Annotated in this window: 408 protein-coding genes, 5 tRNA genes, 3 rRNA genes, 15 pseudogenes, 1 riboswitch and 1 other annotated feature (2 of these 433 running past the window's edge); of the genes and pseudogenes, 255 read left to right on the top strand and 176 right to left on the bottom strand. The window is 51.5% G+C overall.

The window, feature by feature from the left end:
• A protein-coding gene (nadR, locus tag HGD79_RS12120) for a multifunctional transcriptional regulator/nicotinamide-nucleotide adenylyltransferase/ribosylnicotinamide kinase NadR (protein WP_000093810.1) crosses the window boundary here: on the top strand, nt 1-863 show its 3' portion. The gene continues 370 nt to the left of window position 1, outside the view; 863 of the gene's 1,233 nt are visible here — the last part of the coding sequence; its start codon lies off the left edge, out of view; its stop codon occupies nt 861-863.
• 306 nt (nt 864-1,169) lie between these two features.
• Here nadR and ettA read toward each other — a convergent pair whose 3' ends face one another.
• The gene (ettA, locus tag HGD79_RS12115) at nt 1,170-2,837 is read right to left on the bottom strand and encodes an energy-dependent translational throttle protein EttA (RefSeq protein ID WP_000046749.1); all 1,668 of its coding nucleotides are present in this window, start codon (nt 2,835-2,837) and stop codon (nt 1,170-1,172) included.
• A 210-nt stretch (nt 2,838-3,047) separates the two neighbouring features.
• Between ettA and sltY the strand changes: the two genes are divergently transcribed.
• Together sltY and trpR are read left to right on the top strand one after the other, a co-directional pair.
• A complete protein-coding gene (gene sltY, locus HGD79_RS12110; protein WP_000409450.1) occupies nt 3,048-4,985 on the top strand; it encodes a murein transglycosylase in 1,938 nt (645 codons plus the stop codon).
• An 89-nt stretch (nt 4,986-5,074) separates the two neighbouring features.
• Nucleotides 5,075-5,401 carry a trp operon repressor gene (gene trpR / locus HGD79_RS12105; RefSeq protein WP_073849583.1) on the top strand — a complete coding sequence of 109 codons (327 nt, stop codon included), beginning with the start codon at nt 5,075-5,077 and terminating at the stop codon, nt 5,399-5,401.
• A 41-nt stretch (nt 5,402-5,442) separates the two neighbouring features.
• On the opposite strand, the gene yjjX is transcribed toward trpR, so the two are convergent.
• On the bottom strand, nt 5,443-5,955 hold the full coding sequence (gene yjjX / locus HGD79_RS12100) for an inosine/xanthosine triphosphatase (protein ID WP_001338221.1): 513 nt from the start codon (nt 5,953-5,955) through the stop codon (nt 5,443-5,445).
• A 51-nt stretch (nt 5,956-6,006) separates the two neighbouring features.
• Here yjjX and gpmB point away from each other — a divergent pair, with 51 nt between their 5' ends.
• Nucleotides 6,007-6,654, top strand: a complete 648-nt coding sequence (gpmB, locus tag HGD79_RS12095; protein ID WP_000942344.1) for a 2,3-diphosphoglycerate-dependent phosphoglycerate mutase GpmB — start codon at nt 6,007-6,009, stop codon at nt 6,652-6,654.
• Here gpmB and robA read toward each other — a convergent pair.
• On the bottom strand, nt 6,651-7,520 hold the full coding sequence (gene robA / locus HGD79_RS12090) for an MDR efflux pump AcrAB transcriptional activator RobA (RefSeq protein WP_000371666.1): 870 nt from the start codon (nt 7,518-7,520) through the stop codon (nt 6,651-6,653). The two genes, gpmB and robA, sit on opposite strands and share 4 nt — an antisense overlap.
• A gap of 210 nt (nt 7,521-7,730) precedes the next feature.
• Here robA and creA point away from each other — a divergent pair, with 210 nt between their 5' ends.
• Genes creA through creD form a run of 4 tightly spaced genes read left to right on the top strand, consistent with a single transcriptional unit; the run spans nt 7,731 to nt 11,740 of the window.
• Complete coding sequence (gene creA / locus HGD79_RS12085) at nt 7,731-8,204, top strand: protein CreA (RefSeq protein WP_000875487.1); 474 nt, start codon at nt 7,731-7,733, stop codon at nt 8,202-8,204.
• 12 nt (nt 8,205-8,216) lie between these two features.
• The gene (gene creB / locus HGD79_RS12080) at nt 8,217-8,906 is read left to right on the top strand and encodes a two-component system response regulator CreB (RefSeq protein WP_001188659.1); all 690 of its coding nucleotides are present in this window, start codon (nt 8,217-8,219) and stop codon (nt 8,904-8,906) included.
• Nucleotides 8,906-10,330, top strand: a complete 1,425-nt coding sequence (gene creC / locus HGD79_RS12075) for a two-component system sensor histidine kinase CreC (RefSeq protein WP_001219611.1) — start codon at nt 8,906-8,908, stop codon at nt 10,328-10,330. Before creB ends, creC begins: the two co-directional genes overlap by 1 nt.
• Before the next feature lie 57 nt (nt 10,331-10,387).
• Entirely contained in the window at nt 10,388-11,740 is a 1,353-nt protein-coding gene (creD, locus tag HGD79_RS12070) for a cell envelope integrity protein CreD (protein WP_000920345.1), read from the top strand.
• A gap of 58 nt (nt 11,741-11,798) precedes the next feature.
• Here the strand turns inward: creD and arcA are convergent, their stop codons facing one another.
• Nucleotides 11,799-12,515, bottom strand: a complete 717-nt coding sequence (gene arcA / locus HGD79_RS12065; RefSeq protein ID WP_001194358.1) for a two-component system response regulator ArcA — start codon at nt 12,513-12,515, stop codon at nt 11,799-11,801.
• A gap of 95 nt (nt 12,516-12,610) precedes the next feature.
• On the opposite strand from arcA, the gene yjjY reads away from it, so the two are divergent.
• The 8 genes from yjjY (at nt 12,611) to HGD79_RS12025 (ending at nt 20,630) form a co-directional block, all read left to right on the top strand.
• Nucleotides 12,611-12,751: a protein YjjY gene (yjjY, locus tag HGD79_RS12060; RefSeq protein ID WP_001303782.1), complete on the top strand. Its 141-nt coding sequence runs from the start codon at nt 12,611-12,613 to the stop codon at nt 12,749-12,751.
• A gap of 399 nt (nt 12,752-13,150) precedes the next feature.
• Nucleotides 13,151-13,837: a tRNA/rRNA methyltransferase gene (locus HGD79_RS12055; RefSeq protein ID WP_001223181.1), complete on the top strand. Its 687-nt coding sequence runs from the start codon at nt 13,151-13,153 to the stop codon at nt 13,835-13,837.
• 213 nt (nt 13,838-14,050) lie between these two features.
• The gene (gene thrL / locus HGD79_RS12050; protein WP_001386572.1) at nt 14,051-14,116 is read left to right on the top strand and encodes a thr operon leader peptide; all 66 of its coding nucleotides are present in this window, start codon (nt 14,051-14,053) and stop codon (nt 14,114-14,116) included.
• Nucleotides 14,052-14,171: a sequence feature (Thr leader region), on the top strand. It overlaps the preceding gene by 65 nt.
• 25 nt (nt 14,172-14,196) lie before the next feature.
• The gene (gene thrA / locus HGD79_RS12045) at nt 14,197-16,659 is read left to right on the top strand and encodes a bifunctional aspartate kinase/homoserine dehydrogenase I (RefSeq protein WP_137500671.1); all 2,463 of its coding nucleotides are present in this window, start codon (nt 14,197-14,199) and stop codon (nt 16,657-16,659) included.
• 1 nt (nt 16,660) lies between these two features.
• Nucleotides 16,661-17,593 carry a homoserine kinase gene (gene thrB, locus HGD79_RS12040; protein WP_000241660.1) on the top strand — a complete coding sequence of 311 codons (933 nt, stop codon included), beginning with the start codon at nt 16,661-16,663 and terminating at the stop codon, nt 17,591-17,593.
• On the top strand, nt 17,594-18,880 hold the full coding sequence (gene thrC / locus HGD79_RS12035; protein ID WP_000781063.1) for a threonine synthase: 1,287 nt from the start codon (nt 17,594-17,596) through the stop codon (nt 18,878-18,880).
• A 213-nt stretch (nt 18,881-19,093) separates the two neighbouring features.
• Entirely contained in the window at nt 19,094-19,390 is a 297-nt protein-coding gene (locus tag HGD79_RS12030) for a DUF2502 domain-containing protein (RefSeq protein ID WP_000738723.1), read from the top strand.
• Nucleotides 19,391-19,649: 259 nt separating this feature from the next.
• A complete protein-coding gene (locus tag HGD79_RS12025; protein ID WP_000399648.1) occupies nt 19,650-20,630 on the top strand; it encodes an IS110-like element IS621 family transposase in 981 nt (326 codons plus the stop codon).
• 191 nt (nt 20,631-20,821) lie between these two features.
• Here HGD79_RS12025 and yaaA read toward each other — a convergent pair whose 3' ends face one another.
• Nucleotides 20,822-21,598, bottom strand: coding sequence for a peroxide stress protein YaaA (gene yaaA / locus HGD79_RS12020; RefSeq protein ID WP_000906203.1), 777 nt, complete (start codon nt 21,596-21,598; stop codon nt 20,822-20,824).
• 69 nt (nt 21,599-21,667) lie between these two features.
• Nucleotides 21,668-23,098, bottom strand: coding sequence for a sodium:alanine symporter family protein (locus tag HGD79_RS12015; protein WP_001112601.1), 1,431 nt, complete (start codon nt 23,096-23,098; stop codon nt 21,668-21,670).
• A 278-nt stretch (nt 23,099-23,376) separates the two neighbouring features.
• Between HGD79_RS12015 and tal the strand changes: the two genes are divergently transcribed.
• Nucleotides 23,377-24,330 carry a transaldolase gene (tal, locus tag HGD79_RS12010; protein WP_000130189.1) on the top strand — a complete coding sequence of 318 codons (954 nt, stop codon included), beginning with the start codon at nt 23,377-23,379 and terminating at the stop codon, nt 24,328-24,330.
• Nucleotides 24,331-24,444: 114 nt separating this feature from the next.
• A complete protein-coding gene (gene mog / locus HGD79_RS12005) occupies nt 24,445-25,032 on the top strand; it encodes a molybdopterin adenylyltransferase (protein ID WP_001094682.1) in 588 nt (195 codons plus the stop codon).
• 34 nt (nt 25,033-25,066) lie between these two features.
• Here the strand turns inward: mog and satP are convergent, their stop codons facing one another.
• The 3 genes from satP to HGD79_RS11990 all read right to left on the bottom strand — a co-directional run bounded on the left by satP (nt 25,067) and on the right by HGD79_RS11990 (nt 26,925).
• Nucleotides 25,067-25,633 (bottom strand): acetate uptake transporter, encoded by a 567-nt coding sequence (satP, locus tag HGD79_RS12000; protein WP_000528538.1) that lies wholly within the window; start codon nt 25,631-25,633, stop codon nt 25,067-25,069.
• A gap of 148 nt (nt 25,634-25,781) precedes the next feature.
• On the bottom strand, nt 25,782-26,495 hold the full coding sequence (gene msyB / locus HGD79_RS11995; protein WP_168848405.1) for an acidic protein MsyB: 714 nt from the start codon (nt 26,493-26,495) through the stop codon (nt 25,782-25,784).
• Between the two features lie 25 nt (nt 26,496-26,520).
• The gene (locus HGD79_RS11990) at nt 26,521-26,925 is read right to left on the bottom strand and encodes a DUF2541 family protein (RefSeq protein ID WP_168848404.1); all 405 of its coding nucleotides are present in this window, start codon (nt 26,923-26,925) and stop codon (nt 26,521-26,523) included.
• A gap of 376 nt (nt 26,926-27,301) precedes the next feature.
• Between HGD79_RS11990 and dnaK the strand changes: the two genes are divergently transcribed.
• A complete protein-coding gene (dnaK, locus tag HGD79_RS11985; protein WP_000516135.1) occupies nt 27,302-29,218 on the top strand; it encodes a molecular chaperone DnaK in 1,917 nt (638 codons plus the stop codon).
• An 88-nt stretch (nt 29,219-29,306) separates the two neighbouring features.
• Nucleotides 29,307-30,437: a molecular chaperone DnaJ gene (gene dnaJ, locus HGD79_RS11980; protein ID WP_001118464.1), complete on the top strand. Its 1,131-nt coding sequence runs from the start codon at nt 29,307-29,309 to the stop codon at nt 30,435-30,437.
• Between the two features lie 103 nt (nt 30,438-30,540).
• Here the strand turns inward: dnaJ and mokC are convergent, their stop codons facing one another.
• Complete coding sequence (gene mokC / locus HGD79_RS11975) at nt 30,541-30,693, bottom strand: type I toxin-antitoxin system toxin MokC (RefSeq protein WP_000809168.1); 153 nt, start codon at nt 30,691-30,693, stop codon at nt 30,541-30,543.
• Nucleotides 30,694-31,278: 585 nt separating this feature from the next.
• Between mokC and nhaA the strand changes: the two genes are divergently transcribed.
• Both nhaA and nhaR read left to right on the top strand, forming a co-directional pair.
• Nucleotides 31,279-32,445 (top strand): Na+/H+ antiporter NhaA, encoded by a 1,167-nt coding sequence (gene nhaA, locus HGD79_RS11970; protein WP_000681360.1) that lies wholly within the window; start codon nt 31,279-31,281, stop codon nt 32,443-32,445.
• 65 nt (nt 32,446-32,510) lie between these two features.
• The gene (gene nhaR, locus HGD79_RS11965; protein ID WP_001300855.1) at nt 32,511-33,410 is read left to right on the top strand and encodes a transcriptional activator NhaR; all 900 of its coding nucleotides are present in this window, start codon (nt 32,511-32,513) and stop codon (nt 33,408-33,410) included.
• A 38-nt stretch (nt 33,411-33,448) separates the two neighbouring features.
• On the opposite strand, the pseudogene HGD79_RS11960 reads toward nhaR, so the two are convergent.
• The 4 genes and pseudogenes from HGD79_RS11960 to rpsT all read right to left on the bottom strand — a co-directional run bounded on the left by HGD79_RS11960 (nt 33,449) and on the right by rpsT (nt 38,174).
• Nucleotides 33,449-34,407, bottom strand: a pseudogene (locus tag HGD79_RS11960) (fimbrial family protein).
• A 12-nt stretch (nt 34,408-34,419) separates the two neighbouring features.
• A pseudogene (locus tag HGD79_RS26630) lies at nt 34,420-35,772 on the bottom strand (fimbria/pilus outer membrane usher protein); the annotation flags it as partial.
• A gap of 233 nt (nt 35,773-36,005) precedes the next feature.
• The gene (espX1, locus tag HGD79_RS11945; RefSeq protein WP_088544184.1) at nt 36,006-37,427 is read right to left on the bottom strand and encodes a type III secretion system effector EspX1; all 1,422 of its coding nucleotides are present in this window, start codon (nt 37,425-37,427) and stop codon (nt 36,006-36,008) included.
• 483 nt (nt 37,428-37,910) lie between these two features.
• The gene (gene rpsT, locus HGD79_RS11940; protein ID WP_001274021.1) at nt 37,911-38,174 is read right to left on the bottom strand and encodes a 30S ribosomal protein S20; all 264 of its coding nucleotides are present in this window, start codon (nt 38,172-38,174) and stop codon (nt 37,911-37,913) included.
• A 102-nt stretch (nt 38,175-38,276) separates the two neighbouring features.
• Between rpsT and HGD79_RS11935 the strand changes: the two genes are divergently transcribed.
• From HGD79_RS11935 to caiF, 11 genes are all read left to right on the top strand, one after another.
• Nucleotides 38,277-38,495 carry a DUF2575 family protein gene (locus HGD79_RS11935; RefSeq protein ID WP_001295417.1) on the top strand — a complete coding sequence of 73 codons (219 nt, stop codon included), beginning with the start codon at nt 38,277-38,279 and terminating at the stop codon, nt 38,493-38,495.
• A 7-nt stretch (nt 38,496-38,502) separates the two neighbouring features.
• On the top strand, nt 38,503-39,444 hold the full coding sequence (ribF, locus tag HGD79_RS11930; protein ID WP_000767329.1) for a bifunctional riboflavin kinase/FAD synthetase: 942 nt from the start codon (nt 38,503-38,505) through the stop codon (nt 39,442-39,444).
• Nucleotides 39,445-39,486: 42 nt separating this feature from the next.
• Nucleotides 39,487-42,303 (top strand): isoleucine--tRNA ligase, encoded by a 2,817-nt coding sequence (gene ileS, locus HGD79_RS11925; protein ID WP_001286857.1) that lies wholly within the window; start codon nt 39,487-39,489, stop codon nt 42,301-42,303.
• On the top strand, nt 42,303-42,797 hold the full coding sequence (lspA, locus tag HGD79_RS11920; protein ID WP_000083369.1) for a signal peptidase II: 495 nt from the start codon (nt 42,303-42,305) through the stop codon (nt 42,795-42,797). The genes ileS and lspA overlap by 1 nt, the downstream gene beginning before the upstream one ends.
• An 87-nt stretch (nt 42,798-42,884) precedes the next feature.
• Nucleotides 42,885-43,334 (top strand): FKBP-type peptidyl-prolyl cis-trans isomerase, encoded by a 450-nt coding sequence (gene fkpB, locus HGD79_RS11915; protein ID WP_000004655.1) that lies wholly within the window; start codon nt 42,885-42,887, stop codon nt 43,332-43,334.
• Nucleotide 43,335: 1 nt separating this feature from the next.
• Nucleotides 43,336-44,286 (top strand): 4-hydroxy-3-methylbut-2-enyl diphosphate reductase, encoded by a 951-nt coding sequence (gene ispH / locus HGD79_RS11910; protein WP_001166405.1) that lies wholly within the window; start codon nt 43,336-43,338, stop codon nt 44,284-44,286.
• Between the two features lie 65 nt (nt 44,287-44,351).
• Entirely contained in the window at nt 44,352-45,266 is a 915-nt protein-coding gene (gene rihC, locus HGD79_RS11905) for a ribonucleoside hydrolase RihC (RefSeq protein ID WP_001239133.1), read from the top strand.
• A 166-nt stretch (nt 45,267-45,432) separates the two neighbouring features.
• Nucleotides 45,433-46,254: a 4-hydroxy-tetrahydrodipicolinate reductase gene (gene dapB, locus HGD79_RS11900; protein ID WP_000543605.1), complete on the top strand. Its 822-nt coding sequence runs from the start codon at nt 45,433-45,435 to the stop codon at nt 46,252-46,254.
• Between the two features lie 455 nt (nt 46,255-46,709).
• Nucleotides 46,710-47,858 carry a glutamine-hydrolyzing carbamoyl-phosphate synthase small subunit gene (carA, locus tag HGD79_RS11895; RefSeq protein WP_000597260.1) on the top strand — a complete coding sequence of 383 codons (1,149 nt, stop codon included), beginning with the start codon at nt 46,710-46,712 and terminating at the stop codon, nt 47,856-47,858.
• 17 nt (nt 47,859-47,875) lie between these two features.
• Complete coding sequence (gene carB, locus HGD79_RS11890; RefSeq protein WP_001126376.1) at nt 47,876-51,097, top strand: carbamoyl-phosphate synthase large subunit; 3,222 nt, start codon at nt 47,876-47,878, stop codon at nt 51,095-51,097.
• Nucleotides 51,098-51,357: 260 nt separating this feature from the next.
• Entirely contained in the window at nt 51,358-51,753 is a 396-nt protein-coding gene (gene caiF, locus HGD79_RS11885) for a carnitine metabolism transcriptional regulator CaiF (protein ID WP_000333120.1), read from the top strand.
• 85 nt (nt 51,754-51,838) lie between these two features.
• Here caiF and caiE read toward each other — a convergent pair whose 3' ends face one another.
• From caiE to caiT, 6 genes are all read right to left on the bottom strand, one after another.
• Nucleotides 51,839-52,429, bottom strand: a complete 591-nt coding sequence (gene caiE / locus HGD79_RS11880) for a carnitine operon protein CaiE (protein ID WP_000122876.1) — start codon at nt 52,427-52,429, stop codon at nt 51,839-51,841.
• 5 nt (nt 52,430-52,434) lie between these two features.
• Nucleotides 52,435-53,220 carry a crotonobetainyl-CoA hydratase gene (caiD, locus tag HGD79_RS11875; protein ID WP_000004404.1) on the bottom strand — a complete coding sequence of 262 codons (786 nt, stop codon included), beginning with the start codon at nt 53,218-53,220 and terminating at the stop codon, nt 52,435-52,437.
• A gap of 108 nt (nt 53,221-53,328) precedes the next feature.
• The gene (gene caiC, locus HGD79_RS11870) at nt 53,329-54,882 is read right to left on the bottom strand and encodes a crotonobetaine/carnitine-CoA ligase (RefSeq protein ID WP_168848535.1); all 1,554 of its coding nucleotides are present in this window, start codon (nt 54,880-54,882) and stop codon (nt 53,329-53,331) included.
• Between the two features lie 73 nt (nt 54,883-54,955).
• Entirely contained in the window at nt 54,956-56,173 is a 1,218-nt protein-coding gene (gene caiB, locus HGD79_RS11865; RefSeq protein ID WP_168848403.1) for an L-carnitine CoA-transferase, read from the bottom strand.
• Between the two features lie 128 nt (nt 56,174-56,301).
• Nucleotides 56,302-57,444 carry a crotonobetainyl-CoA dehydrogenase gene (gene caiA, locus HGD79_RS11860; RefSeq protein WP_000347117.1) on the bottom strand — a complete coding sequence of 381 codons (1,143 nt, stop codon included), beginning with the start codon at nt 57,442-57,444 and terminating at the stop codon, nt 56,302-56,304.
• A 30-nt stretch (nt 57,445-57,474) separates the two neighbouring features.
• The gene (gene caiT / locus HGD79_RS11855; RefSeq protein WP_000787103.1) at nt 57,475-58,989 is read right to left on the bottom strand and encodes an L-carnitine/gamma-butyrobetaine antiporter; all 1,515 of its coding nucleotides are present in this window, start codon (nt 58,987-58,989) and stop codon (nt 57,475-57,477) included.
• Between the two features lie 473 nt (nt 58,990-59,462).
• Between caiT and HGD79_RS11850 the strand changes: the two genes are divergently transcribed.
• The 8 genes from HGD79_RS11850 to folA all read left to right on the top strand — a co-directional run bounded on the left by HGD79_RS11850 (nt 59,463) and on the right by folA (nt 67,364).
• The gene (locus HGD79_RS11850) at nt 59,463-60,233 is read left to right on the top strand and encodes an electron transfer flavoprotein FixA (protein ID WP_000692204.1); all 771 of its coding nucleotides are present in this window, start codon (nt 59,463-59,465) and stop codon (nt 60,231-60,233) included.
• A gap of 14 nt (nt 60,234-60,247) precedes the next feature.
• Nucleotides 60,248-61,189 (top strand): electron transfer flavoprotein subunit alpha/FixB family protein, encoded by a 942-nt coding sequence (locus HGD79_RS11845; RefSeq protein WP_168848402.1) that lies wholly within the window; start codon nt 60,248-60,250, stop codon nt 61,187-61,189.
• Between the two features lie 50 nt (nt 61,190-61,239).
• Nucleotides 61,240-62,526 carry an FAD-dependent oxidoreductase gene (locus HGD79_RS11840; protein ID WP_001287715.1) on the top strand — a complete coding sequence of 429 codons (1,287 nt, stop codon included), beginning with the start codon at nt 61,240-61,242 and terminating at the stop codon, nt 62,524-62,526.
• Entirely contained in the window at nt 62,523-62,810 is a 288-nt protein-coding gene (gene fixX, locus HGD79_RS11835; protein ID WP_000203741.1) for a ferredoxin-like protein FixX, read from the top strand. The genes HGD79_RS11840 and fixX overlap by 4 nt, the downstream gene beginning before the upstream one ends.
• A gap of 58 nt (nt 62,811-62,868) precedes the next feature.
• Nucleotides 62,869-64,200: an MFS transporter gene (locus tag HGD79_RS11830; protein WP_001183198.1), complete on the top strand. Its 1,332-nt coding sequence runs from the start codon at nt 62,869-62,871 to the stop codon at nt 64,198-64,200.
• A 107-nt stretch (nt 64,201-64,307) separates the two neighbouring features.
• Nucleotides 64,308-64,838 carry a glutathione-regulated potassium-efflux system oxidoreductase KefF gene (gene kefF, locus HGD79_RS11825; RefSeq protein WP_000600725.1) on the top strand — a complete coding sequence of 177 codons (531 nt, stop codon included), beginning with the start codon at nt 64,308-64,310 and terminating at the stop codon, nt 64,836-64,838.
• The gene (kefC, locus tag HGD79_RS11820) at nt 64,831-66,693 is read left to right on the top strand and encodes a glutathione-regulated potassium-efflux system protein KefC (protein WP_000377129.1); all 1,863 of its coding nucleotides are present in this window, start codon (nt 64,831-64,833) and stop codon (nt 66,691-66,693) included. The genes kefF and kefC overlap by 8 nt, the downstream gene beginning before the upstream one ends.
• Nucleotides 66,694-66,884: 191 nt before the next feature.
• Entirely contained in the window at nt 66,885-67,364 is a 480-nt protein-coding gene (gene folA, locus HGD79_RS11815) for a type 3 dihydrofolate reductase (RefSeq protein ID WP_000624375.1), read from the top strand.
• A 77-nt stretch (nt 67,365-67,441) separates the two neighbouring features.
• Here folA and apaH read toward each other — a convergent pair whose 3' ends face one another.
• From apaH to lptD, 6 genes are read right to left on the bottom strand one after another with little or no spacing between them, the layout of a single operon-like run.
• On the bottom strand, nt 67,442-68,284 hold the full coding sequence (apaH, locus tag HGD79_RS11810; RefSeq protein ID WP_000257186.1) for a bis(5'-nucleosyl)-tetraphosphatase (symmetrical) ApaH: 843 nt from the start codon (nt 68,282-68,284) through the stop codon (nt 67,442-67,444).
• A 6-nt stretch (nt 68,285-68,290) separates the two neighbouring features.
• Complete coding sequence (gene apaG, locus HGD79_RS11805) at nt 68,291-68,668, bottom strand: Co2+/Mg2+ efflux protein ApaG (protein WP_000610901.1); 378 nt, start codon at nt 68,666-68,668, stop codon at nt 68,291-68,293.
• A 2-nt stretch (nt 68,669-68,670) separates the two neighbouring features.
• Entirely contained in the window at nt 68,671-69,492 is an 822-nt protein-coding gene (gene rsmA / locus HGD79_RS11800; RefSeq protein WP_001065381.1) for a 16S rRNA (adenine(1518)-N(6)/adenine(1519)-N(6))-dimethyltransferase RsmA, read from the bottom strand.
• Complete coding sequence (gene pdxA, locus HGD79_RS11795; RefSeq protein ID WP_000241259.1) at nt 69,489-70,478, bottom strand: 4-hydroxythreonine-4-phosphate dehydrogenase PdxA; 990 nt, start codon at nt 70,476-70,478, stop codon at nt 69,489-69,491. The genes rsmA and pdxA overlap by 4 nt, the downstream gene beginning before the upstream one ends.
• A complete protein-coding gene (gene surA, locus HGD79_RS11790; RefSeq protein WP_000800457.1) occupies nt 70,478-71,764 on the bottom strand; it encodes a peptidylprolyl isomerase SurA in 1,287 nt (428 codons plus the stop codon). The genes pdxA and surA overlap by 1 nt, the downstream gene beginning before the upstream one ends.
• A gap of 52 nt (nt 71,765-71,816) precedes the next feature.
• Complete coding sequence (gene lptD, locus HGD79_RS11785; protein WP_000746151.1) at nt 71,817-74,171, bottom strand: LPS assembly protein LptD; 2,355 nt, start codon at nt 74,169-74,171, stop codon at nt 71,817-71,819.
• Nucleotides 74,172-74,425: 254 nt separating this feature from the next.
• Here lptD and djlA point away from each other — a divergent pair, with 254 nt between their 5' ends.
• On the top strand, nt 74,426-75,241 hold the full coding sequence (gene djlA, locus HGD79_RS11780; RefSeq protein WP_001200573.1) for a co-chaperone DjlA: 816 nt from the start codon (nt 74,426-74,428) through the stop codon (nt 75,239-75,241).
• 116 nt (nt 75,242-75,357) lie between these two features.
• Here the strand turns inward: djlA and rluA are convergent, their stop codons facing one another.
• The 6 genes from rluA to araB form a co-directional block, all read right to left on the bottom strand.
• Nucleotides 75,358-76,017, bottom strand: a complete 660-nt coding sequence (gene rluA, locus HGD79_RS11775) for a bifunctional tRNA pseudouridine(32) synthase/23S rRNA pseudouridine(746) synthase RluA (RefSeq protein ID WP_000525176.1) — start codon at nt 76,015-76,017, stop codon at nt 75,358-75,360.
• Nucleotides 76,018-76,028: 11 nt separating this feature from the next.
• Nucleotides 76,029-78,935 carry an RNA polymerase-associated protein RapA gene (gene rapA, locus HGD79_RS11770; protein ID WP_001117011.1) on the bottom strand — a complete coding sequence of 969 codons (2,907 nt, stop codon included), beginning with the start codon at nt 78,933-78,935 and terminating at the stop codon, nt 76,029-76,031.
• Between the two features lie 164 nt (nt 78,936-79,099).
• A complete protein-coding gene (polB, locus tag HGD79_RS11765) occupies nt 79,100-81,451 on the bottom strand; it encodes a DNA polymerase II (RefSeq protein WP_000035654.1) in 2,352 nt (783 codons plus the stop codon).
• A 74-nt stretch (nt 81,452-81,525) separates the two neighbouring features.
• Nucleotides 81,526-82,221, bottom strand: coding sequence for an L-ribulose-5-phosphate 4-epimerase (gene araD / locus HGD79_RS11760; RefSeq protein WP_000888642.1), 696 nt, complete (start codon nt 82,219-82,221; stop codon nt 81,526-81,528).
• 199 nt (nt 82,222-82,420) lie between these two features.
• Entirely contained in the window at nt 82,421-83,923 is a 1,503-nt protein-coding gene (gene araA, locus HGD79_RS11755) for an L-arabinose isomerase (RefSeq protein WP_000151734.1), read from the bottom strand.
• Nucleotides 83,924-83,933: 10 nt separating this feature from the next.
• Nucleotides 83,934-85,634, bottom strand: a complete 1,701-nt coding sequence (gene araB / locus HGD79_RS11750) for a ribulokinase (RefSeq protein ID WP_021534283.1) — start codon at nt 85,632-85,634, stop codon at nt 83,934-83,936.
• A 338-nt stretch (nt 85,635-85,972) separates the two neighbouring features.
• On the opposite strand from araB, the gene araC reads away from it, so the two are divergent.
• Nucleotides 85,973-86,851, top strand: coding sequence for an arabinose operon transcriptional regulator AraC (gene araC / locus HGD79_RS11745; protein ID WP_168848534.1), 879 nt, complete (start codon nt 85,973-85,975; stop codon nt 86,849-86,851).
• A gap of 85 nt (nt 86,852-86,936) precedes the next feature.
• Complete coding sequence (locus HGD79_RS11740) at nt 86,937-87,701, top strand: DedA family protein (protein ID WP_001148402.1); 765 nt, start codon at nt 86,937-86,939, stop codon at nt 87,699-87,701.
• A gap of 113 nt (nt 87,702-87,814) precedes the next feature.
• On the opposite strand, the gene thiQ is transcribed toward HGD79_RS11740, so the two are convergent.
• From thiQ to sgrR, 4 genes are all read right to left on the bottom strand, one after another.
• Nucleotides 87,815-88,513 (bottom strand): thiamine ABC transporter ATP-binding protein ThiQ, encoded by a 699-nt coding sequence (gene thiQ, locus HGD79_RS11735; protein ID WP_000916310.1) that lies wholly within the window; start codon nt 88,511-88,513, stop codon nt 87,815-87,817.
• Entirely contained in the window at nt 88,497-90,107 is a 1,611-nt protein-coding gene (gene thiP, locus HGD79_RS11730) for a thiamine/thiamine pyrophosphate ABC transporter permease ThiP (protein WP_000235706.1), read from the bottom strand. The genes thiQ and thiP overlap by 17 nt, the downstream gene beginning before the upstream one ends.
• Nucleotides 90,083-91,066 (bottom strand): thiamine ABC transporter substrate binding subunit, encoded by a 984-nt coding sequence (gene thiB / locus HGD79_RS11725; protein ID WP_001295536.1) that lies wholly within the window; start codon nt 91,064-91,066, stop codon nt 90,083-90,085. Before thiB ends, thiP begins: the two co-directional genes overlap by 25 nt.
• Nucleotides 91,067-91,096: 30 nt before the next feature.
• Nucleotides 91,097-91,196: riboswitch (TPP riboswitch) on the bottom strand.
• A 33-nt stretch (nt 91,197-91,229) separates the two neighbouring features.
• A complete protein-coding gene (sgrR, locus tag HGD79_RS11720; protein WP_001299221.1) occupies nt 91,230-92,885 on the bottom strand; it encodes a DNA-binding transcriptional regulator SgrR in 1,656 nt (551 codons plus the stop codon).
• Nucleotides 92,886-92,973: 88 nt separating this feature from the next.
• Between sgrR and sgrT the strand changes: the two genes are divergently transcribed.
• A complete protein-coding gene (gene sgrT, locus HGD79_RS11715; protein WP_001248767.1) occupies nt 92,974-93,105 on the top strand; it encodes a glucose uptake inhibitor SgrT in 132 nt (43 codons plus the stop codon).
• Between the two features lie 101 nt (nt 93,106-93,206).
• Nucleotides 93,207-94,385 (top strand): sugar efflux transporter SetA, encoded by a 1,179-nt coding sequence (gene setA / locus HGD79_RS11710; RefSeq protein ID WP_000637846.1) that lies wholly within the window; start codon nt 93,207-93,209, stop codon nt 94,383-94,385.
• 48 nt (nt 94,386-94,433) lie between these two features.
• Here setA and leuD read toward each other — a convergent pair whose 3' ends face one another.
• From leuD to leuL, 5 genes are all read right to left on the bottom strand, one after another.
• The gene (gene leuD, locus HGD79_RS11705) at nt 94,434-95,039 is read right to left on the bottom strand and encodes a 3-isopropylmalate dehydratase small subunit (RefSeq protein ID WP_000818228.1); all 606 of its coding nucleotides are present in this window, start codon (nt 95,037-95,039) and stop codon (nt 94,434-94,436) included.
• Between the two features lie 10 nt (nt 95,040-95,049).
• Nucleotides 95,050-96,450, bottom strand: a complete 1,401-nt coding sequence (gene leuC, locus HGD79_RS11700) for a 3-isopropylmalate dehydratase large subunit (protein WP_001140652.1) — start codon at nt 96,448-96,450, stop codon at nt 95,050-95,052.
• Between the two features lie 2 nt (nt 96,451-96,452).
• Nucleotides 96,453-97,544 (bottom strand): 3-isopropylmalate dehydrogenase, encoded by a 1,092-nt coding sequence (gene leuB / locus HGD79_RS11695; protein ID WP_000042353.1) that lies wholly within the window; start codon nt 97,542-97,544, stop codon nt 96,453-96,455.
• A complete protein-coding gene (leuA, locus tag HGD79_RS11690) occupies nt 97,544-99,115 on the bottom strand; it encodes a 2-isopropylmalate synthase (RefSeq protein WP_000082846.1) in 1,572 nt (523 codons plus the stop codon). The genes leuB and leuA overlap by 1 nt, the downstream gene beginning before the upstream one ends.
• Before the next feature lie 92 nt (nt 99,116-99,207).
• Nucleotides 99,208-99,294 (bottom strand): leu operon leader peptide, encoded by an 87-nt coding sequence (leuL, locus tag HGD79_RS11685; protein ID WP_001300467.1) that lies wholly within the window; start codon nt 99,292-99,294, stop codon nt 99,208-99,210.
• A 659-nt stretch (nt 99,295-99,953) separates the two neighbouring features.
• Here leuL and leuO point away from each other — a divergent pair.
• A complete protein-coding gene (gene leuO, locus HGD79_RS11680) occupies nt 99,954-100,898 on the top strand; it encodes a transcriptional regulator LeuO (protein WP_001297362.1) in 945 nt (314 codons plus the stop codon).
• 154 nt (nt 100,899-101,052) lie between these two features.
• Here leuO and HGD79_RS26375 read toward each other — a convergent pair whose 3' ends face one another.
• A complete protein-coding gene (locus HGD79_RS26375) occupies nt 101,053-101,097 on the bottom strand; it encodes a hypothetical protein (protein ID WP_128566915.1) in 45 nt (14 codons plus the stop codon).
• 118 nt (nt 101,098-101,215) lie between these two features.
• Between HGD79_RS26375 and ilvI the strand changes: the two genes are divergently transcribed.
• From ilvI to mutT, 23 genes are all read left to right on the top strand, one after another.
• Nucleotides 101,216-102,940, top strand: a complete 1,725-nt coding sequence (gene ilvI / locus HGD79_RS11675) for an acetolactate synthase 3 large subunit (RefSeq protein ID WP_000425657.1) — start codon at nt 101,216-101,218, stop codon at nt 102,938-102,940.
• 2 nt (nt 102,941-102,942) lie between these two features.
• Nucleotides 102,943-103,434: an acetolactate synthase small subunit gene (gene ilvN / locus HGD79_RS11670; RefSeq protein ID WP_001252744.1), complete on the top strand. Its 492-nt coding sequence runs from the start codon at nt 102,943-102,945 to the stop codon at nt 103,432-103,434.
• Between the two features lie 11 nt (nt 103,435-103,445).
• Complete coding sequence (locus HGD79_RS11665; RefSeq protein WP_001303787.1) at nt 103,446-103,532, top strand: fruR/shl operon leader peptide; 87 nt, start codon at nt 103,446-103,448, stop codon at nt 103,530-103,532.
• An 81-nt stretch (nt 103,533-103,613) separates the two neighbouring features.
• The gene (gene cra / locus HGD79_RS11660) at nt 103,614-104,618 is read left to right on the top strand and encodes a catabolite repressor/activator (protein ID WP_000762401.1); all 1,005 of its coding nucleotides are present in this window, start codon (nt 103,614-103,616) and stop codon (nt 104,616-104,618) included.
• A gap of 601 nt (nt 104,619-105,219) precedes the next feature.
• The gene (mraZ, locus tag HGD79_RS11655; RefSeq protein ID WP_001295770.1) at nt 105,220-105,678 is read left to right on the top strand and encodes a division/cell wall cluster transcriptional repressor MraZ; all 459 of its coding nucleotides are present in this window, start codon (nt 105,220-105,222) and stop codon (nt 105,676-105,678) included.
• A gap of 1 nt (nt 105,679) precedes the next feature.
• A complete protein-coding gene (gene rsmH, locus HGD79_RS11650) occupies nt 105,680-106,621 on the top strand; it encodes a 16S rRNA (cytosine(1402)-N(4))-methyltransferase RsmH (protein WP_000970479.1) in 942 nt (313 codons plus the stop codon).
• The gene (gene ftsL / locus HGD79_RS11645; protein ID WP_000625658.1) at nt 106,618-106,983 is read left to right on the top strand and encodes a cell division protein FtsL; all 366 of its coding nucleotides are present in this window, start codon (nt 106,618-106,620) and stop codon (nt 106,981-106,983) included. The genes rsmH and ftsL overlap by 4 nt, the downstream gene beginning before the upstream one ends.
• A gap of 15 nt (nt 106,984-106,998) precedes the next feature.
• Nucleotides 106,999-108,765: a peptidoglycan glycosyltransferase FtsI gene (gene ftsI, locus HGD79_RS11640; RefSeq protein WP_000642196.1), complete on the top strand. Its 1,767-nt coding sequence runs from the start codon at nt 106,999-107,001 to the stop codon at nt 108,763-108,765.
• On the top strand, nt 108,752-110,239 hold the full coding sequence (murE, locus tag HGD79_RS11635; protein ID WP_000785152.1) for a UDP-N-acetylmuramoyl-L-alanyl-D-glutamate--2,6-diaminopimelate ligase: 1,488 nt from the start codon (nt 108,752-108,754) through the stop codon (nt 110,237-110,239). Before ftsI ends, murE begins: the two co-directional genes overlap by 14 nt.
• On the top strand, nt 110,236-111,594 hold the full coding sequence (murF, locus tag HGD79_RS11630; protein WP_000626688.1) for a UDP-N-acetylmuramoyl-tripeptide--D-alanyl-D-alanine ligase: 1,359 nt from the start codon (nt 110,236-110,238) through the stop codon (nt 111,592-111,594). The genes murE and murF overlap by 4 nt, the downstream gene beginning before the upstream one ends.
• Nucleotides 111,588-112,670: a phospho-N-acetylmuramoyl-pentapeptide-transferase gene (mraY, locus tag HGD79_RS11625; protein WP_000964126.1), complete on the top strand. Its 1,083-nt coding sequence runs from the start codon at nt 111,588-111,590 to the stop codon at nt 112,668-112,670. The genes murF and mraY overlap by 7 nt, the downstream gene beginning before the upstream one ends.
• Before the next feature lie 2 nt (nt 112,671-112,672).
• On the top strand, nt 112,673-113,989 hold the full coding sequence (gene murD, locus HGD79_RS11620; protein WP_000796468.1) for a UDP-N-acetylmuramoyl-L-alanine--D-glutamate ligase: 1,317 nt from the start codon (nt 112,673-112,675) through the stop codon (nt 113,987-113,989).
• On the top strand, nt 113,989-115,233 hold the full coding sequence (gene ftsW / locus HGD79_RS11615; RefSeq protein WP_001295532.1) for a cell division protein FtsW: 1,245 nt from the start codon (nt 113,989-113,991) through the stop codon (nt 115,231-115,233). Before murD ends, ftsW begins: the two co-directional genes overlap by 1 nt.
• Nucleotides 115,230-116,297, top strand: a complete 1,068-nt coding sequence (gene murG, locus HGD79_RS11610; protein ID WP_000016559.1) for an undecaprenyldiphospho-muramoylpentapeptide beta-N-acetylglucosaminyltransferase — start codon at nt 115,230-115,232, stop codon at nt 116,295-116,297. Before ftsW ends, murG begins: the two co-directional genes overlap by 4 nt.
• Before the next feature lie 53 nt (nt 116,298-116,350).
• A complete protein-coding gene (gene murC / locus HGD79_RS11605; RefSeq protein ID WP_001096048.1) occupies nt 116,351-117,826 on the top strand; it encodes a UDP-N-acetylmuramate--L-alanine ligase in 1,476 nt (491 codons plus the stop codon).
• Nucleotides 117,819-118,739, top strand: a complete 921-nt coding sequence (gene ddlB / locus HGD79_RS11600; RefSeq protein ID WP_000130056.1) for a D-alanine--D-alanine ligase — start codon at nt 117,819-117,821, stop codon at nt 118,737-118,739. The genes murC and ddlB overlap by 8 nt, the downstream gene beginning before the upstream one ends.
• 1 nt (nt 118,740) lies before the next feature.
• Nucleotides 118,741-119,571 (top strand): cell division protein FtsQ, encoded by an 831-nt coding sequence (gene ftsQ / locus HGD79_RS11595; protein ID WP_000075744.1) that lies wholly within the window; start codon nt 118,741-118,743, stop codon nt 119,569-119,571.
• Entirely contained in the window at nt 119,568-120,830 is a 1,263-nt protein-coding gene (gene ftsA / locus HGD79_RS11590) for a cell division protein FtsA (RefSeq protein ID WP_000588474.1), read from the top strand. Before ftsQ ends, ftsA begins: the two co-directional genes overlap by 4 nt.
• Before the next feature lie 60 nt (nt 120,831-120,890).
• Nucleotides 120,891-122,042, top strand: coding sequence for a cell division protein FtsZ (ftsZ, locus tag HGD79_RS11585; RefSeq protein ID WP_000462776.1), 1,152 nt, complete (start codon nt 120,891-120,893; stop codon nt 122,040-122,042).
• Nucleotides 122,043-122,142: 100 nt separating this feature from the next.
• Nucleotides 122,143-123,060: a UDP-3-O-acyl-N-acetylglucosamine deacetylase gene (gene lpxC, locus HGD79_RS11580; RefSeq protein WP_000595482.1), complete on the top strand. Its 918-nt coding sequence runs from the start codon at nt 122,143-122,145 to the stop codon at nt 123,058-123,060.
• A 230-nt stretch (nt 123,061-123,290) separates the two neighbouring features.
• Complete coding sequence (gene secM / locus HGD79_RS11575) at nt 123,291-123,803, top strand: secA translation cis-regulator SecM (RefSeq protein ID WP_000014321.1); 513 nt, start codon at nt 123,291-123,293, stop codon at nt 123,801-123,803.
• A 61-nt stretch (nt 123,804-123,864) separates the two neighbouring features.
• Entirely contained in the window at nt 123,865-126,570 is a 2,706-nt protein-coding gene (gene secA, locus HGD79_RS11570; protein WP_000905795.1) for a preprotein translocase subunit SecA, read from the top strand.
• Nucleotides 126,571-126,629: 59 nt separating this feature from the next.
• A complete protein-coding gene (mutT, locus tag HGD79_RS11565; protein ID WP_000736013.1) occupies nt 126,630-127,019 on the top strand; it encodes an 8-oxo-dGTP diphosphatase MutT in 390 nt (129 codons plus the stop codon).
• A 99-nt stretch (nt 127,020-127,118) separates the two neighbouring features.
• Here mutT and yacG read toward each other — a convergent pair whose 3' ends face one another.
• From yacG to coaE, 3 genes are read right to left on the bottom strand one after another with little or no spacing between them, the layout of a single operon-like run.
• Entirely contained in the window at nt 127,119-127,316 is a 198-nt protein-coding gene (yacG, locus tag HGD79_RS11560; RefSeq protein ID WP_000005042.1) for a DNA gyrase inhibitor YacG, read from the bottom strand.
• Between the two features lie 9 nt (nt 127,317-127,325).
• Nucleotides 127,326-128,069, bottom strand: a complete 744-nt coding sequence (gene zapD, locus HGD79_RS11555; protein ID WP_001194734.1) for a cell division protein ZapD — start codon at nt 128,067-128,069, stop codon at nt 127,326-127,328.
• A complete protein-coding gene (coaE, locus tag HGD79_RS11550) occupies nt 128,069-128,689 on the bottom strand; it encodes a dephospho-CoA kinase (protein WP_001269520.1) in 621 nt (206 codons plus the stop codon). Before coaE ends, zapD begins: the two co-directional genes overlap by 1 nt.
• A gap of 24 nt (nt 128,690-128,713) precedes the next feature.
• Here coaE and HGD79_RS26370 point away from each other — a divergent pair, with 24 nt between their 5' ends.
• Both HGD79_RS26370 and guaC read left to right on the top strand, forming a co-directional pair.
• Nucleotides 128,714-128,758 (top strand): protein YacM, encoded by a 45-nt coding sequence (locus HGD79_RS26370; protein WP_120795372.1) that lies wholly within the window; start codon nt 128,714-128,716, stop codon nt 128,756-128,758.
• A 155-nt stretch (nt 128,759-128,913) separates the two neighbouring features.
• Complete coding sequence (gene guaC, locus HGD79_RS11545; protein WP_001217338.1) at nt 128,914-129,957, top strand: GMP reductase; 1,044 nt, start codon at nt 128,914-128,916, stop codon at nt 129,955-129,957.
• Between the two features lie 34 nt (nt 129,958-129,991).
• Here guaC and hofC read toward each other — a convergent pair whose 3' ends face one another.
• The 4 genes from hofC to nadC form a co-directional block, all read right to left on the bottom strand.
• Nucleotides 129,992-131,194, bottom strand: a complete 1,203-nt coding sequence (hofC, locus tag HGD79_RS11540; protein WP_000157234.1) for a protein transport protein HofC — start codon at nt 131,192-131,194, stop codon at nt 129,992-129,994.
• Complete coding sequence (gene gspE / locus HGD79_RS11535) at nt 131,184-132,569, bottom strand: type II secretion system protein GspE (RefSeq protein WP_001025155.1); 1,386 nt, start codon at nt 132,567-132,569, stop codon at nt 131,184-131,186. The genes hofC and gspE overlap by 11 nt, the downstream gene beginning before the upstream one ends.
• Before the next feature lie 9 nt (nt 132,570-132,578).
• Nucleotides 132,579-133,019 carry a prepilin peptidase-dependent pilin gene (gene ppdD, locus HGD79_RS11530; protein ID WP_168848401.1) on the bottom strand — a complete coding sequence of 147 codons (441 nt, stop codon included), beginning with the start codon at nt 133,017-133,019 and terminating at the stop codon, nt 132,579-132,581.
• 202 nt (nt 133,020-133,221) lie between these two features.
• Nucleotides 133,222-134,115 carry a carboxylating nicotinate-nucleotide diphosphorylase gene (gene nadC / locus HGD79_RS11525; RefSeq protein WP_001135174.1) on the bottom strand — a complete coding sequence of 298 codons (894 nt, stop codon included), beginning with the start codon at nt 134,113-134,115 and terminating at the stop codon, nt 133,222-133,224.
• A gap of 87 nt (nt 134,116-134,202) precedes the next feature.
• Here nadC and ampD point away from each other — a divergent pair, with 87 nt between their 5' ends.
• Together ampD and ampE are read left to right on the top strand one after the other, a co-directional pair.
• On the top strand, nt 134,203-134,754 hold the full coding sequence (ampD, locus tag HGD79_RS11520) for a 1,6-anhydro-N-acetylmuramyl-L-alanine amidase AmpD (RefSeq protein ID WP_000923721.1): 552 nt from the start codon (nt 134,203-134,205) through the stop codon (nt 134,752-134,754).
• Nucleotides 134,751-135,605: a beta-lactamase regulator AmpE gene (ampE, locus tag HGD79_RS11515; RefSeq protein ID WP_000172005.1), complete on the top strand. Its 855-nt coding sequence runs from the start codon at nt 134,751-134,753 to the stop codon at nt 135,603-135,605. Before ampD ends, ampE begins: the two co-directional genes overlap by 4 nt.
• Before the next feature lie 42 nt (nt 135,606-135,647).
• Here ampE and aroP read toward each other — a convergent pair whose 3' ends face one another.
• The gene (gene aroP, locus HGD79_RS11510) at nt 135,648-137,021 is read right to left on the bottom strand and encodes an aromatic amino acid transporter AroP (RefSeq protein WP_000969915.1); all 1,374 of its coding nucleotides are present in this window, start codon (nt 137,019-137,021) and stop codon (nt 135,648-135,650) included.
• A gap of 540 nt (nt 137,022-137,561) precedes the next feature.
• Here aroP and pdhR point away from each other — a divergent pair.
• The 4 genes from pdhR (at nt 137,562) to lpdA (ending at nt 144,806) form a co-directional block, all read left to right on the top strand.
• On the top strand, nt 137,562-138,326 hold the full coding sequence (gene pdhR / locus HGD79_RS11505) for a pyruvate dehydrogenase complex transcriptional repressor PdhR (protein WP_000331776.1): 765 nt from the start codon (nt 137,562-137,564) through the stop codon (nt 138,324-138,326).
• 160 nt (nt 138,327-138,486) lie between these two features.
• Entirely contained in the window at nt 138,487-141,150 is a 2,664-nt protein-coding gene (gene aceE / locus HGD79_RS11500) for a pyruvate dehydrogenase (acetyl-transferring), homodimeric type (RefSeq protein ID WP_000003820.1), read from the top strand.
• 14 nt (nt 141,151-141,164) lie between these two features.
• A complete protein-coding gene (gene aceF, locus HGD79_RS11495) occupies nt 141,165-143,057 on the top strand; it encodes a pyruvate dehydrogenase complex dihydrolipoyllysine-residue acetyltransferase (RefSeq protein WP_000963563.1) in 1,893 nt (630 codons plus the stop codon).
• Nucleotides 143,058-143,381: 324 nt separating this feature from the next.
• A complete protein-coding gene (gene lpdA / locus HGD79_RS11490; protein ID WP_000102485.1) occupies nt 143,382-144,806 on the top strand; it encodes a dihydrolipoyl dehydrogenase in 1,425 nt (474 codons plus the stop codon).
• Between the two features lie 70 nt (nt 144,807-144,876).
• Here the strand turns inward: lpdA and HGD79_RS11485 are convergent, their stop codons facing one another.
• Nucleotides 144,877-146,730 (bottom strand): DUF3300 domain-containing protein, encoded by a 1,854-nt coding sequence (locus HGD79_RS11485; protein ID WP_000784486.1) that lies wholly within the window; start codon nt 146,728-146,730, stop codon nt 144,877-144,879.
• Nucleotides 146,731-147,084: 354 nt separating this feature from the next.
• Between HGD79_RS11485 and acnB the strand changes: the two genes are divergently transcribed.
• Nucleotides 147,085-149,682 (top strand): bifunctional aconitate hydratase 2/2-methylisocitrate dehydratase, encoded by a 2,598-nt coding sequence (gene acnB / locus HGD79_RS11480; protein ID WP_001307570.1) that lies wholly within the window; start codon nt 147,085-147,087, stop codon nt 149,680-149,682.
• A 175-nt stretch (nt 149,683-149,857) separates the two neighbouring features.
• Nucleotides 149,858-150,220, top strand: coding sequence for a protein YacL (yacL, locus tag HGD79_RS11475; RefSeq protein WP_000384306.1), 363 nt, complete (start codon nt 149,858-149,860; stop codon nt 150,218-150,220).
• 37 nt (nt 150,221-150,257) lie between these two features.
• Here the strand turns inward: yacL and speD are convergent, their stop codons facing one another.
• The 3 genes from speD to HGD79_RS11460 form a co-directional block, all read right to left on the bottom strand.
• Nucleotides 150,258-151,052: an adenosylmethionine decarboxylase gene (speD, locus tag HGD79_RS11470; protein WP_000734287.1), complete on the bottom strand. Its 795-nt coding sequence runs from the start codon at nt 151,050-151,052 to the stop codon at nt 150,258-150,260.
• Between the two features lie 15 nt (nt 151,053-151,067).
• The gene (gene speE / locus HGD79_RS11465) at nt 151,068-151,934 is read right to left on the bottom strand and encodes a polyamine aminopropyltransferase (RefSeq protein ID WP_000818411.1); all 867 of its coding nucleotides are present in this window, start codon (nt 151,932-151,934) and stop codon (nt 151,068-151,070) included.
• 105 nt (nt 151,935-152,039) lie between these two features.
• Nucleotides 152,040-152,387 carry a YacC family pilotin-like protein gene (locus HGD79_RS11460; protein WP_001295568.1) on the bottom strand — a complete coding sequence of 116 codons (348 nt, stop codon included), beginning with the start codon at nt 152,385-152,387 and terminating at the stop codon, nt 152,040-152,042.
• Between the two features lie 165 nt (nt 152,388-152,552).
• Here HGD79_RS11460 and cueO point away from each other — a divergent pair, with 165 nt between their 5' ends.
• The gene (gene cueO, locus HGD79_RS11455; RefSeq protein ID WP_168848400.1) at nt 152,553-154,103 is read left to right on the top strand and encodes a multicopper oxidase CueO; all 1,551 of its coding nucleotides are present in this window, start codon (nt 152,553-152,555) and stop codon (nt 154,101-154,103) included.
• A 46-nt stretch (nt 154,104-154,149) separates the two neighbouring features.
• On the opposite strand, the gene gcd is transcribed toward cueO, so the two are convergent.
• Nucleotides 154,150-156,540, bottom strand: a complete 2,391-nt coding sequence (gene gcd, locus HGD79_RS11450) for a quinoprotein glucose dehydrogenase (RefSeq protein ID WP_000996827.1) — start codon at nt 156,538-156,540, stop codon at nt 154,150-154,152.
• Nucleotides 156,541-156,745: 205 nt separating this feature from the next.
• On the opposite strand from gcd, the gene hpt reads away from it, so the two are divergent.
• Nucleotides 156,746-157,282 (top strand): hypoxanthine phosphoribosyltransferase, encoded by a 537-nt coding sequence (hpt, locus tag HGD79_RS11445; RefSeq protein WP_000683335.1) that lies wholly within the window; start codon nt 156,746-156,748, stop codon nt 157,280-157,282.
• A gap of 40 nt (nt 157,283-157,322) precedes the next feature.
• Here the strand turns inward: hpt and can are convergent, their stop codons facing one another.
• A complete protein-coding gene (gene can / locus HGD79_RS11440; protein ID WP_000651599.1) occupies nt 157,323-157,985 on the bottom strand; it encodes a carbonate dehydratase in 663 nt (220 codons plus the stop codon).
• Between the two features lie 108 nt (nt 157,986-158,093).
• Between can and HGD79_RS11435 the strand changes: the two genes are divergently transcribed.
• The 4 genes from HGD79_RS11435 (at nt 158,094) to HGD79_RS11420 (ending at nt 161,625) form a co-directional block, all read left to right on the top strand.
• A complete protein-coding gene (locus tag HGD79_RS11435; RefSeq protein WP_000150637.1) occupies nt 158,094-159,020 on the top strand; it encodes an ABC transporter ATP-binding protein in 927 nt (308 codons plus the stop codon).
• The gene (locus HGD79_RS11430; RefSeq protein WP_000972203.1) at nt 159,017-159,787 is read left to right on the top strand and encodes an ABC transporter permease; all 771 of its coding nucleotides are present in this window, start codon (nt 159,017-159,019) and stop codon (nt 159,785-159,787) included. The genes HGD79_RS11435 and HGD79_RS11430 overlap by 4 nt, the downstream gene beginning before the upstream one ends.
• A gap of 104 nt (nt 159,788-159,891) precedes the next feature.
• Nucleotides 159,892-160,332, top strand: coding sequence for a PTS sugar transporter subunit IIA (locus tag HGD79_RS11425; RefSeq protein WP_168848399.1), 441 nt, complete (start codon nt 159,892-159,894; stop codon nt 160,330-160,332).
• A gap of 63 nt (nt 160,333-160,395) precedes the next feature.
• Nucleotides 160,396-161,625, top strand: a complete 1,230-nt coding sequence (locus tag HGD79_RS11420; protein WP_000277872.1) for a polysaccharide deacetylase family protein — start codon at nt 160,396-160,398, stop codon at nt 161,623-161,625.
• A 3-nt stretch (nt 161,626-161,628) separates the two neighbouring features.
• Here the strand turns inward: HGD79_RS11420 and panD are convergent, their stop codons facing one another.
• A complete protein-coding gene (panD, locus tag HGD79_RS11415) occupies nt 161,629-162,009 on the bottom strand; it encodes an aspartate 1-decarboxylase (RefSeq protein ID WP_000621515.1) in 381 nt (126 codons plus the stop codon).
• Nucleotides 162,010-162,282: 273 nt separating this feature from the next.
• Between panD and rpnC the strand changes: the two genes are divergently transcribed.
• Nucleotides 162,283-163,185 (top strand): recombination-promoting nuclease RpnC, encoded by a 903-nt coding sequence (rpnC, locus tag HGD79_RS11410; RefSeq protein ID WP_000339945.1) that lies wholly within the window; start codon nt 162,283-162,285, stop codon nt 163,183-163,185.
• A 73-nt stretch (nt 163,186-163,258) separates the two neighbouring features.
• Here rpnC and panC read toward each other — a convergent pair whose 3' ends face one another.
• From panC to thpR, 15 genes are all read right to left on the bottom strand, one after another.
• Nucleotides 163,259-164,110 carry a pantoate--beta-alanine ligase gene (panC, locus tag HGD79_RS11405; RefSeq protein ID WP_000905383.1) on the bottom strand — a complete coding sequence of 284 codons (852 nt, stop codon included), beginning with the start codon at nt 164,108-164,110 and terminating at the stop codon, nt 163,259-163,261.
• A gap of 11 nt (nt 164,111-164,121) precedes the next feature.
• Nucleotides 164,122-164,916 (bottom strand): 3-methyl-2-oxobutanoate hydroxymethyltransferase, encoded by a 795-nt coding sequence (gene panB / locus HGD79_RS11400; protein ID WP_000805455.1) that lies wholly within the window; start codon nt 164,914-164,916, stop codon nt 164,122-164,124.
• A 112-nt stretch (nt 164,917-165,028) separates the two neighbouring features.
• The gene (locus HGD79_RS11395; protein ID WP_097755252.1) at nt 165,029-166,372 is read right to left on the bottom strand and encodes a fimbrial-like adhesin; all 1,344 of its coding nucleotides are present in this window, start codon (nt 166,370-166,372) and stop codon (nt 165,029-165,031) included.
• Entirely contained in the window at nt 166,356-166,952 is a 597-nt protein-coding gene (locus tag HGD79_RS11390) for a fimbrial-like protein (RefSeq protein ID WP_000553764.1), read from the bottom strand. The genes HGD79_RS11395 and HGD79_RS11390 overlap by 17 nt, the downstream gene beginning before the upstream one ends.
• A gap of 26 nt (nt 166,953-166,978) precedes the next feature.
• Nucleotides 166,979-167,581, bottom strand: coding sequence for a fimbrial-like protein YadL (gene yadL / locus HGD79_RS11385; protein ID WP_000143205.1), 603 nt, complete (start codon nt 167,579-167,581; stop codon nt 166,979-166,981).
• A gap of 14 nt (nt 167,582-167,595) precedes the next feature.
• Nucleotides 167,596-168,165 (bottom strand): fimbrial protein, encoded by a 570-nt coding sequence (locus HGD79_RS11380; RefSeq protein WP_000591057.1) that lies wholly within the window; start codon nt 168,163-168,165, stop codon nt 167,596-167,598.
• Between the two features lie 16 nt (nt 168,166-168,181).
• Complete coding sequence (htrE, locus tag HGD79_RS11375) at nt 168,182-170,782, bottom strand: Yad fimbria usher protein HtrE (protein ID WP_000153176.1); 2,601 nt, start codon at nt 170,780-170,782, stop codon at nt 168,182-168,184.
• Nucleotides 170,783-170,816: 34 nt separating this feature from the next.
• Nucleotides 170,817-171,557 (bottom strand): fimbrial chaperone, encoded by a 741-nt coding sequence (locus HGD79_RS11370; RefSeq protein ID WP_168848398.1) that lies wholly within the window; start codon nt 171,555-171,557, stop codon nt 170,817-170,819.
• Nucleotides 171,558-171,661: 104 nt separating this feature from the next.
• Nucleotides 171,662-172,246, bottom strand: coding sequence for a fimbrial protein (locus HGD79_RS11365; protein ID WP_000038438.1), 585 nt, complete (start codon nt 172,244-172,246; stop codon nt 171,662-171,664).
• Between the two features lie 369 nt (nt 172,247-172,615).
• The gene (gene folK / locus HGD79_RS11360; protein ID WP_000215124.1) at nt 172,616-173,095 is read right to left on the bottom strand and encodes a 2-amino-4-hydroxy-6-hydroxymethyldihydropteridine diphosphokinase; all 480 of its coding nucleotides are present in this window, start codon (nt 173,093-173,095) and stop codon (nt 172,616-172,618) included.
• Nucleotides 173,092-174,489 (bottom strand): polynucleotide adenylyltransferase PcnB, encoded by a 1,398-nt coding sequence (gene pcnB / locus HGD79_RS11355; protein WP_010723084.1) that lies wholly within the window; start codon nt 174,487-174,489, stop codon nt 173,092-173,094. The genes folK and pcnB overlap by 4 nt, the downstream gene beginning before the upstream one ends.
• Nucleotides 174,490-174,548: 59 nt before the next feature.
• On the bottom strand, nt 174,549-175,445 hold the full coding sequence (gene gluQRS, locus HGD79_RS11350) for a tRNA glutamyl-Q(34) synthetase GluQRS (protein WP_001387013.1): 897 nt from the start codon (nt 175,443-175,445) through the stop codon (nt 174,549-174,551).
• 66 nt (nt 175,446-175,511) lie between these two features.
• Nucleotides 175,512-175,967, bottom strand: a complete 456-nt coding sequence (gene dksA, locus HGD79_RS11345) for an RNA polymerase-binding protein DksA (RefSeq protein WP_001155227.1) — start codon at nt 175,965-175,967, stop codon at nt 175,512-175,514.
• A gap of 177 nt (nt 175,968-176,144) precedes the next feature.
• Entirely contained in the window at nt 176,145-176,849 is a 705-nt protein-coding gene (sfsA, locus tag HGD79_RS11340) for a DNA/RNA nuclease SfsA (RefSeq protein ID WP_000396036.1), read from the bottom strand.
• Between the two features lie 14 nt (nt 176,850-176,863).
• A complete protein-coding gene (thpR, locus tag HGD79_RS11335; protein ID WP_001294700.1) occupies nt 176,864-177,394 on the bottom strand; it encodes an RNA 2',3'-cyclic phosphodiesterase in 531 nt (176 codons plus the stop codon).
• A gap of 73 nt (nt 177,395-177,467) precedes the next feature.
• Here thpR and hrpB point away from each other — a divergent pair, with 73 nt between their 5' ends.
• From hrpB to fhuB, 6 genes are all read left to right on the top strand, one after another.
• Complete coding sequence (gene hrpB / locus HGD79_RS11330; protein WP_096147631.1) at nt 177,468-179,897, top strand: ATP-dependent helicase HrpB; 2,430 nt, start codon at nt 177,468-177,470, stop codon at nt 179,895-179,897.
• A gap of 195 nt (nt 179,898-180,092) precedes the next feature.
• The gene (mrcB, locus tag HGD79_RS11325) at nt 180,093-182,627 is read left to right on the top strand and encodes a bifunctional glycosyl transferase/transpeptidase (RefSeq protein ID WP_000918166.1); all 2,535 of its coding nucleotides are present in this window, start codon (nt 180,093-180,095) and stop codon (nt 182,625-182,627) included.
• Between the two features lie 219 nt (nt 182,628-182,846).
• The gene (fhuA, locus tag HGD79_RS11320; RefSeq protein WP_000124438.1) at nt 182,847-185,090 is read left to right on the top strand and encodes a ferrichrome porin FhuA; all 2,244 of its coding nucleotides are present in this window, start codon (nt 182,847-182,849) and stop codon (nt 185,088-185,090) included.
• Nucleotides 185,091-185,140: 50 nt separating this feature from the next.
• Complete coding sequence (fhuC, locus tag HGD79_RS11315) at nt 185,141-185,938, top strand: Fe3+-hydroxamate ABC transporter ATP-binding protein FhuC (protein WP_001298883.1); 798 nt, start codon at nt 185,141-185,143, stop codon at nt 185,936-185,938.
• Nucleotides 185,938-186,828: a Fe(3+)-hydroxamate ABC transporter substrate-binding protein FhuD gene (fhuD, locus tag HGD79_RS11310; RefSeq protein WP_000015990.1), complete on the top strand. Its 891-nt coding sequence runs from the start codon at nt 185,938-185,940 to the stop codon at nt 186,826-186,828. Before fhuC ends, fhuD begins: the two co-directional genes overlap by 1 nt.
• Nucleotides 186,825-188,807: a Fe(3+)-hydroxamate ABC transporter permease FhuB gene (fhuB, locus tag HGD79_RS11305; protein ID WP_000044094.1), complete on the top strand. Its 1,983-nt coding sequence runs from the start codon at nt 186,825-186,827 to the stop codon at nt 188,805-188,807. The genes fhuD and fhuB overlap by 4 nt, the downstream gene beginning before the upstream one ends.
• Before the next feature lie 34 nt (nt 188,808-188,841).
• On the opposite strand, the gene hemL is transcribed toward fhuB, so the two are convergent.
• Entirely contained in the window at nt 188,842-190,122 is a 1,281-nt protein-coding gene (gene hemL / locus HGD79_RS11300; RefSeq protein WP_000045290.1) for a glutamate-1-semialdehyde 2,1-aminomutase, read from the bottom strand.
• 165 nt (nt 190,123-190,287) lie between these two features.
• Between hemL and yadX the strand changes: the two genes are divergently transcribed.
• From yadX to erpA, 4 genes are read left to right on the top strand one after another with little or no spacing between them, the layout of a single operon-like run.
• The gene (gene yadX, locus HGD79_RS26625) at nt 190,288-190,335 is read left to right on the top strand and encodes a protein YadX (protein WP_211180485.1); all 48 of its coding nucleotides are present in this window, start codon (nt 190,288-190,290) and stop codon (nt 190,333-190,335) included.
• An 11-nt stretch (nt 190,336-190,346) separates the two neighbouring features.
• Nucleotides 190,347-191,768, top strand: coding sequence for a H(+)/Cl(-) exchange transporter ClcA (clcA, locus tag HGD79_RS11295; protein WP_000845394.1), 1,422 nt, complete (start codon nt 190,347-190,349; stop codon nt 191,766-191,768).
• 23 nt (nt 191,769-191,791) lie between these two features.
• Entirely contained in the window at nt 191,792-191,857 is a 66-nt protein-coding gene (gene yadW / locus HGD79_RS11290) for a small protein YadW (RefSeq protein WP_120795373.1), read from the top strand.
• On the top strand, nt 191,850-192,194 hold the full coding sequence (gene erpA, locus HGD79_RS11285) for an iron-sulfur cluster insertion protein ErpA (protein WP_001295564.1): 345 nt from the start codon (nt 191,850-191,852) through the stop codon (nt 192,192-192,194). The genes yadW and erpA overlap by 8 nt, the downstream gene beginning before the upstream one ends.
• 46 nt (nt 192,195-192,240) lie before the next feature.
• On the opposite strand, the gene HGD79_RS11280 is transcribed toward erpA, so the two are convergent.
• From HGD79_RS11280 to mtnN, 3 genes are read right to left on the bottom strand one after another with little or no spacing between them, the layout of a single operon-like run.
• Nucleotides 192,241-192,864 (bottom strand): TRIC cation channel family protein, encoded by a 624-nt coding sequence (locus HGD79_RS11280; RefSeq protein WP_000964221.1) that lies wholly within the window; start codon nt 192,862-192,864, stop codon nt 192,241-192,243.
• 37 nt (nt 192,865-192,901) lie between these two features.
• On the bottom strand, nt 192,902-193,702 hold the full coding sequence (btuF, locus tag HGD79_RS11275; RefSeq protein ID WP_001129927.1) for a vitamin B12 ABC transporter substrate-binding protein BtuF: 801 nt from the start codon (nt 193,700-193,702) through the stop codon (nt 192,902-192,904).
• On the bottom strand, nt 193,695-194,393 hold the full coding sequence (gene mtnN / locus HGD79_RS11270; protein WP_000689844.1) for a 5'-methylthioadenosine/S-adenosylhomocysteine nucleosidase: 699 nt from the start codon (nt 194,391-194,393) through the stop codon (nt 193,695-193,697). Before mtnN ends, btuF begins: the two co-directional genes overlap by 8 nt.
• Before the next feature lie 83 nt (nt 194,394-194,476).
• Between mtnN and dgt the strand changes: the two genes are divergently transcribed.
• From dgt to cdaR, 3 genes and pseudogenes are all read left to right on the top strand, one after another.
• Nucleotides 194,477-195,994, top strand: coding sequence for a dGTPase (gene dgt, locus HGD79_RS11265; protein WP_000057094.1), 1,518 nt, complete (start codon nt 194,477-194,479; stop codon nt 195,992-195,994).
• 129 nt (nt 195,995-196,123) lie between these two features.
• Nucleotides 196,124-197,548: a serine endoprotease DegP gene (gene degP / locus HGD79_RS11260; RefSeq protein ID WP_000753945.1), complete on the top strand. Its 1,425-nt coding sequence runs from the start codon at nt 196,124-196,126 to the stop codon at nt 197,546-197,548.
• Between the two features lie 154 nt (nt 197,549-197,702).
• Nucleotides 197,703-198,858: pseudogene (gene cdaR / locus HGD79_RS11255) on the top strand (DNA-binding transcriptional regulator CdaR).
• Between the two features lie 88 nt (nt 198,859-198,946).
• Here the strand turns inward: cdaR and HGD79_RS11250 are convergent.
• From HGD79_RS11250 to map, 4 genes are all read right to left on the bottom strand, one after another.
• Nucleotides 198,947-199,333 carry a DUF3461 family protein gene (locus HGD79_RS11250; protein WP_000272188.1) on the bottom strand — a complete coding sequence of 129 codons (387 nt, stop codon included), beginning with the start codon at nt 199,331-199,333 and terminating at the stop codon, nt 198,947-198,949.
• A gap of 311 nt (nt 199,334-199,644) precedes the next feature.
• Entirely contained in the window at nt 199,645-200,469 is an 825-nt protein-coding gene (gene dapD, locus HGD79_RS11245) for a 2,3,4,5-tetrahydropyridine-2,6-dicarboxylate N-succinyltransferase (protein WP_001186650.1), read from the bottom strand.
• A gap of 30 nt (nt 200,470-200,499) precedes the next feature.
• Complete coding sequence (gene glnD, locus HGD79_RS11240) at nt 200,500-203,172, bottom strand: bifunctional uridylyltransferase/uridylyl-removing protein GlnD (protein WP_021293431.1); 2,673 nt, start codon at nt 203,170-203,172, stop codon at nt 200,500-200,502.
• Nucleotides 203,173-203,233: 61 nt separating this feature from the next.
• Nucleotides 203,234-204,028 (bottom strand): type I methionyl aminopeptidase, encoded by a 795-nt coding sequence (map, locus tag HGD79_RS11235; RefSeq protein WP_001018194.1) that lies wholly within the window; start codon nt 204,026-204,028, stop codon nt 203,234-203,236.
• A 367-nt stretch (nt 204,029-204,395) separates the two neighbouring features.
• On the opposite strand from map, the gene rpsB reads away from it, so the two are divergent.
• The 20 genes from rpsB (at nt 204,396) to tilS (ending at nt 228,150) form a co-directional block, all read left to right on the top strand.
• Nucleotides 204,396-205,121 carry a 30S ribosomal protein S2 gene (gene rpsB, locus HGD79_RS11230; protein ID WP_000246884.1) on the top strand — a complete coding sequence of 242 codons (726 nt, stop codon included), beginning with the start codon at nt 204,396-204,398 and terminating at the stop codon, nt 205,119-205,121.
• Between the two features lie 257 nt (nt 205,122-205,378).
• On the top strand, nt 205,379-206,230 hold the full coding sequence (tsf, locus tag HGD79_RS11225; RefSeq protein ID WP_000818114.1) for a translation elongation factor Ts: 852 nt from the start codon (nt 205,379-205,381) through the stop codon (nt 206,228-206,230).
• A gap of 146 nt (nt 206,231-206,376) precedes the next feature.
• Entirely contained in the window at nt 206,377-207,102 is a 726-nt protein-coding gene (gene pyrH / locus HGD79_RS11220) for a UMP kinase (RefSeq protein WP_000224573.1), read from the top strand.
• Nucleotides 207,103-207,393: 291 nt separating this feature from the next.
• The gene (gene frr / locus HGD79_RS11215) at nt 207,394-207,951 is read left to right on the top strand and encodes a ribosome recycling factor (RefSeq protein ID WP_000622418.1); all 558 of its coding nucleotides are present in this window, start codon (nt 207,394-207,396) and stop codon (nt 207,949-207,951) included.
• Nucleotides 207,952-208,042: 91 nt separating this feature from the next.
• Nucleotides 208,043-209,239: a 1-deoxy-D-xylulose-5-phosphate reductoisomerase gene (gene ispC / locus HGD79_RS11210; protein WP_000811923.1), complete on the top strand. Its 1,197-nt coding sequence runs from the start codon at nt 208,043-208,045 to the stop codon at nt 209,237-209,239.
• 187 nt (nt 209,240-209,426) lie between these two features.
• Nucleotides 209,427-210,185, top strand: a complete 759-nt coding sequence (gene ispU / locus HGD79_RS11205; protein WP_001295562.1) for a (2E,6E)-farnesyl-diphosphate-specific ditrans,polycis-undecaprenyl-diphosphate synthase — start codon at nt 209,427-209,429, stop codon at nt 210,183-210,185.
• Between the two features lie 12 nt (nt 210,186-210,197).
• Complete coding sequence (cdsA, locus tag HGD79_RS11200) at nt 210,198-211,055, top strand: phosphatidate cytidylyltransferase (protein ID WP_000922446.1); 858 nt, start codon at nt 210,198-210,200, stop codon at nt 211,053-211,055.
• Between the two features lie 11 nt (nt 211,056-211,066).
• Nucleotides 211,067-212,419 (top strand): sigma E protease regulator RseP, encoded by a 1,353-nt coding sequence (gene rseP / locus HGD79_RS11195; RefSeq protein WP_001295561.1) that lies wholly within the window; start codon nt 211,067-211,069, stop codon nt 212,417-212,419.
• 29 nt (nt 212,420-212,448) lie between these two features.
• Nucleotides 212,449-214,881, top strand: coding sequence for an outer membrane protein assembly factor BamA (gene bamA / locus HGD79_RS11190; protein ID WP_001240896.1), 2,433 nt, complete (start codon nt 212,449-212,451; stop codon nt 214,879-214,881).
• A 121-nt stretch (nt 214,882-215,002) separates the two neighbouring features.
• Nucleotides 215,003-215,488, top strand: coding sequence for a molecular chaperone Skp (skp, locus tag HGD79_RS11185; RefSeq protein ID WP_000758956.1), 486 nt, complete (start codon nt 215,003-215,005; stop codon nt 215,486-215,488).
• A gap of 3 nt (nt 215,489-215,491) precedes the next feature.
• Entirely contained in the window at nt 215,492-216,517 is a 1,026-nt protein-coding gene (gene lpxD / locus HGD79_RS11180) for a UDP-3-O-(3-hydroxymyristoyl)glucosamine N-acyltransferase (protein ID WP_001139282.1), read from the top strand.
• 104 nt (nt 216,518-216,621) lie between these two features.
• The gene (fabZ, locus tag HGD79_RS11175) at nt 216,622-217,077 is read left to right on the top strand and encodes a 3-hydroxyacyl-ACP dehydratase FabZ (protein ID WP_000210739.1); all 456 of its coding nucleotides are present in this window, start codon (nt 216,622-216,624) and stop codon (nt 217,075-217,077) included.
• Nucleotides 217,078-217,080: 3 nt separating this feature from the next.
• Nucleotides 217,081-217,869 carry an acyl-ACP--UDP-N-acetylglucosamine O-acyltransferase gene (lpxA, locus tag HGD79_RS11170; RefSeq protein ID WP_000565966.1) on the top strand — a complete coding sequence of 263 codons (789 nt, stop codon included), beginning with the start codon at nt 217,081-217,083 and terminating at the stop codon, nt 217,867-217,869.
• Complete coding sequence (gene lpxB, locus HGD79_RS11165) at nt 217,869-219,017, top strand: lipid-A-disaccharide synthase (protein ID WP_000139659.1); 1,149 nt, start codon at nt 217,869-217,871, stop codon at nt 219,015-219,017. Before lpxA ends, lpxB begins: the two co-directional genes overlap by 1 nt.
• Entirely contained in the window at nt 219,014-219,610 is a 597-nt protein-coding gene (gene rnhB, locus HGD79_RS11160) for a ribonuclease HII (protein ID WP_000569430.1), read from the top strand. Before lpxB ends, rnhB begins: the two co-directional genes overlap by 4 nt.
• Before the next feature lie 36 nt (nt 219,611-219,646).
• A complete protein-coding gene (dnaE, locus tag HGD79_RS11155; protein WP_001294757.1) occupies nt 219,647-223,129 on the top strand; it encodes a DNA polymerase III subunit alpha in 3,483 nt (1,160 codons plus the stop codon).
• A gap of 12 nt (nt 223,130-223,141) precedes the next feature.
• Nucleotides 223,142-224,101, top strand: a complete 960-nt coding sequence (gene accA, locus HGD79_RS11150; protein WP_000055741.1) for an acetyl-CoA carboxylase carboxyl transferase subunit alpha — start codon at nt 223,142-223,144, stop codon at nt 224,099-224,101.
• Nucleotides 224,102-224,199: 98 nt separating this feature from the next.
• A complete protein-coding gene (gene ldcC / locus HGD79_RS11145) occupies nt 224,200-226,341 on the top strand; it encodes a lysine decarboxylase LdcC (RefSeq protein WP_001020973.1) in 2,142 nt (713 codons plus the stop codon).
• A gap of 56 nt (nt 226,342-226,397) precedes the next feature.
• Nucleotides 226,398-226,787 (top strand): VOC family protein, encoded by a 390-nt coding sequence (locus tag HGD79_RS11140; RefSeq protein WP_000901098.1) that lies wholly within the window; start codon nt 226,398-226,400, stop codon nt 226,785-226,787.
• Nucleotides 226,788-226,851: 64 nt separating this feature from the next.
• The gene (gene tilS, locus HGD79_RS11135) at nt 226,852-228,150 is read left to right on the top strand and encodes a tRNA lysidine(34) synthetase TilS (RefSeq protein ID WP_139496388.1); all 1,299 of its coding nucleotides are present in this window, start codon (nt 226,852-226,854) and stop codon (nt 228,148-228,150) included.
• Nucleotides 228,151-228,198: 48 nt separating this feature from the next.
• Here the strand turns inward: tilS and rof are convergent, their stop codons facing one another.
• Together rof and HGD79_RS11125 are read right to left on the bottom strand one after the other, a co-directional pair.
• On the bottom strand, nt 228,199-228,459 hold the full coding sequence (gene rof / locus HGD79_RS11130) for a Rho-binding antiterminator (RefSeq protein ID WP_000062312.1): 261 nt from the start codon (nt 228,457-228,459) through the stop codon (nt 228,199-228,201).
• Nucleotides 228,446-228,646 (bottom strand): YaeP family protein, encoded by a 201-nt coding sequence (locus HGD79_RS11125; protein ID WP_000417058.1) that lies wholly within the window; start codon nt 228,644-228,646, stop codon nt 228,446-228,448. The genes rof and HGD79_RS11125 overlap by 14 nt, the downstream gene beginning before the upstream one ends.
• A 165-nt stretch (nt 228,647-228,811) precedes the next feature.
• Between HGD79_RS11125 and HGD79_RS11120 the strand changes: the two genes are divergently transcribed.
• From HGD79_RS11120 to HGD79_RS11105, 4 genes are all read left to right on the top strand, one after another.
• A complete protein-coding gene (locus HGD79_RS11120; protein ID WP_088748050.1) occupies nt 228,812-229,357 on the top strand; it encodes a YaeQ family protein in 546 nt (181 codons plus the stop codon).
• Complete coding sequence (gene arfB, locus HGD79_RS11115) at nt 229,354-229,776, top strand: alternative ribosome rescue aminoacyl-tRNA hydrolase ArfB (protein WP_000635545.1); 423 nt, start codon at nt 229,354-229,356, stop codon at nt 229,774-229,776. Before HGD79_RS11120 ends, arfB begins: the two co-directional genes overlap by 4 nt.
• A 13-nt stretch (nt 229,777-229,789) precedes the next feature.
• Nucleotides 229,790-230,500, top strand: a complete 711-nt coding sequence (gene nlpE, locus HGD79_RS11110) for an envelope stress response activation lipoprotein NlpE (RefSeq protein WP_000239192.1) — start codon at nt 229,790-229,792, stop codon at nt 230,498-230,500.
• Nucleotides 230,501-230,749: 249 nt separating this feature from the next.
• Nucleotides 230,750-231,730, top strand: a complete 981-nt coding sequence (locus HGD79_RS11105) for an IS110-like element IS621 family transposase (RefSeq protein ID WP_168848397.1) — start codon at nt 230,750-230,752, stop codon at nt 231,728-231,730.
• 202 nt (nt 231,731-231,932) lie between these two features.
• Here the strand turns inward: HGD79_RS11105 and HGD79_RS11100 are convergent, their stop codons facing one another.
• The 7 genes from HGD79_RS11100 to metN all read right to left on the bottom strand — a co-directional run bounded on the left by HGD79_RS11100 (nt 231,933) and on the right by metN (nt 238,397).
• Nucleotides 231,933-232,757, bottom strand: coding sequence for a YaeF family permuted papain-like enzyme (locus HGD79_RS11100; RefSeq protein WP_001346133.1), 825 nt, complete (start codon nt 232,755-232,757; stop codon nt 231,933-231,935).
• Nucleotides 232,758-232,809: 52 nt separating this feature from the next.
• Nucleotides 232,810-234,528 carry a proline--tRNA ligase gene (proS, locus tag HGD79_RS11095; protein WP_001260716.1) on the bottom strand — a complete coding sequence of 573 codons (1,719 nt, stop codon included), beginning with the start codon at nt 234,526-234,528 and terminating at the stop codon, nt 232,810-232,812.
• A 110-nt stretch (nt 234,529-234,638) separates the two neighbouring features.
• Nucleotides 234,639-235,346, bottom strand: a complete 708-nt coding sequence (gene tsaA / locus HGD79_RS11090; RefSeq protein WP_000094011.1) for a tRNA (N6-threonylcarbamoyladenosine(37)-N6)-methyltransferase TrmO — start codon at nt 235,344-235,346, stop codon at nt 234,639-234,641.
• Nucleotides 235,343-235,747 (bottom strand): Rcs stress response system protein RcsF, encoded by a 405-nt coding sequence (rcsF, locus tag HGD79_RS11085; protein ID WP_001202329.1) that lies wholly within the window; start codon nt 235,745-235,747, stop codon nt 235,343-235,345. The genes tsaA and rcsF overlap by 4 nt, the downstream gene beginning before the upstream one ends.
• 117 nt (nt 235,748-235,864) lie before the next feature.
• Entirely contained in the window at nt 235,865-236,680 is an 816-nt protein-coding gene (metQ, locus tag HGD79_RS11080; protein WP_000874224.1) for a methionine ABC transporter substrate-binding lipoprotein MetQ, read from the bottom strand.
• Between the two features lie 39 nt (nt 236,681-236,719).
• Nucleotides 236,720-237,373 carry a methionine ABC transporter permease MetI gene (locus HGD79_RS11075; RefSeq protein ID WP_001294600.1) on the bottom strand — a complete coding sequence of 218 codons (654 nt, stop codon included), beginning with the start codon at nt 237,371-237,373 and terminating at the stop codon, nt 236,720-236,722.
• Nucleotides 237,366-238,397: a methionine ABC transporter ATP-binding protein MetN gene (gene metN / locus HGD79_RS11070; RefSeq protein WP_000593994.1), complete on the bottom strand. Its 1,032-nt coding sequence runs from the start codon at nt 238,395-238,397 to the stop codon at nt 237,366-237,368. The genes HGD79_RS11075 and metN overlap by 8 nt, the downstream gene beginning before the upstream one ends.
• A 187-nt stretch (nt 238,398-238,584) precedes the next feature.
• Between metN and gmhB the strand changes: the two genes are divergently transcribed.
• From gmhB to dkgB, 8 genes are all read left to right on the top strand, one after another.
• Nucleotides 238,585-239,157: a D-glycero-beta-D-manno-heptose 1,7-bisphosphate 7-phosphatase gene (gmhB, locus tag HGD79_RS11065; RefSeq protein ID WP_001140186.1), complete on the top strand. Its 573-nt coding sequence runs from the start codon at nt 238,585-238,587 to the stop codon at nt 239,155-239,157.
• Nucleotides 239,158-239,520: 363 nt separating this feature from the next.
• Nucleotides 239,521-241,062: ribosomal RNA gene (locus tag HGD79_RS11060) — 16S ribosomal RNA — on the top strand.
• Between the two features lie 68 nt (nt 241,063-241,130).
• Nucleotides 241,131-241,207, top strand: a tRNA-Ile gene (locus HGD79_RS11055).
• Between the two features lie 42 nt (nt 241,208-241,249).
• Nucleotides 241,250-241,325 (top strand) — tRNA-Ala (locus tag HGD79_RS11050).
• A gap of 183 nt (nt 241,326-241,508) precedes the next feature.
• Nucleotides 241,509-244,414, top strand: a 23S ribosomal RNA gene (locus HGD79_RS11045).
• Between the two features lie 94 nt (nt 244,415-244,508).
• Nucleotides 244,509-244,624: ribosomal RNA gene (gene rrf, locus HGD79_RS11040) — 5S ribosomal RNA — on the top strand.
• Together the 16S, 23S and 5S rRNA genes with 3 tRNA genes alongside form the textbook arrangement of a ribosomal RNA operon.
• A 54-nt stretch (nt 244,625-244,678) precedes the next feature.
• Nucleotides 244,679-244,755, top strand: a tRNA-Asp gene (locus HGD79_RS11035).
• A gap of 162 nt (nt 244,756-244,917) precedes the next feature.
• Nucleotides 244,918-245,721, top strand: a complete 804-nt coding sequence (gene dkgB, locus HGD79_RS11030; protein ID WP_000997049.1) for a 2,5-didehydrogluconate reductase DkgB — start codon at nt 244,918-244,920, stop codon at nt 245,719-245,721.
• Here dkgB and yafC read toward each other — a convergent pair.
• Nucleotides 245,718-246,632 (bottom strand): DNA-binding transcriptional regulator YafC, encoded by a 915-nt coding sequence (yafC, locus tag HGD79_RS11025; protein WP_000648576.1) that lies wholly within the window; start codon nt 246,630-246,632, stop codon nt 245,718-245,720. The two genes, dkgB and yafC, sit on opposite strands and share 4 nt — an antisense overlap.
• 240 nt (nt 246,633-246,872) lie before the next feature.
• Here yafC and HGD79_RS11020 point away from each other — a divergent pair, with 240 nt between their 5' ends.
• Together HGD79_RS11020 and HGD79_RS11015 are read left to right on the top strand one after the other, a co-directional pair.
• Nucleotides 246,873-247,673, top strand: a complete 801-nt coding sequence (locus tag HGD79_RS11020) for an endonuclease/exonuclease/phosphatase family protein (RefSeq protein WP_001230983.1) — start codon at nt 246,873-246,875, stop codon at nt 247,671-247,673.
• Between the two features lie 77 nt (nt 247,674-247,750).
• Nucleotides 247,751-248,521 (top strand): class I SAM-dependent methyltransferase, encoded by a 771-nt coding sequence (locus tag HGD79_RS11015; protein WP_000211728.1) that lies wholly within the window; start codon nt 247,751-247,753, stop codon nt 248,519-248,521.
• 47 nt (nt 248,522-248,568) lie between these two features.
• On the opposite strand, the gene mltD is transcribed toward HGD79_RS11015, so the two are convergent.
• Both mltD and gloB read right to left on the bottom strand, forming a co-directional pair.
• Entirely contained in the window at nt 248,569-249,927 is a 1,359-nt protein-coding gene (gene mltD, locus HGD79_RS11010) for a murein transglycosylase D (protein ID WP_000644685.1), read from the bottom strand.
• 71 nt (nt 249,928-249,998) lie between these two features.
• Entirely contained in the window at nt 249,999-250,754 is a 756-nt protein-coding gene (gloB, locus tag HGD79_RS11005; protein ID WP_001052750.1) for a hydroxyacylglutathione hydrolase, read from the bottom strand.
• Nucleotides 250,755-250,787: 33 nt separating this feature from the next.
• Between gloB and HGD79_RS11000 the strand changes: the two genes are divergently transcribed.
• Entirely contained in the window at nt 250,788-251,510 is a 723-nt protein-coding gene (locus tag HGD79_RS11000; protein WP_001298887.1) for a class I SAM-dependent methyltransferase, read from the top strand.
• Here HGD79_RS11000 and rnhA read toward each other — a convergent pair.
• A complete protein-coding gene (rnhA, locus tag HGD79_RS10995; RefSeq protein ID WP_000917888.1) occupies nt 251,507-251,974 on the bottom strand; it encodes a ribonuclease HI in 468 nt (155 codons plus the stop codon). The two genes, HGD79_RS11000 and rnhA, sit on opposite strands and share 4 nt — an antisense overlap.
• A 64-nt stretch (nt 251,975-252,038) precedes the next feature.
• Between rnhA and dnaQ the strand changes: the two genes are divergently transcribed.
• The 3 genes and pseudogenes from dnaQ (at nt 252,039) to HGD79_RS10980 (ending at nt 254,091) form a co-directional block, all read left to right on the top strand.
• Nucleotides 252,039-252,770: a DNA polymerase III subunit epsilon gene (gene dnaQ / locus HGD79_RS10990; RefSeq protein WP_001297205.1), complete on the top strand. Its 732-nt coding sequence runs from the start codon at nt 252,039-252,041 to the stop codon at nt 252,768-252,770.
• A 132-nt stretch (nt 252,771-252,902) separates the two neighbouring features.
• Nucleotides 252,903-252,979: transfer RNA gene (locus HGD79_RS10985), tRNA-Asp, on the top strand.
• Nucleotides 252,980-253,305: 326 nt separating this feature from the next.
• A pseudogene (locus tag HGD79_RS10980) lies at nt 253,306-254,091 on the top strand (hypothetical protein).
• A 136-nt stretch (nt 254,092-254,227) separates the two neighbouring features.
• Here the strand turns inward: HGD79_RS10980 and ykfM are convergent.
• The 18 genes and pseudogenes from ykfM to tssB form a co-directional block, all read right to left on the bottom strand.
• Complete coding sequence (gene ykfM, locus HGD79_RS10975; RefSeq protein ID WP_001236649.1) at nt 254,228-254,707, bottom strand: protein YkfM; 480 nt, start codon at nt 254,705-254,707, stop codon at nt 254,228-254,230.
• A 9-nt stretch (nt 254,708-254,716) separates the two neighbouring features.
• The gene (locus HGD79_RS10970) at nt 254,717-255,631 is read right to left on the bottom strand and encodes a hypothetical protein (protein ID WP_000908052.1); all 915 of its coding nucleotides are present in this window, start codon (nt 255,629-255,631) and stop codon (nt 254,717-254,719) included.
• A 43-nt stretch (nt 255,632-255,674) separates the two neighbouring features.
• A complete protein-coding gene (locus HGD79_RS10965; protein ID WP_001284199.1) occupies nt 255,675-256,157 on the bottom strand; it encodes an Hcp family type VI secretion system effector in 483 nt (160 codons plus the stop codon).
• Nucleotides 256,084-257,533 (bottom strand): annotated as a pseudogene (locus HGD79_RS10960) (VasL domain-containing protein). Before HGD79_RS10960 ends, HGD79_RS10965 begins: the two are co-directional and overlap by 74 nt.
• Before the next feature lie 10 nt (nt 257,534-257,543).
• Nucleotides 257,544-260,978 carry a type VI secretion system membrane subunit TssM gene (gene tssM / locus HGD79_RS10955; RefSeq protein ID WP_122985538.1) on the bottom strand — a complete coding sequence of 1,145 codons (3,435 nt, stop codon included), beginning with the start codon at nt 260,976-260,978 and terminating at the stop codon, nt 257,544-257,546.
• A 108-nt stretch (nt 260,979-261,086) separates the two neighbouring features.
• Entirely contained in the window at nt 261,087-262,499 is a 1,413-nt protein-coding gene (gene tssA, locus HGD79_RS10950) for a type VI secretion system protein TssA (RefSeq protein WP_001240530.1), read from the bottom strand.
• A 4-nt stretch (nt 262,500-262,503) separates the two neighbouring features.
• Nucleotides 262,504-263,247, bottom strand: a complete 744-nt coding sequence (gene vasI / locus HGD79_RS10945) for a type VI secretion system-associated protein VasI (protein ID WP_000088862.1) — start codon at nt 263,245-263,247, stop codon at nt 262,504-262,506.
• Nucleotides 263,244-266,009: a type VI secretion system ATPase TssH gene (gene tssH / locus HGD79_RS10940; protein ID WP_168848396.1), complete on the bottom strand. Its 2,766-nt coding sequence runs from the start codon at nt 266,007-266,009 to the stop codon at nt 263,244-263,246. The genes vasI and tssH overlap by 4 nt, the downstream gene beginning before the upstream one ends.
• Before the next feature lie 8 nt (nt 266,010-266,017).
• Nucleotides 266,018-266,779, bottom strand: a complete 762-nt coding sequence (icmH, locus tag HGD79_RS10935) for a type IVB secretion system protein IcmH/DotU (protein ID WP_000343298.1) — start codon at nt 266,777-266,779, stop codon at nt 266,018-266,020.
• Nucleotides 266,780-266,783: 4 nt separating this feature from the next.
• Nucleotides 266,784-268,115, bottom strand: coding sequence for a type VI secretion system baseplate subunit TssK (gene tssK / locus HGD79_RS10930; RefSeq protein WP_000246449.1), 1,332 nt, complete (start codon nt 268,113-268,115; stop codon nt 266,784-266,786).
• Between the two features lie 2 nt (nt 268,116-268,117).
• The gene (gene tssJ / locus HGD79_RS10925) at nt 268,118-268,642 is read right to left on the bottom strand and encodes a type VI secretion system lipoprotein TssJ (RefSeq protein WP_001080149.1); all 525 of its coding nucleotides are present in this window, start codon (nt 268,640-268,642) and stop codon (nt 268,118-268,120) included.
• The gene (gene tagH, locus HGD79_RS10920) at nt 268,639-269,919 is read right to left on the bottom strand and encodes a type VI secretion system-associated FHA domain protein TagH (RefSeq protein WP_001113725.1); all 1,281 of its coding nucleotides are present in this window, start codon (nt 269,917-269,919) and stop codon (nt 268,639-268,641) included. Before tagH ends, tssJ begins: the two co-directional genes overlap by 4 nt.
• A gap of 24 nt (nt 269,920-269,943) precedes the next feature.
• Nucleotides 269,944-271,026, bottom strand: a complete 1,083-nt coding sequence (tssG, locus tag HGD79_RS10915; protein ID WP_000348793.1) for a type VI secretion system baseplate subunit TssG — start codon at nt 271,024-271,026, stop codon at nt 269,944-269,946.
• Nucleotides 270,990-272,840: a type VI secretion system baseplate subunit TssF gene (gene tssF / locus HGD79_RS10910; protein WP_000393844.1), complete on the bottom strand. Its 1,851-nt coding sequence runs from the start codon at nt 272,838-272,840 to the stop codon at nt 270,990-270,992. The genes tssG and tssF overlap by 37 nt, the downstream gene beginning before the upstream one ends.
• 3 nt (nt 272,841-272,843) lie before the next feature.
• Complete coding sequence (gene tssE / locus HGD79_RS10905) at nt 272,844-273,257, bottom strand: type VI secretion system baseplate subunit TssE (protein WP_000611742.1); 414 nt, start codon at nt 273,255-273,257, stop codon at nt 272,844-272,846.
• Nucleotides 273,258-273,263: 6 nt separating this feature from the next.
• Complete coding sequence (gene tssC, locus HGD79_RS10900) at nt 273,264-274,739, bottom strand: type VI secretion system contractile sheath large subunit (RefSeq protein WP_000056978.1); 1,476 nt, start codon at nt 274,737-274,739, stop codon at nt 273,264-273,266.
• A 50-nt stretch (nt 274,740-274,789) separates the two neighbouring features.
• Nucleotides 274,790-275,014 carry a hypothetical protein gene (locus HGD79_RS10895; RefSeq protein WP_000123970.1) on the bottom strand — a complete coding sequence of 75 codons (225 nt, stop codon included), beginning with the start codon at nt 275,012-275,014 and terminating at the stop codon, nt 274,790-274,792.
• Nucleotides 275,015-275,048: 34 nt separating this feature from the next.
• On the bottom strand, nt 275,049-275,549 hold the full coding sequence (tssB, locus tag HGD79_RS10890) for a type VI secretion system contractile sheath small subunit (RefSeq protein ID WP_000037389.1): 501 nt from the start codon (nt 275,547-275,549) through the stop codon (nt 275,049-275,051).
• Nucleotides 275,550-276,245: 696 nt separating this feature from the next.
• Here tssB and HGD79_RS10885 point away from each other — a divergent pair.
• The 5 genes and pseudogenes from HGD79_RS10885 (at nt 276,246) to HGD79_RS10865 (ending at nt 285,296) form a co-directional block, all read left to right on the top strand.
• Nucleotides 276,246-276,764 carry an Hcp family type VI secretion system effector gene (locus HGD79_RS10885; protein WP_001142958.1) on the top strand — a complete coding sequence of 173 codons (519 nt, stop codon included), beginning with the start codon at nt 276,246-276,248 and terminating at the stop codon, nt 276,762-276,764.
• 209 nt (nt 276,765-276,973) lie between these two features.
• Nucleotides 276,974-279,115 (top strand): type VI secretion system tip protein VgrG, encoded by a 2,142-nt coding sequence (locus HGD79_RS10880; RefSeq protein ID WP_000103319.1) that lies wholly within the window; start codon nt 276,974-276,976, stop codon nt 279,113-279,115.
• Nucleotides 279,116-279,190: 75 nt separating this feature from the next.
• A complete protein-coding gene (locus HGD79_RS10875; protein ID WP_168848395.1) occupies nt 279,191-283,438 on the top strand; it encodes an RHS element core protein in 4,248 nt (1,415 codons plus the stop codon).
• Between the two features lie 11 nt (nt 283,439-283,449).
• Nucleotides 283,450-283,899 (top strand): RHS element protein dsORF-h1, encoded by a 450-nt coding sequence (locus tag HGD79_RS10870; protein WP_000978828.1) that lies wholly within the window; start codon nt 283,450-283,452, stop codon nt 283,897-283,899.
• A 260-nt stretch (nt 283,900-284,159) separates the two neighbouring features.
• Nucleotides 284,160-285,296: pseudogene (locus tag HGD79_RS10865) on the top strand (ISAs1 family transposase).
• 41 nt (nt 285,297-285,337) lie between these two features.
• Here the strand turns inward: HGD79_RS10865 and yafV are convergent.
• Nucleotides 285,338-286,108, bottom strand: a complete 771-nt coding sequence (gene yafV / locus HGD79_RS10860) for a 2-oxoglutaramate amidase (protein ID WP_001118026.1) — start codon at nt 286,106-286,108, stop codon at nt 285,338-285,340.
• A 180-nt stretch (nt 286,109-286,288) separates the two neighbouring features.
• Here yafV and ivy point away from each other — a divergent pair, with 180 nt between their 5' ends.
• A complete protein-coding gene (gene ivy / locus HGD79_RS10855; RefSeq protein WP_001308392.1) occupies nt 286,289-286,735 on the top strand; it encodes an Ivy family C-type lysozyme inhibitor in 447 nt (148 codons plus the stop codon).
• 42 nt (nt 286,736-286,777) lie between these two features.
• On the opposite strand, the gene fadE is transcribed toward ivy, so the two are convergent.
• Nucleotides 286,778-289,222 carry an acyl-CoA dehydrogenase FadE gene (gene fadE / locus HGD79_RS10850; RefSeq protein WP_000973081.1) on the bottom strand — a complete coding sequence of 815 codons (2,445 nt, stop codon included), beginning with the start codon at nt 289,220-289,222 and terminating at the stop codon, nt 286,778-286,780.
• 239 nt (nt 289,223-289,461) lie between these two features.
• Between fadE and lpcA the strand changes: the two genes are divergently transcribed.
• Together lpcA and HGD79_RS10840 are read left to right on the top strand one after the other, a co-directional pair.
• Nucleotides 289,462-290,040, top strand: coding sequence for a D-sedoheptulose 7-phosphate isomerase (lpcA, locus tag HGD79_RS10845; protein WP_168848394.1), 579 nt, complete (start codon nt 289,462-289,464; stop codon nt 290,038-290,040).
• 205 nt (nt 290,041-290,245) lie between these two features.
• On the top strand, nt 290,246-291,013 hold the full coding sequence (locus HGD79_RS10840; RefSeq protein WP_000333380.1) for a class II glutamine amidotransferase: 768 nt from the start codon (nt 290,246-290,248) through the stop codon (nt 291,011-291,013).
• Here HGD79_RS10840 and dpaA read toward each other — a convergent pair.
• The 3 genes from dpaA to dinJ form a co-directional block, all read right to left on the bottom strand.
• On the bottom strand, nt 290,984-291,724 hold the full coding sequence (gene dpaA, locus HGD79_RS10835; protein WP_001225679.1) for a peptidoglycan meso-diaminopimelic acid protein amidase: 741 nt from the start codon (nt 291,722-291,724) through the stop codon (nt 290,984-290,986). The two genes, HGD79_RS10840 and dpaA, sit on opposite strands and share 30 nt — an antisense overlap.
• 155 nt (nt 291,725-291,879) lie before the next feature.
• Entirely contained in the window at nt 291,880-292,158 is a 279-nt protein-coding gene (gene yafQ / locus HGD79_RS10830; protein ID WP_000615976.1) for a type II toxin-antitoxin system mRNA interferase toxin YafQ, read from the bottom strand.
• A gap of 2 nt (nt 292,159-292,160) precedes the next feature.
• Nucleotides 292,161-292,421 (bottom strand): type II toxin-antitoxin system antitoxin DinJ, encoded by a 261-nt coding sequence (gene dinJ / locus HGD79_RS10825; protein ID WP_000729704.1) that lies wholly within the window; start codon nt 292,419-292,421, stop codon nt 292,161-292,163.
• Between the two features lie 185 nt (nt 292,422-292,606).
• Between dinJ and HGD79_RS10820 the strand changes: the two genes are divergently transcribed.
• On the top strand, nt 292,607-293,380 hold the full coding sequence (locus HGD79_RS10820; protein ID WP_000543899.1) for a C40 family peptidase: 774 nt from the start codon (nt 292,607-292,609) through the stop codon (nt 293,378-293,380).
• A 56-nt stretch (nt 293,381-293,436) separates the two neighbouring features.
• Here HGD79_RS10820 and HGD79_RS10815 read toward each other — a convergent pair whose 3' ends face one another.
• The 3 genes and pseudogenes from HGD79_RS10815 to HGD79_RS10805 form a co-directional block, all read right to left on the bottom strand.
• Nucleotides 293,437-293,793 carry a type II toxin-antitoxin system HicB family antitoxin gene (locus HGD79_RS10815; protein ID WP_001030484.1) on the bottom strand — a complete coding sequence of 119 codons (357 nt, stop codon included), beginning with the start codon at nt 293,791-293,793 and terminating at the stop codon, nt 293,437-293,439.
• A complete protein-coding gene (locus HGD79_RS10810) occupies nt 293,786-294,064 on the bottom strand; it encodes a type II toxin-antitoxin system HicA family toxin (RefSeq protein WP_000598760.1) in 279 nt (92 codons plus the stop codon). The genes HGD79_RS10815 and HGD79_RS10810 overlap by 8 nt, the downstream gene beginning before the upstream one ends.
• 104 nt (nt 294,065-294,168) lie before the next feature.
• A pseudogene (locus HGD79_RS10805) lies at nt 294,169-295,881 on the bottom strand (flagellar biosynthesis protein FlhA); the annotation flags it as partial.
• Here HGD79_RS10805 and lafU point away from each other — a divergent pair.
• From lafU to prfH, 5 genes are all read left to right on the top strand, one after another.
• The gene (lafU, locus tag HGD79_RS10800; protein ID WP_000207567.1) at nt 295,853-296,638 is read left to right on the top strand and encodes a putative lateral flagellar export/assembly protein LafU; all 786 of its coding nucleotides are present in this window, start codon (nt 295,853-295,855) and stop codon (nt 296,636-296,638) included. The pseudogene HGD79_RS10805 and the gene lafU overlap by 29 nt on opposite strands.
• A 70-nt stretch (nt 296,639-296,708) precedes the next feature.
• Nucleotides 296,709-297,764 (top strand): DNA polymerase IV, encoded by a 1,056-nt coding sequence (gene dinB, locus HGD79_RS10795; protein ID WP_001226183.1) that lies wholly within the window; start codon nt 296,709-296,711, stop codon nt 297,762-297,764.
• Nucleotides 297,761-298,213, top strand: a complete 453-nt coding sequence (locus tag HGD79_RS10790; protein WP_001059855.1) for a GNAT family N-acetyltransferase — start codon at nt 297,761-297,763, stop codon at nt 298,211-298,213. The genes dinB and HGD79_RS10790 overlap by 4 nt, the downstream gene beginning before the upstream one ends.
• Before the next feature lie 245 nt (nt 298,214-298,458).
• Nucleotides 298,459-299,598 carry an RNA ligase RtcB family protein gene (locus HGD79_RS10785; RefSeq protein ID WP_000528862.1) on the top strand — a complete coding sequence of 380 codons (1,140 nt, stop codon included), beginning with the start codon at nt 298,459-298,461 and terminating at the stop codon, nt 299,596-299,598.
• Nucleotides 299,595-300,209 carry a peptide chain release factor H gene (prfH, locus tag HGD79_RS10780; protein WP_000602112.1) on the top strand — a complete coding sequence of 205 codons (615 nt, stop codon included), beginning with the start codon at nt 299,595-299,597 and terminating at the stop codon, nt 300,207-300,209. The genes HGD79_RS10785 and prfH overlap by 4 nt, the downstream gene beginning before the upstream one ends.
• Before the next feature lie 56 nt (nt 300,210-300,265).
• Here the strand turns inward: prfH and pepD are convergent, their stop codons facing one another.
• A complete protein-coding gene (pepD, locus tag HGD79_RS10775; protein ID WP_001293018.1) occupies nt 300,266-301,723 on the bottom strand; it encodes a cytosol nonspecific dipeptidase in 1,458 nt (485 codons plus the stop codon).
• A gap of 260 nt (nt 301,724-301,983) precedes the next feature.
• Between pepD and gpt the strand changes: the two genes are divergently transcribed.
• The 3 genes from gpt (at nt 301,984) to crl (ending at nt 304,237) form a co-directional block, all read left to right on the top strand.
• The gene (gpt, locus tag HGD79_RS10770) at nt 301,984-302,442 is read left to right on the top strand and encodes a xanthine phosphoribosyltransferase (RefSeq protein ID WP_001291990.1); all 459 of its coding nucleotides are present in this window, start codon (nt 301,984-301,986) and stop codon (nt 302,440-302,442) included.
• 91 nt (nt 302,443-302,533) lie between these two features.
• Nucleotides 302,534-303,778: an esterase FrsA gene (frsA, locus tag HGD79_RS10765; RefSeq protein ID WP_000189541.1), complete on the top strand. Its 1,245-nt coding sequence runs from the start codon at nt 302,534-302,536 to the stop codon at nt 303,776-303,778.
• Nucleotides 303,779-303,835: 57 nt separating this feature from the next.
• Complete coding sequence (gene crl / locus HGD79_RS10760) at nt 303,836-304,237, top strand: sigma factor-binding protein Crl (protein WP_000174677.1); 402 nt, start codon at nt 303,836-303,838, stop codon at nt 304,235-304,237.
• A gap of 38 nt (nt 304,238-304,275) precedes the next feature.
• Here crl and phoE read toward each other — a convergent pair whose 3' ends face one another.
• Nucleotides 304,276-305,331: a phosphoporin PhoE gene (gene phoE, locus HGD79_RS10755; protein WP_137465051.1), complete on the bottom strand. Its 1,056-nt coding sequence runs from the start codon at nt 305,329-305,331 to the stop codon at nt 304,276-304,278.
• A 287-nt stretch (nt 305,332-305,618) separates the two neighbouring features.
• Between phoE and proB the strand changes: the two genes are divergently transcribed.
• The 3 genes from proB (at nt 305,619) to HGD79_RS10740 (ending at nt 308,177) form a co-directional block, all read left to right on the top strand.
• The gene (gene proB / locus HGD79_RS10750) at nt 305,619-306,722 is read left to right on the top strand and encodes a glutamate 5-kinase (RefSeq protein ID WP_001285288.1); all 1,104 of its coding nucleotides are present in this window, start codon (nt 305,619-305,621) and stop codon (nt 306,720-306,722) included.
• 11 nt (nt 306,723-306,733) lie between these two features.
• On the top strand, nt 306,734-307,987 hold the full coding sequence (gene proA / locus HGD79_RS10745; protein ID WP_000893252.1) for a glutamate-5-semialdehyde dehydrogenase: 1,254 nt from the start codon (nt 306,734-306,736) through the stop codon (nt 307,985-307,987).
• Between the two features lie 114 nt (nt 307,988-308,101).
• Nucleotides 308,102-308,177 (top strand) — tRNA-Thr (locus tag HGD79_RS10740).
• A 14-nt stretch (nt 308,178-308,191) separates the two neighbouring features.
• Here HGD79_RS10740 and HGD79_RS10735 read toward each other — a convergent pair.
• The 8 genes and pseudogenes from HGD79_RS10735 to HGD79_RS10705 all read right to left on the bottom strand — a co-directional run bounded on the left by HGD79_RS10735 (nt 308,192) and on the right by HGD79_RS10705 (nt 312,481).
• A complete protein-coding gene (locus HGD79_RS10735; RefSeq protein ID WP_001132557.1) occupies nt 308,192-309,310 on the bottom strand; it encodes a tyrosine-type recombinase/integrase in 1,119 nt (372 codons plus the stop codon).
• Nucleotides 309,232-309,666, bottom strand: coding sequence for a helix-turn-helix domain-containing protein (locus HGD79_RS26620; protein ID WP_077873866.1), 435 nt, complete (start codon nt 309,664-309,666; stop codon nt 309,232-309,234). Before HGD79_RS26620 ends, HGD79_RS10735 begins: the two co-directional genes overlap by 79 nt.
• Nucleotides 309,582-309,887 (bottom strand): protein YfdT, encoded by a 306-nt coding sequence (gene yfdT, locus HGD79_RS10730; protein WP_000206732.1) that lies wholly within the window; start codon nt 309,885-309,887, stop codon nt 309,582-309,584. The genes HGD79_RS26620 and yfdT overlap by 85 nt, the downstream gene beginning before the upstream one ends.
• A complete protein-coding gene (locus HGD79_RS10725; protein ID WP_001242749.1) occupies nt 309,887-310,249 on the bottom strand; it encodes a phage protein in 363 nt (120 codons plus the stop codon). Before HGD79_RS10725 ends, yfdT begins: the two co-directional genes overlap by 1 nt.
• Nucleotides 310,240-310,776, bottom strand: coding sequence for a 5'-deoxynucleotidase (gene yfdR, locus HGD79_RS10720; RefSeq protein ID WP_000008200.1), 537 nt, complete (start codon nt 310,774-310,776; stop codon nt 310,240-310,242). The genes HGD79_RS10725 and yfdR overlap by 10 nt, the downstream gene beginning before the upstream one ends.
• 127 nt (nt 310,777-310,903) lie before the next feature.
• Nucleotides 310,904-311,728: a YfdQ family protein gene (locus HGD79_RS10715; RefSeq protein ID WP_097454982.1), complete on the bottom strand. Its 825-nt coding sequence runs from the start codon at nt 311,726-311,728 to the stop codon at nt 310,904-310,906.
• Nucleotides 311,729-311,793: 65 nt separating this feature from the next.
• Complete coding sequence (gene yfdP, locus HGD79_RS10710; protein WP_000135682.1) at nt 311,794-312,156, bottom strand: protein YfdP; 363 nt, start codon at nt 312,154-312,156, stop codon at nt 311,794-311,796.
• Between the two features lie 14 nt (nt 312,157-312,170).
• A pseudogene (locus HGD79_RS10705) lies at nt 312,171-312,481 on the bottom strand (hypothetical protein).
• A 143-nt stretch (nt 312,482-312,624) separates the two neighbouring features.
• Here HGD79_RS10705 and HGD79_RS10700 point away from each other — a divergent pair.
• Nucleotides 312,625-313,059, top strand: coding sequence for a hypothetical protein (locus HGD79_RS10700; RefSeq protein WP_000016389.1), 435 nt, complete (start codon nt 312,625-312,627; stop codon nt 313,057-313,059).
• On the opposite strand, the gene HGD79_RS10695 is transcribed toward HGD79_RS10700, so the two are convergent.
• Complete coding sequence (locus HGD79_RS10695) at nt 313,031-313,237, bottom strand: hypothetical protein (protein WP_000549623.1); 207 nt, start codon at nt 313,235-313,237, stop codon at nt 313,031-313,033. The two genes, HGD79_RS10700 and HGD79_RS10695, sit on opposite strands and share 29 nt — an antisense overlap.
• Before the next feature lie 234 nt (nt 313,238-313,471).
• A complete protein-coding gene (locus tag HGD79_RS10690) occupies nt 313,472-314,146 on the bottom strand; it encodes a LexA family transcriptional repressor (RefSeq protein WP_000848748.1) in 675 nt (224 codons plus the stop codon).
• 90 nt (nt 314,147-314,236) lie between these two features.
• On the opposite strand from HGD79_RS10690, the gene HGD79_RS10685 reads away from it, so the two are divergent.
• The 44 genes and pseudogenes from HGD79_RS10685 to HGD79_RS10475 all read left to right on the top strand — a co-directional run bounded on the left by HGD79_RS10685 (nt 314,237) and on the right by HGD79_RS10475 (nt 349,609).
• Entirely contained in the window at nt 314,237-314,437 is a 201-nt protein-coding gene (locus HGD79_RS10685) for a YdaS family helix-turn-helix protein (protein ID WP_000649477.1), read from the top strand.
• 43 nt (nt 314,438-314,480) lie between these two features.
• Nucleotides 314,481-315,032 carry a protein YmfL gene (gene ymfL / locus HGD79_RS10680; RefSeq protein WP_032141723.1) on the top strand — a complete coding sequence of 184 codons (552 nt, stop codon included), beginning with the start codon at nt 314,481-314,483 and terminating at the stop codon, nt 315,030-315,032.
• A 175-nt stretch (nt 315,033-315,207) separates the two neighbouring features.
• The gene (locus tag HGD79_RS10675) at nt 315,208-315,387 is read left to right on the top strand and encodes a DUF4222 domain-containing protein (RefSeq protein WP_001250269.1); all 180 of its coding nucleotides are present in this window, start codon (nt 315,208-315,210) and stop codon (nt 315,385-315,387) included.
• On the top strand, nt 315,377-316,318 hold the full coding sequence (locus HGD79_RS10670; RefSeq protein ID WP_000104954.1) for a helix-turn-helix domain-containing protein: 942 nt from the start codon (nt 315,377-315,379) through the stop codon (nt 316,316-316,318). Before HGD79_RS10675 ends, HGD79_RS10670 begins: the two co-directional genes overlap by 11 nt.
• Complete coding sequence (locus HGD79_RS10665) at nt 316,315-316,809, top strand: PerC family transcriptional regulator (protein ID WP_072278360.1); 495 nt, start codon at nt 316,315-316,317, stop codon at nt 316,807-316,809. The genes HGD79_RS10670 and HGD79_RS10665 overlap by 4 nt, the downstream gene beginning before the upstream one ends.
• Nucleotides 316,809-317,462: a phage N-6-adenine-methyltransferase gene (locus HGD79_RS10660; RefSeq protein WP_168848393.1), complete on the top strand. Its 654-nt coding sequence runs from the start codon at nt 316,809-316,811 to the stop codon at nt 317,460-317,462. Before HGD79_RS10665 ends, HGD79_RS10660 begins: the two co-directional genes overlap by 1 nt.
• Nucleotides 317,459-317,785, top strand: a complete 327-nt coding sequence (locus HGD79_RS10655; RefSeq protein ID WP_000210178.1) for a LexA repressor — start codon at nt 317,459-317,461, stop codon at nt 317,783-317,785. Before HGD79_RS10660 ends, HGD79_RS10655 begins: the two co-directional genes overlap by 4 nt.
• Nucleotides 317,782-318,171 carry a RusA family crossover junction endodeoxyribonuclease gene (locus tag HGD79_RS10650; RefSeq protein WP_000767111.1) on the top strand — a complete coding sequence of 130 codons (390 nt, stop codon included), beginning with the start codon at nt 317,782-317,784 and terminating at the stop codon, nt 318,169-318,171. The genes HGD79_RS10655 and HGD79_RS10650 overlap by 4 nt, the downstream gene beginning before the upstream one ends.
• Before the next feature lie 19 nt (nt 318,172-318,190).
• Complete coding sequence (locus HGD79_RS10645) at nt 318,191-319,003, top strand: KilA-N domain-containing protein (protein ID WP_168848392.1); 813 nt, start codon at nt 318,191-318,193, stop codon at nt 319,001-319,003.
• Nucleotides 319,004-319,010: 7 nt separating this feature from the next.
• The gene (locus HGD79_RS10640) at nt 319,011-320,000 is read left to right on the top strand and encodes a DUF968 domain-containing protein (protein ID WP_001764249.1); all 990 of its coding nucleotides are present in this window, start codon (nt 319,011-319,013) and stop codon (nt 319,998-320,000) included.
• 13 nt (nt 320,001-320,013) lie between these two features.
• Entirely contained in the window at nt 320,014-320,766 is a 753-nt protein-coding gene (locus HGD79_RS10635) for an antitermination protein (protein ID WP_168848391.1), read from the top strand.
• A 212-nt stretch (nt 320,767-320,978) separates the two neighbouring features.
• Nucleotides 320,979-321,521 (top strand): hypothetical protein, encoded by a 543-nt coding sequence (locus tag HGD79_RS10630; protein ID WP_021519681.1) that lies wholly within the window; start codon nt 320,979-320,981, stop codon nt 321,519-321,521.
• Nucleotides 321,522-321,712: 191 nt separating this feature from the next.
• Nucleotides 321,713-321,898, top strand: coding sequence for a hypothetical protein (locus HGD79_RS10625; protein WP_000680348.1), 186 nt, complete (start codon nt 321,713-321,715; stop codon nt 321,896-321,898).
• A 269-nt stretch (nt 321,899-322,167) separates the two neighbouring features.
• A pseudogene (locus tag HGD79_RS10620) lies at nt 322,168-322,470 on the top strand (site-specific DNA-methyltransferase); the annotation flags it as partial.
• A 136-nt stretch (nt 322,471-322,606) separates the two neighbouring features.
• Nucleotides 322,607-322,942 carry a phage holin, lambda family gene (locus HGD79_RS10615; protein ID WP_001120501.1) on the top strand — a complete coding sequence of 112 codons (336 nt, stop codon included), beginning with the start codon at nt 322,607-322,609 and terminating at the stop codon, nt 322,940-322,942.
• Between the two features lie 3 nt (nt 322,943-322,945).
• On the top strand, nt 322,946-323,422 hold the full coding sequence (locus HGD79_RS10610; RefSeq protein ID WP_016236818.1) for a glycoside hydrolase family protein: 477 nt from the start codon (nt 322,946-322,948) through the stop codon (nt 323,420-323,422).
• Nucleotides 323,406-323,798, top strand: coding sequence for a DUF2570 domain-containing protein (locus HGD79_RS10605; RefSeq protein WP_032193237.1), 393 nt, complete (start codon nt 323,406-323,408; stop codon nt 323,796-323,798). Before HGD79_RS10610 ends, HGD79_RS10605 begins: the two co-directional genes overlap by 17 nt.
• Nucleotides 323,683-323,931: a peptidase gene (locus HGD79_RS26615; protein WP_122985904.1), complete on the top strand. Its 249-nt coding sequence runs from the start codon at nt 323,683-323,685 to the stop codon at nt 323,929-323,931. The genes HGD79_RS10605 and HGD79_RS26615 overlap by 116 nt, the downstream gene beginning before the upstream one ends.
• Before the next feature lie 204 nt (nt 323,932-324,135).
• A complete protein-coding gene (locus HGD79_RS10600; RefSeq protein WP_021519683.1) occupies nt 324,136-324,642 on the top strand; it encodes a hypothetical protein in 507 nt (168 codons plus the stop codon).
• A gap of 57 nt (nt 324,643-324,699) precedes the next feature.
• The gene (locus tag HGD79_RS10595) at nt 324,700-325,050 is read left to right on the top strand and encodes an HNH endonuclease (RefSeq protein WP_021519684.1); all 351 of its coding nucleotides are present in this window, start codon (nt 324,700-324,702) and stop codon (nt 325,048-325,050) included.
• Between the two features lie 125 nt (nt 325,051-325,175).
• On the top strand, nt 325,176-325,670 hold the full coding sequence (locus HGD79_RS10590; RefSeq protein ID WP_000929172.1) for a phage terminase small subunit P27 family: 495 nt from the start codon (nt 325,176-325,178) through the stop codon (nt 325,668-325,670).
• The gene (locus HGD79_RS10585; protein WP_247653388.1) at nt 325,667-327,400 is read left to right on the top strand and encodes a terminase large subunit; all 1,734 of its coding nucleotides are present in this window, start codon (nt 325,667-325,669) and stop codon (nt 327,398-327,400) included. Before HGD79_RS10590 ends, HGD79_RS10585 begins: the two co-directional genes overlap by 4 nt.
• Nucleotides 327,401-327,411: 11 nt before the next feature.
• A complete protein-coding gene (gene ymfR, locus HGD79_RS10580) occupies nt 327,412-327,594 on the top strand; it encodes a protein YmfR (protein WP_024169538.1) in 183 nt (60 codons plus the stop codon).
• The gene (locus HGD79_RS10575; protein WP_001393070.1) at nt 327,594-328,835 is read left to right on the top strand and encodes a phage portal protein; all 1,242 of its coding nucleotides are present in this window, start codon (nt 327,594-327,596) and stop codon (nt 328,833-328,835) included. Before ymfR ends, HGD79_RS10575 begins: the two co-directional genes overlap by 1 nt.
• The gene (locus tag HGD79_RS10570; RefSeq protein ID WP_001193631.1) at nt 328,813-329,463 is read left to right on the top strand and encodes an HK97 family phage prohead protease; all 651 of its coding nucleotides are present in this window, start codon (nt 328,813-328,815) and stop codon (nt 329,461-329,463) included. The genes HGD79_RS10575 and HGD79_RS10570 overlap by 23 nt, the downstream gene beginning before the upstream one ends.
• A 14-nt stretch (nt 329,464-329,477) precedes the next feature.
• Nucleotides 329,478-330,683 (top strand): phage major capsid protein, encoded by a 1,206-nt coding sequence (locus tag HGD79_RS10565; protein ID WP_001393068.1) that lies wholly within the window; start codon nt 329,478-329,480, stop codon nt 330,681-330,683.
• A 49-nt stretch (nt 330,684-330,732) separates the two neighbouring features.
• A complete protein-coding gene (locus HGD79_RS10560) occupies nt 330,733-330,921 on the top strand; it encodes a hypothetical protein (protein WP_021543574.1) in 189 nt (62 codons plus the stop codon).
• Between the two features lie 11 nt (nt 330,922-330,932).
• Nucleotides 330,933-331,238 (top strand): head-tail connector protein, encoded by a 306-nt coding sequence (locus tag HGD79_RS10555; RefSeq protein WP_021543573.1) that lies wholly within the window; start codon nt 330,933-330,935, stop codon nt 331,236-331,238.
• 9 nt (nt 331,239-331,247) lie between these two features.
• On the top strand, nt 331,248-331,586 hold the full coding sequence (locus HGD79_RS10550) for a phage head closure protein (protein WP_168848390.1): 339 nt from the start codon (nt 331,248-331,250) through the stop codon (nt 331,584-331,586).
• Nucleotides 331,583-332,032 carry an HK97-gp10 family putative phage morphogenesis protein gene (locus HGD79_RS10545; protein ID WP_119725929.1) on the top strand — a complete coding sequence of 150 codons (450 nt, stop codon included), beginning with the start codon at nt 331,583-331,585 and terminating at the stop codon, nt 332,030-332,032. The genes HGD79_RS10550 and HGD79_RS10545 overlap by 4 nt, the downstream gene beginning before the upstream one ends.
• Nucleotides 332,029-332,373 (top strand): DUF3168 domain-containing protein, encoded by a 345-nt coding sequence (locus HGD79_RS10540; protein ID WP_063084496.1) that lies wholly within the window; start codon nt 332,029-332,031, stop codon nt 332,371-332,373. Before HGD79_RS10545 ends, HGD79_RS10540 begins: the two co-directional genes overlap by 4 nt.
• Nucleotides 332,374-332,432: 59 nt before the next feature.
• Nucleotides 332,433-333,137 (top strand): immunoglobulin domain-containing protein, encoded by a 705-nt coding sequence (locus HGD79_RS10535; protein ID WP_000097524.1) that lies wholly within the window; start codon nt 332,433-332,435, stop codon nt 333,135-333,137.
• A gap of 14 nt (nt 333,138-333,151) precedes the next feature.
• Nucleotides 333,152-333,523: a phage tail assembly chaperone gene (locus HGD79_RS10530; protein WP_168848389.1), complete on the top strand. Its 372-nt coding sequence runs from the start codon at nt 333,152-333,154 to the stop codon at nt 333,521-333,523.
• A gap of 11 nt (nt 333,524-333,534) precedes the next feature.
• A complete protein-coding gene (locus HGD79_RS10525; protein ID WP_230989717.1) occupies nt 333,535-333,825 on the top strand; it encodes a DUF4035 domain-containing protein in 291 nt (96 codons plus the stop codon).
• 46 nt (nt 333,826-333,871) lie between these two features.
• Nucleotides 333,872-337,099 carry a phage tail tape measure protein gene (locus HGD79_RS10520; RefSeq protein ID WP_000224016.1) on the top strand — a complete coding sequence of 1,076 codons (3,228 nt, stop codon included), beginning with the start codon at nt 333,872-333,874 and terminating at the stop codon, nt 337,097-337,099.
• Nucleotides 337,077-337,433: a phage tail protein gene (locus tag HGD79_RS10515; protein ID WP_001330090.1), complete on the top strand. Its 357-nt coding sequence runs from the start codon at nt 337,077-337,079 to the stop codon at nt 337,431-337,433. The genes HGD79_RS10520 and HGD79_RS10515 overlap by 23 nt, the downstream gene beginning before the upstream one ends.
• A complete protein-coding gene (locus HGD79_RS10510) occupies nt 337,433-338,131 on the top strand; it encodes a phage minor tail protein L (protein WP_052929219.1) in 699 nt (232 codons plus the stop codon). The genes HGD79_RS10515 and HGD79_RS10510 overlap by 1 nt, the downstream gene beginning before the upstream one ends.
• A gap of 5 nt (nt 338,132-338,136) precedes the next feature.
• Nucleotides 338,137-338,880, top strand: coding sequence for a C40 family peptidase (locus HGD79_RS10505; protein WP_168848388.1), 744 nt, complete (start codon nt 338,137-338,139; stop codon nt 338,878-338,880).
• Nucleotides 338,778-339,425, top strand: coding sequence for a tail assembly protein (locus HGD79_RS10500; protein WP_130553433.1), 648 nt, complete (start codon nt 338,778-338,780; stop codon nt 339,423-339,425). Before HGD79_RS10505 ends, HGD79_RS10500 begins: the two co-directional genes overlap by 103 nt.
• Before the next feature lie 60 nt (nt 339,426-339,485).
• Nucleotides 339,486-342,965: a host specificity protein J gene (locus tag HGD79_RS10495; protein ID WP_168848387.1), complete on the top strand. Its 3,480-nt coding sequence runs from the start codon at nt 339,486-339,488 to the stop codon at nt 342,963-342,965.
• Nucleotides 342,966-343,033: 68 nt separating this feature from the next.
• Nucleotides 343,034-343,633 (top strand): Ail/Lom family outer membrane beta-barrel protein, encoded by a 600-nt coding sequence (locus HGD79_RS10490; RefSeq protein ID WP_168848386.1) that lies wholly within the window; start codon nt 343,034-343,036, stop codon nt 343,631-343,633.
• A 64-nt stretch (nt 343,634-343,697) separates the two neighbouring features.
• A pseudogene (locus HGD79_RS10485) lies at nt 343,698-347,180 on the top strand (prophage tail fiber N-terminal domain-containing protein).
• Between the two features lie 36 nt (nt 347,181-347,216).
• Nucleotides 347,217-347,360: pseudogene (locus HGD79_RS10480) on the top strand (tail fiber assembly protein); the annotation flags it as partial.
• Nucleotides 347,361-348,865: 1,505 nt separating this feature from the next.
• Nucleotides 348,866-349,609, top strand: a complete 744-nt coding sequence (locus HGD79_RS10475; RefSeq protein ID WP_073528136.1) for an AraC family transcriptional regulator — start codon at nt 348,866-348,868, stop codon at nt 349,607-349,609.
• A 41-nt stretch (nt 349,610-349,650) separates the two neighbouring features.
• Here the strand turns inward: HGD79_RS10475 and HGD79_RS10470 are convergent.
• The 6 genes and pseudogenes from HGD79_RS10470 to paoA all read right to left on the bottom strand — a co-directional run.
• Nucleotides 349,651-349,860 (bottom strand): annotated as a pseudogene (locus tag HGD79_RS10470) (integrase core domain-containing protein); the annotation flags it as partial.
• A 410-nt stretch (nt 349,861-350,270) separates the two neighbouring features.
• Nucleotides 350,271-350,609, bottom strand: a pseudogene (locus HGD79_RS10465) (LysR substrate-binding domain-containing protein); the annotation flags it as partial.
• Between the two features lie 50 nt (nt 350,610-350,659).
• Nucleotides 350,660-351,616: a molybdenum cofactor insertion chaperone PaoD gene (paoD, locus tag HGD79_RS10460; protein ID WP_000121330.1), complete on the bottom strand. Its 957-nt coding sequence runs from the start codon at nt 351,614-351,616 to the stop codon at nt 350,660-350,662.
• 9 nt (nt 351,617-351,625) lie between these two features.
• Entirely contained in the window at nt 351,626-353,824 is a 2,199-nt protein-coding gene (gene paoC / locus HGD79_RS10455) for an aldehyde oxidoreductase molybdenum-binding subunit PaoC (RefSeq protein WP_168848385.1), read from the bottom strand.
• Nucleotides 353,821-354,777, bottom strand: coding sequence for an aldehyde oxidoreductase FAD-binding subunit PaoB (gene paoB, locus HGD79_RS10450; protein WP_000643332.1), 957 nt, complete (start codon nt 354,775-354,777; stop codon nt 353,821-353,823). The genes paoC and paoB overlap by 4 nt, the downstream gene beginning before the upstream one ends.
• Nucleotides 354,774-355,463: an aldehyde dehydrogenase iron-sulfur subunit PaoA gene (paoA, locus tag HGD79_RS10445; protein WP_000070694.1), complete on the bottom strand. Its 690-nt coding sequence runs from the start codon at nt 355,461-355,463 to the stop codon at nt 354,774-354,776. The genes paoB and paoA overlap by 4 nt, the downstream gene beginning before the upstream one ends.
• Before the next feature lie 417 nt (nt 355,464-355,880).
• Here paoA and HGD79_RS10440 point away from each other — a divergent pair.
• Nucleotides 355,881-356,493, top strand: a pseudogene (locus HGD79_RS10440) (YagU family protein).
• A 247-nt stretch (nt 356,494-356,740) separates the two neighbouring features.
• Here HGD79_RS10440 and HGD79_RS10435 read toward each other — a convergent pair.
• From HGD79_RS10435 to ecpR, 7 genes are all read right to left on the bottom strand, one after another.
• Nucleotides 356,741-357,070: a YkgJ family cysteine cluster protein gene (locus tag HGD79_RS10435; protein ID WP_032144344.1), complete on the bottom strand. Its 330-nt coding sequence runs from the start codon at nt 357,068-357,070 to the stop codon at nt 356,741-356,743.
• A gap of 312 nt (nt 357,071-357,382) precedes the next feature.
• Entirely contained in the window at nt 357,383-358,093 is a 711-nt protein-coding gene (ecpE, locus tag HGD79_RS10430; RefSeq protein ID WP_001305432.1) for a fimbrial chaperone EcpE, read from the bottom strand.
• Nucleotides 358,062-359,705, bottom strand: coding sequence for a fimbrial adhesin EcpD (ecpD, locus tag HGD79_RS10425; protein ID WP_001323478.1), 1,644 nt, complete (start codon nt 359,703-359,705; stop codon nt 358,062-358,064). The genes ecpE and ecpD overlap by 32 nt, the downstream gene beginning before the upstream one ends.
• Nucleotides 359,695-362,220 carry a fimbrial usher EcpC gene (gene ecpC, locus HGD79_RS10420; RefSeq protein WP_073840925.1) on the bottom strand — a complete coding sequence of 842 codons (2,526 nt, stop codon included), beginning with the start codon at nt 362,218-362,220 and terminating at the stop codon, nt 359,695-359,697. The genes ecpD and ecpC overlap by 11 nt, the downstream gene beginning before the upstream one ends.
• 25 nt (nt 362,221-362,245) lie before the next feature.
• Complete coding sequence (gene ecpB / locus HGD79_RS10415) at nt 362,246-362,914, bottom strand: fimbrial chaperone EcpB (RefSeq protein ID WP_000716394.1); 669 nt, start codon at nt 362,912-362,914, stop codon at nt 362,246-362,248.
• 57 nt (nt 362,915-362,971) lie between these two features.
• A complete protein-coding gene (gene ecpA / locus HGD79_RS10410) occupies nt 362,972-363,559 on the bottom strand; it encodes a common pilus major fimbrillin subunit EcpA (protein WP_000730974.1) in 588 nt (195 codons plus the stop codon).
• Between the two features lie 74 nt (nt 363,560-363,633).
• Nucleotides 363,634-364,176, bottom strand: a complete 543-nt coding sequence (gene ecpR / locus HGD79_RS10405; protein WP_001296902.1) for an ECP biosynthesis operon DNA-binding transcriptional regulator EcpR — start codon at nt 364,174-364,176, stop codon at nt 363,634-363,636.
• Between the two features lie 822 nt (nt 364,177-364,998).
• Between ecpR and ykgL the strand changes: the two genes are divergently transcribed.
• On the top strand, nt 364,999-365,226 hold the full coding sequence (gene ykgL, locus HGD79_RS10400; RefSeq protein WP_001147277.1) for a protein YkgL: 228 nt from the start codon (nt 364,999-365,001) through the stop codon (nt 365,224-365,226).
• Nucleotides 365,227-365,260: 34 nt separating this feature from the next.
• Here ykgL and ykgO read toward each other — a convergent pair whose 3' ends face one another.
• From ykgO to HGD79_RS26610, 4 genes and pseudogenes are all read right to left on the bottom strand, one after another.
• Nucleotides 365,261-365,401 carry a type B 50S ribosomal protein L36 gene (gene ykgO, locus HGD79_RS10395; RefSeq protein ID WP_000866436.1) on the bottom strand — a complete coding sequence of 47 codons (141 nt, stop codon included), beginning with the start codon at nt 365,399-365,401 and terminating at the stop codon, nt 365,261-365,263.
• Entirely contained in the window at nt 365,401-365,664 is a 264-nt protein-coding gene (locus HGD79_RS10390; protein WP_000803999.1) for a type B 50S ribosomal protein L31, read from the bottom strand. The genes ykgO and HGD79_RS10390 overlap by 1 nt, the downstream gene beginning before the upstream one ends.
• A 361-nt stretch (nt 365,665-366,025) precedes the next feature.
• Nucleotides 366,026-366,127, bottom strand: a complete 102-nt coding sequence (gene ykgR / locus HGD79_RS10385; protein WP_000662258.1) for a small membrane protein YkgR — start codon at nt 366,125-366,127, stop codon at nt 366,026-366,028.
• A 473-nt stretch (nt 366,128-366,600) separates the two neighbouring features.
• A pseudogene (locus HGD79_RS26610) lies at nt 366,601-366,690 on the bottom strand (hypothetical protein); the annotation flags it as partial.
• 552 nt (nt 366,691-367,242) lie between these two features.
• Here HGD79_RS26610 and fdeC point away from each other — a divergent pair.
• Nucleotides 367,243-371,496, top strand: a complete 4,254-nt coding sequence (gene fdeC / locus HGD79_RS10380) for an inverse autotransporter adhesin FdeC (RefSeq protein WP_139496352.1) — start codon at nt 367,243-367,245, stop codon at nt 371,494-371,496.
• Nucleotides 371,497-371,616: 120 nt separating this feature from the next.
• Here the strand turns inward: fdeC and HGD79_RS10375 are convergent, their stop codons facing one another.
• A complete protein-coding gene (locus HGD79_RS10375; RefSeq protein ID WP_001358290.1) occupies nt 371,617-372,474 on the bottom strand; it encodes a helix-turn-helix domain-containing protein in 858 nt (285 codons plus the stop codon).
• A 248-nt stretch (nt 372,475-372,722) separates the two neighbouring features.
• Here HGD79_RS10375 and HGD79_RS10370 point away from each other — a divergent pair, with 248 nt between their 5' ends.
• Nucleotides 372,723-373,592 carry an aldo/keto reductase gene (locus tag HGD79_RS10370; RefSeq protein WP_001299025.1) on the top strand — a complete coding sequence of 290 codons (870 nt, stop codon included), beginning with the start codon at nt 372,723-372,725 and terminating at the stop codon, nt 373,590-373,592.
• 159 nt (nt 373,593-373,751) lie between these two features.
• Here HGD79_RS10370 and rclC read toward each other — a convergent pair whose 3' ends face one another.
• The 3 genes from rclC to rclA form a co-directional block, all read right to left on the bottom strand.
• Complete coding sequence (gene rclC, locus HGD79_RS10365; protein ID WP_001296896.1) at nt 373,752-374,345, bottom strand: reactive chlorine species resistance protein RclC; 594 nt, start codon at nt 374,343-374,345, stop codon at nt 373,752-373,754.
• A gap of 11 nt (nt 374,346-374,356) precedes the next feature.
• A complete protein-coding gene (rclB, locus tag HGD79_RS10360; protein WP_000474077.1) occupies nt 374,357-374,593 on the bottom strand; it encodes a reactive chlorine resistance periplasmic protein RclB in 237 nt (78 codons plus the stop codon).
• Nucleotides 374,594-374,701: 108 nt separating this feature from the next.
• Nucleotides 374,702-376,027 (bottom strand): reactive chlorine resistance oxidoreductase RclA, encoded by a 1,326-nt coding sequence (gene rclA / locus HGD79_RS10355; protein WP_001046329.1) that lies wholly within the window; start codon nt 376,025-376,027, stop codon nt 374,702-374,704.
• Nucleotides 376,028-376,252: 225 nt separating this feature from the next.
• Between rclA and rclR the strand changes: the two genes are divergently transcribed.
• From rclR to HGD79_RS10335, 4 genes are all read left to right on the top strand, one after another.
• Nucleotides 376,253-377,107 carry a reactive chlorine-specific transcriptional regulator RclR gene (gene rclR / locus HGD79_RS10350; RefSeq protein WP_000339593.1) on the top strand — a complete coding sequence of 285 codons (855 nt, stop codon included), beginning with the start codon at nt 376,253-376,255 and terminating at the stop codon, nt 377,105-377,107.
• A 526-nt stretch (nt 377,108-377,633) separates the two neighbouring features.
• Complete coding sequence (locus tag HGD79_RS10345; RefSeq protein ID WP_001102119.1) at nt 377,634-378,353, top strand: (Fe-S)-binding protein; 720 nt, start codon at nt 377,634-377,636, stop codon at nt 378,351-378,353.
• A 10-nt stretch (nt 378,354-378,363) separates the two neighbouring features.
• Entirely contained in the window at nt 378,364-379,791 is a 1,428-nt protein-coding gene (locus HGD79_RS10340) for a LutB/LldF family L-lactate oxidation iron-sulfur protein (protein ID WP_000023906.1), read from the top strand.
• Nucleotides 379,784-380,479, top strand: coding sequence for a lactate utilization protein C (locus tag HGD79_RS10335; RefSeq protein WP_001358288.1), 696 nt, complete (start codon nt 379,784-379,786; stop codon nt 380,477-380,479). The genes HGD79_RS10340 and HGD79_RS10335 overlap by 8 nt, the downstream gene beginning before the upstream one ends.
• 245 nt (nt 380,480-380,724) lie before the next feature.
• On the opposite strand, the gene ykgH is transcribed toward HGD79_RS10335, so the two are convergent.
• The 4 genes from ykgH to betI form a co-directional block, all read right to left on the bottom strand.
• Nucleotides 380,725-381,390 (bottom strand): protein YkgH, encoded by a 666-nt coding sequence (gene ykgH, locus HGD79_RS10330; protein ID WP_096147210.1) that lies wholly within the window; start codon nt 381,388-381,390, stop codon nt 380,725-380,727.
• 212 nt (nt 381,391-381,602) lie between these two features.
• Nucleotides 381,603-383,273: a choline dehydrogenase gene (gene betA, locus HGD79_RS10325; protein ID WP_001159102.1), complete on the bottom strand. Its 1,671-nt coding sequence runs from the start codon at nt 383,271-383,273 to the stop codon at nt 381,603-381,605.
• 13 nt (nt 383,274-383,286) lie between these two features.
• On the bottom strand, nt 383,287-384,759 hold the full coding sequence (betB, locus tag HGD79_RS10320; RefSeq protein WP_096147211.1) for a betaine-aldehyde dehydrogenase: 1,473 nt from the start codon (nt 384,757-384,759) through the stop codon (nt 383,287-383,289).
• Between the two features lie 13 nt (nt 384,760-384,772).
• Nucleotides 384,773-385,360, bottom strand: coding sequence for a transcriptional regulator BetI (gene betI / locus HGD79_RS10315; RefSeq protein WP_001299022.1), 588 nt, complete (start codon nt 385,358-385,360; stop codon nt 384,773-384,775).
• 128 nt (nt 385,361-385,488) lie between these two features.
• Here betI and betT point away from each other — a divergent pair, with 128 nt between their 5' ends.
• From betT to HGD79_RS10300, 3 genes are all read left to right on the top strand, one after another.
• Nucleotides 385,489-387,522, top strand: coding sequence for a choline BCCT transporter BetT (gene betT / locus HGD79_RS10310; protein ID WP_168848384.1), 2,034 nt, complete (start codon nt 385,489-385,491; stop codon nt 387,520-387,522).
• Nucleotides 387,523-388,094: 572 nt separating this feature from the next.
• On the top strand, nt 388,095-392,078 hold the full coding sequence (gene ehaA / locus HGD79_RS10305) for an autotransporter adhesin EhaA (protein ID WP_168848383.1): 3,984 nt from the start codon (nt 388,095-388,097) through the stop codon (nt 392,076-392,078).
• A gap of 141 nt (nt 392,079-392,219) precedes the next feature.
• On the top strand, nt 392,220-393,308 hold the full coding sequence (locus HGD79_RS10300) for an EAL domain-containing protein (RefSeq protein WP_000146391.1): 1,089 nt from the start codon (nt 392,220-392,222) through the stop codon (nt 393,306-393,308).
• Between the two features lie 41 nt (nt 393,309-393,349).
• Here the strand turns inward: HGD79_RS10300 and HGD79_RS10295 are convergent, their stop codons facing one another.
• Nucleotides 393,350-394,282 (bottom strand): LysR substrate-binding domain-containing protein, encoded by a 933-nt coding sequence (locus HGD79_RS10295; protein WP_001089565.1) that lies wholly within the window; start codon nt 394,280-394,282, stop codon nt 393,350-393,352.
• A 91-nt stretch (nt 394,283-394,373) separates the two neighbouring features.
• Complete coding sequence (locus tag HGD79_RS10290; RefSeq protein ID WP_001013885.1) at nt 394,374-394,871, bottom strand: DUF1097 domain-containing protein; 498 nt, start codon at nt 394,869-394,871, stop codon at nt 394,374-394,376.
• Nucleotides 394,872-395,128: 257 nt separating this feature from the next.
• Here HGD79_RS10290 and HGD79_RS10285 point away from each other — a divergent pair, with 257 nt between their 5' ends.
• The 14 genes from HGD79_RS10285 (at nt 395,129) to yahM (ending at nt 410,326) form a co-directional block, all read left to right on the top strand.
• Nucleotides 395,129-395,734: an ankyrin repeat domain-containing protein gene (locus HGD79_RS10285; protein WP_000023635.1), complete on the top strand. Its 606-nt coding sequence runs from the start codon at nt 395,129-395,131 to the stop codon at nt 395,732-395,734.
• A 39-nt stretch (nt 395,735-395,773) separates the two neighbouring features.
• Complete coding sequence (locus tag HGD79_RS10280) at nt 395,774-396,637, top strand: DUF2877 domain-containing protein (protein ID WP_001296901.1); 864 nt, start codon at nt 395,774-395,776, stop codon at nt 396,635-396,637.
• Nucleotides 396,627-398,174 (top strand): acyl-CoA synthetase FdrA, encoded by a 1,548-nt coding sequence (fdrA, locus tag HGD79_RS10275; protein WP_000111797.1) that lies wholly within the window; start codon nt 396,627-396,629, stop codon nt 398,172-398,174. Before HGD79_RS10280 ends, fdrA begins: the two co-directional genes overlap by 11 nt.
• The gene (locus HGD79_RS10270) at nt 398,174-399,592 is read left to right on the top strand and encodes a DUF1116 domain-containing protein (protein WP_000083455.1); all 1,419 of its coding nucleotides are present in this window, start codon (nt 398,174-398,176) and stop codon (nt 399,590-399,592) included. The genes fdrA and HGD79_RS10270 overlap by 1 nt, the downstream gene beginning before the upstream one ends.
• A 142-nt stretch (nt 399,593-399,734) precedes the next feature.
• Complete coding sequence (locus tag HGD79_RS10265; protein ID WP_000661649.1) at nt 399,735-400,685, top strand: carbamate kinase family protein; 951 nt, start codon at nt 399,735-399,737, stop codon at nt 400,683-400,685.
• A 9-nt stretch (nt 400,686-400,694) separates the two neighbouring features.
• A complete protein-coding gene (locus tag HGD79_RS10260; RefSeq protein ID WP_000665131.1) occupies nt 400,695-402,077 on the top strand; it encodes an amidohydrolase family protein in 1,383 nt (460 codons plus the stop codon).
• Nucleotides 402,078-402,375: 298 nt separating this feature from the next.
• Nucleotides 402,376-402,786, top strand: a complete 411-nt coding sequence (locus tag HGD79_RS10255) for an ASCH domain-containing protein (RefSeq protein ID WP_001325907.1) — start codon at nt 402,376-402,378, stop codon at nt 402,784-402,786.
• A 254-nt stretch (nt 402,787-403,040) separates the two neighbouring features.
• Nucleotides 403,041-404,024: an autoinducer 2 ABC transporter substrate-binding protein gene (locus HGD79_RS10250; protein ID WP_001042114.1), complete on the top strand. Its 984-nt coding sequence runs from the start codon at nt 403,041-403,043 to the stop codon at nt 404,022-404,024.
• A gap of 48 nt (nt 404,025-404,072) precedes the next feature.
• Nucleotides 404,073-405,557, top strand: coding sequence for a sugar ABC transporter ATP-binding protein (locus tag HGD79_RS10245; RefSeq protein ID WP_000447335.1), 1,485 nt, complete (start codon nt 404,073-404,075; stop codon nt 405,555-405,557).
• On the top strand, nt 405,550-406,521 hold the full coding sequence (locus tag HGD79_RS10240) for an ABC transporter permease (RefSeq protein WP_000818900.1): 972 nt from the start codon (nt 405,550-405,552) through the stop codon (nt 406,519-406,521). The genes HGD79_RS10245 and HGD79_RS10240 overlap by 8 nt, the downstream gene beginning before the upstream one ends.
• Nucleotides 406,518-407,474, top strand: coding sequence for an ABC transporter permease (locus tag HGD79_RS10235; protein ID WP_000750340.1), 957 nt, complete (start codon nt 406,518-406,520; stop codon nt 407,472-407,474). Before HGD79_RS10240 ends, HGD79_RS10235 begins: the two co-directional genes overlap by 4 nt.
• Nucleotides 407,475-407,560: 86 nt before the next feature.
• Nucleotides 407,561-408,610, top strand: a complete 1,050-nt coding sequence (gene yahK / locus HGD79_RS10230) for an NADPH-dependent aldehyde reductase YahK (RefSeq protein ID WP_000692744.1) — start codon at nt 407,561-407,563, stop codon at nt 408,608-408,610.
• 242 nt (nt 408,611-408,852) lie between these two features.
• On the top strand, nt 408,853-409,668 hold the full coding sequence (gene yahL / locus HGD79_RS10225; RefSeq protein WP_001299540.1) for a protein YahL: 816 nt from the start codon (nt 408,853-408,855) through the stop codon (nt 409,666-409,668).
• Nucleotides 409,669-410,080: 412 nt separating this feature from the next.
• Nucleotides 410,081-410,326, top strand: coding sequence for a protein YahM (gene yahM, locus HGD79_RS10220; RefSeq protein WP_000290608.1), 246 nt, complete (start codon nt 410,081-410,083; stop codon nt 410,324-410,326).
• A 16-nt stretch (nt 410,327-410,342) separates the two neighbouring features.
• Here the strand turns inward: yahM and HGD79_RS10215 are convergent, their stop codons facing one another.
• Complete coding sequence (locus HGD79_RS10215; RefSeq protein ID WP_000976975.1) at nt 410,343-411,014, bottom strand: LysE family transporter; 672 nt, start codon at nt 411,012-411,014, stop codon at nt 410,343-410,345.
• Nucleotides 411,015-411,160: 146 nt separating this feature from the next.
• On the opposite strand from HGD79_RS10215, the gene yahO reads away from it, so the two are divergent.
• Nucleotides 411,161-411,436 (top strand): DUF1471 family periplasmic protein YahO, encoded by a 276-nt coding sequence (gene yahO, locus HGD79_RS10210; RefSeq protein ID WP_000691953.1) that lies wholly within the window; start codon nt 411,161-411,163, stop codon nt 411,434-411,436.
• Nucleotides 411,437-411,536: 100 nt separating this feature from the next.
• Here the strand turns inward: yahO and prpR are convergent, their stop codons facing one another.
• Entirely contained in the window at nt 411,537-413,123 is a 1,587-nt protein-coding gene (gene prpR, locus HGD79_RS10205; protein WP_000941076.1) for a propionate catabolism operon regulatory protein PrpR, read from the bottom strand.
• Between the two features lie 238 nt (nt 413,124-413,361).
• On the opposite strand from prpR, the gene prpB reads away from it, so the two are divergent.
• The 7 genes from prpB to codA all read left to right on the top strand — a co-directional run bounded on the left by prpB (nt 413,362) and on the right by codA (nt 422,931).
• A complete protein-coding gene (gene prpB, locus HGD79_RS10200; protein ID WP_000052173.1) occupies nt 413,362-414,252 on the top strand; it encodes a methylisocitrate lyase in 891 nt (296 codons plus the stop codon).
• A gap of 44 nt (nt 414,253-414,296) precedes the next feature.
• On the top strand, nt 414,297-415,466 hold the full coding sequence (gene prpC, locus HGD79_RS10195; protein ID WP_001285908.1) for a 2-methylcitrate synthase: 1,170 nt from the start codon (nt 414,297-414,299) through the stop codon (nt 415,464-415,466).
• Nucleotides 415,467-415,499: 33 nt separating this feature from the next.
• Entirely contained in the window at nt 415,500-416,951 is a 1,452-nt protein-coding gene (prpD, locus tag HGD79_RS10190) for a 2-methylcitrate dehydratase (protein ID WP_168848382.1), read from the top strand.
• A gap of 39 nt (nt 416,952-416,990) precedes the next feature.
• On the top strand, nt 416,991-418,877 hold the full coding sequence (gene prpE, locus HGD79_RS10185; RefSeq protein WP_000010270.1) for a propionate--CoA ligase: 1,887 nt from the start codon (nt 416,991-416,993) through the stop codon (nt 418,875-418,877).
• Between the two features lie 272 nt (nt 418,878-419,149).
• A complete protein-coding gene (locus HGD79_RS10180; protein ID WP_000399648.1) occupies nt 419,150-420,130 on the top strand; it encodes an IS110-like element IS621 family transposase in 981 nt (326 codons plus the stop codon).
• Nucleotides 420,131-420,398: 268 nt separating this feature from the next.
• Nucleotides 420,399-421,658 (top strand): cytosine permease, encoded by a 1,260-nt coding sequence (codB, locus tag HGD79_RS10175; RefSeq protein WP_000076236.1) that lies wholly within the window; start codon nt 420,399-420,401, stop codon nt 421,656-421,658.
• On the top strand, nt 421,648-422,931 hold the full coding sequence (gene codA / locus HGD79_RS10170; protein ID WP_001299008.1) for a cytosine/isoguanine deaminase: 1,284 nt from the start codon (nt 421,648-421,650) through the stop codon (nt 422,929-422,931). Before codB ends, codA begins: the two co-directional genes overlap by 11 nt.
• Nucleotides 422,932-422,970: 39 nt before the next feature.
• On the opposite strand, the gene cynR is transcribed toward codA, so the two are convergent.
• Nucleotides 422,971-423,870 (bottom strand): transcriptional regulator CynR, encoded by a 900-nt coding sequence (gene cynR / locus HGD79_RS10165; RefSeq protein WP_000952482.1) that lies wholly within the window; start codon nt 423,868-423,870, stop codon nt 422,971-422,973.
• A 109-nt stretch (nt 423,871-423,979) separates the two neighbouring features.
• Here cynR and cynT point away from each other — a divergent pair, with 109 nt between their 5' ends.
• The 3 genes from cynT to cynX are packed head-to-tail and all read left to right on the top strand — an operon-like array spanning nt 423,980 to nt 426,327.
• On the top strand, nt 423,980-424,639 hold the full coding sequence (gene cynT / locus HGD79_RS10160; RefSeq protein WP_096147217.1) for a carbonic anhydrase CynT: 660 nt from the start codon (nt 423,980-423,982) through the stop codon (nt 424,637-424,639).
• Nucleotides 424,640-424,669: 30 nt separating this feature from the next.
• A complete protein-coding gene (cynS, locus tag HGD79_RS10155) occupies nt 424,670-425,140 on the top strand; it encodes a cyanase (protein ID WP_000616241.1) in 471 nt (156 codons plus the stop codon).
• A 5-nt stretch (nt 425,141-425,145) separates the two neighbouring features.
• A complete protein-coding gene (gene cynX, locus HGD79_RS10150; RefSeq protein ID WP_001315292.1) occupies nt 425,146-426,327 on the top strand; it encodes a cyanate transporter CynX in 1,182 nt (393 codons plus the stop codon).
• A gap of 102 nt (nt 426,328-426,429) precedes the next feature.
• Here the strand turns inward: cynX and lacA are convergent, their stop codons facing one another.
• The 5 genes from lacA to HGD79_RS10125 all read right to left on the bottom strand — a co-directional run bounded on the left by lacA (nt 426,430) and on the right by HGD79_RS10125 (nt 433,601).
• Nucleotides 426,430-427,041: a galactoside O-acetyltransferase gene (gene lacA / locus HGD79_RS10145; protein ID WP_001361018.1), complete on the bottom strand. Its 612-nt coding sequence runs from the start codon at nt 427,039-427,041 to the stop codon at nt 426,430-426,432.
• Nucleotides 427,042-427,106: 65 nt separating this feature from the next.
• Nucleotides 427,107-428,360 (bottom strand): lactose permease, encoded by a 1,254-nt coding sequence (lacY, locus tag HGD79_RS10140; RefSeq protein ID WP_000291549.1) that lies wholly within the window; start codon nt 428,358-428,360, stop codon nt 427,107-427,109.
• Nucleotides 428,361-428,411: 51 nt separating this feature from the next.
• Complete coding sequence (gene lacZ, locus HGD79_RS10135; protein WP_000177970.1) at nt 428,412-431,486, bottom strand: beta-galactosidase; 3,075 nt, start codon at nt 431,484-431,486, stop codon at nt 428,412-428,414.
• Between the two features lie 122 nt (nt 431,487-431,608).
• Complete coding sequence (lacI, locus tag HGD79_RS10130) at nt 431,609-432,691, bottom strand: DNA-binding transcriptional repressor LacI (RefSeq protein WP_000805910.1); 1,083 nt, start codon at nt 432,689-432,691, stop codon at nt 431,609-431,611.
• Between the two features lie 76 nt (nt 432,692-432,767).
• A complete protein-coding gene (locus HGD79_RS10125; protein ID WP_001297745.1) occupies nt 432,768-433,601 on the bottom strand; it encodes a DNA-binding transcriptional regulator in 834 nt (277 codons plus the stop codon).
• 190 nt (nt 433,602-433,791) lie between these two features.
• On the opposite strand from HGD79_RS10125, the gene HGD79_RS10120 reads away from it, so the two are divergent.
• The 8 genes from HGD79_RS10120 (at nt 433,792) to HGD79_RS10085 (ending at nt 442,189) form a co-directional block, all read left to right on the top strand.
• Nucleotides 433,792-435,456, top strand: coding sequence for a bifunctional 3-(3-hydroxy-phenyl)propionate/3-hydroxycinnamic acid hydroxylase (locus HGD79_RS10120; RefSeq protein ID WP_001007402.1), 1,665 nt, complete (start codon nt 433,792-433,794; stop codon nt 435,454-435,456).
• A 1-nt stretch (nt 435,457) separates the two neighbouring features.
• Nucleotides 435,458-436,402, top strand: coding sequence for a 2,3-dihydroxyphenylpropionate/2,3-dihydroxicinnamic acid 1,2-dioxygenase (gene mhpB, locus HGD79_RS10115; RefSeq protein ID WP_000543457.1), 945 nt, complete (start codon nt 435,458-435,460; stop codon nt 436,400-436,402).
• 17 nt (nt 436,403-436,419) lie between these two features.
• On the top strand, nt 436,420-437,286 hold the full coding sequence (gene mhpC / locus HGD79_RS10110; RefSeq protein WP_139496564.1) for a 2-hydroxy-6-oxonona-2,4-dienedioate hydrolase: 867 nt from the start codon (nt 436,420-436,422) through the stop codon (nt 437,284-437,286).
• Between the two features lie 9 nt (nt 437,287-437,295).
• Entirely contained in the window at nt 437,296-438,105 is an 810-nt protein-coding gene (gene mhpD / locus HGD79_RS10105; protein WP_000160720.1) for a 2-keto-4-pentenoate hydratase, read from the top strand.
• A complete protein-coding gene (mhpF, locus tag HGD79_RS10100) occupies nt 438,102-439,052 on the top strand; it encodes an acetaldehyde dehydrogenase (protein ID WP_000044314.1) in 951 nt (316 codons plus the stop codon). The genes mhpD and mhpF overlap by 4 nt, the downstream gene beginning before the upstream one ends.
• Entirely contained in the window at nt 439,049-440,062 is a 1,014-nt protein-coding gene (gene mhpE / locus HGD79_RS10095; protein WP_001013499.1) for a 4-hydroxy-2-oxovalerate aldolase, read from the top strand. Before mhpF ends, mhpE begins: the two co-directional genes overlap by 4 nt.
• Nucleotides 440,063-440,336: 274 nt before the next feature.
• The gene (gene mhpT, locus HGD79_RS10090; RefSeq protein ID WP_000107642.1) at nt 440,337-441,548 is read left to right on the top strand and encodes a 3-(3-hydroxy-phenyl)propionate transporter MhpT; all 1,212 of its coding nucleotides are present in this window, start codon (nt 440,337-440,339) and stop codon (nt 441,546-441,548) included.
• 101 nt (nt 441,549-441,649) lie between these two features.
• Entirely contained in the window at nt 441,650-442,189 is a 540-nt protein-coding gene (locus HGD79_RS10085) for a DUF2058 domain-containing protein (protein ID WP_001096705.1), read from the top strand.
• Nucleotides 442,190-442,313: 124 nt separating this feature from the next.
• Here HGD79_RS10085 and fghA read toward each other — a convergent pair whose 3' ends face one another.
• The 7 genes from fghA to HGD79_RS10050 form a co-directional block, all read right to left on the bottom strand.
• Complete coding sequence (fghA, locus tag HGD79_RS10080) at nt 442,314-443,147, bottom strand: S-formylglutathione hydrolase (RefSeq protein ID WP_000419051.1); 834 nt, start codon at nt 443,145-443,147, stop codon at nt 442,314-442,316.
• Between the two features lie 92 nt (nt 443,148-443,239).
• The gene (frmA, locus tag HGD79_RS10075; protein WP_000842102.1) at nt 443,240-444,349 is read right to left on the bottom strand and encodes an S-(hydroxymethyl)glutathione dehydrogenase; all 1,110 of its coding nucleotides are present in this window, start codon (nt 444,347-444,349) and stop codon (nt 443,240-443,242) included.
• A gap of 34 nt (nt 444,350-444,383) precedes the next feature.
• Nucleotides 444,384-444,659 carry a formaldehyde-responsive transcriptional repressor FrmR gene (gene frmR / locus HGD79_RS10070; protein WP_001141271.1) on the bottom strand — a complete coding sequence of 92 codons (276 nt, stop codon included), beginning with the start codon at nt 444,657-444,659 and terminating at the stop codon, nt 444,384-444,386.
• Between the two features lie 184 nt (nt 444,660-444,843).
• Nucleotides 444,844-445,617: a YaiO family outer membrane beta-barrel protein gene (locus HGD79_RS10065; protein ID WP_000596085.1), complete on the bottom strand. Its 774-nt coding sequence runs from the start codon at nt 445,615-445,617 to the stop codon at nt 444,844-444,846.
• A 1-nt stretch (nt 445,618) separates the two neighbouring features.
• Nucleotides 445,619-446,200, bottom strand: coding sequence for an acetyltransferase (locus tag HGD79_RS10060; RefSeq protein WP_072157913.1), 582 nt, complete (start codon nt 446,198-446,200; stop codon nt 445,619-445,621).
• Nucleotides 446,178-447,374 (bottom strand): glycosyltransferase family 2 protein, encoded by a 1,197-nt coding sequence (locus tag HGD79_RS10055; protein WP_000860438.1) that lies wholly within the window; start codon nt 447,372-447,374, stop codon nt 446,178-446,180. Before HGD79_RS10055 ends, HGD79_RS10060 begins: the two co-directional genes overlap by 23 nt.
• A 9-nt stretch (nt 447,375-447,383) precedes the next feature.
• Nucleotides 447,384-448,055 carry a PIG-L deacetylase family protein gene (locus HGD79_RS10050; protein ID WP_168848381.1) on the bottom strand — a complete coding sequence of 224 codons (672 nt, stop codon included), beginning with the start codon at nt 448,053-448,055 and terminating at the stop codon, nt 447,384-447,386.
• A gap of 615 nt (nt 448,056-448,670) precedes the next feature.
• Here HGD79_RS10050 and tauA point away from each other — a divergent pair.
• Genes tauA through tauD form a run of 4 tightly spaced genes read left to right on the top strand, consistent with a single transcriptional unit; the run spans nt 448,671 to nt 452,085 of the window.
• Entirely contained in the window at nt 448,671-449,633 is a 963-nt protein-coding gene (gene tauA, locus HGD79_RS10045) for a taurine ABC transporter substrate-binding protein (protein ID WP_001018416.1), read from the top strand.
• 12 nt (nt 449,634-449,645) lie between these two features.
• A complete protein-coding gene (tauB, locus tag HGD79_RS10040) occupies nt 449,646-450,413 on the top strand; it encodes a taurine ABC transporter ATP-binding subunit (protein ID WP_000939375.1) in 768 nt (255 codons plus the stop codon).
• Nucleotides 450,410-451,237: a taurine ABC transporter permease TauC gene (tauC, locus tag HGD79_RS10035; protein WP_000114595.1), complete on the top strand. Its 828-nt coding sequence runs from the start codon at nt 450,410-450,412 to the stop codon at nt 451,235-451,237. Before tauB ends, tauC begins: the two co-directional genes overlap by 4 nt.
• The gene (gene tauD, locus HGD79_RS10030) at nt 451,234-452,085 is read left to right on the top strand and encodes a taurine dioxygenase (protein WP_000004049.1); all 852 of its coding nucleotides are present in this window, start codon (nt 451,234-451,236) and stop codon (nt 452,083-452,085) included. The genes tauC and tauD overlap by 4 nt, the downstream gene beginning before the upstream one ends.
• A gap of 105 nt (nt 452,086-452,190) precedes the next feature.
• Here tauD and hemB read toward each other — a convergent pair whose 3' ends face one another.
• Nucleotides 452,191-453,165 carry a porphobilinogen synthase gene (gene hemB / locus HGD79_RS10025; protein ID WP_001295337.1) on the bottom strand — a complete coding sequence of 325 codons (975 nt, stop codon included), beginning with the start codon at nt 453,163-453,165 and terminating at the stop codon, nt 452,191-452,193.
• A 523-nt stretch (nt 453,166-453,688) separates the two neighbouring features.
• On the opposite strand from hemB, the gene ehaB reads away from it, so the two are divergent.
• Both ehaB and iprA read left to right on the top strand, forming a co-directional pair.
• Nucleotides 453,689-456,667 (top strand): autotransporter adhesin EhaB, encoded by a 2,979-nt coding sequence (gene ehaB / locus HGD79_RS10020; RefSeq protein WP_168848380.1) that lies wholly within the window; start codon nt 453,689-453,691, stop codon nt 456,665-456,667.
• A gap of 87 nt (nt 456,668-456,754) precedes the next feature.
• On the top strand, nt 456,755-457,378 hold the full coding sequence (iprA, locus tag HGD79_RS10015) for a hydrogen peroxide resistance inhibitor IprA (protein WP_001295817.1): 624 nt from the start codon (nt 456,755-456,757) through the stop codon (nt 457,376-457,378).
• On the opposite strand, the gene ampH is transcribed toward iprA, so the two are convergent.
• Nucleotides 457,379-458,536, bottom strand: a complete 1,158-nt coding sequence (ampH, locus tag HGD79_RS10010) for a D-alanyl-D-alanine-carboxypeptidase/endopeptidase AmpH (RefSeq protein WP_000830741.1) — start codon at nt 458,534-458,536, stop codon at nt 457,379-457,381. It lies immediately after the preceding gene.
• 351 nt (nt 458,537-458,887) lie between these two features.
• Between ampH and sbmA the strand changes: the two genes are divergently transcribed.
• Together sbmA and yaiW are read left to right on the top strand one after the other, a co-directional pair.
• Nucleotides 458,888-460,108, top strand: coding sequence for a peptide antibiotic transporter SbmA (gene sbmA / locus HGD79_RS10005; protein WP_001325959.1), 1,221 nt, complete (start codon nt 458,888-458,890; stop codon nt 460,106-460,108).
• A gap of 12 nt (nt 460,109-460,120) precedes the next feature.
• Nucleotides 460,121-461,215 carry a surface-exposed outer membrane lipoprotein YaiW gene (gene yaiW, locus HGD79_RS10000; protein ID WP_000092043.1) on the top strand — a complete coding sequence of 365 codons (1,095 nt, stop codon included), beginning with the start codon at nt 460,121-460,123 and terminating at the stop codon, nt 461,213-461,215.
• 58 nt (nt 461,216-461,273) lie between these two features.
• Here the strand turns inward: yaiW and HGD79_RS09995 are convergent, their stop codons facing one another.
• A protein-coding gene (locus HGD79_RS09995; RefSeq protein ID WP_000763151.1) for a YaiY family protein crosses the window boundary here: on the bottom strand, nt 461,274-461,373 show its 3' end. 209 nt of this gene lie beyond the right edge of the window; 100 of the gene's 309 nt are visible here — the last part of the coding sequence; its start codon lies beyond the right edge, outside the window; it ends in the stop codon at nt 461,274-461,276.

The raw sequence follows: 461,373 nt of genomic DNA, 5'->3' as shown, positions 1-461,373 counted from the left end.
TGCGCTGGTTATTACAAACTTTTAAATATCAGAAAAATATTCGCATTCATGCTTTCAACGAAGAGGGCATGGAGCCGTATCCGCACGGCTGGGATGTGTGGAGCAACGGCATCAAAAAGTTTATGGCTGAAAAGGGGATTCAGCCGGACCTGATCTACACCTCGGAAGAAGCCGATGCGCCACAGTATATGGAACATCTGGGGATCGATACGGTGCTGGTCGATCCGAAACGTACCTTTATGAGTATCAGCGGTGCGCAGATCCGCGAAAACCCGTTCCGCTACTGGGAATATATTCCTACGGAAGTGAAGCCGTTCTTTGTACGTACCGTGGCGATCCTTGGTGGCGAGTCGAGCGGTAAATCCACCCTGGTAAACAAACTTGCCAATATCTTCAATACCACCAGTGCGTGGGAATATGGTCGCGATTATGTCTTTTCACACCTCGGCGGTGATGAGATCGCATTGCAGTATTCCGATTACGATAAAATCGCGCTGGGCCACGCACAATACATTGATTTTGCAGTGAAATATGCCAATAAAGTGGCGTTTATTGACACTGATTTTGTCACTACCCAGGCGTTCTGCAAAAAGTACGAAGGGCGTGAGCATCCGTTCGTACAGGCGTTGATTGATGAATACCGTTTCGATCTGGTGATCCTGCTGGAGAACAACACGCCGTGGGTGGCGGATGGTTTACGCAGCCTCGGCAGTTCGGTGGATCGCAAAGAGTTCCAGAACTTGCTGGTGGAGATGCTGGAAGAGAACAATATCGAATTCGTGCGGGTTGAAGAGGACGATTATGACAGCCGTTTCCTGCGCTGCGTGGAGCTGGTGCGGGAGATGATGGGGGAGCAGAGATAACCGCGATGAAACGGCTCAAAGGCGAGGTATAAAATAAGTTTTTTGATGAGTTGAAAACCTCTCTGGAAGAGGCTGTCGAGATTAAACAAGGTTTAAAAGAATCAGCACGGGTGACCCGCTACGAATTTGCGGATACTAAGGCTGTTGTAGGCCGGAAAAGGCGTTCACGCCGTATCCGGCATTCGGTGCTCAATGCCTGATGCGACGCTTACCGCGTCTTATCAGGCCTGGAGATTCACAACGTATTGAAATTTCTTGGTTTGTAGGCCGGATAAGGCGTTCACGCCGCATCCGGCATTTTACGCATTACTTCGCAATACGCTTGTACTTGATACGCTTCGGCTCCAGTGCGTCTGCGCCCAGCGTGCGTTTCTTGTACTCTTCGTACTCAGTAAAGTTACCTTCGAAGAACTCAACTTTACCTTCATCCTGGTAGTCCAGGATGTGCGTGGCGATACGGTCGAGGAACCAACGGTCGTGCGAGATAACCATCGCACAGCCCGGGAACTCCAGCAGGGCGTTTTCCAGCGCGCGCAGGGTTTCGATATCCAGGTCGTTGGTTGGTTCGTCGAGCAGCAGCATGTTGCCGCCAACCTGCAGCAGCTTCGCCAGATGCAGACGACCGCGCTCACCACCGGAAAGTTCACCAACGCGTTTACCCTGATCAACCCCTTTAAAGTTAAAGCGGCCAACGTAGGCGCGGCTTGGCATCTCGGTGTTGCCGATCTTCATAATATCCAGCCCGCCGGAAACTTCTTCCCAAACGGTTTTGCTGTTATCCATTGAGTCACGGAACTGATCAACCGATGCCAGTTTCACCGTTTCACCTAAAGTGATGGTGCCGCTGTCCGGCTGTTCCTGACCAGAGATCATACGGAACAGGGTCGATTTACCCGCGCCGTTCGGACCGATGATCCCGACGATTGCCCCTTTCGGGATCGAGAAGCTCAGGTCATCAATCAGCAGGCGATCACCGTAGGATTTACGCAGGTTGCTGACTTCCAGCACTTTATCGCCCAGACGCGGTCCAGGTGGAATAAACAGTTCGTTGGTTTCGTTACGTTTCTGATATTCGGTGCTGTTCAGCTCTTCAAAGCGTGCCAGACGTGCTTTACCTTTCGACTGGCGGCCTTTAGTTCCCTGACGTACCCACTCCAGCTCTTTCTCGATCGACTTACGACGCGCCGCTTCTTGTGAAGCTTCCTGCGCCAGGCGCTGATCTTTCTGCTCCAGCCAGGAGGAGTAGTTGCCTTCCCACGGAATACCTTCACCGCGGTCAAGTTCGAGGATCCAGCCTGCAACGTTATCGAGGAAGTAACGGTCGTGAGTAATCGCCACAACGGTGCCTTCGAAGTCGTGCAGGAAGCGTTCCAGCCAGGCCACGGATTCGGCATCCAGGTGGTTGGTCGGTTCGTCGAGCAGCAGCATGTCTGGTTTTTCCAGAAGCAGGCGGCACAACGCCACGCGACGACGCTCACCACCGGAGAGGTTAGCGATTTTCGCGTCCCAATCTGGCAGACGCAGCGCATCCGCCGCACGCTCCAGCTGTACGTTCAGGTTATGACCGTCGTGAGCCTGAATGATCTCTTCCAGACGGCCTTGTTCAGCGGCCAGCTTGTCAAAATCGGCATCCGGATCGGCGTACAGCGCATACACTTCATCCAGGCGTTTCAGGGCGTTAACCACTTCAGAAACCGCTTCTTCAATGGACTCACGCACGGTGTGTTCCGGGTTCAGCTGCGGTTCCTGCGGCAGGTAACCAATCTTGATGTCTGGCTGCGGACGCGCTTCACCTTCGATGTCTTTATCAATGCCCGCCATAATGCGCAGCAGGGTAGACTTACCCGCGCCGTTCAGACCCAGGACACCAATTTTTGCCCCAGGGAAGAAACTCAGAGAGATGTTTTTCAAAATATGACGTTTCGGCGGAACAACTTTGCCGACACGATGCATGGTATAAACGAATTGAGCCACGTTGGACTTCGCCTCTATGTTTATCGTGATGATGAGTTTTCAAAGGCGAAGTGTAGCCTTTTTCCCCGCCTAATCCCAGTTGGTCGATCACCTTCGCAGTAAAAGTAAAAAAGTGTCCGTAACGTGGCGTAAACGGCAATGACTGGTTAGCATAAATCTATTACGCGGCATGACGCTGCATTGATGTATTTACACTTAGAGGATGCGCTTGTGGAAAAAGCCAAACAAGTTACCTGGCGGCTGTTGGCTGCCGGTGTCTGTCTGCTGACGGTCAGCAGCGTGGCGCGAGCCGACTCACTGGATGAGCAGCGTAGCCGTTACGCGCAAATCAAGCAGGCCTGGGATAATCGACAAATGGATGTGGTCGAACAAATGATGCCTGGACTGAAGGATTATCCGCTTTATCCCTACCTGGAATACCGCCAGATCACCGATGATCTGATGAATCAACCGGCGGTGACGGTCACTAACTTTGTTCGCGCTAACCCCACGCTTCCTCCCGCTCGCACGCTGCAATCTCGTTTCGTCAATGAACTGGCGCGGCGTGAAGACTGGCGTGGCTTGTTAGCCTTTAGCCCGGAAAAGCCCGGAACTACCGAAGCGCAATGTAATTACTACTATGCGAAATGGAACACCGGGCAGAGTGAAGAAGCCTGGCAAGGGGCGAAAGAGCTGTGGCTAACCGGCAAGAGCCAGCCTAACGCCTGTGACAAGTTATTTAGCGTCTGGCGTGCGTCAGGTAAACAAGATCCGCTGGCGTATTTAGAGCGTATCCGTCTGGCGATGAAAGCGGGTAACACTGGCCTGGTAACAGTGCTGGCAGGGCAGATGCCTGCCGATTACCAGACTATCGCCTCGGCAATCATTTCACTGGCGAACAACCCTAATACGGTACTGACCTTCGCGCGTACAACCGGAGCGACCGATTTTACCCGTCAAATGGCAGCGGTGGCGTTTGCCAGTGTGGCGCGGCAGGATGCTGAAAATGCACGGCTGATGATCCCGTCGCTTGCCCAGGCGCAGCAGCTTAATGAAGATCAGATTCAGGAGCTGCGCGATATCGTCGCCTGGCGTTTGATGGGCAACGATGTCACCGACGAGCAGGCGAAATGGCGCGATGACGCCATTATGCGCTCGCAATCCACGTCGTTGATTGAACGCCGTGTGCGAATGGCACTTGGCACCGGCGATCGTCGCGGCCTGAATACCTGGCTGGCGCGTCTGCCGATGGAAGCAAAAGAGAAAGATGAATGGCGTTACTGGCAGGCGGATTTATTGCTGGAACGCGGACGTGAAGCTGAAGCGAAAGAGATTTTGCATCAACTCATGCAACAGCGTGGTTTCTACCCGATGGTTGCAGCACAACGCATCGGAGAAGAGTATGAGCTGAAGATTGATAAAGCGCCGCAGAATGTTGACAGCGCCCTGACTCAGGGGCCGGAGATGGCGCGCGTGCGCGAGTTGATGTACTGGAATCTCGATAACACCGCGCGTAGCGAGTGGGCCAATCTGGTGAAGAGCAAGTCAAAAACAGAGCAGGCTCAACTGGCGCGGTATGCTTTCAACAACCAATGGTGGGATCTTAGCGTTCAGGCAACGATCGCCGGGAAGCTATGGGATCATCTGGAAGAGCGATTCCCGCTGGCTTACAACGATCTTTTCAAACGCTACACCAGCGGTAAGGAGATCCCGCAAAGCTATGCGATGGCGATTGCCCGTCAGGAGAGCGCCTGGAATCCAAAAGTGAAATCACCGGTAGGGGCCAGCGGCCTGATGCAGATTATGCCTGGTACAGCGACCCATACGGTGAAGATGTTCTCTATTCCCGGTTATAGTAGCCTTGGGCAATTGCTGGATCCGGAAACGAATATCAACATTGGCACCAGTTATCTGCAATATGTTTATCAGCAGTTTGGCAATAACCGTATTTTCTCCTCAGCAGCTTATAACGCCGGACCAGGGAGGGTGCGAACCTGGCTTGGCAACAGCGCCGGGCGTATCGACGCAGTGGCATTTGTCGAGAGTATTCCGTTCTCCGAGACGCGTGGTTATGTGAAGAACGTGCTGGCTTATGACGCTTACTACCGCTATTTCATGGGGGATAAACCGACGTTGATGAGCGCCACGGAATGGGGACGTCGTTACTGATCCGCACGTTTATGATATGCTATCGTACTCTTTAGCGAGTACAACCGGGGGAGGCATTTTGCTTCCCCCGCTAACAATGGCGACATATTATGGCCCAACAATCACCCTATTTAGCAGCGATGGCAGAACAGCGTCACCAGGAGTGGTTACGTTTTGTCGACCTGCTTAAGAATGCCTACCAAAACGATCTCCATTTACCGTTGTTAAACCTGATGCTGACGCCAGATGAGCGCGAAGCGTTGGGGACTCGCGTGCGTATTGTCGAAGAGCTGCTGCGAGGCGAAATGAGCCAGCGTGAGTTAAAAAATGAACTCGGCGCGGGCATCGCGACGATTACGCGTGGATCTAACAGCCTGAAAGCCGCGCCTGTCGAGCTGCGCCAGTGGCTGGAAGAGGTGTTGCTGAAAAGCGATTGATTTTGTAGCCTGGTAAGACGCGTCAGCGTCGCATCAGGCGCTTAATACACCGCATTATGAAACGGACTCAGCGCCAGGATCACCGCCTGGTGATAGACGCTGGCGCGAGTGAGTTTCCCGGCGGTAAACACGCCGATCGCCCCTTCCTTACGACCAATCTCATCAATACCGGTATAACGCGACATTACGGGACCAAGTGCCTCACCTTCACGCACTTTTTCCAGAATCACCGCAGGCAACGGCAAAGTAGCCGAACGCGCCTCGCCGCGCTGGCTGGCGTTTTCAATCACCACCCAACTGAAAGTGCTGTCACCATCGATGCCAGCTTCAATCGCCACCCAAAAATCAGCCTCTGGAAGTAAACGGCGGGCATTTGCTACCCGATTTCGTGCGCCAGCGCGCGTTTCCTCACTGCCAAAGGGTTGTTCCGGTACACCGCTCTCGACGGCAACGGATGCAATATGGCAGGATCCTTCGCCGAAGATCTCGTGAAATGCCTGCAGAATGGCCTGAATTTTAGCGGGATTGGTGGTCGCACAGACAACTTGGTGCATAATCAGCATTACTCAGAAAATTAACGTTACAGCAGTATACGGAAAAAAAGCATGTTACAGGTATACCTAGTCCGCCACGGTGAAACGCAGTGGAACGCCGAGCGACGTATTCAGGGCCAGTCTGACAGCCCGCTGACCGCCAAAGGTGAGCAACAGGCGATGCAGGTGGCAACCCGTGCCAAAGAGCTTGGCATTACGCATATCATCAGTAGCGATTTAGGACGCACCCGGCGTACGGCGGAAATCATCGCCCAGGCCTGCGGCTGTGACATCATCTTTGATTCTCGCCTGCGTGAATTAAACATGGGTGTGCTGGAAAAAAGACATATCGATTCTCTGACCGAAGAAGAAGAGAACTGGCGTCGGCAGCTGGTCAATGGCACCGTTGACGGGCGTATTCCTGAAGGCGAGTCAATGCAGGAGCTCAGCGATCGCGTCAATGCGGCACTGGAATCTTGCCGGGACTTACCGCAGGGAAGCCGACCGCTGCTGGTGAGCCATGGTATTGCACTGGGATGTCTGGTGAGTACGATTCTCGGATTACCAGCATGGGCAGAGCGCCGCTTACGTCTGCGTAACTGTTCTATTTCGCGCGTGGATTATCAGGAAAGCCTGTGGCTGGCGTCTGGCTGGGTTGTTGAAACCGCAGGGGACATCTCGCATCTGGACGCCCCTGCATTAGATGAGTTGCAGCGTTAACGACGGATCGGAATCAGCAGTTCACAGCGCAGATTAATTGGGCGATCTCCCGCTTTGGCGTCTTCTGCCGGGTAGTATCGCTCAATATCCTGACCTTTACGGCGCGTCAGGTTGAGCATTGGCATGCACGTTCCGTATACCGTAAGGATAAACTCCTGCACGCCGGTTCCCAGACCTTCATAGGTAAACATCACATATTCGCCGCCCTGCAGCATCACCGGATGCCCCGTCAGTACATAGCCATCTGCCTGATCCTGGGCTAACGCGGTGGTATAGAATACCTCTTGTTCGTCGTCTTTATCCTGACTCGGACGCGTTTCATTCAGGCCGTAGAGCACTGGCGGAATGGTCGGCGCGTTGCCGAGAAAATCGTGCCAGAACTGATAACGCATTTCATGGCGGAAATCAGAGATTTGCTCCAGCGAACAGGAGTAGCTCTGGGTAACACCAATCAGCGGCGTATCTTCCAGGGTGACAAATTTGTGCTCTGGCATTGTGAATTCACCCAGACGTAGCGGCGGGCGAATACCAAAGGCACTCCATTCAGGAGAACGGCGGTAAAGTGCAGGAGTCTGGGCAAACTGCTTCTTGAATGCGCGGGTAAATGTCTGTTGAGAGTCGAAGCGGTATTGCAGCGCGATGTCCAGAATCGGACGCGCAGTCAGGCGTAGTGCGACCGCCGATTTCGACAAACGACGAGCACGAATATACGCGCCAATAGCATGGCCAGTGACATCTTTAAACATTCTCTGTAAGTGCCACTTGGAATAACCTGCTTTCGCCGCTACATTGTCGAGCGACAGGGGCTGATCCAGATGACCTTCCAGCCAGATTAAAAGGTCGCGAATAATGCCGGCCTGATCCATAAAATATCCTCATCCTTTCAACAACGAGCACCTGACATCAGGTAATTGGATAATAGCATTTTTTGCTGTTTTAGCATTCAGTGTTTTTTTCTTAGTAGAGTATGTTTTAGGGCTTGACGGAAATAAAAGTATTGAGATTTTGTTCTTAATCAATATGTTATTTACCGTGACGAACTAATTGCTCGTGTAATAGATAAAAATGGTAACAATATGAAATACAAGCATTTGATCCTGTCTTTAAGCCTGATAATGCTGGGGCCATTGGCTCATGCAGAAGAGATTGGTTCGGTCGACACCGTATTTAAAATGATCGGCCCGGATCACAAAATTGTTGTGGAAGCCTTTGACGATCCCGATGTGAAAAATGTCACCTGTTATGTGAGCCGGGCGAAAACCGGGGGTATTAAAGGGGGATTGGGCCTGGCGGAAGATACCTCCGATGCGGCCATTTCTTGTCAGCAAGTCGGGCCGATTGAACTGTCGGATCGTATTAAAAACGGCAAAGCTCAGGGCGAGGTAGTATTCAAAAAACGTACGTCCCTGGTCTTTAAGTCGTTACAGGTCGTGCGCTTTTATGATGCTAAACGCAACGCGCTCGCTTATCTGGCTTACTCCGACAAAGTTGTAGAAGGTTCGCCGAAAAACGCGATTAGCGCGGTTCCTGTCATGCCGTGGCGGCAATAACAGAGGCGATTTATGCAACGGGAAACGGTCTGGTTAGTGGAAGATGAGCAAGGGATAGCCGACACGCTGGTCTACATGTTGCAGCAGGAAGGTTTTGCCGTCGAGGTCTTTGAGCGAGGCTTGCCGGTGCTGGATAAAGCTCGCCAGCTGGTTCCCGACGTCATGATTCTCGACGTTGGTTTGCCTGATATCAGCGGCTTTGAATTATGCCGCCAGTTACTGGCGCTCCATCCGGCGTTACCTGTACTGTTCCTGACGGCCCGAAGTGAAGAGGTCGATCGCCTGCTTGGGCTGGAAATTGGCGCTGACGACTATGTGGCTAAACCGTTTTCACCCCGCGAAGTGTGCGCCAGGGTGCGCACCTTACTGCGTCGGGTGAAGAAGTTCTCGTCGCCGTCTCCCGTCATCCGTATTGGTCATTTTGAATTGAATGAACCCGCGGCGCAGATCAGCTGGTTTGACACGCCATTAACGCTGACGCGGTATGAGTTTTTATTGCTGAAGACGTTACTCAAGTCGCCAGGCCGCGTCTGGTCCCGCCAGCAACTGATGGATAGCGTGTGGGAAGATGCGCAGGACACCTACGATCGCACCGTTGATACCCACATTAAAACGTTGCGTGCCAAGCTGCGCGCCATCAACCCCGATCTTTCACCGATTAATACTCATCGCGGCATGGGATATAGCCTGAGGGGCCTGTAATGCGTATCGGCATGCGGTTGCTGCTGGGCTATTTTTTACTGGTGGCGGTGGCGGCCTGGTTCGTACTGGCTATTTTTGTCAAAGAAGTTAAACCGGGCGTGCGAAGAGCAACGGAGGGGACGTTAATCGATACCGCAACGTTGCTGGCGGAGCTGGCGCGTCCCGATTTGCTCTCTGGGGACCCAACGCATGGGCAACTGGCGCAGGCGTTTAATCAGCTACAACATCGCCCGTTTCGCGCCAATATCGGTGGCATTAACAAAGTGCGCAATGAATATCATGTCTATATGACCGATTCGCAGGGTAAAGTATTGTTCGATTCGGCAAATAAAGCCGTTGGGCAGGATTATTCGCGCTGGAATGACGTCTGGCTAACGTTGCGTGGTCAGTATGGTGCGCGCAGCACGTTGCAAAATCCTGCCGATCCCGAAAGTTCGGTGATGTATGTTGCCGCGCCGATTATGGACGGCTCGCGGCTTATTGGCGTTTTGAGCGTAGGCAAACCGAACGCGGCGATGGCTCCGGTCATTAAGCGTAGCGAGCGGCGAATTTTATGGGCCAGCGCCATTTTGCTGGGGATTGCACTGGTGATTGGCGCAGGCATGGTTTGGTGGATCAACCGCTCCATTGCCCGGCTCACTCGCTATGCCGATTCCGTCACTGACAATAAGCCCGTTCCTCTTCCTGAACTCGGCAGTAGCGAGTTGCGTAAGCTTGCGCAGGCGCTGGAAAGTATGCGCGTGAAGCTGGAAGGGAAAAACTATATTGAGCAGTATGTTTATGCGTTAACCCATGAGCTAAAAAGCCCACTGGCGGCGATTCGTGGCGCGGCGGAAATTTTACGCGAAGGTCCGCCACCGGAAGTGGTGGCTCGTTTTACCGACAACATTCTGACGCAAAATGCGCGAATGCAGGCACTGGTGGAAACGTTACTACGCCAGGCAAGACTGGAGAATCGTCAGGAAGTCGTTTTGACTGCTGTTGATGTGGCGGCATTATTCCGCCGCGTCAGCGAAGCGCGCACCGTGCAGTTGGCAGAAAAAAACATCACTCTACATGTTACGCCCACCGAGGTTAATGTTGCTGCTGAACCGGCGTTACTGGATCAGGCGCTGGGGAATTTACTGGATAACGCCATCGATTTTACCCCCGAGAGCGGTCGTATAACGCTAAGCGCCGAAGTGGATCAGGAACACGTCACGCTTAAGGTGCTGGATACCGGTAGTGGTATTCCTGACTACGCGCTGTCACGTATTTTTGAACGCTTTTACTCTTTGCCGCGTGCAAATGGGCAAAAAAGCAGCGGTCTGGGGTTGGCGTTCGTCAGTGAGGTCGCCCGTTTGTTTAACGGCGAAGTCACGCTGCGCAACGTGCAGGAAGGTGGCGTGCTGGCCTCGCTTCGACTTCACCGTCACTTCACATAGCTTCAAATTCTTCCCACATAGCCTTCGTATCCTGCTGCCATTGCAAAGGAGAAGACTATGTTGAAATCCCCCCTGTTCTGGAAAATGACCACCTTGTTTGGTGCAGTATTGCTGTTGTTGATTCCGATAATGCTGATTCGGCAAGTGATTGTCGAACGTGCCGATTACCGTAGCGATGTGGAAGATGCGATTCGCCAAAGTACCAGCGGGCCGCAAAAACTCGTTGGGCCGCTTATCGCTATTCCTGTGACCGAGCTTTATACGGTGCAGGAAGAGGATAAAACCGTGGAGCGGAAACGAAGTTTTATCCATTTTTGGTTACCTGAGTCATTGATGGTTGATGGCAATCAGAACGTGGAAGAACGCAAGATAGGGATTTATACCGGTCAGGTCTGGCACAGTGATTTAACGCTAAAAGCCGATTTCGATGTTTCGCGTCTTAGCGAGCTCAACGCGCCAAATATCATCTTAGGCAAGCCCTTTATTGTGATTAGCGTCGGGGATGCGCGTGGTATTGGTGTGGTGAAAGCGCCTGAAGTTAACGGAACGGCACTGACCATTGAACCCGGTACCGGGTTAGAGCAAGGCGGGCAGGGCGTGCATATCCCTTTACCCGAAGGGGACTGGCGGAAGCAGAACCTGCAGCTGAATATGGCACTGAATTTAAGCGGTACCGGCGATCTTTCTGTGGTGCCTGCCGGGCGTAATAGCGAAATGACCTTAACCAGCAACTGGCCGCATCCCAGTTTTTTAGGTGATTTTCTACCAGCCAAACGGGAAGTTAGCGAGTCAGGTTTTCAGGCGCAATGGCAAAGCAGCTGGTTTGCTAATAATCTCGGTGAGCGTTTTGCTTCAGGCAATGATACCGGCTGGGAAAACTTCCCGGCGTTTAGCGTCGCAGTAACGACGCCAGCCGATCAATACCAATTAACTGACCGGGCGACTAAGTATGCCATTCTGCTGATTGCGCTGACTTTTATGGCGTTCTTTGTTTTTGAAACGCTCACCGCGCAACGCTTACACCCAATGCAATATTTGCTGGTGGGGCTTTCATTGGTGATGTTTTATTTGCTCTTGCTGGCGCTTTCTGAACATACCGGTTTTACCGTGGCATGGATAATCGCCAGTCTGATTGGGGCGTTAATGAACGGTATTTATTTGCAGGCGGTATTGAAAGGCTGGCGCAACAGCATGTTGTTTACCCTCGCGCTGTTGTTGCTGGATGGTGTGATGTGGGGACTGCTCAACTCTGCCGATAGCGCGCTGTTGTTGGGAACCAGTGTGCTGGTGGTGGCGCTGGCCGGCATGATGTTTGTGACTCGTAATATCGACTGGTATGCGTTTTCACTGCCGAAAATGAAAGCCAGTAAAGAAGTTACAACGGACGATGAATTACGTATCTGGAAATAAGGTTGAAAAATAAAAACGGCGCTAAAAAGCGCCGTTTTTTTGACGGTGGTAAAGCCGATTAATCTTCCAGATCACCGCAGAAGCGATAACCTTCACCGTGAATGGTGGCGATGATTTCCGGCGTATCCGGCGTAGATTCGAAATGTTTACGAATACGGCGGATCGTCACGTCTACAGTACGGTCGTGCGGTTTCAGCTCACGGCCGGTCATTTTCTTCAGCAGTTCAGCACGAGACTGAATTTTGCCTGGGTTTTCACAGAAGTGAAGCATGGCGCGGAACTCGCTGCGCGGCAGCTTGTACTGCTCGCCATCAGGGCCGATCAACGAACGGCTGTTGATGTCCAGTTCCCAACCATTGAACTTGTAGCTTTCAACGCTACGACGTTCTTCGCTGACAGTACCCAGATTCATGGTACGGGACAGCAGGTTGCGTGCACGAATCGTCAGTTCACGCGGGTTGAACGGTTTGGTGATGTAGTCATCTGCACCGATTTCGAGGCCGAGAATTTTATCGACTTCGTTGTCACGGCCAGTCAGGAACATCAACGCAACATTCGCCTGCTCGCGCAGTTCACGCGCTAACAGAAGACCGTTCTTACCCGGCAGATTGATATCCATGATCACCAGGTTGATGTCATATTCAGAGAGGATCTGATGCATTTCCGCGCCATCTGTCGCTTCGAAAACATCATAGCCTTCCGCTTCGAAAATACTTTTCAACGTGTTGCGTGTTACCAACTCGTCTTCAACGATAAGAATGTGCGGGGTCTGCATGTTTGCTACCTAAATTGCCAACTAAATCGAAACAGGAAGTACAAAAGTCCCTGACCTGCCTGATGCATGCTGCAAATTAACATGATCGGCGTAACATGACTAAAGTACGTAATTGCGTTCTTGATGCACTTTCCATCAACGTCAACAACATCATTAGCTTGGTCGTGGGTACTTTCCCTCAGGACCCGACAGTGTCAAAAACGGCTGTCATCCTAACCATTTTAACAGCAACATAACAGGCTAAGAGGGGCCGGACACCCAATAAAACTACGCTTCGTTGACATATATCAAGTTCAATTGTAGCACGTTAACAGTTTGATGAAATCATCGTATCTAAATGCTAGCTTTCGTCACATTATTTTAATAATCCAACTAGTTGCATCATACAACTAATAAACGTGGTGAATCCAATTGTCGAGATTTATTTTTTATAAAATTATCCTAAGTAAACAGAAGGATATGTAGCATTTTTTAACAATTCAACCGTTAGTACAGTCAGGAAATAGTTTAGCCTTTTTTAAGCTAAGTAAAGGGCTTTTTCTGCGACTTACGTTAAGAATTTGTAAATTCGCACCGCGTAATAAGTTGACAGTGATCACCCTGTTCGCGGTTATTTGGTCAAGAAGAGTGGCAATATGCGTATAACGATTATTCTGGTCGCACCCGCCAGAGCAGAAAATATTGGGGCAGCGGCGCGGGCAATGAAAACGATGGGTTTTAGCGAACTGCGGATTGTCGATAGTCAGGCACATCTGGAGCCAGCCACCCGCTGGGTCGCACATGGATCTGGTGATATTATTGATAATATTAAAGTTTTCCCGACACTGGTTGAATCGTTACACGATGTCGATTTCACTGTCGCCACCACTGCGCGCAGTCGGGCGAAATATCATTACTACGCCACGCCAGTAGAACTGGTGCCGCTGTTAGAGGAAAAATCTTCATGGATGAGCCATGCCGCGCTGGTGTTTGGTCGCGAAGATTCCGGGCTGACTAACGAAGAGTTAGCGTTGGCTGACGTTCTTACTGGTGTGCCGATGGTGGCGGATTATCCTTCGCTCAATCTGGGGCAGGCAGTGATGGTCTATTGCTATCAATTAGCAACATTAATACAACAACCGACGAAAAGTGACACAACGGCAGACCAACATCAACTGCAAGCTTTACGCGAACGAGTCATGGCATTGCTGACGACTCTGGCAGTGGCAGATGACATAAAACTGGTCGACTGGTTACAGCAACGCCTGGGGCTTTTAGAGCAACGAGACACGGCAATGTTGCACCGTTTGCTGCATGATATTGAAAAAAATATCACCAAATAAAAAACGCCTTAGTAAGTATTTTTCAGCTTTTCATTCTGACTGCAACGGGCAATATGTCTCTGTGTGGATTAAAAAAAGAGTGTCTGATAGCAGCTTCTGAACTGGTTACCTGCCGTGAGTAAATTAAAATTTTATTGACTTAGGTCACTAAATACTTTAACCAATATAGGCATAGCGCACAGACAGATAAAAATTACAGAGTACACAACATCCATGAAACGCATTAGCACCACCATTACCACCACCATCACCATTACCACAGGTAACGGTGCGGGCTGACGCGTACAGGAAACACAGAAAAAAGCCCGCACCTGACAGTGCGGGCTTTTTTTTCGACCAAAGGTAACGAGGTAACAACCATGCGAGTGTTGAAGTTCGGCGGTACATCAGTGGCAAATGCAGAACGTTTTCTGCGTGTTGCCGATATTCTGGAAAGCAATGCCAGGCAGGGGCAGGTGGCCACCGTCCTCTCTGCCCCCGCCAAAATCACCAACCACCTGGTGGCGATGATTGAAAAAACCATTAGCGGCCAGGATGCTTTACCCAATATCAGCGATGCCGAACGTATTTTTGCCGAACTTTTGACGGGACTCGTCGCCGCCCAGCCGGGGTTCCCGCTGGCGCAATTGAAAACTTTCGTCGATCAGGAATTTGCCCAAATAAAACATGTCCTGCATGGCATTAGTTTGTTGGGGCAGTGCCCGGATAGCATCAACGCTGCGCTGATTTGCCGTGGCGAGAAAATGTCGATCGCCATTATGGCCGGCGTGTTAGAAGCGCGTGGTCACAACGTTACCGTTATCGATCCGGTCGAAAAACTGCTGGCAGTGGGGCATTACCTCGAATCTACCGTCGATATTGCTGAGTCCACCCGCCGTATTGCGGCAAGCCGCATTCCGGCTGATCACATGGTGTTGATGGCAGGTTTCACCGCCGGTAATGAAAAAGGCGAACTGGTGGTACTTGGACGCAACGGTTCCGACTACTCCGCGGCGGTGCTGGCTGCCTGTTTACGCGCCGATTGTTGCGAGATTTGGACGGACGTTGACGGGGTCTATACCTGCGACCCGCGTCAGGTGCCCGATGCGAGGTTGTTGAAGTCGATGTCCTACCAGGAAGCGATGGAGCTTTCCTACTTCGGCGCTAAAGTTCTTCACCCCCGCACCATTACCCCCATCGCCCAGTTCCAGATCCCTTGCCTGATTAAAAATACCGGAAATCCTCAAGCACCAGGTACGCTCATTGGTGCCAGTCGTGATGAAGACGAATTACCGGTCAAGGGCATTTCCAATCTGAATAACATGGCAATGTTCAGCGTTTCCGGCCCGGGGATGAAAGGAATGGTCGGCATGGCGGCGCGCGTCTTTGCCGCGATGTCACGCGCCCGTATTTCCGTGGTGCTGATTACGCAATCATCTTCCGAATACAGTATCAGTTTCTGCGTTCCGCAAAGCGACTGCGTGCGGGCTGAACGGGCAATGCAGGAAGAGTTCTACCTGGAACTGAAAGAAGGCTTACTGGAGCCGCTGGCGGTGACGGAACGGCTGGCCATTATCTCGGTGGTAGGTGATGGTATGCGCACCTTGCGTGGGATCTCGGCGAAATTCTTTGCCGCGCTGGCCCGCGCCAATATCAACATTGTCGCCATTGCTCAGGGATCTTCTGAACGCTCAATCTCTGTCGTGGTAAATAACGATGATGCGACCACTGGCGTGCGCGTTACTCATCAGATGCTGTTCAATACCGATCAGGTTATCGAAGTGTTTGTGATTGGCGTCGGTGGCGTTGGCGGTGCGCTGCTGGAGCAACTGAAGCGTCAACAAAGCTGGCTGAAGAATAAACATATCGACTTACGTGTCTGCGGTGTTGCCAACTCGAAGGCACTGCTCACCAATGTGCATGGCCTAAATCTGGAAAACTGGCAGGAAGAACTGGCGCAAGCCAAAGAGCCGTTTAATCTCGGGCGCTTAATTCGCCTCGTGAAAGAATATCATCTGCTGAACCCGGTCATTGTTGACTGCACCTCCAGCCAGGCAGTGGCGGATCAATATGCCGACTTCTTGCGCGAAGGTTTCCACGTTGTCACGCCGAACAAAAAGGCCAACACCTCGTCGATGGATTACTACCATCTGTTGCGTCATGCGGCGGAAAAATCGCGGCGTAAATTCCTCTATGACACCAACGTTGGGGCTGGATTACCGGTTATTGAGAACCTGCAAAATCTGCTCAATGCTGGTGATGAATTGATGAAGTTCTCCGGCATTCTTTCAGGTTCGCTTTCTTATATCTTCGGCAAGTTAGACGAAGGCATGAGTTTCTCCGAGGCGACTACTCTGGCGCGGGAAATGGGTTATACCGAACCGGATCCGCGAGATGATCTTTCTGGTATGGATGTAGCGCGTAAGCTATTGATTCTCGCTCGTGAAACGGGACGTGAACTGGAGCTGGCGGATATTGAAATTGAACCTGTGCTGCCCGCAGAGTTTAACGCTGAGGGTGATGTTGCCGCTTTTATGGCGAATCTGTCACAGCTCGACGATCTCTTTGCCGCGCGCGTGGCGAAGGCCCGTGATGAAGGAAAAGTTTTGCGCTATGTTGGCAATATTGATGAAGATGGTGCCTGCCGCGTGAAGATTGCCGAAGTGGATGGTAATGATCCGCTGTTCAAAGTGAAAAATGGCGAAAACGCCCTGGCCTTTTATAGCCACTATTATCAGCCGCTGCCGTTGGTGCTGCGCGGATATGGTGCGGGCAATGACGTTACAGCTGCCGGTGTCTTTGCCGATCTGCTACGTACCCTCTCATGGAAGTTAGGAGTCTGACATGGTTAAAGTTTATGCCCCGGCTTCCAGTGCCAATATGAGCGTCGGGTTTGATGTGCTCGGGGCGGCGGTGACACCTGTTGATGGTGCATTGCTCGGAGATGTAGTCACGGTTGAGGCGGCAGAGACATTCAGTCTCAACAACCTCGGACGCTTTGCCGATAAGCTGCCGTCAGAACCACGGGAAAATATCGTTTATCAGTGCTGGGAGCGTTTTTGCCAGGAGCTTGGCAAGCAAATTCCAGTGGCGATGACTCTGGAAAAGAATATGCCAATCGGTTCGGGCTTAGGCTCCAGCGCCTGTTCGGTGGTCGCGGCGCTGATGGCGATGAATGAACACTGTGGCAAGCCGCTTAATGACACTCGTTTGCTGGCTTTGATGGGCGAGCTGGAAGGACGTATCTCCGGCAGCATTCATTACGACAACGTGGCACCGTGTTTTCTTGGTGGTATGCAGTTGATGATCGAAGAAAACGACATCATCAGCCAGCAAGTGCCAGGGTTTGATGAGTGGCTGTGGGTGCTGGCGTATCCGGGGATTAAAGTCTCGACGGCAGAAGCCAGGGCTATTTTACCGGCGCAGTATCGCCGCCAGGATTGCATTGCGCACGGGCGACATCTGGCTGGCTTCATTCACGCCTGCTATTCCCGTCAGCCTGAGCTTGCCGCGAAGCTGATGAAAGATGTTATCGCTGAACCCTACCGTGAACGGTTACTGCCTGGCTTCCGGCAGGCGCGGCAGGCGGTCGCGGAAATCGGCGCGGTAGCGAGCGGTATCTCCGGCTCCGGCCCGACCTTGTTCGCTCTATGTGACAAGCCGGATACCGCCCAGCGCGTTGCCGACTGGTTGGGTAAGAACTACCTGCAAAATCAGGAAGGTTTTGTTCATATTTGCCGGCTGGATACGGCGGGCGCACGAGTACTGGAAAACTAAATGAAACTCTACAATCTGAAAGATCACAACGAGCAGGTCAGCTTTGCGCAAGCCGTAACCCAGGGGTTGGGCAAAAATCAGGGGCTGTTTTTTCCGCATGACCTGCCGGAATTCAGCCTGACTGAAATTGATGAGATGCTGAAGCTGGATTTTGTCACCCGCAGTGCGAAGATCCTCTCGGCGTTTATTGGTGATGAAATCCCGCAGGAAATCCTGGAAGAGCGCGTGCGCGCGGCGTTTGCCTTCCCGGCTCCGGTCGCCAATGTTGAAAGCGATGTCGGTTGTCTGGAATTGTTCCACGGGCCAACGCTGGCATTTAAAGATTTCGGCGGTCGCTTTATGGCACAAATGCTGACCCATATTGCGGGCGATAAGCCAGTGACCATTCTGACCGCGACCTCCGGTGATACCGGAGCGGCAGTGGCTCATGCTTTCTACGGTTTACCGAATGTGAAAGTGGTTATCCTCTATCCACGAGGCAAAATCAGTCCACTGCAAGAAAAACTGTTCTGTACATTGGGCGGCAATATCGAAACTGTTGCCATCGACGGCGATTTCGATGCCTGTCAGGCGCTGGTGAAGCAGGCGTTTGATGATGAAGAGCTGAAAGTGGCGCTGGGGTTAAACTCAGCTAACTCGATTAACATCAGCCGTTTGCTGGCGCAGATTTGCTACTACTTTGAAGCAGTTGCGCAGCTGCCGCAGGAAGCGCGCAACCAGCTGGTTGTCTCGGTGCCAAGCGGAAACTTCGGCGATTTGACGGCGGGTCTGCTGGCGAAGTCACTCGGTCTGCCGGTGAAACGTTTTATTGCTGCGACCAACGTGAACGATACCGTGCCACGTTTCCTGCACGACGGTCAGTGGTCACCCAAAGCGACTCAGGCGACGTTATCCAACGCGATGGACGTGAGTCAGCCGAACAACTGGCCGCGTGTGGAAGAGTTGTTCCGCCGCAAAATCTGGCAACTGAAAGAGCTGGGTTATGCAGCCGTGGATGATGAAACCACGCAACAGACAATGCGTGAGTTAAAAGAACTGGGCTACACCTCGGAGCCGCACGCTGCCGTAGCGTATCGTGCGCTGCGTGACCAGTTGAATCCAGGCGAATATGGCTTGTTCCTCGGCACCGCGCATCCGGCGAAATTTAAAGAGAGCGTGGAAGCGATTCTCGGTGAAACGTTGGATCTGCCAAAAGAGCTGGCAGAACGTGCTGATTTACCCTTGCTTTCACATAATCTGCCCGCCGATTTTGCTGCGTTGCGTAAATTGATGATGAATCATCAGTAAAATCTATTCATTATCTCAATCAGGCCGGGTTTGCTTTTATGCAGCCCGGCTTTTTTATGAAGAAATTATGGAGAAAAACGACAGGGAAAAAGGAGAAATTCTCAATAAATGCGGTAACTTAGAGATTAGGATTGCGGAGAATAACAACCGTCGTTCTCATCGCGTAATCTCCGGATATCGACCCATAACGGGCAATGATAAAAGGAGTAACCTGTGAAAAAGATGCAATCTATCGTACTCGCACTTTCCCTGGTTCTGGTCGCTCCCATGGCAGCACAGGCTGCGGAAATTACGTTAGTCCCGTCAGTAAAATTACAGATAGGCGATCGTGATAATCGTGGCTATTACTGGGATGGAGGTCACTGGCGCGACCACGGCTGGTGGAAACAACATTATGAATGGCGAGGCAATCGCTGGCACCCACACGGACCGCCGCCACCGCCGCGCCACCATAAGAAAGCTCCTCATGATCATCACGGCGGTCATGGTCCAGGCAAACATCACCGCTAAATGACAAATGCCGGGTAACAATCCGGCATTCAGCGCCTGATGCGACGCTGGCGCGTCTTATCAGGCCTTGTATTATCCCTCCAGTGCAGAGAAAATCGGCCAGTTTTCTCTGCCTGCAGTCCGCATGCCGTATCGGGCCTTGGGTTCTAACCTGTTGCGTAGATTTATGCAGCGGACTGCCTTTCTCCCAAAGTGATAAACCGGACAGTATCATGGACCGGTTTTCCCGGTAATCCGTATTTGCAAGGTTGGTTTCACTATGGAACATGAACTTCATTATATCGGTATCGACACCGCTAAAGAGAAACTGGATGTCGATGTGTTGCGTCCTGATGGTCGTCATCGCACCAAAAAATTCGCTAACACCACTAAAGGGCACGATGAGCTGGTGAGCTGGCTGAAAGGTCACAAGATTGACCATGCGCATATCTGCATCGAAGCGACCGGCACCTATATGGAACCTGTCGCTGAGTGCCTTTACGATGCTGGCTACATAGTGTCAGTCATTAATCCTGCGCTGGGTAAAGCTTTCGCTCAGAGTGAAGGACTGCGTAACAAGACTGATACCGTGGATGCGCGCATGCTGGCAGAGTTCTGTCGTCAGAAGCGCCCTGCAGCCTGGGAAGCGCCTCACCCGCTTGAACGCGCGTTGCGTGCCCTGGTAGTCCGCCACCAGGCGCTGACAGATATGCACACGCAGGAACTGAATCGCACTGAAACGGCGCGGGAAGTCCAGAGACCGAGCATTGATGCTCACCTTCTGTGGCTTGAAGCAGAGCTGAAGCGTCTTGAGAAGCAGATAAAAGACCTGACAGACGATGATCCGGATATGAAACACCGCAGGAAACTGCTGGAAAGCATCCCGGGTATCGGAGAGAAAACATCTGCGGTATTGCTGGCTTATATCGGTCTGAAGGACCGCTTCGCCCATGCCAGACAGTTCGCCGCTTTTGCGGGTCTGACACCACGGCGTTATGAATCAGGTAGCAGTGTGAGAGGGGCGAGCCGGATGAGTAAGGCCGGACATGTGTCGCTTCGCAGGGCGTTGTATATGCCCGCAATGGTAGCCACCAGTAAGACTGAGTGGGGACGGGCGTTCCGCGACCGTCTGGCGGCTAATGGCAAGAAAGGAAAGGTGATTCTCGGCGCGATGATGCGCAAGCTGGCACAGGTGGCGTATGGAGTGCTGAAGTCAGGCGTGCCGTTCGATGCGTCACGGCATAATCCGGTAGCGGCGTAAAAATCGCGGAAGGGATGAAAAAAACAGCGCCTGACGGCGCTGTGTCTGGCATGCCTGCAATCCGGGAAACCGGACCAGGAAAAAACTTGCAGGCCATAACAGTATCTACGTGAATTCTGCAATATATTGAATCTGCATGCTTTTGTAGGCCGGATAAGGCGTTCACGCCGCATCCGGCATTGACTGCAAACTTAACGCTGCTCGTAGCGTTTAAACACCAGCTCGCCATTGCTGGAGGAAGCTTCATCAAAGAAGTAACCTTCGCTATTAAAACCAGTCAGTTGCTCTGGTTTGGTCAGCCGATTTTCAATAATAAAACGACTCATCAGACCGCGTGCTTTCTTAGCGTAGAAGCTGATTATCTTAAATTTGCCGTTCTTCTCATCGAGGAACACCGGCTTGATAATCTCGGCATTCAATTTCTTCGGCTTCACCGATTTAAAATACTCATCTGACGCCAGATTAATCACCACATTATCGCCTTGTGCTGCGAGCGCCTCGTTCAGCTTGTTGGTGATGATATCTCCCCAGAATTGATACAGATCTTTCCCTCGGGCATTCTCAAGACGGATCCCCATTTCCAGACGATAAGGCTGCATTAAATCGAGCGGGCGCAGTACGCCATACAAGCCGGAAAGCATTCGCAAATGCTGTTGGGCAAAATCGAAATCGTCTTCGCTGAAGGTTTCGGCCTGCAAGCCGGTGTAGACATCACCTTTAAACGCCAGAATCGCCTGGCGGGCATTCTCCGGCGTGAAATCTGGCTGCCAGTCATGAAAGCGAGCGGCGTTGATACCCGCCAGTTTGTCGCTGATGCGCATCAGCGTGCTAATCTGCGGAGGCGTCAGTTTCCGCGCTTCATGGATCAACTGCTGGGAATTGTCTAACAGCTCCGGCAGCGTATAGCGCGTGGTGGTCAACGGGCTTTGGTAATCAAGCGTTTTCGCAGGTGAAATAAGAATCAGCATATCCAGTCCTTGCAGGAAATTTATGCCGACTTTAGCAAAAAAAGAGAATGAGTTGATCGATAGTTGTGATTACTCCTGCGAAACATCATCCCACGCGTCCGGAGAAAGCTGGCGACCGATATCCGGATAACGCAACGGATCAAACACCGGGCGCACGCCGAGTTTACGCTGGCGTAGATAATCACTGGCAATGGTATGAACCACAGGCGAGAGCAGTAAAATGGCGGTCAAATTGGTAATAGCCATGCAGGCCATTATGATATCTGCCAGTTGCCACATCAGCGGAAGGCTTAGCAAGGTGCCGCCGATGACCGTTGCGAAGGTGCAGATCCGCAAACACCAGATCGCTTTAGGGTTGTTCAGGCGTAAAAAGAAGAGATTGTTTTCGGCATAAATGTAGTTGGCAACGATGGAGCTGAAGGCAAACAGAATAACCACGAGGGTAACAAACTCAGCACCCCAGGAACCCATTAGCACCCGCATCGCCTTCTGGATAAGCTGAATACCTTCCAGCGGCATGTAGGTTGTGTCGTTACCCGCCAGTAATATCAGCATGGCGCTTGCCGTACAGATGACCAGGGTGTCGATAAAAATGCCAATCATCTGGACAATCCCTTGCGCTGCCGGATGCGGAGGCCAGGACGCCGCTGCCGCTGCCGCGTTTGGCGTCGAACCCATTCCCGCCTCATTGGAAAACATACTGCGCTGAAAACCGTTAGTAATCGCCTGGCTTAAGGTATATCCCGCCGCGCCGCCTGCCGCTTCCTGCCAGCCAAAAGCACTCTCAAAAATAGACCAAATGACGTGGGGAAGTTGCCCGATATTTATTACGCAAATCACCATGCTGGTCAGCACCCAGATTATCGCCATCAACGGGACAAACCCCTGCATGAGCCGGGCGACGCCATGAAGACCGCGAGTGATTGCCAGCAGAGCAAAGACAGCGAGAATAATGCCTGTCACCAGCGGGGGAAAATCAAAAGAAAAACTCAGGGCTCGGGCAACGGCGTTCGCCTGAACTCCGCTGAAAATTATGCCGTAGGCGATGAGCAAAAAGACGGCGAACAGAACGCCCATCCAACGCATCCCCAGCCCGCGCGCCATATACCATGCCGGTCCGCCACGAAACTGTCCATTGACGTCACGTTCTTTATAAAGTTGTGCAAGGGAACATTCGGCAAACGAGGTCGCCATGCCGATAAACGCGGCAACCCACATCCAAAAGACGGCTCCAGGTCCACCGGCGGTAATAGCCAGCGCAACGCCGGCCAGGTTGCCGCTACCCACGCGCGCCGCAAGACTGGTACACAATGACTGAAATGAGGTTAAACCGCCTGGCTGTGGATGAATGCTATTTTTAAGACTTTTGCCAAACTGGCGGATGTAGCGAAACTGCACAAATCCGGTGCGAAAAGTGAACCAACAACCTGCGCCGAAGAGCAGGTAAATCATTACCGATCCCCAAAGGACGCTGTTAATAAAGGAGAAAAAATCTGGCATGCATATCCCTCTTATTGCCGGTCGCGATGACTTTCCTGTGTAAACGTTACCAATTGTTTAAGAAGTATATACGCTACGAGGTACTTGATAACTTCTGCGTAGCATACATGAGGTTTTGTATAAAAATGGCGGGCGATATCAACGCAGTGTCAGAAATCCGAAACAGTCTCGCCTGGCGATAACCGTCTTGTCGGCGGTTGCGCTGACGTTGCGTCGTGATATCATCAGGGCAGACCGGTTACATCCCCCTAACAAGCTGTTTAAAGAGAAATACTATCATGACGGACAAATTGACCTCCCTTCGTCAGTACACCACCGTAGTGGCCGACACTGGGGACATCGCGGCAATGAAGCTGTATCAACCGCAGGATGCCACAACCAACCCTTCTCTCATTCTTAACGCAGCGCAGATTCCGGAATACCGTAAGTTGATTGATGATGCTGTCGCCTGGGCGAAACAGCAGAGCAACGATCGCGCGCAGCAGATCGTGGACGCGACCGACAAACTGGCAGTAAATATTGGTCTGGAAATCCTGAAACTGGTTCCGGGTCGTATCTCAACTGAAGTTGATGCGCGTCTTTCCTATGACACCGAAGCGTCAATTGCGAAAGCAAAACGCCTGATCAAACTCTACAACGATGCTGGTATTAGCAACGATCGTATTCTGATCAAACTGGCTTCTACCTGGCAGGGTATCCGTGCTGCAGAACAGCTGGAAAAAGAAGGCATCAACTGTAACCTGACCCTGCTGTTCTCCTTCGCTCAGGCTCGTGCTTGTGCGGAAGCAGGCGTGTTCCTGATCTCGCCATTTGTTGGCCGTATTCTTGACTGGTACAAAGCGAATACCGATAAGAAAGAGTACGCTCCGGCAGAAGATCCGGGCGTGGTTTCTGTATCTGAAATCTACCAGTACTACAAAGAGCACGGTTATGAAACCGTGGTTATGGGCGCAAGCTTCCGTAACATCGGCGAAATTCTGGAACTGGCAGGCTGCGACCGTCTTACCATCGCACCTACACTGCTGAAAGAGCTGGCTGAGAGCGAAGGGGCTATCGAACGTAAACTGTCTTACACCGGCGAAGTGAAAGCGCGTCCGGCGCGTATCACTGAGTCCGAGTTCCTGTGGCAGCACAACCAGGATCCAATGGCAGTAGATAAACTGGCGGAAGGTATCCGTAAGTTTGCTATTGACCAGGAAAAACTGGAAAAAATGATCGGCGATCTGCTGTAATCATTCTTAGCGTGACCGGGAAGTCGGTCACGCTACCTCTTCTGAAGCCTGTCTGTCACTCCCTTCGCAGTGTATCATTCTGTTTAACGAGACTGTTTAAACGGAAAAATCTTGATGAATACTTTACGTATTGGCTTAGTTTCCATCTCTGATCGCGCATCCAGCGGCGTTTATCAGGATAAAGGCATCCCTGCGCTGGAAGAATGGCTGACATCGGCGCTAACCACGCCGTTTGAACTGGAAACCCGCTTAATCCCCGATGAGCAGGCGATCATCGAGCAAACGTTGTGTGAGCTAGTGGATGAAATGAGTTGCCATCTGGTGCTCACCACGGGCGGAACTGGCCCGGCGCGTCGTGACGTAACGCCCGATGCGACGCTGGCAGTAGCGGACCGCGAGATGCCTGGCTTTGGTGAACAGATGCGCCAGATAAGCCTGCATTTTGTACCAACTGCGATCCTTTCGCGTCAGGTTGGTGTGATTCGCAAACAGGCGCTGATCCTTAACTTACCCGGTCAGCCGAAGTCTATTAAAGAGACGCTGGAAGGTGTGAAGGACGCTGCGGGTAACGTTGTGGTACACGGTATTTTTGCCAGCGTACCGTACTGCATTCAGTTGCTGGAAGGGCCATACGTTGAAACGGCACCGGAAGTGGTTGCAGCATTCAGACCGAAGAGTGCAAGACGCGACGTTAGCGAATAAAAAAATCCCCCCGAGCGGGGGGATCTCAAAACAATTAGTGGGATTCACCAATCGGCAGAACGGTGCGACCAAACTGCTCGTTCAGTACTTCACCCATCGCCAGATAGATTGCGCTGGCACCGCAGATCAGCCCAATCCAGCCGGCAAAGTGGATGATTGCGGCGTTACCGGCAATGTTACCGATCGCCAGCAGGGCAAACAGCACGGTCAGGCTAAAGAAAACGAATTGCAGAACGCGTGCGCCTTTCAGCGTGCCGAAGAACATAAACAGCGTAAATACGCCCCACAGACCCAGGTAGACACCAAGGAACTGTGCATTTGGCGCATCGGTCAGACCCAGTTTCGGCATCAGCAGAATCGCAACCAGCGTCAGCCAGAAAGAACCGTAAGAGGTGAATGCGGTTAAACCGAAAGTGTTGCCTTTTTTGTACTCCAGCAGACCAGCAAAAATTTGCGCGATGCCGCCGTAGAAAATGCCCATGGCAAGAATAATACCGTCCAGAGCGAAATAACCCACGTTGTGCAGGTTAAGCAGAATGGTGGTCATGCCGAAGCCCATCAGGCCCAGCGGTGCCGGATTAGCCAACTTAGTGTTGCCCATAATTCCTCAAAAATCATCATCGAATGAATGGTGAAATAATTTCCCTGAATAACTGTAGTGTTTTCAGGGCGCGGCATAATAATCAGCCAGTGGGGCAGTGTCTACGATCTTTTGAGGGGAAAATGAAAATTTTCCCCGGTTTCCGGTATCAGACCTGAGTGGCGCTAACCATCCGGCGCAGGCAGGCGATTTGCAGTACGGCTGGAATCGTCACGCGATAGGCGCTGCCGCTGACCGCTTTAACCCCATTTAGTGCCGCACCTACAGGGCCTCCCAGCCCCGCGCCGCGCAGCAAACCATGCCCAAGTACGCTCATTGCTGCGTGGGTGCGTAAAATGCGGGTCAGTTGGCTGGAAAGCAAATGCGACACGCCTTTTGCCAATAATTTGTCTTTCATCAGCAGCGGCAGCAGCTCTTTCAGCTCATTCACCCTGGCATCGATCGCGTGCAGAAACTCCTGCTTATGTTCCTCGTCCATATTCTTCCAGGTGTTACGCAGAAATTGTTCCAGTAACTGTTGCTCAATCTCAAACGTAGACATCTCTTTGTCGGCTTTCAGCTTCAATCGTTTTGAAACATCGAGCAAAATGGCCCGATACAATTTACCGTGTCCGCGCAGTTTGTTGGCGATACTATCGCCACCAAAATGCTGTAATTCTCCAGCAATCAGCTGCCAGTTGCGGCGATGTTGCTCGGGATGCCCTTCCATCGATTTAAACAGTTCGTTGCGCATCAGTACGCTGGAGAGGCGAGTTTTGCCTTTTTCATTATGGGTGAGCAATCGGGCGAAATTTGCCAACTGTTCCTCACTGCAATGCTGGAGAAAATCCAGATCTGAATCATTCAGGTAATTAACATTCATTTTTTGTGGCTTCTATATTCTGGCGTTAGTCGTCGCCGATAATTTTCAGCGTGGCCATATCCGATGAGTTCACCGTATGACCGGAAAAGGTGATTTTTGAGACGCAGCGTTTATTGTCGTTATCGCTGTTAATGTTGATCCAGTCAGTGGTTTGCCCTTCTTTTATTTCTGAAGGAATATTCAGGCTCTGACTGGCGCTACGGGCGGCTTTGAAATAAACCGATGCACCGCTTAACTGTAAATCGCCATGGTCGGCAGAGAGTTGTATGCTTTTCACAATGCGACAAACAGGAAGTTTCAGCGCCAGATCGTTGGTTTCGTTACGCGGCATTGCAATGACGCCGAGGAGTTTATGGTCGTTTGCCTGCGCCGTGCAGCACAGCATCAGGCTAATCGCCAGGCTGGCGGAAATCGTAAAAACGGATTTCATAAGGATTCTCTTAGTGGGAAGAGGTAGAGGGATGAATACCCACTAGTTTACTGCTGATAAAGAGAAGGTTCAGGTACGTAATCTTTTCTTTTTATTACAATTTTTTGATGAATGCCTTGGCTGCGATTCATTCTTTATCTGAATAAAATTGCTGTCAATTTTACGTCTTGTCCTGCCATATCGCGAAATTTCTGCGCAAAAGCACAAAAAATTTTTGCATCTCCCCCTTGATGACGTGGGTTACGACCCCATTTAGTAGTCAACCGCAGTGAGTGAGTCTGCAAAAAAATGAAATTGGGCAGTTGAAACCAGACGTTTCGCCCCTATTACAGACTCACAACCACATGATGACCGAATATATAGTGGAGACGTTTAGATGGGTAAAATAATTGGTATCGACCTGGGTACTACCAACTCTTGTGTAGCTATTATGGATGGCACCACTCCTCGTGTGCTGGAGAACGCCGAAGGCGATCGCACCACGCCTTCTATCATTGCCTATACCCAGGATGGTGAAACTCTGGTTGGTCAGCCGGCTAAACGTCAGGCAGTGACGAACCCGCAAAACACCCTGTTTGCGATTAAACGCCTGATTGGCCGCCGCTTCCAGGACGAAGAAGTACAGCGTGATGTTTCCATCATGCCGTTCAAAATTATTGCTGCTGATAACGGCGACGCATGGGTCGAAGTTAAAGGCCAGAAAATGGCACCGCCGCAGATTTCTGCTGAAGTGCTGAAAAAAATGAAGAAAACCGCTGAAGATTACCTGGGTGAACCGGTAACTGAAGCTGTTATCACCGTACCGGCATACTTTAACGATGCTCAGCGTCAGGCAACCAAAGACGCAGGCCGTATCGCTGGTCTCGAAGTAAAACGTATCATCAACGAACCGACCGCAGCTGCGCTGGCTTACGGTCTGGACAAAGGTACTGGCAACCGTACTATCGCGGTTTATGACCTGGGTGGTGGTACTTTCGATATTTCTATTATCGAAATCGACGAAGTTGACGGCGAAAAAACCTTCGAAGTTCTGGCTACCAACGGTGATACCCACCTGGGTGGTGAAGACTTCGACAGCCGTCTGATCAACTACCTGGTTGAAGAATTCAAGAAAGATCAGGGCATTGACCTGCGCAACGATCCGCTGGCAATGCAGCGCCTGAAAGAAGCGGCAGAAAAAGCGAAAATCGAACTGTCTTCCGCTCAGCAGACCGACGTTAACCTGCCGTACATCACTGCAGATGCGACCGGTCCGAAACACATGAACATCAAAGTGACTCGTGCGAAACTGGAAAGCCTGGTTGAAGATCTGGTAAACCGTTCCATTGAGCCGCTGAAAGTTGCACTGCAGGACGCTGGCCTGTCCGTATCTGATATCGACGACGTTATCCTCGTTGGTGGTCAGACTCGTATGCCAATGGTTCAGAAGAAAGTTGCTGAGTTCTTTGGTAAAGAGCCGCGTAAAGACGTTAACCCGGACGAAGCTGTAGCAATCGGTGCTGCTGTTCAGGGTGGTGTTCTGACTGGTGACGTGAAAGACGTACTGCTGCTGGACGTTACCCCGCTGTCTCTGGGTATCGAAACCATGGGCGGTGTGATGACGACGCTGATCGCGAAAAACACCACTATCCCGACCAAGCACAGCCAGGTGTTCTCTACCGCTGAAGACAACCAGTCTGCGGTAACCATCCATGTGCTGCAGGGTGAACGTAAACGTGCGGCTGATAACAAATCTCTGGGTCAGTTCAACCTGGATGGTATCAACCCGGCACCGCGCGGCATGCCGCAGATCGAAGTTACCTTCGATATCGATGCTGACGGTATCCTGCACGTTTCCGCGAAAGATAAAAACAGCGGTAAAGAGCAGAAGATCACCATCAAGGCTTCTTCTGGTCTGAACGAAGATGAAATCCAGAAAATGGTACGCGACGCAGAAGCTAACGCCGAAGCTGACCGTAAGTTTGAAGAGCTGGTACAGACTCGCAACCAGGGCGACCATCTGCTGCACAGCACCCGTAAGCAGGTTGAAGAAGCAGGCGACAAACTGCCGGCTGACGACAAAACTGCTATCGAGTCTGCACTGACTGCACTGGAAACTGCTCTGAAAGGTGAAGACAAAGCCGCTATCGAAGCGAAAATGCAGGAGCTGGCACAGGTTTCCCAGAAACTGATGGAAATCGCCCAGCAGCAACATGCCCAGCAGCAGACTGCCGGTGCTGATGCTTCTGCAAACAACGCGAAAGATGACGATGTTGTCGACGCTGAATTTGAAGAAGTCAAAGACAAAAAATAATCGCCCTATAAACGGGTAATTATACTGACACGGGCGAAGGGGAATTTCCTCTCCGCCCGTGCATTCATCTAGGGGCAATTTAAAAAAGATGGCTAAGCAAGATTATTACGAGATTTTAGGCGTTTCCAAAACAGCGGAAGAGCGTGAAATCAAAAAGGCCTACAAACGCCTGGCCATGAAATACCACCCGGACCGTAACCAGGGTGACAAAGAGGCCGAGGCGAAATTTAAAGAGATCAAGGAAGCTTATGAAGTTCTGACCGACTCGCAAAAACGTGCGGCATACGATCAGTATGGTCATGCTGCGTTTGAGCAAGGCGGCATGGGCGGCGGCGGTTTTGGCGGCGGCGCAGACTTCAGCGATATTTTTGGTGACGTTTTCGGCGATATTTTTGGCGGCGGACGTGGTCGTCAACGTGCGGCGCGCGGTGCTGATTTACGCTATAACATGGAGCTCACCCTCGAAGAAGCTGTACGTGGCGTGACCAAAGAGATCCGCATTCCGACTCTGGAAGAGTGTGACGTTTGCCACGGTAGCGGTGCAAAACCAGGTACACAGCCGCAGACCTGTCCGACCTGTCATGGTTCTGGTCAGGTGCAGATGCGTCAGGGATTCTTCGCTGTACAGCAGACCTGTCCACACTGTCAGGGCCGCGGTACGCTGATCAAAGATCCGTGCAACAAATGTCATGGTCATGGTCGTGTTGAGCGCAGCAAAACGCTGTCCGTTAAAATCCCGGCAGGGGTGGACACTGGAGACCGCATCCGTCTTGCGGGCGAAGGTGAAGCGGGCGAGCATGGCGCACCGGCAGGCGATCTGTACGTTCAGGTTCAGGTTAAACAGCACCCGATTTTCGAGCGTGAAGGCAACAACCTCTATTGCGAAGTCCCGATCAACTTCGCTATGGCGGCGCTGGGTGGCGAAATCGAAGTACCGACCCTTGATGGTCGCGTCAAACTGAAAGTGCCTGGCGAAACCCAGACCGGTAAGCTTTTCCGTATGCGCGGTAAAGGCGTCAAGTCTGTCCGCGGTGGCGCACAGGGTGATTTGCTGTGCCGCGTTGTCGTCGAAACACCGGTAGGCCTGAACGAGAAGCAGAAACAGCTGCTGCAAGAGCTGCAAGAAAGCTTCGGTGGCCCAACCGGTGAGCACAACAGCCCGCGCTCAAAGAGCTTCTTTGATGGTGTGAAGAAGTTTTTTGACGACCTGACCCGCTAACCTCCCCAAAAGCCTGCCCGTGGGCAGGCTTGGGTAAAATTAGGGTGCGTTGAAGATATGCGAGCACCTGAAAAGTGGCGGGGATCACTCCCCGCCGTTGCACTTACTCGGATTCGTAAGCCGTGAAAACAGCAACCTCCGTCTGGCCAGTTCGGATGTGAACCTCACAGAGGTCTTTTCTCGTTACCAGCGCCGCCACTACGGCGGTGATACAGATGACGATCAGGGCGACAATCATCGCCTTATGCTGCTTCATTGCTCTCTTCTCCTTGACCTTACGGTCAGTAAGAGGCACTCTACATGTGTTCAGCATATAGGGGGCCTCGGGTTGATAGTAAAATATCACTCGGGGCTTTTCTCTATCTGCCGTTCAGCTAATGCCTGAGACAGATAGCCTCAAGCACCCGCCGCTATTATATCGCTCTCTTTAACCCATTCTGTTTTATCGATTCTAATCCTGAAGACGCCTCGCATTTTTGTGGCGTAATTTTTTAATGATTTAATTATTTAACTTTAATTTATCTCTTTATCGCAATTATTGACGACAAGCTGGATTATTTTTGAAATATTGTCCTAACAAATAACGCCGACTGACAAGAAATTAATTATTACTTTTCCTAATTAATCCCTCAGAAATCCTGACCTTAAGCTATGATTATCAGGGCTTAGGGTCACCCGTTAGCGCTTACAGCCGTCAAAAACTCATCTCACCGCTGATGGCGCAAATCCTTTAATTGCTCGTAAAAAACGAGTTATTCCTACACTATAATCTGATTTTAACGATGATTTGTGCGGGGTAAAATAGTAAAAACGATCTATTCACCTGAAAGAGAAATAAAAAGTGAAACATCTGCATCGATTCTTTAGCAGTGATGCCTCGGGAGGCATTATTCTTATCATTGCCGCTATCCTGGCGATGATTATGGCCAATAGCGGCGCAACCAGTGGATGGTATCACGACTTTCTGGAGACGCCGGTTCAGCTCCGGGTTGGTTCACTCGAAATCAACAAAAACATGCTGTTATGGATAAATGACGCGCTGATGGCGGTATTTTTCCTGTTAGTCGGTCTGGAAGTTAAACGTGAACTGATGCAAGGATCGCTAGCCAGCTTACGCCAGGCCGCATTTCCAGTTATCGCCGCTATTGGTGGGATGATTGTTCCGGCATTACTCTATCTGGCCTTTAACTATGCCGATCCGATTACCCGCGAAGGGTGGGCGATCCCGGCGGCTACTGACATTGCCTTTGCACTTGGTGTGCTGGCGCTGTTGGGAAGTCGTGTTCCGTTAGCGCTGAAGATCTTTTTGATGGCTCTGGCTATTATCGACGATCTTGGGGCCATCATTATCATCGCATTGTTCTACACTAATGACTTATCGATGGCCTCTCTTGGCGTCGCGGCTGTAGCAATTGCGGTACTCGCGGTATTGAATCTGTGTGGTGTACGCCGCACGGGCGTCTATATTCTGGTTGGCGTAGTGTTGTGGACTGCGGTGTTGAAATCGGGGGTTCACGCAACCCTGGCGGGGGTAATTGTCGGCTTCTTTATTCCTTTGAAAGAGAAGCATGGGCGTTCTCCAGCGAAGCGACTGGAGCATGTGTTACACCCGTGGGTGGCGTATCTGATTTTGCCGCTGTTTGCATTTGCTAATGCTGGCGTTTCACTGCAAGGTGTCACGCTGGATGGCTTGACCTCCATTCTGCCATTGGGGATCATCGCTGGCTTGCTGATTGGCAAACCGCTGGGGATTAGTCTGTTCTGCTGGTTGGCGCTGCGTTTGAAACTGGCGCATCTGCCTGAGGGAACGACTTATCAGCAAATTATGGCGGTGGGGATCCTGTGCGGTATCGGTTTTACTATGTCTATCTTTATTGCCAGCCTGGCCTTTGGTAGCGTAGATCCAGAACTGATTAACTGGGCGAAACTCGGTATCCTGGTCGGTTCTATCTCTTCGGCGGTAATTGGATACAGCTGGTTACGCGTTCGTTTGCGTCCATCAGTTTGACAGGACGGTTTACCGGGGAGCCATAAACGGCTCCCTTTTCATTGTTATCAGGGAGAGAAATGAGCATGTCTCATATCAATTACAACCACTTGTATTACTTCTGGCATGTCTATAAAGAAGGTTCCGTGGTTGGCGCAGCGGAGGCGCTTTATTTAACTCCACAAACCATTACCGGACAGATTCGAGCGCTGGAAGAGCGCCTGCAAGGCAAATTATTTAAACGCAAGGGACGTGGTCTCGAACCCAGCGAGCTGGGAGAACTGGTCTATCGCTATGCCGATAAAATGTTCACCTTAAGCCAGGAAATGCTGGATATTGTGAACTATCGCAAAGAATCCAATTTATTGTTTGACGTTGGTGTGGCTGATGCACTTTCCAAACGCCTGGTCAGTAGCGTACTTAACGCCGCAGTGGTAGAAGGCGAGCCCATTCATCTTCGCTGCTTCGAATCCACCCACGAAATGCTGCTGGAGCAATTAAGTCAGCATAAACTGGATATGATCATTTCTGACTGTCCGATAGACTCTACGCAGCAGGAAGGCCTGTTCTCCGTGAGAATTGGCGAATGTGGCGTGAGTTTCTGGTGTACAAATCCACCACCAGAAAAACCGTTCCCGGCTTGTCTGGAAGAACGGCGACTTTTGATTCCTGGGCGACGTTCAATGTTAGGGCGCAAATTGCTTAACTGGTTTAACTCCCAGGGATTAAACGTAGAAATCCTCGGCGAGTTTGATGATGCCGCGTTGATGAAAGCTTTTGGTGCGATGCACAATGCAATCTTCGTTGCCCCAACGCTTTATGCATATGACTTTTATGCCGATAAAACTGTCGTAGAAATTGGTCGCGTCGAGAATGTGATGGAAGAGTACCATGCTATTTTTGCTGAGCGGATGATTCAGCACCCGGCGGTACAGCGAATCTGCAATACGGATTATTCTGCGCTTTTTAGTCCAGCGGCGCGTTAATCGGCACCTCCCCCCAAAGTTAAGGTGGGGGAGATAGATTAGTTGTACATAACCACGATTTTGACTCGGCTCATTATTTGCCCGCTTGAGACATTATTTCCATATGTACGCGGGCGAATAAATAGAGGAATCTGATTACTTCCTTCATGGGGATGCTGAAAAGAGTAGTAATTGCTTTTACCATACTGGATTTCATTCGTACCATCATTGGAGAGTTGAAAGCCTATTTGACCCGCACCGTCCTCACTGTTTTCTAACTCATTTTTTAATATGCTGGTTCCTGACTCCTGTATCGTCACTGGTTCAAAGTAATATTCAACATCACTGGGTTCAAAAACTAATTCACCTTGCTCGCCCTGGATGCAGTCAAATCTTATATGATGAAACTGATAATTTTCATTATTGATACGAGACAGTACAAATCGTCCAGTGTCGATGGATTGATCTTCAAAACCACAGGTCATTAAATTTACCTGTAAAATAGTATTTAAATTATAATTAAAGCGGACGCTATTACAATTAGTATTATTCCCTGTACATGAACTCACTTCAATTTCGAACAACAAAGGAAAAGGAGTTCCAGGAAAAATGTCTGCGGTGTTAGAACTATCTGATACAGATGCGATAGAATATGGAATGGTGAAATTTATCGCAGATAGCATTTCTTCTAAATTATAAGATGACTTCCCTGGAAGCTCTATTTTTTTACCGTCAGATTCAAAGGGGAAATTAATAATATAATGACGACTTCCGACTTTAAACCTTAAAGCGTTCTGTGTTAAAAAATGAACTTTAATGGCGTTGGTTGTCTCTTGCAAGTCTGTACACTCAATGATATTTCCGGTGTTTTCAATTTTTCGGCGGTTAGATTACCTTTCATACTCAGTGGCTTGAGTATATATGTTCCACGTTGTTCACCGACATTGGTCAATGCACAGGGAGCACTTTGCACAATAAAAGAATATAGACTCAAGGTGATTAATAAAAGCCACTTCATAGTAAACTCCTTTTACTGGCATATATATGTTTTGTTTTCATCGATAACGTGTTGAAAAGTAATAGTACAGAATAAGTTCTGTTCATCATTGAGAGCAACTTTTATTCCAGTGGGAATTTCATCTACGCGAATAAAAAGGCGACTACCCTGGCCAACGACTCCAATATTATTTTCCTGGAGATCCAGTACGTCATAGCCAAAGGTTAATGGCGAACCATCGGGACGCAGTGCCTGTATATACCAGGGCTTACGTTGGTCAGTTGTAAACTGCACATAAGAAACTGCTCCACGGTAAGGTGCAATAATTTGACGATTGCCCTGCAATTCTGTTTCACTTTCACTGTTTGCTATATCAAGTACCAGATGGTTTTCACGATGAGGTATTATCAGGTCGTAAACAACCTGGCCTTTGCTGTTTGTTCGATTGTATTTTTGTCCATTAATATGTGCACCTTCTAACCCAGGCGCATCCAGAATTGCAAATGTATCGGATAACTGGTTAGTGATATTAATACCACCGGGCCAGACAACTAATCCACTACTAATACTTCCACCACTTTGCTAGGCGTTTTTAGAATGACTATAGCTGCCATCTATTATGGCGATGGGAGTTCTCCAGCTTAAATTCGTACCAAGCGAGGTATCATTATTTTGTTGTTGCTGATTAACATATATACCATAATTTAACTGATCATGTTCACCGGCTATGCCAGTAATTCCAGTATTGTTGGAGGAATAGCCATCTTTGGAAAATGAGGTCGAATTCGATAAGTTAATTTGGTGACGTGTTTTGGCAATATCATCCCCCCAGTAGAAAGGAATGGAGATAAACAGATTAAAACGCTCCTCTTCTTTATTATTTTCATCATAAGATTGGCTGGCAGAGAAAGTATAACTAATGTGTTGCCAGTTATTGGAGTAACTGAATTGGTAATCTTTAGCATTTCCACTTCGCCCCCAGTAATTCCGCCAAAGCGCACTTAATGATACATTTCCCAGATTATTGGATAAAGGTTGCATAATATTAGCAGAAAGGCTATTTTTTCTGCCAATATCATAAAAATCATCATAATCACTCTGATGATAGTGTTTATCATTTTCGTAAAGATGGTCGCTGAATGTCCTGTAATCCTGCGAAGCATAACGCCAGGCGGCCACGCTAAATCGAGTGGCTGTTTGCACTAGATATTTATTATAGGCGACCTGATAGCTCGTACCTTCGTGTGTTATATCATTATTTAACTTACTACTCGATCGGGTAGCGTCAAAAGAGATGGCACCCAGCGGTGTATTCCAACCATTTCCCAGAGTTATAGCATTATAGTTATCGGATAAAATCGTACCCGATTATGTGATCAGGTTGTTATTATTTAGATTAATGTTTAAATTTTTTAATTTCTTGATGTGAAGTTGATGAAAGTTTGAAGATTTAATATTCTTAATTTTTCCCTTCTTTATAAGAAGAGCAAGGTGCCATCATTAGAGTGACAGAGTAGGATGTTTCAGAGCATGCTTCAGATTGTTTTTTATTTCTCTGCAGTGTATTAATAATTATCACAGATAATTTCATTCTAAAATTACCTCTTTCTTTGAGTGTTTTAATCCTGATGAACTATATTTTTTATAAGGAGCATGCACTCGTTGATGCTTTTAAGGTATTTTCTCATTTCTGATGATGTTTTGTCGTAATCGTGCATAAACTTATTAAGTTCTTTATACACATCATTATTTAGCTTTACATTGTCGCGAACTAAAGTTTGTACCAATGGTATCAAAATTTCGAAACGGGACGGTTTGTCATCAATACTTGCCAGGGTTTTGAATACTCCTGTGTATCTGTAACCTAAGTGCTTATTGACAAGTTGAGTGGTCCATCGACCAGGCATAATATCTTCACAGAGCAAATTTTTTATCATGGTATTAGTGAACGATGTTCCAAATATGTTGCTTTTTTTAATGAAGAGGTTGTTTATTTCTCCATTTGAAAAGATGGTGTTTGATAAGTCGCTTTCAAAACATGATATATTGGATAATACACAACCAAAATAATACCCATATGAAAGGTCGCTCTTTTCTATTGTTATATTTGATAGCGACATTTTATGTATATTGATATTAGGGGCAGTCAAATACTGGATCTTTTGATCGTTAAGTTCATACATCTCCAGTGATTTATTATAGGGTAATAAAAGTATAAATTCCTTTATATTATCTCCGCAGTAAGAAAAGACGACATCAAATTTATTAGTGGCCATGTTTTCAGTTGAGCAGTAAGCTGATTTTTCTATTAACCGACTGGGCACGCTTTTAAATAAAGATAATTTTCCACATAGTTTTGAATATGCCGAATTGCTAGTTTTAAAATTCTGCCATGTTATTTCCTGGTTATCATCTTTCGATGAGGAGGGGATTTTATTGCATTGTTCATTATATAGCTCAGGGAAAATATTATTTTTAATAAGCTTTTTGATTTCCTGGTTAAGATGACTTTTTTTCTTGTCTATTGCACTGTATTTTGCGTTTTGTGACGTTTCCTGATGATCATAAAATGACTGGAGATTTCTGCAGGCCTCATAAAATATTTCAGGAGTATATAGCTGTGGGTATATTTCTTGGTTGAAGTTTGCCTTTAAAAAATTAACGAATTTTTCATGGCATTCTTGGTATATCTTAATCTCTTCAGAAAGACATTCGCTTGTTCTGTCATCAAAAACATCCAATCTAAGTAATGTGATACCTTTGTGTTTAAAAAAATAAAATTGAACTGTATGTTCTATGAGTTTACATCTATAAAAATATGCATCTCTCAGATGAGTATATTGAAAAAAATGATGAAGGACTGGAGATGGTTTAGGCAAGTTATGGCTTCTAAAAAAGTCATCAAACAAAATTAAGAACTCTGTTTTATACTCGCAAAATACTTTTACTAACTCATTTTGTCTTGTTTTATTTATTATTACATCATCTACTATATTTGATTTATAAAGACAATGTGGCGAAGTTGAGATACCATTTGTCATTATCAGTCCTTGAAGTTGATGAATTTTTATTAATTTAATTTATGAGTGAATGTGACTACTATCAAAAATAGCTCATTAATTTTATGAAGTAGAATATAAATAGGTATTTAACCTGTGTTGATTGTTGTTAATTATTTACAAGATCTAATAAGGAGATATTTATGAATGGTTAAAGTGTATAGGAATTTAATTCAAAAATAGAGTGGTCTTAAGTTTAATACCTCAATGTGTATCACAATATCCACATTCTTTGTAGGGGAGTCTGGAGATTGAGTAGATATTCTTGTTCAGAATGTATCAGCCGATGGTTCTACGATTCTTAAGCCACGAAGAGTTCAGAAAGTGTAACGGCATGTCTGCAAAAGCCAGCATCTTTTGACTATCTGGCAACCGGTAGTGTGTTCTCTCACGCATCATAAAAGCAGCAGGCATAAAAAAACCCGCTTGCGCGGGCTTTTTCACAAAGCTTCAGCAAATTGGCGATTAAGCCAGTTTGTTGATCTGTGCAGTCAGGTTAGCCTTATGACGTGCAGCTTTGTTTTTGTGGATCAGACCTTTAGCAGCCTGACGGTCCACGATCGGTTGCATTTCGTTAAATGCTTTCTGTGCAGCAGCTTTGTCGCCAGCTTCGATAGCTGCGTATACTTTCTTGATGAAAGTACGCATCATAGAGCGACGGCTTGCGTTGTGCTTACGAGCCTTTTCAGACTGAATGGCGCGCTTCTTAGCTGATTTGATATTAGCCAAGGTCCAACTCCCAAATGTGTTCTATATGGACAATTCAAAGGCCGAGGAATATGCCCTTTTAGCCTTCTTTTGTCAATGGATTTGTGCAAATAAGCGCCGTTAATGTGCCGGCACTCGTTACGTAGTGATGGCGCAGGATTCTACCAGCTTGCGGGGTGTGAATACAGCTTTTCCGCGATAAAAATTGCAGCAGGCGGTCACTTTCTTCCCGTGATTTGCGCCATGGCAATGAAAAGCCACTTCTTTCTGATTTCGGTACTCAATCGCCGGTTAACCTTGACCGCTGTACAAGGTATACTCGGACGATTTTCACTGTTTTGAGCCAGACATGAAGCTGATACGCGGCATACATAATCTCAGCCAGGCCCCGCAAGAAGGGTGTGTGCTGACTATTGGTAATTTCGACGGCGTGCATCGCGGTCATCGCGCGCTGTTACAGGGCTTGCAGGAAGAAGGGCGCAAGCGCAACTTACCGGTAATGGTGATGCTTTTTGAACCTCAACCACTGGAACTGTTTGCTACCGATAAAGCCCCGGCACGGCTGACCCGGCTGCGGGAAAAACTGCGTTACCTTGCAGAGTGTGGCGTTGATTACGTGCTGTGCGTGCGTTTCGACAGGCGTTTCGCGGCGTTAACCGCGCAAAATTTCATCAGCGATCTTCTGGTGAAGCATTTGCGCGTAAAATTTCTTGCCGTAGGTGATGATTTCCGCTTTGGCGCTGGTCGTGAAGGCGATTTCTTGTTATTACAGAAAGCTGGCATGGAATACGGCTTCGATATCACCAGTACGCAAACTTTTTGCGAAGGTGGCGTGCGTATCAGCAGCACCGCTGTGCGTCAGGCGCTGGCGGATGACAATCTGGCTCTGGCAGAAAGTTTACTGGGGCACCCGTTTGCCATCTCCGGGCGTGTAGTCCACGGTGATGAATTAGGGCGCACTATAGGTTTCCCGACGGCGAATGTACCGCTACGCCGTCAGGTTTCCCCGGTGAAAGGGGTTTATGCGGTAGAAGTGCTGGGCCTCGGTGAAAAGCCGTTACCCGGCGTGGCAAACATTGGAACACGCCCAACGGTTGCCGGTATTCGCCAGCAGCTGGAAGTGCATTTGTTAGATGTTGCAATGGACCTTTACGGTCGCCATATACAAGTAGTGCTGCGTAAAAAAATACGCAATGAGCAGCGATTTGCGTCGCTGGACGAACTGAAAGCGCAGATTGCGCGTGATGAATTAACCGCCCGCGAATTTTTTGGGCTAACAAAACCGGCTTAAGCCTGTTATGTAATCAAACCGAAACACGGAACCGAGAATCTGATGAGTGACTATAAATCAACCCTGAATTTGCCGGAAACAGGGTTCCCGATGCGTGGCGATCTCGCCAAGCGCGAACCGGGAATGCTGGCGCGTTGGACTGATGATGATCTGTACGGCATCATCCGTGCGGCTAAAAAAGGCAAAAAAACCTTCATTCTGCATGATGGCCCTCCTTATGCGAATGGCAGCATTCATATTGGTCACTCGGTTAACAAGATTCTGAAAGACATTATCGTGAAGTCCAAAGGGCTTTCCGGTTATGACTCGCCGTATGTGCCTGGCTGGGACTGCCACGGTCTGCCGATCGAGCTGAAAGTAGAGCAAGAATACGGTAAGCCGGGTGAGAAATTCACCGCCGCCGAGTTCCGCGCCAAGTGCCGCGAATACGCGGCGACCCAGGTTGACGGTCAACGCAAAGACTTTATCCGTCTGGGCGTGCTGGGCGACTGGTCGCACCCGTACCTGACCATGGACTTCAAAACTGAAGCCAACATCATCCGCGCGCTGGGCAAAATCATCGGCAACGGTCACCTGCACAAAGGCGCGAAGCCAGTTCACTGGTGCGTTGACTGCCGTTCTGCGCTGGCGGAAGCGGAAGTTGAGTATTACGACAAAACTTCTCCGTCCATCGACGTTGCTTTTCAGGCGGTCGATCAGGATGCACTGAAAGCAAAATTTGCCGTAAGCAACGTTAACGGCCCAATCTCGCTGGTGATCTGGACCACTACGCCGTGGACTCTGCCTGCGAACCGCGCAATCTCTATTGCACCTGATTTCGACTATGCGCTGGTGCAGATCGACGGTCAGGCCGTGATTCTGGCGAAAGATCTGGTTGAAAGCGTAATGCAGCGTATCGGCGTGACCGATTACACCATTCTCGGCACGGTAAAAGGTGCGGAGCTTGAGTTGCTGCGCTTTACCCATCCGTTTATGGGCTTCGACGTTCCGGCAATCCTCGGCGATCACGTTACCCTGGATGCCGGTACCGGTGCCGTTCACACCGCGCCTGGCCACGGCCCGGACGACTATGTGATCGGTCAGAAATACGGCCTGGAAACCGCTAACCCGGTTGGCCCGGACGGCACTTATCTGCCGGGCACTTATCCGACGCTGGATGGCGTGAACGTCTTCAAAGCGAACGACATCGTCGTTGCGCTGCTGCAGGAAAAAGGCGCGCTGCTGCACGTTGAGAAAATGCAGCACAGCTATCCGTGCTGCTGGCGTCACAAAACGCCGATCATCTTCCGCGCGACGCCGCAGTGGTTCGTCAGCATGGATCAGAAAGGTCTGCGTGCGCAGTCACTGAAAGAGATCAAAGGCGTGCAGTGGATCCCGGACTGGGGCCAGGCGCGTATCGAGTCGATGGTTGCTAACCGTCCTGACTGGTGTATCTCCCGTCAGCGCACCTGGGGCGTACCGATGTCACTGTTCGTGCACAAAGACACGGAAGAGCTGCATCCGCGTACTCTCGAACTAATGGAAGAAGTGGCAAAACGCGTTGAAGTTGACGGCATCCAGGCGTGGTGGGATCTTGATGCGAAAGAGATCCTCGGCGATGAAGCTGATCAGTACGTGAAAGTGCCGGACACATTGGATGTATGGTTTGACTCCGGATCTACCCACTCTTCTGTTGTTGACGTGCGTCCGGAATTTGCCGGTCACGCAGCGGACATGTATCTGGAAGGTTCTGACCAGCACCGTGGTTGGTTCATGTCTTCCCTAATGATCTCCACCGCGATGAAAGGCAAAGCGCCGTATCGTCAGGTACTGACCCACGGCTTTACCGTGGATGGTCAGGGTCGCAAGATGTCTAAATCCATCGGCAATACCGTTTCGCCGCAGGATGTGATGAACAAACTGGGCGCGGATATTCTGCGTCTGTGGGTGGCATCAACCGACTACACCGGTGAAATGGCCGTTTCTGACGAGATCCTGAAACGTGCTGCCGATAGCTATCGTCGTATCCGTAACACCGCGCGCTTCCTGCTGGCAAACCTGAACGGTTTTGATCCAGCAAAAGATATGGTGAAACCGGAAGAGATGGTGGTACTGGATCGCTGGGCCGTAGGTTGTGCGAAAGCGGCACAGGAAGACATCCTCAAGGCGTACGAAGCATACGATTTCCACGAAGTGGTACAGCGTCTGATGCGCTTCTGCTCCGTTGAGATGGGTTCCTTCTACCTCGACATCATCAAAGACCGTCAGTACACCGCCAAAGCGGACAGTGTGGCGCGTCGTAGCTGCCAGACTGCGCTGTATCACATCGCAGAAGCGCTGGTGCGCTGGATGGCACCAATCCTCTCCTTCACCGCTGATGAAGTGTGGGGCTACCTGCCGGGCGAACGTGAAAAATACGTCTTCACCGGTGAGTGGTACGAAGGCCTGTTTGGCCTGGCAGACAGTGAAGCGATGAACGATGCGTTCTGGGACGAGCTGTTGAAAGTGCGTGGCGAAGTGAACAAAGTCATTGAGCAAGCGCGTGCCGACAAGAAAGTGGGTGGCTCGCTGGAAGCGGCAGTAACCTTGTATGCAGAACCGGAACTGTCGGCGAAACTGACCGCGCTGGGCGATGAATTACGATTTGTCCTGTTGACCTCCGGCGCTACCGTTGCAGACTATAACGACGCACCTGCTGATGCTCAGCAGAGCGAAGTACTCAAAGGGCTGAAAGTCGCGTTGAGTAAAGCCGAAGGTGAGAAGTGCCCACGCTGCTGGCACTACACCCAGGATGTCGGCAAGGTGGCGGAACACGCAGAAATCTGCGGCCGCTGTGTCAGCAACGTCGCCGGTGACGGTGAAAAACGTAAGTTTGCCTGATGAGTCAATCGATCTGTTCAACAGGGCTACGCTGGCTGTGGCTGGTGGTAGTCGTGCTGATTATCGATCTGGGCAGCAAATACCTGATCCTCCAGAACTTTGCTCTGGGGGATACGGTCCCGCTGTTCCCGTCGCTTAATCTGCATTATGCGCGTAACTATGGCGCGGCGTTTAGTTTCCTTGCCGATAGCGGCGGCTGGCAGCGTTGGTTCTTTGCCGGTATTGCGATTGGTATTAGCGTGATCCTGGCAGTGATGATGTATCGCTCGAAGGCCACGCAGAAGCTAAACAATATCGCTTATGCGCTGATTATTGGCGGCGCGCTGGGCAACCTGTTCGACCGCCTGTGGCACGGCTTCGTTGTCGATATGATCGACTTCTACGTCGGCGACTGGCACTTCGCCACCTTCAACCTTGCCGATACTGCCATTTGTGTCGGTGCGGCACTGATTGTGCTGGAAGGTTTTTTGCCTTCTAAAGCGAAAAAACAATAATAAACCCTGCCGGATAAGGCCTACAGATTGCTGCGAAATCGTAGGCCGCATCCGGCAAAAATCCTCAAAATATAAGAGCAAACCTGCATGTCTGAATCTGTACAGAGCAATAGCGCCGTCCTGGTGCACTTCACGCTAAAACTCGACGATGGCACCACCGCCGAGTCTACCCGCAACAACGGTAAACCGGCGCTGTTCCGCCTGGGTGATGCTTCTCTTTCTGAAGGGCTGGAGCAACACCTGTTGGGGCTGAAAGTGGGCGATAAAACCACCTTCTCGTTGGAGCCAGATGCGGCGTTTGGCGTGCCGTCACCGGACCTGATTCAGTACTTCTCCCGCCGTGAATTTATGGATGCAGGCGAGCCAGAAATTGGCGCAATCATGCTTTTTACCGCAATGGATGGCAGTGAGATGCCTGGCGTGATCCGCGAAATTAACGGCGACTCCATTACCGTTGATTTCAACCATCCGCTGGCCGGGCAGACCGTTCATTTTGATATTGAAGTGCTGGAAATCGATCCGGCACTGGAGGCGTAACATGCAGATCCTGTTGGCCAACCCGCGTGGTTTTTGTGCCGGGGTAGACCGCGCTATCAGCATTGTTGAAAACGCGCTGGCCATTTACGGCGCACCGATATATGTCCGTCACGAAGTGGTACATAACCGCTATGTGGTCGATAGCTTGCGTGAGCGTGGGGCTATCTTTATTGAGCAGATTAGCGAAGTACCGGACGGCGCGATCCTGATTTTCTCCGCACACGGTGTTTCTCAGGCGGTACGTAACGAAGCAAAAAGTCGCGATTTGACGGTATTTGACGCGACCTGTCCGCTGGTGACCAAAGTGCATATGGAAGTCGCCCGCGCTAGTCGCCGTGGCGAAGAATCTATTCTCATCGGTCACGCCGGGCACCCGGAAGTGGAAGGCACGATGGGTCAGTACAGCAACCCGGAAGGGGGAATGTATCTGGTTGAATCACCAGACGATGTGTGGAAACTGACGGTCAAAAACGAAGAGAAACTCTCCTTTATGACCCAGACCACGCTGTCGGTGGATGACACGTCTGATGTGATCGACGCGCTGCGTAAACGCTTCCCGAAAATTGTCGGTCCGCGCAAAGATGACATCTGCTACGCCACGACTAACCGACAGGAAGCGGTACGTGCCCTGGCCGAACAGGCGGAAGTTGTGCTGGTGGTCGGTTCGAAAAACTCCTCTAACTCCAACCGTCTGGCGGAGCTGGCCCAGCGTATGGGCAAAAGCGCGTTTTTGATTGATGATGCGAAAGATATCCAGGAAGAGTGGGTGAAAGAGGTTAAATGCGTCGGCGTGACTGCGGGCGCATCGGCTCCGGATATTCTGGTGCAGAATGTGGTGGCACGTTTGCAACAGCTGGGCGGTGGTGAAGCCATTCCGCTGGAAGGACGTGAAGAAAACATTGTTTTCGAAGTGCCGAAAGAGCTGCGTGTCGATATTCGTGAAGTCGATTAAGTCATTAGCAGCCTAAGTTATGCGAAAATGCCGGTCTTGTTACCGGCATTTTTTATGGAGAAAACATGCGTTTACCTATCTTCCTCGATACTGACCCCGGCATTGACGATGCCGTCGCCATTGCCGCCGCGATTTTTGCACCCGAACTCGACCTGCAACTGATGACCACCGTCGCGGGTAATGTCTCGGTTGAGAAAACTACCCGCAATGCCCTGCAACTGCTGCATTTCTGGAATGCGGAGATTCCGCTCGCCCAAGGGGCCGCTGTGCCGCTGGTACGCGCACCGCGTGATGCGGCATCTGTGCACGGCGAATCGGGAATGGCTGGCTACGACTTTGTTGAGCACAACCGAAAGCCGCTCGGGATACCGGCGTTTCTGGCGATTCGGGATGCCCTGATGCGTGCACCAGAGCCTGTTACCCTGGTGGCCATTGGCCCGTTAACCAATATTGCGCTGTTACTTTCACAATGCCCGGAATGCAAGCCGTATATTCGCCGTCTGGTGATCATGGGTGGTTCTGCCGGACGCGGCAACTGTACGCCAAACGCCGAGTTTAATATCGCTGCCGATCCAGAAGCGGCTGCCTGTGTCTTCCGTAGCGGAATCGAAATCGTCATGTGCGGTCTGGATGTCACCAATCAGGCAATATTAACCCCTGACTATCTCGCTACTTTGCCGGAGTTGAATCGCACCGGAAAAATGCTTCATGCACTGTTTAGCCACTACCGTAGCGGCAGTATGCAAAGCGGTCTGCGAATGCACGATCTCTGCGCCATCGCCTGGCTGGTGCGCCCGGACTTATTCACCCTCAAGCCGTGTTTTGTCGCGGTAGAAACTCAAGGCGAATTTACCTCAGGCACGACGGTGGTTGATATCGACGGTTGCCTGGGCAAACCAGCCAATGTAAAGGTGGCATTGGATCTGGATGTGAAAGGCTTCCAGCAGTGGGTGGCTGAGGTGCTGGCTCTGGCGTCGTAACCTGTCACATGTTATCGGCATGCAGTCATTCATCGACTCATGCCTTTCACTGATATCCCTCCCTGTTTATCATTAATTTCTAATTATCAGCGTTTTTGGCTGGCGGCGTAGCGATGCGCTGGTTACTCTGAAAACGGTCTATGCAAATTAACAAAAGAGAATAGCTATGCATGATGCAAACATCCGCGTTGCCATCGCGGGAGCCGGGGGGCGTATGGGCCGCCAGTTGATTCAGGCGGCGCTGGCATTAGAAGGCGTGCAGCTGGGCGCGGCGCTGGAGCGCGAAGGATCTTCTTTACTGGGCAGCGACGCCGGTGAGCTGGCTGGTGCAGGGAAAACAGGCGTTACCGTGCAAAGCAGCCTCGATGCGGTAAAAGATGATTTTGATGTGTTTATCGATTTTACCCGTCCGGAAGGTACGCTGAACCATCTCGCTTTTTGTCGCCAGCATGGCAAAGGGATGGTGATCGGCACTACGGGGTTTGACGAAGCCGGTAAACAGGCGATTCGTGACGCCGCCGCCGATATTGCGATTGTCTTTGCCGCCAATTTTAGCGTTGGCGTTAACGTCATGCTTAAGCTGCTGGAGAAAGCAGCCAAAGTGATGGGTGACTACACCGATATCGAAATTATTGAAGCACATCATAGACATAAAGTTGATGCGCCGTCAGGCACCGCACTGGCAATGGGAGAGGCGATCGCCCACGCCCTTGATAAAGATCTGAAAGATTGCGCGGTCTACAGTCGTGAAGGCCACACCGGTGAACGTGTGCCTGGCACCATTGGTTTTGCCACCGTGCGTGCAGGTGACATCGTTGGCGAACATACCGCGATGTTTGCCGATATTGGCGAGCGTCTGGAGATCACCCATAAGGCGTCCAGCCGCATGACATTTGCTAACGGCGCGGTAAGATCGGCTTTGTGGTTGAGTGGTAAGGAAAGTGGTCTTTTTGATATGCGAGATGTGCTTGATCTCAATAGTTTGTAACCACAAAATATTTGTTATGGTGCAAGAATAACACATTTAATTTATTGATTATAAAGGGCTTTAATTTTTGGCTCTTTTATTTTTAGTGTTATGTTTTTAAATTGTCTATAAGTGCCAAAAATTACATGTTTTGTCTTCGGTTTTTGTTGTTTTAATGTAAATTTTGACCATTTGGTCCACTTTTCCCTGCTCGCTTTTATTTCATGCAATCTTCTTGCTGCGCAAGCGTTTTCCAGAACAGGTTATATGATCTTTTTGTCGCTTAATGCCTGTAAAACATGCATGAGCCACAAAATAATATAAAAAATCCCGCCATTAAGTTGACTTTTAGCGCCCATATCTCCAGAATGCCGCCGTTTGCCAGAAATTCGTCGGTAAGCAGATTTGCATTGATTTACGTCATCATTGTGAATTAATATGCAAATAAAGTGAGTGAATATTCTCTGGAGGGTGTTTTGATTAAGTCAGCGCTATTGGTTCTGGAAGACGGAACCCAGTTTCACGGTCGGGCCATAGGGGCAACAGGTTCGGCGGTTGGGGAAGTCGTTTTCAATACTTCAATGACCGGTTATCAAGAAATCCTCACTGATCCTTCCTATTCTCGTCAAATCGTTACTCTTACTTATCCCCATATTGGCAATGTCGGCACTAATGACGCCGATGAAGAATCTTCTCAGGTACATGCACAAGGTCTGGTGATTCGCGATCTGCCGCTGATTGCCAGCAACTTCCGTAATACCGAAGACCTTTCTTCTTACCTGAAGCGCCATAACATCGTGGCGATTGCCGATATCGATACCCGTAAGCTGACGCGTTTACTGCGCGAGAAAGGCGCACAGAATGGCTGCATTATCGCAGGCGATAACCCGGATGCGGCGTTGGCGTTAGAAAAAGCCCGCGCGTTCCCAGGTCTGAATGGCATGGATCTGGCAAAAGAAGTGACCACCGCAGAAGCCTATAGCTGGACACAAGGGAGCTGGACGTTGACCGGCGGCCTGCCAGAAGCGAAAAAAGAAGACGAGCTGCCGTTCCACGTCGTGGCTTATGATTTTGGTGCCAAGCGCAACATCCTGCGGATGCTGGTGGATAGAGGCTGTCGCCTGACCATCGTTCCGGCGCAAACTTCTGCGGAAGATGTGCTGAAAATGAATCCAGACGGCATCTTCCTCTCCAACGGTCCTGGCGACCCGGCCCCGTGCGATTACGCCATTACCGCCATCCAGAAATTCCTCGAAACCGATATTCCGGTATTCGGCATCTGCCTCGGTCATCAGCTGCTGGCGCTGGCGAGCGGTGCGAAGACTGTCAAAATGAAATTTGGTCACCACGGCGGCAACCATCCGGTTAAAGATGTGGAGAAAAACGTGGTGATGATCACCGCCCAGAACCACGGTTTTGCGGTGGATGAAGCAACATTACCTGCAAACCTGCGTGTCACGCATAAATCCCTGTTCGACGGTACGTTACAGGGCATTCATCGCACTGATAAACCGGCGTTCAGCTTCCAGGGTCACCCGGAAGCCAGCCCTGGGCCACACGACGCAGCGCCGTTGTTCGACCACTTTATCGAGTTAATTGAGCAGTACCGTAAAACCGCTAAGTAATCAGGAGTAAAAGAGCCATGCCAAAACGTACAGATATAAAAAGTATCCTGATTCTGGGTGCGGGCCCGATTGTTATCGGTCAGGCGTGTGAGTTTGACTACTCTGGCGCGCAAGCATGTAAAGCCCTGCGCGAAGAGGGTTACCGCGTCATTCTGGTGAACTCCAACCCGGCGACCATCATGACCGACCCGGAAATGGCCGATGCGACCTACATCGAGCCGATTCACTGGGAAGTAGTACGCAAGATTATTGAAAAAGAGCGCCCGGACGCGGTGCTGCCAACGATGGGCGGTCAGACGGCGCTGAACTGCGCGCTGGAGCTGGAGCGTCAGGGCGTGTTGGAAGAGTTCGGCGTGACTATGATTGGTGCGACCGCCGATGCGATTGATAAAGCAGAAGACCGCCGTCGTTTCGACGTAGCGATGAAGAAAATTGGTCTGGAAACCGCGCGTTCCGGTATCGCACACACGATGGAAGAAGCGCTGGCGGTTGCCGCTGACGTGGGCTTCCCGTGCATTATTCGCCCATCCTTTACCATGGGCGGTAGCGGCGGCGGTATCGCTTATAACCGCGAAGAGTTTGAAGAAATTTGCGCCCGCGGTCTGGATCTCTCCCCAACCAAAGAGCTGCTGATTGATGAGTCGCTGATCGGCTGGAAAGAGTACGAGATGGAAGTGGTGCGTGATAAAAACGACAACTGCATCATCGTCTGCTCTATCGAAAACTTTGATGCGATGGGCATCCATACCGGTGACTCCATCACTGTCGCGCCAGCCCAAACGCTGACCGACAAAGAATATCAAATCATGCGTAACGCCTCGATGGCGGTGCTGCGTGAAATCGGCGTTGAAACCGGTGGTTCCAATGTCCAGTTTGCGGTGAACCCGAAAAACGGTCGCCTGATTGTTATCGAAATGAACCCACGCGTGTCCCGTTCTTCGGCGCTGGCGTCGAAAGCGACCGGTTTCCCGATTGCTAAAGTGGCGGCGAAACTGGCGGTGGGTTACACCCTCGACGAACTGATGAACGACATCACTGGCGGACGTACTCCGGCCTCCTTCGAGCCGTCCATCGACTATGTGGTTACTAAAATTCCTCGCTTCAACTTCGAAAAATTCGCTGGTGCTAACGACCGTCTGACCACTCAGATGAAATCGGTTGGCGAAGTGATGGCGATTGGTCGCACGCAGCAGGAATCCCTGCAAAAAGCGCTGCGCGGCCTGGAAGTCGGTGCGACTGGATTCGACCCGAAAGTGAGCCTCGATGACCCGGAAGCGTTAACCAAAATCCGTCGCGAACTGAAAGATGCTGGCGCAGAGCGTATCTGGTACATCGCCGATGCCTTCCGTGCGGGCCTGTCTGTGGACGGCGTGTTCAACCTGACCAATATTGACCGCTGGTTCCTGGTACAGATTGAAGAACTGGTGCGTCTGGAAGAGAAAGTAGCGGAAGTGGGCATCACTGGCCTGAACGCTGAATTCCTGCGCCAGCTGAAACGCAAAGGCTTTGCCGATGCGCGTCTGGCAAAACTGGCGGGCGTGCGCGAAGCGGAAATCCGCAAGCTGCGCGACCAGTATGACCTGCACCCGGTTTATAAGCGCGTGGATACCTGTGCGGCAGAGTTCGCCACCGACACCGCTTACATGTACTCCACTTATGAAGAAGAGTGCGAAGCGAATCCGTCTACCGACCGTGAAAAAATCATGGTTCTCGGCGGCGGCCCGAACCGTATCGGTCAGGGTATCGAATTCGACTACTGCTGTGTACACGCCTCGCTGGCGCTGCGCGAAGACGGTTACGAAACCATTATGGTTAACTGTAACCCGGAAACCGTCTCCACCGACTACGACACTTCCGATCGCCTCTACTTCGAGCCGGTAACTCTGGAAGATGTGCTAGAAATCGTGCGTATTGAGAAGCCGAAAGGCGTTATCGTTCAGTACGGCGGTCAGACCCCGCTGAAACTGGCGCGCGCGCTGGAAGCTGCTGGCGTACCGGTTATCGGCACCAGCCCGGATGCTATCGACCGTGCAGAAGACCGTGAACGCTTCCAGCATGCGGTTGAGCGTCTGAAACTGAAACAACCGGCGAACGCCACCGTTACCGCTATTGAAATGGCGGTAGAGAAGGCGAAAGAGATTGGCTACCCGCTGGTGGTACGTCCGTCTTACGTTCTCGGCGGTCGGGCGATGGAAATCGTCTATGACGAAGCTGACCTGCGTCGCTACTTCCAGACGGCGGTCAGCGTGTCTAACGATGCGCCAGTGTTGCTGGATCACTTCCTTGATGACGCGGTAGAAGTTGACGTGGATGCCATCTGCGACGGCGAAATGGTGCTGATTGGCGGCATCATGGAGCACATCGAGCAGGCGGGCGTGCACTCCGGTGACTCCGCATGTTCTCTGCCAGCCTACACCTTAAGTCAGGAAATTCAGGATGTGATGCGCCAGCAGGTGCAGAAACTGGCCTTCGAATTGCAGGTGCGCGGTCTGATGAACGTGCAGTTTGCGGTGAAAAACAACGAAGTCTACCTGATTGAAGTTAACCCGCGTGCGGCGCGTACCGTTCCGTTCGTCTCCAAAGCCACCGGCGTACCGCTGGCAAAAGTGGCGGCGCGTGTGATGGCTGGCAAATCGCTGGCTGAGCAGGGCGTAACCAAAGAAGTTATCCCGCCGTACTACTCGGTGAAAGAAGTGGTGCTGCCGTTCAATAAATTCCCGGGTGTTGACCCGCTGTTAGGGCCAGAAATGCGCTCCACCGGGGAAGTGATGGGCGTGGGCCGCACCTTCGCTGAAGCGTTTGCCAAAGCGCAGCTGGGCAGCAACTCCACCATGAAGAAACACGGTCGTGCGTTGCTTTCCGTGCGCGAAGGCGATAAAGAACGCGTGGTGGACCTGGCGGCAAAACTGCTGAAACAGGGCTTCGAGCTGGATGCGACCCACGGCACGGCGATTGTGCTGGGCGAAGCGGGCATTAATCCGCGTCTGGTGAACAAGGTGCATGAAGGCCGTCCGCACATTCAGGACCGCATCAAGAATGGCGAATATACCTACATCATCAACACCACTTCAGGCCGTCGCGCGATTGAAGACTCCCGCGTGATCCGTCGCAGTGCGCTGCAATATAAAGTGCATTATGACACCACCCTGAACGGTGGTTTCGCTACCGCGATGGCGCTGAATGCCGACGCGACCGAAAAAGTAATTTCGGTGCAGGAAATGCACGCGCAGATCAAATAATAGCGTGTCATGGCGGATATTTTTCATCCGCTAATTTGATCGAATAAGTAATACGGTTCTCTGATGAGGACCGTTTTTTTTGCCCATTAAGTAAATCTTTTGGGGAATCGATATTTTTGATGACATAAGCAGGATTTAGCTCACACTTATCGACGGTGAAGTTGCATACTATCGATATATCCACAATTTTAATATGGCCTTGTTTAATTGCTTCAAAACGAGTCATAGCCAGACTTTTAATTTGTGAAACTGGAGTTCGTATGTGTGAAGGATATGTTGAAAAACCACTCTACTTGTTAATCGCCGAATGGATGATGGCTGAAAATCGGTGGGTGATAGCAAGAGAGATCTCTATTCATTTCGATATTGAACACAGCAAGGCGGTTAATACCCTGACTTATATTCTGTCGGAAGTCGCAGAAATAAGCTGCGAAGTTAAGATGATCCCTAATAAGCTGGAAGGACGGGGATGCCAGTGCCAGCGACTGGTAAAAGTGGTCGATATCGATGAGCAAATTTACGCGCGCCTGCGCAATAACAGCCGGGATAAATTAGTCGGCGTAAGAAAGACGCCGCGTATTCCTGCCGTTCCGCTCACGGAACTTAACCGCGAGCAGAAGTGGCAGATGATGTTGTCAAAGAGTATGCGTCGTTAATTTTATCTCGTTGATACCGGGCGTCCTGCTTGCCAGATGCGATGTTGTAGCATCTTATCCAGCAACCAGGTCGCATCCGGCAAGATCACCGTTTAGGCGTCACATCCGTCGTCCCCTGCAAACGGGGGCGATTTTCCTCCATTTGCCTCAGTGGCTGTGTTTCATGTAACGATGCATGACAGCGCCCGACAAGATCCTGATACTCTTTGGTATTCAACCGTTTCCAGTGTAACTCGTCGTCACTAACACTGCGTACAGCGCGGGCTGGCGTACCCATCAACAACTGGCGTTTCTCGCCGTGAAAGCCTGCTTTGACAAAGCTCATGGCGGCAACAATGCTCTCTTCGCCAATGACCGCGCCATCCATAATCACGCTGTTCATCCCGACCAATGCATCGCGACCAATCACACAACCATGCAGGATCGCTCCGTGCCCGATATGGCCGTTTTCCCCAACGATGGTGTCAGTGTCGCAGTAGCCATGCATAATGCAGCCATCCTGAATATTGGCTCCCGCTTGCACGATCAACCGCCCGTAGTCACCACGCAGTGAGGCGAGTGGGCCGATGTAGACACCGGCTCCCACAATCACATCGCCAATCAAGACGGCACTGGGATGGACAAACGCCGTCGGGTGAACCACCGGAATTAACCCCTCAAAGGCGTAATAGCTCACGGTTGTTAACGTCCTTTCCATACCGGATCGCGCTTCTCGGCAAACGCCAGCGGCCCTTCAACGGCATCTTCCGAATGCAGAACCGACGGATAGTGTTTCAACACGCCGCTGCGAATATAGCGATACGCTTCTTCTACCGGCATTTCGCTGGTGGTGCGGTAGATCTCTTTCAGCGCCGCAATCGCCAGCGGGGCGCTGTTAACCAGCTGCTGCGCCAGTTCGCGGGCGTTATCCATCAGTTCCGCCTGGCTAACCACGCGGTTGACTATCCCCCAACGCAGCGCCTCTTCTGTGCCCATTCGTCTGCCGGTCATCACCATTTCATTGACGATGGCAGGCGGCAGGATCTTCGGCAGACGCAGCACGCCGCCGCTGTCAGGAACGATGCCCAGTTTGGCTTCCGGCAGGGCGAAGCTGGCATTATCGGCACAAACAATAAAATCTGCCGCCAGCGCCAGTTCAAAGCCGCCGCCAAAGGCATAGCCGTTCACAGCTGCGATAACCGGTTTGTCGAGATTGAAAATTTCGGTTAATCCCGCAAATCCACCCGGGCCAAAGTCAGCATCCGGTGCTTCGCCTTCTGCTGCCGCTTTTAAATCCCAGCCCGCGGAAAAGAACTTCTCTCCGGCACCGGTAATAATGGCGACACGTAATTGCGGATCGTCACGGAAATTTAGAAATACTTCGCCCATTTCAAAGCTGGTTTTTGCATCAATAGCATTCGCTTTTGGACGATCAAGGGTAATTTCCAGAATTGATCCATTGCGGGTCAGATGTAATGATTCACTCATTCCTTTTCTCCATTTTTGCTTTTTCAGGGACGACAACATCCCTGCAAAAAATGCATATTGTTTTATAGCGTGATTATTAGCTGGCAGGGTAGTTCCCTGCTGTTTCATTTATTTCAGATTCTTTCTAATTATTTTCCCCGAGCAATTACGTGGCAGATCTTTTCTGATCTCCAGATAAGAGGGCACTTTAAATTTCGCCATATTTTGTTCGCAGAAGCGGAAAAATTCCTCTTCGCTCAATGTTTCACCTTCATTCAGCACCACAAATGCTTTGATGGCTTCATCGCGAATCGAATCTTTAATACCCACAACCACGATATCCTGAATTTTTGGATGGGTGGCGATGATATTTTCCAGCTCCACGCAGGAGACATTCTCGCCACCGCGTTTGATCATATTGCAGCGGCGATCGACGAAATAAAAAAAGCCCTCTTCGTCGCAGTATCCGGTATCGCCGGTATGTAGCCAGCCGTCGGCTTCCAGCACTTTCGCAGTGGCTTTCGGGTTGAGAAAATACTCTTTGAAGATGGTTTTCCCTGGTACGCCTTTAATACAGATTTCACCGATCTCACCTGCCGGGAGCGGGCGATTGTGATCGTCGCGGATCTCCGCTTCGTAGCAAAACCCCGCCCGACCAATCGACGGCCAGCGTCGTTTATCGCCAGGGCGATCGCCGATAATGCCCACAATGGTTTCCGTCATCCCATAAGACGTCAGCAAGCGAACGCCGAAGCGTTCACAAAACGCATCTTTTTCCTGCTCCGACAAGTTGAGATAAAACATCACTTCCCGCAGGCGGTGTTGCCGATCGTTCGCTGAAGGCGGCTGCACCATCAACGTACGGATCATCATCGGAATACATTCGGTAATGGTGGCGCGGTACTTCTGCACCTGTCCCCAGAAGGCGCGGGCGCTGTATTTCTCGACCAGCACAAAGGTGGCCCCGGCAGAAAACGCCGCCATCGCCGCAGTACACTGGCAATCGATATGAAACGCAGGCATTACCGTCAGGTAGACGTCATCGTCACGCAGTGCACACTGCCAGGCGGAGTAATATCCAGCGAAGCGCAGGTTGTAATGGGTAATCACCACACCTTTCGGTCGGGAGGTGGTGCCGGAGGTGAAGAGAATTTCCGCCGTATCGTCAGTCGATAGCGGCGGTGCATAGCACAAGGTGGCAGGTTGTTGATTTTTCAGTTGAGTAAACGAACTCACGCCATCATCAGCGGGAAGTGCCACATCTGTCAGGCAAATGTGCCGCAATTGAGTGGCATCTTCCTGCTGAATCTGTTGATACATAGGATAGAATTGCGCACTGGTCACCAGCAGGCACGCCTGGCTTTTTTGCAGGATCCACGCGCTTTCCTCGCGTAACAGGCGGGCGTTAATCGGCACCATAATCGCGCCAATTTTTGCCAGCCCGAACCAGCAAAAGATAAATTCCGGGCAGTTGTCGAGATGTAGTGCAACCTTGTCGCCTTTGCGAATCCCCAGCGTATAAAACAGGTTTGCCGTGCGGTTAATCTCCTGATTTAACTCAAGATAACTATACCGGTTAACGACTCCGCCGCTGGATTCACAAATCAGCGCCGTTTTATGACCGTAAACGTCCGCAAGATCGTCCCACATTTGACGTAGATGTTGTCCGCCAATGATATCCATTGCACCTCTATCCATTTTTGTTCGTTTGTTATTGGGCGGGCGCTAGTCAGGCAAGCCGACTGACGCCACGCGTTTAGTCCTCAACTTTGGCCAGACCTTTGCTGACCAACTCCTGAATGTCGTTTTCGCTGTAGCCGATATTTTTCAAAATGGCAGCCGTGTCCATGCCATGTGAGGGCATTCCGCACCAGATTTGTCCGGGGTTATTTTTGAATTTCGGCATGATGTTCGGCCCTTTGCAGGTGCGACCATCCATCGTTTGCCACTGAGTGATTGATTCACGGGCAACATACTGTGGATTGCTTTCCAGTTCCGGTACGGTCAGTACTTTGGCACAGGCGATATTCAGTTCGGCAAAGCGTTCTTTAACTTCTGCGATGGTATGTGCCGCCAGCCAGGCATCGAGTTTTTCTTCTACCAGTGGGCCGTAAGGGCATTCGATACGGTGGATAAGCTGAGTGCCTTCCGGGATTTCCGGCGTACCGAGTAGATGTGCGAGGCCAATATCTTTAAAGCACTCTTCAATTTGGGTAATGCCCACCAGTTCCATCACGATGTAGCCGTCGGCGCATTTATACAGACCGCAACCGGCGTAGTAGGGATCTTTACCTTTGCTCATGCGCGGGCACATTTCGCCGCCGTTGAAGTAATCCATCATGAAGTACTGGCCCATACGCAGCATCACTTCATACATGGCGATGTCGATACTTTCGCCTTTACCGGTTTCACGCACTTTATGCAGTGCTGCCAGCGCCGCCGTGGTGGCGGTCAGGCCAGAAAAGTAATCGGCGGTATACGGGAAGGCAGGCATTGGCTGGTCAACATCACCGTTCTGAATCAGGTAACCACTAAAGGCCTGGGCGATAGTGTTATAGGCCGGAAGATTGGTGTACTCCTCGGTGCCGTACTGACCAAAACCGGACAGGTGAGCGATAACCAGTTTCGGGTTGTGCTGCCACAGTACTTCATCGGTAATGCCACGACGGGCAAAGGCCGGACCTTTACTGGCTTCGATGAAGATATCGGTGGTTTCCATTAATTTCAGAAACGCTTCGCGGCCTTCATCTTTGAAAATATTTAACGACAGCGCGTGCAAATTGCGGCGGGAGAGTTGCGGGTAGTTCGGTTGAACGCGAATGGTGTCGGCCCAGGCGACGTTCTCGATCCAGATAACTTCCGCGCCCCATTCTGCGAACATTTGCCCGGCAAACGGTCCGGCGATTTCGATACCGGAGAAGACAACGCGCAATCCGGCCAACGGCCCGAATTTCGGCATGGGTAGATGATCCATTATTTGCTCCTGAAAAATTTATGTAGCGCATGACTGCCGGATGCGGCGTAAACGCTTTATCCGGCCTACATTCGTGCTCCCGTAGGCCTGATAAGACGCATCAGCGTCGCATCAGGCAGCGCATTGACTTAGCGGTATTGCTTCAGCACCGCACGACCCAGCGTCAGGATCTGCATTTCGTCAGATCCCCCGGAGACGCGGTCTACACGCAGGTCACGCCAGAAGCGGCTGATGCGGTGGTTGCCCGCAATCCCGACACCGCCCAGCACCTGCATTGCGCTATCCACCACTTCAAATGCCGCATTGGCGCAGAAGTATTTGCACATCGCTGCATCGCCAGAGGTGATGGTGCCGTTGTCTGCTTTCCACGCTGCTTCATACAGCATGTTTTTCATGGAGTTTAATTTGATCGCCATGTGGGCGAATTTTTCCTGAATCAACTGGAAACGACCAATAGCCTCGCCAAACTGCACGCGCTGGTTGGCGTAGCGCGCCGCATCTTCAAAGGCGCACATCGCCGTACCGTAGTTGGTCAGGGCTACCAGGAAACGTTCATGGTCGAACTCTTCTTTGACGCGGTTAAAGCCGTTACCTTCCCGACCGAACATGTCTTTCTCGTCCAGTTCCACGTCGTCAAAGGTGATTTCACAGCAGCTATCCATACGCAGACCGAGCTTTTCAAGTTTGGTCACTTTGATGCCCGGTTTGCTCATATCAACAAACCATTCGGTGTAGACAGGTTTGTCCGGAGAAGCCCCGTCGCGCGCCATCACCACGATGTACGGGGTGTAGGCGCTGCTGGTAATAAAACACTTACTACCATTAAGATAAATCTTACCATTTCTACGGGTATAAGTCGTTTTCAGGCTACCCACGTCGGAGCCCGCGCCCGGTTCGGTAATCGCTGAGTTCCACATCTGCTTACCGGTGCCGCGGAAAGCCATAATCTTGTCGATCTGCTCTTGTGTGCCTTCGCGCAGGAAGGTGTTGAACCCGCCCGGCAACTGGTACAGTACATAGGTTGGTGCCCCCAGACGTCCCAGCTCCATCCACACGGCGGCGAGAGTAACAAACCCCGCGTCCAGACCACCGTGCTCTTCAGGGATCAGCAGACTGTCGATACCCATATCCGCCAGTGCTTTGACAAAACGTTCCGGGTAGACGCTGTCACGGTCGCACTCGGCAAAATAGGCCTCCCAGTTTTCGCTGGCCATCAGTTCGCGGATACCGGCGACAAACAGTTCCTGCTCATCATTTAAATTAAAATCCATCTTTCAACCTCTTGATATTTTGGGGGTTAATTAATCTTTCCAGTTCTGTTTCGCGTCTTTAATAAAGGAGAGCGTCACCATAATGTTGACGAAGAACAGCGGGCATCCTCCGGCGATAATGGCAGTTTGAATCGGTTTCAGGCCGCCGAGCGCCAGCAAAACAATACCGATAATGCCAACCAGAATTGACCAACCGATACGCACCAGCAGCGGTGGTTCTTCACCATCGCGTACTTCGCGGCAAGTGGACATCGCCAGGGTATAAGAGCAGGCGTTAACCAGCGTAACGGTGGCAATAAAGCAGAGGATGAAGAAGCCCCACATGGTGGCGGTGCTGAGTGGCAGAGCGGCCCAGGTTTCGATAATGGCGCGCGCCACACCGTACTGTTCGATCAGATTTGGAATGTTGATAATGTTTTTATCTATCAACAGCAGAGTGTTACTACCGAGTACAGTCCACAGGATCCAGGTTGACGCTGTCAGCCCCAGCACCATGCCGAAGCACAGTTCACGCACAGTACGACCACGGGAGATGCGGGCGAGGAAGATACTCATCTGGATAGCATAAATCACCCACCATGCCCAGTAGAACACGGTCCAGCCCTGCGGGAAGCCGCCTTTAGCGATGGGATCGGTATAGAACAACATGCGCGGCAGATACATCAGCAACATCCCCACCGAATCGGTGAAGTAGTTCATGATGAAGCTGGCACCGCTGACAATGAACACCCAACCCAGCATCAGGAAGCTCAAGTAACTACGCACGTCACTGGCGATACGTACCCCTTTTTGCAGACCGCAAGCGACGCAAATGGCGTTGAGGATAATCCAGCAGGTAATGATGATAGCGTCCAGTTGCAGGGTATGCGGAATGCCAAACAACCATTGCATACACTCGGTCACCAGCGGCGTGGCAAGGCCCAGACTGGTACCCATCGCGAAGATCAAGGCGACGAGATAGAAGTTGTCGACGATAGTGCCGAACAACCCTTTGGCGTGTTTTTCACCTACCAGCGGCACCAGTGTCGAGCTGGGGCGAATCACTTCCATTTTGCGGACAAAGAAGAAGTAAGCGAAGGCGACTGAAAGGAAGCTGTAAGTGGCCCACGGCAGAGGTCCCCAGTGGAACAAGCTGTAAGCCAGCCCCAACTCTTTCGCCCCTGTCGAGTTCGGTTCTAAGCCAAACGGCGGGGTGGAGATGTAGTAGTAGATCTCAATCGATCCCCAGAACAGTACGGCAGCAGACGTACAGGAGGCGAACATCATAAAGATCCAACTGGCGGTACTAAATTCAGGTGGTTCGTTACCTAAACGCTTTTTGGCATACGGGCCAAACACCAGCCAGAACCAACCGAAAAGCATCACCACCATATACCATTCAAATGCCCATCCCCATACATTGGTGACGTAACTGAATACAGCATTAATAACGACATTCGCTGCATCCAGATCTCTGACTGTAAGCCAACAAAGTATGCCGACGATTATTAACGGCGGAAAGAAAACCTTCGGTTCTATTCCCGTTTTTCTCTTTTCATTCTTCATGAGTTAATTCCACTGTGAAAACGAATATTTATTTTGCGTTCCCGTTTGTTTTATTTTTGTTAACATTTAATATAATTATTATTAACCTCGTGGACGCGTTAATGGCTAACTCATAATGGGTATTCAATAAGCTGCATTCTGTGATTGTTATCACATTTTTGTTTCGGGTGAATAGAGGGCGCTTTTCTCGTTAATTTTGATTATTAATCAGTTTGTTATGTTGTGTTGTGAGTAAAAAAATAGCATCTGACTTTCAATATTGGTGATCCATAAAGCAATATTGAAAATTTCTTTTTGCTACGCCATGTTTTCAATATTGGTGAGGAACTTAACAATATTGAAAGTTGGATTTATCTGCGTGTGACATTTTCAATATTGGTGATTAAAGTTTTATTTCCAAATTAAAGGGCGTGATATCTGTAATTAACACCACCGATATGAACGACGTTTCCTTCATGATTTCTGGAGATGCAATGAAGATTATTACTTGCTATAAGTGCGTGCCTGATGAACAGGATATTGCGGTCAATAATGCTGATGGTTCATTAGACTTCAGCAAAGCCGATGCCAAAATAAGCCAATACGATCTGAACGCTATTGAAGCGGCTTGCCAGCTAAAGCAACAGGCAGCAGAGGCGCAGGTGACGGCCTTAAGTGTGGGCGGTAAAGCCCTGACCAACGCCAAAGGGCGTAAAGATGTGCTATCGCGCGGCCCGGATGAACTGATTGTGGTGATTGATGACCAGTTCGAGCAGGCACTGCCGCAACAAACGGCGAGCGCACTGGCTGCAGCCGCCCAGAAAGCAGGCTTTGATTTGATCCTCTGTGGCGATGGTTCTTCCGACCTTTATGCCCAGCAGGTTGGTCTGCTGGTGGGCGAAATCCTCAATATTCCGGCAGTTAACGGCGTCAGCAAAATTATCTCCCTGACTGCAGATACCCTCACCGTTGAGCGCGAACTGGAAGATGAAACCGAAACCTTAAGCATTCCGCTGCCTGCGGTTGTTGCTGTTTCCACTGATATCAACTCCCCACAAATTCCTTCGATGAAAGCCATTCTCGGCGCGGCGAAAAAGCCCGTCCAGGTATGGTCGGCGGCGGATATTGGTTTTAACGCAGAGGCAGCCTGGTCAGAACAACAGGTTGCCGCGCCGAAACAGCGCGAACGTCAGCGCATCGTGATTGAAGGCGACGGCGAAGAACAGATCGCCGCATTTGCTGAAAATCTTCGCAAAGTCATTTAATTACAGGGGATGCTATGAACACGTTTTCTCAAGTCTGGGTATTCAGCGATACCCCTTCTCGTCTGCCGGAACTGATGAGCGGTGCGCAGGCTTTAGCTAATCAAATCAACACCTTTGTCCTCAATGATGCCGACGGCGTACAGGCAATCCAGCTCGGCGCTAATCATGTCTGGAAATTAAACGGCAAACCGGACGATCGGATGATCGAAGATTACGCCGGTGTCATGGCTGACACTATTCGCCAGCACGGCGCAGACGGCCTGGTGCTGCTGCCAAACACCCGTCGCGGCAAATTACTGGCGGCAAAACTGGGTTATCGCCTTAAAGCGGCGGTGTCTAACGATGCCAGCACCGTCAGCGTACAGGACGGTAAAGCGACAGTGAAACACATGGTTTACGGTGGTCTGGCGATTGGCGAAGAACGCATTGCCACGCCGTATGCGGTACTGACCATCAGCAGCGGCACGTTCGATGCGGCTCAGCCAGACGCGTCACGCACTGGCGAAACGCACACCGTGGAGTGGCAGGCTCCGGCTGTGGCGATTACCCGCACGGCAACCCAGGCGCGCCAGAGCAACAGCGTCGATCTCGACAAAGCCCGTCTGGTGGTCAGCGTCGGTCGCGGTATTGGCAGCAAAGAGAACATTGCGCTGGCAGAACAGCTTTGCAAGGCGATAGGTGCGGAGTTGGCCTGTTCTCGTCCGGTGGCGGAAAACGAAAAATGGATGGAGCACGAACGCTATGTCGGTATCTCCAACCTGATGCTGAAACCTGAACTGTACCTGGCGGTGGGGATCTCCGGGCAGATCCAGCACATGGTTGGTGCTAATGCATCGCAAACCATTTTCGCCATCAATAAAGATAAAAATGCGCCGATCTTCCAGTACGCGGATTACGGCATTGTTGGTGACGCCGTGAAGATCCTTCCGGCGCTGACCGCAGCTTTAGCGCGTTGATCCACTCTGGCAGGGCTGCATTTTGGCCCTGCCGCTGACAGGGAGCTCTTATGTCCGAAGATATCTTTGACGCCATCATCGTCGGTGCTGGGCTTGCCGGTTCGGTTGCCGCACTGGTGCTCGCCCGCGAAGGGGCGCAAGTGTTAGTTATCGAGCGTGGCAATTCCGCAGGTGCCAAGAACGTCACCGGCGGGCGTCTCTATGCCCACAGCCTGGAACACATTATTCCTGGTTTCGCCGACTCCGCCCCCGTAGAACGCCTGATCACCCATGAAAAACTCGCGTTTATGACGGAAAAGTCAGCGATGACTATGGACTACTGCAATGGTGACGAAACCTCGCCATCCCAGCGTTCTTACTCCGTTTTGCGCAGTAAATTTGATGCCTGGCTGATGGAGCAGGCCGAAGAAGCGGGCGCGCAGTTAATTACCGGGATCCGCGTCGATAACCTCGTACAGCGCGATGGCAAAGTCGTCGGTGTAGAAGCCGATGGCGATGTGATTGAAGCGAAAACGGTGATCCTTGCTGATGGAGTGAACTCCATCCTTGCCGAAAAGCTGGGGATGGCAAAACGCGTTAAACCGACGGATGTGGCGGTTGGCGTGAAGGAACTGATCGAGTTACCGAAGTCGGTAATCGAAGACCGTTTTCAGTTGCAGGGTAATCAGGGCGCGGCTTGTCTGTTTGCGGGATCACCCACCGATGGCCTGATGGGCGGCGGCTTCCTTTATACCAATGAAAATACCCTGTCGCTGGGGCTGGTTTGTGGTCTGCATCATCTGCATGACGCAAAAAAATCGGTGCCGCAAATGCTGGAAGATTTCAAACAACATCCGGCCGTTGCACCGCTGATCGCGGGTGGCAAGCTGGTGGAATATTCCGCTCACGTAGTGCCGGAAGCAGGCATCAACATGCTGCCGGAGTTGGTTGGTGACGGCGTATTGATTGCCGGTGATGCCGCCGGAATGTGTATGAACCTCGGTTTTACCATTCGCGGTATGGATCTGGCGATTGCCGCCGGGGAAGCCGCAGCAAAAACCGTGCTTTCAGCGATGAAAAGCGACGATTTCAGTAAGCAAAAACTGGCGGAATATCGTCAGCATCTTGAGAGTGGCCCGCTGCGCGATATGCGTATGTACCAGAAACTACCGGCCTTCCTTGATAACCCACGCATGTTTAGCGGCTACCCGGAACTGGCGGTGGGCGTGGCGCGTGACCTGTTCACCATTGACGGCAGTGCGCCGGAACTGATGCGCAAGAAAATCCTCCGCCACGGCAAGAAAGTGGGCTTCATCAATCTGATCAAGGATGGCATGAAAGGAGTGACCGTTTTATGACTTCTCCCGTCAATGTGGACGTCAAACTGGGCGTCAATAAATTCAATGTCGATGAAGAGCATCCGCACATTGTTGTGAAGGCCGATGCCGATAAACAGGCCCTGGAGCTGCTGGTGAAAGCGTGCCCCGCAGGTCTGTACAAGAAGCAGGATGACGGCAGTGTGCGCTTCGATTACGCCGGATGTCTGGAGTGCGGCACCTGTCGCATTCTGGGGCTGGGGTCGGCGCTGGAACAGTGGGAATACCCGCGCGGCACCTTTGGTGTGGAGTTCCGTTACGGCTGATGTTGGTTTGATACGTAACGCCGTACTGACTCTCATTGCAAAAAAACAGGAATAACCCATGCAACCGTCCAGAAACTTTGACGATCTCAAATTCTCCTCAATTCACCGCCGCATTTTGCTGTGGGGAAGCGGTGGTCCGTTTCTGGATGGTTATGTACTGGTAATGATTGGCGTGGCGCTGGAGCAACTGACTCCGGCGCTAAAACTGGACGCTGACTGGATTGGCTTGTTGGGCGCGGGAACGCTCGCCGGGCTGTTCGTTGGCACATCGCTGTTTGGCTATATTTCCGATAAAGTCGGACGGCGCAAAATGTTCCTCATTGATATCATCGCCATCGGCGTGATATCGGTGGCGACGATGTTTGTTTCATCCCCCGTCGAACTGTTGGTGATGCGGGTACTTATCGGCATTGTCATCGGTGCAGATTATCCCATCGCCACCTCAATGATCACCGAGTTCTCCAGTACCCGTCAGCGGGCGTTTTCCATCAGCTTTATCGCCGCCATGTGGTATGTCGGCGCGACCTGCGCCGATCTGGTCGGCTACTGGCTTTATGATGTGGAAGGCGGCTGGCGCTGGATGCTGGGTAGCGCGGCGATCCCCTGTTTGTTGATTTTGATTGGTCGATTCGAACTGCCTGAATCTCCCCGCTGGTTATTACGCAAAGGGCGAGTAAAAGAGTGCGAAGAGATGATGATAAAACTGTTTGGCGAACCGGTGGCTTTCGATGAAGAGCAACCGCAGCAAACCCGTTTTCGCGATCTGTTTAATCGCCGCCATTTTCCTTTTGTTCTGTTTGTTGCCGCCATCTGGACCTGCCAGGTGATCCCAATGTTCGCCATTTACACCTTTGGCCCGCAAATCGTTGGTTTGTTGGGATTGGGTGTTGGCAAAAACGCGGCGCTGGGGAACGTGGTGATTAGCCTGTTCTTTATGCTCGGCTGTATTCCGCCGATGCTGTGGTTAAACACTGCCGGACGGCGTCCATTGTTGATTGGCAGCTTTGCCATGATGACGCTGGCGCTGGCGGTTTTGGGGCTGATCCCGGATATGGGGATCTGGCTGGTAGTGATGGCCTTTGCGGTGTATGCCTTTTTCTCTGGCGGGCCGGGTAATTTGCAGTGGCTCTATCCTAATGAACTCTTCCCGACAGATATCCGCGCCTCTGCCGTGGGCGTGATTATGTCCTTAAGCCGTATTGGCACCATTGTTTCGACCTGGGCACTGCCGATCTTTATCAATAATTACGGTATCAGTAACACGATGCTAATGGGGGCGGGTATCTCGCTGTTTGGCTTGTTGATTTCCGTAGCGTTTGCCCCGGAGACTCGAGGGATGTCACTGGCGCAAACCAGCAATATGACGATCCGCGGGCAGAGAATGGGGTAAATTGTTCAGATTTCTCTCTTTTCTGAATCAATATTATTGACTATAAGCCGCGTGAATATATGACTACACTTTGTGGGAAAACAAAGGCGTAATCACGCGGGCTACCTATGATTCTTATAATTTATGCGCATCCGTATCCGCATCATTCCCATGCGAATAAACGGATGCTTGAACAGGCAAGGACGCTGGAAGGCGTCGAAATTCGCTCTCTTTATCAACTCTATCCTGACTTCAATATCGATATTGCCGCTGAGCAGGAGGCGCTGTCTCGCGCCGATCTGATCGTCTGGCAGCACCCGATGCAGTGGTACAGCATTCCACCGCTCCTCAAACTTTGGATCGATAAAGTTTTCTCGCACGGCTGGGCTTACGGTCACGGCGGCACGGCGCTGCATGGCAAACATTTGCTGTGGGCGGTGACGACCGGCGGCGGGGAAAGCCATTTTGAAATTGGTGCGCATCCGGGCTTTGATGTGCTGTCGCAGCCGCTACAGGCGACGGCAATCTACTGCGGGCTGAACTGGCTGCCACCGTTTGCCATGCACTGCACCTTTATTTGTGACGACGAAACCCTCGAAGGGCAGGCGCGTCACTATAAGCAACGTCTGCTGGAATGGCAGGAGGCCCATCATGGATAGCCATACGCTGATTCAGGCGCTGATTTATCTCGGTTCGGCAGCGCTGATTGTACCCATTGCGGTACGTCTTGGTCTGGGATCGGTACTTGGCTACCTGATCGCCGGCTGCATTATTGGCCCGTGGGGGCTGCGACTGGTGACCGATGCCGAATCTATTCTGCACTTTGCCGAGATTGGCGTGGTGCTGATGCTGTTTATTATCGGCCTCGAACTCGATCCACAAAGGCTGTGGAAGCTGCGTGCGGCAGTGTTCGGCGGTGGCGCATTGCAGATGGTGATTTGCGGCGGCCTGCTGGGGCTGTTCTGCATGTTACTTGGGCTGCGCTGGCAGGTCGCGGAATTGATCGGCATGACGCTGGCGCTCTCCTCTACGGCGATTGCCATGCAGGCGATGAATGAACGCAATCTGATGGTGACGCAAATGGGTCGCAGTGCCTTTGCGGTGCTGCTGTTCCAGGATATCGCGGCGATCCCGCTGGTGGCGATGATTCCGCTACTGGCAACGAGCAGTGCCTCGACGACGATGGGCGCATTTGCTCTCTCGGCGTTAAAAGTGGCGGGTGCGCTGGTGCTGGTGGTATTGCTGGGGCGCTATGTCACGCGTCCGGCGCTGCGTTTTGTAGCCCGCTCTGGCTTGCGGGAAGTGTTTAGTGCCGTGGCGTTATTCCTCGTGTTTGGCTTTGGTTTGCTGCTGGAAGAGGTCGGCTTGTCGATGGCGATGGGCGCGTTTCTGGCGGGCGTACTGCTGGCAAGCTCGGAATACCGTCATGCGCTGGAGAGCGATATCGAACCATTTAAAGGTTTGCTGTTGGGGCTGTTTTTCATCGGTGTTGGCATGTCGATAGACTTTGGCACGCTGCTTGAAAACCCATTGCGCATTGTCATTTTGCTGCTCGGTTTCCTCATCATCAAAATCGCCATGCTGTGGCTGATTGCCCGACCGTTGCAAGTGCCAAATAAACAGCGTCGTTGGTTTGCGGTGTTGTTAGGGCAGGGCAGTGAGTTTGCCTTTGTGGTATTTGGCGCGGCGCAGATGGCGAATGTGCTGGAGCCGGAGTGGGCGAAATCGCTGACCCTGGCGGTGGCGCTGTCGATGGCAGCAACGCCGATTCTGCTGGTGATCCTCAATCGCCTTGAGCAATCTTCTACTGAGGAAGCGCGTGAAGCCGATGAGATCGACGAAGAACAGCCGCGCGTGATTATCGCCGGATTCGGTCGTTTTGGGCAGATTACCGGACGTTTACTGCTCTCCAGCGGGGTGAAAATGGTGGTACTCGATCACGATCCGGACCATATCGAAACCTTGCGTAAATTTGGTATGAAAGTGTTTTATGGCGATGCCACGCGGATGGATTTACTGGAATCTGCCGGAGCGGCGAAAGCGGAAGTGCTGATTAACGCCATCGACGATCCGCAAACCAACCTGCAACTGACAGAGATGGTGAAAGAACATTTCCCGCATTTGCAGATTATTGCCCGCGCCCGCGATGTCGACCACTACATTCGTTTGCGTCAGGCAGGCGTTGAAAAGCCGGAGCGTGAAACCTTCGAAGGTGCGCTGAAAACCGGGCGTCTGGCACTGGAAAGTTTAGGTCTGGGGCCGTATGAAGCGCGAGAACGTGCCGATGTGTTCCGCCGCTTTAATATTCAGATGGTGGAAGAGATGGCAATGGTTGAGAATGATACCAAAGCCCGCGCGGCGGTCTATAAACGCACCAGCGCGATGTTAAGTGAGATCATTACCGAGGACCGCGAACATCTGTCATTAATTCAACGACATGGCTGGCAGGGAACCGAAGAAGGTAAACATACCGGCAACATGGCGGATGAACCGGAAACGAAACCCTCATCCTAATAAAGAGTGACGTAAATCACACTTTACAGCTAACTGTTTGTTTTTGTTTCATTGTAATGCGGCGAGTCCAGGGAGAGAGCGTGGACTCGCCAGCAGAATATAAAATTTTCCTCAACATCATCCTCGCACCAGTCGACGACGGTTTACGCTTTACGTATAGTGGCGACAATTTTTTTTATCGGGAAATCTCAATGATCAGTCTGATTGCGGCGTTAGCGGTAGATCGCGTTATCGGCATGGAAAACGCCATGCCGTGGAACCTGCCTGCCGATCTCGCCTGGTTTAAACGCAACACCTTAAATAAACCCGTGATTATGGGCCGCCATACCTGGGAATCAATCGGTCGTCCGTTGCCAGGACGCAAAAATATTATCCTCAGCAGTCAACCGGGTACGGACGATCGCGTAACGTGGGTGAAGTCGGTGGATGAAGCCATCGCGGCGTGTGGTGACGTACCAGAAATCATGGTGATTGGCGGCGGTCGCGTTTATGAGCAGTTCCTGCCAAAAGCGCAAAAACTGTATCTGACGCATATCGACGCAGAAGTGGAAGGCGACACCCATTTCCCGGATTACGAGCCGGATGACTGGGAATCGGTATTCAGCGAATTCCACGACGCCGATGCGCAGAACTCTCACAGCTATTGCTTTGAGATTCTGGAGCGGCGGTAATTTTGTATAGAATTTACGGCTAGTGCCGGATGCGACGCCGGTCGCGTCTTATCCGGCCTTCCTATATCAGGCTGTGTTTAAGACGCCGCCGCTTCGCCCAAATCCTTATGCCGGTTCGACGGCTGGACAAAATACTGCTTATCTTCCCAGCGCAGGCAGGTTAATGACCCACCCCAGCAGCAGCCGGTATCCAGCGCGTAAATACCTTCCGGCGTACCTTTGCCTTCCAGCGATGCCCAGTGACCAAAGGCGATGCTGTATTCTTCAGCGACAGGGCCAGGAATCGCAAACCACGGTTTCAGTGGGGCAGGGGCTTCTTCCGGCGATTCTTTGCTGTACATATCCAGTTGACCGTTTGGAAAGCAAAAACGCATACGGGTAAAGGCGTTGGTGATAAAACGCAGTCTTCCCAGCCCCCGCAATTCCGGTGACCAGTTATTTGGCATATCGCCGTACATAGCGTCGAGAAAGAAGGGATAGGAGTCACTCGATAGCACCGCTTCTACATCGCGCGCGCACTCTTTGGCGGTCTGTAGATCCCACTGCGGCGTGATCCCTGCGTGGGCCATCACCAACTTTTTCTCTTCGTCGATTTGCAGCAAAGGCTGGCGACGCAGCCAGTTAAGCAGCTCGTCGGCATCCGGCGCTTCCAGCAGCGGTGTCAGGCGATCTTTCGGTTTATTGCGGCTGATCCCGGCAAATACCGCCAGCAGATGCAGATCGTGATTGCCCAGCACCAGACGTACGCTGTCGCCTAAGGATTTCACATAGCGCAGAACATCCAGCGAACCCGGCCCGCGCGCGACCAGATCACCCGTCAGCCAGAGGGTATCTTTCCCAGGGGTAAATTCTACTTTATGCAGCAATGCGATCAGTTCATCGTAACAACCATGAACGTCGCCAATAAGGTATGTCGCCATATTCTTTTAATGAATGAGTGTGGGAACGGCGAGTCGGAATACGGGAATGTCGATGCTGAAAGGGACGCCATTTTCATCGATCATTTCGTAGTGACCCTGCATGGTGCCCAGCGGGGTTTCAATGATTGCACCGCTGGTGTACTGGTACTCTTCGCCAGGCGCGATAAGTGGCTGGACGCCAACCACTCCTTCGCCCTGGACTTCGGTTTCACGGCCATTGCCATTGGTGATCAGCCAGTAACGCCCCAACAACTGCACTGGCGCTCGCCCCAGATTGCGTATGGTTACGGTATAAGCAAAAACGTAACGTTCATTATCAGGTGAAGATTGTGCCTCAATGTAGACGCTTTGAACCTGAATACACACTCGGGGCGAATTGATCATCGTTAACTCTCCTGCAAAGGCGCGTTCTCCGCCAGATAGTTCGCCATCTGGCAATATTGCGCGACAGAGATATTTTCCGCTCGCATCGCCGGGTCGATCCCCATTCCCGTTAACACCTCGACGCTAAACAGGTTGCCGAGGCTGTTACGAATGGTTTTACGACGCTGGTTAAAGGCTTCGGTGGTGATGCGGCTCAACACACGAACATCTTTAACCGGGTGAGGCATCGTTGCATGAGGAACCAGGCGCACGACGGCGGAATCCACTTTGGGTGGTGGTGTAAAGGCTGACGGCGGAACTTCCAGTACCGGGATCACGTTGCAATAGTATTGCGCCATGACGCTTAATCGACCATACGCTTTGCTGTTCGGTCCTGCAACCAGACGATTCACCACCTCTTTTTGCAACATAAAGTGCATGTCGGCAATGGCATCAGTATAGCTAAACAGATGGAACATCAACGGCGTGGAGATGTTATAAGGCAGGTTGCCGAAAACACGCAGCGGCTGACCCATTTTCTCGGCCAGTTCGCCAAAGTTAAAGGTCATCGCATCCTGCTGATAAATCGTCAGTTTCGGGCCTAAGAATGGATGCGTTTGCAGACGTGCCGCCAGATCGCGGTCAAGTTCGATGACCGTCAGCTGGTCCAGACGTTCGCCGACCGGCTCGGTCAATGCCGCCAGACCGGGGCCGATTTCGACCATTGCCTGGCCCTTTTGCGGGTTAATGGCAGAAACAATGCTGTCGATCACGAACTGATCGTTGAGAAAGTTTTGCCCGAAGCGTTTACGGGCTAAGTGGCCCTGGTGGACTCGATTATTCATTGGGTGTTAACAATCATTTTGATGGCGAGATTAAGCGCCGTAATAAAACTGCCGACATCGGCTTCGCCACGTCCCGCCAGTTCAAGCGCGGTGCCGTGGTCCACTGATGTGCGAATAAAGGGCAGGCCCAGCGTAATGTTCACACCGCGCCCGAAGCCCTGGTATTTTAGCACGGGAAGACCCTGATCGTGGTACATCGCCAGCACGGCGTCGGCGTTATCGAGATATTTCGGCTGAAACAGGGTATCGGCAGGCAGCGGCCCGTTGAGTTTCATTCCCTGCGCCCGCAGCTCGTCGAGCACCGGAATAATGGTGTCTATCTCTTCCGTACCCATATGACCGCCTTCGCCCGCGTGCGGATTCAGCCCGCAGACCAGAATGCGCGGTTCGGCAATACCAAATTTTGTACGCAAATCGTGATGCAAAATAGCAATCACTTCGTGCAAAAGTGCAGGGGTGATAGCATCTGCGATATCGCGCAGCGGTAAATGCGTCGTTGCCAGCGCCACGCGAAGTTCTTCGGTCGCCAGCATCATCACCACTTTTTTCGCCTGCGAACGCTCTTCGAAAAACTCGGTATGACCGGTAAACGGAATGCCTGCGTCGTTAATGACGCCTTTATGCACGGGGCCTGTGATCAGCGCAGCAAATTCACCGTTCAGACAGCCATCACACGCTCGCGCCAGCGTCTCCACCACGTAATGTCCATTTTCAATCGCTAACTGCCCCGCAGTGACAGATTCACGTAGCGCGACAGGAAGTAGCGTTAATGTGCCCGTAGTTTGCGGTTGTGCAGGGGAGTTGGGGGAATAAGGGCGGAGGGTGAGCGGCAAACCGAGCATCGCTGCCCGGTCGGTAAGGAGAGTGGCATCGGCACAAACAACCAGTTCGACCGGCCACTCACGCTGTGCAAGCTGGACAACTAAGTCCGGGCCAATCCCGGCGGGCTCGCCGGGAGTGATCACAACACGTTGGGTTTTAACCATTAGTTGCTCAGGATTTTAACGTAGGCGCTGGCACGTTGTTCCTGCATCCAGCTTGCTGCTTCTTCCGAGAACTTACGGTTCATCAGCATGCGGTATGCACGATCTTTCTGCGCAGCGTCGGTTTTATCGACATTACGGGTATCCAGCAGTTCGATTAAATGCCAGCCGAATGAAGAGTGAACCGGTGCACTCATTTGACCTTTGTTCAGGCGAGTCAGGGCGTCACGGAAGGCCGGATCGAAAATATCTGGTGTAGCCCAGCCGAGATCACCGCCCTGGTTAGCAGAGCCTGGATCCTGAGAGAACTCTTTCGCTGCGGCAGCAAAAGTCGTTTTACCACTCTTGATATCAGCAGCAATCTGTTCCAGTTTCACACGGGCCTGTTCGTCAGTCATGATCGGCGACGGTTTCAGCAGAATATGGCGAGCATGAACTTCGGTCACCGAGATATTTTTGCTTTCGCCGCGCAGGTCGTTAACTTTCAGAATATGGAAGCCAACGCCGGAACGAATCGGGCCAACAATGTCGCCTTTCTTCGCGGTGCTTAATGCCTGGGCGAAGATCCCGGGCAACTCCTGAATACGGCCCCAGCCCATCTGGCCGCCGTTCAGCGCCTGCTGGTCGGCAGAATGAGCAATCGCCAGCTTACCGAAATCAGCGCCGTTACGCGCCTGATCGACAATGGCGCGCGCCTGGCTTTCCGCTTCGTTCACCTGATCAGAGGTCGGGTTTTCCGGCAGCGGGATCAGGATGTGGCTCAGGTTCAGCTCAGTGCTGGCGTCGTTTTGGTTACCCACCTGCTGCGCCAGGGATTCGACTTCCTGCGGCAGGATGGTGATGCGACGACGCACCTCGTTGTTACGCACTTCAGAGATAATCATCTCTTTGCGGATCTGGTTACGATAGGTGTTGTAGTTCAGTCCATCGTAAGCCAGACGGCTGCGCATCTGATCCAGCGTCATGTTGTTCTGTTTCGCGATGTTAGCAATCGCCTGATCCAGCTGCTCATCGGAGATTTTCACTCCCATTTTCTGCCCCATCTGCAGGATGATTTGATCCATGATCAAACGTTCCATGATTTGGTGGCGCAGCGTCGCGTCATCAGGAAGTTGCTGCCTTGCCTGAGCAGCGTTCAGTTTTACCGACTGCATTAATCCATCAACGTCGCTTTCCAGCACGACGCCGTTATTGACGACGGCTGCGACTTTATCGACTACCTGGGGGGCAGCGAAACTGGTATTCGCGATCATGGCGATACCGAGAAGCAGCGTTTTCCAGTTCTTCATACTTTTTCCATTTCAATTAACCGCACTGCGGATTACGTGGTAAATCAACAAATCACAAAGTGTTTTGATACGGCAGAATGTTCGAACGCAGCATCTCTTGCGTACCCAGACCGTAGTTGGAGCTCAGGCCGCGAAGTTCGATGTTAAAGCCGATTGCGTTGTCATATACCGCATGTTGTTTATCGTTATCCCAACCGTTCAGCTTCCGCTCGTAACCGACGCGAATTGCATAGCAGCAGGAGCTGTATTGCACACCTAACATAGAGTCGGCTTGCTTGTTCGCATTGGTGTCGTAGTAGTAGGCCCCAACAATGGACCAACGATCGGCAATTGGCCAGCTGGCGACAGCACCTACCTGCGAAATACCATTCTTATATTGCTCAGCAGTGGAATAGTACTTAGGCAGCGTAGCCTGAATATATTCCGGGCTGGCGTAACGGTAATTCAGCTGTACCAGACGGTCTTCATCCCGACGGTATTCAATGCTGGAGTTACTGGTCGCTACGTTATCCAGACGTGTATCGTACTGAATCCCGCCACGCAATCCCCAACGCTCGGAGATACGCCAGTAAGTATCGCCTGCCCACACCAGTGAACCCGTTTTGTCGTCATTCTCCCATGTTATGTTGTCATCGCCAGTGCGAGACTCCGTGAAATAGTAGATTTGACCAACGGAAATATTAAAACGTTCAACGGCAGCATCATCATATATGCGAGATGTGACACCGGTCGTCACCTGGTTAGCGGAGGCAATACGGTCAAGACCGCCGTAAGTCCGGTCCCGGAACAGGCCAGAGTAGTCAGATTGCAGCAGAGACGAGTCGTAGTTATAGATGTCGCTCTGATCGCGATACGGCACGTACAAATACTGCGCGCGCGGTTCCAGCGTTTGGGTATAACCCGGAGCCAGCATTTCCATATCGCGTTCAAAGACCATTTTGCCGTCAACTTTGAATTGCGGCATTACGCGGTTAACGGATTCGTCCAGCTTGGTCGTGTTTCTGGAGTTATACCAGTCAAGATTGGTTTGCTGATAATGGGTTGCCAGCAACTTCGCTTCGGTATTGATGCTGCCCCAGTTATTAGAGAGCGGCAAATTGATGGTCGGTTCCAGGTGAACACGGGTTGCTTCAGGCATGTCGTCTCTGGTGTTAACAAAGTGCACTGCCTGGCCGTAAATACGCGTATCAAACGGACCAACATCATTCTGGTAGTAATTAACGTCTAACTGCGGCTCTGCCGAGTAGCTACTGGTGTTCTGTTCGCTGAAAACCTGGAACTGCTTGGTTGAAACGGTGGCATTGAAGTTTTGCACCGCATAGCCAACGCTGAATTTTTGCGTTGCGTAGCCGTCAGTACTGGAACCGTACTTGTTATCGAAATCATTGAAGTAGCTAGGATCGCTGACCTTGGTGTAGTCGACGTTGAAACGCCACACCTGATCCATGACCCCGGAGTGGTTCCAGTAGAATAACCAACGACGTGAACTGTCATCGTTCGGGTGTTCATCTTCATAGACTTTATCTGAAGGCAGATAGTCCAGTTCCATCAAGCCAGCGCCCGCCTGGGAGAGGTAGCGGAATTCGTTCTCCCACATGATGTTGCCACGACGATGCATATAATGCGGCGTGATGGTGGCATCCATATTTGGCGCGATGTTCCAGTAATATGGCAGGTAGAACTCAAAGTAGTTGGTGGTGGTGTACTTGGCGTTCGGGATCAAGAAACCAGAGCGACGTTTGTCACCCACCGGCAACTGCAAATAGGGGCTATAAAAGATCGGTACCGGACCCACCTTAAAGCGGGCGTTCCAGATCTCCGCAACTTGTTCTTCGCGGTCATGAATAATTTCGCTACCTACCACGCTCCAGGTGTCAGAACCCGGCAGACAGGAGGTAAAGCTACCGTTATCCAGAATGGTATAGCGGTTTTCGCCACGTTGTTTCATCAGGTCCGCTTTACCGCGACCCTGGCGACCCACCATCTGGTAATCACCTTCCCAGACGTTGGTATCTTTGGTGTTCAGATTCGCCCAGCCTTTCGGCCCTTTGAGGATCACCTGGTTATCGTCGTAATGGACATTACCGAGCGCATCAACGGTACGTACCGGCTCCGGTTGTCCTGGTGCCTCTTTTTGATGGAGCTGCACTTCGTCGGCCTGCAGACGGCTGTTACCCTGCATGATATCCACGCTGCCAGTAAACACGGCGTCATCCGGGTAGTCCCCTTTCGCGTGGTCAGCATTGATAGTCACGGGTAAGTCATTGGTATCGCCCTGTACCAGAGGACGGTCATAGCTTGGCACGCCCAACATGCACTGTGAGGCGAGGTCGGCTGCCAGTCCCTGTTGACTATAAAGGGCGGTGGCAATCATGGTGGCCAGGAGAGTGGGGATACGTTTTTTCATACGTTGATTTTATTGTTCCATCATCGGTAACGTTGCGCGTGACAAACGGTCAGAGACTAACGTACTCGTCATCTCTACGCTAGTGTTAATCCTGTCCGAATAGCGTCAGTGGTGTTAGGCACGGCATTGAATGACAGGTATGATAATGCAAATTATAGGCGATGTCCCACAATTGACCGCAGCCGGAAAACGGTAAAAGCACCTTTATATTGTGGGAGATAGCCCTGATATCCGTGTGTCGATTTGGGGAATATATGCAGTATTGGGGAAAAATCATTGGCGTGGCCGTGGCCTTACTGATGGGCGGCGGCTTTTGGGGCGTAGTGTTAGGCCTGTTAATTGGCCATATGTTTGATAAAGCCCGTAGCCGTAAAATGGCGTGGTTCGCCAACCAGCGTGAGCGTCAGGCGCTGTTTTTTGCCACCACTTTTGAAGTGATGGGGCATTTAACCAAATCCAAAGGTCGCGTCACGGAGGCTGATATTCATATCGCCAGCCAGTTGATGGACCGAATGAACCTTCATGGCGCTTCCCGTACTGCGGCGCAAAACGCGTTCCGAGTGGGAAAATCAGATAATTACCCGCTGCGCGAAAAGATGCGCCAGTTTCGCAGTGTCTGCTTTGGTCGTTTTGACTTAATTCGTATGTTTCTGGAGATCCAGATTCAGGCGGCGTTTGCTGATGGTTCACTGCACCCGAATGAACGGGCGGTGCTGTATGTCATTGCTGAAGAATTAGGGATCTCCCGCGCCCAGTTTGACCAGTTTTTGCGCATGATGCAGGGCGGTGCACAGTTTGGCGGCGGTTATCAGCAGCAATCTGGCGGTGGTAACTGGCAGCAAGCGCAGCGTGGCCCGACGCTGGAAGATGCCTGTAATGTGCTGGGCGTGAAGCCGACGGATGATGCGACCACCATCAAACGTGCCTACCGTAAGCTGATGAGTGAACACCATCCCGATAAGCTGGTGGCGAAAGGTTTGCCGCCTGAGATGATGGAGATGGCGAAGCAGAAAGCGCAGGAAATTCAGCAGGCATATGAGCTGATAAAGCAGCAGAAAGGGTTTAAATAAGTTTTAAACTGTAGGCCTGATAAGACGCGGCCCGCGTCGCATCAGGCAATCGGCGCACAATTGCCGGATGCGGCGTGAACGCCTTATCCGCCTACCGAACTGCGCCAGCGTGACGATTAAAAATCCGCTGGCGCTTTAAACGTCATACTATTGCCATACGCCGGATGGGTAATCGTCAACATCTCTGCATGTAGCAACAAACGTGGTGCCATCGCTCTCGCTTCTGGTGATGCATAAAAACGATCGCCGAGAATCGGATGACCCAGCGCCAGCATATGCACACGCAATTGATGCGAACGCCCGGTAATCGGTTTTAACACCACTCTTGCCGTGTTATCCGCCGCATACTCCACCACTTCATATTCCGTCTGCGCAGGTTTACCCGTTTCGTAACAGACTTTCTGTTTCGGGCGGTTTGGCCAGTCGCAAATCAGCGGCAGATCCACCAGACCTTCTGCGGGGGATGGATGCCCCCAGACGCGGGCCACATACTGCTTTTTCGGCTCGCGCTCGCGGAACTGGCGTTTTAACTCCCGCTCCGCGGCTTTGGTCAGCGCCACTACAATCACGCCGCTGGTAGCCATATCCAGACGATGCACCGATTCTGCCTGCGGATAATCACGCTGAATGCGCGTCATCACGCTATCTTTGTGCTCTTCCAGACGACCCGGCACAGACAACAAACCGCTCGGCTTGTTAACCACCATAATGTGGTCATCCTGATACAGGATAACCAACCAGGGTTCCTGCGGTGGATTGTAGTTTTCCATCCCCATTTTCGGCTCCGTTACTGATGCGTTACAACGATCAAACGCAGGGCATCCAGACGCCAGCCTGCCTGATCCAGGCTTTCCATTACCTGCTGACGGTTGCTCTCAATGGCGGTCAGTTCGTCGTCACGAATGTTCGGGTTCACTGCACGCAGAGCTTCCAGACGAGACAGCTCGGCAGACAGTTTTTCGTCGGCTTCGTTACGCGCTGCATCAATCAATGCACGGGCAGATTTCTCGATCTGCGCTTCACCCAGTTGAAGGATAGCGTGAACATCCTGCTGCACGGCGTTAACCAGTTTGCTGCCGGTGTGACGGTTAACCGCGTTAAGCTGGCGGTTAAAGGTTTCAAACTCTACCTGCGCCGCCAGGTTGTTGCCGTTTTTATCCAGCAGCATACGTACCGGCGTCGGTGGCAGGAAGCGGTTGAGCTGCAACTGCTTCGGAGCCTGGGCTTCAACCACATAAATCAGTTCCACCAACAGCGTACCTACCGGCAACGCTTTGTTTTTTAACAGTGAAATCGTGCTGCTACCGGTATCGCCAGAAAGGATCAGATCCAGACCGTTGCGGATCAGCGGATGCTCCCAGGTAATAAACTGTGCATCTTCACGCGCCAGTGCCACTTCACGATCAAAGGTGATGGTGATGCCATCTTCCGACAGGCCAGGGAAGTCCGGCACCAGCATATGATCGGACGGCGTCAGCACGATCATGTTGTCGCCGCGATCGTCCTGATTGATACCGATAATATCGAACAGGTTCATGGCGAAGGCGATCAGGTTGGTATCGTCATCCTGCTCTTCAATGCTTTCTGCCAGTGCCTGGGCTTTTTCGCCACCGTTGGAGTGGATTTCCAGCAGGCGGTCACGACCCTGTTCCAGCTGTGCTTTCAGCGCTTCATGTTGCTCGCGGCAGTTTTTGATCAGATCGTCAAAGCCTTCGGTTTGATCCGGTGAAGCCAGATAGTTAATCAGATCGTTGTATACGCTATCGTAAATAGTGCGTCCGGTCGGGCAGGTGTGCTCAAATGCATCCAGACCTTCGTGATACCAGCGCACCAGCACCGACTGAGCGGTTTTCTCCAGATAAGGCACATGGATCTGAATATCGTGCGCCTGGCCGATACGATCCAGACGACCAATACGCTGCTCCAGTAGATCCGGGTTGAATGGCAGGTCAAACATCACCATGTGGCTGGCGAACTGGAAGTTACGTCCTTCAGAACCGATTTCTGAGCACAGCAGTACCTGTGCGCCGGTGTCTTCTTCGGCAAACCAGGCGGCAGCGCGGTCACGTTCGATAATCGACATACCTTCGTGGAACACCGCAGCGCGAATACCTTCACGTTCGCGCAGTACCTGCTCCAGTTGCAGCGCAGTGGCAGCTTTGGCGCAGATCACCAGCACTTTCTGAGAGCGATGGCTGGTCAGGTAGCCCATCAGCCACTCAACGCGCGGATCGAAGTTCCACCAGGTGGCGTTATCACCTTCAAATTCCTGATAAATACGCTCCGGGTAGAGCATATCGCGAGCACGATCTTCCGCACTTTTACGTGCGCCCATAATGCCGGAGACTTTAATAGCCGTCTGATACTGCGTCGGTAGCGGCAGTTTAATGGTGTGCAGCTCGCGTTTCGGGAATCCTTTCACACCGTTACGCGTGTTACGGAACAGCACGCGGCTGGTGCCGTGGCGATCCATCAGCATCGAAACCAGCTCCTGACGGGCGCTCTGGGCATCTTCGCTGTCGCTGTTTGCTGCCTGCAACAGCGGCTCGATATCCTGCTCGCCGATCATCTCGCCGAGCATGTTCAGTTCGTCATTGCTCAGTTTGTTACCTGCCAGCAGCATGGCAACGGCGTCCGCAACCGGACGATAATTTTTCTGCTCTTCAACGAACTGCGCAAAATCGTGGAAACGGTTCGGGTCCAGCAGACGCAGACGGGCGAAGTGGCTTTCCATCCCCAGCTGTTCCGGGGTCGCGGTCAGCAGCAGAACGCCCGGCACGTGCTCTGCCAGTTGTTCAATGGCCTGATATTCACGGCTTGGCGCATCTTCGCTCCACACCAGGTGATGCGCTTCATCGACCACCAGCAGGTCCCATTCGGCTTCACAGAGATGTTCCAGGCGCTGTTTGCTACGACGGGCAAAATCCAGCGAGCAAATCACCAGCTGTTCGGTGTCAAACGGGTTGTAAGCATCGTGCTGAGCTTCGGCATAACGCTCATCATCAAACAGTGCAAAGCGCAGGTTGAAACGGCGCAGCATTTCTACCAGCCACTGATGCTGTAAGGTTTCCGGGACGATAATCAGCACACGTTCAGCAGCGCCAGAGAGCAGTTGCTGATGCAGGATCATCCCGGCTTCAATGGTTTTCCCTAAACCCACTTCGTCAGCCAGCAGGACGCGCGGCGCGTGGCGGCGACCAACATCATGAGCGATGTTGAGCTGATGCGGAATCAGGCTGGTACGCTGACCGCGCAGGCCGCTGTACGGCATACGGAACTGTTCGCTGGAATACTTACGCGCGCGATAACGCAGCGCAAAGCGGTCCATACGGTCAATCTGCCCGGCAAACAGACGGTCCTGCGGTTTGCTGAACACCAGTTTGCTATCAAGGAAAACTTCACGCAGGGCTACGCCGGACTCTTCAGTATCCAGGCGAGTACCGATATAGGTCAGCAAGCCATTTTCTTCTTTTACTTCTTCGACTTGCATCTGCCAGCCGTCATGGCTGGTAATAGTATCACCAGGGTTGAACATCACGCGGGTCACGGGGGAATCACTGCGTGCGTACAGACGGTTTTCACCAGTAGATGGGAAAAGTAAAGTGACAGTTCGCGCATCCACCGCGACAACGGTTCCAAGTCCCAATTCGCTTTCTGTATCGCTGATCCAGCGTTGACCAAGTGTAAAAGGCATATGTGTTCGGCTCTATATCTTTAATTGCAGGCAATAACCACCCGCTACCGTGCTTATGAGGTAGTGGTGTTATTCAGGTCCAGGAATGGAAAGGGCGCTATGGTACTGGATGGCAAAGCATTCGTCACGCATCAAAATGGTATCTGGCGAACTCTTTTTTTTGCTCAAAATAGCCCAAGTTGCCCGGTCATAAGTGTAGCAAAATTATCCTCAATAAAAGGGAGTATTCCCTCCGCCACGGGTTGTAGCTGGCGGGTCAGATAGTGTTCGTAATCCAGTGGTGAACGTTGGTAGTCCAGCGGCTCCGGGCCGTTGGTGGTCCATACGTACTTAATGGTGCCGCGATTCTGATATTGCAAGGGGCGACCGCGCTTTTGGTTTTCTTCATCGGCAAGGCGAGCGGCGCGTACATGAGGCGGCACATTACGCTGATACTCGCTCAGCGGACGGCGAAGGCGTTTACGGTAAACCAGTCGCGCATCCAGTTCACCCGCCATCAGTTTGTCGATGGTTTCGCGTACATATTCCTGATATGGCTCGTTGCGGAAGATGCGCAGGTATAGCTCCTGCTGAAACTGCTGGGCCAGCGGCGTCCAGTCGGTGCGCACGGTTTCCAGCCCTTTAAACACCATCCGCTGTTTATCGCCCTCCTGAATCAGCCCGGCGTAGCGCTTTTTACTGCCGGTATCGGCTCCGCGAATGGTTGGCATCAGAAAACGGCAGAAATGAGTTTCATACTCCAGTTCTAATGCGCTGGTCAGCCGTTGTTTTTGCAGCGTTTCCGCCCACCAGGCGTTAACGTGCTGCACCAGTACACGACCGATTTTCGCCGCCTCTTCTTCCGAATGTGCACCTTTTAGCCAGACAAAAGTCGAGTCGGTATCTCCGTAGATAACGTCGTAGCCCTGCGCTTCAATCAATGCTTTGGTTTGCCGCATGATCTGATGACCACGCATGGTGATCGACGATGCCAGGCGCGGATCGAAAAAGCGGCAGGCGGTGGTGCCAAGCACGCCATAAAAGGCATTCATAATGATCTTCAGCGCCTGCGAAAGTGGTTTATTACCCTGACGTTTGGCTTCATCGCGCCCGTGCCAGATGTTAGTCACAATCTCCGGCAGGCAATGTTTCTCCCGTGAGAACCAGGCATCGAGAAAACCTTCGGTACTGTGCTCTGGATCAGGCTGCGCCATGCCTTCAACCAGCCCGACGGGATCAATCAGAAAGGTGCGGATGATCGACGGGTACAGGCTTTTATAGTCCAGCACCAGCACTGAATCATAAAGCCCTGGCCGTGAATCCATCACGTAGCCGCCAGGGCTGGCGTGCGGTGGCACTTCGCCGAGATTAGGCGCGACATAACCAGCGCGATGCATTCGCGGAAAATAGAGATGACCAAACGCTGCCACCGAACCGCCGTGCCGATCCACCGGCAGGCCGTTCACCGTTGCTCGTTCGAGTAAAAATGGCATGATTTCAGTTTTGTGGAAGATCTGCGTCACCAGCTCGCAATCTTTCAGGTTATAAGTTGCCAGCGCAGGTTTATCTTCGGCGAAACGGCGGTCAATTTCGTCCATTCGATCCCACGGGTTATCGATAGATTTTCCTTCGCCTAATAGCTCCTGAGCGACAGTTTCCAGCGAGAATGAAGAGAAATTCCAGAACGCGGATTTCAGCGCCTCGATACCGTCGATAATTAGCCGACCTTTAGCCTGGGCAAAAAAGACGCCGTTTTTAAAGCCGTGCTCGCGCCACTCCAGCTCGCTATTATCGCGCCCAAGACGCAGCGGAAGACGGTAACGCTCGGCATGTTTTTGCAGCATTCGCAGATCGAACTGCACCACGTTCCAGCCGATGATCACATCGGGATCGTGGTTTGCAAACCAGGCGTTGAGTTTTTCCAGCAGCAGCGGGCGGCTGGCGACGTATTCCAGTTCGAAATCAAGCGAGGAGGCGTCGCCATTCTCCGGCCCCAGCATATAAACGATGCGCTGCCCGCAGCCTTCCAGGCCGATGCAGTACAGCTCACCGTGGCGGGTGGTTTCAATATCTATAGAAACCCACTTGAGCGGCGGACGATAGTCGGGATGCGGTTTCAGACGGGCATTAACGATAGTGCCATTGTGCATATCACCCTCGACCCACACCGGTGAGGTGATAAACCGCTCCATCAGATAGCGTTCTGGCGGGCGCACATCGGCCTCGTAGACGGTAACGCCACCTTCACGCAGGCGCTTTTCGTAATTCATCAATTGGCGATGGGCGCGACAGTAAAGGCCATACACCGGCTGGCGGTGAAAATCCTTTAACGCCAGCGGTGTCAGGCGAAAGCCTTGTTCACCCTGCAAAATATGCTGAGCGCGGGGAACCTGATCGGCAGGAATAAACGCCACGGACTCTTGCGGTGCAAGCGTAACCTGCAACGGCCCGTTGTCCGTCGCCAGCCAGAAGGAGACTTCTGTCCCTTGCGGGGTATCCCGCCAGTGTCGGGTTAAGATAAAACCTGCCTGCGCCACGTTGAAAATCCAATAAAAAACCAGGCTTGATTATAGCCTGGTTTCGTTTGATTGGCTGTGGTTTTATACAGTCATTACTGCCCGTAATATGCCTTCGCGCCATGCTTACGCAGATAGTGTTTATCCAGCAGCGTTTGCTGCATATCCGGTAACTGCGGCGCTAACTGACGGCAGAATATCCCCATATAAGCGACCTCTTCCAGCACGATGGCGTTATGCACCGCATCTTCGGCATTTTTGCCCCATGCAAATGGGCCGTGAGAATGGACCAGGACGCCGGGCATTTGCGCTGCATCGATACCCTGTTTTTCGAAGGTTTCTACGATGACGTTACCGGTTTCCCACTCATATTCACCGTTGATTTCTGCGTCGGTCATTTTGCGGGTGCAGGGAATGGTGCCGTAGAAATAGTCGGCGTGGGTGGTGCCGGTTGCTGGAATCGACTGACCCGCCTGCGCCCAGATGGTGGCGTGGCGCGAGTGCGTATGCACAATGCCGCCAATGGACGGGAATGCCTGATAGAGCAGCCGGTGAGTTGGCGTGTCAGAGGAGGGCTTTTTCGTACCTTCAACCACTTCACCGGTTGCGATGCTAACCACGACCATATCGTCAGCGGTCATGACGCTGTAATCGACGCCGGAAGGTTTGATCACAAAGACGCCGCGCTCGCGATCAACGGCGCTGACGTTGCCCCATGTGAGCGTGACCAGGTTGTGTTTTGGCAGCGCCAGGTTGGCTTCTAATACCAGGCGTTTGAGATCTTCTAACATGTTGACTCCTTCGTGCCGGATGCACTTTGCTTATCCGGTCTACAAAATCGCAGCGCGTAGGCCTGATAAGACGCGCCAGCGTCGCATCAGGCGTTGAATGCCGGATGCGCTTTGCTTATCCGGCCTACAAAAACACAGCGCGTAGGCCAGATAAGACGCGTCAGCGTCGCATCAGGCGTTACATACCTGATGTGGCTACTTAGCGACGAAATCCGTAATACACTTCGTTCCAGCGCAGTGCGTCTTTAAACGCTGGCAGGCGGGTGTCGTTATCAATCACCGTGATTTCAATGTCGTGCATCTCGGCGAACTGGCGCATATCGTTGAGGTTCAGCGCATGGCTGAAGACGGTATGGTGCGCGCCACCAGCGAGGATCCACGCTTCGGAAGCAGTTGGCAGATCCGGTTGCGCTTTCCACAGCGCATTCGCCACCGGCAGTTTCGGCAGGGAGTGCGGGGTTTTCACCGTGTCGATACAGTTAACCAGCAGACGGTAACGATCGCCGAGATCAATCAGGCTGGCAACAATCGCTGGACCGGTTTGGGTATTGAAGATCAGGCGGGCAGGATCGTCCTTACCACCAATACCGAGATGCTGAACGTCGAGGATCGGTTTCTCTTCTACTGCAATCGACGGGCAGACTTCCAGCATATGGGAGCCGAGCACCAGGTCATTGCCTTTCTCGAAGTGATAGGTGTAGTCCTCCATAAAGGAGGTACCGCCCTGCAGACCGGTTGACATCACCTTCATGATGCGAAGCAGGGCGGCAGTTTTCCAGTCGCCTTCGCCCGCAAAGCCGTAACCCTGCTGCATCAGACGCTGTACGGCCAGACCTGGAAGCTGTTTCAGACCGTGCAAATCTTCAAAGGTGGTGGTGAACGCGTGGAAGCCACCTTGTTCCAGGAAACGCTTCATCCCCAGCTCAATACGCGCCGCTTCCAGCACGTTCTGTCGTTTTTCGCCGTGGATTTGTGTTGCAGGCGTCATGGTGTAGCAGCTTTCGTACTCATCGACCAGCGCGTTAACATCGCCGTCGCTGATGGAGTTCACCACCTGCACCAGATCGCCAACCGCCCAGGTATTGACGGAGAAACCGAACTTGATCTGTGCGGCAACTTTATCACCATCGGTGACCGCCACTTCACGCATGTTATCGCCAAATCGGCAGACTTTCAGATGACGGGTATCCTGTTTAGAGACCGCCTGACGCATCCAGGAGCCGATACGCTCATGGGCTTGTTTATCCTGCCAGTGACCGGTAACGACGGCATGTTGCTGACGCATACGCGCGCCAATGAAGCCGAACTCGCGACCGCCATGAGCAGTCTGGTTCAGGTTCATAAAGTCCATATCGATACTGTCCCACGGCAGCGCCGCGTTAAACTGGGTGTGGAATTGCAGCAACGGTTTGTTGAGCATGGTCAGGCCGTTGATCCACATTTTGGCCGGGGAGAAGGTGTGCAGCCACACCACCAGACCAGCGCAACGATCGTCGTAATTCGCGTCGCGGCAAATAGCGGTGATTTCATCCGGCGTGGTGCCCAGCGGTTTCAACACCAGTTTGCAGGGCAGTTTCGCTTCCGTATTCAGCGCATTAACGACGTGCTCGGCATGTTGGGTGACCTGACGCAGGGTTTCCGGGCCATACAGATGCTGGCTGCCAATGACAAACCACACTTCATAATTATCAAAAATCGTCATTATCGTGTCCTTATAGAGTCGGAACGGCCTGGGCAGCCTGTGCCGGGGCGGAAGTTGGAAGATAGTGTTGTTCGGCGCTCATCGCCCATTGCTGATAGCGGCGATAAAGCTGTTCAAAGCGTTGTGCCTGTTCGCTGCACGGTTGCAGGGTTTTCTCTACCGCACTGGCCATTTTTTGCTGGGCTGAGGGGATGTCTGCGTGCACTTTCGCGGCGACGGCAGCAAAAATCGCCGCACCGAGCGCACAGCACTGGTCAGAGGCAACAATTTGCAGCGGGCGATTCAGCACGTCGCAGCAGGCCTGCATAATGACCTGGTTTTTCCGCGCGATGCCGCCCAGCGCCATCACGTTATTGACGGCGATCCCCTGATCGGTAAAGCACTCCATGATTGCGCGTGCGCCAAAGGCGGTGGCAGCAATCAAACCGCCGAACAGCAGCGGAGCGTCGGTAGCGAGGTTAAGATCGGTAATCACCCCTTTCAGGCGTTGGTTAGCGTTCGGTGTGCGGCGGCCGTTAAACCAGTCGAGCACCACCGGCAGGTGATCCAGAGACGGATTTTTGGCCCATGCTTCGGTCAGCGCCGGAAGCAGTTGTTTCTGGCTGGCGTTGATTTGCGCTTTCAGTTCCGGATGCTGGGCGGCAAGCTGTTCCAGCGGCCAGCCGAGTACGCGACCAAACCAGGCGTAGATATCACCAAACGCCGATTGGCCTGCTTCCAGACCGATAAATCCAGGCACCACGCTGCCATCAACCTGACCGCAAATACCTTTCACTGCCCGCTCGCCAACGCTCTGTTTGTCGGCAATCAGAATGTCGCAGGTGGAAGTACCGATAACTTTTACCAGTGCGTTAGGCTGTGCGCCTGCGCCAACTGCGCCCATATGGCAGTCAAACGCGCCGCCGGAAATCACCACGCTTTCAGGCAGGCCGAGACGCTGCGCCCATTCCGGGCATAAGGTGCCCACCGGAATATCGGCAGTCCAGGTGTCAGTGAACAGCGGGGAAGGCAAATGGCGATTGAGGATCGGGTCCAGCTCATCAAAGAAACTGGCTGGCGGCAGGCCGCCCCAGCTTTCGTGCCACAGAGATTTATGCCCGGCGCTGCAACGTCCGCGACGAATATCCTGCGGGCGGGTGGTACCGGAAAGCAGAGCTGGCACCCAGTCGCACAGCTCAATCCACGATGCGGCAGATTGCGCCACGGCGCTGTCCTGGCGAGTCACATGCAGGATTTTTGCCCAGAACCATTCGCTGGAATAAATACCGCCAATATAGCGGGAGTAGTCAACGTTGCCCGGCGCGTGGCACAAACGGGTAATCTCTTCCGCTTCTTCAACCGCAGTGTGGTCTTTCCACAATACGAACATCGCGTTCGGGTTTTCGGCAAACTCCGGGCGCAGCGCCAGCACGTTACCGTCGGCATCAATCGGTGCGGGCGTCGAGCCGGTACTGTCAACGCCAATCCCGACCACAGCTGCGCGCTGTTCGACGCTAAGCTCTGCAAGCACGGTTTTCAGTGCCGCTTCCATTGACTCAATGTAGTCACGCGGATGATGACGGAACTGGTTATTCGGGGCATCACAAAATTGCCCTTTTTGCCAACGGGGATACCACTCTACGCTGGTGGCGATCTCTTCACCGCTGGCGCAGTCCACCGCCAAAGCTCGCACAGAATCACTGCCAAAATCGAGGCCAATTGCAATCGCCATCGTTTCACTCCATCCAAAAAAACGGGTATGGAGAAACAGTAGAGAGTTGCGATAAAAAGCGTCAGGTAGGATCCGCTAATCTTATGGATAAAAATGCTATGGCATAGCAAAGTGTGACGCCGTGCAAATAATCAATGTGGACTTTTCTGCCGTGATTATAGACACTTTTGTTACGCGTTTTTGTCATGGCTTTGGTCCCGCTTTGTTACAGAATGCTTTTAATAAGCGGGGTTACCGGTTGGGTTAGCGAGAAGAGCCAGTAAAAGACGCAGTGACGGCAATGTCTGATGCAATATGGACAATTGGTTTCTTCTCTGAATGGCGGGAGTATGAAAAGTATGGCTGAAGCGCAAAATGATCCCCTGCTGCCGGGATACTCGTTTAACGCCCATCTGGTGGCGGGTTTAACGCCGATTGAGGCCAACGGTTATCTCGATTTTTTTATCGACCGACCGCTGGGAATGAAAGGTTATATTCTCAATCTCACCATTCGCGGTCAGGGGGTGGTGAAAAATCAGGGACGAGAATTTGTCTGCCGACCGGGTGATATTTTGCTGTTCCCGCCAGGAGAGATTCATCACTACGGCCGTCATCCGGAGGCTCGCGAATGGTATCACCAGTGGGTTTACTTTCGTCCGCGCGCCTACTGGCATGAATGGCTTAACTGGCCGTCAATATTTGCCAATACGGGTTTCTTTCGCCCGGATGAAGCGCACCAGCCGCATTTCAGCGACTTGTTTGGGCAAATCATTAACGCCGGGCAAGGGGAAGGGCGCTATTCGGAGCTGCTGGCGATAAATCTGCTTGAGCAATTGTTACTGCGGCGCATGGAAGCGATTAACAAGTCGCTCCATCCACCGATGGATAATCGGGTACGCGAGGCTTGTCAGTACATCAGCGATCATCTTGCTGACAGCAATTTTGATATCGCCAGCGTCGCACAGCATGTTTGCCTGTCGCCGTCGCGTCTGTCACATCTTTTCCGCCAGCAGTTAGGGATTAGCGTCTTAAGCTGGCGCGAGGACCAACGCATTAGTCAGGCGAAGCTGCTTTTGAGCACCACCCGGATGCCTATCGCTACCGTCGGTCGCAATGTTGGTTTTGACGATCAACTCTATTTCTCGCGAGTATTTAAAAAATGCACCGGGGCCAGCCCGAGCGAGTTCCGTGCCGGTTGTGAAGAAAAAGTGAATGATGTAGCCGTCAAGTTGTCATAATTGGTAACGAATCAGACAATTGACGGCTTGACGGAGTAGCATAGGGTTTGCAGAATCCCTGCTTCGTCCATTTGACAGGCACATTATGCAAGCATTGCTGGAACACTTTATTACCCAATCCACCGTGTATTCATTGATGGCGGTGGTGTTGGTGGCCTTTCTGGAGTCGCTGGCGCTGGTCGGTTTGATTCTACCCGGTACGGTGCTGATGGCGGGGCTGGGAGCGCTGATTGGCAGCGGCGAGTTAAGTTTCTGGCACGCCTGGCTGGCAGGGATTGTCGGTTGTCTGCTGGGCGACTGGATCTCCTTCTGGCTGGGCTGGCGTTTTAAAAAGCCGTTGCATCGCTGGTCATTTCTGAAGAAAAACAAAGCATTACTCGATAAAACTGAACATGCGTTGCATCAACACAGCATGTTCACCATTCTGGTCGGTCGCTTTGTTGGCCCGACGCGTCCGCTGGTGCCAATGGTGGCGGGAATGCTGGATCTGCCGGTGGCAAAATTCATTACGCCGAATATTATCGGCTGCCTGCTGTGGCCACCGTTTTACTTCCTGCCTGGGATTCTGGCGGGCGCGGCGATCGATATTCCAGCCGGAATGCAGAGCGGCGAGTTTAAATGGTTGCTGCTGGCGACGGCGGTATTTTTGTGGGTTGGTGGCTGGCTGTGCTGGCGGTTATGGCGCAGCGGTAAAGCAACCGATCGTTTAAGTCATTATTTGTCGCGCGGCCGTTTGTTGTGGCTGACGCCGTTAATTTCTGCCATCGGCGTGGTGGCGCTGGTGGTGTTAATTCGCCACCCGTTGATGCCGGTGTATATCGATATTTTGCGTAAAGTGGTTGGGGGTTAGGAGATAGTCTTGTGCGGGTTGCCTGATGCGACGCTGACCGCGTCTTATCAGGCCTACAAAACGCACTACCCGTAGGTCGGATAAGGCGTTCACGCCGCATCCGACAGTGCATACTAACCCGTAATCCCCAATAGTGCCGAAGCACTCGCCTTACCGCTCAACAACTCATTGGTCTTACCCTGCCAGGCGATGCGCCCGTCGGCGACCACCACCGAGCGTGTGGCGATCCGCGCCGCATCTTCCACACTGTGCGACACCATCAATAGCGTCATTTTTTGCTGCTGGCAGCTCGTGCTCACCAGCGTCAGCATCTCCTGACGTAACGCCGGATCGAGCGCAGAGAACGGTTCATCGAGCAATAAAATCGGCTGTTCGCGCACCAGACAACGCGCTAACGCCACGCGCTGTCGCTGACCGCCGGAAAGCTCGCCCGGTAACCGCGCCATTAAATTATCAATCCCCATCTGGCGGGCGATAGCGTGCATTTTCTCCTGCTGCGCCGCGTTCAGCTTCAATCCCGGATTAAGCCCCAGCCCGATGTTCTGCGCGACCGTCAGGTGGCTGAACAGGTTGTTCTCCTGAAACAGCATCGATACCGGACGGCGTGACGGCGGCGTCGTGGTGTGATCAACGCTGTCGATAGTCAGCGAACCGCTGGCTGGCGTCAGAAAACCGGCAATCAAATTCAGCAGGGTACTTTTACCCGCGCCGCTTGGCCCGAGGATTGCCACCTGCTCGCCGCGTTCTACCGTTAAGCTAAAACGCATCGGCAAATGGTGATAAAGCCAGGTGATATCAGTCAGTTTTAACATTTCGCCCCGGTAGTTTTTCAATCACGGTAAACAGCAGAAAACAGAGTAGTAGCAGAATTAACGCGGTGACCGCGCCGTCCTGGCTGCGATAGGAGCCAATTTGCTGGTAGAGATAAAACGGCAGGGTACGGAAATCATCGTTACCGAACAACGCCACTACGCCAAAATCACCAATCGACAGCACGCAGGCAAAAGCCAGCGCCTGCGCCAGTGGACGTTTCAGGGCGCGCAGCTCGACCACTTTTAAGCGCGACCAGCCTTCAATGCCCAGCGACTGACACAACATACTGTAGCGGGCGGTGATATCGCGCATCGGGTTTTCCAGTACTTTCAGCGCATAAGGGATCGCCATTAACGCATTGGTGAAAATCACAATGCCGTCAGCAGATTGTGGCAGGCCGATAGTGTTGTTGAGCAGTAAAAAGAAGCCGGTAGCCAGCACAATCCCCGGCATGGCGAGGATCAACATGCCGCTCATCTCCAGCGCCTGACCCGCCAGCATTTTCTGCCGCGCCCGCAGTTCGCGACTGCTCCATAGCAGCATCATGGTCAGCACTACGCACAATACACCTGCCGCCAGCGCAATACGCAACGAGGTCCACAGCGCCTGCCACAGCACCGGTTGTGCCAGCACTTCCGGCAACTGGCGATTTACCCCATCGACGATCACCGCCAGCAACGGTGGCAGCAACAGCAGCAGCGCCAGCACTATTAACACCGTGTCGCAAATGCGGCTATGCAGACGATCGTCCGGATCGCGCCAGCCTTGCAGCAGCGTGGTACCGGGCGCAATGGCCTTACTTAGTCGCTGACTCAACAGCACCAGCCCAAGGCAACACACCATCTGGAGCAGCGCCAGCATCGCCGCGCGGGCAGGATCGTAGTCGTAACTCAGCGCCTGATAAATAGCCAGCTCGATAGTAGTTGCCTGCGGACCGCCGCCCAGCGATAGCACGGTGGCGAAGCTGGCGAAACAGAGCATAAAGATAAGCGCGGCAACCGGCGGGATTTGTCGCCGTAGCCACGGCCATTCGACGAAGCGGAAAAAATGCCAGCCGCGCATCCCAAGCTGGGCGGCAAGCTGACGTTGTTCGCCGGGAATGTTTTCCAGTGCCTGGAGTAATAAGCGGCTCGCCATCGGCAGATTAAAAAATACGTGCGCCAGCAAAATGCCTTGCAGGCCGTAGGGCGAAAAGGTCCACTCCAGACCGAGCGATTGGCAGAGCGATGCCAGCCAGCCCTGACGACCATAGACGCTAAGAATGCCGAAAACAGCAACTAGCACCGGGAGGATCAAGGTCATTGCGCACAGACGCAACAGCGCCAGCCGACCCGGAAAGCGCCTGCGATAGAGGGCGCGGGCGAGGAATATCGCGGGTACGACAGAGAGTAGCGCCGAGAGAAACGCCTGCCAGAAGGAGAAGCGCACCACATGCCACAGGTAGCTGTCCTGCCAGACTGCCACCCAGTTACCCTGCGGCGCGTTCCACCACAGGGCGAGAAACGCCGCGAGCGCAACCGCTACCACCAGCGTGGCGGCGCTTACACCTGGAATTAACCAGCCGGGAATTAACGGCTGACGGCGCGTTGCCATTCGCTAATCCATGCCTGACGTTGTGCCGCCACTTCAGCTGGTGTGAACTCCAGCGTGGTGGCCGGTTTGGTCAATTGTTCAAACCCGGCAGGCAGCGTGACATTTGCCACCGGATACATCCAGTTACCGGTTGGGATCGCATTCTGAAAAGCCGGAGAAACCATAAACTGGAGGAATTTTTGCGCCAGCTCCGGCTGCTTGCTGGCAGCGGTGCGGGCGGCGACTTCCACCTGCAGATAGTGACCTTCGCTAAAGTTCGCGGCGGCGTAGTTATCTTTTTTCTCTTCGAGAATGTGATAAGCCGGAGAGGTGGTGTAACTCAGTACCAGATCGCTTTCACCTTTTAAAAACAGGCCGTAGGCTTCGCTCCAGCCTTTGGTGACCGTGACGGTTTTCTTCGCCAGTTTTTGCCAGGCTTGTGGGGCGTCATCGCCATAGACTTTTTGCATCCACAACAGCAGGCCCAGCCCCGGCGTACTGGTGCGCGGATCCTGATAAATCACCCGCCAGTTCTGATCGCTCTCAACCAATTCTTTCAGGCTTTGCGGCGGGTTTTTCAGTTTGTTCTTGTCATAGACGAAGGCGAAATAGCCGTAATCAAACGGGACGAAAGTGTCATTATTCCAGCCGCCGGGAACGTTAACGGCATCCGCTGCCACACCGCTTTTGGCAAATAGTCCGGTTTTACTGGCGGCGTCTAACAGATTGTTATCCAGCCCCAGCACCACATCGGCTTTACTATTTTTGCCTTCCATCCGTAGACGGTTGAGAAGCGAAACGCCATCTTCCAGCGCCACCAGTTTCAGTTCGCAGTTACAGTCGGCTTCAAAAGCTTTTTTGATCTTTGGACCAGGCCCCCAGTCGGCGGCGAAGGAATCGTAGGTATAAACAGTCAGAACGGGTTTAGCGAAAACGGGCGCTGTGCACAGCAACAGCAGGGGAAGACATTTTTTTAACACTTTGCACCTCAAAAAAGAGTGGCAAAGGACTTGAGAAGGAGCCTCAAATCCCTTCGCCGGCGTTATCCGGATCAGGTTCGACGGGTATTTTCTCAGCGCACGCGTTTGCGTGGCACCCCGTTGAGAACGGCGTTAGTGTAGTGATTTTGTTATCTACCAGCAATCATGGATCCGGCGGCGCAAACCACGCTGATTTAAAATCGAACCAGCCGAGGGTATTCATACGCAGGCCGCGCATACTGCGTTGTCCCTGAATGATCAGCCAGTGGTGGATAAGCGGCACCATTGCTTTACTGGCGACCAGTTGCTGGCACCAGTTCGCCAGGTTCATTTCGCCATTGCGCCAGCGGGCGGCGTCGGCTTGCCAGTCGATCGGAATACAGTGTTGGAGCAGCGGCACCTCGCACAAGTGCGCGAACAGCGAAAAATCCAGCGGCAGCGTAAAGTTGGCGCTGTTAAGCCAGATATCGCTCTCGATCTCTCCTTCATGCCACTGATCGTAGCTGATCTCTTTGATTTCCAGCGTGACCTGGTGACTTGCCAGAATCTGCTGCATGATCCCGGCAATCACCCGATGCTCACTGTGATCCTGATAAAAGGTCAGGATGAGGCTTTCCAGGCCAGCCGGTTTTTCGCTCTTTATGGTGCGGGCATGGTGCCAACGGGGGAGCAGTCCATAAGCCGGGAACCACAGTTGCTGGTACTGTTCCTCAGCGAAATAGACCAGATTAGTTGGAGAAAGCACATAGCTTACCCAGTCCCTGACTTGCTGATTCGCCCCGCGATGGGTGCGGCTGTCGAACAGTAAATAGTAGCAACCTTCCTCCAGGCGGCTTTCAATCTCTTTTTCCTCACCCTGTGGACCTTTTAGCATCAGACCTCCAGCTGGCTCGTCGGCAATTTCCGGCAGAACCCAGACGTTAACTTCATCGATTAATGCCCGGTAACCGAAGAAGTCATCGAATGCCTGAATTTTCAGTTGATTGGTGGTGTTGCGGATCACCGCATACGGACCGGTGCCGATGGGATGGCTGGCAAAGTTACTGAGGGTTTCCCATTCGCGCGGCAGGATCATCGCCGGAACTTGTCCCAGCAGTAACGGTAACCAGCGGTCCGGTTGCGTGAGATGGATATCCAGCGTCCAGGGCGTCGGCGACACAATGTCCGCAATATGCGAATAGAGCGGCAGCGTATTGATTCGTTTTAAAGAGGCGATCACGTCGTCCATTTCCAGTTCACGACCATGATGAAAATGGACTCCTGGACGCAAAAAGAAACGCCAGTGAAGCGGTGATATTTGCTGCCAGTGGTGGGCGATGTCTGCTTCCAGTTCCCCATTTTCCTCATTTATGCGCGTTAGCGAACTGAAGATTTGCCGGGCAATATGGGTTTCGGAACGGCGCAATGCGCTGCCAGGTAGCAGATTACGCAACGGACGATAGTAGAGCACGCGCAGGATGTGCCGCCCCTGGCGGAAGCTGCGGCCCAGATGAGAAACCAGCATTTGCCGCACAGTCGCTTTGTCGCCAACCAACTGCACTAGTTGGTCGATACGATCCTGCTCCAGCAGGTCTTCCGCCCGCTGTTGCTGAAGCGCCAGCCCGGTATAGAGGAATGTCAGACGCGAGCGTTTACCGCGCCCGACTTCCGCTTCCCACGTCAGCCAGCCGCGATCCTGCATGGTGTTGAGCAGGGTACGCATATGACGACGCGAGCAGCTCAATAACGCTGCCAGTTCGTTGAGCGTTGTGTCCTGCGATTTACCCTCGCAGCATTGCCACAGGCGGATGAACTGTTGTTGCAGACGAGCAGATGGCATAAAAGGGGAACTCCTGCGCAAAAGACAGCAATTTTATTTTCCCTATATTAAGTCAATAATTCCTAACGATGAAGCAAGGAGGTGCCCCATGCGTCAGTTTTATCAGCACTATTTTACCGCGACAGCGAAGTTGTGCTGGTTGCGTTGGTTAAGCGTCCCACAACGATTAACCATGCTTGAAGAACTGATGCAGTGGGATGACCGCAATTCTGAAAGTTGACTTGCCTGCATCATGTGTGACTGAGTATTGGTGTAAAATCACCCGCCAGCAGATTATACCTGCTGGTTTTTTTTATTCTCGCCGCGCTAAAAAGGGAACGTATGATCTGGATAATGACGATGGCTCGCCGTATGAACGGTGTTTACGCGGCATTTATGCTGGTCGCTTTTATGATGGGGGTGGCCGGGGCGCTACAGGCTCCTACATTGAGCTTATTTCTGAGTCGTGAGGTTGGCGCGCAACCTTTCTGGATCGGACTCTTTTATACGGTGAATGCTATTGCTGGGATCGGCGTAAGCCTCTGGTTGGCAAAACGTTCTGACAGTCAGGGCGATCGGCGAAAACTGATTATATTTTGCTGTTTGATGGCTATCGGCAATGCGCTATTGTTTGCATTTAATCGTCATTATCTGACGCTTATCACCTGTGGTGTGCTTCTGGCATCTCTGGCCAATACGGCAATGCCACAGTTATTTGCTCTGGCGCGGGAATATGCGGATAACTCGGCGCGAGAAGTGGTGATGTTTAGCTCGGTGATGCGTGCGCAGCTTTCTCTGGCATGGGTTATCGGTCCACCGTTGGCCTTTATGCTGGCGTTGAATTACGGCTTTACGGTGATGTTTTCGATTGCCGCCGGGATATTCACACTCAGTCTGGTATTGATTGCATTTATGCTTCCGTCTGTGGCGCGGGTAGAACTGCCGTCGGAAAATGCTTTATCAATGCAAGGTGGCTGGCAGGATAGTAACGTACGGATGTTATTTGTCGCCTCGACGTTAATGTGGACCTGCAACACCATGTACATTATTGATATGCCGTTGTGGATCAGTAGCGAGTTAGGATTGCCAGACAAACTGGCGGGTTTCCTGATGGGGACGGCAGCTGGACTGGAAATACCAGCAATGATTCTGGCTGGCTACTATGTCAAACGTTATGGTAAGCGGCGAATGATGGTCATAGCAGTGGCGGCAGGAGTACTGTTTTACACCGGATTGATTTTCTTTCATAGCCGTATGGCGTTGATGACGCTGCAACTTTTTAACGCTGTATTTATCGGCATTGTTGCGGGTATTGGGATGCTATGGTTTCAGGATTTAATGCCTGGAAGAGCGGGGGCAGCTACCACCTTATTTACTAACAGTATTTCTACCGGGGTAATTCTGGCTGGCGTTATTCAGGGAGCAATTGCACAAAGTTGGGGGCACTTTGCTGTCTACTGGGTAATTGCGGTTATTTCTGTTGTCGCATTATTTTTAACCGCAAAGGTTAAAGACGTTTGATGACGTGGACGATAGCGGAAAGCCCGGTCATTTGACCGGGCAAGGGGATTAATTCATAAACGCAGGTTGTTTTGCTTCATAAGCGGCAATGGCGTCGTCGTGCTGCAAGGTAAGCCCAATACTGTCCAGACCGTTCATCATGCAGTGGCGGCGGAAGGCATCGATGGTAAAGCGATAGGTTTTCTCTCCCGCTTTCACCTCTTGCGCTTCCAGATCCACGTCGAAATGGATCCCCGGATTGGCTTTCACCAGCGCAAACAGTTCGTCCACTTCTGCATCGCTTAATTTCACCGGCAGCAGCTGGTTGTTAAAGCTATTGCCGTAGAAGATGTCAGCAAAACTCGGCGCAATCACCACTTTAAAACCGTAGTCGGTCAATGCCCAGGGCGCGTGCTCACGCGAGGAGCCACAGCCGAAGTTTTCTCGTGCCAGCAAAATGGAAGCGCCCTGATACTGCGGGAAGTTCAGCACGAAGTCCGGGTTTGGCTGTTGGCCTTTTTCATCGAGAAAACGCCAGTCGTTAAACAGATGCGCGCCAAAACCCGTACGGGTCACTTTCTGCAAAAACTGTTTCGGGATGATTGCATCGGTATCGACATTGGCGGCATCCAGCGGAACCACCAGGCCTGTGTGTTTGATAAATTTCTCTGCCATGGTGTGCTCCTTATTTAATGTTGCGAATGTCGGCGAAATGTCCGGTCACAGCAGCAGCGGCAGCCATTGCCGGGCTGACCAGATGCGTGCGCCCGCCGCGCCCCTGGCGGCCTTCAAAGTTACGGTTGCTGGTGGATGCACAACGTTCGCCCGGATTCAGACGGTCGTTGTTCATCGCCAGACACATTGAGCAGCCAGGCAAGCGCCATTCAAAACCGGCTTCAATAAAGATTTTATCCAGACCTTCCGCTTCCGCCTGGGCTTTTACCGGGCCAGAGCCGGGAACCACCAGTGCCTGCACGCCTGGCGCGACTTTTCGCCCTTTGGCGATCTCCGCTGCCGCGCGTAAATCTTCAATGCGCGAGTTGGTACAGGAACCGATAAACACTTTGTCGATAGCCACTTCGGTCAGCGGAATGCCCGGTTTCAGCCCCATATAGGCCAGCGCTTTTTCTGCCGACGCGCGTTCAACCGGATCGGCAAACGAAGCCGGATCGGGAATATTGTCGTTCACGGAAATCACCTGGCCTGGATTGGTGCCCCAGGTGACCTGCGGTGAAATTTCTTCTGCTTGCAGAGTGACAACGGTATCGAAAGTTGCGCCTTCGTCGGTTTGCAGGGTTTTCCAGTAGGCAACGGCGTCGTCGAAATCTTTGCCTTTCGGCGCATGCAAACGGCCTTTGACATAGTTAAAGGTGGTTTCGTCCGGTGCAACCAGACCGGCTTTTGCGCCCATTTCGATTGCCATATTGCACAGGGTCATACGACCTTCCATGCTTAAATCACGGATTGCTTCGCCGCAAAACTCCACCACATGCCCGGTGCCGCCTGCGCTACCGGTTTTACCGATAATTGCCAGCACGATATCTTTTGCGGTAATGCCCGGCGCGGCTTTGCCCTGGACTTCAATTTTCATGGTTTTTGCGCGGCCCTGTTTCAGGGTTTGCGTTGCCAGTACGTGTTCAACTTCGGAAGTGCCGATACCAAAGGCCAGTGCGCCAAACGCGCCGTGGGTGGCGGTATGCGAGTCGCCGCAGACAATGGTCATCCCCGGCAAGGTGACGCCCTGTTCCGGCCCCATTACGTGGACGATCCCCTGATACGGGTGATTCAGGTCATACAGTTCGACGCCAAATTCTTTGCAGTTTTTAATCAGCTCCTGCATCTGGATGCGCGCCATTTCACCACAGGCATTAATGTCTTTCGTCTGGGTAGAGACGTTGTGATCCATAGTGGCGAAGGTTTTGCCCGGCTGACGTACCGGGCGACCGTGGGCGCGCAGACCATCGAACGCCTGCGGTGAGGTCACTTCATGCACCAGGTGGCGGTCGATATATAACAGCGGGGTTTCGTTTTCGGCTTCGTACACTACGTGAGCGTCGAATAATTTTTCGTATAACGTTTTAGCCATGATTACACCCCTTCTGCCACATAGCGGGCAATGATATCGCCCATTTCATCGGTACTAACGGCGGCAGCGCCACGGGCTAAATCCCCGGTGCGAATGCCTTCTTCTAATGCGCGGTTAATGGCGCGTTCAATGGCGCAAGCCGCATCATCGGCATCCAGGCTGTAGCGCAGCAGCAGTGCCAGCGACAGAATTTGCGCAATCGGGTTGGCGATGTTTTTGCCTGCGATATCTGGTGCTGAGCCGCCTGCCGGTTCATACAGACCAAAACCTTGCTCGTTCAGGCTGGCGGAAGGCAACATCCCCATCGAGCCAGTGATCATTGCGCACTCGTCAGACAGAATGTCGCCAAACAGGTTGGAGCACAGCAGAACGTCAAACTGTGATGGATCTTTAATCAGCTGCATGGTGGCGTTGTCGATGTACATATGCGCCAGTTCGACATCCGGGTATTCCGTGGCGATCTCGTTGACGATTTCACGCCATAAAATAGAGGATTGCAGCACGTTAGCTTTGTCGATTGAGGTGACTTTGTGGCGACGTTTACGAGCAGATTCAAACGCGATGCGGGCAATACGCTCGATCTCAAAACGGTGATACACCTCGGTATCAAACGCTTTTTCATATTGTCCGCTACCTTCGCGGCCTTTTGGCTGACCGAAATAGATGCCGCCGGTCAGTTCGCGCACGCACAGGATGTCGAAGCCGTTAGCGGCAATGTCTGCACGCAGCGGACAGAATGCTTCCAGCCCCTGATACAGTTTTGCCGGGCGCAGGTTGCTGAATAATTTGAAGTGCTTACGCAAAGGCAACAGCGCGCCGCGTTCTGGTTGCTGGTCTGGTGGTAAATGTTCCCATTTCGGACCGCCTACCGAGCCAAACAGCACGGCATCGGCTTGCTCACAACCTTCAACCGTCGCAGGCGGCAGTGGTTGCCCGTGGTTATCAATGGCTGCGCCGCCTACATCGTAATGGCTGGTGGTGATGCGCATCGCAAAGCGGTTGCGCACGGCATCCAGCACTTTCAGCGCCTGGGTCATCACTTCCGGACCAATACCGTCCCCCGGCAATACGGCAATATGGTAATTCTTCGACATCACACGGTTTCCTTGTTGTTTTCGTTGTGTTGAGCTTTGCGTTGCAACTCTTTTTCGACTTCTGCGGCACGCCAGATATTGTTCAGTACGTGCACCATGGCTTTGGCGGAGGACTCGACAATATCGGTGGCCAGGCCGACGCCGTGGAAGCGGCGACCGTTGTAGTTGGCGACAATATCCACCTGACCCAGCGCATCTTTACCGTGACCTTTGGCGGTCAGGCTGTATTTCACCAGTTCGACGTTATAGTCAGTGATGCGGTTAATTGCCTGATAGACGGCATCGACCGGACCGTTACCGTTGGCGGCTTCTGCTTTGACTTCTTCGCCACAGGCCAGTTTGACGGCGGCGGTGGCGATATCGTTAGAGCCAGACTGCACGCTGAAGTAATCCAGACGGAAATGCTCCGGCTCTTCTTGCTGCTTACCGATGAAGGCCAGCGCCTCCAGATCGTAATCAAACACCTGACCTTTTTTGTCCGCCAGCTTCAGGAAGGCGTCGTACAAATTGTCTAAATTATATTCACTTTCTTTATACCCCATCTCGTCCATGCGATGTTTCACCGCCGCACGCCCCGAACGAGAGGTCAGATTCAGCTGGATTTGGTTCAGACCAATAGATTCTGGTGTCATGATTTCGTAGTTTTCGCGGTTTTTCAGCACGCCATCCTGGTGGATACCGGAGGAGTGTGCGAATGCGCCGCTGCCAACAATGGCTTTGTTTGCCGGGATCGGCATATTACAAATCTGGCTAACTAACTGGCTGGTGCGCCATATTTCCTGGTGATTAATGGCGGTGTGGACGTTGAGAATATCCTTACGAACTTTAATCGCCATGATGACTTCTTCCAGCGAACAGTTACCGGCACGCTCGCCGATCCCGTTCATTGCACCTTCCACCTGGCGTGCACCGGCATGTACCGCCGCCAGTGAGTTGCCGACCGCCAGGCCTAAATCGTCGTGGGTATGTACGGAAATAATGGCTTTGTCGATGTTAGGTACGCGTTCATACAGGCCGCTGATGATTCCGGCGAACTCAAACGGCATGGTGTAGCCCACGGTGTCCGGAATGTTGATGGTGGTGGCACCGGCATTAATCGCCGCTTCGACCACTCGCGCCAGATCGGCAATGGGTGTACGCCCGGCATCTTCGCAAGAAAATTCAACATCATCGGTGTAATTACGGGCGCGTTTCACCATATAGATAGCGCGTTCGATCACCTCGTCCAGGGTGCTGCGCAGCTTGGTGGCGATGTGCATTGGGGAGGTAGCAATAAAGGTATGAATACGGAAGGCTTCGGCGACTTTCAGGGATTCGGCCGCCACGTCGATATCTTTTTCCACGCAGCGAGCTAACGCACATACGCGGCTGTTTTTAACCTGGCGGGCGATGGTTTGCACCGATTCAAAATCGCCCGGCGAAGAGACGGGGAAACCGACTTCCATCACGTCAACACCCATACGCTCAAGGGCCAGCGCAATTTGCAGTTTTTCTTTCACACTCAAGCTTGCCTGTAACGCCTGTTCACCGTCGCGCAATGTGGTATCGAAAATAATGACTTGCTGGCTCATGGTTTGGGTCCTTGTCTCTTTTAGAGCGCCTCGCTTCGGGCATAAAAAAACCCGCGCAATGGCGCGGGTTTTTTGTTTGACTGCGTGCTGGCTTAATGCTGGATGCCGCTCACTCGTCTACCGCGCAAAGAAGATGCGTTTAGTAGTAGTAGACCGATAAAGCGAACGATGTGAGTCATTAAATCAGCTCCAGATGAATGCGATATGCTTTTAGAGTTACTGGATACAAAAACGGATGTCAACCCTGACGCAATAAAAACGTCCCGCCAGCGTGAGTTCTGCACCCGTAAAATTAGCTAATTGTGCTGCGGTGGTTAAAGTAAGCGATATTAATTTCTGCTTAACTACCGACGCTTTTCATCGGTTGACATATTTCAGCATAAATTTTTGCATCTAATCAACGAGGAAAAAGGGGACAAAATGCACGCGTTGCAAAACCTATCCTGATGATTTGTATTGAATTATATGTTTTGCGATTTTTTTTGATATTGATTTGGTGAATATTATTGATCAATTAATGTTAAGAATTAATGCATTAAATATATAAATTAATTATTAAATAAGCACATTTAATCCATTTTGTAGATGATTGAGTATTCGCGGTAGTTATGATTAGATTGTTTTCGCAACAAAAACATTATGGATTATTATGCTGTGGTAAATGACTCATTCCACGGCAATGGATTCTGTTTTTATCAGAACCCGTATCTTTATGTTTTCCGAATTTTACTCATTTTGCTTTTTCTTATTTTATATGCATGATAAATCATATTCTTCAGGATTATTTCTCTGCATTCCAATAAGGGAAAGGGAGTTAAGTGTGACAGTGGAGTTAAGTATGCCAGAGGTACAAACAGATCATTCAGAGACGGCGGAGTTAAGCAAGCCACAGCTACGCATGGTCGATCTCAACTTATTAACCGTTTTCGATGCCGTGATGCAGGAGCAAAACATTACCCGTGCCGCTCATGTTCTGGGTATGTCGCAACCTGCGGTCAGTAACGCTGTTGCACGCCTGAAGGTGATGTTTAATGACGAGCTTTTTGTTCGTTATGGCCGTGGTATTCAACCGACTGCTCGCGCATTTCAACTTTTTGGCTCAGTTCGTCAGGCATTGCAACTAGTACAAAATGAATTGCCTGGTTCAGGTTTTGAACCCGCGAGCAGTGAACGTGTATTTCATCTTTGTGTTTGCAGCCCGTTAGACAGCATTCTGACCTCGCAGATTTATAATCACATTGAGCAGATTGCGCCAAATATACATGTTATGTTCAAGTCTTCATTAAATCAGAACACTGAACATCAGCTGCGTTATCAGGAAACGGAGTTTGTGATTAGTTATGAAGACTTCCATCGTCCTGAATTTACCAGCGTGCCATTATTTAAAGATGAAATGGTGCTGGTAGCCAGCAAAAATCATCCAACAATTAAGGGCCCGTTACTGAAACATGATGTTTATAACGAACAACATGCGGCGGTTTCGCTCGATCGTTTCGCGTCATTTAGTCAACCTTGGTATGACACGGTAGATAAGCAAGCCAGTATCGCGTATCAGGGCATGGCAATGATGAGCGTACTTAGCGTGGTGTCGCAAACGCATTTGGTCGCTATTGCGCCGCGTTGGCTGGCTGAAGAGTTCGCTGAATCCTTAGAATTACAGGTATTACCGCTGCCGTTAAAACAAAATAGCAGAACCTGTTATCTCTCCTGGCATGAAGCTGCCGGGCGCGATAAAGGCCATCAGTGGATGGAAGAGCAATTAGTCTCAATTTGCAAACGCTAACTGAATGCAGAATAGGTCAGGCATGAATGTCTGGTTTATTCTGTATTTTTTATTGAATGTAGAATTTTATTCTGAATGTGTGGGCTCTCTGTTTTAGGATTAATTAAAAAAATAGAGAAATTGCTGTAAGTTGTGGGATTCAGCCGATTTATTATCAATTTAATCCTTCGTAATGGAGGATTTTATCGTTTCTTTTCACCTTTCCTCCTGTTTATTCTTATTACCCTGCGTTTATGTCTCTGGCTGCCAATTGCTTAAGCAAGATCGGACGGTTAATGTGTTTTACACATTTTTTCCGTCAAACAGTGAGGCAGGCCATGGAGATGTTGTCTGGAGCCGAGATGGTCGTCCGATCGCTTATCGATCAGGGCGTTAAACAAGTATTCGGTTATCCCGGAGGCGCAGTCCTTGATATTTACGATGCATTGCATACCGTGGGTGGTATCGATCATGTTTTAGTTCGTCATGAGCAGGCGGCAGTGCATATGGCCGATGGTCTGGCGCGCGCGACCGGGGAAGTCGGCGTCGTGCTGGTAACGTCGGGTCCAGGGGCGACCAATGCGATTACCGGCATCGCCACCGCTTATATGGATTCCATTCCATTAGTTGTCCTTTCCGGGCAGGTAGCGACCTCGTTGATAGGTTACGATGCCTTTCAGGAGTGCGACATGGTGGGGATTTCGCGACCGGTGGTTAAACACAGTTTTCTGGTTAAGCAAACGGAAGACATTCCGCAGGTGCTGAAAAAGGCTTTCTGGCTGGCGGCAAGTGGTCGCCCAGGACCAGTGGTCGTTGATTTACCGAAAGATATTCTTAATCCGGCGAACAAATTACCCTATGTCTGGCCTGAGTCGGTCAGTATGCGTTCTTACAATCCCACTACTACCGGACATAAAGGGCAAATTAAGCGCGCTCTGCAAACGCTGGTAGCGGCAAAAAAACCGGTTGTCTACGTAGGCGGTGGGGCAATCATGGCGGGCTGCCATCAGCAGTTGAAAGAAACGGTGGAGGCGTTGAATCTGCCCGTTGTTTCCTCATTGATGGGGCTGGGGGCGTTTCCGGCAACGCATCGTCAGGCGCTGGGCATGCTGGGAATGCACGGTACCTACGAAGCCAATATGACGATGCATAACGCGGATGTGATTTTCGCCGTCGGGGTACGATTTGATGACCGAACGACGAACAATCTGGCAAAGTACTGCCCAAATGCCACTGTTCTGCATATCGATATTGATCCTACTTCCATTTCTAAAACCGTGACTGCGGATATCCCGATTGTGGGGGATGCTCGCCAGGTCCTCGAACAAATGCTTGAACTCTTGTCGCAAGAATCCGCCCATCAACCACTGGATGAGATCCGCGACTGGTGGCAGCAAATTGAACAGTGGCGCGCTCGTCAGTGCCTGAAATATGACACTCACAGTGAAAAGATTAAACCGCAGGCGGTGATCGAGACTCTTTGGCGGTTGACGAAGGGAGACGCTTACGTGACGTCCGATGTCGGGCAGCACCAGATGTTTGCTGCACTTTATTATCCATTCGACAAACCGCGTCGCTGGATCAATTCCGGTGGCCTCGGCACGATGGGTTTTGGTTTACCTGCGGCACTGGGCGTCAAAATGGCGTTGCCAGAAGAAACCGTGGTTTGCGTCACTGGCGACGGCAGTATTCAGATGAACATCCAGGAACTGTCTACCGCGTTGCAATACGAGTTGCCGGTACTGGTGGTGAATCTCAATAACCGCTATCTGGGGATGGTGAAACAGTGGCAGGACATGATCTATTCCGGCCGTCATTCACAATCTTATATGCAATCACTACCCGATTTCGTCCGTCTGGCGGAAGCCTATGGTCACGTCGGGATCCAGATCTCTCATCCGCATGAGCTGGAAAGCAAACTTAGCGAGGCGCTGGAACAGGTGTGCAATAATCGCCTGGTGTTTGTTGATGTTACCGTCGATGGCAGTGAGCACGTCTACCCGATGCAGATTCGCGGGGGCGGAATGGATGAAATGTGGTTAAGCAAAACGGAGAGAACCTGATTATGCGCCGGATATTATCAGTCTTACTCGAAAATGAATCAGGCGCGTTATCCCGCGTGATTGGCCTTTTTTCCCAGCGTGGCTACAACATTGAAAGCCTGACCGTTGCGCCAACCGACGATCCGACATTATCGCGTATGACCATCCAGACCGTGGGCGATGAAAAAGTGCTTGAGCAGATCGAAAAGCAATTACACAAGCTGGTCGATGTCTTGCGCGTGAGTGAGTTGGGGCAGGGCGCGCATGTTGAGCGGGAAATCATGCTGGTGAAAATTCAGGCCAGCGGTTACGGGCGTGACGAAGTGAAACGTAATACGGAAATATTCCGTGGGCAAATTATCGATGTCACCCCCTCGCTTTATACCGTTCAATTAGCAGGCACCAGCGATAAGCTTGATGCATTTTTAGCATCGATTCGCGATGTGGCGAAAATTGTGGAAGTTGCTCGCTCTGGTGTGGTCGGACTTTCGCGCGGCGATAAAATAATGCGTTGAGAATGATCTCAGTGCGCAATTTGCAGCCCAACATGTCACGTTGGGCTTTTTTTGCGAAATCAGTGGGAACCTGGAATAAAAGCAGTTGCCGCAGTTAATTTTCTGCGCTTAGATGTTAATGAATTTAACCCATACCAGTACAATGGCTATGGTTTTTACATTTTACGCAAGGGGCAATTGTGAAACTGGATGAAATCGCTCGGCTGGCGGGAGTGTCGCGGACCACTGCAAGCTATGTTATTAACGGCAAAGCGAAGCAATACCGTGTGAGCGACAAAACCGTTGAAAAAGTCATGGCTGTGGTGCGTGAGCACAATTACCACCCGAACGCCGTGGCAGCTGGGCTTCGTGCTGGACGCACACGTTCTATTGGTCTTGTGATCCCCGATCTGGAGAACACCAGCTATACCCGCATCGCTAACTATCTTGAGCGCCAGGCGCGGCAACGGGGTTATCAACTGCTGATTGCCTGCTCAGAAGATCAGCCAGACAACGAAATGCGCTGCATTGAGCACCTTTTACAGCGTCAGGTTGATGCCATTATTGTTTCGACGTCGTTGCCACCTGAGCATCCTTTTTATCAACGCTGGGCTAACGACCCGTTCCCGATTGTCGCGCTGGACCGCGCCCTCGATCGTGAACATTTCACCAGCGTGGTTGGTGCCGATCAGGATGATGCCGAAATGCTGGCGGAAGAGTTACGTAAGTTTCCCGCCGAGACGGTGCTTTATCTTGGCGCGCTGCCGGAGCTTTCTGTCAGCTTCCTGCGTGAACAAGGTTTCCGTACTGCCTGGAAAGATGATCCGCGCGAAGTGCATTTCCTGTATGCCAACAGCTATGAGCGGGAGGCGGCTGCCCAGTTATTCGAAAAATGGCTGGAAACGCATCCGATGCCGCAGGCGCTGTTCACAACGTCGTTTGCGTTGTTGCAAGGGGTGATGGATGTCACGCTACGTCGCGATGGTAAACTGCCTTCTGACCTGGCAATTGCCACCTTTGGCGATAACGAACTGCTCGACTTCTTACAGTGCCCGGTGCTGGCAGTGGCTCAACGTCACCGCGATGTCGCAGAGCGTGTGCTGGAGATTGTCCTGGCAAGCCTGGACGAACCGCGTAAGCCAAAACCTGGTTTAACGCGCATTAAACGTAATCTCTATCGCCGCGGTGTGCTCAGCCGTAGCTAAGCCGCGAACAAAAATACGCGCCAGGTGAATTTCCCTCTGGCGCGTAGAGTACGGGAATGGACATCAATATCCTTAAAGTAAATAAGACTATTCCTGACTATTATTGATAAGTTCTTTTAAACCCGCCCGTTAATTAACTCACCAGCTGAAATTCACAATAATTAAGTGATATCGACAGCGCGTTTTTGCATTATTTTGTTACATGCAGAGATGAATTGCCGATTTAACAAGCACTTTTCTTTGCTTTTGCGCAAACCCGCTGGCATCAAGCGCCACACAGACGCAACAGGGACTGTTAACCGGGGAAGATATGTCCTAAAATGCCGCTCGCGTCGCAAACTGACACTTTATATTTGCTGTGGAAAATAGTGAGTCATTTTAAAACGGTGATGACGATGAGGGATTTTTTCTTACAGCTATTCATAACGTTAATTTGCTGCGCACGTTGGACGTAAAATAAACAACGCTGATATTAGCCGTAAACATCGGGTTTTTTACCTCGGTATGCCTTGTGACTGGCTTGACAAGCTTTTCCTCCGCTCCGTAAACTCCTTTCAGTGGGAAATTGTGGGGCAAAGTGGGAATAAGGGGTGAGGCTGGCATGTTCCGGGGAGCAACGTTAGTCAATCTCGACAGCAAAGGGCGCTTATCAGTGCCTACCCGTTACCGGGAACAGCTGCTTGAGAACGCTGCCGGTCAAATGGTTTGCACCATTGACATTCATCACCCGTGCCTGCTGCTTTACCCCCTGCCTGAATGGGAAATTATCGAGCAAAAATTATCGCGTCTGTCGAGCATGAACCCGGTTGAGCGCCGTGTGCAGCGCCTACTGTTAGGTCATGCCAGCGAATGTCAGATGGATGGCGCAGGTCGATTGTTAATCGCGCCAGTACTGCGGCAACATGCCGGGCTGACAAAAGAAGTGATGCTGGTTGGACAGTTCAACAAGTTTGAGCTGTGGGATGAAACAACCTGGCATCAACAGGTCAAGGAAGATATCGACGCAGAGCAGTTGGCTACCGGAGACTTATCGGAGCGACTGCAGGACTTGTCTCTATAAAATGATGGAAAACTATAAACATACTACGGTGCTGCTGGATGAAGCCGTTAATGGCCTCAATATCCGTCCTGATGGCATCTACATTGATGGGACTTTTGGTCGCGGTGGTCACTCACGTCTGATCCTCTCGCAGCTTGGCGAAGAGGGGCGTTTGCTGGCGATCGATCGCGACCCGCAGGCTATCGCCGTTGCGAAGACTATTGATGATCCGCGCTTCTCCATCATCCACGGACCTTTCTCCGCGCTGGGCGAATACGTTGCCGAGCGCGATCTTATCGGCAAGATCGACGGCATTCTCCTCGATCTTGGCGTCTCTTCACCGCAACTTGATGATGCTGAGCGCGGCTTTTCCTTTATGCGCGATGGTCCGCTGGACATGCGTATGGACCCAACCCGTGGGCAGTCAGCCGCTGAATGGCTACAAACCGCAGAAGAAGCCGATATCGCCTGGGTATTGAAAACCTATGGTGAAGAGCGTTTTGCCAAACGCATTGCCCGCGCCATTGTCGAGCGTAACCGCGAACAGCCGATGACCCGCACCAAAGAACTGGCGGAAGTCGTGGCTGCTGCAACGCCGGTGAAAGATAAGTTTAAACATCCCGCGACCCGTACCTTCCAGGCGGTGCGCATTTGGGTAAACAGTGAACTGGAGGAGATAGAGCAGGCGCTAAAAAGCTCGCTCAACGTGCTGGCCCCGGGTGGGCGGCTTTCGATCATCAGCTTCCACTCGCTGGAAGACCGTATTGTGAAACGTTTTATGCGTGAAAACAGCCGCGGTCCGCAAGTTCCGGCAGGGTTACCGATGACTGAAGAGCAGCTCAAAAAACTGGGTGGCCGTCAGCTGCGAGCACTAGGCAAGTTAATGCCGGGCGAAGAAGAGGTGGCTGAGAACCCTCGTGCCCGTAGTTCAGTTCTGCGTATTGCAGAGAGGACGAATGCATGATCAGCAGAGTGACAGAAGCTCTAAGCAAAGTTAAAGGATCGATGGGAAGCCACGAGCGCCATGCATTGCCTGGTGTTATCGGTGACGATCTTTTGCGATTTGGGAAGCTGCCACTCTGCCTGTTCATTTGCATTATTTTGACGGCGGTGACTGTGGTAACCACGGCGCACCATACCCGTTTACTGACCGCTCAGCGCGAACAACTGGTGCTGGAGCGAGATGCTTTAGACATTGAATGGCGCAACCTGATCCTTGAAGAGAATGCGCTCGGCGACCATAGCCGGGTGGAAAGGATCGCCACGGAAAAGCTGCAAATGCAGCATGTTGATCCGTCACAAGAAAATATCGTAGTGCAAAAATAAGGATAAACGCGACGCATGAAAGCAGCGGCGAAAACGCAGAAACCAAAACGTCAGGAAGAACATGCCAACTTTATCAGTTGGCGTTTTGCGTTGTTATGCGGCTGTATTCTCCTGGCGCTGGCTTTTCTGCTCGGACGCGTAGCGTGGTTACAAGTTATCTCCCCGGATATGCTGGTGAAAGAGGGCGACATGCGTTCTCTTCGCGTTCAGCAAGTTTCCACCTCCCGCGGCATGATTACTGACCGTTCTGGTCGCCCGTTAGCGGTGAGCGTGCCGGTAAAAGCGATTTGGGCTGACCCGAAAGAAGTGCATGACGCTGGCGGTATCAGCGTCGGTGACCGCTGGAAGGCGCTGGCTAACGCGCTCAATATTCCGCTGGATCAGCTTTCAGCCCGCATTAACGCCAACCCGAAAGGGCGCTTTATTTATCTGGCGCGTCAGGTGAACCCTGACATGGCGGACTACATCAAAAAACTGAAACTGCCGGGGATTCATCTGCGTGAAGAGTCTCGCCGTTACTATCCGTCCGGCGAAGTGACTGCTCACCTCATCGGCTTTACTAACGTCGATAGTCAAGGGATTGAGGGCGTTGAGAAGAGTTTCGATAAATGGCTTACCGGGCAGCCGGGTGAGCGCATTGTGCGTAAAGACCGCTATGGTCGCGTAATTGAAGATATTTCTTCTACTGACAGCCAGGCAGCGCACAACCTGGCGCTGAGTATTGATGAACGCCTGCAGGCGCTGGTTTATCGCGAACTGAACAACGCGGTGGCCTTTAACAAGGCTGAATCTGGTAGCGCCGTGCTGGTGGATGTCAACACCGGTGAAGTGCTGGCGATGGCTAACAGCCCGTCATACAACCCTAACAATCTGAGCGGCACGCCGAAAGAGGCGATGCGTAACCGTACCATCACCGACGTGTTTGAACCGGGCTCAACGGTTAAACCGATGGTGGTAATGACCGCGTTGCAACGTGGCGTGGTGCGGGAAAACTCGGTACTCAATACCATTCCTTATCGAATTAACGGCCACGAAATCAAAGACGTGGCACGCTACAGCGAATTAACCCTGACCGGGGTATTACAGAAGTCGAGTAACGTCGGTGTTTCCAAGCTGGCGTTAGCGATGCCGTCCTCAGCGTTAGTAGATACTTACTCACGTTTTGGACTGGGAAAAGCGACCAATTTGGGGTTGGTCGGAGAACGCAGTGGCTTATATCCTCAAAAACAACGGTGGTCTGACATAGAGAGGGCCACCTTCTCTTTCGGCTACGGGCTAATGGTAACACCGTTACAGTTAGCGCGAGTCTACGCAACTATCGGCAGCTACGGCATTTATCGCCCACTGTCGATTACCAAAGTTGACCCCCCGGTTCCCGGTGAACGTGTCTTCCCGGAATCCATTGTCCGCACTGTGGTGCATATGATGGAAAGCGTGGCGCTACCAGGCGGCGGCGGCGTGAAGGCGGCGATTAAAGGCTATCGTATCGCCATTAAAACCGGTACCGCGAAAAAGGTCGGGCCGGACGGTCGCTACATCAATAAATATATTGCTTATACCGCAGGCGTTGCGCCTGCGAGTCAGCCGCGCTTCGCGCTGGTTGTTGTTATCAACGATCCGCAGGCGGGTAAATACTACGGCGGCGCCGTTTCAGCGCCGGTCTTTGGTGCCATCATGGGCGGCGTATTGCGTACCATGAACATCGAGCCGGATGCGCTGACAACGGGCGATAAAAATGAATTTGTGATTAATCAAGGCGAGGGGACAGGTGGCAGATCGTAATTTGCGCGACCTTCTTGCTCCGTGGGTGCCAGACGCACCTTCGCGAGCACTGCGAGAGATGACACTCGACAGCCGTGTGGCTGCGGCGGGCGATCTCTTTGTAGCTGTAGTAGGTCATCAGGCGGACGGGCGTCGATATATCCCGCAGGCGATAGCGCAAGGTGTGGCTGCCATTATTGCAGAGGCGAAAGGTGAGGCGACCGACGGTGAAATCCGTGAAATGCACGGCGTACCGGTCATCTATCTCAGCCAGCTCAACGAGCGTTTATCTGCACTGGCGGGCCGCTTTTACCATGAACCCTCTGACAATTTACGTCTCGTAGGCGTAACGGGCACCAACGGCAAAACCACGACTACCCAGCTGCTGGCGCAGTGGAGCCAACTGCTTGGCGAAACCAGCGCGGTAATGGGCACCGTTGGTAACGGTCTGCTGGGGAAAGTGATCCCGACAGAAAATACCACCGGTTCGGCAGTCGATGTTCAGCATGAGCTGGCGGGGCTGGTGGATCAGGGCGCGACGTTTTGCGCAATGGAAGTTTCCTCCCACGGGCTGGTACAGCACCGTGTGGCGGCATTGAAATTTGCGGCGTCGGTCTTTACCAACTTAAGCCGCGATCACCTTGATTATCATGGTGATATGGAACACTACGAAGCCGCGAAATGGCTGCTTTATTCTGAACATCATTGTGGTCAGGCGATTGTTAACGCCGACGATGAAGTGGGCCGCCGCTGGCTGGCAAAACTGCCGGACGCGGTTGCGGTATCAATGGAAGATCATATCAATCCGAACTGTCACGGACGCTGGTTGAAAGCGACCGAAGTGAACTATCACGACAGCGGCGCGACCATTCGCTTTAGTTCAAGTTGGGGCGATGGCGAAATTGAAAGCCATCTGATGGGCGCTTTTAACGTCAGCAACCTGCTGCTCGCGCTGGCGACACTGCTGGCACTTGGCTACCCGCTGGCTGATCTGTTAAAAACCGCCGCGCGTCTGCAACCGGTTTGCGGACGTATGGAAGTGTTCACTGCGCCAGGCAAACCGACGGTGGTGGTGGATTACGCGCATACGCCGGATGCACTGGAAAAAGCCTTACAGGCGGCGCGCCTGCACTGTGCGGGCAAGCTGTGGTGCGTCTTTGGCTGTGGTGGCGATCGCGATAAAGGTAAGCGTCCACTGATGGGCGCAATTGCCGAAGAGTTTGCTGACGTGGCGGTGGTGACGGACGATAACCCGCGTACCGAAGAACCGCGTGCCATCATCAACGATATTCTGGCGGGAATGTTAGATGCCGGACATGCCAAAGTGATGGAAGGCCGTGCTGAAGCGGTGACTTGCGCCGTTATGCAGGCTAAAGAGAATGATGTGGTACTGGTCGCGGGCAAAGGCCATGAGGATTACCAGATTGTTGGCAATCAGCGTCTGGACTACTCCGATCGCGTCACGGTGGCGCGTCTGCTGGGGGTGATTGCATGATTAGCGTAACCCTTAGCCAACTTACCGATATTCTCAACGGTGAACTGCAAGGTGCAGATATCACCCTTGATGCTGTAACCACTGATACCCGAAAACTGACGCCGGGCTGCCTGTTTGTTGCCCTGAAAGGCGAACGTTTTGATGCCCACGATTTTGCCGACCAGGCGAAAGCTGGCGGCGCAGGCGCACTACTGGTTAGCCGTCCGCTGGACATCGACCTGCCGCAGTTAATCGTCAAGGATACGCGTCTGGCGTTTGGTGAACTGGCTGCATGGGTTCGCCAGCAAGTTCCGGCGCGCGTGGTTGCTCTGACGGGGTCCTCCGGCAAAACCTCCGTTAAAGAGATGACGGCGGCGATTTTAAGCCAGTGCGGCAACACGCTTTATACGGCAGGCAATCTCAACAACGACATCGGTGTACCGATGACGCTGTTGCGCTTAACGCCGGAATACGATTACGCAGTTATTGAACTTGGCGCGAACCATCAGGGCGAAATAGCCTGGACTGTGAGTCTGACTCGCCCGGAAGCTGCGCTGGTCAACAACCTGGCAGCGGCGCATCTGGAAGGTTTTGGCTCGCTTGCGGGTGTCGCGAAAGCGAAAGGTGAAATCTTTAGCGGCCTGCCGGAAAACGGTATCGCCATTATGAACGCCGACAACAACGACTGGCTGAACTGGCAGAGCGTAATTGGCTCACGCAAAGTGTGGCGTTTCTCACCCAATGCCGCCAACAGCGATTTCACCGCCACCAATATCCATGTGACCTCGCACGGTACGGAATTTACCCTACAAACCCCAACCGGTAGCGTCGATGTTCTGCTGCCGTTGCCGGGGCGTCACAATATTGCGAATGCGCTGGCAGCCGCTGCGCTCTCCATGTCCGTGGGCGCAACGCTTGATGCTATCAAAGCGGGGCTGGCAAATCTGAAAGCTGTTCCAGGCCGTCTGTTCCCCATCCAACTGGCAGAAAACCAGTTGCTGCTCGACGACTCCTACAACGCCAATGTCGGTTCAATGACCGCCGCTGTTCAGGTACTGGCTGAAATGCCGGGCTACCGCGTGCTGGTGGTGGGCGATATGGCGGAACTGGGCGCTGAAAGCGAAGCCTGCCATGTACAGGTGGGCGAGGCGGCAAAAGCTGCTGGTATTGACCGCGTGTTAAGCGTGGGTAAACAAAGCCATGCTATCAGCACCGCCAGCGGCGTTGGCGAACATTTTGCTGATAAAACTGCGTTAATTACGCGTCTTAAATCACTGATTGCTGAGCAACAGGTAATTACGATTTTAGTTAAGGGTTCACGTAGTGCCGCCATGGAAGAGGTAGTACGCGCTTTACAGGAGAATGGGACATGTTAGTTTGGCTGGCCGAACATTTGGTCAAATATTATTCCGGCTTTAACGTCTTTTCCTATCTGACGTTTCGCGCCATCGTCAGCCTGCTGACCGCGCTGTTCATCTCATTGTGGATGGGCCCGCGTATGATTGCTCATTTGCAAAAACTTTCCTTTGGTCAGGTGGTGCGTAACGACGGTCCTGAATCACACTTCAGCAAGCGCGGTACGCCGACCATGGGCGGGATTATGATCCTGACGGCGATTGTGATCTCCGTACTGCTGTGGGCTTACCCGTCCAATCCGTACGTCTGGTGCGTGTTGGTGGTGCTGGTAGGTTACGGTGTTATTGGCTTTGTTGATGATTATCGCAAAGTGGTGCGTAAAGACACCAAAGGGTTGATCGCTCGTTGGAAGTATTTCTGGATGTCGGTCATTGCGCTGGGTATCGCCTTCGCCCTGTACCTTGCCGGCAAAGACACGCCCGCAACGCAGCTGGTGGTCCCATTCTTTAAAGATGTGATGCCGCAGCTGGGGCTGTTCTACATTCTGCTGGCTTACTTCGTCATTGTGGGTACTGGCAACGCGGTAAACCTGACCGATGGTCTCGACGGCCTGGCAATTATGCCGACCGTATTTGTCGCCGGTGGTTTTGCGCTGGTGGCGTGGGCGACCGGCAACATGAACTTTGCCAGCTATTTACACATACCGTATCTGCGACACGCCGGGGAACTGGTCATTGTCTGCACGGCGATAGTCGGGGCAGGACTGGGCTTCCTGTGGTTTAACACCTATCCGGCGCAGGTCTTTATGGGCGATGTAGGTTCGCTGGCGTTAGGTGGTGCGTTAGGCATTATCGCCGTACTGCTACGTCAGGAATTCCTGCTGGTGATTATGGGGGGCGTGTTCGTGGTAGAAACGCTTTCTGTCATCCTGCAGGTCGGCTCCTTTAAACTGCGCGGACAACGTATTTTCCGCATGGCACCGATTCATCACCACTATGAACTGAAAGGCTGGCCGGAACCGCGCGTCATTGTGCGTTTCTGGATTATTTCGCTGATGCTGGTTCTGATTGGTCTGGCAACGCTGAAGGTACGTTAATCATGGCTGATTATCAGGGTAAAAATGTCGTCATTATCGGCCTGGGCCTCACTGGGCTTTCCTGCGTGGACTTTTTCCTCGCTCGCGGTGTGACGCCGCGCGTTATGGATACGCGTATGACACCGCCTGGCCTGGATAAATTACCCGAAGCCGTAGAACGCCACACGGGCAGTCTGAATGATGAATGGCTGATGGCGGCAGATCTGATTGTCGCCAGTCCCGGTATTGCACTGGCGCATCCATCCTTAAGCGCTGCCGCTGATGCCGGAATCGAAATCGTTGGCGATATCGAGCTGTTCTGCCGCGAAGCACAAGCACCGATTGTGGCGATTACCGGTTCTAACGGCAAAAGCACGGTCACCACGCTAGTGGGTGAAATGGCGAAAGCGGCGGGGGTTAACGTTGGTGTGGGTGGCAATATTGGCCTGCCAGCGTTGATGCTGCTTGATGCTGAGTGCGAACTGTACGTGCTGGAACTGTCGAGCTTCCAGCTGGAAACCACTTCCAGCTTACAGGCGGTGGCGGCGACCATTCTGAACGTGACTGAAGATCATATGGACCGCTATCCGTTTGGTTTGCAGCAATACCGTGCGGCAAAATTGCGTATTTACGAAAATGCGAAAGTTTGTGTCGTCAATGCTGATGATGCCTTAACAATGCCGATTCGCGGTGCTGATGAACGCTGCGTCAGCTTTGGCGTCAACATGGGTGACTATCACCTGAATCATCAGCAGGGAGAAACCTGGCTGCGAGTGAAAGGCGAGAAAGTGCTGAACGTGAAAGAGATGAAACTTTCCGGGCAGCATAACTACACCAATGCGCTGGCAGCACTGGCACTGGCAGACGCAGCTGGTTTGCCGCGCGCCAGCAGCCTGAAAGCGTTAACCACCTTCACCGGTCTGCCGCATCGCTTTGAAGTGGTGCTGGAGCACAATGGCGTACGCTGGATTAACGATTCGAAAGCCACTAACGTCGGCAGTACGGAAGCGGCGTTGAATGGCTTGCAGGTAGACGGCACGCTGCATTTGTTGCTGGGCGGCGATGGTAAATCGGCGGACTTCAGTCCACTGGCGCGCTATCTGAATGGCGACAACGTGCGTTTGTACTGTTTTGGTCGTGACGGTGCGCAGCTGGCGGCGCTACGCCCGGAAGTGGCAGAACAAACCGAAACTATGGAACAGGCGATGCGCTTGCTGGCTCCGCGTGTTCAGCCGGGCGATATGGTTCTGCTCTCCCCGGCCTGTGCCAGCCTTGATCAGTTCAAGAACTTTGAACAACGAGGCAATGAGTTTGCCCGTCTGGCGAAGGAGTTAGGTTGATGCGTTTATCTCTCCCTCGCCTGAAAATGCCGCGCCTGCCAGGATTCAGTATCCTGGTCTGGATCTCCACGGCGCTAAAAGGCTGGGTGATGGGCTCGCGGGAAAAAGATACCGACAGCCTGATCATGTACGATCGCACCTTACTGTGGCTGACCTTCGGCCTTGCGGCGATTGGCTTTATCATGGTGACCTCGGCGTCAATGCCCATAGGGCAACGCTTAACCAACGATCCGTTCTTCTTCGCGAAGCGTGATGGCGTCTATCTGATCCTGGCATTCATTCTGGCGATCATTACGCTGCGTCTGCCGATGGAGTTCTGGCAACGCTACAGTGCCACGATGCTGCTCGGATCTATCATCCTGCTGATGATCGTGCTGGTAGTGGGTAGCTCGGTTAAAGGGGCATCGCGTTGGATCGATCTCGGTTTGCTGCGTATCCAGCCTGCGGAGCTGACAAAACTGTCGCTGTTTTGTTATATCGCCAACTATCTGGTGCGTAAAGGCGACGAAGTACGTAATAACCTGCGCGGCTTCCTGAAACCGATGGGCGTGATTCTGGTGTTGGCAGTGTTACTGCTGGCACAGCCAGACCTTGGTACGGTGGTGGTGTTGTTTGTGACTACGCTGGCGATGTTGTTCCTGGCGGGAGCGAAATTGTGGCAGTTCATTGCCATTATCGGTATGGGCATTTCAGCGGTTGTGTTGCTGATACTCGCCGAACCGTACCGTATCCGCCGTGTTACCGCATTCTGGAACCCGTGGGAAGATCCCTTTGGCAGCGGCTATCAGTTAACGCAATCGCTGATGGCGTTTGGTCGCGGCGAACTTTGGGGACAAGGTTTAGGTAACTCGGTACAAAAACTGGAGTATCTGCCGGAAGCGCACACTGACTTTATTTTCGCCATTATCGGCGAAGAACTGGGGTATGTCGGTGTGGTGCTGGCACTTTTAATGGTATTCTTCGTCGCTTTTCGCGCGATGTCGATTGGCCGCAAAGCGTTAGAAATTGACCACCGTTTTTCCGGTTTTCTCGCCTGTTCTATTGGCATCTGGTTTAGCTTCCAGGCGCTGGTTAACGTAGGCGCGGCGGCGGGGATGTTACCGACCAAAGGTCTGACATTGCCGCTGATCAGTTACGGTGGTTCGAGCTTACTGATTATGTCGACAGCCATCATGATGCTGTTGCGTATTGATTATGAAACGCGTCTGGAGAAAGCGCAGGCGTTTGTACGAGGTTCACGATGAGTGGTCAAGGAAAGCGATTAATGGTGATGGCAGGCGGAACCGGTGGACATGTATTCCCGGGACTGGCGGTTGCGCACCATCTAATGGCTCAGGGTTGGCAAGTTCGCTGGCTGGGGACTGCCGACCGTATGGAAGCGGACTTAGTGCCAAAACATGGCATCGAAATTGATTTCATTCGTATCTCTGGTCTGCGTGGAAAAGGTATAAAAGCACTGATAGCTGCGCCGCTGCGTATCTTCAACGCCTGGCGTCAGGCGCGGGCGATTATGAAAGCGTACAAACCTGACGTGGTACTCGGTATGGGCGGCTATGTATCAGGTCCAGGTGGTCTGGCCGCGTGGTCGTTAGGCATTCCGGTTGTACTTCATGAACAAAACGGTATTGCGGGCTTAACCAATAAATGGCTGGCGAAGATTGCCACCAAAGTGATGCAGGCGTTTCCAGGCGCTTTCCCTAATGCGGAAGTGGTGGGTAACCCGGTGCGTACCGATGTACTGGCGCTGCCGTTGCCGCAGCAACGTTTGGCTGGACGTGAAGGTCCGGTTCGTGTGCTGGTAGTGGGTGGTTCCCAGGGCGCACGCATTCTTAACCAGACAATGCCGCAGGTTGCTGCGAAACTGGGTGATTCAGTCACTATCTGGCATCAGAGCGGTAAAGGTTCGCAACAATCCGTTGAACAGGCGTATGCCGAAGCGGGGCAACCGCAGCATAAAGTGACGGAATTTATTGATGATATGGCGGCGGCGTATGCGTGGGCGGATGTCGTCGTTTGCCGCTCCGGTGCTTTAACGGTGAGTGAAATCGCCGCGGCAGGACTACCGGCGTTGTTTGTGCCGTTTCAACATAAAGACCGCCAGCAATACTGGAATGCGCTACCGCTGGAAAAAGCGGGCGCAGCCAAAATTATCGAGCAGCCACAGCTTAGCGTGGATGCTGTCGCCAACACCCTGGCCGGGTGGTCGCGAGAAACCTTATTAACCATGGCAGAACGCGCCCGCGCTGCATCCATTCCGGATGCCACCGAGCGAGTGGCAAATGAAGTGAGCCGGGCTGCCCGGGCGTAATTGTAGCGATGCCTTTTGCATCGTATGAATTTAAGAAGTTAATGGCGTAAAGAATGAATACACAACAATTGGCAAAACTGCGTTCCATCGTGCCCGAAATGCGTCGCGTTCGGCACATACATTTTGTCGGCATCGGTGGTGCCGGTATGGGCGGTATTGCCGAAGTTCTGGCCAATGAAGGTTATCAGATCAGTGGTTCCGATTTAGCGCCAAATCCGGTCACGCAGCAGTTAATGAATCTGGGAGCGACGATTTATTTCAACCATCGCCCGGAAAACGTACGTGATGCCAGCGTGGTCGTTGTTTCCAGCGCCATTTCTGCCGATAACCCGGAAATTGTCGCAGCTCATGAAGCGCGTATTCCGGTGATCCGTCGTGCCGAAATGCTGGCTGAGTTAATGCGTTTTCGTCATGGCATCGCCATTGCAGGAACGCACGGCAAAACGACAACCACCGCGATGGTTTCCAGCATCTACGCAGAAGCGGGGCTCGACCCAACCTTCGTTAACGGCGGGCTGGTAAAAGCGGCGGGGGTTCATGCGCGTTTGGGGCATGGTCGGTACCTGATTGCCGAAGCAGATGAGAGTGATGCATCGTTCCTGCATCTGCAACCGATGGTGGCGATTGTCACCAATATCGAAGCCGACCACATGGATACCTACCAGGGCGACTTTGAGAATTTAAAACAGACTTTTATTAATTTTCTGCACAACCTGCCGTTTTACGGTCGTGCGGTGATGTGTGTTGATGATCCGGTGATCCGCGAATTGTTACCGCGAGTGGGACGTCAGACCACGACTTACGGCTTCAGCGAAGATGCCGACGTGCGTGTAGAAGATTATCAGCAGATTGGCCCGCAGGGGCACTTTACGCTGCTGCGCCAGGACAAAGAGCCGATGCGCGTCACCCTGAATGCGCCAGGTCGTCATAACGCGCTGAACGCCGCAGCTGCGGTTGCGGTTGCTACGGAAGAGGGAATTGATGACGAGGCTATTTTACGTGCGCTGGAGAGCTTCCAGGGGACTGGGCGCCGTTTTGATTTCCTCGGTGAATTCCCGCTGGAGCCAGTGAATGGTAAAAGCGGTACGGCAATGCTGGTCGATGACTACGGCCACCACCCGACGGAAGTTGACGCCACCATTAAAGCGGCGCGCGCAGGCTGGCCGGATAAAAACCTGGTAATGCTGTTTCAGCCGCACCGTTTTACCCGTACGCGCGACCTGTATGATGATTTCGCCAATGTGCTGACGCAGGTTGATACCCTGTTGATGCTGGAAGTGTATCCGGCTGGCGAAGCGCCAATTCCGGGAGCGGACAGCCGTTCGCTGTGTCGCACAATTCGTGGACGTGGGAAAATTGATCCCATTCTGGTGCCGGACCCTGCGCAGGTAGCCGAGATGCTGGCACCGGTATTAACCGGTAACGACCTGATTCTCGTTCAGGGGGCTGGTAATATCGGAAAAATTGCCCGTTCTTTAGCTGAAATCAAACTGAAGCCGCAAACTCCGGAGGAAGAACAACATGACTGATAAAATCGCGGTCCTGTTGGGCGGGACTTCCGCTGAGCGGGAAGTTTCTCTGAATTCTGGCGCAGCGGTGTTAGCCGGGCTGCGTGAAGGCGGTATTGATGCGTATCCTGTCGACCCGAAAGAAGTCGACGTGACGCAACTGAAGTCGATGGGTTTTCAGAAAGTGTTTATCGCGCTACACGGTCGCGGCGGTGAAGATGGTACGCTGCAGGGCATGCTCGAGCTGATGGGCTTGCCTTATACCGGCAGCGGAGTGATGGCATCTGCGCTTTCAATGGATAAACTACGCAGCAAACTGCTGTGGCAAGGTGCCGGTTTACCGGTCGCGCCGTGGGTAGCGTTAACCCGCGCAGAGTTTGAAAAAGGCCTGAGCGATAAGCAGTTAGCAGAAATTTCTGCTCTGGGTTTGCCGGTTATCGTTAAGCCGAGCCGCGAAGGTTCCAGTGTGGGAATGTCAAAAGTAGTAGCAGAAAATGCTCTACAAGATGCATTAAGATTGGCATTTCAGCACGATGAAGAAGTATTGATTGAAAAATGGCTAAGTGGGCCGGAGTTCACGGTTGCGATACTCGGTGAAGAAATTTTACCGTCAATACGTATTCAACCGTCCGGAACCTTCTATGATTATGAGGCGAAGTATCTCTCTGATGAGACACAGTATTTCTGCCCCGCAGGTCTGGAAGCGTCACAAGAGGCCAATTTGCAGGCATTAGTGCTGAAAGCATGGACGACGTTAGGTTGCAAAGGATGGGGACGTATTGACGTTATGCTGGACAGCGATGGACAGTTTTATCTGCTGGAAGCCAATACCTCACCGGGTATGACCAGCCACAGCCTGGTGCCGATGGCGGCACGTCAGGCAGGTATGAGCTTCTCGCAGTTGGTAGTACGAATTCTGGAACTGGCGGACTAATATGTCGCAGGCTGCTCTGAACACGCGAAATAGCGAAGAAGAGGTTTCTTCTCGCCGCAATAATGGAACGCGTCTGGCGGGGATCCTTTTCCTGCTGACCGTTTTAACGACAGTGTTGGTGAGCGGCTGGGTCGTGTTGGGCTGGATGGAAGATGCGCAACGCCTGCCGCTCTCAAAGCTGGTGTTGACCGGTGAACGCCATTACACGCGTAATGACGATATCCGGCAGTCGATCCTGGCATTGGGTGAGCCGGGTACCTTTATGACCCAAGATGTCAACATCATCCAGACGCAAATAGAACAACGCCTGCCGTGGATTAAGCAGGTGAGCGTCAGAAAGCAGTGGCCTGATGAATTGAAGATTCATCTGGTTGAATATGTGCCGATTGCGCGGTGGAATGATCAACATATGGTAGACGCGGAAGGAAACACCTTCAGCGTGCCGCCAGATCGCACCAGCAAGCAGGTGCTTCCAATGCTGTATGGCCCGGAAGGCAGCGCCAATGAAGTGTTGCAGGGCTATCGCGAAATGGGGCAGATGCTGGCAAAGGACAGATTTACTCTGAAGGAAGCGGCGATGACCGCGCGGCGTTCCTGGCAGTTGACGCTGAATAACGATATTAAGCTCAATCTTGGCCGGGGCGATACGATGAAACGTTTGGCTCGCTTTGTAGAACTTTATCCGGTTTTACAGCAGCAGGCGCAAACCGATGGCAAACGGATTAGCTACGTTGATTTGCGTTATGACTCTGGAGCGGCAGTAGGCTGGGCGCCCTTGCCGCCAGAGGAATCTACTCAGCAACAAAATCAGGCACAGGCAGAACAACAATGATCAAGGCGACGGACAGAAAACTGGTAGTAGGACTGGAGATTGGTACCGCGAAGGTTGCCGCTTTAGTAGGGGAAGTTCTGCCCGACGGTATGGTCAATATCATTGGCGTGGGCAGCTGCCCGTCACGTGGTATGGATAAAGGCGGGGTGAACGACCTCGAATCCGTGGTCAAGTGCGTACAACGCGCCATTGACCAGGCAGAATTGATGGCAGATTGTCAGATCTCTTCGGTATATCTGGCGCTTTCTGGTAAGCACATCAGCTGCCAGAATGAAATTGGTATGGTGCCTATTTCTGAAGAAGAAGTGACGCAAGAAGATGTGGAAAACGTCGTCCATACCGCGAAATCGGTGCGTGTGCGCGATGAGCATCGTGTGCTGCATGTGATCCCGCAAGAGTATGCGATTGACTATCAGGAAGGGATCAAGAATCCGGTAGGACTTTCGGGCGTGCGGATGCAGGCAAAAGTGCACCTGATCACATGTCACAACGATATGGCGAAAAACATCGTCAAAGCGGTTGAACGTTGTGGGCTGAAAGTTGACCAACTGATATTTGCCGGACTGGCATCAAGTTATTCGGTATTGACGGAAGATGAACGTGAACTGGGTGTCTGCGTCGTCGATATCGGTGGTGGTACAATGGATATCGCCGTTTATACCGGTGGGGCATTGCGCCACACTAAGGTAATTCCTTATGCTGGCAATGTCGTGACCAGTGATATCGCTTACGCCTTTGGCACGCCGCCAAGCGACGCCGAAGCGATTAAAGTTCGCCACGGTTGTGCGCTGGGTTCCATCGTTGGAAAAGATGAGAGCGTGGAAGTGCCGAGCGTAGGTGGTCGTCCGCCGCGGAGTCTGCAACGTCAGACCCTGGCAGAGGTGATCGAGCCGCGCTATACCGAGCTGCTCAACCTGGTCAACGAAGAGATATTGCAGTTGCAGGAAAAGCTTCGCCAACAAGGGGTTAAACATCACCTGGCGGCAGGCATTGTATTAACCGGTGGCGCAGCGCAGATCGAAGGTCTTGCAGCCTGTGCTCAGCGCGTGTTTCATACGCAAGTGCGTATCGGCGCGCCGCTGAACATTACCGGTTTAACGGATTATGCTCAGGAGCCGTATTATTCGACGGCGGTGGGATTGCTTCACTATGGGAAAGAGTCACATCTTAACGGTGAAGCTGAAGTAGAAAAACGTGTTACAGCATCAGTTGGCTCGTGGATCAAGCGACTCAATAGTTGGCTGCGAAAAGAGTTTTAATTTTTATGAGGCCGACGATGATTACGGCCTCAGGCGACAGGCACAAATCGGAGAGAAACTATGTTTGAACCAATGGAACTTACCAATGACGCGGTGATTAAAGTCATCGGCGTCGGCGGCGGCGGCGGTAATGCTGTTGAACACATGGTGCGCGAGCGCATTGAAGGTGTTGAATTCTTCGCGGTAAATACCGATGCACAAGCGCTGCGTAAAACAGCGGTTGGACAGACGATTCAAATCGGTAGCGGTATCACCAAAGGACTGGGCGCTGGCGCTAATCCAGAAGTTGGCCGCAATGCGGCTGATGAGGATCGCGATGCATTGCGTGCGGCGCTGGAAGGTGCAGACATGGTCTTTATTGCTGCGGGTATGGGTGGTGGTACCGGTACAGGTGCAGCACCAGTCGTCGCTGAAGTGGCAAAAGATTTGGGTATCCTGACCGTTGCTGTCGTCACTAAGCCTTTCAACTTTGAAGGCAAGAAGCGTATGGCATTCGCGGAGCAGGGGATCACTGAACTGTCCAAGCATGTGGACTCTCTGATCACTATCCCGAACGACAAACTGCTGAAAGTTCTGGGCCGCGGTATCTCCCTGCTGGATGCGTTTGGCGCAGCGAACGATGTACTGAAAGGCGCTGTGCAAGGTATCGCTGAACTGATTACTCGTCCGGGTTTGATGAACGTGGACTTTGCAGACGTACGCACCGTAATGTCTGAGATGGGCTACGCAATGATGGGTTCTGGCGTGGCGAGCGGTGAAGACCGTGCGGAAGAAGCTGCTGAAATGGCTATCTCTTCTCCGCTGCTGGAAGATATCGACCTGTCTGGCGCGCGCGGCGTGCTGGTTAACATCACGGCGGGCTTCGACCTGCGTCTGGATGAGTTCGAAACGGTAGGTAACACCATCCGTGCATTTGCTTCCGACAACGCGACTGTGGTTATCGGTACTTCTCTTGACCCGGATATGAATGACGAGCTGCGCGTAACCGTTGTTGCGACAGGTATCGGCATGGACAAACGTCCTGAAATCACTCTGGTGACCAATAAGCAGGTTCAGCAGCCAGTGATGGATCGCTACCAGCAGCATGGGATGGCTCCGCTGACCCAGGAGCAGAAGCCGGTTGCTAAAGTCGTGAATGACAATGCGCCGCAAACTGCGAAAGAGCCGGATTATCTGGATATCCCAGCATTCCTGCGTAAGCAAGCTGATTAAGAATTGACTGGAATTTGGGTTTCGAGGCTCTTTGTGCTAAACTGGCCCGCCGAATGTATAGTACACTTCGGTTGGATAGGTAATTTGGCGAGATAATACGATGATCAAACAAAGGACACTTAAACGTATCGTTCAGGCGACGGGTGTCGGTTTACATACCGGCAAGAAAGTCACCCTGACGTTACGCCCTGCGCCGGCCAACACCGGGGTCATCTATCGTCGCACCGACTTGAATCCACCGGTAGATTTCCCGGCCGATGCCAAATCTGTGCGTGATACCATGCTCTGTACGTGTCTGGTCAACGAGCATGATGTACGGATTTCAACCGTAGAGCACCTCAATGCTGCTCTCGCGGGCTTGGGCATCGATAACATTGTTATCGAAGTTAACGCGCCGGAAATCCCGATCATGGACGGCAGCGCCGCTCCGTTTGTATACCTGCTGCTTGACGCCGGTATCGACGAGTTGAACTGCGCCAAAAAATTTGTTCGCATCAAAGAGACTGTTCGTGTCGAAGATGGCGATAAGTGGGCTGAATTTAAGCCGTACAATGGTTTTTCGCTGGATTTCACCATCGATTTTAACCATCCGGCTATTGATTCCAGCAACCAGCGCTATGCGATGAACTTCTCCGCTGATGCGTTTATGCGCCAGATCAGCCGTGCGCGTACGTTCGGTTTCATGCGTGATATCGAATATCTGCAGTCCCGTGGTTTGTGCCTGGGCGGCAGCTTCGATTGTGCCATCGTTGTTGACGATTATCGCGTACTGAACGAAGACGGCCTGCGTTTTGAAGACGAATTTGTGCGTCACAAAATGCTCGATGCGATCGGTGACTTGTTCATGTGTGGTCACAATATTATTGGTGCATTTACCGCTTATAAATCCGGTCATGCACTGAATAACAAACTGCTGCAGGCTGTCCTGGCGAAACAGGAAGCCTGGGAATATGTGACCTTCCAGGACGACGCAGAACTGCCGTTGGCCTTCAAAGCGCCTTCAGCTGTACTGGCATAACGACATTTATACTGTCGTATAAAATTCGACTGGCAAATCTGGCACTCTCTCCGGCCAGGTGAACCAGTCGTTTTTTTTTAAATTTTATAAGAGCTATAAAAAACGGTGCGAACGCTGTTTTCTTAAGCACTTTTCCGCACAACTTATCTTCATTCGTGCTGTGGACTGCAGGCTTTAATGATAAGATTTGTGCGCTAAATACGTTTGAATACGATCGGGATGGCAATAACGTGAGTGGAATACTGACGCGCTGGCGACAGTTTGGTAAACGCTACTTCTGGCCGCATCTCTTATTAGGGATGGTTGCGGCGAGTTTAGGTTTGCCTGCGCTCAGCAACGCCGCCGAACCAAACGCGCCCGCAAAAGCGACAACCCGCAACCACGAGCCTTCAGCCAAAGTTAACTTTGGTCAATTGGCCTTGCTGGAAGCGAACACACGCCGCCCGAATTCGAACTATTCCGTTGATTACTGGCATCAACATGCCATTCGCACGGTAATCCGTCATCTTTCTTTCGCAATGGCACCGCAAACACTGCCCGTTGCTGAAGAATCTTTGCCTCTTCAGGCGCAACATCTTGCATTACTGGATACGCTCAGCGCGCTGCTGACCCAGGAAGGCACGCCGTCTGAAAAGGGTTATCGCATTGATTATGCGCATTTTACCCCACAAGCAAAATTCAGCACGCCCGTCTGGATAAGCCAGGCGCAAGGCATCCGTGCTGGCCCTCAACGCCTCACCTAACAACAATAAACCTTTACTTCATTTTATTAACTCCGCAACGCGGGGCGTTTGAGATTTTATTATGCTAATCAAATTGTTAACTAAAGTTTTCGGTAGTCGTAACGATCGCACCCTGCGCCGGATGCGCAAAGTGGTCAACATCATCAATGCCATGGAACCGGAGATGGAAAAACTCTCCGACGAAGAACTGAAAGGGAAAACCGCAGAGTTTCGTGCACGTCTGGAAAAAGGCGAAGTGCTGGAAAATCTGATCCCGGAAGCTTTCGCCGTGGTACGTGAGGCAAGTAAGCGCGTCTTTGGTATGCGTCACTTCGACGTTCAGTTACTCGGCGGTATGGTTCTTAACGAACGCTGCATCGCCGAAATGCGTACCGGTGAAGGTAAAACCCTGACCGCAACGCTGCCTGCTTACCTGAACGCACTAACCGGTAAAGGCGTGCACGTAGTTACCGTCAACGACTACCTGGCGCAACGTGACGCCGAAAACAACCGTCCGCTGTTTGAATTCCTTGGCCTGACTGTCGGTATCAACCTGCCGGGCATGCCAGCACCGGCAAAGCGCGAAGCTTACGCAGCTGACATCACTTACGGTACGAACAACGAATACGGCTTTGACTACCTGCGCGACAATATGGCGTTCAGCCCTGAAGAACGTGTACAGCGTAAACTGCACTATGCGCTGGTGGACGAAGTGGACTCCATCCTGATCGATGAAGCGCGTACACCGCTGATCATTTCCGGCCCGGCAGAAGACAGCTCGGAAATGTATAAACGCGTGAATAAAATTATTCCGCACCTGATCCGTCAGGAAAAAGAAGACTCCGAAACCTTCCAGGGCGAAGGCCACTTCTCGGTGGACGAAAAATCTCGCCAGGTGAACCTGACCGAACGTGGTCTGGTGCTGATTGAAGAACTGCTGGTGAAAGAGGGCATCATGGATGAAGGGGAGTCTCTGTACTCTCCGGCCAACATCATGCTGATGCACCACGTAACGGCGGCGCTGCGCGCTCATGCGCTGTTTACCCGCGACGTCGACTACATCGTTAAAGATGGTGAAGTTATCATCGTTGACGAACACACCGGTCGTACCATGCAGGGCCGTCGCTGGTCCGATGGTCTGCACCAGGCTGTGGAAGCGAAAGAAGGTGTGCAGATCCAGAACGAAAACCAAACGCTGGCTTCGATCACCTTCCAGAACTACTTCCGTCTGTATGAAAAACTGGCGGGGATGACCGGTACTGCTGATACCGAAGCTTTCGAATTTAGCTCCATCTACAAGCTGGATACCGTCGTTGTTCCGACCAACCGTCCAATGATTCGTAAAGATCTGCCGGACCTGGTCTACATGACTGAAGCGGAAAAAATTCAGGCGATCATTGAAGATATCAAAGAACGTACTGCGAAAGGCCAGCCGGTGCTGGTGGGTACTATCTCCATCGAAAAATCGGAGCTGGTGTCAAACGAACTGACCAAAGCCGGTATTAAGCACAACGTCCTGAACGCCAAATTCCACGCCAACGAAGCGGCGATTGTTGCTCAGGCAGGTTATCCGGCTGCGGTGACTATCGCGACCAATATGGCGGGTCGTGGTACAGATATTGTGCTCGGTGGTAGCTGGCAGGCAGAAGTTGCCGCGCTGGAAAATCCGACCGTAGAGCAAATTGAAAAAATTAAAGCCGACTGGCAGGTACGTCACGATGCGGTACTGGAAGCAGGTGGCCTGCATATCATCGGTACCGAGCGTCACGAATCCCGTCGTATCGATAACCAGTTGCGCGGTCGTTCTGGTCGTCAGGGGGATGCTGGTTCTTCCCGTTTCTACCTGTCGATGGAAGATGCGCTGATGCGTATTTTTGCTTCCGACCGAGTATCCGGCATGATGCGTAAACTGGGTATGAAGCCAGGCGAAGCCATTGAACACCCGTGGGTGACTAAAGCGATTGCCAACGCCCAGCGTAAAGTTGAAAGTCGTAACTTCGACATTCGTAAGCAACTGCTGGAATATGATGACGTGGCTAACGATCAGCGTCGCGCCATTTACTCCCAGCGTAACGAACTGCTGGATGTCAGCGATGTGAGCGAAACCATCAACAGCATTCGTGAAGATGTGTTCAAAGCCACCATTGATGCCTACATTCCGCCACAGTCGCTGGAAGAAATGTGGGATATTCCGGGGCTGCAGGAACGTCTGAAGAACGATTTCGACCTCGATTTACCAATTGCCGAGTGGCTGGATAAAGAACCAGAACTGCATGAAGAGACGCTGCGTGAGCGCATTCTGGCGCAGTCCATCGAAGTGTATCAGCGTAAAGAAGAAGTGGTTGGTGCTGAGATGATGCGTCACTTCGAGAAAGGCGTCATGCTGCAAACGCTTGACTCCCTGTGGAAAGAGCACCTGGCAGCGATGGACTATCTGCGTCAGGGTATCCACCTGCGTGGCTATGCACAGAAAGATCCGAAGCAGGAATACAAACGTGAATCGTTCTCCATGTTTGCAGCGATGCTGGAGTCGTTAAAATATGAAGTTATCAGCACGCTGAGCAAAGTCCAGGTACGTATGCCTGAAGAGGTTGAGGAGCTGGAACAACAGCGTCGTATGGAAGCCGAGCGTTTAGCGCAAATGCAGCAGCTTAGCCATCAGGATGACGACTCTGCAGCCGCAGCTGCACTGGCGGCGCAAACCGGTGAGCGCAAAGTAGGACGTAACGATCCTTGCCCGTGCGGTTCTGGTAAAAAATACAAGCAGTGCCATGGTCGCCTGCAATAAAAGCTAACAGTTGAAGTAAAAGGCGCAGGATTCTGCGCCTTTTTTATAGGTTTAAGACAATGAAAAAGCTGCAAATTGCGGTAGGTATTATTCGCAACGAGAACAATGAAATCTTTATAACGCGTCGCGCAGCAGATGCGCACATGGCGAATAAACTGGAGTTTCCCGGCGGTAAAATTGAAATGGGCGAAACGCCGGAACAGGCGGTGGTGCGTGAACTTCAGGAAGAAGTCGGGATTACCCCACAACATTTTTCGCTATTTGAAAAACTGGAATATGAATTCCCGGACAGGCATATAACTCTGTGGTTCTGGCTGGTCGAAAGCTGGGAAGGGGAGCCGTGGGGTAAAGAAGGGCAACCCGGTGAGTGGATGTCGCTAGTCGGTCTTAATGCCGATGATTTTCCGCCAGCCAATGAACCGGTAATTGCGAAGCTTAAGCGTCTGTAGGTCGGATAAGGCGTTCACGCCGCATCCGACATTTGCACAAGATGCCTGATGCGACGCTGTCCGCGTCTTATCAGGCCTACGTGCGGCATCAGACAAATGTCACTGCTTTGGCTCTTCGCTCCAGTCATCGCTTTCGGAAAGATCGCCACTGCTGGGGATTCGTTTTTCTTCAGCAGCCCATTCTCCGAGGTCGATCAGCTGACAACGTTTGGAGCAAAATGGCCGAAACGGGCTGATTTCACCCCACACCACCGTTTTCCCGCAGGTTGGGCAATTCACCGTAATAGTTTCTGACATTTTCACTCCTTAGCAACAGGCCAGTTCGAAATCCAGACGTTCCGGTACCTGTCCGTTTTCAGTGTCCAGCGGCATAAAACGAATGGCAAAACGGCTCTTATGTCCGGAAATTTGCGGATAAAGCTGTGAATCGAGCGACAGATTCAGGCGCAGCAAGTCGGCATCGCCACCGTTATCCTGATAAAAACCATTCAGGCTGGTTTGTTTACGGAAGGGAGCCGACTGGCGAATTAAATCCAGCACCATGGTAAGTGCCTGGGTGAGCGGGTTCAGGCTGGCAATCCAGGTTTCTACCTGGCTGTCGCGCTGCGCCTGGGGTAGATGCAGCCAAATGTGCAATGTAGGTAAATCAAAGCTGCAACAGCCGCCTGGGATGCTCAGTCGCTGACGCACCAGAGCAATCAAACGATCTTCACGCAGAAATTGCCCGATACGCGGCGCGGAAATTAATACGCTCCCCGCCGCTTTTAACTGCTGAATTAATGCTTCAATACGGCTCTGGTCCACGCCAGGCACGCCAATCCAGGTCTGGAGTTTACGTTGCTGCCGGTCAAGTTCTTTCAACAGCTCAGTGCGGACTTCGCCGCGCTCGAAAACATCCAGTAATTCACTGACATTACGGAAGAAATGCAGCGCGCCAGCGTGGTCAACGATGGGTAAATTAACGGTGAGTTGCTGAATCAAAAACTCAATGCGCAGCCATGTACGCATTTTTTCATTTAGTGGATGTTCAAAAAGGACCTGGGTCTGCATTACGGTTTTTCCTGTGAGACAAACTGCGACGCAAGCTGCAAATAGTGTGCGTGCAGGCGGGCAACATCCGATGCGATAGCATCCGGTGCGCCGTTATTATCAATGACGTCATCTGCCACGGCAAGGCGGGCTTCGCGCGTTGCCTGAGCAGCAAGGATTTGTTCGACATGCTCGCGAGTTACATCATCGCGCTGCATGGTGCGCTTAAGTTGCGTTTCTGGGCTGACATCCACCACCAGCACTCGATTCGCTTTTTTATACAGTGAGTTTTCTACCAGCAATGGCACAACCCACAGTACATAGGGGGAAGTAGCTTGCTGGATCTGGTGTTGCGTCTCTTGCTGAATCAGCGGATGCAGCAGGGCGTTAAGCCAGTTTTTCTCTTCCGGGTTGGCGAAGATCCGCTCGCGCAAGGCCCGGCGCTGCAATGTTCCATCAGCAGCAATCATGTTAGCGCCAAAGTGATCAGCAATGGCATGTAGCGCAGGTGCACCTGGTTCAACCACCTGACGCGCAATAATATCGGCATCAATGACGTTAATTCCGAGATCAGCAAACGCATTGGCAACGGTACTCTTGCCACTGCCAATGCCTCCCGTTAAGGCAACTATATACCTCATAATTTATATTCCCGGGAATTCATCATGATTATCAAAACGTTAAAAATGAGTGCACGAAAGCGAAATTGATGAAACGTTCGCTCACTATTTACCAGGTAAATTTATGGGATTGTAGCGTAAAAAAAGACAATTTCGCAGTCTTGCGCCGCATTGATTAGTGCGTATGATAGCGTCACTGGAGTTGCGCTCTTACCCTTATAGCCATTAACCCCAGGAATCCGCACATGCGTATTGAAGAAGATCTGAAGTTAGGTTTTAAAGACGTTCTCATCCGCCCTAAACGCTCCACTCTTAAAAGCCGTTCCGATGTTGAACTGGAACGTCAATTCACCTTCAAACATTCAGGTCAGAGCTGGTCCGGCGTGCCAATTATCGCCGCAAATATGGACACCGTAGGTACATTTTCTATGGCCTCTGCGCTGGCTTCTTTTGATATTTTGACTGCTGTGCATAAACACTATTCTGTCGAAGAGTGGCAAGCGTTTATCAACAATTCTTCCGCTGATGTGCTGAAACATGTGATGGTTTCTACCGGTACGTCTGATGCGGATTTCGAAAAAACTAAACAGATTCTCGACCTGAACCCGGCATTAAACTTCGTTTGTATTGATGTGGCGAATGGTTATTCCGAACACTTCGTGCAGTTCGTTGCGAAAGCGCGTGAAGCGTGGCCGACCAAAACCATTTGTGCTGGCAACGTAGTGACTGGTGAAATGTGTGAGGAGCTTATCCTCTCCGGTGCTGATATCGTTAAAGTTGGCATTGGCCCAGGTTCTGTTTGTACAACTCGCGTCAAAACAGGCGTCGGTTATCCGCAGCTTTCTGCGGTAATCGAATGTGCCGATGCGGCGCACGGTCTGGGCGGAATGATCGTCAGCGACGGTGGCTGCACCACGCCGGGCGATGTCGCAAAAGCCTTTGGCGGCGGTGCCGATTTCGTCATGCTTGGCGGCATGCTGGCGGGCCACGAAGAGAGCGGCGGTCGCATCGTTGAGGAGAACGGCGAGAAATTTATGCTGTTCTACGGCATGAGCTCCGAGTCTGCGATGAAACGTCACGTTGGCGGCGTTGCGGAATATCGCGCAGCAGAAGGTAAAACCGTTAAGCTGCCGCTGCGAGGCCCGGTTGAAAATACCGCGCGTGATATTTTGGGCGGCCTGCGTTCAGCTTGTACATACGTTGGGGCTTCACGCCTGAAAGAACTGACCAAGCGCACCACATTTATCCGTGTGCAGGAACAAGAAAACCGCATCTTCAACAACCTGTAATCTTCCAACGCTGGTGTGGAGCAACACGCCAGCGTTATCCCATCCCACTCATCGCATCGCCTAAATGGAAAATTGGCAGATACATCGCCACCACCAGCGTACCGATAATTCCTCCCGTTATGATCAGCAACGCCGGTTCCAGTAAGGCTGCGAGGTTATCCGCCAGCGCCATTGTGTTATCCCGATGATGATGGGCGAGGTTGTCTAACATGAGGTCCAGCGAGCCGGATGCCTCTCCTGTTCTCACTAATTGCAAACAGAGCGGGCTAAACTCCCCGGTATTTTTTAGCGCCAGCCAGATGGGATGACCGTTACTGATATCGTGCTGGATTTGTGTCAGAAGTTGCACCCAGTACGGGCAGCGCATTGTTTCTCTGACGCTCTCTACGCCCTGCAAAAAAGTAATGCCTGCACTTTGTGTCAGCGCCAGAATCGTAAAAATCTGCGTGAGTTTTTGTCCCCGCATCAGTGAACCCATAATCGGGATGCGTAACAGCAATTTCTGCCGCACTATAAGCCAGGTCGGTCGGCGCATCAGCAACTTATTGGCTATCGCCAGCAGAAAGCCGAACAACACCAGCAGCCAGCTCCATTCGCCACTAAAGTCTGCCAGCGTCATGATCCCCTGCGTTAGTGCCGGTAGTGGGGTGTTGAAGGTCTTATAGATAGCGGCAAACTCCGGCAGAACAAAATGCAGCATTGCCACAACCACCATGATTGCCATCGCTAAAATGATGATGGGATAACGTAACGCTGATTTCACTTTGTCGGTCAACTGACGCTGGGCTTTTTGCTGACGCGCCAGTTCAAAGCAGCATTCATCCAGCTTACCGGTCAGTTCACCCGTGCGGATCATTGCCTGATAGAGTGGCGGAAATACCTCTGACCAGGGTAATAAGGCATTGGAAAAAGCAATGCCCTGTTCGAGATCGTGCGCCAGCGATTGCAGCAACGCTTGCCATTGCTTACTGGGATGCTGTTCCGCCAGCAGTGCCAGCCCTTCAGAAAGCGTTAACCCGGCTTTGAGTAGCGTCGCCAGTTGATGAATGACTTCCGCGCTTTTATCTCCTCGCCACTGCGCAGAATTGATGGCGATTCGCTTCAGGCTAAGTGGGGTAACCATCTGTTGCTGTAGTGCCATGAGCAGCAAAGCACGGCTCTCTGCCCATAGCATCCCATCTTGCGCATTGCCGTCGCCGGTTATGCCATGCCAGCGCCAGAGTTGCTTACTCGCCATGCGGCATCCCCAGTACGCGGATTAACTCTTCAAAGGTGGTTAAGCCTTGCTCCACGGCCAGGCAGCCGTTTTCAAAAAGCGTACGCATACCCGCCTGTCGTGCGTGCGTTTCCAGCGATTCAACGTCGGTATTAGCGGAAATAAGCTGACGAATGACCGGCGTTATGGGCAGAACTTCAAATAAGGCCGTACGACCATAAAAACCGTGGTAGCAATGTACACAACCGGGTGCCTGCCAGTGGGGCAGCGGCGATGGCCATACATTGTCTGGAATGTGGATGGGCTCCCCTTGCTGCCGGCGACAATGTGGGCAAAGTTTGCGTACCAGACGCTGGGCTATTACCAGCGTAAGCGCCGATGATAGCATCCAGCGGGCGACCCCCATTTGCTGTAAACGTACCAGCGTTTCGCAGGTGGAATTAGTGTGTAGGGTAGACAACACCAGGTGACCAGTTTGCGCCGCTTTAATAGCGATCTCTGCTGTTTCGCCATCGCGGATCTCTCCGATCATGATGACGTCAGGATCCTGGCGCAATAACGCACGCAACACGCCCTGAAAGGTGAGTCCGGCACGCGGATGGATTTGCGTCTGGTTTAGTCCGGCTATGGGGATCTCAACCGGATCTTCGACGCTACAAATATTAATGTCAGCGGTATTCAGCGTTTGCAGGGCACTATAAAGCGTGACCGTTTTGCCGCTGCCTGTAGGGCCAGTTACCAGCACCAGTCCCTGTGGTTGTTGCAAGGCATGAGCAAAGTCCGCCAGTTGTAACGGCTGCATTCCAAGCGTGTTGACATCCAGTGCCTGGCTCACCTGCTGTAACAACCTTAATACCACCTTTTCACCACCCCGACATGGTAAGGTCGCAATACGAAATGAGACGGCGTTTCCTGCCAGTTCGACAGTGAATTGCCCGTCCTGCGGCAGGCGATGTTCCGCAATATCCAGGTTTCCCAGCACTTTTAATCTGGCGGTTAATGCGACTCCGGCATCCGGTGAAACATCCGGTAAAGGATGCAATACGCCGTCGATACGCAAGCGGATGCGGTAGGCATTGTCCGCTGGTTCGATATGAATATCAGACGCGCGTTGTTCCAGCGCAGATTGTAACGTTCGAGTTAGCAACTCTGCTTTGGGCTGATGCTTCTCCTGAACAGCTACGGGCAATGTCTGTTGTGTGCGACTGGCGTGACCTTCCATTTGTTGGCGCGTCCAGCAGGTGATCTCAATACGTTTGGTGGTAGCGAAATGCAATGCGTCCAGTAGCTCATGCGAAGGTGCATCGACTACCGCAACATGAACCACCTCTTCGCTGGCATCCAGCAAGACTCCATGATAACGCAGACACAGGGCAGTGAGCTGTGGAATATTCATTGCCGCTCCTTAGTTGGCGTCATCAAAGCGGAAGACATCTTCGCAGGCTTGATGCAATGCGCTGTCACTTTGAATATTGCAGTTGCGCGTCCAGCCGGTGACGCCGTTTGCGTTATCCCAACCCGGTGTCATGACGACGCTTAGTCCATTGAGACTTTCTTGCCCGGTCAGCGACACCACGCCTTTTGCCACTCTCATGGCTGAAACATAGTGGGTGGTGGTAGGCGAGGGAATGCCATTGCTGCCACCGTCGCAGGTATCTAATCCACCATGTTCCAGCGCGCACAACTCTACGGCGGTACGGTAAGGCACAAAGGTTTGTAGCATGTCGGTGAGTGCGGCTTTGCGCAGGTAGTTTTGATAAGCGGGAATACCAATGGCGCTTAAAATGGCAATGATGCCAATAACCACCATCAGTTCGATAAGTGTAAAACCGCGTTGCTTGTCCATCTGTTTCGCTCCTTGATTTGGTTGGCGCTACTTTGGCAAACGCCATCAGCACAGGCGAGGGGCAAAAAACGAAACGGGAAAGCAGATTCCGAGGTTTTTTATTTCGTTGCAGCGAAAGACAAGAAATTTGCGAGGCGTTACGAAGAAAGTTGGGGAAGGGGAGATTATCCGCCCGCGATGGAGCGGATAAATCTGTCAACTATTAGCGAAAACGCATTGAAAGGTCGAGTGCTTGTACGTGTTTAGTTAGCGCACCGACGGAGATAAAGTCCACGCCCGTTTCGGCAAATTCACGCAGTGTTTTGTCAGTGACGTTGCCAGACACTTCCAGTAGCGCCTTGCCGTTGGTGCGTTTGACGGCTTCGCGCATCTGTTCTGTTTCGAAGTTATCCAGCATGATGATATCGGCTCCTGCTTTCAGGGCTTCATCAAGTTCTTCCAGATTCTCTACTTCGACTTCTACTGGCGCATCCGGGTGCAGCCAGGACGCTTTTTCGACCGCCTGGCGCACTGAGCCGGAGGCAATAATATGGTTTTCTTTGATCAGGAAGGCATCAGAAAGCCCCAGACGGTGATTCGCTCCGCCGCCGCAAAGTACCGCGTATTTCAGAGCTGAACGCAGGCCGGGTAAGGTTTTGCGCGTATCCAACAACTGCGTGTTGGTGCCTTCCAGCAATTCGACATAGTGGCGTACCTTACTGGCAACTCCTGAAAGGGTTTGCACAAAATTAAGCGCAGTGCGTTCGCCCGTTAACAGCACGCGGGATGGGCCTTCAAGTTCGAACAAGGATTGATTGGCATTGATGACATCGCCGTCATCCACATGCCAGATTATGGTGACATCGTCGCCTGCCAGTTGAATAAACACCTCTTCAACCCAGCGTTTGCCGCAAAAGACGCCATTCTCGCGGGTGATCACCGTGGCATGAGAGCGAGAATTTTCCGGTAAAAGTTTTGCCGTAATATCATTGTTGGCATCGACTGTTCCGCCTAAATCTTCCCGCAGCGCCTGGGCCACCGCGCCGGGGATATCGAGATTAATGCGTTCCAGCAGCTCGTCACGTCGGGTGTCAGGGTTATAGCGGCGAGGCGGCATGTTAAAACTCCAGATAGCTAACGAATCATAAGGTAGAAACATGCTACTCTGAACCGGGTATTAGCACCACATATAAGGAGATCCTGCATGTTGTTAGAACAGGGGTGGCTGGTTGGCGCGCGCCGCGTTCCCTCACCACATTACGATTGCCGCCCGGATGACGAAACACCCACCCTGCTGGTGGTGCACAATATTAGCCTGCCGCCAGGCGAGTTTGGCGGTCCGTGGATCGACGCATTATTCACTGGAACTATTGATCCGCAGGCACATCCTTTCTTTGCTGAGATCGCCCATTTGCGCGTCTCCGCTCACTGTTTGATTCGCCGTGATGGTGAAATAGTCCAGTATGTTCCTTTCGATAAACGTGCATGGCATGCGGGAGTCTCTCAGTATCAGGGGCGCGAACGCTGCAATGATTTTTCTATTGGGATTGAGCTTGAAGGCACCGATACGCTGGCGTATACCGATGCGCAGTATCAACAGCTTGCGGCGGTTACGCGGGCACTGATTGATTGCTATCCGGATATCGCTAAAAACATGACGGGCCATTGTGATATTGCGCCGGATCGGAAAACCGATCCCGGTCCTGCATTTGATTGGGCACGGTTTCGTGTGCTGGTCAGCAAGGAGACAACATGACGCTATTTACAACCTTACTGGTGTTAATTTTCGAGCGCCTGTTTAAGTTGGGCGAGCACTGGCAGCTTGATCATCGTCTTGAAGCGTTCTTTCGGCGGGTGAAACATTTTTCTCTCGGGCGCACGTTAGGCATGACCATTATTGCGATGGGCGTGACTTTTTTACTGTTACGCGCATTGCAGGGAGTATTGTTCAACGTTCCCACGCTACTGGTGTGGCTGCTGATTGGTTTGCTGTGTATTGGCGCAGGTAAAGTTCGTCTTCATTATCATGCTTATCTGACAGCTGCTTCACGTAATGATAGCCATGCCCGTGCCACGATGGCTGGCGAACTCACCATGATTCACGGCGTCCCGGCAGGCTGCGACGAACGTGAGTATTTGCGTGAGCTGCAAAATGCATTGCTGTGGATTAACTTTCGTTTTTATCTTGCACCGCTGTTCTGGCTGATTGTGGGGGGAACCTGGGGACCCGTTACGCTGATGGGGTATGCGTTTTTGCGTGCATGGCAATACTGGCTGGCGCGATATCAGACGCCGCATCATCGTTTACAGTCCGGCATTGATGCCGTGCTTCATGTACTGGATTGGGTGCCGGTTCGTCTTGCGGGTGTGGTATATGCCTTGATCGGTCATGGTGAGAAAGCGTTACCGGCCTGGTTTGCTTCGCTGGGTGATTTCCATACTTCGCAGTATCAGGTGTTAACGCGTCTGGCGCAGTTCTCTCTGGCGCGTGAACCGCATGTCGATAAGGTGGAGACGCCGAAGGCAGCGGTTTCAATGGCGAAGAAAACCTCGTTCGTGGTCGTGGTGGTGATTGCACTACTGACGATTTACGGGGCGTTGGTGTAAAGATTATTGCCCTCACCCTGTACGGGTGAGGGCGTAGAGAGATTAATGCGCTTTTACGGCTTTGGCGGTTTTCTCTTTAAACAGATAGCCGATACCTAACACGATCAGCCATACCGGGATCAGGTATACCGAAATCGCCATTCCTGGGGTCATCAGCATAATCACCAGTACCGCCGCCATAAACAGCAGGCAGATCCAGTTACCCAGCGGATAAAGCAGAGCAGGGAAGCGAGTTACCACGCCTTGTTCCTGCTTGGCGCGACGGAATTTCATATGCGCCAGGCTAATCATCGCCCAGTTGATTACCAGTGCAGATACCACCAGCGCCATTAACAGTCCGAAAGCGGACTCTGGGGCAAGGTAGTTAATCAGTACGCACAACGCCGTTACCAGTGCAGACACCAGAATGGTATTTACTGGTACACCACGTTTATCGACAGACGCCAGCGCTTTTGGCGCATTACCCTGTTGTGCCAGACCAAACAGCATACGGCTGTTGCAATATACGCAGCTGTTGTACACGGAGAGCGCCGCAGTCAGTACCACGATGTTCAGCGCATTCGCCACAAAGGTATCGCCTAACTCGTGGAAGATCAGCACAAACGGACTGGTATCGGCGGTAACGCGGGTCCACGGCATCAGTGAGAGCAGAACGGCTAACGAACCAATATAGAAAATCAGGATGCGGTAGATAACCTGGTTAGTTGCTTTCGGTATACTTTGCTCCGGGTTATCAGCTTCTGCTGCGGTGATCCCCACCAGTTCCAGACCACCGAACGAGAACATGATAATCGCCATCATCATCACCAGCCCGGTGAAGCCGTGCGGCAGGAAACCACCCTGATCCCACAGGTTGCTAACGGTCGCCTGCGGGCCGCCGTTGCCACTGAATAGCAGCCAGCCGCCGAAGATGATCATCGCTACCACCGCGATAACTTTGATAATGGCAAACCAGAACTCCATCTCGCCAAACACTTTAACGTTGGTCAGGTTGATGGCGTTAATCACCACAAAGAATACGGCGGCAGAAACCCAGGTGGGGATTTCCGGATACCAGAACTGAATGTATTTACCCACGGCAGTCAGCTCAGCCATGGCAACTAAAACGTACAGTACCCAGTAGTTCCAGCCAGAGGCGAAACCGGCAAAACTGCCCCAGTATTTATAAGCAAAGTGGCTAAAGGAGCCTGCGACAGGTTCTTCGACCACCATTTCACCCAGCTGACGCATGATCAGAAAGGCGATAAAACCAGCAATGGCGTAACCCAGGATAATCCCTGGCCCTGCGGACTGTATTACGGAGGCGCTACCCAGGAATAGCCCTGTCCCTATCGCGCCACCCAGCGCGATAAGCTGAATATGGCGGTTTTTAAGGCCGCGCTTTAGCTGCTCGCCGTGCTGTTGACCTTCCATCATGAAACCTCGTGCGGTGATTGTTTTTTTGATCTACGCAGTGATGCGTGTGTAAGTTTGCAATTCCGTTTGTTGTATTAATTTGTTTACATCAAAGAAGTTTGAATTGTTACAAAAAGACTTCCGTCAGATCAAGAATAATGGTATGCGGCAGCGAATGCACCCGCTTTATGCATGGTTGAAGATGAGTTGCTTAAAAAGAAACCGTTTGTAAAGCTCAGCCTCAACCCCTCTCAATATGTAGAATGAATTTAAATTCGTTTTAATTGAATTAAAAATCACAAAATTGGTAAGTGAATCGGTTCAATTCGGATTTTTATAGTTTAATAATCGTTAAAAAACTCCTTTCCTACGTAAAGTCTACATTTGTGCATAGTTACAACTTTGAAACGTTATATATGTCAAGTTGTTAAAATGTGCACAGTTTCATGATTTCAATCAAAACCTGTATGGACATAAGGTGAATACTTTGTTACTTTAGCGTCACAGACATGAAATTGGTAAGACCAATTGACTTCGGCAAGTGGCTTAAGACAGGAACTCATGGCCTACAGCAAAATCCGCCAACCAAAACTCTCCGATGTGATTGAGCAGCAACTGGAGTTTTTGATCCTCGAAGGCACTCTCCGCCCGGGCGAAAAACTCCCACCGGAACGCGAACTGGCAAAACAGTTTGACGTCTCCCGTCCCTCCTTGCGTGAGGCGATTCAACGTCTCGAAGCGAAGGGCTTGTTGCTTCGTCGCCAGGGTGGCGGCACTTTTGTCCAGAGCAGCCTATGGCAAAGCTTCAGCGATCCGCTGGTGGAGCTGCTCTCCGACCATCCTGAGTCACAGTATGACTTGCTCGAAACACGACACGCCCTGGAAGGTATCGCCGCTTATTACGCCGCGCTGCGTAGTACCGATGAAGACAAGGAACGCATCCGTGAACTCCACCACGCCATAGAGCTGGCGCAGCAGTCTGGCGATCTGGACGCGGAATCAAACGCCGTACTCCAGTATCAGATTGCCGTCACCGAAGCGGCCCACAATGTGGTTCTGCTTCATCTGCTAAGGTGTATGGAGCCGATGTTGGCCCAGAATGTCCGCCAGAACTTCGAATTGCTCTATTCGCGTCGCGAGATGCTGCCGCTGGTGAGTAGTCACCGCACCCGCATATTTGAAGCGATTATGGCCGGTAAGCCGGAAGAAGCGCGCGAAGCATCGCATCGCCATCTGGCCTTTATCGAAGAAATTTTGCTCGACAGAAGTCGTGAAGAGAGCCGCCGTGAGCGTTCTCTGCGTCGTCTGGAGCAACGAAAGAATTAGTGATTTTTCTGGTAAAAATTATCCAGAAGATGTTGTAAATCAAGCGCATATAAAAGCGCGGCAACTAAACGTAGAACCTGTCTTATTGAGCTTTCCGGCGAGAGTTCAATGGGACAGGTTCCAGAAAACTCAACGTTATTAGATAGATAAGGAATAACCCATGTCAGAACGTTTCCCAAATGACGTGGATCCGATCGAAACTCGCGACTGGCTCCAGGCGATCGAATCGGTCATCCGTGAAGAAGGTGTTGAGCGTGCTCAGTATCTGATCGACCAACTGCTTGCTGAAGCCCGCAAAGGCGGTGTAAACGTAGCCGCAGGCACAGGTATCAGCAACTACATCAACACCATCCCCGTTGAAGAACAACCGGAGTATCCGGGTAATCTGGAACTGGAACGCCGTATTCGTTCAGCTATCCGCTGGAACGCCATCATGACGGTTCTGCGTGCGTCGAAAAAAGACCTCGAACTGGGCGGTCATATGGCGTCCTTCCAGTCTTCCGCAACCATTTATGATGTGTGCTTTAACCACTTCTTCCGTGCACGCAACGAGCAGGATGGCGGCGACCTGGTTTACTTCCAGGGCCACATCTCCCCGGGCGTGTACGCTCGTGCTTTCCTGGAAGGTCGTCTGACTCAGGAGCAGCTGGATAACTTCCGTCAGGAAGTTCACGGCAATGGCCTCTCTTCCTATCCGCACCCGAAACTGATGCCGGAATTCTGGCAGTTCCCGACCGTATCTATGGGTCTGGGGCCGATTGGTGCTATTTACCAGGCTAAATTCCTGAAATATCTGGAACACCGTGGTCTGAAAGATACCTCTAAACAGACCGTTTACGCGTTCCTCGGCGACGGTGAAATGGACGAACCGGAATCCAAAGGTGCGATCACCATCGCTACCCGTGAAAAACTGGATAACCTGGTCTTCGTTATCAACTGTAACCTGCAGCGTCTTGACGGCCCGGTCACCGGTAACGGCAAGATCATCAACGAACTGGAAGGCATCTTCGAAGGTGCTGGCTGGAACGTGATCAAAGTGATGTGGGGTAGCCGTTGGGATGAACTGCTGCGTAAAGATACCAGCGGTAAACTGATCCAGCTGATGAACGAAACCGTTGACGGCGACTACCAGACCTTCAAATCGAAAGATGGTGCGTACGTTCGTGAACACTTCTTCGGTAAATATCCTGAAACCGCAGCACTGGTTGCAGACTGGACTGACGAGCAGATCTGGGCACTGAACCGTGGTGGTCACGATCCGAAGAAAATCTACGCTGCATTCAAGAAAGCGCAGGAAACCAAAGGCAAAGCGACAGTAATCCTTGCTCATACCATTAAAGGTTACGGCATGGGCGACGCGGCTGAAGGTAAAAACATCGCGCACCAGGTTAAGAAAATGAACATGGACGGCGTGCGTCACATCCGCGACCGTTTCAATGTGCCGGTGTCTGATGCAGATATCGAAAAACTGCCGTACATCACCTTCCCGGAAGGTTCTGAAGAGCATACCTATCTGCACGCACAGCGTCAGAAACTGCACGGTTATCTGCCAAGCCGTCAGCCGAACTTCACCGAGAAGCTTGAGCTGCCGAGCCTGCAAGACTTCGGCGCGCTGCTGGAAGAGCAGAGCAAAGAGATCTCTACCACTATCGCTTTCGTTCGTGCCCTGAACGTAATGCTGAAGAACAAGTCGATCAAAGATCGTCTGGTACCGATCATCGCCGACGAAGCGCGTACTTTCGGTATGGAAGGTCTGTTCCGTCAGATTGGTATTTACAGCCCGAACGGTCAGCAGTACACCCCGCAGGACCGCGAGCAGGTTGCTTACTATAAAGAAGACGAGAAAGGTCAGATTCTGCAGGAAGGGATCAACGAGTTGGGCGCAGGTTGTTCCTGGCTGGCAGCGGCGACCTCTTACAGCACCAACAATCTGCCGATGATTCCGTTCTACATCTATTACTCGATGTTCGGCTTCCAGCGTATCGGCGATCTGTGCTGGGCGGCTGGCGACCAGCAAGCGCGTGGCTTCCTGATCGGCGGTACTTCCGGTCGTACCACCCTGAACGGTGAAGGTCTGCAGCACGAAGATGGTCACAGCCACATTCAGTCGCTGACTATCCCGAACTGTATCTCTTACGACCCGGCTTACGCTTACGAAGTTGCTGTCATTATGCATGACGGTCTGGAGCGTATGTACGGTGAAAAACAAGAGAACGTTTACTACTACATCACTACGCTGAACGAAAACTACCACATGCCGGCAATGCCGGAAGGTGCTGAGGAAGGTATCCGTAAAGGTATCTACAAACTCGAAACCATTGAAGGTAGCAAAGGTAAAGTTCAGCTGCTGGGCTCCGGTTCCATCCTGCGTCACGTCCGTGAAGCGGCAGAGATCCTGGCGAAAGATTACGGCGTAGGTTCTGACGTTTATAGCGTGACCTCCTTCACCGAACTGGCGCGAGATGGTCAGGATTGTGAACGCTGGAACATGCTGCACCCGCTGGAAACTCCGCGCGTTCCGTATATCGCTCAGGTGATGAACGACGCTCCGGCAGTGGCATCTACCGACTATATGAAACTGTTCGCTGAGCAGGTCCGTACTTACGTACCGGCTGACGACTACCGCGTACTGGGTACTGATGGCTTCGGTCGTTCCGACAGCCGTGAGAACCTGCGTCACCACTTCGAAGTTGATGCTTCCTACGTGGTTGTAGCGGCGCTGGGCGAACTGGCTAAACGTGGCGAAATCGATAAGAAAGTGGTTGCTGACGCAATCGCCAAATTCAACATCGATGCAGATAAAGTTAACCCGCGTCTGGCGTAAGAGGTAAAAGAATAATGGCTATCGAAATCAAAGTACCGGACATCGGGGCTGATGAAGTTGAAATCACCGAGATCCTGGTCAAAGTGGGCGACAAAGTTGAAGCCGAACAGTCGCTGATCACCGTAGAAGGCGACAAAGCCTCTATGGAAGTTCCGTCTCCGCAGGCGGGTATCGTTAAAGAGATCAAAGTCTCTGTTGGCGATAAAACCCAGACCGGCGCACTGATTATGATTTTCGATTCCGCCGACGGTGCAGCAGACGCTGCACCTGCTCAGGCAGAAGAGAAGAAAGAAACAGCTCCGGCAGCAGCACCAGCGGCTGCAGCGGCAAAAGACGTTAACGTTCCGGATATCGGCAGCGACGAAGTTGAAGTGACCGAAATCCTGGTGAAAGTTGGCGATAAAGTTGAAGCTGAACAGTCGCTGATCACCGTAGAAGGCGATAAAGCTTCTATGGAAGTTCCGGCTCCGTTTGCTGGCACCGTGAAAGAGATCAAAGTGAACGTGGGTGACAAAGTGTCTACCGGCTCGCTGATTATGGTCTTCGAAGTCGCGGGTGAAGCAGGCGCGGCAGCTCCGGCGGCTAAACAGGAAGCGGCTCCGGCAGCGGCCCCTGCACCAGCGGCTGGCGTGAAAGAAGTTAACGTTCCGGATATCGGCGGTGACGAAGTTGAAGTGACCGAAGTGATGGTGAAAGTGGGTGACAAAATTGCCGCTGAACAGTCACTGATCACCGTAGAAGGCGATAAAGCTTCTATGGAAGTCCCGGCTCCGTTTGCAGGCGTCGTGAAGGAACTGAAAGTCAACGTTGGCGATAAAGTGAAAACTGGCTCGCTGATTATGATCTTCGAAGTTGAAGGCGCAGCGCCTGCGGCAGCTCCTGCGAAACAGGAAGCGGCAGCGCCGGCTCCGGCAGCAAAAGCTGAAGCTCCGGCAGCAGCACCGGCTGCGAAAGCGGAAGGCAAATCTGAATTTGCAGAAAACGACGCTTACGTTCACGCGACTCCGCTGATCCGCCGTCTGGCACGCGAGTTTGGCGTTAACCTGGCGAAAGTGAAGGGCACTGGCCGTAAAGGTCGTATCCTGCGCGAAGACGTTCAGGCTTACGTGAAAGAAGCTATCAAACGTGCAGAAGCAGCTCCGGCGGCGACTGGCGGCGGTATCCCAGGCATGCTGCCGTGGCCGAAGGTGGACTTCAGCAAGTTTGGTGAAATCGAAGAAGTGGAACTGGGCCGTATCCAGAAAATTTCTGGTGCGAACCTGAGCCGTAACTGGGTGATGATCCCGCATGTTACTCACTTCGACAAAACCGATATCACCGAGCTGGAAGCGTTCCGTAAACAGCAGAACGAAGAAGCGGCGAAACGTAAGCTGGATGTGAAGATCACCCCGGTTGTCTTCATCATGAAAGCCGTTGCTGCAGCTCTTGAGCAGATGCCTCGCTTCAACAGTTCGTTGTCGGAAGACGGTCAGCGTCTGACCCTGAAGAAATACATCAACATCGGTGTGGCGGTGGATACCCCGAACGGTCTGGTTGTTCCGGTATTCAAAGACGTCAACAAGAAAGGCATCATCGAGCTGTCTCGCGAGCTGATGACTATTTCTAAGAAAGCGCGTGACGGTAAGCTGACTGCGGGCGAAATGCAGGGCGGTTGCTTCACCATCTCCAGCATCGGCGGCCTGGGTACTACCCACTTCGCGCCGATTGTGAACGCGCCGGAAGTGGCTATCCTCGGCGTTTCCAAGTCCGCGATGGAGCCGGTGTGGAATGGTAAAGAGTTCGTGCCGCGTCTGATGCTGCCGATTTCTCTCTCCTTCGACCACCGCGTGATCGACGGTGCTGATGGTGCCCGTTTCATTACCATCATTAACAACACGCTGTCTGACATTCGCCGTCTGGTGATGTAAGTAAAAGAGCCGGCCCAACGGCCGGCTTTTTTCTGGTAATCTCATGAATGTATTGAGGTTATTAGCGAATAGACAAATCGGTTGCCGTTTGTTGTTTAAAAATTGTTAACAATTTTGTAAAATACCGACGGATAGAACGACCCGGTGGTGGTTAGGGTATTACTTCACATACCCTATGGATTTCTGGGTGCAGCAAGGTAGCAAGCGCCAGAATCCCCAGGAGCTTACATAAGTAAGTGACTGGGGTGAGGGCGTGAAGCTAACGCCGCTGCGGCCTGAAAGACGACGGGTATGACCGCCGGAGATAAATATATAGAGGTCATGATGAGTACTGAAATCAAAACTCAGGTCGTGGTACTTGGGGCAGGCCCCGCAGGTTACTCCGCTGCCTTCCGTTGCGCTGATTTAGGTCTGGAAACCGTAATCGTAGAACGTTACAACACCCTTGGCGGTGTTTGCCTGAACGTCGGCTGTATCCCTTCTAAAGCACTGCTGCACGTAGCAAAAGTTATCGAAGAAGCCAAAGCGCTGGCTGAACACGGTATCGTCTTCGGCGAACCGAAAACCGATATTGACAAGATTCGTACCTGGAAAGAGAAAGTGATCAATCAGCTGACCGGTGGTCTGGCTGGTATGGCGAAAGGCCGCAAAGTCAAAGTGGTCAACGGTCTGGGTAAATTCACCGGGGCTAACACCCTGGAAGTTGAAGGTGAGAACGGCAAAACCGTGATCAACTTCGACAATGCGATCATTGCAGCGGGTTCTCGCCCGATCCAACTGCCGTTTATTCCGCATGAAGATCCGCGTATCTGGGACTCCACTGACGCGCTGGAACTGAAAGAAGTACCAGAACGCCTGCTGGTAATGGGTGGCGGTATCATCGGTCTGGAAATGGGCACCGTATACCACGCGCTGGGTTCACAGATTGACGTGGTTGAAATGTTCGACCAGGTTATCCCGGCAGCTGACAAAGACATCGTTAAAGTCTTCACCAAGCGTATCAGCAAGAAATTCAACCTGATGCTGGAAACCAAAGTTACCGCCGTTGAAGCGAAAGAAGACGGTATTTATGTGACGATGGAAGGCAAAAAAGCACCCGCTGAACCGCAGCGTTACGACGCCGTGCTGGTAGCGATTGGTCGTGTGCCGAACGGTAAAAACCTCGACGCAGGCAAAGCTGGCGTGGAAGTGGACGACCGTGGTTTCATCCGCGTTGACAAACAGCTGCGTACCAACGTACCGCACATCTTTGCTATCGGCGATATCGTCGGTCAGCCGATGCTGGCACACAAAGGTGTTCACGAAGGTCACGTTGCCGCTGAAGTTATCGCCGGTAAGAAACACTACTTCGATCCGAAAGTTATCCCGTCCATCGCCTATACCGAACCAGAAGTTGCATGGGTAGGTCTGACTGAGAAAGAAGCGAAAGAGAAAGGCATCAGCTATGAAACCGCCACCTTCCCGTGGGCTGCTTCTGGTCGTGCTATCGCTTCCGACTGCGCAGACGGTATGACCAAGCTGATTTTCGACAAAGAATCTCACCGTGTGATCGGTGGTGCGATTGTCGGTACCAACGGCGGCGAGCTGCTGGGTGAAATCGGCCTGGCAATCGAAATGGGTTGTGATGCTGAAGACATCGCACTGACCATCCACGCGCACCCGACTCTGCACGAGTCTGTGGGCCTGGCGGCAGAAGTGTTCGAAGGTAGCATTACCGACCTGCCGAACCCGAAAGCGAAGAAGAAGTAATTGTTCGTTTGCCGGAACATCCGGCAATTAAAAAAGCGGCTAACCACGCCGCTTTTTTTACGTCTGCAATTTACCTTTCCTGTCGCCTTGCTCCGCGCTCAGAGAGACGTTCGCGTACTGCTGACCGTTGCTCGTTATTCAGCCTGACAGTATGGTTACTGTCGTTTAGACGTTGTGGGCGGCTCTCCTGAACTTTTTCCCGAAAAACCTGACGTTGTTCAGGTGATGCTGATTGAACACGCTGGCGGGCGTTATCACGTTGCTGTTGGTTCAGTGGGCGCTGCTGTACTTTTTCCTTAAACACCTGGCGCTGCTCAGGCGAGGCTGACTGAATACGCTCACGCGCTGCGTCTCTTCGCTGCTGGATCTGTGGGTTAGTCTGCATTTTCTCGCGGACTGCCTGGCGCTGCTCAGGCGAGGCTGACTGAATACGCTCACGCGCTGCGTCTCTTCGCTGCTGGATCTGTGGGTTAGTCTGCATTTTCTCGCGGACTGCCTGGCGCTGCTCAGGCGAGGCCGACTGATAACGCTGACGAGCGGCGTCCTTTTGTTGCTGGGTCAGTGGTTGGCGACGGCTGAAGTCGCGGAAGTCGTCATAGCTCCCATAGTTTTCAGCTTCATTAAACCGCTGTGCCGCTGCCTGACGTTGGGTATCTCGTGTAATGACGGGGGCGGCGTGTGTTCGTTGCTGAAACTGACTTGCTGCCGCCTGACGCTGGCTGTCGCGTGTTGGAGCAGGTAGCTGCGTGGCGCTCATTCCGCCGTTGACATCGGTTTGATGAAACCGCTTTGCCATATCCTGATCATGATAGGGCACACCATTACGGTAGTTTGGATTGTGCCGCCATGCCATATTCTTATCAGTAAGATGCTCACCGGTGATACGGTTGAAATTGTTGACGTCGATATTGATGTTGTCGCCGTTGTGTTGCCAGCCATTACCGTCACGATGACCGCCATCGTGGTGATGATAATCATCATCGTCATGATGATGATGGTCATGATCGTCGTCATCCCAGTCGATGCTGCTGAATAGTGCGTACGTGGTAGCAACACCCATGCTATAGCCGAATCCGCGCACAAAGCTGTCAATAAACGGTTCTCCGGCTGGTGGTGGCAGATAAACCGGCGGATACGCAGTATTGGCCCAGTTCCCGTAAACCACGGTTGGGTTGTAGTTGGGAATATAGACCACATCAGGATTGGCGGGCTCAATGGAAATGACGGTTGTTGCAGGCTCTGTAATGACGGGGCTGGCAGTTAAAACGGTATTGGATGGTATGACGGGTGCCGTGACTGTCTGTTTTACCGGTACAGCTTTCTTCGTTGTGGTAATAACTTTTTGTTCGGTTGATGACTTCAGCGAACCGGTTTGTTGCGCCAGTTGCCGCAATCGCTGTACCGAGTCCATCACGTCCTGCGGCTGCGCCAGAAAAGCATCGCCCAGGTTTTGCACCCATTGCGGGTTTTCGCCCATCAATGCCATCAATTGTGGAAAGGCCACCAGTGATTTAACGCTGGCGTCCCACGGCTGGTCAGATACCGCCTGAATAGCAGCATCGCCTTGTTTAAGTGGATTATCGTGCGACCATTGCACTGCTTGAGCAACGTTTGCCGGATAGGTTGATGCCATTAACACTTGTGAAAGCAGAGAATCGGGGTACAGCGCGACAGGCGCAACCCATTGATCGATTTGTGCAGTGCTGAATGCGGATTTGACGACGGCGGGCGTTACGGGCGGTGCGGAAACCGTTGCAGGAAGCGTAACTGCGGTGATGTCAGGCGCAGTCTGTTGTGTCGATTGCGGTTCCACAGGCGCTTCCACTGTGCGGCTTTTTATATATAGCCCGGTAGAGGCGGCACAAAGCCCGGCACTGCAAATTAGCGCCAGCACATGGGGTTTAAACGGCAAAGTCATTTTCATAATTCGGATCTCAAGGAAATCGCAATGGTCGGCGAACTGCCACCCGCAGGTGCTGTGAATCCGAGTATAAAGAGGCGGTAGTTTAAATTTTGACTAATCTTGGGATTCGCTGAGAAAGGTGATTATCACCATGCGAATTAACGAAGTTTTTACGGAGGGAAACAATCTCTAGACCATCCTTAACGATTCAGCCACTTTTTTATGTTGCTTTTTTGTAAACAGATTAACACATCGTCAAAATCCTGCTATTCTGCCCGTTGCGGTACTGGGCATTTACCCTACAAACTGCTGTCTCACAGGAGCGTGAAGAGAATCGCCTGCCGCACTATGACAATGAGAGCGAGGAGAACCGTCGTGCTAGAAGAATACCGTAAGCACGTAGCTGAGCGTGCCGCTGAGGGGATTGCGCCCAAACCCCTGGATGCAAACCAAATGGCCGCACTTGTAGAGCTGCTGAAAAACCCGCCCGCGGGCGAAGAAGAATTCCTGTTAGATCTGTTAACCAACCGTGTTCCCCCTGGCGTCGATGAAGCCGCCTATGTCAAAGCAGGCTTCCTGGCTGCTATCGCGAAAGGCGAAGCCAAATCCCCTCTGCTGACTCCGGAAAAAGCCATCGAACTGCTGGGCACCATGCAGGGTGGTTACAACATTCATCCGCTGATCGACGCGCTGGATGATGCCAAACTGGCACCTATTGCTGCCAAAGCACTTTCTCACACGCTGCTGATGTTCGATAACTTCTATGACGTAGAAGAGAAAGCGAAAGCAGGCAACGAATATGCGAAGCAGGTTATGCAGTCCTGGGCGGATGCCGAATGGTTCCTGAATCGCCCGGCGCTGGCTGAAAAACTGACCGTTACCGTCTTCAAAGTCACTGGCGAAACTAACACCGATGACCTTTCTCCGGCACCGGATGCGTGGTCACGCCCGGATATCCCACTGCACGCGCTGGCGATGCTGAAAAACGCCCGTGAAGGTATTGAGCCAGACCAGCCTGGTGTTGTTGGTCCGATCAAGCAAATCGAAGCTCTGCAACAGAAAGGTTTCCCGCTGGCGTACGTCGGTGACGTTGTGGGTACGGGTTCTTCGCGTAAATCCGCCACTAACTCCGTTCTGTGGTTTATGGGCGATGATATTCCACATGTGCCGAACAAACGCGGCGGTGGTTTGTGCCTCGGCGGTAAAATTGCACCCATCTTCTTTAACACGATGGAAGACGCGGGTGCACTGCCAATCGAAGTCGACGTCTCTAACCTGAACATGGGCGACGTGATTGACGTTTACCCGTACAAAGGTGAAGTGCGTAACCACGAAACCGGCGAACTGCTGGCGACCTTCGAACTGAAAACCGACGTGCTGATTGATGAAGTGCGTGCTGGTGGCCGTATTCCGCTGATTATCGGGCGTGGCCTGACCACCAAAGCGCGTGAAGCACTTGGTCTGCCGCACAGTGATGTGTTCCGTCAGGCGAAAGATGTCGCTGAGAGCGATCGCGGCTTCTCGCTGGCGCAAAAAATGGTAGGCCGTGCCTGTGGCGTGAAAGGCATTCGTCCGGGCGCGTACTGTGAACCGAAAATGACTTCTGTAGGTTCCCAGGACACCACCGGCCCGATGACCCGTGATGAACTGAAAGACCTGGCGTGCCTGGGCTTCTCGGCTGACCTGGTGATGCAGTCTTTCTGCCACACCGCGGCGTATCCGAAGCCAGTTGACGTGAACACGCACCACACGCTGCCGGACTTCATTATGAACCGTGGCGGTGTGTCGCTGCGTCCGGGTGACGGCGTCATTCACTCCTGGCTGAACCGTATGCTGCTGCCGGATACCGTCGGTACCGGTGGTGATTCCCATACCCGTTTCCCGATCGGTATCTCTTTCCCGGCGGGTTCTGGTCTGGTGGCATTTGCAGCCGCAACAGGCGTAATGCCGCTGGATATGCCGGAATCCGTTCTGGTGCGCTTCAAAGGCAAAATGCAGCCGGGCATCACCCTGCGCGATCTGGTACATGCCATTCCGCTGTATGCGATCAAACAAGGTCTGCTGACCGTTGAGAAGAAAGGCAAGAAAAACATCTTCTCTGGCCGCATCCTGGAAATTGAAGGTCTGCCGGATCTGAAAGTTGAGCAGGCATTTGAACTGACCGATGCGTCCGCCGAGCGTTCTGCCGCTGGTTGTACCATCAAGCTGAACAAAGAACCGATCATCGAATACCTGAACTCTAACATCGTCCTGCTGAAGTGGATGATCGCGGAAGGTTACGGCGATCGTCGCACCCTGGAACGTCGTATTCAGGGCATGGAAAAATGGCTGGCGAATCCTGAGCTGCTGGAAGCCGATGCAGATGCTGAATACGCGGCAGTGATCGACATCGATCTGGCGGATATTAAAGAGCCAATCCTCTGTGCACCGAACGACCCGGATGACGCGCGTCCGCTGTCTGCGGTACAGGGTGAGAAGATCGACGAAGTATTTATCGGTTCCTGCATGACCAACATCGGTCACTTCCGTGCTGCGGGTAAACTGCTGGATGCGCACAAAGGCCAACTGCCGACCCGCCTGTGGGTGGCACCGCCAACCCGTATGGACGCCGCGCAGTTGACTGAAGAAGGCTACTACAGCGTCTTCGGTAAGAGTGGTGCGCGTATCGAGATCCCTGGCTGTTCCCTGTGTATGGGTAACCAGGCGCGTGTAGCAGACGGTGCGACGGTGGTTTCCACCTCTACCCGTAACTTCCCGAACCGTCTGGGTACTGGCGCGAATGTCTTCCTGGCTTCTGCGGAACTGGCGGCTGTTGCGGCGCTGATTGGCAAACTGCCGACGCCGGAAGAGTACCAGACCTACGTGGCGCAAGTAGATAAAACTGCCGTTGATACTTATCGTTATCTGAACTTCAACCAGCTTTCTCAGTACACCGAAAAAGCCGATGGGGTGATTTTCCAGACTGCGGTGTAATAAGTAAGCGCACGCGCTGCGCATAAACGACACAATGCCCGGTGAATGAGATTCCCGGGCATTTTTTTATTTCTAAACCATCGCCGTTCCGCTGTTTTTCTCCGGTAAGGCTGCGATAATTACATCAATGGCGCAATGCGATTTCGGCGCATTGCCGGGAGCAGAGGAACACACTATGGATTACGAATTTCTGCGCGATATTACCGGAGTTGTAAAGGTGCGTATGTCCATGGGGCATGAAGTGGTCGGGCACTGGTTTAATGAAGAGGTGAAAGAAAACCTGGCCTTGCTTGATGAAGTGGAACAAGCGGCGCACGCACTGAAAGGTAGCGAACGTTCCTGGCAGCGGGCAGGGCATGAGTACACTCTGTGGATGGACGGTGAAGAGGTGATGGTTCGCGCCAATCAACTGGAATTCGCTGGCGATGAAATGGAAGAGGGGATGAACTACTACGACGAAGAAAGCCTGTCGCTATGCGGCGTTGAGGATTTTCTGCAGGTCGTGGCGGCTTACCGTAATTTCGTGCAGCAGAAGTAAATAAATCTGGCGGAGCCTGGGAGCTCCGCCCGAGACGTTAAACAGCTGGCATATTGCGCCCGTAATAAATCTCGCGCATTTCTTTCCACAGCGCAGCGGTAATTTCCTGGCGCTCGCTGTCGGTTAAATCTTCCGGTTTGGTGTGGAACATGTAGTGCTTAAGGTCGAACTCTTTAAGCAACATCTTGGTATGGAAGATATTTTCCTGATAGACATTTACATCCACCATGTCATACAGCGCCTTCATATCGTCAGACATAAAGTTCTGAATCGAATTAATCTCATGGTCGATAAAGTGTTTCATACCGTTAATGTCGCGAGTAAAACCGCGCACGCGATAATCAATGGTTACGATATCGGACTCAAGCTGGTGGATCAGGTAATTCAGCGCCTTCAGCGGAGAAATCACGCCGCAGGTAGAGACTTCAATATCGGCGCGGAAGGTACATAAACCGCCTTCAGGATGACTTTCCGGGTAGGTATGTACGCAAATATGACTTTTATCGAGATGGGCAACGACCGTTTCTGGCAGTGGGCCGGGGTGTTCTGTTTTGTCGATAAGTTTCGGGTCGACCGGTTCTTCACTCACCAGAATAGTGACGCTGGCACCCTGTGGTTCGTAATCCTGGCGGGCGATGTTAAGAATATTGGCCCCGATAATGGAACAGGTTTCTGACAGGATTTCGGTCAGACGGTTGGCATTATAGAGTTCATCGATATAAGCAATATAACCGTCGCGCTCTTCGGCAGTTTTGGCGTAGCAGATATCGTAAATACAAAAACTCAGACTTTTGGTCAGATTATTAAAGCCATGCAGTTTCAGTTTTTTCAATTTCTTATCTTCTCCTTAGGACGGCTGTGAAGCCAGTGCGTCTTGCAGATACTGAGGTAAGGCAAAAGCTGCCGTATGGATTGCCGGATTGTAATAACGGCATTTCAGGCCAGAAGCGAGAAAACGCGCCTGAATAATTTCGGTTGAGAGATGGCGTAAGGCGTCGTTATCTGTCGCCCATGCAAAAGTCATGATACCGCCGTAATAGGTCGGAATCGCCGCCTGATAAAAGCCAACGTCGCTGAAGTAATGGCTGAGTTTGCGATGGCTGTCGATGGCTTCTTCCTGCTGTAAAAAGCAGACGCCGTTTTGTGCGACGAAGATACCGCCAGGATTCAGGCAACGTTTGCAGCCTTCATAAAATGCCGAAGTGAAAAGGCTTTCGCCGGGACCGATAGGATCGGTGCAGTCGGAGATAATGACATCAAAGGTCTGGCTGGTTTGATTAACGAAATTGACGCCATCGTCGATCACCAGCTTAAAGCGCGGATCGTCGTAGCTACCGGCGTTATGGTTGGGTAGATACTGACGGCAGAACGATACGACACCCGCATCGATTTCCACCATCGTGATTGACTCAACGTTTTTATGTCGGGTTACTTCACGCAGCATGGCACCGTCGCCGCCGCCGATAATCAGCACATGTTTCGCGTGACCGTGGGCCAGTAGCGGAACATGGGTCATCATCTCATGATAGATAAACTCGTCGCGCTCGGTGGTTTGTACTACGCCATCCAGCGCCATTACGCGACCAAATGCAGCGTTCTCAAAAATGATCAGATCTTGGTGATCGGTCTTTTCATGATACAGAACGTTATCTACCGCAAAGTACTGCCCAAACTGGTCGTGTAGCGTTTCATGCCACTGTTTTTTTTCGGCCATGGGTTGATACCTCCTTTGTTAACACCCGTAAAAAAAGGGCGCAACATAATAGCTAACATTGACCGCGGATGCACGGTCAATATTTCTACAAAAAGGTATCAGGGATTATTTGACGTAGGCAAGCAGGCTTAAGGAATCGCGGGCCAGGGCTTTGCACTTTTTAGCGACGGGAATGCCAATGCCGCTGAGATCGCGGTAGCTGTCTTCACCGAGGGCTTTCATGTCGAAGGTGTCGTAATTACTGAGATCCCACTGGTTTTGCTGGGCGAAAAAGACCAGTGCGCGACGAATTTGCCCGTTAGGTAAGTTCTGGTAACCACAATCGTTCTTCAGAAAGACAAAAACTGCCGTTAAATCGGCCATATCTTCGGCTTCAGACTCGCTGAGCGCGTAACTGTTTGCGCAAACGGCCATCAGGCTGCCGAATAACACTGTTCTGAAAAACGTCTTCATTGCTTCTACCAGGGGCTTAAAGAAGATAAACGTTAGCACACTGCGAGCGAGGCGACGACCATTATTGTCGATTAAATTGTGTCTGCGGCTTGACCTTCCCGTAAGGGGAAGGACTATGCTCAACGTTTGATTTTGTTTCGCCTGCTTAAGAATAAGGAAATAACTATGCAACGTCGTGATTTCTTAAAATATTCCGTCGCGCTGGGTGTGGCTTCAGCCTTGCCGCTGTGGAGCCGCGCAGTCTTTGCGGCGGAACGCCCAACGTTACCGATCCCTGATTTGCTCACGACCGATGCCCGTAATCGCATTCAGTTAACTATTGGCGCAGGTCAGTCTACCTTTGGCGAGAAAACTGCAACTACCTGGGGCTATAACGGCAATCTGCTGGGGCCGGCGGTGAAATTACAGCGCGGCAAAGCGGTAACGGTTGATATCTATAACCAACTGACGGAAGAGACGACGTTGCACTGGCACGGGCTGGAAGTACCGGGTGAAGTCGACGGCGGCCCGCAGGGAATTATTCCGCCAGGTGGCAAGCGCTCGGTGACGTTGAACGTTGATCAACCTGCCGCTACTTGCTGGTTCCATCCACATCAACATGGCAAGACCGGGCGACAGGTGGCGATGGGGTTGGCTGGGCTGGTGGTAATTGAAGATGACGAGATCCTGAAATTAATGCTGCCAAAACAGTGGGGTATCGATGATGTTCCGGTGATTGTTCAGGATAAAAAATTTAACGCTGATGGGCAGATTGATTATCAACTGGATGTGATGACCGCCGCCGTGGGCTGGTTTGGCGATACGCTGCTGACCAACGGTGCAATCTACCCACAACACGCTGCCCCACGTGGTTGGCTGCGCCTGCGTTTGCTCAATGGCTGTAATGCCCGCTCGCTCAATTTCGCCACCAGCGACAATCGCCCGCTGTATGTGATTGCCAGCGACGGTGGTCTGCTACCTGAACCGGTGAAGGTGAGCGAGCTGTCGGTGCTGATGGGCGAGCGTTTTGAAGTGCTGGTGGAGGTTAACGACAACAAACCCTTTGACCTGGTGACGCTACCGGTCAGCCAGATGGGGATGGCGATTGAGCCGTTTGACAAGCCGCATCCGGTAATGCGGATTCAGCCGATTGCTATTAGTGCCTCCGGTGCTTTGCCAGACACATTAAGTAGCCTGCCTGCGTTACCTTCGCTGGAAGGGCTGACGGTACGCAAGCTGCAACTTTCTATGGACCCGATGCTCGATATGATGGGGATGCAGATGCTGATGGAGAAATATGGCGATCAGGCGATGGCCGGGATGGATCATAGCCAGATGATGGGCCATATGGGGCACGGCAATATGAATCATATGAACCATGGCGGGAAGTTCGATTTCCACCATGCCAATAAAATCAACGGTCAGGCGTTTGATATGAATAAGCCGATGTTTGCGGCGGCGAAAGGGCAGTACGAACGTTGGGTTATCTCTGGCGTGGGCGACATGATGCTGCATCCGTTCCATATTCACGGCACCCAGTTCCGTATCTTGTCAGAAAATGGCAAACCGCCAGCGGCTCATCGCGCGGGCTGGAAAGATACCGTTAAGGTAGAAGGCAATGTCAGTGAAGTGCTGGTGAAGTTTAATCACAACGCACCGAAAGAACATGCTTATATGGCGCACTGCCATCTGCTGGAGCATGAAGATACGGGGATGATGTTAGGGTTTACGGTATAAAAAGACCGTATTCGGAAATATGCCCGAATCTCTCCGGGCATTATGGTTATTTCACATCATCCGGCAGCGCATAAGCCACAATATAGTCGCCCATCTTCGTACCAAATGAACCGTGACCGCCTGCGGAGATCACCACATACTGCTTGCCATTCACTTCATAGGTCATTGGCGTCGCCTGACCACCCGCTGGTAAACGGCCCTGCCACAGTTTTTCACCGTTGCTCATGTTGTAAGCGCGCAGGTAGTTATCTGCCGTAGCAGCGATAAACAGCACGTTACCCGCCGTGGAGATTGGCCCGCCCAGCATCGGCATACCCATATTGAACGGCACCGGTACAGGCATCGGGAACGGCATACTGTCTTGCGGCGTACCAATACGTTTCTTCCACACCACTTCATTGGTTTTCAGATCCAGCGCCGAGATATAACCCCATGCTGGCTGTTTACACGGCAGACCAAACGGTGAGAGGAACGGGTTGAGCGTGACACCATACGGTACACCGTACTGTGGCTGAATGCCGGATTCCGTACCCGTGCCTTTGGCATCTTTCGGCTGCTCCATCGGGTTACCCGGACCGCGTGGGATCAGTTTCGAAACAAACGGCAGTGCCATTGGGTTGGCAATTGCCACTTCACGATTTGGATCAACGGAAATCCCGCCCCATTCAAACATTCCCAGGTTACCCGGGAAGACCAGCGTGCCCTGTTCAGATGGCGGCGTGAAAATGCCTTCATAGCGCATCTGGTGGAACATCACGCGGCACACCAGTTGGTCAAACATGGTGGCTCCCCACATATCCGCACCGCTCAAATCTTTCTTCGGACGGAAGCTCAGTTCAGAGAACGGCTGGGTCGGAGTAACGTAATCGCCTTTCGCAGCACCTTGCGGCACCGGTTTTTCCGGGGCCGGAACCACCAGTTCGCCATTGCGACGATCGAGCACAAAAATGTTGCCGGTTTTCGCCGGAGCGTAAATAACTGGCACTTTCTGACCATTAACGGTGATGTCCGCCAGCGTCGGCTGTGCCGGAAGATCCATGTCCCACAGGTCGTGGTGAACGGTCTGGTAGCTCCACGCCAGTTTCCCGGTAGTGGCATTCAGCGCCAGAATCGAGCTGGCATAACGTTCCTGTTCCGGTGTGCGGTTACCGCCCCAGATATCCGGCGTGGTCACGCCCATCGGCAGATAGACCAGATCCAGCTTCGCGTCATAGGCCGCTGGTGCCCAGGAGTTTGGCGAGTTAAAGGTAAAGGTGTGTTCGTCAGACGGGATTGCGTTCGGATCTTTCGCGCCGGGATCAAAAGCCCACAGCAGCTCCCCGGTGTTGACATCAAAACCACGGATCACGCCAGACGTTTCGCGGGTTGAGAAGTTATCGGTAACTGAACCGGCCATCACGATGGTTTTATCGGTGATAATCGGTGGCGAAGTCGGTTCATACAGACCCGGTTTGGTGTCTGGCATATTGCTTTGCAGATTGAGCACGCCTTTATTGGCGAAGGTTTCGCACAGTTTGCCGTTTTCAGCGTTAATCGCAATCAGTCGACCATCATTGACCGGAAGAATGATACGACGCGGGCAATCCGCCATCACTTCCGGCGAAGCCGTTTCTGCTTTGGCTTCATGATAAGAGACGCCACGGCAGGTTACGTGCTGGAAAGACTCGTTAGTTTTCAGCTCAGGATCGTAATGCCATTTCTCTTTGCCGCTGGCGGCATCGAGCGCAAACAGGCGCTGGTGAGCGGTACACAGGTAAAGGGTGTCGCCCACTTTAATCGGCGTCACTTCATTGGTGATTTCGCCCGGATCGTTCGGCTGCTTCACATCGCCAGTACGGAACACCCAGGCTTCTTTCAGATTATGGACGTTATCGGCGTTAATTTGTTTCAGAGGTGAAAAGCGTTGACCTTCCTGATTGCGACCATAGGCAGGCCAGTCCTGATCGGCAACGGGTGAGATAGCTTCCGCAGGTGTGGCATTGGCGCTTAAGGTGCCGTTGATTTCCTGCGGATCGTTAAATCCGGCCCAGGTCAGGATACCACCGCTAATCAGCAGTGCCACCACCAGTGCGGCAACTGCGCCGCTGGCAGGAATGACCAGGCGACGCCAGACAAACGGCAGGATCAGCCAGATGCCGAAGAAGACCAGAATGTCGCTGCGCGGAGTCAGCGCCCAGAAGTCGAAACCAACTTCCCAGACGCCCCAAATCATGGTGCCGAGCAGCAGGGCTGCGTACAGCCAAAGCGCGGCACGTTTACTGCGCCACAGCATCCAGGCGACGCCGAGCATCACAAGGCCAGCGATAGGGTAGTACCAGGAGCCGCCAATCGCGACCAGCCAGCCTCCGCCAATGAGTAGATACAGCCCGCAAAGCGCTGCAAAAAGGGCTGTTAGCGTGACGAGTAATCGTCGCGAGCCTGTATTGTTAATTGCCATAAAGAGACACCATTTCAATTCATTAATATTTTAGTAGCAATTAATTATAGGTTTTAACATGTGTGATCGTCATCACAATTCGAGCTTTATTAACAGATTCCGCGAATGAATAGTTTTACTGGTATACTGCGTGTCTTGCGCTTTGTTGCGGTGCCAAAACCTGCCCGTGCGAAGTGATTTGTTTTTAAATCATATGGTTAGAGATATGAAACATACTGTAGAAGTAATGATCCCCGAAGCGGAGATTAAAGCGCGTATCGCCGAACTGGGTCGTCAGATTACTGAGCGTTACAAAGACAGCGGCAGCGATATGGTGCTGGTGGGTCTGCTGCGTGGCTCATTTATGTTTATGGCGGACCTGTGCCGTGAAGTTCAGGTATCTCATGAAGTCGACTTTATGACCGCCTCCAGCTACGGTAGCGGCATGTCCACCACCCGTGATGTGAAAATCCTCAAAGATCTGGATGAAGATATCCGTGGCAAGGACGTGCTGATTGTTGAAGATATCATCGACTCGGGGAATACACTGTCGAAAGTGCGTGAGATCTTAAGCCTGCGCGAACCGAAGTCGCTGGCGATTTGTACGCTGCTGGATAAACCGTCCCGTCGTGAAGTGAACGTCCCGGTAGAATTTATCGGTTTCTCGATCCCGGATGAGTTTGTGGTGGGTTACGGCATTGATTACGCACAGCGTTACCGTCATCTGCCGTATATCGGCAAAGTGATTCTGCTGGACGAGTAAGTGTGAAGTTGCCGGATGTGTTGCATCCGGCATGGCATTTTTATTTGTGGTTGGCGTGTTTCAGCTTGAGGTTGGAAATCCCGTGACGGTAACGTTGCTCAAGGGTTTCGCGGTTGGTGGCGGTAACATCCAGATCACGCAGCAAGCCGTCGTGAATGCCGTAGGCCCAGCCGTGAATGGTAACTTTCTGCCCGCGTTTCCACGCTGATTGCATAATGGTGGAGTGGCCCAGGTTATACACCTGTTCCATGACGTTCAGTTCACACAAGGTATCCAGACGGCGCTCTTGCGGCATTTCGCCGAGCAATGAGCTATGTTTGAACCAGATATCGCGGATATGCAGCAGCCAGTTGTTGATAAGCCCCAGTTCCGGGTTTTCAACGGCGGCTTGTACGCCGCCGCAACCGTAGTGGCCACAGATAATAATGTGTTCAACTTCGAGTACATCCACTGCATACTGAACCACGGAAAGGCAGTTCAGGTCGGTGTGAATGACCAGGTTAGCAACATTACGGTGAACAAAGAGTTCGCCCGGCTCAAGACCGGTTAAACGTTCTGCAGGAACGCGACTGTCGGAACATCCAATCCATAGAAAGCGCGGTTTTTGCGCTTGTGCCAGTTTCTCAAAAAACCCGGGATCCTCTTCCACCAGCATTTTTGACCATAGTGCATTGTTGCTGATGAGTGTATCTATGTCTTTCATGGAGGTTAACGACCTGTAACCAAATAATTACGTTTGGCTAATATAGGGCAACTCCGGGACGATTTAAACCACAGATAAAGTGTAAGAACGTAAGGTAAGTAAAAATTTATGACCATTGCACTGGAACTTCAACAGCTTAAAAAAACTTATCCAGGCGGCGTTCAGGCGCTTCGTGGAATAGATTTGCAGGTCGAAGCGGGTGATTTTTATGCGCTTCTCGGGCCGAACGGGGCCGGGAAATCGACCACTATCGGTATTATCAGCTCTCTGGTAAATAAAACCTCCGGGCGGGTCAGCGTATTTGGTTACGATCTCGAGAAAGATGTCGTGAACGCTAAACGTCAGTTGGGACTGGTGCCGCAGGAATTTAACTTCAACCCGTTTGAAACCGTGCAGCAAATTGTGGTAAATCAGGCAGGGTACTACGGTGTGGAGCGCAAAGAGGCGTACATCCGCAGCGAAAAATATCTTAAACAACTCGATCTATGGGGAAAACGCAACGAACGTGCGCGTATGTTATCTGGCGGGATGAAGCGCCGTTTAATGATTGCCCGTGCGTTAATGCATGAACCTAAACTACTGATTCTCGACGAACCGACCGCAGGCGTGGATATTGAACTTCGCCGCTCAATGTGGGGCTTTTTGAAGGATTTAAACGACAAAGGCACCACCATCATTCTCACCACACACTACCTGGAAGAAGCAGAAATGCTGTGCCGCAATATCGGCATTATTCAACACGGTGAGCTGGTGGAAAATACCTCGATGAAGGCGCTGCTGGCTAAGCTGAAATCGGAAACCTTTATTCTCGATCTCGCACCGAAAAGTCCGTTACCGAAGCTCGATGGCTATCAGTATCGACTGGTCGATACCGCGACGCTGGAAGTTGAAGTGCTGCGTGAGCAGGGGATCAACAGCGTATTTACGCAGTTAAGTGAGCAGGGCATTCAGGTATTAAGTATGCGTAACAAAGCTAACCGTCTGGAAGAGCTGTTTGTTTCACTGGTTAATGAAAAACAAGGAGATCGCGCATGATGCATCTTTACTGGGTGGCGCTAAAAAGCATCTGGGCGAAAGAGATCCATCGCTTTATGCGTATCTGGGTGCAGACGCTGGTGCCGCCAGTCATCACCATGACCCTTTACTTTATTATCTTCGGTAACCTGATAGGTTCGCGTATTGGCGATATGCATGGCTTCAGCTATATGCAGTTCATCGTACCGGGGCTGATCATGATGTCGGTGATCACCAATGCCTACGCTAACGTCGCGTCATCATTTTTTGGTGCCAAGTTCCAGCGTAATATTGAAGAGCTGCTGGTAGCGCCGGTTCCGACTCACGTCATTATTGCCGGATATGTCGGCGGTGGCGTGGCGCGTGGTCTGTTTGTTGGCATTCTGGTGACGGCAATTTCACTGTTTTTTGTGCCGTTTCAGGTGCATTCGTGGGTATTCGTTGCCTTAACCCTGGTGCTCACGGCGGTGCTATTCTCCCTTGCGGGTTTGCTGAACGGCGTGTTTGCCAAAACGTTCGATGACATCAGCCTGGTGCCAACCTTTGTGTTAACGCCACTCACGTATTTGGGTGGGGTCTTTTACTCACTGACTTTGTTGCCGCCGTTCTGGCAAGGGCTGTCGCACCTGAACCCAATCGTTTATATGATCAGTGGTTTCCGCTACGGCTTCCTCGGTATCAATGATGTTCCGCTGGTCACTACCTTTGGCGTACTGGTGGTCTTTATTGTGGCGTTTTATTTGATCTGTTGGTCGCTGATCCAACGTGGACGTGGTTTGCGTAGCTAAGGCTATTTCCTCTCCTCTGGATTTGGGGGAGAGGAGTTTTGACGGCTATCACCCTTTATCAACAATGGTCAGGGTAGACTGATTTTCGGCTAAGGAGGAAGGCGATGTTAGGTTGGGTAATTACCTGTCACGATGACCGGGCGCAAGAGATACTGGATGCGCTGGAGAAAAAACATGGGGCGCTTCTTCAGTGCCGGGCCGTGAATTTCTGGCGTGGGTTAAGCTCTAATATGCTCAGCCGCATGATGTGCGATGCTCTGCATGAAGCGGACTCTGGTGAGGGTGTCATCTTCTTAACCGATATAGCCGGAGCGCCACCGTACCGCGTGGCTTCATTATTAAGCCACAAACACTCCCGTTGCGAAGTGATTTCTGGTGTCACGTTACCGTTAATTGAACAGATGATTGCTTGCCGTGAAACCATGACCAGTTCAGAGTTTCGCGAGCGTATTGTCGAACTGGGTGGGCCGGAGGTGAGTAGTCTTTGGCACCAACAACAAAAAAATCCGCCTTTCGTCCTCAAACATAATTTGTATGAGTATTAACCCACGATTCTTATAGCGCTTTTGCTACAATAAAAGCGTTGTTTCACCCTCGGTTATTTTTTCATGTACAAACAAGCTGTTATTCTCCTGCTGATGCTGTTTACCGCAAGTGTCAGTGCCGCGTTACCTGCCCGTTATATGCAAACCATCGAAAATGCTGCGATCTGGGCGCAAATTGGCGACAAGATGGTGACCGTGGGGAATATTCGGGCCGGGCAAATCATTGCCGTGGAGCCCACTGCCGCAAGTTATTACGCATTTAATTTTGGCTTTGGTAAAGGGTTTATCGATAAAGGGCATCTCGAGCCAGTTCAGGGGCGACAAAAAGTTGAAGACGGTTTGGGTGACCTCAACAAGCCGCTGAGTAATCAGAACTTAATTACCTGGAAAGATACGCCGGTCTATAACGCGCCGAGTGCGGGCAGTGCGCCATTTGGGGTACTGGCGGACAATTTGCGCTACCCGATTTTGCATAAACTGAAAGACAGGTTAAATCAAACCTGGTATCAGATCCGTATTGGCGATCGACTCGCCTATATCAGCGCGCTGGATGCCCAACCCGATAATGGCCTGCCGGTGCTAACCTATCACCATATTCTGCGCGATGAAGAAAACACCCGTTTTCGCCATACTTCGACGACCACCTCGGTACGCGCTTTCAATAACCAGATGGCCTGGCTGCGCGACAGGGGATACGCGACACTGAGCATGGCGCAGCTGGAAGGTTACGTGAAGAATAAGATCAATCTCCCTGCGCGAGCGGTGGTGATTACCTTTGATGATGGCCTCAAGTCGGTGAGCCGCTATGCGTATCCTGTATTGAAACAATATGGCATGAAGGCGACGGCGTTTGTTGTTACCTCGCGCATCAAACGTCACCCGCAGAAGTGGAACCCAAAATCGCTGCAATTTATGAGCGTTTCTGAGCTTAACGAAATTCGCGATGTTTTTGATTTTCAGTCACATACCCATTTTTTGCATCGGGTGGATGGCTATCGCCGACCCATATTACTGAGCCGTAGTGAGCACAATATTCTGTTTGATTTTGCACGTTCACGCCGCGCTCTGGCGCAATTTAATCCGCATGTCTGGTATCTTTCGTATCCGTTTGGCGGATTTAATGACAAAGCCGTGAAGGCAGCAAACGATGCCGGATTTCACCTGGCGGTGACAACCATGAAAGGCAAAGTAAAACCGGGGGATAATCCGTTGTTACTAAAACGACTTTATATCTTAAGAACGGATTCGCTGGAGACGATGTCGCGGCTGGTGAGTAACCAGCCGCAGGGATAACAATCAAGCAACCTGTACCGGAATCGCTTTCGCGGTACGTTTCATTTCATTGTCGCCTTCAAAATAGGCGACATTGGGTCGCCAGGTGCGAGCTTCTTCATCTGGCATGGTAACGAAGCTGGCGATGATGACAATATCGCCGACGCTGGCGCAGTGGGCCGCCGCACCGTTAACAGAAATAATTCTCGAACCGCGTTCTGCCGCGATGGCATAAGTGGAGAAACGCTTGCCGTTGGTGACATTCCAGATATCGATGGCTTCGTTTTCGAGAATACCGGCTGCGTCAAGAAAATCCTGGTCAATGGCGCAAGAACCTTCATAGTGCAGGTCCGCATGAGTCACTTTCACGCGGTGGAGTTTGCCCTGCAGCATCGTGCGAATCATAACTTCTACCTTTCTACCCTGTCGTTAACGAAGCAGGCGGTGCCTGCTTTGAGGAAATTCTCACGCAGTATTGCCCGATTTTTGATGAGTGTCTACTCATCTGATGGCATTTGCGTCAGCAGTTTGCGTACCGCGCCGAAGCGTGCCATGTATCGCCTGTAACGAATTGAAATTTCTCTGAACGCTGCTCGGTAAACACTAAAGAGGCGGCTGACGACGGCGCGCCTTGACTGGATACTGCCTTCACGCAAGACAACACGGAAGACAGGGAAGATGGATGCACCGAGTACCACACCGCATGACGCGGTATTTAAACAATTTTTAATGCATGCGGAGACGGCTCGCGACTTTCTGGAGATACATTTGCCAGTGGAATTACGAGAACTTTGTGACCTCAACACGCTTCATTTAGAGTCGGGGAGTTTCATTGAAGAGAGCCTGAAAGGACACAGCACGGACGTGCTCTATTCCGTGCAAATGCAGGGCAATCCCGGTTATCTGCATGTTGTGATTGAACACCAAAGCAAGCCGGATAAGAAAATGGCCTTTCGCATGATGCGTTATTCTATTGCTGCCATGCACCGGCATCTGGAGGCGGATCACGATAAGCTGCCGCTGGTGGTGCCGATACTGTTTTATCAGGGCGAGGCCACACCTTATCCGCTCTCAATGTGCTGGTTTGATATATTTTACTCGCCGGAGCTGGCACGACGCGTCTATAACAGTCCTTTCCCGCTGGTGGATATCACCATCACACCGGATGACGAAATCATGCAACATCGGCGGATTGCGATTCTCGAACTACTGCAAAAACATATTCGCCAGCGCGACTTAATGTTATTGCTGGAGCAACTGGTCACGCTGATTGACGAAGGGTACACTAGCGGAAGTCAGTTAGTTGCCATGCAAAACTATATGCTGCAACGCGGTCATACTGAACAAGCGGATTTGTTTTATGGTGTGCTGAGAGACAGGGAAACGGGAGGTGAGTCTATGATGACGCTGGCGCAGTGGTTTGAAGAGAAAGGGATTGAGAAGGGGATTCAGCAGGGAAGACAGGAGGAAAGGCAAGAATTCGCCCTGCGTCTTCTAAGTAAAGGAATGTCTCGGGAAGACGTTGCAGAGATGACAAATTTATCTCTTGCTGAGATTGATAAGGTAATTAACCTTATTTAAGTTACCTGTGTTATGACAGATGACGTGGGGTAAATTAATAACTGGCGCCATCAGCCGTAGCGCCAGTTAAGTATTACGCCAGCTCGACCATTTTGTTGTCGATCAGGCGAGCATCGCCAAGCCAGGCGGCTACCAGAATTACTGCCCGTTTGCTGGTTTCAGAAACTTCCAGCAATGTGTCGGCATCGCGAATCTGAATATCATCGGCGCGGAAGCCTTTTTCATTCAGTTCTTGCCCCGCAATGGTAATAATTTCATCGAGATCCCGTTCCCCAGCCTGCAATTTGTCAGCAATCGAACTTAAAACTTTGTACAGACCAGGCGCAATTTTGCGTTGTTCCGCCGTCAGATAACCGTTACGGGAACTTAGCGCCAGACCGTCTTTGGCGCGCATAATTGGCACACCGACAATCTCAATATCGAAGCCCATATCGGCAACCATTTTGCGGATCAGCGCCAGTTGCTGAAAGTCCTTTTCACCGAAGCAGGCGATGTCCGGCTGGACCAGGTTAAACAGCTTGCTGACGATAGTCGAAACGCCGCGAAAATGCCCCGGACGGCTCGCGCCTTCCAGCATGGTCGAAAGCCCGGGAACGTCAACGTAAGTATGGGTTTCAGTACCGTTCGGGTAGATCTCTTTTACCGAAGGGGCGAAAACTAAATCCACTTTACGTTTGTTTAGCTTCTCGCAGTCCTCCTGCAAGGTCCGTGGATAACGTGCCAGATCTTCCGGGCGGTCGAACTGCATCGGGTTAACGAAAATACTGACGACGACCACATCGGCGCGGGCTTTGGCTTCGTCGACCAGCTTCATATGGCCATCGTGCAGATTACCCATAGTAGGCACCAGCGCCACGCGCTTGCCTTCCATACGCAGGCGGCGAATTTGCTGACGCAGCAGCGGCAGGGTTTCGATAATTAACACAACGTGACTCCTTAATGGAAACTGTGTTCTTCGCCCGGATAAACGCCGGACTCCACTTCAGCCATATACTGCCGCACAGCCGCGCGGATGTCGCCCGTTTCGGCGAGGAAATTTTTAGCGAATTTAGGAATGTGACCGCCGGTAATGCCGAAGGCGTCGTGCATCACGAGGATCTGCCCGTCAGTGACGTTGCCTGCGCCAATGCCAATAACCGGGATCGCCAGTGCTTCGGTAATACGTTTTGCCAGTTCAACCGGCACGCATTCCAGCACCAGCAGCTGTGCCCCAGCGGCTTCTAAGGCTAATGCATCGCTGAGCAGTTGATCGCCCGCTTCATCGCCGCGCCCCTGAACTTTGTAGCCACCGAAAATATTCACTGACTGTGGGGTTAAACCTAAGTGACCACATACAGGAACGGCACGTTCGGTCAGCATTTTTACGGTTTCGACCAGCCACTCACCGCCCTCAATTTTGACCATATTGGCACCGGCACGCATAACCGTTGCGGCGTTTTCAAAGGCTTGTTCCGGCGTGGCATATGCCATAAACGGCAGGTCAGCCAACAGCAGGCAGTTTGGCGCGCCGCGACGTACGGCGGCGGTATGATAGGCGATATCCTCGACGGTAACGGGAAGGGTGGAGTCGTGGCCCTGAACCGTCATGCCCAGCGAATCGCCTACCAGCATGACGTTAAGTCCTTCATCAGCAAATAGTTTCGCGAAGCTGTAGTCGTAAGCGGTGATGGTCGCGAAACGCTTTTTATCCTGCTTACATTTCTGAAGTGAAGCAATGGTGGTCGGTTTCATAACGTGTCCTGATAAATGATGTCGTGTTGCCTGGCATTTTATCAGTCACATTGGTGGGGGCAATGATTTATCAATTACCGCACCGCCAGATGATGGCGGTGCGGTGGACTTATTAAGGGTAGGTTACCTGGAAAGTACTGGTGGCTTTAAACTCACCAGCTTCTATTGGTATAGTTCCATCCTGTTGTAGCGTGGCCTGGAAATGGAGAGGGTATGTTATACCTGTATCTTGATCCGGGTAAACTCCTCCTGTTGTATCGTCTTTGCCTCTCGGGTCGTAATCTTTATAAACAGAATTTGAATCATTAGGTTTCAATGTCATTAGAGGATTTTTACTAGTTGCTAAACCTTCTATGAGTACACCGACTCCTTTTGCTGCGTCATTACCTGTGAGAGTATTACCAAGGAGTTGCCCGTTTTCAGTACCAACCTTTGTTGAAACTAATTTTGTCTCAATATTAGTCACACGAACGCAGTTTTGAAGTGAAATATCAAAAGGAACCGGTGTGGCACCGTTTCTGATTTGTTCTGCACTATATTCACCCATTTTTACCGTAGAACCAGTCACAGAAGTTCCACTAAGCATAGCGGTAAAACAAGTGGGATTAGTCAACTTGACATTGAGCAGATCGAAATCGATTTTGATAAAATAACTATGCTCATTTATACCTTGGCCTGCGCCATAGGCTTTAAATGAATACAGATAATTTGATGAGCTGGATAATTTGATCTGTTGAGTTACTTTTGGATCAAAGTTTGTATCTGTATAGAATTCAATTGTAAGGGTCTGATAAATACCACCTACAGCCCAGTATTTACGGGTGCTATTCGCATTATTGCAACTCCAATATAACACGTCTTCGCTTGGATTATACCACGAAAAATATTGTTCTGCAGAGTCACCAATGTATATCCCAGGTGAACTAACGTTAGTTACGGTACCGTAAGCTGACCACATGTTTGAAATTAATAATGTGTAATACAAACCAGGAACTGATGTATTAAATAATTTATGGGAGCCATACATTTTACCTGAGTCAACCATTGCATTTTCAATACGCATTGCGCTACCACTTGTGCTATCACTTCTGTTGCAATAAAGAAAACCACCACCAGAAGCGGTATCTAACTGACTCCACTGTAATTTTACACCTGTAGGTCCAAGCTGCGTCGGTTTGTAGAAAACTAAATTATTTGTACTTGTTGCATATCTGAATATGACAGTAGCATCGCCATTCGGCCCCGTTTCTCTCCATTTTTGATCTGACGGACCAACGCCGTAACTATTCCCAACAATATATCCTACGTTATCATCAGTGCCAGCACTCGCGGTATAACAACTCAAGCACAGAATTAAAAAAAGAAAATGTCTGAAGAATTTCTTCATTATCACTCCACCATCTACTGCTGTAACAGTCGCAGTTATTTGTTTTGATCTATTATTCGTAGTACACATCAACTAATATATGACTCATTACCTGGCCAGATATGACATCCAGCGCGGGATCGATTTTTTGCATTCTGGCATAAAATTTCCATGAAGAATTATGCAGGGCAGAAGTCATTACTGGATACACGGAACGAGAATTTCCTGCTGAACTAATAACATTGAATATATTGGTCGGGTCCTGAATGGAAAAGAGAACGACACCGACATTTTTAGCCCCGGTTGCGACTTCATTGGCAAATATTTGCCTTGAACCTGCAGCCATGACACCGCTAAGGGCTCTAAAATCAATATGTAACTGATTAAGCACATCGCCAGTTCCCTGTAATGCACAGTCTGATACTGTGACAGTGAACTCTTTTCCACCTGGTTGATAGCTTTCAGGAGTAACATTATCTGAAAAATATCCCACCCCAACGACGCCAAGATCAATATTACCTTGGTTACTGATTCCGCTTTTGCAAGTGCTGTTTTTTACATTGGCAACAAGGTCAATATCCTGCCCAGCGATGGCTGGATAGGTAATGGGAAACTGTAGTGACAGAAACAGAATTATTCTCTTCATCAGCTTACGTTGAGTGGGATGCATATATAGTTCCTGGATCTGTCAGTCTGTTAGTTATAGGTTACTGTAAATGTGGCAGGTGCAGAAAATTTACCCGCAGTGACATTGCTTACGGTTTTATTTTTTTCGACGACCAGTCGAGCACTCATCGGATAATAAACAACCGCGTTGGCTGCATTGGAGATAGTGACCTCTTGAGATGCTGGTGTCACACAACTAAATTGTGTTGCGCTACCTGTTGCCGGAGTTTCGGTGCTCCAGACTTCAACGGCGACGGCACTTGCTTTATCTGCGGCTGTGGATCCATTTGCGAACCCCGCACCGTCATTAGCAGTACCTTCGCATGTGGCTCGCTTGGTTAATTTTATTTGTGCTTTTTTATTGGGGATACCCGCACAGTCTTTGAATTTGAGTTTGAATGTTTTAACTTTGGTCTTGGCATTGATTTCAGAAATATATACATCGCCAAAGTCAACAACAGAAATGTCCTGATCAGAGTCATTTACTAATGTAGCGGTACAAGTACCTATTTCTACGGTAGTAATCACGGTCAGCCCAATGCTGTCTGTTGCCGCATAAGAGGGTACGCTGAACAATGAGGCAGCCAAAACGACACTGCTGGATAATCCATAACGTAAATTTTTAAATGTCATCTTAATTATCCTTCTTATTGATAGATGAAATTAAACGTTGCCAGTGCACGAAAATTCCCCGGTACGCCTTGCCCTGCATCTGTTTCACGTAGCGCAACGGTCATTTCAAGACCCTTATCGGGCTGCATCTCGTCTGTGCTCCAGCGTATCTTTTCCGCACTGTTAGGTTTAAGGAAAGTGGCATCATCAGTAGTCCGTTTTTTGAAACCCATACCGATATTACTTGTCGTCGAAGATGAATCACCAGACTGCGGTATAATAAGCTTAGGTGAGCTTGATGATGCATTTCCGGTCAGAGTGGTATCAATCCAACTGATGCCACTGCTGCACCCACTAGCAACCAGTTTAAAATCAGCCTGAGATTCTGTCGTTTTATTCGCGATCTTATCCAGACCCATCTTAGGGATTCTCAATGTGTAGTTATTATTGCCATCATTCGTGACGTTATTACCAGTAAGTGTGATGTTACAGGTTGTCGCTTTGACAGTGGCTGTAAACTCTACATTAATATCCGTTGCAAATACTGATGGTGATAATAATATTCCCATCAGTATCGCTATTTTATGTGGCGTTATTTTTATCATTTGACGTCCCTTGTAGTTACTGAATCTGACACCGAATTCCATTCAGAATAATAGATTGCGCTATTTTTTCTGCTTCTGAACTTTGTTGATAATGCGCAAGACAACTTACGGGTTTACTTTCTTCGAGCCATTTAATGCTGATATTTCCCTGCTGCTCAATACCACGAACAAATGCTTGTCCACCCTGTCCAACATTACCAATGACATTGCCTTGCTCATCATAAATATCTGCAGCAAATGGAATATTTTTACCATCACTTCGTGTGATGTTCATAATGGCTGATTGCCCTTGCACGGTTTCAAAATCAGCAAAGACGACTGAACCCTGACGCGGTACAGCTACTGCACTGGTACTTTTTAATTCAACATCGTTCTCAAGATCGTTGATATCCAGCGCGATACGGTTTTCATGATAAGGAGAAAGAGCGCTGGTGACACCATAACCCCATCGATCGATAGTACTGTTGCCATAATTTATTCGCGCTCCTTGAGCACCTGGAGCCTGAACTACCGCCAGTGTATCGGAGTCGCTAAAACTGTCATTACTGAAGGTCAGGCCGCCGCTATGCAATACAAAACCACCGTCGGTGCTGAGAGACACTTGACGACTGTTATCGCTATTTGCAGAAACTGAACCTGCCAGGGTTCCCCACGGTGATTCATAGCTGGCATAACCCCCAACATAACTCAAATCTTTGCTGGCTTTATTCATCGTATAGCCAGTATTTACGCTATAACTGAGGCGAGCGTTATCACTATAGCCACTGCTACTGACGTTGAGTTGGTTATTACCCTTAAAGTCACTGCTCATTTGAGTATCAATACTCTGGAAACCTGAAGTCCGTTGTTCAGTGCCAAGTAATTTTTCAATAGGAATGGTGAAACTGAGATAAACGCTATCGTCAGTGTCGCCGTCTTCATTCCATGAACGCTGGGCACTGACACTGTAGCTGCCCCAGGATGCACTGTTACTGTAGCCAATAGAGTAATTGCTACGATTTTGTCCGGAAGCCCAGTAATCGGACCAACTTCCGGAAAGATAAAATGAACCGTAATCTTTTTTCTCAAATTTTAGCGGTTGGTTAATACTGACCGTAACCTGATTTTTCATGCGCGAGTAATTACGCATGGATTTCGGTTCAAGATCTTGTTCGGGATGTTTCACTTCATCAATTAGAGTTAGTGCATCATTAAGACCAAGGTAATTCTGTGTCGAATAGCGATAGGCCGCGATATTCAGTGAAGTACTTGTTTCTTCGAATAACTTGTTCCAGGAAACACGATAACTTTGTCCCTGATATGTTTTATCATCCGGTATACGAACATTGGAGTGAGTCACATCGAAAGAAAATGCACCGACTGAAGTATTCAGACCAAGACCTAACAAACCAGCGGTATAGTTATTATCGGTAATCTGAATACCAGTATAACCCGTTAGATAGTTATTCAGACCGTAGTAGTAGCTGGCCTGAAATAAATTAGGCTCATCCTGAATATCATCTTTTAAGACCTGGCCGCCGCTAATATCCCAACGTCCAACGCCAGGGCGTAACATTTGAACGACCGATGAAAAAGGTTGCGAGAATGTCCGCTTTGAGCCATCGGATTCTTCGACAGTAACAATAAGATCGCTGCCGTAACCTGACGGACTCAGATCATCAATGACGAAAGCGCCTGGCGGCACAGTCGTTTCATAAATCTTATAGCCACCTTGCGTAATAGTGACTTTGGCGTTGGTATTAGCAACGCCATGAATGATAGGCGCAAAACTCGCTAATGTCGGAGGCAACATGCGGCTGTCGCTGTATAAACGAATGCCGCGTATACTGACAGAATCAAAGGTTTCGCCCGTTGTATAAGACTCACCAAGAATGAGTTGAGAACGCAGCGAGGCGATATCACGCTGTATATACCGATTCTTAAAATCATAATTACTGCCAGAATCGGTCATCCAGTTGTAGTTGCCTGAGGCACGCAGTCGCCATGCACCTAAATTCATCCCACCGTTAAAAGCAGCATAAATGCTGTCATTTCTTCGACCAGGAGTTTCACTATGATATCCGTTGAGGTTGTATGACAACATGGCCGCATTAATGCCATTTTCCCATAACGATGGATCAACATAGTTTTGGTAATTTTTCATTACCCATGCCTGAGGAACGTCTATATCCAGACGTTGCTCGTTAACGTCATAACGAACAGAAGCCTGAGGGATAATTTCCGTCAAATTAAGGCAATTGCCGAGTGTTTCATCCCTGGCAAGCAGAACGGCTTTTTCGTTATTTATATCGGGAGAATTTATATGAAACTGCAATAAATTCTTAAGTGTGATACAGGCTTGTGCGTTTTTTTTTCCTTCAATTTCAATAAATGTAATGCTTTGGTTAATAATAGGTTGATCGTTGACATAAACACTGACGTCGTACATACCCGGTATAGCAGGGTTACCTTCACTATACCGGCTGAGATCAATATTTGAGGCATTCTGCCCCATCAGGAAGGTATGGTCATATTCAACAAGTTCAGCACAGAAAGCACTATTGCAATACAGCAGCGCGCAAAACGTAGCGATACGGGTCAGATGATTATGATAATTTTTAGTTGGTTTTATAGTCACGTTATGCTTCCTGCGGAATTATATCCTTGCCTGATTACAGACTGGCATTACCTTCAATGGCGCCACCAAAATCATTAATGGCGTAAAAATGTACTTTTGCAGAACTTGCTTTGCCATTAAGGCCAGTGACTTTCATGACCTCATCACTAAATGGTGCAATCATTTTCACATCAATCGGATAGCGTTTACCGCTAGCTTCTAAATCACCACTGCTAAAAGAGACGTAGTAAGGGGTTGGATTGGTCACTCGCAATGACGCCTTACCTTCTGAACCTGACCAGAACCACTTCAGGGCTAACGGGGCTTCAGAGGGATTTCCCTTCAATCCATCCGGGCGATAGAAAAGTTTTATACGTGTGCGAAATGCCAGTTGCAGCAGACTTTGATTCGCGACCTTTTCTGCATCTGGTTTTGGTGGAACTTCCAGTACGTTAAACCAGAACACGCTCTCTCTGTCTTTAGGCAGTGAGGTGCTGGCTGTGTACATTAATTTGATTGTTTGCCCACGTTTGGCATCAATACGCGATACTGGCGGCGTGGCAGTAAAAGGGACTGTAAAACTGCCAGGCTCAGCGTTGTCATCGCCAGTATCTAACCAACTCTGGACAAGCAACGGGTTATTCCCTTTATTTTCCAGACGTACGTTGACACTTTTTTGATCGCTTTTATATATTACGCGAGTACCCGAAATGACAATGTCCGCAATAGACGATGAACTAAAAGCCATACAGGTTACGAAGCATAAAGCTGTTGTATGTTTGGTGTTAAAAAACATAAACCATCCCTGACAGAGTTAATTAAAACAGGGAATAATATAAAAATAGAAATTATTAACACTATTCCCTGTATATTCATTCAATCAATTTAATTGGTGAATACTTACTGATAAGTAATGGTGTATGCAGTGTTAGTTTTTACATAACCAGCAGTTGCTGTTTGGTCTGCGACGGCACGAACGTAAGACGCTTTAAAATCATAAACAGCAGATTTTGTCGTTGCATCCAGGGCTTTAGTATACACATCGCCAGGGTTGTTAATTTGAACCTGTTTGATAGTGGAACCATCAATATTGTGCAGAGCGATATTCACGCCGTCAGACGGGTTGTTAATAGACATGTCGTTGTTCAGCGTTCCTTTGCTATTACCAAAGAAAACAGAACCGAAGGTCATTTTAGCTGTACTACCTGGATTCGGATTTGCTTTGCTGCAGTCAACGGTGATGCTGAAAGGTTTGGCTTTAGCGCCAACGGTGTCATTCAGCACGCCAGCATCGATTTCACCAACAGTTGCAGTTTGCAGCAGGATCAGACCATCTTTATTACCGCCGTCAACGCGGGTTTCACAGGTGTTATCAACAACCAGACCACTGATATTTAACTGACCACCATCCATATCAGCAGAAGCAGTACCTGCAACCATTGCCAGCATAAGACCAGACAGGGCAAAACCTAATTTTTTAGACATAAAAATCCTTGAATAAAATTCCATTAGTCAGACTACTGGTTTGAAGAATGACTATTCATGACACAAATGTTATAAGCAGATGCTAGATGTTAATGAGCAATGATATTTGTTACCAAAATTTACAACCATTGTTCATTAGGACGCCTATTGTGCACTTTAAGGGCTTTTGAACAAATTAAATTTTCTTAATTCAAAATTAAGCAAAAATAAATTCACAAGTGCAATTGGTTAGGGTATGGCGATGGGATTGATATTTATCTGCGGGAATTTATATTATGTTTCTGCAAAAATGTTTAAACTAAAATTTTTATTAAGGAAAGAGAGGATGTATGATTTTCAGAAAATATTTATATTCGTAATATAAATAAATTACCATTTGCTTAATTTGTCAAATGCTCTTGTATGTAAGACTTCACGCAACGTCTCCCCATCAGGAAACGCCAGCTCCGGTGCAATCTCAAACAGCGGCCACAGCATAAATCCACGATTCTTCATATCGTAGTGCGGAACGGTCAGGCGTTCGGTATTTATCACTTCATTACCAAACAGCATGATATCGAGATCCAGCGTGCGTGGTCCCCAGCGTTCAGCTTTACGAACACGACCCTGTTGCAGTTCTATGCGCTGTGTATGGTTGAGTAACTCTTCCGGGGCGAGCGAAGTTTCAAGCGCCACGGCGGCGTTGAGGTAATCGGGTTGATCTTGCGGCCCCAGCGGTGGGGTGCGGTAAAACGAAGAAACGGCAAGAATGTGGCTTTCAGGGATATCGCCTAATGCTTTCAGGGCAGCATTGACCTGCTCCAGCGGAGAGGCCAGATTGCTGCCTATGGCAATATACGCCACTGTCATGCGGTACCCTCACGACGTGGTGCGCGTTTGCGTGGACGACGAGTGCGACGACGCGGTGACGGTTCTTCATCCAGCTCGTTGAGCATCCCTTTTTGGTCTGGTGGCGCGGAAACCTGGAACTCACCCCACCATTTCACCAGACGCTGCAGTTCAGCGTTACGTTCAACTTCAGCTCGCAAGGCCAACAGGTCATAAGCCGCACGGAACTTAGGATGCTCCAGCAGTTTCCATGCACGTTTACCCTGACGTCGGGACATACGCAACTGCAACTGCCAGATATCGCGGGTTAACGTCGTCAGACGTTTCGGGATTGCCAGTGAACGGCAGGCTTCGTCCAGCACGTCGTTCATCGCCAGCGCGAAAGCGTCGTGATAGGTCAGGCCGCTTTCCTGGGCGATCTTCTGTGCCGTCTCCAGCAGTGGGTACCAGAACATGGCGGCAAACAGGAACGCCGGGTTCACGCGCATATCGTTATGGATACGCGTATCGGTATTCTTCAGCACCTGTTCAATGATCCGCTCCATCGGGCTGTCGCCATTTTCCGTGAAGTAGCGGGTAATGGTCGGGAACAGCGGCTGGAACAGATGATATTCACACAGCAGCTTATAGGTTTCGTAACCGTAGCCCGCTTGTAGCAGTTTAAGCGATTCTTCAAACAGGCGTGCCGGTGGGATATCGTTCAGCAGGGTAGCGAGGCGAGGGATCGGTTCTGCGGTTTCCGGGCTGATGCGCATACCCAATTTGGCGGCAAAACGTACCGCGCGCAGCATACGTACCGGATCTTCACGGTAGCGCGTTTCCGGGTTACCAATCAGACGGATAACGCCGTCCTTCAGATCCTTCATACCGCCAACGTAATCACGGACGGTAAAATCCGCTACGCTGTAATAGAGGCTGTTGATAGTGAAATCGCGGCGCTGGGCGTCTTCTTCGATGGAGCCGAAAATGTTGTCGCGCAGCAACATGCCGTTTTGCCCGCGTTGGGAGGTCGTGCGGTCGCTGACGTTACCTTCGTGGTGTCCACGGAAGGTCGCAACTTCGATAATCTCCGGGCCAAACATCACATGAGCCAGACGGAAACGGCGACCCACCAGGCGGCAGTTACGGAACAGTTTGCGCACCTGCTCAGGCGTGGCGTTAGTGGTTACGTCAAAATCTTTCGGCTTTTTGCCGAGTAACAGGTCGCGCACGCCGCCGCCAACCAGCCAGGCTTCGTATCCCGCTTTATTGAGCCTGTACATTACCTTCAGGGCATTTTCACTGATATCTTTGCGGGAAATAGCATGCTGCTCACGCGGGATCACCGTCACCTGTGGACGGGCGACTGCCTGTTCAGCCTCGCTTTCCTCGCGGCTTAGCACCTTGCGGCAAAAATTAGCGACTCGGGTAAAAATAGTACACCTCGGTAGTGTCAAACATCATTCAGGACAAAAAAATAGCGGCTAATCATAGCTCAGCATGACGCATTTGAGAATGTTGAATTTACAATTGCCGACTCGGGCACGGCGGTAAGCCGCCAGTTTTTGACGGCTGACTGAAGGATTTGCTCGACGCTGAAATCCTGCCAGTGTGCTTCTGCCTGCTGCCCCAGAAATTGAAGTGCCGCGATTAGTACCGGGCGTGGATCGCCTTTCGGCAACGCAGGCGCATGATTCTGCTTGGAAAGTTTAGCGCCTTGTGGACTAAGCGCCAGCGGCAGATGAATGTAATCTGGCACTTTCCAGCCAAAAAGCTGGTACAGCGAGATTTGCCTTACTGTTGGTTCAATCAGATCAGCCCCACGCACTATTTCTGTAACGCCCTGGAAATGATCATCAACCACAACAGCCAGGTTGTAGGCGAACAACCCATCACGGCGATGAATGATAAAATCTTCCCGTGCCAGTTTTTCGTCGGCGTGAATAATGCCGCGCAGCTGGTCAGTAAATTGCGTGACCGGATGCTGCTGGCGGATACGCACTGCGGCATTGTCTGGTCCATGATGCAACACCCGGCAATGACCGTCGTAAATACCGCCAATGCTTTGAATACGCGCACGCGTACAGGTGCAGTAATAACTTAGTCCTTGTTCATGTAACCAGGCGAGTGCTTCACGATAGGCGTGGTGACGTTGCGATTGCCAGAGAACATCGCCGTCCCAGTGCAGACCGTAATGTTCCAGCTGGCGCAGGATAGTTTCTGCGGCACCGGGAACTTCACGAGGCGGGTCGATATCTTCTATGCGTACCAGCCAGCGACCTTGCCGGGCGCGAGCCTGCAAATAGCTGCCGAGCGCGGCGATCAGAGAGCCAAAATGAAGCTCGCCGGAAGGAGAGGGGGCGAAGCGGCCAATATACTGTGTGTCTGTCATCTCTTTGAACAAAAAATAAGGCGGGAGCATTTCCCGCCTGTGGTAAACGTGATGGAACGGCTGTAATTAGCCAGCCATCTGTTTTTCGCGAATTTCAGCCAGCGTTTTGCAGTCGATGCACAGATCGGCTGTCGGGCGCGCTTCCAGACGGCGAATACCAATTTCAACACCGCAGGATTCGCAGTAGCCGAAATCTTCGTCTTCCACTTTTTTCAGCGTCTTCTCGATCTTTTTGATCAGCTTACGCTCGCGATCGCGGTTACGCAGTTCGAGGCTGAACTCTTCTTCCTGGGCTGCACGGTCTACCGGGTCCGGGAAGTTGGCTGCTTCATCCTGCATATGTGTAACGGTGCGATCGACTTCATCCCTGAGTTGATTACGCCATGCTTCCAGAATACGACGGAAGTGCGCCAGCTGGGCTTCATTCATATACTCTTCGCCCGGCTTCTCCTGATATGGTTCCACCCCAGCGATGGCGAGAATACTCAGGGACGATGTTTTACGGTTTTGCCCTTCTTGCATGTTGCTTCTCCTTAACACGCACTATCGATCCCCATGTTCGGGGGAAAAATGAGGCCGCTATAAATAGCAGATGCTTTTCCGGATAGCAATTATCTAAACGTAACACTTGACAACTGTGTGAGGAAAAGCGTATTTGCGCACGCGACCAGAATGTAAATTAACCAGTTACTTACTTTACTACAATGTAACCGGCAGTGATTTTTTAAGAGCCATGCCTTCAGCAGAAATTTCCGCTTTGTAAGCCAGAATTTCTACCCCCCTCTGTTGAGCTTCTGACAATAGTTGCGCGTATTTCTCATCGATGTGGCGCGCGGGTGAAAACCGTGTAATGGCTGAATGCAGCACGGCGAAAAAGATAACCGCACGCTGGCCTTCAGCCGCTACGCTCATCAACTCCCGAAGGTGTTTCTGACCTCGTTCAGTGACCGCATCGGGAAAATATCCCTGTTCGTTCTCCGCTAACGTAACCGATTTCACTTCAATATAGCAGTCTGGACGCGAATCCGCCTGCAACATAAAGTCAATACGGCTGCGTTCTGCGCCGTATTTTACTTCGCTTTTCAGCGAGCTATAGCCTGACAGTTCTGAAATTGATTCATTAAGGATAGCCTCTTTCGTCAACCTGTTAGCCCAAAGCGTGTTGACGCAAATAAATGCGCCGCTCTGGCTTTGAGTTAATTCCCAGGTGTGTGGGTATTTCCGTTTGGTGTTGTCTGAAGTCGAATACCAGACGGTATCGCCAGGCGTTGCACAACCGGTCATTGCACCCGTATTCGGGCAGTGTAGCGTTAATTCGCGACCATCGGGTGTGATCACATCGGCTAAAAAACGTTTGTAACGCTGAATTAGCGTCGCGCGCTGTAGAGGGGGAGAGAATTCCATTGCGACAATCCTTGTTATTGCGTTAGCGCCCAGCGTTTTAGCGGCGTGTAGCGTGTGCGTCCACGGGCAAACGAGGAGGCGTAAAGGGTGAACTCCGTCACCGCATAAGACCAGTTAAAACCTGGCGGCGGGATTGTCACCGCCTCGCTGGCGTCGCGCAATAAGGTAATATGTGGATGAAACGGACGATTGCTTTGAAAACAACCGCTGCGGGCAGCCTGTGAACGGAGCATATTCGCCAGCTGGATTAAGCCGCGTGGAGGCTGACGCATCCCTAACCACACCACACGCGAACGCAGCCATTGTCCGGCGTCATCAAGCGTGAGTGTGAAACCAGGTTGACGAATCCGTCCGGCTAAAAGAGAAAGCGCCTTCTCTTTCTCGGCGCTCACTTCGCCTAAAAATGCCAGAGTCAGATGCAAATTATCGGCGGCGACCGGACGTCCCGCCTCAGGTGGGAAGTGTGTGGCGCGCCAATGGATAATCTGTTCGCGGATTTCTGCAGGTAAGTCGATAGCAAAGAACAGACGTTGCGGTTCAGACATGTGAGGCACTCGGTTATGAATTACCGCGATGCTACAATGTGGCGCGAAGAATGTTAACCCTCTGGAGCGTTTTGTGTCGTCGTTGCCCGTTGCTGCCGTCTTATCTGAATTACTTACCGCTCTCGATTGTGCGCCGCAGGTATTATTAAGTGCGCCGACCGGGGCCGGGAAATCAACCTGGCTGCCGCTGCAACTGCTGGCGCATCCCGGCATTAACGGGAAAATTATCCTGCTGGAGCCGCGTCGTCTGGCGGCGCGTAACGTCGCGCAACGGCTGGCGGAGCTGCTTAACGAAAAGCCAGGCGATACCGTTGGCTACCGGATGCGTGCGCAAAACTGCGTCGGGCCGAATACCCGCCTGGAAGTGGTTACCGAAGGCGTGCTGACGCGCATGATCCAGCGTGACCCGGAACTGAGCGGTGTTGGACTGGTGATCCTTGATGAATTTCATGAGCGCAGCTTGCAGGCGGATTTGGCGTTGGCGCTGTTACTCGATGTGCAACAAGGTCTGCGTGATGACCTTAAACTGCTGATTATGTCGGCTACCCTGGACAACGACCGCTTGCAGCAAATGCTGCCAGAAGCGCCTGTCGTCATCTCAGAAGGGCGCTCGTTTCCGGTTGAACGCCGTTATTTACCGCTGCCCGCGCATCAGCGTTTTGACGATGCCGTTGCGGTAGCCACCGCTGAAATGCTGCGTCAGGAAAGCGGATCATTACTGTTATTTTTACCTGGCGTCGGAGAAATTCAGCGTGTGCAGGAACAACTGGCTTCGCGCATCGGCAGTGATGTATTGCTCTGCCCGCTGTATGGCGCGTTGTCGCTGAACGATCAGCGAAAAGCGATCCTCCCGGCACCGCAAGGGATGCGCAAAGTGGTGCTGGCGACCAATATTGCTGAAACCAGTTTAACCATTGAAGGTATTCGTCTGGTGGTGGATTGTGCCCAGGAGCGTGTGGCGCGTTTTGATCCGCGCACGGGGCTTACGCGACTGATTACTCAACGCGTTAGCCAGGCATCCATGACGCAGCGTGCCGGGCGCGCCGGGCGTCTGGAGCCGGGTATCTGCCTGCATTTAATCGCCAAAGAACAAGCAGAACGCGCCGCGGCGCAAAGTGAACCGGAGATCTTACAAAGCGATCTTTCCGGTTTGCTGATGGAATTACTGCAATGGGGATGCAGCGATCCGGCGCAGATGAGCTGGCTGGATCAACCGCCAGTAGTGAATCTACTGGCCGCGAAACGTCTGTTACAAATGCTGGGGGCACTGGAGGGTGAACGGCTTAGTGCGCAAGGGCAAAAAATGGCAGCGCTGGGTAACGATCCGCGTTTAGCGGCAATGCTGGTTAGCGCGAAGAACGACGACGAAGCTGCTACCGCGGCAAAAATTGCCGCCATTCTCGAAGAGCCGCCACGGATGGGCAATAGTGACCTGGGCGTGGCGTTTTCGCGCAATCAACCAGCCTGGCAGCAACGTAGTCAGCAACTGTTAAAACGCTTAAACGTACGTGGCGGTGAGGCAGACAGTTCGCTTATCGCGCCGCTACTTGCCGGGGCGTTTGCCGATCGCATTGCTCGTCGCCGTGGGCAAGATGGACGCTATCAACTGGCAAACGGCATGGGAGCGATGCTCGATGCCAACGACGCGCTAAGCCGCCACGAATGGTTGATCGCACCGTTATTATTGCAGGGCAGCGCCTCGCCGGATGCGCGGATTTTACTGGCGTTACCGGTCGATATTGATGAATTAGTACAACGCTGTCCGCAGCTGGTGCAGCAATCTGACACCGTGGAATGGGATGACGCGCAAGGTACGCTGAAAGCCTGGCGTCGGCTGCAAATCGGTCAGTTGACGGTGAAAGTGCAGCCACTGGCGAAACCGTCAGAAGACGAGTTGCATCAGGCGATGCTTAACGGCATTCGTGAAAAAGGTTTAAGCGTGCTCAACTGGACGGCGGAAGCGGAACAGCTACGCTTGCGTTTGTTATGCGCCGCAAAGTGGTTGCCGGAATATGACTGGCCAGCGGTTGATGATGAAAGTTTATTGGCGACGCTGGAAACGTGGCTGCTGCCACATATGACTGGCGTACATTCACTACGCGGCCTGAAATCACTCGACATTTATCAGGCACTACGCGGATTACTTGATTGGGGAATGCAGCAACGTCTGGATAGTGAATTGCCTGCGCATTACACTGTGCCGACGGGAAGCCGGATCGCCATTCGTTATCATGAAGATAACCCGCCCGCGCTGGCGGTGAGAATGCAAGAGATGTTTGGCGAGGCCACCAATCCGACGATCGCCCAGGGGCGCGTGCCGCTGGTGCTGGAGTTGCTTTCACCTGCCCAAAGGCCATTACAAATCACACGAGATTTGAGCGCCTTCTGGAAAGGAGCGTACCGTGAGGTGCAAAAAGAGATGAAAGGGCGTTATCCCAAACATGTCTGGCCGGACGACCCGGCAAATACTGCACCGACGCGACGGACGAAAAAGTATTCGTAAGGTTGGTTTTCTCCCTCTCCCTGTGGGAGAGGGCCGGGGTGAGGGCATCAGCGCGCACGTTCACCCTCACCCTAACCCTCTCCCTCAAGGGAGAGGGGACCGATCGAGCACAAATTTTGAGAGATATCTTCTTCTGTCTTGTAACAGAAGAACAGAAAATCGGGCTTTTGCGCCTGAATATTGCGGAGAAAAAGCATGGCCGGGAATGACCGCGAGCCAATTGGACGCAAAGGGAAACCGACGCGTCCGGTCAAACAAAAGGTAAGCCGTCGTCGTTACGAAGATGACGATGATTACGACGATTATGATGACTATGAGGATGAAGAACCGATGCCGCGCAAAGGTAAGGGCAAAGGCAAAGGGCGTAAGCCTCGTGGCAAACGCGGCTGGCTATGGCTACTGCTAAAACTGGCTATCGTTTTTGCCGTGCTGATCGCCATTTACGGCGTTTATCTCGATCAAAAAATTCGTAGCCGTATTGATGGCAAGGTCTGGCAACTGCCTGCGGCAGTTTATGGCCGAATGGTCAATCTTGAGCCAGACATGACCATCAGCAAGAACGAGATGGTGAAGCTGCTGGAGGCGACCCAGTATCGTCAGGTGTCGAAAATGACCCGTCCTGGCGAATTTACCGTGCAGGCCAACAGCATTGAGATGATTCGCCGTCCGTTTGATTTCCCGGACAGTAAAGAAGGACAGGTGCGCGCGCGTCTGACCTTTGATGGCGATCATCTGGCGACGATCGTCAATATGGAGAACAACCGTCAGTTCGGTTTCTTCCGTCTTGATCCGCGTCTGATCACCATGATCTCTTCGCCAAACGGTGAGCAGCGTCTGTTTGTGCCGCGCAGTGGTTTCCCGGATTTGCTGGTGGATACTTTGCTGGCGACAGAAGACCGTCATTTTTACGAGCATGATGGAATCAGTCTCTACTCAATCGGACGTGCGGTGCTGGCAAACCTGACCGCCGGACGCACGGTACAGGGTGCGAGTACGCTGACGCAACAGCTGGTGAAAAACCTGTTCCTCTCCAGCGAGCGTTCTTACTGGCGTAAAGCGAACGAAGCTTACATGGCGCTGATCATGGACGCGCGTTACAGCAAAGACCGTATTCTTGAGCTGTATATGAACGAGGTGTATCTCGGTCAGAGCGGCGACAACGAAATCCGCGGCTTCCCGCTGGCAAGCTTGTATTACTTTGGTCGCCCGGTAGAAGAGCTAAGCCTCGACCAGCAGGCGCTGTTAGTCGGTATGGTGAAAGGGGCGTCCATCTACAACCCGTGGCGTAACCCAAAACTGGCGCTGGAGCGACGTAATCTGGTGCTGCGTCTGCTACAACAGCAACAGATTATTGATCAAGAACTCTATGACATGTTGAGTGCACGTCCGCTGGGTGTTCAGCCACGCGGTGGGGTGATCTCTCCACAGCCAGCCTTTATGCAACTGGTGCGTCAGGAGCTGCAGGCGAAATTAGGCGATAAGGTAAAAGATCTCTCCGGCGTGAAGATCTTCACTACCTTTGACTCGGTGGCCCAGGACGCGGCAGAAAAAGCCGCCGTGGAAGGCATTCCGGCACTGAAGAAACAGCGTAAGTTGAGCGATCTTGAAACTGCGATTGTGGTCGTCGACCGCTTTAGTGGTGAAGTTCGTGCGATGGTCGGTGGTTCTGAGCCGCAGTTTGCGGGCTACAACCGTGCGATGCAGGCGCGTCGTTCGATTGGTTCCCTTGCAAAACCAGCGACTTATCTGACTGCCTTAAGCCAGCCGAAAATCTATCGTCTGAATACGTGGATTGCGGATGCGCCAATCGCGCTGCGTCAGCCGAATGGCCAGGTCTGGTCACCGCAGAATGATGACCGTCGTTATAGCGAAAGCGGCAGAGTGATGCTGGTGGATGCGTTGACCCGTTCGATGAACGTGCCGACGGTAAATCTGGGGATGGCGCTGGGGCTGCCTGCGGTTACGGAGACCTGGATCAAACTGGGCGTACCGAAAGATCAGTTGCATCCGGTTCCGGCGATGCTGCTGGGGGCGTTGAACTTAACGCCAATCGAAGTGGCGCAGGCGTTCCAGACCATCGCCAGCGGCGGTAACCGTGCACCGCTTTCTGCACTGCGTTCGGTAATTGCGGAAGATGGCAAGGTGCTGTATCAGAGCTTCCCGCAGGCGGAACGCGCTGTTCCGGCGCAGGCGGCGTATCTGACACTATGGACCATGCAGCAGGTGGTACAACGCGGTACGGGTCGTCAGCTTGGGGCGAAATACCCGAACCTGCATCTGGCAGGGAAAACAGGGACTACCAACAATAACGTAGATACCTGGTTTGCAGGCATTGACGGCAGCACGGTGACCATCACCTGGGTAGGCCGTGATAACAACCAGCCGACCAAACTGTATGGAGCCAGCGGGGCAATGTCGATTTATCAGCGTTATCTGGCTAACCAGACGCCAACGCCGCTGAATCTTGTTCCGCCAGAAGATATTGCAGATATGGGCGTGGACTACGACGGCAACTTTGTTTGCAGCGGTGGCATGCGTGTCTTGCCGGTCTGGACCAGCGATCCGCAATCGCTGTGCCAGCAGAGCGAGATGCAGCAGCAGCCGTCAGGCAATCCGTTTGATCAGTCTTCTCAGCCGCAGCAACAGCCGCAACAGCAACCTGCTCAGCAAGAGCAGAAAGACAGCGACGGTGTAGCCGGTTGGATCAAGGATATGTTTGGTAGTAATTAACATCTAAGCGTGAAATACCGGATGGCGAGTTGCCATCCGGTAAAATAACATCCCATCTAAGATATTAACCCTTTCTTTTCATCTGGTTGTTTATTAACCCTTCAGGAACGCTCAGATTGCGTACCGCTTGCGAACCCGCCAGCGTTTCGAATATTATCTTATCTTTATAATAATCATTCTCGTTTACGTTATCATTCACTTTACATCAGAGATATACCAATGGCGCGTTCCAAAACTGCTCAGCCAAAACACTCACTGCGTAAAATCGCAGTTGTAGTAGCCACAGCGGTAAGCGGCATGTCTGTTTATGCACAGGCAGCGGTTGAACCGAAAGAAGACACTATCACCGTTACCGCTGCACCTGCGCCGCAAGAAAGCGCATGGGGGCCTGCTGCAACTATTGCGGCGCGACAGTCTGCTACCGGCACTAAAACCGATACGCCGATTCAAAAAGTGCCACAGTCTATTTCTGTTGTGACCGCCGAAGAGATGGCGCTGCATCAGCCGAAGTCGGTAAAAGAAGCGCTTAGCTACACGCCGGGTGTCTCTGTTGGTACGCGTGGCGCATCCAACACCTATGACCACCTGATCATTCGCGGCTTTGCGGCAGAAGGCCAAAGCCAGAATAACTATCTGAATGGCCTGAAGTTGCAGGGCAACTTCTATAACGATGCGGTCATTGACCCGTATATGCTGGAACGCGCTGAAATTATGCGTGGCCCGGTTTCCGTGCTTTACGGTAAAAGCAGTCCTGGCGGCCTGTTGAATATGGTCAGCAAGCGTCCGACCACCGAACCGCTGAAAGAAGTTCAGTTTAAAGCCGGTACTGACAGCCTGTTCCAGACTGGTTTTGACTTTAGCGATTCGTTGGATGATGACGGTGTTTACTCTTATCGCCTGACCGGTCTTGCGCGTTCTGCCAATGCCCAGCAGAAAGGGTCAGAAGAGCAGCGTTATGCTATTGCACCGGCGTTCACCTGGCGTCCGGATGATAAAACCAATTTCACCTTCCTTTCTTACTTCCAGAACGAGCCGGAAACCGGTTATTACGGCTGGTTGCCGAAAGAGGGAACCGTTGAGCCGCTGCCGAACGGTAAGCGTCTGCCGACAGACTTTAATGAAGGGGCGAAGAACAACACCTATTCTCGTAATGAGAAGATGGTCGGCTACAGCTTCGATCACGAATTTAACGACACCTTTACTGTGCGTCAGAACCTGCGCTTTGCTGAAAACAAAACCTCGCAAAACAGCGTTTATGGTTACGGCGTCTGCTCCGATCCGGCGAATGCTTACAGCAAACAGTGTGCGGCATTAGCGCCAGCGGATAAAGGCCATTATCTGGCACGTAAATACGTCGTTGATGATGAGAAGCTGCAAAACTTCTCCGTTGATACCCAGTTGCAGAGCAAGTTTGCCACTGGCGATATCGACCACACCCTGCTGACCGGTGTCGACTTTATGCGTATGCGTAATGACATCAACGCCTGGTTTGGTTACGACGACTCTGTGCCACTGCTCAATCTGTACAATCCGGTGAATACCGATTTCGACTTCAATGCCAAAGATCCGGCAAACTCCGGCCCTTACCGCATTCTGAATAAGCAGAAACAAACGGGCGTTTATGTTCAGGATCAGGCGCAGTGGGATAAAGTGCTGGTCACCCTGGGCGGTCGTTATGACTGGGCAGATCAAGAATCTCTTAACCGCGTTGCTGGGACGACCGATAAACGTGATGACAAACAGTTTACCTGGCGTGGTGGTGTTAACTACCTGTTTGATAATGGTGTAACACCTTACTTCAGCTATAGCGAATCGTTTGAACCTTCTTCGCAAGTTGGGAAGGATGGTAATATTTTCGCACCGTCTAAAGGTAAGCAGTATGAAGTCGGCGTGAAATATGTACCGGAAGATCGTCCGATTGTAGTTACTGGTGCCGTGTATAATCTCACTAAAACCAACAACCTGATGGCGGACCCTGAGGGTTCCTTCTTCTCGGTTGAAGGTGGCGAGATCCGCGCACGTGGCGTAGAAATCGAAGCGAAAGCGGCGCTGTCGGCGAGTGTTAACGTAGTCGGTTCTTATACTTACACCGATGCGGAATACACCACCGATACTACCTATAAAGGCAATACGCCTGCACAGGTGCCAAAACACATGGCTTCGCTGTGGGCTGACTATACCTTCTTTGACGGTCCGCTTTCAGGTCTGACGCTGGGCACCGGTGGTCGTTATACTGGCTCCAGCTATGGTGATCCGGCTAACTCCTTTAAAGTGGGAAGTTATACGGTCGTGGATGCGTTAGTGCGTTATGATCTGGCGCGAGTCGGCATGGCGGGCTCCAACGTGGCGCTGCATGTTAACAACCTGTTCGATCGTGAATACGTCGCCAGCTGCTTTAACACTTATGGCTGCTTCTGGGGCGCAGAACGTCAGGTCGTTGCAACCGCAACCTTCCGTTTCTAATTTCTCTTTTGGGGCACGGATTTCCGTGCCCATTTCACAAGTTGGCTGTTATGCAGGAATACACGAATCATTCCGATACCACTTTTGCACTGCGTAATATCTCCTTTCGTGTGCCCGGGCGCACGCTTTTGCATCCGCTGTCGTTAACCTTTCCTGCCGGGAAAGTGACCGGTCTGATTGGTCACAACGGTTCTGGTAAATCCACTCTGCTCAAAATGCTTGGCCGTCATCAGCCTCCGTCAGAAGGGGAGATTCTTCTTGATGCCCAGCCGCTGGAAAGCTGGAGCAGCAAAGCGTTTGCCCGCAAAGTGGCTTATTTGCCGCAGCAGCTTCCTCCGGCAGAAGGGATGACCGTGCGTGAACTGGTGGCGATTGGTCGTTACCCGTGGCATGGCGCGCTGGGGCGCTTTGGTGCGGCAGATCGCGAAAAGGTCGAGGAAGCTATCTCGCTGGTTGGCTTAAAACCGCTGGCGCATCGGCTGGTCGATAGTCTCTCTGGCGGCGAACGTCAGCGGGCGTGGATCGCCATGCTGGTGGCGCAGGATAGCCGTTGTCTGTTGCTCGACGAACCGACCTCGGCGCTGGATATCGCCCACCAGGTTGATGTGCTGTCGCTGGTGCACCGTTTAAGTCAGGAGCGTGGCCTGACGGTCATTGCCGTGTTGCACGATATCAATATGGCGGCACGCTACTGTGATTATCTGGTCGCCCTGCGCGGCGGTGAAATGATTGTTCAGGGAACGCCTGCGGAAATTATGCGCGGCGAAACCCTCGAAATGATTTATGGCATCCCGATGGGTATTTTGCCGCATCCGGCGGGTGCTGCACCTGTGAGTTTTGTTTATTGATGAGCGGCTTACCTCTTATTTCGCGCCGTCGACTGTTAACGGCGATGGCGCTTTCTCCGTTGTTATGGCAGATGAATACCGCCCACGCGGCGGCTATTGATCCCAATCGTATTGTGGCGCTGGAGTGGTTGCCGGTGGAATTACTGCTGGCGCTCGGCATCGTGCCTTACGGCGTGGCGGATACCATCAACTATCGCCTGTGGGTCAGCGAACCACCATTGCCGGACTCAGTGATCGACGTCGGTTTGCGCACAGAACCTAACCTTGAACTGCTGACCGAAATGAAACCATCGTTTATGGTCTGGTCGGCAGGATATGGCCCTTCACCAGAAATGCTGGCTCGTATTGCGCCGGGGCGTGGATTTAACTTCAGCGACGGCAAACAGCCGCTGGCGATGGCGCGTAAGTCACTGACGGAAATGGCAGATTTACTTAACCTGCAAAGCGCAGCAGAAACGCATTTAGCGCACTATGAAGACTTTATCCGCAGCATGAAACCCCGCTTTGTGAAGCGTGGTGAACGCCCGTTATTGCTGACGACGCTTATCGATCCGCGCCATATGCTGGTTTTCGGTCCAAACAGCTTGTTTCAGGAAATTCTTGATGAGTACGGCATCCCAAATGCCTGGCAAGGGGAAACCAACTTCTGGGGCAGTACCGCCGTCAGCATCGATCGTCTGGCGGCGTATAAAGATGTTGATGTGCTCTGTTTTGATCACGACAACAGCAAAGACATGGACGCGCTAATGGCAACCCCGCTGTGGCAGGCCATGCCGTTTGTCCGCGCCGGACGCTTTCAGCGCGTACCCGCAGTCTGGTTTTATGGTGCGACGCTCTCGGCAATGCACTTTGTGCGCGTTCTGGATAACGCCATCGGAGGTAAAGCGTGAGTAAACGAATTGCGCTTTTTCCGGCGTTATTGCTGGCGCTGCTGGTGATTGTCGCTACGGCGCTGACCTGGATGAACTTTTCGCAGGCGCTGCCGCGTAGCCAGTGGGCGCAGGCCGCCTGGTCGCCGGATATTAACGTCATCGAGCAGATGATTTTTCACTACAGCTTGTTACCACGTCTGGCGATTTCTCTACTGGTGGGCGCGGGCCTGGGGCTGGTGGGCGTGCTGTTTCAGCAAGTGCTGCGTAACCCGCTGGCGGAACCGACGACGTTGGGCGTTGCTACAGGCGCGCAACTGGGGATTACCGTCACCACGCTCTGGGCGATCCCAGGTGCTATGGCGAGCCAGTTTGCTGCGCTGGCAGGGGCTTGCGTTGTTGGCTTAATTGTCTTTGGCGTCGCGTGGGGGAAACGGCTGTCGCCGGTAACGCTGATTCTCGCGGGGCTGGTAGTGAGCCTTTATTGTGGGGCAATCAATCAGTTACTGGTTATCTTCCATCATGACCAGTTGCAAAGCATGTTCCTGTGGAGCACCGGAACGCTGACGCAAACCGACTGGGGCGGCGTTGAGCGTTTATGGCCGCAGTTGCTGGGCGGCGTGATGCTGACGTTACTGCTACTTCGTCCGTTAACCCTGATGGGGCTTGATGATGGCGTGGCGCGCAATCTCGGGCTGGCCTTGTCGCTCGCGCGTCTGGCGGCGCTGTCGCTGGCGATAGTCATCAGTGCGCTGCTGGTGAACGCAGTGGGGATTATCGGCTTTATCGGGTTGTTCGCGCCACTGCTGGCAAAAATGCTGGGGGCGCGGCGTTTGTTGCCACGGTTGATGCTGGCGTCGCTGATTGGTGCGTTAATTCTGTGGCTTTCTGATCAAATCATCCTCTGGCTGACTCGCGTGTGGATGGAAGTTTCCACCGGTTCGGTCACTGCGTTGATCGGTGCGCCGCTGCTACTGTGGCTGCTGCCGCGTTTACGCAGCATTAGCGCGCCGGATATGAAGGTTAACGATCGTGTCGCGACTGAACGCCAACATGTGCTGGCGTTTGCCCTCGCGGGCGGCGTGCTGCTGTTGATGGCTGTGGTGGTGGCGCTGTCGTTTGGTCGTGATGCGCACGGCTGGACGTGGGCGAGCGGGGCGCTGCTCGATGATTTAATGCCCTGGCGCTGGCCGCGAATTATGGCGGCGCTGTTTGCGGGCGTCATGCTGGCGGTAGCGGGCTGTATTATTCAGCGGCTGACCGGCAACCCGATGGCAAGCCCGGAAGTGCTGGGGATTAGCTCCGGCGCGGCGTTTGGTGTGGTGTTAATGCTGTTTCTGGTACCGGGTAATGCCTTTGGCTGGCTGTTACCCGCAGGCAGTCTCGGGGCGGCGGTGACGCTGTTGATCATTATGATCGCCGCCGGACGCGGTGGATTTTCCCCACACCGCATGTTACTGGCGGGGATGGCGTTAAGTACCGCGTTCACCATGCTTTTGATGATGTTGCAGGCAAGTGGTGACCCGCGAATGGCGCAAGTGCTGACCTGGATTTCCGGTTCGACCTACAACGCGACCGATGCGCAGGTCTGGCGCACCGGAATTGTGATGGTGATTTTGCTGGCGATTACCCCGCTGTGCCGCCGCTGGCTGACCATTTTACCGCTGGGTGGTGATACCGCCCGAGCCGTAGGAATGGCGCTGACGCCGACGCGAATTGCGCTGCTGCTGTTAGCGGCTTGCCTGACGGCGACCGCGACGATGACTATTGGACCGTTGAGTTTTGTTGGTTTAATGGCACCGCATATTGCGCGGATGATGGGCTTTCGACGGACGATGCCACACATCGTAATTTCGGCGCTGGTGGGTGGTTTACTGCTGGTGTTCGCTGACTGGTGTGGGCGGATGGTGCTGTTTCCATTCCAGATCCCGGCGGGGCTGCTGTCAACCTTTATCGGCGCGCCATATTTTATCTATTTGTTGAGAAAGCAGAGCCGTTAATTGAATGCCTCGCCCGGTGGGCGAGGCAAAATCATCACAACTTCGCAAACACCCGACGTGCAGCATCGATGGTGTTATTGATATCTTCCATGCTGTGCGCCACGGACATAAAGCCCGCTTCAAACGCTGACGGTGCCAGGTAAACACCTTCATCCAGCATCATATGGAAGAAACGCTTAAAGCGTTCCACGTCACAGGCCATCACATCCTGATAGCACGTCACGGACTCGGCGTCGGTAAAGAAAATACCGAACATGCCGCCAACGTGGTTAACGACCAGCGGAATTCCGGCTTCTTCTGCCGCTTCCAGCAGACCTTCTGCCAGACGTGATGTCAGCTCATCCAACGTTTCGTGAACGCCCGGTTGCGCGACTTCATTCAGACAGGCGAAACCCGCTGCCATCGCAATTGGGTTACCGGAAAGCGTACCCGCCTGATAGACCGGACCCGTCGGGGCCAGCGCATCCATTACATCACGACGACCACCGAATGCGCCTACCGGCATTCCACCGCCGATGATTTTGCCCAGGCAGGTGAGATCCGGTTCCACACCGTAATAATCCTGTGCGCCAGCTAGCGCTACGCGGAAGCCAGTCATTACTTCATCGATGATCAGCAATGCGCCAAATTCGTCGCACAGCGCGCGCAGACCTGGCAGGAACTCTGGCAGCGGTGGAACGCAGTTCATATTGCCTGCCACCGGCTCGACGATAATACAGGCAATCTCTTGCGGGTATTGCTCAAACGCGGCGCGTACAGAAGCCAGATCGTTATAAGTACAGGTTAAGGTATGTTTGGCGAAATCTGCCGGAACACCCGGCGAGTTTGGCTGGCCTAACGTGAGTGCGCCAGAACCGGCTTTCACCAGCAGGCAGTCAGCGTGACCGTGGTAACAACCTTCAAATTTAATGATTTTATCGCGACCGGTAAAACCACGGGCCAGGCGGATGGCGCTCATGGTCGCTTCAGTGCCGGAGTTCACCATGCGCACCATATCCATGGTCGGGACCAGTTCGGTCACCAGTTGCGCCATTTTCACTTCCATTTCGGTTGGTGCACCAAAGCTTAAACCACGCTCGGCGGCTTCAATCACGGCATTGCGGATCGCCGGATGGTTATGGCCCAGCACCATCGGCCCCCAGGAACCGACATAATCGATATAGGCTTTGCCATCAACATCGTACAGATAGGCGCCGTCCGCTTTTTCGATAAACAGTGGAGTGCCGCCCACGCCAGTAAAGGCGCGAACAGGGGAGTTCACACCGCCAGGGATCAGCTCGCGCGCTGCGCTGTAAAGATTTTCAGACTTACTCATGGAGGGTTCCTGATTCGTAGAAAAAGTGAATGGCTGCTATTCTATGTTATTCATAACAAGTTAAATACTCGTCAAACATCAGGCTGCTTGTACTGGTGCAATCCTGATTTCTTAGAGTATAAAAGTTTTGTGCATTTGAAACATTACGCTTTGCAAAGGATTTTCATGGAACGTGCGAGTAAAATGCCGTCATCTTATTTGTATGACCAATAAGTGATCATTGGATGAAAACTGATACTCCCTCTTTAGAAACACCGCAGGCCGCGCGCCTGCGACGCAGACAACTGATTCGCCAACTTCTTGAGCGCGATAAAACCCCGTTAGCCATTTTGTTTATGGCGGCAGTCGTCGGCACGCTTGTCGGGCTGGCAGCGGTTGCTTTTGACAAAGGTGTCGCCTGGTTGCAGAACCAACGTATGGGGGCGCTGGTACATACTGCTGATAATTATCCGCTACTGTTAACCGTCGCTTTTCTCTGTTCGGCGGTGCTGGCGATGTTCGGCTACTTTTTGGTGCGCAAATACGCGCCCGAAGCAGGGGGATCGGGGATCCCGGAAATTGAAGGGGCGCTGGAAGATCAACGTCCTGTTCGCTGGTGGCGTGTATTGCCGGTGAAATTCTTTGGCGGGCTGGGGACACTCGGCGGAGGCATGGTGCTAGGGCGCGAAGGACCAACCGTGCAGATCGGCGGCAATATCGGTCGCATGGTGCTTGATATTTTCCGCCTGAAAGGTGATGAAGCTCGCCATACGCTGCTGGCAACCGGTGCTGCTGCGGGGCTGGCTGCGGCCTTTAACGCGCCGCTGGCGGGTATTTTGTTTATTATCGAAGAGATGCGTCCGCAGTTTCGCTATACGTTAATTTCGATTAAAGCGGTATTTATTGGCGTCATTATGTCGACCATTATGTACCGGATTTTTAATCATGAAGTTGCGTTGATTGACGTCGGTAAACTTTCTGATGCGCCGCTTAATACGCTGTGGCTTTATCTGATCCTCGGTATTATTTTTGGCATTTTCGGCCCTATTTTTAATAAATGGGTGCTGGGGATGCAGGATTTGCTGCACCGTGTGCACGGCGGCAATATTACCAAATGGGTACTGATGGGTGGTGCGATTGGCGGTCTGTGTGGATTGCTGGGGTTTGTGGCACCAGCAACGTCGGGCGGCGGTTTTAACCTGATTCCTATCGCTACCGCGGGGAATTTCAGCATGGGAATGCTGGTGTTTATCTTCGTCGCTCGGGTCATTACCACCTTACTCTGCTTCTCTTCCGGCGCGCCGGGCGGTATTTTTGCCCCGATGCTGGCGCTGGGTACTGTGCTGGGAACCGCTTTCGGAATGGTTGCCGTTGAGCTGTTTCCGCAATATCACCTGGAGGCGGGGACGTTTGCTATTGCCGGAATGGGGGCATTACTGGCGGCATCTATTCGCGCGCCGTTAACGGGGATCATTCTGGTTCTGGAGATGACCGATAACTACCAGCTCATTTTGCCAATGATTATTACCGGTCTTGGCGCAACACTATTAGCGCAATTTACCGGCGGGAAACCGCTATACTCGGCGATTCTTGCGCGCACGCTGGCAAAACAGGAAGCTGAGCAACTGGCGCGAAGCAAGGCCGCATCAGCCAGCGAGAATACTTGAACGAAATACCAGGGTATTAGATAATGGCGATTATTATTGGGTTAGAATTTGCCCAATTGCCGATGTCGTTTGGAGCAAAATATGAGTGATGACGTAGCACTGCCGCTGGAGTTTACCGACGCAGCAGCCAACAAAGTTAAAAGCCTGATCGCTGACGAAGATAACCCGAATCTGAAATTACGCGTGTATATCACCGGTGGCGGTTGCAGCGGCTTCCAGTATGGTTTCACCTTTGATGATCAGGTGAACGAAGGCGATATGACCATCGAAAAACAGGGCGTTGGCCTGGTGGTTGATCCGATGAGCCTGCAATATCTGGTCGGCGGTTCCGTTGATTATACCGAAGGTCTGGAAGGTTCTCGTTTCATCGTGACCAACCCGAACGCGAAAAGCACCTGCGGTTGCGGTTCTTCCTTTAGCATCTAATCTGTTGTTCATGTGCCGGATAAACTATCCGGCACATCTTCTCTCTTCAACGCCCATTCTCATCCAGCGCAAACGTCGGTAGCTTAAGATGCCAACGAATAGCCGCCAGCCGAATCAATAGCGTCACGACCATGCCCATCATACTGGCTGTTTCCAGTGGTACGGAAAATGTGTAATAAGCCGTAGCGTGGACAATACCGCCGATAATACAGGCAGTTGCGTAGATTTCTGTACGTAAAATCATGGGGATCTCGCGGGCCAGTACATCACGAATGATCCCGCCGCCAACGCCAGTAATGACGCCCATGCAAACCGCGATTAACGGACCGGCTTCCGCATTAAAGGCTTTATTCACGCCAATGCCGACAAACACCGCCAGACCAACGGCGTCCAGCACCGGCAACATCCATTTTGGTAAGCGTCTTGGCTGGCGCACCAGCACGATGGTCAGCATGCTGGTGACCATTGCAACGACCAGATCGGTGGGATCTTTCACCCAAAATACCGGGCCGTGATCCAGCGCCATGTCGCGAATTGTCCCGCCGCCTACTGCGGTTACCACGCCCAGTACCAGAACACCAAAAGGGTCCATACGCAATTTTCCGGCTAACAAAACGCCGGAGATGGCAAATACCGCTGTGCCGACTATATCCAGCCAATAGACGAGCATTGTTCAATCCCCACTGAGCACCTGAAAAGGTCAGGCGCTAATCTACCTGTGAAAGCGCATTACAGAGCTGTTGTGCAGCGAGGATAATACGTGGGCTTGCACGTTCAAACCAGTCACTCGTGAGAGGAATAACGGGAATTTTGAGCTGTTCACCCCAGTATTGTTTGATTTTAGGAATTTGGTCCGGTCCGCCTGTAATGACAATCGCCTGTGGCGAGCGTGCTAACACCTGTTCGCGGCTAACTTGCGGCCAGGGAACCCGGCTGTCTTTAAAGATGTTTTCTCCGCCACAAACTTCGAGTACCTGGTTCTGAATCGACTCTTTTCCACTGGTAAATGGCGGATTAATGCCGAATTGCAGAAAAACACGTTTTTTAGGTTTATCAGCATATTGCGCTTTCAATTGCGCGTACTGATCCAGCAGGGATTGCGCGGCTTGTTCGGCCTTGTCTGGTTGCGGACTCCAGGGGGCCAGTTGACGTAACGCATTGGCAATTTGTTCAATGCTTGTCGCATCGACCCACATCACTTTTATTCCCAGCGAAGCCAGCTGGTCAACCTGCCGCTCGGCATTACCTCCACGCCAGGCAATCACCAGATCGGGCTTCAGCGCGACAATGCGTTCCAGATTCATCCCCTGCCAGGTGGAAACCTGCTCAATCTTTTGCGCTTGTGGAGGATAGTCGGAATAGCTGCTGACCCCAACCGGCGTGATCCCGGCAGCAAAGGCAAGTTCAGTGTTGGCGGGAGAAAGCGTGATGACGCGCGGCGCGGCGTTGAGCCACAGTGGCGCAAGAAAAGACAGGGCGACCAGCGCCCTGAACAGTGACTTAGCCATGTGCAAGTTTCTGCACCAGTGACTCAACCATCAGGCTGGACTGTTTAGCGGCAACAGCCAGGAACTCATCGAAGCTAAGATGAGACTGTTGATCGGCCACGTCGGAGATGGCGCGTACGACAACAAACGGGACGTTGAAATTGTGGCAGACATGGGCGATTGCCGTCGCTTCCATCTCTACAGCAATGGCCTGTGGGAAGTTGTGGCGGATTTTCGCCAGACCAACAGAACCGTTGATGAAAGCGTCGCCGCTAACAATCAGGCCACGTACAGCGTTAAGATTCAGTTCGGCAATGCAGGCCTCAGCGGCAGCGATCAGTTTATCGTCAGCTTTAAAGCCTGCCGGACAGCCTGGTAACTGACCGTATTCATAACCAAATGCCGTGACATCCGCGTCGTGATAACGTGCTTCGTCCGAGACAACGATATCGCCCACTTTCAACGTTGGTGCCAGGCCACCGGCAGAACCGGTGTTAATAATCACATCTGGCTTGCAGTGTTCCAACAGCAGAGTGGCACCCAGCGCCGCAGCGACTTTACCGATGCCCGATTTCAGAAGCGCAACCTCGGTTCCATTCAGTTGGCCGGTATAGATTTCGCAACCGCCGAGACTGATAGTTTGACGGTTTTCGATTTTGTCACGCAGCAGCGTAACTTCTTCTTCCATTGCACCAATGATGCCGATTTTCATAGATTTACTCGCGATAAGCCCGATTTGAAGGCATAGTTTACCATGCGCTTACGGGGAAGCGTATTTCTCACGCGGGAGAGGACATGGCACAGATTGATTTCCGAAAAAAAATAAACTGGCATCGTCGTTACCGTTCACCGCAGGGCGTTAAAACCGAACATGAGATCCTGCGGATCTTCGAGAGCGATCGCGGGCGTATCATCAACTCTCCGGCAATTCGTCGTCTGCAACAAAAGACCCAGGTTTTTCCACTGGAGCGCAATGCCGCCGTGCGCACGCGTCTTACCCACTCGATGGAAGTCCAGCAGGTGGGGCGCTACATCGCCAAAGAAATTTTAAGCCGTCTGAAAGAGCTTAAATTGCTGGAAGCATACGGCCTGGATGAACTGACCGGACCTTTTGAAAGCATTGTTGAGATGTCATGCCTGATGCACGATATCGGCAATCCGCCGTTTGGTCATTTTGGCGAAGCGGCGATAAATGACTGGTTTCGCCAGCGTTTATACCCGGAAGATGCCGAAAGCCAGCCTCTGACTGACGATCGCTGCAGCGTGGCGGCACTACGTTTACGGGACGGGGAAGAACCGCTTAACGAGCTGCGGCGCAAGATTCGTCAGGACTTATGTCATTTTGAGGGGAATGCACAAGGCATTCGTCTGGTGCATACATTGATGAGGATGAATCTCACCTGGGCACAGGTTGGCGGTATTTTAAAATATACCCGTCCGGCGTGGTGGCGTGGCGAAACGCCTGAGACACATCACTATTTAATGAAAAAGCCGGGTTATTATCTTTCTGAAGAAGCCTATATTGCCCGGTTGCGTAAAGAACTTAATTTGGCGCTTTACAGTCGTTTTCCATTAACGTGGATTATGGAAGCTGCCGACGACATCTCCTATTGTGTGGCAGACCTTGAAGATGCGGTAGAGAAAAGAATATTTACCGTTGAGCAGCTTTATCATCATTTGCACGAGGCGTGGGGTCAGCATGAGAAAGGTTCGCTCTTTTCGCTAGTGGTTGAAAATGCCTGGGAAAAATCACGCTCAAATAGTTTAAGCCGCAGTACGGAAGATCAGTTTTTTATGTATTTACGGGTAAACACCCTAAATAAACTGGTACCATACGCGGCACAACGATTTATTGATAATCTGCCTGCGATTTTCGCCGGAACGTTTAATCATGCATTATTGGAAGATGCCAGCGAATGCAGCGATCTTCTTAAGCTATATAAAAATGTCGCTGTAAAACATGTGTTTAGCCATCCGGATGTCGAGCAGCTTGAATTGCAGGGCTATCGGGTCATTAGCGGATTATTAGAGATTTATCGTCCTTTATTAAGCCTGTCGTTATCAGACTTTACTGAACTGGTAGAAAAAGAACGGGTGAAACGTTTCCCTATTGAATCGCGCTTATTCCACAAACTCTCGACGCGCCATCGGCTGGCCTATGTCGAGGCTGTCAGTAAATTACCGTCAGATTCTCCTGAGTTTCCGCTATGGGAATATTATTACCGTTGCCGCCTGCTGCAGGATTATATCAGCGGTATGACCGACCTCTATGCGTGGGATGAATACCGACGTCTGATGGCCGTAGAACAATAACCAGGCTTTTGTAAAGACGAACAATAAATTTTTACCTTTTGCAGAAACTTTAGTTCGGAACTTCGCGCTATAAAACGAATCTGAAGAACACAGCAATTTTGCGTTATCTGTTAATCGAGACTGAAATACATGAAAAAAACCACATTAGCACTGAGTGCACTGGCTCTGAGTTTAGGTTTGGCGTTATCTCCGCTCTCTGCAACGGCGGCTGAGACTTCTTCAGCAACGACAGCCCAGCAGATGCCAAGCCTTGCACCGATGCTCGAAAAGGTGATGCCTTCAGTGGTCAGCATTAACGTAGAAGGTAGCACAACCGTTAATACGCCGCGTATGCCGCGTAATTTCCAGCAGTTCTTCGGTGATGATTCTCCGTTCTGCCAGGAAGGTTCACCGTTCCAGAGCTCTCCGTTCTGCCAGGGGGGCCAGGGCGGTAATGGCGGCGGCCAGCAACAGAAATTCATGGCGCTGGGTTCCGGCGTCATCATTGATGCCGATAAAGGCTATGTCGTCACCAACAACCACGTTGTTGATAACGCGACGGTGATTAAAGTCCAGCTGAGCGATGGTCGTAAGTTCGACGCGAAGATGGTTGGCAAAGATCCGCGCTCTGATATCGCGCTGATTCAGATCCAGAACCCGAAAAACCTGACCGCAATTAAGATGGCGGATTCTGATGCACTGCGCGTGGGTGATTACACCGTAGCGATTGGTAACCCGTTTGGCCTGGGAGAGACGGTAACTTCCGGGATTGTCTCTGCGCTGGGGCGTAGCGGCCTGAATGCCGAAAACTACGAAAACTTCATCCAGACCGATGCAGCGATCAACCGTGGTAACTCCGGTGGTGCGCTGGTTAACCTGAACGGCGAACTGATCGGTATCAACACCGCGATCCTCGCACCGGACGGCGGCAACATCGGTATCGGTTTTGCTATCCCGAGCAACATGGTGAAAAACCTGACCTCGCAGATGGTGGAATACGGCCAGGTGAAACGCGGTGAGCTGGGTATTATGGGGACTGAGCTGAATTCCGAACTGGCGAAAGCGATGAAAGTTGACGCCCAGCGCGGTGCTTTCGTAAGCCAGGTTCTGCCTAATTCCTCCGCTGCAAAAGCGGGCATTAAAGCGGGTGATGTGATCACCTCACTGAACGGTAAGCCAATCAGTAGCTTTGCCGCACTGCGTGCTCAGGTGGGTACTATGCCGGTGGGCAGCAAACTGACCCTGGGCTTGCTGCGCGACGGTAAGCAGGTCAACGTGAATCTGGAACTGCAGCAGAGCAGCCAGAATCAGGTTGATTCCAGCTCCATCTTCAACGGCATTGAAGGTGCTGAGATGAGCAACAAAGGCAAAGATCAGGGCGTGGTAGTGAACAACGTGAAAACGGGCACTCCGGCTGCGCAGATCGGCCTGAAGAAAGGTGATGTGATTATTGGCGCGAACCAGCAGGCAGTGAAAAACATCGCTGAACTGCGTAAAGTTCTCGACAGCAAACCGTCTGTGCTGGCACTGAACATTCAGCGCGGCGACAGCTCCATCTACCTGTTAATGCAGTAATCTCCCTCAACCCCTTCCTGAAAACGGGAAGGGGTTCTCCTTACAATCTGTGAACTTCACCACAACTCCATACATCTTCATCATCCTTTAGGCATTTGCACAATGCCGTACGTTACGTACTTCCTTATGCTAAGCCGTGCATAACGGAGGACTTATGGCTGGCTGGCATCTTGATACCAAAATGGCGCAGGATATCGTGGCACGTACCATGCGCATCATCGACCAATATCAACGTAATGGATGCCCGTGGGCGAATTATCGGCAGCGGCGATCGTGAGCGTATTGGTGAATTGCACGAAGGTGCATTGCTGGTACTTTCACAGGGACGAGTCGTCGATATCGATGACGCGGTGGCACGTCATCTGCACGGTGTGCGGCAAGGGATTAATCTACCGTTACGGCTGGAAGGTGAAATTGTCGGCGTAATTGGCCTGACAGGTGAACCAGAGAATCTGCGTAAATATGGCGAACTGGTCTGCATGACGGCTGAAATGATGCTGGAACAGTCGCGGTTGATGCACTTGTTGGCTCAGGATAGCCGTTTGCGGGAGGAACTGGTGATGAACCTGATTCAGGCAGAGGAGAATACTCCCGCACTTACTGAATGGGCGCAACGGCTGGGGATCGATCTCAATCAACCGCGAGTGGTGGCTATTGTTGAGGTCGACAGCGGTCAGCTTGGTGTGGACAGCGCAATGGCGGAGTTACAACAACTGCAAAACGCGCTGACTACGCCCGAGCGTAATAATCTGGTGGCGATTGTCTCGCTAACCGAAATGGTGGTGTTGAAACCGGCGTTGAACTCTTTTGGGCGCTGGGATGCAGAAGATCATCGTAAGCGAGTTGAACAACTGATTACCCGCATGAAAGAGTACGGCCAGCTGCGTTTTCGCGTTTCACTGGGCAACTATTTTACCGGTCCTGGCAGTATTGCCCGATCCTATCGTACGGCGAAAACGACGATGGTGGTGGGTAAACAGCGGATGCCAGAAAGTCGCTGCTATTTTTATCAGGATCTGATGTTACCTGTGTTACTCGACAGTTTGCGTGGCGACTGGCAGGCCAACGAACTGGCGCGACCGCTGGCGCGGCTGAAAGCTATGGACAATAACGGCTTGCTGCGACGAACGCTGGCGGCGTGGTTTCGTCACAATGTGCAACCGCTGGCAACGTCAAAGGCGTTGTTTATTCATCGTAATACTCTGGAGTATCGGCTTAATCGTATATCGGAACTGACCGGGCTTGATTTGGGTAATTTTGATGACAGGTTGCTGCTGTATGTGGCGTTGCAGCTGGATGAAGAGCGGTAGGTTATGCGTTAAGGTCGAGGCGGCGCTGGCTCATTCCCCTCAGCCCGAAGGGTAGAGGGGAATGTCCGAGTTAACCGTCAGTTCGGCATTATTTACGCGTTAGTTTTTCCAGATCGGCTTCAATCTCGCTGATCTTATTGGTTACGACTGACTCCAGGTGACGTAAGTCGTCGAGGATCTTACGCTTAAGATCAACTTCGCTGCGGTCACGCTGGCAGATTTGATCAAGCTCATCAATGATATACCGTAGATTCGGGCTGATTTCCTGGACTTCTTTATAACCCTGACCCACACCATCAGCGACGACCGTTTTACGCTGACGCGGATATTTAAACTTAACGCTCTTGGCGAAAAACTCGCCTTTGTCTTTCTGGAAATAGATTTTCAGAATATCGTTGTTGGCTTCCTGCCGGAGGCTGTAACGATCAATTTCTTCAGGATTGGTAATACCCAGACTTTTCAGATTGTCGTACATAGCGTTACCTCAAAATGAGTCAGTAAATTGTGCTTATTTTAGCATTTGGCCTGGCCCGCCCGGCTCGACTGTGATCGCAGAAAGCCTTTTTCTTCCAGACTTCTATCATGGCGTAAAAATCAAAAAATTACCTGCTTTATTGTGGCGATATTCCATGGGATGGATTAGCACATTTATCTTCGTTTTGCGAATTACATGACAGTCCGAAACAAGATGAAAAAGTATTTAAAAAAGGGGGGAAGAATGAGTAGGTCGAATTATTCTGAGCCAGAAAGCATACGGGCAGCATTATGCTGCCCGTATATGTACTCTTAATCGATGGTACGCAGCAGTTCGTTAATGCCGACTTTGCCGCGAGTTTTCGCGTCAACTTTCTTAACGATAACCGCACAGTAGAGGCTGTATTTGCCATCTTTCGACGGCAGATTACCTGAAACAACCACAGACCCCGCCGGAACGCGACCGTAGTGGATTTCGCCGGTTTCACGGTCGTAAATACGGGTGCTCTGACCAATGTATACGCCCATAGAGATGACGGAACCTTCTTCGACAATCACCCCTTCAACCACTTCGGAGCGTGCGCCAATGAAGCAGTTATCTTCAATAATGGTCGGGTTAGCCTGCAGCGGCTCCAGCACGCCGCCGATGCCCACGCCACCGGAAAGGTGGACGTTTTTACCAATCTGCGCACAAGAACCGACGGTCGCCCAGGTATCAACCATCGTGCCTTCATCAACATATGCGCCGATGTTGACGTAAGACGGCATCAGCACGGTGTTACGGGCAATAAATGCACCCTGACGTACCGCCGCTGGTGGCACAACGCGGAAGCCTTCTTTCTGAAAACGCGCTTCGTCGTAGTCGGCGAATTTCATCGGCACTTTATCGAAGTAGCGGCTTTCTGCCCCTTCGATCACCTGATTATCATTAATACGGAAAGAGAGCAGCACCGCTTTTTTCAACCACTGATGCGTCACCCACTGACCGTCAATTTTTTCCGCTACACGCAGTGCGCCGGAATCCAGCAGGGCGATCACCTGATTTACCGCTTCGCGGGTTACGGTGTCTGCATTGGCTGGCGTGATCTCGGCACGGCGTTCAAAAGCGGTTTCAATAATGTTCTGTAACTGCTGCATTGTTAAACTCTTTTCATATCAGTAAACACATCACCCTTTATCGTTTGGATTGAGGGCCTCTGTCAACCGCTGATGCACTTCCTGCTGCAACTCGTTATTAAGTGCACGCCGGTCAGCGGTGGCAATTATGAATAAATCTTCTACTCGCTCGCCAATGGTTGTAATTCGGGCACCATGAAGCGAAATTCCCAGATCGGCAAAAATTTTCCCGACTCTCGCCAGCAGTCCTGGCTGGTCGAGCGCGATAAGCTCAAGGAACGATTTGCGGTCGGTATGGGTCGGCAAAAACGTTACTTCGGTTTCAACAGTAAAATGGCGTAATTTGGCGGGTTGGCGACGGGGCTGCGGTGGCTGCCAGCTACTTTGCGTCAGTACTTGCTCCAGACCAAACCGAATAACCTCATGACGATCTGCGGACAGCGGGCTGCCATCGGGTTCCAGCACGATAAAGGTATCCATCGCCATACCGTCGCGAGTGGTGAAAATTTGTGCGTCGTGAACACTTAAATTGCGGCGGTCTAATTCGGCACAGACGGCGGCAAACAGATAGGGGCGGTCCGGGCTCCAGATAAAAATCTCGGTGCCTCCACGCGTAGCCTGCGGGCTAAGCAATACCAGCGGTTTGCTTAAATCATGCTGTAATAAATGGCGGGCATGCCAGGCCAGTTGATTTGGGCTATGGCGGACAAAATAGTTAGCACGACAGCGTGACCAAATTTGGTGCAGCGCCTCTTCGTCGATGTTATCCATGCGCAGTAGTGCCAGTGCCTGGAGTTGGTGATGGCGAACCCGTTCGCGCATATCCGGCGTGTTTTGCATTCCGCGTCGTAGCTGCTTTTCGGTGGCAAAATAGAGTTCGCGCAACAGACTTTGCTTCCAGCTATTCCACAGCGTTTCGTTGGTGGCGCAAATGTCAGCCACTGTCAGGCATACCAGATAGCGCAGACGATTTTCCGTTTGAACTTCTTCGGCAAACTGCTTGATGACTTCAGGGTCCTGAATATCGCGGCGTTGTGCTGTCACCGACATCAGCAAGTGCTGGCGAACCAGCCAGGCAACCAGCTGTGTTTCGCGTGAGTTCAGCCCGTGGAGTTCTGCAAAATGCACTACATCCTGAGCACCGAGAATGGAGTGGTCGCCGCCGCGTCCTTTGGCGATATCGTGAAACAGCGCGGCGATGAAAATCAGCTCAGTTGACGGCAGGCGCGGCCAGACGTCCACACACAACGGATGGCGCTGGCGCGTTTCTTCACTGGCAAAACTCTCCAGTTTCAGCATCACGCGGATAGTATGTTCATCCACCGTGTAGGCGTGGAACAGATCAAACTGCATCTGCCCGACGATATGCGACCATTGCGGCATATACGCGCCGAGCACGCTATGGCGATGCATTGGCAATAGCCCGCGCCGCACCGCTCCGGGGTGACGCAGAATGCTCAAAAACAGTTTTCGTGCTTCCGGAATATTACACAGCGGTTGTTGCAGATGGCGACGGGCATGGCGTAACTGGCGCAGCGTGGTGGAGTAAATGCCGGTGATCGCACTGTTGCGCACCATGGTGTAGAACATACGCAAGATGGCTTCCGGCTGGCGCATAAATAGTGTTTCATCACGCAGGTCGATTAGCGTACCGCGTAGCTGAAACTCATCGTCGATTGGACGTGGTTTTTCGTCGGCGGGAAGGGCGAGGATGGCTTCATCGAACAGTTGCAGCAGCATCTGGTTGAGTTCACTGACGCGGCGTGTAACGCGGAAGTAATCCTTCATCATCCGCTCGACCGGTTCGTTGCCTTCACCACTGTAATTCAGACGCTGAGCGACGCTAAGTTGGCGATCGAATAACAGACGATTATCGTAACGGCTGACGACCAGATGCAGGGCAAAGCGAATACGCCACAGTATATGCAGACATTCGTTTAATTCCGCCCGCTCCGCTGAGGTTAAGAAGCCAAACCCGACCATTTCATCCAGCGATGTTGCGCCAAAATGACGGCGGGCCACCCATTGCAGAGTGTGAATATCGCGCAAGCCGCCAGGGCTACTTTTGATGTCTGGTTCAAGGTTGTAGCTGGTGCTATGGTAACGCTGATGGCGCTGGTTCTGTTCTTCAACTTTCGCCGCGTAGAACTTGTCGGAAGGCCAGAATCCTTCGCTAAAAATATGTTTTTGCAGTTCGAGGAAGAGCGCAACATCGCCAATTAATAAGCGGGATTCGATTAAATTGGTGGCGACGGTTAAATCCGATAACCCTTCCAGCATGCACTCTTCAAGCGTGCGCACACTATGACCGACTTCCAGCTTTACATCCCAGAGCAGCGTTAACAGCTCGCCCACTTTTTGCGCCTGATCGTCCGGGAGCTTTTTACGGCTTAAAATCAGTAAATCGATGTCAGAAAGTGGATGCAGCTCGCCACGACCGTAGCCACCGACGGCGACCAATGCCAGGTCGGCAATCTGGCTGAATCCCGCTTCAATCCATAATCGTTGCAGGAGCTGGTCGATAAACTCGGTGCGCGCCTCAATCAACTGTTCTGCAGAGATCCCATTGTCAAAGGCATCACCCAGCCAACGCTGGAAAGTATCGATATGGGCTTTTATCCCACCGACGGTTAATTCATCACGGGGCCAGACGCATGGATTTTGCGGTTGACCGGGCAGGGTGGGGAGAGCGGTGTTTGCGTACTGTTCTGGAAGGGTATTCATTGTGCGCCACCCATAAGATTAAATTATCGCATTAAAAAAGCCGGCATTCGCCGGCTTCATCTTATTCGTCGTGCGAGATTATCGCCGGGATGGTGTCATCCTTGCGTAGCGTCAAAATTTCGCAGCCGTTATCAGTCACCACAATAGTATGCTCATATTGTGCAGACAAGCTGCGATCTTTGGTTTTTACCGTCCAGCCATCTTTCATGGTGCGGATCTCTTTTTTACCCGCGTTGACCATTGGCTCAATGGTGAACGTCATCCCCGGTTTCAGCACGACGTTGGTTTCACGGGAGTCATAGTGCAGCACCTGCGGTTCTTCATGGAAGCCGCGACCAATACCGTGTCCACAATATTCACGAACGACGGAGAAGCCTTCTGCTTCGACAAACTTCTGAATCGCCGCACCGATTTCGCGCAGGTTAATGCCTGGTTTGACCATGCGCAGCGCCAGGTACAGGCTTTCTTGCGTGATGCGGCACAGACGTTCGCCCATGATGGTCGGCTTACCGACGATAAACATTTTCGAGGTATCGCCGTGGAAACCATCTTTGATTACGGTGACATCAATGTTAACGATATCGCCATCTTTCAGCAGCTTAGCATCGTCCGGGATACCGTGGCACACCACTTCATTAATAGAGATGCAAACGGATTTCGGATAGCCGTGATAGCCGAGGCAGGCAGAAACCGCGTGTTGTTCATTAACAATGTAATCATTACAGATGCGATCCAGCTCGCCGGTGCTGACGCCCGGTTTAACATACGGTTCGATCATCTCCAGCACTTCGGCAGCCAGTCGGCCAGCGACGCGCATTTTTTCGATATCTTCTGGGGTCTTGATTGAGATAGCCATTAATTCTGTCCATCAGCGTCGGTGATACCGACAATATATATGTAAGTGCCGTCAATGGTATCACACCCGGGCAAATTGAGAATCATTCTGAATTTCGCCAAACGTGCCACTGAAGGTTTTCTATAATAGAAAATTCGACATCTGATGCTGTACACAGCGCCAACAATTATTGGTGTCCATGACGTATTTGTGGTATAAAGCGCGCCGGACTTCCGATCCATTTCGTATACACAGACTGGACGGAAGCGACAATCTCACTTTGTGTAACAACACACACGTATCGGCACATATTCCGGGGTGCCCTTTGGGGTCGGTAATATGGGATACGTGGAGGCATAACCCCAACTTTTATATAGAGGTTTTAATCATGGCAACTGTTTCCATGCGCGACATGCTCAAGGCTGGTGTTCACTTCGGTCACCAGACCCGTTACTGGAACCCGAAAATGAAGCCGTTCATCTTCGGTGCGCGTAACAAAGTTCACATCATCAACCTTGAGAAAACTGTACCGATGTTCAACGAAGCTCTGGCTGAACTGAACAAGATTGCTTCTCGCAAAGGTAAAATCCTTTTCGTTGGTACTAAACGCGCTGCAAGCGAAGCGGTGAAAGACGCTGCTCTGAGCTGCGACCAGTTCTTCGTGAACCATCGCTGGCTGGGCGGTATGCTGACTAACTGGAAAACCGTTCGTCAGTCCATCAAACGTCTGAAAGACCTGGAAACTCAGTCTCAGGACGGTACTTTCGAAAAGCTGACCAAGAAAGAAGCGCTGATGCGCACTCGTGAGCTGGAGAAACTGGAAAACAGCCTGGGCGGTATCAAAGACATGGGCGGTCTGCCGGACGCTCTGTTTGTAATCGATGCTGACCACGAACACATTGCTATCAAAGAAGCAAACAACCTGGGTATTCCGGTATTTGCTATCGTTGATACCAACTCTGATCCGGACGGTGTTGACTTCGTTATCCCGGGTAACGACGACGCAATCCGTGCTGTGACCCTGTACCTGGGCGCTGTTGCTGCAACCGTACGTGAAGGCCGTTCTCAGGATCTGGCTTCCCAGGCGGAAGAAAGCTTCGTAGAAGCTGAGTAATAAGGCTTGATAACTCCCCCAAAATAGTTCGAGTTGCAGAAAGGCGGCAAGCTCGAGAATTCCCGGGAGCTTACATCAGTAAGTGACCGGGATGAGCGAGCGAAGATAACGCATCTGCGGCGCGAAATATGAAGGGGGAGAGCCCTTATAGACCAGGTAGTACACGTTTGGTTAGGGGGCCTGCATATGGCCCCCTTTTTCACTTTTATATCTGTGCGGTTTAATGCCGGGCAGATCACATCTCCGAGGATTTTAGAATGGCTGAAATTACCGCATCCCTGGTAAAAGAGCTGCGTGAGCGTACTGGCGCAGGCATGATGGATTGCAAAAAAGCACTGACTGAAGCTAACGGCGACATCGAGCTGGCAATCGAAAACATGCGTAAGTCCGGTGCTATTAAAGCAGCGAAAAAAGCAGGCAACGTTGCTGCTGACGGCGTGATCAAAACCAAAATCGACGGCAACTACGGCATCATTCTGGAAGTTAACTGCCAGACTGACTTCGTTGCAAAAGACGCTGGTTTCCAGGCGTTCGCAGACAAAGTTCTGGACGCAGCTGTTGCTGGCAAAATCACTGACGTTGAAGTTCTGAAAGCACAGTTCGAAGAAGAACGTGTTGCGCTGGTAGCGAAAATTGGTGAAAACATCAACATTCGCCGCGTTGCTGCGCTGGAAGGCGACGTTCTGGGTTCTTATCAGCACGGTGCGCGTATCGGCGTTCTGGTTGCTGCTAAAGGCGCTGACGAAGAGCTGGTTAAACACATCGCTATGCACGTTGCTGCAAGCAAGCCAGAATTCATCAAACCAGAAGACGTATCCGCTGAAGTGGTAGAAAAAGAATACCAGGTACAGCTGGATATCGCGATGCAGTCTGGTAAGCCGAAAGAAATCGCAGAGAAAATGGTTGAAGGCCGCATGAAGAAATTCACCGGCGAAGTTTCTCTGACCGGTCAGCCGTTCGTTATGGAACCAAGCAAAACTGTTGGTCAGCTGCTGAAAGAGCATAACGCTGAAGTGACTGGCTTCATCCGCTTCGAAGTGGGTGAAGGCATCGAGAAAGTTGAGACTGACTTTGCAGCAGAAGTTGCTGCGATGTCCAAGCAGTCTTAATTATCGAAAAGGAGCCGCCTGAGGGCGGCTTCTTTTTGTGCCCATCTTGTAAATTCAGCTAACCCTTGTGGGGCTGCGCTGAAAAGCGACGTACAATGTCGCTAGTATTAATTCATTTCAATCGTTGACAGTCTCAGGAAAGAAACATGGCTACCAATGCAAAACCCGTCTATAAACGCATTCTGCTTAAGTTGAGTGGCGAAGCTCTGCAGGGCACTGAAGGCTTCGGTATTGATGCAAGCATACTGGATCGTATGGCTCAGGAAATCAAAGAACTGGTTGAACTGGGTATTCAGGTTGGTGTGGTGATTGGTGGGGGTAACCTGTTCCGTGGCGCTGGTCTGGCGAAAGCGGGTATGAACCGCGTTGTGGGCGACCACATGGGGATGCTGGCGACCGTAATGAACGGCCTGGCAATGCGTGATGCACTGCACCGCGCCTATGTGAACGCTCGTCTGATGTCCGCTATTCCATTGAATGGCGTGTGCGACAGCTACAGCTGGGCAGAAGCTATCAGCCTGTTGCGCAACAACCGTGTGGTGATCCTCTCCGCCGGTACAGGTAACCCGTTCTTTACCACCGACTCAGCAGCTTGCCTGCGTGGTATCGAAATTGAAGCCGATGTGGTGCTGAAAGCAACCAAAGTTGACGGCGTGTTTACCGCTGATCCGGCGAAAGATCCAACCGCAACCATGTACGAGCAACTGACTTACAGCGAAGTGCTGGAAAAAGAGCTGAAAGTCATGGACCTGGCGGCCTTCACGCTGGCTCGTGACCATAAATTACCGATTCGTGTTTTCAACATGAACAAACCGGGTGCGCTGCGCCGTGTGGTAATGGGTGAAAAAGAAGGGACTTTAATCACGGAATAATTCCCGTGATGGATAAATAAGGGTAAGATTCCGCGTAAGTATCGCGGGGGCGTTAGTCTGGTTATAAGGCGTTATTGTTGCAGGCAGTTTGGTCACGGCCAGCGCGCAGCAACCGGAGCGTACAAAAGTACGTGAGGATGGCGAGCACTGCCCGGGGCCAAAATGGCAAATAAAATAGCCTAATAATCCAGACGATTACCCGTAATATGTTTAATCAGGGCTATACTTAGCACACTTCCACTGTGTGTGACTGTCTGGTCTGACTGAGACAAGTTTTCAAGGATTCGTAACGTGATTAGCGATATCAGAAAAGATGCTGAAGTACGCATGGACAAATGCGTAGAAGCGTTCAAAACCCAAATCAGCAAAATACGCACGGGTCGTGCTTCTCCCAGCCTGCTGGATGGCATTGTCGTGGAATATTACGGCACGCCGACGCCGCTGCGTCAGCTGGCAAGCGTAACGGTAGAAGATTCCCGTACACTGAAAATCAACGTGTTTGATCGTTCAATGTCTCCGGCCGTTGAAAAAGCGATTATGGCGTCCGATCTTGGCCTGAACCCGAACTCTGCGGGTAGCGACATCCGTGTTCCGCTGCCGCCGCTGACGGAAGAACGTCGTAAAGATCTGACCAAAATCGTTCGTGGTGAAGCAGAACAAGCGCGTGTTGCAGTACGTAACGTGCGTCGTGACGCGAACGACAAAGTGAAAGCACTGTTGAAAGATAAAGAGATCAGCGAAGACGACGATCGCCGTTCTCAGGACGATGTACAGAAACTGACTGATGCTGCAATCAAGAAAATTGAAGCGGCGCTGGCAGACAAAGAAGCAGAACTGATGCAGTTCTGATTTCTTGAACGACAAAAACGCCGCTCAGTAGATCCTTGCGGATCGGCTGGCGGCGTTTTGCTTTTTATTCTGTCTCAACTCTGGATGTTTCATGAAGCAACTCACCATTCTGGGCTCGACCGGCTCGATTGGTTGCAGCACGCTGGACGTGGTGCGCCATAATCCCGAACACTTCCGCGTAGTTGCGCTGGTGGCAGGCAAAAATGTCACTCGCATGGTAGAACAGTGCCTGGAATTCTCTCCCCGCTATGCCGTAATGGACGATGAAGCGAGTGCGAAACTTCTTAAAACGATGCTACAGCAACAGGGTAGCCGCACCGAAGTCTTAAGTGGGCAACAAGCCGCTTGCGATATGGCAGCGCTTGAGGATGTTGATCAGGTGATGGCAGCCATTGTTGGCGCTGCTGGGCTGTTACCTACGCTTGCTGCGATCCGCGCGGGTAAAACCATTTTGCTGGCCAATAAAGAATCACTGGTTACCTGCGGACGTCTGTTTATGGACGCCGTAAAGCAGAGCAAAGCGCAATTGTTACCGGTCGATAGCGAACATAACGCCATTTTTCAGAGTTTACCGCAACCTATCCAGCATAATCTGGGATACGCTGACCTTGAGCAAAATGGCGTGGTGTCCATTTTACTTACCGGGTCTGGTGGCCCTTTCCGTGAGACGCCATTGCGCGATTTGGCAACAATGACGCCGGATCAAGCCTGCCGTCATCCGAACTGGTCGATGGGGCGTAAAATTTCTGTCGATTCGGCTACCATGATGAACAAAGGTCTGGAATACATTGAAGCGCGTTGGCTGTTTAACGCCAGCGCCAGCCAGATGGAAGTGCTGATTCACCCGCAGTCAGTGATTCACTCAATGGTGCGCTATCAGGACGGCAGTGTTCTGGCGCAGCTGGGGGAACCGGATATGCGTACGCCAATTGCCCACACCATGGCATGGCCGAATCGCGTGAACTCTGGCGTGAAGCCGCTCGATTTTTGCAAACTAAGTGCGTTGACATTTGCCGCACCGGATTATGATCGTTATCCATGCCTGAAACTGGCGATGGAGGCGTTCGAACAAGGTCAGGCAGCGACGACAGCATTGAATGCCGCAAACGAAATCACCGTTGCTGCTTTTCTTGCGCAACAAATCCGCTTTACGGATATCGCTGCGTTGAATTTATCGGTACTGGAAAAAATGGATATGCGCGAACCACAATGTGTGGACGATGTGTTATCTGTTGATGCGAACGCGCGTGAAGTCGCCAGAAAAGAGGTGATGCGTCTCGCAAGCTGAGGATAATCCGGCTACAGAGAGTCGCGCTATTTGTTAGCGTAGGGCTTCAGTGATATAGTCTGCGCCATCTGATCGTAAGTAGTTGGCTTTATAAGGTCAGGTATGCCGTGGTTTTACACGGCTTTTTTTGTATAGGCTTCAGTATTCCTGAGTACCGTAAACCCTGTCAGGGAATAAAAAACGCGTGATGTTGTCTGCTACTCAACCACTTAGCGAAAAATTGCCAGCGCATGGCTGCCGTCATGTTGCGATCATTATGGACGGCAATGGTCGCTGGGCAAAAAAGCAAGGGAAGATTCGTGCCTTTGGGCATAAAGCCGGGGCAAAATCCGTCCGCCGGGCTGTCTCTTTTGCGGCCAACAACGGTATTGAGGCGTTAACGCTGTATGCCTTTAGTAGTGAAAACTGGAACCGACCAGCGCAGGAAGTCAGTGCGTTAATGGAACTGTTTGTGTGGGCGCTCGATAGCGAAGTAAAAAGTCTGCACCGACATAACGTGCGTCTGCGTATTATTGGCGATACCAGTCGCTTTAACTCGCGTTTGCAAGAACGTATTCGTAAATCTGAAGCGCTAACAGCCGGGAATACCGGTCTGACGCTGAATATTGCGGCGAACTACGGTGGACGTTGGGATATAGTCCAGGGAGTCAGGCAACTGGCTGAAAAGGTGCAGCAAGGAAACCTGCAACCAGATCAGATAGATGAAGAGATGCTAAACCAGCATGTCTGTATGCATGAACTGGCCCCTGTAGATTTAGTAATTAGGACTGGGGGGGAGCATCGCATTAGTAACTTTTTGCTTTGGCAAATTGCCTATGCCGAACTTTACTTTACAGATGTTCTCTGGCCCGATTTCGATGAACAAGACTTTGAAGGGGCGTTAAATGCCTTTGCTAATCGAGAGCGTCGTTTCGGCGGCACCGAGCCCGGTGATGAAACAGCCTGATGGGGGTCGCTTTTGCTGAAGTATCGCCTGATATCTGCTTTTGTGTTAATACCCGTCGTCATCGCGGCGTTGTTTCTGTTGCCGCCGGTGGGGTTCGCCATCGTAACGCTGGTGGTCTGCATGCTGGCAGCGTGGGAATGGGGACAGCTTAGCGGTTTTACCACTCGTTCGCAGCGAGTATGGTTGGCGGTGTTATGCGGGTTATTGTTGGCGCTGATGCTTTTTCTGTTGCCGGAATATCACCGAAATATTCATCAACCGCTGGTTGAAATCTCACTTTGGGCTTCGCTGGGTTGGTGGATTGTCGCGCTATTGCTGGTGCTGTTTTACCCAGGTTCCGCAGCAATCTGGCGTAACTCTAAAACATTGCGCCTTATTTTTGGCGTGCTAACCATTGTTCCCTTCTTCTGGGGCATGCTGGCGTTACGGGCCTGGCACTACGACGAGAATCATTACAGTGGCGCAATATGGCTGCTCTATGTCATGATCCTGGTATGGGGCGCTGACTCTGGCGCATATATGTTTGGCAAATTGTTTGGTAAACATAAGCTGGCACCGAAGGTTTCTCCGGGTAAAACCTGGCAAGGCTTTATAGGTGGACTAGCGACCGCAGCGGTAATCTCATGGGGTTATGGCATGTGGGCGAATCTCGACGTCGCTCCCGTCACCTTACTCATTTGCTCTATTGTCGCAGCGTTAGCCTCAGTGCTCGGCGATCTGACCGAGAGTATGTTTAAGCGTGAAGCAGGAATTAAGGACAGCGGTCATTTAATTCCAGGACACGGTGGTATTTTAGATCGTATTGATAGCCTGACGGCTGCGGTACCGGTCTTTGCTTGCTTGTTGTTACTGGTATTCAGGACGCTTTAACGGAAGGTAATATGCTGAGTTTTCTCTGGGATTTGGCTTCGTTCATCGTTGCACTGGGTGTACTTATCACCGTGCATGAATTTGGTCATTTCTGGGTTGCCCGGCGTTGTGGTGTTCGCGTTGAGCGTTTCTCAATAGGGTTTGGTAAGGCGCTCTGGCGGCGAACTGATAAGCTCGGCACCGAATATGTTATCGCCCTGATCCCGCTGGGCGGTTATGTCAAAATGCTGGATGAGCGCGCAGAACCGGTCGTTCCGGAACTCCGCCACCATGCCTTCAATAATAAATCTGTTGGCCAACGAGCGGCGATTATTGCCGCAGGTCCGGTTGCAAACTTCATTTTTGCTATCTTTGCCTACTGGCTGGTTTTTATTATTGGTGTGCCTGGCGTACGTCCGGTGGTTGGTGAAATAGCAGCCAATTCGATAGCTGCGGAAGCACAAATTGCACCAGGTACGGAACTAAAAGCCGTAGATGGTATCGAAACGCCTGATTGGGATGCCGTGCGTTTGCAGTTGGTCGATAAAATTGGCGATGAAAGCACCACCATTACAGTAGCGCCATTTGGCAGCGATCAACGGCGGGATGTAAAGCTCGATTTACGTCACTGGGCGTTTGAGCCTGATAAAGAAGATCCGGTATCTTCGCTGGGGATTCGTCCTCGTGGGCCGCAAATTGAACCTGTACTGGAAAATGTGCAGCCAAACTCGGCGGCAAGCAAGGCAGGTTTGCAAGCAGGCGACAGGATCGTTAAAGTCGATGGTCAGCCCTTAACGCAGTGGGTGACCTTTGTGATGCTTGTCCGGGATAACCCGGGTAAATCCTTAGCGTTAGAAATCGAAAGGCAGGGAAGTCCCTTGTCTTTGACATTAATCCCGGAGAGTAAACCGGGTAATGGTAAAGCGATTGGTTTTGTCGGTATTGAGCCGAAAGTCATTCCTTTGCCAGATGAGTATAAAGTTGTACGCCAGTATGGGCCGTTCAACGCCATCGTCGAAGCCACGGACAAAACGTGGCAGCTGATGAAGCTGACGGTCAGTATGCTGGGAAAATTGATCACCGGTGATGTGAAACTGAACAACCTCAGTGGGCCGATCTCTATCGCCAAGGGGGCTGGGATGACAGCGGAACTCGGGGTAGTTTATTACCTGCCGTTTCTTGCGCTTATTAGCGTGAACTTAGGGATAATTAACCTGTTTCCGTTGCCCGTACTTGACGGGGGGCATCTGCTGTTCCTTGCGATCGAAAAGATCAAGGGCGGACCGGTATCCGAGCGGGTTCAAGACTTTTGTTATCGCATTGGCTCGATTCTGCTGGTGCTGTTAATGGGGCTTGCACTTTTCAATGATTTCTCTCGGTTATGAGAGTTAGTTAGGAAGAACGCATAATAACGATGGCGATGAAAAAGTTGCTCATAGCGTCGCTGCTGTTTAGCAGCGCCACCGTATACGGTGCTGAAGGGTTCGTAGTGAAAGATATTCATTTCGAAGGCCTTCAGCGTGTCGCCGTTGGTGCGGCCCTCCTCAGTATGCCGGTGCGCACAGGCGACACGGTTAATGATGAAGATATCAGTAATACCATTCGCGCTCTGTTTGCTACCGGCAACTTTGAGGATGTTCGCGTCCTTCGTGATGGTGATACCCTTCTGGTTCAGGTAAAAGAACGTCCGACCATTGCCAGCATTACTTTCTCCGGTAACAAATCGGTGAAAGATGACATGCTGAAGCAAAACCTCGAGGCTTCTGGTGTGCGTGTGGGCGAATCCCTCGATCGCACCACCATTGCCGATATCGAGAAAGGTCTGGAAGACTTCTACTACAGCGTCGGTAAATATAGCGCCAGCGTAAAAGCTGTCGTGACCCCGCTGCCGCGCAACCGTGTTGACCTAAAACTGGTGTTCCAGGAAGGTGTGTCAGCTGAAATCCAGCAAATTAACATTGTTGGTAACCATGCTTTCACCACCGACGAACTGATCTCTCATTTCCAACTGCGTGACGAAGTGCCGTGGTGGAACGTGGTAGGCGATCGTAAATACCAGAAACAGAAACTGGCGGGCGACCTTGAAACCCTGCGCAGCTACTATCTGGATCGCGGTTATGCCCGTTTCAACATCGACTCTACCCAGGTCAGTCTGACGCCAGATAAAAAAGGTATTTACGTCACGGTGAACATCACCGAAGGCGATCAGTACAAGCTTTCTGGCGTTGAAGTGAGCGGCAACCTTGCCGGGCACTCCGCTGAAATTGAGCAGCTGACTAAGATCGAGCCGGGTGAGCTGTATAACGGCACCAAAGTGACCAAGATGGAAGATGACATCAAAAAGCTTCTCGGTCGCTATGGTTATGCCTATCCGCGCGTACAGTCGATGCCCGAAATTAACGATGCCGACAAAACCGTTAAATTACGTGTGAACGTTGATGCGGGTAACCGTTTCTACGTGCGTAAGATCCGTTTTGAAGGTAACGATACCTCGAAAGATGCCGTCCTGCGTCGCGAAATGCGTCAGATGGAAGGTGCATGGCTGGGGAGCGATCTGGTCGATCAGGGTAAGGAGCGTCTGAATCGTCTGGGCTTCTTTGAAACTGTCGATACCGATACCCAACGTGTTCCGGGTAGCCCGGACCAGGTAGATGTAGTCTACAAGGTGAAAGAACGTAACACCGGTAGCTTCAACTTCGGGATTGGTTACGGTACTGAAAGTGGCGTGAGCTTCCAGGCTGGTGTGCAGCAGGATAACTGGTTAGGTACAGGTTATGCTGTTGGTATCAACGGGACCAAAAACGATTACCAGACCTATGCTGAACTGTCGGTAACCAACCCGTACTTCACTGTAGATGGTGTAAGCCTCGGTGGTCGTCTCTTCTATAATGACTTCCAGGCAGATGACGCCGACCTGTCCGACTATACCAACAAGAGTTATGGTACAGACGTGACGTTGGGCTTCCCGATCAACGAATATAACTCGCTGCGTGCAGGTCTGGGTTATGTACATAACTCCCTGTCCAACATGCAGCCTCAGGTTGCGATGTGGCGTTATCTGTACTCTATGGGTGAACATCCGAGCACCTCTGATCAGGATAATAGCTTCAAAACGGACGACTTCACGTTCAACTATGGTTGGACCTATAACAAGCTTGACCGTGGTTACTTCCCGACAGATGGTTCACGTGTCAACCTGACCGGTAAAGTGACCATTCCTGGATCGGATAACGAATACTACAAAGTGACGTTAGACACGGCGACTTATGTGCCGATCGATGACGATCACAAATGGGTTGTTCTGGGGCGTACCCGCTGGGGTTATGGTGATGGTTTAGGCGGCAAAGAGATGCCGTTCTACGAGAACTTCTATGCCGGTGGTTCCAGCACCGTGCGTGGCTTCCAGTCCAATACAATTGGTCCGAAAGCAGTTTACTTCCCGCATCAGGCCAGTAATTATGATCCGGACTATGATTACGAATGTGCGACTCAGGACGGCGCGAAAGACCTGTGTAAATCGGATGATGCTGTAGGCGGTAACGCCATGGCGGTTGCCAGCCTCGAGTTCATCACCCCGACGCCGTTTATTAGCGATAAGTATGCTAACTCGGTTCGTACTTCCTTCTTCTGGGATATGGGTACCGTTTGGGATACAAACTGGGATTCCAGCCAATATTCTGGATATCCGGACTATAGTGATCCAAGCAATATCCGTATGTCTGCGGGTATCGCATTACAATGGATGTCCCCATTGGGGCCGTTGGTGTTCTCCTACGCCCAGCCGTTCAAAAAGTACGATGGAGACAAGGCAGAACAGTTCCAGTTTAACATCGGTAAAACCTGGTAAGTGTTCTCCACAAAGGAATGTAGTGGTAGTGTAGCGATGACTTTAGGCGATCAATATAAGATCGCCGGGCCACGCAAAGAACTGCACCCTCCGGTGCAAATGGGATGGTAAGGAGTTTATTGTGAAAAAGTGGTTATTAGCTGCAGGTCTCGGTTTAGCACTGGCAACTTCTGCTCAGGCGGCTGACAAAATTGCAATCGTCAACATGGGCAGCCTGTTCCAGCAGGTAGCGCAGAAAACCGGTGTTTCTAACACGCTGGAAAATGAGTTCAAAGGCCGTGCCAGCGAACTGCAGCGTATGGAAACCGATCTGCAGGCTAAAATGAAAAAGCTGCAGTCCATGAAAGCGGGCAGCGATCGCACTAAGCTGGAAAAAGACGTGATGGCTCAGCGCCAGACTTTTGCTCAGAAAGCGCAGGCTTTTGAGCAGGATCGCGCACGTCGTTCCAACGAAGAACGCGGCAAACTGGTTACTCGTATCCAGACTGCTGTGAAATCCGTTGCCAACAGCCAGGATATCGATCTGGTTGTTGATGCAAACGCCGTTGCTTACAACAGCAGCGATGTAAAAGACATCACTGCCGACGTACTGAAACAGGTTAAATAAGTAATGCCTTCAATTCGACTGGCTGATTTAGCGCAGCAGTTGGATGCAGAACTACACGGTGATGGCGATATCGTCATCACCGGCGTTGCGTCCATGCAATCTGCACAAACAGGTCACATTACGTTCATGGTTAACCCAAAATACCGTGAGCATTTAGGCTTGTGCCAGGCGTCCGCGGTTGTCATGACCCAGGACGATCTTCCTTTCGCGAAAAGTGCCGCGCTGGTAGTGAAGAATCCCTACCTGACTTACGCGCGCATGGCGCAAATTTTAGATACCACGCCGCAGCCCGCGCAGAACATTGCACCCAGTGCGGTGATCGACGCGACGGCAAAGCTGGGTAACAACGTATCGATTGGCGCTAACGCGGTGATTGAGTCCGGCGTTGAACTGGGCGATAACGTGATTATCGGTGCCGGTTGCTTCGTAGGTAAAAACAGCAAAATCGGTGCAGGTTCGCGTCTCTGGGCGAACGTAACCATTTACCATGAGATCCAGATCGGTCAGAATTGCCTGATCCAGTCCGGAACAGTGGTAGGCGCAGACGGCTTTGGTTATGCCAACGATCGTGGTAACTGGGTGAAGATCCCACAGATTGGTCGCGTAATTATTGGCGATCGCGTGGAGATCGGTGCCTGCACAACCATCGATCGCGGCGCGCTGGATGACACTGTTATTGGCAATGGCGTGATCATTGATAACCAGTGCCAGATTGCACATAACGTCGTGATTGGCGACAATACGGCGGTTGCCGGTGGCGTCATTATGGCGGGCAGCCTGAAAATTGGTCGTTACTGCATGATCGGCGGAGCCAGCGTAATCAACGGGCATATGGAAATATGCGACAAAGTGACGGTTACGGGCATGGGTATGGTGATGCGTCCCATCACTGAACCAGGCGTCTATTCCTCAGGCATTCCGCTGCAACCCAACAAAGTCTGGCGCAAAACCGCTGCACTGGTGATGAACATTGATGACATGAGCAAGCGTCTGAAATCGCTTGAGCGCAAGGTTAATCAACAAGACTAACGTTCCATCTTTTGTTCGCCAAACTTTACGGCCTGTCTCATTCTTACGATTGCGGCAGGCCGTGTTATTATTGTCGTTTCTTATATTTTGACAGGAAGAGTATCTTGACTACTAACACTCATACTCTGCAGATTGAAGAGATTTTAGAACTTCTGCCGCACCGTTTCCCGTTCTTACTGGTGGATCGCGTGCTGGATTTTGAAGAAGGTCGTTTTCTGCGCGCAGTAAAAAATGTCTCTGTCAATGAGCCATTCTTCCAGGGCCATTTCCCTGGAAAACCGATTTTCCCGGGTGTGCTGATTCTGGAAGCAATGGCACAGGCAACAGGTATTCTGGCGTTTAAAAGCGTAGGAAAACTGGAACCGGGTGAGCTGTACTACTTCGCTGGTATTGACGAAGCGCGCTTCAAGCGCCCGGTCGTGCCTGGCGATCAAATGATCATGGAAGTCACTTTCGAAAAAACGCGCCGCGGCCTGACCCGTTTTAAAGGGGTTGCTCTGGTCGATGGTAAAGTAGTTTGCGAAGCAACGATGATGTGTGCTCGTAGCCGGGAGGCCTGATAAGTGATTGATAAATCCGCCTTTGTGCATCCAACCGCCATTGTGGAAGAGGGCGCGTCAATTGGCGCGAACGCACACATTGGTCCTTTTTGTATCGTTGGACCCCATGTCGAAATTGGTGAGGGTACCGTACTGAAATCTCACGTTGTCGTGAATGGTCATACTAAAATTGGCCGCGATAATGAGATTTATCAGTTCGCCTCCATCGGCGAAGTTAACCAGGATCTGAAATATGCTGGCGAACCGACCCGTGTGGAAATCGGCGATCGTAACCGCATTCGCGAAAGCGTCACCATTCATCGTGGCACAGTCCAGGGCGGTGGATTGACGAAGGTGGGCAGCGACAACTTACTGATGATCAACGCGCACATTGCGCACGATTGTACGGTAGGTAACCGCTGTATTCTCGCCAACAACGCAACGCTGGCGGGTCACGTATCGGTTGACGACTTCGCGATCATCGGCGGCATGACCGCAGTCCATCAGTTCTGCATCATTGGTGCGCACGTGATGGTTGGCGGCTGCTCCGGTGTGGCGCAGGACGTCCCTCCTTATGTCATTGCGCAGGGTAACCACGCAACGCCGTTCGGTGTCAATATCGAAGGGCTGAAGCGCCGCGGATTCAGCCGTGAGGCGATTACCGCTATCCGCAATGCGTATAAGCTGATTTATCGTAGCGGTAAAACGCTCGATGAAGTGAAACCGGAAATTGCTGAACTGGCGGAAACATATCCGGAAGTGAAAGCCTTTACCGATTTCTTTGCACGCTCAACGCGCGGTCTGATTCGTTAATGACTGAACAGCGTCCATTAACGATTGCCCTGGTCGCCGGAGAAACCTCCGGCGATATCCTGGGGGCCGGTTTAATCCGCGCTCTGAAAGAACGTGTGCCCAACGCCCGCTTTGTTGGTGTTGCCGGGCCACGAATGCAGGCTGAAGGCTGCGAAGCCTGGTACGAAATGGAAGAACTGGCGGTGATGGGCATTGTTGAAGTGCTCGGTCGTCTGCGTCGCTTACTGCATATTCGTGCCGATCTGACAAAGCGTTTTGGCGAACTGAAGCCAGATATTTTTGTTGGTATTGATGCGCCTGACTTCAATATTACTCTTGAAGGTAACCTCAAAAAGCAGGGTATCAAAACCATTCATTACGTCAGTCCATCCGTCTGGGCGTGGCGACAGAAACGCGTTTTCAAAATAGGCAGAGCCACCGATCTGGTGCTCGCATTTCTGCCTTTCGAAAAAGCGTTTTATGACAAATACAATGTACCGTGCCGCTTTATCGGTCATACCATGGCTGATGCCATGCCGTTAGATCCAGATAAAAATGCCGCCCGTGATGTGCTGGGGATCCCTCACGATGCCCACTGCCTGGCGTTGCTACCAGGGAGCCGTGGTGCAGAAGTTGAAATGCTTAGTGCCGATTTCCTGAAAACGGCCCAGCTTTTGCGCCAGACATATCCGGATCTCGAAATCGTGGTGCCACTGGTGAATGCCAAACGCCGCGAGCAGTTTGAACGCATCAAAGCTGAAGTCGCGCCAGACCTTTCAGTTCATTTGCTGGATGGGATGGGCCGTGAGGCGATGGTCGCCAGCGATGCGGCGCTACTGGCGTCGGGTACGGCAGCCCTGGAGTGTATGCTGGCGAAATGCCCGATGGTGGTGGGATATCGCATGAAGCCTTTTACCTTCTGGTTGGCGAAGCGGCTGGTGAAAACTGATTATGTCTCGCTGCCAAATCTGCTGGCGGGCAGAGAGTTAGTCAAAGAATTATTGCAGGAAGAGTGTGAGCCGCAAAAACTGGCTGCGGCGCTGTTACCGCTGTTGGCGAACGGGAAAACCAGCCACGCGATGCACGATACCTTCCGTGAACTGCATCAGCAGATCCGCTGCAATGCCGATGAGCAGGCGGCACAAGCCGTTCTGGAGTTAGCACAATGATCGAATTTGTTTATCCGCACACGCAGCTGGTTGCGGGTGTGGATGAAGTCGGACGCGGGCCGTTAGTTGGCGCGGTCGTCACCGCTGCGGTGATCCTTGACCCGGCGCGCCCGATTGCCGGGCTGAATGATTCCAAAAAGCTGAGCGAAAAACGCCGTCTGGCGCTCTATGAAGAGATCAAAGAGAAAGCGTTGAGCTGGAGTCTGGGCCGCGCGGAACCCCACGAAATCGACGAGCTGAACATTCTTCATGCGACCATGCTGGCGATGCAGCGTGCCGTCGCTGGGCTGCATATTGCGCCGGAATATGTGTTGATTGATGGTAACCGCTGCCCGAAATTACCGATGCCTGCGATGGCTGTGGTGAAAGGCGATAGCCGCGTACCGGAAATCAGTGCCGCGTCTATCCTGGCGAAAGTGACGCGTGACGCCGAAATGGCGGCGCTGGATATTGTTTTCCCGCAATATGGTTTTGCCCAACACAAAGGGTACCCAACCGCTTTTCATCTGGAAAAACTGGCTGAACACGGCGCGACCGAACACCATCGGCGCAGCTTTGGGCCTGTCAAACGCGCACTGGGACTTGCGTCCTGATTCTTGTGTCGAGATTAAGTAAACCGGAATCTGAAGATGTCTGAACCACGTTTCGTACACCTGCGGGTGCACAGCGACTACTCGATGATCGATGGCCTGGCCAAAACCGCACCGTTGGTAAAAAAGGCGGCGGCGTTGGGTATGCCAGCACTGGCGATCACCGATTTCACCAACCTTTGTGGTCTGGTGAAGTTCTACGGAGCGGGACATGGCGCAGGGATTAAGCCTATCGTCGGGGCAGATTTTAACGTCCAGTGCGACCTGCTGGGTGATGAGTTAACCCACCTGACGGTACTGGCGGCGAACAATACCGGCTATCAGAATCTGACGTTGCTGATCTCAAAAGCGTATCAGCGCGGGTACGGTGCCGCCGGGCCGATCATCGATCGCGACTGGCTTATCGAATTAAACGAAGGGTTGATCCTTCTTTCCGGCGGACGCATGGGCGACGTCGGACGCAGTCTTTTGCGTGGTAACAGCGCGCTGGTAGATGAGTGTGTCGCGTTTTATGAAGAACACTTCCCGGATCGCTATTTTCTTGAGCTGATCCGCACCGGCAGGCCGGATGAAGAAAGCTATCTGCACGCGGCGGTGGAACTGGCGGAAGCGCGCGGTTTGCCCGTCGTGGCGACCAACGACGTGCGCTTTATCGACAGCAGCGACTTTGACGCACACGAAATCCGCGTCGCGATCCACGACGGCTTTACCCTCGACGATCCTAAACGCCCGCGTAACTATTCGCCGCAGCAATATATGCGTAGCGAAGAGGAGATGTGTGAGCTGTTTGCCGACATCCCCGAAGCCCTTGCCAACACCGTTGAGATCGCCAAACGCTGTAACGTAACCGTGCGTCTTGGTGAATACTTCCTGCCGCAGTTCCCGACCGGGGACATGAGCACCGAAGATTATCTGGTCAAGCGTGCAAAAGAGGGCCTGGAAGAGCGTCTGGCCTTTTTATTCCCTGATGAGGAAGAACGTCTTAAGCGCCGCCCGGAATATGACGAACGTCTGGAGACTGAACTTCAGGTTATCAACCAGATGGGCTTCCCGGGCTACTTCCTCATCGTTATGGAATTTATCCAGTGGTCGAAAGATAACGGCGTACCGGTAGGGCCAGGCCGTGGCTCCGGTGCGGGTTCACTGGTGGCCTACGCGCTGAAAATCACCGACCTCGATCCGCTGGAATTTGACCTGCTGTTCGAACGTTTCCTTAACCCGGAACGTGTCTCCATGCCTGACTTCGACGTTGACTTCTGTATGGAGAAACGCGATCAGGTTATCGAGCACGTAGCGGACATGTACGGTCGTGATGCGGTATCGCAGATTATCACCTTCGGTACGATGGCGGCGAAAGCGGTGATCCGCGACGTAGGCCGCGTGCTGGGGCATCCGTACGGCTTTGTCGATCGTATCTCGAAACTGATCCCGCCCGATCCGGGGATGACGCTGGCGAAAGCGTTTGAAGCCGAGCCGCAGCTGCCGGAAATCTACGAAGCGGATGAAGAAGTTAAGGCGCTGATCGACATGGCGCGCAAACTGGAAGGGGTCACCCGTAACGCCGGTAAGCACGCCGGTGGGGTGGTTATCGCACCGACCAAAATTACCGATTTTGCGCCGCTTTATTGCGATGAAGAGGGCAAACATCCGGTCACCCAGTTTGATAAAAGCGACGTTGAATACGCCGGACTGGTGAAGTTCGACTTCCTTGGTTTGCGTACGCTCACCATCATCAACTGGGCGCTGGAGATGATCAACAAGCGGCGGGCGAAGAATGGCGAGCCGCCGCTGGATATCGCCGCGATCCCGCTGGATGACAAGAAAAGCTTCGACATGCTGCAACGCTCGGAAACCACTGCGGTATTCCAGCTTGAATCGCGCGGCATGAAGGACCTGATCAAGCGTCTGCAACCTGACTGCTTCGAAGATATGATCGCCCTGGTGGCACTGTTCCGCCCCGGTCCGTTGCAATCAGGGATGGTGGATAACTTTATCGACCGTAAACATGGTCGTGAAGAGATCTCCTATCCGGACGTGCAGTGGCAGCATGAAAGCTTGAAACCGGTACTGGAGCCAACCTACGGCATCATCCTGTATCAGGAACAGGTCATGCAGATTGCCCAGGTGCTTTCTGGTTATACCCTCGGTGGCGCGGATATGCTGCGTCGTGCGATGGGGAAGAAAAAGCCGGAAGAGATGGCTAAGCAGCGTTCTGTATTTGCTGAAGGTGCAGAAAAGAACGGAATCAACGCCGAACTGGCGATGAAAATCTTCGACCTGGTGGAGAAATTCGCGGGTTACGGATTTAACAAATCGCACTCTGCGGCCTATGCTTTGGTGTCATATCAAACGTTATGGCTGAAAGCACACTATCCTGCGGAGTTTATGGCGGCGGTAATGACCGCCGATATGGACAACACCGAGAAGGTGGTGGGCCTGGTGGATGAGTGCTGGCGGATGGGGCTGAAAATCCTGCCACCAGATATAAACTCCGGTCTTTACCATTTCCACGTCAACGACGACGGCGAAATCGTGTATGGTATTGGCGCCATCAAAGGGGTAGGTGAAGGTCCGATTGAGGCCATCATCGAAGCCCGTAATAAAGGCGGCTACTTCCGCGAACTGTTTGATCTTTGCGCCCGTACCGACACCAAAAAGTTAAACCGGCGGGTGCTGGAAAAACTGATCATGTCCGGGGCGTTTGACCGTCTTGGACCACACCGCGCGGCACTGATGAACTCGCTGGGCGATGCGTTAAAAGCGGCAGATCAACACGCGAAAGCGGAAGCTATCGGTCAGGCCGATATGTTCGGCGTGCTGGCCGAAGAGCCGGAACAAATTGAACAATCCTACGCCAGCTGCCAACCGTGGCCGGAGCAGGTGGTATTAGATGGGGAACGTGAAACGTTAGGCCTGTACCTGACCGGACACCCTATCAACCAGTATTTAAAAGAGATTGAGCGTTATGTCGGAGGCGTAAGGCTGAAAGACATGCACCCGACAGAACGTGGTAAAGTCATCACGGCTGCGGGGCTCGTTGTTGCCGCGCGGGTTATGGTCACCAAGCGCGGCAATCGTATCGGTATCTGCACGCTGGATGACCGTTCCGGGCGGCTGGAAGTGATGTTGTTTACTGACGCCCTGGATAAATACCAGCAATTGCTGGAAAAAGACCGCATACTTATCGTCAGCGGACAGGTCAGCTTTGATGACTTCAGCGGTGGGCTTAAAATGACCGCTCGCGAAGTGATGGATATTGACGAAGCCCGGGAAAAATATGCTCGCGGGCTTGCTATCTCGCTGACGGACAGGCAAATTGATGACCAGCTTTTAAACCGACTCCGTCAGTCTCTGGAACCCCACCGCTCTGGGACAATTCCAGTACATCTCTACTATCAGAGGGCGGATGCACGCGCGCGGTTGCGTTTTGGCGCGACGTGGCGTGTCTCTCCGAGCGATCGTTTATTAAACGATCTCCGTGGCCTCATTGGTTCGGAGCAGGTGGAACTGGAGTTTGACTAATACAGGAATACTATGAGTCTGAATTTCCTTGATTTTGAACAGCCGATTGCAGAGCTGGAAGCGAAAATCGATTCTCTGACTGCGGTTAGCCGTCAGGATGAGAAACTGGATATTAACATCGATGAAGAAGTGCATCGTCTGCGTGAAAAAAGCGTAGAACTGACACGTAAAATCTTCGCCGATCTCGGTGCATGGCAGATTGCGCAACTGGCACGCCATCCACAGCGTCCTTATACCCTGGATTACGTTCGCCTGGCATTTGATGAATTTGACGAACTGGCTGGCGACCGCGCGTATGCAGACGATAAAGCTATCGTCGGTGGTATCGCCCGTCTTGACGGTCGTCCGGTGATGATCATTGGTCATCAAAAAGGTCGTGAAACCAAAGAAAAAATTCGCCGTAACTTTGGTATGCCAGCGCCAGAAGGTTACCGCAAAGCACTGCGTCTGATGCAAATGGCTGAACGCTTTAAGATGCCTATCATCACCTTTATCGACACCCCGGGGGCTTATCCTGGCGTGGGCGCAGAAGAGCGTGGTCAGTCTGAAGCCATTGCACGCAACCTGCGTGAAATGTCTCGCCTCGGCGTACCGGTAGTTTGTACGGTTATCGGTGAAGGTGGTTCTGGCGGTGCGCTGGCGATTGGCGTGGGCGATAAAGTGAATATGCTGCAATACAGCACCTATTCCGTTATCTCGCCGGAAGGTTGTGCGTCCATTCTGTGGAAGAGCGCCGACAAAGCGCCGCTGGCGGCTGAAGCGATGGGTATCATCGCTCCGCGTCTGAAAGAGCTGAAACTGATCGACTCCATCATCCCGGAACCGCTGGGCGGCGCTCACCGTAACCCGGAAGCGATGGCGGCATCGTTGAAAGCGCAACTGCTGGCGGATCTGGCCGATCTCGATGTGTTAAGCACTGAAGATTTAAAAAATCGTCGTTATCAGCGCCTGATGAGCTACGGTTACGCGTAATTCGCAAAAGTTCTGAAAAAGGGTCACTTCGGTGGCCCTTTTTTATCGCCACGGTTTGAGCAGGCTATGATTAAGGAAGGATTTTCCAGGAGGAACACATGAACATCATTGCCATTATGGGACCGCATGGCGTCTTTTATAAAGATGAGCCCATCAAAGAACTGGAGTCGGCGCTGGTGGCGCAAGGCTTTCAGATTATCTGGCCACAAAACAGCGTTGATTTGCTGAAATTTATCGAACATAACCCTCGAATTTGCGGCGTGATTTTTGACTGGGATGAGTACAGTCTCGATTTATGCAGCGATATCAATCAACTTAATGAATATCTCCCGCTTTATGCCTTCATCAACACCCACTCGACGATGGATGTCAGCGTGCAGGATATGCGGATGGCGCTCTGGTTTTTTGAATATGCGCTGGGGCAGGCGGAAGATATCGCCATTCGTATGCGTCAGTACACCGACGAATATCTTGATAACATTACACCGCCGTTCACGAAAGCCTTGTTTACCTACGTTAAAGAGCGGAAGTACACCTTTTGTACGCCGGGGCATATGGGCGGCACCGCATATCAAAAAAGCCCGGTTGGCTGCCTGTTTTATGATTTTTTCGGCGGGAATACCCTCAAGGCTGATGTCTCTATTTCGGTCACCGAGCTTGGTTCGTTGCTCGACCACACCGGGCCACACCTGGAAGCGGAAGAGTACATCGCGCGGACTTTTGGCGCGGAACAGAGTTATATCGTTACCAACGGAACATCGACGTCGAACAAAATTGTGGGTATGTACGCCGCGCCATCCGGCAGTACGCTGTTGATCGACCGCAATTGTCATAAATCGCTGGCGCATCTGTTGATGATGAACGATGTAGTGCCAGTCTGGCTGAAACCGACGCGTAATGCGTTGGGGATTCTTGGTGGGATCCCGCGCCGTGAATTTACTCGCGACAGCATCGAAGAGAAAGTCGCTGCCACCACGCAGGCACAATGGCCGGTTCATGCGGTGATTACCAACTCCACCTATGATGGCTTGCTCTACAACACCGACTGGATCAAACAGACGCTGGATGTCCCGTCGATCCACTTCGATTCCGCCTGGGTGCCGTACACCCATTTTCATCCGATCTACCAGGGGAAAAGTGGTATGAGCGGCGAGCGTGTTGCGGGAAAAGTGATCTTCGAAACGCAATCGACCCACAAAATGCTGGCGGCGTTATCGCAGGCTTCGCTGATCCACATTAAAGGCGAGTATGACGAAGAGGCGTTTAACGAAGCCTTTATGATGCATACCACCACCTCGCCCAGTTATCCCATTGTTGCTTCGGTTGAGACGGCGGCGGCGATGCTGCGTGGTAATCCGGGCAAACGGCTGATTAACCGTTCGGTGGAGCGGGCGCTGCATTTTCGCAAAGAGGTCCAGCGGTTGCGGGAAGAGTCTGACGGTTGGTTTTTCGATATCTGGCAACCGCCGCAGGTGGATGAAGCCGAATGCTGGCCCGTTGCGCCAGGCGAACAGTGGCACGGCTTTAACGATGCGGATGCCGATCATATGTTTCTCGATCCGGTTAAAGTCACTATTTTGACACCGGGGATGGACGAACAGGGCAATATGAGCGAGGAGGGGATCCCGGCAGCGCTGGTGGCAAAATTCCTCGACGAACGTGGGATCGTAGTAGAGAAAACCGGCCCTTATAACCTGCTGTTTCTCTTTAGTATTGGTATCGATAAAACCAAAGCAATGGGATTATTGCGTGGGTTGACGGAATTTAAACGCTCTTACGATCTCAACCTGCGGATCAAAAATATGCTACCCGATCTCTATGCTGAAGATCCCGATTTCTACCGCAATATGCGTATTCAGGATCTGGCGCAAGGGATCCATAAGCTGATTCGTAAACACGATCTTCCCGGTTTGATGTTGCGGGCATTCGATACTTTGCCGGAAATGATCATGACGCCACATCAGGCATGGCAGAGACAGATTAAAGGTGAAGTAGAAACCATTGCGCTGGAACAACTGGTCGGTAGAGTATCGGCAAATATGATCCTGCCTTATCCACCGGGCGTACCGCTGTTGATGCCAGGAGAAATGCTGACCAAAGAGAGCCGCACGGTACTCGATTTTCTACTGATGCTTTGTTCCGTAGGGCAACATTACCCCGGTTTTGAAACGGATATTCACGGCGCGAAACAGGACGAAGACGGCGTTTACCGCGTACGAGTCCTAAAAATGGCGGGATAACTTGCCAGAGCGGCTTCCGGGCGAGTAACGTGCTGTTAACAAATAAAGGAGACGTTATGCTGGGTTTAAAACAGGTTCACCATATTGCGATTATTGCGACGGATTATGCGGTGAGCAAAGCTTTCTACTGCGATATTCTTGGTTTCACGCTGCAAAGCGAAGTCTATCGCGAAGCGCGCGACTCGTGGAAAGGGGATTTGGCGCTTAATGGGCAATATGTGATTGAGCTTTTCTCTTTTCCGTTCCCGCCGGAGCGCCCCAGCCGACCGGAAGCTTGCGGCCTGCGTCATCTGGCTTTTAGCGTTGATGATATCGATGCGGCAGTGGCGCACCTTGAAAGCCATAACGTGAAGTGTGAAGCCATCCGTGTCGATCCATACACGCAAAAACGCTTCACGTTCTTTAACGATCCGGACGGGCTGCCGTTGGAACTGTATGAGCAGTAAGGCTTGTCATCGCCGCATTTGCCCGGTAACGTGCCGGGCATTGCTACTGTAAAATCGCACCATCATGACACTCACGCTCAATAGACAACTTCTCACCTTACGCCAGATTCTGGTGGCCTTTAGCGGCGGGCTTGACTCCACCGTTCTGCTGCATCAGTTGGTGCAGTGGCGGACGGAAAATCCGGGCGTCACTCTACGCGCTATCCATGTGCATCACGGTTTAAGTGCCAATGCCGATGCCTGGGTTAGGCATTGCGAGAACATCTGCCAACAGTGGCAGGTGCCGCTGGTGGTCGAGCGCGTGCAACTTGCGCAAGAAGGACTGGGCATTGAGGCCCAGGCGCGGCAGGCGCGTTATCAGGCATTTGCCCGCACCTTGTTGCCCGGTGAAGTGCTGGTCACCGCGCAACATCTCGACGATCAATGTGAAACTTTTCTGCTGGCGCTAAAACGCGGTAGCGGCCCTGCCGGGCTTTCGGCTATGGCGGAAGTTTCGGAGTTTGCCGGAACACGGCTTATCCGCCCGTTGCTTGCCCGCACGCGGGGGGAACTGGCGCAGTGGGCATTGGCGCATGGTTTACGCTGGATTGAAGACGAAAGTAATCAGGACGACTCATACGATCGTAACTTTCTGCGCCTGCGCGTAGTGCCGTTATTGCAGCAGCGTTGGCCGCATTTTGCGGAAGCAACGGCCCGCAGCGCCGCACTTTGTGCTGAACAAGAGAGCCTGCTGGATGAACTGCTGGCAGATGATTTAGCGCACTGCCAAACGCCGCAGGGGACGCTGCAGATTGCGCCAATGATGACGATGAGTGATGCCCGTCGCGCGGCGATTATCCGTCGCTGGCTGGCAGGGCAGAATGCACCAATGCCTTCCCGCGACGCGCTGGTGCGGATCTGGCAGGAAGTGGCGCTGGCGCGGGAAGATGCCTCCCCCTGTTTACGTTTGGGCGCGTTTGAAATCCGCCGCTATCAGTCGCAACTGTGGTGGATTAAATCCGTCACCGGGCAAAGCGAAAACATTGTGCCGTGGCAGACGTGGCTTCAACCGCTGGAATTACCGGCGGGGCTGGGAAGTGTACAGCTTAATGCGGGAGGCGATATTCGCCCTCCGCGTGTAGACGAAGCGGTCAGCGTGCGTTTCAAAGCGCCAGGATTGCTGCATATTGTCGGGCGTAACGGCGGACGTAAGCTAAAGAAAATCTGGCAAGAGCTGGGCGTGCCGCCGTGGCTACGTGACACCACGCCACTGCTGTTTTATGGCGAAACGCTGATTGCGGCGGCAGGGGTATTTGTGACGCAAGAAGGTGTGGCTGAAGGTGAGAAGGGCGTAAGTTTTGTCTGGCAGAAAACGCTTAGTTAAGTGAAAGCCGGATAAGACGCATCAAACGTCGCATCCGGCGAAAGTCAATCAGGATTCGCTTACCACCACCGTACCGATTTCCGGGTGGCTAAAGCTGGTAATTTTATCCAGACGCAGCTCGCGAGTTTCGCCAGCGGCCTCGACGACCAGATACTCCACATTTTTGCGGGAGACTAAATCACTGGCTTTTGCCTGCAATTTTTCGCCATCTTTCAGCTCAAGTGTCAGCATTAAATGATGCTGGCAGGCGAGCTCAAGATTATCGTAATCATCACAATTGATTGGTTGATACGTATCATTCATTGACATAATCGCTCACCAGTAAGTTTGCCGCAGCGTATGCTGCTTTTTCCCTGACAGCCTCAGAAAGGGCGTCGTCGGCAGCCATTTCATTCAGCACTTTCAAAACGCAGCCCAGCGCGTCCGGAACGTATCCTAAGTCTCCGCTGGCGATTTCCGCGTACCGCTTGCGTATTAACTCACAATATTTTTCCACATGCCCTCCTGTCAGCACTCTGACTTAACCGTGGATGCAAGTCTAAGCCTACGAAGATAAACTCTGTTTCGCAAGGTGACTATACCACACTCATTTCTGCAATATCAGCGCCGCAACTGCACGTATTCCGTTACAATGGCCTCCTGATTCGAAAGGAGTTTTCTTATGGCGCTTAAAGCGACAATTTATAAAGCGACGGTTAATGTGGCCGATCTCGACCGTAACCAGTTTCTCGATGCCTCTCTGACGCTGGCGCGCCATCCTTCAGAAACCCAGGAGCGTATGATGCTGCGCTTGCTGGCGTGGCTGAAATATGCCGATGAACGTCTGCAATTTACCCGTGGTTTGTGTGCCGATGATGAGCCGGAAGCGTGGCTGCGTAACGATCACCTGGGCATTGATTTGTGGATTGAGCTGGGGCTGCCGGATGAGCGACGAATTAAGAAAGCCTGCACCCAGGCCGCAGAAGTGGCGCTGTTTACCTATAATAGTCGGGCGGCGCAAATCTGGTGGCAGCACAATCAGAGCAAATGTGCGCAGTTTGCCAATCTTTCCGTCTGGTATCTGGACGACGAGCAGCTGGCGAAAGTGAGTGCCTTTGCCGATCGTACCATGACGCTGCAGGCAACGATTCAGGATGGCGTGATCTGGTTATCGGACGATAAGAATAATCTGGAAGTTAACTTAACCGCCTGGCAACAACCTTCATGATTGTGATTTCCCGACATGTTGCTATTCCCGATGGTGAGCTTGAGATCACCGCCATTCGTGCGCAGGGCGCGGGCGGGCAGCATGTTAATAAGACCTCAACGGCCATTCATCTGCGTTTTGACATTCGGGCGTCCAGCCTGCCAGAGTATTACAAAGAGCGTCTACTCGCCGCCAGCCATCATTTGATCAGCAGTGATGGCGTGATTGTCATTAAGGCACAGGAATACCGCAGTCAGGAACTGAACCGCGAAGCCGCGCTAGCCCGGCTGGTGGCAGTGATTAAAGATTTAACAACAGAACAAAAAGCCCGACGACCCACGCGGCCCACCCGTGCATCGAAAGAGCGCAGGCTGGCATCGAAAGCACAAAAATCAAGCGTGAAGGCGATGCGCGGCAAAGTACGCAGCGGTCGGGAATAAAAAGAAGGAATAGATGGTGAAAAAAGCGATAGTGACAGCGATGGCTGTAATCAGCCTCTTTACTCTGATGGGATGTAATAACCGGGCCGAAGTCGATACGCTTTCTCCAGCACAGGCTGCCGAACTGAAACCGATGCCGCAAAGTTGGCGCGGCGTGCTGCCGTGTGCTGATTGCGAAGGAATCGAAACCTCTCTGTTCCTCGAAAAAGACGGAACATGGGTGATGAATGAGCGTTATCTCGGTGCTCGTGAAGAACCTTCCTCCTTCGCTTCCTACGGTACATGGGCGCGAACCGCTGACAAGCTGGTATTAACCGACAGCAAAGGTGAAAAGTCATATTATCGGGCGAAAGGCGATGCGCTGGAGATGCTCGATCGTGAAGGCAATCCGATTGAATCGCAGTTCAACTATACGCTGGAACCGGCACAATCTAGTTTACCTATGACGCCGATGACCCTGCGAGGCATGTATTTTTATATGGCTGATGCGGCGACCTTCACTGATTGCGCGACCGGAAAACGTTTCATGGTAGCGAATAACGCAGAGCTGGAGCGTAGCTACCTGGCTGCGCGCGGTCACAGTGAAAAACCGGTGTTACTGTCAGTAGAAGGTCACTTTACGCTTGAGGCTAATCCGGATACTGGTGCGCCAACCAAAGTATTAGCGCCCGATACGGCGGGTAAATTTTACCCGAATAAGGATTGCAGTAGTTTGGGGCAGTAAACCTGCTTAAGGCAGAAACAAACGCAAAATTGCCTGATGCGCTGCGCTTATCAGGCCTTGTATTATCCCTCCAGTGCAGAGAAAATCGGCCAGTTTTCTCTGCCTGCAGTCCGCATGCCGTATCGGGCCTTGGGTTCTAACCTGTTGCGTAGATTTATGCAGCGGACTGCCTTTCTCCCAAAGTGATAAACCGGACAGTATCATGGACCGGTTTTCCCGGTAATCCGTATTTGCAAGGTTGGTTTCACTATGGAACATGAACTTCATTATATCGGTATCGACACCGCTAAAGAGAAACTGGATGTCGATGTGTTGCGTCCTGATGGTCGTCATCGCACCAAAAAATTCGCTAACACCACTAAAGGGCACGATGAGCTGGTGAGCTGGCTGAAAGGTCACAAGATTGACCATGCGCATATCTGCATCGAAGCGACCGGCACCTATATGGAACCTGTCGCTGAGTGCCTTTACGATGCTGGCTACATAGTGTCAGTCATTAATCCTGCGCTGGGTAAAGCTTTCGCTCAGAGTGAAGGACTGCGTAACAAGACTGATACCGTGGATGCGCGCATGCTGGCAGAGTTCTGTCGTCAGAAGCGCCCTGCAGCCTGGGAAGCGCCTCACCCGCTTGAACGCGCGTTGCGTGCCCTGGTAGTCCGCCACCAGGCGCTGACAGATATGCACACGCAGGAACTGAATCGCACTGAAACGGCGCGGGAAGTCCAGAGACCGAGCATTGATGCTCACCTTCTGTGGCTTGAAGCAGAGCTGAAGCGTCTTGAGAAGCAGATAAAAGACCTGACAGACGATGATCCGGATATGAAACACCGCAGGAAACTGCTGGAAAGCATCCCGGGTATCGGAGAGAAAACATCTGCGGTATTGCTGGCTTATATCGGTCTGAAGGACCGCTTCGCCCATGCCAGACAGTTCGCCGCTTTTGCGGGTCTGACACCACGGCGTTATGAATCAGGTAGCAGTGTGAGAGGGGCGAGCCGGATGAGTAAGGCCGGACATGTGTCGCTTCGCAGGGCGTTGTATATGCCCGCAATGGTAGCCACCAGTAAGACTGAGTGGGGACGGGCGTTCCGCGACCGTCTGGCGGCTAATGGCAAGAAAGGAAAGGTGATTCTCGGCGTGATGATGCGCAAGCTGGCACAGGTGGCGTATGGAGTGCTGAAGTCAGGCGTGCCGTTCGATGCGTCACGGCATAATCCGGTAGCGGCGTAAAAATCGCGGAAGGGATGAAAAAAACAGCGCCTGACGGCGCTGTGTCTGGCATGCCTGCAATCCGGGAAACCGGACCAGGAAAAAACTTGCAGGCCATAACAGTATCTACGTGAATTCTGCAATATATTGAATCTGCATGCTTTTGTAGGCCGGATAAGGCGTTCACGACGCATCCGGCATTTTGTGCACGAGGCTGGCTTTATCACTGAGTCAGCCCAACAAAGCGACCCGCCTTGATATAAATCCCAGGCTTCAGGTGCCCAACATACTGTAACTGCGTTTCTGGCTTAAACGCAGAGACATCACCAATACGCATATGCATCAGATCGGCAGGGCTAATCCAGCCCGATTGCGCCAGTGTAAGCGGATGCCCGGCTTTGGCAAATGCATCAGTGACAAATTCCGAACAAAACCACGACTTTTTGTCTCCTTCGCCCACACTGCTTAACTGCGCTTTCGCCAGGCCGCTGACGCACTGTTGGCGAAAATCCTCGGAGAACGGATTCAGTGAGCACATCTGGCGAGTCACCATAAAGGGAATAAATTCGACAATGCCGCGATAGTTATAACCGCTATCTTTGATTTTATTGGCAAACGCGGTGATATCTGTGGCTTGTTGCGGGGTAAGATCCGGGACTCGTAAGACGAAAAGCTTATCACTATGCTTCATCGCTTTTTTAAGGGAAACGATCTGGACGCCAGCGCCTGTCGCTTCTGCAACGTTATTATCACCCAGATAGATTGCAACGTGACTCACAGAGGAAGTGCTGAAGACGCGGATTCCAAATGAGGTTACCCCAAGGCTTGAGGAGAACAGCAAATCGCCGGGTTTGAGATCAGGTGCCGTTATTTCTTTTATTGATTGTTCGGTGAAAGAGCTTTGATGCTGGAATTTGACAGCCCATGTTTTTGCCTCGACATCTACCGCTGTGGCAGAGGAGTCTGGCTGGCTGATATCAACGGTACAGGCCGAAAGTAAAAGAAAGCAGGGGAGAAGCAGGCGGCAGTACGCCTTTGGTTTATCCATTTTATACAATCCATGTAAAAAAGGGCCCTGAAATTCAGGACCCTTTCTGGCATCAGCCTTTAATCTGTTTCACCAGATATTCGACGATGTCACCAGTCTTAATTAACTGTTTCTCGCCGTTGCGACGATATTTATATTCGATATCGTCGTTGTCGAGGTTACGGTCGCCCAGCACAATAGTGTGCGGAATACCGATCAGTTCCATATCGGCAAACATCACGCCCGGACGTTCTTTTCGGTCATCCAGCAGCACTTCGATACCTTGTGCACGCAGTTCGCTGTACAGTTTCTCAGCAAGCTCTTGTACGCGGAAGGATTTGTGCATGTTCATCGGCAGAATCGCCACCTGGAACGGCGCGATAGCGTCAGGCCATACGATGCCGCGTTCGTCGTAGTTCTGCTCAATCGCCGCAGCTACCACACGCGTTACCCCGATACCGTAGCAACCCATCGTCAGGATTTGGTTACGGCCATCTTCACCCTGTACGGAGGCTTTCAGTGCTTCGGAGTACTTGGTACCCAGCTGGAAGATGTGACCAACTTCGATACCACGTTTGATCAGCAGCGTACCCTGGCCATCCGGGCTTGGATCGCCCGCCACCACGTTGCGGATATCAGCAATTTCCGGGGTAGCGACATCGCGATCCCAGTTGATGCCGAAGTAGTGTTTACCATCGATGTTAGCACCAGCAGCGAAATCACTCATCGCCGCAACGGTACGGTCAATCACCACCGGAATCGGCATGTTTACCGGACCCAGTGAACCAGGACCGGCGTTAACCACGGCACGAATTTCTTCTTCGGTCGCGAAAGTCAGCGGGCTGGCAACCTGCGGCAGTTTTTCTGCTTTAACTTCGTTCAGTTCGTGGTCACCGCGCACCAGCAGCGCAACCAGCGGGAAGCTACTGCCTTCAACCGCTTTAACCAGCAGAGTCTTAACCGTTTTCTCAATCGGCAGATTGAACTGTTCAACCAGTTCCGCGATGGTTTTCGCGTTCGGCGTATCAACCAGCGTCATTTCCTGGGTAGCAGCAGCGCGCGGTTCTTTCGGCGCGATAGCTTCTGCCAGTTCAATGTTCGCTGCATAGTCAGAGGTGTCGGAGAAGACCACATCGTCTTCACCGCTCTGCGCCAGCACCTGGAATTCGTGAGAGGCGCTGCCGCCGATAGAACCGGTGTCGGCCTGTACGGCGCGGAAATCCAGCCCCATGCGGCTGAAGATTTTGCTGTAGGCCGCATACATTGCATCGTAGGTTTCCTGCAGGGATTCCTGAGAAGTATGGAAAGAGTAAGCATCTTTCATCAGGAATTCGCGGGAACGCATGACGCCGAAACGCGGACGCACTTCGTCGCGGAACTTGGTCTGGATCTGATAGAAGTTCAGCGGCAGCTGTTTGTAAGAGCTAAGCTCGTTACGAATCAGGTCAGTGATAACTTCTTCATGAGTTGGGCCGAGTACGAACGGACGCTCGCCACGGTCAACAAAACGCAGCAGTTCCGGACCGTACTGTTCCCAACGACCACTCTCTTGCCACAAATCGGCTGGCTGAACCACCGGCATCGACACCTCGATCGCACCGGCGTTGTTCATCTCTTCACGCACGATGTTTTCGACTTTTTTCAGAACGCGCACGCCGGTCGGCAGCCAGGTATATAACCCGGAGGCCAGCTTGCGGATCATCCCGGCGCGCAGCATCAGCTGATGGCTGATCACCTCGGCGTCGGCAGGTGTCTCCTTGAGAGTGGAGAGCAGGTATTGGCTAGTACGCATGTTGTTACGGTTCCAGTTGGAAGGTAGAACAGGCTCAAGGCGAGCCTGGGACAAAAAAAGTGATTTAGTTTACCAGTGCAAAAGAAATGTCAAAAGAGAAGGGCGTGAATTTAACGCGGTTCCAGCGCAAAGACTTCAAAACCTGCGTCGGTGACGCGCCAGCGAACGTTAAAATCATGTAGCCAGACGGCATAGGTTTTGCCCGTTTCCTCACCTTTACGATAGGCCGGGCGCGGGTCCTGCGCCAGTACTTCGCGGATAAACAGCGTTAACTGCGGATAACGCTTCTCCAGCGTCAAAAGCTGCTTTTCGACCTCTGCGGTAAAACTCACCGCCATCTCTGCCGCTGGCGCACTTTGCGCATAGCTGGCACTGGCATCGGGAAGCGATTCGGCAAAAGGGAGATATGGTTTGATATCCACTACCGGCGTACCATCGACCAGATCCAGACTGCCGAGCTTCAGAATCACGCTGTCTTTATGGCAAACAACCTCTTTCAGCTCTACCAGCGACATACCAATTGGGTTAGGGCGGAAAGTAGAGCGTGTTGCGAAAACCCCCATTCTGGCGTTACCGCCGAGGCGCGGTGGACGCACAGTCGGACGCCAGCCGCCTTCCATCGTTTGATGAAAGACGAAAAGGATCCACAAATGGCTGAACGCTTCCAGGCCGCGAACGGCGTCGGCCTGGTTGTAGGGAGCAATGAGATGCAGTTCGCCGTTGGCGCTTTTTACCAGACCTGGCTGGCGCGGAACGGCGAATTTTTCTTTATAGGGCGAGCGAATAACGCCTATTTGCTCGAACTGGAAACTGCTCATTTCGCCGTAATGTTAAGCGCAGAACCGATACATACAGCCTGACGATAGCAGCCTGGCGTACCGCTGGTGACTTCGCAGCTATGCAGTAATACCGCATTGGCCTTCATTTTCGAGGCGTTGATTTGCATCCGCTTACGTGCGGTTGGAATGCTCGGCGGAGAGTCCTGATTGGAGGCCTGGCAAGAATCGCCACTGACTTCACCGAGATCGCGGAACGGTTTGCCGACTAATTCTTCTGCATTGGTATAAATTCGGACCGGTGTGGCGCGCGGCGCTTTCGGTTTTGCAGGCTCCGCTTTCGGCTGGGGTGCAGTGCTTTGAACGGGTTCGACAGGGGATCTGCTTAACATGGAACAGCCGCTTAGCATGAGTGCTACTAAACAGATCGGTAAAGCACGCATAGTATTTCCTCAATGTATGATCAAAACGTCAATATTGAATCAGGAGCTTGTAAAAATGACAAGACGGGCAAGCGCCCGTCCTGAATGATATTACAAATTGTGGAAACAGCCTAAAAATTACCAGCCTTTAACAGCGCCGCCGTTAAACACTTTGTTTGCTGCTTCGTAAACTTCATCAGACTGATAAGCCTGGACGAATTTCTTCACGTTCTCGGCGTCTTTGTTATCTTCACGCGTTACGATCAGGTTTACGTACGGGGAGTCTTTATCTTCGACAAAGATACCGTCTTTCGCTGGAGTCAGGCCAATCTGGCTGGCATAGGTGGTATTGATAACTGCCAGAGCGATTTGCGCGTCGTCCAGAGATCGAGGCAGCTGCGGTGCTTCCAGCTCAACAATTTTCAGATTTTTTGGGTTCTCAACAACATCAAGAACGGTCGGCAGCAGGCCAACGCCATCTTTCAGTTTGATCAAGCCCACTTTTTGCAGCAGCAGCAGTGAACGACCAAGATTAGTTGGATCGTTTGGCACGGCAACCTGCGAACCATCCTGCAGTTCATCCAGTGATTTGATTTTCTTGGAGTAACCAGCAATCGGATAAACAAAAGTGTTGCCTACTGCGACCAGTTTGTAGCCACGATCTTTCAGTTGCTGATCAAGGTACGGTTTATGCTGGAAGGCGTTGGCGTCGATATCGCCTTTGCTCAATGCTTCGTTTGGCAGAACATAGTCGTTGAAGGTTACCAGCTCAACGTCCAGGCCATATTTGTCTTTCGCAACTTTCTGCGCGACTTCTGCTACCTGCTGTTCGGCACCAACAATCACGCCGACTTTAATGTGGTTTGGATCTTTTTCATCCTGACCGCAGCCTACCAGTGCCAGTGATCCAATCAGGGCTCCCACTGCCGCAAAGGTTTTGAATTTGAACGCCATACCTTATTCCTTCTTCAATTATTTATGTTGTGTTGAACGTTACTTGCGAGTGACAGCCCGGACGATGCGGTCGCCTGCGAACTGAATTAAATAAACCAGAATGACCAGCAATACCAGTACCGTATTCATCACCGTCGCGTTATAGCCGATGTAGCCATACTGATAGCCAATCTGACCTAAACCACCGGCACCGACTGCACCACCCATCGCGGAATAGCCGACCAGGGTAATCAGGGTGATAGTTGCCGCATTCACCAGACCCGGCAGTGCTTCCGGTAACAGCACCTTACGGACGATCTGCATCGGCGTGGCACCCATTGCGCGGGAAGCTTCAATTAACCCGGTTGGGATCTCCAGCAGAGCGTTCTCGACCATACGGGCAATAAACGGTGCTGCACCAACGGTTAACGGAACAATCGCTGCCTGCAAACCAATCGATGTACCGACAATAACGCGGGTAAACGGAATCATCCATACCAGCAAGATAATGAACGGGATGGAACGGAAAATGTTCACAATCGCAGAAACGGTACGATACAGCTTCGCGTTAGCAATAATTTGCCCCGGGCGCGTAACATAAAGCAGGACGCCGACCGGCAGACCAATCACAAAGCCAAAAAATCCGGATACGAAGGTCATTGCCAGCGTTTCCCATACGCCACGAACCAGCAACCACATCATCGGCTCAGACATAACCCAGTACCTCTACTTTTACATGGTGTTCCTGCAGCCAGGCAATGGCGGCTTGCGTATCTTGTTGTGTGCCGTGCATTTCAGTCAGCATGATGCCGAACTTAACGCCACCGGCGTAATCCATCTGCGCGCTAATAATGTTGTTGTTGACGTTGAAACGACGCGCGGTTTCAGAAAGCAGTGGGGCATCGACCGACTGACCGGTAAACTCCAGACGCAGCATCGGCACGCAGTCAGTGAATGGCTCCGCTTGCAGACGTTCCTGGTAATCTTCCGGGATATCCAGATGCAGGGTCGACTGAATAAACTTCTGCGCCAACGGCGTTTTCGGATGCGAAAACACTTCACTTACCGTGTCCTGCTCGATCAGTTCGCCATTGCTGATGACCGCCACGCAATCACAAATACGCTTTACAACGTCCATTTCGTGGGTGATCAACAGAATCGTCAAACCCAGACGGCGGTTAATGTCTTTCAGCAGCTCGAGAATAGAACGTGTCGTTGCCGGGTCCAGCGCGCTGGTGGCTTCATCACACAGCAATACTTTGGGATTGCTGGCTAACGCACGGGCAATCGCCACACGCTGTTTCTGCCCACCGGAAAGATTCGATGGGTAGCTATCATGCTTATCGCCAAGACCAACCAATGACAGCAATTCCGTCACGCGACGTTTGATCTCGTCTTTCGGTGTGTTGTCCAGCTCCAGCGGCAGAGCCACGTTGCCAAAAACAGTACGCGAAGAGAGCAGGTTAAAATGCTGGAAAATCATACCAATCTGGCGGCGAGCTTTGGTCAACTCGGATTCTGACAGCGTGGTCAGTTCCTGGCCATCGACCAGCACGCTACCCTCGGTTGGGCGCTCCAGCAGGTTTACACAACGTATAAGCGTACTCTTACCCGCGCCTGAGGCACCGATAACGCCATAAATTTGTCCAGCTGGCACATGCAGGCTGACGTTGTTCAACGCCTGGATGGTGCGGGTGCCCTGGTGGAACACTTTGGTGATATTCGAAAGTTTTATCATTGATTATTTATTATCGTCATTAAGTTAGTCGTGGCATCTCGAATGCCTGAAACGGGCAACGCCGTCAATGAAATGGATGTTAAGGCATCCAGACGTCTAAATCAATCAGGTTTATGCGAAGAGCACTTTCTTGCAGGTCGAAACATGCGATACTAGCGTCCCATGCCTTATTAAGGAGCTATAAAAGGTGGCGAAGAGCGTACCCGCAATTTTTCTTGACCGTGATGGCACCATTAATGTCGATCACGGCTATGTCCATGAGATCGACAACTTTGAATTTATCGACGGTGTTATTGACGCCATGCGCGAGCTAAAAAAAATGGGCTTTGCGCTGGTGGTAGTAACCAACCAGTCTGGCATTGCTCGCGGTAAATTTACCGAAGCACAGTTTGAAACGCTGACCGAGTGGATGGACTGGTCGCTGGCGGACCGAGATGTCGATCTGGATGGTATCTATTATTGCCCGCATCATCCGCAGGGTAGTGTTGAAGAGTTTCGCCAGGTCTGCGATTGCCGCAAACCACATCCGGGGATGCTTTTGTCAGCACGCGATTATTTGCATATTGATATGGCCGCTTCTTATATGGTGGGCGATAAATTAGAAGATATGCAGGCAGCGGTTGCGGCGAACGTGGGAACAAAAGTGCTGGTGCGTACGGGTAAACCTATTACACCTGAAGCAGAAAACGCGGCAGATTGGGTGTTAAATAGCCTGGCAGACCTGCCGCAAGCGATAAAAAAGCAGCAAAAACCGGCGTAATGATTAAAAGATGAGCAATTGAAATAAAAATGCATTTTTCCACTTGTCTTCCTGAGACGACTCCCTATAATGCGCCTCCATCGACACGGCGGATGTGAATCACTTCACACAAACAGCCGGTTCGGTTGAAGAGAAAAATCCTGAAATTCAGGGTTGACTCTGAAAGAGGAAAGCGTAATATACGCCACCTCGCGACAGTGCGCTAAAGCGCGTCGCAACTGCTCTTTAACAATTTATCAGACAATCTGTGTGGGCACTCGAAGATACGGATTCTTAACGTCGCAAGACGAAAAATGAATACCAAGTCTCAAGAGTGAACACGTAATTCATTACGAAGTTTAATTCTTTGAGCATCAAACTTTTAAATTGAAGAGTTTGATCATGGCTCAGATTGAACGCTGGCGGCAGGCCTAACACATGCAAGTCGAACGGTAACAGGAAGCAGCTTGCTGCTTCGCTGACGAGTGGCGGACGGGTGAGTAATGTCTGGGAAACTGCCTGATGGAGGGGGATAACTACTGGAAACGGTAGCTAATACCGCATAACGTCGCAAGACCAAAGAGGGGGACCTTCGGGCCTCTTGCCATCGGATGTGCCCAGATGGGATTAGCTTGTTGGTGGGGTAACGGCTCACCAAGGCGACGATCCCTAGCTGGTCTGAGAGGATGACCAGCCACACTGGAACTGAGACACGGTCCAGACTCCTACGGGAGGCAGCAGTGGGGAATATTGCACAATGGGCGCAAGCCTGATGCAGCCATGCCGCGTGTATGAAGAAGGCCTTCGGGTTGTAAAGTACTTTCAGCGGGGAGGAAGGGAGTAAAGTTAATACCTTTGCTCATTGACGTTACCCGCAGAAGAAGCACCGGCTAACTCCGTGCCAGCAGCCGCGGTAATACGGAGGGTGCAAGCGTTAATCGGAATTACTGGGCGTAAAGCGCACGCAGGCGGTTTGTTAAGTCAGATGTGAAATCCCCGGGCTCAACCTGGGAACTGCATCTGATACTGGCAAGCTTGAGTCTCGTAGAGGGGGGTAGAATTCCAGGTGTAGCGGTGAAATGCGTAGAGATCTGGAGGAATACCGGTGGCGAAGGCGGCCCCCTGGACGAAGACTGACGCTCAGGTGCGAAAGCGTGGGGAGCAAACAGGATTAGATACCCTGGTAGTCCACGCCGTAAACGATGTCGACTTGGAGGTTGTGCCCTTGAGGCGTGGCTTCCGGAGCTAACGCGTTAAGTCGACCGCCTGGGGAGTACGGCCGCAAGGTTAAAACTCAAATGAATTGACGGGGGCCCGCACAAGCGGTGGAGCATGTGGTTTAATTCGATGCAACGCGAAGAACCTTACCTGGTCTTGACATCCACGGAAGTTTTCAGAGATGAGAATGTGCCTTCGGGAACCGTGAGACAGGTGCTGCATGGCTGTCGTCAGCTCGTGTTGTGAAATGTTGGGTTAAGTCCCGCAACGAGCGCAACCCTTATCCTTTGTTGCCAGCGGTCCGGCCGGGAACTCAAAGGAGACTGCCAGTGATAAACTGGAGGAAGGTGGGGATGACGTCAAGTCATCATGGCCCTTACGACCAGGGCTACACACGTGCTACAATGGCGCATACAAAGAGAAGCGACCTCGCGAGAGCAAGCGGACCTCATAAAGTGCGTCGTAGTCCGGATTGGAGTCTGCAACTCGACTCCATGAAGTCGGAATCGCTAGTAATCGTGGATCAGAATGCCACGGTGAATACGTTCCCGGGCCTTGTACACACCGCCCGTCACACCATGGGAGTGGGTTGCAAAAGAAGTAGGTAGCTTAACCTTCGGGAGGGCGCTTACCACTTTGTGATTCATGACTGGGGTGAAGTCGTAACAAGGTAACCGTAGGGGAACCTGCGGTTGGATCACCTCCTTACCTTAAAGAAGCGTTCTTTGAAGTGCTCACACAGATTGTCTGATGAAAATGAGCAGTAAAACCTCTACAGGCTTGTAGCTCAGGTGGTTAGAGCGCACCCCTGATAAGGGTGAGGTCGGTGGTTCAAGTCCACTCAGGCCTACCAAATTTGCACGGCAAATTTGAAGAGGTTTTAACTACATGTTATGGGGCTATAGCTCAGCTGGGAGAGCGCCTGCTTTGCACGCAGGAGGTCTGCGGTTCGAACCCGCATAGCTCCACCATCTCTGTAGTGATTAAATAAAAAATACTTCAGAGTGTACCTGCAAAGGTTCACTGCGAAGTTTTGCTCTTTAAAAATCTGGATCAAGCTGAAAATTGAAACACTGAACAACGAAAGTTGTTCGTGAGTCTCTCAAATTTTCGCAACACGATGATGAATCGCAAGAAACATCTTCGGGTTGTGAGGTTAAGCGACTAAGCGTACACGGTGGATGCCCTGGCAGTCAGAGGCGATGAAGGACGTGCTAATCTGCGATAAGCGTCGGTAAGGTGATATGAACCGTTATAACCGGCGATTTCCGAATGGGGAAACCCAGTGTGATTCGTCACACTATCATTAACTGAATCCATAGGTTAATGAGGCGAACCGGGGGAACTGAAACATCTAAGTACCCCGAGGAAAAGAAATCAACCGAGATTCCCCCAGTAGCGGCGAGCGAACGGGGAGCAGCCCAGAGCCTGAATCAGTGTGTGTGTTAGTGGAAGCGTCTGGAAAGGCGCGCGATACAGGGTGACAGCCCCGTACACAAAAATGCACATGCTGTGAGCTCGATGAGTAGGGCGGGACACGTGGTATCCTGTCTGAATATGGGGGGACCATCCTCCAAGGCTAAATACTCCTGACTGACCGATAGTGAACCAGTACCGTGAGGGAAAGGCGAAAAGAACCCCGGCGAGGGGAGTGAAAAAGAACCTGAAACCGTGTACGTACAAGCAGTGGGAGCACAGAGCAATCTGTGTGACTGCGTACCTTTTGTATAATGGGTCAGCGACTTATATTCTGTAGCAAGGTTAACCGAATAGGGGAGCCGAAGGGAAACCGAGTCTTAACTGGGCGTTAAGTTGCAGGGTATAGACCCGAAACCCGGTGATCTAGCCATGGGCAGGTTGAAGGTTGGGTAACACTAACTGGAGGACCGAACCGACTAATGTTGAAAAATTAGCGGATGACTTGTGGCTGGGGGTGAAAGGCCAATCAAACCGGGAGATAGCTGGTTCTCCCCGAAAGCTATTTAGGTAGCGCCTCGTGAATTCATCTCCGGGGGTAGAGCACTGTTTCGGCAAGGGGGTCATCCCGACTTACCAACCCGATGCAAACTGCGAATACCGGAGAATGTTATCACGGGAGACACACGGCGGGTGCTAACGTCCGTCGTGAAGAGGGAAACAACCCAGACCGCCAGCTAAGGTCCCAAAGTCATGGTTAAGTGGGAAACGATGTGGGAAGGCCCAGACAGCCAGGATGTTGGCTTAGAAGCAGCCATCATTTAAAGAAAGCGTAATAGCTCACTGGTCGAGTCGGCCTGCGCGGAAGATGTAACGGGGCTAAACCATGCACCGAAGCTGCGGCAGCGACGCTTATGCGTTGTTGGGTAGGGGAGCGTTCTGTAAGCCTGTGAAGGTGTACTGTGAGGTATGCTGGAGGTATCAGAAGTGCGAATGCTGACATAAGTAACGATAAAGCGGGTGAAAAGCCCGCTCGCCGGAAGACCAAGGGTTCCTGTCCAACGTTAATCGGGGCAGGGTGAGTCGACCCCTAAGGCGAGGCCGAAAGGCGTAGTCGATGGGAAACAGGTTAATATTCCTGTACTTGGTGTTACTGCGAAGGGGGGACGGAGAAGGCTATGTTGGCCGGGCGACGGTTGTCCCGGTTTAAGCGTGTAGGCTGGTTTTCCAGGCAAATCCGGAAAATCAAGGCTGAGGCGTGATGACGAGGCACTACGGTGCTGAAGCAACAAATGCCCTGCTTCCAGGAAAAGCCTCTAAGCATCAGGTAACATCAAATCGTACCCCAAACCGACACAGGTGGTCAGGTAGAGAATACCAAGGCGCTTGAGAGAACTCGGGTGAAGGAACTAGGCAAAATGGTGCCGTAACTTCGGGAGAAGGCACGCTGATATGTAGGTGAAGTCCCTCGCGGATGGAGCTGAAATCAGTCGAAGATACCAGCTGGCTGCAACTGTTTATTAAAAACACAGCACTGTGCAAACACGAAAGTGGACGTATACGGTGTGACGCCTGCCCGGTGCCGGAAGGTTAATTGATGGGGTCAGCGCAAGCGAAGCTCTTGATCGAAGCCCCGGTAAACGGCGGCCGTAACTATAACGGTCCTAAGGTAGCGAAATTCCTTGTCGGGTAAGTTCCGACCTGCACGAATGGCGTAATGATGGCCAGGCTGTCTCCACCCGAGACTCAGTGAAATTGAACTCGCTGTGAAGATGCAGTGTACCCGCGGCAAGACGGAAAGACCCCGTGAACCTTTACTATAGCTTGACACTGAACATTGAGCCTTGATGTGTAGGATAGGTGGGAGGCTTTGAAGTGTGGACGCCAGTCTGCATGGAGCCGACCTTGAAATACCACCCTTTAATGTTTGATGTTCTAACGTGGACCCGTGATCCGGGTTGCGGACAGTGTCTGGTGGGTAGTTTGACTGGGGCGGTCTCCTCCTAAAGAGTAACGGAGGAGCACGAAGGTTGGCTAATCCTGGTCGGACATCAGGAGGTTAGTGCAATGGCATAAGCCAGCTTGACTGCGAGCGTGACGGCGCGAGCAGGTGCGAAAGCAGGTCATAGTGATCCGGTGGTTCTGAATGGAAGGGCCATCGCTCAACGGATAAAAGGTACTCCGGGGATAACAGGCTGATACCGCCCAAGAGTTCATATCGACGGCGGTGTTTGGCACCTCGATGTCGGCTCATCACATCCTGGGGCTGAAGTAGGTCCCAAGGGTATGGCTGTTCGCCATTTAAAGTGGTACGCGAGCTGGGTTTAGAACGTCGTGAGACAGTTCGGTCCCTATCTGCCGTGGGCGCTGGAGAACTGAGGGGGGCTGCTCCTAGTACGAGAGGACCGGAGTGGACGCATCACTGGTGTTCGGGTTGTCATGCCAATGGCACTGCCCGGTAGCTAAATGCGGAAGAGATAAGTGCTGAAAGCATCTAAGCACGAAACTTGCCCCGAGATGAGTTCTCCCTGACTCCTTGAGAGTCCTGAAGGAACGTTGAAGACGACGACGTTGATAGGCCGGGTGTGTAAGCGCAGCGATGCGTTGAGCTAACCGGTACTAATGAACCGTGAGGCTTAACCTTACAACGCCGAAGGTGTTTTGGCGGATGAGAGAAGATTTTCAGCCTGATACAGATTAAATCAGAACGCAGAAGCGGTCTGATAAAACAGAATTTGCCTGGCGGCCGTAGCGCGGTGGTCCCACCTGACCCCATGCCGAACTCAGAAGTGAAACGCCGTAGCGCCGATGGTAGTGTGGGGTCTCCCCATGCGAGAGTAGGGAACTGCCAGGCATCAAATTAAGCAGTAAGCCGGTCATAAAACCGGTGGTTGTAAAAGAATTCGGTGGAGCGGTAGTTCAGTCGGTTAGAATACCTGCCTGTCACGCAGGGGGTCGCGGGTTCGAGTCCCGTCCGTTCCGCCACTTATTAAGAAGCCTCGAGTTAACGCTCGAGGTTTTTTTTCGTCTGTATATCTATTATTGCCAGAATCGCAAAAATCCTCTGCATTTTACGCTCTTTTTCCTCAACAGTCTGAAGCCCATAATCACCTCAGTTAACGAAAATAGCATTAAAAGAGGCATATTATGGCTATCCCTGCATTTGGTTTAGGTACTTTCCGTCTGAAAGACGACGTTGTTATTTCATCTGTGAAAACGGCGCTTGAACTTGGTTATCGCGCAATTGATACCGCACAAATCTATGATAACGAAGCCGCAGTAGGTCAGGCGATTGCAGAAAGTGGCGTGCCACGTCATGAACTCTACATCACCACTAAAATCTGGATTGAAAATCTCAGCAAAGACAAATTGATCCCAAGTCTGAAAGAGAGCCTGCAAAAATTGCGTACCGATTATGTTGATCTGACGCTAATCCACTGGCCGTCACCAAACGATGAAGTCTCTGTTGAAGAGTTTATGCAGGCGCTGCTGAAAGCCAAAAAACAAGGGCTGACGCGTGAGATCGGTATTTCCAACTTCACGATCCCATTGATGGAAAAGGCGATTGCTGCTGTTGGCGCTGAAAACATCGCTACTAACCAGATTGAACTCTCTCCTTATCTGCAAAACCGTAAAGTGGTTGCCTGGGCTAAACAGCACGGCATCCATATTACTTCCTATATGACGCTGGCGTATGGTAAGGCCCTGAAAGATGAGGTTATTGCTCGTATCGCAGCTAAACACAATGCGACTCCGGCACAAGTGATTCTGGCGTGGGCTATGGGGGAAGGTTACTCAGTAATTCCTTCTTCTACTAAACGTAAAAACCTGGAAAGTAATCTTAAGGCACAAAATTTACAGCTCGATGCCAAAGATAAAAAAGCGATCGCCGCCCTGGATTGCAACGACCGCCTGGTTAGCCCGAAAGGTCTGGCTCCTGAATGGGATTAAGCCTCTCTGACAGCTCCTCCGGGAGCTGTTTTTACATGCTCGCTAAGGAAATCGATAAAAGCCCGGATGCGCGTACTTACCGCACGGTCGCTGTAATAGACTGCACTGAATGGCATTGCCACTGGCAACACTTTATCTGCCATTAACTCCACCAATTCTCCGCGAGCGATTTCTTTGTCGATCATGTAGTCGGACAAACACGCAATCCCGTTGCCACTCAGGCAAAGCTGTTTCAGTGTTTCCCCACTATTGGATGACAAACCGTACTTCACCTCATGTAATTGTCCATCACTACAGGCTATCGGCCAGGTATTGAGGGAAGCGGGTTCAGTGAATCCCAGGCAAACATGTTGCTTTAAATCGTCGATCGTTTCTGGCTTCCCGTAGCGGGAAATATAATCGGGGGAGGCGATAATTTTTCGATAACTATTAAATAACGGCCTGGCACGTAAGCTGGAATCCGTTAACGTACCGGCGCGTATCGCGACATCAACTTTTCTTTCGATCAAATTAATAATCGTTTCGGAGGAGACTAGCGACAAAGTGACTTCCGGATAGCGTTCACGGAAAGGCTTAATCAACGGCATCAGAAAGTGCAGCACCACTGGAGTTGCGGCATCGATGCGCAACAGTCCACGCGGTGTATTACGCGTCTCCATAATTTCTGATTCTGCCGCTGCCATCTCCTGCAAAATTGACTGTACGCGACGAAAATAACGCTCGCCTTCTTCCGTCAGGCTAAGTTGTCGCGTGGTCCGATTAAGCAGGCTAACGCCAAGTTTCATCTCCAGCTTTTTCACTGCCCGGCTTACCGCTGAGTTTGCTTGCCCTAATTGTTCCGCTGCCCGGCTAAAGCTGCCGCTTTCGACGACCGAAACAAAAATGGCGAGTTCTTCCGACGTGGCTTTCATTTTTGCTCCTGTTGCAAAATAGAAGAGATATTTTGAATTTATTTGTCATTAAACCATCAGGATGCGTGATATGTCATCCGATTTAATGTTCTCAACAATGAGCAAAATTCTGACCGGTGTAAGCACTTGCTTACATAACAATATACAATTGCTCGTTGAAAGAGTGAGCTAAAATCCCTATAACAGTAGAACCCTCCCGAGTGCGGAAGGGTTGACGTAATAGAGGTTTCAAAGTCAAAAGTGCGAAAAAACACCTATGCCATGCGCTATGTTGCCGGACAACCTGCGGAAAGGATCTTACCGCCGGGGTCTTTTGCGAGCATCGGCCAGGCATTACCACCTGGGGAACCGTTAAGTACCGAAGAGCGTATTCGGATCCTGGTGTGGAACATATACAAACAGCAACGCGCTGAATGGTTGTCGGTATTAAAGAACTACGGCAAAGATGCACATCTGGTGTTATTGCAGGAAGCGCAGACAACGCCAGAGTTAGTACAGTTTGCGACCGCTAACTATCTTGCCGCCGATCAGGTACCCGCTTTCGTACTGCCACAACATCCTTCTGGCGTAATGACCCTTTCGGCGGCACATCCAGTGTATTGCTGCCCGTTACGTGAACGAGAACCCATTTTGCGTCTGGCGAAGTCGGCACTGGTGACGGTCTATCCATTACCTGATACCCGCCTGTTGATGGTGGTTAATATACACGCCGTCAACTTCAGTCTGGGCGTGGATGTTTATAGTAAGCAGTTACTTCCTATTGGCGATCAGATAGCTCATCACAGCGGCCCGGTCATTATGGCGGGAGATTTCAATGCCTGGAGCCGTAGAAGGATGAACGCGTTATATCGCTTTGCGCGGGAAATGTCGCTGCGCCAGGTGCGTTTTACCGACGATCAGCGCCGTCGGGCGTTTGGCCGTCCGCTCGATTTTGTTTTCTACCGTGGTCTGAACGTCAGCGAAGCTTCTGTACTGGTTACGCGCGCTTCCGATCACAATCCGCTACTCGTTGAATTCAGTCCCGGCAAACCTGATAAATAAGGTATGTCAGGTCTGCCACAGGGCAGACCAAAGTTTGGCGCTGCCCTTTTATACTCAAATAACAAAAGGACAGCGCAATGACAACACAATCCCACCATGACCACGTAGAAAAGCAGTTTAGCTCGCAGGCCAGTGAGTATTTAACCAGTACCGTACATGCATCCGGGCGAGATTTACAGCGCCTGGCGGTGCGTCTGGCTGATTATCCTGATACAAGTGTACTTGATATGGGCTGCGGAGCAGGGCATGCCAGCTTTGTCGCTGCGCAGAACGTGAGCGCGGTGGTGGCGTATGACTTATCTGCCCAAATGCTGGATGTCGTGGCACAAGCTGCCGAAGCCCGGCAACTGAAAAATATCACCACCCGCCAGGGTTATGCCGAAAGTCTGCCATTTGCCGATAACGCATTTGATATTGTTATCAGCCGTTATTCTGCCCATCACTGGCATGATGTTGGTGCAGCACTGCGAGAAGTGAATAGGATATTGAAACCTGGCGGTAGGATGATTGTGATGGACGTAATGTCTCCGGGTCATCCAGTGCGCGACATCTGGTTACAGACGGTAGAAGCATTACGCGATACCTCTCGCGTACGAAACTACGCCAGCGGTGAGTGGTTGAGGTTAATCAATGAAGCCAATCTGATAGTTGATAATTTAATTACAGATAAGTTACCGCTGGAATTTTCTTCATGGGTCGCGAGAATGCGTACGCCAGAAGCGTTAGTAGACGCTATTCGCATTTACCAACAGAGCGCATCGACAGAGGTGAGAACGTATTTTGCCTTGCAGAATGATGGCTCTTTCACCAGTGATATCATCATGGTAGAAGCACATAAAGCAGCATAAATAAAAAAGGCACCGGGGGAATCGGTGCCTTTTTATTATCTGGTTTGTCAGGAATCTGGCATGTTGTTGTTTTTCACAAACAACGTCAGCTTATCGCCTGGTTGCAGATTCGCAGTGTCGCTGTTCCAGCGCATCACATCTTTGATGTTCACGCCGTGGCGTTTAGCAATGCTTGAAAGCGAATCGCCTTTGCGCACACGATACGTAATGCTATCGCTGTTGTTTGCCAGTCGCTGTGCGCTACTGCCTGCACCAATCGTCAAACTTTGGCCTGGCTTCAGCTTAGATCCGCGCAGTTTGTTCCACTGCTGCAAATCTTTGGTGCTTACGCCGAGACGTGAAGCGATACTTGAAAGCGTGTCGCCAGAGCGTACGGTGTAAACACGGCTGTTAAGCGGCGTATTGTCGGCAACCAGCGTCGACTGTACAGCAGCAATTTCGCCTGAAGCGAGAGATTCACGCAGTTGATCTGCATGCTTCTTTGGCACCATCACGTATTGCGGACCACTTGCGCCCAGCGTGGAGCCTTTCACGCCAGCGTTGAATGTCTTCAGCTTGCTGACGGAAATCCCCGCCATATCTGCAACCTTCGCCATTTCAACCGGGCTGCTCAGGTGCACACGCGCCAGAGCACGGCTTTCATCGGTCGTTGGCAGACGTACGCCATAACGCTTGCTGTTTTTGAGAATATCACTCAATGCCAGCATTTTAGGCACGTACTGCTTCGTTTCCTGCGGCAACGGTAACGACCAGAAGTCCGTGGATTTCCCACGCGCTTTGTTCGTTTTAATTGCCTTCATGACCCGACCTTCGCCGCTGTTATAAGCCGCTACGGTCAGAAGCCAGTCGCCGTCAAACATTTTGTTCAGACGCTGCATCATATTCAGCGCGGCAGTTGTTGAAGCAACAACATCGCGACGCGCGTCATAATTGCGGGTCTGTTTCAAACCATAATTGCGCCCCGTGCTCGGAATGATCTGCCAGATGCCTGCGGCATTGGCGCCAGACGTTGCGTGAGGATCAAAAGCGCTCTCCACTATGGGTAGTAGTACCAGTTCCATAGGCATGTTACGTTTTTTAACTTGCCCGGCTATCCAGTACATATACGGCTCTGCCCGTAAAGTTACATCGTGGAGATAGCTCTTATTGCGTAAATATTTCTGTTTCTGTTCGCGAATCCGGTCATTTTCCGGAATTCCCATCTTTAGCTCGTCGCCAATGAAAGCCCACAAGTCACCATCTGGCGCGATAGACGTCCCATCGTCCATCCATCGTGCCTGACTTGTAAACTTTGCTGCTTCCCCTTGACCAGCTGCAGAAAGGCTCTGTGCGTGCTGTTGTACGTTGCCGGTACTCTGGCAACCCACGAGCAGGACAGAGGCGAGTAATATCGCTTTTGCCTTCATGTGTGTGTCAATAGTTGCTTAAAAGACGACCGATCATAACGGCGAACGGAGCCGATGACAAGAAAGTTTTATCAGAACCTATCTTTCTTTGACCTTAACCATGCAAAACGTTCTTCAGGTTGTTGCAATAATGTTTCTTCATTAATTACATTAATTAAATCAATATCTTCTGTTCTTAAAAAAACATTAATTTGCCGCTCATTTTTCAGAATTACGGGTAGTGTTATTTGATTTTTTGCCCGTAACTCCTTAACTTTACGATAATAATCATTTATGGACAAATCGTGCGGAAGAATACTCAAAGCAAACTTCATATTTGATAACGTATATTCATGAGCACAACATACCAATGTATCGTCAGGTAACGCACTTAACTTTTTAAGTGATTGATACATTTGTGATGCTGTCCCTTCAAACAACCTACCACACCCACCAGAAAACAGCGTGTCGCCGCAAAATAGATAAGGTTTACTGAAGTAACAGATATGTCCTAAAGTGTGACCCGGTGTGGCAATTACACTAAATTCATGCCCCAAAACGAAGGCAGTTTCGCCATCTTTGACTACCTGTGTTGTTCCCTTATCTTGTGTCTCTTGTGGACCATACACCACAATTTGCGGAAACTTTTCCACCAGTTCTTTTACGCCGCCAACGTGATCGTGATGATGGTGGGTGAGAAATATGGCCTCCGGTTGCCAGTTATTGGCGGTAATGGCGTTTAATACTGGCTCTGCGTCTCCGGGATCGACAATCAGGCAGCGACCTGCTTCATCATTCAAAACCCAGATGTAATTGTCATCAAAGGCGGGAATACTGTTAAGATTCATAGATTACCTCTTAGTGTGAAACGGAAGGTTGTGATGAAACCGGCAAGAGTCCCTCAAACTGTCGTGGCTCCTGATTGCTGGGGCGATTTGCCCTGGGGAGAGCTTTATCGCAAGGCGCTGGAGCGCCAGCTCAACCCGTGGTTCACTAAAATGTATGGTTTTCATCTGCTTAAGATTGGCAATTTAAGCGCAGAAATCAATTGCGAAGCGTGCGCGGTTTCTCATCAAGTGAATGTTTCTGCGCAAGGAATGCCCGTCCAGGTACAGGCGGACCCACTTCATCTTCCTTTTGCCGATAAATCCGTTGATGTTTGTCTACTGGCACATACATTGCCGTGGTGCACCGATCCGCATCGTTTATTGCGTGAAGCCGATCGGGTATTGATTGATGATGGCTGGCTGGTGATTAGTGGCTTCAATCCCATCAGTTTAATGGGATTACGCAAACTTGTGCCGGTATTGCGCAAAACCTCGCCCTATAACAGCCGGATGTTTACTCTGATGCGGCAACTGGACTGGCTCTCTTTGTTGAATTTTGAAGTGCTGCACGCCAGCCGTTTCCACGTTCTCCCGTGGAACAAACACGGTGGAAAACTATTGAATGCACATATTCCTGCGCTTGGTTGCTTACAACTTATTGTTGCCCGGAAACGGACTATTCCTTTAACGCTAAATCCGATGAAACAGAGTAAAAACAAGCCACGAATTCGCCAGGCGGTTGGAGCCACCCGGCAATATCGTAAACCACAGGCTTAAACTTCGACTTGATAGCCTGTATCTTCCAGTGTGGGATTCATTGCCGCAGCACGGGCCAGTTCATCACAGCGTTCGTTTTCCGGGTGTCCGGCATGGCCTTTAACCCATTCCCATTTGATTTGATGCTGCCCCAATGCAGCATCAAGACGTTGCCAGAGATCGACATTTTTTACTGGTTTTTTGTCTGCGGTTTTCCAGCCACGTTTTTTCCAGCTATGGATCCACTGAGTGATCCCCTGGCGGACATACTGGCTGTCGGTACTCAAAATGACTTCGCAATGTTCTTTTAACGCCTCCAGCGCGACAATAGCGGCCATCAACTCCATACGGTTGTTGGTGGTGCGGGTGTAGCCTGCGCTAAAGGTTTTCTCGCGTCCGCGATAGCGTAAAATAGCGCCGTAACCCCCAGGTCCTGGATTGCCCAGACACGAACCATCGGTGAAAATTTCTACCTGTTTAAGCATCTCTGGTAGACTTCCTGTAATTGAATCGAACTGTAAAACGACAAGTCTGACATAAATGACCGCTATGAGCACTGCAATTACACGCCAGATCGTTCTCGATACCGAAACCACCGGTATGAACCAGATTGGTGCGCACTATGAAGGCCACAAGATCATTGAGATTGGTGCCGTTGAAGTGGTGAACCGTCGCCTGACGGGCAATAACTTCCATGTTTATCTCAAACCCGATCGGCTGGTGGATCCGGAAGCCTTTGGCGTACATGGTATTGCCGATGAATTTTTGCTCGATAAGCCCACGTTTGCCGAAGTAGCCGATGAGTTCATGGACTATATCCGCGGCGCGGAGTTGGTGATCCATAACGCAGCGTTCGATATCGGCTTTATGGACTACGAGTTTTCGTTGCTTAAGCGCGATATTCCGAAGACCAATACCTTCTGTAAGGTCACCGATAGCCTTGCGGTGGCGAGGAAAATGTTTCCTGGTAAGCGCAACAGCCTCGATGCGTTATGTGCCCGCTACGAAATAGATAACAGTAAACGAACGCTACACGGGGCATTACTCGATGCACAGATCCTTGCGGAAGTTTATCTGGCGATGACCGGTGGTCAAACGTCGATGGCTTTTGCGATGGAAGGAGAGACACAGCAGCAACAAGGTGAAGCAACAATTCAGCGCATTGTACGTCAGGCAAGTAAGTTACGCGTTGTTTTTGCGACAGATGAAGAGCTTGCAGCTCATGAAGCCCGTCTTGATCTGGTGGAGAAGAAGGGCGGAAGCTGCCTCTGGCGGGCATAAATACCTGTAAAAGGCGCTAAAAATAGCGGCTTGGGCGATTTTTGCAGCAAACGATTCAAAAGATGAGAAAAACCGTTGACGAAGGGTGAGGCAATCCGTAATATTCGCCTCGTTCCCAACGGAACACAACGCGGAGCGGTAGTTCAGTCGGTTAGAATACCTGCCTGTCACGCAGGGGGTCGCGGGTTCGAGTCCCGTCCGTTCCGCCAAATTCACTCATGAAAATGAGTTCAGAGAGCCGCAAGATTTTTAATTTTGCGGTTTTTTTGTATTTGAATTCCACCATTTCTCTGTTCAATGATTTTATTCTGGCGTAAGTGCGTGATTCTCGCTTGTTGTCTCATTCATTAAAATTCAATAATGATATCGAACCATTCAGCTTAAATATATTTCCAGAGAATAAATTTATATTGATTAAATGAATGTATATTTCAAATTGATTTTGTTTGTTATTATTTAAGTGGGGTATATAATTAGAGTCCGTTATCAATGCTAAATATTCTAATCATTATGACAGGCGAGGGAGTGTCCAATTATGAATTCAAAAAAGCTTTGTTGCATATGTGTGTTATTCTCGCTGCTTGCAGGATGTGCCTCTGAATCTTCTATTGATGAAAAGAAGAAAAAAGCTCAAGTCACACAAAGTAATATTAATAAAAACACTCCCCAGCAACTGACAGACAAAGATTTATTCGGTAATGAAACCACTCTGGCCGTATCCGAAGAGGATATTCAAGCTGCGCTTGATGGAGATGAGTTCCGCGTTCCCCTTAATTCTCCTGTAATACTTGTTCAATCCGGCAACCGCGCACCGGAAACCATTATGCAGGAGGAGATGCGAAAATATTATACTGTTTCCACATTCTCTGGTATCCCGGACAGGTAAAAGCCTCTGACTTGTAACAAAAACAAAGATAAAAATGAGAACGAGGATGTTGCCAGTGCTGAGAATATGAACTGGATGCAGGCACTGCGTTTTGTGGCTGCAAAAGGACATCAGAAAGCGATTATTGTTTACCAGGATACATTGCAGACAGGAAAATATGACTCTGCGCTGAAATCAACAGTATGGTCCGACTATAAAAATGAAAAACTCACCGACGCTATCTCCCTGCGCTACCTGGTACGTTTCACGCTGGTGGATGTGGCAACAGGTGAGTGGGCTACCTGGTCGCCGGTGAATTATGAATATAAAGTGCTTCCACCATTGCCCGACAAGAATGAAGCCAGTACGACTGATATGACAGAGCAGCAAATCATGCAACTTAAGCAAAAGACCTATAAAGCGATGGTAAAAGATTTGGTTAACCGCTATCAATAATAAATTATATCTGCCGCCAGGAATTTCTGGCGGCAATAATACAAAATTCTTTGCATAAGAAATTTTTCTTGACAAAGACAGTGCAAGAAAGGACATGGAATCCGGAGTTAAAAACTGTTTGTTTTAGAATATTTAATTATTTAACTGCTGAATCTTCCTTGCGAGAAATATATTCATTATTACATTTCATGCCATTTTTAATATAGATTGCTCCTGGGAAAATTCCCGTATTATTACCGCAGGGGTGATAATTAGCATTGACATATCCTGTGACAAAAGGAGCTATTAAAGGTGCTATTACGATAGCTATTAGTAAAAATATAAGAGTTAGCTGTATTGTTATGTCTGTGGCGAAATTGACTACCTTCGTTTTTTTGATTAAGAATGATTTTATTATCGTAAGTAAAATTACATGAACATTTAAAAAGGAAAACGACATGAAACCAAAGCACAGAATCAACATTCTCCAATCATAAAATATTTCCGTGGAGCATTTTATTATTGAATATAGAGGTTTAACTCCGGTAAAAAACAAAGAAGCATTGAATGCAGGGAAAAATAATATGGCCATAAAAAACATCGAAAGAAACTCTTTTAATTTAACATGTAAACGCATGGTTAATCCTCATATCACGGGTGGAGTGTTAAGAACATACATAAATGGAGTCATGTTTTCCCTTTTCCATTTATCAAGTTCCTGTTGCCGTTTTAGTCCATCTCTAATTGCATATTTTAATTTTTCTGATAAATGGCATTGAGCATCGATTTCATTTAAAACAACTGTACACACTATCCCTGTCAGTAAAATTGCTCCTCCGACAAGAATTACTGGAAAGCCAAAGCTAACACAGGCAAAAGAAGCCAGGCTTCCAATAGCGGTTGCAACACCACCGGCTATAACTGCTTTGGCCACATCCATTGAAAAATCGCCAAGAAAATTAACCAGATCTCGCTCTGAACTCATAATAAATTCTATGGTTCTCCAGGCTACTGAAAACCAGATACAGAACTTAACTCCTTTTATTGATTCAGATAAAGCTCCTCGCCAGCCAATAGCGAGTTCCAGAACTTGAGGCGCTCGTGAAGAGAAAATATATTTACCGAGCTTTTCTAAAAGCCAGGGGCTGGATGTTGTGATTTTTATATATTTCTCTCCAAGTATTTCAAAGTAACTTGCTTTTGTATACTTTAAGGCATTAAGGTTAAATATAATTTTCCCATTGTCATCAAACTCAGTCATTAATTTACCCGCGTTAACTAACCAGGCGAGTGTATCTTTTATACCTGAAGGATGTGTAGTGATAAAATGAATGTAATCAAATGATGTTATTGGGCTGAGTATTTTTTTTGCAACATCAAGTGTCAAGAGAATAACATGATGAGTGTTCTGATGCCTTAACTCATCAATGAGTGGGACGTCGTTAAGATAAGGGTGCTGAGGTACTAGCTGGTTTATCGGCTGAGCCCCCCGAAGAATGTCACCCACATAATCAGCCCACTGTGCATTCTGTGTGTTGTTGTTATTCCTTAAACCAGCCATTTTATCTCTCCGCAATAGTAATTTATTATGTTATTACAGTAAGTTACTGTACACGATCCTGCCATTTACTCATTGCATTCGTACCGGCTAATGTATGCTCCCAGGAAATATCTTCATAAATAAAGGCAATTCTCTCCTGTGGTTCCAGTTCTTTTTCCAGGACAGCATGCGGTGTGACAAAATCAATACTTGATATTCGGGCTTTTGACAGATTTATTTTATAATAAGGCTGGTAAATACCCGCTTTACTGGTTCGGTAGAGTATAAATTCACATATTGCCATTTTTTCATTGTCACTAAGTGCTTTTGCCAGCAATGGTGAGGATTTATCAACCGGTTTGGTGATAATTAATTCATGATGATTGACATTTTGACTTCTTGAGATGGAATGCATTAACGCATAAACCATGATCTGATCTTTATGTTCTGGCTGCGCTTTGTTTCCGACAGAATCAAGCGTTGAGCAACCTGCTGAAATCAGCCCTTGTGTCTCTCCACTCAAAGATAAATAACTTATATTTGCCATGATAATCTCCTTTAATTAAATAATTATTTTTCGGCCGTGGTACCGGTTGCCGCCTCTGGCATGACGTTATTCTTCAGCAGCAGCCAGCGGCTTAACACGCCTTCGAGTCGCTCATTAATTTGTTTTTCCAGCGCATCTGTATTCTGCTTCTGCGCACGGGCATCCTGGTACTGCGTCAACAGAGACTCAACGGGTGTTTCCTGCCCCAGTCCCCGCTCCGCCTGCCAGATGACATTTTTGATATAGGAAAGGGTTAGTCCCTCTTTCTCGCGCTGCATCACTAGATCTGCAAAAGCATGTAAGTCCTGGCGGGTCTGCAACCAGCCACGCAACTGCGGGCTACTCTGTGCGCGGGTTTTGAGTGCCTCATTCCATTGTGTCGAGGCCTGTTGCTGTTGCAGGCTTTCCGGCCAGCGACTGTCGGCAACACGCATCATCTGCATCCCGGTTTCCAGCGGCTGTACCGGGGAGGTATCAAGAAGTTGTTGCAGCCTGCGCTCATAGTTTTCGAGTTCAGGTGAGGCCATCCACACCGTTGCTGCGCCCTGAGCGGTGTCGTTAACCTGTAACAGTTGCTGCTGTACCGGATAGACCTGCCACCACCACAATGCTGAGGCGACAGCCACTGAACAGGCGATCCCTGCGATAAACCCTCTTACCGTACTGCCTTGCTTTATCACACTGGCCTGTGGGGGATTCTCTGTCAGACTGCGCACTTCCACTTTCATCTCAGGCAGGCCGGGCAGGGGAGGCACTACCGCTTCTGGTGTGGAAGATGCCTGTGTTTCCGGGGCATAAATCAGCGTTCTGACCGTGGTCTGTGCGGCGTTCTCAGTGTTACTCTTCAGCTGGGGTTCAAGCCGTTTACGCGTGTTCTGCATAAAATAGAGCAGATTCTCCACGCGCGGAACGCGCTTCAGTTCCACCTGCTGGAGCTTATCGCAGATAAGCTGCAATGCCCGCTCTGTGCGGTAGATCAGTGGTAGGTCGGATTCCGCAAAGGAGATTTGCTGACGCAGAATATTGCCGGTTCGGGAGTTAAACCAGTCCAGCATTTCAGTACGCGCCGGGCCGCCCTGCGGCCAGAACTTATCCCAGTCGTGGCTTACCATTGCCGCCAGCAGTTCCGCACCTTCGCAGAATCCCGCCAGTCCCTGTGTCCGTGTCCGGGCAAGCGTATAGTAGGTGGCGGTGTGTAAATCCACACCGTTGGCTTTAAAAATCGCCAGTGCCAGCGACTCCACCAGTTTCCAGTTCAGCTCAGGCTGTGACGGGTGGCTGGCTTTGTTTATTTCCTCGCGGATGGCGCTGAATTCCGGCAGCCCGCGCGGGTCACTGCCGGTAACGATAGTTTGTGTCAGTACGTTACTATTCATCCCTGCCTCCTCAGTACAGTGTGTCTGACAGACCAAACTGGCTGAACAACCCACCGCTGAACGGGTTATCTTCCGTGTCGGTATGCACACGGTAGGTCATCGCGCCACCGTCCACGCTAAAGCGCACGGTAAAGTTGCCATCCTGTACTCCGGTCAGTTGTCCGGCCCCGAACAGGCGGAACTGCGCCCACGGCCCGCTGAAGCTGATACTGCGCGGCGCGTTGCCGCTGGTGCCGATGAGCGTCAGCTTACTTTCGTTGCCTTCGCGCATGTTGTTAGGCCAGACCAGATGGGCGGTATAGTTACGGCCCTGGCTGTAATCGACTAACTGACCGTCAAGGTTCAGTACACTGCGGCGTTTATTGCCTGAAAGCGATACCGTTTCCACGGCAAAGGATGTTCCCAGACCGTTCTGTTTGCTGAAGAAGATGTCACGGATTTTCTGCGCAGTTTCCAGTTGCGCAATAATATCTTCGCGAATAATGACGTTGTTATCGCCATCCTCCAGACTCAGGTCATTATCGATAAACAGCTTCAGGTTCTGCTGGTAGAAGGTATCCAGTATGCCATCCGGTTTAAAGAAGCGTTCGAAGGCATCCAGTGAGGCATCCTGTGCAGAACGCGGATTAAACGGATAGTTATTTGCCAGTTGCTCGTTAAACGGTTTCACCACGCTGTCGCGCCAGTCCACTTCCATATAATGAACAGCCTCCACCATCACCACATGCCAGGCCTGGTCAGTCAGTCTGCCAACCCAGCGGTTGAGCGGAGCAGGCAGCGTTTTTGCCATCTGGCGGGTGGCGAATATCGGATCGCTGCTGTTCTGATCAAGCCGTAACTGCACGGCTTTCAGCGCCGATTTCCCTGGTACAGGCGCGTTCTGGATTGCCAGCAGGTAGCGGTGCAACTCGGTGAGTTGCTGATACACGGCCTGCATCGTGCTTTCTTTGTCTTTCTGTACTGCCAGGGTACTGTTTTCCGGGGCGAATTCATGCCCGAGGCGGGTGAGTAACTGGTAATCCGGCTCTGCCAGGGCTTCCTCCCGTTCTTTGGCAGAGAGTTTTTCAGAAAAGACGCCTGGCTGTGTGTTGTCACGCAGCACGGTCAGCGCCCGCTGCAAAGGCTGGTCGCCGCTGATAACCTGCTCCAGCGCCCCGGTCAGTTGTCCGATGGACTCAAAATTGCGGATATTCAGATTGTCCATCCCGGCCCGCCAGGTGGCGGTGTAGTCGCTGATATACTGCTCGGTCAACTGGCGCTGGATTTCCGCGCGGTCGGCGTCACTGTATTTCACGCTGCGGGTAAGGTTAAGTACCCAGGAATCCATCGCCGTCAGTTCAACCAGTTCATCGCGCTGTTTTACAAAATAGCTTTGCAGGCCGTAACGGGTAAGAAACTGTGGAACAACCAGTTTGTTGTCATCGGCAGATGTAAACACCTGGTCAAAGGTTGGCCCTACCTGGTCACGCAGATTGAGGTCGGCAGGAAGAACGCCCAGCGCCCGCGTTTTCAGGCTCTGGTAAACCCGCTGGTAGACAGGCAGTTTGCTCAGTTCTTTCTGTGCTGATACCACGGGCTTGTCATATGGCGTCCAGCGGCTGATGGCGTCACCGTCGCCCGCCTGACGCTCTGCGTGCCAGTCAGTATGAGCCAGCGCGTAGTCAAGATGGGACATCAGTTGTGCCTGGATATCGCGCTGACCGTGGAACTTTTCGCTCCAGCGTTTTGCCATATACTGCTTCACCACCTGATTGTTACGTCCGCTTTTGTCCTCCAGCATTCGCATCACGCGCAGCACCGCGAGTTTTTCTTCACTCTCCGGCGGCGCGGCGTTCAGCGCTTTGACCAGCCCGTTAAACAGCGAGGGCAGGTAACGTTGCTCCAGCAGTTGCAGATAGGTCTGTTCCACATAAGGCCCGATACGTCGTCCCTGGTACAGTCCCATATCGGCCAGACGGCTGCGGTCGCCCCAGTCGCCATAGGCCAGTGTGGCATCGCGCACCGGGTTCAGGAGCGGCAGTTGCAGGTTGCCAAAGTCATCTTCCCCCTGCGGAGGCGGCACGTCCATAAAGGCTTTGGCCTGCTTAAGCACGGTGATGCCAGACTGATAGTTACCGTTGTAATAGTGATGCCAGCCGGTGATGAGCAGCAGTGCTGCCACGCCGCCTGTGGCAGAGAAAACCGTCAGGCGGCGACGGGAACGTATCAGCCAGGCGCGGCTCTCTGTTGCCAGATTAGGCTCTGCGAGTAATGCCTGCGGGAACAGGCTGCGGGTGAAATAAGGCGCGGTGTCCACCAGGGGCCAGGACGCCAGTGGGTTATTGCCCAGCCGGTACTGGCGGGCGGCAGACTGGGTGAATATATCATCCATCTGTCCACGCTGAAGCGAAGAGGTGAGATAGACACCACGCAGCATCACGTTCATATTTTCGCCATCAAGCAGACCCTCAAGCAGTGACACCAGCGGTTCACGGCTTCCCTGCATCTGGCGGGAAAAACTGAATAAAGACGCGCGGGTGTGAGTCTGAGCGACCATCAGATCCGGCAACGCCAGATTCATTCGATCCACCCATGTCTGCCAGAAAGCATTCAACTCTGTTCGCCAGTCATCATTTTCATGGGCACGGCGGGTGAACGTGACGCCCAGAATCGCATCGCGATCCTGTCTGTTCAGGGACTGAAACAGGGCGGCAAAACCCTGCAATAAATCAAGCCGGGTAAGTACCACGTAAACCGGTAACTGGCAGTGAAGATGCTGGCGTATATCCTGCAAGCGGCTGCGCAGCGCCTGTAACAGATGCTCGCGGCGGCGTTTGTCTGCGGTAAGCAGATCGGGTAAATCGAGTGTCAGAATAATCCCATTCAGCGGCTGGCGCGCGCGCTTTTCTTTCAGCCAGCCGAGGGCATGTTCCCACAGACGGCGATGCAGGATATCCGCATCAGCGGGAGCGCAGAGTGTGCCGTCGATATCAAAGATCACCGCCTGTTTACCGACATGGGGCGTGAGGTACAGGCGTTGTTCTGCGCCGCGTGCGCCCTCCGGGGCATAAATAATGTCGGACGGAAACCCCTCGCGCAGCAGTGTCGTTTTGCCACTGCCCGCCGGGCCGATGACCATATACCACGGCAACTGCCACAGGAAACGGCGGTTGTCGAGATGGCGTTGCAGGCGCAGCAGCCAGCGGTCAAGATAACGCTGCTGGGCGTTCAGTTCCACGCTGAGCGGATCAACGGCTTCCTCGCGCTGTTGCTTTTGCATTTTTTCAAGCTGTTGCAGGCGCTTCATCACCCGGACGGTAAGCCACATCAGGGCAATAATCCCCCACGCCGCCGTTGCCAGCCAGCGGTTCGCCAGTGGTTTGAGCCACTGTTCTTCATACAGCGTCCACGTCGGGCCTTTCCACCAGATCCACACCAGCAGAAAAATCCACGCCAGTATCAGCAGCCAGAAAGCAGAGACTTTAAACCGGGGCATCGCCGGTCGCAGGGCTGATTTGAGTCCGCTGAGTAGTCGGGGTGTTGGTAATCTGAACACAAAAACTCCTGTTCTCTTTTATTGTTCTGCCGTGAATTTTTGTTCTAGCTGCTCAAGCAGGGACGGCTCCCAGTCTGCCACCATCATCTGCAATCCCATCCTGAACAACATCCGGTACTGCTGCTGCGCAAGCTGTACCAGCCCCGCCTCTTCCGTCAACTGTGCGGCAAGGTACTGGCGGTGAAACTGATCGCGGGGATCGCCTTCGGGTAGCATGTCCAGATATCGCAGCGCCGCCTCCAGACCCTGCTCAGCAAAACAGGCTCTGGCTGCCTTCGATTCCTCACCGATTTGCGCAACCGGTGCAACTTTGGCGTCGGGCGAAGCTGCCAGCCATTGTTTCGTCTGCTCACTGATAAACGGTGTGTGGTCATTAAACAGCAGCCCGGTAAGCTGGGGCAGACGCTCAAGGAAGCGGATGACCTCATCGCGGATGGCGTCTGCCACCTGTTTGTAACCCAGACGCAGCGCCGTCTGTGCAGAAAGGCAGTGACCATCCAGCCAGTAAGGAGCCAGCAGTACGCTTTTCTCCACCTGCTGCCACAGCGCCATATCGGCACTACCGAGCTGAGCATGGTAATCTGCCACCATATCGGCGGAGACCGCAGCCAGTGGAGTACGGCCATCGCTTTCCGCCTGGGGCGTACTGGTGATGTTCTGCCAAAGCGCATGGCGGCGCAGACGGTAGCCCTGCGGTGAATCCGGCTGGCGTTCACATAAAATGGCCGCCACTTTTAACAGCGTGTCGCGCCAGGCTTTGTCGTCGTGACTGTCGATGACGATTTGGGGAGCCGGAGCACTGGGTTGCGTCACGCCGCTTTCAGACGTGGCGGTGGTCTGTGGTGAACTACCGGAGGCCGCCGGAGTGGGGACAGGAGCCGGTGCCGCACGATTAAACGCACGCTGGTACAGGGCAAAAAGATCATCAGTAGCCTGTGCCAGTTCCGGGGCGTTATGTGACTGCCAGCATTGCGCCAGTTTTGCCAGTTCCCCTGACAGCGCATCGCGCTGCGCTGTGGCGGCGTTCTGTGAAAAAACTTCAATACCTGTTTCAAAGCGTTTAATGACCTGGCTGGCAAAGCGTTTTTTATGCGCCATATTCTGCGGCGCAGCCACCGCCCAGTAATGCTCCACATACAGCGCCAGCAGGCGCAATGCGAGATGAGGATCACCGGCGTGTTGCAGGGTTCTCAGCAGATGCGCCAGCAGACGAAAATCCTTACTCTCCGAAGCCAGAATGACCAGCCCACGGCGCTGGAGTTCCGGGATATCCAGTTGACTGTGGGCCAGCGATCCCAGCTTGACGATTTCGCCGTCGATATACTCCCAGTTCGGGTTGTCATCTTTCAGCGCCGATGCCAGTTTCTCTTCCGGCAGGTTTTCCAGCAGGTGCGATATCCAGACATTCGGATCGCGTAAGTCCATTGCCATATTTTTATTCTCCCGCCCAGTGGCAGGCATCGCGCAGGGGAGCAATCGCCCTTGCCAGCCCGTCAATGTTAAAGGTCAGCTTTCCGGCGGCATTGTCTGCGCCGGTATCCACCGTCAGCGTTTTTGCGCCGAACAGTTGCTTAATTTCATCAATCCCGGATAACCCCCGGCTGGACTCCAGCAGGGTGCCGTTCTCGCGCACAAACCAGTGGCTGCGCAATGCCCGGTTGTCGGCATTCAGAGTGACGGCGATATCATGGACATCCAGAGGGTGCATCAGCGCCACCTGCATCCGGGTGATATTGTCCACGCAACTGAACATCAGCACCGGGCGTGGCGGAACATGACCGATAGCCGGGGTGGTTATCACCACCGTCGGGCGCTCCCCCGGCACCTGCGTCACCAGCAGTTCTGTGGTGTTGCCCTCGCGGCGTTTTTCCTGCTCTGTGGCGCGGGTCCAGGCCTCGCCCACAAAACCGGCTTTGACCAGCGCCCCGTCAAACCCTGACGGGGACAGCGGTGCCAGCAGGCGGTCATAGCAGTCAAGCCGCTCCAGCGCCGCGGACTCCCGCCGACAGGACTGCATGGCCTGTAACGTGGCTGTCGCATCCGGCGGGGTCGTGGTGGCGACGGCGACCGCCACACCGGCCATTGACGATGCTTCTGCGGGCGCGGCAGTGGCGGGTAAGCCCGTCATCAGGCCCGCGATAAACCATCCTGTCTGCCGGAAAACGCGCAACCTGCTCATAAAACCGTTTCATCCTTTGTGACGGACTCGTCGTTCTGAGCATCTTCCACGTCTGCCGTAAATGCGCCGTCCACTGCCGACAACCGAATCCGGGCAACCGCCGTATTCGCCGCCATTTTCTGCAACAGCAGCAGGGAGAGCGGCGGCAGCATATTGCCGTCGATGACCGATTCCAGCATCCTCGCGCCGTTTTCCGCGCGGGTGACGCGGCTCATGATTTCGTCCGTCACTTCCGGTTCTATAATCACCTCCGCGCCAAAGCGGCTGCGCAGCACGTTATCCAGGCGGGCCAGTTTCCCGGCAATGATGGTGGCGAGCGTCTCTTTCGACAGCGGCAGGTACGGCACCACTTCCATACGCGCCAGCAGGGCAGGTTTGAAGAAGTCGGCCAGCACCGGATACAGTACTTCCTGCATGGTTTCCGGGTCATCGGCATGCTCGACTATTACCTGGTAGCCGAGGTTGGACGTCAGGAAGAAGACGATATTTTTGCAGTCAATCAGGCGGCCTTCACCGTCTGCCATTTCGCCCTTATCGAACGCCTGGTAGAACAGGTTGAGCACATCCGGGTGCGCTTTTTCCACTTCATCGAGCAGTACTACCGAGTAGGGTTTCTGGCGAATCGCTTCGGTCAGTACGCCGCCTTCACCGTAGCCAACGTAGCCCGGAGGCGAACCAATCAGTCGCGAGACGGTATGTTTCTCCTGGAACTCGGACATATTGATGGTGGTCAGGTACTGGCGACCGCCGTAGAGCAGCTCTGCCAGTTGCAGGACGGTTTCAGTTTTACCCACGCCGCTGGGGCCAGCCAGCAGGAACGCGCCCAGCGGGCGTCCCGGACGGCGCAGGTCGGCGCGTGCGGTCAGCAGGTGTTTGTGCAGGCTGGCAATCGCCAGGTCCTGGCCTTTGATGGTGTCGCCGAGCCATTTTGGCAGGTCGGTGATGACCGACATTTCATTCTGCGACAGGCGGTTAAGCGGCACGCCGGTCCATTCGGCAATCACCGCCGCAATCTGTTTTTTATCGACGTGCGGGGAAACCAGCAACCGGTCGTTATGCAGGGCGTCCAGTTCGGCAGTGAGATGTGCCAGACGTTGTACCGGGGAAACTGTTTCAGCGGTCTCTTCCGGCTGTTCGCTGCCAGCTTCATCAGCCGGTTCGGCACCGGTATTATCCTGCTCTGACTCTGACTCTGGCTGCGTATCCTCCACGGTATCTGCGTCCGGCAACGGCGCCGCATCGTCCTCTGCCACGCCCAGTAACTGCTGGCGCAGCGCAATAATCTCCCGGACCAGCGTCTGCTGCTGGTGCCAGGCCGCTTCCAGTTCATCCAGCGCCGTCAGCGTTTCATCATACTGCACCAGCACCTCGGTCATCCGTGATGTGTCGGTACGCAGTCCGATGCGAAGCTCGCGCTCAAGCTGGCGAATTTCCGCCTCCTGCTGGTGGCTCAGAGTGGTCAGCGCCGAGATTTGCTTCGGCGGCGACGACAGGTTGATGGCCACACGGGCGCAGGCGGTATCCAGCACATCAATCGCTTTGTCCGGTAACTGACGCCCGGAGAGATAACGCTCGCTTAATGTCGCAGCGGCCTGCAAGGCGTCATCATCAATCAGCACGCCGTGAGACTGTTCATAGACCGCCGACAGACCGCGCAGAATAATGGTGGCTTCGGCAGCGTTGGGTTCGCTGACCTTCACCAACTGGAAGCGGCGCGACAGGGCGGCATCTTTTTCGAAGTATTTTTTGTACTCGCTCCAGGTGGTGGCGGCGATGGTTTTCAGCTCGCCGCGCGCCAGCGCCGGTTTGAGCAGGTTGGAGATATCCAGCCCACCCTGCTGGTTGCCCGCGCCAATCAGGGTATGTGCTTCGTCGATAAACAGAATGACCGGCACCGGGGAGGAAATGACCTCCGCCATCAGCCCTTTGAAACGTTTTTCGAATTCACCCTTCACCGACGCTCCGGCCTGCAATGCGCCCAAGTCAAGGGTCATGATATCGGTGTTTTTCAGCTTGTCCGGCACATGGCCTGCCACGATGCGCAGCGCCAGCCCTTCGATTAAGGCGCTTTTACCCACGCCTGCTTCGCCCACCACCACCGGGTTGTTCTTGCGGCGGCGGCAGAGAATGTCGATCATCAGGTCGATTTCGTGGTCGCGGCACAGTACCGGGTCAAGCCTGCCGTTACGGGCGTCTGCGGTCATGTTTTTGGCGTAGCGGGCAAGCAGGGTGTCAGCAGCGTCCGTCAGTGTGCCTGCGCCTTTACCGTCTGCATCCGGCACGACTGATTCCGCCGACTCCTGTGTCCATTGCACAAAGTCCTGTTGCAGACGGTCACGGTTAATGCCGGTCAACAGCCGGGCGGCAGCAGGCGGTATATAACGCAGCGGCGAATGCAGCAGGGCCAGCAGCAACACGCCGCCACGCAATTCGCTGTGCTGCATCTCAGCCGACGCCAGCAGCCAGCCCTCTTTCAGCCACTCAACCAGCATCGGGGAAAATGCCGGGTAGCTGTCCGCAGAACGGGCAGTTGTGTAGTTCTCCACCGTCAGCGCCTGGCGCAACTCTTCCATGCCAATATCGCCCTGGCGGGTAATAACCCGCAGGTCACTGCGTGGCATGGCGAGCATCTGAATAAGCACATGGCTGACGGTAATTTCCGCTGCCTGCTGGCTCATACATTCAGAGGCGGCCATCTCCAGCGCCTGGCGGGAGAACAGGTTAAGCCGTTTTACCAGCGTGGGAAGATCAATCTGGATCATAAACGTCCTTATCGAAGTAATTTGTTTAGCTGGTGCAGGATGTCCTGCGTCTGGCTGTCCAGCCGCAACAGATAGAACAGGTAAAACAACGCCAGCACGACAACGCCACCACAAAAAATATGTTTAATGGTCAGGCGACTGATGAGCTGATAACGCCCGCCCTGGGTTTTTTTGTCCTGGTGTAACAGCGGGAAAGGGGCATCGCCGCGTAGTTTATGCAGGACGTGGTACAGGCGGCGGTAGATCTGCTCAAATTCCCCCTGATCCTGTGCTGCCACTTTGTAGCGCCCGCGAAATCCCAGAGAAAAACAGAGCCAGAGAAATTCCAGCAGATCCTGGTAACGTTTGGGTTCACGGATCAGGCGCTCCAGCAGGATGAAAACTTTCTCTCCACCCCAGGCTTCGTTGTGGAAATGGACCAGCAATGACTGCTTGATCCACTCGTTCTTGTTCGACCAGCCGTTACCGAGCGCCGCTTCATCAATAAACGTGCAGAGGATGTAGCGAAACGAGATAATCACGCCCGGTTCGTAGCCCTGCTCCTGAAGCAGTTGCTCCACGGCCTGAACATCCGTCACCACCTGAGCAAAAAGATGCTCCGGCATCGTCTGGCTGTTCATGGTTGAAAGGCGCATTACCATACCGAGTAGCGGCGTGGCCGCGTCGATCATCGGATTCAGGCTGTTGCCACGAAGCGCGAGATGATAGTCGCGCTGGCTTTTTTCGTCGTATCCGGTAAATGGTGGCAGAGACAGTGACCCCTCATCCATCGTCTTACCCTCTTATCGCCCACAGTTGCATGTTCAGATCCGGGAAACTGCCGGATACATGCAGTGCAACGGCCCCGGCGGCAGCCATTTCTGTCCAGGCCTGTCCGCTCTTGTCGAGTTCGAAATAGCTGAACCCGGAATGGTAAGGAAGCTGGCGGGGAGCCACCATCAGGGCACGCAATGGAATGCCGGGTATCTGCACACTGACCATATTGCGGATTTTTTCCGGCGAGGAAATTTTCGACTGCTGGATAAACTGGCGCTGGATCTGATCGACCGGCATGTTTGCCGCCACAGCCAGCACAAAGGTGGCAGATTGCAGCAGTTCTGTGTCATGGATATCGGCCTGCCAGATACCGTCACGCAGATGCAGCGGCAGATTAACGGCTCTTGGCGACAGTACGGTATGCAGCGCCCGTTTGACTTCCGGTAACAGCGTTTTAAATGTTTTGGTCAGGTCATGATGATCATACACATCAAGCGGGCAGGGCAGGCGCGACGGCTCGGTAAAGGTCATCAGTTCACCCAGCAACCCGGCAAGATCAAGGTAGAAATCTTCCGGGTGGAGCTGGGATCGACGAGCGCGATGGGTAAACCGGGTCTGGTTACGGTTAAGTAACTGCAACATCATAAATTCCGCCACATCCGCGATGCCGCTCTGCGCCGGAGAGCCAATGCGGTTTGCCAGATCGCTTGCCCGTCCGCCAATGGCCCCCTGTACCTCTTTGAGATAAACACGCAGTTTCTTACTGACCTGAATATTCTGGCAGGAGGGGATAAAATCGTCATCCAGCGTCAGGGAGCCGTCGGCATGGCGATCACTGATACGGCAAAGCGGGAGCGTAATATAGGCGCTCATATCTTCTGCACCGCTCATAATGCGCGGCGTCAGTTGTCCCAGCGTCAGTGTTCGCGTGTCACCTTCTTCTGAATGCAAATCCCGGACATCGGCATAATTCAGCCGGTAACGCCCGATTCGCCGCCCGTCGCTGATTTCATTTCTCACATCACTGGCGACCGGCAGAGCGAGGTAGATATTGCGGCTTCTCTCGTCCGGAAAATGTTGCGGGTGCAGCGGATCGGGCAGTGCGTCCTGGTCGGGGATAGAAAAGACGGTGCCGTCGGGCAGTGTGCCTGACGCGCTGTCAATCATGATCTTACCCTGTGCCAGCAGTTCATTGTTGAGAGTGAGTTCGGTAAATCCCCAGGATAAATTATTCATGGCCCGGAAACGCTGGTTATCCAGGTAGTCGTTGTAACGCTGCTGCTGCTGGAAATGGTGTGGACGCATCAGCATCCCTTCCTGCCACATCACCTTGTTGCGGGTGGTTGCCATAATTATTCATCCTCTTTTTTCATTTCGATGCTGCTTTGACGTACATGCACCAGCAGGCGGTAATGGTGGCCGGTTCCTTCCACCGTCTCGATTTGTTTCCATTCAGTGGCCTGGTCATCGGAGAAATAGGCCACGACACCAATAAACTGCGTTTTCTCATCCAGCTTTACCGGCGGCAGGGTTTTGATGGTGTCCGGCAACAGGTTGAAATCCTGGTGGTCGATATAGTTTTTACCCAGCACATCCGGTAGCGGCGTACTGGCTATCTGGTCATAGTCGGCTGCCAGCAATTTTGAGTCGTCAGTCAGGTACACCAGTTGCACATCCACGGCGGCTGATTCACCTTCCGCATTGGTATTGGTGTCCGGTTCGGTCAGCAGGGTGACGGTTATTTCCGAAGGTTGCTCCTTCAGGCTCCCGACCTGGATATCCGGGTTTTTGATCACCTCACTGATTTTTTTCGCCGTTTCGCAGCCGGTTAATATGACGCACATCAGCACGCAGGCCAGAAACGCCTTCCTGTTCATGCTTCCGGCTCCCGCTGTTTTTCACGAAGCACCCGGTCATAGACTTGGGCGTAGACCTCGTTAAACAGCATCTCAAACCCCTGCTGGCGATCGGAGGCCAGTTCTTCGTAATAATGGCTGTACATTTGCCATGCTCCGGCATCATCCAGCGGCTGGCGCAGTTCATGGCTGCGGCGGTACTGCACAAAGCGGCGCAGCAGATTTTGTGGTGAGAAAGCATCCAGCAGGACACGAAGCGACTCCACAATCGCTGCCCGGTTAGCTTCTTCGTGGTGGCGGACATTGCGCAGGCTTTCACTGACGGCGGCGGGAGCCGCCAGATGTACCGGGCTTTTACCTTCGGCAAACATTACGTCGAGCGCGGTGGCGTAATCCATGTTCAGGCGCAGCGGGTTATCTTCCAGCGGGCGCAAATGTTTGTCTGAGAGGCTGTTACGCTGCTGCTGCAAATCGAGCAGACCTTTTATTGCGGCCTGTAACGTTCGTCCGGCCTCCTCCAGAAAATCATCCGCATCGTCGGAATTGCTCATGGTAAGCGAGCCGCCAAGACCGCGCAGTAAGGGGGTGACCGCAAGGTGGCGTTGCGCCATTTCTGCCGCAGAGACGTCGTCATTACGATCGCCGGGGCTGGCATAAATGGGCGGCAGATCCATAAACGGAGTATTGATCCCCCCATTACTTGCCGGATCGGACAGCGGTGCCGATGGCCGGACAGCCGCAATGCCTGAAAGCGGATCGCCCGTGGTAATCAGGCTTTCGGACTGAAGTGCCTGGAGTGGATCGGCAGAAAAACCGTTTACCACGGTGTCTGCAAGCTGGTGCCGGTGAGTCATTCCCGGATAGTGTGGCGTACCCTCCGTTGATAGCAGGGTATCCGTGAGCATATCGCGATTGGTAACGATGGTTTCGGGAGTGGCCATTTCCTCATCGTAATGGGGAATATCTCCCCGGTTCAGATGAACCCTCACCATCAGCCGTCCGATCTGGATCTCATCGCCCTGGCGCAACTGTATTAGGTCTGATGTTGCTGTGACTTTTGCCTGATTCAGCCACAGTTGTGCCGTCTGCGGGCGCAGACAAAATGTGCCATCGTGCAGGATAACGGTAAAAGCCTGGGCCGGAATGCTCTGCTGACGATCCTGTACCGACCAGTGGCATTCGGGGCCATGGCCGACATTTCCCTGCTGTGTGAACAGACAGCGCGCCGCCCGTCCGCTTTCCAGCTCACTGCCGTTAATGACCTGCAATGAAAGCGTCTGTAGTTTCTCTTCCGGCATATTCTGCTCCGTGATTATCATAATTTACGACCGTACCCTGATGGTGACTGAGGGTCGTTCTTCCGGTGTGCCGAGGAAGCTGGTCCAGCCCAGCAGCGCACTTTTGTTATCGCCCAGGCGCATTGCGCCCACCTGCTCCGGCGCCAGCCCCAGATGTAAGTCCCAGGCAAGCTGATCGCGCAGGATGAAGGACACGAACATCGTCAGTGGCAGGAAGTTTTCGCCGGACGGCAGAAAAGAGAGGAACTGTTTTCGGGTCAGGCTGGTAATACTGAGCTGGAATTTTCCGCTGAGATCGGGCACTCGTGTACCCAGAACAAAGTTGCCCAGTACCGATCTTCCCGCCAGTTTTTCGCCATTTTTAAGAGAATAGCTCCCCAGACTATTTTGCTGATCCGGTTCAATATCCACCTTGCGACGTTGCCAGTTTTGCAGCGTCACTTCTGACAAATCAAAGCAGTGGGACACCAGGCCACAGATTATTTCCGGGGATCGTCCCGGATTTGCCAGGATCCCGGAATACGCCAGCATTTTGCTGTGATTAATCGCCAGCTTATCGCGAAGCTGGCGGTGGCCCAGCCCGACAAGGGAGTACATGCGCTGCGAGAACGCATCCACACCGCCGTTACGAAAACTGATGTGATAGCGGTACTTACGCCAGATATGCCAGACAAACTGGGTCAGGCGGTGGCTGAACATATCCAGAAAATCACCTACCGGACTTTGTTCATGTACCGCTTTCCAGGCCAGGTGATCGAGGTAATAACCGGGGAGAGGCGACTGGCTCCCCTGTAACCCCATAAAGGTGGTGGTCATCCTGAATGCCCCTGATGTATCCCGTTTCAGCGCACTGATATCACTGCACGGGAAGGCAAGGCTGGCATCGGCGCTGAAACGCAGGGTTTCCTGTGCCGGATCGTCACGCAGGGATAATTCTGGCGTCCCCTTTTCACCCTTTGCCAGGCGGTGCAACAGCTCCGCCATCGCAAAAAAATTGTAAGAGCAGGCATTATGGAAAACCTGTGCCAGCGGATCATTCTGCTCTTTATCTGCCGGGGGATTTCCCGGACTCAGATAAGAGGATGCTGCCCGATTCTTTCCGTCCATTTCCATGTCTCCTGGCTTTCTGTGTTCACAACGGTCAGCATGTGGAATGAGTTAACGCTGGCGTACAGCGACAGAAAATGCGAAAGCACCGTACCGAGCAGATACATTTCCCCTTCACAGACAAACGGCTCCGGGTGCAGATACAGCGTGGAGGCCAGTCCCCGGACGGGAATACCCGTAAACAGGCGATCAACGGGGCGGGTCTCCAGACGCTCAATGGCATCCAGCTTTTGTTGTGACAGCCGTGCCGTCTGCGGATGATGGATTGCGTGGCGATCAAAGTTGGCGATGACCTGCTTCAGCGCGTCCGTATCCAGTAATGACAGATAATTCAGGTTCATGGCGGAGAGTAGGGACCAGTGCAGGCTGCCATCAATGACCGGCCAGAGTGGTTGCGTCGGGCGGGTAATGTTGCGAAATGAAGCAACAGCTGCATTTTTACCGGTTGTGCCGGTGATATCGCCGGAACGAATTTGTGACGGAAGCTCACGGTTGGTACAGGTCAGCGATACCGAAACCACTTCATTACTGAGCAGAGATTCGTCTGACGGATAACTGCCATCAGCATGTATAAAGGCAAGGGTATGATCAAAGCCGCGATGGAACAGGGATGTTTTGGTCCGGTGATGCCAGTACACCACTTCCCGCTTCCGGCTGTATTCCATCTGATGGCTGAAACTTTCAAAGGCTGGCCACTGGCGCGCGGCCTGCGTCGAAACAGGACGCCCCAGATCTTTTTTCCTGAACATATCCTGGACCTGGCTCACCACACTGTTAACGGAAAATACATCGTAATGTTGTGGGTAATGGCGGCTGGGAACCAGCGGATAGTCTGCCCGCCGGTTGTCCAGCGTGATGGCTTCTGCATGGTGGATAAATAAATTAATGGCAGGTGCGCAATACAGGCGCAGGGAATCGCGGCGCAGCCGGATGTCCACGGGCAAAGGGCGCGAAAAACGCAGTTGCAGGGTAAAGAATTCCGCCTGCAATCCGTCAGGCAAAGCCGGACAACCACAAAGATCAAAAAAGAGAAACGCATCGGGGTAACAGAAATACTCCTGAAGGATCCGGTAGCCGCTGTGGACGTTTTTCGGCCAGGGCAGCATGGCATCCTGCGGCTCAAAACCGACAGCTTTTAGCATAAACTCAGGCAGGCGAATATGCTGTTCACCCACAGTCAGGTCGGCACCCTGCAAGTATTCGCAGAACCATAAATAAAGCTGGTCACGGGTATAGTTGTCGTCATTGCCGAGCCAGAAGCGAAGTTTGTTCAGATCCAGCGTGCGGAAGTCCGTTCCCGGTGCGACCGAAAAGGTGATGTTGATAACACCATTACGGGTCGTACTGCGGTTTTCAATCTGCTCCAGGCGAACGGGCAGCAGCCAGATATCCCGGCAGAGAGTGAAGGTACAGGGAGGCGGCTCCTCCTTTTTAGCATCAGAGGGCAGCACTTCATCAACTCTGATTTCCCCGGCGTTGGTTGTAAACTGCTCATTACGGGGGATTAACACCGGTACAGAAGACTTATCCATATCCGGCGTATATTCAATAAGGGTCATTGCCGGAACCGGACGCAGGTAATTAGGCCATAGCATCTTAATAAGCCCGTGCGTCAGTTCTGGGAATTCATCCTCAATTTTCTGGCGGAGATTGCCGGTAAGAAAAGCCACCCCTTCCAGCAGGCGTTCAATATCCGGATCCGCATCTTTTTCGGCCAGGAAGCGGGCCAGATGGGGTTTTTCCGTTGCCAGCAGCTTGCTAAGCTGGCGCAGGTAATCGAGTTCTTCCCGGAAATAGCGTTCTTCAAATTCCATTTGTCAGTCCACCCGGTAATGCTGGCTGCCATTCGGTGCCATATCAAATTCAAGCACCTCATGCGTTTCGTTAAATGTCACCCAGGCTGTAATATGAAACGTCATATCCAGCGGGCTGGAGGCGGATGAAACCACTGCCTGCACTTCAGCGTGTGAGATCCGGGGTTCATAGCGTTCTATACATTGCTCGATGGCCCGACTCATGGATTCGCGGAAGTTTTCAGCCCCTTCCGGTTCATCAATGCCCAGCTCAGGCGCACCCCGGCAACTACCGGACCGGGTATTAAGAATGTTTCGTAGGTTCTGGCGAATGGATTGCCTGAGCGAATGAATACTGCCTCCCTGCCGGTTTCTGGCCGAAGAGGCTTCCATACGCTCAAAAAGAGAACCTGTGGTTCTTTCCCGATCCGGTATCATGGTGTGTTACTCCCTGTCTAACCGGCCAACCAGGGAAAGCTCAAAATTTGCCCCCATAAATTTAAAATGAGGCCTCACGCTTAGCGCAACCTGGTACCAGCCGGGTTCGCCTTCTACATCCATAACCTCAACTTTGGCAGCGCGCAGAGGTTTGCGGCTGCGCACGTCTGCAGGCGGGTTTTCCTGGTCGGCAACATACTGACGGATCCAGGTATTAAGCTCTCTTTCTAAGTCGCTCCTTTCTTTCCATGACCCCAGTTGTTCACGCTGCAACACCTTGATGTAGTGCGCTAACCGATTGATGATGAAGAGATAAGGAAGCTGCGTACCCAGCTTATAGTTGGTTTCTGCATCTTTTCCCGGAAAGTGCTTCGGTTTTTGTACCGAGTTTGCAGAGAAAAAGGCTGCATTATCAGAGTCTTTACGCATGGTAAGGGTGATAAAACCCTCTTCAGCCAGTTCAAATTCGCGGCGATCGGTGACCAGCACCTCGGTTGGGATTTTGGCCTGAATCTGCCCCATCGTTTCGAACAGATGCACCGGCAGATCTTTCACTGCGCCGCCGCTTTGCGGACCGATAATGTTTGGACACCAGCGGTATTTGGCAAAACTGTCTGCGATATTGCATGCCAGCATCCAGGCCGTATTACCCCACAGATAATCTTCGTGGTTCTGGCTGACATCTTCGTAATAGTTAAAGTTCTTAACAGGGTTATCTGTTGGTGAATAGGGCTGGCGAAGCAGGAAGCGGGGTGCCGTAAGCCCTAAATAGCGCGAATCTTCCGAGTCACGCAGGGCGCGCCATTTGGTGTAGGCCGGACCTTCAAAGATGGCATAAAGATCTTTGATATTAGGCAGTTCGGTCCACGAGTTCAGCCCCATAAACTCCGGGGAAACGGAGGACAGGAACGGTGCGTGCGCCATTGCGCCCACGGCACTGACGTATTGCAGCAGTTTCATGTCAGGCGCGGTATTTTTGAACTCATAAGCGCCCAGCACGGCAGCGATGGGTTCACCGCCAAACTGTCCGAAACCGGACGAATAAACGTGCTTATAAAATCCGGACTGAATAATTTCTGGCGCAAACTCAAAGTCTTCCAGAAGTTCCTGCTTGGTGACATGAAGCACGTTGACCTTGATGTTTTCACGGAAATCAACGCGATCCACCATGGTTTTCAGTGAGCGCCAGAACGACTCGACCTGCTGAAAGGCAGGCGCATGGATGATGACATCCATCTGGCGGCTGATGCGTTCATCAATATCTGCAATCATGCTGTCCACGGCCAGTTTATTGACCGGTTCGGCAGATGCAGTGGATTGCAGGATGCTGGCAATAAAGGCTGTCACACCCTGGCGGGCAACGTCATAACCTTCCGAACCGGGCTGAATACGGGTCTGTGCCATGATTTGATCAAGCAGCGACGATGCCTGCTCAGGCTGCCCGGCATGACTGGATACGAGTTCCTCTTCCTGTAAAGACATACTGAAAATCCTTCTGTTTTAGCTGTGTTTCTGAAACCGGCTTTTCGCCGTCAGTGAAGTACGCGCTGCCAGTGCGACGCGCTCTGCTGAAACTCACAAAAATGGATAATCTCATCCAATAGATCACTGATACGGCGATCCAGTGTTGTAATCAGCGCAGCCACACCATCCTGGTTGATTTCAACGGACGGGCTGAAACATACCTGGTAAACCACCTGCAGAATGTCTGCAACAGAGAGGTGGTATGTCCCGGAGATATTTTTGTGTGCCGTCATGCCTGGATAACCCTGTTTAATGAAATAGTGGTGGTTATTTATTGCTCACCAGACCGATTTCTTTGAGCAACTGCTCGCGGGACTCTTCATTTTCCAGCAATGCCTGGAGCTGGGTACGGAATGCCGGAAGGTTACCCATCGGCCCCTTCAGTGCAGTCAGTGCTTCACGCAGTTCCAGCAATTTATTCACTTCCGGAACCTGCCGGGCCACGCTATCTGGTGAAAAATCATCCAGTGATTTGATATTCAGCGCCACATTCAGTTCATCGTCTGTTGTGCTTCCCTTCAGCGTGGCGGGGACAGTAAAATTGAGGCCAATGGCTGCTTCAGCCATCACTGCACCGAAATTGTGCTTGTTAACGGAAACTGCCTGACGTTCATCCAGTGGGGATGTTTCCTGCGTATTTCCGGTATCGCCGACAACGAGCATGTTAAGCGGAAGTTCCACTTCAGCCGTCTGGCCATCTGTTTTTGGGACATACGATATATTAATACGCTCGCGAGGCGCGACGCTGCCTTCAAATTTTTTGCTCATAAAAGTGATCCGTCATGTTATCTCGTACAGGCCATGAACACGGCATATTTGTACCGCAAAAAAATATCGGCAATGCCGCCCTAATGGCGGTGAAAATAAAATCACCACTCCTTCATCACCCCGCATTTTACGCTTCAAAATAAATAAGAAAAGGACTTTTTATCGATCGTAAAGAGGGGTATTCTGCAAGCGTTAAATAGATTGTGTGAACCTGTGCAATTCGCGTCAGGTGTATTATGGCAATAATTTAAATATAGATTTTTTATGTAACTTATTGAAGTATATAATAATTTCATTAAACATAAGCTAATCTAATGATTGCTTATTTATATATTTGTTTTGTGATTGATTAAGTGGGTATTTTTAAGGAATATCTCAAAAATTATCAAAATGATAATTCAGAAAGGATAAATACAATATTTATTCATGATTCAGCTTTGGCCATTTTATGGAGGCAATACGGACTTTGAACAGTTGGGTATGGTTATCCAGATATATATTATTAAGTTATTGCTGAATAAGAGATTTAATGATTTTAAAAATAGTTTTTACGACAACCGTAAATTCTAGCTCGGTTTGTATGTAAAAAATACTGAAAAATGATGCGGTTCCGTGAAGTGAGCTGCATCTGCCTGTCTGGGATTAACGGCAGGTCATTGTAAGTAGTAATTAACCACGTTAACAAGGAGTTTACAAATGCCAACACCGTGTTATATCTCCATCACTGGTCAGACCCAGGGAAATATTACTGCAGGTGCATTTACCGCTGATTCTGTCGGCAACATCTATGTGCAGGGGCACGAAGACGAGATGCTGGTGCAGGAATTCCTGCATAACGTTACTGTCCCGACCGATCCTCAGTCCGGTCAGCCTGCGGGTCAGCGTGCTCACAAGCCTTTCATTTTTACCGTGGCGCTGAACAAAGCGGTTCCGCTGATGTACAACGCACTGGCCTCCGGCGAAATGCTGCCAACCACTGAACTTCACTGGTGGCGTACCTCTGTGGAAGGCAAACAGGAGCATTATTTCACTACCCGCCTGACTGATTCGACGATTGTCGATATGAAACTGCATATGCCGCATTGCCAGGACCCGGCGAAACGCGAGTTCACCCAGTTGCTCGAAGTTTCACTGGCCTACCGCAAAATTGAATGGGAACACGTCAAATCTGGCACCTCCGGTGCCGACGACTGGCGCGCACCGCTGGAAGCATAAGTTAAGCCAACAGCATCCGGCTATCAGGCCGGATGCTGTTTTTGTATTACGCCGTAGAAAGAAAGGTTGTCAGTAAGGGGTTACGTTCACGGGAGATGGCGGCTGCCGGAAACTTCGGCGGTAGCGTGCCTGAACGCAAGCGTAACACTGTACTGTCACAGCCGCTTTAACAGCGAACTGTCTGTTTTTCCTTAACCCCGGAGGTTGCTATGTCAACCGGATTACGTTTCACGCTGGAAGTGGACGGCCTGCCACCGGATGCTTTTGCGGTGGTCTCCTTTCATCTGAACCAGTCACTCTCTTCGCTTTTTTCCCTCGATCTCTCTCTGGTCAGCCAGCAGTTTCTCTCCCTTGAATTCCAGCAGATCCTCGACAAAATGGCCTACCTGACGATATGGCAGGGCGATGACGTACAGCGCCGGGTGAAAGGTATGGTGACCTGGTTTGAACTGGGGGAGAACGACAAAAACCAGATGCTGTACAGCATGAAGGTGTGCCCACCGCTGTGGCGCACAGGGCTGCGCCAGAACTTCCGTATCTTCCAGAATGAGGACATCGAAAGCATCCTCGGCACGATATTGCAGGAAAACGGGGTGACCGAGTGGAGCCCGCTGTTCAGCGAGCCACATCCTTCCCGTGAGTTTTGTGTCCAGTACGGTGAGACTGATTACGATTTCCTGTGCCGGATGGCGGCGGAGGAAGGCATCTTCTTTTATGAGGAGCACGCGCAAAAAAGTACCGACCAGAGCCTGGTCCTGTGCGATACCGTGCGTTATCTGCCGGAGTCCTTTGAGATCCCCTGGAATCCGAACACCCGTACCGAGGTGAGCACCCTCTGCATCAGCCAGTTTCGCTACAGCGCACAAATCCGCCCTTCTTCCGTGGTGACCAAAGACTACACCTTTAAACGACCCGGCTGGGCAGGGCGTTTTGATCAGGAAGGCCAGTACCAGGATTACCAGCGCACACAGTATGAAGTGTATGACTACCCCGGACGTTTCAAGGGTGCCCACGGGCAGAACTTTGCCCGCTGGCAGATGGATGGCTGGCGCAACAACGCAGAAGTGGCGCGCGGAACAAGCCGTTCGCCGGAGATATGGCCGGGACGGCGAATTGTGCTGACGGGGCATCCGCAGGCGAACCTGAACCGGGAATGGCAGGTGGTGGCGAGCGATCTTCACGGCGAACAGCCGCAGGCGGTACCGGGACGCAGGGGTTCAGGCACCACGCTGGATAACCACTTTGCGGTAATCCCGGCAGACCGGACATGGCGGCCACAGCCGTTGCTGAAACCGCTGGTGGACGGCCCGCAGAGCGCCGTCGTGACGGGACCGGCAGGCGAGGAAATCTTCTGTGATGAACATGGCCGCGTGCGGGTGAAATTTAACTGGGACCGCTATAACCCGTCAAACCAGGAAAGTTCATGCTGGATCCGTGTGGCACAGGCGTGGGCAGGCACCGGCTTTGGTAACCTGGCGATACCGCGTGTGGGTCAGGAGGTCATTGTGGACTTCCTCAACGGCGATCCGGACCAGCCGATCATTATGGGGCGTACCTACCACCAGGAAAACCGCACCCCCGGCAGCCTGCCGGGGACGAAGACGCAGATGACGATCCGCTCGAAAACCTATAAGGGCAGCGGGTTTAATGAACTGAAGTTTGACGATGCGACAGGGAAAGAACAGGTCTACATCCACGCGCAGAAGAACATGAACACCGAGGTGCTGAATAACCGCACCACTGATGTGATAAACAACCATGCCGAAAAAATAGGTAACAACCAGGCGATCACCGTTACCAATAACCAGATCCAGAACATTGGCGTTAATCAGATACAGACGGTTGGTGTCAACCAGGTGGAAACGGTGGGCAGTAACCAGATTATCAAAGTGGGATCAAACCAGGTTGAAAAGGTGGGGATCATTCGTGCGCTGACGGTGGGTGTGGCTTACCAGACGACGGTAGGCGGCATTATGAATACCTCGGTGGCGTTGTTGCAGTCCTCACAGGTAGGGCTGCATAAATCACTGATGGTGGGAATGGGCTACAGCGTCAATGTGGGGAATAACGTCACCTTCTCGGTGGGCAAGACAATGAAGGAAAACACCGGACAAACAGCAGTTTATTCTGCCGGTGAGCATCTTGAACTCTGCTGTGGTAAGGCAAGGCTGGTGCTGACGAAGGACGGAAGCATATTTCTCAATGGTACGCACATTCATCTGGAAGGGGAGTCGGATGTGAACGGTGATGCGCCAGTGATTAACTGGAACTGTGGTGCCACACAACCTGTACCGGATGCGCCTGTGCCGAAAGATTTACCCCCCGGAATGCCGGATATGCGGCAATTTTGAGTCAGGTGCAAAAAATTAAAACGGAACTGGTGCAGTGACCAGATAAACCATATTAAAAGCAGAAGGAATTGATTCATGGGCGGAAAACCGGCGGCGCGGCAGGGTGATATGACCCGCAAGGGACTGGATATTGTGCAGGGTTCAGCGGGGGTGCTGATAGGTGCGCCGACGGGAGTGGCCTGTTCGGTATGTCCGGGAGGGATTACCTATGCTAACCCGGTGAACCCGCTGCTGGGTGCGAAGGTGCTGCCGGGCGAGACGGACCTTGCGCTGCCCGGCCCGCTGCCGTTTATTCTTTCCCGCGCCTACAGCAGCTACCGGACCAGAACACCCGCGCCGGTGGGGGTGTTTGGTCCCGGCTGGAAAGCGCCCTTCGATATCCGCTTACAGATACGCGATGAAGGCCTGATACTCAACGACAGCGGCGGCAGGAGCATTCACTTTGAGCCGCTGTTTCCCGGCGAGATAAGCTACAGCCGCAGCGAGTCACTCTGGCTGGCGCGGGGCGGAGTAGCGGCGCAGCACAGTTCGCAGCCGCTAAGCGCGCTCTGGCAGGTGCTGCCGGAAGATGTTCGCCTGAGTCCGCATGTGTACCTGGCGACAAACAGCCTTCAGGGGCCGTGGTGGATACTCAGCTGGCCGGAGCGGGTGCCGGGGGCGGACGAGGTGCTGCCGCCGGAGCCGCCCGCATACCGGGTGCTGACGGGCGTGGTGGACGGCTTCGGGCGGACGCTGGCCTTTCACCGGGCGGCGGAGGGTGATGTGGCGGGCGCGGTGACGGGGGTGACGGACGGCGCGGGCCGCCGTTTTCACCTGGTGCTGACCACACAGGCACAGCGGGCGGAAGTATTCCGTAAACAGCGCGCCACGTCTTTATCTTCCCCTGCCGGTCCCCGTTCTGCTTCCTCTTCTCTGGTTTTCCCCGACACGCTGCCCGCCGGTACAGGATACGGCACGGATAACGGTATCCGGCTGGAGGCGGTATGGCTGACACACGACCCGGCATACCCGGATGAACAGCCGACTGCGCCGCTGGCGCGCTACACGTACACGGCCGGTGGTGAACTGCGGGCGGCGTATGACCGCAGCGGAACGCAGGTGCGCGGGTTTACTTATGATGCGGAGCACGCCGGGCGGATGGTGGCGCACCATTATGCGGGGAGGCCGGAGAGCTGCTACCGGTATGATGATACCGGTCGGGTGACGGAGCAGGTCAACCCGGAGGGGCTGGACTACCGCTTTGAGTACGGAGAGAGCCGGGTAATCATCACGGACAGCCTGAACCGGCGGGAGGTGCTGTACACGGAAGGCGAGGGTGGCCTGAAGCGGGTGGTGAAGAAGGAACATGCGGACGGGAGCATTACCCGCAGCGAGTATGATGAGGCGGGGAGGCTGAAGGCACAGACGGATGCGGCGGGGCGGCGGACGGAGTACAGCCTGCATATGGCGTCGGGTGCGGTGACGGCGGTGACGGGGCCGGACGGCAGGACGGTACGGTATGGCTATAACAGCCAGCGGCAGGTGACGTCGGTGACGTACCCGGACGGGCTTCGCAGCAGCCGGGAGTATGATGAGAAGGGAAGGCTGACGGCGGAGACCTCGCGCAGCGGTGAGACAACGCGGTACAGCTATGATGACCCGGCGAGTGAGCTGCCGACAGGGATACAGGACGCGACGGGCAGTACAAAACAGATGGCATGGAGCCGTTACGGTCAACTGCTGGCCTTTACGGACTGCTCGGGGTACACGACGCGGTATGAGTACGACCGGTACGGTCAACAAATCGCCGTTCACCGGGAAGAAGGCATCAGCACTTACAGCAGTTATAACCCGCGTGGGCAACTGGTCAGTCAGAAGGATGCGCAGGGGCGGGAGACCCGTTATGAGTACAGTGCCGCAGGCGACCTCACCGCTATCGTTGCCCCGGACGGCAGCCGCAGTGAGATACAGTATGATGCGTGGGGAAAGGCCGTCAGCACCACGCAGGGCGGTCTTACGCGCAGCATGGGGTATGACGCTGCCGGGCGCATCACCGTGCTGACCAACGAGAACGGCAGCCAGTCCACGTTCCGGTATGACCCGGTGGACAGGCTGACGGAGCAGCGCGGCTTTGACGGCCGGACGCAACGTTACCAGTATGACCTGACCGGAAAACTCACGCAGAGTGAAGACGAGGGGCTTATCACCCTCTGGCACTACGATGCGTCGGACCGCATCACGCACCGGACGGTGAACGGCGACCCGGCAGAGCAGTGGCAGTATGATGAGCACGGGTGGTTAACCACCCTCAGCCATACCTGTGAAGGCCACCGCGTGTCGGTCCACTACGGCTATGACGATAAAGGCCGCCTGACGGGTGAACGGCAGACGGTGGAGAACCCGGAGACAGGGGAGATGCTGTGGGAGCATGAGACGGGGCATGCGTACAGCGAACAGGGGCTGGCGACCCGTCAGGAGCCGGACGGTCTGCCGCCGGTGGAGTGGCTGACGTATGGCAGCGGTTATCTTGCGGGGATGAAGCTGGGCGGAACGCCGCTGGTCGAGTACACGCGGGACCGGCTGCACCGCGAGACGGCCCGTAGCTTCGGCGGGGCGGGCAGTACAGCGGGGTACGAACAGGCCACGGCGTACACCCTCACAGGGCAGCTACAGAGCAGGCACCTGAACCTTCCGCAGCTTGACTGTGACTATACGTGGAACGATAACGGACAACTGGTGCGCATCAGCGGCCCGCAGGAGTGCCGGGAGTACCGTTACAGCGGCACGGGAAGGCTGACGGGCGTCCACACTACGGCAGCGAACCTGGATATCGATATCCCGTATGCGACGGACCCGGCAGGAAACCGGCTGCCGGACCCGGAACTGCACCCGGACAGCACCCTCACGGCGTGGCCGGATAACCGCATCGCGGAAGATGCGCACTATGTCTACCGCTACGATGAATACGGCAGGCTGGCGGAGAAGACGGACCGCATCCCGGAAGGGGTGATACGGATGCACGACGAGCGGACCCACCACTACGACAGCCAGCACCGTCTGGTGTTCTACACGCGGATACAGCACGGTGAGCCGCAGGTGGAGAGCCGCTACCTCTATGACCCGCTGGGCCGCCGGACGGGAAAACGGGTGTGGCGGCGGGAGCGTGACCTGACGGGGTGGATGTCGCTGTCGCGTAAACCGGAGGAGACCTGGTACGGGTGGGACGGTGACAGGCTGACCACTGTACAGACCCAACAGACAAGAATCCAGACGGTATACCAGCCGGGAAGCTTCACGCCGCTCCTGAGAATCGAAACAGAGAATGGTGAACAGGCGAAGGCGCGGCACCGTAGCCTGGCGGAGGTGTTGCAGGAGGACACGGGTGTGACGCTACCGGCGGAGCTGGCGGTGATGCTGGGGAGGCTGGAGCGGGAACTGCGGCAGGGCAGCGTGAGTGAAGAAAGCCAGCAGTGGCTTGCGCAGTGCGGGCTGACGGCGGAACAGATGGCCGCGCAACTGGAGGCGGAATACATCCCGGAGAGGAAACTTCATCTTTACCACTGTGACCACCGTGGGCTGCCGCTGGCGCTTATCAGCCCGGAAGGGGAAACGGCGTGGCAGGGGGAGTATGACGAGTGGGGAAACCTGCTGGGCGAGGAAAGCGCGCAGCACCTTCAGCAGTCACTCCGTCTGCCGGGACAGCAGTATGATGAGGAGTCGGGGCTGTACTACAACCGCAACCGGTACTATGATCCGTTGCAGGGGAGATATATCACCCAGGACCCGATAGGGCTGAGAGGTGAATGGAATCTGTATAAATATCCATTAAACCCTGTTCGGTTTATAGATTCTTTGGGTTTAAAATTCCATGTTAACGGTGATCCAAGTGATTTTAATCAGGCTGTTGAGTATTTAAAACAAGATTCACAAATGAAAGAAACTATAGATTTTTTATCAAGCTCTGAAGAAACTATAAATATAGAGTATATTGAAGGAACCAATGTTAGATTTAATTCGAATAATATGGCGATATATTGGAATAGTAGAGCATCTTTATTTTGTTCAACTGAATTAAACTCGAAATCACAATCGCCTGCATTAGGTTTGGGACATGAGTTTGCTCATGCGCAGTATTACCTTCTTGATAAGGAAAATTTCATGGCTCTTTTAAGCCGAACAGATAAGAAATATGAGAATAAAGAAGAGGCAAGGGTTATTACAATAATTGAATCGCGTGCGGCGAAAACTTTAGGTGAGTGTACCAGAGGAGCTCATAGTGGACTGCCTTTTTATCGGGTGGATGGACCGTTGCAGACGATGAAAATAACGGGTACGCCAGAATAGTGAGGTTTTTTATGATGAAATATTTGATGGTTTTATTGTCTCTATTTTCTGGTTCGGTACTGGGGATGGGGCGAGTGAATGAATTGTGTGGAATAGATAGCGTGAAAACGATAGAGATAATTAATCTTCCATCGTATGTTACCACGTTAGTTCCGCTTAGCAAGGAAGGTCTTAATGAAATATACAGATATAAAGTGGTGGTGAATGAAATTAGCGATCTTTATGCTGGTAAGATAATTGATTTATTGCAAATGAAGTATTTCAGAAAAGAAAAATATAACAATATAAGATGGGGGGTTAGTATCATTTCGAAAGGTAATAATAAATGTGAAATTTATTTTGATGCTTTTGGTGAATGTGGAAGTGTGAATGGCATTAACGTGTGTTTTGAAAAAAATGAAATGATAGGTTGGATTAAAAAAGAAATCCCTTTGCTGTCGCAAAAAATAGGTGGGCTTTAAATGGTAGGGCAATATTCAAAGACAGTATAGGTAACTATTTGTATGGCCATGTAAGGTAAAAGAAAAGGAATAAACCATGAGCGGAAAACCGGCGGCGCGGCAGGGCGACATGACCCGCAGGGAAAGATCATCAGAAGTTCACTTTTTGTACTAAATAATTCGCATTTTATGTTTAAAAATTGAGATATTCCTCATTACCTGAAGCTGTTTTTTATTGCTTATACATGATCAAATACTCCTTACATAAATAAGGTGAACAAATGGAACTTAAAAAATTGATGGAACATATTTCTATTATTCCCGATTACAGATAAGCCTGGAAAGTAGAGCATAAATTGTCAGGCATCCTACTATTGACTATTTTTGCAGTTATTTCTGGTGCAGAAAGTTGGGAAGATATAGAGGATTTCGGGGAAACACATCTCGATTTCTTGAAGCAATATGGTGATTTTGAAAATGGTATTCCTGTTCACGATACTATTGCCAGAGTTGTATCCTGTATCAGTCCTGCAAAATTTCATGAGTGCTTTATTAACTGGATGCGTGACTGCCATTCTTCAGATGATAAAGACGTCATCGCAATTGATGGAAAAACGCTCCGGCACTCTTATGACAAGAGTCGCCGCAGGGGAGCGATTCATGTCATTAGTGCGTTCTCAACAATGCACAGTCTGGTCATCGGACAGATCAGGACGGATGAGAAATCTAATGAGATTACAGCTATCCCAGAACTTCTTAACATGCTGGATATTAAAGGAAAAATCATCACAACTGATGCGATGGGATGCCAGAAAGATATTGCAGAGAAGATACAAAAACAGGGCGGTGATTATTTATTCGCGGTAAAAGGAAACCAGGGGCGGCTTAATAAAGCCTTTGAGGAAAAATTTCCGCTGAAAGAATTAAATAATCCAGAGCATGACAGTTACGCAATCAGTGAAAAGAGTCACGGCAGAGAAGAAATCCGTCTTCATATTGTTTGCGATGTCCCTGATGAACTTATTGATTTCACGTTTGAATGGAAAGGGCTGAAGAAATTATGCGTGGCAGTCTCCTTTCGGTCCATAATAGCAGAACAAAAGAAAGAGCCAGAAATGACGGTCAGATATTATATCAGTTCTGCTGATTTAACCGCAGAGAAGTTCGCCACAGCAATCCGAAACCACTGGCACGTGGAGAATAAGCTGCACTGGCGTCTGGACGTGGTAATGAATGAAGACGACTGCAAAATAAGAAGAGGAAATGCAGCAGAATTATTTTCAGGGATACGGCACATCGCTATTAATATTTTGACGAATGATAAGGTATTCAAGGCAGGGTTAAGACGTAAGATGCGAAATGCAGCTATGGACAGAAACTATCTGGCGTCAGTCCTTGCGGAGAGCGGGCTTTCGTAGTCTTACCCCGACTCTCCCCCAGCCTTAAACACAACCCCCACTCACCGCAACCTAAACTCATCCGCATCCCGCCATGCCGGAAACTTATCGCGATATTCCCTTAACACCGCCATCGACAGCTCGGCATCAATGCGCGTTGCCTGATGCGCGTCGGCAGTAGCGATAATCTCGCCTTGTGGATTAATCACCCGGCTGTCACCGCGATAATGGCAGCCGTTGCCATCGCTGCCGACGCGATTGCATCCCGCCACATACGCCTGATTCTCAATCGCGCGGGCCGTCAGCAATGCCTGCCAGTGCAGAGAGCGCGGAGCAGGCCAGTTGGCAACGTAGATGGCGAGGTCATAATCGTTGAGATTGCGCGACCACACCGGAAAACGTAAGTCGTAGCACACCAACGGCAAAATACGCCAGCCGCGCCATTCCACAATCACTCGCGCATTGCCCGCTTTATAATGTAGATGCTCATCTGCCATGCGGAACAGATGACGCTTATCATAAAAATGTACCGTGCCGCCCGGCTCAACCAGCAAAAAGCGGTTAACCGAACCAGACTCCGTTTGTAATGCAACACTGCCTGCAATCAGCGCATTGCACTGCTGCGCCTTAGCTGTCATCCAGTTCACTACGTCATCTTGTGCTAGCGACGAAGCTGCCGCTTCCATGGCAAAGCCGCTGGTAAACATCTCCGGTAGAACGATCACATCGCGCCCGGTAATACCTTCCAGTTGACGATCAAAATGACGCAGGTTGGCAGGGCCATCCATCCACACCAGTGGTTGCTGCAAAAGCGTAATCTTCAAACCAGGCACGGTGTACAACTCCTTTATGCGAAGGGGTTTATAACTTTAACACCTTATCAGGCAGTTGCCTTAGCGCAGAATAAATTGATAACAAATGCTGATATTGGAAATATCTGATTTGCAAATTATCGTGTTATCGCCAGGCTTTAGAAGGTTAATAACATGGGCAGGATAAGCTCGGGAGGAATGATGTTTAAGGCAATAACGACAGTCGCCGCTCTGGTCATCGCCACCAGTGCAATGGCGCAGGATGATTTAACCATTAGCAGCCTTGCAAAGGGCGAAACCACCAAAGCTGCATTTAATCAGATGGTACAAGGGCATAAGCTGCCTGCCTGGGTGATGAAAGGCGGTACTTATACTCCCGCACAAACCGTAACGTTGGGAGATGAGACGTATCAGGTGATGAGCGCGTGCAAACCGCATGACTGTGGCTCGCAACGTATCGCTGTGATGTGGTCCGAGAAATCTAATCAGATGACGGGGCTGTTCTCGACTATTGATGAGAAAACGTCGCAAGAGAAACTCACCTGGCTGAATGTGAACGATGCGCTTTCGATTGATGGTAAAACGGTGCTGTTCGCGGCGTTGACCGGCAGCCTGGAAAACCATCCGGATGGCTTTAATTTTAAATAATTAGCGGATAAAGAAACGGAGCCTTTCGGCTCCGTTATTCAATTACGCGGCTTCAACTTTCCGCACTTTCTCCGGCAACTTTACCGGCTTCGTCGCCAGCTCTTCCGGATCAAAGTCATCAACGTTAATACTGCGCAGACGGCTTTCTTCAGCTTTCACCAGAATAGCGGCTTCATCTTTATCAATCAGCCCCTTCGCCAGCGCGTTGTGCGCCAGTTCATCCAGACGGGTAAACGGCAGGTTTTTACCCAGCTCTTTACAGATCCGCTGATGAATTGGGTCGGCGGCAATCACATCCACCAGCGCCTCTTCCAGCAAGCCAACCGGATTATGCTCGCTCGGCGTCAGGTACTGACCGCGACCAATGCGGGAACGGGTGGCGTTCGGCACTTGTAAAATCTTCGCCACTTTATGATCCAGCTTGTCAGAAGGTGCCAGATAATGACGTCCGGTCGGGAAGATCACCACATTCAGCAGCCCGGCAACCACGCGGTTCGGGAAGTTTTGCAGTAAATCATCCATCGCCTGTTCAGCCTGATACAGCGCATCTTGTACGCCCCAGTGCACCAGCGGCAGGTCGGCTTCATTACGGCCTTCGTCGTCATAACGCTTCAGCACGGCAGAGGCGAGGTAGAGCTGGCTTAAAATATCCCCCAGACGGGCCGAGATGCGCTCGCGACGTTTCAGGCTGCCGCCCAGCACTGCCATCGAGACATCAGAAAGCAGGGCGAGGTTGGCGCTCAGGCGGTTCAGGTGCTGATAGTAGCGTTTAGTGGCATCGCCGGTTGGCGTGCTGCTGGTTAAACCGCGCGTCAGGCCCAGCCAGAAGCTGCGAACTTTGTTGCTACCGACGTGACCGATATGTTTGAACAACAGTTTATCGAACGCGTTGACGTCATTGTTCTTCGCCGCTTCCATCTCTTCCAGCACGTACGGATGGCAACGAATCGCTCCTTGTCCGAAGATCATCATGCTGCGGGTCAGAATGTTAGCCCCTTCAACGGTGATGGCAATCGGTGCGCCCTGGTAAGCACGCGCCAGGAAGTTGCTTTGCCCGAGCATAATGCCTTTGCCACCAGTGATATCCATCGCATCAATAATCGACTGCTGCCCGCGGTGGGTACAGTGATACTTAACGATAGCCGACAGCACGGCAGGTTTTTCGCCGAGCATAATGCCGTAGGTAATCAGCGATGCCGCAGCATCCATCACGTAGGCATTACCGGCAATACGCGCCAGCGGCTCTTCAATCCCTTCCATCTTACCGATAGAGATTTTGAACTGACGGCGAATGTGAGCATACGCGCCCGTTGCCAGCGCTACCGATTTCACGCCGCCGGTTGAGTTGGAAGGCAGGGTGATGCCGCGGCCTACCGAGAGGCACTCCACCAGCATCCGCCAGCCTTGCCCGGCCATTTTCGGCCCCCCGATGATGTAATCGATCGGTACGAAGACATCTTTACCGCGCGTCGGTCCGTTCTGGAACGGTACGTTCAGCGGGAAGTGGCGACGACCAATTTCCACGCCCGGCGTGGTGGTCGGGATCAGCGCACAGGTAATACCTAAATCTTCTGCGCCACCCAGCAGCTTTTCCGGGTCGGAGAGTTTAAACGCCAGCCCAAGCACAGTCGCAATCGGTGCCAGCGTAATATAGCGTTTGTTCCAGGTCAGACGCATCCCCAGCACCTGCTGGCCCTGCCATTCGCCCATGCAGACAATCCCGGTGTCCGGAATCGCGCCCGCATCGGAACCCGCTTCCGGGCTTGTCAGTGCAAAGCAAGGGATCTCCTGACCACGCGCCAGACGCGGCAGATAGTGATCTTTCTGCTCGTCAGTGCCGTAATGTTGCAGCAGCTCGCCCGGGCCTAATGAGTTCGGCACGCCGACGGTAATAGCCAGGATCCCGCTCACGCCGGAGAGTTTTTGCAGCACGCGAGACTGGGCATAAGCTGAGAACTCCAGTCCGCCGTACTCTTTTTTGATAATCATCGCGAAGAAGCGATGCTCTTTAAGGTACGCCCACAACTCCGGCGGCAGATCCGCCAGCTCATGAGTAATCTGGAAATCATTCGCCATCCGGCAGGCTTCTTCTACCGGGCCGTCGAGAAACGCTTGCTCTTCGGCGGTCAGGCGCGGCTGCGGATAGTTATGCAGCTTTTTCCAGTCCGGCTTGCCCTGGAACAAGTCGCCCTCCCACCAGGTGGTGCCCGCATCAATCGCTTCTTTCTCAGTGCGCGACATCGGCGGCATCACCTTACGGAAACCGCGAAATACCGGCGCGGAAATCATCGACTTACGCATAGGCGCAAAGTTAAATGGCACGAGGATAATGGCCAGAGGCACCAGTACCCACGCCGACCACAGACCAGCAACGCCGAGGGCGGCTGTCCAGGCGAGCAAAATCAGACTGCTGATAAATAAGCTCACGCGGTGATAGAACAACGCGCCGAGCAGGACAACCGTAGCGAGAATACTCAAAATCATCATAACGAAAAGCCCCTTACTTGTAGGAGGTCTGACCACTTGTGATGATATGGTTGTAGTGGATGTAAAAACATTTAGCAATGTGTTTACAATATAATTACAACAAAGCTCACATTGTTGCTGTTTTTATCCGCACTTCAGGTCAAAAAGTCCTGGTCATAGCACCTGCCCGTACTTCTCGCTTTTGGCGGTATCCGGTACACTGCATTTTGTCTATTACATTTATGCTGAAGGATATCCTCATGTACCAGGATCTTATTCGTAACGAACTGAACGAAGCGGCGGAAACGCTGGCTAACTTTTTAAAAGATGACGCCAATATTCACGCCATTCAGCGCGCGGCGGTCCTGTTAGCAGACAGCTTTAAAGCCGGTGGCAAAGTGCTTTCCTGCGGCAACGGCGGTTCCCATTGCGACGCTATGCACTTTGCCGAAGAGTTGACCGGTCGCTACCGTGAAAACCGTCCGGGCTACCCGGCGATTGCTATTTCTGACGTTAGTCATATTTCCTGCGTCGGTAATGATTTCGGTTTCAATGATATTTTCTCCCGCTACGTTGAAGCGGTAGGTCGCGAAGGCGATGTACTGCTGGGGATCTCCACCTCCGGTAACTCTGCAAACGTGATCAAAGCGATCGCAGCGGCGCGTGAGAAGGGGATGAAAGTGATCACCCTGACCGGTAAAGACGGCGGCAAAATGGCTGGCACGGCGGATATCGAAATTCGCGTACCGCACTTTGGTTATGCCGACCGCATTCAGGAGATTCACATTAAAGTGATCCATATCCTGATCCTGTTAATTGAAAAAGAGATGGTTAAGTAAGTCTGGCGTAGGCCGGATAAGGCGTTTACGCCGCATCCGGCACTTGTGCGCTGATGCCTGATGCGATGCTGACGCGTCTTATCATGCCTACAAATCTGTACCCGAACCGTAGGCCGAATAATTCGTTTACGCCGCATCCGACCTGAAAATTCTTAAATCAATCTTCGCCGGGGGCCATGCGCTCCCGCTGTTGTGGAGGTTACCCATGTGCGAATTGCTCGGGATGAGCGCCAACGTCCCTACCGATATCTGCTTTAGTTTCACCGGACTTGTACAGCGTGGTGGTGGAACCGGGCCACATAAAGATGGCTGGGGCATTACCTTTTACGAAGGTAAAGGCTGTCGCACATTTAAAGATCCACAACCCAGCTTTAATTCCCCCATCGCCAAACTTGTCCAGGACTACCCGATAAAATCCTGTTCGGTGGTGGCTCATATTCGCCAGGCTAATCGGGGCGAGGTGGCGCTGGAAAATACTCACCCATTTACCCGCGAGTTATGGGGGCGTAACTGGACTTATGCCCATAACGGACAACTGACGGGCTACAAATCACTGGAAACCGGCAACTTCCGCCCGGTCGGTGAAACCGATAGCGAAAAAGCCTTCTGCTGGCTCCTGCATAAATTAACGCAGCGTTACCCGCGCACACCGGGCAACATGGCGGCAGTGTTTAAATATATCGCCTCACTGGCGGATGAACTGCGGCAGAAGGGCGTTTTCAACATGCTGCTTTCTGACGGGCGCTATGTGATGGCGTATTGCTCGACTAATTTACACTGGATCACCCGCCGCGCGCCGTTTGGCGTGGCAACGCTGCTGGATCAGGATGTGGAAATCGACTTCAGCTCGCAGACCACACCGAATGATGTGGTCACGGTGATTGCAACACAGCCGCTGACGGGCAATGAAACCTGGCAAAAGATTATGCCAGGCGAATGGCGCTTATTTTGCCTCGGGGAGCGTGTAGTTTGATGCCAGTTGTGGCTGCACAACTTCGTGGCTTAACGGCTTGCTGACCACGTAACGACCATTGACCACAGAAACGGTCGGTGGCTTACGGGTTTGCTCAAAGTAGTCGTAACCCGGCTTCAGTTGCTCCCAGAAGTCCTTAAAGTTGGAATATTTATGGCGCTTCATATTGGCGTCGGTCATGCGGAACGGGTAAATACTCACCTGCACGCTCGGCTGACCAAACACCAGCGCACCAGTAACGAACTGGAAGATCTCATCAATACCCTGATTGGTCATTGCGTAGCAGCCGATGGAAACACAATCGCCGTGGATCATCAGGTATTTCCCTTCATAACCATGCGCACGGTCATAGGCATTGGGGAAACCAATATTAATCGCTTTGTAGTAACGGCTGTCTGGTTTTAACTGATTACGCTGGACGCTATAAAACCCTTCCGGGCTTTTGAAATCGCCCTGACGCTGTTTTGGCCCTAAGCCGCCGGAATATTTACAGATTTTATAACTGTCGAGCAGCTGATATTGCTCGCCCATTTTGACGTAGAGATCGAGCGTACGTTCTTCCTTGAAGATCTGGATGTAGACAGGGGATCCCATCAACTGCTGCTTATACTCTTTGCTCACTGGCGTGGTCGAGCTACTGCTGCCCAGCAAACCGGCAAACGAAACGCACGGGATCAACAACATCGCAAGAATTAATGCGATTTTACGCATACTGCTTATTCCTTGATAAAACGGTTACACACGCCAGGACGGCAAAATAGATCCCAAATCGGAATAGTCTGGATTTGGAAGGCTCACATTATCACCAAAAGAGTTTTACGCAAGCCTGTCGGCGCTGGGTTTACAAATTTCATCGGCAGCGTGCTTTACCCAAAGAGCGCCGCGTGAGTTCCAGTTCTCTCAAATCGTAAAAGTTTATCGGTAAGTTTGTAAATCAGGATCCAGTCCGGTTCGACATGAGCATCGCGATAACCTTTCCATGAACCTTGCAGCGGGTGGTCTTTATAAACAGCTGGAAGCGGTAAAGCATTATTGATAAGAAGCGTCATAAGATATTTCAATTTATTCATATCCTTATGACGCTTTTGTGCAAGTTTTACATCCTTTGAAAATTGTCCCGAGTATTCAATATCCCTTTGAATCATATTTAAATTCCTAATTTATCAAATAAATCATCGGCGTCTTTGGCCTTATGAACATCAACGCCAGCTTCGCTGTTTTTGATTGATTGAATGGTTAATTGATTAGGCTCGCGTAAATCAAACGGCAATGCCTTTTCACGCGCGACCTTTGTGAGGGTTATGCGAACCAGGTCAGAGATGGTCAGCCCCATCCCGGCCAGTACGTCCGCCGCCTGATTCTTCAGATCTTCATCGATTCGGGCGCGAACAAATGCGTTAGCAGCCATTGGGGTATCTCCTGTGCTGTATATTTATTCAGCTTGAATTGTAGCTCAAATGAGCAACAGCGACAATCCATGAGTAATTTAATAAACGGATGTTTTTACATAATTAACTGAAATATATTTATTAATTTTATAATAATGGTTTATTAAGTTTGTTCAGGTACGGGCCGGGATACACTGCAACATCAATGCATGATCAGCCATTATTGAGTATGTCCTTGCCGTCGATTCCCTCTTTTGTGTTGTCGGGATTACTGTTGCTTTGCTTGCCGTTTTCTTCATTTGCCAGCGCCACCACATCACATATCACTTTCAGCTACGCCGCCCGCCAGCGGATGCAAAATCGTGCGCGTTTATTAAAACAGTACCAAACCCATCTGAAAAAACAGGCCAGCTATATTGTGGAAGGCAATGCCGAAAGCAGAAGGGCGCTACGCCAGCACAACCGCGAACAGATAAAACAGCATCCAGAATGGTTTCCTGCGCCGCTCAAGGCGAGTGACAGACGCTGGCAGGCGCTGGCGGAAAACAACCATTTCTTAAGCAGCGACCATCTGCATAACATCACCGAAGTGGCGATTCACCGTCTGGAGCAACAGCTTGGCAAGCCTTACGTCTGGGGCGGTACGCGGCCCGATCAAGGCTTCGACTGTAGCGGGTTAGTTTTTTATGCCTACAACAAGATCCTTGAGGCGAAACTCCCACGCACGGCTAATGAGATGTATCACTATCGCCGGGCAACCATTGTGGCGAATAACGACCTGCGCCGGGGAGATTTGCTATTTTTCCATATCCACAGCCGCGAGATTGCCGACCATATGGGGGTGTATCTGGGCGACGGTCAGTTTATTGAGTCACCGCGCACCGGGGAAACCATTCGGGTAAGTCGGTTAGCTGAACCTTTCTGGCAGGATCACTTTTTAGGCGCGCGGCGGATATTGACGGAAGAGACGATTTTGTAAATGGGTAATATTGACGAACTGGCAAAAGGTCGGATGCCACGCGGCATCCGACCTGTTTACATCTGGGCTGAAAACTCACGTTCTAAGACATCAACAATGAGCTGGTTTTTTGAAATGGAATGTTGTCTGGCGACGATGGTCAGCCGCGAATCAATGTGATGAGGAACACGAAGCGTCAGGCGTTTTTGCTCTTCTTCTTCACGAAAAGGGGCAATACCGTCCTCTTCACAATCCGCCATCCACTCATCCAGCGCGCTTTCGCCTTCACGATATAATGCCTCAATACTTGTGGCTACAAAGTCACAATAACCGTTTACATTGAGGAACTTGCCGCGAAATGCGTTGATATCGGCTTCAAATGTCACTGCGGCTGGTTGACCTTTAATTGTGATAATGTTCGATGCTTTATTCATAATCTACCCCTACACAGTTAACAAACCACTCCTTAAGACCTGCTACTGCGCCTTTATCCATCACATTCTTTGGATGTGGCTCATGTGTGCTGAATTTGGTCGTTCCAATCTGAAATTTTCGTCTGGAGCCGTTGTTATTTTTTATTGTTCCACCCACAGCTTTAATGAGTGCAACAACATCATCCCATTTAATTCCAGATTTTGGCGGCTCCGTCATTACATCGTCGAATGTTTTTCTATGACGAGAACCTAGCGCGCTGACCTTAATCATACTATCAATCCATGACGTCATTGTATGGTGTCATCGTAGTCTCTTTGCAGTGTGACGTCAATTAATGGTGTCAGGTGCTGCAAAGCATGGAAAAGAATCCCCCATCAACTCAACGCCCCCATAATCTTCAACTCCAGCTCATCCGGCACTTCGTTATACGACAGCACATGCAGCCCCGGCGCAAACAACCTTGCATAACGCGCCAGCAAAGGGCGCAGCTGCGGTGGCACCAGCAGCACCGGGTCTTTCCCCGCCGCTTTCATCTGCTCTTTCACCTGTGGCATCGTACTCTGGAACTGGTTGAGCATATTCGGGTCCACTGGCACGCTGTCGAGCATCACTTTACCGCCCTGTTGCGCCTGATTCACTAGGTTAGTCAGCAGATTTTCCAGCTCATTATTCAGGGTATACACCGTCAGCTCCTGCTTGCGAACGAACGGATGGGTAATGCTGCGCCGCAGCGCCAGGCGCACATCGGCTGCCAGCAGAATATGATCTTTGGTCACCGCGCTACTGGCGACCAGCACGGTGGCGATGGTGACGATATCGCGCAGGGAAACGCCTTCGGTCAGCAGCGCCCGGTACACTTTCAGCAACTGGCTGTAATTGAGCACCGCGCTTAAATCCTCCGCCAGGCGCGGTGCCATCGACGCCAAACGGTTATGCAACTGCGTAATATCGTCATAGTTAAATAAATCAGGAATATAGCTGCGCACAATCTTATTTACATGGGTAGCAATCACGCTGGCGCTGTCGATCACCTGATACCCCATATTCAGCGCCTTCGCTTTCTGCGCAGGCTGGATCCAGGTCACCGGCATCCCGTACGCCGGGTCGTTCCCCAGCACGCCGTCTATCTCGCCGTAGGTTTCGCTGGAGGGCAGCGCCATCAGTTTATCCGCCGGAATATCCGCTTCATCAGCCTTAATGCCGTTGATGAAAATAGCGTACTGGCTGGGCTTAAGGCGGAAGTTTTCCCGAATGCGGATCTCCGGCAGCAGCACGCCGTTGCCGGCGGATATCACCTGTCGCACGCCGCGAATACGCTGGGTGAGCGGGTTGCCCTGGGCTTTGTCCACCAGCGCCACCAGCTTGTAGCCGAGGCTTAAGCTGATGGGCTCGATCAGCGGAATGGTTTCCCAACTGACCTGTTGCTCGCTGGTTTCGGTGATGGTGCGGGTCAGCGTTTCGAGACTTTTCTCTTCCGCTTCCGCCGCCTGCGGGCGTTTGCTCATCCGCCAGCCGGTAAAGCCAAGCAGGGCGCTGAACAGCAAAAACGGCAGATGTGGCATTCCCGGCACTACCGCCAGTACGAACATAATTCCGGTAGCGGTGTAGAGCACCGACGGGCTTGCCAGCAACTGGTTACGCACGTCATGGGCGATATCGCCGTTGTCGCTGACGCGGGTGACGATAATCGCCGCCGCGGTGGAGAGTAGCAGGGAAGGGATTTGCGCCACCAGCCCGTCGCCGATGGTCATCAGCACATACTGCTGGAAGGCGGCGTCGGCGCTCAGGTTGTATTTGAAGATCCCGATACAGACGCCGCCGATCAGGTTGATCGCCAGAATCATCATCCCGGCGATAGCATCCCCGCGCACAAATTTCGATGCCCCGTCCATCGCGCCGTAGAAATCGGCCTCGCTGGCAACATCTTTACGTCGGGTTTGTGCCTGCGCCTGATTGATCAACCCGGCATTAAGATCGGCGTCAATCGCCATCTGCTTACCGGGCATCGCATCCAGGGTAAAGCGGGCTGAAACCTCGGAAATACGCTCGGCCCCTTTGGTGACGACAATAAAGTTGATTGTCAACAGCGTCAGTAAATCCGAGCGTGAAAGCATTATCGCCGCGCTGCACGGGCAGTCGATTTTTAACGGTGGTGGGCTGTCGCCGTTAAATAAAATCAGCCCGTCTCATCCGCCAAAACCTGCCACCGTGGCGGTGCCGGAAGAAACGGAGAAAAAAGCGCGCGACGTCAATGAGAAAACGGCGCTGCTGAAGAAGAAATCCGCCACCGAGCTTGGCGAGCTGGCAACCAGTATCACCACCATTGCCCGTGATGCGCATATGGAAGCGAATCTGGAGATGGAGATTGTTCCCCAGGGATTACGCGTGCTGATTAAAGACGACCAGAATCGCAATATGTTCGAACGCGGCAGCGCGCAGATTATGCCGTTCTTTAAAACGCTGCTGGTGGAGCTCGCGCCAGTTTTCGACTCGCTCGATAACAAAATTATTATTACCGGGCATACCGATGCGATGGCTTACAAAAACAATATCTACAACAACTGGAACCTTTCGGGTGACCGCGCGCTTTCGGCTCGTCGGGTGCTGGAAGAGGCCGGAATGCCGGAAGATAAAGTGATGCAGGTAAGCGCAATGGCGGACCAGATGCTGCTGGATTCCAAAAATCCGAAAAGCGCGGGCAACCGGCGCATTGAGATTATGGTGCTGACCAAAAGTGCGTCCGATACGCTGTATCAATACTTTGGTCAGCATGGGGATAAAGTGGTGCAGCCGCTGGTGCAAAAGCTGGATAAGCAGCAGGTGCTTTCGCAGCGAACGCGTTAAATGCTGAATCTTTACGCATTTCTCAAACCCTGAAATCACTGTATACTTTACCAGTGTTGAGAGGTGAGTAATGCGTAAAATCATTCATGTGGATATGGACTGCTTTTTCGCAGCGGTGGAGATGCGCGACAATCCCGCCCTGCGCGATATCCCTATTGCTATTGGCGGCAGCCGCGAACGTCGGGGGGTGATCAGCACCGCCAATTATCCCGCGCGTAAATTTGGCGTACGTAGCGCTATGCCGACAGGGATGGCGCTCAAATTATGCCCGCATCTCACCTTGCTTCCGGGGCGCTTTGACGCCTACAAAGAAGCCTCAAATCATATCCGTGAAATCTTCTCGCGCTACACCTCGCGTATTGAACCGTTGTCACTGGATGAGGCTTATCTCGACGTCACCGATAGCGTCCATTGCCACGGTTCTGCGACCCTCATCGCCCAGGAAATCCGCCAGACGATTTTCAGCGAGCTGCAACTGACAGCGTCTGCGGGCGTGGCACCAGTAAAGTTTCTCGCCAAAATCGCCTCCGACATGAATAAACCCAACGGTCAGTTTGTGATTACGCCGGCAGAAGTTCCGGCATTTTTACAAACCTTACCGCTGGCAAAAATCCCCGGCGTCGGCAAAGTCTCGGCGGCAAAACTGGAAGCGATGGGGCTGCGGACCTGCGGTGATGTACAAAAGTGTGATCTGGTGATGCTGCTTAAACGCTTTGGCAAATTTGGCCGCATTTTGTGGGAGCGTAGTCAGGGGATTGACGAGCGCGACGTTAACAGCGAACGGTTGCGAAAATCCGTCGGCGTGGAACGCACGATGGCGGAAGATATCCACCACTGGTCTGAATGTGAAGCGATTATCGAGCGGCTGTATCCGGAACTTGAACGCCGTCTGGCAAAGGTAAAACCTGATTTACTGATTGCCCGCCAGGGGGTGAAATTAAAGTTCGACGATTTTCAGCAAACCACTCAGGAGCACGTCTGGCCGCGGCTGAATAAAGCTGACTTAATCGCCACCGCGCGTAAAACCTGGGATGAACGCCGCGGCGGGCGCGGTGTGCGACTGGTGGGGCTGCATGTGACGTTGCTTGACCCGCAAATGGAAAGACAACTGGTGCTGGGATTATGAATAACATACAAATAAGAGACTATCAGCCTGGCGATTTTCAGCAACTATGCGCTATTTTCATTAGAGCGGTTACGATGACTGCCAGTCAGCATTATTCACCACAACAAATTGCCGCCTGGGCGCAGATTGACGAATCTCGCTGGAAGGAGAAACTCGCGAAATCACAAGTGCGGGTTGCAGTCATTAATGCAAAACTGGTCGGCTTTATTACCTGCGTTGAACACTATATCGATATGTTATTTGTTGACCCTGAATACACCCGCCGTGGGGTTGCCAGCGCTTTGTTAAAACCTTTGATTAAGTCTGAATCCGAACTTACGGTGGACGCAAGCATAACCGCAAAACCCTTTTTTGAACGTTATGGTTTTCAGACAGTTAAGCAGCAACGCGTTGAATGTCGGGGAGAGTGGTTTATTAATTTTTATATGCGTTATAAACAGCAACATTAAATCCAGCTTGCAATGAAAATAACGCAAGCCTAGTATGTGCGCGTTTTCTTATTCCACAAACTGCAAGGAGGTAAATCATGACAAATCCTTTATCAATGACTCTTTGCAGACCTTTCCAGGATTAATTCTTTTTTTCTTGCCCTGGATTCGTCTGCCATTTCCTGATTTTTTAATTGTTACTCTCAATAATTCAAGTCGCAACACATGCAACTTGAAGTATGACGAGTCTATTTACGGAATGGTATATGGGCAATTATATTCGTCCCTTATCCGATGCGGTATTTACCATCGCATCTGATGACCTGTGGATCGAGAGTTTAGCGATCCAACAATTACACACCACGGCAAATTTACCCAACATGCAGCGCGTAGTGGGGATGCCAGATTTACATCCCGGACGCGGCTATCCGATTGGCGCAGCGTTCTTCTCTGTTGGTCGTTTTTATCCGGCACTGGTCGGCAATGATATCGGCTGCGGTATGGCGCTATGGCAAACAGATATTCTCGCTCGCAAATACAACGCCGATAAGTTTGAAAAGCGATTATCAGATCTGGATGACGTTGCTGAAGAAAGCTGGCTGGAGGAAAACCTGCCGTCAGCATTTGCACAGCATCCGTGGCGCAGCTCGCTTGGCTCTATCGGTGGCGGCAATCATTTCGCTGAACTGCAACAAGTTGATCAAATCATCAACGCTGAACTGTTTGCACTGGCAGGTCTGGATGCACAACATCTGCAACTGTTGGTTCATAGCGGCTCGCGGGGGGTGGGGCAGTCTATTTTACAGCGGCATATTGCCTCGTTCTCGCATCATGGTTTGCCTCAAGGCAGTGACGACGCGCTACGGTATATTGCGGAACATGACGATGCGCTGGCGTTTGCGTGTATTAATCGCCAGATGATCGCTTTGCGCATAATGCAACAAGTTAAGGCCACGGGAAGTCCGGTTCTGGATGTGGCGCATAACTTTGTTAGCGCGTGTCAAATCGGCGATCAACAGGGCTGGTTGCATCGTAAAGGTGCCACGCCGGATGACAACGGTCTGGTGATTATTCCCGGTTCACGTGGTGATTACTCCTGGATTGTACAGCCTGTTGCGAACGAAAAAACGCTCCACTCGCTGGCGCATGGGGCAGGGCGTAAATGGGGGCGCACCGAGTGTAAAGGGCGTCTGGCAGCGAAATACACGGCGACGCAACTCTCGCGTACTGAACTTGGCAGTCGGGTAATTTGTCGCGATAAACAACTCATCTTTGAAGAAGCGCCACAAGCCTATAAATCGGCTGAAAGCGTGGTGCAATGTCTGGTGCAGGCCGGTTTAATTATTCCTGTCGCGCGGCTGCGTCCGGTGCTAACGCTCAAAAACAGTGGAGGGAAAAAAGGATGATCTTGCTACAACTCTCCTCAGCGCAGGGGCCGGAAGAATGTTGTCTCGCAGTGAAAAAGGCGCTGGACAGGCTAATTAAAGAAGCTGCCCGACAAGACGTCGCGGTAACGGTGTTGGAAACAGAAACGGGCCGCTACTCTGACACGCTGCGTTCAGCTCTGGTTTCTCTGGATGGCGATAACGCATGGGCATTAAGCGAAAGCTGGTGCGGCACTATTCAGTGGATTTGTCCGAGTCCGTATCGGCCTCATCATGGGCGCAAAAACTGGTTTCTGGGCATTGGGCGTTTTACCGCTGATGAGCAGGAACAATCGGATGCAATCCGTTATGAGACGTTGCGTTCGTCGGGGCCGGGCGGTCAACATGTCAATAAAACCGACTCGGCGGTACGCGCCACGCATTTGGCATCCGGTATTAGCGTGAAGGTTCAGTCAGAGCGTAGTCAGCATGCTAACAAGCGGCTGGCACGATTGCTGATTGCCTGGAAGCTGGAGCAGCAGCAACAGGAAAATAGCGCGGTGCTGAAATCGCAGCGGCGAATGTTCCATCACCAGATTGAACGTGGCAACCCGAGACGGACATTTACAGGGATGGCTTTTATCGAAGGATAATGAAGGATGAAACTGCCGGAAGGCGATTAAACGCCATCCGGCAGCAAATCAAATAATTACTTCGCCGGAATTTCTTTCAGCAGTTCAGTCAGCAGTGTCCAGTAATGACCTACGCTTTCGATGTGAACTTGCTCATCCGGAGAGTGTGGACCGGTGATAGTTGGCCCGATAGAAACCATGTCCATTTCCGGATACGGTTTTTTGAACAGACCACATTCCAGGCCCGCGTGGATAATCTGGATGTTCGGCGTTTTGTTGAACAGACGCTGATAGGTTTCACGTACCAGATGCATCACCGGAGAATTAGCGTCCGGCTGCCAGCCAGGATATGCGCCTTTCGCTTCGGTTTTCGCGCCAGCCAGTTTACCCAGCGAATCCAGCATGCTCACCACGTAGTCTTTACCGCTGTCGATCAGTGAACGGATCAGACAGTGAATTTCTACGTTATTATCAGTCATGGTCACCACACCGACGTTCAGGGAGGTTTCGACCACACCTTTTGCCACGTCTGAGTTGCGGATCACACCGTTCGGGGTGGCGTTCAGCAGACGAATAAAGGTATCGCGAGATTTCGCAATCAGGGCAGCTTTATCGTTCGCTACAGAGTCCAGCAACAAGGCCAGATTTTTCTCTTTCTCTGCCAGCTCGTTTTTCAGGATCTCCTGATAGGTATTCACCAGAGATTTCAGGACGTCGACTTTATCAGCTGCGACAGCAATGGTCGTAAAGGCTTCACGCGGGATGGCGTTACGCAGTGTGCCGCCGTTGAAATCGATAAGGCGCAGATCCAGTTCTTCTGCATGACCCGCCAGGAAGCGCACCAGCAGTTTGTTGGCATTACCCAGGCCAACGTGGATTTCCCCGCCGGAGTGACCCCCTTTCAGACCTTTTAAGGTTAACTTGAAGGTTTCAAAACCAGCTGGAACCGCTTCACGATCTAAATGCAGGTTGGAGGTGAAGTCGATACCCCCCGCACAACCCATGTAGATTTCACCTTCTTCTTCGGAGTCGGTGTTAATCAGAATATCAGCCTGCAACCAGTTGCTCTGTAAGCCGAACGCACCGTCCATACCGGCTTCTTCGGTCATGGTCAGCAGCACTTCCAGCGGGCCGTGAACCACGTTTTCGTCAGCCAGAACCGCCAGCGCAGACGCCATACCAATGCCGTTATCTGCACCCAGCGTGGTGCCGCGCGCTTTAACCCATTCGCCATCAATATAAGGCTGGATAGGATCTTTCGTGAAGTCATGCACGGTGTCGTTATTTTTCTGCGGCACCATATCGAGGTGGGCCTGTAAGACGACCGGTTTACGATTTTCCATACCTGCGGTAGCAGGTTTACGAATCAGGATATTACCTACCTGATCGCGTTCGACATGGAAACCTTTCTCTTTTGCCCAACCAACAATGTATTCAGCGAGTTGCTCTTCATGATAGGACGGGTGAGGAATAGAACAGATTTTGGCAAAAATATCCCACAGCGGCTGTGGAGATAATTGAGACAGTTCAGACACGTTAAGTCTCCTTGTCGATCACCCGCAAAACAGTATTGCAGGTCACAGGGTTAGCAGAAAATTTTGTCAACACAAGACAGGCTTGCGAGATATGTTTGAGAATACCACTTTATCCCGCGTCAGGGAGAGGCAGTGCGTAAAAAGACGCGGACTCATGTGAAATACTGGTTTTTAGTGCGCCAGATCTCTATAATCTCGCGCAACCTATTTTCCCCTCGAACACTTTTTAAGCCGTAGATAAACAGGCTGGGACACTTCACATGAGCGAAAAATACATCGTCACCTGGGACATGTTGCAGATCCATGCACGTAAACTCGCAAGCCGACTGATGCCTTCTGAACAATGGAAAGGCATTATTGCCGTAAGCCGTGGCGGTCTGGTACCGGGTGCGTTACTGGCGCGTGAACTGGGTATTCGTCATGTCGATACCGTTTGTATTTCCAGCTACGATCACGACAACCAGCGCGAGCTTAAAGTGCTGAAACGCGCAGAAGGCGATGGCGAAGGCTTCATCGTTATTGATGACCTGGTGGATACCGGTGGTACTGCGGTTGCGATTCGTGAAATGTATCCAAAAGCGCACTTTGTCACCATCTTTGCAAAACCGGCTGGTCGTCCGCTGGTTGATGATTATGTTGTTGATATCCCGCAAGATACCTGGATCGAACAGCCGTGGGATATGGGCGTCGTATTCGTCCCGCCAATCTCCGGTCGCTAATCTTTTCAACGCCTGGCACTGCCGGGCGTTGTTCTTTTTAACTTCAGGCGGGTTACAATAGTTTCCAGTAAGTATTCTGGAGGCTGCATCCATGACACAGGCAAACCTGAGCGAAACCCTGTTCAAACCCCGCTTTAAACATCCTGAAACCTCGACGCTAGTCCGCCGCTTTAATCACGGCGCACAACCGCCTGTGCAGTCGGCTCTTGATGGTAAAACCATCCCTCACTGGTATCGCATGATTAACCGTCTGATGTGGATCTGGCGCGGTATTGACCCACGTGAAATCCTAGACGTCCAGGCACGTATTGTGATGAGCGATGCTGAACGTACCGACGATGATTTATACGATACTGTGATTGGCTACCGTGGTGGCAACTGGATTTATGAGTGGGCCACCCAGGCGATGGTGTGGCAACAAAAAGCCTGTGCGGAAGAAGATCCGCAACTCAGTGGTCGACACTGGCTGCATGCGGCTACGTTGTACAACATTGCCGCCTATCCTCATCTGAAAGGAGATGACCTGGCCGAGCAAGCGCAGGCTTTATCAAACCGCGCCTATGAAGAGGCCGCCCAGCGTCTGCCGGGCACGATGCGGCAGATGGAGTTTACCGTACCCGGCGGTGCGCCCATCACCGGCTTTTTGCATATGCCGAAAGGCGATGGCCCGTTCCCGACAGTATTAATGTGTGGTGGTCTGGATGCGATGCAGACGGACTATTACAGCCTGTATGAACGTTATTTTGCGCCGCGCGGCATTGCGATGCTGACTATTGATATGCCGTCGGTGGGCTTTTCTTCAAAATGGAAGCTCACCCAGGACTCCAGCCTGTTGCATCAGCACGTCTTAAAGGCGCTGCCTAACGTACCGTGGGTGGATCACACTCGCGTCGCGGCCTTTGGTTTCCGTTTCGGCGCTAACGTTGCCGTGCGTCTGGCATACCTTGAATCGCCGCGTCTGAAAGCGGTTGCCTGTCTTGGTCCGGTAGTTCATACCCTGTTGAGTGATTTTAAGTGCCAGCAACAGGTGCCGGAAATGTATCTTGACGTTCTGGCGAGTCGTTTGGGGATGCATGATGCTTCCGACGAAGCGTTGCGCGTGGAGTTGAATCGCTATTCATTAAAAGTGCAAGGATTGCTGGGACGTCGCTGCCCAACGCCAATGTTATCAGGCTACTGGAAGAACGATCCGTTCAGCCCGGAAGAGGACTCACGCTTAATCACCTCATCATCTGCTGACGGTAAATTATTAGAGATCCCATTTAACCCGGTGTATCGGAATTTTGACAAAGGTCTTCAGGAAATCACCGACTGGATCGAAAAACGTTTGTGTTAAAAATTTGCTAAATTTTACCAATTTGGTAAAACAGTTGCATCACAACAGGAGATTGCAATGACGTTACCGAGTGGACACCCGAAGAGCAGATTGATCAAAAAATTTACCGCACTAGGCCCGTATATTCGTGAAGGTAAGTGCGAAGATAATCGATTCTTTTTCGATTGTCTGGCTGTATGCGTCAACGTGAAACCGGCACCGGAAGTGCGTGAGTTCTGGGGCTGGTGGATGGAGCTGGAAGCGCAGGAATCCCGTTTTACCTACAGCTACCAGTTTGGTCTGTTCGATAAAGCAGGCGACTGGAAGAGTGTTCCGGTAAAAGATACTGAAGTGGTTGAACGACTGGAGCACACCCTGCGTGAGTTTCACGAGAAGCTGCGTGAACTGCTGACGACGCTGAATCTGAAGCTGGAACCGGCGGATGATTTTCGTGACGAGCCGGTGAAGTTAACGGCGTGAGTGAAATGTGCCGGATGCATCACATCCGGCAATATCTATTAAAACTGATAGGTCATGCCAACCGCGACAATATCATCATTATTAATATTCAATTTGTTATCGCTATCCAGTTGGTTGATTTTATAATCAACAAACGCTGACATATTTTTGTTGAAATAATACGTAGCACCGACGTCGATATAATTGACCAGATCTTCATCACCGATGCCCTCAATATCTTTCCCTTTCGATAAGACATAACCCAGCGATGGACGCAGACCAAAGTCGAATTGATATTGTGCGACCGCTTCAAAGTTCTGAGTTTTATTGGCAAAGCCGCCAGATATTGGCGTCATTTTGCGTGTTTCAGAATAAAAAGTTGCCAGATAAATATTATTGGCATCGTATTTCATACCTGTTGCCCATGCTTCTGCACGCTTGCCTGTGCCACGGCTTTGCAGGTTCTGCTCGTTGGTGCGATCGGAGTTGGTATAGGCCCCACTAATGGCGAAATCGCTGCCGCCAAAGTCATATGTCAATGACGTGCCGAAGCCATCGCCGTTTTGCTTTTTAACATCGCGGTTTTCGTTTTTCCCTTGATATTGCAGGGTTAAGTTCAGACCATCGATAACGCCGAAGAAGTCGGTGTTCCGATACGTCGCCAGACCGCTGGCGCGTTTGGTCATAAAGTTGTCGGTCTGCGCCGAGGAGTCGCCACCAAATTCCGGGAACATATCGGTCCAGGCTTCCACGTCATACAACGCGCCCAGGTTACGACCATAATCGAAAGAACCCAAATCTTTATATTTCAACCCGGCAAAAGCGAGACGCGTTTTTTGCTGTGCAGTATCACTCTCCGCTTTATTTCCGGCAAACTCTGCTTCCCAACGGCCATAACCAGTCAGTTGATCGTTAATTTGTGTTTCACCTTTAAAACCAAAACGGATATAACTCTGGTCGCCATCTTTACTGTCGTTATCACTCATATAATGCATGGCTTTAACTTTGCCATAGACATCCAGTTTATTACCGTCTTTGTTATATATTTCTGCGGCCTGTACGGATGCAGATGCCACAATGCCCATCACCACTAATGCCAGAGTGCTCTTTTTCATTTTCATTCCTGATTTTAATTAACGCGCGAATATTCAGCGGGAGAGTCCCGTTGAAAACAGGAAAGTTTTTAACCTGAGATTGTTAAAGATATATTACAGATTAATAATATTCTTAAAATGTGGTAATTTATTAAATCTGTAATAAAAGCGTAAACAACTGCCGCTAGGCTTGCTGATCCCGCGCAACAAAACGCCATGCTTTGCTCGCAGATGGTTGGCAACCGACGACAGTCCTGCTAAAACGTTCGTTTGATATCATTTTTCCTAAAATTGAATGGCAGAGAATCATGAGTGACAGCCAGACGCTGGTGGTAAAACTCGGCACCAGTGTGCTAACAGGCGGATCGCGCCGTCTGAACCGTGCCCATATCGTTGAACTTGTTCGCCAGTGCGCGCAGTTACATGCCGCCGGGCATCGGATTGTTATTGTGACGTCGGGCGCGATCGCCGCCGGACGTGAGCACCTGGGTTACCCGGAACTGCCAGCGACTATCGCCTCGAAACAACTGCTGGCAGCGGTAGGGCAGAGTCGACTGATTCAACTGTGGGAACAGCTGTTTTCGATTTATGGCATTCACGTCGGGCAAATGCTGCTGACCCGTGCTGATATGGAAGACCGTGAACGCTTCCTGAACGCCCGCGACACCCTGCGTGCGTTGCTCGATAACAATATCGTTCCGGTAATCAATGAGAACGATGCTGTCGCTACGGCAGAGATTAAAGTCGGCGATAACGATAACCTTTCTGCGCTGGCGGCGATTCTGGCGGGTGCCGATAAACTGTTGCTGCTGACCGATCAAAAAGGTTTGTATACCGCTGACCCGCGCAGCAATCCGCAGGCAGAACTGATTAAAGATGTTTACGGCATTGATGACGCACTGCGCGCGATTGCCGGTGACAGCGTTTCAGGCCTCGGAACTGGCGGCATGAGTACCAAATTGCAGGCCGCTGACGTGGCTTGCCGTGCGGGTATCGACACCATTATTGCCGCGGGCAGCAAGCCGGGCGTTATTGGTGATGTGATGGAAGGCATTTCCGTCGGTACGCTGTTCCATGCCCAGGCGACTCCGCTTGAAAACCGTAAACGCTGGATTTTCGGTGCGCCGCCGGCGGGTGAAATCACGGTAGATGAAGGGGCAACTGCCGCCATTCTTGAACGCGGCAGCTCCCTGTTGCCGAAAGGCATTAAAAGCGTGACTGGCAATTTCTCGCGTGGTGAAGTCATCCGCATTTGCAACCTCGAAGGTCGCGATATCGCCCACGGCGTCAGTCGTTACAACAGCGATGCATTACGCCGTATTGCCGGGCACCACTCGCAAGAAATTGATGCAATACTGGGATATGAATACGGCCCGGTTGCCGTTCACCGTGATGACATGATTACCCGTTAAGGAGCAGGCTGATGCTGGAACAAATGGGCATTGCCGCGAAGCAAGCCTCGTATAAATTAGCGCAACTCTCCAGCCGCGAAAAAAATCGCGTGCTGGAAAAAATCGCCGATGAACTGGAAGCACAAAGCGAAATCATCCTCAACGCTAACGCCCAGGATGTTGCTGACGCGCGTGCCAATGGCCTTGGCGAAGCGATGCTTGACCGTCTGGCACTGACGCCCGCACGGCTGAAAGGCATTGCCGATGATGTGCGCCAGGTGTGTAACCTCGCCGATCCGGTGGGGCAGGTAATCGATGGCAGCGTACTGGACAGCGGCCTGCGTCTTGAGCGTCGTCGCGTGCCGCTGGGGGTGATTGGCGTGATTTATGAAGCGCGCCCGAACGTGACGGTTGATGTCGCTTCGCTGTGCCTGAAAACCGGTAATGCGGTGATCCTGCGTGGTGGCAAAGAAACCTGTCGCACTAACGCGGCAACGGTGGCGGTGATTCAGGACGCCCTGAAATCCTGTGGCTTACCGGCGGGTGCCGTGCAGGCGATTGATAATCCTGACCGTGCGCTGGTCAGTGAAATGCTGCGTATGGATAAATACATCGACATGCTGATCCCGCGCGGCGGGGCTGGTTTGCATAAACTGTGCCGCGAACAGTCGACAATCCCGGTGATCACAGGTGGTATAGGCGTATGCCATATTTACGTTGATGAAAGCGCAGAGATCGCTGAAGCATTAAAAGTGATCGTCAACGCGAAAACTCAGCGACCGAGCACATGTAATACGGTAGAAACGTTGCTGGTGAATAAAAACATCGCCGATAGCTTCCTGCCCGCATTAAGCAAACAAATGGCGGAAAGCGGCGTGACATTACACGCAGATGCAGCTGCGCTGGCGCAGTTGCAGACAGGCCCTGCGAAGGTGGTGGCGGTTAAAGCCGAAGAGTATGACGATGAATTTCTGTCATTAGATTTGAACGTTAAAATCGTCAGCGATCTTGACGATGCCATCGCCCATATTCGTGAACACGGCACACAACACTCCGATGCGATCCTGACCCGCGATATGCGCAACGCCCAGCGTTTTGTTAACGAAGTGGATTCGTCCGCTGTTTACGTTAACGCCTCTACGCGTTTTACCGACGGCGGCCAGTTTGGTCTGGGTGCGGAAGTGGCGGTAAGCACACAAAAACTCCACGCGCGTGGCCCAATGGGGCTGGAAGCACTGACCACTTACAAGTGGATCGGCATTGGTGATTACACCATTCGTGCGTAAATAAAACCGGGTGATGCAAAAGTAGCCATTTGATTCACAAGGCCATTGACGCATCGCCCGGTTAGTTTTAACCTTGTCCACCGTGATTCACGTTCGTGAACATGTCCTTTCAGGGCCGATATAGCTCAGTTGGTAGAGCAGCGCATTCGTAATGCGAAGGTCGTAGGTTCGACTCCTATTATCGGCACCATTAAAATCAATAAGTTACACATCATTAGTACCTTCCTTATTTTTTGACTGGGACAAATTTGGGACCGATGGGTTCAGGATCGAGTCTATTTGCCGTGCGTGTTCGGTAAGGTGATTAGGTGCAAGGTGAGCATATCGACGAACCATTTCGATAGACTCCCAGCCTCCCATTTCCTGTAACACTGACAACGGGACTCCGGCTTGAACCAGCCAACTTGCCCAGGTGTGTCTCAAGTCGTGAAATCTGAAATCATCAATACCAGCCCGTCTCAGCGCCGCTTTCCAGGCTGTGTTTGCGTCATACCGCATCTTCCTGACTGTTGGCGCTTTCGTTCCGTCTGGTTTGGTACAGCTTTCCTTGTACACAAATACCCAACGGTGATGATTCCCGATTTGTTTTTTCAATACGCGACATGCAGTATCATTCAGCGCAACGCCAATTGCGCGGTTTGATTTACTCTCTTCCGGGTTTATCCATGCCACCCGGCGCTGCATATCTATTTGTTGCCATTCAAGGTTGATGATGTTCGAGCGTCTTAGGCCTGTTGCCAGTGCAAATTCAACAACAGACTTTAATGGCTCCGGACATTCATCAATCAGCCTTTGTGCTTCATGGGGCTCCAGCCAGCGGATCCGTTTATTCTTTGGTTGGGGCACTTTAATAATTGGTGCCTTATCCAGCATTTTCCATTCACGCTCTGCGGCTCTTAGTAGGGCCTTTATAAATGAAAGATGCGTAGCCTTCGTTGCAACGGACGCTGGTTTTGGCGTGTATTCTGGAACAGGTTTCCCTTTTTTTCTGCATGCTTCTGCCCTGAGTTTCCAGTTTTCCTCATGACGCCGGTTCGTCATTTTCTGCATTGCTGAATAAATTTTTGATTCAGTAATGTCTCTTAGTTGCATTCCTGCGAAATGTTGAAGCCAGAATCCGATCCGGCTTTTGTCATCGTCCAGTGATTTTTTATGTGCTTTCTCTTCAAGCCACCTGACACACGCTTCCTCGAACGTTATATCAGGTATTTCACCAAGTTTGCTGACCCGCCATGCTTCAGCCTTTAGCTTGTCATGGAGTTCTGTCGCCTGCCTTTTGTCCTTTGTTCCAAGAGACTGTTTAAATCTTTTACCGTTCGGCAATGTGAAACTGGCGTACCATATTTCACCTCTGCGGAAGAGTGACATTTTCTTTCCTCTGTTATGCCATCACCCGCGCTCACCTGGACAGTATGCAGCGGAGACTGAAGAGCCGCAATGCAGGCTTGTCGTGTTGTGAGGTAAGGAGATTTATTCTTAGTGGGATCTTTGCGTGTTGCCTGAAGACGCCCTGTGCGTATCCAGTTAATGGCAGTCGGTCTGGATATCTTGAGAAAATGACAGGCCTCATCGAGTGTGAGGCTGTATGGCTCCATTATTTCACCTCTTGCTGTGACATTGTTGAAAAATGGATACCAGCTCGTTGCTGCCAGACGATCCAACCGAGAGTCATATCCCATGCCATGTATTCGTTATCGCCGTTTTTTGCTCTCCGACGATCTACTAAGTCACCGAAACGCTTTTCCATGAATAATTCATAAGCTTCGCGTTCATCTGGTTCTACTTCCAGAGATAGGAGTGCGATTTCATAAGCACGGCGCTCAATATCGTCTCGCACGTCAAGGCTGCTGATACGCTCTTTAATTTCTTTAATCAGTTCTTTGTCGGTAAAAGTGGTCATTATGCTCCAGCCTCCGGTGCTTTTGGCATTACTGCCCAGTGAGTGATATTGACGTTTTCAAGGTCCCCGACCTGAAATGTCCACTGCCATTCTCCGGTTTCTTTTTGTCCCCAGGTGTACCAGAGAGAACGCCAGCCAATTAGCCAGCCTTCTCCGTTAGCATCGAATAACAAAACACTTTCATTTGCTGGTGGCAGTTCAGTTGACACTGGTATTACTTTGTTTTCCTGTGCTGCACATTTAGCTTCAAGCGCATCGAATTTACGCACTAGGTATTCAGCATCTGTTTCATTTACTTTCAGATCTCGCGGTACACATCTCCCACGAAGAAACCCTTCCATTTCGAAAACATTCATGCGCATTTGCGTAACTCCGATAACTCGTTAAAGCGTTCCATAAACATCCCGTAGGCATGGCCCGGTGCCAGTGGAATCACGTTGAACATCTCTGTTGCCGGGATACCTTCCAGTACAGGCCAGAAAGAGCCATCATCAAGCCCGAGATCGCGGCGTTCGGTTGCCAGCATGATGAGATCGGCATATTTCACGGGCGTACTCATAACTGGGGGTAACCCGTATTTCTCACGGATTACGGCGTCTATTTTTTCTTCCATTTGTTTATAGTCAGGAAGAAGGCGTTTCAGTGGTGCGGGAATGTCCTGGCAATACGCTTCTGTTGCATCATGCATTAACGCTTCAAAAGCAAATTCCTGCGGCACCAGCTGGCTGCAAAGAACCGCATGTTGGGCGACGCTGTAGAAGTGCGAAAGATGACCGGCAAAGCGACAGATATTTGAAAGGGAAACCGCGATATCGTTAATATCGATGTCGTCTTTATTTATCCTGTCATAATAAAAATGCTTCCCGGAAAAAGTTTTAATAAATGACATTTTGTTCTCCACGTATATGCGCTGCACCGCGCTGAATTCTGGTAAAAAGAATCCCTCACCATCCGGCGATTATTGAGTAAATTACGTTTCCATAAATGCCCCCGCAGGGGCATTTGCAGTAATGAAATCAGGCGATGAAAGTACCAATAAAGGTTTCTACTTTGCTGTCCTTGAATTTCTCAACAAGCAGATCACGAAATTCGTTAGCCATTTCTTCCTGCACCGCCTCCAGCTGAATAATGCGCAGAACCAGTACAGGACGATCGCCAGTGATAATACTGAGGCGTAATTTAAACGGACGTTCTTTCAGACCTTCAAACGGAACGCATTTAAATTCAAATGCCACTGGCATAATGTCTTTGGTCTTCGCTTCGACAGACTCCATCAGGGAGCGTTTGCCGCTGAAGTCATTATCTTCAAAATCAGCGGTCTGGTTTGCTTCAATCGTGATTTTACGGACAGCCGCAGCCGCTTTTGTTGCCTGAATGGTGTCACCATTAGTATCAAAGCCCACAAGATAGTCGGCCCAGTCTTCAATCCATTCTGCCAGTGACTTCTGGGAGTTACGCTCGCCGTTAACAGACAACAGAGCAGAGAACGGTGCTGTCTTTTTCAGTTTGAGTGTGGCGGTGTTATCTGCGTGACCTGGTTCATCAATAGTACCCAGGTTAAGCACACTGACGGCACGCATATTATCAGCATCGATAAAGCAGCGGGTGCCTTCATCTGCAAGATCTTTAGAATAACGGGTAAAGTCATCGATGCTGGCAGTGGAAAGCGCACCACGGAAACGGAAGCGATTTAAATTAAATTTTTCCAGATCATGAATGCGGAAATTCTCAGGCAATGCCACAGCATCGGCACCAATCTTACTGATAATTTCATTAACACCCTGAGCAGAAATAAGGGCATGGATTTGATTAATTGCGGTTGCGTCTAAGTTCTGAGACATAATAAGTCCTCACTATATAAAGATATTCAGTGATGAGATAAATAATCAGTTAATTAAAAACGATATTAACGACCTGCTGCGCGGAGTTTTCCGTCAGGTTCACCGGCAAGAGTCAGTAACTGTCCCTGGTCTTCCTGCAGAATAGTCAGGCGACCACCGCGATTGACATACATCGGCGTTTCGGTGGTGTCTTCTTCGGAAATTTTCCCGCGGTTAGTCGGGCGAACATATGAGAGTTTGTGTTTGATTTTCACTCGGTTCTCATCAAACGGTTCGATTTCCAGGTTGAGCGAGACCTTACCTTTGGTTTTCGTGTTCATCACACCGGAAGCGACTTCACTGAGAACTGCGCCGATTTTGGTTTCAAATACGCCGCCGTCCAGCTCCCCGATAAATGCCTGCACATCAGTACTGCGTTCGCTAGCCATTTTGCTGCTCCTCATCATATCGACCCTGCAAGGTCGGTTAGTTTCTCCACAAAACAGAGAAGAACACCTGCGGTGACTGCCGCCCGGATGGATTGGGTTATGAGCCCGTCGTCCGGTGATGCTCTTCTCTGTTTTGTAAAAAGGACGGTACCAGCCGGAAGCAAGGGTACAAGCTGGTACCGCCAAGACTACACACAGCATAAAGTTGTGGTGCCGGGTGCCTCCCGGTGCCTGGCGAAGGTTGCACACCAGGCGGGTGGGTATCCACAGAAGGTCGACTGTCAGCCTCAACCTTAACCCGCGTGCGCTGAGCCGCATTCACCACAACGCTAAGGATTCTCTCTGGTTGAAAATACTTAGCTGTTATGTGCCTGCTTTTAGCCACATCAGGCGAGGTGGACCTGGTTATTCCCCAACAACAAGGATTCGGTTAATCTGGTTATCCCCAACAACGCAAAAGGAAAAGAAATGTCCGGTAATATCTATACGCTGTACAAATCCCACTGTGAAAATGTTGGAAAGTATCGGGGCATTGAAATCAGTGGGGTAGTGTCATCAGTCGAAATAAGCAAAGTTGAATCAAGGGCAACATTACTTACTCTTTTGGACCTTGTCTTACATGAGCACCGGAAGAAATTCGGCACTCCCTATAATCAGTTGAATGGGAAAAAGGCTCTGGTTCACCTTATTCTGATGAAGCATCACTGGATGCCAAAACAGATTAATGAGATGAAATTTGATGAACTTCTTCTTTCAATTCAGGATGAACTCACACTTGATAAAATAAGCGTAACCGCCCAGAAATTTTTAGATTATCGAGACTGGAGATCACAAATTCATCACTTTGATGATTTTGACGAAAATGAATGGGATCCTAATTTGTCTGCACAATATCTAAAGTAACATCCTGTGATAAAACCGTGATTTCCTGATCCAGTTTTTTTAAGGAGTCTATTGTTTCCTGTCGATAAGACAGCACTTCACGAAGCTGGTTTATAGCTGCCAGCTTCTTTGTCATCCACTCATAAATTTCCTCATCTGTGTAGCCAGGCGCGACGATTTTGGGTTCTGTTTTGTGCATTTCACATCTCCTCAAGTTATCAGTTACTTGTTGATGGGGACCAGATTGTTAAAGAGCTAAGCGTCCTGTAGGGCGCTTTTTTGTTGCTAACGAATCATCCTGGACTTCATATGCCCCAGGCGGATACTTCGTGGGCGTCCTGCCTGTTTGTTGTTTCTCTTGGGTACATTATGTATCTCAAAGGTACATTGTCAAGTATAAAAAAACCTGCCGAAGCAGGTTCATAAACATTGATTAGGCTTTGATTTTGTATCTTCTTGGTTTTCCTGAGAAAATCACAGTTCCAATTATAGAGCAATTACCGTTGATCTTAATGTAAGGCTCAGGCCAGTTTGGGTTTAACGCTTTGAGATAACGCTGTGTCCCATCTTCTATCAACCTTTTGAAGGTGGTTTCACCTGTATCGTGCATCAATGCAATAACGTCGTCACCGTGGCAGGCAGGTACTTCAGGATCGACAAAAATCATGTCTCCCGGGCGGTACTCATCAATCATTGAATCACCTATCACCCGCAAGATATAAGTCATTTCCCCACAGGGTACAGGGCAGGGATACGTTTCTGCTGTGCTCAAATCAACCTCAGAATATCCAACTTCTTTCCATGCTCCGGCCTGTACCCATGATATGACAGGGACTAATGTGATTTGTTTATTAGTGATTGAAACATCAGGTTTTTTTGTGATGTTCGTTGTCTGGTGTTCTTGATCGAGCCATCCGACAGGCAGGTCGAAACATTTTTCGATGTGTCGTGCCATGCTGTCACCGATATTTTTAGTAGCACCATCTCCCATAAACCTGCTGGTCTGGGTTGGCTCGCGATCAATCATAGTGGCAAAGGAAGAATTCCCGCCAACACCATCTCTCAGTTTTCTGGCGTTAGACCGCCGGATGTCATGGATTGTTTTCATAACGAAATTAAAACCCTTGTACCGTTAAGGTACAAGTATCTTGAAGGTTCATTTCAATCATGTAATATGTACACCGGAGGTACATATTGTATGAAAGCGTATTGGGACTCTTTAACCAAAGAACAGCAGGGCGAGTTGGCCGGAAAAGTTGGCTCAACACCTGGCTACTTACGGCTGGTTTTCAATGGCTATAAAAAAGCCAGTTTTGTGCTGGCTAAAAAACTTGAGCAATGCACGTCAGGTGCAATTACGAAATCTGACTTAAGACCGGATATCTATCCGAAAGATTAGCAGAACACTTTCAATTTTTAACCACAGAACGATGAGGCTAATCGTGGGTAAGCATCACTGGAAAATAGAAAAACAGCCTGAGTGGTACGTGAAAGCTGTCAGAAAAACTATCGCGGCGTTGCCGGGTGGTTACGCTGAAGCGGCTGACTGGCTGGATGTAACAGAGAACGCATTATTTAACCGCCTTCGTGCCGATGGCGATCAGATTTTCCCGCTGGGATGGGCAATGATTTTGCAACGTGCTGGTGGAACTCACTTCATTGCTGACGCTGTGGCGCAGTCTGCAAATGGCGTCTTTGTGTCTCTTCCTGACGTCGAGGATGTGGACAACGCCGATATTAACCAGCGTCTGCTGGAAGTCATTGAACAGATCGGCAGTTATTCAAAACAGATTCGTTCAGCAATCGAAGACGGTGTAGTGGAACCGCATGAGAAGACAGCAATTAACGACGAGCTGTATCTCTCAATTTCGAAGCTGCAGGAGCATGCAGCACTGGTCTACAAAATCTTTTGCATTTCAGAAAGTAATGACGCCCGCGAGTGTGCAGCTCCGGGCGCCGTGGCGTGTCGTGACTGTGGAGAAACTAACGCATGAACAGTTTAACAACACACTACCGTCGCTCGCAACTGATTGCGCTTCCTGTACCGGGTGGAAAAGAGAAGGTGGAGTATTGCTATGCAGTGAATGTACCAGGTGACAGGGAAATTGTAACCCACAGCTTTGCAGAGTGGGCTGTGGGTGATTTCAACCGGCAGAAGGAGACAGTCCTTTGCGACAAGTTAACCGCTGGTTCAAAGATCACTACGGAGTGCCCGTCAGAGTCATTCGTTGGGAGCCGGAAACACAACGGGTTATCTACCTCCGTGAAGGCTATGAGCATGAGTGCTTCAGCCCGCTCGAACAGTTTCGTCGTAAATTCAGGGAAATAGAGGTCGGTCATGAGCACTAAATTAACCGGCTATGTATGGGATGGTTGCGCAGCGTCAGGCATGAAATTATCCAGCGTGGCAATTATGGCCCGCCTGGCTGATTTCAGTAATGACGAAGGTGTGTGCTGGCCATCAATTGAAACCATTGCCCGTCAGATTGGCGCGGGGATGAGTACCGTCAGGACGGCTATCGCACGGCTGGAAGCAGAAGGCTGGTTAACGCGTAAGGCGCGTCGCCAGGGTAACCGCAATGCGTCGAATGTTTATCAGCTTAACGTTGCGAAGCTTCAGGCAGCGGCATTTTCTCAACTGTCAGATTCTGACCCGTCAAAATCTGACGCATCAAAATCTGACCCGTCAAAATTTGATGCGTCGAAATCTGGCAAAAAAGCGGGTTTTCACCCGTCAGAATCTGGCGGGGATCCGTCAGTAAAATCAAAACATGATCCGTCAGATAAAAAACCTTCTCGTCCGGACGCTTCGCAACCGGACACGCAGACGGATGAACAGGATTTTTTAACTCGCCATCCTGATGCGGTTGTATTCAGCCCTAAAAAGCGCCAGTGGGGAACGCAGGATGATTTGACCTGCGCACAGTGGCTCTGGAAAAAAATCATCGCCCTGTACGAGCAGGCCGCCGAATGTGACGGCGAGGTGGTTCGTCCCAAAGAACCGAACTGGACAGCCTGGGCAAACGAAATTCGCCTGATGTGTGTGCAGGATGGTCGTACTCACAAACAAATCTGCGAGATGTACAGCCGCGTCAGCCGCGATCCGTTCTGGTGCCGTAACGTGCTCAGCCCGTCGAAGCTGCGGGAAAAATGGGATGAGCTTTCCCTGCGCTTATCGCCGTCCGTAAGCACGTACACCGAAAAACGCGAAGACCCGTACTTCAAATCCAGTTACGACAATGTGGACTACAGCCAGATCCCGGCAGGATTCAGGGGGTGATCATGAGTCTGTTAAATGACGTTCAGAAATTCATTGAAGCCCATCCGGGGTGTACTTCCGGAGACATTGCGGATGCTTTTGCAGGTTACTCACGGCAGCGCGTTCTGCAGTCAGCAAGCAAGTTACGTCAGAGTGGGCGTGTGGCTCACCGTTGTGAAGGGGATACACGCAGACATTTCCCGCGCCTGACTGAGAGAGCGCAGGAGCCGGAACCACAACCAGTTCGTGAAACCAGACCTGTGCGCAATTTCTATGTCGGCACTAACGATCACCGGGTGATTTTGTGCCTGACCCGCCAGGCTGAAGAACTGGAGTCAAGGGGCTTATACCGTCGTGCTGCAACCGTGTGGATGGCGGCATTCCGTGAAAGCCACTCCCAGCCAGAACGAAACAATTTTCTGGCGCGTCGTGAGCGGTGCTTACGGAAAAGCAGCAAGCGCGCTGCATCGGGTGAAGAGTGGTATCTGTCAGGGAATTACGTGGGGGCTTAATGAGTAATAAATATTGTCAGGCGCTGGTGAAACTGCGGAACAAACCAGCCCATGAACTGAAGGAAGTGGGCGATCAGTGGCGCACGCCGGATAACATTTTCTGGGGAATTAACACCCTGTTTGGTCCGTTTGTTCTGGATCTGTTCACTGACGGTGATAACGCCAAATGTGCCGCGTATTACACGGCGGAAGACAACGCGCTGGCGCATGACTGGTCAGAACGTCTTGCGGAGCTTAAAGGTGCTGCCTTTGGTAATCCCCCATACAGCCGCGCCAGTCAGCATGAGGGGCAATACATCACCGGCATGCGTTACATCATGAAACATGCCAGTGCTATGCGTGATAAAGGCGGGCGCTATGTTTTCCTGATCAAAGCTGCCACCAGCGAAGTTTGGTGGCCGGAAGATGCAGACCATATTGCTTTTATTCGCGGGCGTATTGGTTTTGAACTGCCTGCCTGGTTTATCCCGAAGGATGAGAAGCAGGTGCCGACAGGAGCGTTCTTCGCTGGTGCTATTGCTGTTTTCGACAAGACCTGGAAGGGACCGGCAATCAGCTACATCGGGCGCGATGAACTTGAGGCATGTGGTGAGGCGTTTCTGGCGCAGGTTAGCCAGCAGGCGGAAAAACTGGTCAGGGATATGGCGGCATGACGACGTTAACTCAATGCCAGCAGCAGGTGCTGGATATGCTGATTTCTTATCAGAAAGAACGTGGCTTTCCGCCAACCAATCAGGAGGTGGCAACCATGCTGGGATACCGTTCGGTGAATGCAGCGGTGGAGCATCTTCGCGCACTGGAGAAAAAAGGCGTCATCACGATAAAGCGTGGCGTGGCCCGGGGTATCACGCTTCATACCACAGTGAAGGACGACGACAGCGAGGCAGCCGGGATTATCCGCGCACTGCTTGCCGGTGAGGAAAACGCCAGACTGCGTGCAGCCCACTGGTTACATGAGAGGGGCCTGAAAGTATGAAGCTGATCCTGCCTTTCCCGCCCAGCGTGAACACGTACTGGCGACACCCCAACAAAGGGGCGTTTGCAGGTAAGAGCCTGATAAGCGCGGCGGGGCGCAAATTCCAGAGCGCGGCGTGTGCAGCAATAGTTGAGCAGTTACGTCGTCTGCCAAAACCAACGTCGGCACCTGCTTCAGTGGAGATCGTGTTGTTTCCTCCGGATAACCGGATCCGCGATCTGGACAACTATAACAAGGCGCTGTTTGACGCCCTGACCCACGCGGGTGTGTGGGAAGACGACAGTCAGGTGAAAAGAATGCTGGTGGAGTGGGGACCGGTTATCCCGGAAGGGAAGGTCGAGATCACTATCAGTAAGTACGAGAAACCGGCGGGTGCAGCCGCCTGATTAAGAGGAGAAACGAAGTATGAATAATCTGATGGTTATTGATGGTATTGAAGTTCGTCGTGATGCTTATGGGCGTTACAGCCTGAACGATCTGCACAGGGCTGCCGGTTCTCTGGATAAACATAAGCCTGCATTCTGGCTCCGCAATGAGCAAACCGAACGTTTAATAAGCGAGTTGCAGATTTGCAACTCGGTCAATATAGCGCCAGTTAACGTTATTCGTGGCGGAAATAACCAGGGGACGTATGTCTGCAAAGAACTGGTGTATGCCTATGCAATGTGGATCAGCCCGTCATTCCATCTGAAGGTGATCCGTACTTTCGATATGGTAACCAGCACACCGGAAAATAGCACACCGGAAAAATTATCCGGGCAGGCTGCTGACAAGATGCAGGCTGGCGTGATCCTGCTGGACTTTATGCGCCGGGAGTTAAACCTGTCTAACTCTTCAGTGCTTGGTGCCTGTCAGAAACTCCAGGAGGCTGTTGGCTTACCGAATCTGGCACCGCGCTATGCCATTGATGCTCCTGCTGACGCGCCTGATGGCTCAAGCCGCCCCACGCTGTCACTGAGTGCACTGCTGAAGCAGTATGGTATCTGCCTGACAGCTAATCAGGCATATCACCAGATGGCGAAGCTGGGGATCGTTGAACAACGCGAACGATACAGCCGTACCGCGATTAACAACATCAAAAAATTCTGGTCGCTGACGGCGAAAGGCTGCATGTTCGGCAAGAACATCACCAGTCCTGCAAATCCGCGCGAGACGCAGCCGCATTTCTTCGAATCCCGATTCCCTGAGCTGTTAAAGCTGCTCGATACCGTTCATTGAGGTGACCGTGAGAGCACTACTGACCCCTGAAATTGCCCCGCGTATGGGGATCGTATTGTTCAGACCAGGTTCAGAGCTGATGCCCCTGTTTATGCAGGGGCGTGTCCTGCTGGAGCCTGAGCCGGAACGTTATTCATCTTTCGCCAGTGGTGCTGTTCCGGCGGCATCACAACCGCTGGCGGATGATCCTGACGTTCGGGCCGTGTTCCGCAATGAGGCAGTGATCCGTCGTGCTGGTGGCGTGGAATGTCTTGAAAGCTGGTTACTTCGTGAAAAAGGCTGCCAGTGGCCTCATTCCGACTGGCACAGCGAGAACATGACAACAATGCGACACGCGCCGGGCGCAATCCGTCTGTGCTGGCACTGCGATAACCAGCTGCGCGATCAGTTCACGGAACGGCTGGAATCAATGGCAACGGATAACTGTGCCCGCTGGGTGTTGTCTGTTGTGCGTCGGGATCTCGGTTTTGATGATAGCCACGTTGTGACAATGCCGGAACTGTGCTGGTGGCTGATTCGTAATGACCTGGCGGATGCCTTACCGGAAAGTGCAGCCCGTAAGGCACTGAGATTACCGAAGCCTGTTGTGCCGTCTGTCACCCGGGAAAGTGACCTTGTGCCTTCGGTTCCTGCCACCAGCATCATCCAGGATAAGGTGAAAAAGGTGCTGGCGCTGAAAGTGGATCCGGAGTCGCCGGAGTCTTTTATGTTACGCCCAAAACGTCGCCGCTGGGTTAATGAAAAGTACACACGCTGGGTTAAGACACAGCCGTGTGCATGTTGTGGAAAGCCTGCTGATGATCCCCACCACCTGATAGGCCACGGTCAGGGGGGAATGGGTACAAAAGCGCATGACCTCTTTGTGTTGCCTTTGTGCAGAAAGCATCACGACGAGCTGCATGCGGATACCGTGGCATTTGAAGAGAAGTATGGTTCCCAGCTGGAGCTGATATTTCGTTTTATCGATCGTGCGCTGGCAATAGGCGTACTGGCGTAAGTGGAGAACGAGCATGAACCTTGAAGCCTTACCGAAATATTACTCCCCGAAATCTCCAAAACTGAGCGATGACGCACCGGCGACAGGCTCTGGTGGTTTAACGATTACGGATGTGATGGCTGCGCAGGGGATGGTGCAGTCGAAAGCACCGCTTGGGTTTGCCTTATTCCTGGCAAAAGTTGGTGTTCAGGATCCTCAGTTTGCGATTGAAGGTCTGCTCAATTACGCGATGGCACTGGATAACCCGACATTGAATAAATTGAGTGAAGAAACCCGGCTACAGATCATTCCTTACCTTGTGAATTTTGCCTTTGCTGATTATTCCAGGTCTGCGGCAAGTAAGGCTCGCTGTGAGCATTGTGCTGGTACTGGATTTCATAATGTATTGCGCGAGGTGGTGAAACACTCCAGAAGCGGGGAATCTGTTATCAAGGAAGAGTGGGTGAAGGAACTATGTCAGCATTGTCATGGTAAGGGAGAAGTCAGCACAGCGTGCAGAGGGTGTAAGGGTAAAGGTATTGTCCTGGATGAAAAAAGGACCCGGCTTCATGGCACGCCTGTTTATAAGATTTGTGGGCGTTGCAATGGAAACCGGTTTAGCCGTTTACCAACTACACTGGCACGACGTCATGTCCAGAAGCTGGTACCAGACCTGACGGATTATCAGTGGTACAAAGGATATGCAGATGTCATTGATAAACTGGTTACAAAGTGCTGGCAGGAAGAAGTGTATGCTGAGACACAATTGAGGAAAGTGACGAGATGAATGATTTTCGACGAAAATGGCGACATGATGCTTGCATTTTTCAAAAAAAATGGATAATATTTTCTCAATGATAGGCATTGTGTGTCCGGCTTTAATAAAAAGTAGAAAACCCGCTGATGTGCGGGTTTTTTTTTCGGAATTTTAGATGTGTGGCATTGAAATGGTATTCGGCGAGTAGGTAGAATTTAAACTTTCGTCTCGTCTGGATCGACATGATGTTTCAAGCCTTCCAAACAGCAGTATTTAAAAATGTTGCAGAGTATTTAAAAGGGCGCTTCCCTCATAAGTCGTTAGGGCTCGTATATGCCGACGAGCTGGTACTAAAAGATATGGAGTTCCTCAAGGCTAACAATAAACTGCGGTGGGATCCCGGACTAAAGTCGCGAGTGTTTATGGATATGATGGAAGAACACCCGATAAAACTAGTTGTTTATTATCGTGGGGAGCCTATTGGATTTGCATTTGGGTGTTACTGTAAGCCGAAAAATGCGGTGCATATTTGCTGGATGGAAAAACGTAATGATGCACATGAAGACCTAGACCATCAGATGCTTGGTATCGTTTTGGATTGCTTCTCTGCATATGCACGATTTCTGAACCTTCAGGGTGAATCTATTGATTCGATAGCTTTAGTTAGTCCAGTTGATGGGGCAATAAGATACTATACTGAAAGTGGTTTTGAGTACATTGCTGATTACGAACGAGGTGGTTGCGCAATGGTGCTTAGGAGCGTTTTACCTAACCAATCAGTGTGAGTTAGATTCTTAATTTCTCCAGAATCATTACAAAAGTATTGAAAACCTCTTTTAGTTGATGCAATCTGGATCCACACAAAGCACACACAAAATGTACTACGCTTTACTTTATACATCTTCAGGTAACAAACTTTGTTGCCTTTATGCTTCAAAGAAGCAACTACAGCTTAGTGCTGAACAAGGGGATTTTTATGAAACATCATGAGCAGATAGAGATTGAGGCAGCTAAAGTCGTCGCCGAACTCTTTGCTGGCAATGCATCTCCAATGGAAACCTTTGGTATTACATGGAGTCAAACTCAGATGTTAGAGCGTAAGAATCCTGGTGTAGTGATCAAACTAGTACCGGATGACGGTAAAAAACTTGCGTATTGCTGATAATTTTTAAAGATTTTTTCAGCTAGAGAATCGATTATTTTACTATAAATCGCGAAGGAGCCCCACATATTGTGGGGCTTTTTGTTTCATCTTAGTTAGCCGTTATTCACATTCACTACTTTGCTACTTATCCACTGTAAAAATAAATTGTGAATTATTTTGTGGCTTATTGTTAGTGTTCTATCAATTTTGTGTGTGATATTCCATTGACGTGGTTATTATCTGTGCATCGCACTTAAATGTATAAAGCTCACTAGTTGAGACAATCCTACCACCAGTTGGTGGTATCTCATGATTCACTGAATTGCAAATCTTCTGAATTGCTGGATGAGTTTAAATCTCACCGGCGCTATTTCTCCGTATCAGTCTCCGTGCCTTATACCGATGTCAGGACGCATAAGCCCGTTCAGTTCTACCCGGGTAAACATCCGTGCGAGAAACCGGCGGATATGCTCAGGCAAATAATCAATGCCAGTAGTCGACCTGGTGATCTGGTTGCTGATTTCTTTATGGGATTCGGTTCCACAATAAAAGCAGCAATGGCGCTGGGGCGTCGGGCGTTAGGTGTTTAACTTGAGTCAGAGCGGTTTAATCAGACGGTGAAAGAGGTAAGTGAACTGGTGGGGAAATAATTCTGGTGGCCACGTTGCGTGGCCTTTTTATTTCCAACACAGCACCCGCAAATATCGCGAGGTGAGAGATGACGAAATGCCTCATAACCCAAATACCTGGCCGGACTGGCTGGAGTTGTTTCAGAGCTGGTGGCGTGGAGACACACCGCTGGGGGCAGTGATTATGTCGATCGTTATGGCTGGTTTGCGCATCGCCTATTTTGGCGGTGGTGGTGGCTGGAAGCGAAAAACGCTCGAGATTTTGCTCTGTGGCGCTCTGACGCTGACCTTTGCATCCGCTCTTGAGTATGTCGGATGGCCTAAATCGCTTTCTGTTGCCATTGGTGGTGGCGTGGGGCTGATCGGTGTCGATGCTATTCGTGGGGCTGCAATGCGAGTAATCGGTAACAAATTTGGTGGCTCTAAGGAGTAATTTATGCAGGTACTAAATTCCCAGCGTAAAGCTTTCCTTGATATGGTGGCTTGGTCAGAAGGAACGGATAACGGACGACAACCGACACGTAACCACGGTTATGACGTTATTGTCGGTGGTGAACTCTTCACTGATTACTCCGATCACCCTCGCAAACTTGTCACGCTAAACCCGAAACTCAAGTCAACAGCCGCCGGACGTTACCAGCTTCTTTCACGCTGGTGGGATGCTTACCGTAAACAGCTTGGCCTGAAAGATTTTTCTCCAGAAAGCCAGGACGCTGTAGCTCTGCAGCAGATTAAAGAGCGTGGCGCTTTACCGATGATTGACCGTGGCAATATTCGTCAGGCAATCGACCGTTGCAGCAATATTTGGGCTTCATTGCCCGGTGCTGGCTACGGTCAGTATGAACACAAGATCGATAGTCTGATTGCCAAATTCAAAGAAGCTGGCGGGGTGGTTAATGAAACTTCGCTATAAGCTGGTTATTTCTGCTTTCCTCCTGACTTTATTCGGTTCTCTCGTCTGGTCAGCTAACCACTACCACAGCAAATACCAGCGCGAAAAGAAACGTGCTGATGAGGCTGTACAAAATGCCGAATCGGCAACCGCTATTACCAATAACGTCCTGCAATCACTGCAAATCGTCAATACAGTTCTGGAGGCTAACCAGCATGCAAAACAGCAGATCGCACTGGAGTCACAGAGAACCCAGGCTGATATCAAAGTGGCTGTTGCGGATGATGATTGTGCTGTACGCCCTGTGCCTGCTGCCGCTGCTGACCGGTTGCGGAAGTACGCGAACAGTTTACGTGAGCATTCCGAAGACTCCACTACCAGTCAGCTTGACTTCTGATACACCTGTACCGTTTATACCCAACCCACTGACGTATGGTGCAAGTCTTGATTTGAATGTAAGTTTGTTATCCGCGTTGGCTCAATGTAATAGGGATAAGTCAGATATCAGAATCATTGATAATCAAAATTGATGTATATTTTTATCGTCATGTAGATAACGAACAAGGTATTCCTCTGATACGTATTCGTTGAATACAGGTCATGGGTAGGCATTGCAATATCGCTTCGAAATTATCTGTGATAATGCTCTTAATTTTGAATGTATGTATTTGGGAAAAGAGATAAAGTAATAGTCTAATTAATGGAGATATCCACAAAACACAAAAGGGACTATTATGAGACCAGATCAATTTTTCTATCCAGATACTTTTACCTTTAATTCATCCACCTATTATGGTCAACGTGACTCATCTAAAGGCCGATTGTATATTCCTATTGAAAGTGACTTATGCCCATTTAATATCGGCGATATCATTGTGCAAAAAATGGTCGACAGGGAAAGACTATTTGAAGTGCTTGATTACGAGGTGCAAATTAGTCTCGAGGTTGGTTGCCCTGGCTACTCACATTTGGCGGTATTGATAGTGAAGGCATTGGATGTAAAAGAGAAGCCGAAGCAGATTACGACCCATTTGACGTTTAACGGTGCTATTAATGCTGGTGGTGATTTTCAAGCCGGTAATGATAATTCGATCACAAAGAATATAACCATTCAACAACTACATGATGCTATAGAGCATTGCAATGATCCAGAGGTTAAAAGCCTTTGGCAAAAGCTATTGGAAAATCCGACGTTTGCTTCAATTGCTTCAATATTGGCAAAAAGTGCTTTAGGACAGTAATTCATCAAGCCCCATTCAATATGGGGTTTTTATGCTTATTACAAAGGGTTTTCTTCAATGCCACCACGAATCCCAAAATCCTGCCGCGTTCGCGGCTGCCGCCATACCACTACTGACCCGTCAGGCTACTGCGAAAGCCACAAAAGCGAAGGCTGGAAGCAATACAAGCCAGGACAATCCCGTCATCAGCGCGGCTACGGTTCGAAATGGGATGCTATCCGTGAACGTGTACTGAAACGTGACAAAGGTTTATGTCAGTTATGTCTGCGTGCCGGTGTGGTGCGTGAAGCGAAAACCGTTGACCACATCATCCCTAAAGCGCATGGCGGCACTGATGCCGACTGTAATCTGCAGAGTCTGTGCTGGCCGTGTCATAAGGCGAAGACGGCCCGTGAACGGTTGAAGTGATAATGATTCTCAACTTCCTGAGGGGAGGGGCGGGTCAAATCCCTGCGGCCTGACGTCTTCCGGACTGCCCGCCCCATCGTTTTTTTATACCCGCGAAAAATGAAATTTAACCAGGAGTGCCGCATATGGCTGGAACGGCGGGGCGTTCCGGGCGTCGCCCCAAGCCAACGGCGCGCAAGGCGCTGGCCGGAAACCCCGGCAAGCGAGCCCTGAACAAAGATGAACCTGTTTTTACGCCCATCAAAGGTGTTGAGCCACCGGAGTGGTTCGCTGAAGAAGATCTCCCTCTCGCCACGATCATGTGGCAACTGACAACCAAAGAACTCTGCGGTCAGGGCCTGCTGTGCGTGACTGACCTCGCGGTGCTTGAGCGGTGGTGCGTGGCCTATGAGTTCTGGCGACGTGCTGTGAAAAATATTGCCATACAGGGCAACACCATCACCGGCGCAATGGGCGGCAGGGTCAAAAATCCGGAGCTGACAGCCAAAAAAGAACAGGAGTCCGAGATGAGCAGCACGGGGGCAATGCTCGGACTCGACCCCAGCAGCCGCCAGCGTCTGATTGGCCTGGCGGGGCAGAAGAAAGCCACTAACCCGTTTCTGAAAATTATCGAATCATGAGCCGGAAATCTTACCCCAACGTAAATGCTGCAAATCAGTATGCCCGGGATGTCGTGCGCGGAAAGATTGTTGCCTGCCAGTTTGTGATTCAGGCCTGCCAGCGCCATCTTGATGACCTGATGGCGGAAAAAAGTAAGTCGTTTCGTTACCGCTTCGACAAGGACCTGGCTGAACGGGCCGCCAAATTTATTCAGCTGTTACCGCATACCAAGGGGGAATGGGCATTCAAGCGGATGCCCATCACGCTGGAGCCGTGGCAGCTCTTTGTGATCTGCTGTGCGTTTGGCTGGGTCTATAAAGGTACCCGGCTGCGCCGCTTCCGTGAGGTGTATACCGAAATCCCCCGTAAGAACGGCAAATCGGCAATCTCTGCCGGTGTCGCCCTGTATTGTTTTGCCTGTGATAACGAGTTCGGCGCGGAAGTGTATTCCGGTGCCACGACGGAGAAACAGGCATGGGAAGTCTTTCGTCCGGCACGACTGATGTGTAAACGCACACCCATGCTGACGGAAGCGTTCGGGATTGAGGTTAACGCCTCAAACATGAACCGTCCGGAGGATGGTGCGCGGTTTGAACCGCTGATCGGTAACCCCGGTGATGGTTCATCACCCCACTGTGCCGTGGTGGATGAATATCACGAGCACGCCACAGATGCGCTTTACACCACAATGCTTACCGGGATGGGGGCGCGACGCCAGCCACTGATGTGGGCTATCACCACCGCCGGGTACAACATTGAGGGGCCGTGCTACGACAAGCGGCGGGAAGTTATCGAGATGCTCAATGGCTCGGTTCCCAACGATGAACTGTTCGGGATCATCTATACCGTTGATGAAGGTGACGACTGGACCGACCCGCAGGTGCTGGAAAAAGCCAATCCAAATATTGGCGTGTCGGTTTATCGCGAATTTTTGTTAAGTCAGCAGCAGCGTGCGAAAAATAATGCCCGTCTGGCAAACGTCTTTAAAACAAAACACCTCAATATCTGGGTGTCGGCGCGTTCGGCGTATTTCAACCTGGTGAGCTGGCAGAGCTGCGAGGATAAATCACTGACCCTTGAGCAGTTCGAGGGGCAGCCGTGCATTCTGGCCTTTGACCTGGCGCGTAAGCTGGATATGAACAGCATGGCGCGACTTTATACCCGCGAGATTGACGGTAAAACGCATTACTACAGTGTGGCCCCGCGTTTCTGGGTACCGTATGACACGGTGTATAGCGTCGAGAAAAATGAAGATCGCCGGACAGCCGAACGCTTTCAGAAATGGGCGGAAATGGGCGTCCTGACCGTTACCGATGGTGCAGAGGTGGATTATCGCTACATCCTCGAAGAGGCCAAAGCGGCGAACAAAATCAGCCCGGTCAGCGAGTCACCCATCGACCCCTTCGGGGCGACCGGGTTGTCACATGACCTTGCTGATGAAGACCTGAACCCCGTCACCATTATTCAGAACTACACCAACATGTCCGACCCGATGAAAGAGCTGGAAGCGGCAATTGAATCGGGGCGCTTTCATCATGATGGCAATCCCATCATGACCTGGTGTATCGGCAACGTGGTCGGAAAAACCATTCCGGGTAACGATGATGTGGTGAAACCCGTCAAAGAGCAGGCAGAAAACAAAATCGATGGTGCAGTTGCGCTGATTATGGCGGTTGGCAGAGCCATGCTGTACGAGAAAGAAGACACGCTGTCTGACCACATTGAGTCCTACGGGATCCGCTCGCTTTAACTGAGGTAATTATGATCATGCTGATTCTCGCGCCTCTGGTAGGTGTGCTGGGGGCGCTTTTGCTGGCGTATGGTGCCTGGCTGATTTATCCCCCGGTGGGTTTTGTTGTTGCCGGGGTGTTGTGCCTGTTCTGGTCGTGGCTGGTGGCGCGATATCTCGACCGTACACAGCAGTCTGTCGGCGGAGGTAAATAGTGTTCTTTTCGGGATTATTTCAACGAAAAAGTGACGCACCGGTGACCACGCCCGCAGAGCTGGCGGATGCTATCGGGTTGTCCTACGACACCTATACCGGAAAGCAGATCAGCAGTCAGCGGGCCATGCGACTGACGGCGGTTTTTTCCTGCGTCAGAGTGCTGGCAGAGTCGGTCGGGATGTTGCCCTGCAATCTGTATCACCTGAACGGCAGCCTTAAACAGAGAGCCACCGGCGAACGTCTGCATAAGCTGATCTCCACGCATCCCAATGGCTATATGACGCCGCAGGAGTTCTGGGAGCTGGTGGTCACCTGTCTGTGCCTGAGGGGAAACTTTTACGCCTACAAAGTGAAAGCATTTGGCGAAGTGGCTGAACTGCTGCCCGTCGATCCCGGCTGTGTGGTACCGAAGCTTAACAGTAGCTGGGAGCCGGTCTATCAGGTCACATTCCCGGACGGCTCAACGGATGTGCTGACCCAGGAGGATATCTGGCATGTGCGCACGCTGACGCTGGACGGTCTGGTGGGACTGAATCCCATCGCCTATGCCCGCGAGGCAATATCGCTGGCAGCAGCGACTGAAGAGCACGGTGCCAGACTGTTCAGCAATGGCGCGGTGACGTCCGGTGTGTTGCGTACAGAACAGACGCTGTCGGATCAGGCTTATGAGCGCCTGAAGAAAGATTTTGAGGAGCGTCACACCGGGCTTGGCAATGCTCACCGTCCGATGATCCTTGAGATGGGGCTGGACTGGAAGTCGATGGCATTGAACGCCGAGGATAGCCAGTTCCTGGAAACCCGCAAGTTTCAGCTTGAAGAAATCTGTCGTCTGTTCCGTGTGCCCTTGCACATGGTGCAGAACACCGATCGTGCCACCTTCAACAATATCGAAGAGCTGGGGCTGGGATTTATCAACTATTCACTGGTGCCGTATCTGACCCGCATCGAACAGCGGATCAACACCGGACTGGTACGAAAAAGTAAGCAGGGCGTTTATTACGCCAAATTTAACGCCGGGGCGTTACTGCGCGGGGATATGAAGTCCCGTTTTGAAGCCTACGCCACCGGGATCAACTGGGGAATTTACTCTCCCAATGACTGCCGCGACCTGGAAGATATGAATCCGCGTCCCGGTGGTGATGTCTATCTCACACCGATGAACATGACCACGAAACCCTCCGATGGCAGTAAAGCCGGTAAGCAGAAGGATAACGCCAATGCAGACGAAACAACGTCTTGATGTACCGCTGAGTCTGAAATCTGTCAGTGACTCCGGTGAGTTTGAAGGGTATGGCTCCGTCTTTGGTGTAAAGGACAGCCACGATGATGTGGTGATGTCCGGGGCATTTGCTGCTTCCCTACGGGCGTGGAGTGACAGAAAAGCGTTACCTGCGCTGCTCTGGCAGCACCGCATGGATGAACCCATCGGTGTTTACACCGAAATGAAGGAAGACGATGTCGGGCTTTACGTCAGGGGACGGTTGCTTATTGATGATGATCCCCTCGCAAAACGCGCACATGCACACATGAAGGCCGGTTCGTTAACCGGCCTTTCTATTGGGTACGTCCTGAAAGACTGGGAATACGACCGGAGCAAAGAAGCCTTTCTGCTGAAAGAAATCGACCTCTGGGAAGTCAGCCTGGTGACGTTCCCGTCTAACGACGAGGCGCGGATCAGCGACGTCAAGAACGCACTGGCCCGCGGGGAAATCCCCGAACAGAAAAAAATCGAAAGAGTCCTGCGTGATGTCGGACTCTCCCGTACCCAGGCCAAAGCATTCATGGCCGGGGGCTATGGCGCACTGTCCCTGCGCGACGCTGAGGATGTGGGCTCTGCACTGAATGCACTGAAAAATCTGAACTTCTAATCAGGAGAAATACGATGGCGGTTGATATTAAAGATGTCGAACAGGTCGCGCAGGAGCTGCAGCAGAAGTTTGACGACTTCAAAGCAAAGAACGACAAGCGCGTGGATGCGATTGAGCAGGAAAAAGGCAAACTTGCCGGGCAGGTGGAAACCCTGAACGGGAAACTCAGCGAGCTGGAAAATCTCAAAAGCGACCTTGAAAAAGAGCTGCTTGAGCTGAAACGTCCGGCAGGTGGTGCGCAAAATAAACTGGCCACAGAGCACAAAGAGGCGTTTGTGGGCTTTCTGCGTAAAGGCCGTGAAGACGGTCTGCGCGATCTGGAGCGCAAGGCATTGCAGGTGGGCACCGATGAAGACGGTGGCTATGCCGTGCCGGAAGCACTGGATCGCAACATTCTCACCCTGCTGAAAGATGAAGTGGTGATGCGCCAGGAAGCCACGGTGATCACTGTTGGCGGTTCCGACTACAAAAAACTGGTGAATCTGGGCGGCACGGCTTCCGGATGGGTGGGCGAGACTGACGCGCGCTCCCAGACTGCCACCTCAAAACTGGGACTGATTGAACCTTTCATGGGGGAAATCTACGGTAACCCGCAGGCCACTCAGAAAATGCTGGATGATGCCTTCTTCAACGTGGAGGCCTGGATCAACAGCGAGCTGGCGACCGAATTTGCCGAACAGGAAGAAATTGCCTTTACCACCGGTGATGGCACCAAGAAGCCAAAAGGGTTCCTGGCGTATGAATCCACCGATGAAACCGATAAGGTTCGTGCGTTCGGTAAACTTCAGCATATTGTATCCGGTGAAGCGACGACGGTGACCGCAGACGCCATTATCAAACTGATTTACACGCTGCGTAAGGCACACCGCACTGGCGCGAAGTTCATGATGAACAACAACAGCCTGTTTGCCATCCGTCTGCTGAAAGACACCGAGGGTAACTATCTGTGGCGTCCGGGGCTGGAGCTGGGGCAACCGTCCTCTCTGGCGGGTTACGGTATCGCTGAAAACGAACAGATGCCGGATATCGCCGCTGATGCGAAAGCTATTGCATTTGGTAACTTCAAACGGGGTTACACCATCGTTGACCGTATCGGTACCCGCATTCTGCGTGATCCGTACACCAATAAACCGTTTGTCGGTTTTTATACCACCAAGCGCACCGGCGGCATGCTGGTCGATTCGCAGGCCATCAAACTGCTGAAGATTGCAGCGGCGTAATCACTCAGGGGCGCTGAATTGCGCCCCTGTTCTGACAGGTGAAAGAATCATGATCCTGAAACAAGATCTGAAATGGTCACCGGACGGTATGCGCGTTGAGATCATTCGTGCTGGTGAGTATGAAGATAAAGAATTACCCGAACGGGTACGTGAAATTGCCACTGCAGCAGGGATTGTTTCTGATAAGAGAACACCTGTTGCACGGGTATCTGATAAGGCTAAAAAACAGCATTCATAGAGGTAGCCCAAATGATGCCTACTCTGGAAGAGCTTCGTGTTCAGTGCCGGATTGATGATGACAATGAACAGGAGAATGCACTTCTTATGATGTATCTGGCAGCAGCCAGAGAAGAGGCTGAAAAGTTTTTAAACCGGACACTTCACGATGAAACTGTTCCTGATCAGGATACGACCGGGCTTGTAATAACACCGCTGATAAAGTTGCGTCTTATGCAACTGGTTGGCTACTGGTACGAGAACAGGGAAATGCAGGATGCTGTACCTGATTTTTTCTATACCGGACTCCGAATGTATCGGTTTCATCCCGGAACGTAGGAGGATTTCATGCAGGCAGGAAGATTACGTGATCGCGTGGTTATTCTGAATATTACGACCTCCCGTACCCCTTCCGGTCACCCGGAGGAAACCCTGAAAGAGGGGGCTACGGTATGGGCAGAGGTTAAGGGGATCAGTGGGCGGGAACGTATATCGGGCGGTGCGGAAACCGCGCAGACAACAGTAAGAGTCTGGATGCGATTTCGGCGCGATGTGACGGCCGCCTCACGTCTGAAAGTGCTGACCGGGGCATTCAAGGGATCCATTCTGAATATCGACGGGCCGCCGATCCCGGACGCACGATCCTCCAGGCTTGAAATACTTTGCAGCCAGAGAGGTGGAATGTGACGGATTTTAGTCTGGATTTTTCTGGCCTGGCGGATATTGCAAGAGATCTGGAACTTCTCAGCAGAGCAGAGAGTAATAAGGTGCTTCGCGATGCCTCCCGTGCCGGTGCAGAGGTTATCCGGGGGGCGGTTATTGACCATGCGCCAGAGCGAACCGGAAAACTGAAGAAAAACGTGGTTATTCTCACTCAGCGTTCAAAGCGTCGTGGTGAAATTATCTCTGGTGTCCACATTCGTGGGCGGAATCTGCGAACCAGAAACAGTGATAACAGCATGAAAGCCAGCGATCCGCGAAACGCGTTTTACTGGCGTTTCGTGGAGCTGGGGACTATCAATATGCCTGCCCATCCGTTCATTCGCCCGGCCTTTGATATGACAGAGGAGCTGGCAGCACAGGTTGCCATGAAGCATATGAATCAGGCTATTGATGGGGTGCTGAGTAAATGAGAGAAGCCACGCTGTATGCTCTTCTGTCCAAACTGGCCGGAGGGCAGGTTTATCCTTATGTGGTCCCGCTGACGGAGGGAAAGCCTGCGGTATTTCCACCATGGCTGGTGTTTTCAGTGGTGTCTGACATCGCGTCTGATGTGCTTGATGGTCAGGCTGAATCCAGAATCACAGTGCAGATTGATATCTGGGCAACGGCTCCTGATGACGCAGATGATATCCGTGAGCAGGCGCTTGATGCGGTAAGGGAACTGGCACCATCCGTTATTTCTAAAACTCAGGGTTATGATCCTGATTCCCGTCTGAGCAGAGCCACGCTTGAATTTCAGGTAATAGCCTGAGGTCGTTAATGATTTTACCCACCCGCCGCTGGCGGGTTTTTTATTTTCAGGAGACGAGTATGTCCTCTAATTTTGAGCGTTCGCAACTGACGAAAATTATGATTTCGTCTGCACCGGTAACAGCAGAAACCCTGGATTCTGCCAGCTATCTTGGCCTGAGCTGTACAATCAAAGAAGTGCAGTTTACCGCTGGACAAAAGCAGGATATTGATGTCACCACGCTGTGTTCTGTTGAGCAGGAAAATATTAACGGTCTTGGTGCCGCGTCAGAGATTTCCATGTCAGGCAACTTTTACCTCAATGCTGCCCAGAACGCGTTGCGCAGTGCCTATGACAATGACACCACGTATGGCTTTAAAGTTATTTTTCCGTCAGGCAACGGATTTACCTTTATGGCAGAAGTGCGTCAGCATACCTGGTCTGCAGGAACCAATGGTGTTGTGGCTGCAACGTTTTCCCTGCGTCTGAAAGGCAAACCTGTGCTGACGACAGCTTCGCTGAAAGTGAAGGTTGATTTAAAAAGCACGCTGCGGGTTGCTTCCGGAGCGAAACTTGAAATGGCGGTTGAGGCTGCGGGTGGTGTGCCGCCTTATTCTTATGTCTGGAAGAAAGGTGGTTCTCCTGTTTCCGGACAGACGGCGGCAACGTTCAGTAAGGCATCAGCATCATCCGGTGATGCGGGTGCGTATACCTGCGAGATTTCTGATTCAGCAAGCCCTGTTAACAAGGTGACCTCCACTTCCTGCACTGTTACCGTCAGTTAATGAGGATAGATGTGATGACTAAAAATATCCGCAATCTGGCACTGGCAACGATGTCGGGGTTTCGCCATAAAACTGTTGATGTGCCTGAATGGGAAGGGGTAACGGTTGTATTACGGGAACCTTCTGCAGAAGCTTGGTTGCGCTGGCAGGAGATCGTTAAAGCAAAAGATAATGAGACACCGTTATCCGTTGCGGAGCGCGCCCGCCGAAATCTGGAGGCAGATGTTGAACTGTTCATTGATGTTCTGTGTGATACCGGACTGCAACCTGTATTTTCAGAGGATGATCGTGAACAGGTGATTGCCGTGTATGGCCCGGTGCATGCGCGGCTTCTTCGGCAGTCTCTGGAACTGATCAGTGATGCCGGCGAGGTTAAAAAAAAGTAGCGCTTCCGGGGATGCGTTTTCTGATGATGCTGGCGCTCAGGATGGGGCGCACATTGTCAGAGTTACGCCGGGAAATGTCCGCATCAGAAATCATGATGTGGGCAGAATTTGACAGGTTCAGCCCGCTGGGGGACGAACGGGCTGATATCCGGGCTGCCCAGATTGTTTCGGCTGTTTACGGTGCGCAGGGGGTCAAAGTGCCACTGAATGATGCGCTTCTTCAGTGGGAGAAGGAGCAGACAGAAGGCGTATCAGATCCATTTGCCGGACTGGAAAAAGCGCTTTTAATAGTGTCTCAGTGAGTCAACATAACCGCTTCGGCGGTTTTTTTTCGTCCGGAGAATGAGTGTGGCGACATTACGTGAACTGATTATTAAAATCTCGGCAAATTCCCGGTCATTCCAGTCAGAGATCTCCCGGGCTTCGCGTATGGGGCAGGATTACTACCGTACCATGCAGAACGGAGGCCGGCAGTCCGCTGCTGCATCCCGTGAAATGCGGCGTGCACTGGCAGAAGTGACGGATCAGATAAATACAGCTAAATCTTCGGCACTGAATATGGCGGGGGCATTTGCCGGGGCTTTTGCTACCGGTCATCTTATTTCTCTCGCCGATGAGTGGAATTCAGTAAATGCCCGTCTGAAGCAGGCCTCACAGTCCAGTGATGATTTTCAGGTATCACAACGTGAATTAATGGCGATCAGCCAGAGAACGGGGACGGCGTTTTCTGATAACGCCAGCCTTTTTGCACGTTCTGCAGCTTCCATGCGGGAGTATGGTTACAGTTCTGAGGAGGTACTGAAAGTCACCGAGGCGATCTCCACGGGCCTGAAATTATCCGGTGCCAGTACAGCAGAAGCCAGTTCGGTGATCACGCAGTTCAGTCAGGCACTGGCGCAGGGAGTGCTGCGCGGTGAAGAGTTTAACTCGGTGAATGAGAGCGGTGATCGTGTTATTCGTGCGCTGGCTGCGGGAATGGGCGTTGCCCGCAAGGATCTGAAGGCCATGGCGGATAACGGAAAACTAACCGCCGATAAGGTTGTTCCTGCACTGATTAGTCAGCTTGGGGCGTTGCGTGATGAATATGCAGCAATGCCTGATACGGTTTCATCCTCTGCAACCAAAGTTGAAAACGCCTTTATGGCCTGGGTTGGTGGTGCGAACGAGGCAAGCGGAGTGACGAAGACGCTCTCCGGGGTGCTGAATGGTCTTGCAGGCAATATTGACACCGTGGCAACCGCTGCCGGTGCTCTGGTTGCCGTCGGGGTAGCCCGATATTTTGGCAATATGGCGTCTTCTGCTGGATCTGCAACTGCCGGATTAATTACTGCAGCCAGAAACGAAGTGGCTCTTGCTGAAGCGCAACTTCGGGGGACACAGATAGCAACCGCCAGGGCGCGTGCGGCGGTTTATCGTGCGCAACAGGCGGTTGTTGCTGCTCGCGGTACCGAAAGGCAGGCCGCAGCAGAAGCGAAGCTGACAGCTGCCCAGGCGTCACTTACTCGTAATATTGCGGCCAGAACAGCGGCACAGACAACGCTGAATACTGTCACGTCAGTGGGGAGTCGTCTGTTAAGTGGTGCGCTGGGGTTGGTTGGTGGTGTGCCGGGACTCGTCATGCTGGGGGCGACGGCCTGGTACACGATGTATCAGAATCAGGAGCAGGCCAGAGAATCTGCACGCCAGTATGCCGCAACAATCGACGAAATTCGCCAGAAAACGTCGGCAATGTCGCTTCCTGAAGCGTCAGATAATGAGGAAAAGACGCGGCAGGCACTTGATGAGCAAAACAGGTTAATTGACGAGCAGAAAAGTAAGATTAAATCCTTACAGGAAAAAATTGCTGGCTATCAGTATGTGCTGGCAAACCCGGGCTGGACAACCGATAACGGTTTTATGATTAACCACATGACGTCGGTAAAAACTGTCACAGAAGGGCTTGCAGAAGCAACAAATCAACTGGCAGTTGAACAGTCCCGTCTCACACAAATGCAGGGCAAAGCGCAATCCATTCAGGATGTGCTTGCCGGGCTGGAGGAGCGACGGGTGGCGTTGATCCGTCAACAGGCCGCGGAACAAAACAAAGCGTATCAGTCCCTGTTGATCATGAATGGGCAGCATACCGAGTTTAATCGCCTTCTTGGGCTTGGTAATGAGTTACTTCAGCAGCGACAGGGGCTGGTGAATGTACCGTTACGGCTACCACAGGCAACCCTGGATGATAAACAGCAGACTGCACTGAATAACAGCGAGCGCGAACTGGCTCTGTCCCGCCTGAAGGGGGAAGCCCGTGAGCGTGCCCGACTGGGTTATGCTGCGGATGATCTCGGCTTTGTGGGAGAGGCGTATCAGACAGCCAGACAGAATTATATCAATAACTCACTGGATGCCTGGCGAAATAACCAGGCAAATAAACCCAAAGCGCATAAAAAGACCGAAGCGGAAAAAACAGAAGATATTTATAAACGGCTGATTAAACAGCAAAAAGAACAAATAGCACTGGCAGGGCAGAATACTGAACTGGCTAAGATGAAATATCAGGTCAGTCAGGGCGAATTATCAACCCTGTCAGAAGCGCAGAAAAAAACGCTTTTGCAGAATGCAGCACTCATCGACCAGAAAAAGATTCGTGAGCAGCTTGCTGCGTATGAAAGCAGCCTGGCGGACAGTAATGCCAGTACCCGGGCGTCTAACGACGCGCAGTTACTGGGATATGGTGAAGGCTCACGGATGCGTGAACGACTCCAGGAAATGTGGAGTATCCGGCATGAGTTTGAGCAGAAAAATAACGAGCTGCTGAGACAGTATCAGGCCGGAGAAATTGAAGAAGCTCTGTGGAAACAGGAGAAAGAACTGAATAAAAAATATCTGGAAGAGCGTCTCAGCGATCAGCAGGATTATTATGCAAAGGCCGATGCTTTACGTAATAACTGGAATGCAGGACTCCAGGAGGGGCTGACCAACTGGGCAGACAGTGCCACCGATTATGCTTCGCAGGCGGCAGATGCTGTCGTTTCCACTATGGACGGACTGGTATCAAATATTTCCGATGCACTGGCCGGAAATGTTGTGGACTGGAGAAACTGGGGGAGTTCAATTCTCCAGGAAGTTTCAAAAATTCTGATGAATGCGGCCATTGTTAACGGACTGAAGTCACTCTCCGGTGCCGGAGGGTGGCTTGGTACGGTCGGCGGATGGATTTCGGGGGCGGTGGCAAACGCAAAAGGTGGTGTTTACACATCAGCAAATCTGAGTGCTTACAGTAACACTATTGTGGATACACCGACGTATTTTGCTTTTGCGAAAGGTGCCGGGCTGATGGGCGAGGCCGGGCCTGAAGCTATCATGCCACTGACACGGGCAGCGGACGGCTCTCTTGGGGTCAGAGCCATTGGCAATGTGAATAGTGGCGGGGGGTTTGTTTATTCTCCCGTGTATCACATCAGCATTCAGAATCAAGGGAGCAATGGCGAGATAGATGCGCGCTCAGCCAGGGGACTGGTGGATCTGATCGACAGCAGGGTTGTGTCAATTATGCAGTCATCGCGTCGGGATGGAGGATTGTACAGTGCCTGAGCCTGAAGTTTTTAACTGGATCCCCCGTGAGGGGATGGAGACGACACGAAAGCCATCAGTTATTACGGTAAAGTTTGGTGACGGATATGAACAGCGACGGGCTGGTGGTCTGAATGCGGATCTGAAAACGTTTAAACCGGTATTTCGTGTCACAGATGAATATTCCCGTGCCGCGCTGGACAGTTTTTTATCCCGTCATGCCGGGATTCGTGCTTTTTTGTGGCGTCCGCCAAAACACAACAGGACTGTCCGGGTTGTCTGCAGGGAGTGGAGCATTTCGGATAATGCCATGTATACCGATTTTAACTGTACCTTTGAAGAGGTCACTCACTGATGCAGGATATACAGCAGGAAACACTCAATGAGTGCACTAAAACGGAGCAATCCGCGCTGATCGTGCTCTGGGAAATTGATCTGACAGAGGTCGGCGGAGATCGTTATTTCTTCTGTAATGAGCAGAACGAAAAAGGTGAACCAGTCACCTGGCAGGGGCGGCAGTATCAGGCCTATCCCATTCAGGGAAGTGGATTTGAGATGAACGGCAAAGGAGCCAGTGTAAGGCCAACGCTGAAAGTCTCTAATCTGCACGGCATGGTCACCGGGATGGCGGAAGACCTGCAGAGTCTGGTCGGCGGAACGGTGGTCAGGCGTAAGGTTTACGCCCGTTTTCTGGATGCGGTGAACTTCGTCAACGGAAACAGTGACGCCGATCCGGAGCAGGAGGTAATCAGCCGCTGGCGCATTGAGCAGTGCAGCGAACTGAGCGCGGTCAGTGCCTCCTTTGTACTGTCCACGCCGACGGAAACGGACGGCGCTGTTTTTCCGGGCCGCATCATGCTGGCTAATACCTGCACCTGGACCTATCGCGGTGATGAGTGCGGTTATCACGGTCCGGCTGTCGCGGATGAATATGACCAGCCGACGTCCGATATCACGAAGGATAAATGCAGCAAATGCCTGAGTGGCTGTAAGTTTCGCAATAACGTCGGCAACTTTGGCGGCTTCCTTTCCATTAACAAACTTTCGCAGTAAATCCCATGACACAGACAGAATCAGCGATTCTGGCGCACGCCCGGCGATGTGCGCCAGCGGAGTCGTGCGGCTTCGTGGTGAGAACGCCGGAAGGGGAAAGATATTTTCCCTGCGTGAATATCTCCGGTGAGCCGGAGGCGTATTTCCGGATGGCTCCGGAGGACTGGCTGCGGGCAGAGATGCAGGGTGAGATTGTCGCGCTGGTCCACAGCCATCCCGGTGGTCTGCCCTGGCTGAGTGAAGCCGACCGGCGGCTACAGGTGCAGAGTGATTTGCCGTGGTGGCTGGCTTGCCGCGGGGAGATTCATAAATTCCGCTGTGTGCCGTATCTCACCGGGCGGCGCTTTGAGCACGGGGTGACGGACTGTTACACGCTGTTCCGGGACGCTTACCATCTGGCGGGGATTGAGATGCCGGATTTTCACCGCGAGGATGACTGGTGGCGTAACGACCAGAATCTCTATCTGGATAATCTGGAGGCAACGGGGCTGTATCAGGTGCCGTTGTCAGCGGCGCAGCCGGGCGATGTGCTGCTGTGCTGCTTTGGTTCATCGGTGCCGAATCATGCCGCTATTTACTGCGGCGACAGCGAGCTGCTGCACCATATTCCTGAACAACTGAGCAAACGAGAGAGGTATACCGACAAATGGCAGCGACGCACACACTCCCTCTGGCGTCACCGGGCATGGCACGCATCTGCCTTTACGGGGATTTGCAACGATTTGGCCGCCGCATCGACCTTCGTGTGAAAACGGGGGGCGAAGCCATCCAGGCGCTGGCCACACAGCTCCCGGCGTTTCGTCAGAAACTGAATGAGGGCTGGTATCAGGTGCGCATTGCCGGGCGTGATGCAGGCGAAAACGAATTATCAGCCCGTCTTAATGAGCCGCTGGAAAATGGTGCCGTGATCCACATCGTTCCGCGTCTTGCGGGAGCAAAAAGTGGCGGTGTGTTTCAGGCGGTGCTGGGTGCGGCGCTGATTGCGGTGGCGTGGTGGAACCCTGCAGGCTGGCTGGGAGCTGCGGCTTTATCGGGCATGTATGCTGCGGGGGCCAGTATGATCCTTGGCGGTGTGGCGCAGATGCTGACACCGAAAGCCAGTACCGTAACAACGACCAGCACGGATAACGGTAAGCAGAACACGTATTTCTCGTCACTGGATAACATGGTTGCCCAGGGCAATGTTCTGCCTGTTCTGTACGGTGAAATGCGCGTGGGGTCGCGGGTGGTTTCTCAGGAGATCAGCACGGCAGACGAAGGGGATGGTGGTCAGGTTGTGGTGATTGGCCGCTGATGCAAAATGTTTTATGTGAAACCGCCTGCGGGCGGTTTTGTCGTTTATGGAGCGTGAGGAATGGGTAAAGGCAGCAGTAAGGGGCATACCCCGCGCGAAGCGAAGGACAACCTGAAATCCACGCAGTTACTGAGTGTGATCGATGCCATCAGCGAAGGGCCGATAGAAGGTCCGGTGGATGGATTAAAAAGCGTGCTGCTGAACAGTACGCCGGTGCTGGACACTGAGGGGAATACCAACATCTCCGGTGTCACGGTGGTGTTCCGTGCCGGTGAGCAGGAGCAGACACCGCCGGAGGGGTTTGAATCCTCCGGCTCCGAGACGGTGCTGGGTACGGAAGTGAAATATGACACGCCGATCACCCGGACCATTACGTCTGCAAACATCGACCGTCTGCGCTTTACCTTCGGTGTGCAGGCACTGGTGGAAACCACCTCAAAGGGGGACCGGAATCCGTCGGAAGTTCGCCTGCTGGTTCAGATACAGCGTAATGGTGGCTGGGTGACGGAAAAAGACATCACCATTAAGGGCAAAACCACCTCGCAGTATCTGGCCTCGGTGGTGGTGGATAACCTGCCGCCGCGCCCGTTTAATATCCGGATGCGCAGGATGACGCCGGACAGCACCACAGACCAGCTGCAGAACAAAACGCTCTGGTCGTCATACACCGAAATCATCGATGTGAAACAGTGCTACCCGAACACGGCACTGGTCGGCGTACAGGTGGATTCGGAGCAGTTCGGCAGCCAGCAGGTGAGCCGTAATTATCATCTTCGCGGGCGCATTCTGCAGGTGCCGTCGAACTATAACCCGCAGACGCGGCAATACAGCGGTATCTGGGACGGAACGTTTAAACCGGCATACAGCAACAACATGGCCTGGTGTCTGTGGGATATGCTGACCCATCCGCGCTACGGCATGGGGAAACGTCTTGGTGCGGCGGATGTGGATAAATGGGCGCTGTATGTCATCGGCCAGTACTGCGACCAGTCGGTGCCGGACGGCTTTGGCGGCACGGAGCCGCGCATCACCTGTAATGCGTACCTGACCACACAGCGCAAGGCGTGGGATGTGCTCAGTGATTTCTGCTCGGCGATGCGCTGTATGCCGGTATGGAACGGGCAGACGCTGACGTTCGTGCAGGACCGGCCGTCGGATAAGGTGTGGACCTATAACCGCAGTAATGTGGTGATGCCGGATGATGGCGCGCCGTTCCGCTACAGCTTCAGCGCCCTGAAGGACCGCCATAATGCCGTTGAGGTGAACTGGATTGACCCGGATAACGGCTGGGAGACGGCGACAGAGCTTGTGGAGGACACGCAGGCCATTGCCCGTTACGGTCGTAACGTCACGAAGATGGATGCCTTTGGCTGTACCAGCCGGGGGCAGGCACACCGAGCCGGGCTGTGGCTGATTAAAACGGAACTGCTGGAAACGCAGACCGTGGATTTCAGCGTGGGCGCAGAAGGGCTTCGCCATGTGCCGGGCGATGTCATTGAAATTTGCGATGATGACTATGCCGGTATCAGCACCGGCGGGCGCGTGCTGGCGGTGAACAGCCAGACCCGGACGCTGACGCTCGACCGTGAAATCACGCAGCCATCCTCCGGTACCACGCTGATAAGCCTGGTTGACGGAAGTGGCAATCCGGTCAGCGTGGAGGTTCAGTCCGTCACCGACGGTGTGAAGGTGAAAGTGAGCCGTGTTCCTGACGGCGTTGCCGGATACAGCATATGGGGGATGAAGCTGCCGACGTTGCGCCAGCGCCTGTTCCGCTGTGTGAGTATCCGTGAGAACGACGACGGCACGTATGCCATCACCGCCGTGCAGCATGTACCCGAAAAAGAAGCCATCGTGGATAACGGGGCGCACTTTGACGGCGACCTGAGCGGCACGGTGAATGGCGTCACGCCGCCCGCGGTGCAGCACCTGACTGCCGAAGTCACCGCAGACAGCGGGGAATATCAGGTACTGGCCCGCTGGGACACGCCGAAGGTGGTGAAGGGCGTGAGTTTCCTGCTTCGCCTGACCGTGGCAGCGGATGACGGCAGTGAGCGGCTGGTCAGCACGGCCCGGACGACGGAAACCACATACCGCTTCACGCAGCTGGCGCTGGGAAACTACAGGCTGACAGTCCGGGCGGCAAATGCCTGGGGACAGCAGGGCGATCCGGCATCGGTATCGTTCCGGATCGCCGCACCGGCAGCGCCGTCGCGGATTGAGCTGACGCCGGGCTATTTTCAGATAACCGCCACGCCGCATCTTGCCGTTTATGATCCGACGGTACAGTTTGAGTTCTGGTTCTCGGAAAAGCGGATTGCGGATATCAGGCAGGTTGAAACCACAGCACGCTATCTTGGTACGGCGCTGTACTGGATAGCCGCCAGTATCAATATCAAACCGGGCCATAATTATTATTTTTACGTTCGCAGTGTGAACACCGTTGGCAAATCGGCATTCGTGGAGGCTGTTGGTCAGCCGAGTGATGACGCATCCGGCTATCTGGATTTTTTCAAAGGCGAGATAGGGAAAACCCATCTGGCTCAGGAGCTGTGGACGCAGATTGATAACGGTCAGCTTGCGCCTGACCTGGCTGAAATCAGGACGTCCATTACGGATGTCAGCAATGAAATCACGCAGACCGTCAATAAGAAACTGGAAGACCAGAGTGCGGCAATTCAGCAGATACAGAAGGTTCAGGTTGATACAAATAATAACCTGAACAGCATGTGGGCCGTGAAACTGCAGCAGATGCAGGACGGACGCCTTTATATTGCGGGTATCGGTGCCGGTATTGAGAATACGCCAGCAGGAATGCAGAGTCAGGTGCTGCTGGCGGCAGACAGGATTGCGATGATTAATCCTGCGAATGGCAACACAAAGCCGATGTTTGTTGGTCAGGGTGATCAGATATTCATGAACGACGTGTTCCTGAAATATCTGACGGCTCCCACCATTACCAGTGGCGGTAATCCTCCTGCATTTTCCCTTACACCGGACGGGCGACTGACGGCGAAAAATGCGGATATCAGTGGCAGTGTGAATGCGAACGCCGGGACGCTCAACAATGTCACGATAAATGAAAACTGTCGGGTTCTGGGAAAACTGTCTGCGAACCAGATTGAAGGCGATCTCGTTAAAACAGTGGGCAAAGCTTTCCCCCGGGACTCCCGTGCACCGGAGCGGTGGCCATCAGGGACCATTACCGTCAGGGTTTATGACGATCAGCCGTTTGACCGGCAGATTGTTATTCCCGCGGTGGCGTTTCGTGGCGCTAAACATGAGCGGGAGAATAACGATATTTATTCGTCATGCCGCCTGATAGTGAAGAAAAACGGTGCTGAAATTTATAACCGTACCGCGCTGGATAATACGCTGGTTTATACAGGTGTTATTGATATGCCTGCTGGTCGCGGTCACATGACGCTGGAGTTTTCGGTATCAGCGTGGCTGGTAAATGACTGGTATCCCACAGCCAGTATCAGTGATTTGCTGGTTGTGGTGATGAAGAAATCCACAGCAGGTATCACGATTAGCTGAATTTTCATAACCCATATGCGGGCGCCATTTCTGGCGCCTTTTTTATTGCAGAAAAGCGAGAGGTAATTATGCGTAAAATTTGTGCAGCCATTTTGTCCGCAGCCATCTGTCTGGCCGTATCCGGTGCGCCTGCATGGGCGTCTGAGCAGCAGGCCACACTGAGCGCAGGGTATCTTCATGCCCGTACGAACGCTCCCGGCAGCGATAATCTGAACGGGATTAACGTGAAATACCGTTATGAGTTTACGGACACACTGGGGATGGTGACCTCATTCAGCTATGCAGGAGACAAGAATCGCCAGCTGACCCGTTACAGCGATACCCGCTGGCATGAAGATTCCGTGCGTAACCGCTGGTTCAGCGTGATGGCGGGGCCGTCTGTGCGCGTGAATGAATGGTTCAGCGCGTATGCGATGGCGGGTGTGGCTTACAGCCGTGTGTCGACTTTTTCCGGGGATTATCTCCGCGTAACTGACAACAAGGGGAAAACGCACGACGTGCTGACCGGAAGTGATGACGGTCGCCACAGCAACACGTCTCTGGCGTGGGGGGCTGGCGTGCAGTTTAACCCGACCGAATCCGTGGCCATTGATATTGCTTATGAAGGCTCCGGCAGTGGCGACTGGCGCACTGACGGTTTCATCGTGGGTGTCGGTTATAAGTTCTGATTAGCCAGGTAACACAGTGTTATGACAGCCCGCCGGTTCAGGCGGGCTTTTTTGTGGGGTGAATATGGCAGTAAAGATTTCAGGTGTACTGAAAGACGGCGCAGGTAAACCGGTACAGAACTGTACAATCCAGCTGAAAGCAAAACGTAACAGCACCACGGTGGTGGTGAACACGGTGGCATCTGAAAATCCGGATGAAGCCGGGCGTTACAGCATGGACGTTGAGTACGGTCAGTACAGCGTTATTCTGTTGGTGGAAGGCTTCCCGCCATCGCATGCCGGGACCATCACCGTGTATGAAGACTCACAACCGGGTACGCTGAATGATTTTCTCGGTGCCATGACGGAGGATGATGCCCGTCCGGAGGCACTGCGCCGTTTTGAACTGATGGTGGAAGAGGTGGCGCGTAACGCGTCCGCAGTGGCACAGGACACGGCAGCCGCGAAGAAGTCAGCCGGCGATGCCAGCACATCAGCCCGTGAGGCGGCAACCCATGCGACTGATGCTGCAGGCTCAGCACGCGCAGCCAGCACGTCAGCCGGACAGGCCGCGTCGTCGGCTCAGTCAGCGTCTTCCAGCGCAGGAACGGCATCAACAAAGGCCACTGAAGCATTAAAAAGTGCTGCCGCAGCAGAGTCCTCAAAAAGCGCGGCAGCCACCAGTGCCGGTGCGGCGAAAACGTCAGAAACGAATGCTGCAGCATCACAACAATCAGCAGCCACTTCTGCATCCACCGCGACCACGAAAGCGTCAGAAGCTGCCACCTCAGCCCGGGATGCGTCGGCTTCAAAAGAGGCGGCAAAATCATCAGAAACGAGCGCTGCCTCGAGCGCCAGCAGTGCCGCTTCCTCGGCAACGGCGGCAGGAAATTCCGCGAAGGCCGCAAAAACGTCTGAGACGAATGCGGATAACAGCGCACAGGCGGCAGCAGACTCACAAACTGCATCGGCAAACTCCGCGACAGCAGCCAAAAAATCAGAAACCAACGCGAAAAATAGTGAGGCAGCAGCAAAGAGCAGCGAAACAAACGCTAAAGCCAGCGAAACTAATGCTAAATCCAGTGAAACAAACGCGGCGAAATCTGCGGCGGACGCACTTAATTATCGCAACCAGGCGCAAGTAATTGTTGGCGATAATATCGGTCTTGGCTCAGCCCCGCGTGATTGTCCTGATATTTCCGGCAACCCATCAGGGTATATCGGATTTATGCGCATTATGAGTAATGCAAAAGGCTTTCCATCGATTGCATCCGGTGAAAGCAGTCTTACGGGGTTTATTAGTCAGGTAGATGGAACACCAGCGTATACAGGTGTATTTCAGGGATGGACTACGCGCTCGCTTTATACTTATCGCTGGAATCCGACAATAGGCCCGCAATGGACACGCCACGCAAGAAAAGATGAGGTTATCCGATTTCAGCGTTCAAGCGACACAAGAACCATCATTTTATCTACTGACGTTCAGGCGGACGGCTGTTACTTACAGGTTGATGCTGACGGTCAGTGGGGCGCATTTAACCCTAAAGCTGGTAGATAGCAACCGCTCGCAGTTGCGCAAGGTGGCACTGGGGCGAATGATGCAAGTACAGCGCGCTCTAAACTTGAAGTCATGTTTGAAGCAAAAACTGGCCTTGATGCGAATACGAACTTAAACGATATAAAAGGTACTACAGCCGGTTTTTATTACCAACCAATGTCTGCCAACGCAAAGCCAGAACTAAATTACCCGATACAGCTTGCTGGTGCATTGTTAGTGCAAAGAACTGGTGCTAATGGTAGTGATGGTTGTATCCAGAGCTATTTTGTATATAACAATTCATCAATTCTTTATAGAAGGATATATACCAGCACACAAGGTTGGAGTGTATGGAAAAAAATAGTATTAACAGAAAGAATTGAAGAAGGCGAATCGACAACTTACGTTTATTCGAATTACTCACCATCAGCGCCACGACTTCAGGTGTCAACATCTGGATTGTGGGGTTGCCATAACGGATCGTCATGGGTTCCATTACCTATTGGACAAGGAGGCACTAATGCGGCAACTGTTGATGGTGCCAGAACGAATCTTGGCTTAGGTAGGAACAACAGCCCTCAACTTAACAGTCTATTTCTTGATAGATATAGTGATTCGACCAATACATACACATCTAGTGGAATTCTCCATACAAGACTGTTAGCAACTGACAGCACTGTGCGTCTTGGTGCTGATATGTATGTTGAAACTTTATCAAATGAGCCAGGTCAATTAACAATAAGGTTTACATACGATGGTTCAACTGGTGCTTCAAAATATCTAAACCTTAACTCAGAAGGTAATTTAATTGTAGATAGTGCGATACTGAAATCAACGGTTGAAAAACCTTTACAAATAAGGAGCGCTAACCCAGCAATAAGATTTAATGAAACAGATCGCCCGGCTAACACGCCTACTTATACTCTCATTGCTAATGCTGGCGACTGGTTTATTCAGAAACGCGATTATGATGATGCCGGAAGCGTTAGTAACGCAATTGCATATAATTTCGCAAACGACAGAATTGATGTGCAGAATCTTAAAGCGTCTGGGTTAATTACAGCTAACTCAGTAACAACATCATCACCAGTTAAATCCGGTGGAGGTAGGGTAGAGATACTTGGTAGCGTTGCAGATTTTTCTACAATGTCATGCTATGTTCGCGGCCTTAACAGTACAGGTAGTTCCGCTGCGTGGGTGTTAGGTATGCACTCAGGCGAAAGCAAAATGGTGTCACTTAAGAACTACCATAGTAATGCAGAGATTCTACTTAATGGCAGTGATGGAGCAGTTCAACTCAAAACAGGTGCTGTTAACGGTGCTAAAGCGCAGGCGCTCACTATCAACAAGGATGAGGTTAACTCAACTGTTGATTTAACCCTTACAAAACAATCAGGGACTGGCAATCGTTTTGTTTTACAGAACTTAGGTAATACAGAACTATCATTTGCCGCAAAAGTATGGGGATCAAGTGATCGACAAAACGTTTTTGAGGTTGGAACGTCTGCTGCATATCTGTTTTATGCGCAAAAAACATCAGCAGGCCAGTTGTTTGATGTAAATGGCGCTATTAATTGCACAACGCTGAATCAGTCATCAGACCGCGACCTTAAAGACGATATTCGCGTTATCAGCGACGCGACGAAAGCAATCCGTAAAATGAACGGGTACACCTACACGCTCAAGGAAAACGGAATGCCTTATGCTGGCGTTATTGCACAGGAAGTAATGGAGGCGATACCTGAAGCTGTGGGATCGTTTACTCATTATGGTGAAGAGTTGCAAGGTCCGACCGTTGACGGCAACGAGCTACGCGAAGAAACTCGCTATCTTAATGTTGACTACTCCGCCGTGACGGGGTTACTTGTTCAGGTCGCCCGTGAAACAGATGATCGCGTTACTGCGCTGGAAGAGGAAAACACAACGCTACGTGAAAATCTGGCAACAGCAGGCACCCGGATCACCACTCTGGAAAATCAGGTAAGCGAACTGGTTGCACTTGTCCGGCAGTTAACAGGAAGCGAACATTGATATCCTTCAAGCCCTGAAGGAGGCTGTTCCCGGTACGTTCAGACTGTTGTTGGGCTGGAGATCGCAACGGAGGAAGAAACTTCGTTGCTGGAAGTCTGGAAAAAGTATCGGGTGTTGCTGAACCGTGTTAATACAACAACTGCTCCGGATATTGAATGGCCAGTAGCACCTATAGGGTAAATTCGTAATGATTACCTAAATACGTTATTCTTTTGTTCAAAAAGTGATTTTGCTATAGGTAGGGAGTATGTTCTTGGATTAAGAATAAAAAATCGCCATGAAAGAGCTTCATGGCGAGTACATAAACGTACAAAATGTGATGAAAGTAGAGTGGCGTAAGCCACTATATTAAGATGTGACAATAGCGAACAAAAGTAAATAACATTTTATGGACGTTTAATTGTTAATTATAAAAACTAGAGTGCCCGATATTGTTTATCTTGCTTTAAAATAATGTACTCAAACCAAATTTTTGAGCTAAAAGCTCAAATAATATAAATGCAATGATAATGTTTAATAAGACAATTAGCTTGCTTTGTATTTTCATTTCGGAATACTGTTAAGTAACTTTGATGACCCTAACAATAGATCGGAATTTTCTTAGAGTCAATGGTCACTGTTTTTGTTTGCAAAGCAAATGTTTTGGTGGTTATAAGTTGTCTTAATATAGTCACGCATGCAACTTGTTCCATGCGGAGATTAAAGATTGGAATATAACGCGAAGATGGAATTAAATTACATTTGCAATAATCAATTTATTATTACTCAATAATTACCGATATTATTATTGTAAATTAATCATTAGAGTGCAAAAAGAAATGTAACGGCAAAATAAGAGGACGATAGCTGAGAAAAAAGCGTGCTTTCCCAATCTGGGGCAAATCACGTCTGAATGACACCTGAAAACAGGTAGTAGCCTCAAGAAGGCTTGGAATATTCTTCTTTAATGTTATGTAATTCATTGATTTTTCGTGTACGATTTTAAGACATTTATTCCAAGAAAAATTTTTAACTCTTTGATTTTTCGACTCTGTATCATCGGTCTCGAAAACCGGAGTAGGGGCAACTCTACCGGGGGTTCAAATCCCCCTCTCTCCGCCACTTTATCAATGACTTATCTCCCGACTTCCCGCCTTGCTTTTCCTAAACAGAACAATCGTAGAATATTCTTGAAGGGTTAGATCGTCACTGTTTTCTGTTCGATACTGTGACATTCAGCACTTGATTCGCTATGGATCTGACAGGAAGGTTTTGAGCGAAAATTTGCAGTTATTCAGTCGTTTTCTTATCGGTCACCATTATTCTTTTAGACATTGATCCTACAAAGCTGCCGCAAAGTTGGTGGTAGGAACTGAAGTTGCGTAGAGAAGGGGTCAATACCCGGAGGCAAACATGGGCTGGCAAAAGTGTAGCGGTATTAGGCGCAGCTATTTAGCCTAGTTATGTTTTATGAAAACTTGATATCATATAAGTGTCTTACTTATTGGCTGTAAATAAGTTTTTCCTAAGGAATTGTTTCTTGAGTATCATTTGTAACTGTAACGGAATTTATAATCCTTTGCTTTATTGTTACGGTATTTTTTATCACACCCTATTTTTTATGTGGTTTTTTATACTGAAGTTTGGCAAAGTGAACTTTATATGCATATACTTCATCCTGGTTTCAGTTAAGTTGGGTGGATGATATGGCAACTACATGTTCAGTTATATTGATTTTGGAGTCCTTTGATGTTTATTTCGGAAAAGAGAGTGTGTTTCTGGAGAGAGGTTCATCTGTACTTGTCGACTCTAGCTCTAGAGATTTTTTCCTGACATATCCTGAAAGAGTGATAGTGGCGGATTTTGGCGCTGAGTTTATTAGTCGCTATTTGAAAGCTAATAACTTAAGGGAAATTTCTGATTGTAGGGAATATCCATCTTATTTAAAAATAAACTTTGCTGACTTCAGTTTAATTAAAGGATTAATTAGTTGGGCTAATCACTGTGCTGAATACATAGAAATTTTTGATGAGTCTATTGCTTTTACATGTCTCTCTGCATTTTCTTCTGAAAAACAATTTGGAGTATTTCTGTTTGAATGTTTGAAAAGCACAGGGGCTAAAGTTAAAACGATTATTCATACGGATTTATCTGCACCATGGCGTCTTAAGGATATATCATCAAGATTATATCTCAGCGAAAGTTTACTAAAGAGGAAATTGAAAGAAGAGGGGGTATCATTCAGTAAGATCATACTTGATGAGAGGATGCAAATGGCTGAATATTTACTCTGCACTCGTTGTTATCCTATTAGTAAAGTAGCTAAGGTCTGTGGTTATGCCAGTGTCTCATACTTTACTTATGTATTTAGACGTTATTTTGGTGTTTCTCCAAGTCAATACTCTCAGAGGAGTTCAGAAAGTAAAATTCTTACTCACCAGGGAATCTGATCATTGTTCTTGCCCCCTTATTTCCAGACAGGGGGTGTATCTTAAGTTAACGTTACCCGCTGACGTCGATATTCTCGCGGAGAGCGATAACCCAACGCACTGTGCGGATGGTTTTCATTGTAATGTTCGATCGCCACTGCAAGATTATGCAATGCCGTTCTTACATTCGGTTTCGGCATGAACGCGATGTAGTCTTCCTTCATCGTTTTCACGAACCTTTCTGCCATTCCATTACTCTGAGGACTGCTGATTACCCATGAGGAGTACAATTAAACGGGTTAATCAGTTTCTCCATTTGAAAGAAAAAAGACTTCTGTACTGTTTGATATCACCGCTATTTTCTTATTTTCTGTGCAGGTCGTAGTGGGACAAAACTGAGACACATAAGGCCTCACAATGGCTTGCAAGGCTTTACATGTTTTGATGTGGTGGGACGTGTGAGCGCAGTGTTGATGGGGTAATACTTTGAATTAGAAGCGGATTCTTATGATTCGTAATGCGAAGGTCGTAGGTTCGACTCCTATTATCGGCACCATTAAAATCAAAGAGTTACCCCATATTTAAATACACCACGTTTCCTCCTGTGCCGCATTTGTGCCATTGTAACCTTGGCAATTCATCAAAATACTGTTCTGACATCAGGCAGTGCAGGTGCAGCTATTTAAACCAATTGCTGCCGCCATTCTTTGACGTAGTCAATCAGGGCGCGGAGCTTTGGTGCAATATTGCGACGCTGTGGGAAATACAGATAGAAGCCCGGAAATTGTGGAAGAAAGTCATCAAGCAGCGATACAAGCTTACCGCTTTCAATATATGGCCTGAAAGTTTCCTGAGTGGCAATTGTTATTCCTCCGCCGGCAAGAGCCAGCCTCAACATCAGACGCAGATCATTAGTCGTAATCTGCGGTTCAATCGCAAGGTCGAAAGTTCTCCCGTTTTCTTCAAATGGCCAGCGATAAGGCGCAACCTCCGGGGACTGACGCCAGCCGATACACTTATGGGTATTTCCCCCGGAGGCGAGAAAGCGCTCTCCACGCCCGGCCGCAAGGATCAGGACGACGGGGGCAGGCATGAATCCTCCTCATGATGGAGACGTACAGAGGCGATTTCTGCCAGCACGGAGAGTGCCAGAGTATGCGCATCCCGGGCTTTGGGGAATATCCCGACGGGGGCCCGGATTTGCGCTGTCTCCTCCCTGGACCATCCCAGCTCGTGGAGCTTTTGCAGACGTAACGTGTGGGTTCGATGGCTGCCCAATGCGCCGAGATAAAAGGGTTTTGCTTCTCGCGCGGCCTGCAATGCTGGCAGCTCCCGGTTGAGATCATGGCACAGCAAAATGACCGCCGTGTCGGTATCGATCTGAGCGCTGGCTGAGGCCGGAAAAAGATCGAAGATATGGCTGTCATAGCCTGTGGCTGCTGCAAGACTCGCGGTTGCCTGCGCCTCAAGAGAACGTCCGTAAATCATCAGCCTGACGCATGGCCTGAACCCCACCTCAAAGCCATTGAGATTCCAGCCCGTTCGGGTTTGCGTGGGCAGGCACACCAACGATTGTGCTTGCGGATCGTAGCGCAGCCCCGCCGGTTTTCTCTGTTCCAGACGGTTCAGCACGGCGAGCAGAGGCTGTGCCGAGCGTAGTTTATGGAGCGTAAGCGTGATCCCACCGCCGCAGGGCAGAACGATGTCAAACCACGGCGAACCTTCGCCATAGCGAATTTCGCGATCGCGGCCTGAGCCCATCATCTCCAGCGCTTCAAAAGCGGCAGCGGCCTCCACGCAGCCGCCAGAGACAAAACCGCAGTAACGACCATCTTCGCGAACCACCATCTGCGCCCCGAGCGGGCGCGCCGCGCCGCCGTGTATCTCCACCAGCGTCACCAGCACCGCTCCTTTACCGGACATTAGCGCCTCTACGGCGAAGCGCAGAATGGTCCGGTGGTCATCGGTGAGAAACGCCTGCTCTGGCTTATGCCAGTGCTCGTCTTTGTCAAAAAGCGGGTATGACATTGTTTCTCCTTAAACCACATCCGGCAGCTTATCGAGCAGCTTATCCAGAGTGATGGGATAATCCCGTACCCGAATACCGGTGGCGTTATACACCGCGTTGGCGATAGCCGCGCTCACGCCGCACAGGCCCAACTCACCGACACCTTTGGCCTTCATCGGGGAGGATATGGGGTCGGTATCATCCAGGAAAATCACCTCCTGTTTTGGGATATCCGCATGGACCGGCACCTCATACCCCGCCATATCGTGATTAACGAAGTAGCCCAAACGGTCATCCACCGCCAGCTCCTCCATCAGTGCCGCACCCATGCCCATAGTCATTGCGCCAATGACCTGGCTGCGCGCAGTTTTCGGATTCAGGATGCGTCCTGCAGCACACACAGCGAGCATACGCCGGACCCGAACTTCTCCCGTCGCGCTATACACGCCGACCTCCACAAAATGCCCGGCAAAGGTCGACTGCTGGTACTCTTTGCTCAGTGTTCCGAATTCAATGCTCTCTTCCGCTGTCAGTCTGCCGCCTGCGGTGGCTTCATGTAGCGTGGCGCTTCGGGTACCGTTGGTAATCTTGCCGTCGGCAAACTGCGACTGCTCAGGATCAAACCCGACTGCCGAGGCAATCATTTCGCGAAGCTTCATACAGGCGGCGTAAACGCCGGAGGTGGAGGTATTCGCGCCCCATTGTCCACCAGAACCCGCAGAAACCGGGAAACTGGAATCGCCGAGGTGAACCGCAACCTGCTCCAGCGGTACGCCAAGCATTTCCGCTGCCGTCTGGGCCAGAATGGTGTAGCTGCCGGTGCCAATGTCGGTCATGTCCGTTTCTACGGTAACGGTGCCGTTTTGTTCGAGGTGAACCCGAGCACCCGATTTTTCCAGCAGATTATTGCGAAAGCCCGCCGCAACACCGTGGCCGACTAGCCACTCCCCGTCGCGCACCTGTCCGGGTGTGGCGTTGCGCTGCTTCCAGCCAAATTTATCCGCTCCGGTGCGCAAGCACTCGATAAGCTGACGGCGAGAGAAGCAGCGCGTCGGGTCGGCGGGGTCAACCTGAGTGTCATTCAGGATGCGAAACTCGACGGGATCGATGCCCGCTTTTTCCGCCAGTTCGTCGATCGCGATTTCGAGCGCCATCAGACCGGGGGCTTCGCCGGGCGCACGCATGGCGTTCCCTTCCGGCAAATCAAGCGTGGCGAGCCGCAGGCCGGTATGACGATTCGCCCCGGCGTAGAGTAATTCGCTTTGCTGTACCGCCGTTTCCGGCGTGCCGCCGGGCAGGTTTCCAGACCAGCTTTCATGTGAGATAGCGGTGATTTTCCCGCTCTGGTCGGCACCGATACGCAAGTGCTGAAGGGTGGCGGGGCGGTGCGTGGTGTTATTGGGAATAGAGGGGCGGGGGAGCATCACTTTAACCGGACGTTTCACCGCTCGGGCGGCGAGGGCCGCCAGCAGCGCATCGCTTCTCAGGAACAGCTTGCCGCCAAACCCTCCGCCGATATACGGGGAGATAATACGCACATTCTCCACGGGAACTTTCAGCGTTTTTGCCAGATCGGTGCGGCACCAGTCAATCATCTGATTTGAGGTCCAGAGGGTAAGCTTATTTCCATCCCAGACGGCCATCGAGGCATGCGGCTCCATCGCCATATGGCTCTGGTCCGGGGTCGTGTAGGTAGCATCAATCTTCACCGCAGCGGAGGTGAAAGCCCCGTCAAAGTCACCGACGTTTTTGTCGGGCGTGTCTTCCGGCGGCTGATTGACGGCCTGTTTTTCGTCCGCCAGGGAGTAAGCTCCTTTATTACGGCGATAGTGTGCCTGCACCAGCGAGGCCGCCGCTCGCGCCTGTTCGAAGGTCTCGGCCACTACCAGCGCAATGGCCTGATGATAGTGCTCAATAGTGGGGCCGCCTAACAGTCTGGCGGTGTTTTTGTCGCCTTTGCCGAGTGCCCCGGCGTTACTGGCGGTAATGACAGCCAGTACGCCCGGCGCTTTTTGCGCGGCGTCCGTATCAAGGGCGGTGAGGCGTCCTTTGGCAATGGCGGAACCGACGATATAGCCATAGGCGGCGTTGGGGGCTTCTTCATGCCATTCGTAGGCGTAGCGTGCCGTGCCGGTAGTTTTCAGCGGTCCGTCGATGCGGTCATGGGGACGACCGACAACCTTCAGCTGATCGATCGGGTTTTCCCCTGCGGGTTTATCAAATTTCATGCCTGTGCCCTCGCTTCAGCCAGTACGGAGGCAAGCGTTCGCTTCGCCAACAGGAGTTTAAAGGTATTTTCAGCGGTGGGATGGGCGCTGGCGAACAGCGCGTCATATACGGCCTGCGCCCCCTGGGATAGCTGAGCATCCGCAGCCTCAATGCGCCAGGGCTTATGTGCTACTCCGCCCAGCGCGACGCGCCCGCTGCCGTCAGGCTGAATAATCGCCGCGACCGATACCAGGGCAAAGGCGTAGGAGGCGCGATCGCGCACCTTACGGTAGATATGTTTTCCGCCGAGCGGTGGAGGTAACGTCACCGCAACGATAAGCTCACCGGGAAGCAGGGCGGTTTCAATGTGCGGCGTTTTCCCCGGTGGGTGATAAAAATCAGCCAGTGTGATACTGCGAGTCTTTCCCTCCGGCGTGATGGTTTCCACCACCGCATCCAGCAACCGCATTGCGACCGCCATATCGCTCGGATGGGTGGCTATGCAGGCTTCACTTACGCCTACCACCGCGTGCTGACGGCTAAAGCCTTCAAGCGCCGCGCAGCCGCTCCCGGGCAGGCGCTTATTGCAGGGCTGATTGGTGTCGTAAAAATAGGGGCAGCGCGTGCGCTGGAGCAGATTACCTGCGGTGGTTGCCTGATTACGTAACTGACCAGATGCGCCAGCGAGCAGGGCGCGGGAGAGTACCGCGTAATCACGACGCACGCGCTCGTGAGCCGCCAGGTCGGTGTTCCGTACCAGTGCGCCGATGCGCAGCCCACCCGCGTCGGTCACTTCAATCTTATCGAGCCCGAGGCCGTTCACATCGATAAGGTGGGTGGGCGTTTCAATTTCCAGCTTCATCAGGTCCAGCAGATTGGTCCCGCCCGCGATAAATTTTGCGCCGGGTACGCGCTGAGCGCTAAGTGCCGCCTCGGCTGGGGTGTTCACTCGTTCATAGGTAAACGCCTTCATGATTTTATCTCCCCCGCAGCATCTTCAATGGCGGCAAGGATGTTAGCGTATGCACCACAGCGACAGATGTTGCCGCTCATACGTTCACGGATCTCATCGGCAGTTGTTTCTGGAGCGGAAACCAAATCGACCGTGACGTGACTGGGAATGCCGTCCTGAATCTCTTTTAGCACCGCTACTGATGAGCAAATTTGCCCGGAGGTGCAGTAGCCGCACTGGAAGCCATCATGCTTGATAAAGGCCGCCTGCATGGGGTGAAGATTATCTGGCGAACCCAGGCCTTCAATGGTGGTGATCTCGGCCCCCTGATGCATGACTGCAAGCGTCAGGCAGGCATTAAGCCTGCGACCATTGACCAGCACGGTACAGGCTCCGCACTGTCCGTGATCGCAACCTTTCTTGGTACCGATCAAATGCAGATTTTCACGCAAAGCGTCCAGTAGCGTGGTTCGGGTATCCACCTCAAGCTGCTCGGTTTTGCCGTTCACCTTCAGTGTCAGGGGCATTATCTCTGGCGCGGGTGTAGCTGCCGGAACGCTTGCCGCCAGCGTAGAATGAGGATAAACCACGGCGGTCGCCGCTGTTGCGGCGCTCACTTTAATCAGATCGCGACGGGTCAAACTTAAATCGTGCGGCTCGTGCTTCCCAACCCGATTATCTTCGGGGTATTCGCCTTGGTTGCTCATACCAGGCCTCCGGTATTCTAAAGGGGAAAATAAGAGTGCGTTGCGAGAGTGCTGATGCTTTTTTAAATGTTAAGCATAGTCGGCGACAGCAGGAGGATTATTCTTAAAACGCGAATGCAGCTATGAGCCCGGCTAATAAATTCATGTTCGCCGGGATGTTGATGATGATGGGAGCTGGTTTATTGCTTTAGTTGTACGATGCAAAAACCAATAAGGAAACCTGTGATTTTCAGCTCTGCATCACCCTGCAAATCTCTGTCACTTCTAATATAAAAATAGGGAGAAATGATGGAGCTTATATTCATTGGCGATTAGGAAACCATCTTGTTATACAAAACAATACAGTTCTTTACATTTACCTTGTTTTATGAATACTCCTGAAGAGGTGTATAACATAATGGTACAAGCAGGGTAGATATGAATATATTTGAACAAACTCCACCGAACCGCAGACGTTATGGTCTTGCTGCATTCATTGGGCTGATTGCTGGCGTTGTTTCCGCATTCGTGAAGTGGGGCTGAAGTTCCATTGCCGCCACGTAGCCCGGTGGATATGTTTAATGCAGCGTGTGGCCCGGAATCATTAATCAGGGCTGCAGGCCAAATTGATTGCTCGCGTAATTTTCTCAATCCACCGTATATTTTTCTTCGAGACTGGTTGGGGCTGACAGATCCCAATGCGGCTGTTTATACCTTTGCCGGGCATGTCTTTAACTGGGTTGGTGTTACGCACATTATCTTTTCGATAGTGTTTGCTGTCGGTTATTGTGTGGTCGCTGAAGTATTTCCAAAAATTAAACTCTGGCAGGGCTTACTGGCAGGTGCTTTAGCCCAACTTTTTGTTCATATGATTTCATTCCCTCTCATGGGACTGACGCCACCTCTGTTTGATCTCCCGTGGTATGAGAATGTTTCTGAAATTTTTGGACATTTAGTCTGGTTCTGGTCTATTGAAATTATTCGCAGAGATTTACGAAACAGAATTACTCATGAGCCAGACCCTGAGATCCCTTTAGGCTCAAACAGATAATGCATTGAATGATAAAAATGGCGCAAATACAGCGCCATTTTTATAGGTTAAAAACATTGCTTTTTATATTCTGATGCAGATAGTCAGTGAGTATATCGCGCTACTTCAGGATGATGTAGATCCGAAGAACGCTACAGAAGAGAGGCATTGTTGCTGGCAAATAGAAGAAGTATCGGGTTTTGTTACCCCTGAAAAACGAAGCCCCGCTATTATCGCTGGCGGGGCAGTGCAATTAATTATTGTATGTTTATAACGGTGTCAGCCCGTATTTAGCCCTTGCACGATTGCAAGCCTCATTGACGACTCCGTTCTCACCAGACATGGCGAATTCTCTGCATGTGGACGATCGATTTTTATATATCGTGCAGCAGGCATTTTTGCCCGGGTTTCCTGCAAGGGCAATACATCGGGGGTTTTTCTGATTGGTACCGCTCATGCATCGGTGAAAAGGGGATATTTGTTCAGTGAGCCTGGCGGGAATAGTACCGCCAGCATCGTCGGCTTCGGCCCAGTAAAAAGAGACGCGGAAAAATGCACAACAGGCACCACACGTCATGCATGGATTCAGATTGCTCATAATTCACCAGTACAGCTAAAAATCGTAAAGAGAACAGCGGTACATCGTATGTAAGAACGTACCGCGGTTGGCTGGGGAACTTTCGATAGTGTGAGTATTGAATGATTTCCAGCCGTTACCGATTTTACGTACTAATTCGTGATTAAACCACTCGTTAGCAGGCTGCCTGATACCTTTCCGTGTCTCCTGAACACTATGGTGTGCATATGAGAAAGCCCATCGTTACAGGTGATATTGACGATCGCTTCCACATCATTTAAACGATTTTTGGGGCTCTGAGGTGGAATTCTTCCCTCGACCGATGGATAAGTCTTAGTCCGCCGAAGGGGGCTTAGCCGGACAGGAATCGCTAATCTTAATGAATTTGTCGTTATAGACCAGATAATGATTCCCCGGCTGACGTAACTCAGGCTGATGAACCACGTCTCCCGGACGTAGATACCAGGCATCGCCTTCCTCTTCGGTCGAATCACATCCTGGCTTAATCAGTAGCTTAAACCATGTGTTGCCAGTGTTACTTACCGTTCCTGTCACCTTGTCGAAGGACCATTTAAACTGAACCTGACGTGGTCGTACTACCAGGATGGTATCCATCACCACCACCGGCTCCGTGCTGACCTCGCCGCCGGTTGGGCTACGTCTTGTCTGGTTACGAGTGGGGACTTCGCGAAATGAGACCCGGTAGTAGCGCTCGCGGTTATCCCGTGGACCATGATAGTAAAATTTAAAATACTCGCTCTCACCAGCCTGCAACGCCAGTTGGCGGGGGGCGAAAAGCAGTTCACCATCCACCGGTCGGGTGCGCAATTCACTGCTGCCCGGGCTATCAATAGCACTGATGGCAATACGGTATATCCGTGCGCTTTTGTTGTTATTCACTACACGTTTGCTGACAAAGTCAGTCTCGGACGGCAGCGAAAATGTCAGATTGCCGACCGAAATCGCCTGTGTCAAAGGTGCCGCCAGCATACAGACCGCTGTCAGCAGGGCCTTAGTTAATGTTACGCCACGTCGCCTGAACATGAATCTCTCCTGAAGCGCTGACTTCGCCAAACCAGCCGTTATCATCTACCGTACGCAGCGAAATGGCGTTATCCATTGGAATCGAAAATTTGACTGTGGTCTTATCCATCTGCCCCACTTCGCCAGAGATATCAGTCCACGGTGTGGTCAACCACAGCGCATCGGTCATATCCCGCCAGCTATCATCGCACCCGGCATCGTAGGTTTTTGTAGCTCCGTTGCGGGTAATAAAGGAAAGTGTCGCCGGGAACGGTACTTTCGCCTTACCGTCATCGGAGCTGAAGACACAATAGGAGCGCCCGCCAATCACCTGCGCGGGTCCGGTCACCTTGATCAGCACTTCGTCGGCAGCTGTTTTACCGCTGGTGGTTACGATATAGCCGAAATCGAGTGCCGACTCGCCGCTGCCAACATATCCCTCCCGCGACGGTGTCTGAGTATATTCATCGGAGATAATACTGATGCTGAAATCACGGGGTTTGATAATCAGCGTGTTGGAGGTAGAAAATTCATACCAGCCAGACTCCGGTGATGTGGTGTTCTGAAAGCGAAAGTTGAATAGATCTTTGGTGTTGATATCGCTGATCCCGAGGTTCACCATCTGCTTAAAGAAGTTGCTCGAGAAGAAAACATAGATCGAGTCTGCGCTCTTCATCTCGTTGAAGGTGTAGTAATAGGCGGTATTGCTCACCGGTTTCCATGAACTGCCATTCAGACTGAACTGCATATCGTACGCCCCGACGGCCGAGGCTAACGACGAGTTGGCGATCGCCGGGAATATATGGATTGAGGTGTTGCTGAGTCCGTTTGTTTGCAGGGTATAGTTGACCATCTTACAACTTAATCCTGAAAGGCTGCCGATGGTCTGTGTCCGGCAGTCGGCGTTCCCTTCGCCCAGAGTCGGTACTCCGTCGCTGTTGATAAATACCTCCGCCAGCGAGTGGGTATTTATTAACCGCAGATTTGCTGCTTTCGTATGGGTGACGTTGCGAACATACCAGTTGCCGGAGGCCTGATCCTTACAGCGTGCGCCGCTGCTGGCGTCATAGTTCACAGAGGTCTGGCAGGCATTGATGGTCATTGTAAAGCTGCTGCCGACGGGCATTTGTTGCAGATACTGGTAAAACGCGTCTGACAACATGCCGTGCATCCACTTCGCGCCGCCGCTGGTCACCGTCGCGCCATAAAATCCACTGGCGTCGGTGGTTTGCGGCAGGATAAGACTGGTGGTCATATTACACCCAGCGTACCAGTTGATGCAGCGCAAGCCAGTTAAAGGAGATGAAACTGGTGAATTTTCCAGCCACATATCAAACTTCCAGTTGGTATAAAGGCCGGTGTTGTAACCGTTATCAATGTAGCCGAGGCTTTGCTGATAGATGGTTCCTGAACCAGTGTATTTTAAACCGGTCCAGCGGTTGGCACCGGTCAGGCGCGGATCCAGCGCCCCGCCAGGAGTGACGAAAAAGTTGTCGTCTGAGTTGTTTTCGACAAACACAAACTCGCGTGCCGGTGCATCCGCCCAGGTTGTTTTGCTCACTGCCGCTCTGAGCTCAGTTACTGGCCAGATTAGCGCGAAAATTATCATCGTTATTAGTAGGTTAACTCTCATTCTCTTCTCCTGTCTGCGTCACCGCCGCCCACGATGAGAGGCCGCTGCAGACCACATCACCGACCCAGACGGCACCGCGCGCCTGGTTGAGTTCCAGAGCCACTTCGCAGGTTTTATTGCCACTGTAGCGAAAATCGATAGTGGGGTATTTCTTGTCCACATCCATGACAAACTCGCCGTTTTCATCGGTTCGGGTTCGGCCGATATGGTTGTTAATCCGTGCGTTAGCCAGCAGTGTGCCGTCTTCCGCACGGATACGGCCGGAGACGGTAACCATCTGCTTCACCTCTGGCTCAATGACAGCGACATTGCCTGGATAGAGAGTCAGATGGCTTTTGCGGCCGCTGACGATATCGTAGCTGTCGAGTGAGTTTTTGCTGTTCTGTAACTCCACCTCATATCTTCCATAGGGAGAGAGCGGGAGATAGTTACGCTTGCCGTTAAGCGGGAAAATCCGCCCGTTGATTTTGGCGCTGATCTGACCGTCGTCCTCCAGCCCGGTGTTGAATATCACCCCAGCGTTGCCATCAGTCCGCCCGCTGGCAGCGATGTTTTTACCCTGCCAGCCGACGCTGCCATTGGCGGTCAAGTTGGTATTGATGTAGCCGTCCGCCGCGCTATTGACGTTCAGCGTTCCGCTGGCGTAACGAGCGTCGAACTGTGCATACGCCCCACCGCTGAGGGTTTTGTCATCACCGGTATCGCCGGAGATGGCACGTGACAGATTGGCACCAACAGTGCGAATGGTTCCTTCATCAAACTGTTTGCGTGCTGACAGGTTTGCCATGGTGTAGCCGTTTTGATGGGTCATCCCTGCGCTAAACCAGTTGCCCAGTGGTAGCGAGAGATCGAGAGCGATATATTTCCCTGTATTGGCGTTGCTGTCGCCGTTGTTATAGCGCTGAATACCGGCCCGCAGGCCAAGCGAACCAAAGGTACCGCTGTAGACATTTTGATAGTAATCTGCCGTGTAATAATGGCTGTTGTAACGGCGGTCATCATTGTAGCTGATGCTGAATGTGCCCAGCTTCGACCACAGTGAGTTCAGGTTGAGTGTGCCGCCGATTGCACGGTTATCGGCATCGCTACGTCGCAATTGATTGCCAATGCGGGTTTTTTCCTGATTAACCCACAGCGAACTAAAGCCTCCCGGTAGAGTGGCGCTGATGCTGCCGATGCTGCTCCATGAGCTGTCACTGGCCAGCATATTTTGCAGGTTAACGTTGATCGCCCCCCCAAGCGGCAGCGTCAGACGGGTTTCACCCACCGCCTGATTATCGTATCCATATCCCGTTGCCGCCCAGCTAAGCGTACTCAATGAGCCGGAGGTCGAGGCACCTGCTAGCCAACTCTCTTTAGCTGGTCGCGTCTTTTTCCCGTTTTCCGACCAGCGATCCATATGAAAGCTACCGCCCCATACCTGCCACGCCAGTGGTGCACCGACGCCGCGCCCCCGGCTAAACAGCTTATTGACCCGCTGGGTGCGTTTGCTGATCACGCGACCGTTAACGATCACCTCAACTTCCACATCGTAAATCCCGTACGGTAGACCCCGGGTATCCACTTCATGATTGCCCATAGTGAAGTTCTGAACGCTTAGTAGCCGCCCATCACGGGTGAGATGTACTTCGCCCGCCGCCGGTAAAAAGGCGATCACTGGCGTGGCTGACTGGCTGCTGTCGAAGATGGTGGAGCTGGCCTGGTTTCCCCAGGAAAGGCCGTAAATCTTCCCTGCTGAAATGGCGGTCATCGGCCCTAAGGACTGCAAGTTCCAGGTGTCGAGCATTCCACCGGCAAATCGGTGACCGGCAAAATCGCGTTCATACATCGCTTTATATAATTCACTGTCCTGTTGACCGCTACCGATCCCGTACAGCGAGCCGTCGAGCACCACATGATGTTCGCGCAGCGCAGTAACGTTATTCAGCGACAGATAGCTGGATGTGTTGCTCCCGCCGTTACGCAACTGGTTGTTATAGACGCCGAAGTTATAGCTCAGATTACTGCTGAGGGTGTTAACACTGGACTGCCCGATGTCTTCGCTACGTGAACGTAGTACGGTGCCCAGCGCTTCGCGCTTGACCACCAGCTGCAGCAGCAGTTGGCGCAAGCTGAGATCCAGCTGCGCGTTGTCAGTCAGGGGGATGGTAAGGGCCTCATTGAACGGGGCGTTCGCCAGAGCCATCAGCTGCTGTCGAGTTTGTTCGCTGACACTGGCGTTATCTTCACTCTCTTCCAGCTGTATTTTCCGGATGCGTAGCTGTCCATCATCCAGCCAGATAAAAGCACTGCCGATTCGCTGATCGTCCTGGCGACCCTGGCTACCGGCGAGATGAATATAGAGCGGGACGCTCATGCCGTCCTGAAGCGCCTGACTGAAGGCCTGCGGAATAATCACCCCACCTATTTGCTGCGCACTTATGTCAGCAGCGCTGGCATCGGGTTGAACGAACAAAAAGACCATGCCGAAGGCAAACTGGGCTTTCAGTCCTGGGGAGAACCGTCGTAAAGGCATTGTCGTTATCCATCTGCACAGCTATCTATTTCACGGGAATGAACTTATCACCCTGCCAAAGTGCAACCCGTCCTTTGTTATCCGCAGTGTCCACGCGGGTAAAACGACGCGACTTGCCCGGCATCAGGTAGTAATTCTCTTTACACTCCTTACCGTTGGCGGCTTTCAGGCAAGGTCCGTAGGCGAGGATCCGCAGCGTCGCATTTCCTGTATTTGTCAGGGAGCCGTTGGCGTACTGAAAGTGGTAGTTCGCCTGGCGGGGGGCGACGACCAGAATGGTGCCGATGCGGGCGGAAGCAGTGGCCACAGCGCTGCGGTTGGCATTATCGCGCTGCGCATCACTGAGGGCCTGATCAAACCAGACAATGCGGTAGTAGCGCTCTTTTTCATCTGCGGGTCCCTTATAGAAGAAGCGGATCACTTCGCTGGCTTGGGCGGGTAGCAGCAAGCTGGCGGGAGTGAGTAGCAACTCATCCGGCTTGTCCATTGCGATAACCTGCCCGTCGTCAAGCGGTGAAGAGAGCCGTTCGAGACGGATATTGATAAGGCGACCACTGTCGGTACTGTTTTTGATCGTTTTGCTCAGCGTGCTGCTGTCACTGTTCATAAACGATGATATATCGCCGACATCCAGCGCCTGGGCCGGAGATATTCCGGAAAACAGCAGAGCGAGAGGCAGAAGGTGCTTTTTCATAACAATTCCGTCCAGGAATAAAGCAGGGGGGCTACCCCTGCTGGTACATCAGAGAGATTAACTGGTCCAGGTCGCGTCGAACTGTACGCTAACGTCGCCGCTCCAGATGCCTTCCGGTAGAGTGCTGTAATCGGTTACTGCGGTGGTACCATTGGTGGTACCGCTGATGATGGTGAAGGTGAAACCATCCTGTGCGGTGGTACGATTGCTGGCATTGTAACCGTTAGCCAGCGGGCTAAGGTTGCCGCCCAGTACGCCGTTGGCGGTATCGATCATCACGGTATCGCCAGTTTTTTCGACTGCCGCGCCGTTATAATCCACGCCCACATTCAGTGTGGAACCTGAGGTATCCAACTGGGTTAATGTGTTGGTGATAAGACGTGAGGTCAGTTTAAAGGCGGTAGCCGTTGAGTCACCCTCGATAGCCACGTCAAATAGACCTTTCTGTGAGTTAAAACCTTTAATGCCTTCGGCATACTGGAACGCCAGGCTACCGAGTGGCGTCACAACCAGCTTACTGGTGGTGTCTTTTTTGGCTGTTGCCGACCAGGTCGCTACAGCCTGAGCTGTTACGTCAGCAGCCTGCGCCACACCCATGCCGGTAAACACCGTTACCAGAGCTATTGCCAGAACCTTTTTTTTCATTGCATTTCTTCCCGAGTTGAATTGAGGACGTGATGTCCCAGTGAGTCATTTTTTAAAACTAACTTGCCTGGAGTTTACTGAACCAACTTATATATTTTTGAGTACAGCTTGGCCTCAGCATTACGCCGATGGGTATACACTGTCTTCACACTACAATTTTCAATTCTGGCAATCGATTTAGGTTGCATTCCCTGGGCCGTCATGCGGATAATTTCCATTTCCCGGTCCGTGATTTTATCTTTCTTAATATCTTTTCTCAGGAACCTGCCATTAATCACATAGGCCAGTTCTTTTCTAATATCACGACTCAGTCCAGCGTATACCACGCCCCTAATATTGCTATTGTAATACCAATAATTTGCTAAGGCTTCTGACTTTCTGGCCGCAATCAATACGACCTGTTTCCCCTTTACCGCGGATAACCATTCATTATCACGGTTTATAAATTCAGATAAAGAATCCGTATTGAGATTGATAAACACGAAATCTTTTCTAATTTTCTCCAACGATAGATAAATTAATCTGTCGATATCCACAATCAGTTCAGATAGTCCTTTATAGAAGTAGGCGTCATGGGGAGACCAGATGTATTTATCAGAACGGTTTTGACATTCCATATGGTTTTTAACCTCATAGTCCCTGCTGTAATCACTTTGCCATGTCACTACTTTCCAAACCTGTAATTTTTACAGGTGCATTCAGTTTCCTTAGTAAACCGGAAGTAAATAAGATACGTAGCACATATCAATAAAGGTTAAACGAGATTAAGTTTAATTATTTTCGATTGGGCTTAAATTTATGTTTTTTTCCCGATGAGTGTCAATATGTGAACGGAAAAGGAATTCAATGGTTAAGTCAATATTTAGAAAAACTGAAAATATTGCTTTTTTGATAAGAAGAAAAAGACATTTGGTTTCATAAGGTTATTGGCAATATAACGTTCAATTCTTACTTGCATTTTATATTGGTCAGGAACTTTGCCCTGAAGTGTTAGGAATAGTCTTAATGCGCTGTGTGATGGACTAGTAAAAAAACAAGTTTTAAGGGTAAGGGATAGAATATAAAACTATAATGAGCTGTCATTGAAGATGATTTGCCAATCAGTAAGAAATTTTAATGGATTAACATGCCGCACAAAATGGTTATAGGTGTTCATTACAATAAGTGATGGAAAATTGAACGGGCGTATGTACGTCATCTGTTCGGTAAGCCCCCAAGAGCCAGATTAAGTGAAGTTAAACGAAGGCTGCCAGCTGTCACAGGAACGATGGCCTCTTTGTCAGGGCACTGAGTGCAGTTATCTGTGCGCGTTACTCTAACTGGCACTCGAACGTCGGCGACGGGGTTACCGGTGGATCAGACTGTTCCTGTGGCGTAAACGTTTTTATGTTAGTACCAACAGATTTACCACATTTATCATCTTAACAGTTTGAGTGAAAATGCAGGCTGCGCCGCAAAGGGAGGAGACTGAGTGGCGTGTTCAGTCTAAAAGAGAGTTGATGCCAGCATACAGGGGCGAAGCTGGTCAACAAGTCAACATTAAGATAATGGAATATTCGGAGAGAAACGTCAGGCAGTTGGCCTCAAATGAACAGGAGGAATATATCCCCAGGAAAATTAATGTTGGTGTTATAAACACACCAACATTAATCCGATCTGATTATTAATCAGACAAATATCGTTAATCCGTCGAATTTTGAATCAACGTTTTTTCTTACGACCCTGAACGGCCTTAAAACGTGGATTAGATTTACAAATCACATATAGCCGTCCTTTTCGCTTCACAATCTGACAGTCTGGATGGCGTTCTTTTGCGGTACGCAGAGAGTTAAGAACTTTCATCACGACCCCTTTTTCGTGCTAACAAAACGACCAAAACGTTGGGTGAATCGTGCAACATTTCCTTCTGATGCCACTGTTCTCAGCTTCCCTGTATAGAACGGGTGCGATTTAGAAGAGACATCAATTGTCACGTATGGATACGTTACGCCATCCAGCTCAATCTCACGGTCTGTTTTGATAGTCGAGCCGATTTTAAAGTACTCATCAACACTGGTGTCGTGGAACACCACAGTACGATACTCAGGATGGATATTGGGCTTCATCATTTTACCTGTTATGTTATAACATAACCATAAAGATACATGCTCATCCGGATCATTTCAACACCCAATCCCTGTGACTCTTTGTGGATGTGGAATTTTCGCAACGGGGAACTCTGGCATTGTTAGCAGCCATTGGTGACGCTCCCATAAACGCCTGGATGAGTGATTGATGATGGTTTTGCTGAGAGTATGGATTTTTCGACAATGGAGGTTATCTCCACTTTACTGGCCGATGATTTATCGCAGTATGATTGATTACCTGACAGCGTGTATTCCTCTCCCACGGATATAATAATTACTTACAAAAAGGGAGAGGATGCATATTTTAAATATCACTGAAGTGAACAGTTTATTGCCGTTATTAATAGAAATGGAGAAATAAATAGGCGTATTCTACAATTGCGACAAAAACAACGATATTAATCAGTTTATGACTGATTTGTTGTACTTTATTCTCTTTCATTGGTACTTCCTCGCTTTAAAAAAGAGCGCACTTCGTAAGTGCCCTTATATAAATAACGAGTTTGGTCAACCAATTTTTTGACATGTATCACAAATTTGAATAGATGTATTACATCGGCTATCTTTTATTGCACCAACGTCATTGATATATGTCGCCTGAAGTCAGTTCCGGGAATGAGTCTGATCTCAAGACTGGCCCAGTCCGGGCGTTGATTGGTGCTGAGGAGTATATCGCATCTCATCATAATGTCGTATCTCCTGGGGTGTTATACAAGATATCGTTGTTGGTAACCTGGGCGAGGAATTGAGTTCTATTAAACCGTCAACTATGCCAGATACATACTGGATTACACTGCAGGCACGCCTTACGAGAGAACGTGCCGCAGTGACGGGTTAATTATCTGAAAGAATTTGCGAGGCTGTATCGGTTACTCATTGGTTTGATAGTTTTACTCTCGGGAGAGTAATAGATATTTAATTCATTAACGGAAACCAGTCAGTTCCTTTCGATGCCTGAATTTGATCCCATAGTTTATCCGGAATGGTTAATTCATGAACAAGTTGTGTTATCGTTCATGAGAAGCATAACGTAAAGGGAAAAGCTCGATTAGACGGCAGGATTTGTCAGGGGTTATGAACGAAATTCATAAATCTGTTTGAGTGTTGCGATGGGTAGTGCAAGTTCGATATCTCCGCAATTTACAGTCTGATGAATGAAAATGAATATCCATAAAAAATATATTGGTTTATCCTGGCGTATATACCTACTTCGATGTATTGCCAATCGTGGTAAATTAAAGACAGGTCATTATTATTCACTCTGAATAATGAATTATTCACTGTCCGCAGAGTAAGAAATATAACTTAGGTATCTATTTAATGACTTGCACAAAAAGCTAAATTTTTACCCATAAATAAAAATATAATCCCGCGCCCAACCACCTGATGAGTGGCTACAGGCACTGGATATATTAGGTGGCGGTGTACTTTCTTACATAAAGGTATTTCCTTTTCTGCGGAAAAGGAAACCGGGAAATCTCCGGTTTTTCTGACAAGCAGACGCCATTATTTGTGTCTGCCTATGTTCGTTAATTCGTTCATCAGGAAATTATCTCAATGTCACGTTATAAAACAGGTCATAAACAACCACTATTTCGTTATTCAGTTCTGGCCCGCTGCGTGGCGTGGGCAAATATCTCTGTTCAGGTTCTTTTTCCACTCGCTGTCACCTTTACCCCAGTAATGGCGGCACATGCGCAGCATGCGGTCCAGCCACGGTTGAGCATGGAAAATACCACGGTAACTGCTGATAATAATGTGGAGAAAAATGTCGCGTCGTTTGCCGCAAATGCCGGGACATTTTTAAGCAGTCAGCCAGATAGCGATGCGACACGTAATTTTATTACCGGAATGGCCACCGCTAAAGCTAGCCAGGAAATACAGGAGTGGCTCGGGAAATATGGTACAGCGCGCGTCAAACTGAATGTCGATAAAGATTTCTCGCTGAAGGATTCTTCGCTGGAAATGCTTTATCCGATTTATGATACGCCGACAAATATGTTGTTCACTCAGGGGGCAATACATCGTACAGACGATCGTACTCAGTCAAATATTGGTTTTGGCTGGCGTCATTTTTCAGGAAATGACTGGATGGCGGGGGTGAATACTTTTATCGATCATGATTTATCCCGTAGTCATACCCGCATTGGTGTTGGTGCGGAATACTGGCGCGATTATCTGAAACTGAGCGCCAATGGTTATATTCGGGCTTCTGGCTGGAAAAAATCGCCGGATATTGAGGATTATCAGGAACGCCCGGCGAATGGTTGGGATATCCGCGCAGAGGGCTATTTACCTGCCTGGCCGCAGCTTGGCGCAAGCCTGATGTATGAACAGTATTATGGCGATGAAGTCGGGCTGTTTGGTAAAGATAAGCGCCAGAAAGACCCGCATGCTATTTCTGCCGAGGTGACCTATACGCCAGTGCCTCTTCTGACACTGAGCGCCGGGCATAAGCAGGGCAAGAGCGGTGAGAATGACACTCGCTTTGGCCTGGAAGTTAACTACCGGATTGGCGAACCTCTGGAGAAACAACTCGATACAGACAGCATTCGCGAGCGTCGCATGCTGGCAGGCAGCCGCTATGACCTGGTTGAGCGTAATAACAACATCGTTCTTGAGTACCGCAAATCTGAAGTGATCCGTATTGCTCTGCCTGAGCGTATTGAAGGCAAGGGCGGTCAGACACTTTCCCTCGGGCTTGTGGTCAGCAAAGCAACTCACGGACTGAAAAATGTGCAGTGGGAAGCGCCGTCATTACTGGCTGAAGGTGGCAAAATTACCGGTCAGGGTAGTCAGTGGCAAGTAACGCTCCCGGCTTATCGTCCAGGCAAAGACAATTATTATGCGATTTCTGCGGTTGCCTACGATAACAAAGGCAATACCTCAAAACGCGTGCAGACAGAGGTGGTCATTACCGGAGCTGGTATGAGCGCCGATCGCACGGCGTTAACGCTTGACGGTCAGAGCCGTATTCAAATGCTTGCTAACGGTAATGAGCAAAAACCGCTGGTGCTGTCTCTGCGCGACGCCGAGGGCCAGCCAGTCACGGGCATGAAAGATCAGATCAAGACTGAACTAACTTTCAAACCGGCTGGAAATATTGTGACTCGTACCCTGAAGGCCACTAAATCACAGGCAAAGCCAACACTGGGTGAGTTCACCGAAACTGAAGCCGGGGTGTATCAGTCTGTCTTTACTACCGGAACGCAGTCAGGTGAGGCAACGATTACTGTTAGCGTTGATGGCATGAGCAAAACCGTCACTGCAGAACTGCGGGCCACGATGATGGATGTGGCAAACTCCACCCTGAGCGCTAACGAGCCGTCAGGTGACGTGGTTGCTGATGGTCAGCAAGCCTATACGTTGACGTTGACTGCGGTGGACTCCGAGGGTAATCCGGTGACGGGAGAAGCCAGCCGCTTGCGATTTGTTCCGCAAGACACTAATGGTGTAACCGTTGGTGCCATTTCGGAAATAAAACCAGGCGTTTACAGCGCCACGGTTTCTTCGACCCGTGCCGGAAACGTTGTTGTGCGTGCTTTCAGCGAGCAGTATCAGCTGGGCACATTACAACAAACGCTGAAGTTTGTTGCCGGGCCGCTTGATGCAGCACATTCGTCCATCACCCTGAATCCTGATAAACCGGTGGTTGGCGGTACAGTTACGGCAATCTGGACGGCAAAAGATGCTAATGACAACCCTGTAACTGGTCTCAATCCGGATGCACCGTCATTATCGGGCGCAGCTGCTGTAGGTTCTACGGCATCAGGCTGGACGGATAATGGCGACGGGACCTGGACTGCGCAGATTTCTCTCGGCACTACGGCGGGTGAATTAGAGGTTATGCCGAAGCTAAATGGACAGGATGCGGCAGCGAATGCGGCTAAAGTAACCGTGGTGGCTGATGCGTTATCTTCAGGCCAGTCGACAGTGTCTGTAGCCGCAGATCGCGTAAAAGCAGGCGAAAGCACAACCGTGACGCTTATTGCAAAAGATGCACATGGCAACGCTATCAGTGGTCTTTCCCTGTCGGCAAGCCTGACGGGTGCTGCGTCTGAAGGGGCGACTGTTTCTGGTTGGACCGAAAAAGGTGATGGTTCCTATGTCGCTACGCTGACAACAGGTGGAAAGACGGGTGAGCTTCTCGTCATGCCGCTATTCAACGGCCAGCCAGCAGCCACCGAAGCCGCGCAGTTGACTGTCATTGCGGGGGAGATGTCATCAGCGAACTCTACGCTTGTTGCTGACAATAAGGCTCCGACCGTCAAAACGACGACGAAACTCACCTTCACCGTGAAGGATGCGTACGGGAACCTTGTCACCGGGCTGAAGCCAGATGCACCGCAGTTTAGTGGTGCCGCCAGCACGGGGACAGAGCGACCTTCAACAGGAGACTGGACAGAAACAAGTAATGGGGTCTACGTGGCGACCTTGACTCTGGGATCTGCCGCGGGCCAGTTGTCTGTGATGCCGCGAGTGAACGGCCAAAATGCCGTTGCTCAGCCACTGGTGCTGAATGTTGCTGGTGACGCATCTAAGGCTGAGATTCGTGATATGACGGTGAAGGTTGATAACCAGCTGGCTAATGGACAATCGACTAACCAGGTAACCCTGACCGTTGTGGACACCTATGGTAACCCGTTGCAGGGACAAAATGTGACGCTGACTCTGCCGAAAGGTGTGACCAGCAAGACGGGGAATACGGTAACAACCGATGCGGCAGGTAAAGCCGACATTGAGCTGATGTCAACGGTTGCCGGGGAACACAGCATCACGGCCTCAGTGAATAATGCTCAGAAGACGGTTACGGTGAAATTCAAGGCGGATTTCAGTACCGGTCAGGCGAGTCTGGAGGTTGATAGCGCCGCGCCAAAAGTAGCAAACGGCAAAGATGCCTTTACGCTGACGGCGACCGTTGAGGATAAAAATGGTAACCCTGTTCCAGGGAGCCTGGTGACCTTTAATCTGCCCCGGGGTGTCAAGCCGCTTACAGGCGATAATGTCTGGGTGAAAGCCAACGATGAGGGGAAAGCAGAGTTGCAGGTGGTTTCAGTGACTGCCGGAACGTATGAGATCACGGCATCGGCGGGGAATAGCCAGCCTTCGGATACGCAGACTATAACGTTTGTAGCCGATAAGGCTACCGCAACCGTCTCCGGTATTGAGGTGATTGGCAACTATGCGCTGGCGGACGGCAAAGCCAAACAAACGTATAAAGTTACGGTGACTGATGCCAATAACAATTTGGTGAAAGATAGCGACGTGACGCTGACTGCCAGCCCGGCTTCGTTAAACCTGGAACCGAATGGCACTGCGACAACGAATGAGCAAGGGCAGGCTATTTTCACCGCTACCACTACTGTTGCGGCGACATACACACTCAAGGCGCAAGTGAGTCAGACCAACGGTCAGGTATCAACGAAAACTGCCGAATCTAAATTCGTTGCGGATGATAAAAACGCGGTACTCACCGCATCATCTGATATGCAATCTCTGGTGGCGGATGGGAAATCGACTGCGAAGCTGGAGGTGACACTGATGTCGGCAAACAACCCCGTTGGCGGGAATATGTGGGTCGACATTCAGACGCCGGAAGGGGTGACGGAGAAGGATTATCAGTTCCTGCCGTCGAAAAATGACCATTTCGTGAGCGGAAAAATCACGCGTAAATTTAGTACCAGCAAGCCTGGTGTCTATACGTTCACATTTAACGCCCTGACCTATGGCGGGTACGAAATGAAGCCAGTGACGGTGACCATTACCGCGGTGGATGCCGATACGGCAAAGGACGAGGAGGCGATGAAATAATTTTAAGAATATGAAAGTAACATTCTAATAAACAATAATGGCGTTGACATCTTCAACGCCATTATTTATTGAATTTCCTGACAGTAGTCTCGTTATAAATTCATTTAGATATAGCGACAGCTAAACCGGACGAACGGGGATAAAAATTTCGCAAACAACATCATTGCTATCCTTTTCTACGAAATCTTCATTGTAATAAAACCGCTCAATATCACTGCCGTTCACTCTGGCTAACCCCCTGGCGGGTAATTCCATCAGATAGAGGTTTCGCGCCCATTCAGAGTAGTGCTCCCACTCACCTTCATAGCGGAAAGAGGCATACAGTCCTCGGTTAATTGTCCACTCTTTCGGCATCTCTGAATCGGTTTGTTTGCATACCGTACCGGCAAAAGTTTCAACCGTGAGCAAATCGACCGATTTTGTTGACGGTTCAAACGTGGAGACGAAATAGATATCCGTCTTAAAATTATTCATACATCTGGCTAAATGATGACGTCGCAGTTTGACTTCTTCATCCGGTGATTTATTCGACACTTCAATGTCATATTTAAATGAGTTGCCAAAAATAGGTGTCTCAGGAAAATTGACTAATCTACACTCCGTCTTTTGCTGTTGACGTATTAAAAAAGAAGGGAAGATATTTGCGAGATCCCAATAATCACGGTGGCGGTATTCACGGGGAGAGCAGCCGAATAACTTTTTAAATTCGCGGCTGAATGACTGCTGTGAATCAAAATGCAAAGAGAGTGCAATATCAAGCATAGATTTCGCGGTGAGCCGGACAAGAATGGCGGCACGGCAAAGCCTTCGTTTGCGAATGTATTCTCCCAAAGGCACATGCATGAAATTTCGGAACAGAAGCTGGATGTTGCGTCTGCTGTAGCCAGATTTCTGTGCGATATCTTCGATTGAAATAGGGTGCTCAAGATTGCACTCAATCCACTCCAGGAGCTGCTGTAGAATCTTCTGCCTGATCATCACATTCTCCGTTAATTCTTTGTCATATCGCACATTTTCGTTATGCCCTGGGCCCTAAGTGTATCAAAAACAGCAAGGGCGAAGGCAAAAGCACTGGTAGCGTCTGCTTCGTTGTCCCCGAAAATAGAGAGGTTTCAGTCCTGCATTATTAATGAATTTTTTGCATAAGTGATATCAAAATCCACGTACTAATTTGAGGTTACGTTTTAACGTAGACTCATTGTTCATGCCTAATGGAGGGACTGACAGTGGAATTTTCCGTATTAAGTAACAATCTGAAAATGCCGATGATGGGATTTGGTGTTTTTCAGGTTACCGATAAAAACGTGTGCAAACAGTCAGTGTTGAACGCTATCCGCACGGGTTATCGACTCATCGACACTGCAGCGGTATACGGTAATGAAGATGCCGTCGGTGAAGCCGTTCGTGAAGCTATATCTGAAGGTTTATGTACCCGAGATGAGTTATTTATAACGTCTAAATTGTGGGTGCAGGATATGTTGAATCAGGATACGGCAGCAGCAGGTATTGAAGCATCATTAAAAAAATCGGGACTAGAATACTTCGACCTCTATTTATTGCATCAGGCTATGCGCGATTATTTCAGTGCGTGGCGTGCACTCGAAGATGCCTATGAAGAGGGCAAATTAAAAGCAATTGGGGTTTCCAATTTCTATCCTCATGTTCTGGCGAACTTTTGTGAAACGGTAAGAGTTAAACCGATGGTCAACCAGGTCGAGTTGCATCCCTATTTTGCCCAACCAGAGGCGCTGGCAACCATGAAGTATTATAACGTGCAGCCTGAAGCATGGGCTCCGTTAGGTGGTGGACGACATAAACCCTTTGAAAATAATCTGCTTCAGAGTATTGCAGATGCCCATCAAAAATCGATTTCTCAAGTCATTCTGCGTTGGAATATTCAACGGGGAGTGGTCGTTATTCCGAAATCGACACATCAACAGCGTATCGAAGAAAATTTTGCTATCTGGGATTTCTCACTGACAGAGAAAGAAATGGCACAAATTAGTTCGCTTGATTTGGGTTATGTTGGGGAGTCGGTAAAACATTTTAATCCTGAATTTGTTCGTGGTTGTCTTGCTGTAAAAATACATGATTGATATTAATCATGTATTTTACCTAAGACGACAAGAATCTTTTAACAGGGGAGTGATATTGATCTTCACTCTGTCATATCTCCGGTAATATGGCGTCAGGCTTCATCATCAGAAAGGGGGCCTGACGCCTGAAAAAGTGAACAACAGACAGTGTTCGGATTATCAATATTCAGTTTTTAACGTTGAACTGGATTCATTACTGCGTTGTTTAAGAATTTCCCGCGCCGAATCTGCCATTATCATGACAGCACCTGCCAGCATCAGAGTATCTTTCAATACCAGGCGACCAGCACCGGATAAATAAGGGAAACCATGATGAGCGTCACCCAATGCGGGTACCCATGCCTCCGGGGTGGTGATTAAAAATGAGAGTGTTACCAACGGTGTGGTAAATGCCATCAGCCCTCCCAATAAACCTAACCAGCGATTGACAGGATTAGCCAAAACCAGCAGAGCAATAATCACCTCCACGACGCCAAGACCGTTGGAAAAACCATAGGTATTATTGGCCGATTGCCATGCCCTTGCTTCTGGTTTGTATTCGCCTTCGTGAGTCAGATACTGTTTATAGTCTTCCGGGTGTTCATAAAAGAACGACATTAGTGGACTGTTTGCGACGAATGGTGTAATGCTGTCTGCCTCGTAAGGGACAAACTTTAATAACCCAATCCACATAAAAACAATCGCAATACTCAGACGAATCAATGTCAGGCCAATTTTATCTCCCCGACTTAACATGTGCAGGTATTTCTCCATTGTAAACATCCTTATTTATACAATACTGCTGTTGCGGTTGAATTATTATCAATTCGCATCGATGTGACTTTCCAGGATGAAGCATTATATTTTCTGGCTATATCAGCAATGGCATCCTCCAGAACTGTCGGTGATGCTGATACTGACGAGACGCTGATATGTTTCAGAATTATTTTATCATCTGCATTGGTGGAAAATGCCATAACGCCAGATAATAGTGTTGCAAATAAAACAGATTTTTTGAACATATAAAATACCATCAATGAAGTGATTAAGAAGTTATAGAGTAACAGGGAATTAATAAGATTCTTTTCTCTGAGACGCCAGAATATTTGTTCTGGCGTCTGATTTTGAGTTTATTTGACTAATGAAAATAGATCATTGAGTGATTCGCTCATCGACGGATGAGTAAATATCTGATCGCGTAATATGCTATAAGGCAGCCCGGCATCCATCACCATTTTCACTATATTAATCATCTCGTGGGAGTCAACACACAGCAGTGATGCCCCTAATATACGTTGGGTTTTATTATCAACAATCGCTTTTAATACCCCACGGGTATCGTTCATCACTCTGGCACGCGGAATTGTAGCTACAGGCAATGTCACCACCTGAATATCAGCACCACTCTCTCTGGCTTGTTCTTCTGTCATACCAACCCTGGACAGGGGCGGTGTCATAAATACGGAATAAGGCACATTTTTCCGATCATCAGTACTACGTTTGCCTTCACCCAGTAACTCATCACGTACAATGCGGTAATCATCCAGTGATATATAAGTAAATTGCAGCCCGCCGGTAACATCTCCCATCGCCCAAATATTGTCTGCGGTGGTATGTAATCGCTTGTCAACGACAATTGCCCCGCGCTCGTTTACTGCGATACCGGCATTTTCTGGATGTAACGAAGCGGTAGCCGGTTGACGACCGGAAGCTATTAACAGTGCATCCACCGCCAGTTGGGCGTGCTCGCTATGCACTTGCACTTGATTTTCATGGTGACTGATTCGCTCCACATGGGCATTGAGGATAATATCGACGCCCTGATCGCGTAAAATCGTCGCGATATTATCAGCAATATCCCGATCTTCCCGAGGCAAAAACAGCGAAGCTGCTTCTAAAATGGTTACCTTGCTGCCAAAATTAGCGAACATAGAGGCGAACTCAACGCCAATATATCCGCCGCCCAAAATACCTAAATGCCCAGGCAATTCTTTTAGATTAAGTAATCCGGTGCTGTCATATACACCAGACGTGGTGGTAATTCCAGGAATTGGCGGAACCACGGCTTGTGCACCGGTATTAATAAAAATTTTCTCGCCATGAATCTCCAGATTTCCCCCAGGCCGATGAACACGCAGGCTATGATTATTGATAAACTCCGCCTGGCCGTCGATCACGTCGATATTGGGCATATCCGCAAGATTATGAAAATTCTTATTACGTAAAAAATTAACCACTTCATTTTTACGCTGTATGGCACGGACAAAATCTGTGTGCTGCTGTGCGTCATGAACCAATGTTTTGGTTGGGATACAGCCGATATTAATACAGGTCCCGCCATACATTGCATTTGATTGTTCGATGAGAGCCACTCGCCAACCTGCTTTTGCCAGCGTGACGGCTAATGTTTTTCCAGCCTTGCCAAAACCAATAATAACTGCCTGATATTTATTCATGATGATTTCCTGTCGAAACGCGTTCATTTGACATCATGACTATAGACGCAAAAGAGCAAATAACATTTCTTCACAACGCTTGATATTTTGTCTTATCGTCTGGTATTTTCTTTTTCTTAATCAGAATCACAAAACAAAAATCATGATTAACTATTTGATGGTATTACATTAATTATTTACTAAGATTGTTGGTGTTTGTAATCAAAAACCACTCAGGAGTCTGATATGGATGCCCTTAGCCGTTTGTTGATGCTTAACGCTCCACAAGGAACGATCGATAAGAATTGCGTGTTAGGAAGTGACTGGCAGCTTCCACATGGTGCCGGGGAATTATCGGTTATTCGTTGGCATGCGTTAACGCAAGGAGCGGCGAAGCTGGAAATGCCGACGGGAGAGATTTTTACATTACGCCCGGGAAATGTGGTCCTGCTACCACAAAATTCAGCTCATCGCCTGAGTCATGTCGATAATGAATCGACCTGTATTGTCTGTGGCACTCTTCGGCTGCAACATTCGGCGCGTTATTTTTTAACGTCTTTGCCGGAAACGCTGTTTTTAGCACCAGTTAACCACAGCGTGGAATATAACTGGCTGAGGGAGGCGATCCCGTTTTTACAACAGGAATCCAGATCGGCGATGCCGGGAGTGGATGCACTGTGTAGCCAGATCTGCGCTACATTCTTTACCCTCGCGGTGCGTGAGTGGATTGCACAGGTTAATACTGAGAAAAACATTCTCAGTTTGCTTCTGCATCCACGTCTTGGTGCGGTAATACAGCAAATGCTGGAAATGCCAGGACACGCCTGGACCGTCGAATCGCTGGCCAGCATCGCCCACATGTCCCGGGCAAGTTTTGCCCAGCTTTTCCGTGATGTTTCCGGAACCACGCCGCTGGCTGTATTAACAAAGTTGCGTCTACAAATAGCGGCCCAGATGTTTTCCCGGGAAATGCTCCCTGTTGTGGTGATCGCTGAGTCAGTAGGCTATGCCAGTGAATCATCTTTTCACAAGGCGTTTGTCCGCGAGTTTGGTTGTACTCCGGGAGAATATCGGGAAAGGGTCAGACAGCTTGCACCCTGAATAAAACCGCCAGAAATCAGGGCAAAGATAATCCGCATTCCGGGAGTTGTGAGCCTTTCAACTATTTCTATTTCCAACGGTGGTTTGGGCTTTATATATTTTTTTCTGATGGACTCTAGCTCAGTTTTTAAATAAAAATGCAAACTAAATTGCTTCAATTAAATAAAACCCCGACTATTACTTGATACGTGATTATTGTCGGTGATTTTTTTGTACACCATCAGTGTATATCTCAATAACCCCTGAATAAGTAGCTCTGAATAGGTATAAGGGATGTAGCCTTTTTAAATGGATTTCTTATGCCAAAAATGAACGTCGATTTCCCCATAAAATGTGAGCGATGCCGAAAGAAATAAAATTAGTTATTGCATTTGAAGTTTGGATGAAAGATTATCATTTGTCATACAAATGAGGGGTGGTATGTTGCTAGCCAATTAAAAAAGAACGCCATATTTATTGATGATTGATCCCCCGGTGGGGGGGAAACATCGGGCATAAATGGGCATGAAGTAATGGAGTATTAGTTGTGAATGTCAATTTCTTTGTCACCTGTATTGGTGACGCCCTGAAATCAAGAATGGCACGAGACTCCGTGCTGCTACTGGAAAAACTCGGCTGTCGCGTAAATTTCCCGGAGAAACAGGGATGCTGCGGTCAGCCTGCGATCAATAGCGGTTATATCAAAGAAGCGATTCCAGGGATGAAAAATCTGATCGCCGCACTGGAGGATAACGACGATCCCATTATTTCACCGGCTGGCTCTTGCACCTATGCCGTAAAAAGTTACCCGACGTATCTGGCGGATGAACCTGAATGGGCATCACGTGCCGAAAAGGTTGCCGCGCGTATGCAGGATCTCACCTCTTTTATTGTTAATAAATTAGGGGTAGTCGATGTAGGTGCCAGTTTGCAAGGGAGAGCTGTGTATCACCCATCTTGTAGCCTGGCCCGTAAGCTGGGAGTGAAGGACGAGCCACTTACGCTGCTGAAAAATGTGCGTGGACTGGAGCTGTTGACCTTTGCTGAACAGGATACCTGCTGCGGATTTGGCGGCACGTTCTCGGTCAAAATGGCCGAAATATCCGGCGAGATGGTGAAAGAAAAGGTTGTGCACCTGATGGAAGTCCGCCCTGAGTATTTAATTGGTGCTGACGTGAGTTGCCTGCTGAACATCAGTGGGCGATTACAACGGGAAGGGCAGAAAGTCAAAGTGATGCATATTGCTGAAGTGTTGATGAGCCGCTGAGGATATAAAGATGTCGATCAAAACCAGTAATACAGATTTTAAGACACGCATCCGTCAGCAAATTGAAGATCCGATCATGCGCAAAGCGGTGGCAAACGCGCAGCAGCGTATTGGGGCAAATCGGCAAAAAATGGTCGATGAATTGGGGCACTGGGAGGAGTGGCGCGATCGGGCCGCCCAGATACGTGATCATGTTCTGAGTAATCTCGACGCTTATCTGTACCAGCTCTCAGAAAAAGTGACGCAAAACGGCGGTCACGTCTGGTTTGCAAAAACCAAAGAAGACGCTACCCGCTACATTTTACAGGTTGCCCAACGCAAAAATGCCCGGAAGGTGGTGAAATCTAAATCGATGGTGACCGAAGAGATTGGTGTCAATCATGTGTTGCAGGATGCTGGCATTCAGGTGATTGAAACCGATCTGGGTGAATATATTCTCCAGCTGGATCAAGATCCGCCATCTCATGTTGTGGTCCCGGCAATTCATAAAGATCGCCATCAGATCCGTCGAGTGCTACACGAACGTCTGGGCTATGAGGGGCCGGAAACGCCTGAAGCGATGACCTTATTCATCCGGCAAAAAATCCGCGAAGATTTCCTCAGTGCTGAAATAGGTATTACCGGCTGTAATTTCGCGGTGGCAGAGACAGGTTCGGTATGCCTGGTGACCAATGAAGGTAATGCGCGAATGTGTACCACGCTGCCTAAAACGCATATTGCAGTGATGGGAATGGAGCGTATTGCCCCCACGTTTGCCGAGGTAGATGTATTGATCACCATGCTGGCGCGCAGTGCCGTTGGTGCACGTTTGACGGGATACAACACCTGGCTGACAGGACCGCGCGAAGCGGGGCACGTTGATGGTCCTGAAGAGTTTCATCTGGTTATTGTCGATAACGGGCGTTCTGAGGTGCTGGCCTCTGAATTTCGGGATGTGCTGCGCTGTATTCGCTGCGGGGCTTGTATGAATACTTGTCCGGCATATCGCCATATTGGCGGTCATGGATATGGCTCTATTTATCCAGGGCCAATTGGTGCGGTGATTTCTCCGCTACTTGGCGGCTATAAAGATTTTAAAGATTTACCCTACGCCTGCTCTTTATGCACTGCTTGTGACAGCGTGTGTCCGGTGCGTATTCCGCTGTCAAAACTGATTTTGCGTCATCGTCGGGTGATGGCTGAAAAAGGGATCACCGCAAAAGCAGAGCAACGGGCGATAAAAATGTTCGCTTATGCCAATAGTCATCCAGGATTGTGGAAAGTCGGGATGATGGCCGGTGCTCATGCGGCAAGCTGGTTTATCAATGGCGGCAAAACACCACTCAAATTTGGCGCGATTAGTGACTGGATGGAAGCACGCGATCTTCCTGAAGCTGACGGAGAGAGTTTCCGTAGTTGGTTTAAGAAACATCTGGCGCAGGAGAAAAAGAATGGATAATCGGAGCGAATTTTTGAATAACGTTGCTCAGGCACTGGGTCGCCCGTTGCGACTTGAACCGCAAGCAGAAGATGCGCCGCTTAACAACTATGCTAACGAGCGGCTTACCGCACTTAACCAACAGCAGCGCTGTGACGCGTTTATTCAGTTTGCCAGCGATGTTATGTTGACGCGCTGTGAGCTGACCAGCGAGGCGAAGGCGGCAGAAGCTGCAATACGTCTGTGTAAAGAGCTGGGAGATCAGTCGGTCGTGATTAGCGGTGACACGAGGCTAGAGGAATTGGGGATTAGCGAACGTTTGCAGCAGGAATGCAATGCCGTTGTTTGGGATCCGGCGAAAGGTATTGAGAACATATCACAAGCAGAGCAGGCTAAAGTGGGTGTCGTGTATGCTGAATATGGTTTAACCGAATCGGGAGGCGTGGTTCTTTTTTCCGCCGCCGGGCGCGGGCGTTCATTGAGCCTGCTCCCGGAATCTTCTCTTTTTATCCTGCGTAAAAGCACTATCTTGCCGCGTGTAGCGCAACTCGCAGAAAAATTGCATCAGAAAGCGCAGGCCGGTGAACGAATGCCGTCCTGCATTAACATCATTAGCGGCCCTAGTTCAACGGCGGATATTGAGCTTATCAAAGTCGTCGGGGTTCATGGTCCGGTGAAAGCGGTGTATCTGATTATTGAGGATTGCTGAGAGAGATATGAGATCTGAACATAAACCTGAAGAAGGCATACGAGGTTGAAAATAGCGTTAAGGACAACCTGACTTAACCCCGTTCCGTCATGGTTATGCTGCTCTTCTGTAAATATCCTGGCATTAGTAATGCCAGGATATTTACAGTGAAAAAGACAGGCATCCATTCCTGAAAACGGGTTCCCTTCCCGGTCATTGTCACTTCAGCTTTATACAGGCACTCTCTATCAGAATGCTGTTTATTACTACCCAGAGTTTTGTTGGTATTCATCTACCATTTTTTTGACAAGGCAAAACATTACAGAAATTACAATGCTTAGAAAAAATCCCAGAGCCAGGCAAATGGCAGCAGGGTATTTATTTTTTATTTCTGGTGAGCTTATAGTTACACAGCCATCACCGTTCGGATACAATGACCAGTTCCTGGTCAGGTATATCATTTTTGTATAAAGCTCACTGTTAATTGCTGAAGGTGTTTGTATCTCATCGAGAACTTGCCTGCCATTATGGTATTCTGACGCATACCATTTGATAATAGACGCCTGCACGCGAGATATTTCCGCTTCAGCAGTTGGTAAATCTCTCTTATCTTCTGACCATTCCAGCTTTATTTCTCTGTTCTTGACATCTGGGCTGGTGTGAAAAAATGTAGTAATTCGCTGTATAACATCTTCAGTCATTGTGGTCTGACAGGCAAAGTTATTATTGCTATCACAGTTAACAAGTATGCCTGGTGTTGTCTGGTTTATTTTTAGGCTGTAACTCACTTTTATATTATCTTTATTGATATACAGAAACAACAGCACCATTGCCATACAGATAGCTATAATAAAAAGGATAACGCGAATCTTTTTCTTCAGATAAAATAAAATCTCAATCAGATCGATATCCTGTTTGATTTGTTCACGCATAATATATCCAGAAAATAAAATCTGTCGCAGATAAGGTTGTATTAATAGTCTGTATCAGGAATGTTCGGGTTAAATATCAGCAAAAAGCCAGCATCATGAATACTGGATATGAAGCATGAGAGTTACCTCAGTGTTTATATAAGGATTCGGTCCCCCTCTCTGGAACGGTAACTCTCAATCTGATCGGTTCCTGCGTTAGTTCACATCACGACTCATTTTTTCGCTCTCACCGGCATCCCATTTGCCACAAAATATCCCGCCGTGCTCCTCGGCAGCGCTTCCTGTCCACGAATCATATCCGCTATTTTCTCGCCAATCATAATTGTCGTGGCGTTCAAATTCCCGGTGATAATCTGCGGCATAATCGACGCATCCACCACACGCAGGCCTTCTAACCCGTGTACGCGGCCTTCGCCGTCAACCACGGACATCTCGTCGTAACCCATTTTGCAGGTACCGCACGGATGGAAGGCGGTTTCGGCGTGGTTACGCACGAACTCATCGAGCTGTTCATCCGTCTGACATTCCGTGCCGGGGCTGATTTCGCGGCCACGATACTGATCCAGCGCCGGTTGATGCATGATCTCCCGGGTGATGCGAATTGCGTCGCGGAACTCCTGCCAGTCCTGCTCGTGTGACATGTAGTTAAACAGAATTGCCGGATGCTGGTGCGGGTCGCGGGATTTAATCCGCACATGCCCACGGCTTGGCGAGCGCATTGAGCCGACGTGGCACTGGAAACCGTGCTCCTTCACCGCATTCGAGCCGTTATAGTTAATCGCTACTGGCAGGAAATGGTACTGAATATTCGGCCACGCAAATTCCTCTCGGCTGCGAATAAATCCGCCTGCTTCAAAGTGGTTGCTGGCACCAACGCCAGTGCCGCCAAACAGCCACTCCGCACCGATTTTCGGCTGGTTCCACCACTGCAGGGCAGGGTAGAGGGAAACCGGTTCTTTGCACTCATATTGCAGATACATCTCCAGATGATCCTGAAGATTTTCGCCGACGCCGGGTAATTCATGCACCAGCGGAATATCAAACTCCGCCAGCAGTTCAGCGTTGCCGACGCCGGAGCGTTGCAGGATCTGCGGTGAGGCAATCGCGCCTGCACATAACAGCACTTCTTTGTTGGCCGTTGCGCGGGTTGGGATGGTGCTGTCGCCTTCCAGCCATTCGACGCCCACCGCGCGTTTGCCGTCAAAAATGATGTGATCGGTCATAGCGTGAGTACGAATGGTCAGGTTAGGGCGCGATTTGGCCTGATCGAGATAACCGCGCGCGGTACTGGCGCGACGGCCCTGCGGCGTGACGGTGCGATCCATCGGGCCAAAACCTTCCTGCTGATAGCCGTTGAGATCGTCCGTGCGCGGGTAGCCTGCCTGCACGCCCGCTTCAATCATCGCTTCAAACAGCGGATTGACGCCGGGTTTGGAGGTGGTGACGCTCACCGGGCCATCGCCACCGTGGTAGTCGTTCTCGCCCACATCGCGAGTCTCGGCCTTGCGGTAGTAGGGCAGGCAGTCGAGATAACTCCAGTTCTCCAGACCGGGTTCTTGCGCCCAGTTATCGAGATCCAGCGCGTTGCCACGGATGTAGCACATGCCGTTGATCAGCGACGATCCACCCAGACCTTTACCGCGTCCGCACTCCATGCGGCGGTTATTCATAAACGGTTCAGGTTCCGTTTCATAGGCCCAGTTGTAGCGTTTACCCTGTAGCGGGAACGCCAGCGCGGCGGGCATCTGGGTGCGGAAGTCAAAGCGATAGTCCGGGCCGCCCGCTTCAAGCAGCAGCACGGAGGTATTCGGATCTTCAGTCAGACGGGTAGCGAGAACGTTGCCGGCTGAGCCGGCACCAATAATGATGTAGTCAAATTGCAAATAAACCTCCTGGTTAGAATATGGACTGGAATTTAGCCATCTCAACCTGGATGGACTTCACCTGGGTGTAACTCTGGAGCGTCATCACGCCGTTCTCGCGACCAATGCCGGAGTGTTTGTAGCCGCCAACGGGCATCTCTGCCGGGGATTCGCCCCAGGTGTTGATCCAGCAAATACCCGCTTCCAGCTGATGAATGACGCGATGCGCGCGGTTCAGGTCCGCCGTCACGATGCCCGCCGCCAGGCCGTAGTCGGTATCGTTAGCGCGGCGAATGACTTCCTCTTCCGACTCGTAGGTCAGAATGGACATCACCGGCCCGAAGATCTCTTCGCGCACAATGGTCATTTCGTCGCTGCAATCGGTGAACACAGTCGGCGCGACCCATGCGCCGTTATCGAGGCCATCGCCTTTCAGTACATCGCCGCCGCACAGTACGCGCGCGCCTTCCTCTTTGCCTTTGACGATATAGCGCAGCACGTTATCGCGATGCGGGAAGCTGACCAGCGGGCCGAAGTTAGTTTGCGGATCGAAAACGTCGCCCGCGCGAATGCGCTCAACGCGCGCCAGAATCTTTTGTTCAAATGCGGCTTTGCATTTCGCCGGAACGAAGACGCGGGTGCCATTGGTACACACCTGACCGGAGCTGAAGAAGTTCGCCATCATGGCGATATCGGCGGCGAGATCGAGATCCGCATCGTCGAAAACGATCAGCGGTGATTTACCGCCCAGTTCCATGGTCACTTCTTTCAGGGAAGAGGCCGCCGAGTTAGCCATCACTTTTTTGCCGCTGGCGACACCGCCGGTAAATGACACTTTGGCAATGCCCGGATGCTCGGTCAGATATTGCCCGGTCTCCGCGCCCACCCCCGGCAACACGTTAAATACGCCGTCCGGCAGGCCCGCTTCGCTGTAAATTTCAGCCAGCTTTAACGCGGTAAGCGGGGTGACTTCGCTCGGTTTGAAAATCATTGCGTTGCCTGCCGCCAGCGCCGGGGCGGATTTCCACAGGGCAATCTGGATCGGGTAGTTCCATGCGCCAATCCCCGCCACCACACCCAGCGGTTCGCGGCGGGTATAAACAAATGACGTCTCACGCAACGGGATCTGGCTGCCTTCCAGCGCCGGGATCAGCCCGGCGTAGTACTCCAGCACGTCCGCACCGGTAACGATATCGACGGTTGAGGTTTCCGAATATGCTTTTCCGGTGTCGAGGGTTTCAAGTTTTGCGAGTTCGTCATTGCGTTCACGCAGAATATCGACGGCCCGACGCAGAATGCGCGAGCGCTCCATCGCGGTCATCGCCGCCCAGATTTTTTGCCCCTGTTGGGCACTCTTCACTGCGCGATCGACATCCTCACGCCCGGCGGCCTGCACGGTCGCCAGCACGTTACCGTTGGCCGGGTTAATGGTCTCGAAGGTGCGACCGCTGGTGGCGGAGGTATAACCACCATGTATATAAAGCTGCTGTTCTGCCATTCGGGACATCACGTCTCCTCGGTTAATCGGTGGGTAAATGCTGAGTAATAAAGTGACGGGTCAGCGAGTGTGCGAGAGGTTTATCCAGCGGTTTGCCGCTCAGTGCCGCGCGCAGCCATAATCCGTCAATCAGCGCGGCAAGGCCGTAGCCCGCTTCCTGTGCCTGTTCGCGCGGCAATTCGCGGCGAAACTCGCTCACCAGATTCGACAATAAGCGGCGGCTACTGACCTGCTGTAAACGATAGAGCATCGGCTGATGCATACTGCTGGCCCAGAACGCCAGCCAGGCTTTCATCGCCGCACTGCTCACCTGCGTTTCATCGAAGTTTCCGGCAACAATCGCCTGTAATCGCTGCTCTGCACTGCCCTGCGGAAGTGCATGTAATCGATTCAAAACCGCGTCACGCAGCTGACTGGTGATATCGCGCATGGTTGCTTCCAGCAGACCATTTTTGTCCCTGAAATAGTGGCTGATGATCCCCGTAGAAACGCCTGCACGGCGGGCGATCTGCGCGATCGTTGCATCGTGCATGCCCACTTCATTTATTGCTTCCAGTGTGGCGTCGATCAGTTGTCTGCGCCGGATCGACTGCATCCCCAATTTGGGCATTTTCGCCACTCCATTCATCAGCGTTGTTTATCTATTAAAGCGGTTATTGATTGGACGTTCAATATAAAATGTGTCTTAATTGTTACGAATTTGATTTTAAATGGTAACAATAACAGTGGGGATACTGGATGACAGACCTTTCACACAGCAGGGAAAAGGACAAAATCAATCCGGTGGTGTTTTACACCTCCGCCGGACTGATTTTGTTGTTTTCCCTGACAACGATCCTGTTTCGCGACTTCTCGGCCCTGTGGATTGGCCGCACGCTGGACTGGGTGTCTAAAACCTTCGGTTGGTACTATCTGCTGGCGGCAACGCTCTATATTGTCTTTGTGGTCTGTATCGCTTGTTCGCGTTTTGGTTCGGTGAAGCTCGGGCCAGAACAATCCAAACCGGAATTCAGCCTGCTGAGTTGGGCGGCGATGCTGTTTGCTGCCGGGATCGGTATCGACCTGATGTTCTTTTCCGTAGCCGAACCGGTAACGCAGTATATGCAGCCGCCGGAAGGCGCGGGACAGACGATTGAGGCCGCGCGTCAGGCGATGGTCTGGACGCTGTTTCACTACGGCTTAACCGGCTGGTCGATGTATGCGCTGATGGGCATGGCGCTCGGATACTTTAGCTATCGTTATAATTTGCCGCTCACCATCCGCTCGGCGCTGTACCCGATCTTCGGTAAACGGATTAACGGGCCGATAGGGCACTCAGTGGATATTGCAGCGGTGATCGGCACCATCTTCGGTATTGCCACTACGCTCGGTATCGGTGTGGTGCAGCTTAACTATGGCTTGAGCGTACTGTTTGATATTCCCGATTCGATGGCGGCAAAAGCGGCACTGATCGCCTTGTCGGTGATAATCGCCACGATCTCTGTCACCTCCGGTGTCGATAAGGGGATTCGTGTGTTATCGGAACTTAACGTTGCGCTGGCGCTGGGATTGATCCTGTTCGTATTGTTTATGGGCGACACCTCGTTCCTGCTTAATGCGCTGGTGCTGAATGTTGGCGACTATGTGAATCGCTTTATGGGCATGACGCTCAACAGTTTTGCCTTCGACCGTCCAGTTGAGTGGATGAATAACTGGACGCTCTTCTTCTGGGCATGGTGGGTGGCATGGTCGCCGTTTGTCGGCTTGTTCCTGGCGCGTATCTCGCGTGGGCGTACCATTCGCCAGTTCGTGCTGGGCACGTTGATTATTCCGTTTACCTTCACGCTGTTATGGCTCTCGGTGTTCGGCAATAGCGCGCTGTATGAAATCATCCACGGCGGCGCGGCATTTGCCGAGGAAGCGATGGTCCATCCGGAGCGCGGCTTCTACAGCCTGCTGGCGCAGTATCCGGCGTTTACCTTTAGCGCCTCCGTCGCCACCATTACTGGCCTGCTGTTTTATGTGACCTCGGCGGACTCCGGTGCGCTGGTGCTGGGGAATTTCACCTCGCAGCTTAAAGATATCAACAGCGACGCCCCCGGCTGGCTGCGCGTCTTCTGGTCGGTGGCGATTGGCCTGCTGACGCTCGGCATGCTGATGACTAACGGGATATCCGCGCTGCAAAACACCACGGTGATTATGGGGCTGCCGTTCAGCTTTGTGATCTTCTTCGTGATGGCGGGGTTGTATAAATCTCTGAAGGTAGAAGATTACCGCCGTGAAAGTGCCAACCGCGATACCGCACCGCGACCGCTGGGGCTTCAGGATCGCCTGAGCTGGAAAAAACGTCTCTCGCGCCTGATGAATTATCCGGGCACGCGTTACACTAAACAGATGATGGAGACGGTCTGTTACCCGGCAATGGAAGAAGTGGCGCAGGAGTTGCGGTTGCGCGGCGCGTACGTGGAGCTAAAAAGCCTGCCGCCGGAAGAGGGACAACAGTTGGGGCATCTGGATTTGTTGGTGCATATGGGCGAAGAGCAAAACTTTGTCTATCAGATTTGGCCGCAGCAATATTCGGTGCCGGGCTTTACCTACCGCGCACGTAGCGGTAAATCGACCTACTACCGGCTGGAAACCTTCCTGTTAGAAGGCAGCCAGGGCAACGACCTGATGGACTACAGCAAAGAGCAGGTGATCACCGATATTCTTGACCAGTACGAGCGGCACCTTAACTTTATTCATCTCCATCGTGAAGCGCCGGGCCATAGCGTGATGTTCCCGGAAGCGTGATTGTTTTTGCATAAAACCGCGCCATGTCTGCATATGGCGCGGGAATCATTGACTCGCTGTAAAAAATTATGCATATATTATATATGATTGTCATGTCATATCCTGCAATTCCTCTTGTATCACTTCATGATTTTATATTTTATTAATTAACGATTTTATTTTGTATTAGCTGAATGGATTCAGTCCTATAGTGTTATATATTTATTAATAAGACGATTCTTATATTTTGATACCTAATAAGAGTTACCGCTTTTATCGGCTGTATATTAAATGTATTCCTCTTGCTTTTGTTTATATTTTGAGTTGATTTGAGTTCCTGGATACATATAATGCGCAGGTATTAGAGACTGGGGGGAATGTAATGATAAAGTTAAGAGTGTTAACTTAAAATAAGTTTTAAGTAATAACTTGCTATTTTATTACCCTCTGAACTACATACTCAGATATGTGGTTGCCAATGCTATGCAAAATTTTTGAATTTTTATATGCGATGAACAGTAACCAGAATGGCATTTAATGCGTTGCTGTTTATGCAATCTTGGTTTTATTTGGATGTATTGCTGGAGATTGTGATGAATAAAATATATCGGCTAAAGTGGAACAGGTCCCGTAACTGTTGGAGCGTCTGCTCGGAGCTGGGGAGCAGAGTAAAAGGAAAAAAGTCCCGGGCTGTTTTAATTAGCGCGATAAGTTTATATTCATCTCTGGTATTCGCCGATGATGTCATCGTAAACCAGGATAAAACTATTGATTTTGGCAAAGAGAACCAGAGCATCGATTACCGTATTACGGTGACTGACAATGCCAATCTGGTAATCAATGCGACAGATACTTCCCGTCCGCGTCTGACTCTCGCTTCTGGTGGTGGGTTGGATATTACCGGAGGAAAGGTAACTATCAATGGCCCACTTAACTTTTTGCTGAAAGGTACGGGGTTCCTGAATGTCTCCAATGCTGGCAGCGAGTTATATGCTGATGATTTGTATGAGTCAAACTCAGGCATGAGACACGATCGCGGCTATTTTAATGTCTCCAACGGCGGCAAAATCCATGTTAAGGGCACCAGCCGTCTGACCTATTTGCAGGGAAATGTCAGTGGTGAAGGCAGCCAGGTAAATTCTAAAACCTTCTTTATGGGCGTTTACGGCAGTTACGGTGGTAATCAGTACCTGTCAGTTAATAACGGCGGTGAAGTTAATGCTCGTGAACATATTAGCCTGGGTTATTACGACCAACGTTCTGATACAACATTAGTCGTATCAGATGGAGGTAAAATATCCGCACCGAAAATTAGTTTAAGCACCAACTCTGAGTTAGCGTTAGGTGCACAGGAAGGAAGTGCTGCGAAGGCTGCAGGGATTATTGATGCCGAAAAAATTGAGTTTGTGTGGGCAAAGACATCCGATAAGAAAATCACCTTAAACCACACGGATAAAAACGCGACTATTTCCGCGGATATTGTCAGTGGCAGCGAGGGCCTGGGCTATATCAATGCGCTCAATGGCACGACTTACTTAACCGGTTATAACTCTGCCTTTAGTGGTAAAGTCAAAATTGAGCAAAATGGCGCTTTAGGGATCACCCAAAATATAGGTACAGCAGAGATCAACAACCGCGGGAAATTACACCTGAAGGCTGACGATAGCATGACCTTTGCCAATAAGATTTCCGGCAATGGTACAATAAGTATCGACAGTGGGACAGTGGCACTGACCGGCAATAACTATGCATTCAGCGGATATATTGATGTCGCTTCTGGTGCTGTCGCGGTTATTTCTGAAGACAAGAACATCGGCCGTGCGGACCTGGATGTTGATGGCAAACTGCAAATCAATGCCAATAAAGATTGGGTATTTGATAACGATCTTCAAGGTAGAGGTATTGTTGAAATAAACATGGGGAATCACGAATTCTCCTTCGATGAGTTTGCTTATACAGACTGGTTCCAGGGTTCACTGGCGTTCCAGAACACGACATTTAACCTGGAAAAGAATGCTGAGTTTCTGCAGAGAGGCGGGATCACTGCGGGTCAGGGAAGCCAGGTAACAGTGGGTAAGGGCGCTCACTCCATTAGCACTTTGGGATTCTCCGGCGGAACCGTTGATTTTGGTGCCCTGACAGCAGGTGCACAGATGACAGAAGGGACGGTCAACGTTAGTAAAACGCTGGATTTGCGCGGCGAGGGTGTGATTCAGGTTTCTGACAGTGACGTTGTAAGCTCAGTATCTCGTGATATTGACTCTGCGTTATCGCTCACTGAAGTCGATGATGGTAACAGCACCATTAAGTTGGTTGATGCGCAAGGTGCGGAAGTTCTGGGCGATGCGGGCAATCTGCAATTGCAGGATAAAAATGGGCAAATCCTCTCCAGCAGTGCCCAACGTGATATTCAGCAGAATGGGCAAAAAGCGGCCGTCGGCACTTACGACTATCGTCTGACGAGTGGGGTAAACAATGACGGTCTGTATATCGGTTACGGCCTGACCCAGCTTGATTTACACGCTACCGACAGCGATGCTCTGGTGCTGAGCTCTAACGGTAAAAGCGAGAATGCCGCCGATCTCAGCGCAAAGATTACCGGCAGTGGTGACCTGGCATTCAGCAGCCAGAAGGGTCAGACCGTATCGCTTTCTAACAAAGACAACGACTATACCGGTGTTACCGATCTGCGCAGTGGGACGCTTTTGTTGAATAACGATAACGTGTTGGGTAATACCCATGAACTGCGTCTGGCGGCAGAGACTGAACTGGATATGAATGGTCACAGCCAGACCGTGGGCACGCTCAATGGCAGCGCCGATTCACTGCTGAGCTTAAATGGCGGCAGTCTGACGGTTACCAACGGGGGCACTTCAACCGGTTCGTTAACGGGGAGCGGAGAGCTGAATATTCAGGGCGGCACGCTGGACATCGCGGGCGATAACAGCAACCTGACGGCGAATGTGAACATTGCTAATTCGGCTAATGTCCTGGTAAGTCATGCGCAGGGATTGGGTAGCGCAAACGTTGAGAACAACGGTACCCTGGCGTTGAATAATAGCGCTGAAAAAAGAGCGGCTGCGTCTGTGAATTACACCCTGGGCGGCAATCTGACCAACAACGGTACGCTGATGACCGGAATGTCAGGACAGCAAGCTGGCAATGTGTTAGTGGTGAAGGGGAACTACCACGGTAATAACGGTCAACTAGTAATGAATACGGTACTGAATGGCGATGACTCAGTAACCGATAAATTGGTTGTCGAGGGCGATACTAGCGGCACGACTGCCGTTACGGTGAATAACGCTGGCGGTACAGGTGCGAAAACCCTTAACGGTATCGAACTTATCCATGTAGACGGTAAGTCTGAGGGCGAATTTGTTCAGGCTGGTCGTATCGTTGCGGGGGCGTATGACTACACTCTCGCGCGTGGACAAGGGGCAAATAGTGGTAACTGGTATCTGACCAGCGGCAGTGATTCTCCTGAACTGCAGCCGGAGCCAGACCCGATGCCGAATCCGGAGCCAAACCCGAATCCAGAGCCGAACCCTAACCCGACACCTACGCCGGGTCCGGATCTGAATGTGGATAATGACCTGCGACCGGAGGCGGGTAGCTACATTGCGAACCTTGCAGCAGCGAATACAATGTTCACCACGCGTCTGCATGAGCGTCTGGGTAATACGTACTATACCGACATGGTGACGGGTGAGCAGAAACAAACCACTATGTGGATGCGCCATGAAGGTGGTCATAATAAATGGCGTGATGGCAGCGGCCAGCTGAAAACCCAAAGCAATCGCTATGTTCTGCAACTGGGAGGCGATGTCGCGCAGTGGAGCCAAAACGGCAGCGACAGCTGGCATGTTGGGGTCATGGCGGGATATGGCAACAGCGACAGCAAAACCATTTCCTCGCGAACCGGTTATCGTGCAAAAGCGAGTGTGAACGGATATAGCACCGGCCTCTATGCCACCTGGTATGCCGATGACGAGTCGCGTAATGGCGCGTATCTCGACAGTTGGGCGCAGTACAGCTGGTTTGATAACACAGTGAAAGGGGATGACTTACAAAGTGAATCCTATAAATCAAAAGGATTTACCGCTTCACTGGAAGCTGGATACAAACACAAATTAGCTGAATTTAATGGCAGCCAGGGAACTCGTAATGAATGGTATGTTCAGCCGCAAGCACAGGTTACCTGGATGGGAGTCAAAGCCGATAAGCACCGCGAAAGCAACGGAACCCTCGTTCATAGCAACGGTGATGGCAATGTTCAAACCCGACTTGGCGTAAAAACCTGGCTGAAGAGCCACCATAAAATGGATGACGGTAAATCCCGCGAGTTCCAGCCGTTTGTAGAAGTGAACTGGCTGCATAACAGTAAGGATTTCAGCACCAGTATGGATGGCGTGTCCGTCACTCAGGATGGAGCCCGAAATATTGCTGAGATAAAAACCGGGGTGGAAGGACAGCTAAATGCCAACCTGAATGTCTGGGGGAATGTGGGCGTTCAGGTTGCCGATAGGGGATATAATGACACCTCTGCAATGGTTGGCATTAAGTGGCAATTCTGATCTGAATAATGAGTAAAAGGAGAGAGAGCCGAACGGGAGATAATTCGGCTCTCTGTGTCATTTTCTTGCAGCCAGCTTTATCAGTCAGAGTGAAGACTCGCAGATTTAGCTGGCGCACAAGATTTAATCAAGGTGTGTTCGATGGCTTCGCATGATTTGAGTGTTTTTTTGGAAGAGTTCGGGGCAACGGTGAATTTGACGTTGCCTGGTATCGTGTCCGAAAAAGAACGGCTTTTACTCAAGCTGCTAATGGAGGGAATGTCGGTTACAGAAATCTCACAGTACAGAAATCGCAGTGCAAAGACAATTTCACATCAAAAGAAGCAGCTGTATGAAAAACTAGGCATCCAGAGTGATATTACCTTCTGGCGGGATATCTTTTTTCAATATCATCCGCAAGTCATCAGTGGCACGGGAAATAAAAATAATTTTTATATCCCTGATAACCGTTGTCACCATATCGTCACGCCTGAAGCCATCAGTCTGGCGTTGGAAAACCACGAATTCAAACCGTGGATCCAACCGGTTTTCTGCGCGCAGACTGGGGTACTGACGGGCTGTGAGGTACTTGTCCGCTGGGAACATCCACAAACGGGAATTATCCCACCGGATCAGTTTATTCCTCTGGCGGAGTCATCCGGTCTTATTGTCATAATGACCCGCCAACTGATGAAACAGACTGCGGATATTCTGATGCCGGTAAAACATTTGCTGCCGGACAATTTCCATATTGGCATCAACGTCTCGGCGGGTTGTTTTTTGGCAGCGGGATTTGAAAAAGAGTGTCTGAACCTGGTTAAGAAATTAGGTAACGATAAAATCAAGCTGGTTCTCGAGCTAACGGAACGTAACCCTATTCCGGTAACGCCAGAAGCCAGAGCGATATTTGACAGCCTTCATCAGCACAACATTACCTTTGCGCTGGATGACTTTGGTACGGGTTATGCGACCTATCGTTACTTGCAGGCGTTCCCGGTCGATTTTATTAAGATCGATAAGTCATTTGTGCAAATGGCGAGTGTCGACGAAATCTCCGGTCATATTGTGGACAATATTGTCGAACTAGCGCGTAAGCCTGGTCTGAGTATCGTGGCGGAAGGGGTAGAAACCCAGGAGCAGGCGGATTTAATGATCGGTAAAGGCGTTCACTTTTTGCAGGGCTATTTGTACTCTCCGCCAGTACCGGGTAATAAATTTATCTCTGAATGGGTAATGAAAGCAGGTGGTTGATGTAAACCGCTATTCACAGCGCATCGGGAGGTTGGCAGCGATTAATTCTCCCGATGCAGTAAATCCTGATAGATCCCCGTTAATATGCCATTTGGCGCAAATTGTTTTTTAATCCACTGCGTCACCTGACCCGTAGCAGAATGCTGAGTCGCCAGTAACATGCGCGAATCCTGGCGCGGATTATGGATTTGTCGGGTAACCAGCAGGGATTGCGTCATCGCCTCACGGACCATGTAATCCGGCAAAAAACCAATTCCTTCACCTAAAATCTGGCACTGACATTTGGTGTTGAAATCTGGCACCAGAATTGACTCCTGCCCGTGCAGCAACCAGCCCACTTTTTTATTAATCGTATGCGCGGTGTCCTCCACCATAATATTAGGGTAGAGACGCAGTTGGCTTTCGGCGATGGGTTCCGGCACAAAGGCTAACGGGTGATCCGGGGCGATAGCAAAAGCCCAGCGAATCGCGCCAATTTCAGTGTAATCAATACCGCCGCCGTCCAGTAGTGTATCGGGTGCGCCGATGGCGATATTGGCCTGATTATTAATAATCGCATCCCAGACGCCGTTATACACTTCGGTGGTGACGGTAATCTGGCAGGTAGGAAACTGCTTTTTCAGCACCTGTAATAAGCGCGCGGTGTGTTTGGGCGTATAAAGCAGCTGATTAATACAAATGCGCACACGCGCTTCTATGCCCTGCGAAATAGTATCTATGCTACGTTTGATGGCATAAAAATCATTCAGCAGGTCGGTAGCTTTGCGGAAAAAATAACGCCCGGACTCCGTTAACTCAATGCTGCGGGTACTGCGAGTGAACAGCACCACATCCAGCCCTGTTTCCATTCGCTTGATGGTGTAGCTAATGGCGGAAGTGGTTAAACCCAACTCTTCTGCGGCTTTACTGAAACTGCCAAAACGCGCAGCGGTAGTAAATGCCAACAGATTCTCTTCGGTAAAAACTGAGTTCATTAAACCATTCCCGCCATTATCTAATATGAATTTCTCCAGCCATGACTGTAGAGGTATCGATTAAAGATAGATAATCATTTTTGAATAACTTTTAATACCCGTCGCGTTTAGTCGTCGCTTCGCTTAATTTTTGTCCGCCATATTCTGAAATTATCCCCACGCAGTTACCCGCCAGAAAACCCAGTAACGTCACCGTCCAGTTCATCCCGCAGGCAAAAAACAGCGTCATGCCGAGAAAGCCACCGGGAATGAATGACAGTAACCAGAAACGTCCTTGCCAGACCACTACCGCTGAGAAAGGCACGGTAGTAATCACGCTCGCCCAGAACCCAGAAATCCCACTCACCGAGGCCAGCCAACCGGCAGTCAGCGCGGCGAAAAACGCCCACACCATCCCGGAATAATTAACCGCCAGACTTCTGATAAACCCCGATTTACCGCCGCCTGCGGCATAAAAACTGCAAAAGGCGACGAAGCCAATGGTTCCTAATAATTCCCATCCTTGAGAGAGCCCGACATGTGAAGACACTAACTGCCAAAGCCCTGCACAAATACCGACGGTGACACCCGTTGCCGTGAGTCCGTTCATCTTGTTCCCCTCTGGTTAGACATGGACGAAAGCTACTCTTACATGTGCAGACTATAGAGAAATAAAACCTGATTGAGTGAAAGGGTATCGGGTCAAAGAAACAAATATTGCACTACCGCACACTGCGAAAAGATTGTTGAACATCATTCAACAAAAAGGCGAAATACAGCGAATTAAATTTAAGCGGGTTCTTTTATCAGATTATCGTTGCTATTCTCAATTCATCGAAAACAGCCACAAAAACCAGGGGAATGTGAATGAGTATAAAAAATCTACCTGCCGACTATTTATTGGCTGCACAACAGGGTGATATCGATAAAGTAAAAACCTGCCTTGCGCTGGGTGTCGATATTAATACCTGCGATCGTCAGGGGAAAACGGCAATTACGCTGGCAAGTTTATATCAGCAATATGCTTGCGTTCAGGCATTAATTGATGCCGGAGCGGATATTAATAAGCAAGATCATACCTGTTTAAATCCTTTTTTAATTAGCTGTCTGAACGATGATTTAACGCTACTACGAATTATTTTACCGGCTAAACCCGATCTTAATTGCGTAACCCGTTTTGGCGGTGTCGGCCTGACGCCTGCCTGTGAAAAAGGCCATTTAAGTATTGTAAAAGAGCTTTTGGCGCATACGGAGATTAACGTTAACCAGACCAACCATGTAGGCTGGACGCCGCTACTGGAAGCGATTGTGCTTAATGATGGTGGTATTAAACAGCAGGCGATTGTGCAGTTATTGCTGGAACACGGTGCCAGCCCGCATCTGACCGATAAATATGGCAAAACGCCACTGGAACTGGCGCGGGAACGGGGCTTTGAAGAGATTGCGCAGTTACTGATTGCCGCAGGTGCATAAACCGGGAGGCTTGCTATCAACACACCAGAAAGACGGTGTGTGTGGGCGCTAACTGCGGATGCGGATTTTCTGGCGCAGCGGGGGCAAGGACAGGTTGAACAGGTCTTTGCCAGAGCGGTAAATATCGCACTCCCGGCTCGCCAGCAGTTGCTGACGCTGCTTTGTGAAGAGTACGACAATGCGCCAAACAGTTGTCGGTTGGCACTCACTCACTTTGATGATCTGTTCCGGCATGGTGATAAGGTTCAGTTTGACGATCAAGGTATTACGGTTGGTCAACATCTTCATATAGAGATGAGTCGTTGTCGGCGTTGGCTGTCCCCAACCTTGCAAATGACCGCTGTGAATTTTCACCTTATCGCCTGGCTACAGTGGCACGACATTATTCATCAGCACCTGGGGGAAAATGAAACCCTGTTTAATTATCGCGGCGATAATCCGTTTTATCAGGCGTTAAATAAAGAACTACATATTAAACGACGGGCAGTTATTCAGGCAGTAAACGAAAAACAAAATATCGCCGCAGCGGTCGCCAGTATGATTGGGTTAGGGATTGGCCTTACGCCATCAGCCGACGATTATTTAACAGGTCTGGCGCTTATTTTATTTATTCCCGGGCATCCGTCGGAAAAATACAAAGAGGAATTTTATCTCGGTATGCAGCGCGGCAGAAATAACACCACATTATTAAGTGCTATAACGCTGGAAGCCGCATTACAACAACGTTGCCGGGAAAATATTCATCGTTTTATTCACAACATTATTTATGACATCCCTGGGAACGCAACTCAGGCAATAGAAAAAATTAAACATATTGGCTCCAGTTCCGGCTGCGACATGCTGTATGGCATGGCCGATGGTTGTGCGCTGAGCCAAACCTACGGAGGGAATTATGTCAGTTAAAATAGTCATTAAACCGAATACCTATTTTGATTCTGTCTCGCTGATGTCTATCTCCACGCGTGCAAATAAACTCGACGGCGTCGAGCAGGCATTTGTGGCGATGGCGACCGAAATGAACAAAGGTGTACTGAAAAATTTAGGACTGCTGACGCCGGAGCTGGAACAGGCGAAAAACGGCGACCTGATGATTGTCATCAACGGCAAAGCGGGCGCGGACAACGAACAGTTGCTGGTGGAGATTGAAGAACTGTTCAACACCAAAGCGCAAAGCGGCTCGCATGAGGCGCGTTACGCCACTATTGCCAGCGCCAAAAAGCATATCCCGGAAAGTAACCTGGCGGTGATTTCGGTCAACGGTCTGTTTGCCGCTCGCGAAGCGCGTCAGGCGCTGCAAAACGATCTCAACGTGATGCTGTTTTCCGATAACGTCTCAGTTGAAGATGAATTGGCGCTCAAGCAACTGGCCCACGAAAAAGGGCTGCTGATGATGGGGCCAGACTGTGGCACGGCGATTATTAACGGCGCGGCGCTCTGTTTTGGTAACGCCGTGCGTCGCGGCAACATCGGTATTGTTGGCGCATCCGGCACCGGCAGCCAGGAGCTGAGCGTCCGCATTCATGAATTTGGCGGCGGCGTTTCGCAACTGATTGGCACCGGCGGGCGCGACCTGAGCGAGAAAATCGGCGGCCTGATGATGCTCGACGCCATCGGCATGCTGGAAAACGATCCGCAAACTGAAATCATTGTGCTTATCTCCAAACCGCCCGCGCCTGCGGTGGCCCGCAAAGTGCTGGAACGCGCGCGCGCCTGCCGCAAGCCGGTGGTGGTCTGTTTCCTCGGTCGTGGCGAAACGCCAGTGGATGAGCAGGGGCTACAGTTTGCCCGCGGCAGCAAAGAGGCGGCATTGAAAGCGGTGATGCTCTCCGGCGTGAAACAGGAACATCTCGACCTGCATACGCTGAACCAGCCGTTGATTGCTGACGTACGTGCTCGCCTGCAACCGCAGCAGAAGTACATTCGTGGCCTGTTCTGTGGCGGCACGCTGTGTGACGAAACCATGTTCGCGGTGATGGAAAAACACGGCGATGTCTACAGCAACATTCAGCCCGATCCGGAATTCCGCCTGCAAGATATCAACCGTAGCATCAAACACACCTTCCTCGACTTTGGCGATGACGACTTCACCAACGGCAAGCCGCATCCAATGATTGACCCCACCAACCGCATCAGTCGCTTGATCGAAGAGGCGCGCGATCCAGAAGTGGCGGTGATCGTGATGGATTTTGTGCTCGGATTTGGATCGCATGAAGATCCGGTCGGCTCCACCATCGAGGCGATCAAAGAAGCGAAAGCGATCGCCGCCGCCGAAGGACGCGAGTTGATCATTCTCGCCTATGTGCTGGGCACCGATCTCGATACGCCATCATTAGAACAACAAAGCCAGATGCTGCTTGATGCCGGAGTGATTCTGGCGAGCAGCAGCACCAATACCGGATTGCTGGCGCGTGAATTTATCTGCAAAGGGGAGGAAGCCTGATGAGCCAGTCACTGTTTAGCCAACCGTTGAACGTTATTAACGTCGGTATCGCCATGTTTAGCGATGACCTGAAAAAGCAGCATGTAGAAGTGACTCAACTCGACTGGACGCCGCCGGGGCAGGGCAATATGCAGGTGGTGCAGGCGCTGGATAACATTGCCGATTCGCCGCTGGCAGACAAAATCGCCGCCGCTAACCAGCAGGCGCTGGAGCGCATTATCCAGTCGCATCCGGTGCTGATTGGTTTTGATCAGGCGATTAACGTGGTGCCGGGCATGACGCCGAAAACCATTCTTCACGCCGGGCCGCCGATCACCTGGGAAAAAATGTGCGGCGCGATGAAAGGCGCGGTCACCGGGGCGTTGGTGTTCGAAGGGCTGGCGAAAGATCTCGATGAGGCGACTGAACTGGCGGCCTCCGGGGAGATCACCTTCTCGCCGTGCCACGAACACGACTGCGTGGGATCGATGGCGGGCGTTACCTCGGCCTCGATGTTTATGCACATCGTGAAAAACAAAACCTACGGCAACATCGCTTATACCAATATGAGCGAGCAGATGGCGAAGATTTTGCGTATGGGTGCCAACGATCAGAGCGTGATCGACCGCCTCAACTGGATGCGCGATGTGCAGGGGCCAATGCTGCGCGACGCGATGAAAATTATCGGTGAGATCGATCTGCGCTTAATGCTGGCGCAGGCGCTGCATATGGGCGATGAGTGCCATAACCGCAATAACGCCGGGACGACGCTGCTGATTCAGGCACTGACGCCGGGGATCATTCAGGCAGGCTATTCCGTCGAGCAACAGCGCGAAGTGTTCGAGTTTGTCGCCAGCAGCGACTACTTCTCCGGCCCGACGTGGATGGCGATGTGTAAAGCGGCGATGGATGCGGCGCACGGCATCGAATACAGCACCGTGGTCACCACCATGGCGCGTAACGGCGTCGAGTTCGGCCTGCGGGTCAGCGGCCTGCCGGGGCAGTGGTTTACCGGCCCAGCGCAGCAGGTCATCGGCCCGATGTTTGCTGGTTATAAGCCGGAAGATTCGGGGCTGGATATCGGCGACAGCGCCATCACAGAAACCTACGGTATTGGCGGGTTTGCCATGGCGACCGCGCCTGCAATCGTCGCACTGGTGGGCGGCACGGTGGAAGAGGCTATCGATTTCTCCCGTCAGATGCGCGAAATCACCCTTGGCGAAAACCCCAACGTCACCATTCCGCTGCTCGGTTTTATGGGCGTGCCGTCGGCAATCGACATCACCCGCGTGGGTAGCAGCGGCATTCTGCCGGTGATCAACACCGCCATCGCCCATAAAGATGCGGGCGTCGGCATGATTGGCGCGGGCATTGTGCATCCACCATTCGCCTGCTTCGAGAAAGCCATTCTCGGCTGGTGCGAACGTTACGGCGTCTGACTTACATGTTTATGCCGGATGCGGTGTGAACGCCTTATCCGGCCTACGGATGGCCCGAGAATTGTAGGCCTGATAAGCGTAGCGCATCAGGCAGTCTGGCGTTGGTCATAACCTAATCACCCTCTGTAGCGGACATAACAACATGAAAGAGCTTGTGGTCGTTGCCATTGGTGGCAACAGCATTATCAAAGATAACGCCAGCCAGTCGATTGAACATCAGGCGGAGGCGGTGAAAGCCGTGGCCGATACGGTGCTGGAAATGCTGGCTTCCGATTACGACATTGTGCTGACCCACGGTAACGGGCCGCAGGTCGGGCTGGATTTACGCCGTGCGGAGATTGCCCACGAGCGCGAAGGGCTGCCCTTAACGCCGCTGGCGAACTGTGTGGCAGATACGCAGGGCGGCATCGGCTATCTGATCCAACAGGCGCTGAATAACCGGCTGGCGCGTCACGGCGAGAAAAAAGCCGTCACCGTGGTAACTCAGGTGGAAGTGGATAAAAACGATCCAGGTTTTGCCCATCCCACCAAGCCCATTGGTGCATTCTTCAGTGAAAGCCAGCGTGACAAACTACAAAAGGCAAACCCTGACTGGTGTTTTGTTGAAGATGCCGGACGGGGCTATCGCCGCGTGGTCGCCTCGCCGGAACCGAAACGTATTGTCGAAGCACCCGCCATTAAGGCGCTGATCCAACAAGGTTTTGTCGTAATTGGCGCGGGCGGCGGTGGAATTCCGGTAGTGCGTACTGAAGCGGGGGATTACCAAAGCGTGGACGCGGTTATTGACAAAGATCTCTCTACCGCGCTGCTGGCCCGTGAAATTCACGCCGACATTCTGGTGATCACCACCGGCGTCGAAAAAGTCTGTATCCACTTTGGTAAACCGCAGCAGCAGGCGCTGGATCGGGTGGATATTGCCACCATGACTCGCTATATGCAGGAAGGGCATTTTCCGCCCGGCAGCATGTTGCCAAAAATCATCGCCAGCCTGACGTTCCTGGAGCAGGGCGGCAAAGAAGTGATTATCACCACGCCGGAATGCCTGCCTGCGGCGCTGCGCGGTGAAACGGGCACCCATATTATTAAAACGTAAGGACGTAGGATGAAAGAAAGCAATAGCCGCCGTGAATTTCTGAGCCAGAGCGGTAAGATGGTCACCGCCGCCGCGCTGTTTGGTACCTCTGTGCCGCTCGCCCATGCGGCGGTAGCTGGCACCCTAAACTGCGAAGCGAACAACACCATGAAAATCACTGACCCGCATTACTATCTCGATAACGTGCTGCTGGAAACCGGTTTTGACTACGAAAACGGTGTGGCGGTGCAGACCCGCACGGCGCGCCAGACCGTGGAGATTCAGGACGGCAAAATTGTCGCCCTGCGCGAGAACAAGCAGCATCCGGACGCCACGCTGCCGCACTATGACGCTGGCGGTAAGTTGATGCTACCCACCACTCGCGACATGCATATTCATCTCGACAAAACCTTCTACGGCGGGCCGTGGCGCTCGCTCAATCGTCCGGCAGGCACCACTATCCAGGACATGATCAAGCTTGAGCAGAAAATGCTGCCGGAACTGCAACCGTACACGCAGGAACGGGCAGAAAAACTGATCGATCTATTGCAGTCGAAAGGCACCACCATTGCCCGCAGCCACTGCAATATCGAACCGGTTTCCGGCCTGAAAAATCTGCAGAATTTGCAGGCGGTGCTGGCGCGACGTCAGGCGGGCTTCGAGTGTGAAATCGTCGCCTTCCCGCAGCACGGTTTGCTGCTGTCGAAATCGGAACCCTTAATGCGCGAAGCGATGCAGGCGGGTGCGCATTACGTCGGCGGGCTGGACCCGACCAGTGTCGATGGCGCGATGGAAAAATCCCTCGACACCATGTTTCAGATTGCGCTGGACTACGACAAAGGTGTCGATATTCACCTGCACGAAACCACTCCGTCGGGCGTGGCAGCCATCAATTATATGGTTGAAACGGTAGAGAAAACGCCGCAACTGAAAGGTAAGCTGACCATCAGCCACGCCTTTGCGCTGGCTACGCTCAACGAACAACAGGTCGATGCGCTGGCGAATCGGATGGCGGCGCAGCAAATTTCTATCGCCTCGACGGTGCCGATTGGCACGCTGCATATGCCGCTCAAACAGTTGCACGACAAAGGCGTAAAAGTGATGACTGGCACTGACAGCGTTATCGACCACTGGTCGCCTTATGGTCTGGGCGACATGCTGGAAAAAGCCAATCTCTACGCGCAGCTCTATATTCGTCCTAACGAACAGAACCTCTCCCGTTCGCTGTTTCTAGCCACTGGCGATGTATTGCCGCTGAATGAAAAAGGCGAGCGTGTATGGCCAAAAGCGCAGGATGATGCCAGCTTTGTGCTGGTGGACGCCTCCTGTTCCGCCGAGGCGGTGGCGCGTATCTCGCCGAGAACCGCAACGTTCCATAAAGGGCAACTGGTGTGGGGGAGTGTGGCAGGTTGATGCGCATTTGAAACGCCTGCAACGGTGAATTGTAAGAGATTTAAGCCCCAGGGAGTGGGGCGGGAATGGTTTGCTAATGAATGATCCTGAACTTTATAATCTCGCGGCATAATTTCCAGGGGATTATTTGAGAGAAATACACAAAAGTGAGTTTTAACAAAGGTATTTATCAGGCCATAAATGTGACCTGCTTCGGATAAAAAAGATTCAGTATCGAAAAACCAATGATACTCTTGCTGATGGTTACCAACAGTAATTAAGATGTGATTTGTTTTTCCGTAATCGCAAAAATATTGCCATGACCATAAAAGAAAAATTCTCACAAAAATATCCCCATGCTTCCTTTTGTACTTTTGGCGATTCAGCAGCGTTGGCCGATCACCTCGCAACGTTGATTGCGACTGGTGTTAAAACAGCTTCCTGTGGTTCGCTGGCGGGATGTATTGAAGACAACGCATTTCCGATGATTGGTGAGTATAAGATTGTAGAAAATAGCCGTGGTGAGCCTGTATGTGTTATCAGAGTGATTGGCCTGCATTTACTGCGCTTTTCTGATGTCACCGTGGAGCTTGCCCGTAAGGAAGGTGAAGGTGACCTCAGTCTTGAATATTGGCGTAATGAACACCGTCGTTTTTTCCAGGCAGAAGGAAGCTATTCACCAGAAATGGACGTTATATTTGAAGAATATGCCCTTATTGACGTTGTGTAGATAACTATTTATCTACGCGAAATAAACTCACACACATAAAATATTGCTAATTTTGTTTATTTTGCTATTTTTTTACGTGATGAATGTCACACTTATTGTTGCTGCCCGTTTTGTCCATATTTATAACCATATTTTTAATAGCTGCCTGAAATAGGGCTGTTTATTCTGCATAAAAATATTCGAAAATTCTTATTCTCTCCAGCGCGCTAATTTGGGCGAACACTTCCTGACTACCCTGCAATGAGGCTGAAATGATGAATAAACGTTTTGTTATCAATATGGTGTCTTCGCTGTTATTAGGCGCTGCGCTAATTTCTGCGCCGCTCCAGGCAGCGGAAAAAGTCGTGGTGAATATCTCTAAAGTCGATGGTATGCCGTGGTTTAATCGCATGGGCGAAGGTGTGGTTGAGGCGGGTAACGCCTTTGGTGTTAATGCGTCACAGGTGGGGCCTTCAAGTACTGATGCTCCGCAACAAGTTAAAATTATTGAGGATTTAATCGCCCGTAAGGTTAATGCAATTACTATCGTGCCAAACGATGCCAACGTGCTGGAACCGGTATTCAAAAAAGCGCGAGATGCCGGAATTGTGGTTCTGACCAACGAATCCCCCGGTCAGCCAAGTGCTAACTGGGATATCGAAATCATTGATAACGAAAAATTTGCCGCTGAATATGTTGAGCATATGGCGAAACGCATGGGGGGCAAGGGCGGCTATGTGATTTACGTGGGTAGTTTGACCGTGCCGCAGCATAACTTATGGGCTGACTTGCTGGTGAAATACCAGAAAGAGCATTACCCGGATATGCATGAAGTTACCCGCCGCATGCCGGTTGCCGAGAGTGTGGATGACTCACGTCGTACCACACTGGACCTGATGAAAACCTATCCTGACTTGAAAGCGGTTGTCTCCTTTGGTTCAAACGGTCCGATTGGCGCGGGACGTGCGGTGAAAGAGAAACGGGCGAAAAATAAAGTCGCAGTCTATGGCATGATGATCCCTTCACAGGCGGCATCACTGATTAAAAGTGGTGATATCACCGAAGGGATTACTTACGATCCGGCCTCTGCAGGTTACGCACTCGCAGCCGTCGCCAGCACGTTGCTGAAGGGTGAAGAGATCAAACCTGGATTAGAAATGCAGAATCTGGGTAAGGCCGACGTAGATATGGATAAGCGAATTATCCGTTTCCATAAGGTATTACTGGTCAACAAAGACAATATCGACTCACTTTATTAATCCATTTCTTCGGGGCGAAAGCCCCGATTCTTATTGCCAGGGGATGTTATGGAAACCTTCCTTTCCCTTCGTCATATCAACAAAACGTTTCATGCCACGCGAGCGCTGCGCGATGTTTCTCTCGACTTTATGTCGGGTGAAGTGCACTGCCTTGCCGGGCAAAACGGCTGTGGTAAATCGACGTTGATTAAAATTATGTCCGGTGTTTATCGCCCGGATGAGGGAGCGGAAATTACGCTTGGTGGGAAAAACTGGTCAAAGCTGACACCCGCCGCTTCGGTGGCGCAGGGGATTCAGGTGATTTATCAGGACCTCTCTTTATTTCCTAACCTGAGTGTCTGGGAGAATATCGCCGTGAATCACTATCACCACGGTCTGTTTGTTAACCGCCGTCGTCTGCGTGAGGTGGCGCAGGCGGCAATGACCAGTATTAACGTCACATTGCCACTGGATACGCTCGTTTCTGAGCTTTCAATTGCCCGCTGTCAGCTGGTAGCAATTTGCCGTGCACTGGCGCAGGACGCACGGTTGATCGTGATGGATGAACCAACCGCTTCGCTGACCCATCAGGAAGTGCAAGGGTTATTACAGGTGGTGCATCAATTGCGGGAACGCGGGATCTGCGTGGTCTTCGTCAGTCATCGTCTGGAAGAAGTGATGGAAGTTTCCGACCGTATTTCAGTGCTGAAAGATGGTGAGCTGGTCGGGACTTTTCCGGCTGCAGAGATGACCACAAAACAACTCGGTTTCCTGATGACCGGCCAGGAGTTCGAATATCAGGTGCGAGAGTTGTGGCAGGGAAAATCCAGCACCCCGGTGCTTGAGGTGCGTAATTTAAGTCGTCATGGGGAATATCTAAATATTAACTTGCGGGTGGAAGCGGGCGAAGTGGTATCGATTGTTGGCCTGCTTGGTGCGGGGCGCACGGAATTATGTCTGAGTCTGTTTGGTATGACCCGACCGGATGCTGGCGAGATCCTCATCAACGGCCAGCCGGTTACACTGCATAGTAACCAGGACGCTATCCGCCACGGTATTGGTTATGTTTCGGAAGATCGCATGTCGCGCGGTTTGGTGATGGCGCAATCTATTGAAGACAACATCATTAGCACTGTTTTTCACAAGGTAAAAGATCGCTTCGGCTTTCTGAGTGAAACTAAAGTTCGTGACCTGGTGGACAGGCTAATCAAGGCATTGACCATCAAAGTCTCTGATCCTCATCTTCCGGTGAATACGCTTTCTGGTGGTAACGCGCAGCGAGTATCGATCGCCAAATGGCTGGCGATTGGGCCACGACTGTTGATTCTCGATAGCCCGACAGTCGGTGTTGATATCGCCAACAAAGCAGGAATATACGGCATTATCAGCGATCTGGCGGCTCATGGCATTGCGGTATTGATGATCTGCGATGAAATTGAAGAAGCGTGGTATCAAAGCCACCGGATTTTGGTAATGCAAAAAGGTCAGATCACCCATAGCTTCCTGCCTGACAGCAGTTCTCAGGCCAGGATTGCGGAGGTGGTAAATGGCTGAACTGAAAAAACGCCATGAATTCTGGCTGGCATTACTGATTGTGGTGCTGTTTGTTGGCCTTGCCTGGCGCAGCGACGAGTTTCTGACATTCGGTAATTTGTACGATCTCGCCAATAACTATGCCATGTTGACTATTCTCGCCTGTGGTTTGTTTGTGGTGTTGATTTCCGGTGGAATTGATATTTCGTTTCCAGCAATGACCATCATTGCGCAATACGGCATGGTGCTGTTGCTGCAAAAAATTGGTGGCAACTTCGCTGTCGCGTTTGCACTGGCGGGCTGCATCGGCATTTTACTTGGCTTAATTAACGCCTTACTGGTTAATCGCCTACGGGTGCCTTCTATCATCATCACTATCTCGACGCTGAATATTTTCTATGGCCTGCTGTTATGGTTGAGTAAAGGTGTGTGGCTGTACGACTTTCCGCCGTGGTTTGAGCAGGGGGTTATGTTGTTCAAGTACACCGATGCTGATGGCTATGACTATGGCCTTGGTCTGCCGCTGATCGCCATGATTACGGTGGTGCTGCTGACAGCGTTTATCATGAATTTCACCAGTGTAGGGCGCAAAATTTATGCCCTTGGCGGGAACCGCGAATCAGCCAGTCGCATCGGCTTTAGCGTGCTGAAACTGCAACTTTTCGTCTACGGCTATATGGGATTGATGTCTGGCGCTGCGGGTGTAGTGCAGTCGTGGACGGTGATGACTGTCGCCCCCGATTCTCTTCTGGGTTATGAGCTGACAGTACTGGCTGCGGTGGTGCTTGGCGGCACTAGTTTGCTCGGCGGGCGCGGCACGTTAACCGGTACTTTGCTCGGCGTGGTGTTGTTGGCAGTGATGCAAAACGGGCTAAATTTATTGGGAGTCTCGTCTTACTGGCAAACATTGATCACCGGCATCATCATCGTTGCCAGCATTAGTGCCACGGCGTGGAGTCAGCATCAGAACCGGAGTCTGCTATGAAAAAATCGTGGCGTAATAACGTTGAGTTTTACTTGATCGGCCTGCTGGTGCTAACTGTTGCCGCGTTCAGCATTACTATGCCGGAGATTTTCTGGTCGATAAGTAATTTCCAGTCCGTCGCTTCGCAAATGCCCGTGCTGGGCATTCTGGCGTTGGCTATGGCGGTGACCATGCTTTGCGGTGGCATTAACTTGTCAATTATAGCCACTGCTAACGCCTGTTCACTGGTGATGGCGTGGGTGGCGACTCAGTATCCACCGGGTATTGCTACGGTTGTCGCTACGTTACTGGCGGGCGCTGGCGCGGCGGTGATAATCGGTTTATGTAACGGCGTATTGATTGCTGGTATTCGAGTGTCGCCAATTCTTGCAACGCTTGGGATGATGACGTTGCTCAAAGGGATAAATATTCTGGTGACAGGTGGTAGCGCCATTGCCAATTATCCCTCATGGGTGCTGTGGTTGAATCATGCGCAATGGTTCGGTATTCCGCTACCGATGTGGTTGTTTGCCGCAGTGGCACTGGGGCTATGGATATTGCTGGAGAAAACGCCGCTCGGTAAAGCCATTTACCTGATTGGGTCTAACGAACGAGCAACACTTTACTCCGGCATTAACACTCGTCGGGTGCTGATTTGGGTTTATGTCATTTCCGCCTTGCTTTGTGCGGTAGCGGCATTTTTGATGATGTCGAAACTCAACTCGGCTAAGGCCTCTTATGGCGAATCGTACTTGCTGGTGTCAATCCTCGCGGCAGTACTCGGTGGGGTTAATCCGGACGGCGGCAGCGGGCGGATAATTGGTATGGTGCTGGCGCTGTTTCTTCTGCAAATTATTGAAAGCGGCTTCAATATTCTCGGTATAAGCCCCTACCTGACGATGGCCTTATGGGGAACGTTGCTGCTCTGTTTCATTCAGGTTCGCGGCATGTTGGGGCTGGATCGGGTGGTTTAAATATTGGCTATATTCAATGGACGCGTTTTGCCGCGATGACATATCAGGCATCGCCAAATACACATAGCTAATCAGGAGTAAACACAATGAAGATCAAAGCTGTTGGTGCATATTCCGCTAAACAACCACTTGAACCGATGGATATCACACGGCGTGAACCGGGACCGAATGATGTCAAAATCGAAATCGCTTACTGTGGCGTCTGCCATTCCGATCTCCACCAGGTCCGTTCCGAGTGGGCGGGGACGGTTTACCCCTGCGTACCGGGTCATGAAATTGTGGGGCGTGTGGTAGCCGTTGGTGATCAGGTAGAAAAACATGCGCCGGGCGATCTGGTCGGTGTCGGCTGCATTGTCGACAGTTGTAAACATTGCGAAGAGTGTGAAGACGGGCTGGAAAACTACTGTGATCACATGACCGGCACCTATAACTCGCCGACGCCGGACGAACCGGGCCATACTCTGGGCGGCTACTCACAACAGATCGTCGTTCATGAGCGATATGTTCTGCGTATTCGTCACCCGCAAGAGCAGCTGGCGGCGGTGGCTCCTTTGTTGTGTGCAGGGATCACCACGTATTCGCCGCTACGTCACTGGCAGGCCGGGCCGGGTAAAAAAGTGGGCGTGGTCGGCATCGGCGGTCTGGGACATATGGGGATCAAGCTGGCCCACGCGATGGGGGCGCATGTGGTGGCATTTACCACTTCTGAGGCAAAACGCGAAGCGGCAAAAGCCCTGGGGGCCGATGAAGTTGTTAACTCACGCAATGCCGATGAGATGGCGGCTCATGTGAAGAGTTTCGATTTCATTTTGAATACAGTAGCTGCGCCACATAATCTCGACGATTTTACCACCTTGCTGAAGCGTGATGGCACCATGACGCTGGTTGGTGCGCCTGCGACACCGCATAAATCGCCGGAAGTTTTCAACCTGATCATGAAACGCCGTGCGATAGCCGGTTCTATGATTGGCGGCATTCCAGAAACTCAGGAGATGCTCGATTTTTGCGCCGAACATGGCATCGTGGCTGATATAGAGATGATTCGGGCCGATCAAATTAATGAAGCCTATGAGCGAATGCTGCGTGGTGATGTGAAATATCGTTTTGTTATCGATAATCGCACACTAACAGACTGAAAAAATTAATAAATACGCTGTGGTTTAACATATTAACTTCGCTCTCCACTTAACTTTTTAGTTAAGGAGAGCGAAATAATATCAAAGTAGCAGTAAAACCTATAACGTAAATTCAAATTGTTAAATTAACTCCCTCCAGTACACAATACTTCACACGTTAGTTATGAGCGATTTCTGATAGTGCCTGGTTTAATCAGCGCTTTATTATCTGCGACGTTTATTTTTATTTAAGAGAGATCGCGATGATATCATTAAAAGCTCCGCACAATAATTTGATGCCATATACGCAACAAAGCATACTTAATACGGTTAAAAACAATCAGTTACCAGAGGATATCAAAAGCTCCCTGGTTTCCTGTGTCGATATATTCAAGGTTTTGATTAAACAATATTATGATTATCCTTATGATTGTCGTGATGATTTAGTCGATGACGACAAACTCATTCATCTCATGGCTGCCGTACGAGACTGTGAGTGGTCAGACGATAACGCACTCACCATAAATGTGCAGTTTAATGATTTCCCAGGATTTTATGACTGGATGGATTACCCTGATCACCCGGTTAAGTTTGTTTTTCGCATACTTGAAAATCAAAAAGGGACAGTTTGGGTATATGACCAGGATGATGCGTTTCTTGATATTAAAGCAAATGTGCAGGCTGGACGCTTTACCGGGCTTAAGAAATTAGTGCAGTTTATCGATTCAGTGCGAACAGATTGCAAATGCATTCTTCTTGAACACCATATGCCTTTGCTGAGAATTTTCCCTAAAGGGAAAGAGTGTATGCGTGTGGAAAAATGGCTTCGCGAAATGTCGTCTATTCCGGAGACAGACGCGCCCATTAAGCAGGCGCTTGCGCATGGATTATTATTACACTTAAAAAATATCCACCCTGTTTTTCCTGAATCACTGGTGATGTTATTGCTCTCTGTTCTGGACGTAAAAACATACAGAGATGACGCACGATTAAATGAATGGATATCGAATAGAGTGCAGGAATTAGGTGACAGATATTATCCTGTAAATAAGCACGTTAAAATCCGCTACACTCTTTAGTTCAGAAAGGGTTCCACCTGCAAGTTGTTATTCCACCAGAGAGTGAATCGCAAAGCAGGTAATCATTTCATCTGTATATCCGTATGCCAAATGGCATTCCACCGCCTTTTTCGCCGATATTTTGTTGTGATCGGCGACGCTTCGCTTAAAAAAGCACCAGCAGTGGTTTCGCAGCTATGCGGTGTATAAAAAATGATCTCATGCAGATGTTTTGTGAATGTGTGGGTTGACATTCATATGAAAAAAATCATAATTCCATCATGTTTGTGTGGGGTCTTTTCTGTACCTTACGCATCGCACTCAAGCCTGACAGAAAATATGCTGTAAGGCTCATATCAAAAACCGCCATTAGCTCATCAGGAAGAGCAGACGACAACCAGGATTGTTGTATGGTACGGGGTTCGAGGCCTCGATGGCGGTCCAACTTTTCAAAACTCTTCTGAATCAGATCCCCTTATTATCATCCCTGCAAAGTGGAACATTGCCATTGTTTGGCTATTCAGGACGGGGCAGACCAATGAAAAAAGCCCACACAGGGGAGAGTGGGCTGAAATGGGAAGCTAAAGACTCAAGTAAACTTATCGGAAATAAGGACCACGCATTACGGGGGCTATCATCGCCGATGGCCGGGATTCGGCAAATCAGGTTGATTACGTAGAGAGTAAATTATCTGCTCACCGCTGCGTCACCCCTTCGTAAATCAGGCGTAGCGCGAATACACCAATAATTGCACCAATAACCCGACTGGCAACGCGTTGCATACGCCCATAAGCACGACGCACAGCGGGCAAAGAAAACGCCTGACTAAGAAAAACTCGCCAGATAATTGATGCGAGCACAATCCCCGCCCAGGCCATTAAACGTGCCCATGTTGGTGTTTCGGCATTTAATGTTACTGAGAAAATACTAATAAAAAATAAAACGGTTTGCGGGTTAGAGAGATCGGTAATTAATCCGCGGCGAAAAAAGACATACCAGGGGGCGCTAATCGGTTGTTGTAGTGTGCTCATTTGCGGTGTTGACTGGCGGCGCATGCTGCACCACGCAAACCATAAGAGATAAGCGCCGCCGACGATTCTGATAAGCGAAAAAATCTCCTCACACTGCGTAATTAGTGTTGCAAGACCAAACAAACCCAACCCGGAATAAAATGCATCGCCCAGCGCCACCCCCAGCCCGGTCAGCACACCTGCGCGTCGACCGGAAGCCAGGCTGGTTTGTACTACCACAAAGAGATTGGCTCCCGGATTAAAAAAAGTAATCACGAACAGTCCTACGGTCAGGTAAACGGCGTGCAAAGGATCCATAGTGATTTCATCCATAAATAAGTGAAGTAACTTCATCATATTTCTACCAAAAATAATCGGGTGCGAAAGAGATCACAAAGTGTCTTATTTCCGGTTACTGGCGTTTATGCCCTGACTGAACTAATTATTAATCAACCCAATAATGTGGGTGGGTGATAGTGTGATAACAACTCTGGAGCCGTAATATGAAAATAATCTCTAAAATGTTAGTCGGTGCGTTAGCGTTTGCCGTTACCAATGTCTATGCCGCTGAATTGATGACCAAAGCGGAATTTGAAAAAGTTGAATCGCAGTATGAAAAAATAGGTGATATTTCAACCAGTAATGAAATGTCGACCGCAGATGCGAAAGAGGATTTGATCAAAAAAGCGGATGAAAAAGGGGCTGATGTGTTGGTACTGACCTCTGGTCAAACTGACAATAAGATCCACGGCACGGCAAATATTTATAAGAAGAAGTAATTCTGAAACCTATGTAAACATCCCCGATGCGTAAATTTATCGGTGATCATCATCTATTGAAATTTATGCCGGATAAAGCGTTCGCGCTGCATTCGGCAGTTCAGTTTTTCAGCCGCCGCCAGAACGTCGTCCGGCTTATGCCTAAATAATTCGCCGCTGCTGTTTTATCGCCTTTAAATTTCTCCAGTGCCTGTTGTGGTGTCAGTAAGCGTGGAGCGGGAATTTTCGCAGACTCGCGCGCCAGCTCCGGCAGTAGCAGTTGCATAAACTGCGGCGTTAAATCCGGCGTCGGTTCCACACTTAAAAACAGCGCCAGTCGTTCCATCATATTGCGCAGTTCACGAATATTGCCTGGCCAGTCGTAGTGCACCAGCACGGTTTCGCTTGCCTGTAATCCCTGGCGTAATGCGGCAGAAAACGGGGCGGAGAGCGCCGCCAGAGACACTTTCAAAAAGCTTTCCGCCAGCGGAAGAATATCCGCCACCCGCTCGCGCAGTGGTGGCAATTGCAGACGCAAAATACTCAGCCGATAAAACAGATCACGGCGAAACTGCCCTTGCCGCATATCTTCTTCCAGATTGCAGTGAGTGGCGCTAATGACCCGCACATCCACCGGAACAGGCTGATGCCCGCCGACGCGAGTAACCTCTTTTTCTTCCAGCACCCGTAACAGGCGAGTCTGCAAAGGTAGCGGCATTTCGCCAATCTCATCCAGAAACAGCGTACCGCCGTGGGCAATTTCGAACAGCCCGGCGCGACCTCCGCGTCGCGAGCCGGTAAACGCCCCTTCCTCATAGCCAAACAGCTCCGCTTCCAGCAGCGATTCGGCTATCGCCCCGCAGTTGACGGCAACAAACGGATGCGACTTTTTGCCCTGTCGCGCATCGTGGCGGGCAAAATATTCCCGATGAATCGCCTGGGCCGCCAGCTCTTTGCCCGTCCCCGTTTCCCCTTCAATCAACACCGCCGCACTGGAGCGGGCATACAGCAAAATAGTCTGCCGTACTTGTTCCATCTGTGGTGATTGACCGAGCATATCGCCCAGCACGTAACGAGTTCTCAGGGCGTTGCGGGTGGCATCGTGAGTGTTATGGCGTAACGACATGCGCGTCATATCCAGCGCATCGCTGAACGCCTGGCGCACGGTGACGGCGGAATAGATAAAAATTCCGGTCATTCCGGCTTCTTCTGCCAGATCGGTAATCAGCCCCGCACCGACCACCGCTTCGGTGCCGTTAGCTTTGAGCTCGTTAATCTGCCCGCGGGCGTCTTCTTCGGTAATGTAGCTACGTTGATCGAGGCGCAAATTAAAGGTTTTTTGAAACGCCACCAGTGCCGGAATAGTTTCCTGATAAGTGACAACGCCGATAGAAGAGGTGAGCTTTCCGGCTTTTGCCAGTGCCTGTAACACATCGTAGCCGCTCGGTTTAATCAAAATAACTGGCACTGACAGGCGGCTTTTCAGGTACGCGCCGTTAGAGCCAGCGGCGATGACGGCGTCGCAGCGTTCGTTTGCCAGTTTCTTGCGGATATAGGTCACTGCTTTTTCAAAGCCAAGCTGGATAGGGGTAATGTTCGCCAGGTGATCAAACTCGAGGCTGATATCGCGAAACAGCTCGAACAGGCGCGTTACAGATACCGTCCAGATAACCGGTTTGTCGTCATTAAGCCGTGGTGGATGTGCCATAGCGCACCGCAAAGTTAAGAAACCGAATATTGGGTTTAGTCTTGTTTCATAATTGTTGCAATGAAACGCGGTGAAACATTGCCTGAAACGTTAACTGAAACGCATATTTGCGGATTAGTTCATGACTTTATTTATAACAAATTGAAATTAAACATTTAATTTTATTCAGTTAATTGTGGCACACCCCTTGCTTTGTCTTTATCAACGCAAGTAACAAGTTGATAACAAAGGATGGGCTATGTCTCTACACTCTCCAGGTAAAGCGTTTCGCGCTGCACTGTCTAAAGAAAATCCATTGCAGATTGTTGGCACCATCAACGCTAATCATGCGCTGTTGGCGCAGCGTGCCGGATATCAGGCAATTTATCTCTCCGGCGGTGGCGTGGCGGCAGGTTCGCTGGGGCTGCCCGATCTCGGTATTTCTACCCTTGATGATGTGCTGACCGACATTCGCCGTATCACCGACGTTTGTTCGCTGCCGCTGCTGGTGGATGCGGATATCGGTTTTGGTTCTTCGGCCTTTAACGTGGCGCGTACGGTGAAATCGATGATTAAAGCCGGTGCGGCAGGATTGCATATTGAAGATCAGGTTGGTGCGAAACGCTGCGGTCATCGCCCGAACAAAGCGATCGTCTCGAAAGAGGAGATGGTGGATCGGATCCGCGCGGCGGTGGATGCGAAAACCGATCCTGATTTTGTGATCATGGCGCGCACCGATGCGCTGGCGGTAGAGGGGCTGGATGCGGCGATCGAGCGTGCACAGGCCTATGTTGAAGCGGGTGCCGAGATGTTGTTCCCGGAGGCGATTACCGAACTCGCCATGTACCGCCAGTTTGCCGATGCGGTTCAGGTGCCAATCCTCGCCAACATTACCGAATTTGGTGCCACGCCGCTGTTTACCACCGACGAATTACGCAGCGCCCATGTCGCAATGGCGCTGTACCCGCTTTCAGCGTTCCGCGCCATGAACCGCGCCGCTGAACATGTCTACAACGTCCTGCGCCAGGAAGGCACGCAGAAAAGCGTCATCGACACCATGCAGACCCGCAACGAACTGTACGAAAGCATCAACTACTACCAGTACGAAGAGAAGCTCGACGACCTGTTTGCCCGTAGCCAGGTGAAATAAAACACAACGAAAAATATCTCGACCCTACAAATGACGAGGACAATATGAGCGACACAACGATCCTGCAAAACAGTACCCATGTCATTAAACCGAAAAAATCGGTGGCACTTTCCGGCGTTCCGGCGGGCAATACGGCGCTCTGCACCGTGGGTAAAAGTGGCAATGACCTGCATTACCGTGGCTACGATATTCTTGATCTGGCGGAACATTGCGAATTTGAAGAAGTGGCTCATCTGCTGATCCACGGCAAACTGCCGACCCGTGACGAACTCGCCGCTTACAAAACGAAACTGAAAGCCCTGCGTGGTTTACCGGCTAACGTGCGTACCGTGCTGGAAGCCTTACCGGCGGCGTCACACCCGATGGATGTTATGCGCACCGGTGTTTCCGCGCTCGGCTGCACGCTGCCAGAAAAAGAGGGGCATACCGTCTCTGGCGCGCGGGATATTGCCGACAAACTGCTGGCGTCGCTTAGCTCGATTCTCCTTTATTGGTATCACTACAGCCACAACGGCGAACGCATCCAACCGGAAACCGATGACGACTCCATCGGCGGTCACTTCCTGCATCTGCTGCACGGCGAAAAGCCATCGCAAAGCTGGGAAAAGGCGATGCATATCTCGCTGGTGCTGTACGCCGAACACGAGTTTAACGCCTCCACCTTTACCAGTCGGGTGATTGCGGGCACCGGCTCTGATATGTATTCCGCGATTATTGGCGCGATTGGCGCACTGCGCGGGCCAAAACACGGCGGGGCGAATGAAGTGTCGCTGGAGATCCAGCAACGCTACGAAACGCCGGACGAAGCCGAAGCAGATATCCGCAAGCGCGTGGAAAACAAAGAAGTGGTCATTGGTTTTGGTCATCCGGTTTACACCATCGCTGACCCGCGCCACCAGGTGATTAAACGTGTGGCGAAGCAGCTCTCGCAGGAAGGCGGCTCGCTGAAGATGTACAACATCGCCGATCGCCTGGAAACGGTGATGTGGGAGAGCAAAAAGATGTTCCCCAATCTCGACTGGTTCTCTGCTGTTTCCTACAACATGATGGGCGTTCCCACCGAGATGTTCACACCACTGTTTGTTATCGCCCGCGTCACCGGCTGGGCGGCGCACATTATCGAACAACGTCAGGACAACAAAATTATCCGTCCTTCCGCCAATTATGTTGGACCGGAAGACCGCCCGTTTGTCGCGCTGGATAAGCGCCAGTAAACCTCTACGAATAACAATAAGGAAACGTACCCAATGTCAGCTCAAATCAACAACATCCGCCCGGAATTTGATCGTGAAATCGTTGATATCGTCGATTACGTGATGAACTACGAAATCAGCTCTAAAGTGGCCTACGACACCGCACATTACTGCCTGCTCGACACGCTCGGCTGCGGTCTGGAAGCTCTCGAATACCCGGCCTGTAAAAAACTGCTGGGGCCAATTGTTCCCGGCACCGTCGTACCCAACGGCGTGCGCGTCCCCGGAACTCAGTTCCAGCTCGACCCCGTCCAGGCGGCATTTAACATCGGCGCGATGATCCGCTGGCTCGATTTCAACGATACCTGGCTGGCGGCGGAGTGGGGCCATCCTTCCGACAACCTCGGCGGCATTCTGGCAACGGCGGACTGGCTTTCGCGCAACGCGGTCGCCAGCGGCAAAGCGCCGTTGACCATGAAACAGGTGCTGACCGCAATGATCAAAGCCCATGAAATTCAGGGCTGCATCGCGCTGGAAAACTCCTTTAACCGCGTCGGCCTCGACCACGTTCTGTTAGTGAAAGTGGCTTCCACCGCCGTGGTCGCCGAAATGCTCGGCCTGACCCGCGAGGAAATTCTCAACGCCGTTTCGCTGGCGTGGGTGGACGGTCAGTCGCTGCGCACCTATCGCCATGCGCCGAACACCGGCACGCGTAAATCCTGGGCGGCGGGCGATGCCACTTCCCGCGCGGTACGTCTGGCACTGATGGCGAAAACGGGCGAAATGGGTTACCCGTCAGCCCTGACTGCGCCGGTGTGGGGCTTCTACGACGTCTCCTTTAAAGGTGAATCGTTCCGCTTCCAGCGCCCGTACGGTTCCTACGTTATGGAAAATGTGCTGTTCAAAATCTCCTTCCCGGCGGAGTTCCACTCCCAGACGGCAGTTGAAGCAGCGATGACGCTCTATGAACAGATGCAGGCAGCAGGCAAAACGGCGGCGGATATCGAAAAAGTGACCATTCGCACCCACGAAGCCTGTATTCGCATCATCGACAAAAAAGGACCGCTCAATAACCCGGCAGACCGCGATCACTGCATTCAGTACATGGTGGCGATCCCGCTGCTGTTCGAGCGCTTAACGGCGGCAGATTACGAGGACAACGTGGCGCAAGATAAACGTATCGACGCCCTGCGCGAGAAGATCAATTGCTTTGAAGATCCGGCATTTACCGCTGACTACCACGACCCGGAAAAACGCGCCATCGCCAATGCCATTACCCTTGAGTTCACCGACGGCACACGATTTGAAGAAGTGGTGGTGGAGTACCCCATTGGTCATGCTCGCCGCCGTCAGGATGGTATTCCGAAACTGGTCGATAAATTCAAAATCAATCTCGCGCGCCAGTTCCCGACTCGCCAACAGCAGCGCATTCTGGAGGTTTCTCTCGACAGAACTCGCCTGGAACAGATGCCGGTCAATGAGTATCTCGACCTGTACGTCATTTAAGCAAACAGCGGTAAGGCGTAAGTTCAACAGGAGAGCATTATGTCTTTTAGCGAATTTTATCAGCGTTCGATTAACGAACCGGAGCAGTTCTGGGCCGAGCAGGCCCGGCGTATTGACTGGCAGACGCCCTTTACGCAAACGCTCGATCACAGCAATCCGCCGTTTGCCCGTTGGTTTTGTGAAGGCCGAACCAACTTGTGCCACAACGCTATCGACCGCTGGCTGGAGAAACAACCAGAGGCGCTGGCGCTGATTGCCGTCTCTTCGGAAACAGAAGAAGAGCGCACCTTTACCTTTCGTCAGCTTCATGACGAAGTAAACGCGGTGGCGTCAATGCTGCGCTCGCTGGGCGTGCAGCGTGGCGATCGGGTGCTGGTGTATATGCCGATGATTGCCGAAGCGCATATTACTCTGCTGGCCTGCGCGCGCATTGGCGCTATTCATTCGGTGGTGTTTGGGGGATTTGCCTCGCACAGCGTGGCGGCGCGAATTGATGATGCTAAACCGGTGCTGATTGTCTCGGCTGATGCCGGAGCGCGCGGTGGCAAAATCATTCCCTATAAAAAATTGCTCGACGATGCGATAAGTCAGGCGCAGCACCAGCCACGCCATGTTTTGCTGGTGGATCGCGGGCTGGCGAAAATGGCACGCGTCAGCGGGCGGGATGTCGATTTCGCGTCGTTGCGCCATCAACACATCGGCGCGCGGGTACCGGTGGCGTGGCTGGAATCCAACGAAACCTCCTGCATTCTCTACACCTCCGGCACGACCGGCAAACCTAAAGGCGTGCAGCGTGACGTCGGCGGATATGCGGTGGCGCTGGCGACCTCGATGGACACCATTTTTGGCGGCAAAGCGGGCGGTGTGTTCTTTTGTGCTTCGGATATCGGCTGGGTGGTGGGGCATTCGTATATCGTCTACGCGCCGCTGCTGGCGGGGATGGCGACTATCGTTTACGAAGGATTACCGACCTGGCCGGACTGCGGCGTGTGGTGGAAAATCGTCGAGAAATATCAGGTGAGCCGGATGTTCTCAGCGCCGACCGCCATTCGCGTGCTGAAAAAATTCCCTACCGCTGAAATTCGCAAACACGATCTCTCGTCGCTGGAAGTGCTCTATCTGGCTGGAGAACCGCTGGACGAGCCGACCGCCAGTTGGGTGAGCAATACGCTGGATGTGCCGGTCATCGACAACTACTGGCAGACCGAATCCGGCTGGCCGATTATGGCGATTGCTCGCGGTCTGGACGACAGGCCGACGCGTCTGGGAAGCCCCGGCGTGCCGATGTATGGCTATAACGTGCAGTTGCTTAATGAAGTCACCGGCGAACCGTGTGGCGTCAACGAGAAAGGGATGCTGGTGGTGGAAGGGCCGCTGCCGCCGGGGTGTATTCAGACCATCTGGGGCGATGACGACCGCTTTGTGAAGACGTACTGGTCGCTGTTTTCCCGTCCGGTGTACGCCACCTTTGACTGGGGCATCCGCGATGCTGACGGTTATCACTTTATTCTCGGGCGCACTGACGATGTGATTAACGTTGCCGGGCATCGGCTGGGCACGCGCGAGATTGAAGAGAGTATTTCCAGTCATCCGGGCGTTGCCGAAGTGGCGGTGGTTGGGGTGAAAGATGCGCTGAAAGGGCAGGTGGCGGTAGCGTTTGTCATTCCGAAAGAGAGCGACAGTCTGGAAGATCGTGATGTGGCGCATTCGCAAGAGAAGGCGATTATGGCGCTGGTGGACAGCCAGATTGGCAACTTTGGCCGCCCGGCGCACGTCTGGTTTGTCTCGCAATTGCCAAAAACGCGATCCGGAAAAATGCTGCGCCGCACGATCCAGGCGATTTGCGAAGGACGCGATCCTGGAGATCTGACGACCATTGATGATCCAGCGTCGTTGGATCAGATCCGCCAGGCGATGGAAGAGTAAGGTATTGTCGGATGCGTCGCGTGGCGCATCCGACACCATGCGCCGATGCCTGATGCGACGCTGACGCGTCTTATCAGGCCTTGTATTATCCCTCCAGTGCAGAGAAAATCGGCCAGTTTTCTCTGCCTGCAGTCCGCATGCCGTATCGGGCCTTGGGTTCTAACCTGTTGCGTAGATTTATGCAGCGGACTGCCTTTCTCCCAAAGTGATAAACCGGACAGTATCATGGACCGGTTTTCCCGGTAATCCGTATTTGCAAGGTTGGTTTCACTATGGAACATGAACTTCATTATATCGGTATCGACACCGCTAAAGAGAAACTGGATGTCGATGTGTTGCGTCCTGATGGTCGTCATCGCACCAAAAAATTCGCTAACACCACTAAAGGGCACGATGAGCTGGTGAGCTGGCTGAAAGGTCACAAGATTGACCATGCGCATATCTGCATCGAAGCGACCGGCACCTATATGGAACCTGTCGCTGAGTGCCTTTACGATGCTGGCTACATAGTGTCAGTCATTAATCCTGCGCTGGGTAAAGCTTTCGCTCAGAGTGAAGGACTGCGTAACAAGACTGATACCGTGGATGCGCGCATGCTGGCAGAGTTCTGTCGTCAGAAGCGCCCTGCAGCCTGGGAAGCGCCTCACCCGCTTGAACGCGCGTTGCGTGCCCTGGTAGTCCGCCACCAGGCGCTGACAGATATGCACACGCAGGAACTGAATCGCACTGAAACGGCGCGGGAAGTCCAGAGACCGAGCATTGATGCTCACCTTCTGTGGCTTGAAGCAGAGCTGAAGCGTCTTGAGAAGCAGATAAAAGACCTGACAGACGATGATCCGGATATGAAACACCGCAGGAAACTGCTGGAAAGCATCCCGGGTATCGGAGAGAAAACATCTGCGGTATTGCTGGCTTATATCGGTCTGAAGGACCGCTTCGCCCATGCCAGACAGTTCGCCGCTTTTGCGGGTCTGACACCACGGCGTTATGAATCAGGTAGCAGTGTGAGAGGGGCGAGCCGGATGAGTAAGGCCGGACATGTGTCGCTTCGCAGGGCGTTGTATATGCCCGCAATGGTAGCCACCAGTAAGACTGAGTGGGGACGGGCGTTCCGCGACCGTCTGGCGGCTAATGGCAAGAAAGGAAAGGTGATTCTCGGCGCGATGATGCGCAAGCTGGCACAGGTGGCGTATGGAGTGCTGAAGTCAGGCGTGCCGTTCGATGCGTCACGGCATAATCCGGTAGCGGCGTAAAAATCGCGGAAGGGATGAAAAAAACAGCGCCTGACGGCGCTGTGTCTGGCATGCCTGCAATCCGGGAAACCGGACCAGGAAAAAACTTGCAGGCCATAACAGTATCTACCCACTACCCACTGTTTTTACACCGATAATTTTTCCCCCACCTTTTTGCACTCATTCATATAAAAAATATATTTCCCCACGAAAACGATTGCTTTTTATCTTCAGATGAATAGAATGCGGCGGATTTTTTGGGTTTCAAACAGCAAAAAGGGGGAATTTCGTGTCGCAAGATAACAACTTTAGCCAGGGGCCAGTCCCGCAGTCGGCGCGGAAAGGGGTATTGGCATTGACGTTCGTCATGCTGGGATTAACCTTCTTTTCCGCCAGTATGTGGACCGGCGGCACTCTCGGAACCGGTCTTAGCTATCATGATTTCTTCCTCGCAGTTCTCATCGGTAATCTTCTCCTCGGTATTTACACTTCATTTCTCGGTTACATTGGCGCAAAAACCGGCCTGACCACTCATCTTCTTGCTCGCTTCTCGTTTGGTGTTAAAGGCTCATGGCTGCCTTCACTGCTACTGGGCGGAACTCAGGTTGGCTGGTTTGGCGTCGGTGTGGCGATGTTTGCCATTCCGGTGGGTAAGGCAACCGGGCTGGATATTAATTTGCTGATTGCCGTTTCCGGTTTACTGATGACCGTCACCGTCTTTTTTGGCATTTCGGCGCTGACGGTTCTTTCGGTGATTGCGGTTCCGGCTATCGCCTGCCTGGGCGGTTATTCCGTGTGGCTGGCTGTTAACGGCATGGGCGGCCTGGACGCATTAAAAGCGGTCGTTCCCGCACAACCGTTAGATTTCAATGTCGCGCTGGCGCTGGTTGTGGGGTCATTTATCAGTGCGGGTACGCTCACCGCTGACTTTGTCCGGTTTGGTCGCAATGCCAAACTGGCGGTGCTGGTGGCGATGGTGGCCTTTTTCCTCGGCAACTCGTTGATGTTTATTTTCGGTGCAGCGGGCGCTGCGGCACTGGGCATGGCGGATATCTCTGATGTGATGATTGCTCAGGGCCTGCTGCTGCCTGCGATTGTGGTGCTGGGGCTGAATATCTGGACCACCAACGATAACGCACTCTATGCGTCGGGTTTAGGTTTCGCCAACATTACCGGTATGTCGAGCAAAACCCTTTCGGTAATCAACGGTATTATCGGTACGGTCTGCGCATTATGGCTGTATAACAATTTTGTCGGCTGGTTGACCTTCCTTTCGGCAGCTATTCCTCCGGTAGGGGGCGTGATCATCGCCGACTATCTGATGAACCGTCGCCGCTATGAGCACTTTGCGACCACGCGTATGATGAGTGTCAATTGGGTGGCGATTCTGGCGGTCGCGCTGGGGATTGCCGCAGGCCACTGGTTACCGGGAATTGTTCCGGTCAACGCGGTATTAGGTGGCGCGCTGAGCTATCTGATCCTTAACCCGATTTTGAATCGTAAAACGACAGCAGCAATGACGCATGTGGAGGTTAACAGTGTCGAATAACGCTTTACAAACAATTATTAACGCCCGGTTACCAGGCAAAGAGGGGCTGTGGCAGATTCATCTGCAGGACGGAAAAATCAGCGCCATTGATGCGCAATCCGGCGTGATGCCCATAACTGAAAACAGCCTGGATGCCGAACAAGGTTTAGTTATACCGCCGTTTGTGGAGCCGCATATTCACCTGGACACCACGCAAACCGCCGGACAACCGAACTGGAATCAGTCCGGCACGCTGTTTGAAGGCATTGAACGCTGGGCCGAGCGCAAAGCGTTATTAACCCATGACGATGTGAAACAACGCGCCTGGCAAACGCTGAAATGGCAGATTGCCAACGGCATTCAGCATGTGCGTACCCATGTCGATGTTTCGGATGCAACGCTAACTGCGCTGAAAGCAATGCTGGAAGTGAAGCAGGAAGTCGCGCCGTGGATTGATCTGCAAATTGTCGCCTTCCCTCAGGAAGGGATTTTGTCGTATCCCAACGGTGAAGCGTTGCTGGAAGAGGCGTTACGCTTAGGGGCAGATGTAGTGGGGGCGATTCCGCATTTTGAATTTACCCGTGAATACGGCGTGGAGTCGCTGCATAAAACCTTCGCCCTGGCGCAAAAATACGACCGTCTCATCGACGTTCACTGTGATGAGATCGATGACGAGCAGTCGCGCTTTGTCGAAACCGTTGCTGCCCTGGCGCACCGTGAAGGCATGGGCGCGCGAGTCACCGCCAGCCACACCACGGCAATGCACTCCTATAACGGGGCGTATACCTCACGCCTGTTCCGCTTGCTGAAAATGTCCGGTATTAACTTTGTCGCCAACCCGCTGGTCAATATTCATCTGCAAGGACGTTTCGATACGTATCCAAAACGTCGCGGCATCACGCGCGTTAAAGAGATGCTGGAGTCCGGCATTAACGTCTGCTTTGGTCACGATGATGTCTTCGATCCGTGGTATCCGCTGGGAACGGCGAATATGCTGCAAGTGCTGCATATGGGGCTGCATGTTTGCCAGTTGATGGGCTACGGGCAGATTAATGATGGCCTGAATTTAATCACCCACCACAGTGCCAGAACATTGAATTTGCAGGATTACGGCATTGCCGCCGGAAACAGCGCAAACCTGATTATCCTGCCGGCTGAAAATGGATTTGATGCGCTGCGCCGTCAGGTTCCGGTACGTTATTCGGTACGTGGCGGCAAGGTGATTGCCAGTACACAACCGGCACAAACCACCGTATATCTGGAGCAGCCAGAAGCCATCGATTACAAACGGTAATTTCCTCTGTGTTGAAGAGCCACTGACCTGTGTCAGTGGCTACCGTGATTCATTCTCGCCAACATCCGCACATTCCTCCAACGCCATGTGCAAAAATGCCTTCGCGGCGGCTGTCTGCCAGCTATTTTTCCGCCGCAACAAAACCGCCGTTCTCTCCAGTAGTGGCGGGGCAAGAGAAATCGCTTTAAGCCCGTCATGTTGTGTGGCAATCGCTGCTGGTAACAATGTGGAAAGGGAAGTGCGGCGAATCAGCTCCAGAACCGCGCTAATTGAGTTCGCCTCAATGACCACCTGTGGATGTAGCCCCGCTTTCTCGCAGTAGTGGTCAATTTGCTCTCTGGTGGCAAATTCCGCGCTGAGCAGGACCAGTTTTTCATCATGCAAGCGACTCAACGCCACCTGTTCACAGGCAGCCAGCGGATGATGTTTCGCCACCACCAACGCTAAACTTTCTGTCAGTAAAGGAATTGCCTCCAGCTCCGGCGAATGCACAGGCGCGAAGGCAATCCCAACGTCCAGCTCGTCGCGACAAAGCAGATCTTCGATTTTCTCCTGCGACATTTCCTGTAGCTGGAGCGTGATGCCGGGGTAGCGCGCATAGAAATCCGCCATTAAAGGGCCGATAAAGTAGCTTGTAAAGGTGGGAGTGACGGCGATACGCAGCGATCCTCGCGTCAGATCGGCAACATCATGAATCGCCCGTTTACCCGCCCCCAGTTCCTGTAACGCCCGGCTGGCGTACTGTCGCCAGACTTCTCCTGCATCAGTGAGACGAATCGTTCGCCCGCTACGGTCAAACAGCGGCACGCCTAAACTCTCCTCTAACTGGCGAATCTGCTGGGAAAGCGCAGGCTGGGAGACGTGCAACGCACTGGCGGCACGGGTAAAGCTGCCATGTTCAGCCACGGCAAGAAAATAGTTGATATGTCGAGAGAGCATTCGCCAACCTATAAGTAAATCCAATAGAACTCATCATAAATGAGACTTTTACCTTATGACAATCGGCGAGTAGTCTGCCTCTCATTCCAGAGACAGACAGAGGTTAACGGTGAAAGAGATTATTGATGGATTCCTTAAATTCCAGCGCGAGGCATTTCCGAAGCGGGAAGCCTTGTTTAAACAGCTGGCGACACAGCAAAGCCCGCGCACACTTTTTATCTCCTGCTCCGACAGCCGTCTGGTCCCTGAGCTGGTGACGAAACGTGAGCCTGGCGATCTGTTCGTTATTCGCAACGCGGGCAATATCGTCCCTTCCTACGGGCCGGAACCCGGTGGCGTTTCTGCTTCGGTGGAGTATGCCGTCGCTGCGCTTCGGGTATCTGACATTGTGATTTGTGGTCATTCCAACTGTGGCGCGATGACCGCCATTGCCAGCTGTCAGTGCATGGACCATATGCCTGCCGTCTCCCACTGGCTGCGTTATGCCGATTCAGCCCGCGTCGTTAATGAGGCGCGCCCGCATTCCGATTTACCGTCAAAAGCTGCGGCGATGGTACGTGAAAACGTCATTGCTCAGTTGGCTAATTTGCAAACTCATCCATCGGTGCGCCTGGCGCTCGAAGAGGGGCGGATCGCCCTGCACGGCTGGGTCTACGACATTGAAAGCGGCAGCATCGCAGCTTTTGACGGCGCAACCCGCCAGTTTGTGCCACTGGTCGCTAATCCTCGCGTTTGTGCCATACCGCTACGCCAACCGACCGCAGCGTAACCTTATTTTTAAACCATCAGGAGATCCACCATGATTCAGTCACAAATTAACCGCAATATTCGTCTTGATCTTGCCGATGCCATTTTGCTCAGCAAAGCTAAAAAAGATCTCTCATTTGCCGAGATTGCCGACGGTACCGGTCTGGCAGAAGCCTTCGTAACCGCGGCTTTGCTGGGGCAGCAAGCGCTTCCTGCCGACGCCGCCCGCCTGGTCGGGGCGAAGCTGGATCTCGACGAAGACGCCATTCTACTGTTGCAGATGATTCCACTGCGTGGCTGCATTGATGACCGTATTCCAACCGACCCAACGATGTATCGTTTCTATGAAATGTTGCAGGTGTACGGCACAACCCTGAAAGCGTTGGTTCATGAGAAGTTTGGCGATGGCATTATCAGCGCGATTAACTTCAAACTCGACGTTAAGAAAGTGGCGGACCCGGAAGGTGGCGAACGTGCGGTCATTACCTTAGATGGTAAATATCTGCCGACCAAGCCGTTCTGACAGCCATGCGCAATCATCAAAAGACGTTCACGATGCTGCTGGTTCTGGTGCTGATTGGTCTTAATATGCGACCACTGCTCACCTCCGTCGGTCCACTGCTACCGCAATTGCGCCAGGCGAGCGGAATGAGCTTTAGCGTGGCTGCCCTGTTGACCGCTCTGCCGGTGGTCACCATGGGCGGGCTGGCGCTGGCCGGAAGCTGGCTTCATCAGCATGTCAGCGAACGTCGCAGCGTCGCCATCAGTCTGTTGCTGATTGCCGTCGGTGCATTGATGCGTGAGCTTTACCCCCAAAGTGTGCTGCTGCTTAGCAGCGCACTGCTTGGTGGGGTGGGGATCGGTATCATTCAGGCGGTGATGCCTTCAGTGATTAAACGGCGGTTTCAGCAACGCACGCCACAGGTGATGGGGCTGTGGTCTGCGGCTCTGATGGGCGGCGGTGGACTTGGTGCCGCCATAACGCCCTGGTTAGTTCAACATAGCGAATCCTGGTATCAAACACTCGCCTGGTGGGCGCTGCCTGCCGTTGTTGCGCTCTTTGCCTGGTGGTGGCAAAGCGCCCGCGAGGTCGCCTCTTCCCACAAGACAACAACCACTCCGGTTCGCGTGGTATTCACTCCCCGCGCGTGGACGCTGGGTGTTTACTTCGGTCTGATTAACGGCGGTTACGCCAGCCTGATTGCCTGGTTACCCGCTTTCTATATTGAGATTGGTGCCAGCGCGCAGTACAGCGGTTCCTTACTGGCATTGATGACGCTTGGGCAAGCCGCAGGAGCTTTGCTGATGCCTGCTATGGCTCGCCATCAGGATCGGCGCAAACTGTTAATGCTGGCGCTGGTGTTACAACTGGTGGGGTTCTGCGGCTTTATCTGGTTGCCGCTGCAATTGCCGGTCTTGTGGGCGATGGTGTGTGGGTTAGGTCTGGGCGGCGCGTTTCCGCTCTGTTTGCTGCTGGCGCTCGATCACTCTGTGCAACCGGCTATTGCTGGCAAGCTGGTGGCGTTTATGCAGGGAATCGGTTTTATCATCGCCGGGCTTGCCCCGTGGTTTTCTGGCGTGCTGCGTAGTATCAGCGGCAATTACCTGATGGACTGGGCATTTCATGCGCTGTGCGTCGTTGGGCTGATGATTATAACCCTGCGTTTTGCACCAGCACGTTTTCCGCAGCTGTGGGTCAAAGAGGCATGATGCGACGCTTGTTCCTGCGCTTTGTTCATGCCGGATACGGCTAATGTAGATCGCTGAACTTGTAGGCCTGATAAGCGCAGCGTATCAGGCAATTTTTATAATTTAAACTGACGATTCAACTTTATAATCTTTGAAATAATATTGCTTATCCCGGTCGTTTATTTCGCGAATAACCCGACAAGGAACGCCAGCCGCCACGACGTTTGGTGGAATGTCTTTTGTGACGATACTACCCGCGCCAATAACAGAATTATCCCCGATGGTGACGCCTGGATTAATAACCACATGACTTCCGATCCAGACGTTATTGCCAATCGTTATCGGAAAAGAGTACATCTCGCCGTTTTTTCTCAATTCATGGTGTACAGGGTGTCCCGTAACGGAAAGAGTAACGTTGGGTGCAATCAGTACGTTATCACCGATTGTTACCGTGTAGTCATCGACAATGGTTAAATTGAAATTTGCATAAAAATTGCGGCCTATATGGATGTTGGAACCGTAAGAGAAATAGACAGGTGGTTCTACCCAGGCGTTTTCCCCTACCGTGGCAAACATTTCTTTAAGCAGGCTTTCCCTTTTTTCAACTTCTGATGGATGCGAGTGATTAAACTCATACATTAACGTTTTCCCACGAAGTCTTTTTTCAGGTAAGCCTTCGCACATATCGGTAAATAGCTTGCCTGCTTTTATTCTTTCTGTCATCGACATGTTCATTGCGATCATTCCGTCCTGATATGTTGGTCGGATAAGGCGCTCGCGCCGCATCCGACATTGATTGCTTAAGCGACTTCATTCACCTGACGACGCAGTAGAGAAAGCGGGCCGGGGCCGCTAAGCGTGAACACGGAAATTAAGGTGAAGCCCAGCGCCACCAGACCCAGCACCAGATAAGCGCCCTGGAAACCGATGCTTTCATACATATTGCCCGCCAGTACAGACATAAAAATCATCGCCAGTTGCTTAAAGAAGCAGAAACAGACCAGATAAATCGTCGCTGAAAAACGCACTTCAAACTGGCTGGTAATATATTTAAAGCAGCCCACCAGCAGGAACGGTACTTCAAACATATGCAGCGTTTTCAGAATAACCACTTCCAGCGCTGAGGTGGCGAACGATGAGCCAATAATACGTACAGACATAATAGTGCCAGCCAGCAGCAGGGCATTTTTCCCACCGATGCGATTAATAATCAGTGGCGCAAAGAACATAATCGAGGCGTTAAGTAATTCGCCCATTGTCGTTACGTAGCCAAATACCCGCGTACCCTGTTCACCGGTAGCAAAGAACGAAGTAAAGAAATTAGCAAACTGTTGGTCAAAAACATCGTAGGTGCAGGAAACGCCAATAACATACAGTGACAAAAACCACAGTTTTGGCTGTCTGAACAGTTCCAGCGCCAGCTTAAGGCTAAATGCCGAATGGTTGGCACCTACCGCATTGGCAACCGTGGCGGAAGAGGGCGCATCCGTTTTGGCGAAAAAGAGTAAAACGGCGAGGATGAGTGCACAGCCAGAACCCAGCCAGAAAACAAACTGATTATTGATGGTGAACATGATGCCGACAATCGAGGCACACAACGCCCAGCCAACACAGCCAAACATCCGCGCGCGACCAAATTCGAAATTACTGCGACGGCTGACTTTCTCAATAAATGCCTCTACTGCTGGCGCACCGGCGTTAAAACAAAAGCCTAGATAAATACCACCAACAATCGATCCTACTAAAATGTTGTATTGTAACAGTGGCCCGAAGATAAAAATAAAGAACGGCGCAAACATCACTAACATGCCGGTAATAATCCACAGCAGGTATTTGCGCAGCCCGAGTTTGTCAGAAAGCAGACCAAACAGCGGTTGGAATAATAGCGAGAACAGAGAAATAGCGGCAAAAATAATACCCGTATCACTTTTGCTGATATGGTTGATGTCATGTAGCCAAATCGGGAAAAACGGGAAGTAGGCTCCCATGATAAAAAAGTAAAAGAAAAAGAATAAACCGAACATCCAAAAGTTTGTGTTTTTTAAATAGTACATAATGGATTTCCTTACGCGAAATACGGGCAGACATGGCCTGCCCGGTTATTATTATTTTTGACACCAGACCAACTGGTAATGGTAGCGACCGGCGCTCAGCTGGAATTCCGCCGATACTGACGGGCTCCAGGAGTCGTCGCCACCAATCCCCATATGGAAACCGTCGATATTCAGCCATGTGCCTTCTTCCGCGTGCAGCAGATGGCGATGGCTGGTTTCCATCAGTTGTTGTTGGCTGTAGCGACTGATATTGAACTGGAAGTCGCCGCGCCACTGGTGTGAGCCATAATTCAATTCGCGCGTCCCGCAGCGCAGACCGTTTTCGCTCGGGAAGACGTACGGGGTATACATGTCTGACAATGGCAGATCCCAGCGGTCAAAACAGGCGGCAGTAAGGCGGTCGGGATAGTTTTCTTGCGGCCCTAATCCGAGCCAGTTTACCCGCTCTGCTACCTGCGCCAGCTGGCAGGTCAGGCCAATCCGCGCCGGATGCGGTGTATCGCTCGCTACTTCAACATCAACGGTAATCGCCATTTGACCACTACCATCAATCCGGTAGGTTTTCCGGCTGATAAATAAGGTTTTCCCCTGATGCTGCCACGCGTGGACAGTGGTAATCAGCACCGCGTCGGCAAGTGTATCTGCCGTGCACTGCAACAACGCCGCTTCGGCCTGGTAATGGCCCGCCGCCTTCCAGCGTTCGACCCAGGCGTTCGGGTCAATACGGGTCGCTTCACTTACGCCAATGTCGTTATCCAGCGGTGCACGGATGAACTGATCGCGCAGCGGGGTCAGCAGTTGTTTTTCATCGCCAATCCACATCTGTGAAAGAAAGCCTGACTGGCGGTTAAATTGCCAACGCTTATTATCCAGCTCGATGCAAAAATCCGTTTCGCTGGTGGTCAGTTGCGGGATGGCGTGGGGCGCGGAGGGGAGTGTCACGCTGAGGTTTGCCGCCAGACGCCACTGCTGCCAGGCGCTGATGTGTCCGGCTTCTGACCATGCGGTCGCGTTCGGTTGCACTACGCGTACTGTGAGCCAGAGTTGCCCGGCGCTCTCCGGCTGCGGTAGTTCAGGCAGTTCAATCAACTGTTTACCTTGTGGAGCGACATCCAGAGGCACTTCACCGCTTGCCAGCGGCTTACCATCCAGCGCCACCATCCAGTGCAGGAGCTCGTTATCGCTATGACGGAACAGGTATTCGCTGGTCACTTCGATGGTTTGCCCGGATAAACGGAACTGGAAAAACTGCTGCTGGTGTTTTGCTTCCGTCAGCGCTGGATGCGGCGTGCGGTCGGCAAAGACCAGACCGTTCATACAGAACTGGCGATCGTTCGGCGTATCGCCAAAATCACCGCCGTAAGCCGACCACGGGTTGCCGTTTTCATCATATTTAATCAGCGACTGATCCACCCAGTCCCAGACGAAGCCGCCCTGTAAACGGGGATACTGACGAAACGCCTGCCAGTATTTAGCGAAGCCGCCAAGACTGTTACCCATCGCGTGGGCGTATTCGCAAAGGATCAGCGGGCGCGTCTCTCCAGGTAGCGAAAGCCATTTTTTGATGGACCATTTCGGCACAGCCGGGAAGGGCTGGTCTTCATCCACGCGCGCGTACATCGGGCAAATAATATCGGTGGCCGTGGTGTCGGCTCCGCCGCCTTCATACTGCACCGGGCGGGATGGATCGACAGATTTGATCCAGCGATAGAGTGCGTCGTGATTAGCGCCGTGGCCTGACTCATTTCCCAGCGACCAGATGATCACACTCGGGTGATTACGATCGCGCTGCACCATTCGCGTTACGCGTTCGCTCATCGCCGGTAGCCAGCGCGGATCATCGGTCAGACGATTCATTGGCACCATGCCGTGGGTTTCAATGTTGGCTTCATCTACCACATACAGGCCGTAGCGGTCGCACAGCGTGTACCACAGCGGATGGTTCGGATAATGCGAACAGCGCACGGCGTTAAAGTTGTTCTGCTTCATCAGCAGGATATCCTGCACCATCGTCTGCTCATCCATGACCTGACCATGCAGAGGATGATGCTCGTGACGGTTAACGCCGCGAATCAGCAACGGCTTGCCGTTCAGCAGCAGCAGACCATTTTCAATCCGCACCTCGCGGAAACCGACATCGCTGGCTTCTGCTTCAATCAGCGTGCCGTCGGCGGTGTGCAGTTCAACCACCGCACGATAGAGATTCGGGATTTCGGCGCTCCACAGTTTCGGGTTTTCGACGTTCAGACGTAGTGTGACGCGATCGGCATAACCACCACGCTCATCGATAATTTCACCGCCGAAAGGCGCGGTGCCGCTGGCGACCTGCGTTTCACCCTGCCACAAAGAAACCGTCACCCGCAGCTCATCGCGCAGCTCGCCATACATCTGAACTTCTGCTTCCAGTACCGCGCGGCTGAAATCATCATTAAAGTGAGTGGCAACATGGAAATCGCTGATTTGTGTGCTCGGTTTGTGCAGCAACGAGACGTCACGGAAAATGCCGCTCATCCGCCACATATCCTGATCTTCCAGATAACTGCCGTCACTCCAGCGCAGCACCATCACCGCGAGGCGGTTTTCTCCGGCGCGTAAAAATGTGCTCAGGTCAAATTCAGACGGCAAACGGCTGTCCTGGCCGTAACCGACCCAGCGCCCGTTGCACCACAGATGAAACGCCGAGTTAACACCATCAAAAATAATTCGCGTCTGGCCTTCCTGTAGCCAGCTTTCATCAATATTAAATGTGAGCGAGTAACAACCCGTCGGATTCTCCGCGGGAACAAAAGGCGGATTGACCGTAATGGGATAGGTCACGTTGGTGTAGATGGGCGCATCGTAACCGTGCATCTGCCAGTTTGAGGGGACGACGACAGTATCGGCCTCAGGAAGATCGCACTCCAGCCAGCTTTCCGGCACCGCTTCTGGTGCCGGAAACCAGGCAAAGCGCCATTCGCCATTCAGGCTGCGCAACTGTTGGGAAGGGCGATCGGTGCGGGCCTCTTCGCTATTACGCCAGCTGGCGAAAGGGGGATGTGCTGCAAGGCGATTAAGTTGGGTAACGCCAGGGTTTTCCCAGTCACGACGTTGTAATACGACGACCAGTGAATCCGTAATCATAGTCATAGCTGTATCCTGTGTAAAATTGTTATCCGCTCACAATTTCACACAACATACGAGCCGGAAGCATAAAGTGTAAAGCCTGGGGTGCCTAATGAGTGAGCTAACTCACATTAATTGCGTTGCGCTCACTGCCCGCTTTCCAGTCGGGAAACCTGTCGTGCCAGCTGCATTAATGAATCGGCCAACGCGCGGGGAGAGGCGGTTTGCGTATTGGGCGCCAGGGTGGTTTTTCTTTTCACCAGTGAGACGGGCAACAGCTGATTGCCCTTCACCGCCTGGCCCTGAGAGAGTTGCAGCAAGCGGTCCACGCTGGTTTGCCCCAGCAGGCGAAAATCCTGTTTGATGGTGGTTAACGGCGGGATATAACACGAGCTGTCTTCGGTATCGTCGTATCCCACTACCGAGATATCCGCACCAACGCGCAGCCCGGACTCGGTAATGGCGCGCATTGCGCCCAGCGCCATCTGATCGTTGGCAACCAGCATCGCAGTGGGAACGATGCCCTCATTCAGCATTTGCATGGTTTGTTGAAAACCGGACATGGCACTCCAGTCGCCCTCCCGTTCCGCTATCGGCTGAATTTGATTGCGTGTGAGATATTTATGCCAGCCCGCCAGACGCAGACGCGCCGAGACAGAACTTAATGGGCCCGCTAACAGCGCGATTTGCTGGTGACCCAATGCGACCAGATGCTCCACGCCCAGCCGCGTACCGTCTTCATGGGAGAAAATAATACTGTTGATGGGAGTCTGGTCAGAGACATCAAGAAATAACGCCGGAACATTAGCGCAGGCTGCTTCCACAGCAGTGGCATCCTGGTCATCCAGCGGATAGTTAATGATCAGCCCACTGACGCGTTGCGCGAGAAGATTGTGCACCGCCGCTTTACAGGCTTCGACGCCGCTTCGTTCTACCATCGACACCACCACGCTGGCACCCAGTTGATCAGCGCGAGATTTAATCGCCGCGACAATTTGCGACGGCGCGTGCAGGGCCAGACTGGAGGTGGCAACGCCAATCAGCAACGACTGTTTGCCCGCCAGTTGTTGTGCCACGCGGTTGGGAATGTAATTCAGCTCCGCCATCGCCGCTTCCACTTTTTCCCGCGTTTTCGCAGAAACGTGGCTGGCCTGGTTCACCACGCGGGAAACGGTCTGATAAGAGACACCGGCATACTCTGCGACATCGTATAGCGTTACTGGTTTCACATTCACCACCCTGAATTGACTCTCTTCCGGACGCTATCATGCCATACCGCGAAAGGTTTTGCGCCATTCGATGGTGTCAACGTAAATGCACGCCGCTTCGCCGTCCGGCCACCAGAATAGCCTGCGATTCAACCCCTTCTTCGATCTGTTTTGCTACCCGTTGTAGCGCCGGAAGATGCTTTTCCGCTGCCTGTTCAATGGTCATTGCGCTCGCCATATACACCAGATTCAGACAGCCAATCACCCGTTGTTCACTGCGCAGCGGTACGGCGATAGAGGCGATCTTCTCCTCCTGATCCCAGCCGCGGTAGTTCTGTCCGTAACCCTCTTTGCGCGCGCGCGCCAGAATGGCTTCCAGCTTTAACGGTTCCCGTGCCAGTTGATAGTCATCACCGGGGCGGGAGGCTAACATTTCGATTAATTCCTTGCGGTCTTGTTCCGGGCAAAAGGCCAGCCAGGTCAGGCCAGAGGCGGTTTTCAGAAGCGGCAAACGTCGCCCGACCATTGCCCGGTGAAAGGATAAGCGGCTGAAACGGTGAGTGGTTTCGCGTACCACCATTGCATCAACATCCAGCGTGGACACATCTGTCGGCCATACCACTTCGCGCAACAGATCGCCCAGCAGTGGGGCCGCCAGTGCAGAAATCCACTGTTCGTCACGAAATCCTTCGCTTAATTGCCGCACTTTGATGGTCAGACGAAAACTATCATCGGAGGGGCTACGGCGGACATATCCCTCTTCCTGCAGCGTCTCCAGCAGTCGCCGCACAGTGGTGCGATGCAGGCCGCTGAGTTCCGCCAGCAGCCCGACGCTGGCACCGCCATCAAGTTTATTTAACATATTTAATAACATTAGACCGCGGGTTAAGCCGCGCACGGTTTTGTATTCCGTCTGCTCATTGTTCTGCATATTAATTGACATTTCTATAGTTAAAACAAAGTTGTGCACCTGGTGCACATTCGGGCATGTTTTGATTGTAGCCGAAAACACCCTTCCTATACTGAGCGCACAATAAAAAATCATTTACATGTTTTTAACAAAATAAGTTGCGCCGTACTGTGCGCGCAACGGCATTTTGTCCGAGTCGTGAGGTACTGAAATGGCAATACAACACCCTGACATCCAGCCTGCTGTTAACCATAGCGTTCAGGTGGCGATCGCTGGTGCCGGTCCGGTCGGGCTGATGATGGCGAACTATCTCGGCCAGATGGGCATTGACGTGCTGGTGGTGGAAAAACTCGATAAGTTGATCGACTACCCGCGTGCGATTGGTATTGATGACGAGGCGCTGCGCACCATGCAGTCGGTCGGCCTGGTCGATGATGTTCTGCCGCACACTACGCCGTGGCACGCGATGCGTTTTCTCACCCCGAAAGGCCGCTGTTTTGCTGATATTCAGCCAATGACCGATGAATTTGGCTGGCCGCGCCGTAACGCCTTTATTCAGCCTCAGGTCGATGCGGTGATGCTGGAAGGGTTGTCGCGTTTTCCGAATGTGCGCTGCTTGTTTTCCCGCGAGCTGGAGGCCTTCAGCCAGCAAAATGACGAAGTGACCTTGCACCTGAAAACGGCAGAAGGGCAGCGGGAAACGGTCAAAGCCCAGTGGCTGGTAGCCTGTGACGGTGGAGCAAGTTTTGTCCGTCGCACTCTGAATGTGCCGTTTGAAGGTAAAACTGCGCCAAATCAGTGGATTGTGGTAGATATCGCCAACGATCCGTTAAGTACGCCGCATATCTATTTGTGTTGCGATCCGGTGCGCCCGTATGTTTCTGCCGCGCTGCCTCATGCGGTACGTCGCTTTGAATTTATGGTGATGCCGGGAGAAACCGAAGAGCAGCTGCGTGAGCCGCAAAATATGCGCAAGCTGTTAAGCAAAGTGCTGCCTAATCCGGACAATGTTGAATTGATTCGCCAGCGTGTCTACACCCATAACGCGCGACTGGCGCAACGTTTCCGTATTGATCGCGTACTGCTGGCGGGCGATGCCGCGCACATCATGCCGGTGTGGCAGGGGCAGGGCTATAACAGTGGTATGCGCGACGCCTTTAACCTCGCCTGGAAACTGGCGTTGGTTATCCAGGGGAAAGCCCGCGATGCGCTGCTCGATACCTATCAACAAGAACGTCGCGATCACGCCAAAGCGATGATTGACCTGTCCGTGACGGCGGGCAACGTGCTGGCTCCGCCGAAACGCTGGCAGGGTACGTTACGTGACGGCGTTTCCTGGCTGTTGAATTATCTGCCGCCAGTAAAACGCTATTTCCTCGAAATGCGCTTCAAGCCGATGCCGCAATATTACGGCGGTGCGCTGGTGCGTGAGGGCGAAGCGAAGCACTCTCCGGTCGGCAAGATGTTTATTCAGCCGAAAGTCACGCTGGAAAACGGTGACGTGACGCTGCTCGATAACGCGATTGGCGCGAACTTCGCGGTAATTGGCTGGGGATGCAATCCACTGTGGGGGATGAGCGACGAGCAAATCCAGCAGTGGCGCGCGTTGGGCACACGCTTCATTCAGGTGGTGCCGGAAGTGCAAATTCATACCGCACAGGATAACCACGACGGCGTGCTACGCGTGGGCGATACGCAAGGTCGTCTGCGTAGCTGGTTCGCGCAACACAATGCTTCGCTGGTGGTGATGCGCCCGGATCGCTTTGTTGCCGCCACCGCCATTCCGCAAACCCTGGGCAAGACCCTGAATAAACTGGCGTCGGTGATGACGCTGACCCGCCCTGATGCCGACGTTTCTGTCGAAAAGGTAGCCTGATATGCACGCTTATCTTCACTGTCTTTCCCACTCGCCGCTGGTGGGGTATGTCGACCCGGCGCAAGAGGTGCTCGATGAGGTCAATGGCGTGATTGCCAGCGCCCGCGAGCGTATTGCGGCTTTCTCCCCTGAACTGGTGGTGCTGTTTGCGCCAGATCACTACAACGGCTTTTTCTATGACGTGATGCCACCGTTCTGTTTAGGCGTTGGAGCGACGGCAATTGGTGATTTCGGCAGTGCGGCAGGAGAGCTGCCAGTGCCTGTGGAGCTGGCGGAGGCCTGTGCGCATGCCGTCATGAAGAGCGGGATCGATCTTGCCGTTTCTTACTGTATGCAGGTGGACCACGGGTTCGCCCAGCCACTGGAGTTCCTGCTCGGCGGGCTGGATAAGGTGCCAGTTCTGCCTGTGTTCATCAACGGTGTCGCCACGCCGCTGCCCGGTTTCCAGCGTACCCGCATGTTGGGTGAAGCCATTGGACGTTTCACCAGCACTCTCAATAAACGCGTGCTGTTCCTGGGTTCCGGTGGGCTTTCCCATCAGCCGCCGGTGCCCGAACTGGCGAAAGCCGATGCCCATATGCGCGACCGTCTGTTGGGGAGCGGGAAAGATTTACCCGCCAGTGAGCGCGAATTGCGTCAGCAACGGGTGATTAGCGCCGCTGAGAAGTTTGTTGAGGATCAGAGAACTCTGCATCCGCTCAACCCGATTTGGGATAACCAGTTCATGACTTTGCTGGAGCAGGGACGCATACAGGAACTGGATGCCGTCAGTAACGAAGAGCTTTCCGCCATTGCCGGAAAGTCGACACATGAAATCAAAACCTGGGTCGCCGCTTTTGCCGCTATTTCTGCATTTGGCAACTGGCGTAGCGAAGGGCGTTATTACCGCCCAATCCCGGAGTGGATTGCCGGATTTGGCTCGTTAAGCGCCAGAACAGAGAACTGAATATGCAGGAGAAGATGATGAGTTATCAGCCACAAACCGAAGCCGCCACCAGCCGTTTTCTGAATGTAGAAGAAGCGGGTAAAACGCTGCGCATCCATTTTAATGACTGCGGACAAGGCGACGAAACCGTTGTCCTGCTGCACGGTTCCGGCCCGGGTGCTACTGGCTGGGCGAACTTCAGCCGCAATATCGATCCGCTGGTAGAGGCGGGCTATCGGGTAATCCTGCTGGATTGTCCGGGTTGGGGCAAAAGCGATTCGATCGTTAATAGTGGTTCACGATCGGATCTTAATGCACGAATCCTGAAAAGCGTGGTGGATCAACTGGATATCGCCAAAATCCACCTGCTGGGCAACTCGATGGGCGGCCATAGTTCTATGGCGTTCACCCTTAACTGGCCGGAGCGCGTCGGCAAACTGGTGCTGATGGGCGGCGGTACGGGCGGCATGAGTTTGTTTACGCCGATGCCAACCGAAGGTATTAAGCGACTGAATCAGCTTTATCGTCAGCCGACTATCGAAAACCTGAAGCTGATGATGGATATCTTCGTTTTCGATACCAGCGATTTGACCGACGCCCTGTTTGAAGCGCGCCTGAATAATATGCTGTCGCGCCGCGATCACCTGGAAAACTACGTTAAGAGCCTGGAAGCTAATCCGAAACAGTTCCCGGATTTTGGCCCACGTCTGGCGGAAATCAAAGCGCAAACCCTGATTGTCTGGGGGCGCAACGACCGCTTTGTGCCGATGGATGCGGGTCTGCGTCTGCTGTCCGGCATTGCCGGTTCTGAACTGCATATCTTCCGCGACTGTGGTCACTGGGCGCAGTGGGAACATGCCGACGCTTTCAATCAATTGGTGCTGAATTTCCTCGCACGCCCTTAAGGAATGGTCATGACGAAGCATACTCTTGAGCAACTGGCGGCGGATTTACGCCGCGCCGCAGAGCAGGGCGAAGCGATTGCGCCGCTGCGCGATCTGATTGGTATCGATAACGCTGAAGCGGCCTACGCCATTCAGCACATAAATGTGCAATATGACGTTGCGCAGGGGCGTCGCGTGGTAGGGCGTAAAGTGGGCCTGACGCATCCGAAAGTGCAGCAACAACTGGGCGTTGATCAACCGGATTTTGGGACATTATTTGCCGACATGTGTTATGGCGATAACGAAATCATTCCTTTTTCCCGTGTTCTGCAAGCCCGCATTGAAGCGGAGATCGCACTGGTGTTGAACCGCGATTTGCCCGCAACCGATATCACCTTCGACGAACTGTATAACGCCATTGAATGGGTACTTCCGGCGCTGGAGGTGGTGGGTAGCCGCATTCGCGACTGGTCGATTCAGTTTGTCGATACCGTGGCAGATAACGCTTCCTGCGGGGTGTATGTCATCGGCGGTCCGGCGCAACGTCCGGCGGGGTTAGACCTGAAAAACTGCGCCATGAAGATGACGCGTAATAACGAAGAGGTTTCCAGCGGGCGCGGCAGCGAATGCCTGGGACATCCGCTTAATGCCGCCGTCTGGCTGGCACGCAAAATGGCCAGCCTGGGTGAACCGCTGCGCGCCGGAGATATCATTCTTACCGGGGCATTAGGTCCGATGGTGGCAGTGAATGCGGGCGATCGTTTTGAAGCCCATATTGAAGGCATAGGTTCAGTTGCTGCGACATTTTCAAGCGCAGCCCCAAAAGGAAGTCTGTCATGAGTAAGCGTAAAGTCGCCATTATCGGTTCTGGCAACATTGGCACCGATCTGATGATTAAAATTTTGCGTCACGGTCAGCATCTGGAGATGGCGGTGATGGTCGGCATTGATCCTCAGTCCGACGGTCTGGCGCGTGCCAGACGTATGGGCGTCGCCACCACCCATGAAGGGGTGATCGGGCTGATGAACATGCCTGAATTTGCTGATATCGACATTGTATTTGATGCGACCAGCGCGGGCGCGCATGTGAAAAACGATGCCGCTTTACGCGAAGCGAAACCGGATATTCGCTTAATTGACCTGACGCCTGCTGCCATCGGCCCTTACTGCGTGCCGGTGGTTAACCTCGAGGCGAACGTCGATCAACTGAACGTCAACATGGTCACCTGCGGCGGCCAGGCCACCATTCCAATGGTGGCGGCAGTTTCACGCGTGGCGCGTGTTCATTACGCCGAAATTATCGCTTCTATCGCCAGTAAATCTGCCGGACCTGGCACGCGTGCCAATATCGATGAATTTACGGAAACCACTTCCCGAGCCATTGAAGTGGTGGGCGGCGCGGCAAAAGGGAAGGCGATTATTGTGCTTAACCCAGCAGAGCCACCGTTGATGATGCGTGACACGGTGTATGTATTGAGCGACGAAGCTTCACAAGATGATATCGAAGCCTCAATCAATGAAATGGCTGAGGCGGTGCAGGCTTACGTACCGGGTTATCGCCTGAAACAGCGCGTGCAGTTTGAAGTTATCCCGCAGGATAAACCGGTCAATTTACCGGGCGTGGGGCAATTCTCCGGACTGAAAACAGCGGTCTGGCTGGAAGTCGAAGGCGCAGCGCATTATCTGCCTGCCTATGCGGGCAACCTCGACATTATGACTTCCAGTGCGCTGGCGACAGCGGAAAAAATGGCCCAGTCACTGGCGCGCAAGGCAGGAGAAGCGGCATGAACGGTAAAAAACTTTATATCTCGGACGTCACGTTGCGTGACGGTATGCACGCCATTCGTCATCAGTATTCGCTGGAAAACGTTCGCCAGATTGCCAAAGCACTGGACGATGCCCGCGTGGATTCGATTGAAGTGGCCCATGGCGACGGTTTGCAGGGTTCCAGCTTTAACTATGGTTTCGGCGCACATAGCGACCTTGAATGGATTGAAGCAGCGGCGGATGTGGTGAAGCACGCCAAAATCGCGACGTTGTTGCTGCCAGGAATCGGCACTATTCACGATCTGAAAAATGCCTGGCAGGCTGGCGCGCGGGTGGTTCGTGTGGCAACGCACTGTACCGAAGCTGATGTTTCCGCCCAGCATATTCAGTATGCCCGCGAGCTCGGAATGGACACCGTTGGTTTTCTGATGATGAGCCATATGACCACGCCGGAGAATCTCGCAAAGCAGGCAAAGCTGATGGAAGGCTACGGTGCGACCTGTATTTATGTGGTGGATTCTGGCGGTGCGATGAACATGAGCGATATCCGTGACCGTTTCCGCGCCCTGAAAGCAGAGCTGAAACCAGAAACGCAAACTGGCATGCACGCTCACCATAACCTGAGTCTTGGCGTGGCGAACTCTATCGCGGCGGTGGAAGAGGGCTGCGACCGAATCGACGCCAGCCTCGCGGGAATGGGCGCGGGCGCAGGTAACGCACCGCTGGAAGTGTTTATTGCCGCCGCGGATAAACTGGGCTGGCAGCATGGGACCGATCTCTATGCGTTAATGGATGCCGCTGACGACCTGGTGCGTCCGTTGCAGGATCGACCGGTACGAGTCGATCGCGAAACGCTGGCGCTGGGATACGCTGGTGTTTACTCGAGCTTCCTGCGTCACTGTGAAACGGCGGCGGCGCGTTATGGCTTAAGTGCGGTGGATATTCTCGTTGAGCTGGGCAAACGCCGGATGGTTGGCGGCCAGGAGGATATGATCGTTGACGTGGCGCTGGATCTGCGCAACAACAAATAATGATGACTGCCGAGAACGTGCATTTTGTATGCCCATCCCAGCACGACTGCCGGATGCGGCGTAAACACCTTATCCGGCCTACGGGTGGCGTGAGAATTTGTAGGCCTGATAAGACGCGTTAGCGTCGCATCAGGCATCTGCACACGACTGCCGGATGCGATAAACGTCTTGTCCGGCCTACATTTCGCCCGTAGGCAGTCATTAAATAGTTCTGATTACGCGGCTGGCAATGTATCAGTCGCGATTCACCTGCACTCGCAACGAGGTTCATCTTATGTCGACTCGTACCCCTTCATCATCTTCATCCCGCCTGATGCTGACCATCGGGCTTTGTTTTTTGGTCGCTCTGATGGAAGGGCTGGATCTTCAGGCGGCTGGCATTGCGGCGGGTGGCATCGCCCAGGCTTTCGCACTCGATAAAATGCAAATGGGCTGGATATTTAGCGCCGGAATACTCGGTTTGCTACCCGGCGCGTTGGTTGGCGGGATGCTGGCAGACCGTTATGGTCGTAAGAGTATTTTGATTGGCTCAGTTGCGCTGTTTGGTTTGTTCTCACTGGCAACGGCGATTGCCTGGGATTTCCCCTCACTGGTCTTTGCGCGGCTGATGACCGGTGTCGGGCTGGGGGCGGCGTTGCCGAATCTTATCGCCCTGACGTCTGAAGCCGCGGGTCCACGTTTTCGTGGGACGGCAGTGAGCCTGATGTATTGCGGTGTTCCCATTGGCGCGGCGCTGGCGGCGACACTGGGTTTCGCGGGGGCAAACTTAGCATGGCAAACGGTGTTTTGGGTAGGTGGTGTGGTGCCGTTGATTCTGGTGCCGCTATTAATGCGCTGGCTGCCGGAGTCAGCGGTTTTCGCTGGCGAAAAACAGGCTGCGCCACCACTGCGTGCCTTATTTGCGCCAGAAACGGCAACCGCGACGCTGCTGCTGTGGTTGTGTTATTTCTTCACTCTGCTGGTGGTTTATATGTTGATCAACTGGCTACCGCTACTTTTGGTGGAGCAAGGATTCCAGCCATCGCAGGCGGCAGGGGTGATGTTTGCCCTGCAAATGGGGGCGGCAAGCGGGACGTTAATGTTGGGCGCATTGATGGATAAGCTGCGTCCAGTAACCATGTCGCTACTGATTTATAGCGGCATGTTAGCTTCGCTGCTGGCGCTTGGAACGGTGTCGTCATTTAACGGTATGTTGCTGGCGGGATTTGTCGCGGGGTTGTTTGCGACAGGTGGGCAAAGCGTTTTGTATGCCCTGGCACCGTTGTTTTACAGTTCGCAGATCCGCGCAACAGGTGTGGGAACAGCCGTGGCGGTAGGGCGTCTGGGGGCTATGAGCGGTCCGTTACTGGCCGGGAAAATGCTGGCATTAGGCACTGGCACGGTCGGCGTAATGGCCGCTTCTGCACCGGGTATTCTTGTTGCTGGGTTGGCGGTGTTTATTTTGATGAGTCGGAGATCAAGAATGCAGCCGTGTGCCGATGCCTGACGCGCCTTATTTAGCAGGGGCGAAAGGGACTTGCCCCCAATACACCCACGGCGTTTACAGGTATACTCGCTAAAAATTATTCAGCGGGTTTGGAAACAAAGATGGCAAAACTTACCTTACAAGAGCAGTTGCTCAAAGCAGGATTAGTCACCAGCAAAAAAGCGGCGAAGGTCGAGAGAACGGCGAAAAAATCGCGCGTTCAGGCGCGTGAAGCTCGGGCGGCGGTAGAAGAAAATAAAAAGGCACAGCTTGAGCGTGATAAACAGCTTAGCGAACAGCAAAAACAAGCGGCGTTGGCGAAAGAATATAAAGCCCAGGTGAAGCAGCTTATTGAAATGAACCGAATCACCATTGCCAATGGTGATATTGGTTTTAACTTCACTGACGGCAATCTGATTAAGAAGATTTTTGTCGATAAGCTCACACAGGCGCAGTTGATTAATGGTCGTCTGGCGATTGCCCGCTTGTTGGTCGATAACAATAGCGAAGGTGAATACGCCATTATTCCCGCCAGCGTTGCCGATAAAATTGCTCAGCGTGATGCCAGCAGTATTGTGTTGCACAGCGCGCTCAGTGCCGAAGAGCAGGATGAAGACGACCCATATGCCGACTTCAAAGTGCCTGATGATTTGATGTGGTAAACATAGATAAGTCGTGCGCAGATGCCTGATGCGACGCTATGCGCGTCTTATCATGCCTACGGCCTGCGGGCGAAATGTAGGCGGATAAGGCGTTCACGCCGCATCCGGCAGTCGTGCACTATTATCAACGCATATTCAGTTTATTGGCGTGGTAGGCAATATGCTCGCCAATAAAACTGGAGACAAAATAATAGCTGTGGTCGTAACCCTCGTGATAACGGATTAACGTCTTGATATTCATCTCCTGGCAGATCTTTTCAAGATTTGGAGTCCGCAGCTGTTCCGCGTAAAAATCATCACTCAACCCCTGATCAACCATGATTTCCGCAACGCGTTGACCTTGTGAAATAAGACTCACCGGATCGTAATTCAACCAGGCATCTTTATTTTCACCAAGATATGCGGCAAAGGCTTGCTGTCCCCACGGTACTTGCGATGGGGAGACAATGGGCGAAAACGCCGAGACGCTGACATATTCATCTGGGTTACGTAACGCCAGCACCAGCGCGCCCAGCCCGCCCATAGAATGACCAGAGATAGACTTTCTGGTCGTTGCCGGAAAATGTTGCATCACTAAATCCGGCAGCTCGTTGCGGATATAGTCATACATTTTGTAATGTTCATTCCACGGCGCTTGCGTTGCGTTCAGGTAAAACCCGGCACCTTGCCCGAGATCGTAACGGTCGGCATCTGCGACATGACTGCCTCGCGGACTGGTGTCCGGCGCAACAACAATAATGTTGTGTTCAGCCGCGTAACGCTGCATCCCCGATTTAGTAATGAAATTCTGCTCGTTGCAGGTCAGGCCCGAAAGCCAGTACAGCACCGGCAATTTTTCATTCGCGGCTTTTGGTGGGAGATAGACGCCGACATTCATTTCACATTTCAGTGATTGGGAATAATGCCGATACACATTTTGCCAGCCGCCAAAGCTGGCATGTTTTTCAATGAGTTCCATCAGTCATTATCTCACGGTTAATCCCCCGGACGGCTGCCCAGGGAGAGTATTAAGAACCCCGTCTGAAGTGGACGGGGTATACCTGCGGGAAATCAGTAACGAATTACGGTTCGAATGGATTTGCCTTCATGCATCAGGTCGAAGGCGTCATTAATTTCATCAAGGCTCATGGTATGCGTGACAAACGGTTCCAGATCGATATCACCTTTCATCGCATCTTCAACCATACCCGGTAACTGGGAACGACCTTTCACGCCGCCAAACGCGGAACCTTTCCATACGCGACCAGTGACCAACTGGAATGGACGGGTGGAGATTTCCTGACCAGAACCTGCCACCCCGATGATCACCGACTGACCCCAGCCGCGGTGCGCACTTTCCAGCGCCGCACGCATCACGTTGACGTTACCGATGCATTCAAAGGTATGGTCGATACCCCATTTGTTGATATCCAGCAGGACATCTTTAATCGGTTTGTCGTAGTCATTCGGGTTAATGCAGTCGGTAGCACCGAAGCGACGCGCCAGATCGAATTTCTTCGGGTTGGTATCGATAGCGATAATCCGTCCCGCTTTCGCCTGACGCGCGCCCTGAACCACTGCCAGACCAATCGCGCCAAGACCAAACACGGCAACAGAATCACCTGGCTGGACTTTAGCTGTGTTGTGCACCGCGCCAATACCGGTGGTCACGCCACAGCCCAGCAGGCAGACGTGTTCATGGTTTGCTTCTGGATTAATTTTGGCCAGAGACACTTCCGCGACCACGGTGTATTCACTGAATGTTGAGCATCCCATGTAGTGATAAAGCGGCTGCCCGTTGTAAGAAAAACGGGTGGTGCCGTCTGGCATCAAGCCTTTACCCTGGGTTTCGCGAACCGCAACACAGAGGTTAGTTTTGCCAGAACGACAGAACTCACACTCGCCGCACTCCGCGGTGTAAAGCGGGATCACATGGTCGCCAGGTTTGACGCTGGTTACGCCTTCACCGACTTCAACCACAACGCCGGCCCCTTCGTGACCGAGAACCACCGGGAATACACCTTCCGGGTCATCCCCAGAGAGGGTAAATGCGTCGGTATGGCAAACGCCGGTATGGGTGACTTTAATCAGCACTTCACCTTTTTTCGGTGGTGCAACGTCAATTTCAACGATTTCCAGCGGTTTACCGGGAGCAAATGCAACGGCAGCACGTGATTTCATCTCTCGCTCTTCCTCAATATGGTAATAGATTCAGCTATTTAAGATAGGCTCGAACCAGTTCAATAGTGTCGTCAACGGATTGGCTGACTTCGCGGCTGTAGCAGTCATTTCGGTCAAACGTTTCCCGGATATGGCTTTCAAGCACTTCTGCCATCAGCCCATTAGCCGCGCCCCGAACGGCAGCGATCTGTTGGAGTATGGCACGGCATTCGGCATCACCCTCCAGCGACCGTTCCAGAGCATCAATCTGCCCTCGAATACGACGAACTCGAGTAAGGACCTTTTTCTTCTCTTCCGGAGTACTGGGCATTTCGCACCTCATTATCTGCATGCAATATACTATAGGGGGGTATGCTATATGTCAATGCATACCCCCCTATAGTATATAACACTGGAGAATAAAATTTATCCGGTGAATGTGGTCGGAAAACAAAGAGGAAAGGGGGGGCTAATCGGCAGGGAAGGCCGCCCCGGATAGCGGGCGGCAGAAGGAATCAGAATTTCCAGGTCAGATGGGCTGCAAGTTGCAGACCGTTATAATCATCGGTTGGGGTGTCGTACCACACTTTACCTGCCGTCAGCCCGAGATTAAGTTGCTCAGTCAGCGGTTGAATACGTTGCAGACTGACGCTCTTCATGCTGCCGTAGCGTGTTTCTGGCGTCCAGTCATAGGTGTAAGCACCTGTTCCGCGGCTTAGCCATAGTTGCGTATAACCAGTGCCGCGCGGGTCATTCAGACGCACGGAAATCATATTGCTATAACTACCACCTGCATCGCTGGAGTCATAATGGGTATAGCGGTAGCTGGTGATCACCGGGCCAGTATAGAGTGATACGCCGCCTTGCCAGGCATCGACTTCGACATCATCGTAATATTTAGTGTAGCGATAACCGGTCGTGAAAAGCGTTTTTGGCAACAGGGCCAGGTTAATATCCTGACGAAAATCCTGGCGGGCAAAGACCGGCGTATTATCCGCAAAGGCAATACCCGTTCGGGTTGTCAGCCAGTTATTCCATTTATACCAGACCGCACCCTGACCGCGAGTGGCATTGAAATGTTCAGTTTCATAATCACGACGCCCCTGGGAAAGATTAAAAAGCAGCGTTGCGTTTTCAACTTTCGCCACCAGTTCAGCATACGCTAAATTACGGTTGCCATGATCGCCAGAATAATCGGTAAAATCGTAGCCCGCGGTAATGGAAGTTAACCCGGCATAAGCGGGCAATGCGCTAAAAATGGCCGCCGCTAATAACGTCCGTTTTATCATTTTAATCTCCTGTACGGATAAGTTCTTGTCGGAGTGAATAAGTTCCGGCAGGTAAATTACGTTCTACAATCACGCGCGGGCCAAGTTGCGTGTTCGGGGAAATAATTCGCCCAGGCAAAATTATAACTTGTACGCCAAGGCGTGAACGCTGCCCGATATAACAACCTAATTTATCGCATCCGGTAGCGATAATTCCCTCTGGAGTTCGAACAGACACAGGCTGTTCATCCAGACGATGATTACTGGTACGTACTTGTGCGCCCAAATATGCCTGGTTTGCAACTACCGAGTCGGCAATAAAACATTGCGGACCAATCGTTGCTTCCGATTCAATAACCGCATTTTTAATTTCGGTGGCAAAACCAATTTTTACACCATTGCTGATTATTGTGCCAGGACGAATAAACGCATAATTACCTATCAGGCAGTTTGCGCCAATCACTACCGGACCCTGAATAACGGCACCATGACAAATACGGGTATTCGCGCCGATAACAACTTCACCTGCAGTTTCATCAATAATTACCTGGTCTGCAATCTGAATATTTTTCTCTTTAACATTAAGCTTCAGATAGTTTTTCAGTTCCTGTGACAGAAGGTTGGGAATAAGCGGTTGACGCTTCCACCAGTGCGGAATAGCGGGTGGGTTTGTCGCGCTGAGGTTCGCGTCCAGTAAAAAAGGCAATAAGTCCATAAATAATCCAGATGGCATAAGCTAATAATACATACACAACGGAAAGCGGCGCTAAAGGCACCAACAACCAGCAACGATGAAACCAGGCGCTAAAAGCACCAATAACACAAACTACGCCGATCCAGATAAGCGGAAACATTGCCAACACCACACCATGCGGCCCGGTGGTGATGAATTCATTAAACCAGGTAGTGAGATAAATCCCAACGCCATAAATCACAACCAACAGCATAGGAAATATACTGAAGATACCGAAGCGGCTAAATAAAAGTCTTTTATGCAGGCGCATACAGACCGCGTATCCCACAATCCAACGCCGCCAGCGACGCCACTCCTCACGCGGACTGTTGCATTCCTGTGGGTATACGATGCAGCGATTCGCCTGCCGAATACGGTAGCCGTTTGCCACTAATGTCCAGGTGAGATCAAGGTCTTCGACTTTAGTACGATCCGAGAAACCGAACTTACGCAATACATCAGTACGGAACATCCCGCAGGCACCGCTGATAATAAACGGTGCGCCGCCCAGGAGCTGCTGTAGCGTGCGCTTCATAACAATCATCGGCAACTTTACGGTCGCGCGGATGTGCGGTAACAGCCCCGCGCCTTTCAACGCAGTAGAGGGAATGCCGCCTACGGCATCAGCACCGCGCTCAATTTCTGCCAGCATATAGCCCATTCCGTCTTGATCGGGCGGAACATAGGTGTCGGCATCACTTAAAAAAACCTGGTCGCAGGTGGCATAATTGAGGCCATTCATCAGCGCACCACCTTTACCGGTATTTTTTTGCGTGACGGCAACAAAGCGGTCGCCCCATTTGCGTTTGACTTCCGCCATGACCGCTTCGGTATTGTCCGTGGAGCCGTCGTTAACGCAAATTACCCGGCAAAAATAAGGGTTACGCAGTAGATTATCCAGTGACTGCGCCAGACACGGGCCTTCGTTATACGCAGGTATAATGGCGTCAATACAGCCTTTCTTTTGACTGGGTTTACGTCTTAGCGTACTTAAAAACCATAGCAACATTGCTATGGACATACAGATAAATATCCAGGTTTTCATGCAATTTGCTCAAAGAATCATTTTATGAATTACAAAGCCTTCACCCAGATCGCTATTGACCTGTTGCCCGCGAAATTGTGCAACTGCACGCAGGCGATCATGACGCATATAATCACGTCGTTCCTGGCTTTTATGTTTTTTTAATGCAGCAAGTTTGACTGTGAAATATTCTTCTTTAACGGATTCAAAAACCTGAGGCATAAATGAAAGCCAGGTACTTGGGGTTTCGTAGCCGAGAATTTGTGGAATAGTGCGGCAGGCAACCATTGAAGCTTGATAAACAGCGAGATGATCCTGATGGCGGTCGGCATCATGCATGGTATATACCCGCATGATTTCAACATCAGAAGGAATTGGATTTTTAATGATGTCTTCCAGGGCGGAAATCATATCATTGAGCTGTAAATGAGCGCGGGTGTCAGCAAAATTAAGATGAATAGTTTGGTGGCACCCTAATATCTTTAGGGCGTTGCGCGATTCTTCATGGCGATCGATTATTCCATCTGTACCAGAGTTGCCGGTAGTCATCACCACTGCTGCGATATAAATTCCTTTTTGCGCAAGACGAGCAAGCGATGCGCCACAGCCTAATTCTATATCGTCAGGATGTGCGCCAATAGCAAGGATACCCTTTCTTTTATTTGCCGAAGAAAGGAGGGCTGAATCTAAAACCTTATCCACTTAATGACACTCCATTTTATTTATTATACTACAAGCACAACGATGCACTCAGAGACGTAATCTCTGGCGCAGCCAGATGTTAATTTATAAATGTTAAATGTTGCTAATAACTGAAAAGCAAGGGCTTTCAGACCCGGAGGTTCGACTGGGTAATGTTTTTATGCAATTCATATGTTAAGTGTTTGTATGTTTGGTATGTATAGTTATTTTGTTTTATACATTGTATTTAGATGTGATTTAGTTTGTCAATTAATTGCATTTAAAAAATATGTTCTGTGAACAAGTATTGTTTATATACATTATGTGAATGTAATATGCGAGTGATTGAGAATGATACAGTGATATATACAATGCGAATATAATAGTTTTATTATATGTATTGATATTGATAGAAATAATGAAGTAATAAATCTCGTAATGTGGTTGTTTATGCATCACTAAAATGAAGTGTAGTAATTTTCCCAATTGTTAGAACGGAGTAATTGCATATTTAATCTTTCCTTAGCCGTTTTTTTGCTAAGAATAAAATCATCTGTGCGATAACGACTAATTCTTTTAATGAATGTTTTTATTCCTGAATACTGCTCCCATAACAAGACAGGGGAGCAGACAATCATGGCAATTTCATCGCGTAACACACTTCTTGCCGCACTGGCATTCATCGCTTTTCAGGCACAGGCGGTGAACGTCACCGTGGCGTATCAAACCTCAGCCGAACCGGCGAAAGTGGCTCAGGCCGACAACACCTTTGCTAAAGAAAGCGGAGCAACCGTGGACTGGCGTAAGTTTGACAGCGGAGCCAGCATCGTGCGGGCGCTGGCTTCTGGCGATGTGCAAATCGGCAACCTCGGTTCCAGCCCGTTAGCGGTTGCAGCCAGCCAACAGGTGCCGATTGAAGTTTTCTTGCTGGCGTCAAAACTGGGTAACTCCGAAGCGCTGGTGGTAAAGAAAACTATCAGCAAACCGGAAGATCTGATTGGCAAACGCATAGCCGTACCGTTTATCTCTACCACCCACTACAGCCTGCTGGCGGCGCTGAAACACTGGGGCATTAAACCCGGGCAAGTGGAGATTGTGAACCTGCAGCCGCCCGCGATTATCGCTGCCTGGCAGCGGGGAGATATTGATGGTGCTTATGTCTGGGCACCGGCGGTTAACGCCCTGGAAAAAGACGGCAAGGTGTTGACCGATTCTGAACAGGTCGGGCAGTGGGGTGCGCCAACGCTGGACGTCTGGGTGGTGCGCAAAGATTTTGCCGAGAAACATCCTGAGGTCGTGAAAGCGTTCGCTAAAAGCGCCATCGATGCTCAGCAACCGTACATTGCTAACCCAGACGCGTGGCTGAAACAGCCGGAAAACATCAGCAAACTGGCGCGTTTAAGCGGCGTGCCTGAAGGTGACGTTCCGGGGCTGGTGAAGGGAAATACCTATCTGACGCCGCAGCAACAAACGGCAGAACTGACCGGACCGGTGAACAAAGCAATCATCGACACCGCGCAGTTTTTGAAAGAGCAGGGCAAGGTCCCGGCTGTAGCGAATGATTACAGCCAGTACGTTACCTCGCGCTTCGTGCAATAAAAGGAGGCGCAGATGCTGCAAATCTCTCATCTCTATGCCGATTATGGCGGCAAACCGGCACTGGAAGATATCAACCTGACGCTGGAAAGCGGCGAGCTACTGGTGGTGCTGGGGCCGTCCGGCTGCGGTAAAACCACGTTGCTGAATCTGATTGCCGGTTTTGTGCCTTATCAGCATGGCAGCATTCAACTGGCGGGTAAGCGTATTGAGGGACCGGGAGCAGAGCGCGGGGTGGTTTTTCAGAATGAAGGGCTACTACCGTGGCGCAATGTACAGGACAACGTGGCGTTCGGCCTGCAATTGGCAGGTATAGAGAAAATGCAGCGACTGGAAATCGCGCACCAGATGCTGAAAAAAGTGGGGCTGGAAGGCGCAGAAAAACGCTATATCTGGCAGCTTTCCGGTGGTCAACGTCAGCGAGTGGGGATTGCCCGCGCGCTGGCGGCGAATCCCCAGCTGTTATTACTCGACGAACCGTTTGGTGCGCTGGACGCCTTCACCCGCGACCAGATGCAAACTCTGCTGCTGAAACTCTGGCAGGAGACGGGCAAGCAGGTGCTGTTGATTACCCACGATATAGAAGAAGCGGTGTTTATGGCGACTGAACTGGTTCTGCTTTCATCCGGCCCTGGCCGTGTGCTGGAGCGGCTGCCGCTCAACTTTGCTCGCCGCTTTGTTGCGGGAGAGTCGAGCCGCAGCATCAAGTCCGATCCACAATTCATCGCCATGCGCGAATATGTTTTAAGCCGCGTATTTGAGCAACGGGAGGCGTTCTCATGAGTGTGCTCATTAATGAAAAACTGCATTCGCGGCGGCTGAAATGGCGCTGGCCGCTCTCGCGTCAGGTGACCTTAAGCATTGGCACGTTAGCGGTTTTACTCACTGTATGGTGGACGGTGGCGGCGCTGCAACTGATTAGCCCGCTGTTTTTGCCGCCGCTGCAACAAGTACTGGCAAAACTGCTCACCATTGCCGGACCGCAGGGATTTATGGACGCCACGCTGTGGCAGCATCTGGCAGCCAGCCTGACGCGCATTGTGCTGGCGCTACTCGCGGCGGTGGTGATCGGTATTCCGGTCGGGATCGCCATGGGGCTAAGCCCGACGGTGCGCGGCATTCTGGATCCGGTAATCGAACTTTATCGTCCGGTGCCGCCGCTGGCTTATTTGCCGCTGATGGTGATCTGGTTTGGTATTGGTGAAACCTCGAAGATCTTACTGATCTATTTAGCGATTTTTGCACCGGTGGCGATGTCGGCGCTGGCGGGGGTGAAAAGCGCGCAGCAGGTTCGCATTCGTGCCGCCCAGTCGCTGGGTGCCAGCCGTGCGCAGGTGCTGTGGTTTGTCATTTTGCCCGGCGCGCTGCCGGAAATCCTCACCGGATTACGCATTGGTCTGGGTGTGGGCTGGTCTACGCTGGTAGCGGCGGAGCTGATTGCCGCGACGCGCGGTTTAGGATTTATGGTTCAGTCAGCGGGTGAATTTCTCGCGACTGACGTGGTGCTGGCGGGGATCGCGGTGATTGCGATTATCGCCTTTCTTTTAGAACTGGGTTTGCGCGCGTTACAGCGCCGTCTGACGCCCTGGCATGGAGAAGTACAATGAGTGAACGTCTGAGCATTACCCCGCTGGGGCCGTATATCGGCGCACAAATTTCGGGTGCCGACCTGACGCGCCCGTTAAGCGATAATCAGTTTGAACAGCTTTACCATGCGGTGCTGCGCCATCAGGTGGTGTTTCTGCGCGATCAAACTATTACGCCGCAGCAGCAACGCGCGCTGGCCCAGCGTTTTGGCGAACTGCATATTCACCCTGTTTACCCTCATGCCGAAGGGGTTGACGAGATCATCGTGCTGGATACCCATAACGATAATCCGCCGGATAACGACAACTGGCATACCGATGTGACATTTATTGAAACGCCACCCGCAGGGGCGATTCTGGCAGCTAAAGAATTACCTTCGACCGGCGGTGATACGCTCTGGACCAGCGGTATTGCGGCCTATGAGGCGCTCTCTGTTCCCTTCCGCCAGCTGCTGAGCGGGCTGCGTGCGGAGCATGATTTCCGTAAATCGTTCCCGGAATACAAATACCGCAAAACCGAGGAGGAACATCAACGCTGGCGCGAGGCGGTCGCGAAAAATCCTCCGTTGCTACATCCGGTGGTGCGAACGCATCCGGTGAGCGGTAAACAGGCGCTGTTTGTGAATGAAGGCTTTACTACGCGAATTGTCGATGTCAGCGAGAAAGAGAGCGAAGCCTTGTTAGGCTTTTTATTCGCCCATATCACTAAACCGGAGTTTCAGGTGCGTTGGCGCTGGCAACCGAATGATATTGCGATTTGGGATAACCGCGTGACTCAGCACTATGCCAATGCCGATTACCTGCCACAGCGGCGGATTATGCATCGGGCGACGATTCTTGGGGATAAACCGTTTTATCGGGCGGGGTGATACGAGTGCGGACGGTTCCCTCGCCCCCTTGGGGAGAGGGTTAGGGTGAGGGGGCGTTCACCGTACTTTCAACAGGTTAACTCCCCCTTTCTGAGAGGAAAAAAATTAACGCAGAATCTTCTTCTCAGCCAAATCCAGCGCAAAGTAGCTGAAAATCAGATCCGCACCCGCACGCTTAATTGAACCTAAGCTTTCGAGCACGACTTTCTCTTCATCTATAGCACCCGCCAGCGCGGCGAACTTAATCATCGCGTACTCACCGCTCACCTGATACGCGCCAATCGGCAATTCAGTACGTTCACGCAGCTCACGCACGATGTCGAGGTATGCTCCAGCAGGTTTAACCATCAGGCAGTCTGCGCCCTGGGCTTCATCCAGCAGTGATTCACGAATCGCCTCGCGACGGTTCATTGGGTTCATCTGATAGCTTTTGCGGTCGCCTTTTAATGCGCTTCCGGCAGCTTCACGGAACGGACCATAAAAGGAAGAGGCGAACTTGGTCGAATACGACATAATCGCCGTATCTTTAAAGCCTGCAGCGTCCAGCGCCTGACGAATCGCCTGTACCTGGCCGTCCATCGCGGCGGAAGGGGCGATGAAGTCTGCGCCTGCAGCAGCTGCAACCACGGCTTGCTTGCCTAAATTTTCCAGAGTCGCGTCGTTGTCGACGCCATGCTCGCACAGCACACCGCAGTGACCGTGAGAAGTGTATTCACAGAAACAAGTGTCTGACATGACGATCATTTCTGGCACAGTCTGCTTGCAGATGCGCGACATACGCGCCACCAGTCCATCTTCCCGCCAGGCGTCGCTGCCGGTTTCATCGGTATGGTGAGAGATGCCAAAAGTCATTACGGAACGGATACCGGCGTTGGCGATGCGTTCAATTTCGCGTGCCAGATGTTTCTCTGGAATGCGCATCACGCCTGGCATGGCTTCAACGGCTTTGTAGTCGTCAATTTCTTCTTCAACAAAGATCGGCAACACCAGGTCGTTAAGGCTAAGTGTTGTCTCTTCAAACATAGCGCGCAGCGCAGGAGATTTGCGCAGGCGACGAGGGCGTTGGATTAAGTCTGTCATGGTCTGCCTGATGTTTGTGGAATTAAGGTGCACAGTATACCTGAAGCGGGGCAGGAGTGTTTTACGAAAGTTGTCGTGATGTTGACAAGAAGAGAATGAAAGAGAGACCAGGACATCTTTGTAATAGAAATAGCAATAATTTCATATTCACTGAAAATATTTTTAATCTTTATTTATAGCTCTTGGTTATTATTTTTTGGCCTTTGGTTGTGCTGCTATAAATTGAATAATTCAAACTTTGTTGTATATTGATAAGATATTTATCTGGTTTGTGTTTTTGATATTTATAACGCGTATGTATCAAAAATAACATTATCTGCAACATGTTGAAATATCGTCCTTTTATCAATTTGATGCGTGTTTTTCTCCATAAATTATATATGTCCACATTCGGACTTAGGGGAAAGAATAATTGAACCATTCGTCTGTAACGCAGCATAATCGTTAGCGCGAAACATAATATGTTTTCTATGCATTGATAATTGATGGATCAACTTATTACGTCCCTGAGGAGGGATGACAAATGCACTCCTGGAAAAAGAAACTTGTAGTATCACAATTAGCATTGGCTTGCACTCTGGCTATCACCTCTCAGGCTAATGCAGCGACCAACGATATTTCTGGTCAAACTTACAATACTTTCCATCACTACAACGACGCCACCTATGCTGATGACGTTTACTATGATGGTTATGTAGGCTGGAACAACTATGCCGCTGATAGTTATTACAACGGCGATATCTACCCGGTCATTAATAACGCTACTGTTAACGGCGTGATTTCTACCTACTATCTGGACGACGGTATTTCTACCAATACCAACGCCAATAGTCTGACAATCAAAAACAGCACTATTCACGGTATGATTTATTCCGAGTGCATGACAACTGATTGTGCTGAACGTGCGAATGATTATTACCATGACCGTCTGGCGCTGACTGTTGATAATTCAACGATCGACGACAACTACGAACACTACACATATAACGGCACTTACAATAATGCCGCTGATACTCATGTTGTAGACGTTTACAACATTGGTACGGCTATTACTCTGGATCAGGAAGTTGATCTGTCCATCACTAATAACTCTCACGTTGCGGGTATTACGTTGACTCAGGGTTATGAGTGGGAAGATATCGACGACAACACGGTTAGCACTGGTGTTAACAGCAGCGAAGTGTTTAACAACACCATCACTGTTAAAGACTCTACTGTGACCTCTGGTTCATGGTCTGATGAAGGTACTAGTGGTTGGTTTGGTAATACCGGCAATGCCAGCGATTACAATGGCGGTGACTGGAATAGAGATGATATCGCATTAGCCGTTATTGCACATCCTGCTGCTGATAACGCAATGCAAACCACTGCAACATTCGATAATTCTACACTGATGGGCGATGTATTCTTCTCAAGTAACTTTGATGAGAACTTCTTCCCGCATGGTCGTGATAGCTATCGTGATACTGACGGTGATGTAGATACTAACGGTTGGGATGGTACTGATCGCCTGGATCTGACCCTGAACAATGGCAGCAAGTGGGTTGGTGCGGCAATGTCTGCGCACTTAACTGTTGATACCAATGATGATGGTGTGCCAGATGCTTACGGTCCTGTTTACAATGACAACGGGGTTGTTATTGATACCAGTACAGGCACCGAAGCAACTGCAACTCTGATCGACATCGCAGCTAACAGCCTGTGGCCTTCATCAACTGTTGGTGTAGAAAACAGCGACTCTGAATACAGCGAATTTGATCACATCATCGGTAACGAAGTATACCAGAGCGGTCTGTTCAATGTGACCCTGAATACCGGTTCACAGTGGGATACCACCAAAACTTCTCTGATTGATACTCTGAGCATCAACAGTGGTTCAACTGTTAATGTTGCTGATTCAACGCTGATTTCTGACTCTATCTCTCTGACAGGTCTTTCTGCGCTGAACATCAACGAAGATGGTCATGTTGCAACTGATTCACTGACTGTCGACAACAGTACCGTAACCATTTCTGATGAAGTTTCTGCTGGTTGGGCTGTAGGTGATGCTGCTCTGTATGCCAACAACATCAAAGTGACTAATGACGGTATTCTGGATGTCGGTAACACTGCGGCGAATGCTCTGCAGGTTGATACTCTGAACCTGACCAGCACTACTGATACCAGTGGTAACATTCACGCTGGTGTGTTCAACATCGAAAGCAACCGCTTCGTACTTGATGCAGACCTGACCAACGACCGTACCAACGATACTACCAAGTCAAACTACGGTTATGGCTTAATCGCAATGAACTCTGATGGTCACCTGACCATTAACGGTAACGGCGATAACGACAACACTGCTTCTATCGAAGCTGGTCAGAACGAAGTTGATAACAACGGTGACCATGTTGCAGCTGCAACCGGTAACTACAAAGTTCGTATCGACAACGCTACTGGTGCTGGTTCTATCGCTGACTACAACGGCAACGAGCTGATCTACGTCAACGACAAAAACAGCAACGCGACCTTCTCTGCTGCTAACAAAGCTGACCTGGGTGCATACACCTATCAGGCTGAACAGCGCGGTAACACCGTTGTTCTGCAACAGATGGAGCTGACCGACTACGCTAACATGGCGCTGAGCATCCCGTCTGCGAACACCAATATCTGGAACCTGGAACAAGACACCGTTGGTACTCGTCTGACCAACTCTCGTCATGGCCTGGCTGATAACGGCGGCGCATGGGTAAGCTACTTCGGTGGTAACTTCAACGGCGACAACGGCACCATCAACTATGATCAGGATGTTAACGGCATCATGGTCGGTGTTGATACCAAAATTGACGGTAACAACGCTAAGTGGATCGTCGGTGCGGCTGCAGGCTTCGCTAAAGGTGACATGAATGACCGTTCTGGTCAGGTGGATCAAGACAGCCAGACTGCCTACATCTACTCTTCTGCTCACTTCGCGAACAACGTCTTTGTTGATGGTAGCTTGAGTTACTCTCACTTCAACAACGACCTGTCTGCAACCATGAGCAACGGTACTTACGTTGACGGTAGCACCAACTCCGACGCTTGGGGCTTCGGTTTGAAAGCCGGTTACGACTTCAAACTGGGTGATGCTGGTTACGTGACTCCTTACGGCAGCATTTCTGGTCTGTTCCAGTCTGGTGATGACTACCAGCTGAGCAACGACATGAAAGTTGACGGTCAGTCTTACGACAGCATGCGTTATGAACTGGGTGTAGATGCAGGTTATACCTTCACCTACAGCGAAGACCAGGCTCTGACTCCGTACTTCAAACTGGCTTACGTCTACGACGACTCTAACAACGATAACGATGTGAACGGTGATTCCATCGATAACGGTACTGAAGGGTCTGCGGTACGTGTTGGTCTGGGTACTCAGTTCAGCTTCACCAAGAACTTCAGCGCCTATACCGATGCTAACTACCTCGGTGGTGGTGACGTAGATCAAGACTGGTCCGCGAACGTGGGTGTTAAATATACTTGGTAATATTCTTCACTCCGAAGAAATTCTGGTAATTTAATCTAAATAATGCCCGTCAAGGATTTGACGGGCATTACTGCAAAGGACGCGCAAATGTTATCTGTAGTTAAACCTCTTCAGGAATTTGGTAAGCTCGATAAATGTTTGTCCAGATACGGTACGCGCTTCGAGTTTAATAATGAAAAGCAAGTTATATTTTCCAGTGATGTCAATAGCGAAGATACTTTCGTTATTTTAGAGGGCGTTATCTCTCTGCGTAGAGAAGAAAACGTACTTATCGGTATTACCCAGGCTCCTTATATTATGGGGCTGGCTGATGGTTTAATGAAAAACGATATACCATACAAATTAATATCAGAAGGAAATTGTACGGGATATCATCTACCAGCCAAACAAACCATTACGCTTATTGAACAAAATCAACTCTGGCGAGACGCTTTTTACTGGTTAGCCTGGCAAAATAGAATTCTGGAATTACGCGACGTGCAGCTCATTGGGCATAATTCCTACGAACAAATCCGCGCAACATTATTATCAATGATTGACTGGAATGAAGAATTGCGATCACGTATTGGTGTGATGAATTATATCCATCAACGTACACGCATATCGCGTTCTGTCGTCGCAGAAGTTCTCGCTGCTTTGCGTAAAGGCGGCTATATCGAAATGAATAAAGGCAAACTGGTCGCTATCAACCGTTTGCCTTCAGAGTATTAATCAGGATGCGGGGATAACCAACGGTTTATTCCCGCTTAGCTCGGTCACCAGATCATTGATGCCATCGCTCATATTTTTAAAGCGCGTCAACGGCGAACGAGTGACCACCACAAACGCGCCAATATTCTTCTGCGGGATCATCGCCATATAGGTAATGAAACCGCCACCACCTCCTGTCTTCTGAATAATCCCCGGACGACCCTCTTTCGGGGCCATATATACCCAGCCTAAACCAAGCGCATCCGCTTTGCCGGGGACATCCATGCCAATCACTTTCGTAAACTGCGCGCGCTGATAAATCAACGTCTGCATGCGATCTGCCTGGTTACTGCGCTGATAAAAATCAGATGACAAATACTGCTGCATCCAGCGCATCATATCGCCAGGCGTGGAATAGACGCCGCCGCTGCCAATTGCCGCCAGCGTGTTATTGCACGGACTGGCACCGCGCTCAGCAACCATTAAACGGCGGCACTGATCCGGTGAGGGGGTGTAGGTGGTGTCTTTCATCCCCAATGGACGGGTAATCTGCTCTTCAAACAACTGGGTATAAGGCTTGCCGGACGCATTCGCCAGTGCATCTGCCAGCAGGTCGAACGCAAGGTTAGAGTACGCCGCCTGACTGCCTGGCGCGGCTTTTAGCTTCGCCGTAGAAAGGTATTTCCAGCGTTGTTCGCGCGTTGGCCAGACAAACACCGGACGATGTGCCGCGCCACCGGGCTGTTCACGGGGCAGGGCGCTGGTATGGGTTGCCAGATTCACTAGGGTAATGGGCGTCCCATTGTAGGTCGGCACGCGTGCGCCTGGCGGAGCATATTTACTTAGCGGATCGTTTAACTTTACGGTCCCCTGGTCGAGCAATTTCACCAGCATTTCACTGGTCATTAGTTTGGTGAGGGAAGCAATACGCACGACCGAATCCAGCTGCGGGCGAACGTTATTACCAGGTCGCGTTTCGCCATAACTACGAAAGACGCGCTGGTTACCGTCGATAACAACCAGCGCCATCCCCGTGGCACCGCTGCCGTAAAAAATATGATCGGCATAACGATCGACAATATCAGAGGCAAACTCCGGTTCAGTGATCGGCTGCGCCGCATGGACGGAGGTCAATGACGCCGCACACAGCACGGCAGAAAAAAGCAGACTACGTTTCAACGGTGGTGTCCATAGATTGAATGAAGGTAACTGAGCGTATTTATACTACTCATTGATGGATTGCAAAGGGCGAATTAGTGCAATAATAGTGTTAAAAACGTAACGGCGCGTAAACACGATCTTTTTCCTGCTCACCAATGCCTGCATTTGTGATCCTGCGCGTGTTAATCCGCTTATGTAAACAATCTTTGGTTTGTGAAATCCGTCGAAACAATTCTTATGGTCAGGCTGGCGAACTAAGCGCCTTGCTATGGGTCACAATGGGCGGTTTCATTTGGCTGACGCTTTGTAGTGGTCATGCGGTTAATACACAGCAGTTGTTAAAACGATAAGAAGTTAGCAGGAGTGCATATGTTTAAGTCTTTTTTCCCAAAGCCGGGAGCGTTTTTTCTCTCGGCCTTTGTTTGGGCATTGATTGCCGTTATCTTCTGGCAAGCCGGTGGGGGAGACTGGGTGGCGCGTATCACCGGCGCTTCCGGGCAGATCCCGATTAGCGCCGCGCGTTTCTGGTCGTTGGATTTCCTGATTTTTTACGCTTACTACATTGTTTGCGTAGGACTTTTTGCATTTTTCTGGTTTATCTACAGCCCGCACCGTTGGCAATACTGGTCAATACTCGGTACTGCACTGATCATCTTCGTCACCTGGTTTTTGGTGGAAGTCGGGGTCGCCGTCAACGCCTGGTATGCACCGTTCTATGATCTGATTCAAACCGCGCTAAGTTCGCCGCATAAAGTCACTATCGAACAATTTTACCGCGAAGTGGGCGTCTTTCTGGGGATTGCGCTGATCGCGGTGGTGATCAGTGTACTGAACAACTTCTTTGTCAGTCACTACGTGTTCCGCTGGCGTACGGCGATGAACGAATATTACATGGCGAACTGGCAACAACTGCGTCATATCGAAGGGGCCGCACAGCGTGTGCAGGAAGACACCATGCGTTTTGCTTCAACGCTGGAGAATATGGGCGTCAGTTTTATCAACGCCATCATGACGTTGATCGCCTTCCTGCCGGTGCTGGTAACGCTCTCCGCACATGTGCCGGAGCTGCCAATTGTCGGGCACATTCCGTATGGTCTGGTGATTGCCGCTATCGTCTGGTCGCTGATGGGGACCGGATTGCTGGCAGTGGTAGGGATCAAACTGCCGGGGCTGGAGTTTAAAAACCAGCGAGTAGAGGCCGCCTACCGTAAAGAGCTGGTTTATGGTGAAGACGATGCCACGCGCGCGACGCCGCCTACGGTACGCGAGCTGTTTAGCGCCGTACGGAAAAACTATTTTCGCCTCTATTTTCACTATATGTATTTCAACATCGCCCGCATTCTCTATTTGCAGGTCGATAACGTTTTCGGTTTGTTCTTGCTGTTTCCGTCAATTGTTGCCGGTACGATTACGCTCGGCCTGATGACGCAGATTACCAACGTTTTTGGTCAGGTTCGCGGTGCTTTCCAGTACCTGATTAACTCATGGACCACACTGGTTGAGTTGATGTCTATCTACAAACGTCTGCGCAGCTTTGAACATGAGCTGGATGGTGACAAAATTCAGGAAGTAACCCATACCTTGAGCTAAAAAGGAGAAGTAATGTCGCGCGTCAATCATCTATCTTCGCTGTCATTGTTGGCGGTTCTGGTTTTAGCGGGGTGTAGTAGTCAGGCTCCGCAACCGTTGAAAAAGGGCGAAAAAGCGATAGATGTAGCGAGCGTCGTGCGGCAGAAGATGCCTGCGAGCGTGAAAGACCGCGATGCCTGGGCGAAAGATCTCGCCACCACCTTTGAAAGTCAGGGGCTGGCACCGACGCTGGAAAACGTCTGCTCGGTGCTGGCGGTGGCGCAGCAGGAGTCAAATTATCAGGCAGATCCGGCCGTTCCGGGCTTAAGCAAGATCGCCTGGCAAGAGATTGACCGTCGTGCTGAACGGATGCACATTCCTGCTTTTCTGGTTCATACCGCGCTAAAAATCAAATCGCCAAACGGCAAAAGTTATAGCGAACGGTTAGATTCGGTGCGTACAGAAAAGCAATTGAGCGCGATTTTTGACGATCTGATCAGCATGGTACCAATGGGGCAGACGCTGTTTGGTTCGCTTAATCCGGTGCGCACCGGTGGGCCGATGCAGGTCAGCATTGCTTTTGCCGAACAGCATACCAAAGGGTATCCGTGGAAAATGGACGGTACAGTTCGTCAGGAAGTCTTCAGTCGCCGCGGCGGGTTGTGGTTTGGTACTTACCATTTACTGAATTATCCCGCCAGCTATAGCGCACCGATATACCGCTTTGCTGATTTTAACGCTGGCTGGTACGCCAGCCGTAATGCCGCGTTTCAGAACGCAGTCAGTAAGGCCAGCGGCGTGAAGCTGGCACTGGACGGTGATTTAATTCGTTACGACAGTAAAGAACCCGGGAAAACCGAACTGGCAACGCGCAAACTGGCGGGAAAACTGGGGATGAGCGACAGCGAAATTCGCCGTCAGTTAGAGAAAGGTGACAGCTTCTCTTTTGAGGAGACGGCGCTGTACAAGAAAGTTTATCAACTTGCCGAAGCGAAAACGGGTAAATCACTACCCCGCGAAATGTTGCCTGGCATTCAACTGGAAAGCCCGAAAATCACCCGCAACCTGACTACGGCCTGGTTTGCGAAGCGCGTAGACGAACGGCGGGCGCGTTGTATGAAACAGTGATCAAACAGGAATGTCATGCCAGATAAGGCGTTTTAGGCCGTATCTGGCAACGTAAATCTTACTGGCGGCGATGTCGCCAGTGCAGCCATAGCGCCACCACTGCAAAAATGAGGCAGCCTACTAAAAACGGGATCAGCCCGAAAATGGTGCCGACACCT

The sequence above is a fragment of the Escherichia sp. SCLE84 genome (assembly GCF_012584495.1).
Classification (GTDB): domain Bacteria; phylum Pseudomonadota; class Gammaproteobacteria; order Enterobacterales; family Enterobacteriaceae; genus ECMA0423.
The sequence above is the reverse complement of the archived record's forward strand: the minus strand, read 5'-3'. Positions and strand labels throughout refer to the sequence as shown.

Bases quoted from the DNA above. Each gene is read 5' to 3' on its own strand.
- trpR (WP_073849583.1), top strand. From the start codon at position 5,075: ATGGCCCAACAATCACCCTATTTAGCAGCGATGGCAGAACAGCGTCAC.
- yjjX (WP_001338221.1), bottom strand. From the start codon at position 5,955: ATGCACCAAGTTGTCTGTGCGACCACCAATCCCGCTAAAATTCAGGCC.
- gpmB (WP_000942344.1), top strand. From the start codon at position 6,007: ATGTTACAGGTATACCTAGTCCGCCACGGTGAAACGCAGTGGAACGCC.
- robA (WP_000371666.1), bottom strand. From the start codon at position 7,520: ATGGATCAGGCCGGCATTATTCGCGACCTTTTAATCTGGCTGGAAGGT.
- creA (WP_000875487.1), top strand. From the start codon at position 7,731: ATGAAATACAAGCATTTGATCCTGTCTTTAAGCCTGATAATGCTGGGG.
- creB (WP_001188659.1), top strand. From the start codon at position 8,217: ATGCAACGGGAAACGGTCTGGTTAGTGGAAGATGAGCAAGGGATAGCC.
- creC (WP_001219611.1), top strand. From the start codon at position 8,906: ATGCGTATCGGCATGCGGTTGCTGCTGGGCTATTTTTTACTGGTGGCG.
- creD (WP_000920345.1), top strand. From the start codon at position 10,388: ATGTTGAAATCCCCCCTGTTCTGGAAAATGACCACCTTGTTTGGTGCA.
- arcA (WP_001194358.1), bottom strand. From the start codon at position 12,515: ATGCAGACCCCGCACATTCTTATCGTTGAAGACGAGTTGGTAACACGC.
- yjjY (WP_001303782.1), top strand. From the start codon at position 12,611: ATGACTAAAGTACGTAATTGCGTTCTTGATGCACTTTCCATCAACGTC.
- HGD79_RS12055 (WP_001223181.1), top strand. From the start codon at position 13,151: ATGCGTATAACGATTATTCTGGTCGCACCCGCCAGAGCAGAAAATATT.
- thrA (WP_137500671.1), top strand. From the start codon at position 14,197: ATGCGAGTGTTGAAGTTCGGCGGTACATCAGTGGCAAATGCAGAACGT.
- thrB (WP_000241660.1), top strand. From the start codon at position 16,661: ATGGTTAAAGTTTATGCCCCGGCTTCCAGTGCCAATATGAGCGTCGGG.
- thrC (WP_000781063.1), top strand. From the start codon at position 17,594: ATGAAACTCTACAATCTGAAAGATCACAACGAGCAGGTCAGCTTTGCG.
- HGD79_RS12025 (WP_000399648.1), top strand. From the start codon at position 19,650: ATGGAACATGAACTTCATTATATCGGTATCGACACCGCTAAAGAGAAA.
- yaaA (WP_000906203.1), bottom strand. From the start codon at position 21,598: ATGCTGATTCTTATTTCACCTGCGAAAACGCTTGATTACCAAAGCCCG.
- HGD79_RS12015 (WP_001112601.1), bottom strand. From the start codon at position 23,098: ATGCCAGATTTTTTCTCCTTTATTAACAGCGTCCTTTGGGGATCGGTA.
- tal (WP_000130189.1), top strand. From the start codon at position 23,377: ATGACGGACAAATTGACCTCCCTTCGTCAGTACACCACCGTAGTGGCC.
- mog (WP_001094682.1), top strand. From the start codon at position 24,445: ATGAATACTTTACGTATTGGCTTAGTTTCCATCTCTGATCGCGCATCC.
- satP (WP_000528538.1), bottom strand. From the start codon at position 25,633: ATGGGCAACACTAAGTTGGCTAATCCGGCACCGCTGGGCCTGATGGGC.
- msyB (WP_168848405.1), bottom strand. From the start codon at position 26,495: ATGAATGTTAATTACCTGAATGATTCAGATCTGGATTTTCTCCAGCAT.
- HGD79_RS11990 (WP_168848404.1), bottom strand. From the start codon at position 26,925: ATGAAATCCGTTTTTACGATTTCCGCCAGCCTGGCGATTAGCCTGATG.
- dnaK (WP_000516135.1), top strand. From the start codon at position 27,302: ATGGGTAAAATAATTGGTATCGACCTGGGTACTACCAACTCTTGTGTA.
- dnaJ (WP_001118464.1), top strand. From the start codon at position 29,307: ATGGCTAAGCAAGATTATTACGAGATTTTAGGCGTTTCCAAAACAGCG.
- mokC (WP_000809168.1), bottom strand. From the start codon at position 30,693: ATGAAGCAGCATAAGGCGATGATTGTCGCCCTGATCGTCATCTGTATC.
- nhaR (WP_001300855.1), top strand. From the start codon at position 32,511: ATGTCTCATATCAATTACAACCACTTGTATTACTTCTGGCATGTCTAT.
- espX1 (WP_088544184.1), bottom strand. From the start codon at position 37,427: ATGACAAATGGTATCTCAACTTCGCCACATTGTCTTTATAAATCAAAT.
- HGD79_RS11935 (WP_001295417.1), top strand. From the start codon at position 38,277: ATGTGCCGGCACTCGTTACGTAGTGATGGCGCAGGATTCTACCAGCTT.
- ribF (WP_000767329.1), top strand. From the start codon at position 38,503: ATGAAGCTGATACGCGGCATACATAATCTCAGCCAGGCCCCGCAAGAA.
- ileS (WP_001286857.1), top strand. From the start codon at position 39,487: ATGAGTGACTATAAATCAACCCTGAATTTGCCGGAAACAGGGTTCCCG.
- lspA (WP_000083369.1), top strand. From the start codon at position 42,303: ATGAGTCAATCGATCTGTTCAACAGGGCTACGCTGGCTGTGGCTGGTG.
- fkpB (WP_000004655.1), top strand. From the start codon at position 42,885: ATGTCTGAATCTGTACAGAGCAATAGCGCCGTCCTGGTGCACTTCACG.
- ispH (WP_001166405.1), top strand. From the start codon at position 43,336: ATGCAGATCCTGTTGGCCAACCCGCGTGGTTTTTGTGCCGGGGTAGAC.
- rihC (WP_001239133.1), top strand. From the start codon at position 44,352: ATGCGTTTACCTATCTTCCTCGATACTGACCCCGGCATTGACGATGCC.
- dapB (WP_000543605.1), top strand. From the start codon at position 45,433: ATGCATGATGCAAACATCCGCGTTGCCATCGCGGGAGCCGGGGGGCGT.
- carB (WP_001126376.1), top strand. From the start codon at position 47,876: ATGCCAAAACGTACAGATATAAAAAGTATCCTGATTCTGGGTGCGGGC.
- caiF (WP_000333120.1), top strand. From the start codon at position 51,358: ATGTGTGAAGGATATGTTGAAAAACCACTCTACTTGTTAATCGCCGAA.
- caiD (WP_000004404.1), bottom strand. From the start codon at position 53,220: ATGAGTGAATCATTACATCTGACCCGCAATGGATCAATTCTGGAAATT.
- caiC (WP_168848535.1), bottom strand. From the start codon at position 54,882: ATGGATATCATTGGCGGACAACATCTACGTCAAATGTGGGACGATCTT.
- caiB (WP_168848403.1), bottom strand. From the start codon at position 56,173: ATGGATCATCTACCCATGCCGAAATTCGGGCCGTTGGCCGGATTGCGC.
- caiA (WP_000347117.1), bottom strand. From the start codon at position 57,444: ATGGATTTTAATTTAAATGATGAGCAGGAACTGTTTGTCGCCGGTATC.
- caiT (WP_000787103.1), bottom strand. From the start codon at position 58,989: ATGAAGAATGAAAAGAGAAAAACGGGAATAGAACCGAAGGTTTTCTTT.
- HGD79_RS11850 (WP_000692204.1), top strand. From the start codon at position 59,463: ATGAAGATTATTACTTGCTATAAGTGCGTGCCTGATGAACAGGATATT.
- HGD79_RS11845 (WP_168848402.1), top strand. From the start codon at position 60,248: ATGAACACGTTTTCTCAAGTCTGGGTATTCAGCGATACCCCTTCTCGT.
- HGD79_RS11840 (WP_001287715.1), top strand. From the start codon at position 61,240: ATGTCCGAAGATATCTTTGACGCCATCATCGTCGGTGCTGGGCTTGCC.
- fixX (WP_000203741.1), top strand. From the start codon at position 62,523: ATGACTTCTCCCGTCAATGTGGACGTCAAACTGGGCGTCAATAAATTC.
- HGD79_RS11830 (WP_001183198.1), top strand. From the start codon at position 62,869: ATGCAACCGTCCAGAAACTTTGACGATCTCAAATTCTCCTCAATTCAC.
- kefF (WP_000600725.1), top strand. From the start codon at position 64,308: ATGATTCTTATAATTTATGCGCATCCGTATCCGCATCATTCCCATGCG.
- kefC (WP_000377129.1), top strand. From the start codon at position 64,831: ATGGATAGCCATACGCTGATTCAGGCGCTGATTTATCTCGGTTCGGCA.
- folA (WP_000624375.1), top strand. From the start codon at position 66,885: ATGATCAGTCTGATTGCGGCGTTAGCGGTAGATCGCGTTATCGGCATG.
- apaH (WP_000257186.1), bottom strand. From the start codon at position 68,284: ATGGCGACATACCTTATTGGCGACGTTCATGGTTGTTACGATGAACTG.
- apaG (WP_000610901.1), bottom strand. From the start codon at position 68,668: ATGATCAATTCGCCCCGAGTGTGTATTCAGGTTCAAAGCGTCTACATT.
- rsmA (WP_001065381.1), bottom strand. From the start codon at position 69,492: ATGAATAATCGAGTCCACCAGGGCCACTTAGCCCGTAAACGCTTCGGG.
- pdxA (WP_000241259.1), bottom strand. From the start codon at position 70,478: ATGGTTAAAACCCAACGTGTTGTGATCACTCCCGGCGAGCCCGCCGGG.
- surA (WP_000800457.1), bottom strand. From the start codon at position 71,764: ATGAAGAACTGGAAAACGCTGCTTCTCGGTATCGCCATGATCGCGAAT.
- lptD (WP_000746151.1), bottom strand. From the start codon at position 74,171: ATGAAAAAACGTATCCCCACTCTCCTGGCCACCATGATTGCCACCGCC.
- djlA (WP_001200573.1), top strand. From the start codon at position 74,426: ATGCAGTATTGGGGAAAAATCATTGGCGTGGCCGTGGCCTTACTGATG.
- rluA (WP_000525176.1), bottom strand. From the start codon at position 76,017: ATGGGGATGGAAAACTACAATCCACCGCAGGAACCCTGGTTGGTTATC.
- rapA (WP_001117011.1), bottom strand. From the start codon at position 78,935: ATGCCTTTTACACTTGGTCAACGCTGGATCAGCGATACAGAAAGCGAA.
- araD (WP_000888642.1), bottom strand. From the start codon at position 82,221: ATGTTAGAAGATCTCAAACGCCTGGTATTAGAAGCCAACCTGGCGCTG.
- araA (WP_000151734.1), bottom strand. From the start codon at position 83,923: ATGACGATTTTTGATAATTATGAAGTGTGGTTTGTCATTGGCAGCCAG.
- araB (WP_021534283.1), bottom strand. From the start codon at position 85,634: ATGGCGATTGCAATTGGCCTCGATTTTGGCAGTGATTCTGTGCGAGCT.
- araC (WP_168848534.1), top strand. From the start codon at position 85,973: ATGGCTGAAGCGCAAAATGATCCCCTGCTGCCGGGATACTCGTTTAAC.
- HGD79_RS11740 (WP_001148402.1), top strand. From the start codon at position 86,937: ATGCAAGCATTGCTGGAACACTTTATTACCCAATCCACCGTGTATTCA.
- thiQ (WP_000916310.1), bottom strand. From the start codon at position 88,513: ATGTTAAAACTGACTGATATCACCTGGCTTTATCACCATTTGCCGATG.
- thiP (WP_000235706.1), bottom strand. From the start codon at position 90,107: ATGGCAACGCGCCGTCAGCCGTTAATTCCCGGCTGGTTAATTCCAGGT.
- sgrR (WP_001299221.1), bottom strand. From the start codon at position 92,885: ATGCCATCTGCTCGTCTGCAACAACAGTTCATCCGCCTGTGGCAATGC.
- sgrT (WP_001248767.1), top strand. From the start codon at position 92,974: ATGCGTCAGTTTTATCAGCACTATTTTACCGCGACAGCGAAGTTGTGC.
- setA (WP_000637846.1), top strand. From the start codon at position 93,207: ATGATCTGGATAATGACGATGGCTCGCCGTATGAACGGTGTTTACGCG.
- leuD (WP_000818228.1), bottom strand. From the start codon at position 95,039: ATGGCAGAGAAATTTATCAAACACACAGGCCTGGTGGTTCCGCTGGAT.
- leuC (WP_001140652.1), bottom strand. From the start codon at position 96,450: ATGGCTAAAACGTTATACGAAAAATTATTCGACGCTCACGTAGTGTAC.
- leuB (WP_000042353.1), bottom strand. From the start codon at position 97,544: ATGTCGAAGAATTACCATATTGCCGTATTGCCGGGGGACGGTATTGGT.
- leuA (WP_000082846.1), bottom strand. From the start codon at position 99,115: ATGAGCCAGCAAGTCATTATTTTCGATACCACATTGCGCGACGGTGAA.
- leuL (WP_001300467.1), bottom strand. From the start codon at position 99,294: ATGACTCACATCGTTCGCTTTATCGGTCTACTACTACTAAACGCATCT.
- leuO (WP_001297362.1), top strand. From the start codon at position 99,954: ATGCCAGAGGTACAAACAGATCATTCAGAGACGGCGGAGTTAAGCAAG.
- ilvI (WP_000425657.1), top strand. From the start codon at position 101,216: ATGGAGATGTTGTCTGGAGCCGAGATGGTCGTCCGATCGCTTATCGAT.
- ilvN (WP_001252744.1), top strand. From the start codon at position 102,943: ATGCGCCGGATATTATCAGTCTTACTCGAAAATGAATCAGGCGCGTTA.
- mraZ (WP_001295770.1), top strand. From the start codon at position 105,220: ATGTTCCGGGGAGCAACGTTAGTCAATCTCGACAGCAAAGGGCGCTTA.
- rsmH (WP_000970479.1), top strand. From the start codon at position 105,680: ATGATGGAAAACTATAAACATACTACGGTGCTGCTGGATGAAGCCGTT.
- ftsL (WP_000625658.1), top strand. From the start codon at position 106,618: ATGATCAGCAGAGTGACAGAAGCTCTAAGCAAAGTTAAAGGATCGATG.
- ftsI (WP_000642196.1), top strand. From the start codon at position 106,999: ATGAAAGCAGCGGCGAAAACGCAGAAACCAAAACGTCAGGAAGAACAT.
- murF (WP_000626688.1), top strand. From the start codon at position 110,236: ATGATTAGCGTAACCCTTAGCCAACTTACCGATATTCTCAACGGTGAA.
- mraY (WP_000964126.1), top strand. From the start codon at position 111,588: ATGTTAGTTTGGCTGGCCGAACATTTGGTCAAATATTATTCCGGCTTT.
- murD (WP_000796468.1), top strand. From the start codon at position 112,673: ATGGCTGATTATCAGGGTAAAAATGTCGTCATTATCGGCCTGGGCCTC.
- ftsW (WP_001295532.1), top strand. From the start codon at position 113,989: ATGCGTTTATCTCTCCCTCGCCTGAAAATGCCGCGCCTGCCAGGATTC.
- murG (WP_000016559.1), top strand. From the start codon at position 115,230: ATGAGTGGTCAAGGAAAGCGATTAATGGTGATGGCAGGCGGAACCGGT.
- murC (WP_001096048.1), top strand. From the start codon at position 116,351: ATGAATACACAACAATTGGCAAAACTGCGTTCCATCGTGCCCGAAATG.
- ddlB (WP_000130056.1), top strand. From the start codon at position 117,819: ATGACTGATAAAATCGCGGTCCTGTTGGGCGGGACTTCCGCTGAGCGG.
- ftsQ (WP_000075744.1), top strand. From the start codon at position 118,741: ATGTCGCAGGCTGCTCTGAACACGCGAAATAGCGAAGAAGAGGTTTCT.
- ftsA (WP_000588474.1), top strand. From the start codon at position 119,568: ATGATCAAGGCGACGGACAGAAAACTGGTAGTAGGACTGGAGATTGGT.
- ftsZ (WP_000462776.1), top strand. From the start codon at position 120,891: ATGTTTGAACCAATGGAACTTACCAATGACGCGGTGATTAAAGTCATC.
- lpxC (WP_000595482.1), top strand. From the start codon at position 122,143: ATGATCAAACAAAGGACACTTAAACGTATCGTTCAGGCGACGGGTGTC.
- secA (WP_000905795.1), top strand. From the start codon at position 123,865: ATGCTAATCAAATTGTTAACTAAAGTTTTCGGTAGTCGTAACGATCGC.
- mutT (WP_000736013.1), top strand. From the start codon at position 126,630: ATGAAAAAGCTGCAAATTGCGGTAGGTATTATTCGCAACGAGAACAAT.
- yacG (WP_000005042.1), bottom strand. From the start codon at position 127,316: ATGTCAGAAACTATTACGGTGAATTGCCCAACCTGCGGGAAAACGGTG.
- zapD (WP_001194734.1), bottom strand. From the start codon at position 128,069: ATGCAGACCCAGGTCCTTTTTGAACATCCACTAAATGAAAAAATGCGT.
- coaE (WP_001269520.1), bottom strand. From the start codon at position 128,689: ATGAGGTATATAGTTGCCTTAACGGGAGGCATTGGCAGTGGCAAGAGT.
- guaC (WP_001217338.1), top strand. From the start codon at position 128,914: ATGCGTATTGAAGAAGATCTGAAGTTAGGTTTTAAAGACGTTCTCATC.
- hofC (WP_000157234.1), bottom strand. From the start codon at position 131,194: ATGGCGAGTAAGCAACTCTGGCGCTGGCATGGCATAACCGGCGACGGC.
- gspE (WP_001025155.1), bottom strand. From the start codon at position 132,569: ATGAATATTCCACAGCTCACTGCCCTGTGTCTGCGTTATCATGGAGTC.
- ppdD (WP_168848401.1), bottom strand. From the start codon at position 133,019: ATGGACAAGCAACGCGGTTTTACACTTATCGAACTGATGGTGGTTATT.
- nadC (WP_001135174.1), bottom strand. From the start codon at position 134,115: ATGCCGCCTCGCCGCTATAACCCTGACACCCGACGTGACGAGCTGCTG.
- ampD (WP_000923721.1), top strand. From the start codon at position 134,203: ATGTTGTTAGAACAGGGGTGGCTGGTTGGCGCGCGCCGCGTTCCCTCA.
- ampE (WP_000172005.1), top strand. From the start codon at position 134,751: ATGACGCTATTTACAACCTTACTGGTGTTAATTTTCGAGCGCCTGTTT.
- aroP (WP_000969915.1), bottom strand. From the start codon at position 137,021: ATGATGGAAGGTCAACAGCACGGCGAGCAGCTAAAGCGCGGCCTTAAA.
- pdhR (WP_000331776.1), top strand. From the start codon at position 137,562: ATGGCCTACAGCAAAATCCGCCAACCAAAACTCTCCGATGTGATTGAG.
- aceE (WP_000003820.1), top strand. From the start codon at position 138,487: ATGTCAGAACGTTTCCCAAATGACGTGGATCCGATCGAAACTCGCGAC.
- aceF (WP_000963563.1), top strand. From the start codon at position 141,165: ATGGCTATCGAAATCAAAGTACCGGACATCGGGGCTGATGAAGTTGAA.
- lpdA (WP_000102485.1), top strand. From the start codon at position 143,382: ATGAGTACTGAAATCAAAACTCAGGTCGTGGTACTTGGGGCAGGCCCC.
- HGD79_RS11485 (WP_000784486.1), bottom strand. From the start codon at position 146,730: ATGAAAATGACTTTGCCGTTTAAACCCCATGTGCTGGCGCTAATTTGC.
- yacL (WP_000384306.1), top strand. From the start codon at position 149,858: ATGGATTACGAATTTCTGCGCGATATTACCGGAGTTGTAAAGGTGCGT.
- speE (WP_000818411.1), bottom strand. From the start codon at position 151,934: ATGGCCGAAAAAAAACAGTGGCATGAAACGCTACACGACCAGTTTGGG.
- HGD79_RS11460 (WP_001295568.1), bottom strand. From the start codon at position 152,387: ATGAAGACGTTTTTCAGAACAGTGTTATTCGGCAGCCTGATGGCCGTT.
- cueO (WP_168848400.1), top strand. From the start codon at position 152,553: ATGCAACGTCGTGATTTCTTAAAATATTCCGTCGCGCTGGGTGTGGCT.
- gcd (WP_000996827.1), bottom strand. From the start codon at position 156,540: ATGGCAATTAACAATACAGGCTCGCGACGATTACTCGTCACGCTAACA.
- hpt (WP_000683335.1), top strand. From the start codon at position 156,746: ATGAAACATACTGTAGAAGTAATGATCCCCGAAGCGGAGATTAAAGCG.
- can (WP_000651599.1), bottom strand. From the start codon at position 157,985: ATGAAAGACATAGATACACTCATCAGCAACAATGCACTATGGTCAAAA.
- HGD79_RS11435 (WP_000150637.1), top strand. From the start codon at position 158,094: ATGACCATTGCACTGGAACTTCAACAGCTTAAAAAAACTTATCCAGGC.
- HGD79_RS11430 (WP_000972203.1), top strand. From the start codon at position 159,017: ATGATGCATCTTTACTGGGTGGCGCTAAAAAGCATCTGGGCGAAAGAG.
- HGD79_RS11425 (WP_168848399.1), top strand. From the start codon at position 159,892: ATGTTAGGTTGGGTAATTACCTGTCACGATGACCGGGCGCAAGAGATA.
- HGD79_RS11420 (WP_000277872.1), top strand. From the start codon at position 160,396: ATGTACAAACAAGCTGTTATTCTCCTGCTGATGCTGTTTACCGCAAGT.
- panD (WP_000621515.1), bottom strand. From the start codon at position 162,009: ATGATTCGCACGATGCTGCAGGGCAAACTCCACCGCGTGAAAGTGACT.
- rpnC (WP_000339945.1), top strand. From the start codon at position 162,283: ATGGATGCACCGAGTACCACACCGCATGACGCGGTATTTAAACAATTT.
- panB (WP_000805455.1), bottom strand. From the start codon at position 164,916: ATGAAACCGACCACCATTGCTTCACTTCAGAAATGTAAGCAGGATAAA.
- HGD79_RS11395 (WP_097755252.1), bottom strand. From the start codon at position 166,372: ATGTGTACTACGAATAATAGATCAAAACAAATAACTGCGACTGTTACA.
- HGD79_RS11390 (WP_000553764.1), bottom strand. From the start codon at position 166,952: ATGCATCCCACTCAACGTAAGCTGATGAAGAGAATAATTCTGTTTCTG.
- yadL (WP_000143205.1), bottom strand. From the start codon at position 167,581: ATGACATTTAAAAATTTACGTTATGGATTATCCAGCAGTGTCGTTTTG.
- HGD79_RS11380 (WP_000591057.1), bottom strand. From the start codon at position 168,165: ATGATAAAAATAACGCCACATAAAATAGCGATACTGATGGGAATATTA.
- HGD79_RS11370 (WP_168848398.1), bottom strand. From the start codon at position 171,557: ATGTTTTTTAACACCAAACATACAACAGCTTTATGCTTCGTAACCTGT.
- HGD79_RS11365 (WP_000038438.1), bottom strand. From the start codon at position 172,246: ATGTCTAAAAAATTAGGTTTTGCCCTGTCTGGTCTTATGCTGGCAATG.
- folK (WP_000215124.1), bottom strand. From the start codon at position 173,095: ATGACAGTGGCGTATATTGCCATAGGCAGCAATCTGGCCTCTCCGCTG.
- gluQRS (WP_001387013.1), bottom strand. From the start codon at position 175,445: ATGACAGACACACAGTATATTGGCCGCTTCGCCCCCTCTCCTTCCGGC.
- dksA (WP_001155227.1), bottom strand. From the start codon at position 175,967: ATGCAAGAAGGGCAAAACCGTAAAACATCGTCCCTGAGTATTCTCGCC.
- sfsA (WP_000396036.1), bottom strand. From the start codon at position 176,849: ATGGAATTCTCTCCCCCTCTACAGCGCGCGACGCTAATTCAGCGTTAC.
- thpR (WP_001294700.1), bottom strand. From the start codon at position 177,394: ATGTCTGAACCGCAACGTCTGTTCTTTGCTATCGACTTACCTGCAGAA.
- mrcB (WP_000918166.1), top strand. From the start codon at position 180,093: ATGGCCGGGAATGACCGCGAGCCAATTGGACGCAAAGGGAAACCGACG.
- fhuA (WP_000124438.1), top strand. From the start codon at position 182,847: ATGGCGCGTTCCAAAACTGCTCAGCCAAAACACTCACTGCGTAAAATC.
- fhuC (WP_001298883.1), top strand. From the start codon at position 185,141: ATGCAGGAATACACGAATCATTCCGATACCACTTTTGCACTGCGTAAT.
- fhuD (WP_000015990.1), top strand. From the start codon at position 185,938: ATGAGCGGCTTACCTCTTATTTCGCGCCGTCGACTGTTAACGGCGATG.
- hemL (WP_000045290.1), bottom strand. From the start codon at position 190,122: ATGAGTAAGTCTGAAAATCTTTACAGCGCAGCGCGCGAGCTGATCCCT.
- clcA (WP_000845394.1), top strand. From the start codon at position 190,347: ATGAAAACTGATACTCCCTCTTTAGAAACACCGCAGGCCGCGCGCCTG.
- erpA (WP_001295564.1), top strand. From the start codon at position 191,850: ATGAGTGATGACGTAGCACTGCCGCTGGAGTTTACCGACGCAGCAGCC.
- HGD79_RS11280 (WP_000964221.1), bottom strand. From the start codon at position 192,864: ATGCTCGTCTATTGGCTGGATATAGTCGGCACAGCGGTATTTGCCATC.
- btuF (WP_001129927.1), bottom strand. From the start codon at position 193,702: ATGGCTAAGTCACTGTTCAGGGCGCTGGTCGCCCTGTCTTTTCTTGCG.
- mtnN (WP_000689844.1), bottom strand. From the start codon at position 194,393: ATGAAAATCGGCATCATTGGTGCAATGGAAGAAGAAGTTACGCTGCTG.
- dgt (WP_000057094.1), top strand. From the start codon at position 194,477: ATGGCACAGATTGATTTCCGAAAAAAAATAAACTGGCATCGTCGTTAC.
- degP (WP_000753945.1), top strand. From the start codon at position 196,124: ATGAAAAAAACCACATTAGCACTGAGTGCACTGGCTCTGAGTTTAGGT.
- HGD79_RS11250 (WP_000272188.1), bottom strand. From the start codon at position 199,333: ATGTACGACAATCTGAAAAGTCTGGGTATTACCAATCCTGAAGAAATT.
- dapD (WP_001186650.1), bottom strand. From the start codon at position 200,469: ATGCAGCAGTTACAGAACATTATTGAAACCGCTTTTGAACGCCGTGCC.
- glnD (WP_021293431.1), bottom strand. From the start codon at position 203,172: ATGAATACCCTTCCAGAACAGTACGCAAACACCGCTCTCCCCACCCTG.
- map (WP_001018194.1), bottom strand. From the start codon at position 204,028: ATGGCTATCTCAATCAAGACCCCAGAAGATATCGAAAAAATGCGCGTC.
- rpsB (WP_000246884.1), top strand. From the start codon at position 204,396: ATGGCAACTGTTTCCATGCGCGACATGCTCAAGGCTGGTGTTCACTTC.
- tsf (WP_000818114.1), top strand. From the start codon at position 205,379: ATGGCTGAAATTACCGCATCCCTGGTAAAAGAGCTGCGTGAGCGTACT.
- pyrH (WP_000224573.1), top strand. From the start codon at position 206,377: ATGGCTACCAATGCAAAACCCGTCTATAAACGCATTCTGCTTAAGTTG.
- ispC (WP_000811923.1), top strand. From the start codon at position 208,043: ATGAAGCAACTCACCATTCTGGGCTCGACCGGCTCGATTGGTTGCAGC.
- ispU (WP_001295562.1), top strand. From the start codon at position 209,427: ATGTTGTCTGCTACTCAACCACTTAGCGAAAAATTGCCAGCGCATGGC.
- rseP (WP_001295561.1), top strand. From the start codon at position 211,067: ATGCTGAGTTTTCTCTGGGATTTGGCTTCGTTCATCGTTGCACTGGGT.
- bamA (WP_001240896.1), top strand. From the start codon at position 212,449: ATGGCGATGAAAAAGTTGCTCATAGCGTCGCTGCTGTTTAGCAGCGCC.
- lpxD (WP_001139282.1), top strand. From the start codon at position 215,492: ATGCCTTCAATTCGACTGGCTGATTTAGCGCAGCAGTTGGATGCAGAA.
- lpxB (WP_000139659.1), top strand. From the start codon at position 217,869: ATGACTGAACAGCGTCCATTAACGATTGCCCTGGTCGCCGGAGAAACC.
- rnhB (WP_000569430.1), top strand. From the start codon at position 219,014: ATGATCGAATTTGTTTATCCGCACACGCAGCTGGTTGCGGGTGTGGAT.
- dnaE (WP_001294757.1), top strand. From the start codon at position 219,647: ATGTCTGAACCACGTTTCGTACACCTGCGGGTGCACAGCGACTACTCG.
- accA (WP_000055741.1), top strand. From the start codon at position 223,142: ATGAGTCTGAATTTCCTTGATTTTGAACAGCCGATTGCAGAGCTGGAA.
- ldcC (WP_001020973.1), top strand. From the start codon at position 224,200: ATGAACATCATTGCCATTATGGGACCGCATGGCGTCTTTTATAAAGAT.
- HGD79_RS11140 (WP_000901098.1), top strand. From the start codon at position 226,398: ATGCTGGGTTTAAAACAGGTTCACCATATTGCGATTATTGCGACGGAT.
- tilS (WP_139496388.1), top strand. From the start codon at position 226,852: ATGACACTCACGCTCAATAGACAACTTCTCACCTTACGCCAGATTCTG.
- rof (WP_000062312.1), bottom strand. From the start codon at position 228,459: ATGTCAATGAATGATACGTATCAACCAATCAATTGTGATGATTACGAT.
- HGD79_RS11120 (WP_088748050.1), top strand. From the start codon at position 228,812: ATGGCGCTTAAAGCGACAATTTATAAAGCGACGGTTAATGTGGCCGAT.
- arfB (WP_000635545.1), top strand. From the start codon at position 229,354: ATGATTGTGATTTCCCGACATGTTGCTATTCCCGATGGTGAGCTTGAG.
- nlpE (WP_000239192.1), top strand. From the start codon at position 229,790: ATGGTGAAAAAAGCGATAGTGACAGCGATGGCTGTAATCAGCCTCTTT.
- HGD79_RS11105 (WP_168848397.1), top strand. From the start codon at position 230,750: ATGGAACATGAACTTCATTATATCGGTATCGACACCGCTAAAGAGAAA.
- HGD79_RS11100 (WP_001346133.1), bottom strand. From the start codon at position 232,757: ATGGATAAACCAAAGGCGTACTGCCGCCTGCTTCTCCCCTGCTTTCTT.
- proS (WP_001260716.1), bottom strand. From the start codon at position 234,528: ATGCGTACTAGCCAATACCTGCTCTCCACTCTCAAGGAGACACCTGCC.
- tsaA (WP_000094011.1), bottom strand. From the start codon at position 235,346: ATGAGCAGTTTCCAGTTCGAGCAAATAGGCGTTATTCGCTCGCCCTAT.
- rcsF (WP_001202329.1), bottom strand. From the start codon at position 235,747: ATGCGTGCTTTACCGATCTGTTTAGTAGCACTCATGCTAAGCGGCTGT.
- metQ (WP_000874224.1), bottom strand. From the start codon at position 236,680: ATGGCGTTCAAATTCAAAACCTTTGCGGCAGTGGGAGCCCTGATTGGA.
- HGD79_RS11075 (WP_001294600.1), bottom strand. From the start codon at position 237,373: ATGTCTGAGCCGATGATGTGGTTGCTGGTTCGTGGCGTATGGGAAACG.
- metN (WP_000593994.1), bottom strand. From the start codon at position 238,397: ATGATAAAACTTTCGAATATCACCAAAGTGTTCCACCAGGGCACCCGC.
- dkgB (WP_000997049.1), top strand. From the start codon at position 244,918: ATGGCTATCCCTGCATTTGGTTTAGGTACTTTCCGTCTGAAAGACGAC.
- yafC (WP_000648576.1), bottom strand. From the start codon at position 246,632: ATGAAAGCCACGTCGGAAGAACTCGCCATTTTTGTTTCGGTCGTCGAA.
- HGD79_RS11015 (WP_000211728.1), top strand. From the start codon at position 247,751: ATGACAACACAATCCCACCATGACCACGTAGAAAAGCAGTTTAGCTCG.
- mltD (WP_000644685.1), bottom strand. From the start codon at position 249,927: ATGAAGGCAAAAGCGATATTACTCGCCTCTGTCCTGCTCGTGGGTTGC.
- gloB (WP_001052750.1), bottom strand. From the start codon at position 250,754: ATGAATCTTAACAGTATTCCCGCCTTTGATGACAATTACATCTGGGTT.
- HGD79_RS11000 (WP_001298887.1), top strand. From the start codon at position 250,788: ATGAAACCGGCAAGAGTCCCTCAAACTGTCGTGGCTCCTGATTGCTGG.
- rnhA (WP_000917888.1), bottom strand. From the start codon at position 251,974: ATGCTTAAACAGGTAGAAATTTTCACCGATGGTTCGTGTCTGGGCAAT.
- dnaQ (WP_001297205.1), top strand. From the start codon at position 252,039: ATGAGCACTGCAATTACACGCCAGATCGTTCTCGATACCGAAACCACC.
- ykfM (WP_001236649.1), bottom strand. From the start codon at position 254,707: ATGCGTTTACATGTTAAATTAAAAGAGTTTCTTTCGATGTTTTTTATG.
- HGD79_RS10970 (WP_000908052.1), bottom strand. From the start codon at position 255,631: ATGGCTGGTTTAAGGAATAACAACAACACACAGAATGCACAGTGGGCT.
- HGD79_RS10965 (WP_001284199.1), bottom strand. From the start codon at position 256,157: ATGGCAAATATAAGTTATTTATCTTTGAGTGGAGAGACACAAGGGCTG.
- tssA (WP_001240530.1), bottom strand. From the start codon at position 262,499: ATGGCAATGGACTTACGCGATCCGAATGTCTGGATATCGCACCTGCTG.
- vasI (WP_000088862.1), bottom strand. From the start codon at position 263,247: ATGAGCAGGTTGCGCGTTTTCCGGCAGACAGGATGGTTTATCGCGGGC.
- tssH (WP_168848396.1), bottom strand. From the start codon at position 266,009: ATGATCCAGATTGATCTTCCCACGCTGGTAAAACGGCTTAACCTGTTC.
- icmH (WP_000343298.1), bottom strand. From the start codon at position 266,779: ATGGATGAGGGGTCACTGTCTCTGCCACCATTTACCGGATACGACGAA.
- tssK (WP_000246449.1), bottom strand. From the start codon at position 268,115: ATGGCAACCACCCGCAACAAGGTGATGTGGCAGGAAGGGATGCTGATG.
- tssJ (WP_001080149.1), bottom strand. From the start codon at position 268,642: ATGAACAGGAAGGCGTTTCTGGCCTGCGTGCTGATGTGCGTCATATTA.
- tagH (WP_001113725.1), bottom strand. From the start codon at position 269,919: ATGCCGGAAGAGAAACTACAGACGCTTTCATTGCAGGTCATTAACGGC.
- tssG (WP_000348793.1), bottom strand. From the start codon at position 271,026: ATGGACGGAAAGAATCGGGCAGCATCCTCTTATCTGAGTCCGGGAAAT.
- tssF (WP_000393844.1), bottom strand. From the start codon at position 272,840: ATGGAATTTGAAGAACGCTATTTCCGGGAAGAACTCGATTACCTGCGC.
- tssE (WP_000611742.1), bottom strand. From the start codon at position 273,257: ATGATACCGGATCGGGAAAGAACCACAGGTTCTCTTTTTGAGCGTATG.
- tssC (WP_000056978.1), bottom strand. From the start codon at position 274,739: ATGTCTTTACAGGAAGAGGAACTCGTATCCAGTCATGCCGGGCAGCCT.
- HGD79_RS10895 (WP_000123970.1), bottom strand. From the start codon at position 275,014: ATGACGGCACACAAAAATATCTCCGGGACATACCACCTCTCTGTTGCA.
- tssB (WP_000037389.1), bottom strand. From the start codon at position 275,549: ATGAGCAAAAAATTTGAAGGCAGCGTCGCGCCTCGCGAGCGTATTAAT.
- HGD79_RS10885 (WP_001142958.1), top strand. From the start codon at position 276,246: ATGCCAACACCGTGTTATATCTCCATCACTGGTCAGACCCAGGGAAAT.
- HGD79_RS10880 (WP_000103319.1), top strand. From the start codon at position 276,974: ATGTCAACCGGATTACGTTTCACGCTGGAAGTGGACGGCCTGCCACCG.
- HGD79_RS10875 (WP_168848395.1), top strand. From the start codon at position 279,191: ATGGGCGGAAAACCGGCGGCGCGGCAGGGTGATATGACCCGCAAGGGA.
- HGD79_RS10870 (WP_000978828.1), top strand. From the start codon at position 283,450: ATGATGAAATATTTGATGGTTTTATTGTCTCTATTTTCTGGTTCGGTA.
- ivy (WP_001308392.1), top strand. From the start codon at position 286,289: ATGTTTAAGGCAATAACGACAGTCGCCGCTCTGGTCATCGCCACCAGT.
- fadE (WP_000973081.1), bottom strand. From the start codon at position 289,222: ATGATGATTTTGAGTATTCTCGCTACGGTTGTCCTGCTCGGCGCGTTG.
- lpcA (WP_168848394.1), top strand. From the start codon at position 289,462: ATGTACCAGGATCTTATTCGTAACGAACTGAACGAAGCGGCGGAAACG.
- HGD79_RS10840 (WP_000333380.1), top strand. From the start codon at position 290,246: ATGTGCGAATTGCTCGGGATGAGCGCCAACGTCCCTACCGATATCTGC.
- dpaA (WP_001225679.1), bottom strand. From the start codon at position 291,724: ATGCGTAAAATCGCATTAATTCTTGCGATGTTGTTGATCCCGTGCGTT.
- yafQ (WP_000615976.1), bottom strand. From the start codon at position 292,158: ATGATTCAAAGGGATATTGAATACTCGGGACAATTTTCAAAGGATGTA.
- dinJ (WP_000729704.1), bottom strand. From the start codon at position 292,421: ATGGCTGCTAACGCATTTGTTCGCGCCCGAATCGATGAAGATCTGAAG.
- HGD79_RS10820 (WP_000543899.1), top strand. From the start codon at position 292,607: ATGCATGATCAGCCATTATTGAGTATGTCCTTGCCGTCGATTCCCTCT.
- HGD79_RS10815 (WP_001030484.1), bottom strand. From the start codon at position 293,793: ATGAATAAAGCATCGAACATTATCACAATTAAAGGTCAACCAGCCGCA.
- HGD79_RS10810 (WP_000598760.1), bottom strand. From the start codon at position 294,064: ATGATTAAGGTCAGCGCGCTAGGTTCTCGTCATAGAAAAACATTCGAC.
- dinB (WP_001226183.1), top strand. From the start codon at position 296,709: ATGCGTAAAATCATTCATGTGGATATGGACTGCTTTTTCGCAGCGGTG.
- HGD79_RS10790 (WP_001059855.1), top strand. From the start codon at position 297,761: ATGAATAACATACAAATAAGAGACTATCAGCCTGGCGATTTTCAGCAA.
- HGD79_RS10785 (WP_000528862.1), top strand. From the start codon at position 298,459: ATGGGCAATTATATTCGTCCCTTATCCGATGCGGTATTTACCATCGCA.
- prfH (WP_000602112.1), top strand. From the start codon at position 299,595: ATGATCTTGCTACAACTCTCCTCAGCGCAGGGGCCGGAAGAATGTTGT.
- gpt (WP_001291990.1), top strand. From the start codon at position 301,984: ATGAGCGAAAAATACATCGTCACCTGGGACATGTTGCAGATCCATGCA.
- frsA (WP_000189541.1), top strand. From the start codon at position 302,534: ATGACACAGGCAAACCTGAGCGAAACCCTGTTCAAACCCCGCTTTAAA.
- crl (WP_000174677.1), top strand. From the start codon at position 303,836: ATGACGTTACCGAGTGGACACCCGAAGAGCAGATTGATCAAAAAATTT.
- phoE (WP_137465051.1), bottom strand. From the start codon at position 305,331: ATGAAAAAGAGCACTCTGGCATTAGTGGTGATGGGCATTGTGGCATCT.
- proB (WP_001285288.1), top strand. From the start codon at position 305,619: ATGAGTGACAGCCAGACGCTGGTGGTAAAACTCGGCACCAGTGTGCTA.
- proA (WP_000893252.1), top strand. From the start codon at position 306,734: ATGCTGGAACAAATGGGCATTGCCGCGAAGCAAGCCTCGTATAAATTA.
- HGD79_RS26620 (WP_077873866.1), bottom strand. From the start codon at position 309,666: ATGGGATATGACTCTCGGTTGGATCGTCTGGCAGCAACGAGCTGGTAT.
- yfdT (WP_000206732.1), bottom strand. From the start codon at position 309,887: ATGACCACTTTTACCGACAAAGAACTGATTAAAGAAATTAAAGAGCGT.
- HGD79_RS10725 (WP_001242749.1), bottom strand. From the start codon at position 310,249: ATGCGCATGAATGTTTTCGAAATGGAAGGGTTTCTTCGTGGGAGATGT.
- yfdR (WP_000008200.1), bottom strand. From the start codon at position 310,776: ATGTCATTTATTAAAACTTTTTCCGGGAAGCATTTTTATTATGACAGG.
- HGD79_RS10715 (WP_097454982.1), bottom strand. From the start codon at position 311,728: ATGTCTCAGAACTTAGACGCAACCGCAATTAATCAAATCCATGCCCTT.
- yfdP (WP_000135682.1), bottom strand. From the start codon at position 312,156: ATGGCTAGCGAACGCAGTACTGATGTGCAGGCATTTATCGGGGAGCTG.
- HGD79_RS10700 (WP_000016389.1), top strand. From the start codon at position 312,625: ATGTCCGGTAATATCTATACGCTGTACAAATCCCACTGTGAAAATGTT.
- HGD79_RS10695 (WP_000549623.1), bottom strand. From the start codon at position 313,237: ATGCACAAAACAGAACCCAAAATCGTCGCGCCTGGCTACACAGATGAG.
- HGD79_RS10690 (WP_000848748.1), bottom strand. From the start codon at position 314,146: ATGAAAACAATCCATGACATCCGGCGGTCTAACGCCAGAAAACTGAGA.
- HGD79_RS10685 (WP_000649477.1), top strand. From the start codon at position 314,237: ATGAAAGCGTATTGGGACTCTTTAACCAAAGAACAGCAGGGCGAGTTG.
- HGD79_RS10670 (WP_000104954.1), top strand. From the start codon at position 315,377: ATGAGCACTAAATTAACCGGCTATGTATGGGATGGTTGCGCAGCGTCA.
- HGD79_RS10660 (WP_168848393.1), top strand. From the start codon at position 316,809: ATGAGTAATAAATATTGTCAGGCGCTGGTGAAACTGCGGAACAAACCA.
- HGD79_RS10655 (WP_000210178.1), top strand. From the start codon at position 317,459: ATGACGACGTTAACTCAATGCCAGCAGCAGGTGCTGGATATGCTGATT.
- HGD79_RS10650 (WP_000767111.1), top strand. From the start codon at position 317,782: ATGAAGCTGATCCTGCCTTTCCCGCCCAGCGTGAACACGTACTGGCGA.
- HGD79_RS10645 (WP_168848392.1), top strand. From the start codon at position 318,191: ATGAATAATCTGATGGTTATTGATGGTATTGAAGTTCGTCGTGATGCT.
- HGD79_RS10635 (WP_168848391.1), top strand. From the start codon at position 320,014: ATGAACCTTGAAGCCTTACCGAAATATTACTCCCCGAAATCTCCAAAA.
- HGD79_RS10630 (WP_021519681.1), top strand. From the start codon at position 320,979: ATGATGTTTCAAGCCTTCCAAACAGCAGTATTTAAAAATGTTGCAGAG.
- HGD79_RS10625 (WP_000680348.1), top strand. From the start codon at position 321,713: ATGAAACATCATGAGCAGATAGAGATTGAGGCAGCTAAAGTCGTCGCC.
- HGD79_RS10615 (WP_001120501.1), top strand. From the start codon at position 322,607: ATGCCTCATAACCCAAATACCTGGCCGGACTGGCTGGAGTTGTTTCAG.
- HGD79_RS10610 (WP_016236818.1), top strand. From the start codon at position 322,946: ATGCAGGTACTAAATTCCCAGCGTAAAGCTTTCCTTGATATGGTGGCT.
- HGD79_RS10605 (WP_032193237.1), top strand. From the start codon at position 323,406: ATGAAACTTCGCTATAAGCTGGTTATTTCTGCTTTCCTCCTGACTTTA.
- HGD79_RS26615 (WP_122985904.1), top strand. From the start codon at position 323,683: ATGATGATTGTGCTGTACGCCCTGTGCCTGCTGCCGCTGCTGACCGGT.
- HGD79_RS10600 (WP_021519683.1), top strand. From the start codon at position 324,136: ATGAGACCAGATCAATTTTTCTATCCAGATACTTTTACCTTTAATTCA.
- HGD79_RS10595 (WP_021519684.1), top strand. From the start codon at position 324,700: ATGCCACCACGAATCCCAAAATCCTGCCGCGTTCGCGGCTGCCGCCAT.
- HGD79_RS10590 (WP_000929172.1), top strand. From the start codon at position 325,176: ATGGCTGGAACGGCGGGGCGTTCCGGGCGTCGCCCCAAGCCAACGGCG.
- HGD79_RS10585 (WP_247653388.1), top strand. From the start codon at position 325,667: ATGAGCCGGAAATCTTACCCCAACGTAAATGCTGCAAATCAGTATGCC.
- ymfR (WP_024169538.1), top strand. From the start codon at position 327,412: ATGATCATGCTGATTCTCGCGCCTCTGGTAGGTGTGCTGGGGGCGCTT.
- HGD79_RS10570 (WP_001193631.1), top strand. From the start codon at position 328,813: ATGCAGACGAAACAACGTCTTGATGTACCGCTGAGTCTGAAATCTGTC.
- HGD79_RS10565 (WP_001393068.1), top strand. From the start codon at position 329,478: ATGGCGGTTGATATTAAAGATGTCGAACAGGTCGCGCAGGAGCTGCAG.
- HGD79_RS10560 (WP_021543574.1), top strand. From the start codon at position 330,733: ATGATCCTGAAACAAGATCTGAAATGGTCACCGGACGGTATGCGCGTT.
- HGD79_RS10555 (WP_021543573.1), top strand. From the start codon at position 330,933: ATGATGCCTACTCTGGAAGAGCTTCGTGTTCAGTGCCGGATTGATGAT.
- HGD79_RS10550 (WP_168848390.1), top strand. From the start codon at position 331,248: ATGCAGGCAGGAAGATTACGTGATCGCGTGGTTATTCTGAATATTACG.
- HGD79_RS10540 (WP_063084496.1), top strand. From the start codon at position 332,029: ATGAGAGAAGCCACGCTGTATGCTCTTCTGTCCAAACTGGCCGGAGGG.
- HGD79_RS10535 (WP_000097524.1), top strand. From the start codon at position 332,433: ATGTCCTCTAATTTTGAGCGTTCGCAACTGACGAAAATTATGATTTCG.
- HGD79_RS10530 (WP_168848389.1), top strand. From the start codon at position 333,152: ATGACTAAAAATATCCGCAATCTGGCACTGGCAACGATGTCGGGGTTT.
- HGD79_RS10525 (WP_230989717.1), top strand. From the start codon at position 333,535: ATGCGTTTTCTGATGATGCTGGCGCTCAGGATGGGGCGCACATTGTCA.
- HGD79_RS10515 (WP_001330090.1), top strand. From the start codon at position 337,077: ATGGAGGATTGTACAGTGCCTGAGCCTGAAGTTTTTAACTGGATCCCC.
- HGD79_RS10510 (WP_052929219.1), top strand. From the start codon at position 337,433: ATGCAGGATATACAGCAGGAAACACTCAATGAGTGCACTAAAACGGAG.
- HGD79_RS10505 (WP_168848388.1), top strand. From the start codon at position 338,137: ATGACACAGACAGAATCAGCGATTCTGGCGCACGCCCGGCGATGTGCG.
- HGD79_RS10500 (WP_130553433.1), top strand. From the start codon at position 338,778: ATGGCAGCGACGCACACACTCCCTCTGGCGTCACCGGGCATGGCACGC.
- HGD79_RS10495 (WP_168848387.1), top strand. From the start codon at position 339,486: ATGGGTAAAGGCAGCAGTAAGGGGCATACCCCGCGCGAAGCGAAGGAC.
- HGD79_RS10490 (WP_168848386.1), top strand. From the start codon at position 343,034: ATGCGTAAAATTTGTGCAGCCATTTTGTCCGCAGCCATCTGTCTGGCC.
- HGD79_RS10475 (WP_073528136.1), top strand. From the start codon at position 348,866: ATGGCAACTACATGTTCAGTTATATTGATTTTGGAGTCCTTTGATGTT.
- paoD (WP_000121330.1), bottom strand. From the start codon at position 351,616: ATGTCATACCCGCTTTTTGACAAAGACGAGCACTGGCATAAGCCAGAG.
- paoC (WP_168848385.1), bottom strand. From the start codon at position 353,824: ATGAAATTTGATAAACCCGCAGGGGAAAACCCGATCGATCAGCTGAAG.
- paoB (WP_000643332.1), bottom strand. From the start codon at position 354,777: ATGAAGGCGTTTACCTATGAACGAGTGAACACCCCAGCCGAGGCGGCA.
- paoA (WP_000070694.1), bottom strand. From the start codon at position 355,463: ATGAGCAACCAAGGCGAATACCCCGAAGATAATCGGGTTGGGAAGCAC.
- HGD79_RS10435 (WP_032144344.1), bottom strand. From the start codon at position 357,070: ATGAGCAATCTGAATCCATGCATGACGTGTGGTGCCTGTTGTGCATTT.
- ecpE (WP_001305432.1), bottom strand. From the start codon at position 358,093: ATGTTCAGGCGACGTGGCGTAACATTAACTAAGGCCCTGCTGACAGCG.
- ecpD (WP_001323478.1), bottom strand. From the start codon at position 359,705: ATGAGAGTTAACCTACTAATAACGATGATAATTTTCGCGCTAATCTGG.
- ecpC (WP_073840925.1), bottom strand. From the start codon at position 362,220: ATGCCTTTACGACGGTTCTCCCCAGGACTGAAAGCCCAGTTTGCCTTC.
- ecpB (WP_000716394.1), bottom strand. From the start codon at position 362,914: ATGAAAAAGCACCTTCTGCCTCTCGCTCTGCTGTTTTCCGGAATATCT.
- ecpA (WP_000730974.1), bottom strand. From the start codon at position 363,559: ATGAAAAAAAAGGTTCTGGCAATAGCTCTGGTAACGGTGTTTACCGGC.
- ecpR (WP_001296902.1), bottom strand. From the start codon at position 364,176: ATGGAATGTCAAAACCGTTCTGATAAATACATCTGGTCTCCCCATGAC.
- ykgL (WP_001147277.1), top strand. From the start codon at position 364,999: ATGCAGGCTGCGCCGCAAAGGGAGGAGACTGAGTGGCGTGTTCAGTCT.
- ykgO (WP_000866436.1), bottom strand. From the start codon at position 365,401: ATGAAAGTTCTTAACTCTCTGCGTACCGCAAAAGAACGCCATCCAGAC.
- HGD79_RS10390 (WP_000803999.1), bottom strand. From the start codon at position 365,664: ATGAAGCCCAATATCCATCCTGAGTATCGTACTGTGGTGTTCCACGAC.
- ykgR (WP_000662258.1), bottom strand. From the start codon at position 366,127: ATGAAAGAGAATAAAGTACAACAAATCAGTCATAAACTGATTAATATC.
- fdeC (WP_139496352.1), top strand. From the start codon at position 367,243: ATGTCACGTTATAAAACAGGTCATAAACAACCACTATTTCGTTATTCA.
- HGD79_RS10375 (WP_001358290.1), bottom strand. From the start codon at position 372,474: ATGATCAGGCAGAAGATTCTACAGCAGCTCCTGGAGTGGATTGAGTGC.
- rclC (WP_001296896.1), bottom strand. From the start codon at position 374,345: ATGGAGAAATACCTGCACATGTTAAGTCGGGGAGATAAAATTGGCCTG.
- rclB (WP_000474077.1), bottom strand. From the start codon at position 374,593: ATGTTCAAAAAATCTGTTTTATTTGCAACACTATTATCTGGCGTTATG.
- rclA (WP_001046329.1), bottom strand. From the start codon at position 376,027: ATGAATAAATATCAGGCAGTTATTATTGGTTTTGGCAAGGCTGGAAAA.
- rclR (WP_000339593.1), top strand. From the start codon at position 376,253: ATGGATGCCCTTAGCCGTTTGTTGATGCTTAACGCTCCACAAGGAACG.
- HGD79_RS10340 (WP_000023906.1), top strand. From the start codon at position 378,364: ATGTCGATCAAAACCAGTAATACAGATTTTAAGACACGCATCCGTCAG.
- HGD79_RS10335 (WP_001358288.1), top strand. From the start codon at position 379,784: ATGGATAATCGGAGCGAATTTTTGAATAACGTTGCTCAGGCACTGGGT.
- ykgH (WP_096147210.1), bottom strand. From the start codon at position 381,390: ATGCGTGAACAAATCAAACAGGATATCGATCTGATTGAGATTTTATTT.
- betB (WP_096147211.1), bottom strand. From the start codon at position 384,759: ATGTCCCGAATGGCAGAACAGCAGCTTTATATACATGGTGGTTATACC.
- betI (WP_001299022.1), bottom strand. From the start codon at position 385,360: ATGCCCAAATTGGGGATGCAGTCGATCCGGCGCAGACAACTGATCGAC.
- betT (WP_168848384.1), top strand. From the start codon at position 385,489: ATGACAGACCTTTCACACAGCAGGGAAAAGGACAAAATCAATCCGGTG.
- ehaA (WP_168848383.1), top strand. From the start codon at position 388,095: ATGAATAAAATATATCGGCTAAAGTGGAACAGGTCCCGTAACTGTTGG.
- HGD79_RS10300 (WP_000146391.1), top strand. From the start codon at position 392,220: ATGGCTTCGCATGATTTGAGTGTTTTTTTGGAAGAGTTCGGGGCAACG.
- HGD79_RS10295 (WP_001089565.1), bottom strand. From the start codon at position 394,282: ATGAACTCAGTTTTTACCGAAGAGAATCTGTTGGCATTTACTACCGCT.
- HGD79_RS10290 (WP_001013885.1), bottom strand. From the start codon at position 394,871: ATGAACGGACTCACGGCAACGGGTGTCACCGTCGGTATTTGTGCAGGG.
- HGD79_RS10285 (WP_000023635.1), top strand. From the start codon at position 395,129: ATGAGTATAAAAAATCTACCTGCCGACTATTTATTGGCTGCACAACAG.
- fdrA (WP_000111797.1), top strand. From the start codon at position 396,627: ATGTCAGTTAAAATAGTCATTAAACCGAATACCTATTTTGATTCTGTC.
- HGD79_RS10270 (WP_000083455.1), top strand. From the start codon at position 398,174: ATGAGCCAGTCACTGTTTAGCCAACCGTTGAACGTTATTAACGTCGGT.
- HGD79_RS10265 (WP_000661649.1), top strand. From the start codon at position 399,735: ATGAAAGAGCTTGTGGTCGTTGCCATTGGTGGCAACAGCATTATCAAA.
- HGD79_RS10260 (WP_000665131.1), top strand. From the start codon at position 400,695: ATGAAAGAAAGCAATAGCCGCCGTGAATTTCTGAGCCAGAGCGGTAAG.
- HGD79_RS10255 (WP_001325907.1), top strand. From the start codon at position 402,376: ATGACCATAAAAGAAAAATTCTCACAAAAATATCCCCATGCTTCCTTT.
- HGD79_RS10250 (WP_001042114.1), top strand. From the start codon at position 403,041: ATGAATAAACGTTTTGTTATCAATATGGTGTCTTCGCTGTTATTAGGC.
- HGD79_RS10245 (WP_000447335.1), top strand. From the start codon at position 404,073: ATGGAAACCTTCCTTTCCCTTCGTCATATCAACAAAACGTTTCATGCC.
- HGD79_RS10240 (WP_000818900.1), top strand. From the start codon at position 405,550: ATGGCTGAACTGAAAAAACGCCATGAATTCTGGCTGGCATTACTGATT.
- HGD79_RS10235 (WP_000750340.1), top strand. From the start codon at position 406,518: ATGAAAAAATCGTGGCGTAATAACGTTGAGTTTTACTTGATCGGCCTG.
- yahK (WP_000692744.1), top strand. From the start codon at position 407,561: ATGAAGATCAAAGCTGTTGGTGCATATTCCGCTAAACAACCACTTGAA.
- yahL (WP_001299540.1), top strand. From the start codon at position 408,853: ATGATATCATTAAAAGCTCCGCACAATAATTTGATGCCATATACGCAA.
- yahM (WP_000290608.1), top strand. From the start codon at position 410,081: ATGGCGGTCCAACTTTTCAAAACTCTTCTGAATCAGATCCCCTTATTA.
- HGD79_RS10215 (WP_000976975.1), bottom strand. From the start codon at position 411,014: ATGATGAAGTTACTTCACTTATTTATGGATGAAATCACTATGGATCCT.
- yahO (WP_000691953.1), top strand. From the start codon at position 411,161: ATGAAAATAATCTCTAAAATGTTAGTCGGTGCGTTAGCGTTTGCCGTT.
- prpR (WP_000941076.1), bottom strand. From the start codon at position 413,123: ATGGCACATCCACCACGGCTTAATGACGACAAACCGGTTATCTGGACG.
- prpB (WP_000052173.1), top strand. From the start codon at position 413,362: ATGTCTCTACACTCTCCAGGTAAAGCGTTTCGCGCTGCACTGTCTAAA.
- prpC (WP_001285908.1), top strand. From the start codon at position 414,297: ATGAGCGACACAACGATCCTGCAAAACAGTACCCATGTCATTAAACCG.
- prpD (WP_168848382.1), top strand. From the start codon at position 415,500: ATGTCAGCTCAAATCAACAACATCCGCCCGGAATTTGATCGTGAAATC.
- prpE (WP_000010270.1), top strand. From the start codon at position 416,991: ATGTCTTTTAGCGAATTTTATCAGCGTTCGATTAACGAACCGGAGCAG.
- HGD79_RS10180 (WP_000399648.1), top strand. From the start codon at position 419,150: ATGGAACATGAACTTCATTATATCGGTATCGACACCGCTAAAGAGAAA.
- cynR (WP_000952482.1), bottom strand. From the start codon at position 423,870: ATGCTCTCTCGACATATCAACTATTTTCTTGCCGTGGCTGAACATGGC.
- cynS (WP_000616241.1), top strand. From the start codon at position 424,670: ATGATTCAGTCACAAATTAACCGCAATATTCGTCTTGATCTTGCCGAT.
- cynX (WP_001315292.1), top strand. From the start codon at position 425,146: ATGCGCAATCATCAAAAGACGTTCACGATGCTGCTGGTTCTGGTGCTG.
- lacA (WP_001361018.1), bottom strand. From the start codon at position 427,041: ATGAACATGTCGATGACAGAAAGAATAAAAGCAGGCAAGCTATTTACC.
- lacY (WP_000291549.1), bottom strand. From the start codon at position 428,360: ATGTACTATTTAAAAAACACAAACTTTTGGATGTTCGGTTTATTCTTT.
- lacZ (WP_000177970.1), bottom strand. From the start codon at position 431,486: ATGACTATGATTACGGATTCACTGGTCGTCGTATTACAACGTCGTGAC.
- HGD79_RS10125 (WP_001297745.1), bottom strand. From the start codon at position 433,601: ATGCAGAACAATGAGCAGACGGAATACAAAACCGTGCGCGGCTTAACC.
- HGD79_RS10120 (WP_001007402.1), top strand. From the start codon at position 433,792: ATGGCAATACAACACCCTGACATCCAGCCTGCTGTTAACCATAGCGTT.
- mhpB (WP_000543457.1), top strand. From the start codon at position 435,458: ATGCACGCTTATCTTCACTGTCTTTCCCACTCGCCGCTGGTGGGGTAT.
- mhpC (WP_139496564.1), top strand. From the start codon at position 436,420: ATGAGTTATCAGCCACAAACCGAAGCCGCCACCAGCCGTTTTCTGAAT.
- mhpD (WP_000160720.1), top strand. From the start codon at position 437,296: ATGACGAAGCATACTCTTGAGCAACTGGCGGCGGATTTACGCCGCGCC.
- mhpF (WP_000044314.1), top strand. From the start codon at position 438,102: ATGAGTAAGCGTAAAGTCGCCATTATCGGTTCTGGCAACATTGGCACC.
- mhpE (WP_001013499.1), top strand. From the start codon at position 439,049: ATGAACGGTAAAAAACTTTATATCTCGGACGTCACGTTGCGTGACGGT.
- mhpT (WP_000107642.1), top strand. From the start codon at position 440,337: ATGTCGACTCGTACCCCTTCATCATCTTCATCCCGCCTGATGCTGACC.
- HGD79_RS10085 (WP_001096705.1), top strand. From the start codon at position 441,650: ATGGCAAAACTTACCTTACAAGAGCAGTTGCTCAAAGCAGGATTAGTC.
- fghA (WP_000419051.1), bottom strand. From the start codon at position 443,147: ATGGAACTCATTGAAAAACATGCCAGCTTTGGCGGCTGGCAAAATGTG.
- frmA (WP_000842102.1), bottom strand. From the start codon at position 444,349: ATGAAATCACGTGCTGCCGTTGCATTTGCTCCCGGTAAACCGCTGGAA.
- frmR (WP_001141271.1), bottom strand. From the start codon at position 444,659: ATGCCCAGTACTCCGGAAGAGAAGAAAAAGGTCCTTACTCGAGTTCGT.
- HGD79_RS10065 (WP_000596085.1), bottom strand. From the start codon at position 445,617: ATGATAAAACGGACGTTATTAGCGGCGGCCATTTTTAGCGCATTGCCC.
- HGD79_RS10055 (WP_000860438.1), bottom strand. From the start codon at position 447,374: ATGAAAACCTGGATATTTATCTGTATGTCCATAGCAATGTTGCTATGG.
- tauA (WP_001018416.1), top strand. From the start codon at position 448,671: ATGGCAATTTCATCGCGTAACACACTTCTTGCCGCACTGGCATTCATC.
- tauB (WP_000939375.1), top strand. From the start codon at position 449,646: ATGCTGCAAATCTCTCATCTCTATGCCGATTATGGCGGCAAACCGGCA.
- tauC (WP_000114595.1), top strand. From the start codon at position 450,410: ATGAGTGTGCTCATTAATGAAAAACTGCATTCGCGGCGGCTGAAATGG.
- tauD (WP_000004049.1), top strand. From the start codon at position 451,234: ATGAGTGAACGTCTGAGCATTACCCCGCTGGGGCCGTATATCGGCGCA.
- hemB (WP_001295337.1), bottom strand. From the start codon at position 453,165: ATGACAGACTTAATCCAACGCCCTCGTCGCCTGCGCAAATCTCCTGCG.
- ehaB (WP_168848380.1), top strand. From the start codon at position 453,689: ATGCACTCCTGGAAAAAGAAACTTGTAGTATCACAATTAGCATTGGCT.
- iprA (WP_001295817.1), top strand. From the start codon at position 456,755: ATGTTATCTGTAGTTAAACCTCTTCAGGAATTTGGTAAGCTCGATAAA.
- sbmA (WP_001325959.1), top strand. From the start codon at position 458,888: ATGTTTAAGTCTTTTTTCCCAAAGCCGGGAGCGTTTTTTCTCTCGGCC.
- yaiW (WP_000092043.1), top strand. From the start codon at position 460,121: ATGTCGCGCGTCAATCATCTATCTTCGCTGTCATTGTTGGCGGTTCTG.